Source organism: Oscillatoria nigro-viridis PCC 7112, from assembly GCF_000317475.1.
GTDB classification, from domain to species: Bacteria; Cyanobacteriota; Cyanobacteriia; order Cyanobacteriales; family Microcoleaceae; genus Microcoleus; species Microcoleus nigroviridis.
Genome location: NC_019729.1, coordinates 3,570,667 through 4,032,039, shown reverse-complemented (window position 1 = coordinate 4,032,039; position 461,373 = coordinate 3,570,667). Strand labels below are relative to the sequence as shown.

At 46.1% G+C, this 461,373-nt stretch carries 371 protein-coding genes, 3 tRNA genes, 1 rRNA gene and 12 pseudogenes (2 of these 387 cut by a window edge); 190 read left to right on the top strand and 197 right to left on the bottom strand.

Annotated features, from left to right (window positions below):
- Nucleotides 1-331: the end of a phosphatase PAP2 family protein gene (locus tag OSC7112_RS17025; RefSeq protein ID WP_015177063.1), read on the top strand. The gene continues 1,331 nt to the left of window position 1, outside the view; only the last 331 of its 1,662 coding nucleotides appear in the window; its start codon lies off the left edge, out of view; it ends in the stop codon at nt 329-331.
- 292 nt (nt 332-623) lie between these two features.
- Here OSC7112_RS17025 and OSC7112_RS17020 read toward each other — a convergent pair whose 3' ends face one another.
- Both OSC7112_RS17020 and OSC7112_RS35820 read right to left on the bottom strand, forming a co-directional pair.
- Nucleotides 624-2,780, bottom strand: a complete 2,157-nt coding sequence (locus OSC7112_RS17020) for a BamA/TamA family outer membrane protein (RefSeq protein WP_015177062.1) — start codon at nt 2,778-2,780, stop codon at nt 624-626.
- 100 nt (nt 2,781-2,880) lie between these two features.
- Nucleotides 2,881-3,081, bottom strand: a complete 201-nt coding sequence (locus OSC7112_RS35820) for a hypothetical protein (protein ID WP_006634481.1) — start codon at nt 3,079-3,081, stop codon at nt 2,881-2,883.
- 158 nt (nt 3,082-3,239) lie between these two features.
- Between OSC7112_RS35820 and OSC7112_RS17015 the strand changes: the two genes are divergently transcribed.
- Together OSC7112_RS17015 and OSC7112_RS17010 are read left to right on the top strand one after the other, a co-directional pair.
- Nucleotides 3,240-4,070 carry an alpha/beta fold hydrolase gene (locus OSC7112_RS17015; RefSeq protein ID WP_015177061.1) on the top strand — a complete coding sequence of 277 codons (831 nt, stop codon included), beginning with the start codon at nt 3,240-3,242 and terminating at the stop codon, nt 4,068-4,070.
- A 130-nt stretch (nt 4,071-4,200) separates the two neighbouring features.
- A complete protein-coding gene (locus OSC7112_RS17010) occupies nt 4,201-5,682 on the top strand; it encodes an ATP-binding protein (protein ID WP_015177060.1) in 1,482 nt (493 codons plus the stop codon).
- A gap of 336 nt (nt 5,683-6,018) precedes the next feature.
- Here OSC7112_RS17010 and OSC7112_RS17005 read toward each other — a convergent pair whose 3' ends face one another.
- The 4 genes from OSC7112_RS17005 to OSC7112_RS16990 form a co-directional block, all read right to left on the bottom strand.
- Nucleotides 6,019-6,372: a slr1659 superfamily regulator gene (locus OSC7112_RS17005; protein ID WP_015177059.1), complete on the bottom strand. Its 354-nt coding sequence runs from the start codon at nt 6,370-6,372 to the stop codon at nt 6,019-6,021.
- 66 nt (nt 6,373-6,438) lie between these two features.
- Nucleotides 6,439-7,047 carry a slr1658 family protein gene (locus OSC7112_RS17000; RefSeq protein WP_015177058.1) on the bottom strand — a complete coding sequence of 203 codons (609 nt, stop codon included), beginning with the start codon at nt 7,045-7,047 and terminating at the stop codon, nt 6,439-6,441.
- A 31-nt stretch (nt 7,048-7,078) separates the two neighbouring features.
- Nucleotides 7,079-8,314 carry an adenylate/guanylate cyclase domain-containing protein gene (locus OSC7112_RS16995; RefSeq protein ID WP_015177057.1) on the bottom strand — a complete coding sequence of 412 codons (1,236 nt, stop codon included), beginning with the start codon at nt 8,312-8,314 and terminating at the stop codon, nt 7,079-7,081.
- Nucleotides 8,315-8,466: 152 nt separating this feature from the next.
- A complete protein-coding gene (locus OSC7112_RS16990; protein WP_015177056.1) occupies nt 8,467-10,611 on the bottom strand; it encodes a SpoIIE family protein phosphatase in 2,145 nt (714 codons plus the stop codon).
- A gap of 228 nt (nt 10,612-10,839) precedes the next feature.
- Here OSC7112_RS16990 and OSC7112_RS16985 point away from each other — a divergent pair, with 228 nt between their 5' ends.
- Together OSC7112_RS16985 and OSC7112_RS16980 are read left to right on the top strand one after the other, a co-directional pair.
- Nucleotides 10,840-11,199 carry a VOC family protein gene (locus OSC7112_RS16985; protein WP_015177055.1) on the top strand — a complete coding sequence of 120 codons (360 nt, stop codon included), beginning with the start codon at nt 10,840-10,842 and terminating at the stop codon, nt 11,197-11,199.
- A 3-nt stretch (nt 11,200-11,202) separates the two neighbouring features.
- Nucleotides 11,203-12,483 carry a recombinase family protein gene (locus OSC7112_RS16980; protein WP_015177054.1) on the top strand — a complete coding sequence of 427 codons (1,281 nt, stop codon included), beginning with the start codon at nt 11,203-11,205 and terminating at the stop codon, nt 12,481-12,483.
- Between the two features lie 49 nt (nt 12,484-12,532).
- Here OSC7112_RS16980 and OSC7112_RS16975 read toward each other — a convergent pair whose 3' ends face one another.
- From OSC7112_RS16975 to OSC7112_RS16965, 3 genes are all read right to left on the bottom strand, one after another.
- A complete protein-coding gene (locus tag OSC7112_RS16975) occupies nt 12,533-13,750 on the bottom strand; it encodes an adenylate/guanylate cyclase domain-containing protein (RefSeq protein WP_015177053.1) in 1,218 nt (405 codons plus the stop codon).
- A 193-nt stretch (nt 13,751-13,943) separates the two neighbouring features.
- Nucleotides 13,944-17,603, bottom strand: a complete 3,660-nt coding sequence (locus OSC7112_RS16970; RefSeq protein ID WP_015177052.1) for a GAF domain-containing protein — start codon at nt 17,601-17,603, stop codon at nt 13,944-13,946.
- 105 nt (nt 17,604-17,708) lie between these two features.
- Nucleotides 17,709-19,262 (bottom strand): sensor histidine kinase, encoded by a 1,554-nt coding sequence (locus OSC7112_RS16965; protein WP_015177051.1) that lies wholly within the window; start codon nt 19,260-19,262, stop codon nt 17,709-17,711.
- Nucleotides 19,263-19,915: 653 nt separating this feature from the next.
- Between OSC7112_RS16965 and OSC7112_RS16960 the strand changes: the two genes are divergently transcribed.
- Complete coding sequence (locus OSC7112_RS16960; RefSeq protein ID WP_015177050.1) at nt 19,916-21,238, top strand: AAA-like domain-containing protein; 1,323 nt, start codon at nt 19,916-19,918, stop codon at nt 21,236-21,238.
- On the opposite strand, the gene OSC7112_RS16955 is transcribed toward OSC7112_RS16960, so the two are convergent.
- Nucleotides 21,239-21,865 (bottom strand): Uma2 family endonuclease, encoded by a 627-nt coding sequence (locus tag OSC7112_RS16955; RefSeq protein ID WP_015177049.1) that lies wholly within the window; start codon nt 21,863-21,865, stop codon nt 21,239-21,241.
- A 248-nt stretch (nt 21,866-22,113) separates the two neighbouring features.
- Here OSC7112_RS16955 and OSC7112_RS16950 point away from each other — a divergent pair, with 248 nt between their 5' ends.
- Nucleotides 22,114-25,251 carry an AAA-like domain-containing protein gene (locus OSC7112_RS16950; protein WP_015177048.1) on the top strand — a complete coding sequence of 1,046 codons (3,138 nt, stop codon included), beginning with the start codon at nt 22,114-22,116 and terminating at the stop codon, nt 25,249-25,251.
- Here the strand turns inward: OSC7112_RS16950 and OSC7112_RS16945 are convergent.
- Nucleotides 25,238-26,437 (bottom strand): ISAzo13 family transposase, encoded by a 1,200-nt coding sequence (locus OSC7112_RS16945; protein WP_083888119.1) that lies wholly within the window; start codon nt 26,435-26,437, stop codon nt 25,238-25,240. The two genes, OSC7112_RS16950 and OSC7112_RS16945, sit on opposite strands and share 14 nt — an antisense overlap.
- A 46-nt stretch (nt 26,438-26,483) precedes the next feature.
- Between OSC7112_RS16945 and OSC7112_RS16940 the strand changes: the two genes are divergently transcribed.
- The 4 genes from OSC7112_RS16940 to OSC7112_RS39835 all read left to right on the top strand — a co-directional run bounded on the left by OSC7112_RS16940 (nt 26,484) and on the right by OSC7112_RS39835 (nt 31,561).
- Nucleotides 26,484-27,023, top strand: coding sequence for a WD40 repeat domain-containing protein (locus OSC7112_RS16940; protein WP_015177047.1), 540 nt, complete (start codon nt 26,484-26,486; stop codon nt 27,021-27,023).
- Nucleotides 27,020-30,571, top strand: a complete 3,552-nt coding sequence (locus OSC7112_RS16935; RefSeq protein WP_015177046.1) for a WD40 domain-containing protein — start codon at nt 27,020-27,022, stop codon at nt 30,569-30,571. Before OSC7112_RS16940 ends, OSC7112_RS16935 begins: the two co-directional genes overlap by 4 nt.
- 378 nt (nt 30,572-30,949) lie before the next feature.
- Complete coding sequence (locus OSC7112_RS16930) at nt 30,950-31,381, top strand: transposase (protein WP_083888169.1); 432 nt, start codon at nt 30,950-30,952, stop codon at nt 31,379-31,381.
- Between the two features lie 39 nt (nt 31,382-31,420).
- A complete protein-coding gene (locus OSC7112_RS39835) occupies nt 31,421-31,561 on the top strand; it encodes a hypothetical protein (RefSeq protein WP_190274222.1) in 141 nt (46 codons plus the stop codon).
- A 398-nt stretch (nt 31,562-31,959) separates the two neighbouring features.
- Here the strand turns inward: OSC7112_RS39835 and OSC7112_RS34560 are convergent, their stop codons facing one another.
- Nucleotides 31,960-32,457: a hypothetical protein gene (locus OSC7112_RS34560; RefSeq protein WP_051041520.1), complete on the bottom strand. Its 498-nt coding sequence runs from the start codon at nt 32,455-32,457 to the stop codon at nt 31,960-31,962.
- Between the two features lie 341 nt (nt 32,458-32,798).
- On the opposite strand from OSC7112_RS34560, the gene OSC7112_RS16920 reads away from it, so the two are divergent.
- The 6 genes from OSC7112_RS16920 to OSC7112_RS16905 all read left to right on the top strand — a co-directional run bounded on the left by OSC7112_RS16920 (nt 32,799) and on the right by OSC7112_RS16905 (nt 37,383).
- The gene (locus OSC7112_RS16920) at nt 32,799-34,121 is read left to right on the top strand and encodes a 3-isopropylmalate dehydratase large subunit (protein ID WP_015177045.1); all 1,323 of its coding nucleotides are present in this window, start codon (nt 32,799-32,801) and stop codon (nt 34,119-34,121) included.
- A 152-nt stretch (nt 34,122-34,273) separates the two neighbouring features.
- Nucleotides 34,274-34,414 (top strand): hypothetical protein, encoded by a 141-nt coding sequence (locus OSC7112_RS41075; protein WP_223300629.1) that lies wholly within the window; start codon nt 34,274-34,276, stop codon nt 34,412-34,414.
- 140 nt (nt 34,415-34,554) lie between these two features.
- Nucleotides 34,555-34,701, top strand: a complete 147-nt coding sequence (locus tag OSC7112_RS41070; RefSeq protein ID WP_223300628.1) for a hypothetical protein — start codon at nt 34,555-34,557, stop codon at nt 34,699-34,701.
- A gap of 269 nt (nt 34,702-34,970) precedes the next feature.
- Nucleotides 34,971-35,732 carry a hypothetical protein gene (locus OSC7112_RS16915; protein WP_015177044.1) on the top strand — a complete coding sequence of 254 codons (762 nt, stop codon included), beginning with the start codon at nt 34,971-34,973 and terminating at the stop codon, nt 35,730-35,732.
- A gap of 334 nt (nt 35,733-36,066) precedes the next feature.
- Nucleotides 36,067-36,765, top strand: coding sequence for an aquaporin Z (gene aqpZ, locus OSC7112_RS16910; RefSeq protein WP_051041597.1), 699 nt, complete (start codon nt 36,067-36,069; stop codon nt 36,763-36,765).
- Between the two features lie 129 nt (nt 36,766-36,894).
- Nucleotides 36,895-37,383, top strand: coding sequence for a gluconokinase (locus OSC7112_RS16905; protein WP_015177042.1), 489 nt, complete (start codon nt 36,895-36,897; stop codon nt 37,381-37,383).
- Between the two features lie 483 nt (nt 37,384-37,866).
- Here OSC7112_RS16905 and OSC7112_RS16900 read toward each other — a convergent pair whose 3' ends face one another.
- Nucleotides 37,867-38,844, bottom strand: coding sequence for a carbohydrate kinase family protein (locus tag OSC7112_RS16900; protein WP_015177041.1), 978 nt, complete (start codon nt 38,842-38,844; stop codon nt 37,867-37,869).
- 47 nt (nt 38,845-38,891) lie between these two features.
- Between OSC7112_RS16900 and OSC7112_RS39830 the strand changes: the two genes are divergently transcribed.
- From OSC7112_RS39830 to OSC7112_RS16865, 8 genes are all read left to right on the top strand, one after another.
- Nucleotides 38,892-39,146 carry a hypothetical protein gene (locus OSC7112_RS39830; RefSeq protein WP_190274221.1) on the top strand — a complete coding sequence of 85 codons (255 nt, stop codon included), beginning with the start codon at nt 38,892-38,894 and terminating at the stop codon, nt 39,144-39,146.
- A gap of 169 nt (nt 39,147-39,315) precedes the next feature.
- Nucleotides 39,316-39,591 (top strand): photosynthetic electron transport-dependent transcriptional regulator PedR, encoded by a 276-nt coding sequence (pedR, locus tag OSC7112_RS16895; RefSeq protein WP_015177040.1) that lies wholly within the window; start codon nt 39,316-39,318, stop codon nt 39,589-39,591.
- A gap of 34 nt (nt 39,592-39,625) precedes the next feature.
- Nucleotides 39,626-39,907 (top strand): hypothetical protein, encoded by a 282-nt coding sequence (locus OSC7112_RS16890; RefSeq protein ID WP_041622581.1) that lies wholly within the window; start codon nt 39,626-39,628, stop codon nt 39,905-39,907.
- Between the two features lie 158 nt (nt 39,908-40,065).
- Nucleotides 40,066-41,340, top strand: coding sequence for a histidine--tRNA ligase (gene hisS, locus OSC7112_RS16885; protein ID WP_015177038.1), 1,275 nt, complete (start codon nt 40,066-40,068; stop codon nt 41,338-41,340).
- 188 nt (nt 41,341-41,528) lie between these two features.
- A complete protein-coding gene (locus tag OSC7112_RS16880; protein ID WP_015177037.1) occupies nt 41,529-42,278 on the top strand; it encodes a Uma2 family endonuclease in 750 nt (249 codons plus the stop codon).
- A 96-nt stretch (nt 42,279-42,374) separates the two neighbouring features.
- The gene (locus OSC7112_RS16875) at nt 42,375-43,499 is read left to right on the top strand and encodes a DNA cytosine methyltransferase (RefSeq protein ID WP_015177036.1); all 1,125 of its coding nucleotides are present in this window, start codon (nt 42,375-42,377) and stop codon (nt 43,497-43,499) included.
- A 73-nt stretch (nt 43,500-43,572) separates the two neighbouring features.
- Nucleotides 43,573-44,796, top strand: coding sequence for an AAA family ATPase (locus OSC7112_RS16870; protein WP_015177035.1), 1,224 nt, complete (start codon nt 43,573-43,575; stop codon nt 44,794-44,796).
- Nucleotides 44,797-44,798: 2 nt separating this feature from the next.
- Nucleotides 44,799-45,374 (top strand): hypothetical protein, encoded by a 576-nt coding sequence (locus tag OSC7112_RS16865; protein ID WP_015177034.1) that lies wholly within the window; start codon nt 44,799-44,801, stop codon nt 45,372-45,374.
- A 210-nt stretch (nt 45,375-45,584) separates the two neighbouring features.
- Here the strand turns inward: OSC7112_RS16865 and OSC7112_RS16860 are convergent, their stop codons facing one another.
- From OSC7112_RS16860 to OSC7112_RS16850, 5 genes are all read right to left on the bottom strand, one after another.
- Nucleotides 45,585-45,818 (bottom strand): KGG domain-containing protein, encoded by a 234-nt coding sequence (locus OSC7112_RS16860; RefSeq protein ID WP_015177033.1) that lies wholly within the window; start codon nt 45,816-45,818, stop codon nt 45,585-45,587.
- A gap of 279 nt (nt 45,819-46,097) precedes the next feature.
- Nucleotides 46,098-46,199, bottom strand: coding sequence for a DUF6766 family protein (locus OSC7112_RS42405; RefSeq protein ID WP_397319578.1), 102 nt, complete (start codon nt 46,197-46,199; stop codon nt 46,098-46,100).
- An 80-nt stretch (nt 46,200-46,279) separates the two neighbouring features.
- Entirely contained in the window at nt 46,280-46,402 is a 123-nt protein-coding gene (locus OSC7112_RS41805) for a DUF6766 family protein (protein ID WP_263053527.1), read from the bottom strand.
- A gap of 239 nt (nt 46,403-46,641) precedes the next feature.
- The gene (locus OSC7112_RS16855; RefSeq protein ID WP_015177032.1) at nt 46,642-47,856 is read right to left on the bottom strand and encodes a class I SAM-dependent methyltransferase; all 1,215 of its coding nucleotides are present in this window, start codon (nt 47,854-47,856) and stop codon (nt 46,642-46,644) included.
- Nucleotides 47,857-48,089: 233 nt separating this feature from the next.
- The gene (locus OSC7112_RS16850) at nt 48,090-49,274 is read right to left on the bottom strand and encodes an NAD(P)H-quinone oxidoreductase subunit H (protein ID WP_015177031.1); all 1,185 of its coding nucleotides are present in this window, start codon (nt 49,272-49,274) and stop codon (nt 48,090-48,092) included.
- Nucleotides 49,275-49,331: 57 nt separating this feature from the next.
- Here OSC7112_RS16850 and rsmH point away from each other — a divergent pair, with 57 nt between their 5' ends.
- From rsmH to OSC7112_RS16825, 5 genes and pseudogenes are all read left to right on the top strand, one after another.
- The gene (gene rsmH / locus OSC7112_RS16845; protein WP_015177030.1) at nt 49,332-50,234 is read left to right on the top strand and encodes a 16S rRNA (cytosine(1402)-N(4))-methyltransferase RsmH; all 903 of its coding nucleotides are present in this window, start codon (nt 49,332-49,334) and stop codon (nt 50,232-50,234) included.
- 542 nt (nt 50,235-50,776) lie between these two features.
- Nucleotides 50,777-51,420: pseudogene (locus OSC7112_RS16840) on the top strand (IS607 family transposase).
- On the top strand, nt 51,420-52,547 hold the full coding sequence (locus OSC7112_RS16835; protein WP_041622580.1) for an RNA-guided endonuclease InsQ/TnpB family protein: 1,128 nt from the start codon (nt 51,420-51,422) through the stop codon (nt 52,545-52,547). Before OSC7112_RS16840 ends, OSC7112_RS16835 begins: the two are co-directional and overlap by 1 nt.
- A gap of 260 nt (nt 52,548-52,807) precedes the next feature.
- The gene (locus OSC7112_RS16830; RefSeq protein ID WP_015177028.1) at nt 52,808-54,481 is read left to right on the top strand and encodes a SpoIIE family protein phosphatase; all 1,674 of its coding nucleotides are present in this window, start codon (nt 52,808-52,810) and stop codon (nt 54,479-54,481) included.
- 509 nt (nt 54,482-54,990) lie between these two features.
- Nucleotides 54,991-55,413: an ATP-binding protein gene (locus tag OSC7112_RS16825; protein ID WP_015177027.1), complete on the top strand. Its 423-nt coding sequence runs from the start codon at nt 54,991-54,993 to the stop codon at nt 55,411-55,413.
- A 32-nt stretch (nt 55,414-55,445) separates the two neighbouring features.
- On the opposite strand, the gene OSC7112_RS39825 is transcribed toward OSC7112_RS16825, so the two are convergent.
- The 3 genes from OSC7112_RS39825 to OSC7112_RS16810 all read right to left on the bottom strand — a co-directional run bounded on the left by OSC7112_RS39825 (nt 55,446) and on the right by OSC7112_RS16810 (nt 57,622).
- On the bottom strand, nt 55,446-55,616 hold the full coding sequence (locus tag OSC7112_RS39825; protein ID WP_190274220.1) for a hypothetical protein: 171 nt from the start codon (nt 55,614-55,616) through the stop codon (nt 55,446-55,448).
- A gap of 268 nt (nt 55,617-55,884) precedes the next feature.
- A complete protein-coding gene (locus OSC7112_RS16820) occupies nt 55,885-56,319 on the bottom strand; it encodes a nuclear transport factor 2 family protein (RefSeq protein WP_015177026.1) in 435 nt (144 codons plus the stop codon).
- A 340-nt stretch (nt 56,320-56,659) separates the two neighbouring features.
- The gene (locus OSC7112_RS16810) at nt 56,660-57,622 is read right to left on the bottom strand and encodes an orange carotenoid protein N-terminal domain-containing protein (protein ID WP_015177025.1); all 963 of its coding nucleotides are present in this window, start codon (nt 57,620-57,622) and stop codon (nt 56,660-56,662) included.
- Between the two features lie 209 nt (nt 57,623-57,831).
- On the opposite strand from OSC7112_RS16810, the gene queG reads away from it, so the two are divergent.
- Nucleotides 57,832-58,797: a tRNA epoxyqueuosine(34) reductase QueG gene (gene queG / locus OSC7112_RS16805; protein WP_015177024.1), complete on the top strand. Its 966-nt coding sequence runs from the start codon at nt 57,832-57,834 to the stop codon at nt 58,795-58,797.
- Nucleotides 58,798-59,008: 211 nt separating this feature from the next.
- Complete coding sequence (locus tag OSC7112_RS16800) at nt 59,009-59,641, top strand: HAD-IA family hydrolase (RefSeq protein ID WP_015177023.1); 633 nt, start codon at nt 59,009-59,011, stop codon at nt 59,639-59,641.
- Nucleotides 59,642-59,674: 33 nt separating this feature from the next.
- Here OSC7112_RS16800 and OSC7112_RS16795 read toward each other — a convergent pair whose 3' ends face one another.
- The 3 genes from OSC7112_RS16795 to OSC7112_RS42180 all read right to left on the bottom strand — a co-directional run bounded on the left by OSC7112_RS16795 (nt 59,675) and on the right by OSC7112_RS42180 (nt 65,731).
- On the bottom strand, nt 59,675-59,860 hold the full coding sequence (locus tag OSC7112_RS16795) for a hypothetical protein (RefSeq protein WP_041622578.1): 186 nt from the start codon (nt 59,858-59,860) through the stop codon (nt 59,675-59,677).
- 69 nt (nt 59,861-59,929) lie between these two features.
- Nucleotides 59,930-60,757 (bottom strand): SWIM zinc finger family protein, encoded by an 828-nt coding sequence (locus OSC7112_RS16790; protein ID WP_015177021.1) that lies wholly within the window; start codon nt 60,755-60,757, stop codon nt 59,930-59,932.
- A gap of 273 nt (nt 60,758-61,030) precedes the next feature.
- Entirely contained in the window at nt 61,031-65,731 is a 4,701-nt protein-coding gene (locus tag OSC7112_RS42180; RefSeq protein ID WP_015177020.1) for a sll1366 family intein-prone helicase, read from the bottom strand.
- 447 nt (nt 65,732-66,178) lie between these two features.
- Here OSC7112_RS42180 and OSC7112_RS16780 point away from each other — a divergent pair, with 447 nt between their 5' ends.
- Nucleotides 66,179-68,332: a polyribonucleotide nucleotidyltransferase gene (locus tag OSC7112_RS16780; RefSeq protein ID WP_015177018.1), complete on the top strand. Its 2,154-nt coding sequence runs from the start codon at nt 66,179-66,181 to the stop codon at nt 68,330-68,332.
- A gap of 597 nt (nt 68,333-68,929) precedes the next feature.
- Nucleotides 68,930-69,307, top strand: a complete 378-nt coding sequence (locus OSC7112_RS16775; protein WP_015177017.1) for a hypothetical protein — start codon at nt 68,930-68,932, stop codon at nt 69,305-69,307.
- A gap of 62 nt (nt 69,308-69,369) precedes the next feature.
- Here OSC7112_RS16775 and OSC7112_RS42175 read toward each other — a convergent pair whose 3' ends face one another.
- The 8 genes from OSC7112_RS42175 to OSC7112_RS16735 form a co-directional block, all read right to left on the bottom strand.
- A complete protein-coding gene (locus OSC7112_RS42175; protein WP_015177016.1) occupies nt 69,370-70,683 on the bottom strand; it encodes a Rid family detoxifying hydrolase in 1,314 nt (437 codons plus the stop codon).
- Nucleotides 70,684-70,982: 299 nt separating this feature from the next.
- On the bottom strand, nt 70,983-76,310 hold the full coding sequence (locus OSC7112_RS16765; RefSeq protein WP_015177015.1) for a hybrid sensor histidine kinase/response regulator: 5,328 nt from the start codon (nt 76,308-76,310) through the stop codon (nt 70,983-70,985).
- 51 nt (nt 76,311-76,361) lie between these two features.
- Complete coding sequence (locus tag OSC7112_RS16760) at nt 76,362-77,180, bottom strand: HNH endonuclease (RefSeq protein WP_015177014.1); 819 nt, start codon at nt 77,178-77,180, stop codon at nt 76,362-76,364.
- Nucleotides 77,181-77,320: 140 nt separating this feature from the next.
- Nucleotides 77,321-80,416 carry a methyl-accepting chemotaxis protein gene (locus OSC7112_RS16755; RefSeq protein WP_015177013.1) on the bottom strand — a complete coding sequence of 1,032 codons (3,096 nt, stop codon included), beginning with the start codon at nt 80,414-80,416 and terminating at the stop codon, nt 77,321-77,323.
- A 147-nt stretch (nt 80,417-80,563) separates the two neighbouring features.
- A complete protein-coding gene (locus OSC7112_RS16750) occupies nt 80,564-81,097 on the bottom strand; it encodes a chemotaxis protein CheW (protein ID WP_041623211.1) in 534 nt (177 codons plus the stop codon).
- A 277-nt stretch (nt 81,098-81,374) separates the two neighbouring features.
- Nucleotides 81,375-82,457: an RNA-guided endonuclease InsQ/TnpB family protein gene (locus OSC7112_RS16745; protein ID WP_015177011.1), complete on the bottom strand. Its 1,083-nt coding sequence runs from the start codon at nt 82,455-82,457 to the stop codon at nt 81,375-81,377.
- 458 nt (nt 82,458-82,915) lie between these two features.
- Nucleotides 82,916-84,154, bottom strand: a complete 1,239-nt coding sequence (locus OSC7112_RS16740) for a response regulator (RefSeq protein ID WP_015177010.1) — start codon at nt 84,152-84,154, stop codon at nt 82,916-82,918.
- 225 nt (nt 84,155-84,379) lie between these two features.
- Nucleotides 84,380-84,799 carry a hypothetical protein gene (locus OSC7112_RS16735; protein ID WP_015177009.1) on the bottom strand — a complete coding sequence of 140 codons (420 nt, stop codon included), beginning with the start codon at nt 84,797-84,799 and terminating at the stop codon, nt 84,380-84,382.
- Between the two features lie 986 nt (nt 84,800-85,785).
- Here OSC7112_RS16735 and hmpF point away from each other — a divergent pair.
- On the top strand, nt 85,786-87,531 hold the full coding sequence (hmpF, locus tag OSC7112_RS16730; protein WP_015177008.1) for a pilus motility taxis protein HmpF: 1,746 nt from the start codon (nt 85,786-85,788) through the stop codon (nt 87,529-87,531).
- Here hmpF and tilS read toward each other — a convergent pair.
- The 3 genes from tilS to ccsB form a co-directional block, all read right to left on the bottom strand.
- Entirely contained in the window at nt 87,528-88,787 is a 1,260-nt protein-coding gene (gene tilS, locus OSC7112_RS16725; RefSeq protein WP_015177007.1) for a tRNA lysidine(34) synthetase TilS, read from the bottom strand. The two genes, hmpF and tilS, sit on opposite strands and share 4 nt — an antisense overlap.
- Before the next feature lie 123 nt (nt 88,788-88,910).
- On the bottom strand, nt 88,911-89,336 hold the full coding sequence (locus tag OSC7112_RS16720) for a KGK domain-containing protein (protein ID WP_015177006.1): 426 nt from the start codon (nt 89,334-89,336) through the stop codon (nt 88,911-88,913).
- 220 nt (nt 89,337-89,556) lie between these two features.
- Nucleotides 89,557-90,627: a c-type cytochrome biogenesis protein CcsB gene (gene ccsB / locus OSC7112_RS16715; RefSeq protein ID WP_015177005.1), complete on the bottom strand. Its 1,071-nt coding sequence runs from the start codon at nt 90,625-90,627 to the stop codon at nt 89,557-89,559.
- Between the two features lie 661 nt (nt 90,628-91,288).
- Here ccsB and OSC7112_RS16710 point away from each other — a divergent pair.
- A complete protein-coding gene (locus tag OSC7112_RS16710; protein WP_015177004.1) occupies nt 91,289-92,197 on the top strand; it encodes an Rpn family recombination-promoting nuclease/putative transposase in 909 nt (302 codons plus the stop codon).
- Between the two features lie 129 nt (nt 92,198-92,326).
- Here OSC7112_RS16710 and OSC7112_RS39815 read toward each other — a convergent pair whose 3' ends face one another.
- Nucleotides 92,327-92,500 (bottom strand): hypothetical protein, encoded by a 174-nt coding sequence (locus tag OSC7112_RS39815; protein WP_190274219.1) that lies wholly within the window; start codon nt 92,498-92,500, stop codon nt 92,327-92,329.
- Nucleotides 92,501-92,669: 169 nt separating this feature from the next.
- A protein-coding gene (locus OSC7112_RS37100) for an IS630 family transposase (RefSeq protein ID WP_150111637.1) occupies nt 92,670-93,625 on the bottom strand; the annotation gives its coding sequence in 2 pieces (ribosomal slippage) (nt 92,670-93,283 and nt 93,283-93,625; 957 coding nt in all).
- A gap of 122 nt (nt 93,626-93,747) precedes the next feature.
- Between OSC7112_RS37100 and OSC7112_RS16695 the strand changes: the two genes are divergently transcribed.
- The gene (locus tag OSC7112_RS16695; RefSeq protein ID WP_041622576.1) at nt 93,748-95,403 is read left to right on the top strand and encodes an IS1634 family transposase; all 1,656 of its coding nucleotides are present in this window, start codon (nt 93,748-93,750) and stop codon (nt 95,401-95,403) included.
- Nucleotides 95,404-95,893: 490 nt separating this feature from the next.
- On the opposite strand, the gene OSC7112_RS16690 is transcribed toward OSC7112_RS16695, so the two are convergent.
- From OSC7112_RS16690 to tnpA, 5 genes are all read right to left on the bottom strand, one after another.
- Nucleotides 95,894-97,672: a GmrSD restriction endonuclease domain-containing protein gene (locus tag OSC7112_RS16690; protein WP_015177002.1), complete on the bottom strand. Its 1,779-nt coding sequence runs from the start codon at nt 97,670-97,672 to the stop codon at nt 95,894-95,896.
- A gap of 144 nt (nt 97,673-97,816) precedes the next feature.
- The gene (locus tag OSC7112_RS34555; protein ID WP_015177001.1) at nt 97,817-102,067 is read right to left on the bottom strand and encodes a CHAT domain-containing protein; all 4,251 of its coding nucleotides are present in this window, start codon (nt 102,065-102,067) and stop codon (nt 97,817-97,819) included.
- A 1,346-nt stretch (nt 102,068-103,413) separates the two neighbouring features.
- Complete coding sequence (locus OSC7112_RS16670; RefSeq protein WP_015176999.1) at nt 103,414-105,183, bottom strand: DUF3352 domain-containing protein; 1,770 nt, start codon at nt 105,181-105,183, stop codon at nt 103,414-103,416.
- Between the two features lie 307 nt (nt 105,184-105,490).
- Complete coding sequence (locus tag OSC7112_RS16665; protein ID WP_015176998.1) at nt 105,491-106,582, bottom strand: hypothetical protein; 1,092 nt, start codon at nt 106,580-106,582, stop codon at nt 105,491-105,493.
- 231 nt (nt 106,583-106,813) lie between these two features.
- The gene (gene tnpA / locus OSC7112_RS16660) at nt 106,814-107,227 is read right to left on the bottom strand and encodes an IS200/IS605 family transposase (RefSeq protein ID WP_015175269.1); all 414 of its coding nucleotides are present in this window, start codon (nt 107,225-107,227) and stop codon (nt 106,814-106,816) included.
- Nucleotides 107,228-107,272: 45 nt separating this feature from the next.
- On the opposite strand from tnpA, the gene OSC7112_RS16655 reads away from it, so the two are divergent.
- The 4 genes from OSC7112_RS16655 (at nt 107,273) to OSC7112_RS16640 (ending at nt 112,497) form a co-directional block, all read left to right on the top strand.
- Entirely contained in the window at nt 107,273-108,676 is a 1,404-nt protein-coding gene (locus OSC7112_RS16655) for an RNA-guided endonuclease InsQ/TnpB family protein (RefSeq protein WP_015175679.1), read from the top strand.
- Between the two features lie 153 nt (nt 108,677-108,829).
- Nucleotides 108,830-110,068, top strand: a complete 1,239-nt coding sequence (locus tag OSC7112_RS16650) for an LL-diaminopimelate aminotransferase (protein ID WP_015176997.1) — start codon at nt 108,830-108,832, stop codon at nt 110,066-110,068.
- A gap of 304 nt (nt 110,069-110,372) precedes the next feature.
- Entirely contained in the window at nt 110,373-111,566 is a 1,194-nt protein-coding gene (locus tag OSC7112_RS16645; protein ID WP_015176996.1) for an AAA family ATPase, read from the top strand.
- The gene (locus tag OSC7112_RS16640; protein WP_015176995.1) at nt 111,556-112,497 is read left to right on the top strand and encodes a hypothetical protein; all 942 of its coding nucleotides are present in this window, start codon (nt 111,556-111,558) and stop codon (nt 112,495-112,497) included. Before OSC7112_RS16645 ends, OSC7112_RS16640 begins: the two co-directional genes overlap by 11 nt.
- Nucleotides 112,498-112,528: 31 nt before the next feature.
- Here OSC7112_RS16640 and OSC7112_RS16635 read toward each other — a convergent pair whose 3' ends face one another.
- Nucleotides 112,529-112,771, bottom strand: coding sequence for a helix-turn-helix transcriptional regulator (locus OSC7112_RS16635; protein ID WP_015176994.1), 243 nt, complete (start codon nt 112,769-112,771; stop codon nt 112,529-112,531).
- Nucleotides 112,772-112,986: 215 nt separating this feature from the next.
- Between OSC7112_RS16635 and OSC7112_RS16630 the strand changes: the two genes are divergently transcribed.
- Both OSC7112_RS16630 and OSC7112_RS16625 read left to right on the top strand, forming a co-directional pair.
- On the top strand, nt 112,987-113,250 hold the full coding sequence (locus OSC7112_RS16630; protein ID WP_006633059.1) for a hypothetical protein: 264 nt from the start codon (nt 112,987-112,989) through the stop codon (nt 113,248-113,250).
- A 91-nt stretch (nt 113,251-113,341) separates the two neighbouring features.
- Nucleotides 113,342-113,980: a Uma2 family endonuclease gene (locus OSC7112_RS16625; RefSeq protein ID WP_015176993.1), complete on the top strand. Its 639-nt coding sequence runs from the start codon at nt 113,342-113,344 to the stop codon at nt 113,978-113,980.
- A gap of 44 nt (nt 113,981-114,024) precedes the next feature.
- Here the strand turns inward: OSC7112_RS16625 and cofH are convergent, their stop codons facing one another.
- On the bottom strand, nt 114,025-115,185 hold the full coding sequence (gene cofH, locus OSC7112_RS16620; protein WP_015176992.1) for a 7,8-didemethyl-8-hydroxy-5-deazariboflavin synthase subunit CofH: 1,161 nt from the start codon (nt 115,183-115,185) through the stop codon (nt 114,025-114,027).
- Between the two features lie 125 nt (nt 115,186-115,310).
- On the opposite strand from cofH, the gene OSC7112_RS16615 reads away from it, so the two are divergent.
- The 4 genes from OSC7112_RS16615 (at nt 115,311) to OSC7112_RS16600 (ending at nt 119,923) form a co-directional block, all read left to right on the top strand.
- Nucleotides 115,311-116,525: a glycosyltransferase gene (locus OSC7112_RS16615; protein ID WP_015176991.1), complete on the top strand. Its 1,215-nt coding sequence runs from the start codon at nt 115,311-115,313 to the stop codon at nt 116,523-116,525.
- A gap of 120 nt (nt 116,526-116,645) precedes the next feature.
- The gene (locus tag OSC7112_RS16610; protein WP_015176990.1) at nt 116,646-118,430 is read left to right on the top strand and encodes a glycosyltransferase family 39 protein; all 1,785 of its coding nucleotides are present in this window, start codon (nt 116,646-116,648) and stop codon (nt 118,428-118,430) included.
- A 115-nt stretch (nt 118,431-118,545) separates the two neighbouring features.
- A complete protein-coding gene (locus tag OSC7112_RS16605) occupies nt 118,546-119,196 on the top strand; it encodes a hypothetical protein (RefSeq protein ID WP_051041519.1) in 651 nt (216 codons plus the stop codon).
- 217 nt (nt 119,197-119,413) lie between these two features.
- The gene (locus OSC7112_RS16600; protein ID WP_397317637.1) at nt 119,414-119,923 is read left to right on the top strand and encodes a helix-turn-helix domain-containing protein; all 510 of its coding nucleotides are present in this window, start codon (nt 119,414-119,416) and stop codon (nt 119,921-119,923) included.
- Here the strand turns inward: OSC7112_RS16600 and OSC7112_RS16595 are convergent.
- Nucleotides 119,908-120,974 (bottom strand): ISKra4 family transposase gene (locus OSC7112_RS16595; RefSeq protein WP_150111641.1). Its coding sequence is split into 2 segments (ribosomal slippage): nt 119,908-120,806 and nt 120,806-120,974, totalling 1,068 coding nucleotides; the frame shifts between segments, so codons are not numbered across the junction. The two genes, OSC7112_RS16600 and OSC7112_RS16595, sit on opposite strands and share 16 nt — an antisense overlap.
- Before the next feature lie 362 nt (nt 120,975-121,336).
- Here OSC7112_RS16595 and OSC7112_RS42400 point away from each other — a divergent pair.
- Together OSC7112_RS42400 and OSC7112_RS38275 are read left to right on the top strand one after the other, a co-directional pair.
- Complete coding sequence (locus tag OSC7112_RS42400; protein ID WP_397317635.1) at nt 121,337-121,783, top strand: transposase; 447 nt, start codon at nt 121,337-121,339, stop codon at nt 121,781-121,783.
- A gap of 159 nt (nt 121,784-121,942) precedes the next feature.
- The gene (locus OSC7112_RS38275) at nt 121,943-122,269 is read left to right on the top strand and encodes a hypothetical protein (RefSeq protein WP_015176988.1); all 327 of its coding nucleotides are present in this window, start codon (nt 121,943-121,945) and stop codon (nt 122,267-122,269) included.
- A 146-nt stretch (nt 122,270-122,415) separates the two neighbouring features.
- Here the strand turns inward: OSC7112_RS38275 and OSC7112_RS16575 are convergent.
- From OSC7112_RS16575 to OSC7112_RS16560, 4 genes are all read right to left on the bottom strand, one after another.
- Nucleotides 122,416-122,502, bottom strand: a tRNA-Ser gene (locus OSC7112_RS16575).
- 60 nt (nt 122,503-122,562) lie between these two features.
- Nucleotides 122,563-125,172, bottom strand: coding sequence for a ComEC/Rec2 family competence protein (locus OSC7112_RS16570; RefSeq protein WP_015176987.1), 2,610 nt, complete (start codon nt 125,170-125,172; stop codon nt 122,563-122,565).
- 211 nt (nt 125,173-125,383) lie between these two features.
- A complete protein-coding gene (locus OSC7112_RS16565; RefSeq protein ID WP_015176986.1) occupies nt 125,384-125,863 on the bottom strand; it encodes a DUF4079 domain-containing protein in 480 nt (159 codons plus the stop codon).
- An 825-nt stretch (nt 125,864-126,688) separates the two neighbouring features.
- Entirely contained in the window at nt 126,689-127,027 is a 339-nt protein-coding gene (locus OSC7112_RS16560; protein ID WP_015176985.1) for a DUF1815 family protein, read from the bottom strand.
- 154 nt (nt 127,028-127,181) lie between these two features.
- On the opposite strand from OSC7112_RS16560, the gene OSC7112_RS39810 reads away from it, so the two are divergent.
- Nucleotides 127,182-127,334 (top strand): hypothetical protein, encoded by a 153-nt coding sequence (locus tag OSC7112_RS39810; protein WP_190274218.1) that lies wholly within the window; start codon nt 127,182-127,184, stop codon nt 127,332-127,334.
- Nucleotides 127,335-127,344: 10 nt separating this feature from the next.
- Here the strand turns inward: OSC7112_RS39810 and radC are convergent, their stop codons facing one another.
- Together radC and OSC7112_RS16550 are read right to left on the bottom strand one after the other, a co-directional pair.
- Nucleotides 127,345-128,076 carry a RadC family protein gene (radC, locus tag OSC7112_RS16555; protein ID WP_015176984.1) on the bottom strand — a complete coding sequence of 244 codons (732 nt, stop codon included), beginning with the start codon at nt 128,074-128,076 and terminating at the stop codon, nt 127,345-127,347.
- A 199-nt stretch (nt 128,077-128,275) separates the two neighbouring features.
- Nucleotides 128,276-128,518, bottom strand: coding sequence for a hypothetical protein (locus OSC7112_RS16550; protein ID WP_015176983.1), 243 nt, complete (start codon nt 128,516-128,518; stop codon nt 128,276-128,278).
- 239 nt (nt 128,519-128,757) lie between these two features.
- On the opposite strand from OSC7112_RS16550, the gene OSC7112_RS16545 reads away from it, so the two are divergent.
- Nucleotides 128,758-129,774 (top strand): succinate dehydrogenase/fumarate reductase iron-sulfur subunit, encoded by a 1,017-nt coding sequence (locus OSC7112_RS16545; RefSeq protein WP_015176982.1) that lies wholly within the window; start codon nt 128,758-128,760, stop codon nt 129,772-129,774.
- Nucleotides 129,775-129,868: 94 nt separating this feature from the next.
- A complete protein-coding gene (locus OSC7112_RS16540) occupies nt 129,869-130,060 on the top strand; it encodes a CAB/ELIP/HLIP family chlorophyll-binding protein (protein ID WP_015176981.1) in 192 nt (63 codons plus the stop codon).
- 239 nt (nt 130,061-130,299) lie between these two features.
- Here the strand turns inward: OSC7112_RS16540 and OSC7112_RS16535 are convergent, their stop codons facing one another.
- The 7 genes from OSC7112_RS16535 to psbX form a co-directional block, all read right to left on the bottom strand.
- The gene (locus OSC7112_RS16535) at nt 130,300-130,920 is read right to left on the bottom strand and encodes a pre-peptidase C-terminal domain-containing protein (protein ID WP_015176980.1); all 621 of its coding nucleotides are present in this window, start codon (nt 130,918-130,920) and stop codon (nt 130,300-130,302) included.
- Between the two features lie 236 nt (nt 130,921-131,156).
- The gene (locus OSC7112_RS16530) at nt 131,157-132,605 is read right to left on the bottom strand and encodes a trypsin-like peptidase domain-containing protein (RefSeq protein ID WP_015176979.1); all 1,449 of its coding nucleotides are present in this window, start codon (nt 132,603-132,605) and stop codon (nt 131,157-131,159) included.
- Between the two features lie 109 nt (nt 132,606-132,714).
- A complete protein-coding gene (locus OSC7112_RS16525; RefSeq protein WP_015176978.1) occupies nt 132,715-133,557 on the bottom strand; it encodes a 2OG-Fe(II) oxygenase family protein in 843 nt (280 codons plus the stop codon).
- An 18-nt stretch (nt 133,558-133,575) separates the two neighbouring features.
- Nucleotides 133,576-133,779: a thioredoxin domain-containing protein gene (locus OSC7112_RS41055; RefSeq protein WP_223300627.1), complete on the bottom strand. Its 204-nt coding sequence runs from the start codon at nt 133,777-133,779 to the stop codon at nt 133,576-133,578.
- A gap of 8 nt (nt 133,780-133,787) precedes the next feature.
- Nucleotides 133,788-134,999, bottom strand: coding sequence for an RNA-guided endonuclease InsQ/TnpB family protein (locus tag OSC7112_RS16520; RefSeq protein WP_015176977.1), 1,212 nt, complete (start codon nt 134,997-134,999; stop codon nt 133,788-133,790).
- A 668-nt stretch (nt 135,000-135,667) separates the two neighbouring features.
- Nucleotides 135,668-136,477 (bottom strand): Ycf66 family protein, encoded by an 810-nt coding sequence (locus tag OSC7112_RS16510; RefSeq protein WP_015176976.1) that lies wholly within the window; start codon nt 136,475-136,477, stop codon nt 135,668-135,670.
- 281 nt (nt 136,478-136,758) lie between these two features.
- Nucleotides 136,759-136,881: a photosystem II reaction center X protein gene (psbX, locus tag OSC7112_RS16505; protein ID WP_015176975.1), complete on the bottom strand. Its 123-nt coding sequence runs from the start codon at nt 136,879-136,881 to the stop codon at nt 136,759-136,761.
- Between the two features lie 124 nt (nt 136,882-137,005).
- Here psbX and OSC7112_RS16500 point away from each other — a divergent pair, with 124 nt between their 5' ends.
- Nucleotides 137,006-137,290 (top strand): YggT family protein, encoded by a 285-nt coding sequence (locus OSC7112_RS16500; protein WP_015176974.1) that lies wholly within the window; start codon nt 137,006-137,008, stop codon nt 137,288-137,290.
- 60 nt (nt 137,291-137,350) lie between these two features.
- On the opposite strand, the gene accC is transcribed toward OSC7112_RS16500, so the two are convergent.
- Nucleotides 137,351-138,706 (bottom strand): acetyl-CoA carboxylase biotin carboxylase subunit, encoded by a 1,356-nt coding sequence (gene accC / locus OSC7112_RS16495; RefSeq protein WP_015176973.1) that lies wholly within the window; start codon nt 138,704-138,706, stop codon nt 137,351-137,353.
- Nucleotides 138,707-138,934: 228 nt separating this feature from the next.
- Between accC and OSC7112_RS16490 the strand changes: the two genes are divergently transcribed.
- The 4 genes from OSC7112_RS16490 (at nt 138,935) to OSC7112_RS16475 (ending at nt 144,201) form a co-directional block, all read left to right on the top strand.
- Nucleotides 138,935-139,018 (top strand) — tRNA-Leu (locus tag OSC7112_RS16490).
- Nucleotides 139,019-139,243: 225 nt separating this feature from the next.
- Complete coding sequence (locus OSC7112_RS16485) at nt 139,244-139,456, top strand: helix-turn-helix domain-containing protein (RefSeq protein ID WP_015176972.1); 213 nt, start codon at nt 139,244-139,246, stop codon at nt 139,454-139,456.
- Between the two features lie 76 nt (nt 139,457-139,532).
- Nucleotides 139,533-143,048: a sacsin N-terminal ATP-binding-like domain-containing protein gene (locus OSC7112_RS16480; RefSeq protein ID WP_015176971.1), complete on the top strand. Its 3,516-nt coding sequence runs from the start codon at nt 139,533-139,535 to the stop codon at nt 143,046-143,048.
- A complete protein-coding gene (locus tag OSC7112_RS16475; RefSeq protein WP_015176970.1) occupies nt 143,032-144,201 on the top strand; it encodes a hypothetical protein in 1,170 nt (389 codons plus the stop codon). Before OSC7112_RS16480 ends, OSC7112_RS16475 begins: the two co-directional genes overlap by 17 nt.
- Before the next feature lie 178 nt (nt 144,202-144,379).
- On the opposite strand, the gene OSC7112_RS16470 is transcribed toward OSC7112_RS16475, so the two are convergent.
- The 3 genes from OSC7112_RS16470 to OSC7112_RS16460 form a co-directional block, all read right to left on the bottom strand.
- On the bottom strand, nt 144,380-145,651 hold the full coding sequence (locus OSC7112_RS16470; RefSeq protein WP_015176969.1) for an FAD-dependent hydroxylase: 1,272 nt from the start codon (nt 145,649-145,651) through the stop codon (nt 144,380-144,382).
- A gap of 395 nt (nt 145,652-146,046) precedes the next feature.
- Nucleotides 146,047-149,556, bottom strand: coding sequence for a PAS domain-containing sensor histidine kinase (locus tag OSC7112_RS16465; RefSeq protein ID WP_015176968.1), 3,510 nt, complete (start codon nt 149,554-149,556; stop codon nt 146,047-146,049).
- Between the two features lie 651 nt (nt 149,557-150,207).
- Nucleotides 150,208-151,338, bottom strand: a complete 1,131-nt coding sequence (locus OSC7112_RS16460; protein ID WP_015176967.1) for a serine/threonine-protein kinase — start codon at nt 151,336-151,338, stop codon at nt 150,208-150,210.
- A gap of 460 nt (nt 151,339-151,798) precedes the next feature.
- Between OSC7112_RS16460 and OSC7112_RS16455 the strand changes: the two genes are divergently transcribed.
- The 3 genes from OSC7112_RS16455 to OSC7112_RS16445 all read left to right on the top strand — a co-directional run bounded on the left by OSC7112_RS16455 (nt 151,799) and on the right by OSC7112_RS16445 (nt 155,083).
- Nucleotides 151,799-152,116 carry a tetratricopeptide repeat protein gene (locus OSC7112_RS16455; protein ID WP_015176966.1) on the top strand — a complete coding sequence of 106 codons (318 nt, stop codon included), beginning with the start codon at nt 151,799-151,801 and terminating at the stop codon, nt 152,114-152,116.
- A gap of 85 nt (nt 152,117-152,201) precedes the next feature.
- Nucleotides 152,202-153,764, top strand: a complete 1,563-nt coding sequence (locus OSC7112_RS16450; RefSeq protein WP_015176965.1) for a DUF1800 domain-containing protein — start codon at nt 152,202-152,204, stop codon at nt 153,762-153,764.
- Between the two features lie 92 nt (nt 153,765-153,856).
- The gene (locus tag OSC7112_RS16445; RefSeq protein ID WP_015176964.1) at nt 153,857-155,083 is read left to right on the top strand and encodes a DUF1501 domain-containing protein; all 1,227 of its coding nucleotides are present in this window, start codon (nt 153,857-153,859) and stop codon (nt 155,081-155,083) included.
- A 246-nt stretch (nt 155,084-155,329) separates the two neighbouring features.
- Here the strand turns inward: OSC7112_RS16445 and OSC7112_RS16440 are convergent, their stop codons facing one another.
- On the bottom strand, nt 155,330-155,995 hold the full coding sequence (locus OSC7112_RS16440) for a glycoside hydrolase family 108 protein (protein WP_015176963.1): 666 nt from the start codon (nt 155,993-155,995) through the stop codon (nt 155,330-155,332).
- 99 nt (nt 155,996-156,094) lie between these two features.
- Between OSC7112_RS16440 and OSC7112_RS16435 the strand changes: the two genes are divergently transcribed.
- The 5 genes from OSC7112_RS16435 (at nt 156,095) to OSC7112_RS16415 (ending at nt 161,636) form a co-directional block, all read left to right on the top strand.
- A complete protein-coding gene (locus OSC7112_RS16435) occupies nt 156,095-158,284 on the top strand; it encodes a tetratricopeptide repeat protein (protein ID WP_015176962.1) in 2,190 nt (729 codons plus the stop codon).
- A gap of 118 nt (nt 158,285-158,402) precedes the next feature.
- On the top strand, nt 158,403-158,999 hold the full coding sequence (locus OSC7112_RS16430; RefSeq protein ID WP_015176961.1) for a MiaE family protein: 597 nt from the start codon (nt 158,403-158,405) through the stop codon (nt 158,997-158,999).
- 91 nt (nt 159,000-159,090) lie between these two features.
- Entirely contained in the window at nt 159,091-159,585 is a 495-nt protein-coding gene (locus OSC7112_RS16425) for a GNAT family N-acetyltransferase (protein ID WP_015176960.1), read from the top strand.
- A 22-nt stretch (nt 159,586-159,607) separates the two neighbouring features.
- Complete coding sequence (locus OSC7112_RS16420; RefSeq protein ID WP_015176959.1) at nt 159,608-160,150, top strand: MAPEG family protein; 543 nt, start codon at nt 159,608-159,610, stop codon at nt 160,148-160,150.
- A 73-nt stretch (nt 160,151-160,223) separates the two neighbouring features.
- Nucleotides 160,224-161,636 carry a cytochrome P450 gene (locus OSC7112_RS16415; RefSeq protein WP_015176958.1) on the top strand — a complete coding sequence of 471 codons (1,413 nt, stop codon included), beginning with the start codon at nt 160,224-160,226 and terminating at the stop codon, nt 161,634-161,636.
- A 56-nt stretch (nt 161,637-161,692) separates the two neighbouring features.
- On the opposite strand, the gene OSC7112_RS16410 is transcribed toward OSC7112_RS16415, so the two are convergent.
- The 3 genes from OSC7112_RS16410 to OSC7112_RS16395 all read right to left on the bottom strand — a co-directional run bounded on the left by OSC7112_RS16410 (nt 161,693) and on the right by OSC7112_RS16395 (nt 168,297).
- Nucleotides 161,693-165,535, bottom strand: a complete 3,843-nt coding sequence (locus OSC7112_RS16410) for a PAS domain S-box protein (RefSeq protein WP_015176957.1) — start codon at nt 165,533-165,535, stop codon at nt 161,693-161,695.
- 120 nt (nt 165,536-165,655) lie between these two features.
- On the bottom strand, nt 165,656-167,047 hold the full coding sequence (locus tag OSC7112_RS16405) for a malic enzyme-like NAD(P)-binding protein (protein ID WP_015176956.1): 1,392 nt from the start codon (nt 167,045-167,047) through the stop codon (nt 165,656-165,658).
- A gap of 854 nt (nt 167,048-167,901) precedes the next feature.
- On the bottom strand, nt 167,902-168,297 hold the full coding sequence (locus OSC7112_RS16395; protein ID WP_015176955.1) for a hypothetical protein: 396 nt from the start codon (nt 168,295-168,297) through the stop codon (nt 167,902-167,904).
- Between the two features lie 349 nt (nt 168,298-168,646).
- Between OSC7112_RS16395 and argS the strand changes: the two genes are divergently transcribed.
- Complete coding sequence (gene argS, locus OSC7112_RS16390; RefSeq protein ID WP_015176954.1) at nt 168,647-170,404, top strand: arginine--tRNA ligase; 1,758 nt, start codon at nt 168,647-168,649, stop codon at nt 170,402-170,404.
- 603 nt (nt 170,405-171,007) lie between these two features.
- Here argS and OSC7112_RS16380 read toward each other — a convergent pair.
- The 6 genes from OSC7112_RS16380 to OSC7112_RS16360 all read right to left on the bottom strand — a co-directional run bounded on the left by OSC7112_RS16380 (nt 171,008) and on the right by OSC7112_RS16360 (nt 173,801).
- Nucleotides 171,008-171,850, bottom strand: a complete 843-nt coding sequence (locus OSC7112_RS16380; protein ID WP_015176952.1) for an ATP-grasp domain-containing protein — start codon at nt 171,848-171,850, stop codon at nt 171,008-171,010.
- Nucleotides 171,851-171,892: 42 nt separating this feature from the next.
- Nucleotides 171,893-172,168 (bottom strand): type II toxin-antitoxin system VapC family toxin, encoded by a 276-nt coding sequence (locus tag OSC7112_RS41050; RefSeq protein WP_223300625.1) that lies wholly within the window; start codon nt 172,166-172,168, stop codon nt 171,893-171,895.
- A 15-nt stretch (nt 172,169-172,183) separates the two neighbouring features.
- Nucleotides 172,184-172,342, bottom strand: a complete 159-nt coding sequence (locus OSC7112_RS41045; protein WP_015176950.1) for a hypothetical protein — start codon at nt 172,340-172,342, stop codon at nt 172,184-172,186.
- Nucleotides 172,339-172,692, bottom strand: a complete 354-nt coding sequence (locus OSC7112_RS16370) for a hypothetical protein (protein ID WP_015176949.1) — start codon at nt 172,690-172,692, stop codon at nt 172,339-172,341. Before OSC7112_RS16370 ends, OSC7112_RS41045 begins: the two co-directional genes overlap by 4 nt.
- 80 nt (nt 172,693-172,772) lie before the next feature.
- Nucleotides 172,773-173,462, bottom strand: a complete 690-nt coding sequence (locus OSC7112_RS16365; RefSeq protein WP_015176948.1) for an ImmA/IrrE family metallo-endopeptidase — start codon at nt 173,460-173,462, stop codon at nt 172,773-172,775.
- 15 nt (nt 173,463-173,477) lie between these two features.
- Nucleotides 173,478-173,801 carry a helix-turn-helix domain-containing protein gene (locus OSC7112_RS16360; RefSeq protein WP_006634885.1) on the bottom strand — a complete coding sequence of 108 codons (324 nt, stop codon included), beginning with the start codon at nt 173,799-173,801 and terminating at the stop codon, nt 173,478-173,480.
- Between the two features lie 254 nt (nt 173,802-174,055).
- On the opposite strand from OSC7112_RS16360, the gene OSC7112_RS16355 reads away from it, so the two are divergent.
- The 6 genes from OSC7112_RS16355 (at nt 174,056) to OSC7112_RS16330 (ending at nt 178,421) form a co-directional block, all read left to right on the top strand.
- The gene (locus OSC7112_RS16355) at nt 174,056-174,322 is read left to right on the top strand and encodes a hypothetical protein (protein ID WP_006634886.1); all 267 of its coding nucleotides are present in this window, start codon (nt 174,056-174,058) and stop codon (nt 174,320-174,322) included.
- 92 nt (nt 174,323-174,414) lie between these two features.
- Nucleotides 174,415-175,119 carry a hypothetical protein gene (locus OSC7112_RS16350; protein ID WP_015176947.1) on the top strand — a complete coding sequence of 235 codons (705 nt, stop codon included), beginning with the start codon at nt 174,415-174,417 and terminating at the stop codon, nt 175,117-175,119.
- A gap of 59 nt (nt 175,120-175,178) precedes the next feature.
- A complete protein-coding gene (locus tag OSC7112_RS16345; RefSeq protein ID WP_015176946.1) occupies nt 175,179-175,547 on the top strand; it encodes a hypothetical protein in 369 nt (122 codons plus the stop codon).
- Nucleotides 175,548-175,603: 56 nt separating this feature from the next.
- Entirely contained in the window at nt 175,604-176,581 is a 978-nt protein-coding gene (locus tag OSC7112_RS16340; protein WP_015176945.1) for a coiled-coil domain-containing protein, read from the top strand.
- Between the two features lie 100 nt (nt 176,582-176,681).
- Complete coding sequence (locus tag OSC7112_RS16335) at nt 176,682-177,776, top strand: coiled-coil domain-containing protein (protein ID WP_015176944.1); 1,095 nt, start codon at nt 176,682-176,684, stop codon at nt 177,774-177,776.
- A gap of 363 nt (nt 177,777-178,139) precedes the next feature.
- Nucleotides 178,140-178,421 carry a YiaA/YiaB family inner membrane protein gene (locus OSC7112_RS16330; protein WP_015176943.1) on the top strand — a complete coding sequence of 94 codons (282 nt, stop codon included), beginning with the start codon at nt 178,140-178,142 and terminating at the stop codon, nt 178,419-178,421.
- A 95-nt stretch (nt 178,422-178,516) separates the two neighbouring features.
- Here the strand turns inward: OSC7112_RS16330 and OSC7112_RS16325 are convergent, their stop codons facing one another.
- From OSC7112_RS16325 to OSC7112_RS16310, 4 genes are all read right to left on the bottom strand, one after another.
- Nucleotides 178,517-178,987, bottom strand: coding sequence for a ferredoxin (locus tag OSC7112_RS16325; RefSeq protein WP_015176942.1), 471 nt, complete (start codon nt 178,985-178,987; stop codon nt 178,517-178,519).
- Nucleotides 178,988-179,064: 77 nt separating this feature from the next.
- A complete protein-coding gene (locus tag OSC7112_RS16320; protein WP_015176941.1) occupies nt 179,065-179,451 on the bottom strand; it encodes a DUF1257 domain-containing protein in 387 nt (128 codons plus the stop codon).
- 40 nt (nt 179,452-179,491) lie between these two features.
- Nucleotides 179,492-179,701 (bottom strand): DUF2997 domain-containing protein, encoded by a 210-nt coding sequence (locus tag OSC7112_RS16315; RefSeq protein WP_015176940.1) that lies wholly within the window; start codon nt 179,699-179,701, stop codon nt 179,492-179,494.
- 556 nt (nt 179,702-180,257) lie between these two features.
- Nucleotides 180,258-180,989 carry a class I SAM-dependent methyltransferase gene (locus OSC7112_RS16310; protein ID WP_015176939.1) on the bottom strand — a complete coding sequence of 244 codons (732 nt, stop codon included), beginning with the start codon at nt 180,987-180,989 and terminating at the stop codon, nt 180,258-180,260.
- A 52-nt stretch (nt 180,990-181,041) separates the two neighbouring features.
- Between OSC7112_RS16310 and OSC7112_RS42170 the strand changes: the two are divergent.
- Nucleotides 181,042-181,317, top strand: a pseudogene (locus tag OSC7112_RS42170) (DUF1348 family protein).
- A 404-nt stretch (nt 181,318-181,721) separates the two neighbouring features.
- Nucleotides 181,722-181,997: pseudogene (locus tag OSC7112_RS35790) on the top strand (phosphomannomutase/phosphoglucomutase); the annotation flags it as partial.
- A gap of 74 nt (nt 181,998-182,071) precedes the next feature.
- On the opposite strand, the gene OSC7112_RS16300 reads toward OSC7112_RS35790, so the two are convergent.
- From OSC7112_RS16300 to OSC7112_RS42395, 3 genes are all read right to left on the bottom strand, one after another.
- Nucleotides 182,072-182,944: an ABC transporter permease gene (locus OSC7112_RS16300; protein WP_223300624.1), complete on the bottom strand. Its 873-nt coding sequence runs from the start codon at nt 182,942-182,944 to the stop codon at nt 182,072-182,074.
- A 215-nt stretch (nt 182,945-183,159) separates the two neighbouring features.
- On the bottom strand, nt 183,160-183,831 hold the full coding sequence (locus OSC7112_RS16295) for a hypothetical protein (protein WP_015176936.1): 672 nt from the start codon (nt 183,829-183,831) through the stop codon (nt 183,160-183,162).
- Complete coding sequence (locus OSC7112_RS42395; protein WP_015176935.1) at nt 183,828-184,223, bottom strand: RusA family crossover junction endodeoxyribonuclease; 396 nt, start codon at nt 184,221-184,223, stop codon at nt 183,828-183,830. The genes OSC7112_RS16295 and OSC7112_RS42395 overlap by 4 nt, the downstream gene beginning before the upstream one ends.
- 319 nt (nt 184,224-184,542) lie before the next feature.
- Here OSC7112_RS42395 and OSC7112_RS16285 point away from each other — a divergent pair, with 319 nt between their 5' ends.
- On the top strand, nt 184,543-185,871 hold the full coding sequence (locus tag OSC7112_RS16285) for a M16 family metallopeptidase (RefSeq protein WP_015176934.1): 1,329 nt from the start codon (nt 184,543-184,545) through the stop codon (nt 185,869-185,871).
- 722 nt (nt 185,872-186,593) lie between these two features.
- Nucleotides 186,594-187,622, top strand: a complete 1,029-nt coding sequence (locus OSC7112_RS16280; RefSeq protein ID WP_015176933.1) for a C39 family peptidase — start codon at nt 186,594-186,596, stop codon at nt 187,620-187,622.
- Between the two features lie 154 nt (nt 187,623-187,776).
- Here the strand turns inward: OSC7112_RS16280 and nadC are convergent, their stop codons facing one another.
- On the bottom strand, nt 187,777-188,661 hold the full coding sequence (nadC, locus tag OSC7112_RS16275) for a carboxylating nicotinate-nucleotide diphosphorylase (protein WP_015176932.1): 885 nt from the start codon (nt 188,659-188,661) through the stop codon (nt 187,777-187,779).
- Nucleotides 188,662-188,926: 265 nt separating this feature from the next.
- Between nadC and vapB the strand changes: the two genes are divergently transcribed.
- From vapB to OSC7112_RS16240, 7 genes are all read left to right on the top strand, one after another.
- A complete protein-coding gene (vapB, locus tag OSC7112_RS16270; protein WP_041623197.1) occupies nt 188,927-189,142 on the top strand; it encodes a type II toxin-antitoxin system VapB family antitoxin in 216 nt (71 codons plus the stop codon).
- A 2-nt stretch (nt 189,143-189,144) separates the two neighbouring features.
- On the top strand, nt 189,145-189,531 hold the full coding sequence (locus OSC7112_RS16265; protein ID WP_015176930.1) for a type II toxin-antitoxin system VapC family toxin: 387 nt from the start codon (nt 189,145-189,147) through the stop codon (nt 189,529-189,531).
- A gap of 249 nt (nt 189,532-189,780) precedes the next feature.
- A complete protein-coding gene (locus OSC7112_RS16260; protein ID WP_015176929.1) occupies nt 189,781-192,189 on the top strand; it encodes a hypothetical protein in 2,409 nt (802 codons plus the stop codon).
- Nucleotides 192,190-192,265: 76 nt separating this feature from the next.
- On the top strand, nt 192,266-193,489 hold the full coding sequence (locus OSC7112_RS16255; RefSeq protein ID WP_015176928.1) for a GTPase family protein: 1,224 nt from the start codon (nt 192,266-192,268) through the stop codon (nt 193,487-193,489).
- A 101-nt stretch (nt 193,490-193,590) separates the two neighbouring features.
- Nucleotides 193,591-193,821 carry a hypothetical protein gene (locus OSC7112_RS16250; RefSeq protein WP_015176927.1) on the top strand — a complete coding sequence of 77 codons (231 nt, stop codon included), beginning with the start codon at nt 193,591-193,593 and terminating at the stop codon, nt 193,819-193,821.
- 73 nt (nt 193,822-193,894) lie between these two features.
- The gene (locus tag OSC7112_RS16245; protein ID WP_015176926.1) at nt 193,895-194,368 is read left to right on the top strand and encodes a type II toxin-antitoxin system VapC family toxin; all 474 of its coding nucleotides are present in this window, start codon (nt 193,895-193,897) and stop codon (nt 194,366-194,368) included.
- Between the two features lie 3 nt (nt 194,369-194,371).
- On the top strand, nt 194,372-194,566 hold the full coding sequence (locus OSC7112_RS16240) for a hypothetical protein (RefSeq protein ID WP_015176925.1): 195 nt from the start codon (nt 194,372-194,374) through the stop codon (nt 194,564-194,566).
- 67 nt (nt 194,567-194,633) lie between these two features.
- Here OSC7112_RS16240 and rrf read toward each other — a convergent pair.
- From rrf to sufR, 3 genes are all read right to left on the bottom strand, one after another.
- Nucleotides 194,634-194,750 (bottom strand): 5S ribosomal RNA (rrf, locus tag OSC7112_RS16235).
- Between the two features lie 196 nt (nt 194,751-194,946).
- Complete coding sequence (locus tag OSC7112_RS16230) at nt 194,947-195,354, bottom strand: NDH complex assembly factor CRR9 (RefSeq protein ID WP_015176924.1); 408 nt, start codon at nt 195,352-195,354, stop codon at nt 194,947-194,949.
- 116 nt (nt 195,355-195,470) lie between these two features.
- Nucleotides 195,471-196,169: an iron-sulfur cluster biosynthesis transcriptional regulator SufR gene (gene sufR / locus OSC7112_RS16225; protein WP_015176923.1), complete on the bottom strand. Its 699-nt coding sequence runs from the start codon at nt 196,167-196,169 to the stop codon at nt 195,471-195,473.
- 189 nt (nt 196,170-196,358) lie between these two features.
- Between sufR and sufB the strand changes: the two genes are divergently transcribed.
- The 7 genes from sufB to OSC7112_RS16190 all read left to right on the top strand — a co-directional run bounded on the left by sufB (nt 196,359) and on the right by OSC7112_RS16190 (nt 203,813).
- A complete protein-coding gene (gene sufB / locus OSC7112_RS16220; protein WP_015176922.1) occupies nt 196,359-197,801 on the top strand; it encodes a Fe-S cluster assembly protein SufB in 1,443 nt (480 codons plus the stop codon).
- A 281-nt stretch (nt 197,802-198,082) separates the two neighbouring features.
- Nucleotides 198,083-198,874: a Fe-S cluster assembly ATPase SufC gene (gene sufC, locus OSC7112_RS16215; protein ID WP_015176921.1), complete on the top strand. Its 792-nt coding sequence runs from the start codon at nt 198,083-198,085 to the stop codon at nt 198,872-198,874.
- Nucleotides 198,871-200,205, top strand: a complete 1,335-nt coding sequence (gene sufD, locus OSC7112_RS16210) for a Fe-S cluster assembly protein SufD (RefSeq protein ID WP_015176920.1) — start codon at nt 198,871-198,873, stop codon at nt 200,203-200,205. The genes sufC and sufD overlap by 4 nt, the downstream gene beginning before the upstream one ends.
- 165 nt (nt 200,206-200,370) lie before the next feature.
- Nucleotides 200,371-201,633, top strand: a complete 1,263-nt coding sequence (locus OSC7112_RS16205; RefSeq protein WP_015176919.1) for a cysteine desulfurase — start codon at nt 200,371-200,373, stop codon at nt 201,631-201,633.
- 246 nt (nt 201,634-201,879) lie between these two features.
- Complete coding sequence (locus OSC7112_RS16200) at nt 201,880-202,503, top strand: class I SAM-dependent methyltransferase (RefSeq protein ID WP_015176918.1); 624 nt, start codon at nt 201,880-201,882, stop codon at nt 202,501-202,503.
- A gap of 239 nt (nt 202,504-202,742) precedes the next feature.
- Complete coding sequence (locus tag OSC7112_RS16195) at nt 202,743-203,375, top strand: Uma2 family endonuclease (RefSeq protein WP_015176917.1); 633 nt, start codon at nt 202,743-202,745, stop codon at nt 203,373-203,375.
- A 15-nt stretch (nt 203,376-203,390) separates the two neighbouring features.
- Nucleotides 203,391-203,813 carry a hypothetical protein gene (locus OSC7112_RS16190; protein ID WP_015176916.1) on the top strand — a complete coding sequence of 141 codons (423 nt, stop codon included), beginning with the start codon at nt 203,391-203,393 and terminating at the stop codon, nt 203,811-203,813.
- Nucleotides 203,814-203,820: 7 nt separating this feature from the next.
- Here OSC7112_RS16190 and OSC7112_RS16185 read toward each other — a convergent pair whose 3' ends face one another.
- Entirely contained in the window at nt 203,821-204,645 is an 825-nt protein-coding gene (locus OSC7112_RS16185; protein WP_015176915.1) for an NAD-dependent epimerase/dehydratase family protein, read from the bottom strand.
- A gap of 112 nt (nt 204,646-204,757) precedes the next feature.
- On the opposite strand from OSC7112_RS16185, the gene OSC7112_RS35780 reads away from it, so the two are divergent.
- Complete coding sequence (locus OSC7112_RS35780; protein ID WP_015176914.1) at nt 204,758-205,612, top strand: DUF1232 domain-containing protein; 855 nt, start codon at nt 204,758-204,760, stop codon at nt 205,610-205,612.
- 160 nt (nt 205,613-205,772) lie between these two features.
- On the opposite strand, the gene OSC7112_RS16175 is transcribed toward OSC7112_RS35780, so the two are convergent.
- Nucleotides 205,773-206,087 (bottom strand): FmdB family zinc ribbon protein, encoded by a 315-nt coding sequence (locus OSC7112_RS16175; RefSeq protein ID WP_041622568.1) that lies wholly within the window; start codon nt 206,085-206,087, stop codon nt 205,773-205,775.
- A 154-nt stretch (nt 206,088-206,241) separates the two neighbouring features.
- On the opposite strand from OSC7112_RS16175, the gene OSC7112_RS39805 reads away from it, so the two are divergent.
- From OSC7112_RS39805 to OSC7112_RS16155, 5 genes are all read left to right on the top strand, one after another.
- A complete protein-coding gene (locus OSC7112_RS39805; RefSeq protein WP_190274217.1) occupies nt 206,242-206,415 on the top strand; it encodes a hypothetical protein in 174 nt (57 codons plus the stop codon).
- Nucleotides 206,416-206,456: 41 nt separating this feature from the next.
- A complete protein-coding gene (locus OSC7112_RS16170) occupies nt 206,457-207,038 on the top strand; it encodes a hypothetical protein (RefSeq protein ID WP_015176912.1) in 582 nt (193 codons plus the stop codon).
- 302 nt (nt 207,039-207,340) lie between these two features.
- Nucleotides 207,341-207,814 (top strand): TspO/MBR family protein, encoded by a 474-nt coding sequence (locus OSC7112_RS16165; RefSeq protein WP_015176911.1) that lies wholly within the window; start codon nt 207,341-207,343, stop codon nt 207,812-207,814.
- Between the two features lie 6 nt (nt 207,815-207,820).
- Nucleotides 207,821-208,306: an AAA family ATPase gene (locus OSC7112_RS16160; protein WP_015176910.1), complete on the top strand. Its 486-nt coding sequence runs from the start codon at nt 207,821-207,823 to the stop codon at nt 208,304-208,306.
- The gene (locus tag OSC7112_RS16155; protein ID WP_015176909.1) at nt 208,287-209,042 is read left to right on the top strand and encodes a tRNA(His) guanylyltransferase Thg1 family protein; all 756 of its coding nucleotides are present in this window, start codon (nt 208,287-208,289) and stop codon (nt 209,040-209,042) included. Before OSC7112_RS16160 ends, OSC7112_RS16155 begins: the two co-directional genes overlap by 20 nt.
- 120 nt (nt 209,043-209,162) lie before the next feature.
- On the opposite strand, the gene OSC7112_RS16150 is transcribed toward OSC7112_RS16155, so the two are convergent.
- Both OSC7112_RS16150 and hslO read right to left on the bottom strand, forming a co-directional pair.
- A complete protein-coding gene (locus OSC7112_RS16150) occupies nt 209,163-211,226 on the bottom strand; it encodes a hypothetical protein (protein WP_015176908.1) in 2,064 nt (687 codons plus the stop codon).
- 246 nt (nt 211,227-211,472) lie between these two features.
- Entirely contained in the window at nt 211,473-212,372 is a 900-nt protein-coding gene (gene hslO / locus OSC7112_RS16140; protein ID WP_015176907.1) for an Hsp33 family molecular chaperone HslO, read from the bottom strand.
- A 421-nt stretch (nt 212,373-212,793) separates the two neighbouring features.
- Between hslO and OSC7112_RS16135 the strand changes: the two genes are divergently transcribed.
- Nucleotides 212,794-213,447, top strand: coding sequence for a Crp/Fnr family transcriptional regulator (locus tag OSC7112_RS16135; RefSeq protein WP_015176906.1), 654 nt, complete (start codon nt 212,794-212,796; stop codon nt 213,445-213,447).
- Nucleotides 213,448-213,880: 433 nt separating this feature from the next.
- Here OSC7112_RS16135 and OSC7112_RS16130 read toward each other — a convergent pair whose 3' ends face one another.
- Nucleotides 213,881-215,101 carry an FtsW/RodA/SpoVE family cell cycle protein gene (locus tag OSC7112_RS16130; RefSeq protein WP_015176904.1) on the bottom strand — a complete coding sequence of 407 codons (1,221 nt, stop codon included), beginning with the start codon at nt 215,099-215,101 and terminating at the stop codon, nt 213,881-213,883.
- A 36-nt stretch (nt 215,102-215,137) separates the two neighbouring features.
- Here OSC7112_RS16130 and OSC7112_RS16125 point away from each other — a divergent pair, with 36 nt between their 5' ends.
- Nucleotides 215,138-215,560, top strand: a complete 423-nt coding sequence (locus OSC7112_RS16125) for an EamA family transporter (RefSeq protein ID WP_015176903.1) — start codon at nt 215,138-215,140, stop codon at nt 215,558-215,560.
- A gap of 117 nt (nt 215,561-215,677) precedes the next feature.
- On the opposite strand, the gene OSC7112_RS16120 is transcribed toward OSC7112_RS16125, so the two are convergent.
- The 3 genes from OSC7112_RS16120 to apcA all read right to left on the bottom strand — a co-directional run bounded on the left by OSC7112_RS16120 (nt 215,678) and on the right by apcA (nt 217,297).
- Nucleotides 215,678-215,881 carry a phycobilisome linker polypeptide gene (locus tag OSC7112_RS16120; protein ID WP_006634929.1) on the bottom strand — a complete coding sequence of 68 codons (204 nt, stop codon included), beginning with the start codon at nt 215,879-215,881 and terminating at the stop codon, nt 215,678-215,680.
- 268 nt (nt 215,882-216,149) lie between these two features.
- Nucleotides 216,150-216,635, bottom strand: coding sequence for an allophycocyanin subunit beta (gene apcB / locus OSC7112_RS16115; RefSeq protein WP_015176902.1), 486 nt, complete (start codon nt 216,633-216,635; stop codon nt 216,150-216,152).
- A 176-nt stretch (nt 216,636-216,811) separates the two neighbouring features.
- Nucleotides 216,812-217,297 (bottom strand): allophycocyanin subunit alpha, encoded by a 486-nt coding sequence (apcA, locus tag OSC7112_RS16110; RefSeq protein WP_015176901.1) that lies wholly within the window; start codon nt 217,295-217,297, stop codon nt 216,812-216,814.
- A gap of 1,056 nt (nt 217,298-218,353) precedes the next feature.
- On the opposite strand from apcA, the gene OSC7112_RS16105 reads away from it, so the two are divergent.
- Complete coding sequence (locus OSC7112_RS16105) at nt 218,354-219,553, top strand: FHA domain-containing protein (protein WP_015176900.1); 1,200 nt, start codon at nt 218,354-218,356, stop codon at nt 219,551-219,553.
- Between the two features lie 394 nt (nt 219,554-219,947).
- Here the strand turns inward: OSC7112_RS16105 and OSC7112_RS16100 are convergent, their stop codons facing one another.
- Nucleotides 219,948-220,532, bottom strand: coding sequence for an endonuclease dU (locus OSC7112_RS16100; protein ID WP_015176899.1), 585 nt, complete (start codon nt 220,530-220,532; stop codon nt 219,948-219,950).
- Nucleotides 220,533-220,632: 100 nt separating this feature from the next.
- On the opposite strand from OSC7112_RS16100, the gene glpK reads away from it, so the two are divergent.
- The 4 genes from glpK (at nt 220,633) to OSC7112_RS16080 (ending at nt 223,838) form a co-directional block, all read left to right on the top strand.
- On the top strand, nt 220,633-222,120 hold the full coding sequence (gene glpK, locus OSC7112_RS16095) for a glycerol kinase GlpK (protein WP_015176898.1): 1,488 nt from the start codon (nt 220,633-220,635) through the stop codon (nt 222,118-222,120).
- A 73-nt stretch (nt 222,121-222,193) separates the two neighbouring features.
- Entirely contained in the window at nt 222,194-222,565 is a 372-nt protein-coding gene (locus tag OSC7112_RS16090) for a c-type cytochrome (protein ID WP_015176897.1), read from the top strand.
- Nucleotides 222,566-222,796: 231 nt separating this feature from the next.
- On the top strand, nt 222,797-223,297 hold the full coding sequence (locus tag OSC7112_RS16085; RefSeq protein WP_015176896.1) for a DUF3122 domain-containing protein: 501 nt from the start codon (nt 222,797-222,799) through the stop codon (nt 223,295-223,297).
- A 325-nt stretch (nt 223,298-223,622) separates the two neighbouring features.
- Nucleotides 223,623-223,838 carry a hypothetical protein gene (locus OSC7112_RS16080; RefSeq protein WP_015176895.1) on the top strand — a complete coding sequence of 72 codons (216 nt, stop codon included), beginning with the start codon at nt 223,623-223,625 and terminating at the stop codon, nt 223,836-223,838.
- Between the two features lie 176 nt (nt 223,839-224,014).
- Here OSC7112_RS16080 and OSC7112_RS16075 read toward each other — a convergent pair whose 3' ends face one another.
- From OSC7112_RS16075 to OSC7112_RS16065, 3 genes are all read right to left on the bottom strand, one after another.
- Complete coding sequence (locus OSC7112_RS16075) at nt 224,015-224,644, bottom strand: pyridoxamine 5'-phosphate oxidase family protein (protein WP_015176894.1); 630 nt, start codon at nt 224,642-224,644, stop codon at nt 224,015-224,017.
- 49 nt (nt 224,645-224,693) lie between these two features.
- Entirely contained in the window at nt 224,694-224,885 is a 192-nt protein-coding gene (locus OSC7112_RS16070) for a glutathione S-transferase family protein (RefSeq protein WP_041622566.1), read from the bottom strand.
- Nucleotides 224,886-224,959: 74 nt separating this feature from the next.
- Nucleotides 224,960-227,881 (bottom strand): NACHT domain-containing protein, encoded by a 2,922-nt coding sequence (locus OSC7112_RS16065; protein ID WP_015176893.1) that lies wholly within the window; start codon nt 227,879-227,881, stop codon nt 224,960-224,962.
- A gap of 297 nt (nt 227,882-228,178) precedes the next feature.
- Between OSC7112_RS16065 and rplU the strand changes: the two genes are divergently transcribed.
- Both rplU and rpmA read left to right on the top strand, forming a co-directional pair.
- Nucleotides 228,179-228,571, top strand: a complete 393-nt coding sequence (gene rplU, locus OSC7112_RS16060; protein ID WP_015176892.1) for a 50S ribosomal protein L21 — start codon at nt 228,179-228,181, stop codon at nt 228,569-228,571.
- A gap of 27 nt (nt 228,572-228,598) precedes the next feature.
- A complete protein-coding gene (rpmA, locus tag OSC7112_RS16055) occupies nt 228,599-228,886 on the top strand; it encodes a 50S ribosomal protein L27 (protein ID WP_015176891.1) in 288 nt (95 codons plus the stop codon).
- A 223-nt stretch (nt 228,887-229,109) separates the two neighbouring features.
- On the opposite strand, the gene thiS is transcribed toward rpmA, so the two are convergent.
- Together thiS and OSC7112_RS16045 are read right to left on the bottom strand one after the other, a co-directional pair.
- Nucleotides 229,110-229,322 carry a sulfur carrier protein ThiS gene (gene thiS, locus OSC7112_RS16050; protein ID WP_015176890.1) on the bottom strand — a complete coding sequence of 71 codons (213 nt, stop codon included), beginning with the start codon at nt 229,320-229,322 and terminating at the stop codon, nt 229,110-229,112.
- A gap of 97 nt (nt 229,323-229,419) precedes the next feature.
- Nucleotides 229,420-230,502, bottom strand: coding sequence for a thiamine phosphate synthase (locus OSC7112_RS16045; protein ID WP_015176889.1), 1,083 nt, complete (start codon nt 230,500-230,502; stop codon nt 229,420-229,422).
- A gap of 222 nt (nt 230,503-230,724) precedes the next feature.
- Here OSC7112_RS16045 and OSC7112_RS16040 point away from each other — a divergent pair, with 222 nt between their 5' ends.
- A complete protein-coding gene (locus OSC7112_RS16040; RefSeq protein ID WP_015176888.1) occupies nt 230,725-232,599 on the top strand; it encodes a DUF1565 domain-containing protein in 1,875 nt (624 codons plus the stop codon).
- Between the two features lie 842 nt (nt 232,600-233,441).
- Here OSC7112_RS16040 and OSC7112_RS16035 read toward each other — a convergent pair.
- Entirely contained in the window at nt 233,442-234,122 is a 681-nt protein-coding gene (locus OSC7112_RS16035; RefSeq protein ID WP_015176887.1) for a peptidoglycan-binding domain-containing protein, read from the bottom strand.
- Nucleotides 234,123-234,563: 441 nt separating this feature from the next.
- On the opposite strand from OSC7112_RS16035, the gene OSC7112_RS16030 reads away from it, so the two are divergent.
- Nucleotides 234,564-236,507 (top strand): SdrD B-like domain-containing protein, encoded by a 1,944-nt coding sequence (locus OSC7112_RS16030; RefSeq protein ID WP_015176886.1) that lies wholly within the window; start codon nt 234,564-234,566, stop codon nt 236,505-236,507.
- 157 nt (nt 236,508-236,664) lie between these two features.
- Here the strand turns inward: OSC7112_RS16030 and OSC7112_RS41790 are convergent, their stop codons facing one another.
- Nucleotides 236,665-236,793 carry a hypothetical protein gene (locus OSC7112_RS41790; RefSeq protein WP_263053526.1) on the bottom strand — a complete coding sequence of 43 codons (129 nt, stop codon included), beginning with the start codon at nt 236,791-236,793 and terminating at the stop codon, nt 236,665-236,667.
- Between the two features lie 373 nt (nt 236,794-237,166).
- On the opposite strand from OSC7112_RS41790, the gene OSC7112_RS16025 reads away from it, so the two are divergent.
- Nucleotides 237,167-239,770, top strand: coding sequence for an SdrD B-like domain-containing protein (locus tag OSC7112_RS16025; protein WP_015176885.1), 2,604 nt, complete (start codon nt 237,167-237,169; stop codon nt 239,768-239,770).
- 397 nt (nt 239,771-240,167) lie between these two features.
- On the top strand, nt 240,168-241,028 hold the full coding sequence (locus OSC7112_RS16020) for an SDR family oxidoreductase (protein WP_015176884.1): 861 nt from the start codon (nt 240,168-240,170) through the stop codon (nt 241,026-241,028).
- A gap of 214 nt (nt 241,029-241,242) precedes the next feature.
- On the opposite strand, the gene OSC7112_RS16015 is transcribed toward OSC7112_RS16020, so the two are convergent.
- Nucleotides 241,243-242,271 (bottom strand): hemerythrin domain-containing protein, encoded by a 1,029-nt coding sequence (locus tag OSC7112_RS16015; RefSeq protein ID WP_015176883.1) that lies wholly within the window; start codon nt 242,269-242,271, stop codon nt 241,243-241,245.
- 443 nt (nt 242,272-242,714) lie between these two features.
- Here OSC7112_RS16015 and OSC7112_RS16010 point away from each other — a divergent pair, with 443 nt between their 5' ends.
- Both OSC7112_RS16010 and OSC7112_RS16005 read left to right on the top strand, forming a co-directional pair.
- The gene (locus OSC7112_RS16010; RefSeq protein ID WP_015176882.1) at nt 242,715-243,980 is read left to right on the top strand and encodes a M16 family metallopeptidase; all 1,266 of its coding nucleotides are present in this window, start codon (nt 242,715-242,717) and stop codon (nt 243,978-243,980) included.
- A gap of 276 nt (nt 243,981-244,256) precedes the next feature.
- Nucleotides 244,257-245,525 (top strand): M16 family metallopeptidase, encoded by a 1,269-nt coding sequence (locus tag OSC7112_RS16005; RefSeq protein WP_015176881.1) that lies wholly within the window; start codon nt 244,257-244,259, stop codon nt 245,523-245,525.
- A gap of 357 nt (nt 245,526-245,882) precedes the next feature.
- Here OSC7112_RS16005 and OSC7112_RS16000 read toward each other — a convergent pair whose 3' ends face one another.
- Nucleotides 245,883-248,147 carry a patatin-like phospholipase family protein gene (locus OSC7112_RS16000; protein ID WP_015176880.1) on the bottom strand — a complete coding sequence of 755 codons (2,265 nt, stop codon included), beginning with the start codon at nt 248,145-248,147 and terminating at the stop codon, nt 245,883-245,885.
- Between the two features lie 616 nt (nt 248,148-248,763).
- Here OSC7112_RS16000 and OSC7112_RS15995 point away from each other — a divergent pair.
- The gene (locus OSC7112_RS15995; RefSeq protein ID WP_015176879.1) at nt 248,764-250,584 is read left to right on the top strand and encodes an efflux RND transporter periplasmic adaptor subunit; all 1,821 of its coding nucleotides are present in this window, start codon (nt 248,764-248,766) and stop codon (nt 250,582-250,584) included.
- A 67-nt stretch (nt 250,585-250,651) separates the two neighbouring features.
- Here the strand turns inward: OSC7112_RS15995 and OSC7112_RS39800 are convergent, their stop codons facing one another.
- Nucleotides 250,652-250,942: a hypothetical protein gene (locus tag OSC7112_RS39800; protein ID WP_190274216.1), complete on the bottom strand. Its 291-nt coding sequence runs from the start codon at nt 250,940-250,942 to the stop codon at nt 250,652-250,654.
- 41 nt (nt 250,943-250,983) lie between these two features.
- Here OSC7112_RS39800 and OSC7112_RS15990 point away from each other — a divergent pair, with 41 nt between their 5' ends.
- Nucleotides 250,984-252,249, top strand: a complete 1,266-nt coding sequence (locus tag OSC7112_RS15990; protein WP_015176877.1) for an ABC transporter permease — start codon at nt 250,984-250,986, stop codon at nt 252,247-252,249.
- Between the two features lie 619 nt (nt 252,250-252,868).
- Here the strand turns inward: OSC7112_RS15990 and OSC7112_RS15980 are convergent.
- The 4 genes from OSC7112_RS15980 to OSC7112_RS15965 all read right to left on the bottom strand — a co-directional run bounded on the left by OSC7112_RS15980 (nt 252,869) and on the right by OSC7112_RS15965 (nt 257,673).
- Nucleotides 252,869-254,083, bottom strand: coding sequence for a M20 family metallopeptidase (locus OSC7112_RS15980; RefSeq protein ID WP_015176875.1), 1,215 nt, complete (start codon nt 254,081-254,083; stop codon nt 252,869-252,871).
- Between the two features lie 255 nt (nt 254,084-254,338).
- Nucleotides 254,339-255,046 carry a dethiobiotin synthase gene (gene bioD, locus OSC7112_RS15975; RefSeq protein ID WP_015176874.1) on the bottom strand — a complete coding sequence of 236 codons (708 nt, stop codon included), beginning with the start codon at nt 255,044-255,046 and terminating at the stop codon, nt 254,339-254,341.
- A 60-nt stretch (nt 255,047-255,106) separates the two neighbouring features.
- Nucleotides 255,107-256,825: a serine/threonine-protein kinase gene (locus OSC7112_RS15970; RefSeq protein ID WP_015176873.1), complete on the bottom strand. Its 1,719-nt coding sequence runs from the start codon at nt 256,823-256,825 to the stop codon at nt 255,107-255,109.
- Between the two features lie 389 nt (nt 256,826-257,214).
- Nucleotides 257,215-257,673, bottom strand: coding sequence for a GatB/YqeY domain-containing protein (locus OSC7112_RS15965; protein WP_015176872.1), 459 nt, complete (start codon nt 257,671-257,673; stop codon nt 257,215-257,217).
- 878 nt (nt 257,674-258,551) lie between these two features.
- On the opposite strand from OSC7112_RS15965, the gene OSC7112_RS15960 reads away from it, so the two are divergent.
- The 4 genes and pseudogenes from OSC7112_RS15960 to OSC7112_RS41025 all read left to right on the top strand — a co-directional run bounded on the left by OSC7112_RS15960 (nt 258,552) and on the right by OSC7112_RS41025 (nt 261,266).
- Nucleotides 258,552-259,544 carry a ribose-phosphate pyrophosphokinase gene (locus tag OSC7112_RS15960; RefSeq protein ID WP_015176871.1) on the top strand — a complete coding sequence of 331 codons (993 nt, stop codon included), beginning with the start codon at nt 258,552-258,554 and terminating at the stop codon, nt 259,542-259,544.
- Between the two features lie 434 nt (nt 259,545-259,978).
- Complete coding sequence (locus OSC7112_RS15955; RefSeq protein WP_071883991.1) at nt 259,979-260,674, top strand: DUF3747 domain-containing protein; 696 nt, start codon at nt 259,979-259,981, stop codon at nt 260,672-260,674.
- Between the two features lie 178 nt (nt 260,675-260,852).
- Nucleotides 260,853-260,966 (top strand): annotated as a pseudogene (locus tag OSC7112_RS42165) (hypothetical protein); the annotation flags it as partial.
- Between the two features lie 60 nt (nt 260,967-261,026).
- The gene (locus OSC7112_RS41025; protein WP_051041517.1) at nt 261,027-261,266 is read left to right on the top strand and encodes a hypothetical protein; all 240 of its coding nucleotides are present in this window, start codon (nt 261,027-261,029) and stop codon (nt 261,264-261,266) included.
- 90 nt (nt 261,267-261,356) lie between these two features.
- Here the strand turns inward: OSC7112_RS41025 and OSC7112_RS15945 are convergent, their stop codons facing one another.
- The 5 genes from OSC7112_RS15945 to OSC7112_RS15925 form a co-directional block, all read right to left on the bottom strand.
- Nucleotides 261,357-261,692, bottom strand: coding sequence for a XisI protein (locus OSC7112_RS15945; protein WP_015176870.1), 336 nt, complete (start codon nt 261,690-261,692; stop codon nt 261,357-261,359).
- A complete protein-coding gene (locus tag OSC7112_RS15940) occupies nt 261,680-262,096 on the bottom strand; it encodes a XisH family protein (RefSeq protein ID WP_015176869.1) in 417 nt (138 codons plus the stop codon). The genes OSC7112_RS15945 and OSC7112_RS15940 overlap by 13 nt, the downstream gene beginning before the upstream one ends.
- Nucleotides 262,097-262,223: 127 nt before the next feature.
- On the bottom strand, nt 262,224-263,114 hold the full coding sequence (locus OSC7112_RS15935; protein ID WP_015176868.1) for a hypothetical protein: 891 nt from the start codon (nt 263,112-263,114) through the stop codon (nt 262,224-262,226).
- Complete coding sequence (locus OSC7112_RS15930) at nt 263,092-267,396, bottom strand: AAA domain-containing protein (RefSeq protein WP_015176867.1); 4,305 nt, start codon at nt 267,394-267,396, stop codon at nt 263,092-263,094. Before OSC7112_RS15930 ends, OSC7112_RS15935 begins: the two co-directional genes overlap by 23 nt.
- A 182-nt stretch (nt 267,397-267,578) precedes the next feature.
- A tRNA-His gene (locus tag OSC7112_RS15925) sits at nt 267,579-267,651 on the bottom strand.
- 716 nt (nt 267,652-268,367) lie between these two features.
- On the opposite strand from OSC7112_RS15925, the gene OSC7112_RS15915 reads away from it, so the two are divergent.
- From OSC7112_RS15915 to cobA, 4 genes are all read left to right on the top strand, one after another.
- On the top strand, nt 268,368-269,903 hold the full coding sequence (locus OSC7112_RS15915) for a serine/threonine-protein kinase (RefSeq protein WP_015176865.1): 1,536 nt from the start codon (nt 268,368-268,370) through the stop codon (nt 269,901-269,903).
- A 196-nt stretch (nt 269,904-270,099) separates the two neighbouring features.
- Complete coding sequence (locus OSC7112_RS15910; protein ID WP_015176864.1) at nt 270,100-270,783, top strand: manganese catalase family protein; 684 nt, start codon at nt 270,100-270,102, stop codon at nt 270,781-270,783.
- 367 nt (nt 270,784-271,150) lie between these two features.
- Nucleotides 271,151-271,891: a sirohydrochlorin chelatase gene (locus OSC7112_RS15905; protein WP_190274430.1), complete on the top strand. Its 741-nt coding sequence runs from the start codon at nt 271,151-271,153 to the stop codon at nt 271,889-271,891.
- Nucleotides 271,888-272,709: a uroporphyrinogen-III C-methyltransferase gene (gene cobA / locus OSC7112_RS15900; protein WP_015176862.1), complete on the top strand. Its 822-nt coding sequence runs from the start codon at nt 271,888-271,890 to the stop codon at nt 272,707-272,709. The genes OSC7112_RS15905 and cobA overlap by 4 nt, the downstream gene beginning before the upstream one ends.
- 146 nt (nt 272,710-272,855) lie before the next feature.
- Here the strand turns inward: cobA and OSC7112_RS39795 are convergent, their stop codons facing one another.
- A complete protein-coding gene (locus tag OSC7112_RS39795) occupies nt 272,856-278,087 on the bottom strand; it encodes a beta strand repeat-containing protein (protein ID WP_015176861.1) in 5,232 nt (1,743 codons plus the stop codon).
- An 863-nt stretch (nt 278,088-278,950) separates the two neighbouring features.
- The gene (locus OSC7112_RS15890; protein WP_015176859.1) at nt 278,951-280,576 is read right to left on the bottom strand and encodes a calcium-binding protein; all 1,626 of its coding nucleotides are present in this window, start codon (nt 280,574-280,576) and stop codon (nt 278,951-278,953) included.
- A 142-nt stretch (nt 280,577-280,718) separates the two neighbouring features.
- On the opposite strand from OSC7112_RS15890, the gene OSC7112_RS38235 reads away from it, so the two are divergent.
- Both OSC7112_RS38235 and OSC7112_RS15885 read left to right on the top strand, forming a co-directional pair.
- Nucleotides 280,719-280,937 (top strand): hypothetical protein, encoded by a 219-nt coding sequence (locus OSC7112_RS38235; RefSeq protein ID WP_150111550.1) that lies wholly within the window; start codon nt 280,719-280,721, stop codon nt 280,935-280,937.
- A gap of 276 nt (nt 280,938-281,213) precedes the next feature.
- On the top strand, nt 281,214-282,677 hold the full coding sequence (locus OSC7112_RS15885) for a hypothetical protein (protein ID WP_015176858.1): 1,464 nt from the start codon (nt 281,214-281,216) through the stop codon (nt 282,675-282,677).
- On the opposite strand, the gene OSC7112_RS15880 is transcribed toward OSC7112_RS15885, so the two are convergent.
- Together OSC7112_RS15880 and OSC7112_RS15875 are read right to left on the bottom strand one after the other, a co-directional pair.
- A complete protein-coding gene (locus tag OSC7112_RS15880; protein ID WP_015176857.1) occupies nt 282,674-283,366 on the bottom strand; it encodes a response regulator transcription factor in 693 nt (230 codons plus the stop codon). The two genes, OSC7112_RS15885 and OSC7112_RS15880, sit on opposite strands and share 4 nt — an antisense overlap.
- 275 nt (nt 283,367-283,641) lie before the next feature.
- Complete coding sequence (locus OSC7112_RS15875) at nt 283,642-284,667, bottom strand: ATP-binding response regulator (protein ID WP_015176855.1); 1,026 nt, start codon at nt 284,665-284,667, stop codon at nt 283,642-283,644.
- A 144-nt stretch (nt 284,668-284,811) separates the two neighbouring features.
- Between OSC7112_RS15875 and OSC7112_RS15870 the strand changes: the two genes are divergently transcribed.
- On the top strand, nt 284,812-287,247 hold the full coding sequence (locus OSC7112_RS15870) for a c-type heme family protein (RefSeq protein ID WP_015176854.1): 2,436 nt from the start codon (nt 284,812-284,814) through the stop codon (nt 287,245-287,247).
- Here OSC7112_RS15870 and OSC7112_RS41785 read toward each other — a convergent pair.
- The 10 genes and pseudogenes from OSC7112_RS41785 to OSC7112_RS15825 all read right to left on the bottom strand — a co-directional run bounded on the left by OSC7112_RS41785 (nt 287,210) and on the right by OSC7112_RS15825 (nt 293,904).
- On the bottom strand, nt 287,210-288,472 hold the full coding sequence (locus OSC7112_RS41785; protein WP_051041516.1) for an RNA-guided endonuclease InsQ/TnpB family protein: 1,263 nt from the start codon (nt 288,470-288,472) through the stop codon (nt 287,210-287,212). The genes OSC7112_RS15870 and OSC7112_RS41785 overlap by 38 nt on opposite strands.
- On the bottom strand, nt 288,402-288,956 hold the full coding sequence (locus tag OSC7112_RS15860) for an IS607 family transposase (RefSeq protein WP_510836811.1): 555 nt from the start codon (nt 288,954-288,956) through the stop codon (nt 288,402-288,404). The genes OSC7112_RS41785 and OSC7112_RS15860 overlap by 71 nt, the downstream gene beginning before the upstream one ends.
- Nucleotides 288,954-289,043 (bottom strand): annotated as a pseudogene (locus tag OSC7112_RS42645) (IS607 family transposase); the annotation flags it as partial. The gene OSC7112_RS15860 and the pseudogene OSC7112_RS42645, both read right to left, overlap by 3 nt.
- Nucleotides 289,044-289,191: 148 nt before the next feature.
- A complete protein-coding gene (locus OSC7112_RS15855; protein WP_015176852.1) occupies nt 289,192-291,444 on the bottom strand; it encodes a transglycosylase domain-containing protein in 2,253 nt (750 codons plus the stop codon).
- A gap of 337 nt (nt 291,445-291,781) precedes the next feature.
- Nucleotides 291,782-291,904 carry a photosystem II reaction center protein J gene (locus OSC7112_RS15850; protein WP_015176851.1) on the bottom strand — a complete coding sequence of 41 codons (123 nt, stop codon included), beginning with the start codon at nt 291,902-291,904 and terminating at the stop codon, nt 291,782-291,784.
- 69 nt (nt 291,905-291,973) lie between these two features.
- Complete coding sequence (gene psbL / locus OSC7112_RS15845; RefSeq protein WP_015176850.1) at nt 291,974-292,096, bottom strand: photosystem II reaction center protein PsbL; 123 nt, start codon at nt 292,094-292,096, stop codon at nt 291,974-291,976.
- 9 nt (nt 292,097-292,105) lie between these two features.
- On the bottom strand, nt 292,106-292,243 hold the full coding sequence (psbF, locus tag OSC7112_RS15840; protein ID WP_006635504.1) for a cytochrome b559 subunit beta: 138 nt from the start codon (nt 292,241-292,243) through the stop codon (nt 292,106-292,108).
- Nucleotides 292,244-292,263: 20 nt separating this feature from the next.
- Nucleotides 292,264-292,512 (bottom strand): cytochrome b559 subunit alpha, encoded by a 249-nt coding sequence (gene psbE, locus OSC7112_RS15835; RefSeq protein ID WP_006635503.1) that lies wholly within the window; start codon nt 292,510-292,512, stop codon nt 292,264-292,266.
- Between the two features lie 56 nt (nt 292,513-292,568).
- Nucleotides 292,569-293,582, bottom strand: a complete 1,014-nt coding sequence (locus tag OSC7112_RS15830; RefSeq protein WP_071883989.1) for a photosynthesis system II assembly factor Ycf48 — start codon at nt 293,580-293,582, stop codon at nt 292,569-292,571.
- Entirely contained in the window at nt 293,569-293,904 is a 336-nt protein-coding gene (locus OSC7112_RS15825) for a rubredoxin (protein ID WP_015176848.1), read from the bottom strand. The genes OSC7112_RS15830 and OSC7112_RS15825 overlap by 14 nt, the downstream gene beginning before the upstream one ends.
- 161 nt (nt 293,905-294,065) lie before the next feature.
- On the opposite strand from OSC7112_RS15825, the gene ndhC reads away from it, so the two are divergent.
- From ndhC to OSC7112_RS15775, 10 genes are all read left to right on the top strand, one after another.
- Nucleotides 294,066-294,428, top strand: a complete 363-nt coding sequence (gene ndhC, locus OSC7112_RS15820) for a photosynthetic/respiratory NAD(P)H-quinone oxidoreductase subunit C (protein WP_006635500.1) — start codon at nt 294,066-294,068, stop codon at nt 294,426-294,428.
- The gene (ndhK, locus tag OSC7112_RS15815) at nt 294,419-295,144 is read left to right on the top strand and encodes a photosynthetic/respiratory NAD(P)H-quinone oxidoreductase subunit K (RefSeq protein ID WP_015176847.1); all 726 of its coding nucleotides are present in this window, start codon (nt 294,419-294,421) and stop codon (nt 295,142-295,144) included. The genes ndhC and ndhK overlap by 10 nt, the downstream gene beginning before the upstream one ends.
- Nucleotides 295,137-295,640, top strand: coding sequence for an NAD(P)H-quinone oxidoreductase subunit J (locus tag OSC7112_RS15810; RefSeq protein ID WP_006635498.1), 504 nt, complete (start codon nt 295,137-295,139; stop codon nt 295,638-295,640). The genes ndhK and OSC7112_RS15810 overlap by 8 nt, the downstream gene beginning before the upstream one ends.
- 165 nt (nt 295,641-295,805) lie before the next feature.
- A complete protein-coding gene (locus OSC7112_RS15805) occupies nt 295,806-296,030 on the top strand; it encodes a type II toxin-antitoxin system HicA family toxin (RefSeq protein WP_015176846.1) in 225 nt (74 codons plus the stop codon).
- Nucleotides 296,027-296,254, top strand: coding sequence for a type II toxin-antitoxin system HicB family antitoxin (locus OSC7112_RS15800; RefSeq protein ID WP_015176845.1), 228 nt, complete (start codon nt 296,027-296,029; stop codon nt 296,252-296,254). Before OSC7112_RS15805 ends, OSC7112_RS15800 begins: the two co-directional genes overlap by 4 nt.
- 85 nt (nt 296,255-296,339) lie before the next feature.
- Nucleotides 296,340-296,588 carry a DUF4926 domain-containing protein gene (locus OSC7112_RS15795; protein WP_015176844.1) on the top strand — a complete coding sequence of 83 codons (249 nt, stop codon included), beginning with the start codon at nt 296,340-296,342 and terminating at the stop codon, nt 296,586-296,588.
- A gap of 69 nt (nt 296,589-296,657) precedes the next feature.
- Nucleotides 296,658-296,942: a hypothetical protein gene (locus OSC7112_RS15790; RefSeq protein ID WP_015176843.1), complete on the top strand. Its 285-nt coding sequence runs from the start codon at nt 296,658-296,660 to the stop codon at nt 296,940-296,942.
- Entirely contained in the window at nt 296,939-297,388 is a 450-nt protein-coding gene (locus OSC7112_RS15785; RefSeq protein ID WP_015176842.1) for a PIN domain-containing protein, read from the top strand. Before OSC7112_RS15790 ends, OSC7112_RS15785 begins: the two co-directional genes overlap by 4 nt.
- A gap of 68 nt (nt 297,389-297,456) precedes the next feature.
- Complete coding sequence (locus tag OSC7112_RS15780; protein ID WP_015176841.1) at nt 297,457-298,920, top strand: class I SAM-dependent methyltransferase; 1,464 nt, start codon at nt 297,457-297,459, stop codon at nt 298,918-298,920.
- Nucleotides 298,921-298,970: 50 nt separating this feature from the next.
- A complete protein-coding gene (locus OSC7112_RS15775; protein ID WP_015176840.1) occupies nt 298,971-299,591 on the top strand; it encodes a Uma2 family endonuclease in 621 nt (206 codons plus the stop codon).
- A 302-nt stretch (nt 299,592-299,893) separates the two neighbouring features.
- Here OSC7112_RS15775 and OSC7112_RS15770 read toward each other — a convergent pair whose 3' ends face one another.
- The 11 genes from OSC7112_RS15770 to OSC7112_RS38230 form a co-directional block, all read right to left on the bottom strand.
- Nucleotides 299,894-300,559: a Na(+)/H(+) antiporter subunit B gene (locus tag OSC7112_RS15770; protein ID WP_015176839.1), complete on the bottom strand. Its 666-nt coding sequence runs from the start codon at nt 300,557-300,559 to the stop codon at nt 299,894-299,896.
- Nucleotides 300,559-301,146 (bottom strand): DUF4040 domain-containing protein, encoded by a 588-nt coding sequence (locus OSC7112_RS15765; protein ID WP_015176838.1) that lies wholly within the window; start codon nt 301,144-301,146, stop codon nt 300,559-300,561. Before OSC7112_RS15765 ends, OSC7112_RS15770 begins: the two co-directional genes overlap by 1 nt.
- Nucleotides 301,136-301,423 (bottom strand): monovalent cation/H(+) antiporter subunit G, encoded by a 288-nt coding sequence (locus OSC7112_RS15760; protein ID WP_015176837.1) that lies wholly within the window; start codon nt 301,421-301,423, stop codon nt 301,136-301,138. The genes OSC7112_RS15765 and OSC7112_RS15760 overlap by 11 nt, the downstream gene beginning before the upstream one ends.
- Complete coding sequence (locus tag OSC7112_RS15755) at nt 301,420-301,650, bottom strand: hypothetical protein (RefSeq protein WP_041622563.1); 231 nt, start codon at nt 301,648-301,650, stop codon at nt 301,420-301,422. The genes OSC7112_RS15760 and OSC7112_RS15755 overlap by 4 nt, the downstream gene beginning before the upstream one ends.
- Nucleotides 301,651-301,799: 149 nt before the next feature.
- Nucleotides 301,800-302,183, bottom strand: a complete 384-nt coding sequence (locus tag OSC7112_RS15750; protein WP_015176835.1) for a Na+/H+ antiporter subunit E — start codon at nt 302,181-302,183, stop codon at nt 301,800-301,802.
- Complete coding sequence (locus tag OSC7112_RS15745) at nt 302,180-303,610, bottom strand: cation:proton antiporter (protein ID WP_015176834.1); 1,431 nt, start codon at nt 303,608-303,610, stop codon at nt 302,180-302,182. Before OSC7112_RS15745 ends, OSC7112_RS15750 begins: the two co-directional genes overlap by 4 nt.
- A complete protein-coding gene (locus OSC7112_RS15740; protein WP_015176833.1) occupies nt 303,607-303,942 on the bottom strand; it encodes a cation:proton antiporter subunit C in 336 nt (111 codons plus the stop codon). The genes OSC7112_RS15745 and OSC7112_RS15740 overlap by 4 nt, the downstream gene beginning before the upstream one ends.
- A 367-nt stretch (nt 303,943-304,309) precedes the next feature.
- The gene (locus OSC7112_RS15735) at nt 304,310-304,513 is read right to left on the bottom strand and encodes an ABC transporter permease (protein ID WP_223300841.1); all 204 of its coding nucleotides are present in this window, start codon (nt 304,511-304,513) and stop codon (nt 304,310-304,312) included.
- A 151-nt stretch (nt 304,514-304,664) separates the two neighbouring features.
- Nucleotides 304,665-305,645 (bottom strand): aldo/keto reductase, encoded by a 981-nt coding sequence (locus OSC7112_RS15730; protein ID WP_015176832.1) that lies wholly within the window; start codon nt 305,643-305,645, stop codon nt 304,665-304,667.
- A 345-nt stretch (nt 305,646-305,990) separates the two neighbouring features.
- The gene (locus tag OSC7112_RS15725) at nt 305,991-307,382 is read right to left on the bottom strand and encodes a glycoside hydrolase family 10-like protein (RefSeq protein ID WP_015176831.1); all 1,392 of its coding nucleotides are present in this window, start codon (nt 307,380-307,382) and stop codon (nt 305,991-305,993) included.
- Nucleotides 307,373-307,600, bottom strand: a complete 228-nt coding sequence (locus OSC7112_RS38230) for a hypothetical protein (RefSeq protein ID WP_150111549.1) — start codon at nt 307,598-307,600, stop codon at nt 307,373-307,375. Before OSC7112_RS38230 ends, OSC7112_RS15725 begins: the two co-directional genes overlap by 10 nt.
- 8 nt (nt 307,601-307,608) lie before the next feature.
- On the opposite strand from OSC7112_RS38230, the gene OSC7112_RS15720 reads away from it, so the two are divergent.
- The 3 genes from OSC7112_RS15720 to OSC7112_RS15710 all read left to right on the top strand — a co-directional run bounded on the left by OSC7112_RS15720 (nt 307,609) and on the right by OSC7112_RS15710 (nt 310,605).
- Nucleotides 307,609-308,877 carry a slr1591 family oxidoreductase gene (locus OSC7112_RS15720; protein ID WP_083888236.1) on the top strand — a complete coding sequence of 423 codons (1,269 nt, stop codon included), beginning with the start codon at nt 307,609-307,611 and terminating at the stop codon, nt 308,875-308,877.
- A gap of 116 nt (nt 308,878-308,993) precedes the next feature.
- Complete coding sequence (locus OSC7112_RS15715; protein ID WP_015176829.1) at nt 308,994-309,653, top strand: hypothetical protein; 660 nt, start codon at nt 308,994-308,996, stop codon at nt 309,651-309,653.
- Nucleotides 309,654-309,852: 199 nt separating this feature from the next.
- The gene (locus tag OSC7112_RS15710) at nt 309,853-310,605 is read left to right on the top strand and encodes a gamma-glutamyl-gamma-aminobutyrate hydrolase family protein (protein ID WP_015176828.1); all 753 of its coding nucleotides are present in this window, start codon (nt 309,853-309,855) and stop codon (nt 310,603-310,605) included.
- Between the two features lie 4 nt (nt 310,606-310,609).
- On the opposite strand, the gene OSC7112_RS15705 is transcribed toward OSC7112_RS15710, so the two are convergent.
- The 7 genes and pseudogenes from OSC7112_RS15705 to OSC7112_RS15670 all read right to left on the bottom strand — a co-directional run bounded on the left by OSC7112_RS15705 (nt 310,610) and on the right by OSC7112_RS15670 (nt 315,566).
- Entirely contained in the window at nt 310,610-310,798 is a 189-nt protein-coding gene (locus tag OSC7112_RS15705) for a CPXCG motif-containing cysteine-rich protein (RefSeq protein WP_015176827.1), read from the bottom strand.
- Complete coding sequence (locus tag OSC7112_RS15700; protein WP_015176826.1) at nt 310,782-311,243, bottom strand: SRPBCC family protein; 462 nt, start codon at nt 311,241-311,243, stop codon at nt 310,782-310,784. Before OSC7112_RS15700 ends, OSC7112_RS15705 begins: the two co-directional genes overlap by 17 nt.
- 13 nt (nt 311,244-311,256) lie before the next feature.
- Nucleotides 311,257-311,610, bottom strand: coding sequence for a helix-turn-helix domain-containing transcriptional regulator (locus OSC7112_RS15695; RefSeq protein ID WP_041622561.1), 354 nt, complete (start codon nt 311,608-311,610; stop codon nt 311,257-311,259).
- 4 nt (nt 311,611-311,614) lie between these two features.
- Nucleotides 311,615-311,947, bottom strand: a pseudogene (locus OSC7112_RS15690) (type II toxin-antitoxin system RelE/ParE family toxin).
- Nucleotides 311,948-312,068: 121 nt separating this feature from the next.
- Entirely contained in the window at nt 312,069-313,706 is a 1,638-nt protein-coding gene (locus OSC7112_RS15685; protein ID WP_015176823.1) for a B12-binding domain-containing radical SAM protein, read from the bottom strand.
- Between the two features lie 492 nt (nt 313,707-314,198).
- Nucleotides 314,199-314,708, bottom strand: a complete 510-nt coding sequence (gene lspA, locus OSC7112_RS15675; RefSeq protein ID WP_015176822.1) for a signal peptidase II — start codon at nt 314,706-314,708, stop codon at nt 314,199-314,201.
- A gap of 279 nt (nt 314,709-314,987) precedes the next feature.
- On the bottom strand, nt 314,988-315,566 hold the full coding sequence (locus OSC7112_RS15670) for a biotin transporter BioY (protein WP_006635529.1): 579 nt from the start codon (nt 315,564-315,566) through the stop codon (nt 314,988-314,990).
- Between the two features lie 487 nt (nt 315,567-316,053).
- On the opposite strand from OSC7112_RS15670, the gene pstS reads away from it, so the two are divergent.
- The 4 genes from pstS to pstB all read left to right on the top strand — a co-directional run bounded on the left by pstS (nt 316,054) and on the right by pstB (nt 320,266).
- Complete coding sequence (gene pstS, locus OSC7112_RS15665; protein WP_041622559.1) at nt 316,054-317,241, top strand: phosphate ABC transporter substrate-binding protein PstS; 1,188 nt, start codon at nt 316,054-316,056, stop codon at nt 317,239-317,241.
- A 248-nt stretch (nt 317,242-317,489) separates the two neighbouring features.
- The gene (gene pstC / locus OSC7112_RS15660) at nt 317,490-318,446 is read left to right on the top strand and encodes a phosphate ABC transporter permease subunit PstC (RefSeq protein WP_015176820.1); all 957 of its coding nucleotides are present in this window, start codon (nt 317,490-317,492) and stop codon (nt 318,444-318,446) included.
- Nucleotides 318,447-318,480: 34 nt separating this feature from the next.
- Nucleotides 318,481-319,374, top strand: a complete 894-nt coding sequence (gene pstA / locus OSC7112_RS15655; protein ID WP_015176819.1) for a phosphate ABC transporter permease PstA — start codon at nt 318,481-318,483, stop codon at nt 319,372-319,374.
- Nucleotides 319,375-319,465: 91 nt separating this feature from the next.
- Nucleotides 319,466-320,266 carry a phosphate ABC transporter ATP-binding protein PstB gene (gene pstB, locus OSC7112_RS15650; protein WP_015176818.1) on the top strand — a complete coding sequence of 267 codons (801 nt, stop codon included), beginning with the start codon at nt 319,466-319,468 and terminating at the stop codon, nt 320,264-320,266.
- 232 nt (nt 320,267-320,498) lie between these two features.
- On the opposite strand, the gene OSC7112_RS15640 is transcribed toward pstB, so the two are convergent.
- A complete protein-coding gene (locus OSC7112_RS15640; RefSeq protein ID WP_015176817.1) occupies nt 320,499-320,669 on the bottom strand; it encodes an NblA/ycf18 family protein in 171 nt (56 codons plus the stop codon).
- Between the two features lie 227 nt (nt 320,670-320,896).
- Here OSC7112_RS15640 and OSC7112_RS15635 point away from each other — a divergent pair, with 227 nt between their 5' ends.
- The gene (locus tag OSC7112_RS15635) at nt 320,897-321,493 is read left to right on the top strand and encodes a phycobiliprotein lyase (protein ID WP_015176816.1); all 597 of its coding nucleotides are present in this window, start codon (nt 320,897-320,899) and stop codon (nt 321,491-321,493) included.
- A 279-nt stretch (nt 321,494-321,772) separates the two neighbouring features.
- Nucleotides 321,773-322,531, top strand: a complete 759-nt coding sequence (locus OSC7112_RS15630; protein ID WP_015176815.1) for a phycobilisome rod-core linker polypeptide — start codon at nt 321,773-321,775, stop codon at nt 322,529-322,531.
- Between the two features lie 355 nt (nt 322,532-322,886).
- On the opposite strand, the gene OSC7112_RS15625 is transcribed toward OSC7112_RS15630, so the two are convergent.
- The 3 genes from OSC7112_RS15625 to OSC7112_RS15615 all read right to left on the bottom strand — a co-directional run bounded on the left by OSC7112_RS15625 (nt 322,887) and on the right by OSC7112_RS15615 (nt 326,141).
- Nucleotides 322,887-323,321: a hypothetical protein gene (locus OSC7112_RS15625; protein ID WP_015176814.1), complete on the bottom strand. Its 435-nt coding sequence runs from the start codon at nt 323,319-323,321 to the stop codon at nt 322,887-322,889.
- 30 nt (nt 323,322-323,351) lie between these two features.
- Entirely contained in the window at nt 323,352-324,317 is a 966-nt protein-coding gene (locus OSC7112_RS15620) for an RluA family pseudouridine synthase (protein WP_015176813.1), read from the bottom strand.
- 375 nt (nt 324,318-324,692) lie between these two features.
- The gene (locus OSC7112_RS15615) at nt 324,693-326,141 is read right to left on the bottom strand and encodes a RecQ family ATP-dependent DNA helicase (RefSeq protein ID WP_015176812.1); all 1,449 of its coding nucleotides are present in this window, start codon (nt 326,139-326,141) and stop codon (nt 324,693-324,695) included.
- 169 nt (nt 326,142-326,310) lie between these two features.
- Here OSC7112_RS15615 and OSC7112_RS15610 point away from each other — a divergent pair, with 169 nt between their 5' ends.
- The gene (locus tag OSC7112_RS15610; protein ID WP_015176811.1) at nt 326,311-327,123 is read left to right on the top strand and encodes a phytanoyl-CoA dioxygenase family protein; all 813 of its coding nucleotides are present in this window, start codon (nt 326,311-326,313) and stop codon (nt 327,121-327,123) included.
- A 166-nt stretch (nt 327,124-327,289) separates the two neighbouring features.
- Here OSC7112_RS15610 and OSC7112_RS15605 read toward each other — a convergent pair whose 3' ends face one another.
- Both OSC7112_RS15605 and OSC7112_RS39790 read right to left on the bottom strand, forming a co-directional pair.
- Nucleotides 327,290-327,670: a hypothetical protein gene (locus OSC7112_RS15605; RefSeq protein ID WP_015176810.1), complete on the bottom strand. Its 381-nt coding sequence runs from the start codon at nt 327,668-327,670 to the stop codon at nt 327,290-327,292.
- Between the two features lie 147 nt (nt 327,671-327,817).
- Complete coding sequence (locus tag OSC7112_RS39790) at nt 327,818-327,979, bottom strand: hypothetical protein (protein ID WP_190274405.1); 162 nt, start codon at nt 327,977-327,979, stop codon at nt 327,818-327,820.
- 182 nt (nt 327,980-328,161) lie between these two features.
- Between OSC7112_RS39790 and OSC7112_RS15600 the strand changes: the two genes are divergently transcribed.
- Nucleotides 328,162-328,716 carry a M23 family metallopeptidase gene (locus OSC7112_RS15600; RefSeq protein ID WP_190274429.1) on the top strand — a complete coding sequence of 185 codons (555 nt, stop codon included), beginning with the start codon at nt 328,162-328,164 and terminating at the stop codon, nt 328,714-328,716.
- A 177-nt stretch (nt 328,717-328,893) separates the two neighbouring features.
- On the opposite strand, the gene ftsH is transcribed toward OSC7112_RS15600, so the two are convergent.
- Nucleotides 328,894-330,828 (bottom strand): ATP-dependent zinc metalloprotease FtsH, encoded by a 1,935-nt coding sequence (gene ftsH, locus OSC7112_RS15595; RefSeq protein ID WP_015176808.1) that lies wholly within the window; start codon nt 330,826-330,828, stop codon nt 328,894-328,896.
- Nucleotides 330,829-331,342: 514 nt separating this feature from the next.
- Between ftsH and OSC7112_RS15590 the strand changes: the two genes are divergently transcribed.
- Complete coding sequence (locus OSC7112_RS15590; RefSeq protein ID WP_015176807.1) at nt 331,343-331,888, top strand: NADPH-dependent FMN reductase; 546 nt, start codon at nt 331,343-331,345, stop codon at nt 331,886-331,888.
- 317 nt (nt 331,889-332,205) lie between these two features.
- Here OSC7112_RS15590 and OSC7112_RS15585 read toward each other — a convergent pair whose 3' ends face one another.
- Nucleotides 332,206-332,436 carry a hypothetical protein gene (locus OSC7112_RS15585; RefSeq protein ID WP_006635545.1) on the bottom strand — a complete coding sequence of 77 codons (231 nt, stop codon included), beginning with the start codon at nt 332,434-332,436 and terminating at the stop codon, nt 332,206-332,208.
- A 132-nt stretch (nt 332,437-332,568) separates the two neighbouring features.
- On the opposite strand from OSC7112_RS15585, the gene psb32 reads away from it, so the two are divergent.
- Nucleotides 332,569-333,291 (top strand): photosystem II repair protein Psb32, encoded by a 723-nt coding sequence (gene psb32, locus OSC7112_RS15580; RefSeq protein WP_015176805.1) that lies wholly within the window; start codon nt 332,569-332,571, stop codon nt 333,289-333,291.
- A 174-nt stretch (nt 333,292-333,465) separates the two neighbouring features.
- Here psb32 and OSC7112_RS15575 read toward each other — a convergent pair whose 3' ends face one another.
- The gene (locus tag OSC7112_RS15575; protein ID WP_015176804.1) at nt 333,466-333,849 is read right to left on the bottom strand and encodes a DUF4346 domain-containing protein; all 384 of its coding nucleotides are present in this window, start codon (nt 333,847-333,849) and stop codon (nt 333,466-333,468) included.
- Between the two features lie 28 nt (nt 333,850-333,877).
- Between OSC7112_RS15575 and OSC7112_RS38225 the strand changes: the two genes are divergently transcribed.
- Nucleotides 333,878-334,075 carry a hypothetical protein gene (locus tag OSC7112_RS38225; RefSeq protein ID WP_150111548.1) on the top strand — a complete coding sequence of 66 codons (198 nt, stop codon included), beginning with the start codon at nt 333,878-333,880 and terminating at the stop codon, nt 334,073-334,075.
- Between the two features lie 234 nt (nt 334,076-334,309).
- Nucleotides 334,310-335,347, top strand: a complete 1,038-nt coding sequence (gene dcm, locus OSC7112_RS15570) for a DNA (cytosine-5-)-methyltransferase (RefSeq protein ID WP_015176803.1) — start codon at nt 334,310-334,312, stop codon at nt 335,345-335,347.
- A 391-nt stretch (nt 335,348-335,738) separates the two neighbouring features.
- Here dcm and OSC7112_RS15560 read toward each other — a convergent pair whose 3' ends face one another.
- The 3 genes from OSC7112_RS15560 to OSC7112_RS15550 all read right to left on the bottom strand — a co-directional run bounded on the left by OSC7112_RS15560 (nt 335,739) and on the right by OSC7112_RS15550 (nt 339,408).
- Nucleotides 335,739-336,149, bottom strand: coding sequence for a hypothetical protein (locus OSC7112_RS15560; protein ID WP_015176801.1), 411 nt, complete (start codon nt 336,147-336,149; stop codon nt 335,739-335,741).
- A gap of 263 nt (nt 336,150-336,412) precedes the next feature.
- Nucleotides 336,413-338,221 carry an aspartate kinase gene (locus OSC7112_RS15555; protein WP_015176800.1) on the bottom strand — a complete coding sequence of 603 codons (1,809 nt, stop codon included), beginning with the start codon at nt 338,219-338,221 and terminating at the stop codon, nt 336,413-336,415.
- Between the two features lie 422 nt (nt 338,222-338,643).
- On the bottom strand, nt 338,644-339,408 hold the full coding sequence (locus tag OSC7112_RS15550) for a Uma2 family endonuclease (RefSeq protein ID WP_015176799.1): 765 nt from the start codon (nt 339,406-339,408) through the stop codon (nt 338,644-338,646).
- 112 nt (nt 339,409-339,520) lie between these two features.
- Here OSC7112_RS15550 and OSC7112_RS15545 point away from each other — a divergent pair, with 112 nt between their 5' ends.
- Nucleotides 339,521-340,180: an HAD family hydrolase gene (locus tag OSC7112_RS15545; protein ID WP_015176798.1), complete on the top strand. Its 660-nt coding sequence runs from the start codon at nt 339,521-339,523 to the stop codon at nt 340,178-340,180.
- Nucleotides 340,181-340,586: 406 nt separating this feature from the next.
- Entirely contained in the window at nt 340,587-343,928 is a 3,342-nt protein-coding gene (locus OSC7112_RS15540) for a PAS domain S-box protein (RefSeq protein ID WP_015176797.1), read from the top strand.
- Between the two features lie 467 nt (nt 343,929-344,395).
- Here the strand turns inward: OSC7112_RS15540 and OSC7112_RS15535 are convergent, their stop codons facing one another.
- A complete protein-coding gene (locus OSC7112_RS15535) occupies nt 344,396-346,606 on the bottom strand; it encodes an iron uptake porin (RefSeq protein ID WP_015176796.1) in 2,211 nt (736 codons plus the stop codon).
- 171 nt (nt 346,607-346,777) lie between these two features.
- Here OSC7112_RS15535 and OSC7112_RS15530 point away from each other — a divergent pair, with 171 nt between their 5' ends.
- Nucleotides 346,778-347,509, top strand: coding sequence for a sucrose-phosphate phosphatase (locus tag OSC7112_RS15530; RefSeq protein ID WP_015176795.1), 732 nt, complete (start codon nt 346,778-346,780; stop codon nt 347,507-347,509).
- A 607-nt stretch (nt 347,510-348,116) separates the two neighbouring features.
- Here OSC7112_RS15530 and OSC7112_RS15525 read toward each other — a convergent pair.
- A pseudogene (locus tag OSC7112_RS15525) lies at nt 348,117-349,808 on the bottom strand (IS1634 family transposase).
- A 441-nt stretch (nt 349,809-350,249) separates the two neighbouring features.
- On the opposite strand from OSC7112_RS15525, the pseudogene OSC7112_RS15515 reads away from it, so the two are divergent.
- Nucleotides 350,250-351,460: pseudogene (locus OSC7112_RS15515) on the top strand (RNA-guided endonuclease InsQ/TnpB family protein).
- Nucleotides 351,461-351,599: 139 nt separating this feature from the next.
- A complete protein-coding gene (locus tag OSC7112_RS15510) occupies nt 351,600-351,953 on the top strand; it encodes a DUF6464 family protein (protein WP_015176794.1) in 354 nt (117 codons plus the stop codon).
- Between the two features lie 83 nt (nt 351,954-352,036).
- On the opposite strand, the gene OSC7112_RS15505 is transcribed toward OSC7112_RS15510, so the two are convergent.
- Together OSC7112_RS15505 and OSC7112_RS15500 are read right to left on the bottom strand one after the other, a co-directional pair.
- Complete coding sequence (locus OSC7112_RS15505; protein ID WP_015176793.1) at nt 352,037-352,387, bottom strand: late competence development ComFB family protein; 351 nt, start codon at nt 352,385-352,387, stop codon at nt 352,037-352,039.
- Between the two features lie 75 nt (nt 352,388-352,462).
- A complete protein-coding gene (locus OSC7112_RS15500; protein WP_015176792.1) occupies nt 352,463-352,771 on the bottom strand; it encodes a DUF1830 domain-containing protein in 309 nt (102 codons plus the stop codon).
- 232 nt (nt 352,772-353,003) lie between these two features.
- On the opposite strand from OSC7112_RS15500, the gene OSC7112_RS39785 reads away from it, so the two are divergent.
- Nucleotides 353,004-353,165, top strand: a complete 162-nt coding sequence (locus OSC7112_RS39785) for a hypothetical protein (RefSeq protein ID WP_190274404.1) — start codon at nt 353,004-353,006, stop codon at nt 353,163-353,165.
- Between the two features lie 672 nt (nt 353,166-353,837).
- On the opposite strand, the gene OSC7112_RS15495 is transcribed toward OSC7112_RS39785, so the two are convergent.
- Nucleotides 353,838-354,224 (bottom strand): response regulator, encoded by a 387-nt coding sequence (locus tag OSC7112_RS15495; RefSeq protein WP_015176790.1) that lies wholly within the window; start codon nt 354,222-354,224, stop codon nt 353,838-353,840.
- A 573-nt stretch (nt 354,225-354,797) separates the two neighbouring features.
- On the opposite strand from OSC7112_RS15495, the pseudogene OSC7112_RS15490 reads away from it, so the two are divergent.
- Nucleotides 354,798-356,010, top strand: a pseudogene (locus tag OSC7112_RS15490) (RNA-guided endonuclease InsQ/TnpB family protein).
- Between the two features lie 25 nt (nt 356,011-356,035).
- Here the strand turns inward: OSC7112_RS15490 and OSC7112_RS15485 are convergent.
- The 3 genes from OSC7112_RS15485 to OSC7112_RS15475 all read right to left on the bottom strand — a co-directional run bounded on the left by OSC7112_RS15485 (nt 356,036) and on the right by OSC7112_RS15475 (nt 363,168).
- Entirely contained in the window at nt 356,036-359,482 is a 3,447-nt protein-coding gene (locus OSC7112_RS15485; RefSeq protein ID WP_041622556.1) for a PAS domain S-box protein, read from the bottom strand.
- A 274-nt stretch (nt 359,483-359,756) separates the two neighbouring features.
- Nucleotides 359,757-361,685, bottom strand: a complete 1,929-nt coding sequence (locus tag OSC7112_RS15480; RefSeq protein WP_015176788.1) for a response regulator — start codon at nt 361,683-361,685, stop codon at nt 359,757-359,759.
- A 196-nt stretch (nt 361,686-361,881) separates the two neighbouring features.
- Nucleotides 361,882-363,168, bottom strand: a complete 1,287-nt coding sequence (locus tag OSC7112_RS15475) for a CBS domain-containing protein (RefSeq protein ID WP_015176787.1) — start codon at nt 363,166-363,168, stop codon at nt 361,882-361,884.
- A gap of 555 nt (nt 363,169-363,723) precedes the next feature.
- Between OSC7112_RS15475 and OSC7112_RS15470 the strand changes: the two genes are divergently transcribed.
- Together OSC7112_RS15470 and OSC7112_RS15465 are read left to right on the top strand one after the other, a co-directional pair.
- Nucleotides 363,724-366,348: a hybrid sensor histidine kinase/response regulator gene (locus tag OSC7112_RS15470; RefSeq protein WP_015176786.1), complete on the top strand. Its 2,625-nt coding sequence runs from the start codon at nt 363,724-363,726 to the stop codon at nt 366,346-366,348.
- Between the two features lie 286 nt (nt 366,349-366,634).
- Nucleotides 366,635-367,309 (top strand): N-acetylmannosamine-6-phosphate 2-epimerase, encoded by a 675-nt coding sequence (locus OSC7112_RS15465; protein ID WP_015176785.1) that lies wholly within the window; start codon nt 366,635-366,637, stop codon nt 367,307-367,309.
- Between the two features lie 280 nt (nt 367,310-367,589).
- Here the strand turns inward: OSC7112_RS15465 and OSC7112_RS15460 are convergent, their stop codons facing one another.
- Nucleotides 367,590-367,949, bottom strand: coding sequence for a phage holin family protein (locus OSC7112_RS15460; RefSeq protein WP_015176784.1), 360 nt, complete (start codon nt 367,947-367,949; stop codon nt 367,590-367,592).
- Between the two features lie 214 nt (nt 367,950-368,163).
- Here OSC7112_RS15460 and mrdA point away from each other — a divergent pair, with 214 nt between their 5' ends.
- Complete coding sequence (gene mrdA / locus OSC7112_RS15455; RefSeq protein ID WP_015176783.1) at nt 368,164-369,978, top strand: penicillin-binding protein 2; 1,815 nt, start codon at nt 368,164-368,166, stop codon at nt 369,976-369,978.
- A gap of 457 nt (nt 369,979-370,435) precedes the next feature.
- Here mrdA and OSC7112_RS15450 read toward each other — a convergent pair whose 3' ends face one another.
- Nucleotides 370,436-370,936 carry a pentapeptide repeat-containing protein gene (locus tag OSC7112_RS15450; protein ID WP_015176782.1) on the bottom strand — a complete coding sequence of 167 codons (501 nt, stop codon included), beginning with the start codon at nt 370,934-370,936 and terminating at the stop codon, nt 370,436-370,438.
- A gap of 369 nt (nt 370,937-371,305) precedes the next feature.
- Here OSC7112_RS15450 and OSC7112_RS15445 point away from each other — a divergent pair, with 369 nt between their 5' ends.
- Nucleotides 371,306-372,247, top strand: coding sequence for a pentapeptide repeat-containing protein (locus tag OSC7112_RS15445; RefSeq protein ID WP_015176781.1), 942 nt, complete (start codon nt 371,306-371,308; stop codon nt 372,245-372,247).
- 146 nt (nt 372,248-372,393) lie between these two features.
- Here OSC7112_RS15445 and OSC7112_RS41010 read toward each other — a convergent pair whose 3' ends face one another.
- Nucleotides 372,394-377,511 (bottom strand): DNA/RNA non-specific endonuclease, encoded by a 5,118-nt coding sequence (locus OSC7112_RS41010; protein ID WP_015176780.1) that lies wholly within the window; start codon nt 377,509-377,511, stop codon nt 372,394-372,396.
- A 64-nt stretch (nt 377,512-377,575) separates the two neighbouring features.
- Between OSC7112_RS41010 and OSC7112_RS41780 the strand changes: the two genes are divergently transcribed.
- Nucleotides 377,576-377,698 (top strand): hypothetical protein, encoded by a 123-nt coding sequence (locus tag OSC7112_RS41780; protein WP_263053614.1) that lies wholly within the window; start codon nt 377,576-377,578, stop codon nt 377,696-377,698.
- 31 nt (nt 377,699-377,729) lie between these two features.
- Here the strand turns inward: OSC7112_RS41780 and OSC7112_RS15435 are convergent, their stop codons facing one another.
- From OSC7112_RS15435 to OSC7112_RS15430, 3 genes are all read right to left on the bottom strand, one after another.
- Entirely contained in the window at nt 377,730-377,996 is a 267-nt protein-coding gene (locus tag OSC7112_RS15435; protein ID WP_015176779.1) for a hypothetical protein, read from the bottom strand.
- A gap of 673 nt (nt 377,997-378,669) precedes the next feature.
- A complete protein-coding gene (locus OSC7112_RS39780; RefSeq protein WP_015176778.1) occupies nt 378,670-378,819 on the bottom strand; it encodes a hypothetical protein in 150 nt (49 codons plus the stop codon).
- 308 nt (nt 378,820-379,127) lie between these two features.
- A complete protein-coding gene (locus OSC7112_RS15430) occupies nt 379,128-380,159 on the bottom strand; it encodes a hypothetical protein (protein ID WP_015176777.1) in 1,032 nt (343 codons plus the stop codon).
- Nucleotides 380,160-380,262: 103 nt separating this feature from the next.
- Between OSC7112_RS15430 and OSC7112_RS15425 the strand changes: the two genes are divergently transcribed.
- From OSC7112_RS15425 to OSC7112_RS15400, 6 genes are all read left to right on the top strand, one after another.
- On the top strand, nt 380,263-381,198 hold the full coding sequence (locus OSC7112_RS15425) for a metallophosphoesterase family protein (protein WP_015176776.1): 936 nt from the start codon (nt 380,263-380,265) through the stop codon (nt 381,196-381,198).
- 162 nt (nt 381,199-381,360) lie between these two features.
- Nucleotides 381,361-382,251, top strand: a complete 891-nt coding sequence (locus OSC7112_RS15420; RefSeq protein WP_015176775.1) for a DNA adenine methylase — start codon at nt 381,361-381,363, stop codon at nt 382,249-382,251.
- A 2-nt stretch (nt 382,252-382,253) separates the two neighbouring features.
- The gene (locus OSC7112_RS15415; protein ID WP_015176774.1) at nt 382,254-383,546 is read left to right on the top strand and encodes a type II restriction enzyme; all 1,293 of its coding nucleotides are present in this window, start codon (nt 382,254-382,256) and stop codon (nt 383,544-383,546) included.
- 836 nt (nt 383,547-384,382) lie between these two features.
- Nucleotides 384,383-384,586, top strand: coding sequence for a DUF751 family protein (locus OSC7112_RS15410; protein ID WP_015176773.1), 204 nt, complete (start codon nt 384,383-384,385; stop codon nt 384,584-384,586).
- Between the two features lie 344 nt (nt 384,587-384,930).
- Complete coding sequence (locus tag OSC7112_RS15405) at nt 384,931-385,323, top strand: PadR family transcriptional regulator (protein ID WP_015176772.1); 393 nt, start codon at nt 384,931-384,933, stop codon at nt 385,321-385,323.
- Nucleotides 385,324-385,639: 316 nt separating this feature from the next.
- Nucleotides 385,640-386,173, top strand: coding sequence for a cofactor assembly of complex C subunit B (locus OSC7112_RS15400; protein WP_015176771.1), 534 nt, complete (start codon nt 385,640-385,642; stop codon nt 386,171-386,173).
- 348 nt (nt 386,174-386,521) lie between these two features.
- On the opposite strand, the gene OSC7112_RS15395 is transcribed toward OSC7112_RS15400, so the two are convergent.
- Together OSC7112_RS15395 and OSC7112_RS39775 are read right to left on the bottom strand one after the other, a co-directional pair.
- On the bottom strand, nt 386,522-386,845 hold the full coding sequence (locus OSC7112_RS15395) for a DUF3155 domain-containing protein (protein ID WP_015176770.1): 324 nt from the start codon (nt 386,843-386,845) through the stop codon (nt 386,522-386,524).
- A 106-nt stretch (nt 386,846-386,951) separates the two neighbouring features.
- Complete coding sequence (locus OSC7112_RS39775; RefSeq protein ID WP_015176769.1) at nt 386,952-387,119, bottom strand: hypothetical protein; 168 nt, start codon at nt 387,117-387,119, stop codon at nt 386,952-386,954.
- A 121-nt stretch (nt 387,120-387,240) separates the two neighbouring features.
- Between OSC7112_RS39775 and OSC7112_RS15390 the strand changes: the two genes are divergently transcribed.
- Nucleotides 387,241-388,626: a GAF domain-containing sensor histidine kinase gene (locus OSC7112_RS15390; RefSeq protein ID WP_223300840.1), complete on the top strand. Its 1,386-nt coding sequence runs from the start codon at nt 387,241-387,243 to the stop codon at nt 388,624-388,626.
- Between the two features lie 28 nt (nt 388,627-388,654).
- Nucleotides 388,655-389,347, top strand: a complete 693-nt coding sequence (locus OSC7112_RS15385; RefSeq protein ID WP_015176767.1) for a DUF8692 domain-containing protein — start codon at nt 388,655-388,657, stop codon at nt 389,345-389,347.
- A 58-nt stretch (nt 389,348-389,405) separates the two neighbouring features.
- Here OSC7112_RS15385 and OSC7112_RS35775 read toward each other — a convergent pair.
- Nucleotides 389,406-390,129 (bottom strand): annotated as a pseudogene (locus OSC7112_RS35775) (IS1 family transposase).
- Between the two features lie 165 nt (nt 390,130-390,294).
- On the opposite strand from OSC7112_RS35775, the gene OSC7112_RS42390 reads away from it, so the two are divergent.
- Nucleotides 390,295-390,399: a transposase gene (locus tag OSC7112_RS42390; protein ID WP_150111547.1), complete on the top strand. Its 105-nt coding sequence runs from the start codon at nt 390,295-390,297 to the stop codon at nt 390,397-390,399.
- A 165-nt stretch (nt 390,400-390,564) separates the two neighbouring features.
- On the opposite strand, the gene OSC7112_RS15380 is transcribed toward OSC7112_RS42390, so the two are convergent.
- The 4 genes from OSC7112_RS15380 to OSC7112_RS38210 form a co-directional block, all read right to left on the bottom strand.
- Nucleotides 390,565-392,097, bottom strand: coding sequence for an ATP-binding protein (locus OSC7112_RS15380; RefSeq protein WP_015176766.1), 1,533 nt, complete (start codon nt 392,095-392,097; stop codon nt 390,565-390,567).
- A gap of 169 nt (nt 392,098-392,266) precedes the next feature.
- Nucleotides 392,267-397,576 carry a trifunctional serine/threonine-protein kinase/ATP-binding protein/sensor histidine kinase gene (locus OSC7112_RS15375; protein ID WP_015176765.1) on the bottom strand — a complete coding sequence of 1,770 codons (5,310 nt, stop codon included), beginning with the start codon at nt 397,574-397,576 and terminating at the stop codon, nt 392,267-392,269.
- Between the two features lie 556 nt (nt 397,577-398,132).
- The gene (locus OSC7112_RS15370; RefSeq protein ID WP_015176764.1) at nt 398,133-403,004 is read right to left on the bottom strand and encodes a CHAT domain-containing protein; all 4,872 of its coding nucleotides are present in this window, start codon (nt 403,002-403,004) and stop codon (nt 398,133-398,135) included.
- Nucleotides 403,005-403,044: 40 nt separating this feature from the next.
- Nucleotides 403,045-403,284, bottom strand: coding sequence for a hypothetical protein (locus OSC7112_RS38210; RefSeq protein ID WP_150111546.1), 240 nt, complete (start codon nt 403,282-403,284; stop codon nt 403,045-403,047).
- Nucleotides 403,285-403,402: 118 nt separating this feature from the next.
- Between OSC7112_RS38210 and OSC7112_RS15365 the strand changes: the two genes are divergently transcribed.
- Entirely contained in the window at nt 403,403-403,597 is a 195-nt protein-coding gene (locus OSC7112_RS15365; RefSeq protein WP_015176762.1) for a hypothetical protein, read from the top strand.
- 105 nt (nt 403,598-403,702) lie between these two features.
- On the opposite strand, the gene OSC7112_RS15360 is transcribed toward OSC7112_RS15365, so the two are convergent.
- Nucleotides 403,703-403,993 (bottom strand): hypothetical protein, encoded by a 291-nt coding sequence (locus OSC7112_RS15360; RefSeq protein WP_015176761.1) that lies wholly within the window; start codon nt 403,991-403,993, stop codon nt 403,703-403,705.
- A 220-nt stretch (nt 403,994-404,213) separates the two neighbouring features.
- Between OSC7112_RS15360 and OSC7112_RS15355 the strand changes: the two genes are divergently transcribed.
- The 3 genes from OSC7112_RS15355 (at nt 404,214) to OSC7112_RS38205 (ending at nt 407,587) form a co-directional block, all read left to right on the top strand.
- Nucleotides 404,214-405,746: a nucleoside transporter C-terminal domain-containing protein gene (locus OSC7112_RS15355; protein ID WP_015176760.1), complete on the top strand. Its 1,533-nt coding sequence runs from the start codon at nt 404,214-404,216 to the stop codon at nt 405,744-405,746.
- A 379-nt stretch (nt 405,747-406,125) separates the two neighbouring features.
- Nucleotides 406,126-406,731 carry a DUF3318 domain-containing protein gene (locus tag OSC7112_RS15350; protein ID WP_041623167.1) on the top strand — a complete coding sequence of 202 codons (606 nt, stop codon included), beginning with the start codon at nt 406,126-406,128 and terminating at the stop codon, nt 406,729-406,731.
- 700 nt (nt 406,732-407,431) lie between these two features.
- The gene (locus OSC7112_RS38205; protein WP_150111544.1) at nt 407,432-407,587 is read left to right on the top strand and encodes an HNH endonuclease; all 156 of its coding nucleotides are present in this window, start codon (nt 407,432-407,434) and stop codon (nt 407,585-407,587) included.
- On the opposite strand, the pseudogene OSC7112_RS35765 reads toward OSC7112_RS38205, so the two are convergent.
- A pseudogene (locus OSC7112_RS35765) lies at nt 407,567-407,942 on the bottom strand (IS1 family transposase); the annotation flags it as partial. The gene OSC7112_RS38205 and the pseudogene OSC7112_RS35765 overlap by 21 nt on opposite strands.
- Entirely contained in the window at nt 407,891-413,359 is a 5,469-nt protein-coding gene (locus OSC7112_RS15335) for a trifunctional serine/threonine-protein kinase/ATP-binding protein/sensor histidine kinase (RefSeq protein WP_015176758.1), read from the bottom strand. The pseudogene OSC7112_RS35765 and the gene OSC7112_RS15335, both read right to left, overlap by 52 nt.
- A 414-nt stretch (nt 413,360-413,773) precedes the next feature.
- On the opposite strand from OSC7112_RS15335, the gene OSC7112_RS15330 reads away from it, so the two are divergent.
- Entirely contained in the window at nt 413,774-413,974 is a 201-nt protein-coding gene (locus OSC7112_RS15330) for a hypothetical protein (RefSeq protein ID WP_041622551.1), read from the top strand.
- Nucleotides 413,975-413,979: 5 nt separating this feature from the next.
- On the opposite strand, the gene OSC7112_RS15325 is transcribed toward OSC7112_RS15330, so the two are convergent.
- From OSC7112_RS15325 to pilM, 7 genes are all read right to left on the bottom strand, one after another.
- The gene (locus OSC7112_RS15325; RefSeq protein WP_317623945.1) at nt 413,980-415,470 is read right to left on the bottom strand and encodes a dihydrolipoyl dehydrogenase family protein; all 1,491 of its coding nucleotides are present in this window, start codon (nt 415,468-415,470) and stop codon (nt 413,980-413,982) included.
- A gap of 364 nt (nt 415,471-415,834) precedes the next feature.
- Nucleotides 415,835-417,100 carry a pyridoxal phosphate-dependent aminotransferase gene (locus OSC7112_RS15320; RefSeq protein WP_015176756.1) on the bottom strand — a complete coding sequence of 422 codons (1,266 nt, stop codon included), beginning with the start codon at nt 417,098-417,100 and terminating at the stop codon, nt 415,835-415,837.
- Between the two features lie 15 nt (nt 417,101-417,115).
- On the bottom strand, nt 417,116-417,430 hold the full coding sequence (hbs, locus tag OSC7112_RS15315) for a non-specific DNA-binding protein Hbs (protein ID WP_223300839.1): 315 nt from the start codon (nt 417,428-417,430) through the stop codon (nt 417,116-417,118).
- 745 nt (nt 417,431-418,175) lie between these two features.
- Nucleotides 418,176-420,566: a type IV pilus secretin family protein gene (locus OSC7112_RS15305; protein WP_015176753.1), complete on the bottom strand. Its 2,391-nt coding sequence runs from the start codon at nt 420,564-420,566 to the stop codon at nt 418,176-418,178.
- Between the two features lie 380 nt (nt 420,567-420,946).
- Nucleotides 420,947-421,747, bottom strand: coding sequence for a hypothetical protein (locus OSC7112_RS15300; protein ID WP_015176752.1), 801 nt, complete (start codon nt 421,745-421,747; stop codon nt 420,947-420,949).
- Complete coding sequence (locus OSC7112_RS15295) at nt 421,744-422,652, bottom strand: PilN domain-containing protein (protein ID WP_015176751.1); 909 nt, start codon at nt 422,650-422,652, stop codon at nt 421,744-421,746. The genes OSC7112_RS15300 and OSC7112_RS15295 overlap by 4 nt, the downstream gene beginning before the upstream one ends.
- Nucleotides 422,653-423,065: 413 nt before the next feature.
- Entirely contained in the window at nt 423,066-424,160 is a 1,095-nt protein-coding gene (gene pilM, locus OSC7112_RS15290; protein ID WP_015176750.1) for a type IV pilus assembly protein PilM, read from the bottom strand.
- A gap of 406 nt (nt 424,161-424,566) precedes the next feature.
- Between pilM and OSC7112_RS15285 the strand changes: the two genes are divergently transcribed.
- Entirely contained in the window at nt 424,567-425,850 is a 1,284-nt protein-coding gene (locus tag OSC7112_RS15285) for an ABC transporter substrate-binding protein (RefSeq protein ID WP_015176749.1), read from the top strand.
- A 210-nt stretch (nt 425,851-426,060) separates the two neighbouring features.
- Here the strand turns inward: OSC7112_RS15285 and OSC7112_RS15280 are convergent, their stop codons facing one another.
- Together OSC7112_RS15280 and OSC7112_RS37075 are read right to left on the bottom strand one after the other, a co-directional pair.
- Nucleotides 426,061-426,492: a type II toxin-antitoxin system VapC family toxin gene (locus OSC7112_RS15280; RefSeq protein ID WP_015176748.1), complete on the bottom strand. Its 432-nt coding sequence runs from the start codon at nt 426,490-426,492 to the stop codon at nt 426,061-426,063.
- Entirely contained in the window at nt 426,489-427,193 is a 705-nt protein-coding gene (locus OSC7112_RS37075) for a type II toxin-antitoxin system HicB family antitoxin (protein WP_015176747.1), read from the bottom strand. The genes OSC7112_RS15280 and OSC7112_RS37075 overlap by 4 nt, the downstream gene beginning before the upstream one ends.
- A gap of 456 nt (nt 427,194-427,649) precedes the next feature.
- Here OSC7112_RS37075 and OSC7112_RS15270 point away from each other — a divergent pair, with 456 nt between their 5' ends.
- Entirely contained in the window at nt 427,650-428,225 is a 576-nt protein-coding gene (locus OSC7112_RS15270) for a Uma2 family endonuclease (protein ID WP_015176746.1), read from the top strand.
- A 5-nt stretch (nt 428,226-428,230) separates the two neighbouring features.
- Here the strand turns inward: OSC7112_RS15270 and OSC7112_RS15265 are convergent, their stop codons facing one another.
- Nucleotides 428,231-429,496 (bottom strand): bifunctional folylpolyglutamate synthase/dihydrofolate synthase, encoded by a 1,266-nt coding sequence (locus tag OSC7112_RS15265; protein ID WP_015176745.1) that lies wholly within the window; start codon nt 429,494-429,496, stop codon nt 428,231-428,233.
- Nucleotides 429,497-429,648: 152 nt separating this feature from the next.
- Between OSC7112_RS15265 and OSC7112_RS15260 the strand changes: the two genes are divergently transcribed.
- Nucleotides 429,649-430,695 (top strand): DNA cytosine methyltransferase, encoded by a 1,047-nt coding sequence (locus tag OSC7112_RS15260; RefSeq protein ID WP_041622550.1) that lies wholly within the window; start codon nt 429,649-429,651, stop codon nt 430,693-430,695.
- A 127-nt stretch (nt 430,696-430,822) separates the two neighbouring features.
- On the opposite strand, the gene OSC7112_RS15255 is transcribed toward OSC7112_RS15260, so the two are convergent.
- Nucleotides 430,823-432,040 carry a glycosyltransferase gene (locus OSC7112_RS15255; RefSeq protein WP_015176743.1) on the bottom strand — a complete coding sequence of 406 codons (1,218 nt, stop codon included), beginning with the start codon at nt 432,038-432,040 and terminating at the stop codon, nt 430,823-430,825.
- Nucleotides 432,041-432,118: 78 nt separating this feature from the next.
- A complete protein-coding gene (rsmI, locus tag OSC7112_RS15250; protein WP_041622549.1) occupies nt 432,119-433,000 on the bottom strand; it encodes a 16S rRNA (cytidine(1402)-2'-O)-methyltransferase in 882 nt (293 codons plus the stop codon).
- Nucleotides 433,001-433,172: 172 nt separating this feature from the next.
- Between rsmI and OSC7112_RS15245 the strand changes: the two genes are divergently transcribed.
- From OSC7112_RS15245 to OSC7112_RS37070, 6 genes are all read left to right on the top strand, one after another.
- On the top strand, nt 433,173-434,033 hold the full coding sequence (locus tag OSC7112_RS15245) for a sugar kinase (protein ID WP_041622548.1): 861 nt from the start codon (nt 433,173-433,175) through the stop codon (nt 434,031-434,033).
- Nucleotides 434,034-434,265: 232 nt separating this feature from the next.
- Nucleotides 434,266-435,393 (top strand): cupin-like domain-containing protein, encoded by a 1,128-nt coding sequence (locus OSC7112_RS15240; protein WP_015176740.1) that lies wholly within the window; start codon nt 434,266-434,268, stop codon nt 435,391-435,393.
- A 98-nt stretch (nt 435,394-435,491) separates the two neighbouring features.
- Entirely contained in the window at nt 435,492-436,370 is an 879-nt protein-coding gene (locus OSC7112_RS15235) for a 3'(2'),5'-bisphosphate nucleotidase CysQ family protein (protein WP_015176739.1), read from the top strand.
- A gap of 47 nt (nt 436,371-436,417) precedes the next feature.
- A complete protein-coding gene (locus tag OSC7112_RS15230) occupies nt 436,418-436,612 on the top strand; it encodes a hypothetical protein (RefSeq protein WP_015176738.1) in 195 nt (64 codons plus the stop codon).
- Nucleotides 436,612-436,881, top strand: coding sequence for a ParE family toxin-like protein (locus tag OSC7112_RS15225; protein ID WP_015176737.1), 270 nt, complete (start codon nt 436,612-436,614; stop codon nt 436,879-436,881). The genes OSC7112_RS15230 and OSC7112_RS15225 overlap by 1 nt, the downstream gene beginning before the upstream one ends.
- 411 nt (nt 436,882-437,292) lie before the next feature.
- Nucleotides 437,293-446,592, top strand: a complete 9,300-nt coding sequence (locus OSC7112_RS37070) for a S8 family serine peptidase (protein ID WP_015176736.1) — start codon at nt 437,293-437,295, stop codon at nt 446,590-446,592.
- A gap of 261 nt (nt 446,593-446,853) precedes the next feature.
- Here the strand turns inward: OSC7112_RS37070 and dprA are convergent, their stop codons facing one another.
- The 3 genes from dprA to OSC7112_RS15195 form a co-directional block, all read right to left on the bottom strand.
- Complete coding sequence (dprA, locus tag OSC7112_RS15205; protein ID WP_015176735.1) at nt 446,854-448,005, bottom strand: DNA-processing protein DprA; 1,152 nt, start codon at nt 448,003-448,005, stop codon at nt 446,854-446,856.
- A gap of 263 nt (nt 448,006-448,268) precedes the next feature.
- On the bottom strand, nt 448,269-448,922 hold the full coding sequence (locus OSC7112_RS15200) for a hypothetical protein (protein ID WP_015176734.1): 654 nt from the start codon (nt 448,920-448,922) through the stop codon (nt 448,269-448,271).
- Between the two features lie 130 nt (nt 448,923-449,052).
- On the bottom strand, nt 449,053-449,700 hold the full coding sequence (locus OSC7112_RS15195) for a DUF2301 domain-containing membrane protein (RefSeq protein ID WP_015176733.1): 648 nt from the start codon (nt 449,698-449,700) through the stop codon (nt 449,053-449,055).
- A gap of 80 nt (nt 449,701-449,780) precedes the next feature.
- Between OSC7112_RS15195 and OSC7112_RS15190 the strand changes: the two genes are divergently transcribed.
- Nucleotides 449,781-450,458 (top strand): calcium-binding protein, encoded by a 678-nt coding sequence (locus OSC7112_RS15190; RefSeq protein WP_015176732.1) that lies wholly within the window; start codon nt 449,781-449,783, stop codon nt 450,456-450,458.
- A gap of 270 nt (nt 450,459-450,728) precedes the next feature.
- Here the strand turns inward: OSC7112_RS15190 and OSC7112_RS15185 are convergent, their stop codons facing one another.
- Together OSC7112_RS15185 and OSC7112_RS15180 are read right to left on the bottom strand one after the other, a co-directional pair.
- Nucleotides 450,729-451,484, bottom strand: a complete 756-nt coding sequence (locus tag OSC7112_RS15185) for a DUF561 domain-containing protein (protein WP_015176731.1) — start codon at nt 451,482-451,484, stop codon at nt 450,729-450,731.
- 81 nt (nt 451,485-451,565) lie between these two features.
- Complete coding sequence (locus OSC7112_RS15180) at nt 451,566-452,369, bottom strand: creatininase family protein (protein WP_015176730.1); 804 nt, start codon at nt 452,367-452,369, stop codon at nt 451,566-451,568.
- Nucleotides 452,370-452,559: 190 nt separating this feature from the next.
- Between OSC7112_RS15180 and OSC7112_RS15175 the strand changes: the two genes are divergently transcribed.
- Both OSC7112_RS15175 and OSC7112_RS15170 read left to right on the top strand, forming a co-directional pair.
- On the top strand, nt 452,560-457,911 hold the full coding sequence (locus tag OSC7112_RS15175) for a PAS domain S-box protein (protein ID WP_015176729.1): 5,352 nt from the start codon (nt 452,560-452,562) through the stop codon (nt 457,909-457,911).
- A gap of 301 nt (nt 457,912-458,212) precedes the next feature.
- Complete coding sequence (locus OSC7112_RS15170; protein WP_015176728.1) at nt 458,213-458,443, top strand: hypothetical protein; 231 nt, start codon at nt 458,213-458,215, stop codon at nt 458,441-458,443.
- Between the two features lie 142 nt (nt 458,444-458,585).
- Here OSC7112_RS15170 and OSC7112_RS15165 read toward each other — a convergent pair whose 3' ends face one another.
- Nucleotides 458,586-458,909, bottom strand: coding sequence for a WGxxGxxG family protein (locus OSC7112_RS15165; RefSeq protein ID WP_015176727.1), 324 nt, complete (start codon nt 458,907-458,909; stop codon nt 458,586-458,588).
- A 322-nt stretch (nt 458,910-459,231) separates the two neighbouring features.
- Here OSC7112_RS15165 and ccmP point away from each other — a divergent pair, with 322 nt between their 5' ends.
- The 3 genes and pseudogenes from ccmP to OSC7112_RS15150 all read left to right on the top strand — a co-directional run.
- Nucleotides 459,232-459,876: a beta-carboxysome protein CcmP gene (gene ccmP, locus OSC7112_RS15160; protein ID WP_015176726.1), complete on the top strand. Its 645-nt coding sequence runs from the start codon at nt 459,232-459,234 to the stop codon at nt 459,874-459,876.
- A 20-nt stretch (nt 459,877-459,896) separates the two neighbouring features.
- The gene (locus tag OSC7112_RS15155; protein ID WP_015176725.1) at nt 459,897-460,640 is read left to right on the top strand and encodes a pentapeptide repeat-containing protein; all 744 of its coding nucleotides are present in this window, start codon (nt 459,897-459,899) and stop codon (nt 460,638-460,640) included.
- A gap of 216 nt (nt 460,641-460,856) precedes the next feature.
- Nucleotides 460,857-461,373 (top strand): annotated as a pseudogene (locus OSC7112_RS15150) (RNA-guided endonuclease InsQ/TnpB family protein) (it continues 694 nt past the right edge of the window).

Genomic DNA, 461,373 nt, shown 5'->3' with positions numbered 1-461,373 from the left:
AGGAACGGTGACTGACCCGGAATGGGAGCCCCTACTGAGCCCCACCCCGCCCTTCCCAGATTACATCTCTGGACATTCGACTTTTAGCGGTGCATTTGCCGGAGTGATGACCAACTTTTTTGGTGACAACTACTCTTTTACGGCAGTTTCCCAAGAAATGCCCGGTGTAACGCGCACTTACAACAGTTTTTACGATGCTGCTTATGAGGATGCCATCAGCCGGGTTTACGGCGGCGTGCACGTGCGCGAGGCTACGGTTGATGATGCGCTGCCAACGGGTTTGGCGGTCGGCAATTTCGTCGCGCAAAATCTGTTTAAAACCGTAGGCTGAAACCTTTTTTTAGCAAGTGGCGATTGAAATCGCTTCTTGTATCTTCACGCATCCTGTAGGAGAGGGTTTTACCAACAATATCTGATGACCGCAAACAATCTTGTAAACCCGCCCCCACACAACCGATAACCCAGATTAACCTGATGTTCGATCGAATCCAAAAAATGTAGATTCGGATTTGTCGTGTTCGTGGGGGCGGGTTTATTATATTGTTGGTTTCTGAGATAGATGATTGGTGAAACCCGCCCCTACACTTAACTCGTGACTAATGACTGCTGACTGATGACTTGCTTCAAAAACGTTGCTTTGTACCGAGTATAAATTTGATGTCGCCGGAGTCGCTAACACCCACATCTAAGCGAATTAATCCCAAGGACGATCGCACCCTCACACCCACCCCAACACCCGCCCCAGTCCCCGGTTTGTCCCTGACTACCGCCGGTTTTCCGAGTACGCTATCTCCCGTTCCCAAATCCGACGCAAAATCAACAAATATCACGCCGCCGACATCTTGACCTACAGGAAACCGATATTCACCGGAAGCCAAAAAATAACTCCGGCCGCTGCCAATATCCCCGCCGTCGTAACCCCGCACCGAATTGCGGCCGCCGAGGCGAAAAGCTTCCGTCGGTGGCAAATCCCCGATTACCGTCCCCGCTTGCAAGTTAAAAGCCAGCATTTCGGGCAAGGCTTCGGACTCGCTGATGCCCAACAAAGTTACTGGTACATACTGTATATAATTCGCCAACATCCTGTTGCTCACAATGTTGCCTCGCCCCAGAGGTATCGACTGCTCGGTGCTGAGGCTGAGAATCGAGCCGCTGGTAGGGTTGAAGGGATTGTCCCGCCGATCGAGCATTGCGCCAAAAGAAACAGTGTATAAGTCGTCAACGCCGCTGCCGCTGAATGTGAGAGGATTTCCGAGTTCGTCGCGGCGGGCGATATTTAAGTTGCGATCGCGCGTGCTGATGTTTGTATAATTTAATCCCAAAGTCGATTGCCAATCGCCCAAAGGTCTGGTAAACCTGAGATTTCCCCCCATCCGAATTTCCCGTACCCGGTCTCCGTTGGGCAAATCAATATCTTTGTTGAAAATTTCCGATATTCTGCGATCGCCAAAAGCTCTCACACTGTATCCCAAACGGTCTTCGGCGGCAACGTAAGGGCTGACAAACTCGACATCGTACTGGATACCTCGGAGGCTGGGCTGAAGTTCCACCGCCAGCCGCTGCGGGGTTGTTCCGAAAGTTCGATCGGTATATGAAAGAGGAAGCGCAACGCCAACATCATCACTAAGACTGGCACTCACGCTAAAAGAGCGAGCCGATCGCTCTTGAACGTTGTAGATTACATTAACATCCGTGCCAACTTCTTCGATCGAAACCGTAACTTTCTCAAACAATCCCAATTGCTGCAACTGCTGCAAATCCGATCGTACAACTTCCCGGCTGTAGTTATCCCCCGGCTTGAGTTTGAGCTCGCCTCGGATAAAATCTTCCGAAATTCTGCCCTCAATTGGATTCCCTTTTCTATCAACAGCTTCCCCTCGGGAATTAACAAAGCGAATTTTCACCTCTGCAACGTAAACGCCTTCAGCATTGTTGGCTTGACTGATTTTTAGAGTACCGCCTAACTGTTGGGCGTTGCTGTTTACTGCTTCGGGGGTTTCGGCTTGTGCCGCGATCGTCGCCGGAGTTTTTAACAGAGATGTAAAATCTTTGTTGTGGCTGGACTTGAGTGAGGGCGATTCCCTAGGGGATAGCTGCGCTGCGGGTACTTCAGCCAACATTCCTGTGCCACCAAACAATTCATCTCTGGCTTCACGGGCATCTTGCCCGTTCTTGACAGATGCTGCACCGTTCTTGAGAGATGCTGCACCATTTTCAATCAGCTTTTGATGAACAGGCAAGATGCCTGTTCCACACAACAATTCATCTCTCGCTTCACGGGCATCTTGCCCGTTCAGGAGAATGGTGTCAGATGTGAGACTCACCTCATCCGATTGGTGACTATTTAAGACTGGAACCGATAACAAATGTCGCTTGTCATCAAGTCTAGATCCCCCTAAATCCCCCTTAAGAAGGGGGACTTTGAGCAGATTTCTTGTCCCCCCCTTAGTAGGGGCGGTGCCCCCGTGCCCGCCCTTGGTTAGGGGGGATCTAGACTTCGCTACAAACAACAGAGACGGTCGGTTTAACGTTAAGTTATCACCAATTACCCGATCTTCCTCCCTCTGTCCCCTTGTGGGACAGGCGTCTCGCCTGTCAATTTCTGCGGTTCCCTCTCTCAACAGGGCCTCAGTCGGTGCGGCACTCGGATCGATCGCCCGCGCTGCCAATTCGCCGCCAGCCAGCGCCGCCAAAGTCAAAAATGCAATAATCGGAATTCGCATAGACATTAAATTTAAAGCACACCCAACGCATATTACCCAAAACCGAGCCCCCTGCATAATTAGCCGAAAAGAAACCCGGTATTTTTGAGGCTACCGGGTTTCTGGGATGCTGAAATGTGGGAAAGTTCGATCGACTGCGGGCGATCGTAAAATTTGTTTAAATAGCTTGTCGAGAAACTCGTTTCTCAAAATGAGCCTGAGTCTGCTGCAACAGTTGTTCGCGACTATCCTTAGCAGTGGTAATGGTAGGGAGCAAGTTGCGAGCTTGTAACGTCATGTGAAGCTGTAGGTGTGCTACGTACTCACTGACATCTTCGCGAAGAGAGCAAGCCGGGTACTGTTTTAAAGTAGAGTTCAAAGTGTTCTCCTGCTTTGGGTTTGTAGTATTTTCTAATAATCATAGAGAATATCACGGTCTATTTCTAACTGTATACTCCGTAATGAAGTTTAACCTTTGGACTGCTGTTTTGTTACAATCCTTTACAAAGGTATTTTACCTATCACGAGTCGATCCCCGTGCAGTCTCAAGCAATTGTAGGACAAAAGCACACATTAAGTATATTTGTCAATAGCAGTAGCCAAACATCAGCCTACCTGGAAATCGGGTGCGGCAGACCCCGATCGATGCTGCACGGTTTCTTAGGAGAAAAGACTTGCTGGCTGCCATTAATTGAGTTATTGCCATCTCAGTTTCGGTGCATCAGTTTAGATATTTTAGGTTTTGGAGAATCCAGCCAACCAGAAATCCGCTATGACATAGCTGTAGAAGTTGCTTTTGTGCGCCAAGTTGTAGAACAACTAAATATTGAACCATGCTGCATTATCGGGCATTCTTTTGGCGGTTGGGTAGCATCTGCATATTCCCTCAAATATCCTAATTCTGTTAGCAGTTTAGTGTTAGCAGCACCGGACGGAATTCGAGACGACACTTTTTGCGGTCAATACGATGCTTTGCGGCCGCTGCTGTGGGAAACCCCAGCCGTTGATTGGGTCTTGCAGTTGGCAAAACCTTTCGCTAGTTTAGCGGGAAAAAGTGAGCAATTGCAGCAAATTTCCGGGTGGCGCAGGGAGTTGATGTCTCAACCAGTAGCAAGATCATTTTTAATGAGTCGGATGCGGCCAGAAGATGCAGTTGATACAGTAGAAAAAGAAATTCACAAATTGCAAATTCCTACCTTAGTTATCGCAGCAGATAGTCACGAAACAATTCCTCTATGGCACTGTGAAACCTGCGCTAACGAGATACCGGGGGCTGAGTTAGCAATTATTTCCAATGCCACTCACGGGTTGCCGCAAACTCAAGCTCAAACTATGGCGAAGTTGATTTGTAATTTTTTGAATAATTAAGAAAAACGGTGCAACAAGGGGAATCCTGAAAATTGTGATAAGCCACAACGGGAAAACAATTGTGTTTTAGTATACTACTTTACTACGAAATACAGAATATATTGGTTAGTGTCTTGTACAAAAATTTTTTATGGCTCTTAAATCTTGTATCAGCAGGAGCTACAGACATTTAGGCGAGTCGGGGGCATTACCAATGGCAGCACTGAGCAACTACTTTAATCTGGAAGAAATTACGACAGCCAGAAAAATTAGTGCTGCGGTGATTAATATCAGCGGCCGCCAGCGAATGCTTTCGCAACGAACGGCTTTTTTTAGTATGAGGTTAGTTTGCTCTAAGAATGCGGCAGAAAGAGCAAAACTGCGCGGAAATTTGTTAGAGGCGATCGAGCTTATGGAAAAATCGCACCGCGACTTAATTAATATTGGCAGCAGCATCAACTTAGGCAGTCCTCCTTCAGCCACCCTCAAGGCAATGTATTTTGAGCCGCCACTGTATTTAGACAAACAAGTGCGCGCGTATATCGATCGAATTAAAGCCTTGGTGCAAGTTCCCGATGCCGAACTCAGGCTGGAAAACCCCCACCTGCTGTACATTGTCGAAGCGGCAGGTGACGAGTTGCTAGAAGCTTTCGATGCCGTGGTGAGCCAATACCAGCAAGAAAGCGAAATCGAACAATTTGAAATTGACCTTAAACAGGTAGAACTTTATCAAGAAAGTTGTGCTGCTACCGCCAAAGCGGAAGCTCAAGCGGCCCAGCTCGATCGCGCACTTTGCGAACTAAAAGAAACTCAAGCTCAACTCCTCCACAGCGAAAAAATGTCTTCGCTGGGAGCGCTAATGGCTAGTATCGTCCACGAAATTAATAACCCAGTTAGTTTTATTTACGGCAACTTGAGCCATGCCGCAATTTATACTCAAGATTTGTTGCACCTGCTGTGTCTCTATCAAGAATGCTATCCCAATCCCTGTCCCGAAATCACAGCTAAAATCGAAGAGATAGATCTTGGTTTTCTAGTTGAAGACTTGCCTAAAGTTATCTCTTCCATGCAAATGGGTTCCAATCGCATTCGCGAAATTGTCAAATCTATGGGCAACTTTTCGCGAACCGATAACAGTAACATGACCATGTGCGATTTGCACGACTGCATTGACAGCACCGTGTTAATTTTGCGAAACCGTCTCAATTCTCAAATAGACCGTCGCGACATTCAAATAGTTAAAAATTATGGAAAATTGCCTCTTGTTGAGTGTTATTCAGGACAGCTCAATCAAGTATTTATGAATCTAATTACCAACGCGATCGATGCTTTGGACGAGGTATCACAAAATCAGCCCTATGCTGCGCTAAAAATTTTTATCGCCACAGAATTAGCAGGGCCCGATCGCGTGAGAGTGCGGATTGCTGACACGGGAACCGGAATGACAGCAGAGATAAAAGAGCGAATGTTCGAGCAGTTTTTCACCACCAAAGAAATAGGTAAAGGTACCGGTTTAGGATTGTCTATTGTCTACAAAATCTTAGTAGAAAATCACCGAGGCTCGCTCCGCTGCGAGTCGGAACCCTGCAAGGGAACCGAGTTTATCATTGAACTGCCGATCCAGCAAACTTAAGCAATTTACTAATCATCCCAATTTCTCTATGTTAACTGTGGCACGGGCGTCCCGCCTGTGTTAACTGTGGCACGGGCGTCCCGCCTGTGTTAACTGTGTGTGGCACGGGCGTCCCGCCTGTGTTAACTGTGTGTGGCACGGGCGTCCCGCCTGTGTTAACTGTGTGTGGCACGGGCGTCCCGCCTGTGTTAACTGTGGCACGGGCGTCCCGCCTGTGTTAACTGTGGCACGGGCGTCCCGCCTGTGTTAACTGTGGCACGGGCGTCCCGCCTGTGTTAACTGTGTGTGGCACGGGCGTCCCGCCTGTGTTAACTGTAGTTAAAATTGACACATATGCTACCCTAATTCGAGCTTCAAAGTTGGCAACAGCTTTTCTAAATTTCTGAGAGATTTCTGTTGCCAAGGAATATCATTTGAACCCAATACCAAAAGTTGAATCGTTTTCTTTTTTCGGACGCTAATGACAAATTTAGACAGCATACTGATACCGGAACTGTTAACAAATTCCAATTGTTTTAGGTTCAAGGTAATAGTAGGCGGTTCGCCATTGGCGACCTCATCTAACAATTCGGCTATTGGTGCATACTCTGCAGGGCCGCTCAGGCTGAGTTCGCCTTGGAAAGTGACTGTGACTGATTCTGCATCGTACTGAATGCTGTAATCTTCACCTTTAATTTCTTGAATGCCCATTGTGATTGTGTTTCCTGACTAAAATATTGCGATCGCACAAGAGAGTAAATATTGAAATGCTAGAAACTAGACCCTAATTTGAACCACAGTCGTAACAATGATGGTATCACTATCTGGCCTGCGATCGAATTTCCAACCTATCTTAGCTGAATAGTCATTAATCATCGTCAGCAATCCCAATCCCGAGGTATCGCTTTCAGATTCCGCATTCTTTTCAACCTGCTGCAAATAAAGTTCATTTGGATCGGAATCCAGAATTTCTTCAATAAACTCCTTCAACTTATTTGCCCCTTGTGAATTGACACTATTACTGGCAAAAATTACCGCAGTCACCTCTATTTCACCAAGAAAATGTATGCCAAATCTGACCTTGTAATGAGTATCATCGTTATTAAATTTTATCGCATTTTCTAACAGTTCGTTGGCTACGTAGCTCACCGCTCCCTTGCTTTCTTTTATCCGTTTCTCGCTCCTAGCATCTTCCTCATCCACCGGTAGAAAGCTAGACAAATAATCGGCTACAAAATGAGCTGAAAGCCTGTTGTTGCGCCAGCGCTGTTTGATGGGGCGAGAACTGGGGGTAAATGTAAGTTCTAGGGAGTCGTGTTCAGGAGGAAATTCTTCAATGAATTCTCCAAAGATTTGTGTCATTGTTTTTAAGCTTCCAGATGTCATAATTTTTCTCCCTCCACTTGATGTATTAATGTCACTTCTGGGTGAATTTCCACACGCCATTCCAGTTAGCAGGAATACTATTTTTTAACAGCGATTGGATGCGTTTTAGGTAAAGTTGACTGGGCTTGTCATCTGGATTTAGGGCTACTATCTGTTCAAAACAAACTATAGCCTTAGCAAAATTTCCCTGAGAATATTCTTGGAGTCCCTCCTCAAATATAGGTAAAGTTTTAATTTTGAGCGATCGCACTGGTTCTACTTCAACATCTAACACCTCACAAACTGTAATAGCTTCTTGTCTACCTTTGACAATAGCCCGATCCAAAAAACGGATATGATACTTTTCGGGTTGACTCAAACGTTGTACCGCATCTCCAGAAATTAATAAAGATACGCCATAATACTTAGTCAAACCTTCCAGACGAGCGGTGAGATTGACATGATCTGAGAGCGCATCTGCTTGCATCCGATTCACATCTCCAATAATCCCAACCATCGTATCACCCACATGGATACCAATCCCAATCTTCAGCGGTATATCCCCATTTATTTTACGGCTTTGATTGTATTTCTGCAACTGCTCCAATTTCACAATTCCTGCCTGAATAGCATCATCAACGCCATCAGGAAAAACTGCCATGACTCCATCTCCAATATACTTGACAATAAAACCGTTGTGCTTGCGAATTTCGGGACTAATTTGCTGTAAATAGTTATTGATGAAGTCAAAGTTTTCTTGAGGAGTCATTTGCTCCGCCATCGTGGTGAACGAGCGCATATCGGAAAACATAATTGCCATCTCTTTGCTCACGTGATCTCCAAGCTGGAAATCAACTATGCTCTGCTTGCCGAGAAATTGGAGAAATTCATCGGGAACGAAACGTCCGTAAGCCTGCAAAAGTTTCTCTAATTCTTGTTCCCGCGCTTTCACCGTTTGCACCATATGAGAAAATACCTGTGCCAGTTCTCCCAGTGCATCACTGCGCGCTGCCACATCTGACAATATCTGGGGTTGAAAGCTATTGTTTTTTACAGCAATAGCTGCATCTATAACCTTTTTTACCTGCTCGATGTAAGTCTGCATCTCTCGATTTTTATGACGGATCTGATTTTCCAGATCCGTGGAGTGTTGCGTGATAATATCTACTAAGGTTTCATAGCTATTTTTTTCATCCTCTACTTCCTCAAGTTTTTGGCTCAACTCCTGTAGCTGGGTATGGAGTTCTTCGGGAGATTTAGAGCGTGCTACATTTATTTGTGGTTTCATAATTTATACTTCCGAATCTGGAAGCGCAAAATTGTTTGACTTCCTCGCTGTAAATTATAACTTACAGGCGTGGAACCGGAATCCTGTTTCGGCTTCGATGCTTGGTCACTAAATCCAAGACCCTTCGTAGAAAGCGGGTGGACGACCGTCAATCATAAATTATGCACAATATTTCCCTGTTGCTTTAATACTAGCAAAGTAATGTCATCAAATACCTTTTGTTCTCCAATAAATTTTCGCAAATCAGCGATGGTAGCTTCCTTGATTTGTTCGGCGCTCAAATGCCAGTTTTGAGAAACCACTTCACAGAGTCTTTCGATACCGTAGAATTTTTTGTGTATATTTCTAGCTTCCGGGATGCCGTCAGTATAAAGCACCACCCCGTCCCCCGGTTCTAAGTCTACTAAAACATGGCTGATCCAATCGGAAATATCCTCATCTAAGCCGAGCGGAAATCCTAAATCCATCATGTTAATCCGCTCAATTTTACCGCCTCTTCTGACTACGATAGTTTCCTCGTGTTGACCGCTGATACTAATTTTGCGTTCCGCATAGTTGAGCAAAGCTAGTGTCATATTTTTGTCGGAGTTCATGCGCTGGATATTTTTATAAATAGTGCGGTTAAGCGTATCTAAAAAACGCACAGAGTCGGATTCTTGCATTTCCTGAAGAGTGCGGACAGCAGCTTGAGTCATCACCATCAAAATGCCGCTTTCTAATCCGTGTCCGGTGACATCACCAATGCAAATAGTGACAACCCCGTTAGTACAAAGTACGTCGTAGTAATCACCGCCTACTTCCGAGGCTGGCTCCATAAATCCGGCAATATCTAAATCTTCAATGGCTGCGAGTTCAGCAGGTTTTGGCAGAATCAACTGCTGCATTTGTTTGAGCATATCGAGTTCGGAGCTCATGCGGAGGTTTTCCGCTTTCAGGAGCTGGTTGAGAGCAGCAATTTGTTTAGTGGCTGTGGCGAGTTCAGAGGTGCGTTCTTTGACTTTATCTTCTAGAGTTTCAAAGGATTCTTGCTGTTGTCTCGCCATGCTGTTAAAGGAATTTGTTAAGGTTTCAATTTCCCAAATCCGACTGGAAGCAACGTTCTGGTTGAGCGCACCACCTGCTAGATATTCTGAAGCTCGAGCAATTTGGTTTAGGGGGCGAGTAATCCAGCTAGCGGTGAAAATACCCACTCCAACAGAGACAATGACAGCCACCATACACAGCAAAATGGTCTGGCGAGTGTTAGCATAAATTTGCGCCATAAAGTCCGCTTCCGGAATTACTACTACACTCAGCCAATTGAGACCGTACTTGTCAGTTAGCGGAGAAACTTGGATAAATTGCCGCTCACCGTTTAGCTTAAAGTCAAGTTGAACAGTTTGATGGATGTCTTCCAAACGCTTGAAGCGATCGAGCAGATAAATCACACTTTGACGCATCAGTGGGTTGCTGCTTTCCTGTGCTTTGAGCCGCTTTGTATCTTTGCCTGTTCCCACCGAAAGAGGCTGTTCTTTAACCGAAGTGGCTATTAACTCACCCTGGGGTTCAATGATAAATACTTGACCGGAATTGCCCACACGTAAGGTTTGCAGGAAGTGGCGAATTTGATCGAGTCCCATCTGGCAAGTCAGCACGCCTATTAGTTTCCCTTCGGCATCATAATAGGGTAGACTCGCATTAATTTGCAGCGTACCGTAGCCAAAATTAATATAAACTTCACTCCAACCTGCCTGTTTCTTCTCAACAGCTACTCTGTAAAAAGGGCGCGTGCGAACATCATAATTGGGGGTGGTTTTCTCGATTGTTGTCGGGTTTCCATTATCGTCAAGGTTGTAATATATCAAGTCGCCACCCCCCGGAATCAGTTGCTGGGCAAGCTGAGGTTGTTCAAGTCCAACCAGCCGATTGACCCAACCCACACGCAGGTACTGACCTTTTTCGTTGGCAATTCCCGCGTGACCGATCGATTTAAATTGCAGAACTTGTTTCCAAAAATATGGTCTAGCTTGCTCCAAATCGTCAAAGTTCAACACCCCCAAAGGTACAGCATCCTGATTGATCTGATTCACCAGTGGCGGAGCTTCCAAATAGGTTTGAACACGTTCGTAAACTCTCGCACTCACTTCCTGGCGCAACTGACTAACAATATCGTTGACTATCTGCTCTCCGTTTCTGTAAGAGAGATAGCCAACGCAGCCAACAGCAGCCAAAATTTGGAGAACAAAGGGAACTACCAAGACATTGCGGAGGCGGAATTTGCCCGCTCTGGAGACGATCGCACTTTTTTCTGAAACCATTGTTAAAAACACTCCCAGCGGGCAGTTTACAGCATACTCAGAAAAAGAGACAATACAATCGATCCTAAAATATGCGAGCGCGACTTACTCAGAACAGTTTTGAATGTATTTAATAGCGACGGACAATGTTATCATATCAAAAACTAAACAAACATCAACCAATCTGCGTTCATCAGCGCTCATATGCCTGCATCAGCGGTTAAAATAAAACAATAAATCCTAACAAAAATGCAAATTACTCAATCCCTCCACAGCGCCATCCTCATCTCCAACCTGGAACAATCCCAACACTTTTACAGCACCGTACTAAGACTGCAAAAAATCGATCGAGACTTAAAATTTCCCGGAATCTGGTATCAAATCGGCGACTTCCAGCTCCACCTAATTTTAGGTGCAACAATTATCCCAGATGCCGTAGACCATGCCAAATGGGGACGCAACCGACATCTAGCATTTTCTGTTGCTAACTTAGAGGCAGCCAAACAGCAGTTAATCGCTCACAATTGCCCGTTTCAAATGAGCGCGTCAGGTCGATCGGCATTATTTACCCAAGATCCCGACGGCAACATCATCGAACTCAGCGAGTAACAGATGAAAATCATCGCTTATTCTTACACCGAACCGCTACTCGAAGCAGCACCCGCACCGGAAATTTGGGGTCAAGAAGTCGATCGCACCTATCAAGACTTAGGAGGGCGGCAGCAACTTCAGCAACTCCTCAAAGACTGCCAAACAGAACCAGTCAAATACTTATTAATTCAGCGATTTGAAGAACTAGGCGACACATTGCAGCAAGTGTGTTCGCACCTCGCCCAACTCGAAAACCTCGGCGTCGAAATCATCGTACAAGCAGAAACAGAACCGCGAAACCGCAAAAATTTGCTGCTCATCCTCGCAGAAATCCAGCGCAGCCAACACAGCAGGAGTATTCGCAAAGGGCACGCGCGCAACCGCATCAAATCCCGGATTCCACCGGGTAAGGCTCCTTACGGCTACCGGCGCGGCAAAGATTGTTATACGATCGATAAAACCACCGCCCCCACCGTCAAAGACTTTTTTGAACACTTTTTAATCTACGGTTCATTGCGAGGTTCCGTGCGGTATCTAGCCAAGAAATACAACAAAAAAATCTCTGTAAGTACCGGCCGCCGCTGGCTGACAAATCCCGCCTACCGAGGCGATTTGGAATATCAAAACAGCCAAGTAATTTCTAACACCCACGTCCCGATTATTTCCAGAGAAGAAGCCGCCCAAATAGACAGGTTGCTGCGCCGCAACCGCTGCCTTTCTCCTCGCAGCGCTAGCGCCCCGCGTTCCCTTGCAGGTTTAGCAACTTGTGCAGAATGCAAATCGCCCATGACAGTTGCCAAAGTCACCTCCTACCGCAAAGAAAAAGAATACCTTTATTTGCGACCGATTAACTGTCCAAAACAGCCTAAATGTAGCGGCCTTTCCTACGATGAAGTATTGCAATTAACCATCGCCGGTATTTGTCGGGATTTACCCGATGCTGTTGCTGGGTTGCAAATGCCGAATATGAATGGAATTAAAGCAGGAATTGTCGGGGCGATCGCTTCCAAACAAGAAATCATACAGCAACTTTCCGCCCTGATTGACAGCGGCATATTAGACACCGAAACGGCAGAGTTTAGAGCCTACAAAATCCGCACCGAAATTGCCGAACTGCAAAGCAAATTAGCGCAACTGCCCCCAGTAAATTTGCGAGAAACTGCCCAAACAGTTTCCCTGCCGCAATTTTGGCTCGATTTATCAGAATCAGAACGCAGGTTTTACTTTCGAGAATTTATCGATCGCATTGAAATCATCCGGGAAAATACAAATTGGAAACTGCAAATTATTTTCATTTTTTAAGGATTAGCTCGACGTTCATCCCTAGATCCTAGGTGAGATGCCCGACTTCTTAAATAATTCGGGTATTTGGGTACTCTCTTAGTTCGCTAGGAGCGGACTTCGTTTGACAAGCATCGGTTTCAACCGCCGAATCATCTTTTTTAGCTTTTAGCCAATAGGCAATCATCTCTCCTTTTCCTTTAATCGCGATCGTACCTCTTTCCTCAAATAAATACCGATCTTTTAACAGTTCGTAAATATCAGTAGTAACTTGAATATATCCCGGTAATCCTTGACATTCCATCCGAGAAGCAACATTAACAGTATCTCCCCACAAGTCGTAGATAAATTTTTTAGTGCCAATTACGCCGGCAACTACGGGCCCTGTATGAATGCCAATCCGAATTTGAAATGGTTCGCCTCTGTCAGTTTGAAAATCAGCGATCGCTTCCTGCATATCCAAGGCCATATTTGCGATCGCTTCTACATGATCTGCCCTCGGCACAGGCAACCCCCCCGCTACCATATAAGCATCTCCAATTGTTTTAATTTTTTCCAAACCGTGTTTTTCAGTTAGTTGGTCAAACATTGAAAAAATCTGGTTCAGTAAATTTACCAATTCTAGAGGTAACATTCTAGCAGCAATAGACGTAAAATCGACTATATCGGCAAAAAGAACTGTTGCTGAATCAAACCTCTGGGCAAGAGAACCCTCGCCCTTTTTCAAATTTTCAACAATCGCTGCTGGTAAAATATTCAGCAACAAATGATCCGACTTTGTTTGAGCAAGTCGTAAAGCTAGCTCCACCCCCTGCCGCTCTTTAATTTCGTTTTGCAAACGTTCGACAAGTTCTTGGAATTGCTTCGTTTGCTCTTGAAGTAAGTGTTGTTGACTTTGAATAGTTAACTGATTTGCCACTCGTGCCAATACTTCTTTACCTTGAAAAGGTTTAGTAATATAGTCAACTCCTCCTACCTCAAAAGCTTTCACCTTATCTATAACGTCATCTAAGGCGCTTAAGAAAATCACGGGAATGGAACTGGTTTTTGGTGAAGCTTTCAACTTTGCACATACCTCATATCCATTCATGTCTGGCATCATCACGTCCAGCAAAATTAGAGTCGGCGGAAACTCTTGCACTGTAGCGATCGCCCTTTGCCCGTTCAGCGCTTTACGAACCTGATACCCTCGTTCGGTCAAGATTGTAGATAAAAGCCGCACATTATCGGGCTTATCATCAACTACTAAAATGTTGGGTTGAATTGTAGGATATTGATAGCTGTCCATGCACTCGCTCACGGTAGTTTGTCAAGATAAAAGATATTAACACTTAAGAAGTGTACGTCAAAAAACGCCACAATATAAATTCAGATTTGCTCTCCTAAAAAGAGATGGCAAGGAGACGCTCTTGGGGCTTAATGTTAGGTATTTTTTAAATATAAAAATCTCCTAAGTTTAGATTAGGTGAAAACTGGTATTTTTACCTCCTCGCAACTGCCGAGCGCGCTATATCTATAATATCGTCAAACAGGAAATCCTCCACTAAAGTAGTTAAGAATTCTGCAGCTAAAGCAAATTCTCTAGGCAATTCCTCAATCAACTTGACAATTTTATCGTCGCAACATTCATGAGCAGCATGAGATATCTTTTCTACCCACTCAAGAGGCATTTGGCCGATTTGTGATTCTACAGATTGATTGCTGGTCACTCCGCTAATTTCGCTTTCATTTTCAAGTGGTGCCTCAACAGATTCCTCGTAAATGTAACGCACTCCTAAAAGTTCTTCCATTTTCGCAAATAATATCTTTGCCTCGAAGGGTTTACGCATGAAATCATCGCAGCCTGCTCCTAAAATAGTTTGTCGTTCCTCTTCAAAAACGCTAGCAGTAAGAGCAACTATTACAGTTTGTTTTCCGAGAGGATGAGCTTTAATTTGTCTGGTGGCTTCATAGCCATCCATGACAGGCATTTGCATATCCATCCAGATCAGGTGCGGTTGCCAATCCTCCCAGATAGCAATAGCTTCTTGACCATCTCTAGCCGATCGCACGACGATGCCTAGTGGTGACAATAATCTGTCTATGACTAGGCCGTTATCGGCGCGATCGTCAACAACCAAAATCCGGTATTCTGGTTGATTAGGTGCTAAACCAATTACTTTTTTTGTCAATTTAAAATTTTTAATTTCGCTGGGAGTGGCAAGGCTGATTTGAATATCAAATGCAAACTTACTTCCCAACTCATGTTTACTGCTGACAGTAATATCTCCTCCCATCATTTGTACAAATTTGTGGCTAATTGGTAAACCTAATCCAGTCCCCTGTTGAGACTTTTGACCTGTTTTTGTTTGCTCAAAGGGTTCAAATAACTTATTTATCTCTTCAGGGGCAATGCCAAGGCCAGTATCTTCAATTTCAAACTGAAGGCGTAATAATTCCGACTTTTGTAAAAATACCGGTCGAATAGAATTCGCGTCTACACAATCAAAGTCCGCCTGCGCGGACTGATTAGAACCCGCGTAGGCGGGTTTTGTTTGTATAGCTGCGGTTTCAACCGCCAAGCTTTCTTGTGTGTCTGACAACTCTGCGGTTTCAGCCCCCAAACTTTCTTCTACCTTCTTTTTCACTCGCAAAGTAACGCTACCCCTCTCTGTAAACTTGATCGCATTTCCTACAAGATTAATCAAAATTTGGCGCAATTTACCTTCATCTCCACTAACAAACTGCGGTACACCCTGACCCACTTCCAAATTTAGCTGCAATTTCTTAGATTTAGCTTTTAATCGAAACATTTCTTCTAAGGTTTTTAGCAAGCGCATTAAATTAAAACTGCTTTCATTAAGCTGACTTCTGCCCGCTTCAATTTTGGACATTTCCAAAATATCATTAATTAGGGCAAGCAAGTGCTCGCCCGCGCGATTAATAATTTCTAGGTGCTGCTGGTGTTGATTGTTGAGAGATGAATCGCGCACCATCACCTGACTAAATCCAAGAATGGCATTCAGGGGAGTCCGCAATTCATGGCTCATAGAAGAAAGGAATTCGCTCTTGGCGCGGTTAGCTGTATCAGCAGCTACAACAGCTTTTTGTAATGCTGTTTCTGCTAATTTGCGCTCGGCAATTTCTGTTTGAGCTTGTTCAAAAAGGGTGGATTGCTGGATGGCAATTGCTAGCTGCACGGAAATGTGCTTGAGAGATTCTATCTCAGAAGAGTTCCAATGCCTTTGACTGCGGCAGTGATGAGCAATGAGTAGCCCCCATAGTTTTTCACCTTGCAAAATGGGAACCACGAGGTTAGCTTTAATTTCCAACTCGCTGAGTAAATTAACGTGGCACTCGGAAATACCTGCCGTATAAATATTGTCGATCGCGCGCACGTGTCCCTGCTCGTAAACAGAGACGTAACGTTCTCTAAAACAAGGGTCATTAATGTCAATTCCCAAAATCGGCATCGTACCGACGGATACCGACTCGACGGCTATAAATCCACTCCAATCTGGATTAAAGCGGTAAATAACTGTTCTATCAGTTGACAAAAACTGGCGCACTTCTTCCACAGCCATTGTCATTACTTCTTCGACGTTAAGAGAGGAGCGAATCCGCTCTTGAATAGCATTTACGAGCCGCTCCCTTTTTACTTGTTGCTGCAACGCTATTTCCGCCTGTTTGCGAAGAGTAACATCTACTCCATAACCAACGCACTCCACAGGTAGACCAGCAGCATCTTTGACTAACTTGATCTCATCGTAAATCCAGCGATAACTACCGTCTTTATGCCGTTCGCGGTATTCGTAGGAAATCGATTCTTTTTCCAATAGTTGAGCGAATGCAGTTGCAACAGTTTCTCGATCGTCTGGGTGAATGAGGCTATGCCAATCAAGGGAACCATCAAGAAATTCTCTGGCTTCGTAACCCATCATTGAAACAATATTATCGCTGACAAATGTTACGTCATAATTTCCCTCTAATTTGCAGCTAAAAATCACCGCCGGAGTAGTCGCCAGCAAATATTGCAAGCGTTCGGTGACAGAACGCAAGTTTAACTCGGCTTGCTTGCGATCGCGAGCTTCCATTGCTAAAGCTGCGATCTGCGCCACATAGCTAGCGAAGCTTTGTTCGTCGATCGTCCAATTCCTGGTTGTTCCCTGATGTTCTAAACAAATTACACCCGCAATTTGCCCTTTATGGGTAATAGGAACATCTAGCATCGACGAGATGTTGAAAGGCTTCAAATAAGATTCGCTAAATTCTAGGGTGCGGGGATCGGTTTTGGCATCAACCGCTGCGATCGCCTGTTCTGTATTCAAAGCTTGGAAATAGCTAGGATACTCAGCAACTTTCAGTTCTGCACCCCCGCTGTGTTGATTGGGTGTCAGTTCGTAAAGATCCGCACAGTACATTGCGGATTTATCTTCTTGATAAAACCAAATACTTGCCCGAGCGACATTCAGAGTACGAGTTGCCATTTGCGTAATCTCTCTCAACGCCTCGCCGATATTTCCCTCGTAGATACTAGAATTTTTTGCTAATTCTAGCAAGCCATTTTGTTGTTCTGTCAACCTAGTTTCTCGTTCTCGCAAAGCCGATTCAGCAGCTATTCTTTCTCTAATTTCTGCTTCTAAATAACCGTTAATTTCTGTCAACTCTGCGGTGCGCTCTTGGACTTTAATTTCTAAATCATCATAAGCGTGGCGCAACGCTAATTCTGCATCTTCACGCACGGCGATCTCACTCTGCAACTTGCGATTTATGGTCTCTAATTCTTGGGGGGTTTTTAAAGACAAAAACTGTGGCAATAGCGTTACCATCGAGCCGGCCGTGAAGCAGGAAACAAGTCCAGTAATTCCTTTTTCAATCCCCGACAGCCAATAAGCGGAATGCCACAGCGTCCAAATTTCTAGCAAGTGACCCGTGCCGCAGAGAACAATAAATGCACCAAATAAAGCAAATATCCTTAAAAAAGGAACATCGCGCCGCTTGAAGATAAAATAAATTAGCATCGCCGGAATTGAATAGTAGGCGATCGCGATTAAAAAGTCCCCAGTTACGTGCAGCCACACTAAAGGCGTTTGCCAAAGATAGCAATGACCGTGAGGCATATACTGAGTTGGAGAAAAGATATTTTTGAGTGATTCCCACATAATTATTGTTATTGCCAGATAATATGGATTTGATGATACCTAAGTTAGGCAAAAAATAAAATAAACCGAAAGTTGTAGCTAGATTCAGCATTATTTATTAACGCCTCAACCCAAATTGTTCATAACAGCTTCCTTTTGCAGTATGTAGCGCTCATCAAATTGCGATCGCAAAGGAATTTCAATAATAAACTCAGTACCTCTCCCCACCTCGGAAGTGCAGCGCAAATAACCTTCATGGGCTTGAATAATCTGATAAGAAATCGCCAAACCCAGCCCGGTACCAGCACCGATAGGTTTCGTTGTATAAAATGGATCGTAAATTTTAGCGATCGCATCATAATCTATGCCAGTGCCATTATCCGCAATGTGAATCTGCACCCACTTGCCATCAACTAAAAGGGTGCGGATGCGAATTTTTAGCAGTGGGCAATAGGTGTTTTGTAAGTCGTCACATAAATTATTTTCCCAATAGCCGTTGGTCAAATCTCCCTGCTGTACAATCTGTTCTAAAGCATCAATAGCATTAGAACAAATATTCATAAATACTTGGTTAAGCTGCCCAGCGTAGCATTCCAATTCTGGCAAATCTCCATACTCTTTAATCACTTGGATAGGCGGACGGTTTGGTTGTTCTTTCAAGCGGTGCTGCAAAATCATTAAAGTGCTATCGAGCCCTTCATGGATATTTACTTTTTTCATGTCGGCTTCGTCTAACCTAGAGAAAGTGCGTAAAGATTTAACAATCTCTCTAATTCGCTCCGCTCCTATTTTGATCGAACGAAAAAGTTTTTGCATATCTTCTAAAATAAAACCTAGATCAATTCTGTTAATTTTATCTACAATTTCCGGTGCAGGAGTGGGGTAATAAACTTGATAAGCCTTAATCAATTCTAAAAGCTCTTTAATGTATTCCTCAGCCGGAATCAGATTGCCATAAATAAAGTTAACAGGGTTATTGATTTCGTGGGCAACCCCAGCTACCATTTGCCCCAAAGACGACATTTTTTCAGTTTGCACGAGTTGAGTTTGAGCGCCTTTAAGTTGTTGCAGAGCGTTCTCTAACTGCTGAGTTTGTTCTAGCAGTTTAGCTTCAGAGTGCCGCAATGAATTTTCAGCCAAAGAGCGATCGCGATTTTCCTGTAGCAAAAGTTCATTAGTGGATTCTAAAGCGATCGTCCTCTCTATCACCCGTTTTTCCAATTCTAGCATTAATTCCGAGAGTGCTTCTTGAGCTTGTTTGCGATCGCCAATCTCATTTTGTAAAGCCAAATTTGCCGCCGCCAATTGATCGGGACTGGGAATAGCCAAGATTTTTGGGATTAGTTCCACCAGCAGTGCTGCTGTACATAGCGAAATCAGCGCCGTAATCGCTTTAAGAAAACCAGAGAACCAATAATTAGGATGCCACAGCGTCCATATTTCCATAATATGGGTAATCCCGCAGCAGATAATAAAAGAGCCAAACAGCATAAAAACCCAGTCAAAAGGCACGTCTTGCCGCTTTTTGACAATATAAATCAGCGTGATCGGTATCAAAAAATAAGCGACGGCTATCAAGCCATCGGACAAAACGTGTAGCCCCACTAATCCAGGCTTCCACAAGTAGCAATGACCGTGAGGAATAAAATAATTTGAAAACATTTCATGAACCATTTGCATCAAATCAACTTGGTTACTTGCTAATATTTTTGAGAAGTGATTACTGGAAAAAATTAAAAATGGCGGGTACAAAAATAAAAATTCGGCTCTTGGACTTAACACTTTTGATGAGTAAAGGCAGCGATCTGAAACTACTGTTAATTAACTTAACATCGATCGACTAAGCTTTAGCAAGGTCAACTGTCACATTTTTAATTTTGCCTTTACTATCAACTGTGACACCGACATGACATTTTGACCGACGATCGAGAAAAACTGAGCGCAGATTCCTTTCCAGTAGGATCGCCAGCGCCCATTGAAATTAGGTTATAGCACTCAGCGATCGGTCAGGCAACGGGGCAATCACTAGATTTAACGGATGTCACGAATTTAATTTAACGAAGAGAACCATTCTCAAAAACCTGTAGAGATTGGTTCACTCTTGTACCCTTGAACAGTGCAGACAGGTTAAATACAGCCGCCCCCACCCCGCGAGGTAATTCTTTATTATTGACAGTGATACTCTTCGGGGGAAAATTAACCGCTGTGACCAATGACCCCCTGAGAAATGTCGCGACAGGAGCGTGTGGGAATCGAATAGGCGATCGCTCTGAGCTTTACACTCAATCATAAGTGATAATATCAACGATACACTTATATGCTTATTGCCAGTTATGACGATAGATGAGGTACTACAGCTAACTCGTGTCCGATTGCAAAAAGATTTATATCCAGTACAAGAAATAATACTCCGCCAAGTTTGGGAAGGAAAGACTTATACAAGTATTGCATCTGGCTCTCATTACGCAGAGCATTACCTGAGAAACATCGCCTCGTCTTTATGGCAATCTCTCTCTCAAATCTTGCAGACATCTATTAGCAAATCAAATTTTCGATCTTGTGTAGAATCACGTTCCCTGACAGCAGAGGAACGAGAATTAATTGAAGAATTAACCCGCAGCCAATGCCTCGCAACACCTTTAGAATTTCCCGGCTCTCCCGTGCCCCTCGATTCGCCATTTTATATCCCTCACCCGCTAATTGAAGAACTCGCCTATCGAGAGATTGCCAAACCAGGAAGTGTGCTGCGGATTAAAGCTCCCAGGAAGATGGGAAAAAGTTCCCTTCTGCTAAGGATTTTAGATCGCGCGACTTCTCTTGACTATCGAACTGTAAGTTTAGATTTTCAGCAAGCCGAGGAAGCTGTTTTAGACAACCTCGATAAATTTTTACGCTGGTTTTGTGCCAACATCAGCCGTCACCTAGAATTGCCACCTCTATTAGATGATTATTGGGATGAAGACATGGGCGGCAAAGTAAGCTGCACCATCTATTTACAACAATATGTATTAGCAAAAATAAGTACCCCTCTTGTGTTAGCTTTAAATGAAATAAATAGAATTTTTGAGTATCCAAAAATTGCCCGAGAATTTTTGCCGCTGCTGCGAAGCTGGCATGAAGAAGCAAAGCGGATTGAAACTTTGGGAAAACTGCGGTTAGTTGTTCTTCACTCCACAGAAATTTATATTCCTTTAAAGCTTACTGAATCGCCTTTTAATGTCGGTTTACCGCTGCAATTGCCCTATTTTACAGAAGAGCAGATACTTGCTTTAGCCCAGCGTCACGGACTGGATTGGACAGATGGCCCCAATGCCGATCGACTGATGGCAATGGTGGGGGGACATCCTTATCTGGTGCGGCTAGCTCTTTACCACCTCTGTCAAAACAGTGTAAGGCTAGATCGGCTACTACAAGAAGCTCCGACAATAGCGGGAATTTATAAAGATTACTTGCGGAGTTTTTGGACAACCTTGCAAGAGTATCCCGAACTGGCGGTTGCACTTAAACAAGTGGTAAAATCGGAACACGGAGTGGAATTAGATCCGATAGTGGCTTCTAAATTATTTAGCATGGGGCTGATTCATATCGATAACAACCGCTGTACGCTAAGCTGCGAGTTGTACCGCCTGTATTTTGGTTCGGAACACTTTATTTAGTTATTGCCCCACCTGAAAAATCTGTTCTGCCGTTAAGTTTAAATCTGGGAAAGCAAGCGATCGCAGCCGCTCATCACCTCTAAACTGATTAACTACATACTCACCGTCAACCAATTGGTTGACGGAAATAGTGGGTTGTTTGGGGTTGCCAATATATCTTCTGCCGCCTAACCCTAAATAATCGACAATCCAGTATTCAGGAATTGCCAATTTTTCATACTCTGCTAACTTTATCAAGTAGTCATCTTGCCAATTTGTACTCACGATTTCTATGACTAAACGGATAGTTTCACCTCTGGTAATAGTAGATCTATTTTTCCACATCGGTTCCGTTTCGATTTGTTGCCAATCTAACACCATCACATCTGGGCTGTAGCCAGACTTATCAGAATCAATAGCCTTAATAATTCCTTGGCGGGGAATGAAATAGGGCAAAGCCAAACGTTTAATTTCTACTCCCACTTCAAGGGCGAGGAAGCCCCCTACTTGTTCGTGAGTTCCAGTTGCTTGCATTTCGATAACAGCTCCATCATGTAGTTCAAAGCGACCTTGACCCTCTGGATACCAGTCCAGAAACTCGTCTAGGGTCATTTGTTTAGACTGGGCCGGTTGTTCTTGAATAAGCATATTGATTCTCCTTGTTTGCTGTTAATTTAAATGTTAATATAAAATGTCAATAGAAATTAACTACATTAGGCTATCTATATTGTAAAATAACTTCCAATCGTTACTTTGTCAATATTATTCTTAAACAAACTACTCTGGAAACGTAAATTTTAAGGATGGATTATAATTAAGCAGGAATGGTGACAAAAATTAACGCTCAGACTGCCTCTTTTTATAAACTTTCACATTGAAACCCACCCATAAACCGCATGACCCAGGTAACATACCAAATTGGTGGCAGTCTCGCCAGTGATGCGCCTACATACGTAGTGAGGCAAGCAGATTCCGAACTCTACGAAGCCTTAAAAGCTGGCGAATTTTGTTACGTCCTTAACTCCCGGCAAATGGGCAAATCTTCTCTCTTAGTCCGTACCCTGCACCGACTGCAAGCAGAAGGTTTTCAATGCAGCACGATCGACATGACGCGCATCGGTAGCGAAAATATCACTCCCTTACAGTGGTACAAAGGAATTGTTGGAGATTTGGGCCGCAGCTTCAATTTGTTAGGAAAAGTTAATTTAAAAACTTGGTGGAAAGAACAAGAAGAAGTTTCTCTCCTGCAAAGATTGAGTCAATTTATTGAAGAGGTATTATTAGCGAGATTTCCTAAAGAGCGAATTTTGATATTTGTCGATGAGATTGATAGTATTTTAAGCTTGGATTTTCCCGTCGATGACTTTTTTGCCTTGATTCGTTATTGTTACAACCAACGAGCAATTAATCCAGAATACAACCGGATTACCTTTGCAATTTTCGGAGTGGCTACACCCAGCGATTTAATAGCAGATAAAAATCGGACACCTTTTAATATCGGACAAGCGATCGATTTGTCAGGAATTAATTTAGCGGAAGCGCAACCCTTAGCGAAAGGATTAGAAAATGTAATAAATAATCCGCAAGCAGTTATCAAAGAAATCTTAGCTTGGACGGGTGGACAACCATTTCTGACCCAAAAACTATGTGTATTGGTGGTAAGAACTGCTAAAGAATCTCGCAGCAGCAATTTAACAATACCACCGGGAACCGAAGGATTTTTTGTCGAATCGGTAGTAAAAAGGCATATTATCCACAACTGGGAATCGCAAGATGAGCCGGAGCATTTGAAGACGATACGCGATCGCATCTTGCGAAACGAACAACGCGCCGGAAGATTACTCGGCATTTACCAGCAAATCTTACAAGGCGTGGCAGTACCGACAGAGGACAGTCGAGAACAAATAGAATTGCTACTCAGTGGCTTGGTAGAAAAAAAACCAGGTTTCCTGAAAGTAAAAAATCTAATTTATCAAAAAGTTTTTGACAGCGAATGGGTCGAAACAAAATTAGGATTACTACGTCCTTACTCGCAAAACTTAGATGCGTGGTGGGCGGCAAAACAACAAGATAAATCGCGCCTCTTGCGGGGACAAGCATTGAAAGACGCTCAAAATTGGGCGCGAGGAAAAAGTTTAAGTGACCTAGATTATCAGTTTTTATCCCGAAGTCAAGAATTAGACCGAATCGAAGTGCAACAAGCACTAGAAGCAGAACGAGTTAGAGAAGTAGAAGCCCGACTGCTAGAGGAACACAAGCGGTTAGTTTTACAGCGACAGACAGCGAAGCGACAGAGGAGGTTTATTGGGGCGTTGAGTGCAGCGCTGATAGTTGCGATCGCCTCCAGCATTCTCGCCCTCTGGCAATACCATAACGCCGTCACCAGCGAAATTCAAGCCCTCGTCTCCTCCTCCGCAGGACAATTCGCCTCCCAACAGCGATTGGACGCCCTCGTGAGCGCCATCAAAGCCAGAGGGAGGCTCGACCGTCTCGCGCATTCCAGCCCGCAGTTGCAATCTCAAGTTCGACAAGTCCTGCAACAAGCCATCTACGGAACGGCAGAATTCAATCGCCTGTTGGGGCATTCCAGCCCGGTTCTGGCAGTTGATGTCAGCCCAGACGGTCAACTCATCGCCACCGGAGGCGGCGACCAAACAGCCAAGGTGTGGCAACGGGATGGCACCTTGCTGCACACTCTCGACCACACGATCAGCAGCGTCTACGCCCTTCGTTTTAGTCCCGACGGCCAGCGCCTGGTAACGTCCAGCGTAGACGGCAACATTTATCTGTGGAGTCGGTTCGGCAAGCTGCTCAAAACCTTTCAGGGACACAGCGCTGCGATCTGGGCGATCGCCGTGAGTCCAGACGGTGAGCGCATCGCCTCCGCCAGCGAAGACAGCACCATTCGGCTGTGGAGTGTCGATGGCAAACTGCTCAAAACCCTGAACGGACATCAAGGTGCAGTTTGGGGTGTTGCCTTTAGCCCCGATGGAAACCTGCTCGCCTCTAGCAGCACAGACAATACGGTCAAGGTCTGGACTCTAGACGGCAAACTGGTGAGAACCCTGGAAGGTCACAGCGCCAGCGTTTGGGACGTTGAGTTTGTCTTGCTTGCAGACAAAAGCGGCGCAAAACGTCCCGCCATTGTCTCTGCCAGCGCTGACAACACTGTCAAACTCTGGCAACCCGACGGCACTCTGCTGCGAACTCTTAGCGGTCACAGTGCGGAAGTGTTTGAAGTCGCCGTCAGCACAGCAGGTGATGTCATTGCTTCCGCCAGCGCCGACCAAACCATCAACCTCTGGAAGCCTGACGGGACACTTTTGAAAGTCCTTAAAGGGCATCAATCTGGAATTCGCGGGCTTGCTTTTATTCCCAACAATCAAATGGTTGTCTCTGCTAGCGACGACAATACTGTTCGACTCTGGAATCCGACAAACCCCTTCTCAAAAGTCCTTTACGGACATGGCGGGACGATTTGGGATGTGGATTTCTCCCCCGGAGGTCAGATGCTAGCTTCCGCGTCTTCCGATGGCAGTTTCAAACTGTGGGCCCGAGACGGCACGTTGCTGAAGTCTTTTGCCGGAAACGAGACTGCAGTTCGCTCGGTTGCTTTCCTCTCTGGTGCCAGCGCCAATCCTGCGATCGCGCCTTTCCTTGCTACCGCTGGTGAAGATAAAACAATTAAATTCTGGCAGTTGGACGGGACGCTGCTGAAAACCATAACAGGTCATGGGGCTGGAGTTTGGGATATCTCCCCAAGTCCAGATGGTCGGCTGCTGGCTTCTGCTAGCAACGATAAAACCGTGAAACTGTGGAAAAAGGACGGCAGGGCGGGCACGGGGGCACCGCTCCTACGAACTTTCACAGGGCATCGGGCTAGGGTTTACGATGTGGACTTTACCTCTGACGGACAGAGGCTGCTTTCAGGCAGTAGCGACAGCACTGCTCGGTTGTGGAGCCTTGACGGTCGGTTTTCCAAGACTCTAAGAGACCTCCACAAAAAGAATGATCCAATAGCTATGTGGGTTTAGCGAAAATTTCTACAAACCATTTGTGAAGATTGGGGAGACGATGAATCTGGGTTTCAATTTCTGCCATAGCTAACTCCGAAAGTTTAACTCCTGTGGAGTAAATTGTTTCTACCAATGTCACCACTGGATTTTTATCCTTAAATGTGAGAGTTTTGGCGAAATTTACAACAGTCTCAACAGTGTCAAGTAAACTACCATTCCAATGCTTTTCTAACCAACCAAAACAACGTTCTATTGGGTTATATTTACTATGATAGGGCGGATAATAAGCTAATTGTAACGTCAGTTGAGATTGTTGGGAAAAATCTAAAATTCGTTTCATAAACTGAGTACGACGAGAATGATTTTCCGGTCCATTATCCTGATTGATGACCAATTTTTGAATGTGACTAAAACGGTGTTTAACAGTTTGCCACCAACTTTCAAGTAAGTCAACTATACAATCAGCCGTCAACTTAGAAGTAACGAAGAATAAAAATAGCTCATTGTACTCAGGCAGAAAAATACCATAGGGAATCACACTTGATTGAGTCGAAAAATCGTGGTCAACTGCAATAGTTGGCGTCCGATTTTTACCACCTCTATCAAATTCTCCAATCTTGACGGAAGCTTTGGCATCAATGGAAATTCGGAGAGTATTTGGGTTATTATCGGCTGCTGTATTGACTTGTTCAAGTTGTTCAAAAATGGCTGAGGTCTCGGGGATTTTTTTGACTGGTTTAGTTTTCAAAACTCGTTTTAAGGTATAACCCAAATCATTCAATCTTCTTCTAATTGTTTCGGCGCTCGGTAGTTCTTCATCACTATAACCAAATTGTTTAATTAATTGACGACGGACTTCATTGGCAGTCATGCGCGTATATAATCGTGTACTCTTAAAGCTAGGATCAGTTTGACTGTGTGGGTCTACTAACGATGTAATATCTTTCAATAAGTTGGGTAATTTTGTTTCAACCCGCTTTCGTCCACTGCGCTTGAAACCATCGACAATTGGCTCACCACTTTTCAATTCTTTCATCCCTTTACGGATGGTCCGTCTATTCCATCCTAACTCCCGTTCTACTAACGTTTGTCCACCTATTCCTAAATCTTTGACTACCGATGCCATGAATTGTCGTCTGTCTGTCCCCTTGAGTTTTTTAGCTGTTTCGATGTAAAGAGATTTGGCGTGTTCGGTCAGTTTCATGATAGATTTTAGAGACATAAGATAGGCTGCACACTGAAATTATATTTTGACTATTATAGGATCAATCATTCTGTGGCGTTCTCTAAAAGGTCATCGCAGCCCGATTTGGGAAGTTGCCATCAGTCCAGACGATCGCACTTTGGCAACTGCCAGCAGGGATGACACGATTAAACTCTGGACGATCGATGGCACGTTGCTCAAAACCCTCAAGGGAAATACTAGAGGTCTGATGGCGGTTGATTTCAGTCCTGACGGTCAAATGCTGGTGGGGGGAGGCTCAACAGGCGCACTCAAACTCTGGAAAACCGACGGGACAGAAATAACGACCCTAACCGGACATGAAGGGAACGTTTGGGGAGTTGCGTTTAGCCCCGATGGCAAACTCATTGCCTCTGTTGGGGACGATCGCACTGTGATTTTGTGGGATGTGGAGCGCATTCTCAAACTCGATGAACTGGGTTATGCGTGCGATCGCGTCCGGGATTATCTGCGAACAAATGCCGATCTGAAGGAGGAGGACAGACATTTGTGCGATCTAGTGGGCGAGATCGCTAAAGTCACAGAAACCATGAACTCAAAACCATGAACAATTACCAATATCAAATCGGTGGGAGTCTCGCTAATGATGCGCCTACTTATGTGGTAAGAGAAACAGATTGCGAACTCTACGAAGCCTTAAAAGCTGGCGAATTTTGTTACGTCCTTAACTCCCGGCAAATGGGCAAATCTTCTCTCTTAGTCCGTACCCTGCACCGACTGCAAGCAGAAGGTTTTCAATGCAGCACGATCGACATGACGCGCATCGGTAGCGAAAATATCACTCCCTTACAGTGGTACAAAGGAATTGTTGGAGATTTGGGCCGCAGCTTCAATTTGTTAGGAAAAGTTAATTTAAAAACTTGGTGGCAAGAACAAGAAGAAGTTTCTCTCCTGCAAAGATTGAGTCAATTTATTGAAGAGGTATTATTAGCGAGATTTCCTAAAGAGCGAATTTTGATATTTGTCGATGAGATTGATAGTATTTTAAGCTTGGATTTTCCCGTCGATGACTTTTTTGCCTTGATTCGTTATTGTTACAACCAACGAGCAATTAATCCAGAATACAACCGGATTACCTTTGCAATTTTCGGAGTGGCGACACCCAGCGATTTAACAGCAGATAAAAAGCGCACTCCTTTTAATATCGGACGAGCGATCGATTTGTCAGGATTTAGCTTAGAAGAAGCGCAACCCTTAGCGAAAGGATTAGAAAATGTAATAAATAATCCGCAAGCAGTTATCAAAGAAATCTTAGCTTGGACGGGTGGACAACCATTTCTGACCCAAAAACTATGTGTATTGGTGGTAAGAACTGCTAAAGAATCTCGCAGCAGCAATTTAACAATACCACCGGGAACCGAAGGATTTTTTGTCGAATCGGTAGTAAAAAGGCATATTATCCACAACTGGGAATCGCAAGATGAGCCGGAGCATTTGAAGACGATACGCGATCGCATCTTGCGAAACGAACAACGCGCCGGAAGATTACTCGGCATTTACCAGCAAATCTTACAAGGCGTGGCAGTACCGACAGATGACAGTCGAGATCAAATCGAATTGCTCCTTTCAGGATTAGTCATCAAACAAGCCGGATTGCTGAAAGTCAAAAACCGAATTTATCAAGAAGTAGTCAACCGAGAATGGGTAGAAAAACAATTAAGAGAACTGCGTCCTTATTCCCAAACTTTTGAGGCTTGGATTGCTTCTAAACAAACAGATTCTTCCCGTCTGGTGAGAGGACAAGCCTTAACTGACGCTCAAATATGGGCACAGGGAAAAAGTTTGAGCGATTTGGATTATCAGTTCTTAGCCGCCAGTGCCGAAACAGACAGAAGGGAAGTTCAACAATCTTTAGAAGCAGAACGTGTCAAGGAAGTGGAAGCGCGACTGGCAGTGGAACAAATGCGATTAATTCAAGAAAAAAAAGCAGCGAAACGACAGAGAAAATTACTATTTTCTGTGAGTATGGCACTGCTGCTTGCCTGTGGTTTAGGAGTAACAAGTTATTTTCAGTATCGCCGAGCCGTTATTAGTGAGCGCGAAGCTCGATTGAGTGAAATTAAAGCCCTGGTTTCTTCCTCTGAGGGACTGTTTGCCTCTAATCGCCGATTGGATGCACTAATAGAAGCAATTAAAGCTGAGCGCCGACTACAAAGTTTAGACAAGATAGATAAAAAGATTGAGAATCAAGCGATCGATGTATTGCGTCAAGCGGTTTATGAAGCGGCTGAATACAACCGTTTATCGGGACATAAAGCGGCTGTTATTGGAATTGATATTAGTCGGGACAGTAAGTTTATTGCTTCAACAAGTGTGGATAAAACTATTAAACTGTGGCGGCGGGACGGAACGCAAATAGCAACACTCAAAGGTCATCAGGCGATCGTTCGATCTGTCAAATTTAGCCCGGACGGTCAGTTTATTGCTTCTGGAAGTGATGATGGAACTGTAAAACTTTGGAAACTGGATAGGGCAGGCACGGGGGCACTGCCCCTACGAACTTTTCAGGGTCATACTGCTGGTATCTGGACAGTGGCGTTTAGTCCCGACGGTCAAACAATTGCCTCTGCCAGCATGGACAAAACGGTGAAACTGTGGAACAAAGACGGGGCAGGCACGGGGGCACTGCCCCTACGAACTCTCCAGGGTCATACTGCTGGGGTACCCTCAGTGGCTTTCAGTCCAGACGGTCAGACTATTGTTACGGCAAGTGGAGACAAAACGGTGAAACTCTGGAACAAAGACGGCAAACTGTTAAGAACTTTCCTGGGTCATACTTCTGTGGTATCTGCAGTAGCGTTTAGTCCAGACGGTCAGATTGTGGCTTCAGGAAGTGCAGACAAAACGGTGAAACTGTGGAACAAAAACGGTACTTTGCTGAGAACGCTTGAAGGTCATTCTGCTGTAGTCTCGGGAGTTGTTTTCAGTCCAGATGGTCAGACTGTTGCTTCTGCAAGTCGCGATCAAACTGTAAAACTATGGAATGTTGACGGAACAGAACGGACGACATTGAGAGGTCACACTGCTGCGATTTGGGGGATAGCTTGGAGCCCGGACGGCAGTTTTATTGCTTCGGCGGGTGCAGAAAACAGGGTGAGGCTGTGGCAGAGTCAAAACCCATTGCGGACGATGATTACTGCACATAAAGCCGGGATTTTGGCGATCGCACTGAGTTCGGATAGTTCTACAATTGCTACAGGCAGCGAGGATGGCACGACTAAGCTTTGGAGTCGGCAAGGTAAATTGTTGAGGACTTTCACTGTAGAAAACGCTGCGATTTATGCTGCTGCCATGAGTGGCGATGGCAAGTTAATTGCTTCTGGCAGAAATGATAATAAGGTGAATATCTGGACTCGAAACGGAAAAGCGATCGCCACTTTGGTAGGTCATAACGCTACAGTTATGGGACTGGCTTTCAGTCCTGACGGTCAAATTATTGCTTCGGGAAGTCAAGATAATACTATCAAGCTTTGGCGGCCCGATGGTACTTTATTGCATACGATGACAGGACATCATGCTCCTATTTGGCAGGTGGTATTTAGCCCTGACAGTCAGCTAATTGCCTCGGCAGGGGGGGATGGTACTGTGAAGCTGTGGAAGCTTGATGGTACTTTGGTGAGAACTTTTCAAGGTCATACTGCTGCTGTGTGGAGGGTGGCATTTAGCCCTGACGGTAAATTTCTGGCTTCTGGCAGCGGGGACAATACGATTAAGCTTTGGACTGTGGATGGTAAGTTACTGAGAAGTCTGGAAGGTCATCTGGCCGCGGTGTGGGGGGTAGCGTTTAGCCCGGATGGTAATATTATTGCTTCTGGTAGTGTAGACAATACGCTGAAGTTTTGGAAGTTTGACGGTACCCAATTAACGACGCTCAGAGGTAACTCTGCGGCGATTCGGGGGGTAGCTTATAGTGGGGATGGGTCATTTGTGGCTTCTGTGAGTGAGGATAATACGCTGATTTTGTGGGATGTGGAGCGAGTTTTGAAAGTGGATTTGTTGGCTGATGGTTGCGATCGCGTCCGGGATTATTTGCGGACAAATGCCGATGTGAAGGAGGAGGACAGACATTTGTGCGATCGGATTAAAACGGAATAATATCAAGTCCGCTTTATTAGGAATATTAGATTAATATGTGTGGCTATAGCATCAGAAGATTAGAGGATATTTATCATGCGTGGCTACTTTTTGTTGAAATATGCTACAGCACTTTGCTTAAGGATTAGGTACAATGTTAGAGGTGGTAAGAAAGAGAAAAATGAAACCCTACTCCCTAGATATACGTCAAAAGATTATTAACACAAGGAGAAGCAGGTAACACCTCTATTCGGAAAGTAGCAGAAAGATTTCAAGTGAGTAAAAGTACGGATTGCGGCGCTACTCAAACGAAAAAAAGAGACAGGAAAATTACTCCCTAGTCAGGCTCATGGTGGTAAACCGAGCCTACTGTTTGGTCACGAACAACAGATTGAAGAGATGGTAGCCCAGTATCCAGATTACACACTCGCAGAATACTGTGAGTATTGGCACGAAAAAACAGGAGTATGGTTGAGCGAGAGTGCCATGTGCAGATTCCTAAAAAAGCAGCAACTCACTTTGAAAAAAAAACACTCTCCTAGCAGTCAAGCCCATAAAGAAATTAATCAAAAGAAGCGCATAGAATATTGGGAAAAAATCCGAGATGTCGAACCAGAAAATCTGATTTTTTTGGATGAAATGGGCGGATTGCTGGGGAGAATGAGACAAGTAGCTAGAAGTAAAAAGGGAGAAATAAGCTACGATATCAAGCCATTTTATAGAGGAAGTAGGGTAACGGTGGTTGGAGCAATAAGCAATAAGAAGGTCGTCGCCATGAAGACAATGGGAAAATCTATGAATGGAGAGGATTTCCATAAATTTGTGCAATAAGAACTGGTGCCTTCATTATGGAAAGGAGCGGTATTGGTGATGGATAATCTGAAGGCACACAAGGTAGAAGGTGTGGAAAAAATGATCGAAGCAGTGGGAGCAAAAGTAGTGTATTTAAGCTGTCGCGCATTTAAATTGTATATTGAGGGCGGGCGGGACGCCCACCCCACAAGACTTTGATTTTTTGGGACTCACAATTTAAATGCCGCAACAGCTTATCACCGTACTCACCTGAGTTTAAACCATCGAACATTTATGGTGGGAATTAAAGGCATGGCTCAGGAGATTTGTACCTCGAAGTGTACAGATTGTGGAAAAACTCTTGGAATTGGGAGTGAAATTATGTTCAACTAAGCAAATCGAAAATTATGAAAGCTCACTGCTGTTACTGTACTTCTTAGTCACGCAAAGTGCTGTATATAGCGATTCTCATAAAGATGAGGTATTTACTAATTAATTAACAATTCCTCAATCCCCCAATCCCCCAATCTAAAATCTAAAATCTAAAATCTAAACTTGTACCTCATCTATCTGAGAAAGGCTATAATACTAAATCCGGCTTAACTACTCCTTTTATCTCAGTCTGCGGAGGCGGACTTCGTTTGACTCTTGAGCGGTTTCAACCGCCGAAGGATACGCAGAACGATCGAGGGTATTAAACCAGTCAACAAAATGAAATCGCCGCTGGCAAAGTTGGTGGGAATACCCGGTGACGGTAAGGTTTGAAACAGTAAGGGAGGCGTCACTCCAGGAGTTGCAGCCTGGGGAATGCTGATATTAACTCCGAGTCCTTGTTCCGAGGTGACTGAGAAGGAATTGGGCAATACTTTAAACGGTGGCTGGACTGACCCTAAAATCGACCAATCAACCCGATCGCTTCCTCCTAATGCAGCGCGATCGCTCACAAATGTCAGATTAGCAGCTTCAACTGGCGGTGCCAACAGAATCAGCAGAGTGCCGATCGCAGTTCCCGCAGCGGATGTTTTTAGCGATCGGGTTTTTTTTCTATGGGTACAAATTCCGGCAGGCGATCGCTTTGTATTAGCTGCACTTTGAAATGTTGAACTTTTTCGCAAATCATAGTAATTTCTCCTTGCAACCTGTACGCAAAATATTACAGAATTTTTGTTCGGCAAAAACTGAATATTGAAATTAGGTCGATGTCTAATATACTTGACATCCTGATAATTAACTCTAATTATTTAACAACACATAACATTACGCATAATTTCGTAAGGTGGGGATTTCCTGCCCTACAATTGGTATTCCATGCAATTGAAAACTGCTATAAAACTTGAGGTTTCTCTAAAGTTGGAAGTACATCCGAGACATTTTCATACCTTAGTATCTTCGGCAACAGGGAATGTTTCGATTACAATACACTATGTAGCATCTAATAAAAAAGAGCGATCGCACTATGGGAATGACTCTGACCGAAAAAATCTTAGCTAAAGCATCAGCCCGCACTCAAGTTGAGCCCGGAGAAAATATTTGGGTAGAAACAGACGTGTTGATGACCCACGATGTCTGCGGGCCCGGCACCATCGGCGTTTTCAAACGCGAATTCGGCGAGAATGCTAAAGTCTGGAACCCTGACAAAATCGTCCTCATTCCCGACCACTACATTTTCACCAACGACGAACGCGCTAACCGCAACGTCGATATTCTCCGCGATTTTGCCCAAGAACAAGGGATAAAATACTTTTACGACATCACGGATCGATCGGACTTCAAAGCAAATCCCGACTACAAAGGAGTTTGCCACATCGCGCTAGCACAAGAAGGCCACACCCGGCCCGGCGAAGTGCTCTTCGGCACAGATTCCCACACCTGCAATGCCGGCGCTTTCGGACAATTTGCCACCGGTATCGGCAATACAGACGCGGCTTTTATCATGGGAACCGGCAAACTGTTAATCAAAGTTCCCGCAACCATGCGCTTTGTGTTCAACGGCGAACTGCCGGATTATTTGTTAGCAAAAGACCTGATTTTGCAGATTATTGGTGATATTAGCGTGGCCGGTGCTAACTACCGGACGATGGAATTTGCGGGCGATACAGTTGAGCGTTTGACGATGGAAGAACGGATGACGCTGTGCAATATGGTGATTGAAGCTGGCGGTAAAAACGGCACCGTTGCGCCGGACAAAACTACGTTTGATTACGTTACTTCGCGGACTGACAAACCCTTCGATTCATTTTACAGCGATGGGGATGCTAAATTTTATAGCGATCGCACCTACGATGTCAGCAAATTAGAACCAGTCGTCGCCAAACCGCACTCTCCCGACAACCGCGACTTAGCCCGCAACTGCCGCGATGTCAAGATCGATCGAGTTTACATCGGTTCCTGCACCGGCGGCAAAACCTCCGACTTTCTGAATGCCGCCCGCATTCTGAAAGGAAATCAAGTCAAAGTTCCGACTTATTTAGTACCAGCAACTCAGAAAGTTTACGAAGATTTGTTTGTCACAAAATACGAAGGTCAAACGCTTTCGGAAATCTTCTTAGCTGCCGGCTGTATCGAACCGGCCGCGCCTTCTTGCGCCGCTTGTTTGGGCGGCCCGAAAGATACTTTCGGGCGGATGAACGAAGCAGAAATTTGTGTATCGACCACTAACCGCAATTTCCCCGGCCGGATGGGGAATAAAGAAGCGCAAGTTTATCTAGCTTCGCCTTACACGGCGGCGGCTTCTGCCCTGACTGGGTATGTCACCGATCCGCGCGAATTCCTGTGTTAGAAAGTAGCTGATGTCAGGTGCTCTTCGGCGCCCCCGGAGGCCCCTGGAAGGTGCGCCGAAGAGTACCCTACGAGATGAATTTCAGGTGTTCTTCGGCACACCCGCAAAAATAGGTGTAAAATGCCCTATAAAAAAGTAGGAGGACGATATTAATGCCCAACTATCGCCGGTTTTACCTTGCTGGTGGAAGTTTCTTCCTAACGCTTGTTACCTACAATCGCACACCGCTATTTTCAGAGTCAGAAAATGTCTCGCGACTCGCCAAGGCTTTAGGGGCTATTAAATCAGAATAACCTGGTGAAATTCTTGGGCAGTTGTATTGCCCGACCACATCCATCTTTTGTGAAAATTACCTCCCGATCGTAGTGCCTATGCCAAGCTTATTGGAGAGATAAAAGTTTTATTTACACAATCTTTGTGAGGTCAAGGAACTTTGGCTCAAAATGTCTCATTTTCTGGTCGCCAGCGTCGAGAAAGTGATGTTTTGTATCGGCGCTTTTGGGGATATCCTATTGGCAAACAAGATGATTTGGAACAGCATTTAAACTATATTCACTACAATCATGTTAAGCACAATTGAATTTATTGTCCGCATTTGTGGTATTATTATAATAGCTTGAGCTTCTGGTTAAAAAAGATGTTTATTCAGTTGATTGGTGCTGTTGTCCTCATGGCAGAAAGCCAAAAATACTAAATTTTGATGCCATTTCCTATAGACTAGGAGAATAAATTCACAGGACTTACGTAAAAATTGGTTTGACAGGCTACTTATAGCGGTAATGTGCGCTGCCGGGCGCAACCCGATCCTCGTGTAAAATGTGCACTGCTTGAATTGACAGGAGATTTGCTTTGAAAACACTATTTTTGGCTTGGCAAAGCCCGGGCCGCGGTTCTTGGTTTCCGATTGGTAGATTGACATTTAACGGTAAAGAATACCAGTTCAATTATACAAATGGTGTTCTAGAAGCGAAACTTAAGTGCGGGTTTCTGCCTTTGCCATCTTTCCCGGATTTCAATAATGTTTACACTTCACAGAAACTGTTTTCGTTGTTTTCTAATCGAGTGATGGCGCGATCGCGCCCTGACTACCCTGAATTTGTACAGTGGTTGAATATCCCTGAACACGAACATGACCTAATTGCTTTATTGGCGCGCAGCGGAGGCAAACGGGTAACTGATAAATTTGAGGTGTTCCCTTATCCCGAACCGGATGAAAATGGACGTTGCTGTATCCATTTTTTTGCAGATGGACTGCGATACCTTTCCAAGTCGGCAATTGAACGGATTAATCGGCTTCAAGTGGGCGAACTTTTGTATTTAGCCCACGAATTTCAAAATCCGCGCGCTTCCCGTCTGCTTCTGTGTACTAAAGATCACTGGATTGTCGGCTATTGTCAGCGCTATCTTGTGGATGATATTTTTGAAATTATTTCGCAGCATCCAGAATTGGTTAGCGTAGAAGTCGATCGTCTCAATCAACCCCCAACGCCCCTACAGTTCCGCTTGCTGTGCAAGATGACTGCCGATTGCCAGCAAGGCTTTCGCCCCTTCCAAGGTCGGATGTACCAGCCGGTTAGCAGTGATGTTTTAGCTGCAAGCGCGATCGGATAATCAGCAACAATAAGTAAAATTACGATCGCATAATTAGGGAAAAAGTCAAGTTAATTATTGTGAATTGAATACAGAAGATTGCACAATTTATACAAATAATTAGCTCAATGTTGACATTTTTTACATAATAGAGTATGTTTGAGCTAATTTATCGATTCCAAATTTCGCATTCTCTGTTAAGCCCATACAATTTCTGAAAATTATAGCTAAACATTGCTAATGATTTCGATTAGTATTGTTGCGCTGAGTCAAACAAATTTGAGTTCTAATTTTTATACTTAGAACTCACATGGATGTGAAATTGATCGATCGCAAACTTCAGATAATTATGAGTATGAACAAAAAAACAAAGATTGGGGTTGCTGAAGCTTTTGGTACTTTTGTGTTGGTATTAGGTGGATGTGGCAGTGCGGTTTTAGCTGGAGACAAAATCGGCTTTTTGGGAGTTTCGATCGCCTTTGGTCTATCCCTCTTAATCATGGTTTATACGATCGGCCCTATCTCTGGATGCCACATTAATCCGGCAGTAAGTATCGGTTTAGTAGTTGCCAAACTGATCGATGCTGTTTTGCTTCCTTACTATATAGGAGGTCAGATTGTAGGGGGAATTTTAGGCGGTCTTGTTTTGTATATGATAGCATCAGGAAAACCAGGTTTTGATGCGGCTGCTTCGGGATTTGCGTCTAACGGTTTTGCAGAACATTCTCCCACTGGTTACGGACTTTTGGCAGCAGCTTTGACGGAAATTGTACTGACTGCTTTTCTGTTATTTACAATCATGGGTACTACCCATCCCAATTATCCCGTCGGTTTCGGCGGAATTCCCATCGGCTTGATGCTGGTGTTGATTCACTTAATCGGAATTCCCGTAACCAATACTTCAGTTAACCCAGCTAGAAGTATCGGTGTCGCACTTTTTCAAGGCGGATGGGCAATCCAACAGTTATGGGCGTTTATTGTCTTCCCAGTGATAGGTGGAATTATCGGCGTTTTCGCTTATAATTTCATTAAACCCACTATGGAAGAAATTTGAGCGAAAATCAGAAATAAACCGGGTTTATTGAATTTTTTAGGGTGGTAGATTTCATCCGGCAACTTAAGAAACCCGGTTTGTCGATCGCACAACTCGATGAGATTGCAAGTATTTCGGTAAATAGGTGCCATGATTACGATCGTGATGGGAGTCTCAGGTTCTGGCAAAACTACTGTCGGCAAGTTGCTGGCGCAATCTCTCAACTGGGATTTCAGCGATGCCGACGATTTTCACCCATCAGCTAATATCGATAAAATGAGTCGGGGCATTCCTTTAGAAGATGCGGATCGCCTTCCTTGGCTATTACAATTGCAAGCTGCAATAGACAGGTGGCTGTTAGAAAATAAAAATGTGGTTTTGGCTTGTTCTGCTTTAAAAAAATCTTACCGCGAAATGCTCTACCGAGACCAAAAGCGAATGAAGATAGTTTATCTAAAAGGTTCTTTTCAGCTATTAGCGGCAAGGCTAAAAAATCGCGAAAATCACTACATGAAAGCAGACTTGCTTTTAAGTCAGTTAGACAGTCTCGAAGAACCAGAAGATGCAATGATCGTAGATGCTTCGCAGCCGTTAGAGTTAATCTTGCGCCAAATTAGAATTCATCTGATGTGCGGTTAATTGCCCACAATAAAATCTCTAATACCAAATGTGGCTTCAATACCCCTTGATTTCTTAGTTTCTCTCAGCTAGGAGGAGAGCAATTACCAGTTTGTATAACAATCCTCGCATCATTTGTGAATTTCTTACGGACTCCCCTCGGTAAGCAGGGCTGTTTCATTATCTTTTAGGGGCCGCCCCCCGTGGCTGCCCCATGTCCCAAACGCCTGTGAAGTCGTCTGTGGGGGGTAGGCATTCAGGACACTACAAGAGTCAAAATCGCGATTTTCGTGAGCATTAAACTGCCCTGCCTTGGGTTCGGGGAGGGTTGGGGTGAGGTAAAAAATTTACGACTCCTGCAAGGATTGCTATATAGTATGGATTTCAAACAGCCGGATTGAGGTTTTTTAAGGCAGATTTAGTATAAAAGTTTTTTTTTCTGATTAACCGGGTTTCTGAACCAAATTTAGCCCCTCTCCGTTTCCGGGGAAGAGGTTTGGCGTGCTAATTTTTGTACAAATACAAGAAAGCTTCTACTTCAGCGGCGGTTGGTTGAGCGGCAATTGCACCCGGTTTCATCGCTGTCATCGAACCTACCGCATTCGCATAATTTACAACTTTTTTTGTTATTTCGGGAGTGGCTAAACTCTTAATTCCCACCTTGCACAATTGGCTGACAAAACCAGCCAGAAAACCGTCGCCTGCACCTGTTGTATCCTCAACATCTACTGTAAATGCGGGGATTTTTCCTTCATTTTCCGATATACAATAAGCGCAACCTTTCTCGGCTGCAGTCACCAAAACGCCTTCTACGGAATCGAGGCGGTAGGTAATAGCTCCAGGGTCGGTAGTGTCAAACAACCATTCGGCTTCTTCCTCAGATAACTTGACAAAATCAACTTTTTTTAAAATTTTTCTAATGCGCGCTTTTGCTTCGTCTGGATTTGGCCAAAACACTGGACGCCAATTGATGTCAAGTATAATTTTAACATCGTACTGTTCTGCTAGTTCGATCGCCCGGGCGATCGCCTCTCGACTTTCAGGATAAGCTAATTCTAAAGTGCCTAGCACTAAATATTCGGCATTTTCAAACAGCACTTCGGGTAGTTGTGCAGCAAGGAGACGGGTGTCTGCAAAATCCGCAGTATCGAATTCGCCAAAACCGGCAAAATTTCGATCGCCCGCTTCATTCCGCAAAACATAAACTTGCCGCGTCGGCGCACTTGGATGTCGCTGCACTCCAGCAATATCAACCCCTACTTCTTGCAATACCTGCACTAGGGAATTCCCGAATTCATCCCCACCTACAGCACCGATAAATCCCGCCGCCGTCCCCAATTTAACCAAAGCACAGGCAACATTAGCAGGAGCACCGCCGGGATATGCCGTCCAAGATTCTACCTCTTCGAGAGATACTCCTGGTTTGTCTGCTAAACAATCAAATAAAACTTCACCCAGACACAGAACGCGAGGATAAGTCATAGAAAGTTGAGATTTGAGATTTGAGACCAGCAGTAGACAGGTCAATCATGATTGTTAACCCATCCCAGAAAAATTGCCAGCTATTTTTTAATAGCTGCTTCTATAATATCAGACTTACTGATACTGGCAGTTACTCTCTCAACGCACAAGTGCAGTTACTGGCAGTTACTCTCTCAACGCACAAGTTCAGTGCGGGCGTATCAGTTGTTTTACCTGAAAACATTTGCGGGTTGGGCACGGATGTCAGATGCGCGCAGGTAAAGGGATCGCCCGCAACCCTCCGGTGCCAGCAGTGCAAGTAAGTGCGAGTCATGCTGTGTTAGCGCTGGGTTTGCACTCCTGGCGATTCTGCAAGCGAGTTGGTGCTTCGGGCCCGAAAGAGTAGCACAGCAAATTTAATTTTGTCTTCATACTCGATCCCTCATCCTTTAGAATTGTAGATAGGTAAATATGCAGACATAGGAAAAATTTATGAGTGGGATTGTCTCTGGAACCCCTGTCACCCTGTCGGACAGAGAATTACAAGTGGTAGAGTTAGTAGCGGCGGGATTGACTAATGAGAAAATTGCCGAAAAGTTAGAGATTAGCAAGCGTACAGTTGACAACCACATTAGCAATATCTTGAACAAGACGCGCGCTGACAATCGAGTTACGCTTGTACGCTGGGCGTTGCAGTGGGGAAAGGTATGTTTGGACAATATTAACTGCTGCCCTCTACCGGGACCGATCGATAAAGAAGTATCTTAAGTAGGGACTCTGGTTGGGGACAGGCAAAGAAATGATGCAAACGGCACAAGAAAAACAACTCCGCTATCAAATTCAATGCCCTGGATTGCCGCTGGCGGTATATCGCGAAGTGGCGATCCATTTGCGTCAAGTTGAAGGGGTGGAAACCGGTTTAATTCCGCAGCAGTCGCAGCGGTTTGATTACTACGACAGCCAAGTAGGGGGTTTGTGGATACAGTATCCTGAAGGGTTCGATTTGGCAGGTCGCGAGCGGGTCGATCGCATTTTGGCTTATTATGGCGATCGTTACGGAGCGTGGGAATTATTCAGTCATTAATTATTGGGAATTGTTAGCTGTTAGCTGTTAACTGTTGACTGTTGACTGTTGACTGTTAACTGTTGACTGTTGACTGTTGACTGTTGACTAACAACTAATAACTACTGACTACTGACTACTGACTACTGACTACTGACTACTGACTACTGACTAACAAAATGAGTGCAATTAAAACTTTACCGGGAACGCGGGATATTTTGCCCGCTGAAATTCAATATTGGCAAAATATAGAAGAAGTCGCTAGAACAATTTTGAAAAAAGCGGCTTATCGAGAAATTCGGACGCCAATTTTTGAACAGACATCTTTATTTGAACGCGGCATCGGGGAAGCTACCGATGTCGTGGGCAAAGAAATGTACACTTTTAAGGATAAGGGCGATCGATCGATTACTTTGCGTCCAGAAGGCACCGCCGGAGTAGTCCGAGCTTTTATTCAAAATAGTTTAGAAGCTCAAGGTGGATTGCAGCGTCTTTGGTACGCGGGGCCGATGTTTCGCTACGAACGTCCTCAGCAGGGACGGATGCGGCAATTTCACCAAATTGGCGTGGAAGTCTTGGGGAGTGCGAATCCTCGTGCGGATGTCGAGGTAATTGCGATCGCCTGCGACATCCTGCAAACTATCGGTTTAAAAAATTTGCGACTCGATATTAACTCTGTCGGAAACAAGGAAGACAGACAAAATTATCGCCAAGCATTAATCGATTATTTTACACCGCACAAATCCGAATTAGACGCGGATTCCCAAGACCGCTTGACTCGCAATCCGCTGCGGATATTGGACAGTAAAAATGAACGAACTCAAGAAATTGTAGCTGGTGCGCCGAGTATTTTGGACTATTTGGGTGAGGAATCGCGATCGCACTTCGAGCAAGTGCAGCAAATGCTCAAAAACTTAGGAATTAGCTATCAGTTAAATCCCAGATTAGTGCGCGGTTTAGATTACTATACCTACACCGCATTTGAAATTATCTCCGACGATTTGGGAGCGCAAGCAACAGTTTGCGGTGGCGGCCGCTACGACGGTTTAGTAAAGGAATTGGGCGGCCCAGATACGGCAGCAGTAGGTTGGGCAATGGGTATCGAAAGGTTAATTATCCTGCTGCAAAAGTTGCAACCTTTGCCCGCGCCCAAGTTGGATTTTTATTTGGTATCCAGGGGCGAAAAAGCTGAACAGCAATCCGTCTTGTTAGCTCAAAAATTGCGGATTGCGGGGTTTATTGTAGAGATGGATTTGAGCGGCAGTCCTTTCAGTAAACAGTTTAAAAGAGCCGCTCAAAGGGGCGCTGTTGCGTGTTTAGTTTTGGGAGATGCGGAAGCTGAAAACGAGACGGTACAATTGAAGTGGTTGGCGAGTGGTGAACAAAGTGCGATCGCCCAATCAGAACTGCTAGCCATGACCACCGAACTACAGCAGAAAATTAACAACCCTTAGAACTCTCGGTTTTAGCCCAGTCTAGATCCCCCTAAATCAGGGGGACTTAGAATTCCAATCCTCTCGTTATCAGGCTTTGCCCGGTAACACATATCCAGAGGCTCTGCCTCGTCATTAAACCATTAACATGAATCCCAAAAACCAAGAGATATAATTTAAACATTAAAACATTTAACCTCTGATAAACTATGTCTGTAGCAACTAAAAATCCTGAAACACAACTCACAATCACCTGGCCGCTACTACCAGAAGATTTCCAACTACCAGACGACCCCGTGGAAGACGAAAGCCAACCATTGTTAGCCGCCGCTTTGCGCCAGCCGCTAACAGGTTTTCCTGAATTAATGCAGGATGCCTTAATTGTTTCCAACTTTGCCTTGTGTGCCGGAATTAGTTTCCCAGGTTCAACCAGCGACGAACAGCGCATTATCTGCAAAGCACCAGATTGGATGTACGTGAAACCCGTCAATCCAAAAAATGTCTCGCAAGTCCGCCGCAGTTACACCCCGCACACAGAAGGAACCATCCCCCAAATCGTGATGGAATTTCTTTCAGAAACCTATGGAGAAGAATACTCGGTTGAATTTACCTCGCGGGTGGGAAAGTGGTATTTTTACGAGCAAGTAATCAAAGTACCCAGATACGTCATATTCCGAGCACAAACAGCTCATTTAGAAGTTTACGCTTTAGAATCAGAGCGCTACAACTTGCAAAAACCTGATGAAAACGGACGTTATTGGATACCGGGATTAGACCTATTTTTGGGTATTTGGGAAGGAACCCACGAAGGGAGAACAGGCTTTTGGCTGAGGTGGTGGAATTCTGAAGGCGAGTTATTGCTGTGGTCGGAAGAACGAGCCGATCGCGAACGACTCCGCGCTGAAAGATTGGCCGAAAAACTGCGTCAAGCCGGGATCGAGTTAGATGAGGAAGAGTGAAATATCAATTGATGAGTCGAGTTCGATCGTGTTTTGGTATGATGACACTCTTGTGGTGGGGGCATCCAGCCCGCCCTTGGCTAACTTTACACTCCTATGTTAATCGAACGTCTCCAGCCGATCGCCTGGACAAAAAAACCGCGACTCATATCCTTATTTTCTGGTTGCGGCGGCATGGATTTGCCATTCCACCAAGCCGGATTTGAGGTAGTTTGGGCGATCGACTCCAACAAATACGCCTGCAAAACATTCAGCAGAAACATTGCTGATGTCATCATCAACGACAGCATAGAAAATATAGACATTGCACAAGTTCCCGAAGCGGAAATATGTATAGGAGGGTTCCCCTGTCAAGATTTCTCCCTAATTTGGAAACGTCCCGGACTTGAAGGAACCAGAGGTAATTTATATACATACTTTCTCGATTTTGTCAATCAAAAAAAGCCCAAAGCTTTTGTAGCAGAAAACGTCAAAGGCTTATTAAGTGCGAATAATTACCAAGCAATAAAACAAATAATTTCTGACTTTGAAAGTATCGCTCCGGGCTACTTAGTTAAACCTAAACTCTACAACTTTGCTGATTACGGAGTTCCCCAGTTTCGCCAAAGAGTGTTATTAGTAGGCATTCGGATGGATACAGGATTTAACTTTGTGCATCCTCAGCCAGAATACGGGCCAAATCGAGAATATCCCTATCGAACAGCGGGCGAAGCACTCACAAATGTGGAAGCAGTTCTTGACAATAACAAACATCATAAAATTCAAGCCCGCACCGTTGAAATTTTAAATCGAATTCAACCGGGAGGCAATTTTGCTGATATTCCCAAGGATAGTCCCTACTATGTCAAAGGCATGATCAGTCACGTTTATCGCAGAATTCATCCAGATAAACCATCATCGACAATCATTGCTGGTGGAGGCGGCGGGACTTGGGGTTATCATTATTTAGAACCGCGTTCTTTGACAAATCGTGAAAGAGCAAGATTGCAAACATTTCCCGATAATTTTGTTTTTGAAGGTTCTACCACAGAAGTACGGCGGCAGATTGGAAATGCAGTGCCACCGGAGGGAATTGCTGCTGTTGTTGAGGCTTTAATTCCGCTATTTAAGGGGGATTATCCGAAAGTGGATTTATATGAAATGAGTAAAAAGTTGCAGGGGATGTCAATTCAGAAACGATTGAGATGGGCTGAATTAGAACCAAGTGAAAATATTTTATAATCAGCAAGTAGTTTATAGTACAATATTTCTAAATATTGAGCTAATTATGTAGCTGATAGAGTGAATATTCAAAATGCTGAAAGAACTTCATCTAAAACAAGTCGGAACCGCCCCCCAGTTCGATGTAGAATTTGCCGATCGCATTAATTTATTTACTGGCGACAATGGTTTGGGGAAAACTTTTTTGCTTGATGTTGCTTGGTGGGTACTAACTGGAAAATGGGCGGATAGTCCAGCTTGGCCACAGCAGGGACAGGGCAATTCCCCGGAAATCACTTCTCTTTTAAGCAATCAAAAAAAATCCGATAAATATCGAAGTCTGTTTAGTTTTTCCGAACAAAAGTGGTTAGACATTGGCAAGTATTCTAGTTTCAAAGGGTTAATTATTTACGTTCGTGTTGATGGATTTTCAGTCTTAGATCCTGCCCGTAACCGCTTAGCAGCTTATCACTTCAATTATGATAGTCTTTGGAATGGATTGATTAATTCAGAAGGAAAATTTATCTGTAATGGTCTAATTCATGATTGGGTGAACTGGCAACGTCAACCAGACCGATCTCAATTCCAACTATTATCTCGCGTCATTAAACAACTTTCTCCCGATGCTGATGAATGGATGGAACCGGGAGAACCCATCAGGGTTTCTGTTGAGGATGTGCGTGAGATTCCTACCTTGAATTTTCCCTATGGCAATGTTCCGATTATCTACGCATCAGCGGGCATTAAGCGAATTTTAGGATTAGCTTATTTGTTAGTATGGACTTGGTATGAACACACAATGGCTTCTAAGTTGCGGCAACAAGAACCTCTGGATCAGATAATTATTTTAATCGATGAAGTTGAAGCTCATTTACATCCACAGTGGCAACGCTCAATCTTGCCAGCTATCTTAGAAGTAGCGACAAACCTCGAAAATGAAATGAAACTTCAGCTAATAGCTACAACTCATTCTCCGCTGCTACTTGCCTCAATCGAGCCTCAATTTGATGAGGAGCAAGATAAGTTATTTTTGTTTGAGTTACAAGGTAAAAATGTAACTCTTAATGAAGTTCCTTGGACAAAACATGGCGATGCTGTTGGCTGGCTAACTTCAGATATTTTTGGGTTAAAACAGGCTCGTTCCCGCGAAGCAGAAATAGCGATTGAGGCTGCGTATACTTTCATGCGAGGAGAAAGCATGGAAACTTTTCCTGAATACCTCAGAACTAAAGAGCAAATTCATCAGGAACTCCTGCGAGTTTTACCAGAACACGATCGCTTCTGGCCTCGATGGATTGTGAGCACCGAGGTAGAGTAAAAATGATGCGATTTACTCCGCCACCGGAACCAGCAGATTTTGATCGACAGGTGCGAAAAGCAGGCAATAATTGGTTAGTTAAACATCCTGGCAAAGAACCAAAAGATTTTTGGTCGAGCTTCAAACCTCAATTAGCTAAAGAGTTCCAAAATCTTTGTGGCTATTCAGTTATGTACATACCGAGTCGGATGGGTACTGTAGATCATTATTTGAGTAAAAGTAAAGCAGAAAATCGGCATTTGATTTATGACTGGAAAAACTATCGCTATGCTTTGCAACGGGTAAATAGCTGCAAAGGAACTTACGATCGACAAATTCTCGATCCGTTTGAAGTAGAAGATAATTGGTTTGAGATTATCCTACCTTCTTGTCAGTTGATTTTGACTGATGCGATTCCTTCCCACGAGCGCGATCGAGCCGAATTTACCCTCAAAAAGTTACAGCTTCAGAATAGTGAATGGGTTATAGAACAACGTCAGGAGTGGTATCGGATGTATCTAGAGAACGAACTTAATTTAGAAGGGTTAGAAAAGAAAGCGCCTTTAATCGCTCGTGCGGTTAAAAAACAGCTTAATTAGTTAATAATCAATCTGGAATAATCACTCAGGCACCGTGAAACCTTTGAGCGATTCCCTACGGGATAGCTTCGCTTCACGCACTTTTTCCTCCTCCCTCAACCCCTTACACCGCATCAACACCCCAAAATCCCCCAAAACAAACTAGAAGTTCCAATACGGATTGAAACTTCTAGTCTCGCTTGGAAAAGAATCAGCAGACGCACTCAAGAACTATTTATTTCCCTTTTTGCGAGAACTTTTGCCGCCTTCGCGACCGATCTCTGACATATGCTCCCGATCTTGGCTGACTGTTTCACCACCCTTGCGACCAGCCTCTTTCGCTTCCTCGGAAGTAAACTCATGTGCTGTTCCTTGTTCGTGGGCAGCTTTTCCGCCTTGGCTGGCAATTTCCCGCTGTTTATCCTCATCCATTGAAGCGAATCCACGCTTGCTTGTATCTGTCATGATGCAACTCCTTTTTACTCAACTTTTTCCAGTTGGTTTACAGGTTAAAAAACTTGCAAAACCTGTTTGAGTGATAGTAATTGCTTGCAAGTTACAGGTCATTCTAAAAAACTAAAAATATGGATGCCTCTACCTAAAAGAGTAGTTTTGAACTAATGATGATGTCGCTGTCAAAACCGATTTATTTTACCTAGCTCTACTAATTCAGGTAGCAGTTAAACGCCCCAAAAGGCTTTGTTAATCTTTTCTAGTTTAGTCATTCGGGCGATTTCCTACCCTTCACCGAACCCCTGCGGGAAGATAGCTTCGCTTCACGACTGGTTTGGATTCGGGCGAACCCTTGTGGCGCAAGAAAACAGACAAAACCGCTAGTGTGACGATCGCCAGCAGCCCCAGTTTTCAAAGAGCACTTCGATAAATTGACCGCTTCCAAGATACTCAAGAATACAAATCTGGGGCTGCTAGCGATCTTTTAGTTCTTGACTGTAGTCGCGATCGCCCGTGATGATTTGACCTACCAGTGAGAAAAAGAACAGCCCGAACATGACTAGGCTGAGGCTCTTTTCTCGAAAAAAACGTCGCATAGGAGTGGGTTGGGGTTTTGGTACAGGGCTGGGGGTAAGGATAAAGTGCGATCGGGCTTACCCTACTCGAAAGCCTACGGCGTACAGCCTTTATCCTTCCTTATACTCAACGCCTCCTCTAACTAACGTGATGTTATGCGGAGAATTTCTGAATCATCATCTAGCCAGAGGAGGACAACGTTCTCAAAGGTGAAGCCTATATCGTTCCTCATGAGAGCAGGTGCATTTCCACAAAATAATTAATCAGGCACCATCAAACCCTTCAATATTCTCCCCTTTTCCTCCTCCTTCAACCCCTTCGACTGCACCAAAACCCCAAAACCCCCCAAACCCATCGGATCGATCAATTGATGCAAAGCCTCCCGGCGCTGCAAAAACGTTGCCACATCCAATACTTCCGCATCATTTGTTGATAAAGAAGCAATACGATCGCCCAAACCCAACGCCATCAAAAACAAAGCCTGCTGAGTAAACCCTACCACATCCAAACCGCACAATTCACCCTGCCTTTCCAGCGCCGTAAAATTAACATGAGCCGTTAAATCCTGCCGCCCCACATTAATATAAGGATTGCTGTGATATCGGTGACGATAATAACACTGTAGCGTCCCCTCCCTGCGCCTCGGATTGTAATAGCGGTGCGCCGGATAACCGTAATCAATAGTTAACAAATATCCCCGCTGCAACTTTTGAGCAACTGTACTCATCCAGTCCAAAGCCGCCAAATTTACCTCACTGCGATAACCATCCCCATAAGCACTCGCCGACAAATCGATGCCCACAAAATCAAAATATTCGCCAATTTTAGGGGTGGAAACTTCGCCAACTACTTCAACAAAATTTATTGTTTCTTGTATATTTTTGGGGGTGGCGGCGGCAACGTAAATCTCCCTCACTTGCCCTTCTTCCAGAAGAAATTGATGCACGGGTAAAGCATCGACTAACTCATTAGAAAAACAACAACCGACAAGTGAGTTATTAACTATCTCATCCCAATTAGACCATTTGACACACTTGATATCGGCTAACCTTTGCCGCTGTTCTGCTTGGAGTCCAGGGGAAAGTTCAATAATAATGTATTCTAAAATATGAAATAAATCGGGATGTTGCCGTTGCAGATATTGCAGCACATTTTCGGCAAAATTTCCCCGCCCAGCACCCATTTCTACGACAGTAAAAGGATGAGGGCGATCGAGAAATTCCCACATTTCTACAAACTGATCCGCCAAAACCTCGGCAAAATCAGCGCCCCAATGAGACGACGTGATAAAATCGCCTTGTTTGCCGATCGACTGGCGATCGCTATTATAATATCCGTGCTGCGGATGATATAATGCCAAATCCATATATTCAGCAAAAGTAATACGCTGCGGCGGGCTGGCGGCAATTCTTTCGCAGATTAAAGCGCAGAGTTCGGGGTTGCTGTCATTGATATCTGATTGCTGAATTTTCATAATTTATTGAATCAAAGTTGATGTTATTTGATTTGTGAAGGAGAGATTTTTTTTATTAACCGCAGAGGGCGCAGAGGGCACAGAGGAAGAGAGAAGAGAGAAATCAGGTACATTTTAGCGACGTTAATAGCAATATTAATCGATATCCATCCGCGTTCATCTGCGGTTCAAAAAAAATCAACCCGGTTCCCAAAAAAAACCGGGTTAATTTCTCAGATAAAAACCGACCAAACCTACCTGTCAACCGAGCCCATAATAATGTCGATACTCCCCAAAATTGCTACCAAATCCGCAATTTTCACGCCGCGCACTATGTGAGGCAAAATCTGCAAATTATTAAAATCCGCAGCCCGAATCTTCCAGCGCCAAGGAAACACACTATCATCGCCGATAATATAAATCCCCAACTCACCCTTGCCGCTTTCAACGCGGACGTAATGTTCGCCCTTGGGAATCTTAAAGGTCGGCGCTACTTTTTTGCCAATAAACTGATACTCAAAACCGTTCCACTCAGATTTTGGCCCGCTTTCGAGTCGCTTCGCTTCCAAATTCTCGTAAGGGCCGCCGGGGAGTCCTTTCAAGGCTTGATAGATAATCTTAACCGACTCGCGCATCTCCCGAATCCGTACTAAATACCGGGCTAAACAATCGCCAGCCGCTTCGGTACAAACTTCCCAGTCGAAGTCGTCGTAGCATTCGTAACGGTCAACCTTCCGCAAATCCCACTTCACGCCGGAACCGCGCAACATGGGGCCGGAAAGTCCCCAGTTAATCGCTTCTTCACGAGAAATAGTACCCAGCCCTTCAATCCGGCGGCGGAAGATTGGGTTGTTGGTAATTAAACGTTCGTACTCGTCAATTTTGGGCAGGAAGTAATCGCAGAAATCTTGGCACTTATCTACCCAACCGTAGGGCAAATCGGCCGCAACTCCGCCGATGCGGAAATAGTTATTGTTCACCATGCGATAACCGGTCGCTGCTTCCCACAAGTCGAGAATTGGTTCGCGATCGCGCATAGTATAGAAAAAAGGAGTTTGCGCCCCCACGTCCGCCAAAAACGGCCCTACCCACATCAAGTGGTTAGCAATCCGGTTCAACTCCAGCATAATTACCCGAATATAACTAGCCCGTTTCGGGACAGCAATATTTGCCAACTTTTCCGGTGCATTCACTGTCACCGCTTCGTTAAACATCCCCGCAGCGTAGTCCCAGCGGCTCACGTAGGGCACGTACATCACGTTGGTGCGGTTTTCGGCAATTTTTTCCATCCCCCGGTGCAGATAGCCCAAAACAGGCTCGCAGTCCACCACATCTTCCCCGTCTAGGGTGACAATTAACCGGAGTACCCCGTGCATTGAAGGGTGGTGCGGCCCCATGTTGAGCACCATCGGTTCGGTTCTAGTCTCAATTCTTGACATAATTAAATGAATTAATGATTACTGACTATTGTTGATTTTTGTTTCGCTTTATAGATTATGAAGGATATCGGGCTCTGTGAGAAGGATACCTCTGGATCGGATGTCAGTATTGACACCTATCACGTTCCAGTTTTGGGTCAAGAATTAATTGCGGGTTTGGCTGTGCGTGCAGGCGGGCACTATTTGGACGCGACGCTTGGGGGCGGCGGACACACGAGTTTGATTTTAGCGGCGGCGCCAGATGTTACAGTGGTGGCGATCGACCGCGACGAACAAGCCATCCGTTTTTGCCAAGCCCGATTTGCCAACTCGCCCGTTGAGTTTTGGCACGGCAACTTTGCTGAATATCAGTCCCCAGAGGCCGAATTTGATGGTATCATAGCAGACTTGGGCGTCAGCTCGGCTCAGTTCGATACACCGGAACGAGGATTTAGTTTTCGCCACCCAGCTCAACTAGATATGCGTATGAACCAGCAGCAATCTTTGACGGCAGAAGAGATTATCAATCACTGGGAAGAAGTTAAACTAGCAGATATTATTTACAAATACGGCGAGGAGCGACTGTCGCGGCGCATCGCGAGGCGGATTGTGCAAGGGCGTCCTTTTCAAACTACAACAGAACTCGCTGGGGCGATCGCCTCGAGCTTCCCCCCCAAGCAACGCAACGGCAGAATCCATCCGGCCACCCGTACTTTCCAAGCTTTAAGGATAGCTGTCAACTCCGAACTCGCTTCTTTAGAAACTTTCCTCAACCAAGCGCCAAGGTGGTTAAAACCAGGTGGGAGAATCGGAATCATTACATTTCACAGTCTCGAAGACCGACCAGTCAAGCACCAACTCAGAGGAACACCCAATTTGCAGGTACTGACAAAAAAGCCGATCGGGCCGCAATCCGAAGAAGTCGCTAGAAATCCCCGCTCTCGTTCTGCTAAGCTCAGACTGGCAGAAAGAATAACTTGATTCGGCAGTAGTAATATGCTTGCTGCAAAATGTTCAGAGATTAGGGGGACTTGGATGCAGCAATCAAGTAGGATTCGGCAAAGATGTAGGGAATAGCGCCAACAACCCACCACTAACCCTTCGGGTACAGTGCGGCTTGAAAAACAGCCGGTGTTGACCAGACTTAGGTAGCAATACCTGCCTTAGTAGTAAGTGTTAAAATTCACACCGAGGACAGTGCCCAGCTAGTTAAGAACTCTGCAATCAGAACATTAATTAGCCGTTTTGAATGCTGGTGTGTTTAGAAAAGTACCGACTCCTAACAAGGTCATTGCTCGTATCACAGTGTGAAAGCTGACTCGGGAATTTTCCCTATTGAAGCGGCCTACCGAGGCGGGTTACAGTATCAAAAGCCTCTCATCTGTTGTGCGAACAGATGGTGCGAAAGGAATGCTCACCTTAAGGTAAAACGGGTGAGGCGCTGAAATAGATTTCTTAGACAGGTATTGACATTCTTCCCGGATTGGGTAACTATTGAGTTGTAGTATTAGAGGTAAGCAACTTTGGAGACTCAATCAGACGTGACACTCTCAATCGGGGAAGCGGCTAAGGAGCTTGGTATTTCGACAAAGACGCTGAGACGCTGGACTGATGCAGGCAAGATTAAGTTTGAGCGCTCTCCCACGGGACAGAGACGCTTCTACCTTACCGATATCAAGCGAATTACTCCCAGAGACTTAAACCAGGCAGACGATCGAATCACTATCAACTATGCCAGAGTTTCTAGTCATGACCAAAAAGAAGATTTAAAGCGTCAAGCTGCTGTTTTGGAATCGTTTAGCGCTGCCAATGGCTGGCAATTTGAAACAATTCAAGACTTAGGCTCTGGACTTAATTACAAGAAAAAAGGACTGACAAAACTACTCAAACGAATCATGTCCGGTGAGGTTGGCAGACTTGTTGTTACTCACAAAGACAGGCTTCTAAGGTTTGGTTCCGAGTTAGTTTTCGCAATGTGTGAGGAATTTGAATGCGAGGTAGTAATAGTCAATAAATCGCCGGATGAATTGAGTTTTGAACAGGAATTAGTTCAAGATATGATTGAATTAATTCAGGTTTTTAGTCGCTAGACTTTATGGCGCTAGAAGTCACAAAAACAAAAAACTAGATTGATGGTATAGCTAAAGCAGTGGAGGACGTAAAATAATGCTACTCAGTTTCAAGACGGAATTAAAACCTAACAATAGACAGGTGACTCTATTCCGTCAACACTGTGGAGTAGCCAGACACGCTTACAATTTTGGCAATGCTATTATTCAGGAAGCTTTACAACTTAGAGAGGCTGATAAAACAATCAAAATTCCCTCTGCTATTGACTTGCACAAACGTCTAGTCGCTGAGATTAAACCAGCTAATCCCTGGTATTATCAAAGCTCCAAAGCAAGTCCACAACAGGCTCTGGCAGAGGTAAGGACGGCATGGGATAGATGCTTCAAAAAAGTCTCTAAACAGCCTAGATTCAAGAAGAAAGGCAAGTCTAAAGACAGTTTTTATCTTGAGCAAGGCACTAAAGCAAAACCTGGTATCAGCAATGATGGTAAGCGAGTTAAACTCCCTAAAATTGGTTGGGTGCGATTGCACGAACCTCTCCCCATTACGGCTACTCATAATTGCGTAATTAGTCGCACTGCCGACAAATGGTTCATAGCCATCAAGTATGAGATTGAACAGCCACCAATACCTCTAAATCGCCCCTCTATTGGTGTTGATATTGGTATTAAGGAATTAGCTGTCACCAGTGACGGAAAGGTTTTTGCTAACCCCAAAGCTTACCGCAAAATGAGTAAGAAAATGAAGCGATTGCAGCGCTCTGTTAGTCGCAAAGTTAAAGGCTCAAAGAACAGAACTAAGGCAGTTAGAAAGCTGGCAAAACTGCATTCTAGAATTTCATTCATCCGCAAAGATGCTATTCATAAACTCACCAATCATCTCGCTAAAAACCACAGCGTGATTAAAATTGAGAATTTGAACGTCAAAGCATTTTTGAAAAATCACAAATTGGCGGGTGCGATTGCCGATTGTGGAATGTACGAATTTAAGCGACAACTTGAATATAAAACTGAGAAATTTTCTAGTCAGTTGATTTTAGTTGACCGCTTCTTTCCTAGTTCTCAAATCTGTTCAAATTGTAGGAATCACCGCCACAAAATGCCATTAAAGAATCGAGTCTATGTATGTCCTGATTGCGGTCATACAGAGGACAGAGACTTGAACGCAGCTAAAAACATTGAGCGATGGTTTGAAGGAATTCACATTCCGATTCGCTCAGATTAAGTAAGTCAAACGGTAAGCTCTACCGAGATTGCCTGTGGAGTAGGCAAACCCTCAGAAGTCATTCTGAGACTACGCTGAAACAGGAAGTAAACACTAAAGTCCAAAACTTTCGAGCAATGGGTAGCTTTGGGTAAGTTTTATAGAGCGGTTTCTTTAACTCAACTTGACGTAACTGATATGTTGCATATATCCAGCCTCCCTTTTCCTCCCGCCACCTTGCTGATTACAGCTATGGTGGGGGTTTTCAAGGGGGAAGAAAGATGAGTCGGGGAGATGGAAGCAAGCTGAAACTGATGGTAGTCGATGACGAACCCGACAACTTGGATTTATTGTACCGGACGTTTCGACGCGACTTTCAGGTTTACAAAGCAGATAGCGCCCTCAGCGCCCTGGAAGTTCTAGACGAACAGGGCGAGATGGCGGTGATTATATCTGACCAGCGGATGCCAGAAATGAATGGCACCGAGTTTTTGGGGAAAACAGTCGAGCGATTTCCCGATACGATTCGGATTCTGCTAACGGGATACACCGATGTTGAAGATTTGGTTGAGGCCATCAACTCAGGTCAAGTTTTCAAATACATCACCAAACCGTGGAATCCAGAAGAACTCAAATTGGTGATCAATCAAGCCTCAGAAACTTACAAATACTACAAGCAGCGCAGCGTTGCATTGCGCCGCGCTTTACGCAAGGAATCTCTGTTCAATGAGGTCATGAGCGTGATTCGCGGGTCGCTAGATTACTCTAGTATGGTACAAACTATTGTTCAAACCGTAGGTCAAACTTTTGAGGCCAACTATTGTATGCTGCGGCCGGTAGAAGCCGATCGACTATTGCCGAGTAGCTTCCCCTACCAAGCCCAAACCTCTGAAGCCAGCAGCTTTTCTTTTGATGAAAATTTGCTGGTTCAAGCCGTAGCCAGCCGCCAAACTCAAGTGAACTCAAACAGTGGGGGGCAGGGTAACTCGGTTGAGATTGCCGTGCCCCTGACTTACCAGCAAGAATTGCTGGCGGTACTGGCTTTGTCTCAGATTGGCGGCACTAACCCTTGGTCGGCAGAAGAGATAGAGTTAATAGAAGGTGTAGCAGCTCAAGCTGCTCTGGCCCTGTCTCAAGCCAAGCTATACCAGCGCACTCTGGATTTAGCCAAGCAGATGCAAACCGAGTTGGAAGTGGCCCGCCAAATCCAAACAAACTTGTTGCGCCAAAGTTGGCCGGATTTTGAAACTGTCAGAGTGCAAGCTTGCTGCTATCCCGCGCGGGAAGTTGGCGGCGACTTTTTTGAAGTCTACGTCCACTCCCAAGGGGATATTTGGATCGCGGTGGGAGATGTTTCGGGTAAGGGAGTTCCGGCTGCTCTATTTATGGCCAGCGCGATTTCGGTGATGCGGCGGGAACTTTCCCAAGAAGTTTCTCCAGAGCCCGATCGAGTTATGCAGAACATGAATAGCAGTATGTCTGACGACCTGATCGGCAACAACCATTTTATTACAATGGTTGTAGCTCGTTACACTCCGTCAACGGGACACCTGGCATTTGCTAATGCCGGTCACATTTACCCGATCGTTTGGTCTCACTCGGAGGTGAAAGCTCAAGCCGCTAGCGGTAAAACGCCAGTCGAGCCGAATTTTCTCAAAGCTCGCGGTATTCCCTTGGGGATACTACCAGTTTGGAGGGGCAAAGCAGGTACGATCGAATTAAAGTCAGGAGATGTATTTCTGCTGACGAGTGACGGGATTACTGAAGCTAGCGTGACTACGGAAGCGGTCGCAGGGGGTGAACCCACCCGTTCTATGCTACAACAAGAAGGGCTTTGGCAACTCTTGATTCAAGAGCCTGGTTCCTTCAACTTGGACAATTTGTTGGCTCGCATCCGAGCTGACAATCCTGTTCAGGAAGACGACCAAACTATACTCTCTCTGGAGGTTCTCTGAATCTGTCAGCGACTCCCGACGCATAGTCGGGGGTGAGAGGCGAAAAAACTTAAGCCCTGCTTGTTGACGGCCCATAGAGTAGTGCTGCAAAAGACGGCGTTATCGTCAACAGTCAAAAACCACAGTAAAAAACCTAGCCGGCGATGGCGCAGCTAGTTTCCTAAATCGCTTTCCTCGGGGATTAAATACCTGTCAAGGGTTAAGGTAGAAGGCATTCGTCAGAAAAAACCAACGCTTAAAAGCCAAGGATTGAAACACAGATTTTTTATACCTCGCTGCTTGCAGTCTCGGTATAATTATCAATTGTTAATGGGTTTTAAGGCCCTAACAAAAGTTTTCAACTATACTCTTAACTTCTGCCTTCTACCCAATGACGAATGCCTGATTTTTAAACAGAAAAGGCTAGTATCCCCCGAGTAGCGACAAGTATTGAGGCCGAATCCATTCGGCGCGTCGCGTTTCATACCTGGTGTGAAGACACAGGGTTTTCAAACTTACGGGATTTTTTTATGAATACTGAGCTTCATGTGCCAAGCGACTTGCGGTTTTTAACAATTGTTGAAAATTGGTTGCTGAGCAGTTTGGAAGTAGAGCTAGGAGAGCACGTCGATTGGCCGCGTCAGTCGAATCGTTTGCGCTTGGTGTTAGCAGAAGCCTATTCTAACGTGATCCGCCATGCTCACAAAGATCAACCCAATTTGCCCGTGTTAATTCGCTTGAATTTAAAAAATAGGGATATTGGTTTAGAAATTTGGGATTACGGTAAAGGTTACGAAATGGATACTTACAATCCCCCGAGGCCGGAAGCTAAACAGGAAAGCGGCTACGGCTGGCTGATTATGAGCAGACTTATGGATCGGGTGGACTACAGTTTGCAAATAGACGGTCGCAACTGTCTAAAGTTGGAAGCGAGTTTGCCGGAAAAATCTTAATTAGTCGTCAGTCATTAGTCATGAGTGATTAGTTATTGACAATGCACTTTTAGACTCGCTTTGGCTGTCTGTCGCACCCGCTGCGGTGACAGCCAATTTTCTGTGAAGTATCGTCCGCCCAACGCGAGACTGTAAGATTGTACGGGTACAGTCCCGATCGCACAAATACCGCAGAAACGGGATTTTTCTACCGTGAGGAGCACTTCACCAAAGATTTGGATAAAAACCCGGTTTATGCCTCATTCTGGCGGTAAAAAGCCGCTTAACCTGTCGATCGCACGACTTTAGCTATTACGTGCGCTCGACAGGTCATATCATCTCCGATCGAGTGACCGCGATTAAAAGGGCGGGTTTTTGAGAGTGTCAGTTATTGGCAGATATTTTTCGTGAGGGGAGCCCCTACCTGATTAGGGGTAATCGACCGGACATAATATCAAACCAAAATAGACAATTTAAATGTGCAACAGCTTATCAAACATCAAATTTCTTATGCGACCGCAGATTTAGCAATTCTTGGGGAGAAGCTAACAGCTTGACGGTGACAGAAAGGATTTGTTGGTGAGAATTGAACACGAACCGCCATCCGACATTAATACCAAATACGGATGTTTGCACCCGGCCGCTAACCTGAACTTCAACTTGGCCATCTTCTAAAATTTGGCTGACACCTTGCTGGGGTTGGAGCTGCATTCCTCGCGCTTCTGTTTTTAGATAAGTGGCGATCGAGCTTTTACCGATAATTGGCTCCTCAAACGGGGCGTGCAGAACCCCGTCATCAGCAAACAAATTAGCAGTCGCTGCAAAATCACCGGCGTTTAAAGTTTCAAAATATCGCAGTACCGCTGGGTTTGTGATGCCTGCAATATCTGTAGATACAGTTAAAATAGGTCGAGTTGTTGCGGTCATAAAAGAAGTTAGTTCACATGAATGAGTCTAATGTAATCATTCTCTTTGTCGCAGCAAATCCCTCAAAAGATATAAGTAAGGGCAGGAAAATAATTTTCCGAAAAAAGGAGGAACCGGAGAGCGTCGAGCGCAGATTTCAGAGCGATCCGACAAAAATCAATACTACTTTCAAAAAATGCAAGTGCAAGCAAGCTGCAAACCCTTATGCCGTCAGTCATTTCCAATCCTTCAATTCTTGAATCTAAAATCTAAAATCTAAAATCTAAAATGATATAAACCCAGACACCTGCTGGCATCTGGGTTTTTGTAGAGTCTATTTGACTGACCGAACCAGAATATCCTATTTGCGGATCAAATTGAGCAATTCTTTAGGAGATGCCAACAAGTCGATCGCCACAAAGAAAATTTGACCTTGGGGATCGAGCAAAAACCGCCACGCAATGTTCATTCCCACATTCGCGCCGAACCAGGGAGTTTCGACTTTGCCGGTGACTTTCACTTGGCGGTAGCCATCTTCGGCAGGTTCCGATACGCCTCGCTCGGGCATCATTTTCAGTCCGACGCACTCTTCCCGCATATAGTTGAGGATAGCTTCGCGACCGACGATCGGCTTTTGGAAAGGCGGTTGCAGGGCACCTTCTTCAGCAAATAAACCGACGGCCGGGGTGAAGTCGAAGGCGTTCATGTAGTCGATGTAGCTGAGCACAGTCTGCTCGCTGATACCCTCAATTTTGGTTTTCACCCGCTCTTCTAGAGCGGTGGGAGTGCTGCGGGGGGCAAAGCGTTTGCCGTACTCTTGGCTGAAATCTGGATCGTAGCCCATGTGAACTACGGTGTTGCGAAGTACGGTAATTTGCTGGCCTGGATCTAGTTTCTTAATGGTTTCTAGAACTGCGGTGGCTTCGGGAGACATTTGATAGCCAGCGGGAATCGGAGCTACAATCCCCTGTTTCATCAACTGTCCCAACTCGTACCAGAAACCGAGTTTGGTGTTGACGCGCAAGGAAGTGTAAATCCGCCCGATCGGAGTGTCGGCGTTGCTAGCTAGGTCATACATCGTTTTGCTTTGCTCCGCCGGCGACATCTGCTTAATGTCGTTGAGGACGCCTTCGACAAGCGTCATGCTGGCGACTCCGGGTGCTGCTGCGGTGATGGAAACGCCCATTTCGGTGTAGGCATACCAGAGCAGTGCCAGTTGGTCTTCAACGCTGAGTTTGTAGAACGCGTCGGTGGTAGCCGGAACAATGCTAGCAATCTCGGTGTTGGAAAAAATAGATTGAGCTGATTGAATACTAACTGCCATATGTATGCTGTGGGATTCGCTGTCGGTTTTACTTGCGTACTTGAATTGGCGAATCTAATTCTCCCTAAATTAAATTATGTAACATTTTTGACATTTTGGAGTTCAAACTTATAAATATAAAGATTGCCAAAGTATTATCAATACTGTCCCAAAATTACTCTTAAAGTTACTAGACTTATGGCACAAATTGTGCAGTGGTTTCTTAGGTGATGAAAAAATCAATTAATAGCGATCGCATTAAACAAAAAGCCCTTGAGTTGGGATTTCACAAAGTGGGGATAGCCTCAACAGACACTGATTTCGATCTAGAAAAACAAAGATTGCAAGCTTGGCTGGACAAGGGTTATCAGGCGGATATGGCATGGATGGCAAACCCGAAACGGCAGGATATTCGATCGCTCATGCCAGAGGTGCAGTCATTAATATGTGTCGCCATCAACTACTACACGCCCCACCAACGCCCCGAAAATTCCCTGTGCGAGGGGGGGGACGATGCAGCGGTCGAATATGCTAAAATCTCTCGCTACGGCTGGGGGCGGGATTACCATAGAATTTTGCACAAAAAACTGAAGGTTTTGGCAAATTGGCTGCGATCGCAAGGCGAGGGAATTGAAGCGCGGTATTATGCTGATACCGGGCCGATTCAGGATAAAATGTGGGCGCAGCGTGCCGGGATTGGCTGGATTGCCAAAAATGGTAACGTAATTTCGCGCGAATACGGTTCTTGGGTGTTTTTGGGCGAAATCTTGACTAATTTGGAGTTAGCGTCGGATGCTGCCCATACGGAACATTGCGGTACTTGCACTCGCTGCATTGAGGCGTGTCCGACGGGGGCAATTACTGAGCCTTTTGTGGTGAATGCCGATCGGTGTATAGCCTATCACACGATCGAGAATCGAGCCGAAAAATTGCCCGACAAAATTGCATCTAATTTACAAGGTTGGGTAGCAGGTTGCGACATTTGTCAAGATGTTTGTCCTTGGAATCAGCGATTTGCCAAAGCAACTGATGTTGCAGAATTTGAGCCTTATCCTGAAAATATAGCGCCGACACTTGCAGAATTGGCCGACATCTCCGACGAAGAATGGAACCGCAGATTTACAGCTTCGGCGCTGCGGCGCATTAAACCCGAAATGCTGCGGCGAAATGCGAAAGCCAATCAAATTAACGATTAAAAGTTGAGATGTTCGCGCTCGACGAGGTGCTTAGAAGCACCTTACTCTATAGATAATAACCCTAGGGTATGTACGGATCGCCAAGAGTCAATATATTATGCAGCAAGCCATTTTTTATCTAAAATCTAAAAATCTAAAATCTAAAAATCTAAAATCTAAAATCTAAAATCTAAAATTGTATGCTCCCCCGTTCCTTATTTGCTATTGTCCAATGACCAAAGTAATTATTTTTGATTTTGACGGTACTTTAGCAGATACAATCGATATTCTTCTGAGCATAACCAACCGTTTGTCAGTTGAATTTGGCTTTAAATCGGCAACCAAAGAGGAACTGGCTCAACTTAGCAATTTAAATTCTTGGCAAATTCTGATGTATTCGGGAATTTCCATCTTCAAATTCCCGCTGCTAATTAGGAAGCTGAAAGCAGAGTTGCGGAGTGAAATTCCGAATATTCATTTATTTTGCGGGATTAAAGAAGTTTTGTTAGAGTTAAAAAACAGCGGTTTTCAACTGGGGATTATTACCTCTAATTCTAGAGATAATGTTTTGGATTCGCTTGAAAAAAATGGGTTGCAGGATACCTTTGATTTTATTTATTCAGGAACAACCTTTGGAAAACACAAAGTAATTAATCGATGGTTAAATAAACAAAATATTAATCCCGAACAAGTCGTTTATGTGGGAGATGAGATTAGAGATATAGAAGCAGCTAAAAAAACTAAAATAAAAGTAATTGCTGTCGCTTGGGGTTTTAATTCTCGGTCAGCTTTGGCGGCACACAATCCCGATTTTTTGATCGAACACCCCCAGGAATTAATCGGAGTTATCAATAATATGAAATGATTGTAATGTTGTTTGATGGAATGTTACAAAGCGTTAAGCATTAAAAACTTTGTGCGCGATCGGTTGAAAAGCTCGATCGATGCTGATATAAAAATTAATAGCAACATTCCTTCGTTCACCCAACTGGAACAGCCTTATGTCAGCATTTGAGACTTTCTTAACTTTTAGCTTTGCTTCACTCTTCGCCGTAGCCACTTTGGCAACTTGGTTGCGCTTCACAAACCCGCCTTCTACTGCTAAACGAAATTAGAAATTGTAGCCCCAAGGGCTATAGCCCAACAAAAAAAGTTAATCTCCTTCGCCCCGTTTTAGTGCTGCTAAAACTGCTTGCTGGCTAACTGCTTGGTAAATTTTGGCAAAATGCTGTTTTAGCGCCTCAGATGCGGGCGATGATTTGCTAGCGGTTCCTTTTCCGTCAGCGGTAAGGGGAATCGGGCCTAAGATATCTAATACTGTCTCGCTGCTGGGTGGGGGTACAATTACTACTAGAGATGGTTCTAGCTGCTGATTGTATTCCCAAAAGCGATCGACCTTCGGCAATTTAGAATTCGCAGCGGGGGCATTTTCGCCGGAGTTGAGTTGGGAATTTTCCTCTCCTTGCGTACCTCGTCTTTGACGGAGTGCTGTCAAGATTTGCTCTTTGGTTCTCCCCCGCAGTTGAAAGAGTACGAAGGGGTCTTCACTGAAGCGATCGCCCAATAAGTAGTATACTGCACTGATGTGTTTGCAAGGGTTTTTGGGGTCAGGACAGCTACAGCGCGATCGAATATCTGACAAGCTTAATGGAAATAGCGTTTTGCCTGCCGCTGCAAATACATCTTCAATATTGTGCGGCATTTCTCCTGCTAAGAGTTTAGCTGAAAAAACTGCTCTTTGCGACATATTTTCAATCACATAATCCCAATCTTCATCGCTCAATGTATCGAGTCCTAAAGAAACTTGATAGGGTTTTGGATCGGTTCCTTGAACTACGGCAATTACTTCTTGATTGGGAAATTTAATGCTGAGAACTTTACCTTCGCGGGCGTACTGCCAGCCGCGTTCTAAGCGCTTTTTGAAGCGGTAGGTATTGATTAAATCTAACCACTGTTGTGTCCACCATTCTCTGTCAATCATTCGATTTTAGATTTTAGATTTTAGATTTTAGATTTGGGCATTGGGAATTGGGAATCGGGCATTGGCCCGCGCAGGGAATTTTCCCTATCTCCTTCTCTTCCCCTCTTCCTTCTTCCTTCTGGCTTCAATCGGGAATTGGGAATTGGGCATCGGGCATTGGCCCGCGCAGGTAATTGGGATGCTGAAGTCAGAAAGGAAAAAACAGCTATCCGTGTATCCGTGACATCCGTTCCGTGACATCCGTGTCGTGCTGTTGGGAATTGGCAATTAATATTATTCTTCTTCTGTTTCTATAATAGCATTGCGATCGAGAATTAGTAAATTGCGAAGTTGGTCTGTATCTAGTTCGGTGAGCCAGTTTTCGCCGGCGCTGACAACTTGTTCCGCTAGAGCTTTCTTACTTTCGATCATATCGTGTATTTTCTCCTCTAACGTACCCGTGCAGACAAATTTGTGGACTTGCACATTGCGGGTTTGACCGATGCGAAATACGCGGTCAGTTGCCTGATTTTCAACTGCGGGATTCCACCATCTGTCATAGTGGAAAACGTGGGTTGCTCTGGTTAAGTTCAAACCTGTGCCGCCTGCTTTTAAAGATAAAATCATAATCGGCGGGCCTTGGGGGTCGTGCTGGAAGCGATCGATCATTTCTTCCCGCTGCTGTTGCCGAATTCCTCCGTACAAGAACAAAACTTCTCGCCCTAAATGCTGTTCTAGATGCGGTTTCAGGAGTTTTCCCCATTCGGCAAATTGAGTAAAAATTAAAGCCCGATCGCCCTCCGCGATCGCCTCTTCTAACATTTCCACCAACCGCTGCAATTTCCCCGATTCCTGACTTTTAATCTCCAATTCTTTCGGCTTAGCTTCTGCTTTCACAAGAGCCGGATGGTTGCAAAGTTGCTTGAGTTTTACCAGCAAAGCCAGAATCATTCCCCGGCGCTGAATGCCTTCTGCTGATTCTAATTCCGCTATTGACTCTTCGACTATTTTTTGATATAATGCCGCCTGTTGAGTTGCCAGCCCGCAAAAGACAGTCATCTCCTGTTTTTCGGGCAAATCTTGGATGATTTCTTTGTCTGTTTTCAGGCGGCGGAGGATGAAAGGCCGAACGAGCGATCGCAAAGTCTGCAAAGATTCTCGATCGCCGTATTTCTCGATCGGAATTGCAAATCGGCGCTGAAAGAAATTGCGCGGCCCCAAATAGCCAGGATTCAGAAACTCCAAAATAGACCACAATTCTTGCAGTCTATTTTCCACCGGAGTTCCCGTCAGCGCAATTTTAAAAGATGCTTCTATTTGCCGCACTGCTTGCGACTGCTTCGCCTCGGAATTTTTAATATTTTGCGCTTCATCTAAAACCAATCCTTGCCACTTAATGCCTTGAAATTCCTTCGCATCGCGAAACACCAGCGTGTAACTGGTAATGATTAAATCCTTTCCCTTAATTTCAGCCGCAAATGCTTTGCCTTTAGCGCGTTTGTCTCCGTGGTGAACTAACACTTTCAGCGTCGGGCCAAATTTCTTGACTTCCCGCTCCCAGTTGCCCAATACCGATGTGGGACAAACCAGTAATGTTGGCGCTTCTAGAGAATCTTGTTCCTGTAAATGCAGGAGAAAAGTAATTAGCTGAATAGTATTGTGGCACAAGATATTATTGGCAACAAAATTGTGATGCTTGCTCACCTCAAAATCATAAACCCACCCGCTGTACTCAAAATTCTCAATTTCCTCTATCCGGCAATAAAAGACTTCGCGATCGAGTATAAGTTGCAAATTTTCTCGGACACTATTTAGCTGCGCTACATTGAGATTTGCATAAGCCTCTAGGGTTTGATTCGTCCATTTAGAAGGCTTTAGCTGGCGGTACTCCTGTTCTGCGGAACCACCAAGCACATTTTCCATACCTGCTACCACCTTTCCTAGGCTGATGCGGGAAAACTGCTGGGAACCGTTAATATAAACAGGATTGTGCATTCCGAAATGCCGTAGCGGCAGTTTGGTCATCTCCACTGCATCGGCAACAATATCCGAAACCGGAATTCCTTCGACATTTGTATTGGCAGTAACTTCGCAAATTTTCTCTAAATTTTGCTGTTTTTCTGGATAACCGAAGCCTATTTCCTGCAAAAATATGCGCGCTGAGTTACCGCCGAAAGCACCGATATAATAGGTGCGAAAAATCCCGCTGCCATTGGTGGCGCGTTTCTGCTTAGTGGCGATTCGCAGCCAAATTCCAAAGCGCCGCAGCAGTGTAGAAAGTTGTTGAATTATTAAAGGCGAAGCGGTGCTAATTTCGACAGTCCGCATTTTAGGAAGGACAGAACCTTCAGCATCAAAGTAGTTTCTGAGAAAAATCCGTATGCTGTCAAGATTGGCTTGCATGATGAATTGCGGGAAGCTTTTCTCGGCTGACAGCTTTCCCCACTCGTAGCCTTTAGCCTGAAGAAAGCTTTGGTACGATCGACTACACACAGCTAAATATGCTGCTCTTTGCTTACCGGGAGTACGAACTGCAGGATTATTTATTTCTATCCCATACTTTTTGCTTAATTGGTGAAGTGTGAAACGCAATTCTTCAATAACTGCCACATCTTTCTGCGTTATTGTGAGCGTTGCCCGATCGCGCTGCTCATGTCCCTCAGCAATCTGCCAAGCCAAAAACTTGACCAAATCGGGATCTTCCGGCTTTCCTTCCCAATACAATTTAGCAGGAACGCAAACATAGTCTCCAACCTTGAGGTCATTTGTCCAGCCATCGCGTCCTAACAATTTGTGGCGGCCGGTAATTGTGATGCTGCTACCGTCTTGTAGTTTGATGGTTCGCAACTTTTCTTGCACTGGCTGGCGGTAAAGCCGTCGAATAGGCGCCTGTACAATTTTGCCTGTTTCCTGATTTATGGAATTTACCAGTAATTGCTCGTTAGGTTCAGACCAAAAGCCCTCACCGTCGAATTCTGTTTTTCCGGCATAAGCTTCCCATATTTTTTCAGCTTTTTGTAAAAAGCCATTGACAAAAAGCAAGCTTTGTGGTAACAAGCATTTGCCGAGCCCCATATCGTCCGCGAGACAAGCACCCAAACCCCAGCGTTCTAAGAATGCTAACCAGCCTGCTCCTAGGGCTTGATAAGGCCGCAATTGTCCTCGGAAACTAGCGGGAGTTGCGATCGCACTTACGGCTTGATTATCGCTCAAAGTATTCAACAATTCCTGAAGTTGACCCGTAGCCTCAAAATTCACCACAGGCAATTTTTCGATCGTCTGAGAATCGCCCGACGCCAAACGCAAAGCATCCTCCAAAGAAAGAGTCATTTGCTCTTTGCGGCTGGCAAAAAAAGTTTGAGCCGCTTTCACATCCGGCGCGCGCAACTCCACCCACTCGCCGTTAATTTCCACCAAAGGCGAATTCAACGCGATCGACCTGTCAAATTCTGCCTTAGAAATGCGCTGTCCGCCGATCGTCAATTCCCACTTAAAATTTAGCAGACTTTGCAATCCCAACCCCCCCTTGCCGGGAGTCACTTTCGGAGTTTCCGCTTGAATGCTCAAACCCAAACGACTCGCCCAACCACCTGTCTTTGTCAAACTCGGCGGCAAAACCACGCCCAACCCGCTATCAGCAAACCGCCAAGCTACAGACTTAATAAACTCGTAAGCTTGCAGCGGATTTAATTGACAAGATTGAGGCCGCTGTGCTTGCAAACTCGGTTCAATTAACGGATAAAGTTTCGAGGCTAAACCCAAGCCACTGAGCAAAGTTTCTTGAGGCAATTCTATTGTCCGCCCCGCATAAGCCAAACGCTCGACTGAGTTGTTCCAAACAGTTGTCGCGTCTACCAAAAATTCCGCTTCATCTGCTGCTTGCAAACAATAATTTAAACTCCAGTTGGCTTTACCGGGCACTGGTGGTATGAGTTGAAAGCAAGTGCGAAATTGACTTTGTTGAGATAATTGGTTTTGCAGCGGTGCAGTCCAAGCACTCAGCTTGGTTGCCAAATTTTCCAAGGCTGCTGTTTCTACTTGAACTATCCCAGATTCCTGGTGCAAAGCTTGCAGCCAGTCGCGCACCGGAGAAACTGCTTTGAGTTCTAAAGTAGAGCTACCAGCAGATCGCACTTGACTATCTACAATACTACTCAAAAAGCCTAACACCAATTCCTCCGCCCCCATCGGCAAATCCACCGCTAAAGGCAATTGACTGGATTCTTCTTCCTTTTCCCCTCTTCCTTCTTCCTTCTTCCTTCTTCCTTCTTCCTTCGATTGATATGTTCGGCAAGCCGTCGGCATTTGCTTGACAAAAGTGGCGAGGCGGAGTGTATCTGTAGAACTATCTAACAGCGGTTGCCATTTGGCAATAGCAGAACCGTCCGACTGTTTCTCTAATCCAGGCAAAAATTTGCATCTTGCCAACAAATCCAAACTCCACCTAGCAATATGAGACCAAAAACGCAAATCTGAGCCGACAAAAGAGTCGGGCTCCGTGCTGTTAAGCGGTAGTGATTGCAAGAAAACAAAAGCTGCTTGAGGGTTGAGACAAAAACCCTCGACTTGCCAGGGATAAAGGTAAATTTCCTCGGTTTTAGCGGGTTCCTCAATTGCTGCTGCTGAGTGCTGCGGCATCAGATTTGAGTTCGATTCCCAGATGTGGGTGGGAAGTGCGATCGCCCGAACTTCCTTTTTAATTGAGGAGTTGGGGGCGGGAATTTCTTCCTTGGGAGTTTTGGGCGACCGCCTAGTTTTTTTGCTCTTTTCCGGTGGATTTTCTGCGGTTTCCGGTAATTGCCAGTTGAGTTTGCCCGACTGCTGCAAGGAATTTAGGAAAATCTTAAATTCCGATTCGGTCATTGCTAAGGGATGCGGTAAATTATTCCCTAATTCTAGGGTCTGAATCGCCTCAATTTTTCGCCAAGTTTCTCCCCAAATAAACAAGCAACTTTTTTCATTATCTAGGAGCCAACTGCCGTGTAAAATAGCCATATTTTTTACCCTAATATTTGTATTTAAGTGCGATGCTTGCTACAGCATTTATATGGATTTATGAAAATTTTATTTAAAACAAACCGAGCCAATTTTGAGCAGGATAGGAATTAGGTATAACCTGTATATTTAGGTACTTATGGCACACCTTACGGCTTATTCCCTGTCCTAGATAACTAAATCCCTCTTCATTTTTCCTTCAACGTCCCAATTGCCAAACGAAAATTCATCGTACCATCTATGGAAGGCGTTTAGCGGGCGATCGACCGGAGAATCGACCCCAGACTGCAAAAAATAATTTTCGAGTATAAATGCTTAGAATCGAGACGCAGACAGCCGATCGCGACGCGATTATCCCTGTCTTTTGGGGTCGGACTCTCAAACATCCTGTGGTAATGTTACGATCCCGACAGAGAAAGAATGTGGTAGATAAGGAAGCAGTGCTACATGGTAGAGATAGACAAGTCAATATCCTTCGATGGACGGGATATTAGACTGAAGATTGGTTTACTAGCGCCTCAAGCAGGCGGTGCAGTTTTGATTCAGTCAGGTGACACGGCGGTTTTGGTGACAGCGACTCGATCGCAGGGGAGAGAAGGAATTGATTTCCTGCCCCTGTTGGTGGATTACGAAGAGAGACTCTACGCTGGCGGTAAAATTCCCGGTGGATTTTTGCGAAGGGAAGGGCGTCCCCCCGAAAAAGTGACTTTGACTGGCCGTTTGATCGATCGACCGCTGCGCCCGCTATTTCCAAGCTGGCTGCGAGATGACATTCAAGTTGTAGCCACAACGGTTTCGATGGACGAACAAGTACCGCCGGACGTTTTGGCGGTGACGGGGGCTTCGGTGGCGATACTGCTGGGGAAAATGCCGTTTTACGGGCCGATGGCGGCAGTGCGAGTCGGTTTGGTAGGGGACGATTTCATCATCAACCCAACTTACAGCGAAATCAAAGAAGGCGAGTTGGATCTGGTGGTAGCCGGTTCTCCTGATGGAGTAATCATGGTGGAAGCCGGCGCCAACCAATTGCCGGAACAGGATATCATCGAGGCGATCGACTTCGGCTACGAAGCAGCCTGTGACTTGATTCAAGCCCAGCGCGAAATTATGGCAGAATTGGGGATCGATTTGGTGGTAGAGGAACGGCCATCCCTAGACTCGGCCCTGGAAAACTTTATTCGCGATCGCGCCCAAGAACCCATCCGCACCATTTTGTCAAGATTTGAAAAAGACAAAACAATACGGAATGCAGCATTGGACGAAGTTAAGGCAAATGCAGTCGAAGCTGCGATCGCCGAACTCCCGGAAGAAGACCCGGTAAAACTAGCGGCCACCGCCAACACCAAGGCGATCGGCAACGTTTTCAAAGACGTTACCAAAAAAATCATGCGCCAGCAAATCCTCGAAGATGGCGTCCGCGTAGACGGCCGCAAGCTAGACGAGGTGCGACCCGTTTCTTGTCGCGTAGGCGTGCTGCCGTCGCGAGTACACGGCTGTGCGCTGTTTAATCGGGGGTTGACCCAAGTCTTGTCCGCAGCTACCCTGGGAACCCCGGGCGACGCCCAAGACTTAGGAGACGACTTGCACCCGCAGCAAGACAAACGCTACTTGCATCACTACAATTTCCCGCCGTTTTCGGTAGGAGAAACCAAGCCGATGCGATCGCCCGGGCGGCGAGAAATCGGTCACGGAGCCCTGGCAGAACGCGCTTTGCTGCCGGTTTTGCCATCCAAAGAAGATTTCCCCTACGTCATTCGCGTAGTTTCAGAAATCCTTTCTTCCGACGGTTCCACCTCAATGGGTTCAGTTTGCGCCTCAACGCTAGCATTAATGGATGCAGGCGTTCCCCTTTCCCAACCCGTCAGCGGCGCGGCAATGGGCTTAATTAAAGAAGGCGATGAAGTCCGAATTTTGACTGACATTCAGGCAATTGAAGACTTCTTAGGCGACATGGACTTCAAAGTAGCCGGTACCGACACCGGGATTACTGCTTTGCAGATGGACATGAAAATCAAAGGTTTACCCTTAGATGTGATAGCCACCGCCATCCGCCAAGCAAAACCGGCCAGACTGCACATTTTAGAAAGAATGCTGGCAACCATCGACACTCCCCGCAAGGAAATGTCGCCGTTTGCACCGCGCTTGCTAACCCTGAAAATCGATCCAGAATTTATCGGTTTGGTAATTGGGCCAGGTGGCAAAACGATCAAAGCCATCACCGAAGAAACCGGTGTCAAAATTGACATCGAAGACGACGGAACCGTGACAATTGCTGGCAACGACAGCGAAAAAGCTCAACGGGCTTACAACATTGTCCAAGGCATGACGCGCAAGTTGAATGCAGGAGACGTGTATGTCGGCCGCGTAACTCGAATTATTCCGATCGGCGCTTTTGTGGAAATTTTGCCCGGAAAAGAAGGAATGATTCACATTTCCCAGTTAGCGGACTACCGCGTCGGGAAAGTGGAAGACGAGTTAGCTGTAAACGATGAAGTGATTGTCAAAGTGCGAGAAATTGACAATAAAGGTCGAATTAATTTGACCCGCTTGAATATTCATCCCGACGAAGCGGTAGCCGCCCGCGAAGCGCTGAATAAATAGTTTACGGTTGGTAATTGGTAATTACTTGTAGAGTAATTGCTAATTGCTAATTGGTAACTGGTGATTAGTAATTGCTAATTGCTAATTGAGATTAAATCTGATTGTTTCAGATTGATTTGGGAGTAGGTGCGCGACAGCGACAGATCGACAAAAGTGCGATCGGCTGTAGAAGTTAATAAAGTCGCGCACTTTACCCTCGGCGGTTAAAGCCGCAAATACATCAATGAAGTCCCAGCAGAGCGGGGAATCAAAAAAATATAAAGTATGCTTAGGTAGTTACTATAAATGATACGATATAGGCTTGTAAACCGCAGACATTGCAGGTGAAGATAGCAGGTTTGATTTTCATCAGCGTCTGTAGAAAAACGCAGATAAAGATGACATCAAGACCTCGTTACGAGCCCTAAGAGAATATTAGCCGTCATAGTGCAACCGATCCAGAGAAATGCGATCAAATGGCCAAGCGTCAGGGATGGGAATTAATCCGATGGGAAAAAACAAACGATTCGATACTTAAGGTTGATTGTGTCTTTGAAGGGTTGACAGAGTTTCCACCAAGTCCATACGAACCCGAACACGAGAGAGAGGAATAAATCAATGCCAAAACGGTTGATCGTTTTCAAAACAGAATCGCTTTCTTCCCCTGGATGGGAGGATAGATTGCTTTCCCATACAGGTGCTCTCACGAGTATCCTAGCAGAACACTACGACTACTCAAACAAACCTCTCCCTCAAACGGGCGATCGCCTGCGAAACTTTGCCCAATTTAAGGAGAGTGCAGATCCTAAATCCCCTGCTGCCAGCACTCACGTTCGCTGGGGAGATTGGGAGGTTTCGCGCGTAGAGGAGTACAGGCCTGAAATTCCGAATGCTGAATATGACTGTTTAGCGGTGTGCTACTGTTGCTATTCACCCATTGAACCCGAGTGGAAAGAATTGCCGAAAATTCAAGTTTCCCAACTGCAAAAACATTAAAAAACAGAATATCCACATACCCAACTTCTTCAAAAAGTCGGGTATGTAAAAAAAAGCTCAAATCAAATCACGGCAATACAGTCAATCTCAACTAACACATCTTTCGGCAAACGCGAAACCTCCACACAAGCGCGCGCCGGTGCAGTTGCCTCATCAAAATATTTCCCATAAACCGCATTCACAGTGGCAAAATCATTCATATCTTTGAGAAAAACCGTAGTTTTTACCACATCCAACCAAGTAGCGCCCGCTGCTGTGAGAATCGCTTCGATATTTGCCATAACTTGTTCGGTTTGTTTTGCCACGTCGTCGGTGTAGACAATATCGTTTAGTCTAATGTCGATCGCAATTTGGCCTGCTACAAACAGCATAGTGCCCGTAGCGGCGATCGCTTGATTGTATGGGCCCACGGGTGCCGGTGCTTTGTCAGTACGAATAATTTTGCGCGTCATAGATGTCATTTTTTGGAATAATTTTTCGGAGGTTTCCGGCTGGTAGAGTTCTCCGTCAGAGGTTTCAGGCTGGTAGATTTCTCCATCGGGCATTATAGCACCAGTTAAGTCTGCATTTTCAATATCCCAGCCATAACAATCACACCAACTAAAGTCTACCCTTTTTAAGTTTGCTTTTATCAGATTAGCTCCGGTCAAATTAGAAGATCGTAGATTGGCTCTTTCTAGATTTGCACCTTGCAGACAAGCATATTTTAGATTTGTACTGTCCAGTTTTGCTTGTTCTAAATTGGCCTTAGTCAAATTCATTCTTGACAGATTCACTTTGTGCAGATTAGCTTTCTGGAATTTAGCTTTTTGAAGTTTGGCCGATGTCAATATCGCCTCATTCAAATTTGCCAGAGTTAAGTCAGCTTCCACTAAGTATGCCTCAGTCAAATCAGCCTTATTCAAATTCGCTTTACTTAGGTTCGCTTTATGCAAAGAAGCTACACGTATGTCAGCACTATCTAAACTTGCACTGCTCAGATTTGCTTCGTCTAAATTGACACCAAACAATTTAGCGTTATTAAAGTTGGCTCCTGTCAGAGTTCCCCGCTCTAAATTAGCATAATTTAAAGTAGCACTACTAAAGTTGGCCCAACTCAAATCTGCACCACTCAGGTCTGCCCAACCCAAATTTGCTGAAGAAGCGCCTACTAAACTGCTCAAATTAGCATTTGTCAGGGATGCTTTAATAAGATTGGCACTATTAAAGTTTACTAGAGTTAGATTTGCTTCACTCAAGTCTGCACCCGATAGATTGGAACCGTATAGATCTATTCCACTCAAGTCCGCACCTTTGAGGTTTTCTTCTCTAAGGTCTGCTTTTTGAAAGTTGCGCTGTCCTGCTGCGTATCTTTCTAAAAGTTCTTCAGCTTTCATAAATAACCGATCGCCCTTCCGCTACACCCCACTTTCCCAGCCTACCACCAAAACCGAAAGCGCGATCTAAATCCGCATCAATCCATTTTCATCTGCGGTCAATCAACTCCCTTTTTCAACCGCAGATAAACACAGATAAACCCAGATAAATTATATCAAATTCGTCCTTCCTCAGAATCATCGATCTCTCTGTTCTCTTTCTCTGCGTTCTCTGTGTCCTCTGCGGTTTAATCAATCCAATTTCATCTGCGATTAACAAATTCCCATTTTTCAACCGCAGATAAAAGCAGATTTACACATTAAACACCAACCGGAGCACCAACAACCTCACCTTTCAACATCCGAGAAGCAGCATCAAGCAATTGCTCCTCCAAATAAGGCTTAGTGAAATAGCCCTTCGCGCCCAAACTGTAAGCCATTTGGCGGTGTCTGTCAGCACCGCGAGAAGTTAACATCGCGATCGGCAATTCACACAAAACAGCATCTTTCTGCATCCGAGAAAGCAGTTCCAAACCGTCCATTCTCGGCATTTCAATATCGCAGAAAACGATATCGCAAGGCAGACCAGATTTCATCTTTTCCCAAGCTTCCTTACCGTCGCGGGCTTCTTCCACACGATAGCCAGACTTCTCGAAAGTAATCGACAACAGCGATCGCACGGTAATCGAATCATCCACAATCAGCACAGTAGGCTCAGTCTTCTCGATTTCCGCCTCGGCAGCAGCCCGATCGCCCTCATCCCAAAGCGTACCGCCAGTGTCCTTCCGCAGCCTTCCCGTAGCCAAATCGATCAGTTCCAGAACATCCGCAATCGCCACGATCCGACCGTCCCCGAGCACGGTGGCCCCAGCAATCCCGATCGGCTTCGGCACCGGCCCCTCCAACGGCTTGATCACAATTTCCTGTTCCGTCGAAACCTGATCCACCTGCACCGCCAAGAAATTGCCAGCAGAGCGCAGCACGATCACCGAAATCATGTCATCGTCAGTATTAAACCCGTAAACACTGCCCCGGCCCAAATGGCGGCTGTAAGCCAGCAAATCCCGCAGCGGCCGGAACGGCAAGCTTTGACCCCGCCACTCAATGCAAGGCAAACCGTCGGCCCCCGTCGTCACCTGATCGCGAGGCACATCGATCATATCCTCGACCCCATCCATCGGGAAAGCAATGCGAGCGCGATCGCTAATGCAAGTCAGAGCCTTAGAAATGCTCAACACCAGAGGCAAACGGATGGTAAACACAGTCCCCTTGCCGATGGTTGAATCGATCGACACAGTTCCCCGAATCTCCTGCAAGGAAGTCTGCACCACATTCATACCGACCCCCCGGCCTGCATACTCCGTCGCCTGTTCCTGAGTGCTGAAACCGGGCATAAACAGCAAATCGTAAACTTCCGAGCGAGACATCCTCTGAGCCTGAGCCGCCGTCAGCATACCCTGCTTAATCGCCTTCGCCTTCACCCTTTGCGGGTCAATTCCCGCCCCGTCGTCAGAAACCGAAACCACCGTTTGGTTCCCTTGGTGGAAAGCGCGAATCGTAATCCTGCCGACAGCAGGCTTCCCAGCCGCCAGACGCACCTCCGGCGCTTCGATCCCGTGAGTAATCGCATTGTTCACCAAGTGAGTCATCGGGTCATAAAGCTGATCCACAATCATCTTGTCGATCAAAATATCCTTACCCTCAACCTGCAACTGAGCTTGCTTCCCGCACTTAATCGCAATTTCCCGCACCGCCCGGAACAGCCTGTCCGTCGTCTCCGCAAACGGCTTCATCCGGGCGCGAGTCAAACCTTCTTGCAGTTGAGTAGTGACTTGTCGCAGTTGGCGAGTCACCTGATCCGCCTCATCCACCAAAAACTCAATGTCCGCCGCCGACTCCCGCACCCGCACGATCAGCTCGATAATCTCCTGAGCCAAACTGTGGAAAGGAGTAAACCTGTCCATTTCCTCCGGTCTCCAGGCACTGTCCCTGGTACTGTCCCTGGTTGGGGCCGCATCCTCAGAGCGCCAGCCCGATCGGTGTCCCTGCCGGTTTGCCAGCAAAGCAATCTCCAAAAGACTCCGCTCGTAGAAATCCTGAGTCCGCTGGCTCACATCGCTCAGCAGCGTTACCTGGTGCAGCAAATTGTCCAAAAACTGCCGCATCCGTTCTTGGTCTTGCTCCAAACTGTTGCGGTTCACAACCAGTTCCCCCATCAAATTGCTGAGGTTGTCCAGTTGCTTGACCGGCACCCGCATCGTCTGGTCGCCGAACCCGCCCGCGCGGGCATTCCGCCTGGGTCTGTTGATCGCCGAGGGCCCCATATTGCCTTCCCCTTGGCGGCCGCCGTCCTTGGGTTCTTCCAGCAGTTTTTCCAAATCGCCAAATTCGTCGTCGCTCTCATCGGCGGCAGCGCGGGGAGCTTTACTAGCAGTGGTCGCCGGTAGCCCGTGAATTTCCGGCATAGTTGCGCTCTCGCTGAGGAGCTCTTCGAGATCCGAGAAAACTTCTGTATTTACCGGACTCTGATTTGTACTTCCAGAAGCTGCTATAACAGCTCCAGCACCACCGGCAATTAACAGTGCTTCTAAATCGTCAAAATTGCCTTCTTCGGCATCCTCATCGCCTGATTCTGCCTCGCCAAAAAAGTCGGCCAGCGACCCCTCTTCCAACTCCGAGGAATCGGGCTGGGCCGACTCGTCCTCAGCGTCCCAAAAGCCCGTCGTCAGTTCCGAAGTCACCAGAACTTCAGCATCGATGGAATCCAACAAATCATCAAAACCCATCAAAATCGAGTTGTTGAGAGTAGCGCCGGTTTCCATCGCCGAGAGCAAGTCAGCATCGCCCTCAAACATACCATCGAGAGATTCTGCAGGCAGCGGCTCTAAATCCGCACTCAAAAAATCCGTTTCCAGGGCATTAAACAAATCATCTTCGCCCTCAGACTCTCCGGCAACATCTATTTCGGCTCGATCGAACAAATCCGCACCCAGCTCGTCGAACAAATCACCGGCAGGTTGGGCAGACAATTCCTTCACATCCACAGTTGCGCCGTCATCTGGCGCCGCTCCAGCATCGCCTGGGTGCACCATGCCTTCCCCAAACATATCCTCCAAGAAATCGAAAGCTGCGGCCTCATCAGATTCAACATTTGAAATTTCCGACTCAGGACGATCGTCGGACAAAGCCCCAAATTCAACCTCTGCCGAATTTGTCAAACCTTGGTCGGAAACAGCGGCACCATTGTTCTCGAACAAACTCCCCAAGTCGCCCTCATCAACTCCCACCCCGGCACTCAGCAATTCTGAATTCCCATCATTGGGCCAGCCCCCAAGGGCTTGCCCCGAAGCTTCTCCGTCATACTCAGTACCTGTAGGTACAGAACCGAACAGCTCGGCCAAATCTGCGGCTTCTCGGGAAGTAGTCGCTCCTTGCCGATCCCGCACAGTCTGTTCATCCTCCGAAATCGCACCCGAGGTCATATCCCCAAACAGCGCATCTAAATCCGTATCGTCCAGATCCAGGTTGAGCGATTGCACAGACTCGTCTTCCATGCCGAAAGCATCTTCTAGCCAGTTTTCATCCGCAGAGATATCTAAATCAGAATTTGATGTCATGTTAAGAACGTTGCCTCTTTCCTCATTTTGTGCGATGCCTGCAACTCGATCTCGATCGCCCGCGTTCTCCTCACCTTCGTCTTCTGAAGAAAGGAAATTAGAAGTAATCCCCAACAGCTCGCTCAAATCCGAATCCTCGCCAAGCTCAGAGATCGACTCGAAATCATCCATTACAGGCAGAGCAAGCGCTTCGGCATCCGCTGAATCACTATTGCCCCCCCCCGCAGCAGGCTCCTGCGATTCTCCGTCTAAAGCCTCCGACTTCAGGGAATACTCCGAAGAGACTGCCGGCACACCCGTTGCCTCAGATAAGCCTAAATCGCCGAACAAGTTATCGAAATCAGCATTGTCTGTAACACCTGCAGAAGTTTGAGCCGCCACTTCGTCCAAAAGCGTACCGAGAGCATCTTCGTCCGCTTGTCCCCTCGCTGGGGCCGCGGTGTCGTCTCGCCGCTCACCGCCCCTACCGTTACCCGTTTTAAGCTGTTGGCGAGTTAACCCCTGGCTCGAACCCGCATTTGTCTGACCTGCAGCTACTGCCGAACCCTCTGCCTCCTCTCCAAACAGCACATCCTCCCCAAACAAACTCGTCAGGTCGTCAATCGGAGGCGTCGTCTTCGTTTCCGAACTTTCGGTATCATCGTATTCGTCAAACAACAAATCAGTAAAATCGCCGGAATTGTCATCGTCTGACCCCAGCATTCCCGCCGATATCCCTGAAGACTGTGCATAGTCGAGGTCTTCTTCTTCTTCCCAAGCGCCGTCGAGATCCGGGGACTCGCCGTCAAACAAGTCAGCTAAAGTGTTGAGTTCTGCCGCGCCCACTTCCGGGCCGGTGCGGGTCGAGCCTCTAAAAGCACTCGTCTCTATATCCGATTCTGCGAAGGCGGAATCCTCGTCGAACTGGGCCGATCGAATGCCACTGTCATCGTTGCTGTCGCCGCTGTCGAGTTGGTCGAACAGCTCGTCTATACTCACCCCAGAAATAGTCGGCAGCAACTTGTTCAATCCATCCGGGACATCGCCCGAACCCACCAGTTCCCAAGCCTCATCCTCAACAGAAACCACATTTGTCCCGGATTTACTCGGTTGAGCGAAGGCCAGCAAGTCTTCAAAATCCGTTTCTGGAACCTGAACAGCCGGCAGCAGCGACAGAAGTTTTGCGCTCGGTACGATCGACGATTCTAGACCAGAAATTACCAGTTCTTGCGCTTGTTTGATGTCTTTGATCACCGTTGGGGCTAAGGTGCGGTAGGTATTTTCTGGGTTGGCGATCGCCTTGGATACAGCTTGGATCAATTCTATCCAGCAGGGCAGTTCAAATTGTTCCCCTGTCCCGAGCAAGTTCTGACAAATGTTCTTGAGTTGCCGCCTGCTTTCTGGCCCTTCGGGCTGTTTGAACTCTTGCAGGAGTTCCCGCATCCTCGCCGGCACGTCCGAGTCAAATACTAGCTGCAGCGCGCTGTCTTCTGTTTCTCTGACATCAGGTGCGTAAACAGACGGCGAATCCGGAAAACTCCTTGATGAGGCAAACGCCCCGACTCCGATCCCCGCCATAACTGGTTCGGGTACGGCCAGAGCGATGCTCTCGTCTGGATGGTATTCTCCGTGTCCGACGAGTCCCCCCAAGTGCCCGTTGAGCTCTTCAAATACTGGTTCTAATTCTCGAACCATCTGTTCTCCCAATTCTTCTGTCAGTCCAAAAGGCCCCGACAGTTGCTCTAACAGCCCTTGCAATGTGTCAAAAATTCGCAGAAACAGGGACTCTAGCTGTTGGTCTACTTTAACGCTGCACTCTTTTAATACTTTAAAACTATCTTCTAGTCGGTGAGCTGTTTGCTGAATGCTGGTCAGCCCCAGCATTGCTGCTCCTCCTTTGACAGAGTGAGCGGCCCTAAATACTTCGTTGACCAGTTCTGGGTCTTCGATCGTGGTTTGCAGATTCAGCAACCCTTGTTCGATCGTATTGAGGTGGTCTTTTGCCTCCTCAATAAAGTAGCCCATTATCCTCTGTTGTTGCTCCGGTAGCATAGTTTTATTCCTGATTTTAAGCGTTATTGTATTGGGTCTATGTTAGTAGTTCTAGAGAAGCTCTCTGTATATCTCGCCCCTTGCCAAGAGAATAATCTGACTGCGAGATATGGCAAATGTCCTGGCTATTTTTCTTTTCGATATCCCCTCACTTAAAAGATAGCGAATCTCCCGCACTTGTTCGGGTTTTAGTTTGCGGTTAGGACATATCTTGCCGGGAACGAAAGGAAAGCGGTTTTTCTCTATAGCATCGCGGGAGTTATCGGCGGGGGTTCCTTCCCACAAATGGTCGGGATTGACACAACCGCGATCGTCGCAACTGTGGCACGCAAAATAACCGGGTTTAACAGGTCTTCCCAGTTTGTGTTCCAGTACAAGTCTGTGAGCGTAGAAACTTTTTGTTTGGCCATTAATTTTAGTACCCTTAATGGCGTAACCATCACTTCTTTTAGCCAAGGTACAAATCATGCAGCCGTTCTGCTGTATTTCAGCGCGAATGCCTGGAATTACTTCTAGGCCTCGCACTTGTTTTTGAGGTTGAGGAGCCGATGTAATTCCTACATCTTTAATCCGTCCTTTCTTAAACCTATCTTGAGAATTTTCAAGTCTAGAACCTTCCCATAAATGGTTGGGATTGATGCAGTTGCGGACATCGCAAGTGTGGCAAGCAAAGTATTCTGATCTAATCGGACGACCTAAAATATTTTCTAATACTAAACGGTGAACAGTAAACGTTTTCCATTCACCGTTAATGCGAAGTCTTTTATTGGCATAGCCACTGCTAGATTTGGTTAGGGTAGAGATAATACAGCCCGTCGGCTGAACTTCACCAAAGATGCCCGGTATTACCTCTACTATGTTATCGTCCATCTGTGCAACTCCTACTTCCTTTAGGTGTTGAATTAGCATCCCCGCAGGGCTTTCAAGACTGCGAGGTTGCTTTTTCTATGCCATCATTGCCACACTAATGTGCTGGTAAATCAGCCTATAAAAAAGCAGTAGACACTTAATTATTGTCTTTCTGCTGTTTCTACTCGGAATCTTTCTACCGATGTCAAAAGGTCGCGAGCAACGCCTACCAAATTTTGCAAAGCACCAGAAACTCGCTGCGCTTCTTGTGACGTTTCCTGAGCGGTCAGCTCGACAGCTTGCATCACCGAGGCCACGGCGCGAGCTGTTTCGTTTTGCTCTACAGTGTCGGCAGTAATCGATCGCACTAACACGTCAATTCGGTTAGTTACTTGAATGATATCTTCAAGCGATCGCTTCGCCTGTTCTGCCAATTTTGTCCCCTCAATAACCTGCTGCGTCCCTTCTTCCATCGCCGTCATTACCGCGCCGGTTTCGCTTTGAATTTGCATCACGATCTGTTCGATTTCTTTCAAAGACTTCGCCGATCGATCTGCCAATTGTCGCACCTCGTCTGCCACGATCGCAAAACCCCTGCCCGCTTCCCCAGCTCTCGCCGCCTCAATACTGGCGTTGAGGGCCAACAAATTCGTCCGGGAGGCGATCGTCGCAATTAAAGCCACAATCTTAGAAATTTCTTGAGAAGCTTCCGCCAACCTCTTGACTTTTCTCGTGGTTTCTGCTACCGTTTCTCGAATTTCCAAAATCCCGGCCACCGTCCGCTCCACAGCCTCGCCTCCTTTCAGAGCCGTTGCCGCCGCGCCCCGGGCCACTTCTTCCGCCTCTCTAGCGCTCTCTGCAACCCGCTGAATCGCGTCGGTGAGGACTTGCACCGAATTCAGGGTTGCCGCCAGTTCCTCAGCTTGCCGCAGCGCGTCGGAAGACAAATCGCCCGCAAACTTAGCACTATCCGTAGCGCCTTTGCTGACCTCCCGAGCCGCCTGCTTCACCTGATGGACAATTTCGCGCAGATTTTGAATTGTCAAGTTAAACGAGTCAGCAACAGCACCCAAAACGTCTGCGGTCACTTCCGCAGTCACCGTCAAGTCGCCCCGGGCCGCTCCTTCCACATCGTCTAGCAAGCGAATCACTTGGCGCTGCAAGTCTTCTTTTGCCTGTTCCTGCTCGTCAGACTTGCGCCTGGTATCGCTAATCGTGGTTTGGATTACCTTCGCCATGTGGTTGAATTTAGCAGCCATTTTGCCAAATTCATCTTCCGAGAACACCGTAGCGCGAGCGTCCAAAGTTCCTTGAGATACCGCATCGAACTGAGCCTGCAAATTGTCCGACGACTTGCGTACCTGCCTGGCGATCAACTGGCCGATGCCCCAAGAAGTTAAAAAGCTGGTAAAGCCTGCGGCTGCCGTCATTACCCAGCCTGTTTGGCGCAGGTAAACGATCGCCTCCGGTTTGTCTTGCCGCAGAGCTTGATAGGAGGCAATGTTGGTGACGAAAGCCACAGCTACCAGAGAAACCAGTCCCGCCCCGATTGCCGTGTACAACTGTTTTGTAAACAAAGGGGCATTTTCCAAGAAAGCCAGTCCCCCCTGTTCTACCGTGACCGAAGTATCGACCGCTTCTGTTTCGCTGGGAGAAAAAGTCGGCACCGACGCATCAGCCGGGCCGTTTATGCTAAATATTTCGTCATCCCGAATTGCTGAGCCATCGCTGTTGTCAAAGTCCAGGCTGCTGCCGGTCGTTCCCATCATGCCGCTGGTCGAGTTGCCGAAATTGGTGTTACCTCTAGTCAAGATCGAACTGGTGGCATCTTCTGAGATATCAAAGTCCGGCAAATTCCCGAAATCGTCAAATTCGTCAAATTCGTCTAAAAAGTCGCTGTGTTCTTGAGCGTTCCCAGTTTTTGACGACCAGGCGCTGCTGTTCTTGTTGGATGCTCCGAAAGCTGTCGCTTGTTCGTTTTCGTCGAAAGAGAAAGAATCGCTAAAAGCGTCGTCTTCAAAAGCATCTAACTCGAAGTTGTCTCTAGAGCCAAATGCCGGGGGTTCCGAGTCGCTGTAACCGTTGCTGTTGGCGGAGGCTGAATCGACTGAATTAAATTGTCCGCGGCTCGACCTTGACGAGTGAGAGTTGGGGACAGCACCTCCCATCAACAGCGTTTCGTCTTCCGCCAGCGAATAGTTTGACGAGTAGTCCGACCCGTTATTCGGCTGTTTGTTTTGAGGTCGAGAAGACCCGAAACCAGACGAGGGCATCGCCTCGGCAAAGGGGTCTTCCTCTTCGGGCCCAGGTGCGTTATGACCGTAATTTTGGCCGCTCAGGGGCGGGGATTGGTAGTCGTAGTCGGAGTTATCGTCGAATTCGCCTGGCAAATCTAGCGCAGCAAAAGGTTCGCCAAAATTGTCCGAGGGCCCGATGGGGGAGTCTAGTTGGTTCGAGTCGAAGGAATTTCCGCTTTCTGAAGAGGCAAAACTTTGACCGTTGAGCATCTGAGTCGGAGCTTCTGAAAACGAATCTCCTGAGTAAGGTGCGCTTTTGGCAGACAGTTTGCTGCTAGACACGTCAGCAGCATCAAACCCTCCATCATCTAAGACAAAAGGGTCTCCAAAGTCCGAGCCGGCAAACTCGTCTATGTCTAGCGAGTCGGAGGTCTCAGCATAAGCTGCCATTCCGCCGCTATCGCCACCAAAGGGGTTAGAATGTGAGGCTAAATCTTCTGGGACTGAGCCTGCGCGATCGTCGTCTTCTGCTTCCCACTCCAAGCCACTCATGCCCAAGTCTGCCAAGTCCTCGTTTTCCATTTCGTCTGGGGATTGACTTCTATAGGAAAGGGATGGTGAATTTCCTTGGAAAAGTCCCAAATCAGGGTCTTCTAACCCTTCATCGAGAGATAAGTCTGGGTAGAATTCTAATTCAGTTTCAGCAGACAAAGCCTCGAAATTTTCCGTTTGCAGTTCTCCAGATAAAAATTGGTCTGTGTAGGTAATTCCGCTGTGAGCGTGTTCCACCAAACTCTGGTCGTCACTCAGGCCTAGCACAACCGTGTACTGTTCCCGCGCCACCTCATACTGTTGCAGTCCGTAGCAGTAAATGTGTCCGCACAGCAGGCGAGCGCTGGGGTCTTCGGGAAAATCTTCTACTAATTGATAAACTAGGGCTGCGGCTTCTGAATAATTGCCATCCATGTAGGCCGCTTCTGCCCGTTGGTAGTCCTGCTGAAAGTTGGTACTTGTTGCCATTTGCCGCCCTCTTTGGATTTTAGATTTTAGATTTGAGATTTTTGATTTTTATCTTGAATTGAATGTTTAGATGCGCGCCTCAAGTCGTGTGACTGTTGATGGTTAGACCTCAATCGAAAATCGCAAATCGCAAATCTAAAATCGATTTCACGCTGCCCACCGCGCCGAGCGCAGAATTTTCACTTGATCTAGCAGTCGGAGCACTTTCTGAGCTGGTGCACCTAACATCCATTCTCCCCTCAGAAATGGAATCATGCCGTCTGGTGCATTGTTCTGAGAGTGCAGTTGCTCTACGTCGAGCCAGGCCATCCCCACAATTCGATCGACTGCCAGCCCCAAAATCGTGTCTTGGTCTTCCACAGCCACGATCGGGATTTCGGGTCTATCTGTGTTCAGAGGTGTTTGGTCTCCCAGAAATTGGCCGAGGTCTGCCACCCAAATCACTCGTCCTCTCATATTTAGCGTACCTAAAAGTAAAGAGGAAACGTTGGGGATCGGTGTCATGCGGTCTGGGGACGGGGATAGTACCTCTCTAATCCCTGTCGCTGGCAGTGCGAACTCGTTCCCCGAAGGAACGTAGAACCGCAGGTGCAGCTCGCCTTCGGGAGTTTCTAGTTCTTGGAATTCCGGAGCCGGATCTACGCCTAGTCCTGGTAATATAAAGTCTGGGCTACCGCTAATCATAATTCTGACACCTGCATTTCTAGCAAATTGTTGAGGTTTCCCGCCAAGAATAACCCGATCGAAACTTCGACGGTCTAAACTTGACACAGCCAAGCTTGACACAGCTAAGGGGTGAATGGCGCGACTGCCGCAGGTCCTTGGCAATAAATTTGCTGCTTTGTAAAACTTACCTAAACTTTTCTAAAGCCATCTTTAGAGCATCGGAGTTTACTTCCTACGCTGTTGGGTAGTCGGCTATCCCAAGATCCGCAGGCTATCCCCCGACCGCCGAGGGTTAAGAGTTAAAAATATTAACCCTGGCCTTCCAATCGCGATCGACAGATCTACCACAAGCAGGACAATCAAAAGTCCGAAAACCCAGTGGCATATCTTTTTTGCTGCCATAATTAGAGCAAGTTTTAGAACTGGGAAACCATTGGTCTACCAGCACTAAATTCGCTCCATACATTTTGCATTTGTAATCGACTTGACGCTTGAACTCGTAAAAGCCCAGGTCGGATATCGCCCCCGCCAGCTTGTGATTTGCCATCATGCCTTTTATATTCAAGTCTTCTATTTTGATGAGCTTGAAAGTCTTGGCTAAGTAAGTTGTTAACTTGTGCAGTAAGTCTAAACGAATACGAGGTATTTTCGCGTGAAGTCGCCTGCTTTTGTTGTAAGTTTTACGCTGGTTATTGGAACCTTTTACCTGTCTTGAAGCTTGACGTTGTAAAGTTGCAAGTTGGGTTTTCGCACGGGCTTTCAACGGTTTTGGTGCGTCAAAAACTTGCTGGTTTGACAGCATGGCAAAAGATTTAATACCTACATCGATTCCTACAGAGCTTTTGGGCTGTTGAACTGGTAGACGTTCCGCATCCACACAGAATGAGACCAACCAGCGACTTCCTTCTTTTGAGATAGTGAAAGTTTGAGACACGTAACCGCATTCTAGTGGCTCGTAAAGCCGAAACGTTTCCAATCTAGGAATCTTAATGGTTTTGCCAGCACTTAGCAGAACTTTCCCATTGAATGAATCTACCCTAAAAGATTGACCGTGACGGCGGCTGGCGAATTTTGGATGACCTGCTTTCCCGGCACGATAGCGACTAAACGCATCTTTCAAGTCAATTAATGCGTTTTGGTAGACTCGGCTAGACAACTGGTTCATCCAAGCGAATTCAGCTTGCTTCTTGACGTGGTTGGTGAGAACTTTTTTAACTTCCTTAAGCACCTTGGAGTCCGAAAGCTTGCCCTCACTATATATTTGAGTCCGCAAACTTAACCCGCAATAGAAGACGACCCGCCTCCATCCTGCGTGCTTTGCCATCAAGGTCGCTTCGTTGTTATTCAATTTTAGCGCTCGTTTGACGGCAAACATAGTTAAGCTTACCTAGAGTTGCGGGTTTGCTCAATTATAGACAAGTTTAGAAAACTATTTGGCGATTTAGTCTAACTCTGTGCATCAGTTTTTCGGAGCGGCTACAAGTGGAGAACAAGTATATTATATTTGCACTTTGAGCGTGTTAGACCCACTTGGGTCTAGAAATTGAAAAGAGTTTTACCGACGCCCTTCTGCCAGCGCGCGGATTTATACATTCTAGTTTATGGTGCGATCGCCAATAAGTAGGTAGGCGCTGTCAAACGCAATTATGTAAACGATTGTAAAGTATCCACATTCCCTCAGCGCGGTTAAGTCAGCCCTGTTTACATACTGTTACATAGCTCGGTTTAATTCCGCCTACCTACTTAGTGCCCGCGAGCTTTCTCTTTGGGGCTGCCGAGGCTCGATCTAACCGCAGGTACAAAAAAGCTCCCATCATGGCATGGGTGCGAAATTTATTTTTCTTCTAATTGGTCTTCTAGCGATCGGTCTAATAATCTTTCCGAGAGATTGACCCGAGGGTAGCCCGGGCCCACATATTTTTCTACCAGCATCAATAACTCGCTTTCGCCAAAAGGTTTGGTGTAAAAGTCTGTAGCTCCGGCCATGCGGGCTTTAACGCGGTCGATAAATCCGTCGATGCCCGTCAGCATCACGATCGGCGTCTGCCGGAAAGCGCTAGAACTACGCAGCATAGCGCAAATTTCGTAGCCGTCGAGTTCCGGCATGGCGATGTCACACAGAATTAAATCGGGTTTGAGTTGAAACACCAAACTCAATGCTTCGAGGGGATTGCCGATCGCAGTAGCTTCGTAACCGTGTTCGTTTAAAATTGACTCGACTGTTTTGCGAATAGTATTGTCGTCGTCTATACAGACAACTCTGGGAACCTTGGTTTCTGGGGACGACCATTCTTTTTTGTTGCTGGTGGGGGCAACAGAGGGTTCGTAAAATACTTGCACCAATCCCTGCTGCACAAATGGGTAAATCGCCTTAGCGACAGTGAGCACGTCTCGGTTGAGGTAGCGCGCCATTTGGCGGATCGAAGTGTGCCCGTCTGCCCAGCGTCTGAGAGTATTAAAGGTATTGACAGGCAGTGCGACTCGCAGCTCGGAGGGGTCTGAAATCACGGGGCATTGGTTGGGCGACTGAATGTGAGGGTGAAACTGCTTCCACTGCTGCACCTGTTTGACAATCTTGGCCAGCAGCGAGCTAATTTCTAAGCTGGTCAGTTGAGGAGCCAAAGCTGGGCCCATTTCAAAAGTGAAGGAACCCTGGTGGAGACTGAGCAAGTCAAATAGGGTTTCGTGGATCATGCTCTGGATGATGTTGCGCCCTTGAGCTGGGGTGAGGATGTGGTTTTCTAGCAAGACCCATAGGTAGCCGTATTCTGGGGCATTGGTAGATGCCATATAGGGAACTTGGATTTTGTCGAGGGCGGTATCTGCTTTGTAGCGGCGCAGGTAGTCGCGCAAGCGAAACAAACTGCCCGCACTCTGGGTAGCGTAAATAATCTGACCGTTGAAGCAGAAGACATACCACGATTGTCCCGCAAGGGAGCGCGGGGTAGGTTGAGTACCCGTGCTGCTACCGGTGGAGGTGTAGGCCTCTACGAACAGTTCTCCGGTTCGCTGACCTAACTCAATCAATTGCAGGATGCTGCGGATGTCTATTTCACTCAAATTTCCCTGCATGCAGCTAAAATGTCCTCCTTAAAACCGTTGGCGTCTGAGCTCGGAAAGACTGTGTGCTGGCGCAAAGATTGACTTTAGTTTCCGTCAAGAATTTACGCGCTGATGCCGATCTCACAATTGGGAATTGACGAAACGGCGATACTTGCTGCCGCTCCTCGGCCGGGCTACCAGTCCACAAGCTGAAACCGCGAAACTCGCGGCATTCTCTAAGTGTAGAGTTTTACCTTAGTATTCCCACTGTTGCCTGAACTCGTAGAATCCACATCGCACGATTGCACGGGTTCTTCGAGGGTGCAACGCTGGCATTCCCGACTGGTTCAAGCCTTCGATCGCCAAAGTTTTGAAGTTTTTGGCTGAGTATGCTGTCAGTTTATCCAGCACATCTTGGCGTAGGTCAACTTCAAAATACCGAGGATTCTCTGGTTTTACCGCTGCTACCAGCAGCAAGTGCCGATCGATCCCCGATGGGAACTTCAGGCTAGTCTGTTGGGTTGGATGAGTTGCGATCGAGGTTTTTTTTGGGTTTGCCACAGCCATAAAATTAGGTGCAGTCAAAATGAACCTGTGTTGGCAATTGTCAGGAACACCCTCAGTGCCGATCGACCTTTTTGCTCGCCCGCGGCGAGCGTCATAGGCTCGCGTCATTACCTTATTCTAAGGCAGCGCGGTTCAAATCCCCAGTCCGCAGCACTCCGGCGCCGACTTGGGGGCAGCAACGGCTTTGCTCACGATCGACCCATAACTAAAGCGTTGTACAATCTATAGAAACTTTTTTATCGAAACGCCAGAGGCAAGCCCTGGGCTAACGACATGGGGATTTAGACTTGGGGATCGGTCGGTAGGGACTTTTAAGTCTCGTGAAACGATTGTGTTGCTAAAACCAGAGTGGTATAATTGGCAGAGAGCGATTCGCCAGAGTAAGAATAACTTTCAACCCATTGAAATATCCTAGAGGGCGAGCCACCCCGGTAACGCACTAATCCGATTAATTTGGAATAGTTAAAGCCCAAATAATTGCAGCATAGGTCACGTTAAATCTTAAAAATATGAAGGACTCAGCAAGTCTGCGCTCCGTGAGAAGTAAAGTTCTTTGAGTGAGTAGAGGGATATTTCAATGTCCCGTTGTCGTCTTGAAGGTGGGCAAGAATCCCCCGGCTTTAGACGTGGGTATGTTCACGGACTGACCTTTTTCAGGTTTGGGCTATGGCAGCCTCCCCAGTGAGAGCTAGTCTTTAATCAAGCGGCATGGGTACTGCTCTCTCATTCCTCCAGACAACTGGTGGCGGCCGTACTTTCTGGAAGTTCTCCCGTGAGAACGTGCTATGCGTGAGTGCGGATCGAGTTAGAAAAAAATGCTATCCCCCGATCGGGCAAACGACACCAAAAAGTAATACTTAAGTGGCAACAAGTTATCCTTACTTGCCTATACTTATTTACTTTAGGTAAGTTGACTAAAGATCGCACGCAGTGTTATGTTTAGTCAAGAACCTTTGGCTTAAGGGGGATAGCCTACTTATCTTGGGATTAGCCGTCTACCCAACAGCGTAGGAAGTAAACACCACTTATCTTTTAGGCCTTTAAGTAACTTAAAGTAAGTTGGGATAGGTTTTACGAAGCAGAGGACTATTAGTGTGCTGTATCTAGCGGAAGTACAAAAACAGAGAAGCGGCTTTGGTCTCGGTGGCGGTAAGGCTGAACTGAAACTGCTAGCTTGTCAGCGGGGCGAACATAACTGGAGCGCCGTACCAGGCGATGACGCGATCCCAGTTGAGGAAGCTAATAAGTTTAACGACGGCACGCTGGTGCTGGTTGAGTTGAGCGCTAGCAAGCAAGTGCAGCGGATTCAGGAGGCGGCCCGCCAGTTGGTGAGCATTCTGCAAAATTTCTCGCGATTGCAGGACAAGTTTAAGGATAAGGAAGAGGAAATTGAACAGTGGAAGGCTTCTCTGACGTTTTCGAGTCAGGAACTCAATCGCCGGGAAATGGAAATGCAAGCCCGCGAAGAGCAGTTGGCTCAAATGGAGGAGGAGTTGGAGCGGCTGGAGGCTCAGCGCTCGGAAATTGAAAATACTCGAGATGAAGCTAACCGACTGCGAGAAGAAGTCGATCGCAGTCGCGTGGAAATTGAGACGGCTTGGGAACAGTTGCGGGGCGAGCAGCAACGGGTGGCCCAGCAGCAGTCTGAGGTTCCGCAGGGGGCAGTAATTGATGAGCAGCAGAGCCAGAGGATTCAGGAGTTGATGCAGAAGCTGGGAGGGGCAATTGCTTCGGCCCAAGGGGTGCGGGAACAACTGAATCAGTCTCTTGGTGCGGTGGGCGCTCAACAGGCAATTCTGGATCAGCACTGGCAGCAGTTGGAGCAAAAACAGAGCATAGCTCAACAGCAACAAGAAGAGGTCGATCGACAAAATCAGACCCTCCAGAACCGCTGGCAAGAGTGGTACCAATCTCAAGATGCTTTGGCCGGGGCTCGGGCGGAGCTTAAAGGGCAGCAAAGTACCCTCAGCGCTAAGCAGGGCCAGGCTCAGTCGGTGTCTTTGCAGGTGCAGGCTGTTGAGAACCTTTACCAGCAAGTTTCCAGGCTCGCATCTGCTTCGGGTGCTGCGGGTACGGAGCAGAAAGTAGATGTGTCAGCTTTGGAGAAGATGCCTGTTGATGAGTTACAGGGGCTGGTGCAACACCTGGAACAGGATTTGGAAAAGGTGTTCCGGTTTGTTAACGATCAAGAGGAGGAGTTGACTCTGCAGCGGGAGACAATCGAGGATCTGCAAGGGAAAATTCAAGCTGCTAGCGAGTACGATCGCCTGGCTTTGGAAAATGAAATGGCAGATGAACTCGAAAGTTATCAGATGTTAAACGAAACTCTCGTGGGACAGCGCCTCCGGTTGCAGGAACGGGAAGATGTTTTGAAGCAGCATCAGGCGGTGCTGTGGCGGCGGCTGGGTACTGCTAATGCTCTAAAACAAGAGCGAGGAGATATTGATTTGGGGCCGATTGTCGCACAGATCGATACTCAGCGGCAGCAGCAAAGCCAAGAATTGCAAAGACTGGAAAACGAAATTCAGCAGGTGCGGGAAGCAATATCCCAAATTGAGGCAAATGTCAACCGCCAAAATGGGGAAAGTGAGGCGAAACGCTACGAACTCAAGCAGTTAGAGCAGAATTTGTTCAACCAGAAAGGTGCAGTGGCGCAACTCTGGGGCAGGCTGAATGTTTATCAAGAAATGTTGCAGCCGGTGCAGGACAATTTGAATGCGCTACGCCAAAAGCTCGAAGCGGTGGCGGGGGAACTCGATCGGGTGCAGGAGACGGGAGACGAGCAAAATCGGGTAGTTTCCGAGTTGTGGCAAGTCCTTTCGGGTTTGATCGCAGCTTAAAATTGAATATGTAAAATTATCGAAGGGTGTTCGACTCGACCGATCGCTCCTCCAGGAAATGGATCGGTTTGCGATCGGTTGGGCGCTACTATTAAGCGGGTTAGTTTTTCTACGCTTTCAAAGCTGGGGGCCGAGGGCAATATTTGTTGCAGTAGTTGCCGCATTGCCCGTCGCTGCAAGGCCAGGGGTGCTTCCCGCAAAATCGGGCGATTTAACTTGACGGGAAGTTGAAAATTTACCTGCGGGCTGTCTGCAATTGGAGACATTGCTCGCTGTAGCAACTCGCTGGCTGCAAGTTCGAGATATTCTACGTCGGCGCGGAGGAGTTCGGCTGTTTGAGATAGGGCTTGTTGGGCTTTTGGGTTGAAATGAGTTTCCAAATAAGGCAATAATTCTGCTCGAATCCGGTTGCGCGTATATTGCAAATCTTGATTTGTGGAATCTTCCCAAATAGGTAGTTTTTGCTCTAGACAAAATTGACCTGTTTGCGATCGAGTTATTTCGAGCAAGGGACGAACTAAATAGATTTTAGATTTTAGATTTGGGATTTTCGATTGGGAATTTTCAGGCTGATTTTCCAATCTAAAATCGGCAGATATTTGGGAGTTGGGATTTTCGCCGGAATTCCCCAATCTACCGATTTTAGATTTGAGATTTGGGATTTTAGATTGGAAATTTTCATCGTGATTTTCCAATCTAAAATCGACCGATATTTGGGAGTTGGGATTTTCGCCGGCATTCCCCAATCTACAATCGGCAATCGGCAATCGAAAATCGAGCAGGGGTCGCGTCCAGGTGAGGGCAGAAAGTCCGTCGGCGCCACTGCCGCGAATCAGGTTGTAGAGGAGTGTTTCGGCGCGATCGCTGGCTGTGTGGCCTGTAACAATGTAGGGGTAGTTGTGGGCGATCGCAATTTCCGTTAAAGCTTGATATCGCCACTGTCTGGCCGCTGCTTCTGTTTTGGGGATGTCCGAGGCTGTTTCCAAATAGTAGGATATTCCCCAGCTTTTAGCTAATTGTTCTACATGATTGGCCGAGGCTTGCGAGTCAGAACGCCAACGATGATCGCAGTGAACAATCCCTAGTTTCCACCCCCATTTTGGCTGCAAATCTAGCAGTAATTTAATTAAACACAGAGAATCTTGTCCGCCAGATACTGCTACTAGCAATCGCTGATTTGATGGCAATATTTGTCGGTACAGCAGCGTCCTGTGCACTTGAGCGTGCAGGTACGTCCAATGGGAAGATTCAGCCATGATAGGAGTTTTTCATTCAAAAATAAGGAAGTTAGACAAAGAGCAGTCTACGGGATTTCACCGAGGGATTTTGAGCAAAGAAGGGGAAGCATCCCCTCTCCCAATCTCTCAGTCTTTGCCTTCCTAGCTCCACATTCCTATACTTTGGGGGTCGCGGTCTGGATACCTAGAAATAGGAAAATGATTACTTATTTCTGTTGAGTCACATTGCTTTAATGGCTCATCTATATCGGTTTTATTTGAGCTATCTACGGCGTAGTTTTGCACGGTGTCCGATCTGGAGGCAGCGGCAGGAAGGGCTTTTTGTTCTTTGATTTCAGGTTCGAGCGGAATGAACTCCAGACGCATTCTAAGTTTTCCTTTCGTCCAGTCTTTGCCAGCACTTAATAGCTCGCAATCCAGCCCGTCTGAAAATAATTTTTCGTCTACCAATTTTGACTGCATAATTGCCATAAATTCGCTCACTTTGAATGTACATTGATACATCAAAGCGCTGGTAGGGGCAGACACAACATCGTCTTCTTGGGGAAATATTTTCGATTCGTCCATATTAATTGTCGTTATTTTAATGAAGGAAGAGGGAAGAGGGAAGAAGGAAGAGGGAAGAGGGAAGAAGGAAGAGGGAAGAGGGAAGAAGGAAGAGGGAGTTAATTATGAGAATCTCGCTGGTTGAGTAAGGTGGGAATTGCCCACCCTACAACCGGAGATGATATTAATCCCGATTCTTTGACTTATCCTGTTCTTCTGTGACTGATTGGTGGATCGGGAATTAGAAAAACCAACCGTAGGAATGTAAACCTTTGCCTAACAGATTAACGCCTAGATAGCAAATCCAAACTACCACAAAACCTGTGGCTGCTAAAATTGCTGGGCGTCTTCCCTGCCAGCCGCGAGTAATGCGGGCGTGCAGGTAGGCAGCAAATACCAACCAAGTAATTAGCGCCCAAGTTTCTTTCGGGTCCCAACTCCAGTACGATCCCCAAGCTTCGTTAGCCCAAACCGCACCGGCAATAATGCCAACTGTCAGTAAGGGGAATCCTAAACCGATGATGCGATAGCTAATGTTATCCAGAGTTTCTGCTAGATTCAAGCGCTGGGGCGAGAGAGGTTCTGCGGTTTGAGTTGGGGCGGTTGATGAGGTTTGAACGGTGGCTAATTCGAGCACTGCGGTGGTGCCCAAACCGTTATTGTTGGAGTTGAAAGAGGGTTCGCTGAACACTAATGCGCTGTCGGCGCTGGTTTCTGCATTTTGAGGTTCGGGGTTTTGAGGGCGTTGGAGGCGGTAGTTGCCGTTGCGGTTGCTGTTGGTGCCGAAGGAACTACCGGTGAGTTCGATTTTTTGGCCGCGGGTGACGATTAAAAAGGCGATCGCCAGTAGCGCTCCTACCATTAAAGTTGAGTAACTGAGCATCATGACGCTAACGTGCATCATCAGCCAGTTTGATTTGAGGGCGGGTACTAGGGGCTCTGCAGATTGCATGGTGGCGGGCAGAGTCAGGGCTGCAAAGGCGGATATTGCCATTGCTACGGGGGATGTGGCTACTCCTACTAAGCGGGAACGGCTCATGTTTTCCGCGACTAGGTGGATGGCGGTGATTCCCCACACGAGGAAAAATAGGGATTCGTAGAGATTGCTTAAGGGGAAGTAGCCGGCTTCTATCCATCGAGAACCGAGTAAAGCGGCGATGGATAGGTTGGCTACGGCCATTCCTGCGGTTCCTAGGGCTGACAGGTAGGGAATGCCGGGGAAAGCTGCGCCAACCCAGTAAATGAGCATTGTGGAGAACAAAACGGCAAAGGAGATGTTGTCCAGCCAGTTCTGGAGTACGACCAGATCCATAAAAATTACTCCGCTAGTGTTTTTACTTATTTTTGCTAACTAGATCGATCGTACTGGGGTTGGGCAGTTTTGGGTTTGGGATTTTGAATTTTTGTGGCAATTATGAGTGGTTGGCGGTTGTTGAGGTGCGAGTGGGCGATCGCGCGGACGCATCAAACAAGCTACTATTGACCCACCAGACGAGTGTCACCCCGTCAAGTCACACTTGTTGATTTTGGCTGAGGGCTTGAGGTTGGACGAGTTCCAAGGAAGGAAACACGGAATGCTGATGGGCGAAATTCGATCGCCGATTAACAAAATCAGGACTTACGCAGAGGAGGCCAGAAACCGGGTTTTTTTAGGAAAATGCTTCGTTCGTACTCGAAGATTAAGTAAAAAACCCCGTTTCTTGGTCGGGAGTGCGTCTAGGACTGAAAATATAGGATGTTTTTTGATCGGGGGCTATCTGGAATCCTTTAGAATTGATTGAGCGGATTACCCATTTGCTGTTTTTGCAACCTGCAAAAAAACGGAAGCCCCCGACAATCGTTGTGGATACTCCCCAAATTTTAGACTAAAGCTCAACCTCCCAGATTGATCGAGGCGAGTCAAATCTAAAATCTAAAATCTAAAATCGACTGAGGTTCGAGCAGTTGCATCGGTTAGAGGAGAGGTTGGGTTAATGCGTCGAGATTCAATATTTTACAAGTTATTTCAAGAAGCTCCGACGCTGCTGTTTGAGCTATTGGAAGAGTCACCATCGAATGCGGAACAGTATCGATTTGACTCGGTTGCGGTGAAGGAACCGAAGTTTGAAATTGATGGGGTGTTTTTGCCACCGGATGCTGAGCCGGGAGTTGTATATTTCTGTGAGGTGCAGTTTCAGCGGGATGAATTGCTTTATGAGCGATTGTTTGGTGAGTCGTTTTTGTATTTTTATCGCAACCGTCAGCGATTTACAGATTGGGAAGCGGTGGTAATTTATCCGAGTCGATCGACTGAACAATCAGAAACGCATCCGTATAGATCGCTCTTGAACTGCAATCAGGTGCATCGCGTATATTTGGATGAGTTGGGGGATATTGAACAGTTGCCGCTGGGGGTGGCGCTGATGGCTTTGACGACGATCGACGAAGCGAGTACGCCGGAAGCGGCGCGATTGTTGCTGGCGCGATCGCAGCGGGAGGAATCTGAGGCAGCGAGTCGCGCCATAATAGAGATGCTGACGACAATACTGGTTTACAAGTTTACAAATTTGAACCGAAGGGAGGCAGAGGCGATGTTAGGGATTACGCTTGAGGAAACTCGGTTTTATCGGGAAGCTAAGGAAGAAGGCATTGAACAAGGCATTGAACAAGGCATTGTCCAAGGGATTGTCCAAGGCCGCGAACAAGAAGGAAGAGCTTTGATTTTACGTCAGTTAAATCGCCGTCTGTTAAATCGGCGAGTTGGAACATTACCGGAATCTATCACGACTAGAATTGCTGATTTGTCGATCGAGCAAATTGAAACTCTAGCAGAGGAATTGTTAGATTTTCAGTCGATCGAGGATTTAGAGGTTTGGCTGGAGAATTTGCCGCAGGGAGATTGATACGAGGTTAGGAATTGCACTTGAGGGGGCGATCGCGCCATTTACGCGCACAAACACATCAAACGTACTCCCCCTCTATTTCCTGGGTTTTAGGGTTCTTTTGGTGCATCCGCCGCTGCTGAGAGGATGTTAATGGTGCGATCGGGGATGATTCCGGCGGATTAGAAGCTGATTGAAGATGGTGGAAGATGTTTTGGGCGATCGAACTTTCTCAAATTTCCCTAAAGCTGCTGTAAAGCAATTTACATCTTTAAACCCACATTCCGCAGATATTCGATCGGATTTAATTTTCAAAAAATTCATAATTTTAAAAACCTCAAATGATTATATAGCAAGCATTTGAGTTTTTTTTAAGGTATAATAATTTGTGCAAGTAAAGCAACCATTAAAACCATGAAAAAGCCCTCGTCAGCTATAAATATTGTAAATTTAGACCCTGCAGGGGATAGTAGCAGGGATCATATAGCGTTTCTCATAAAGATGAGGTACAATAACAGCAGTGAGTAAACCAATTCCTCATATCGGATAATGTAACTTGATTGAAGGCAAACTCTATCGCTTTTGCTAATTCTCGGTAATTAGTCGTCTTGATAGAACGGAGAATGTTTTTGAGTTTTGACCATAAATGTTCAATTGGTGAGAAGTCGGGCGAATATGGTGATAAGTATATTATTTTTGCCCCTTGACTTTTGATGGCTTTTTCTATTTCTTCGCTTGTGTGAATAGTACAATTGTCCATCACTACACAAGCACCTTTCCAGAGTTTTGGTACGAGCTTTCGGATGATAAAAGCCTCAAATGTAATTGTATCAGTTGTACCTATTAAGTTGACTGATGTTAGGACTTCATTGACTGATATAGCTCCAATTATTGAGACATTTTTCCCCCGTTTATTTGGTTTTTGTCCCCGAGCCCTTGAACCTTTTAGAGAACGAGCATATAACCTAACCATTGCTAAGTTGACTCCTGATTCATCAATGAATATTAAGTCTTTAAAACAAACTTCTCGGACTTTTTGCCAGAACTCATATCGCAGACCCTGAACTCGGTCAGTGCCTTTCGCGCTCGGAAAGAGAGTTTTTTTTTAAAAGTCATGTTTAAGAGTTTTGCCATTCTTCCCATCGTTGCCACGCTGATGGTAAAACCAATTTTCTGGTACAGTAAATAACGGAGTTCTTCGAGAGTTGCATCATTATTTTCTTCAATCAATTCGGCTAAAATCAGTAGTTGTTCTGCATTGAGTTTCAATTTGACTCCGCATCGCTCAGTTCGAGGAGCAATGTTTTGGGTCTCACGATACTGCTTAACCAATTTTTGGACGAAACTTAGGGCCACACAAAAACGGTTAGCTATTGCTCTTTGTGACAGCGGTTCATTATGGTACACATCCATAATTTTTTGTCTAAAATCAATCGAATAAGTTTTCATTTTTACTAATGTGTGATACTTACTAAAATCCTTGATATTTGTCATTCGAGTGACTGCTGTGGGTCGAGCGATTGTTCGCTCGCGCTCCATTTAATTAGAGCTGCATAACATTTTGGGGTTCTATATTTTTCACTCCGTTCAAGTCAGTTATATCATACCTCATCTTTCTGATAAATGCTATAGATGAAATGGAATTGGTAGAAGAAGTCAACAAAATAGTGGGAATAAGAATTAAAGAAACCCTCAGCCCAGGACAAGTAATGAAAGCAATGATTTTGAACGGATTGGGATTTTTGAGTGCGCCAATCTACCTATTTGACAGATTTTTTGTAGGAAAAGCAACAGAACATCTAATTGGAGAAGGAGTGACGCCAGAACAATTAAACGATGACAGAATCGGGAGAGCATTAGACAAATATCATCAAGCTGGAACGACAAAACTCTTCACAGCAATTGCCCTAAAAGCAGCACTAAAATTTGAAGTATCAATGAAAAGTGTTCATCTAGACAGCAGCTCAATATCAGTAGAAGGAGCCTACAAAAACTGTCAGGGAAACAGCCAGGAAGTTGAGGCAGAATTGTCAGATACAGAATCTGACATGAAAACCATAAAAATCGTTCATGGCTATTCAAGAGATCGAAGACCAGACCTCAAACAATTTATGGTTGCTACGATCGTAACTGGAGATGGAGACGTACCATTATATCTCAAAATAGATGATGGAAATGCCGACGATAAAAGTGTTTTTGTAGAAAGATTGAAAGAATTTAAAAAACAGTGGACATTTGATGGAATCTGTGTAGCAGACAGTGCCTTATACACAGCAGAAAATTTGTCAGCAATGGCAGGAATGAAATGGATAACCAGAGTACCACTAAGCATCAAAGAAGCTCAAAATAAAATCTGCAACATTGAAGATAGTGCCTGGGAAGACTCTGAAATAAAAGGATATAAAATGGCAGTCCAAACCAGTGAGTATGCTGGCATCAAGCAAAGATGGCTAGTAATAGAAAGTGAAATGAGAAAGCAAGCAAATCTTGAAAAAATAGTTAAGCAAGTAGAGAAACAATTAGAATCAGCTAAAACCAAGCTGTGTAAGCTATCCAGGCAAAAATATGCTTGTATTCCTGATGCAGAAACTGCAATAAAAAAGTTATCAAAATCATGGAAATATCACCAAATAACAGAAATTAAATTCCAAGAAAAGCCAGTTAAAGCAACAAAAAACAATCTCAAAGAACTCGGTCAGATACAGACAAAAGTTTATCAAGTTACAGGTGAAATAGCCCCCGTAAATTCAGCGATTGAAGCAGAAAAAGTCAAAGCTGGGAGATTTATATTAGCCACAAATATCTTAGATACTGAAGAAGTAAGCAATCCAGAGGTATTATCGGAATATAAAGCGCAGCAAAGTAATGAGAGAGGATTTAGATTTATCAAAGATCCGTTATTTTTCACTTCGAGCGTATTCGTGAAAAAGCCGGAGCGAGTTGAAGCAATTGGAATGATAATGGGACTATGTTTGTTAGTGTATAACCTGGCGCAAAGGAAATTGAGACAACAATTATTAGCTACCAACGATCGAGTGAAAAATCAGGTAAATAAATTAACAGATAAGCCGACAATACGCTGGATATTTCAGATGTTTCAAGCTGTACATTTAGTAACGATAAATGGAGAGAAGCAGGTCAGTAATTTAAACCAAGAACGTCAAGATATCTTGCGACATTTAGGAGAGTATTGCTGTCAATACTATTTAATATTTCTAAGTGGATAACGCTCGACCGCGAGGTGTAGATATTTATGAATAATTTACATTAATTAGTCAAGATAATTTGCTCTTGGCAGAATTTGTCTTGCTTAAAAAGATGAAGGAGATTAATAAAACAGCAGTATGAATATATTAGAAAAAGTCAATTATTTCAACTTACTTATTTTAGGTAAATTTGACAAGTATCTGTAACTCTAAAACCGCATAGGTTCAACCAAAAACTTTTTGGATTTCCAGTTTTCACAACTGGTAAAAAAATCAAACCCACATCTGCGGAATGTGGGTTTAAAAGTTTTGGTAAATCTCAAAAAAGCAATCAAGGGTAGTGCTGCATATAGCCTTTCTCAGAAAGATGGAGTAGCAGAAACCCTGTATTCTCAAGCTTTTTAAGTGGGATTATGTACCGCTCTAGTAAGGATAATTAAGGCTTTCACTCTCTAGATAAACTGGCGTTATACTAAAGATTCCCTACTATCTCATGCCCTCTCTTCGTAAACTACTTTGGGAAAAGTAGGGAAACAGCAACTAGTTTGGGCGCGTTAGCTTCTACAGTTGAAGAGTCCTCCCTAATAAAAGCTTTTTCACCTACAAACGAAACCTGTTTTTGAGATGGAACATTAATTCTAATCACCGATAATCCCTTGAAATCTATAGTATCAATTTTCGTCATAACTTGAGTTTTTAAGGGGTCAGTCAAATGTGATTGACGTATTGTATCCCTTAATATCCCAACATAATCCTCTAGCGGTTTACCTAAAATCCTAGCTTCTCTATCAATTCCTACAACATATCTATCATTAATTTCAATAGGATTAATCCCATCTAACTTTTTAATTTTTTCTGCGTCTTGCTTTTTATCAGCCACTCCCAGGAAAATATATCCATCATTTTCTGGATCGGAGTTGGCAATTCCGCAAATTGTTTCAACAAGTCTCGGTAGCAAATTCTTATTTAGCTTTCTATTTGCTGACAGCTCCATCAAACCTTGCTTACACTCGTACTTTGTAGTTTCTATACGAGAACGAAGTAAGGAATTTTTGAACGTTTGTATCAACTCAACACCTTGTCCTAAATTTGATTTGTCTTTCTTCTTCGCGAAGTGGTCTTGTATCAATCCCTTGGTTTGATTAATATTATTTTTACGATCTTGTATGGCTGTATAGCGACGGCTTAGATCTAACTTTTTTTGAAGATTTTTGAGTGCCTCCATAATCCCTTGAGGATTAGCAGGTAAAAGATCTAAGTCAATTATTAATTCAAAAAAAGCCATGAAGATTGTATAGAATGCCTGCGGTATTGGATTATTAATGCCGGGGTTTACGAGATTTTGTAAACACTTATTATCTGAGCTATATGTTTCAATAGTTGCTCCAAGAACTGAGAAAGTTTTTACAATGTTTTCTTCGAGTTTTTTGAAGCCATACGTTGTAAGACTATTCTCTATTAACTGGAAGTCCTTGCTCTCTTCATTATACAGATTATCTAGCTGCTCCTTGCTTCTTGGTAGGGGTTCATTAAGTAATATCGATGCTGCAATATCTGCTATCATATCTTCATCTTCACTATCACGCAGTTGAGAGATTCTAAGGATACCTTGCTTACACCACAATGTATCTTCTGCTTGAATCCCATAACCTTGATTATTCCGTTTGGAATCAATACTAACCTGGGGCATATCAAATAAGCGAAGCGTTTTTTGAGTATCATCCCCCCGCAACTGCATAGCAATTGTACGAACTACTTCTGCGAATGATGTCGTTACACCTGCTTGTCGTCTCTCTTGGTTGCTTAAATGCTTACCACCGGAATTTATTCTGCCAAAAACCTCTGTTATATCGCTTTCATCCATTGCAGTGTAAATGGTTACAGCAAACTGATAATGTAAAATCTCTGCACATTCTTTTCTATCTAATTTATCAAAACTTTCGTCAACTTCAAATACCTTTTCATCAGCTAATTGTTGAGCATAAGAGTACTCTTTAAGATTGAAATGCCTGCCATTAAATGCAAATAAATTTTCAATAAAACCACAAATAGCATTAAGTCGCTGCATACCATCTATGATCTCATACTTTCCACTTCCATGAACTTGAGGACGTTCAGCTAGTAGAATCAAAGGAATTGGATATCCCTTTAAAATGCTTCCAATCAATTTTTCTTTTTCGTCAACTGACCAAATTAATTTTCTTTGATACTTTCTGTTTACCAATAAGTTACCTAACCGATAGAGCTGATAAGCTTCAGTGACTGCCATTCCGCGTGGAACAATGCTCATACTTATGCTCGCTTTAAGTCAAGATTTTGATAATACTATAATACTATCGATCGACTAAAACAAATCTTGTTACCAAGAATTGCCTATCTGTAAGGTGGGCACTGCACACCCTACAGATAGAGGTTCTGCGTAAGTCCTCTCTTTTCACCAAGGATTGCCAATCATTCTAAAAGCAGACCAATAATAAGGATGAGAGAAATTCTGACTCGTCGTGTTTGCCAATTCCGGGGGTAACGGCAGATTGCCAACAGAAGTGTGCAGCATCCCCCCTTCAATTCGCACTTCTCCCCGCAACATCGCTAATTGCGCTTGCCGGAGTGCTTCTGCTTTAATCGGAGCAGTTTTTAACTGCCTGTAAAACTCCGCCATCAATCCCAAACTGCCCTCGTCGCTGACATACCAAAGAGTCGCCATCGCCGATTTAACCCCGGCTTGCACCGCTAACCCGCCAAAGCCCAACTCGGCCTCTCGATCGCCCACAGCAGTCTTGCAAGCACTCAAAACTAACAGTTCAACTTGCGGGCTGTGCCAATTCATTTGCCGCAACTGATCCAAACGCAATTTAGTATCCCACAACTGAATAAAGGATTGGCTGGGAGCTCCCGATCGAAATTCGGCGTGGGTAGCCAAGTGAATCATCCCAAAAGGCTGCTGCTGGCGCTGCGATTTCAAATTGGCCAGGGTGAAAGCTTCGTTCAAGAAAGACTTACCCGGCCACTGCTGCGGGGTGATTGTCGATACTTCTATTTCCACCGCAGGCAAAGGACTCATCTCTAGAAATTGGGACGCCCCCATTGCCAGAACTTGGGTATTTTTGAAATTGGCGGGGCTGGTATCCGTCAAACTCAGACTCGGCATCGCTCCAACACTGTAACGCTCTACCAGAAAGCCTTTGCCGTCGTGCAGGGCACCCATCGGTATAGATCGCAACCCCATATCTGAGATAAAAGATAAATTCTCAATGCCTTTGGCTTGCAGTTCTGCTTCCAGCGGCGCTACCATCCACTGGTAGAGTTGCTGAGCTAAGGGCAAATAACTTTTAGTGTTGCGCTTTACCGGATTAGTCAGTTCATCGCGAAATTTCCGAACAGCTTCCATTACCTGGGCGCGAGAGGTTCCAGGGATGCGCTGGCGAACGGGCAAACCTTCCGGGGCGATCACCATCATTTCCAGTTCGTCAGAGGCTTGAATTTGCTGTTCTACACGCAAGATGGACGAACTGCTGTAAGGCCGATCGACTGTAGAACCCCTGGGTACAAAGCTGATATAAATGAGAGCTGGTTTGATGCCTGTGGCTTGTTGGACACTGCGAAGGGTATTTTGGGCATCTTCTAGGGTGGCGATCGTATTTGATGGCAAATTTAGGTAATCGACAAACTCCCTGGTGAATCTCTCCTCGACGGGAAAAATAACGGCGCCGAGGTCGATTGGCAACTTGGAAGCGTCAAGATTCCACGACGCGGGAGGTGAAATGCGCTGTTGTAAGGAATTAGATATCTGGTTTTGCTGTTGTAAGCTGGGGGAAAATAAAGGATTTGTGCTGGGCGGCCGGTTGGCTGCGAGCTCCGGTGTCGGTATCGGTGCGAGATTTATGGGCGCAGCAGCAGGCGCAACCACTGGATTTGGAGTAATTGTGGGTGCGATCGGCAAATTTGATATCGGCGCTGGATTTTGAGGAATTGTGGGTGCGATCGGCAAATTTGATATCGGCGCTGGATTTGGAGTAATTGTGGGTGCGATCGGCAAATTTGAGACTGGCGCTGGATTTGGAGTAATTGTGGGTGCGATCGGCAAATTTGAGACTGGCGCTGGATTTGGAGTAATTGTGGGTGCGGTCGGCAAATTTGAGACTGGCGCTGGATTTGGAGTAATTGTGGGTGCGGTCGGCAAATTTGAGACTGGCGCTGGATTTGGAGTAATTGTGGGTGCGGTCGGCAAATTTGAGACTGGCGCTGGATTTGGAGTAATTGTGGGTGCGATCGGCAAATTTGAGACTGGCGCTGGATTTGGAGTAATTGTGGGTGCGATCGGCAAATTTGATATCGGCGCTGGTGCGGGTGCGGGTGATGGTGCTGGTGCTGGCGCTGGTGCGGGTACGGGTGCTGGCACTGGTGTCGGCAAATTTGATATCGGCGCTGGTGCGGGTGCGGGTACGGGTGCGGGTACGGGTGCGGGTGCAGGCGCTGGTGCGGGTGCGGGTACGGGTGCGGGTGCAGGCGCTGGTTCGGGTGCGGGTGCGGGTACGGGTGCGGGTACGGGTACGGGTGCGGGTACGGGTGCGGGTACGGGTGCGGGTGCGGGTGCAGGCGCTGGTGCAGGCGCTGGTGCAGGCGCTGGTGCAGGCGCTGGTGCTGGTGTCGGCGCTGGGGCTGGTGTCGGCGGTGTCGGCGGTGTCGGCGGTGTCGGCGGTGTCGGCGGTGTCGGCGGTGTCGGCGCTGGGGCTGGCGCTGGGGCTGGTGTCGGCGCTGGGACTGGCGCTGGGGCTGGTGTCGGTGCTGGGGCTGGCGCTGGGGCTGGCGCTGGGGCTGGTGTCGGCGCGGGTGCTGGTGTCGGCGCGGGTGCTGGGGCTGGCGCTGGGGCTGGGGCTGGTGTCGGCGCGGGTGCTGGTGTCGGCGCGGGTGCTGGTGTCGGGGCTGGGGCTGGTGCTGGGGCTGGGGCTGGGGCCGGTGTCGGCGCGGGTGCTGGTGTCGGTGCGGGTGCTGGTGTTGGTGCTGGCGAGACAGAAGAAGCCGTAATGTTAATTTGCGTCGGCTGTACTATTTGAGGGTTGGGGCTGAAATAACCTCCCTTTGTAATCACGTTTTCCTTCTTTGGACCCCCAGTGGCAATGCTGCCAGCAGTACCGTTGAGTTTGTTATAGTCGGGCCCGACGCTGAAAGGAGTGTTCGAGGCTTCGCCACCGTGGCGAATGGTGATATCTCCACCATTGGCGCTACCAGTCGCGGATGCGGAAATGCTGCAAGGTTGCGACAAGCAGTTGTTATCGTTTGTGAAAGTGCCTGTAGCTCGGAAATTACCGCCGGCTGTAATGTCAATCTCTCCTCCGGCTGTTAGGCCTTCGGTGTTGATATGGGTTACTTCGATGTCGTTGCGGGCGTTGAGGGTGACTGCGCCGCCTTGTTTTTCTTGGGAATTGGCGTCTATGAACCCTGTTTGGATGCTGCTTGAGGGTGCTGCAATACTAACGTCTCCGGCGTTGCTGTTTTTGTCGATCGACCCTGCGTTGATATTGCCTGTTTCTACTTTTCCTGTACGGCTGGTGACGGTGATGTTGCCGCCTGCAGTGGTGTCGGAGTGGGAGTCGAGACCGACAGTGCGAATGTCGCCACTAGCTTCTATGGCGATTGGGCCGCCTTGGGAACTTGTCAGGTTTCCGCTGACTGCAACGGTGTTGGCTGCTTGAATTTCGATCGCCCGAGCGTTTGCATCTCTTAGTGCCACATCCCCCGCAGCTACTGCTCGGTTAGAGGCCGTGAGTACCACTTCACCGCTGGCATTGACGCTGAGGCCTGTAGCGTTTGTTTGACCGAGGCCTGTGAGCAGTTCGGGCAAGGATGCGATCGAGAATGTCGAAGCTGTGCTGGATGTTCCAGTGCTGCTCGTTGCTGAGGGCGGCTCGATTTCCAAACTCAGCAAATTGCCTCGCTGGCTGAGGCGCACTAAATTTGTCCCGGAGACTGATGCGACGGTAATTTGACCGCCTGGGGCCGAAAGGCTGCCTGTGCTGACAACGGTACCGCCGAGCAAGGTTAAGTTCTGCCCTGACTTGACTGCTAAGTCGGCCGTGCTGAGAATTGCCCCTGCTTTAGCGGCTCCAAAAGTAAAGGAATTGGGCGTGCCTATCAGAGATGTGTAAGTGCTAGTACCGACAGCGTTAAAGGAGTTTGAACCAAATCCAATAGCGGTGGCGGTGGTTGCTGTGAAAGAAGCCGGCACGTTTAAACTGGCACTGTTGCCAAATATGATGCCGGATGGATTCATCAGAAACAAGTTAGAATTGCCGCCGGTTACTTGAATTAAGCCGTTAATAATCGAGGGGTTGCCTCCGCCTATGCCCGCTAAAATGTTGCGAATGTTGGGGTTTGATATAAAGTTGGCAATCTGATTTTCCGACAAGCCGAATTCTTTAAAGCTGTGGAAAAGATTTTGTCGATCGCTCGATAATTGTCCGCCTTGAATATCGAAGCGAGTTGGTTGCCCAGGAGTCCCGTTTTGGGCTGCAGGAGTGACGGTAGTACCCGTTGCGTCCGCCGCTGGAACAATTGTTTGACCTTCTGCTTTGGCTTGCAAAAAGTAAAGATTTATTAAGACTATTTGCAGAGCAAGTGTCAGTTTGCTTATTCTTGCTTTTGATAGGAATTTTGACGTTTTTTGAATATTTTTGACGGTTTTCATAAGTTTTTAATGGGTAAAATATATAAATCACAGAAATTAGGTAAAGAAACTGGCTTTGTAGAAAAAACTTGGTTGACGGCTGTGTCACTAAATACAGCATATTCCATGTAGATGTATATCGCCAAAAACCTGGTTTCGAGCAACTGAATCAGTACCAGAGGCGACAACTGTAAAGAAACCCGGTTTCTAGGGTGTACTTCATAAACCTGGAATACGCTGTATCTGCACATCTGTGCTGTGCCTGGTCAATGTGTGTAGAAGATAGGAAATCTACCCCTCATTTTCAGAGGGGGTATTCGTGAACTATTTTGTCAGTCTTATTGCTAAGTAAGGTTTGCCTGGTAAATATTCACGTTCCCTGGTGAGGAAAGCGATACGCTTAGCTTTCAACCTGTTGACTCGTTCCTTTATCGCCTTCGACAGTGCATAATCCTGGCGTTTACATCACGGTGTCATGGATGAACGCAGTCAGTTAAGATGCTTGACAGCAGGTTCCGATGTTGTACAGGTGCTGACTGGGAATGCCAAGATCTGCATAGTTTTTTCGGAACGGTTGAAGACGCTATATTTATGAAGCAACCGGGTTTCTGACTGCAAGTGCATTCAGGACTCAATGGGTAGAATTTGCGTCTGATTTTGCAAATTTTTCAGCGTATCTTTTCCACAATCTAAATATAACTCGAAATGCCTAGGCTCTGTATCTGCCGCATGACATATTAATAAAAAAAAACAAAAACGGCCTTCCTAGAGACCCTCCGACGCCGCGCGACCCGGTTTTTTAACTATTATTGAGAGTCTGAAGGAAGTATAGGGGTTCAAAAACTAGGTTTCTGCGTCCAAGACTGACCCGGAAACATCCCAAAATATTTTATACAAAACAAAAAATACTATACACTTGCCGAAAATTAAAATTATGAAAAGCAGAAATGAGCAGGAGTCAGAATCCAGAATTCTGAATTCAGAATACCCCATGCCTGAAGTGAGGATTAACGGTAGCGGAAAGATTTTTTTATGCTCCACGATTAAAATCGGGGGCTTTCAACCTCGATTCTCCATCCTGTCGCACAGAATCCCTTCTGGATTCTGGCTGTTTAATTCTGAATTATTCTTCAGTAAGTCAAATTGTTAGGATATTCAGAAACCCGGTTTATTTAAATAAAAAACCGGGTTTTTGGTTGTTTTTTGTGTGAGGTTTTGTGAAGTAAAACTACTTAAATCCGGCTCTATTTCCCTCTTGTAGTCAAGTCCACTATTGCCGATTTCGATCGCCTGGTTTTGGGTTTTAATCGATCGCCCTGTTGGTGTTTAAGGGGATGTGCAGGCGGATTTGTGGAAGGATTTAAGAGTTAATTGGGTGAAGTTTGGACAGTGGGCGAGGGACTGGGAGAAGCAGGGCTCGGTGAAGCAGGGCGCGGTGAAGCAAGATTGGGTGAAGGATTTGCAGAAGGAGTGGATTGGGTGGATTTTTTGAGACCGACAAAAGCGTCATAACGGGTGGTACGATCGCCAATGACGGCCGCTGTAACGCCGATCGACCGCGTGGCGTCAATCCAAATTTTTTGGTTGGGAGGAAACTCCGGCAAAGCTAGGTTTTTCGGGTTAAACGCACTCTCGGTGTCGATGAAGAAATTGCCGTTGTGGGGTTGAAGTTGCGATCGTACAGTTTTCTGGAACAGTTCGCTGCTTAAAAGCGGACTTTTCGGTGCCGGAACGATCGCATCAACCACTGGAGCTCCTACTGTCATAAACGCTACATCGTTCATCCAGCCGCGAGTTACCGTAATCCCTCCAAACGGCGATGTCCATTTAATCGCCGGTTTGCCGCCGACTTGAATTTCCTCCACTCTAAACCCTTTAGTTTTCATCGTTTCATCAAGCTGTTTCAGGGATTTGTCGGCGGCGCCCCGGTTGTTTGTTTCCACCATAAATACAAACCCGGCAGCAAATTTGTCTTTGGGATTCTGTGCGGGCGCTGGTATTAATGAGAGAGAAAATTCTCCCGCCATCCAGTTCATCAAGTCTTTATCTAAATCCATGCCGGTAGTGGATTTTAAACCTGTGCGTAAAACTTGGGGATTAATCGGGGAAATCGGGTTGGCATCGGCTCCCAATACGTAGTCTTGCCACAAACGCTGCAAGTTGCCGCCGGATACCATCATTATTGTATTGCTTGGCAGGCGATTAACCATTTTTAGAGCATTGTTTTCTACTGCTATCCTTCTGGTAGAATCTGGTTTTAGCCAAGAGACAGATTTGAAGGCAATTCCTTCTTCTTCTAGCGTCGCTGTGGTGGCAAATCCCTGATTTTGTTGCAGTTTTTCGAGGTTTTCTGGCGAAATTTCGCGGGCTGAGTTGGCGGCGGCATAGGCGGCCGCTACTGGCATATTGACGTAGATTTGACCGAAGGCGCCCGGGCTTTTTATTTTGTCTATGGCGTCTGCATAGCCAGGGGTTTTGGCTAGGGAAGGTTCGCCTTTGTAGGTGTCGATTATTCTATCTGTAGCGCTAGAATCTGTGGTGACTGCTAAATAGTTTGTGCCGAGTACCGCGACTGAGAAATTGCGATCGGGTACGCCTTGAGTTTCTGTGACTTGCACGCCTTTATAATTACGCTCAACTATTTTTCCTTGGCTGAGGGGTCTGGGTTTTGCTAATAATTCTTTGGCTTTGATCGGGTTGGCAATTGGCAGGATAATGGCCACTGACTGTTGAATTGGCGGAGACGGGGGCGCGTTGGGTGCTGGGGAGGGGGCTGGTATAGCTATTTTGTTGCGGAGAAAGGCTACCATTGCTGTGCTACCCACCCACGGTTGAATGTCTTGCCCGTAGGCGTAGCCGTTGCTTGTGAGAAGCCGATCGCGCATTTCGGTTAAAAACCTCTCAAACGAAGCTTTTGACTCGGGCGTGCCAAACTCTCGCAGTTTATTCCACTGGGATTCATCGGTGGTGATGGATAGAGCCATCATCGTATCTTGCGGGACAACCGTTGCCCCCGCCGGCAAGTCTTTGGCGGGCCCACGGGAAATGACGAGGTAGTAAGTGACAAAGCCTAAACCGATCAGAAGTGTGGCGGCTCCGATCGTAAACAGCAGGGAAGATTTATCTTTCTTAAACATTATTCGTAAGGTTCGGGTGCTCGCAACATCATAAATTATATTGGGGATTGGGCATGGGCGATTGGGCGTGGGGCATGGGGCATTGGTAATTTGTTGTTTTTTATTTGTTATTAGAAAAACCACTCACCAGTAACCACTAACCACTACAGTCCTAGACGCAGAAACCGTTTTTTTACTAAATACTGGATTTGAGCCTTTAATACTCGTAAAAAACCCGGTTTCTTTGGTATTTACGCATAAGTCCTACACTAACTACTCCCGATCGCCAATTCCCGATGCCCGATGCCCGATGCCCAATTCCCTGATGTTAGTTTCTGGCCTTAAAGTCTTTAAAGATAGTTTGAAACGAGTACATCAGTCGGTGGACATCGTTTGTCGCTCTAGGAAAAATGTTGAGTTCCCATTTTTTGCGAGCGGTAGTTAGCAGTTTGGCTACGGGTTGCGAGTAACTGTTAGAAATGAAATAGCTGCCACCTTCGTAGCGAATATCTGACGCTAAGCCGATAAAAGCACCGGCCATTTCTAGTTTTAGTTCCGAGGTGCTGTGTTCCGATTTTACTGCTAAAATTACCTGCGAGTGCCGGGGTTCGCGGTTGAGCAAGCGGCAGATATTCGCTTCTTTTTGGGACAAGATTAAAACGTTGCAGTTGTGCAAAACTCCGGCTCTACCTTGGACTTTTACTCCTAGGTGAACTTCCAGGGCTGGTTTGTCGGGAAATTCCACAACAGCATGAGTGTATGGATGTGCAGTTCCGTGAATTTTTCCCGCTGTTTTTCTAAATGTTAAATATTTCGGTGTTTCGTCGTCTAAAACATTGTTGTAATAAATAGTACCGCCTTCATTAGCAACTGCTTTTAGCAGAATAGTGAAGAGGTAAGTGTCAAAAATTCTGGATTGTTCTGCCGCTGTGTTAAAATCGGGATCTATCGAGCTTTTTAATTTGCTTTTAATTTCGGAATTTATGGCGTAGTTGCTGGGCCCGGAGGGCAGTTTTTCGAGCAAGTGCTTGAGGGCGATCGCCTGTTTGTGACGGGGGGCTGTGACGCTGGAAGTAAACTCGATTGTTTTGGCAGTTTCGGCACCGGAATTGGCAAAGATAATTTTTGTGCCGAGGGGAGAGGTTTCTGATTCTACTTTCAAGAAATAAGCAATTTCGTCTTCCATTTCGGAAGTGTTGACGGTCGCTTGTTCGACAGCATCAATTAACAGCAAAAGTTGTTCTTTTGCGGTATAATCTTCTATCTTGAGCAGGGGTGTTTTTCTTTTGAGCGATCGCTCTTCAATTACTTTGCCTATCTCTACAGTATCCGCTACTTGTTGAACTACCCAACCCAAATTAAATTCATTCAGAATTGCCGCCAGTTCTTGATAGAGTTTGGCGTACTCGATCTCGTCCATAATTGTTTCTGCACTGCACACTATTCTGATTATACAAGCAGATTTGATTTTTTGGTCAAGTACCCTGCCGATTTTAGGTTTTAAATTTTAGCTAGACAGACGGGAATCCCCACACCATACCGATCAAGGTTGGTGTGGGATGAAAGGCGCGTGAGACGAGGATTCCATCTGTCCACAATCTCAAGGCGCAGCTTTGAGCGGTGGACAGATGGATGACGAGACGAACAAATCTTATTCTACAGGTCTATCTTGCCCCTCAATATACTTCTTTAATTGCTCAACCGTCACGCCACCACATGAAGCAATAAAATATCCATTTGTCCAAAAAACATCTTTCCAGTAAACTTTTTCAACTTCATCTACAAACTCTTTCCGCAAATAGCGACTAGATACAGTCTTAAGATTGTTGATAAGCTTACTTGGTTCAGTTTGCGGTGTATATTGAAGCAGCAAATGTACGTGGTCACGCTCACCATTAAATTCTACCAATCTTCCTTCCCATTTTTCCATTAAGTTCTTGAAAATTTCCTCAAGCCTAGACAACATTTGATCGGTCAGAACTTTCCGCCGATACTTGGTTGTCAACACTAAATGACACTTGAGATCGGAAACTCCTCTGGCTTTATGGATAAAATCTGTACTCATAGACTTGACACCAAACAACATTCTCTGATAAATTAACACTAATTAATGCGTATCGGCTACGATGCAATGAAAGCGACCTACCAGTACCAGTTCTATCCCGACACTAATCAAAAGTTAACCCTCAACCATTGGCTGAGAATCTGTCGCTATTGGTATAATCGACAGTTAGGTGATCGATTTGATTGGTGGGAGATGAACCGCACTGCTATAAATGCTTGTCCATTGATTGCTAGCATCTCTGCGCCCCGTGCGAAGCCCAACTACTACTCCCAAAAACAACAATTGCCCGTCATTAAGAAAGACCTAGTAAAAGTTTTTCATAGTGGCGAACTTTTGGATTTTAAGCAGGTAGATTCAACCGTACTGCAAGATGTCTCTAAGCGAGTAGACAAAGCTTTCGAGCGGTTTGTCATAGGGGATAGTAAGGGCGGAAGATCGGGTAAACCCCGCTTCAAGACTGAGGCAGACTACCGGACGATGACTTTTTCTACAGCTAACAGCGACTGGATTAAGTTGGTTCGTAAGAATTGGCTTTATATCCGACTGCCAAAGCTAGGCATCATAAAAGTTCGGATGCACCGTCTAATCCCTGATGGGTTTAGCGTCAAGCAAATCAGCGTAACTAGGAAGGCTGACGGTTGGTTCATCCAAATAATGCTTGAAGACGCTTCAGTACCGCAGTTTATTCCTGATAAAATTACCCCAAACTGGAACAACTCGATCGGGTTGGATGCGGTACTGCATGAAGATGTCTACCTGGCATCATCATCGGGCGAAAAGTTGCCTTCGTTAAAACCACTTCGTAAAAACCAATCTAAGTTAGACCGCATTTCAAGGAAGCGGAATAAGCAAAAACGTGGCTCTAAATCTCGACGAAAATTAGCCAAAAAAGAAGCGAGACAACACCAAAAAATAGCGCGTTCTCGCCAAGACTTCCATTACAAAACGGCTCACAAACTTGTCAAGTCTGGAGCTAAGTTTTTCTTTCACGAAGATTTGAACTTAAAGGGCTTAACAAAGCGGAATAAAGTTAAGCAAGACGATGAGGGTAATTACCTTCCGAACGGTCAATCAGCAAAATCAGGATTGAATAAATCTTGGTTGGATGCTGCGTTCGGTCAATTTTTCAAGACGCTGGAATACATAGCCGAAAAAGCTGGATCAGTCGTCGTTTCGCAAAAACCTGCTTATACTTCAATGGTTCTGTGCTATCGGAATGAAATCATTTTTACCGATTGTGGGATACGGAATTATTGGGATGAGCAAAACTCTCTGATGGTTGATCGCGATATTAATGCTGCGATAAATCTAAAGAGACTTGGGTTGGACATTTTCCCAAGTATAAAACGCCGTAGCGGGAATCTTTCTGTGGTGGGAACTATGGATGACCGTACCGTAAAGGAAATCTTGCACACCCTTCATCGGGCTGCTAAGAAGCCCACATCATAACTGTACTCAGTTTGATGTGGGAGTATGTCACGATTACTCTCACGGATGAATCCTAGGGCTTTTCGGTCAACAGTCAACAGTTAGCAGTCAACAGTCAACAGTCAACTGCCAATTAGCAGTAAGCTATTGTACGACATTTGTAGCGATCGAACTATGGCAACTATCAACGACAACTACCTCAAACTCAAAGCCGGCTACCTGTTTCCCGAAATTGGGCGCAGGGTGAAAGCCTATGCAGAGGCGAATCCCGAAGCGCCCATCATTCGGCTGGGGATTGGCGACGTGACGGAACCGCTACCGGCTGCTTGTCGGGAGGCGATGGTGAAGGCGGTGGAAGATATGGGCTCGCGGGATACCTTTAAAGGATACGGCCCGGAACAAGGTTATGAGTGGCTGCGGGAGAAAATTGCCGAGCACGATTTTAAGTCGCGGGGATGCGATGTGGATGCTTCGGAAATCTTTATTTCTGATGGTTCTAAGTGCGATTGCGGCAATATTCTCGATATCTTTGGCAACAATAACACGATCGCAGTTACAGACCCAGTGTATCCGGTGTATGTAGACACGAACGTGATGGCCGGGCACACGGGAGATGCGAACGAAAATGGGGAATACGGCGGCTTAGTTTACCTGCCAATTACAGCGGAAAACAATTTTACTGCCCAAATTCCCACCGACAAAAAAGTCGATTTAATTTACTTGTGTTTCCCGAATAACCCGACGGGCGCAACTGCAACCAAGGAACACTTGCAAGCTTGGGTAAATTATGCTAAAGCTAACGGTTCGATTATTTTCTTCGATGCGGCTTACGAAGCCTATATTACCGATCCGAGTTTACCGCATTCTATCTACGAAATTGAAGGGGCGCGCGATTGTGCGATCGAATTTCGTTCTTTTTCCAAAAATGCTGGTTTTACGGGTACTCGCTGTGCGCTAACAGTTGTACCGAAGACTTTGACTGGAAAAGCAGCAGATGGTTCCGATGTCGAAATTTGGAAGCTGTGGAACCGCCGCCAATCTACTAAATTTAACGGAGTTTCTTACATCGTGCAGCGCGGTGCTGAGGCGGTTTATTCAGAGGCTGGCAAGGCACAAATTCAGGCATTAGTCAATTTTTACATGGAAAATGCTGCGATTATTCGCGAGAAATTGACAGCGGCGGGAATCGAGGTTTTTGGTGGCGAAAATGCACCTTATGTGTGGGTGAAAACGCCTCACGGTTTGTCGAGTTGGGATTTCTTTCAGAAGTTGCTGGAAACTTGCAATGTGGTGGGAACACCCGGTTCTGGTTTCGGTGCAGCGGGTGAGGGTTATTTCCGCATTTCGGCGTTTAATAGTCGGGAGAATGTGGAAGAAGCGATGAGACGAATTGTGGAGAAGTTTAAGGTTTAATCTCATCTCCTGCTTAAACCGAAAAGCCCTCAGCCCGCCAGGGAATGAATTCCCTGGCTAATAGCTAAAGTCCTCTGAAGAGGACTAATGAATTCTTCAGTCCTCTTCAGAGGACTTTCGCTTTGAGACAGGGGTTTCAACCCCTGGCGGACTGCCGGAATCAGCGAAAAAGCATTAATTTCATATGTTGTGGAACAGGCCGGAAAGCCTGTTCATGAAAATAGTAAAAAATGTGAGTTATAATCTAAAATGATAGTGGCTCAGGGTTTCAATAAAAAATGCAACCCAACACCAGGAGTTTATTATGCACTTGCTACGAGTTCAAGTTCCTGATTTTCGCGGTTTAAAAAATATTGACATCACTTTTGAAAAAGATTTTTTTCCTAAGATTTTTCCGCTGGGAAGTCAAAATGGTGGCGGTAAAAGTACGCTGTTGCAGTTAATTTTTGTATTGTTGCACTGTTCTGTGGAGAGCGATAAAAAACGGTTTGTACAGAATCTGCTTCAGGGATTTAAAATTTTTGACGAGGAAGAAAAAATTTTAGCAATCATTGATATTTGGGATGAAGAAAAAATTGTCAAACTTGAATTTTATTGTCAAACCTTTAAACGTCAAAGGTCTAAAAGAAGGTTACTTTCTAATGCAAGAACTAATTTTTTGGTAGAAGAAACAAAGGTTTCTTACGAAAAAGAAGAATATAACATACATATATGTAATCTTGAAAAGGTTAAAGAAGAAATAGATAACGATGATATAACAACCCTAACAATTACACAGTTAAAATGTCGTTTTAACAGTCAAAGCCAGAAGCAAGCAGAATCATTCCTAGAGAAGATATCGCATAAAATTTTTTTAGCAGCTCCTTCAACACAGGTTTTTTTATTTCTCCCGCAAAAATCGAGGCAACTATTATTTAAAAAATCTAGTAACGGAGACAATAATTATTATGGTATACTCGAATCGGCACGATCTGAATTACAAGGCTTATTTACCTATGACTTCCTTGCTGTAGAGCTACTTATTGAATCTTTTAAAGATGCTCGCGATCGCGATTTTAGAGAAGCGATTAAAACAGGTAGCTACGGCAATAGCTATCAAACTCTAATTAACGACTTAAATTTGATGTTATTAAATAAAAAAATAAATTTAAATGAAGATTTTTCTGGTGTCAACTTTCACTTATATAATAATGGTGAAACTAGAGAACTATATCCCGAAGATTTAAGTCACGGCGAACTAAAAAGACTTAGCATTTATATATGGCTCAAGTTCCGCAACATAGAAGATGCTATTGTTTTGATGGATGAAGTTGAAATTGCTTTTCATCCAGATTGGCAATATCAAATTATATCAGACCTCAAAGAGTGGGCTCCCAGCAATCAATATATTCTCGCAACTCACTCCTACGCATTGTGTGAAGCTCTGACACCAGCTCATGTTAAAGAAATTGAGCCAAAACTTATCAAACAAGAATCTAATATTACAAATGAGTCTTAATCCAGAACAGCTAAAAAAACATTGTGAGGCAATTCTTCAATCTCGCAGAATTAAAAACAAAATTGTGGTATTGTGCGAAGGCCCTATTTCCGATATCGAGGGTAGGCGATCGCCTCAAGCTTATAAAAAAATGGAGGAAATGCCGGATGCCAACTTTTATAAGGCTTGCGTTCCCAGATGGTGGAGAGAAAAGCTGCCACAATTTTTCAACTGTGGCGATCGCAAAGATGTATTAGACACCTACTCTACTCTTTCAATATTACACGAAAAGGATACCAGTAATTCATATTTAGATCCCGATCGACTTTTTGCAATGATAGATTTAGACTTGCAACTGCAAACGATCGACAATTATATTTTTACAGATACAGAATCAATTTTTCGGAATCTTTACGAAAAATCGCAGGTGAAAGAGCAAAACGCAGCACAGCACCGGATCTGGATTACAGGTTTGATCCACAAAGAAGCATATTTTCTGACACCTCAACTTCAACCAATATTTGACAATTGTTGTAACGATCCCATTTATCAGGGAAATCCTGCGGTACTCGCAAATATTTATCTGGATATGGCTCATGCAATTTGTAGCGACTTGGATTTACAGAACAACCTACAGAGAGCGTTCGATCGCATTAGTTACTGTTCGGGATTGGATTGTACTGAAGTTCAAGCATTTCAGGCTTCGTGGAAAGAGCGGTTTCAAAATGCTGTAGATGAAACGCATAAAAATCAGTCTATCGCAGTTTTGCTGACAATTAAAAAAGCTAAAGATTATTGGCATCAAATTAAGCCATTTGGTGACTTTAGCCGGGAAGATTGGGTATTTAGAGAGCAACTATCGTTAGAAATTGGCAGATTTTATTCAGAGCAAAGTAGCGATGTTAAGTCTCATATTCCTTTTTTTTTCAAAATATTGTATGAGTTCGTTTAAATAAAACGCCTCAATTATAATATTCCATTTTCTATCCATCAGCATCGCTGGGATAACCAAATTGATCTGGCAACTCATCGACAGTAATTTGCAAAATCTTTAACAATTTCTTGAACTGAACAGGCGTTAGCTTCGGTACAGATCGCCCGGATTCCCAGTTCCTTACCGTCGCTTCCGTAACTCCAAGTGCTTCTGCTAGCTGCTTTTGAGTCAAAAACCGCTGAACTCTCAGTCGCATTAGGGGCGATCGCTCGGCTCTTTCTGAGATTTCCATAGGCTATTTGTTACTTTATGTTAACTAATGCACGTTTTTATTAAATACGTTGACGTATACCGTTATTTAATTTACGCTTGTAGCAAGAGAGGTTAGACAGCACCAGAACCGCAACTTGTGCTTTAGGGGAATTGCTGTCTTTTCTTCAACTTGTTATTGTACGCGGTTTTACCGTTACAAAGCATCAAACCTATCCAAAAATATTAGTCAAAGCTATGTTGCAAGATTCATCATCAAACCAAACATCGCCCAATGTTTTAACCAACCAAACCTTTGAGGGCGATCGCGAAGCAGTCCGTCACGTCATCATCGGTTCGCCGCTGGGGGTACGGCGAACTATCCACCAACTGCACGCATTGCGCTACGAGGAAGCTGTTCGTTGGACTCATCCGATCGCCATTCCCGACAATCGCATCATTATTACACCCGAACAGGGAGAAATCATGAGTCTGTTAGTCAAATTAATCCGGCTGCAATGAAGTTACTCCCTTGATTACTCGGCGATTGAAATCGCGTCTACATAAACAAAGTCCGCCTGCGCGGACTGAGAAATAAAAATAAATCAACATTATGACTATTAATCCCGTCCTTAAACCCGTTAGCCAAATAATGCTTGCTCCCGGCAGTGTCGTAACTATTCCCAATATAACTTGGCTGGAATTTGAGTCGATTTTGCAGGAATTAGGAGAAAAGCGAAGAACCAGAATTGCCTACAGCAACAGTACCTTAGAAATCATGGTTCCCTTACCAGAACACGAAAGGCCGAAAGATTTAATTTCCGATATTGTAAAAATTTTACTCAAGTCGGCGGGCAGAAGATATGAACCTTTTGGTTCTACTACTTTCAAAGGGGAAGGTGCAGCAGGAGTTGAACCTGATGCTTGCTTTTATATTCTAAATTATCAGCGGATGATCGGCCGCCGCCGACTGCAACCAGACGCTCCGCCGCCGGATTTAGCAATTGAGACGGATGTTACTTCTAAAACTACGATCGATGCCTATAAAATTATTGGAGTTCCAGAAGTATGGGTTTATGACAGCGGCAGACTTCGCATTTATTTGCTGCAAGATGGAGAGTATGTAGAATCGGATATTAGTCCGAATTTTCCAGAAATCGCGATCGCCCAACTGATTCCTGCTACAGTGGAACGTGCTTGGCAGGTTGGAAATTTGCAAGCGCTAGAAGAATTTGAAAGTGCGATCGGCTAAACTCCTAGGATGCGTTACGCATTTCGCACTTCACATCCAAAAAATCACACACTTACTGCCAAATTGTCAACCCCTAAAGGTCGATAAATTGTATCTCTTTGCTGATAACTCCGCCCCAAAGAACTAATCGCATTTTGCAAATCTTCCACCGACTGACAACTGCCGCCAACCGCACCGGCCATTGTCGTAATGTGCTCTTCCATCAAAGTGCCGCCGATGTCGTTGCAGCCCCATTTCAGCGCTTCTGTAGCTCCATCTAAACCTAATTTTACCCAACTCGGCTGGTGATTGGAAATCAAATTGCCTAAGAAAATTCTCGATACAGCGGTGAGTAACAATGTATCTTCTAAAATTGGTTGGTCGCGGCCGACTCGACTCCGCAAAGGAGCCGGTGCTTGCTGTCCGACAAATGGTAGTAAAATAAATTCTGTAATGCGTGCCGGATAGTTTTGGTCGATCGCAGTTTGTTGGAGCGATCGCACTTTTTCTAAATGCAAAACCTGCTGTTCGGCTGTCTCAACATGCCCGCAAAGCATCGTACTCGTTGTCGGCAAACCCAGACGGTGAGCAGTTCCCACAATTTCCAGCCAAGTTGCCGAATTGAGTTTTTCCGGGCAAATCACCCGTCGCACAGCATCGTCGAGAACTTCCGCCGCAGTTCCCGGCATCGAACCGATTCCCGCATCCTGCAAAGCCGAAATTACATAGCTGAAACTCAGATTATCTTCTCGGGCAATAAATTCTATTTCTTGCGGCGAAAAAGCGTGCAAGTGCAACTGAGGAAACTTATCCTTAATGGTTTTTACCAATTGCAGATAATAAGGCAAAGATGCGCCGTTGAGCTTAGCTTGAAGATTTAAGCCCCCCTGCATACAAATTTCCGTCGCACCCCGCTGCACTGCATCAGTTGCCTTTTCCTGAATTTGGGCTGCATCTAACCAAAAAGCGCCCTCATCTTTCTCGTCGCGGCGGAATGCACAAAAACTGCAATGCTGCTCGCAAATATTGGTGAAGTTAATATTGCGGTTGATAACGTAGGTGACAGTATCCCCTGATTGCCGGCGGCGGAGCAAGTCAGCCGTTGTTTGAATAGAAGAGCGCGCGTCTGGATCTCTTTGCTGCAAAAGCACCAAGGCCTCTGCGGTAGAGATGTTATAACCTTGTAAAGCTCGATCGAGAATTGCATCCACAGTTTTCTTTTTCATTCAACTACATAATTACTGACTAGAATTAAGGCGTTTTTATATTTTAACTAATCAATTATGGAGGAACGATATCCTAAAATCTCAAGTCTTACAAAACCATCCTTGACTTTCTGAACACTGAAATTATGGGCATCAACGAAGCAAATCAGGTCTTGCCAATGCCGTCGGGGCCTTTGCAAATTCCTGCTATACAGACTTTCGGTTCAGGTTTTGTACACGCAGGCACACCGCCAATTTATTTTTCCCTGGTAATTCCCACCTACAACGAGTGCAGGAATATCCAGAGTATTGTGGAAAAATTGAGCCAATTGCTCGATGGCAGTATTCCGGGCGACTACGAATTAATTGTAGTCGATGACGACAGCCCCGATCGCACCTGGGAAGTCGCCCTGTCCCTGACACCGGAATATCCGCAATTGCGGGTGATGCGCCGGGAACACGAGCGGGGACTTTCCACGGCCGTAATTCGCGGGTGGCAGGCGGCTCGGGGCGAGGTTTTGGGCGTCATCGATGCCGACTTGCAGCATCCCCCGGAGACGATGTTGCAGCTTTTAGCAGAAATTCAGCGGGGAGCAGATTTAGCTGCTGCCAGTCGTCACGTGGGCGAGGGCGGGGTGAGCGACTGGAGCCCTGTCAGGCGATTTTTATCGCGGGGCGCTCAAACCGTGGGGTTGCTGATCCTACCGGGAGTGGTGGGCCGAGTTTCCGATCCGATGAGCGGGTATTTTATGGTGCGCCGCAGTTGCATAGCGGGCAAAACCATGAATCCTGCTGGTTACAAAATATTGATTGAAGTGCTCGGCAGAGGCGATATCCGCTGGATTGGAGAAGTTGGTTACGTGTTTCAGGAGCGGCAAGAAGGGGAGAGCAAAGTTACCTGGAAACAGTATATTGAGTATTTGCGACATTTGCTTCGGTTGCGGTTGGCCCGCTGGCCGATGGGCAAGTTTCTGCGGTTTGGCATTGTGGGTTTCAGTGGCGTGTTTGTGAATCTGGGGGTTTTGTACGTGCTGTCCGATATCCTCAATTTTGAGGTGAATGGCAGTCTGATCGTTGCTGCTGAATTGGCAATTATCAGTAACTTTTTGTGGAATGATTTGTGGACTTTTGGAGACATTTCTAAGCGGCAGCCAAGAAAGCGCCAGCGATTGAAACGGCTGTTGAAATTTAACACGATTTGCTTGATGGGTTTGATTTTGAATTTGCTGCTGTTTAATTTGCTGTTTAATGTTTTTGGGATGAATAAATATCTTGCTAATTTAATCGCGATCGCGACTGTGACTCTGTGGAATTTCTGGATCAATATGAAGCTGAGCTGGCGGGTGACGGACGTGAAGTAGGTAATGCGTAATTGGTAATTGGTAATTGGTAATTGGTAATTGAGAATTGATAAAATGACTAATGACTAATGACTAATGGCTAAGGTATCTTCTTCGCTAGGCTTTTGAATTACTGAATTAATGATTAAGAACAAACAACTGTTGTTGCTATTTCTGTGGACGGCGATCGCCTCGATCTTGCGATTTGCCAATTTAAACTCGAAACCGCTGTGGACAGACGAGTTTTCGACTCTAGTTTTTAGCTTGGGCAACAGTTTTCGAGGGGTGCCTCTCGATCGCGCGATCGACCTTTCTACATTATTACAACCGCTGCAATTTCGCCCCGGTGCTGACATTGCAGATGTCCTCAACCATTTGCTCCTAGAAAGCAATCATCCACCAGTATATTTTATGCTCGCCCACTGGTGGATGCGACTGTTTGGGCCTTCAGAAGATAGTTTAGTTTGGATTGGGCGAGCTCTTCCTGCATTATTGGGCGTAATTTCAGTTCCAGCTATCTACTTTTTGGGCAAATTTGCTTTTAGTTCTCGTTTAGTCGGTCAATGTGGGGCCGCGATGATGGCAGTTTCTCCCTACGGCATTTATCTCGCTCAAGAAGCTCGCCATTACACTTTAGGAATCTTATTAGTTATTGCCTCTCTTTTTTGCCTCGTCTTAGCTGCAAAAAAGCTGCAACAGCGCGCTCCCCTGCCTGTTTGGGCGGTTCTGCTTTGGGTAGTTGTTAACTGTTTGGGAATTGCCGTTCACTACTTTTTTGCACTGGCTTTGTGTGCCGAAGCAATAGCATTAATTGCTGTAATCTGGCAGGAGTTTAAGGGAAAGTTGCCAATTTCAAACAGCCAGCAGCCTAATATTTGGCAATTTCAAATCCTGTGGCGGCTTTTCGCAGTAGCGATTGGCACTTTAGCTGGCGGTTTAGTTTGGTTGCCGGTATTTTTGTCAAATAAATACGGCAGCGAACTAACTAATTGGATTGTCAGCGGCGATCGCACATTTTTAGATTGGCTCAATCCAATTTTTCAAGCTTTAGCTGGATGGATCACTGTCATGTCTCTGCTGCCCATTGAATCGTCAAATTTGGCCGTAGTGGTTGCATCGGCGATCGTAATGGCAATATTTTTTATATTGGTGCTTCCCATCCTGTTTAGCGCTCTTAAAACTTCCTTAAAAACAACCAATACTCGTTTAGGTACTGTTATTTTCGGCGGATTTGTGCTAGGAGCAATTTTCCTATTTTTCAGCTTTGCATATATTCTAGGGATTGACCTAACTCGCGGCGCACGATACAATTTCGTCTACTTTCCGGGAGTGATATTGCTGTTAGGAGCAACCTTGGCGGTTATTTTTAACACACCTACAGCAAAAAGTCAATGGTTTAATTTTCGGGCGATCGAAGTTCCGGGCAAAAAAGCAGTGGTGCTAATTTTAGCAATGGGTTTTGCAAGCGGTGTGACAGTAAATTCCAATCTCGGCTATCGCAAATATTACAAACCAGACCTTTTAATTCCGATTATCCGCGAAGTCTCGAAAGTTCCCGTGTTAATTGCTACTACTCAAAAGACTCATGTAGAAATAGGAGAGTTGATGGGGATAGGGTGGGAATGGGAAAGAAGTTCGGCAACGGATTTTGTAGCGGATGTAATGGATGTAAAGGATGTTAGGAAGAAAGAAGAAGTTAAAGCCTTTGATTCTCCCCTGTTTCTTTTGGCTAATCAGAGAAGGGATGCCCCGGAAATAGCGGCAGGGACACTTGACAAAACACTCAGTCAATTAGAACGCCCGCTTGATTTGTGGTTGGTTAATTTTCGCGCACCTGTCAATCTAGAAGCACAAAAATGTCAGGTTGAATCGCCAGAGTTGCCTGCGGTGGATGGGTATGAATATCAAGTTTATCATTGTTCTTGATTTGGCGATCGCCCGCAACGACAGTCCGATCGCTGTAGCAACCTCCGAGAACAACAAAGCTTAATCTCTCCCATCCTTGGTCTGCTAAAAAAATATAAATTTGTGCTTTTAGGAGATGCGTGAATTTGGGAGTGTTAAGCTGGCAAGTTGGCTGTGTGAAAAGAATATCAAGTTTGTTTTAAGAATAAAACAGGGACGGTATATTCAAGAACAAGGAAAGGAATTTAAGCGGCCGATCGAGTGGGGTTTAGTACCAGGTACGAGCTTTTATTTGCCGGGAGTTAAAGTCACAAAACAGAAAGGATTTGGCTTGTTTGATGTCGCTGGTTATTGGCAACGCAAATATCGAGATAGCGGTGAAGATGAAGGCTGGTATTTACTCACAAATATCGGCACATTGAAACAAGCTGTAACAGCGTTTAAATGTCCCAGTGGTATTGAAGCAATGTTTAAGGACTGTAAAACAGGAGGCTATAATCTTGAAAAAAGCTACGCTTCTGACGACCGCCTAAAAACTTTAATTTTATTGATAGCTTTGGCTTACAGTTGCGCTATTTTACAGGGACGTAAGTTTAAGCTTATGGGAATTCAGAAATACATCGGTCGCCTGATTGAGTGGAAACGATCGCAACGCCGTCATAGTAGTTTTTGGATTGGATTATATCCCTCTTCTGTCACTTTCGGTAGAGATTATTATCCTACTCCTATTCTAATTAAAGTAGGGTGCGTCGCCGCCAGAATTCTGATTGTTTACGACTATCAATGAGCGACGCACCATACCGCTATACTCTCGCCCGAAGTGACAAAAGAGAGATACAGCGTATTCCAGGTTTATGAAGTACACCGCGCAAAACCTGGTTTCTTTAAAGTTCTCGCATCATTACTGATTCTGTTCCTCGAAACCCGGTTTCTCCGTACTAAGCTGTTGTGCATTTAAAACGCATATTGGTATAATATAACATAATGATATTCAGAAAAAGTGAATGCCTGCTAAAAACTTTCTAAGTTCCGAAACAAAGGAAAATCTTCAACAAGTATTAAAAGAGCATGAGCATCCAGATATTCGGCAAAGAGCCTTAATTTTTTTGTTACTAAATAACGGAAATACACAAGCTCAAACTGCTGAACTAATTGGATGTTCTCTAAGAAAAGTTGCTTATTGGAGTATTCATGGTGATCCTGAGAATTTAGACAGTTTTAAAGATGATAGGATGAAGGGTAACTACCGAAAAGCCACAGAAGAATACATTGATTTACTTCTAGAGACAATTGAAGTAGAACCTGAGAAATATGGCTATGAATTCGGGAGATGGACAACAGCTAGACTTGCCATATATTTAGGAAAAAAGACAGGAATTGAACTGAGTAGCACTCAAGTAAGGAGGATTTTAAAGTCAAAAAAGTATGTTTACCTTTGGGCAAAATATAGCTTAGAGGATAAACAAGATACCGGGTGCATCTCACTTTGGCACATACATCAAATTGAAAGTTGACCGTTGAGATAAGCACAGCGAAGAGCAAGCATAGAGGAAACGTTCTCAATATTCCATTGCGCTCCCGATATTTTTACCCTTAATCCAATGCGTTTTATTGTTGATTCCACTGTTCCAGAACCAATCGAACTTATGGATTCTTCTTTGTAGTATTGGTAATTTACTATTCGGCAGCGATGGGTATCTAAATAATTGCAAAACGTTTTAAATGCTTGACCTTTAAAGTCTTTAAATAAATTTATAACTTCATCAACTTTGCCTTGCCATAACATATTTTCGGCTAATTTCAATCGTTTTATTGAACCCCCTACCTTGTAGAGATTTTCTTTCAGATGATACCAATCTAAGATTTCTTGTCTTTGTTCATTGTCTCCAATTTCTTTAAATATGTTCCAAATTCCGGCATGGCCATCTCCGAGGCAATACATAGGATGTAGTAATTTTTGGCTATTAGTCCAATCAATTAAATCTTGATTATTTTGAAAAAACGCTCCCGCATAAATATTATCTAAACACACGGCTTTATAGTCTTTCCAGTAACAGCTCTCGCCCTTGGTTGCGTTGCGTAGTCTGACTTTACCGCCATCCAATGTAATTTCTTTGACTCCTTGTTGAGATGTAGGCAATTCCAATTCTTGTCTTTTGACTAATCTTTGTAATGTACTGTGAGAAATTTTGATCCCAGTAAATTTTTCCAAATCTTTTTCTGCCATTTGATAAGATTCGTTAGCACTGATTAAAAGACAGCAATTTTCCATCAGGGGACTAAATTGACTGTAAGCTTTTAAGCCAAAATATTTTGCCTGATTATCTGTAATGTCGAGCGATCCGATTATTGATTTTATTTTTCGGGGTTTTCCTGTTTGAATTCCTGATACTGCTGAAAAAAAAAGCTACCTATTTCTGGACCAACCTCTGATAACATTTTCTGACGGACTGCTTTTTCTATACTTTCAAAAGTTTTTAACTCAGTTGGCTCTGTATTTCTGTAAAGAATTTTTGCTACCGCTTTTAAGTGGGCTTTTAGTTGTTGTTGGTCTGAGGGTGTCATTTTATTTACCTCATCTTTATTTGACGATTTTACTAGCTTTTTCATTTTAACTCTTTTTTGACACATTCGCAAAAGTGAGATGCACCCAAGATACCGTAGAGAGGGGTTTATTTAAAGATAAATTAGCTGAATATCTAAAAATAGAAAAGAATCTCCTAACCTTTTACAGGTATGGTTTTGGGACGAGAGTGGATTTAGTTTAAGAGTAATCAGAAGGAAGAACTGGTGTAAAAAAGGGACTCGAAGTAAAAAAGAGGAGAGCGACGAAAAGGTCGTATTAATGTCATGGGTGGAGTGAGATATTCAGATAAAAAAGATGGGTAGATTTTATTCCATCTGGGAATTCTGCTAATTTTTATGCAGTGCTAAAAAATTTTTATGAAGATTTAAAAGCCGAGTGGATATTGCAAGGAAATTTAGCCGAAGACTTTAAAGATAAGGGCTGTAAGTTTGTGATAATTTTGGACAACGCTAGTTTTCATAAAAAAGCCGAGACTTTGCAGAAAATAGCGTCAGAAATGCCGAATCTAATCATAGAGTTTTTGCCCAAATATAGCCCTGACTATAACCTAGTTGAATTAGTATGGCATTCTGCCAAGGAATATGTTGCTAATAGATTATTTGAATCCATTGAAAAACTAGAATCACTGTTACATAAACTTTTAAACGAAGGAGGACTAATTATGAAATGGAACCGAAAAATAAAAATAAAGGTAACTTGGTTAATGCTGTTTAGATGTCGAACAGCTTACATTTACATGGAATATGCTGTATGGTCAATTGTGGGCCGAGCGTTGCGGAGGGAGTAGGGATGGATTTTTGCCATGCAATTATTGCGGAATTGATTAAAATTAGACGCTACGGAGCTCCCATTCTTTCAGAAGGGTTTGAGGGCTATGTCCTTGATTTTATCAAGCTTTTGACGCGGTTGTCACCCCGTCAGACAAACCAGGATAGACGAGCTTGAAGTGGAGGGAGAAGAAATCGAGAAATTGCGATCGAGCCTAGAAAGGAGTGACGGGCTTATCAATTTGAGGAATCAAGAAATCTCAGGGCTAAATTCCCGGCTGGCAGCGAAGGATGAAACCATCGCAAAGCTGGGCGAGGAAATTTACAGGCTCCAATTGCAACTTGAGCGCCCATCGCCAACTCAACCCGAAACCTCAGCGACAAGCGGAACCGATTTGTCAGAAATCGAACCGGCAGGCTTGCTCAACCAGTTAAAATCGCGACGCAAAAAGTCGAGGGCTGACTTGGCAGACGTGGAGGCAATTTTAGAAATACTTCTATCCTGACCGATCGCGCACAGATGGGGTGGAGTTAAAGCAAAAAGTGGTATACAAGAATGGTTTGTATACCACTTTTGTATACCACTGCCGATAAATTGCACAGATGGCTAAAAAAGCAGATAGCTTCAAAGCCTTGTGGAGTAATGGATGTACGGAGAGGGTGGGATTTGAACCCACGTTAGAGTTACCCCTAAAGTAGATTTCGAGTCTACCGCATTCAACCGCTCTGCCACCTCTCCAATTGATTCGAGATATGAGCTAAAAGTATTTTACCGCACAGTGCGCCAGATTGTAAATCTTTATAAAAAAGAAGTTTGATTTTCTTCAGATTCCAAAGTAGTCTTAAATCCCCCTGCTGGAGTCCACTGGAGGGCTCCGTCGCGCCCTGTCCAGAATATCTGGGTTTTGCTTTGGCGCAGTTGGGCTGCGGTTTCTGGGTCGATTTCGTCAGCAGATGCGATCGCCACTTGCGGCCCAACTGCGGTCAATAACTCAGGCGTCAGAGCTTTTCCCGACCACCACAGCACTTGAGCCGGCTTCAAGGTTCCCGTTGCTGCCAATTTTTTTTGCGCTTCCGGTGTCATTTCACCGACGAGCAACCAAGTTCGATTTCCCACCAGGAATTCTACCACCGGAATCTCCGCATTCACCAACTGCAACCGCGTCGAACCCAGATCGACTTTACTGTTAGTTTCTAAAGGAAAGTAAACGCCTTGGCGAGATTGCACAGCCGTTATAAATTCCTGATTGCTGCCACGGTGAATTTGTTTCGGAGCAGGGTTATCATAAAATGTTTTAATTGGCAACCGTTCTAGTAATTTTCCCCAACCGCTGTTCAAACCTAAATGACTGTGAGCGGCGATCGCAAAATTCACAGAATTAACTCCTTGCTGCTGCAAAAAAGGCAGCACTGTAAACCTCACAGTATTTTCATCACCGCTATTGATCAGCGCCACTTTTCCCCTATCTTGAATTACTAAAACTGGTTCCCCAGATGTCGCCAGCAAAGTAACTTGAAATAAAGATGCTTGAACGTGCCAAGCTGGCAAAACTATGATACTTATTCCCGCCACCAGCGCCAGCGGTAAAATCCAAGCCGCAGAAAAAACTGGCAGCGCAATAACTCTACTTTTCCCCTTCTTCCCTTTCCCCTTTTCCTGGTTTTTTCCTCTGACTGCTTCCGGCTTCCGTCTTTTTTCTTCCTTCCTCATTGTATCCGTTACATCCGTTACAGAATCCGTTGCCGAACTTCCCCCGATCCAAACCCAGCAAATTAAACTGTAAAGCGCGATTAACTGAAATACCGATACTTGACCGACAGCTACCGAATTACCGGGTAATTGCGAGAAATATTGGGCGATCGCAATTAACCCCTTTGCCGGATAATCGAGCAGTTGCGCTAAAACACTGCCAGCAGGCGGAAAAATCAATCCAGCTAAAGCGCTAACCATCCCCCCAATACTCAAAATCCACAGCAAAGGAGCCGCAATAATATTGACTAAAATGCTGTAAGGTGATACAACGCTAAAAACGTAAAGTAGCAGCGGCAGCACCCAAATTGAAGCCGCGATCGGAACCACAACAATCGAAGCGATCGCGGGCGGCATCCAGTCCAATTTTGCCATCAGCGGCGGCGTTGTCACGATTAACCCTAAAGTTGCCAAAAAACTCAGTTGGAAACCTAAATCCCAAATCCACAAAGGGTTAACCAGCAGTAAAATAGTAGCAGCAATTAACAGCAATCCCAGCGGCTTAATTGCGCGGTTCAACAGCAAAGCAAATAGTGTTCCAAATCCCATCAAAGCCGCGCGGCATACTGAAGCTTCAAAGCCAGTTAACGCCACGAGCAAAAATAAAGCACCGACGCCAAAGCTAAATTGTAATTGTTTGGAAAAACGCCTGGTTAAAGCTAGAACTAAAGCCAAAACCATCGAAACTTGAGTGCCGGAAGCTGCGATCGCGTGGGCCAATCCAGCCTGCACAAAATAGTCGCGGATGTTGTAAGGTAAATCTACTGCTTGTTTGCCGAGGGCGATCGCACCGATCAAGGGCCCTTCGGGAACATTTAACTGCGATAGTTGCGATCGCACGATCCGCTGCCGCATCGCTTGAATTGTCGATGGCCGCATCCCGCTTGACTCCCAGAAAGCAGCCGTTTGGCTGTTAACTCGATTTACATCCGCGATCGCATTTTCTCTCGTCCAGTCAATTTGACGCCCTTTTAGCCCTGCAAAAGCTCCTTCCCTGGCTAAATATTCTTGAAAATCAAAAGCCCCCGGATTCGACGGCGGCTGCGGTTTGTACAAGGAACCCACAACTGCGATCGTATTGTCGGCGTACAAGCCAGTTGCTTGCAGGAGGGGCACTGTAACGTAGAGTTTGCCTGATACTGGGCGGTTGACAACTACTCCTCCCTCGCCACCGTTGATTTCGCTAACTAAATCTGTTTCTAGCCAAAATTGCGATCGACCCGATCGAGTCAATCGAGGCGTACTGACAACTCTACCGCGAACTGTCACTGCCACTTCTTGAGTGTTCCCGCCAGCCGGAATCAGTTTGCTGATGTCATCTATTGCCGGTTGGGGCGATCGAACTGCAAAATAAACGCTAGCTAGAAATGCCACCAAACCCGCCACTGCCCACACCCATTTCGCTCTAGGCAGCATCTCCAACAAACTCAACTCTTCCCTCGCATCTAAGGGTGCTTCAAGAGCATTTTCTTTTTGTCTGCTGCGTCTTTTCTTAGTAACTTTGACAGAATTTTTAGTATATTTTCGCAACAATTTTGGCAGGGCGATCGCTACCGCTATTCCCAAAGCAAGTATCGCGTATCTACCCCAAGAAACCGCTGTAGAAATCAATCCCAAAATGTAGGCAAGACAGAAGATGACACCCGTTGCTTGATTCATTAATTAGCAATTTAGAGGGGGAATATTTCAGGGAAACCTATGCGGGACTTATGCACTCCTTACCAAAGAAACCGGGTTTTTCAACCGGGGTAAAGGGCTAAACGCCCTGAACTTGGGTAAAAAACCCGGTTTTTGGCTACCCGTGCGTAAGTTATGGCAAAAATTCTTTCCTTACATTCTTTCCCTTCCCCTTCCCCTTCCTCTTCCTTTTCTAAATAGACAGCCCCAATTTTAAACCGAAAGCCGCGTGCAGCACCATAAGTGCAAGAGCCGTCGTGCCTAAATAAGCGTGAACCGCGCGCAGTGCTAGCTTATTGCCCCCAAAACCCGTCAGCGAAATCAAGCTGCCAACAGCCAGTAAAACCAGCACTGCCGAACCCGTCCAAAAATGCGGGCTTTCCATGACTGGCTGGTGCTGCATCACCAGCGACAGCAAGCCGCCTGTATAGCCCAAAGCTAGAAACAGAAACATCCACGGTGCAAGCTTGCGGTGATCCGATCGACTTTTGAGTGCGACATCTTTATCGGTGGCCAAACGTCCTTGCCATCCCGTATACCCGACAAAACTGCCCATCGCCACTACCACGATCCCCATCATTACGGGGTGGCCCCAATGGGTAATTGGTTCGGGAATTCCCAGACTGCGAAATTGACTGGCGATGGGTTCTAGAAGTTCGCTTAAATTTACCATTTGATACTGACTCCAAACTGGGCGATAAATATTTTCGGACTAATCATTAAAATATTATAAAATATTAGTGTAGCAAGTGCGATCGCGACTTCAAAGAGCTGTTTAATATCAAATCCGTGCTTCCTCGTCAGGGGTAAAGTTTCCTTCAATCTGCAACCCAATAGAAACATACTTTTCAGTTTTTCGGCTCACAGTCAACAGTCATGAGGAGTGCAACCGGAATCTATCTAACATGAAGGTCAAACATTGCCCCGAAGCCTAAATATTGGCAAAACTTAGCCGGCTGAAGCCGGCTGTGAGATTTTTACAGCAATGATGCTGTTTCAAGTTAATTGTTAGCTTTATCGGCTAAATCGAAAAGCAAAAATAAATGCAATTCGCCCGCACGTCACACCCCGTGGGCTGCCTTTTGCCCAATCTTCACAGCCTCATCCTCACTCTGGATGTTAAATTTTACCTGCCTGCTTAAAGTTAATTTCAATTCCTTGACTTTTGAATGGCCAAGTGAGAAATTAACATCGCAGCCGACGAGCCGTCACACTTCTAAATTTTGCTAATCGCTCTCAAGGGAGAATCAACTGCTGAAAAAAACTAGAGGTTCCAAGTTTGAGACTTCTGGCATAAAGTATGCCGTCTGCCCAGGCTCACTTCGAGCGACTGAGCGCTAAACAGTCTCAAGGCACATTGATAGCACCCTTGTCTGTTGAGCAGCCATCGCTGTGCACCTAAATGAACCCTCTCAACTAACTCGCTGGGGATTCGGTTTTAGCACACAAGCAGCCACTTTCTTGCGTCGCCTTCCTCGGAACCGTGCAATCGCTACACTCACTGCGCCGTCGCTAAAGTAGCTTCCGAAGGTTGGATTTGATACTTTACGAGATTTGCCAGTTCCTGTAACTGATTAATCGCTTCTGCACCTTCTAGTTTCATGAGTTCGCGGTCGTCCCGCATCTCAGTCCAAGTGATACCGTAATCTGACACTAAAAATCGAATCAGATGGTTGTCCGTCAAACTGACCATAAATGAGGCACTGTTCATCTGACCCCCGCAAGTGTAGCAGGATGCCAGATAACCCCGATGCTCTAGCACGATCGCTAAAGCTTGGAGGTTCATTACCAAATCTTGAACGAATTTACGGTGTTGTTCTGCAAGTCTCAGAAACACAGTTCTCCTCCTATCACCACACCGTGTATTTTACATCCCATTTAATAATTTCTTAATAAGTGGGTATTTAGGTGCTGGTTCAGTATACGTTTAGTATGCTCAAAAAAAATCGGATTAGCGACCTCTTCAACCTACTTATACTAGATTAACCGAGTTGCGAGCGAAACTAAGTATCAGCAGCGACATTCAGCTCGAACAGGGTGTTGCCGGAGACTCCAGCCTGACAATTCGCCTGCTGTCAGGGCTGATTCAGCCGTCGCACAGCCCAAAGATACAAATAACTAATGACAGCAATCAAATTAGTTAAGTATAAGAGTTCAATCGCCCTGGGGATACTCCTCCCAAAGCGTCGTAGTCTGGCGCAAGCTCCGAAAATCGCCATTCCCCAAAATCAAGTGATCCAGTAGCGGAATCGACAAAAACTGCGCTCCCGCCAGCAACTGCCGCGTCAAAGCAATATCCTCCGGGCTCGGCTCCACGATCCCGGAGGGGTGATTGTGCGAGATAATCGCCCGCGTCGCCCCTTGGCGGATCACCTCTCGAAAAATATCCCGTGGGTGAGCCAAAGTTTCCGTTGCTGTGCCGATCGTAATTACCTGAGTACCCAGCAGCCGGTTTTTCACATCCAGCAACACCACAGCAAAACGTTCCTGAGACTGCCACATCAAATCCTGACTCAGGGCATCCGCCGCCGCTTGCGGAGAGTCAACCACAGCCATTTCCGGCGGCCGCGACTGAAATACCCGCTTCCCCAACTCCACAGCAGCCAAAATCCCCGTTGCCTTAGCAGGGCCAATCCCGTGAATCTGCGTCAACTCCTGAACGCTAATACTGCGGAGCACAGCCAGAGGATCGCGGTGGTGCAAACTCAACTGATTTAAAATATACTGTCCGAGCCCCACGGCCGAAAGTTTGCCTTTTCCCTGACCGGTACCCAGGAGAATCGCAATCAATTCTGCAGTCGCCAAACTTTTCGGGCCACCCGCCATCAGCCGTTCCCGTGGCCGTTCACTCGTTGGCAAATCCACAATTCTCAAGCTGTAAGTCATAGCTGCACCCGCACCGCAAGCTCAACAATTAGATGATTTTAGCCGATCGATTTGCGTTCTTCAATTGGTACAATCACCGAAAAAAGCCTCGATCGTGAACCGAGGTTGTTGGCACAGCAAATCTAAGACAGCGTTTCACAAACGATCGAGTCTCGATCTCGATGCCATAAAAGTGAGGTGCAGACTCAGCACCCTGCGTTCAGCGAAAAAGCGCGCTTACCCTAAATTCTGGCGATTCAGTTGAGGCCAGCAGCCCCGAGGAAACTGGTTGCGGCGGCTTAGGTGCTGTAACCCCAAGAAAAAGGAACGAAAGTGCCATCAACCCGCCGTACAAGGCAGCCGATCGCTTGCGAGTTCCCAGTCCCACCCATTGAGGATTTAGCAGACCCAGACAAAAAGCCGGTGTGGAAAACATAAAAGTTAATACAAACAAGCTGGACATCACGCACCTCCGACTAGCGCATTGCAGCGATTAATTACTTTTATTTCCAATTAATAGCTCAAAAATCCCCTTAAAAAAAGTTGTTATTTAGGATTTATAACTTGAGAATTATTGATGTTTATCAAACAATAATAAAAATTCTTAAATTTCTTACTTTAGGTAGTTGTTAAAAAAATAAGAGCTTTCTAAAGAGTCAGAAAATTTAGCTTAGAATAGACACTAAATTCCTTACTCAAAATATGAAAGTCCGCTTTAACGTAGTCCGCCAAAATCAAAACGAGGCTCCCCGGGTTCACACTTACACCCTAGATGTGGAAGAGAGCAATACCATCCTAGACTGCCTCAACAATATCAAGTGGGAACACGACGGCACTTTAGCTTTTCGCAAAAATTGCCGCAATACAATTTGCGGCAGTTGTTCTATGCGAATTAACGGTCGATCGGCATTAGCTTGCAAAGAAAATGTGGGCAGCGAACTCGCAAGACTGCACAAAATAGCTAATTCCAGCTCAGCAGAAATGCCTGCCGATGTCATCCCAGAAATCACCGTCGCCCCAATGGGAAATATGCCGGTCATTAAAGATTTGGTTGTTGACATGACCAGTTTTTGGGACAACCTAGAAGCAGTTGAACCCTATGTCAGCACCGCCTCGCGAGCAATTCCAGAACGCGAATTTCTGCAAACTCCACAAGAGCGATCGAAACTCGACCAAACCGGCAACTGCATCCTCTGCGGCGCGTGCTATTCTGAGTGCAACGCCCGCGAAGTCAACCCGGAATTTGTCGGCCCCCACGCCCTCGCCAAAGCTTACCGCACGATCGCCGACTCCCGCGACAGCGAAACCGAAAATCGGCTCGAAAAATACAACGAAGGCACTGCAGCCGTCTGGGGATGCACCCGCTGTTACTACTGCAACTCGGTTTGTCCGATGGAAGTGGCGCCGATGGATCAAATTGGTAAGATTAAACAGGAGATTCTCGATCGCAAAGACGACCAAGCCAGTCGATCGATCCGACACCGCAAAGTTTTAATCGATCTCGTCAAAGAAGGCGGCTGGATAGACGAGCGCAAATTTGGCATCGAAGTAGTAGGAAACTACTTCCGCGACGTTAAAGGTTTGCTGAGTCTGGGCCCGTTGGGTTTGAGAATGATCGCTCGCGGCAAGTTCCCACGGTTTTTTGAGCCTTCTGAAGGTACCGAAACCGTGCGAAATCTGATCGAATCGGTTCAAAGTTTAGAAAAGTCAGCAGATTAACTCTCTGCTGTCATTTTCCTGGTAAATTACAAGTTGTGCGATCGCAAAGTTTCCCCAAAATCATCACTCAAAACTCGAAACTTAAAACTTTTAAATGACTGCTCAAACTCCTCCATCCCCAAAACCGACAACCCCAAATACCCCAAAACAAGCAGAACCAGCGTTTGGGTGGAATGCCTACGCCGAACAAATCAACGGACGATTTGCGATGGTGGGATTCGTGGGACTTTTGCTGCTAGAATTCTTCACCCGCCAGGATTTTTTCACCTGGCTGGGCCTGCGTTAAATTAATCAAAATTAATTAAAAAAGGAAGCTGAAAAATTATCTATATTTCAGTTTCCTTTTGAGTTTTAAAAGTTATTTAAAATACACTCGATCAAATTATAAGTACAATATTATAACATTTATATTGGCATACAAACATATGAATTTAGCAAAGTGGATAGTAGTTGCTTGTAGTGCGATCGTCCTTAAATTAGAGGGACACGGCAATGCCGTGCCCTGACTCCAAAGTTTTGTTTAAACTAATTCCCAGTTGTTTCGCGGACGGTCAAACTGTACTTGCCTCTACCTTTTGGAGGCGGATCGTAAGCATTGACAATCACGCGATAGCGACCGTTCGCAGACAAGGTAACAGTAAGCTCTGAATTGGAATTTTGCTGCGTTGCATCATCATTTTCTGCAAGTAGCTCGCCCTGGGAGTTGAAAATAGCGAGATAAGTATCAAACTCGGTACTTTCTACGGTAACAACCACTTTCTGACCCTGAGTCCCTTCAAAGGTATACTCATCGTACAAACTGCTGTCGGAGGGCAGTACAGAAGACTTAGCAGGAGTGAGTTCTCCGTTTTGCTCTAAAATGACTTTAGATGAACCCGCATTAGGGCTCTGCCGAGGCTCTACAGTTGGACTCTGAGTTGGCGAACTCTGTGGTGATGGCGACGGCTTGGGGGTTGCTTGAGTTAAAACAGCCTTGCCAGCAAGCCTCGCATCAGGTAAATTTTGAGGAAATTCTGCTGAAATGAGGGTGGAACTGCTGTTAGCAACTCCACTTGAATTTGAAACTGGCAGGGAGAGATTCGGCTTGCCAGAAAAAGTAGCTAGTAGAGCAATTGGCGCGATCGCCCAAAATCTAACTTGACGCATGAATTACCTCGATTTGCAACGAAGAAGGAAGTTCGGCAACGGATTATCTAACGGATTGAACGGATGGAAGAAGGAAGTTCGGCAACGGATTATCTAACGGATTGAACGGATGGAAGAAGGAAGTTCGGCAACGGATTATCTAACGGATTTAATGGATGCACGGAAGCAGGAAGCAGGAAGCAGAATAATTCGACCAATTACCAATTCCCGATTACCCATTACCTTTTTCCCCATTTTCAACGGACAGTTAGAGTGTAACGACCCCGGCCCGAAGCGTCGTAAGCATTGACAATTACGCGGTAGCGACCCGTAGCGGGCAAAGTAACACTCAAAAACGCATTTTTAGTCGAATCGCTCCCATCGTCATTTTCTGCCACTAATCGGCCGTTAGGGCCAAAGATAGCCACATAGGGATCGAAATCTGTACTTTCGAGGGAAATGGCTACAGACTGACCCGATCGACCTTCAAAAGTATACTCTCGATACAGACTGTTGTCAGACGGCAATACTGGGCCGCCTGCGACTAAAGCACCTTCTTCTTGCAAAATCGCCCGAGAAGGCGCGGTAGGAGCACTCGCTTTCAGTTCTAACGTATAAGCCCCTGACTGCCTAGCTTGGTAGGAATTTGCAACTAACGTGTAAGTCCCGTCGGCAGGCAGCCTGACTGTAATTCTGGCGTCTTTACTGCCTGCCCCGTCATCGTCTTGCGCGATTTCGCGCTGGTTGGGTCCGAGCAAAATTAAATAAGGGTCAATTTCTTGACTTTTCATTTCTATTGTGATTTGCTGGCCCGCTTTTCCCTCAAAGGAGTAGAGGTCGAAAAAGCTGTTGTCGGTGGGCAGAACGCTAGACTTTTCGGTGAGGAGGCCGCTGACGGCGGGCCCGTTTAACGCAACTTTTTGAGGTGATTTGTTGCCAAAGGGCGATCGGGCTTGAGCCACGCGGGGAGCTCGCCCTTCTCGCACCGCTGTCAGGAAAGCGGGTACTTTGTCTGCTGAAATTGCAAAACCGATACCGATATTACCTCCACCCCGACCGCGAGTAAAAATAGAAGTATTGACGCCGATTAATTCTCCTGAACTGTTGAGCAGCGGGCCTCCTGAATTGCCGGGATTGATGGCGGCGTCGGTTTGAATTAAGCCCCGAGAAAGGTCGATGCGGCTGACGATTCCGACTGTAAAAGTACCTTGAAATTGACCGAATGGATTGCCGATCGCAAATGCTTGTTGCCCGACTTTCACCGAACCGGGACGGGCTAAAGGAATGGTGGGCAAATTGTTTTGACCGCGAATCTTCACCACGGCTAAGTCTAGACCTTCTTCGCCGAATCCGATGACATCGGCGACAAGTTTTCTGCCGTCTGACAAAATGATATTGACGGTACCGCCTGCCGAAACAACGTGGGCGTTAGTTAACACCATGCCGTCGGGGCTGATAATTGTGCCGCTGCCGTTAGATTTATCTGTATCGACGGTAACAACCGCTGGACTAGCTTTTTCGTAGACTCGAATATTGGTTTGTTCTTCGACATTTTGGGCGATCGCACCCTGGGAATGCACCGAGTTAAATTCCGTTAAATCTGTTGATTGCCGCACAGGGGATGTCGTAACAACCGCAGCAGGGCTGGCTGCAACCCCAACCGTTAAAATTCCCGATACTGCTAAACTTAGAAGTTTGAAATTCATGGCGATCGATTAGTATTTAGCGATCGGTAGCTAGGAATTAGGTTTTGTGGTTAACCGCTAACTACCTTCTGTCATTATTTTAGGACTTGCACCACGGTAGTGACATTCCTCACGCCGGTTCTCCAATTCGGGAATCTGAATCAGCAGCTAAATACTTAAAATTAGCTTCTCGTAGCGCAGCATCCTCATTGCCGTAGAAAAAAGACAGCAAAGCAAAGCGCTGGCCGCTAATCACCGCAGTGGCTTCATGCAGCAAAGAACACGAAAAAATAATCGCCGTACCTGAATCGCCTTTATAACCGTGTGGCGCGTACTCTGGAAACCGTAAAAATCCCCCCGTGTAATCTCCCACATTCAAGTTTAGCGTCATCGCAAACCTGCGATGCACCGTAGCTTTGCTAGTGTTGTCGCGGTGCGGCCGAAAATAACCGCCGCTGTCAGCATCGTAACAACCTATCAAATACCGTTCAAACCTGGTAATTGTAAACTGAAAAGCTTTCTCTATTTCCGGCCGCACCCGGCGCAGAATAATCGCATTCAATTGTCGCTGGAAATCCTCGTCTTGAATAAAGAAATCTCGGCGCTTCTTAAAAGTGTCGTCGTGCAGCCCAACTGTTTTCCCGCCTATTTGCCTCATAAAGCCCGAGGGACTGCCACCGTCAGCTTTGTACATATCGATCAAAGTACGGCAAAATTGTTTGTCCAAAACGTTAGGAATTACTAACACCGGGGCGTGGCGAGTAGCGGATCGGGCTTCCTCAATTGAGTGCAAAGTTTTGAGAAAATCTAATACTTGCTGGGCGTGTTGGTGCGGTTCGCCCATCGGCAAAATATTAATTACCTGAAGGTTTTCGTTGAGTACAAAAGTTTGGGGTGCATAGTGAACTCCGGCAACTCCATTTTCTTCGACATCTCGGAAAACACCGTACTGCTGGCTGACTGTTTTATCCAAGTCCCAGAAAAAGATGAATTACGGAGCAATTGTTGTCGGTCTGTTTTGTTCTTTGTCTCCTGGGTCAACGCTCACTCCGAACCGCGGTACTTGCAAGCTTTGGAATTCTTCTGAAAGCTCTTGAAAGCTTTTGAGGATAACTTGGATTTGTTCAAAAGCTGTGCTGGCAAAGAAAAACAGCACGACTCGCCGGCCGCCAACAGTCGGGAAATGAATTGACACTCTCCTGGCTAAAGCCGAGGAGATTCTTGATTCGCAGAATCGACTTGCCGGTGCAGAATTACTTCAACATCGGTAGCGGTCAATTCTCCACAAGCGTTCGGATCTAAGATCCAAGTTCCGACGTGCCCCGCCGTACTCAATCCCCGACTCAGGATATTTTTAGCTGCGTTCCAGTCACGATCTAATACGCATCCACACCGACAAGCGTGGGTTCGCGTTGAGAGACTTTTCTTAACAATTGTTCCGCAACTAGAGCATTCTTGACTTGTTCCGTTAGCTGGTACGGCAATCGTAATTCTTCCGAATACTTTGCCAAAATATTCCAACCAAATTCGGAACATATACCAAGATGCGTCGTTAATCGATTTTGCCAGACAGTGATTCTTCACCATATTTTTAATCCTCAAATCTTCGTAGACTACACAGTCGTTAGACTGGATGACGCATCTTGCCAACTTCACGGCAAAATCTTTACGCTGTCTACTTATTTTGAGGTGGCGCTTTCCTAGAATTGCTCTAGCTTTTTTTCTGTTTTGCGAACCCTTGACTCGTTTTGAAACTCGTTTTTGGGCTTTCTTCAACCTGCGTTCTCCCTTGCGGAGGAAACGCGGGTTATCAACTGCAATGCCATTTGAGTCAGTGTAAAACTCTTTAAGTCCTACATCTAACCCGATGGCGTTACCCGTGATTTCAATCTTTTCAGAACGGTCAACTTGAATGCAAAACTGGACATAATATCCGTCTGCCCGTCTCACCAAACGTACTCGTTTGATTTGACTGCGCTGGTAGAAATGTAAGTCGCGCGTTCCTTTTAACTTGAGCTTTCCGATTCCTTGCTTGTCGGTAAAAGTGATTGATTTCCGGTCGTCTGCCAGACGCCAGCCCGTAGTCTTGTATTCGACGGAGCGGTTGTGTTTCTGGAATTGCGGGAATCCTTTTTTTCCTGGGACTTTCTTTTTACAGTTGTCGTAGAATCGGGAGATTGCCGACCACGCTCTTTCTGAGCTAGATTGTCGAGCCATGCTATTCAAGTCATCGCAAAACGGAAATTCCTTAGCTAAAACAGCGCTATACTTGTTCAATGCGTATTTATCAACTTTTTCGTTGTCCATCCAAAACCGCAGTGCTTTGTTTCGGATGAACTGCACTGTTCTAATCGCTTCGTCTACAGCGTCAAATTGCTGCTTTTTACCCGATGCTTTGAACTCAAAAACTAACATGACTTCGACCTCATCACGATAGTCTTATGATACCAGAGTCGGCTTAATATCCCTCGATTTGTTCACAAAGATTTACATGGTTTTACTTGACAGCGCCATCCTGAGAGCTCAGAAAATAGACTGGGAGGTTAAAGCCTCCTTGTCCCTTTCATCCCCGGACTAAAGTCGCGGGGTTTTCAGGGTTTTATTTATAAGGGGTTATTTGTAGAAGGAACGGAAAACCAGGGAGCCGGATCTCCTATTTCGAGTAATGGCATCTTGCTGATTTAAGAATAGCGATTTTATATTTAGATTATTATGCTGTCGATTAGTTCCACAGATGGGGTAGGTCAATCGATTTTAGATTTTAGATTTTAGATTTTAGATTGAAGCATTGACTTGCGCGAAATAAATACGTTCGGCAAGTTTCTCGGATACAGGTTTTTTATTTCTGGACGGATGAATCCGGGGGCTTGTATCCGGGATGCTCGATCGTCAAAATAATTAAAAAAAAATTAGCTTTTATTTTTGTATATCTTCGTTGGTTTGGGGTTTCACCCTCGCACTTTACAGTCTTTTCGATCGCTTTAATATCTGAGAATAAGTAGATGGGCATCAATAAACGCAACTTATTTTTTTGCCTGCGGGCACGAGAAATGTTGAGTTTCACCCATCTACTTAGTGTTTGCCTATTTGTCGAAACTGGGGGAATTATCCGGTTGGTCTTCCGGGTATTCTACAGGTCGATACTCCACGTAATCTGACGGCGGTGCTTCCACGTCGCGGTTGCTGGGACGAGACCTCGATGATTCCGCAGGACGGGGTTTTTTGGTTCTCGGCGGCGTATCGGAACTGCGGTTTTCCGAAGCAGGGGGGCGACTGCTGCGGCTGCGGGTCGGTCTTTCTTCGGGGTTGTCTGAAACGTCCCAGTTGTCAGACTCTTGAGCAGGCGGGGCTTCTGGCCGAGAGGGACGTTTGCGCGACGATCGATCGGGCGAGTCGGGCTTGGAGGTGTTAACGCTGCCGTTGCGATTCGAGGGGCGGCGGCGGGGTTCGTCGTCGTAGGCTTCGCGAGAGGAACGGTAGTCTTGGCTGCCTCTGATGCGGGGACGCGGCGGATAGTCTTCCTCTGGTTCTAGCTGGTCGATGTCGGAATCGTAGCCGTCGTAACCGTAGGCGTTGCTGATCGGTCGGTCTTCATCTATGTATTGAGCGCGACTTTTGGCTTGGGCTGTGGTCGCTCCTCGCAGTTTAATGCTTTCTGCTGCAAAAAATATGGCGGAACCAGTGAGCAGAAATTGACCGAAGGCCAGAATTGGGTCAAGCCGCCACCCTTGAAATAACAGAATACCGCCGCACAGCAGCCCGACTGCTGCAAAAAAAATATCGTGGTCTCGGGCTAGTTTGGGACGCCACGATCGCAGAAAATACAGTCCTGCCCCTGCTACTGCTAGGATAATCCCTAACAGGCTGCTCCAGTTCAATCCTAAATTGACCATTAGCCTATCTCCTATGTCTTTCCTATGTTAGCGAGTTAGATTTTACATCTATCATTAAGTCTGTCAGCCCGACTGTGCTTTCTGGGGCAGCGTCCGGTCAGGGTTTCAGCTTGGGAAGTGAGTATAATAATGAGTTTAACGGGAAAAAACCTCAGCGAAAGCAGTCAACCGAAGGTTTTGCCTTGACAGTTGCTGGCAGCCGAGGTTTCTAGGATCGGGGAAATGCCCGACGTGCAGCCGAAAATTGACTTTCACGCCGGACTCAGAGACCTGCAGACTATTTAGTAGGTGCGCTTGATTTTGTCTTTTTGGCTGATGAAGATCAGGGCGATCGTTGCTGGAAGCACTACCACCACCACGCCCACCAGCAGGCTGTACAAAAAGTTCGCGAGAGAAGGAGTCATAGATTCCAAGCCTTTGTTACAACAATTTGATTTTTATTAATTTTATACTTTCGCTCGCACCTGTCAAACGGTTAAAATTATGAATAGCAGACTTAACAAAACTTAAAATTTCGAGATAAGACCCATGACTGGTATTACCGTTGCAAGTTGGATTCTGGGCTCTGTCCTAGTGCTGATGACTTTGCTGTTTATTTTTCGGATCGTCCTGACTTGGTATCCCGAGGTGAACCTGAGCAAGTTGCCGTTGAGTCTGATTGCTTGGCCGACGGAACCTTTTTTAGCCGTAACTAGAAAGATTGTACCGCCGATCGGCGGGGTGGACATTACGCCGATTATTTGGGTGGGTATCTGTAGCTTGCTGCGAGAAATGATTCTCGGCCAGCAAGGGCTGCTGACGATGATGATGTAAGAGTTGACTGTTGACTGTTGACTGTTGGCGGTTGACTGCCAACTGCCAACTGCCAACTGACTAATGACTGTTTTGGTTCATGAACTGTTCGACGAAATTGGTGTAAACTTCGCCGCCCAGAAATTCCGGGCTATCGAGGATTTTTTGGTGGAAGCTGAGGGTGGTGGGGACGCCGGTGATGGCGCACTCCCGCAATGCCCGTTTCATCCTGCGGATGGCTGTAGGTCGATCGCGCCCCCAGACTATCAATTTACCGATTAAAGAATCGTAGTAAGCGGGTATTTCGTAATCGGTATAAACGTGAGAGTCCATCCGCACGCCAGGGCCACCTGGAGGCAAAAAGCCGGTGATTCTGCCCGGATGGGGCCGGAAGTTGCGATCGGGGTCTTCAGCGTTGATGCGGCACTCGATGGCGTGGCCGTTGAGAACTACTTGGTTTTGCTTGATTTGCAGTTTTTCGCCTTGGGCGATCCTAATTTGTTCGGCTATCAAGTCGAGGCCTGTAATCATCTCGGTGACGGGATGTTCTACTTGGATGCGGGTGTTCATTTCCATGAAGTAGAACTTGCCCGATTTGTCAAGCAAAAATTCGACAGTACCCGCACCCGTGTAGTTGATGGATTTGGCGGCGGCGACGGCGGCGTGACCCATTTGATCTCGGAGTTTCGGGGTGAGGGCGGGGCTGGGGGCTTCTTCGAGGAGTTTTTGGTGCCGCCGCTGAATCGAACAATCTCTCTCGCCGAGGTGGATGACGTTACCGTAGTTGTCGGCGAGGATTTGGATTTCGATGTGCCGGGGTTTTTCGATGAATTTTTCGAGGTAAAGTCCGGGGTTGCCGAAGGCTGCATCGGCTTCGCCTTGGGCTGCTGAGAATAGTTTGGGGAGTTCGGATGCTTCTCTCACTAGCCTCATCCCCCGGCCACCACCGCCGGCGGTGGCTTTGATCATCACAGGATAGCCGATGTCGCGGGCGATCGACAAAGCTTCGTGTTCGTCCGCCAGCAATCCGTCGCTACCGGGAACTGTGGGGACTTTCACCCGCTGCATCGTTTCTTTGGCGGTGGATTTGTCGCCCATCGCCCGCATCGCGGCAGCAGAAGGGCCGATGAAGGTAATTTGATGGTCGGCGCAGATTTCGGCAAAGCGGGCATTTTCCGAGAGGAAGCCGTAACCGGGGTGAATGGCTGCGGCGTTGCGCGTCAGGGCGGCCGCGATGATGTTGGGGATGTTTAAATAGCTTTTGCTGCTGGTGGGGGGGCCGATGCAAACGGCTTCGTCTGCCAACTGGACGTGCAAGGCGTGTTTATCTACGGTGGAGTGAACGGCGACCGTGGCAATCCCCATTTCCTCGCACGTACGCAGTATGCGGAGAGCTATTTCTCCCCGATTAGCGATTAAAATTTTCGAGAACCCCATCTTCGCTGCTTAATTCACTCAATATTCTGTACAATAATGCCTTTCGGTATGTTCTGGATAATCGTTTTCCAGAAATTGTTCATAAAAATTTATTTTACATTTTGCTGGTAGTGGTGCTATGATTGTAAATCGGCGGTGCAAAAGGGCAAGTCACAAGTTAAATGTCAGGAACCTCAACCTGTGAATCTTTAACTCGTAACGCAAAAATCCCGGAGATTGCCAGAAAGAGCGGATGTGGCGGAATTGGTATACGCGCACGCTTGAGGTGCGTGTGGCATTATGTCCTTGCGAGTTCGAGTCTCGCCATCCGCATTGAATATGTAAAACAACTGTTGACGGTTTTGGCTGTCGGCAGTTGTTTTATATTGAGTGGTTTTTCTAGAAAGTCGATCGAGTACGGTAGGGTGCGGATTCATCAGATATCTTTAAGTGCGATCGAACTTCTGACAAGGACGCACCATACAAAATAGTGTTTAACTGTCGATCGACAATTGTGTTTGAATTAAAAACATAGATACTTATCGTTTGTCAAGTAGAATGGGGTTAGTTAGGTTCCGAATCCGAGAGTTTGCTGACGAAAAGGGATGGACGCTAAAGGATGTTGCCGATCGATCGGAGGTTCCGTACAGCACAGTCAGGCACTATGCGCGATCGGAAGGACTAGCAACGGTTGACATCACATCCATTCAAAAAATAGCTCGCACCCTCGATGTTTTGATTGAAGAGTTGATGGATGTTGTCAAAGACTGAACTAATTTATCAGTTATAGTATTGGTAGAGAGCGAACACCCGCGCTCGCCTGAAAATTCCTGCAGTCAGAACATCTATGGCTTACAGCAACAGCGAAGTTGAGGGAAAATCTTTCTATCAATCAGAACCTTTAATCGCCCGATTGAGGGGAATTATCCGAGATTATCCCGAAGGTGTGGGGATTCTCAAAGAATTAATTCAAAATGCTGACGATGCGAAAGCAGCGCGGGTCGAAATAACCCTTGATTGGCGGAACCATCACGTCAAATCATTGCCAGACGATCGCATGGTACTGCTAATGGGGCCGGCGATGTTAGTTTACAACGATAGCGTGTTTGCAGACAAAGATTTTGACAGCATTCGCAGCTTGGGACAAAGCGAAAAAGCGCGAGACTTGCAGAAAACGGGTAGGTTTGGTGTCGGTTTTAATGCAATTTATCACGTTACAGATTTTCCCAGTTTCGTGTCGCGCGATCGCATCATTTTTTTTGACCCTCACGGTACAGCTATTCCCGGCACTTCTCGGCAAGAACCTGGGCGCGAGTGGAATTTGGCAGATGCTAAATGGTACCAAAAATATCCCGATTTTATGCAAGTCTATGCAGCGGGAGGATTGCCAGTTGGAGATACAAACTTTCAAGGTACTCTATTTCGGCTGCCTCTGCGAACAACGGAAAGCGCAAAAAATAGCGAGATTCGCAAACAAGCTTTTACTGAATCAAACGTCAAGGAACTCCTAGACGAACTGAGACAGTCTGGTGAAGAACTTTTGCTATTCTTGAAATCGGTTCAGGAAATTAGAGTCTACGAAATTCCGGCAAACAGTCAAGGAACTAGGCAAGAAATTCTAGCGATTGTTACCAAAAATCAGCAAGAAGTCCGATCGGCGCGACAAAAAATCCTTGATGCAATTCCAGATAATCCCGACAAGTTGCTGGAATTGTGCCGCCGGAATCATGACGGTTTAGTCTCAGTTTCTTACCGCCACGAGATAGAAACGATTAGTTGCGATCGTACTATCAAGTCAACTTGGAGAATAGTCAGTTTAATTCGCACAGACGAAGGCGGCGATTTGGCAAAAGTCATAGAAGCAATGCACCAAAGCCAAGAAAAAGTCGTGCCTTGGGCCGGTGCGGCTGCTAGAATTAATGCTGCCAGTACAGAGGGAAATCTGCCGCCTGTTTCCGGCAAAGTTTACTGTTTTTTGCCGCTTCCTCTCGAAACTGGTTGGCAGGTTCACATCAACGGTTTTTTCAACTTAAATAGTTCGCGGGATAACCTCAGTAGCGACAGCGGCCAAACAGGAAAAGACAAGCCTAGAGCTATTTGGAATGGGCTACTAGCGCGCCATGTTTTGTCTCATGCTTGTGCTAACTTAATTGTAGATTTAGTGCAAGATATCGGAGTATTTGAACCAGATAAATTTTACCAACTGTGGCCGATTAGCAAAATTACTGCCAGCAAAGCTTTGGAAGAATTGCAGGGCTTTATGATGCAGTTATTGTACCACAAACCAGTTGTGCGATCGGCTGTAAAACAAATTGTAAATGAGGGTAAAATTACCGGATCAGTCATGTCACAGACAAGATGGGTGACACCTCCGACCGTCAAAAATTTACCATCTAAAAAGTGTTGGGACGAGTTATTAGCACCGCTGTGTGCAGATAATATCGATCTTCCAAATCCGCCATTGCCTGAGTCGATTTTAGCAGCTTTTAAAGATGCAGGTTTGCCTTTACCAACCTTCAATGCTGCCAACTTGCGAAAGCATTTAATCGAAAATAAATCCCTAGGGATTGCGCTGTCGGATGCACCGAAAGCAAGCCTGCGAAATCGGCTGTGGATTGGGAATATGCTGCGATATTGTCTCAGCGACAATTGTCGAGATTTGCGCGGTTTGCCACTAGCTATTCTGGCTGACAATACTTTGCAGGTATTTGGGTATAATGCGATCGGCACTATCTACATTGCAGATGAGGCGCAGAGGGAAATATTTGCCAGTTATCCAGAATGGTTTCTCCACCAAGATTTAACTAAATTATTGCCTGCATACAATCTAAATGGCATCTCAACCATGACTGCTGCGGAAGTAGCGAAGCAATTGGTTAAGTTGGTGGATTCAACTGCGTCAGAAATTGATTGGAATCCCGATGCAACCCATCCTCCTAATGCAGAATGGTTGACTCTAGTTTATGATTATTTTTACAAGATAAATCCGAGACATCTGTCGCAAGAAACAGTCGATGCCTTGACAAAAGTGCCACTGGTTCCGGGCAGTAATGGCAAGCTTTACAAAGCAAAAATTGCTGACACTCCTTTGTTGCGCGGCGATCGAATTGAGGCGGAAACAATTGCGGCGGTAGAATATTTTGGGGCAACACTTGTCAAAGCACCGGCAAAACTTGAGGGGGCGATCGCACAATTTGCCGCTCGCCACAAAAATCAGTTAGTCTATTGTATCACGGGCCCGGATATCCTAGACATAGTATATTCGCGGTGCGATCGAGGTTTGCCACCTTACAACGAACAGCATTATACATATCTGCTGAATTTCCTGGCAAGTCGAGAACAAATAAATTACGATAAAAACAGGAAAAATAAGCTGCGCCAACTGCCAATTTATCCAACAACTTCCGGCGAAATAGTTGACCTCTACAGTGAAAATGTCTACCTTCCGGGCGACGGATATGAACCGCCAGAAATTGCAGGTAGTTTGCGGCTTTTACGCTTAGGAGAAAAACGAGAATGGCTGCCACTATTCCAACTTTTGCAAGTGCCAATACTCAACCGTGCCAGACTAATTCGTGACTGTTTGTTGCCAGAGTATGCCTCGTTTTCCCCAGAAGAACAGTTAATCGCACTAACTTGGATTAGGGATAACTTGACTAAAGCTAGCAAAGAGTTAGAAAATGCAGGAGAGAATGCTTTCGGATTCCAGGAAGAGCTTAAAAAAGCACGTCTGGTACGCTGTAGTGACAGGAGATTGAGATCTGCCCAATTGACTTATAATCCTTTAAGTGAGGTAGTCCGAAACATTATCGGGAATGTAGCAGTGATTCCAGATATGGAATTTTACTCGCAGAATTCTGAAATTTGGCTGAAATTTTTCTCAGATTTAGGAATGAGACAAAATCCCGATGCTGATGACATTTTAGCCTGCGTTGACAATCTCATTCAAAGGGCAAATCGGTCGGGTGCAGAGGCTGTAGCCGATAGCTGCATTGCTATTTTCAACTACATCGTTGACAACTGGGATGCGATCAAAAATACCAGACTTGCCAACAGCAACAAGACACTACCAGAAGCACTTGTAGATAAACCTTGGCTTCCTGTCGAGGGAAATCCTCAGAAGTTAAGCCAATATTTCGGTGCTGCAAAACCTGAACCTAGATTGTACCGCGCTAAAGACTTGTGTTTCATTCAAGATGCTCCTTTAGTCGCCAGCCAAAAGTTTATATTTGCACGTCCTCAGCGGGATTTACTGAAGGTAGAAATCAAGAAGGCATTGGGTTTTGATCCTGTAGAACCAAATACCGTTATCGACTACTTTGATGTTATCATAAAACTTTGGGAAAATGACTGTTCAAATTAAATTATCCAACAATCAAAAGACACAATTGCAATCAGTCGAGGCGATTTACAAGTATTTTTACGATACTTTGGTAAAAGGCGGTATTTCCGCCGAGCAAAAGCGGCAAATTCAAGAGCGTTTTGCTCATCGTCAATGTCTGTGGGATGAGTCTACGGGTAAGTTTTGGCAGCCCAAACACGCTTTTTTAGATGATGTTGGTTTTTTCGGAAATAGACGCACAACCATACCTAGTTCTAATTCTTATTGCGAAGTTTATCAGTTATTAGGACAAAGGATCTCGCCCACTGTACAAGACTACTTAGACTTCCTGGCAGAACTAGCAGCAGAGTACGGCAATAATGCTTTAAATGAAGCGGATAAAAACTGCGCGATTCAGGTACTAAACCGCCTGGAATCTCAACAGTTATTACAGGGAGTCGCAGTTAACAATATACCAATTATTACCGCTAACAACACGCTTTGTTTGGCGGAAAAAGTTCTCATACCCGACGCGCATTGGCGCAAGGATTATATTGACTCTAACCGGATACTGCACGATAGAGTTTCTGCAAAATTTGCTAAATCGGTTGGCTGTCTTTCTTTGTTGAAAGATGCTATAGAACGCTCGAAAACAGTAAAAATCGCCCGCAATACCAAAAGCTGCGATTGGTGCCTAGAATGGCAAAATACCTTAAATTCGGCAGAATTGCGATCGGGTTTGAAGCGGTTGATTTTTCACGAGTGCGAATCGGAACCAATTTTAGATTTAATCTGGTTGGCTAAAGCTCAAGTTGCGGCGGCCAGTCAAATTAATGTAGATTTATTTTTGAGCGATGAAACCTGTATTGCCACAGATATACCGGGTACTCAACACTTTGACGAATTCAATAAAAATTTTCAGATTATCAGTAGTGCTAGCAGATATATTATGCTATCGTATTTAGCAGAAAGTATTAATGCTAGACTTGGGGAATATTCAGTTAAAAATTTGCTACCCCTCGCCAGCATTATCGATGCGGAGCCATGTAATATTCACAGTTTGCTAAACGAGTTGCGAATTAGGTCTTTACCATCGCTTGTCACCGCTACCGAGCCTGAAAATCAAGAATATAATATTAGTAAAGCGGCGACAAATTCCAGGGGCGAGTCTTCGATTTATTGGGGTGCGTTTTGAGCGACTTTAATATTTGACACTCTCCAGATTAGACATCGGGGGATTTTGCTAATAGTTAAACTTTACTTCTATAGGAATTACGCATAAATAGCAAATCAACCGGGTTTTTGGCAGTTTATACGGGTTTTAACGAAGTATTCTCGCAAAAACCCGGTTTCTGACTACCCGTGCGTAAGTCCTAATTTTTCGCTAATTCCGGCGGCCGACCCATTAAACCGGTCATCAAGCGCAAGGCTAAAAACCTCACTGGTGGAATTGTCCGCAAACACCACAATCCAAAGCGGCGAAATGCTACAATTGGCAGCCAAGTATTAGAAAATAATCTGTCTAGAAAATCGGTAAATCCTAACACGATTAAATTCTCTTTTTTGCGCCAGTTGTGATACCGTTTCAATACTCGCAAATCGCCGATATCTTCGCCTTTTTGGTGGGCTTGCTGCAAGATTTGGGCGATCGCCCCTGCGTCTCGAATGCCCATATTTAATCCCTGGCCGCCGACGGGATGGCAGCAGTGGGCCGCGTCGCCAATTAGCGCTAATCTGGGCAAAACGTAGCGATCGCTCTGCATTAACTGCACCGGAAACAAAAAGCGATCGCTCTCCAATTCCAAACGCCCTAAAAGCCCGCCCGTGCGATGTTCTAACAAACCTAAAAACTCTTTTTCATCCATTTGTTGCAAAGCTTTCGCTTCCGCGTGGGGTGCTGTCCAAACTACTTGACAGCGGTTCCCCGGTAATGGTAATACTCCCATCGGGCCGCTCGGCCAAAAGCGCTCAAAAGCGATATCATTGTGCGGTTTTTCTGCTTTAATAGTGATAGCAACGCAGGATTGCCAGTATTTCCAGCCGCGAGTGCTGATGTTGGCTTCGGTGCGGATGCGCGATCGCGAACCGTCGGCGGCGACTAATAATTTAGTGCGAATTGTGCGAGTTTCGCCGTGTTGTTTGACTACTATTTCGGCGCAATTAGTTAAATATTTTACTTCGACTACTTCCGCCGGACAAACCCAACTGAAATTCGGGTTTTCTGCCAAACATTCGTGCAAAGCTGACAGCATGACTCGGTGCTCGCCAACGTAACCTAAAGCTGTTTTTGGTACGGGCAATTTGCCAGTATTTCCCAAATCCGGGCGGTGGAATTCGACGACACCGGGATAGTCGCCGTCGCAGAGGCTAATTTGCTCGAAGGTGGTGATTTGCGGCAAGATTTGTTGCCACACGCCGATGCCTTCTAAAATCATTCCTGATAGCAGGGTGATTGCATAGGCTTGTTTTTTGGCCGCGGCGGCGGCGGGGAGTTGGGTTTCAATTATGGCGATTTTCAATCCAGAATCTTTTAAGGCGCTGGCTAAGGTGGCCCCGACTATGCCGCCTCCGACGATGGCTATGTCAAAGTCGAGTGTCTGTGTTTCCGTGGAGGCTGTTGTTGGAGAAAGTAGGTTTACAGGCATTTTCAAGGGATTTTGTCAAAGTTAATTGGATTGTTACTTTGTTATTGTAAAGAATTATTTCGATTTAGGGCGATCGAGAAGAGGAGAGTACCGACATTCGTGAAAATCAAAGTTTTCCGACTACGAGATCCAAATGCAAGTCCTGGATGCACTCGCTACCTCAGAAACCCGGTTTCTTGCTATATTTCTCGTCACTCAACGCAAAACTCCTAGAAACCGGGTTCTAGCCCCCCCGATGGGTCAGCCCTGAAACTAATGACTAATGACCGAAAGCATCCAGGATACAAGCCCCCGGATTCATCCGTCCAGTAATAAAAAACCTGTATCCGATAAAGAGCCGAACGTATTTATCTCGCGCAAGTCAATGCTTAAATCTAAAATCTAAAATCTAAAATCTAAAATAGATTGACCATTTCCTTGGTGTTTTCGGCAGGCAGCGCTGATACTTCCTGGCAAATGGGAATCTCGATGACAAACTCTGCACCTTCCCCAGGCGTAGAAATACACTGCAATTTGCCTCGGTGTTTTTCAACTATAATCTGATAGCTGATTGACAGTCCCAAGCCTGTACCTTTGCCGACGGGTTTAGTAGTAAAAAATGGATCGAACAACTTGCCAATAACTTCTTGATTGATTCCCATCCCGTTGTCTGCAATCCGAATTGTTACTGTGTCTGAATTGGCACTGGTGCTAATCCGAATTGTGTTGTGGCGAGAATATATTTCTTTGGAAGAATGAGTGCTGTTGTACTCTTCTAGGGCGTCGAGCGCATTTCCTAAAAGATTCATAAATACTTGATTGAGCTGACCTACATAGCACTCGACTGGTGGAAAATTGCCGTATTCTTTGATAATCTCAATCGCGGGACGAAGTACATTAGCTTTGATGCGGTGCTGCAAAATTAGCAAAGTGCTTTCGATTCCTTCGTGAATATCTACTCGCTTCATCTGCGATTCGTCGAGTCTGGAAAAGTTGCGTAAGGATACAACTAAGTCGCGGATGCGATCGGCTCCTACTTTCATTGATTCCAAAATCTTCGTAAAGTCTTCCATTAAGTAATCAACTTCAATATCTTCGGCTGCTTCTACAATTTCTGGGACGGGATTTGGGTATTTCTCCTGGTAAAGATGGAGCAAACTGAGTAAGTCTGTGGCGTATTGGCTGGCGTGGGTGATGTTGCCGTAAATGAAGTTAATCGGATTGTTAATTTCGTGGGCGACGCCGGCGACTAGCTGCCCGAGAGAAGAGATTTTTTCGGTTTGGATTAGTTGAGTTTGAGCTTGGTGCAACTCGTGGACAGCTTTTTCGAGCTCGGCTGCTTGCACTCGATACTGTCCCTCCGACTGCTTGAGTGCTTCCAAAACTTGGACTCGATCGCTAATATCGGTGTGAGTTCCCACCCACTCGCGAACGCTGCCGTCGGCTGCCAAAAGGGGGACGCCCCGCACCCAGAAGTGTCTGTAGCTGCCGTCTGCCGCCCGCAAGCGATGCTCGACTTCGTAGAGACTTTGTGTCTCTAGGGCCCGCATCCAAGCTTCTATTGTGCGATCGCGGTCTTCTGGGTGCACTGCTTCTATCCAGTTGTCCTTCTCTTTCCAACTCATGCCCGTATAAGCTATCCAATCAGGCTGAGGCTTATCGAAGATTCCGCTAGCGTCTGTCATCCAAACCATCTGTGCGGTTGCCATTGCCAGCGATCGATATCTTTCCTCGCTCAGACGCACAGATTCTTCGGCTTGGCGGCTGGCTGTCACATCGCGCAAAATAGCTGTGAATATGATTTCCCCTGCCACTTCGAGTTTGGAAATAGAAGCTTCGGCGGGAAATTCCGTACCATCTCGGCGGCGGGCGAAAATTTCTTTGCGGTGGCCCATTGTTCGGGCTTGTTGAACGTTGTCGCCGAAATTGCTGACGAGGTGACTATGATTCGTGGCAAAAGCTTCGGGCAACAGCAGGCTCAGGGATTGCCCGATCGCCTCCGCAGCCGTCCACCCAAAAATCCGTTCTGCACCTTGGTTGAACAGGATAATTTTTTGCTCAGCATCCACCGAAATAATCGCATCGTCGGCAATTTCTACAATGCCGGCAAAACGAGCTTGAGACAGTTGCAGCGCCTGTTCAGCTTGGAAGCGATCGCTGATGTCGCGGGCGATCGTCGAAATGTATGCGAGTTTGCCACCCGGTGCCGAGTGGGAGATGATGACTTGGCTGACGGGAATTTCGAGTCCCGATGCTGCTGACACGAAGGCTGTTTCTCCACTCCAAAAGCCCTCGGAAACAGCGGTGGCGATCGCTTGTTTCAAATTGCTGCGGGCTGAGGCTGCCGTGAATTCTGCAACTTTTCGCTTGGATATATCTTCGTTTTCGCCGATACCCACCATTTTTCTGCCGGCTTTGTTAATGTAAATGGCGCGTCCTTCGAGGTTGTAGATACCTACAAAATCCGGGGTTGCTTCCAGAATGGCTGCTAAACTTCTGTTGGCGATTTCGGCTTGTTTGCTCTCAGTAATATCCCGCGCGATGCTAACTATACCGCTGATTTTTCCTAACCCGTCCCGGTAAGCACTTTTTGTAGAAAGAAATATTCTTAAATTTCCTTTAACTGGCAGCTCTTCTTCGATCGCTTCCGTTGTTCCCGCTGCCATAATTGGGCGATCGGTTTTCCTAATATTAGCCGCAATTTCAGGAGGAAATAACTCGCTGTCATCTCTGCCGATAATGTCGTCTACAGACTTGCCAATTATACGAGCTCCTGCCGCATTAAGCATTAGGTAACAGCCCTGAATATCTTTTACAAATAGGGCTTCGGGCGTACTGTTAATGACTGCCATCAACAGATTGTAGTTTTTTTGAAGCGCCTGCTTTGTTGTTTGAGATTCAAAAATTTGCTCCTGCAATTGCTCGTTGGTGATTTGCAGTTGGATAGTCCGTTTCTCAACTTGAGTTTCTAAGTCTGATTTAGCTTTTATCAGTCCCAGTTCCGCTCGATAGCGCTTCCGGTCTGCGGTGCAGAGAGTTTTGGCATTCTGCCAAATCAGAACTGTAAAAATAATCACGTTCAATACGCTTAACAGCGATATCCCTACCTCCGGCGTGTAGGCTTGTAACCGCTCTCCCGATAGGATGAAATAACCGACTACAGGCGGGATAATGATTGCCCGTGGCAACAAGCGCCGCGCCATGATGCCGCCCGCGCGATCGCTCGTCATTACTGCTATCAATCCTCGCTCTGGACTGGCAAATAAAATGCCGAAGCTCAGCAACATAAATGCTGCGGAGGTGTGCAAAGCCATCCCTGTATTATTGCCAATTTGGTAAAATAAAGCTTTCTCGTAGAAATAGCCTATCAAACCCGTAAATGCAATTAAAAATGCTGAACTGCTTAAGATTTGAATCCGCAGGTATTTAGGCCGACGTTCTGACAGCAACAGCAGCGCTGTTCCCAGCAATAAAAAAGCACCAGCAGTATTCGGTGCCATGCGTCCTGGTGTTCCGGTGATTGTCAAGGTGTAACTTTCTTTAAATAGCAGTTGGTCGATGCCTAAGTCTAAATTAAAGATATATTGAACTAGGGTTAATAGGCTAATTAATATAATTAAAAATGAACATCCCAAAATTAAATATTTATGATTTTTGTGAGGCTGTCTTGCTGTTAATTTTGGGCGCCGGATCTGTTGGATGAATAGAGAAAACCCGCCCAAAATAAAGCAGACCGCAGTATTGGCTTTCATCGTCACCAGTCCGGGCAGAATGCTTTTTAACATTTGCAGATCGAATATCCAACCCAAAAGGACTGTACAGCCGATCGCCATTACTGCAATACTAGCTTTTTTGGAAAAAGACTGGACAGCAGCCATTCGGGTTGAGGGCGTTTGCAGTTGTTGTGCTCGTTCAAAAACTTCCAATTTCTCGATCCCTCTAATTATTTGGTTTCTACGTATCTAAGGTAACAATAAACACTCTAGTGATATTGTTGCCCGCTATACAAAGCTGCTTAAGATTTTCTCAAAGCTGCCAAGCATAAAATATGAATTATTTTATCTAACTTTAGATATATCGTCAAACGAAAGTTGAAGGCTCTTATTTAGAAGGCATTCGGCAGGATTAACGACTTTTTTTTGTGTAAATTTTAATATAAAATTCCTTGTTCCTTGTTCGTTGTCCCTTCGATTTCGGAAATTGGCGCCCGATTCATCGGCAAGACCGAGTGTTTTTACTCAGTACATCGAGGGATAATGGTAGCGGATGAATCACTCTGCAACAAGATCGATCGGATTGTAAACCGGGTGCTGTGGCTGTGGGAAATGCGATCGACAAAAAAGTTACACTAAACTGTTCTTTAAAAGACTTGACAATCTACACTAAATCGCTTTTTTTTTACTTAAAAAGTCTTACTACAATCCTCAATCTTATACCAATTATTAAAAGTAGCAGAGCCCGGTAAGGACACGGCAATGCCGTGTCCCTACAGACGCTCCCATACAATCGTGTTGAGTTTAGTTCATCAACTAATGACAACAGCCAACAGTCAACAGTCAACAGTCAACTGACAACAGTCAACTAACTCCCAACTTTTGAAGTGCTTCCAAAGCTTCGGTTGCTGACGGGTAACGCTGGGGGAAAGCGTACAACACCATCTGGTCTAAAACGCGAGCCAACTCCGGGGTGACAGTTGCATTTTTCTGCCAGATGAGATTGCCTAAATTATCAACTCTGAGTTGTTTCGGGCGCATTCCTGTCAAGGCTTGAATCCCGATGATCCCGACAGCATATATGTCGCTGCAAAATTTCGGTGAACCGATGGCTTGTTCGGGGGAAATGTATTCTTGCTGAGTACCGCCGCGCGATCGCGTGTGACCGGTGCTGTTGTGCGAGGTGTTGATTTCTTTAACTGCGCCAAAGTCAATTAATACAATTTTGCTGTCAGAGGTGCGCCTGATTAAGTTTTGAGGGTGAACGTCGCGGTGAATTACATCTTGTTTGTGAACAAAAACCAGCACTTCCAATATATCTTTCAACAAAGCGATAACCTGATGTTCTTCCCAGGGTTGACCTTCGATTAGTTCTTGATACAAGGGTTGCCCTTCGATGAATTGATAGACTAAATAAAAATATCCATCTTCTTCAAAGCGAGCTAACAATTCTGGTATCCGATCGTGTTTGCCCAATCGATATAAAACCCGCGTTTCTCGATCGAATAACTGGCTGGTCTTCTCAGACTGGCTTTTCAGGCGCTTGACGACGCAGAAAGGGCGATCGGGCAAATTTTCATCTTCAGCTAGATAGGTATCGCTGTACTCCGTGTTCACCAAATGTTCTCTAATTCGGTAACGCATCCGCAGCAGCTTTTGCAACATCGGATCGACAGAATTAGCTGGTTGTGTGCCTTTTTGTACAGATCTCATGATGCAGTCCCAAAGATTTGCTCCGACGACTCTTTCTTCTTGTCCAATAATTTCTGCTTCCTTCAGTACCTTGGTGAGGTCTTTCCACAAGTTGTAGCCGACATACCGCCCCAGGTAGCCCACTGTATACCCGCGGGCGATCGGATCGTTTTGCTGAATTTCTTGGTACGTCAAACCTTCTACAACGCCTCGAACTATCGACTGTTGCAACCGACTCAGGTGTTTTTCCGTTTGTTCGTATACCAGATTGTCCAAAAAAATTATTGCTTCTTCTACCGTCATAGTTTCATTGGTTAAGTTAGTTGTGCAGCAGCTAGAGACTCGAATTTTATATTTTTGTTATAGACGGTTTATTTGAAAATTACTAGGATTTTTGAAGTTTGAAATATATCTTAATAAATATGATTTTTATGAATCTAAGTTCTGATTTAGATGAAAGTAATTTACTTGACAAATGGTTGATGTGTTAAGGTAAATTCACGGATTTTAACGATCTAGTATCGGGACTTACACAAAAAGTGTTTGATGTGCTAGTTATAGCGGTAAGGTGTTTTTCAGCTTTGCACTCTACAGATAGAGGTTCTGCGTCGAGGACTGTAATCAAGAGCGAATAAGTAGAAGTTATACTGAAAGAAAGAAAATTAATTTATTCTGAAAGATGAGCTAAGCAGATTATCAAAAGGCATTAAAACAAATAGAAACTGGAGATTTATCAGGAGCACTGCAAACCCTCGATCGCATTATGAAAAAAAATCCCAAGTTTGCACAAGCTTATCGGCCCAGAGCACAAGTGCGCGCAAAACTCCAGAATTTTCAAGGTGCGATCGCCGATTACAAGGAAGCGATGCGCTTACAGCCGACGGCGATGTCATTTGGGGAACGGGTTTCAATTCAGTCGCAGATTATTGACCTCGAAAATGCGATCGCAGACACGCGCTTGCTAGATAATGTACAGGTTGCGATCGCCCCTAGGTCAACCGAGGGGCTTTTAGGACAAGATTTTCTGGCTCATTATCATGTGCGAATTCTCGAAAACGAAGTAGAGTTGCACCGCCGATAATCTCTCTTTGTCTAGGGATTGAACCTTTGTACTGCTGTGCGAGTCTAAAGTATCCAGAATATTAGCAACATTTCCGGTAGCTACTATGAATCTGAAACTAAAATATGCGACAGTATCCCTATACTTGTGGCTGGGACTAATTACCGCCAGCAGTGCCACCACTCCCCCCGACAGTTCCAAAATTTTACACCTGCTTAACCGCATGAGTTTTGGCCCCCGATCGGGCGATATCGAAAAAGTGCGAGCGATCGGGACCGAAAATTACATCCAACAGCAACTCTCCCCAAAAACCATCCCCGAACCTCAGAACCTTACTGACAGAATTAACAGCTTAGAAACTTTGCAAAAAACACCGGCAGAACTCTTCGCCGAATACGACCTCCCCCGCCAAAAAAACGGTTCAAAACCAACTCCCGAAGCACTCGCAGCCGCCCGAAAAAAAGCCCGCCTCATCATCCAACAAGCAGTACAAGCCCGTTTGCTACGAGCAGCCGAAAGTCCCCGCCAACTCCAAGAAGTTATGGTGGATTTTTGGTACAATCACTTCAACGTTTACTCAAATAAAGGATTGACCAGACTGTGGATGGGAGCCTACGAACAAGAAGCAATTCGCCCCTACACTTTGGGGAAATTCCGCGATTTGTTAGGTGCAACTGCCCGCAATCCAGCCATGTTATACTATTTAGATAACTGGCAAAATACCGCTCCCAAAAGCAGCGGAGCAAAAGGCAGATTTCAAGGATTGAATGAGAATTATGCCCGCGAACTAATGGAACTGCACACATTAGGAGTAAATGGCGGTTACACGCAACAAGATGTAATCGCATTAGCTCGGATTTTTACGGGCTGGGGATTTCCGCCTCGCGCCAATCAAAGTGATGGTTACAGCTTTTATTTTGATGCCAAACGTCATGATTTTAGCGATAAAGTATTTCTCGGAAAGACTATCAAAGGTATGGGCGAAAACGAGGGAGAACAAGCTTTAGATATTTTAGCCAAAAACCCAGCTACAGCTAAACACATAAGTTATCAATTAGCTGAATATTTTGTAGCCGACAGCCCACCCGAAGTCTTGGTAGATAAACTCAGCCAGCGCTTTCTAGAAACAGACGGAGACATCCGCGAAGTTTTAAATACTTTGTTCCACAGCCCGGAATTTTGGAGTGAAAAAAACTACAATGCTAAGTTAAAAACTCCCTATCAATATGTTATGTCGGCAGTGCGATTGACCGGAAAACAAGTAGAAAACTTTCAGCCGTTGTATAGCTATTTGCAACAGCTAGGAATGGCTCCTTACGCCTGCCCAACTCCCGATGGCTACAAGAATACTCAAGATGCGTGGCTGAATCCAGATGCGATCGCCCGCCGGTTAGATTTTGTAAATGCTTTGGCGAGCGATCGCTTGTCCCTAAACTCTCCTCCCGCTAATAAAAATCAGTCGGGATGGATGTTGCCCCTGGTAATCGCTCCCTCTAACCAGCCCTTGGTAACGGGTGAAAAAAAGACTGGGAATCCGATCGATGCGTTGCAATTAGCTAATACTTTGGGAAATCAATTTTCAGATCGGACAAAAAGTGCGATCGACTCCAGTCCCGCTAATTTGCGCGCCGCCTTAATCTTGGGCAGTCCAGAATTTATGCACAAATAATACTAAATTCTGCTTCATTACCCTCTCGATATCGGGCGCGGTTGAAACCGCTACTATACAAACTTTCGTCCGCCTACGCGGACTAAGAAATTATGAACAGACGCCAATTTATCATCCAAACCGGACTGCTTTCTACTTCCACAATTATCTCGATCGGACTTCACGGTTTAGCAGTAAAAGCCGCCGCCCCAAACAAAAATAACAAACGATTAATCGTCATCTTTTTACGGGGCGCAGTCGATGGCTTAAACGTAATTGTTCCCTACCAAGAAGCAAATTACTATCAATCTCGACCCAAAATAGCCATACCAAAACCGGGACTACAAGGCGGCGCGATCGACCTAGACGGCCGCTTCGGACTCCACCCCGCACTCAGTCCGATCGCCCCCCTGTGGAAGCAAGGAAGCCTCGCATTCACCCACGCTTGCGGTTCTCCCGATCCCACCCGATCGCACTTCGACGCCCAAGACTACATGGAAAGCGGCACCCCCGGCAAAAAAAACACCCCCGACGGCTGGATGAATCGCCTGCTGTCAGTCATGTCCACCGATTCTCCCATCCAAGCCCTGAATGCCAGCACCACCACACCCCGCATCCTATCGGGAAAAATGGCAGTTGCCAGCTTAGAGTTAGGTAAAAATGCTAGCCGCCGTTCGGCCCTCGATCGACCCCAAATCGCTAGCGCATTCGATCGACTTTACAGCGACAGCGACAAACTAGGCGCTGCATACCGAGAAAGTCGCGCAGCCCGCCAAACCCTGCTGACTTACTTAGATGCAGAAATGAAAGCCGCCAACAACGGTGCACCTACCGTCGATGGTTTTCCAAACGAAGCAGCGCAACTCGGAAGGCTGATGGCGAGAGACTCCAGCATCCAGCTAGCTTTCCTCGCCCTCGGCGGCTGGGATACCCACGTCAACCAGGGAAGTTCTCAAGGGCAATTAGCTGGACGCTTGCGCCCTCTGGGACAGGGTTTGGCGAATTTGGTACAGGGATTGGGCGATGTTTATCCAGAAAGTGCGATCGCGGTGATTTCAGAATTCGGCCGCACAGTGCGCGAAAACGGCAACGGCGGTACGGATCACGGACACGGGAATGTAATCTGGGTTTTGGGCGGCAAAATTAAGGGCGGCAAAGTTTACGGCGAGTGGCCGGGATTGGATGAAACTCAGTTGCATGAAAAGCGCGATTTAGCAGTGACGACGGATTTTCGAGATGTAATTGCTACTTTGTTGGAGAGTCATTTAGGACTGGATGAGCAAAAGATCGATCGAGTTTTTCCTGGTTATCAGTTCGAGCGAATCATCGGGCTAATTTAGTGCATCTGACATCTTGCATCTCTTTGTAGCGGGCATCCCGATTATGCCCAATTCCCAATTCTCATATCATATCAAATGCGGTTGCATCGGAATTAATATAACCCGAAATCAGGACACGGCGAGTGCCGCTCGTCCCTACAATTAATCGAGGTAGGGAAACGGAACTGCCGTGTCCTCTATATAATTCCGGCGCTGCCGGAATTGATATTAATGCCCAATTCCCAATGCCCAATGCCCAATTCCCAACTACTTAATCTTGTTCACATACCCCCACAAACTGTAATCGCGACTCAGCCAACCCCGGAAAAAAGCCATCTGAGTCGGATCTTCTTGCACCCTTTTGTAGCGGTAAATAATTCGTTCATTAATCATTTGCAGCGCGGTATTTCTGTTATTTGCCCCTTTCAGCGCTTCCTTGGTGCGCGGGTCAAAAACTCCCGTTTGCGGCAATCCTAATGCTTGCTGAAGAAAGGTAATTGAGTTATTAATACCGAAATTAACGGCGGTGTCAAACATGACGATCGCCAAAGCCGGCTGCATCGTGCCGGAGAGGCTCGAATCCCAGTAATATTGATAAATTTCTAGGAGCTCTGCTTCCGACATCTGCGTCACGTCGAGGGGCGGAAGCCCGCGACTGTAGCGGTAGGCGTTGTATTCCGTTTGCAAGACGCCCCGATAAGTTCTGCCGCCCTTATCGGCTGGGTGATTGCTGAATCCACCCTCAAAATATAGGGTGAAATAAAGAGCAGTTTGAAATAATTTCTGCCGAAAGCTGGCTGTCTGCTGCTGCTGTGCGAAAGTTTTTTGGGCAAAGGGTAAGGGGATTGCTAAGGTTAACAAGAGTATCCCCAGCACGAGGTTTGGTTTCCACTTGATGTTATGTTGGCGCTGTGTCGCTTGCTTGTCGCTCATAAATTCTCTGTGACGATCGCCCGTAGTTCCGCTAAAACTGCTACTCTGCAAAATAATATAGATTCAACCTTTAACTTGATAGCACAGATAGGCCGCCAAATGAATTCCGATTTTCGCAACCAATCCGAAACACCCGAATTAGAAGATGCTGCATCGCTGACAGTCATTGCAGAAACCTATTACTCTCAAGGCAATTTAGCAGCAGCCGTCGCTGCTTGTCGCCGAGCTCTGGAATTGCAACCGGATTGGGCGGCGGCTTACGTGACAATGGGCAATGTGCAGCAAGCAAGCGGCCAAATTGAGGAAGCGATGCGGTTTTATTCCGAGGCGATCGCCCTGAATCCCGATTTTGCTGAGGCTTATGCTAATTTGGGCAGTATGCTCTACAAACAAGGGCGTTTGGTGGAGGCGATTGTCAATTACCAAAAGGCGATCGAACTTAAACCGAATTTGGCTGCTGCTTACTGGAATTTGGCAGGGGCACTGAAGCAGCAGGGGCAACAGGATGCAGCGGTAGCATACGAGCAAAAAGCTCTCGAACTCAATCCCCATCTGGCTCAGGTAGATTTTCACTTAAATTTAGGAGATAAATTAGCGCGGCAAGGGAAGTTAGATGAGGCGGTGGCTGCATGGCAGCAGGCGATCGCATTCAAACCCGATTTAGCCGAAGCATACTGTCAAATTGGCCGAGTTTTGCGCCACCAGGGTCAATTTAAAGACGCCATACCCAACCTTCAAAAAGCTCTAGAAATTAAACCCGATTTTATTTCTGCCCACCAACATTTGTGCGGCATCCTCAGAGATACTAGCAATTTAGCTGCCGCGCGGCAAGCCGTGCACCAATACAGCCAAATGTGTGCCGAAACCGATCCAATTATGACCGCGATTTACTTCATCAGCACCTATCAAGTGTCGGGATTAAATCAAATTGCGGGCGATCGATTTTTAGAGCTAGAGTCGTACTTGCAGCAAAACTTAGAAACCGCTAGCCCGGTGGAAATTAAATCGCTTTATGCAAACTTGTTATTCAGCACGCCCTATTTGCGAGATGACTTGGCAGCCAACTCAAAACTTTACAGATTAATTGCCCAAAAGTATATCGACCAATGTATTAAACCTAATTTTTCTCAACCCGCAAATTACAGTTTCAAACCAAGTTACCCATCCAGCCAGTTAAAAATCGGCTTTTTGTCCAATCACTTCAGCCGCCATTCTGTAGGTTGGTGCAGCGCTGACATCATTCGCGAATTGTCCGACATCACACCCAATGTGTATTTGTACGCTTCCGAAAGAATTGTTCCCGACGATCGCACTCAGCAATTTGAAACTTGGGGCAAACTGAGTTTTCCCACAACCTACCCGAACGGACTTGCCAATTCTGCCGAAATTATCGACCAAATTCAGCAAGATGAATTGGACGTTTTAGTTGATTTAGATTCTCTCAGCGTACCAGTTCACGCTGACATTCTCTACCAAAAACCCGCACCAGTTTGTGTTTCTTGGCTGGGATTTGACGCCCCTTACATATCGCCGGAAAATTATTTTCTTACAGACGGGCACTCGCACCCAGCCGGGCGGGAAAAATATTATGACGAGCAGCTAATTAGGATGCCTGATTCCTTTGTAGCGGTGTCCGGTTTTCAGAGATATGGAGTCGATCCCGTTGCCTTGAGAAGGTCGAATCGGATCGGTTTGGATCAGATAGTTTACCTGTGCGTCGCTCCCGGCAGAAAATTCAATTACGAGTTGGTAAAAGCACAAATTGCGATTCTCAAACAAGTGCCGAACAGTATCTTAGTTCACAAAGCTTTAGGCGATGCTGCGGTGTTTGAGGCTGCATATCACCAAGCTTGCGAAGCTGAGAAAGTGAGCAAGCACCGAATTAAGTTTTTGCCGAGGTTTGCTACTGAGGAAGAACACAGAATTATCTATTTGCTGGCAGATGTTTTGTTAGATTCTTATCCTTACAACGGAGGAACTCACACTTTAGAGGCTTTGTGGTTTAATTTGCCGGTGGTGACTCGCACAGGAGAGCAATTTTTGTCGAGAATGGGTTATTCGTTTTTGCAGACTTTGGGAATTGAAACAGGCGTGGCTTTGTCTTGGTCGGAATATGTGGAAGTGGGTGTAAAATTGGGCAAAGATCGTGAATTGAGAAATGCAATTAAAGCACAGTTGGTGAAATCTAAAGATCCAGCCAATTTGTCGCCGCTGTGGAATGCGAAAAAGTTTGCTGGTGATATGTATGGGGTGTTTGAAAAATTGTGTAAGAATAGGATAACGCGCTAATTATAGGATAAGGTGCGTCAGGCAAAACAATCCGCAATGTGAGAAAACATCCTAACCTGACGCACCCTACAATGACTAATCTAAAATCTAAAATCTAAAATCTAAAATCCAAAATGGTATGACTTCAACACTGCCAACTATTAAGTTTTTGAAACAGCCGACTTCGGAAGCTTGGATCGAACAGGCGATCGCCCATTTGGATACAATCTTATTAGACCATTCTCACTGCGAGCGGAAAGCGGCGGGAGTAGCGTTAAATTTAATGTTTCGCTACCCAGCAAGGGAAAAATTGGTGAGGATGCTAACGGCGATCGCCCGCGAAGAATTAGAGCATTTCGAGCAAGTCAACCAGCGGTTAGAAAAGCGCGGCATTGCTTTAGCCCCTTTGGCCGCACCTCCCTACGGTGCCGGTTTGTCCTGCCAAATTCGCAAGCAGGAACCGGAGAGACTTTTGGATTCTTTGTTGGTTTCTGGTTTGATAGAAGCGCGCAGTCACGAACGGTTGGGACTGCTGGGCGATCGCTGTCCCGACGCGGAATTAGCTAAGTTTTACCGCAGTTTGATGGCTTCGGAAGCGCGCCATTACGGGGTATATTGGATTTTGGCAACAACTTATTTCGATCGCGCTCTTGTGATTGACAGGCTGGAGGAATTATCATTAGTAGAGAGCGAGTTGCTGGCAAGTCTTCATCCCGAACCGAGAATTCACAGTTAAAAGCTAGGTGCACTTAAAGACTGTAAAACACAAAAAATTAGTAATTTTACAGTTGTTAAAGTCAAAAAATAAATATACGTTGCAACAACCAATGAAAACCCAACATCTGGATTTTTTAATTCGTTCCTGGGAAACGCGCGATCGCGCTGAGGCGTTCTATTTAATTAGGGATGTTTTAGCAGAGTACGGTTTAAAATGCGAACCTCACGGGGCAGATCGAGATGTCTATGATGTAGAACTGCATTATCACAATAAAGGCGGGGAATTTTGGGTAGTTGAACGGCAGGATAAAATAGTGGGTACGGCGGCTTACTATCCGATTGAGCGCGGGAATAATGCTGTGGAAATTCGCAAAATGTATATTTTGCCAGCAGCAAGAGGACAAGGTTTGGGGAAATTTTTACTGCAAGAATTGGAAAGTAAAATTATTGCTCGCGGCTTTGAGGAAATCTGGATTGAAACTGCCAGCATTCTCAAAGAAGCTGTTAAAATGTACGAAAATAGCGGATATCTACCGACAACTGGTGTGGAGACGCCAAGGTGCGATCGGGTTTACGTAAAATATCTAGGTATAAAAAAGCTATAATAAGCTTGGATCTCTGTAAACAATGATTAATTTACTCAGTTTCAATCCACAACAGCAAATAGTTGTTCGGCGAGCCCTTTCTGCCTTAATCTTCTGCCTTACTTTTGTACTGATTGGTTATTTTGTGATAGCCCTGCCCCTACCCCTATTAAATACCCCAGAGTCGCGCCTAATTTTCAGCCTTCGCTGCCAAATTTTTCCGTTACTGATGTTATTTGCCGGCATAGTTGCAGTTGGTAATGGTAGATTTAGCAGCCCAGCCATCAACCCTTTAGCGAATGCCGAATCAGAAGCAATGCGGATTCATTTGCGTTATCTGAGCAACACTCTAGAGCAATTTGTGCTGTTTTTTGCAGGCAGTTTAATCCTTTCTACCTTTTTAGATACTTACAGCATCAAGCTGATTCCAATTTTGGCAACTTTGTTTGTTGTGGGAAGAATAGCGTTTTGGATAGGCTATCTCAAAGAGCCGATCGAACGAGCTTTTGGGCTGGGAGTTACTCTGTATCCTACTATTGCCGTACTAATTTATGATGCCTACTGCGTACTATTTTTGAATAACTGAGGGTGGCGATTTTTGTGACACATAAATTATGCTTTCATTAGTCCTGTGAAACCAGAAAAATAGGAGATAAAAAATGACTCTTCTCACAAACAACTCTCAATCTCAAAATGAAGCTATCAACAAAGTTTTAGACGGCCCTAAAGATAATAGATTTGTTCAGACAGTGCGGGGGATTTTAAATCCTCTGTATTATTTAGAACGAAACTATCAAAGCTACGGTGACATTTTTACCAGCAAATTCAGCAATTTTCCGCCCCAGGTAATTGTTAGCAATCCTCAAGCTATTCAAGAAATTTTTACAGCGGATTCAAAACTTTTTGAATCCGGCACGGGAAACCAGATAGCGCTACCTTTAGTAGGCCCCAATTCGTTATTGTTGTTAGATGGCGATCGACATTTGCAGCAGCGCAAACTTTTAATGCCACCTTTTCACGGTGAACGCATGAAAGCTTACGGACAAATCATCCGAAATACCACCGAAAAAGTAATTAATAATTGGACTCCTGGTAACTCGGTTATCGCGCATTCAACTATGCAGGAGATTTCATTGGAAGTGATATTGCACGCAGTTTTCGGGCTGAGTGAAGGAGAACGCTACCAGCAAATCCAGCAACTTCTTGTTAAAATGCTAAATTTTTTTAGCAATCCCTTAAGCGCTACCTTTCTGTTTATCAATTCGTTGCAAAAAGATTTAGGTGCTTGGAGTCCTTGGGGAGGATTTCTGCGACAAAGACAGCGTTTAGATGAACTGCTTTATCAAGAAATCCGCGATTCCCTGCGGGATAGCTTCGCTTCACGCAAAACTCTATCTCAACCATTGGGAGAAGACATCCTGAGCTTGTTAATTTCAGCTCGTGACGAAGCGGGACAGCCGATGAGCGACGTTGAATTGCGGGATGAATTAATGACAATGTTATTCGCCGGACACGAAACTACAGCCACAGCTTTAGCCTGGGCTTTGTATTGGATTCACTACATCCCAGAAGTCCGCGAAAAACTGCTGCAAGAACTCAATTCTATTGATTTGGAAAATTCCGATCCGGCGGAAATAACTAAACTCCCGTATTTGAATGCTGTCTGTTGCGAAACGCTGCGGATTTATCCGATCGTATTTTTTGCATTTCCGCGCATTCTGCAAGCTCCGATGCAGTTAATGGGTTATAATATTCCCAAAGGAATGATACTTTCTCCCTGTATTTATTTGGTTCACAACCGTCCTGATATTTACCCGGAACCTAAGCGCTTTAAACCCGAACGTTTTCTCGAACGTCAATTTTCGCCTTACGAATATTTGCCCTTTGGGGGAGGAAACCGCCGCTGTATTGGGGCGGCATTTGCCCTGTTTGAAATGAAGTTAGTATTGGCGAAAGTGCTGTCACAGTATTCTTTAGAACTTACAGAAAATAGTCCCGTTTTGCCAGTACGTCGCGGTTTGACAATGGCACCCGCTGGTGGTGTCCATCTGACGGTAAAGGGTAGGATTTGAATCATATCGAATCCGGTCGCTCGACTGGATTTGATATGATACCGATACAATGGGTTTTAATTTATTTTTAGCCGCAGAGGAATCTCGATCGCAAATTCGGAACCTTCTCCCAATACAGAATTGCAAGAAAGCTTGCCCCCGTGTTTTTCTACTATAATAGAGTGCGAAATCGCCAATCCTAAGCCAGTTCCTTTGCCAATGGGTTTAGTAGTGAAAAACGGGTCAAACAAGCGCTTTTGGACATCTTCGCTCATGCCGGGGCCGCTGTCAGCTATCCATATGGCAACGCTGTTATTGTCGGTTACTTGGGTGCGAATCGTAATTGCAATATTTTTGTCGGTGCGATCGGATTTCTTCATCTCCATTTCCAATGCGTCGAGCGCATTGCTTAACAAATTCATAAATACTTGATTTAACTGACCGGGATAACATTCAACTAAAGGTAAATTACCGTATTCTTTAATCACATTAATTGTCGGGTAATCGGCTTTATGTTTCAGGCGGTTTTGCAAAATCAGCAGCGTGCTTTCAATGCCTTCGTGAATGTCAACTTGTTTCTTTTCGGCTTCGTCAAGTCTTGAAAAAGTTCGCAGGCTCAAAACTATGTCGCGGATGCGATCGGCTCCGACTTTCATAGATGCTAAAATTTTCGGTAAATCTTCAATCAGATAATCAATTTCAAAGTCTTCCCTTGCATCTACAATTCTTGCGCTAGGCTGCGGGTATTCCTTCTGGTAAAGTTGCAGCATTTTTAGCAAGTTTTGAGTGTATTCGCTGGTGTAGCTGAGATTGCCATAGATAAAATTAACCGGGTTGTTAATTTCGTGGGCGACACCTGCTACTAACTGGCCCAAACTCGACATTTTTTCACTTTGAATTAATTGAGTTTGGGTGCGTTGGAGTTCGTGTAAGGTTTGTTCTAGCTGTTGAGTTTGAGCTTGAGCTAATCGGGCCGCTGTGCGGGTTTGGGTGTAGAGTTCGGCGTGGTCGATCGCGATCGCAATTTGAGCAACCACCGCTTGCATCAGTTCGACTTCAGAGTCGCTCCAATTTCGCACGGACATAGCCTGATAGCAGGCGATCGCCCCAATATCGCCTGAAGCAGTTTGAACTGGCAGCGACAGCACTGAGTTAATTTTTAATGCCTGGAAATTTTCGCGCACTTCTGCATCTTCAAAAGTGCTGACATCATCAATTCTCATAATTTGTCGCCGCAAAATATGCGGCCTGGGGACACTAGATCGATCGTCTACAGAATAAGTACCGAGTAAACTTGGCAAAGCTGCATTCTTCGCTTCGCAAACTATTTCCCAAACCGGAGGATTGCTGTTGGGGCGATACCAAGTGAAGATGCACCAATCTAGGTGCATCAGATTGCGAATTTCTTGAACGGCGGTTGCTAAAATTGTGTCTAAATCTAAAGAAGTGCGGATTTGGTTGGCAATTTGATTGAGCAGTTGTTCTCTCTGAGCTTGCTGTCTGAGGGCTTGTTCCGATCGCACTAAAGTTTCTTCTGCAAGTTTGCGATCGGTTAAATCTTGGATCACTACTTGGATAATTTTTTCATTTCCCACCTCGATTACTGTCAGCACCACTTCTGCGGGAAAATCAGTACCGTCTAAGCGCTGATGAACCCAATCAAAACGGTGCTTTCCCCGCTCAAAGGCTATCGCGATCATTTCGTCAGCCAAGCTCAAAGAATCTCTGCCGTTGGGTTGAAAAGGAGGCGACAGTTTGCCTGGGTTTTTGCCGTACAACTCTTGCGGGCTAGTACAGCCAAATAGCTTTAGGGTGGCTGTGTTGGCATCGCAGATGTCATTGTCACATAACATAAAAACAGGCAAACTGGTTAATTCGTAGAGCGATCGAAATTTGGCTTCCGACTGCTGCAATGCTGCTTCTGTTTGCTTGCGATCGGTAATGTCGGCAACCATTGCCAAAGCGCCCACATAGCGTCCCTGTTTGTCTGCCAAGGAATTAGTAGAAACCATCGCCCACAAGTCCCTGCCGTCTCGGCGACGGAACTTAAAATCGAGCTGTTCGCCAATTCCTTCACGGCGGCGTTTGAGACTGATTTGTGCGATCGCGATGCCTTCTGCATCCATGAAAGCAAATAGCGGCTGTCCGATCATTTCCTCTGGAGTGCAGCCGAGCATATCGGCCATTTTTTGGTTGACAAAAGTAGTGTTACTCTCCGTATCTAGAATCCAAATTCCTTCGTCTGCTGTCTCGACAATGCACCTGTATTTTTCCTCGCTTTCCCTGAGCGCTTCTTCTGCTAATTGGCGAGCAGTAATGTTTTGAGTCATTAGCAATCCGCCGGTGATTTCTTGCCGTTCGTTTCTCACTGGCAAAGCATAACCGAGGTAAACGCGATCGCTGTAAAAAAATTCTGTAACAACTGTTTCTCCTGCCAGTGCCGCCCGATAAGTTGGCTCGATCTGAGCGCAAACATCTGGCTCGAATACTTCCCAGATTGTCTTGCCTTCCATCAACTCTTTGGAAAGCCCCACTGCTGCTAATTCTGTACCTTCTACCAGCGTGTAGCGCAGTTCTGGATCGAACAACATCACCGCACCGTTAGGAAAGTTGCTTGCCATAGTGCGGTAAAGCTGTTCGCTTTTTTGCAGCGCAGCTTCTGCTTGTTTGCGATCGCTAATGTCAACTACGACTGCACCGATGCCGATCGCCTCGCCATCTTTGTCTAGCAAGGGAAAATAAGAGCCTGTCAGGTGTCGGACAAACCCAGGCTTTCTGGGATTGTCACCACTCATCTCGATGTTAATTAAGGGTTGTTTCGTTCTCAAAATTTGTTCGTACAAAGGCTCTATTATTGGAGCGATATTCGGCAATATTTCGCGTACAGTCTTGCCGATGTGATCTGCTGGGTCCAAGCAATTTATTTCTGCTAGAAATTGATTAATTTGCACGTACCGCAGTTGGGAGTCCAAAATGCAAAGTCCCGCCGACGCCTCCTTTAAAAAGGCATCAAATAGTGCTTGTCTCTGTGCTAATTCTTGTTCTAAAGCTTTGCAAACGCTGAGATCTGTTAAAGAACCCATCATCCCCACAACTTCTCCCGTTTTGTCTTTCAATAGCGAGAGCATCAGGTGCGAAGAAAATTTTTCTCCTGATTTACGGCGTGCGATCACTTCAATTTCATGCTCGCCTTTTTCTTGTAGCGGTTTGATAACTTCCTCTAACAAAAAATCTTGCTGTTCTGGCGGGTAAATTAAAGAAACGTGCTGTCCGATAGCCTCAGTTTTTTCATAGCCGTATAACTTTTGGCAGGCTTGATTCCAAATGGCGATCGAGCCGTCCATATCTGTCGAAATTACCGCCTCGTGAATTTGGTCGATAATTTGACTTTGGAGACGCAATTTTTCTTGAGCCTGTTCCAGTTCGGCAATTTTTTCTTCGAGTAGTTTCTGAGTTTTTTCCAGTTCGGCAGCCTGCTTTGCCAGCAATTTTTCTAGATGTGAATTGCCCTGCGGCGGCGCTGCTTCCAGCGGAGCGCTATTTTGATCCCGATTATTAAATATTTCTTCAACACTTAGCCAAATCGCGCACTGTCCCTCTGTTTCAATTGCCCGCTCGGAAACTCGCACGGGTACGAGATGCTGGTTTTTATGTTTGTATGCGGCTTCGCACAGGTGCGTGTGGCTATTTTTTGTTTGACATTCTAGATATTTTTCTGGGGGCGCGCACTGTGTTTGCTGAATTTCCCAGTAGTTGAGGTGGAGAGTTTCTGCAACTGTGCGGCCGATAATACTTGCAAAAGCTGGATTTACGTCGAGAAAAGTCCCGTCCGTCCGGCACAATGCCAGCCCGATCGGGCTGAGTTCTAACAATTGGCGGCGGGAGCGATTGCGCTTTGCTTTTCCTAACTGGCTTTGCATCTGACCTAGCTGGAGTTGAGTTATTCAATTATATCTTTTTATCTTGTTTATTGCTGTGACTTTTATCCTTGATTAAGCAAGAGAGAAGAAGGAAGAAGGAAGTCTTCCTTCTTCCTTCAATTAATCGCGGGCAATACCTTCGGATCGGGCGGCCAACTGCACTGCACCGGCGACTGCAATGGCAACTCTTTCGTCAAAAACAGACGGTATAATGTGTTCCTTGTCAAGCCCAGAAGGACTGACTAAAGAGGCGATCGCATAAGCTGCTTCCAAATACATACTGGGCGTAATCGTGGCAGCTTTGCAGTCCAAAGCACCTCTAAATATCCCCGGAAATGCCAAAACATTGTTAATTTGATTCGGGTAATCGCTGCGTCCGGTTGCTACGATCGCCGCATCTTCCATAATTAATTCTGGCTGAATTTCGGGAATGGGATTTGCCATTGCAAAAACAATGGGATTCTCGGCCATCGAACGCACCATCGAGCGGGTGAGCACGCCGGGGGCGCTGACTCCTAAAAATACATCGGCACCGGCGATCGCATCTTCCAAAGTACCGCTCGAAGGCACGGCAAATTCTAGTTTTTCTGGGTTCATATCCGTGCGGTCTTGGGAGAGGACGCCTTTGGAGTCGCACATGATGATGTTTTGGGCACCTGCTTTACGCAGCAAGCGGGCGATCGCGACTCCGGCCGCACCGGCTCCGTTAATCACGATACACACTTCTGCGATGGTTTTTTTGACGATTTTCAAGGCATTAATTAATGCTGCCAAACTAACAATCGCAGTGCCGTGCTGGTCGTCGTGAAAAATCGGAATATCTAAGGTTTCCCGCAATCTTGCTTCGATTTCAAAGCAGCGGGGAGAAGAAATATCTTCAAGGTTAACGCCGCCAAAAACCGGGGCGATATTCTGCACTGTGCGAATAATTTCCTCAGTATCTTGGGTATTCAAACATATAGGAAAGGCGTCAATACCTGCAAATTCTTTAAATAGCATGGCTTTACCTTCCATGACTGGCAGTGCGGCGGCAGCTCCGAGGTTTCCCAGTCCCAAAACTGCGCTACCGTCGGTAACAATGGCAACAGTATTTTGTTTGATTGTGAGGTTATAAACTTGTTGGGGGTCATTGGCGATCGCCGTGCAGATGCGACCGACTCCAGGGGTGTATGCCATTGCCAAATCTGACTGGCGTTTGAGGGAAATTTTGCTAACTACGCTGATTTTTCCGCCGCGGTGCAAGTTGAAAGTGCGATCGTACACGTCGATCACTTTGATATCTGGCAGTCCTTTCACTGCTTGCACTATTTCTTCATTGTGCTCGATGCTGGAGGCATCGACGGTGATATCGCGAACGGTAGTGGCGCGGGTTTGCTCGATCAAGTCGATTTGGCCGAAGTTGCCGCCGACAGATGCGATCGCGCTGGTGACTCTTGCCAGCATTCCCGGCTGGTTCGGCAGAGCAACCCGAATTGTTAAACTAAAGCTGGGGTTCGGTGTCAGTTTTACCATGATTCCTTGATTTCAGATTTAAGAATTTCAATCTTAGATTTTATCCCCAATGTTAGGCATAAAATTTAATAATTCAAATTTTTAACTGAAATTTTTAACAAATTCTCTGAGCCTGTGGTACGAGCGCTCTGCACTGCCAGGGATGCCGCTGGAAAACCGAGCTTTTTTTGAGTAAAGCTTTGCTCTGTTTCTAGCTGGTGACCAGGAATTTCAAAGGTGGTACCCGCCACGTGATTTATCCGTGGAATCAATCCCAAATCGAAAATCAAAAATCCTCAAGAAAGAGCATTTATCTCGCGCAAGTCAATCTAAAATCTAAAATCTAAAATCTAAAATTGATTGACTCTCCCACAAACAGTCTATTTTCTGTCAATTTCCCAGCGAACCGCGAATATGAAGCGCGGGGGTAGAAACCGGATTTCTGAGGTTAACTGGCGGAAGTCTTATCTATTTTTGAGAATATTTCTGCTTATTCTGAACATCAGCAGATAATTCGCAAAAATCTATTTTCCAGCGATACCGCCTAATTCCTGCTGCTGTCTTTTGAAGCGAGACACCCAGGAGAGTTGATGCGGCTTTTTGGTGGCCTTTATGGGGAATGTAAAAAGTAGATGCACGGCTGTTTGAGCCGGCAGGTAAAAATCTGAGCGACTGACAAGCGGGCCTTTGATATATATTTTGTCTGATTTAACACTTGCCAAAGATTGCGAGTGCAACCTTGCAAACGCTCTAAATTACCTGCACGCTTTGCCCGATAATTCCAGGGATTGTAACTAACAGACAATCTACCCCGCGCCACCACGAGCACAGCTTGGGCCGAATCGTGTTGAGTTGCTGGTTGCTAACTGTCAATTTTACCGATCGGCCGCAGCATCGGCCCATATAATTGTAAAGAATTTGCAAGCCAGACAATCTGGGGGAACTTTTTCTAAGTCTTGCAGATCGACCGATTGCTCTGCCTCGCTGCCGGGGGGAACTATGCACAGGGCAACTTGTCCGACTCCAGCCATGAGTTCGGCAACTCGCTCCAAAATACTGTCCATTTTTTCCATTAGTTGCTCTGCTGCATCGAGACTCGGCGCGATGATGAAAAAGGTTTTGACTCCATCGGGACAAGGGGCGAAGCCGAGGGTACACTCTCGTAATAGTGCTTGGGTGGAGAGACTGAAACCGTCGTAGAAGCGATCGATTACTGCTTGATAAAAGGCTTGGGTCAGAGAGCGATCGCCAAAAATAGGTTGAGATAACATAACTACTTCCTTTCGTAGGATTTTTGGGAACATTGAAAAAATTTTAACATACCTTAATATAAGCGATTTAACAAAATTATCTAGCGATCGAGATCATTGGCTAGATGTGATAATTTTTAATTTGTGTAGCGATCGCAACTGTGATAAAATGTACTCTGTGCTATTACGGTCAGTGATTTTGATCGCATCAGCAGTTCAAAGCTAAGTACAAAATTTCCTAGTAGGTGAGGAGAGGGGGAGAGGGCCAGAGGGAGAGAACCAGAGGGAAATTACCTAAGTAATAAGAGTAGTATTGGCAAAAAGTGCTTAATCTAGAGTTTAAAATAAACATCCAATCAAAATATTCAAGATGAACTCGATCGCCCAACAGTTAAAAGCAAAATTTGAAAAAGCATTCACCGCAGCATTCGGCGAAAGTTATGCAGGTGCAGATCCGATGCTAGCCGCCGCCAGCAATCCCAACTTTGGGGACTTTCAGTGCAACGCGGCGATGAGTTTGGGGAAAAAGTTAGGAAAGCCCCCGCGGGCGATCGCCTCGACAATTATCGAAAATCTCGACATCGCCGACATCTGCGAAACCCCAGAAATCGCCGGGCCCGGTTTTATCAATTTGAAGCTGAAACCGGCTTATTTGGAAGCGCAAATTAGTGCCATCGCCGCCGACTCGCGTTTGGGGATTGAACCGGCGAAAACGCCTCAGACAATCGCGATCGACTTTTCCAGTCCGAATATAGCCAAAGAAATGCACGTCGGACACTTGCGATCGACAATCATCGGAGATGCGATCGCCCGCATCCTCGAATTTCAAGGCCACGACGTACTCAGAATCAACCACATCGGCGACTGGGGCACCCAATTCGGAATGCTGATCGCATACTTGCGCGAAGTTCACCCCGAAGCCCTCACCACCGCTGACGCCCTAGATTTAGGAGATTTAGTCGCATTTTACCGCCAAGCAAAACAGCGCTTTGACACAGACGAAACCTTCAAAGAAACCGCCCGCCAAGAAGTAGTAAAACTGCAAGCAGGCGCCGAAGACACCCGCCGCGCTTGGAAATTGCTGTGCGATCAATCTCGCCGCGAATTCCAAGTAATCTACGACTTGCTAGATATCAAATTAACCGAACGCGGCGAATCGTTTTACAATCCCTTATTGCCCGCTGTAGTCGAAGATTTAACCAATCTAGGTTTGCTAGTAGAAAGTGACGGCGCGAAATGCGTTTTTGTAGAGGGTTTTACCAATAAAGAAGGCGAACCACTGCCGCTAATTGTCCAAAAAACCGACGGTGGCTACAATTACGCCACAACCGATTTAGCCGCCGTGCGCTACCGGATAAAAGAAGACGGCGCAAAACGCTTAATTTACGTCACCGATTCGGGACAAGCAAACCATTTTGCCCAAGTATTTGCAGTTGCAAAAAAAGCCGGTTGGATTCCCGAAGATGTCGAGATTGTCCACGTTCCCTTCGGCTTGGTATTGGGAGAAGACGGCAAAAAACTCAAAACTCGTTCTGGGGAAACAGTGCGGTTGCAGGATTTGCTCGATGAGGCGATCGTCCGCACGCGCCAAGATTTAGAAGAGAGATTAAAAGCAGAAGAAAGACAAGAAACGGAGGAATTCATTGCTAACGTATCTCGAACAGTTGGTTTGAGTGCGGTTAAGTATGCCGATTTAAGTCAAAATCGCGCCAGCAACTATATTTTCAGTTACGACAAAATGCTCGCATTGCAAGGAAATACTGCTCCATATATGCTGTATGCTTACGTGCGCGTGCAGGGAATTCGCCGCAAAGGTGAGATTAATTTTGATAATTTAGATGCTGGTGCGAAAGTGATTTTGCAGTCAGATGCCGAGTTGGTATTGGCAAAGCATTTATTGCAGTTGAATGAAGTTGTGAATGCTGTTGGCGGCGATTTGTTGCCGAATCGAATTTGTCAGTATTTGTTTGAATTGAGTCAAAAGTTCAATCAATTTTTTGAGCAGTGTCCGGTGTTGCAATCTGAGGAACCGTTGCGGACTTCCCGGTTGGTTTTGTGCGATTTGACGGCGAGGACTTTGAAGTTGGGTTTGGAGTTGTTGGGGATTAAGGTATTGGAAAGAATGTAACTTTTTAACTCCTTAAAAGCTGTAGGGTGTGTGAGAGCAATAAATATTTGAATCTAGATGATGAGACTGTTTGCACTCATGCACAGCCCCAAAGTCTTGAACTATACCGATGCAACCAGAAATCATATTACCCGAAATCAGGAAACGGCAGTGCCGTGGCCCTACAATTAATCGGGCGATGGTTACATCTCTCATCGAGTGCTCGTGATTATTTTGGGGTAGGGAAACGGCACTGCCGTTTCCTCGGTTGCCGTGTTTTCGATGATTATATTGGATCGCTAAAATTCATCGGCAAAGTAAACCTTAATTGAAGGAGACTCACTCTGCATCAATACCTTTCCACAGTTCTGATACAGGTCTAGTTTTTCCTGTCTTTATTTCGTGCCTGGGTTGCCGAAAGCTTTCTTCTAGAGATGGGAGTGCTTCTTCGTCTTCGTTAGCTAGCAAGAACGACGATCCGAACTCTGCGTCCGGCAAATTTTTCGGATAGGGCGAGAATTTCTTGCCACGTTCCTTCTAGTTCTAACATTTCTGATGTCATGGCTTTTACTTTTTGTGAGATTGGGATTTAGTTAATTGTAGCGCCTCTCTAAAATCCAGCATTTACGGCTTTTTGTTAACAATCAAGGTTTCCAAGATGCCTTTAAACATTGTTACCACAATTTGGCGATCGTTATCTCTGACAAAAATATCGTAATTAGGACTTGAGTTAATTTCAATTAACCAATATGCTCCGTTTTTATCTACTGCTATGTCAAGCCCAGCATAATTAATCGCCATTTCAGCAAAAACAGGTTTAATAAAATCTTCAATCTCAGACATGAGATTCGGGTTAATTATATGTTTGGCTTTTGCACCTACCCAGTGCAGCGGGCTTAAATTCCCCGCAAATTCAGCCTGAGATTTGTCTTTCTCGTACAGCAAAACTAGCTTTTCTTTGCAGAATACAGCCCGATATTCGCGGGCAATTTCGATATATTCTTGAGCTAGCGCCACATCGTCATAATCTTTGCTGCTGACGTTAAATATAATTTCTAGGGCTGCTTTAATTTGCTCTCTAGTTTTACATAAAAAAACATTGTTGCCGCCTGAACCGCGATTTCTTTTGAGAATCACCGGGAAAGCGAATTTTTTGTTTACTTCTAAAACTATTGATTCAATCTCAGGGAAATTTAAATACTTTTTATACTTCTCCTCGCAGTGAGGCGAGACAAAACCGAGAGTTCGGGGAGTATTTATATTGCCGTTTAATAGTTGATAAGTATATTCTTTGTCTTTAAAAATTTCGGCTACTGACGCGCTGTTAAATGGCGTCCTGTAATTGACAAAATAATATTCTTTGCCCCCCTGTTTGAGTCTAATCAAGTTTTGGGAATGATGCAGGATTTCGTAAGGGATATTTAATTCCTCACAAGCTGCCAGCAGGATTTCAATATTGGTTAGCATAAGATGTAATTTAACTTGTGACTTTTAATTTTTTCTGTACGCTCAGTCAATATCTAGCCAGTGACGAGCATCCACAACTCTAGACAAATGCCCCACATTTGTTGTAGCAATAACAACCGCTTCTCCACCGCCACGAAGCAGCAAAGCTTGAGCTGCTAAAATCACATCTGCATCAAGTTCTTTGGGATCTGCTGTTGGCATTCCTGCCTGACGCGATGCCGCCCACAACTCGGCCGCTTTGAGAATTACTGGCGTTGTTATCGGCAAGTATTCCAGCCAGCGAGATTTGCATTCGTTAAGGCGTTTGATACCTGCCAACTTATTTGCCCGCAATCACTCGCGCCGCACTTCATAATCTGCTATTTCAGGTAAAATCATCCTGTAGCCTTTAAATAGCAAAGATTCTACCCAAAGTTGGCACTCTACCGTCACAGGCGACCCCTTGGGATTTGTTAATATTCCCAGAGGCACCGAATCCAATAAAACTATCATTTTTGTTGCACAAATAACGGTCGGTTCGACGAAAGCCTGTCTTCGTCTAATACTTTTTGCAAATATTCAAATGTCTCTGTTTGTTCCTCGGCGTCTCCTTCTTCTCGCCACTTTTGCAACCACTCTATTGCTGCTAAATTCCTCTGCATTTGTTCTTCCTTCGTCCTTTGCGGAACTAGGGGCAAGGTATTGCTATTGAAAGGATTTATCCATTGGCTTAACCGCATATCGATCGCTTCCGCAATTACCGCTTTCAATTCTCCAACGGTCAAGTCTGATAGTCGTTTGGTTTCGAGAATTATCGCTTGCAGTTCTTCAACTGTCAGGTCTGCTACTCGTTTTGTTTCCATTTTGCAACCTCATTCTTTCAAAGTTATCTGAAAAAGTTGAGATTCGAGAATCTCTCTCAAACCTCAAATTAAATCAAATTCTATCCAAACAACCGCTGCTGTCCGTTTGCCGCATCTTTCCCGGCATAAATCTCGCGCGTTCCCTTGGGAATGTAAATCCAATCGAATTCTTGCAAGCGGTTTGTCAAATTGGAAATGCTCACTCCCAATTCATCTCTCATTTTGTATAAATGCGACCACTTAGTTAAATCGCGTCCCTGTCTTTTTTCCTCCAAAATACACCGAGGCATCAACAAACAGCTTGCAAAATATTGAGCTTGCCATTCGATCGACAAAACCTTATTATCCGCACTCGCACCCCGACAAACAAACGGTTCCTCGACATCCTGGGCGGTTTTTCCTCGATCGCCCAAGTTTAATTCCAACTGTTCGACAGTGCCGTCTGCTTCGTCTTGATTGACGTGCAGCACCCAGTGGCCGATTTCGTGGGCGATCGTCGATTCGATGAAGCCTGGGGGTTTTTCGAGAATCTGTTCGTTGATTTCGATTAACCGCTGCTGCGGCAAAATCCTCGCCGCGATCGCACCTTCTTCATCCGGCTCAATGCACTCCCAAACTACGCCCAAATCCAGAAAATCAGCAACCGTTGTCGCATCAAAAGGCCATCTCGGAGCAAAATTTTGCGTTTTCTGCATCTGCATCAAGATGTCATTTGCCAAACGCTCGATCGTTTCTTTGGGATAGAAGCAATACGGTTTAAAAATACTCACTATGAGGGGCCTCTCTTACGCTTCAAAAGACTGTTTGAGCCAATCTGGATTTTCTTGCATCCGGCGGAAAAGAGCCTGCATTTCCTTCGGATTCTGCTTCAGCAGCGCTTCGTACTGCTGCGGCAGCCTCCCCGCCAGGAAAATCAATTCCTCTTCGTTTATGTCTAGATTTCGCGCTAATGCTCGGATTACCTCCTCTTTTGGCGCATAATCGGCTCGATCGTTCTCCAATTTCGACAAATAAGTAAAGTCCACACTTAGCATAGCTGCTAGCTCACGTTGTGAGTAAGCTTTGTCCTTGCGAGCTTGACGGATCAGTCTTCCAAATGTTTGTTCCACGGTTTTTTGCCTCCTGACAAGCATTCTAGCCTGTTTTGATGAAAAGTTCAACAAAATACTTGACGGGAAAATCAACCCGCGCTACCATGAAGTTAGTTGACGGTTTAATCAACCATTTAACCCTGACTGGTAGGGTTAAGGGTGCAAATTAGCCTAGCTCACACGCTACATATAGCGTCGTCAACTTCAGAGGAGTGAGAAGCGCTGGGCGTCAAAACGCTTGTACGCAGCAAATAAGGAGGAGCAGATCGCAAATGCTGAGAACCTGGACAGACACGCATTACAAGCTCGAAGACGATGACTGGCTATACATCGCCACCCACGAAGAACAAAGCTCAGCCTCACTGGTTTGTCCCGGCTACGCGCGGGATGGCGAAGGCTTCAGCATCCACTTCACCCCAGCGCACCTAGAAACATTAGAGCATTTGCTCGCCGCGCTGCGGATTATCAAAGCTCAACAAGAGGCGATGCTTGAGTACACCTATCCAGAACCAAAAGCGACAACACATCTCATTAGGTAATCGAAGTTCGGCCACCAGCAATGTACGAGATTTAACGGATTACCAATTACCAATTCCCGGTAAAGCAATAAAGAACTAAGGAAAAACGAACAATGACTACTAAAACACAAGAAAGACCTACATTTTCAGTATTTGGTGCCAAACCGAGCAATGCTTTGCTAGTACCAGAAATCCCGATCGCAGTACGTAACAATTGCCAAAGCGGCCAGTGGGCGATCGGCGATACCGACTACGGTTCCAAGTGTTCCATGACAATCCTCAAATTCTCCAAATTCTTCGGTTCCCTCGGTCAAACTTCCCACACACTGTGGGGCCAACTGTGGTTTGTCGCAGAAAGTGGCGAACTGCCGCAAGGAGTTGTCATGGTAACATACATCAAAAACCGCAGCTTGAACGATTTTAACCGATTGGTAGCATCAGTTCAATCTCGCGGCGTAGAGCCTGCAACTGGAATTTTTATTCCCGAATTTGTCAAACATTCCGGTCAGAAACCTGACGACAGCGGAGTAGTAAAACCGATCAACTACTACAGCTTAAAATGGTCTTGGAACGAGCGGAAAGATTGGGCGGTTATCGACCAAGCCGCAGCAGTTTTGTCAGATTCTAGCAATCAATCGCGGATGATTGACTTAGAAGGAACAAAAGCTATGGTGTGTTTAGATAACCTCCCAGCGCAGCAAATTGCCTGCTTGATGGCTGCTCATGCTAGCGGTGAAAGCGATGCTATTGCTTTGCATTCCAACGGCGGTATGTCGCTACCGCCAGCCGAAGAACAATTAACTGCTGACTTGTTCTAAGTTTGTTGTAAAGGCGCGATTAAATCGCGCCTTTACCATAACTGTTACCACAGACTGCAATGAAGAAATTAACCAAGCTGAAAACCAAACCAAACCTGCAAGAAAGCCGTTTGAAAGAGAATCTTGAGCTGCTAGACAAAATTCGGGCGGACGCAGTTAACGACATCGAAAGTCTCAGCGAAGACTTCCAACACATGAATTTAGTTGCCGAATCCGTCCAGCGGAATTACCGAGCTTTGTTAGCCGAAAATCAATTGCTAAAAGGTACACTTTTGAGTATAATTGATGAGTGCGGTTGCTTGGAAGGAAATCGGTGCGATCGCTGCTGGAAAATTCTCAGAACTCTAGCCAGCGCCAATCCCGAAGAAAAACCCGACGCAGCCAGAAAATACCGAGCCATTCTCAGCCAACTCCGCAACTTAGAATAACTGAAAACGTTTCAGTCACAAGTGTCGAAAAAATAGAATCAGGAGAAGCAAACATTATGACAATAGCAACTGCCAAGGATAGCAAAGCCCAAATTTTGCAAAACTTTCAGCAGATTTTAGCAGACAAAAAAAAGATCGAATCCAAAGTCGAAACCAAAGAACAGTCAGCCGAAAAAGCCAAAAACAAACAACTCCTCGAAGTCGCTTCCACCTACACAATTGACAGCATCGTCAAAGGCTTGGCTGACTTGCAATTAGATTTCGGCAGCACCATCAGCGGACTTTCGGAAAAACTGAAGGCGGAATCTTCCAAATTAGACGAATTAAAACGCGCGATCGAAATTGAAGCGGCACAATTGCAAGAGTTGCAGCAAATCAGAGTTGTAGCAGACGCCCTCCACATTTTAACTCAAGAGCACCGAGAAAAATTGACCCTGCTCGAACAAAACGCCGCCAACCAGCGCGAAATTCTCGAAAAAGACACGACCCAAAAACGCAAGGTTTGGGAAAAAGAACAGCAAGAATTTGATGCAGCAGTTCAAGAAGAGACTGCCCTCACAACTAAAAAGCGTCAGGAAGAAACAGCCGATTACCAATACGAATTACAGCGCACCCGCAAAATCGAAACCGACGAATACGAAGAAACGAAGCGCAAACTAGAACGGCATTTGCAAGAATCTACCCGCGAAAAAGAAAAAAATTGGGTAGAACGGGAAAAAATCCTCAGCGACAATCAAGCCGAGTTTGAAGAGAATCAAAGAAAAGCCGCCGGCTTTGAAGAAGAACTCAAACAGGCTTATGTCAAAGCCAAAGAAGAAGCAATTCAAGAAGTTTCCCGCGAAGCTAAAGTCAAGGCAGATTTAGTGGATAAAGAATGGGAAAGCACTAAGCAAGGATATGAATTGAAAGTGCAATCTTTACAGCAGACTATTGAGCGACAAACCGAACAAATTGCGGAAATTTCCGCGCAATTGCAAGCGACTATGAAGCAAGCGCAAGACTTGGCAATGAAAGCTTTTGCTACCAAAGCTTAAGGTTTGTAGCTCAATTTTTGATAATAATCGGCGGTTGAAACCGCTCAAGAGTCAAACAAAGTCCGCCGATGCGGACTAACAAAGTTAGGAGATGAAAGCGATGGCGAGAATGAATGACAAAAATACGAAGGCTGAAATATTAGAAGCTTATAAACAGTTGGAACAGGAAAAAAATGCACTCGATTCGCAACTGAAGCAGCTTAATAACGATAAATCTGCCAATATTTCTCAATCAGAAATCGCAGTCAAAGAACTAGCAATAGCGGAAGCAAGAAAAGCAATGGGTTTCACTGAAAGCAAACAAAAAATGCAGGGGACGATCGACAATTTAATCTTACTGCAATTTGGCTTCGGTGCCGCTGTCAGCGAACTGTCGGAAAAACTGACAACAGAAGCGTCTAAACTGGGGGAATTGCAGCGAACTGTCGGCGACGAAATCCAACAACTGCAAGAGTTGCATAGTTTAGAAGATGTTGCAGAAGATACGCTGGACAATTTAATTCAACAGTACGAAGAAAGCGCGAAAAGTTTTGCTGGGGAACTCAGCGAACAGCGCGAAACTGTTGAACAGGAATTGTTGGAACGCCGGCAAGCTTGGGAAAAAGAGCAGGAACTGCAAAAGTTGACCGTTAAAGAACGCAATGAGAATCAGCAAAAAGCTCGCCAGCGGGATGAAGAGTTGTATGATTACGATTTGAATCTTCAGCGAAATCTCGACATCGAAGAATACGAACAGCGCCAGAAAAGGCTGTATCAAGAAATCGAAGAGTTTCAGCAAGAACAGGAGAAACAGTGGGCGGAACGCGAAAAATCTATTGCGGAACGAGAAAAACTTTATGCTGAGGTGAAAGCTAAGGTAGAAGCTTTTCCGAAAGAACTGGAAGCTAATATCAAGAACGGGAAAGATAACGGCCGCAATATTGGCAATTATCAAGCTAAAGTTAAGGCTGATTTGTCTGCTAAAGATATCGAAGGGCAAAAGCAAAATTACGAACTGCAAATTCAAGGGATGTTGCAGACTATTCAAAATCAAGATGAGCGCATTGTTAGCTTGTCAAAACAACTGGATTCTGCTTTGAAACAGGTTCAAGATTTGGCGGTGAAGGCAATTGAAGGTGCATCGAATTTGAGTTCTTTCCAAGCAGTGAGGGAAATTGCGATCGAACAAGCGAAGACTCAGCAAAAAAATAAGTAGATCGAACTCGGCGGTTGAAAGCGGGGCTACACAATCGAAGTAGATAAGAGTCAGCGCTTGAAACCGCTCAACAGTCAAACTCTCGTCAGCGGAGGCGGAGTGGGAGAAGTAGGGTGCGCCGGGCCGCGCACCTTACGCTATTTTGAGAAAAAATTAGCTTTCCTTAGTGGAGTTTTCAAACTGTCCACTCGCTGCGACTCTTCCTTGAGCCTGAAAACCTATCTACAGCGTTCTAATTTTTAGTCAAAAGCCCGATCGCACTGTTCACTTATAGAAACTGTCCCCTGCTCTCCTGACCGCTTCACTCACGCTATCTATTCTTTAAGTTAATGAACCAAAAGATATATGTGACTTAGAGGCACTATGCAGAAACAAATCATACGCCAAAAAGATACTAATGCTTGGATACTTCAGTGCTGGGTTTCTTTTATTCTTGCCCTTTCCGCAACTACTGTAGGTATCATTTATTTACAGGTAGACCCCTGGCAGAAAGCTTTTATGGGTATGGGTTTAACTTTTTCTGTCGGCTCGTCTTTTACTTTAGCAAAAACTATTCGCGATAACAACGAGGCATCAACATTAACGGCCAGAATCGACGAAGCTAGAGTTGAGAAAATTCTCGCTGAGCACCATCCTCTCAAATAAACTTAAATTATACAATGTATACAAAAAACAGCCCGCGCGGGCTGTTTTTGTTGTTTGAGCCACAGGTTTCAAGCTGCGGATGGGAATTGGGGATTTCAATGGCCACCTTTGAACTTGCGATCGCGCAACTTATTCTTTTGTCGCTGGCGAACACCGGCCCGAACCATCGCAAAATCCACCGGAAAACCAACGACAGGAATCACCTGATCCTTGCGTTCTTCTTCCAGATTCTTGAGTTCGGTGTAATCAACCCAGTGAATGCAATTCACCGGACAAGTGTCGATCGCCTCAGCAATCAACTCTTCAGAATCCCCGTCTTGTCGAACTACGCGCGATCGACCGTAATCCGGTTCAATATAAAAAGTATTGCGAGCAACGTGAGCGCAGTGCTTGCAGCCAATGCAGGTAATCTCATCAACATAGACACCTTTTTGGCGCAACACGCCGCCCAACTCCGGTTCCAAACCAGAGCGATCGGGCGCATCCCGCAAAAAACCTCCCAACTCCGGCTCTAAACCAGAGCGATCGCTTGCTGTATCTATTCCGAGTTCAGAAAGCTCAGACATTTAGACCCCCACAAGAGTAAATAAGTCCGCAGAGGCGGACTTTGATGAGACAAGATTGCAAAAATCTTGCAAAACTATTAAGCGCACCAGCGCTGCACCACCAAGCGGAGCGAACCGTCTTGATTTTGCTTTTGCTCAGAAACTTGGAAACCCTGCTTAGCGCTTTCATTCACCACAGTATGGTAAGCGTAGCGCTGAGTCACCTTATTCAGAAAACGGTCTACAGACCAAGCTTGCTGCCAAAACTGCAAGTCAGCCACCAATTCATACTCAGTCCCGTTCCAGCTAAAACCTACGTCGTAGCCGTTTTTTTGCTCAATCACCACCTCAGCGGTGCTGGTTAGGCCGCGATAGCCGCGCACCTCAGTCGGGCCCGACTTCCAGTCGATACCCAAGTCAGTTAAAGCAGCTTCCAAAGAATTCAAATTGCGGATCTGGGTCTTAATTTGGCTAAAGTGTGACATGGTGATTCCAAAAAAATTTAAGTGAACTCAACAAAAAAAATTACCAATCGCTAAAAGCCACTTGGGCCGTCGCTTCGGCTGACTGATGCAGCGCTTGCGTGAAATACTCAGATGTTGACTCTTGATGAAGCACCACGCCGAGCTGAGCTTCAATTGCAGCCGTTACCTCAGCGCAGGAAGCACCGACAATGCCGGTGACTGTTTCCTGTACGCGGCCATCTGGATAGATCACAAACTCTAGTGTTTCCATAGTTCGGGCTGACTGAATAGGAATAGTGAGATCAGACACCGACACCAGCAAGCCAGGGACGATGCCTCCTGAAGTCGCTTCTTGAGAGTTGGCTGACTGACAAAGTGCTATATCAATTTTGACGAATTGATAGGTTTTGAGTCACAACTTAACAGAACTTATTAATATTTAGAAGCAATACATCAGTTGTATGTAAAGTTTCGCGTACATCGTGACATCAGTCAAGTCATACATGAGTGGTGAATATTCGCAAGGGCTATTTGGGAGGGATCGGAAGGGAAGAGCGATCGGGGAGAGTCGGTATGTAAGTTAAGTGGGATGGGAACCGACCTACTTAACTTACATAAAGCTAAGGTGATTGACATTTGTCTGCTAGATTGTGGGGATCGCCCAACAGCGAGAGGCAAATGCGACTCAAATCAAGTCTTTGACAGAAGGGTTGCGATCGGGCTAACATCTGAAGTTTATCAGAAGCGCCTTCAGTAACTTCTGGTCATGGTGAAGCATCCTCTGTTGACTTTTTAACCTGAAGTTCCCCGCAGGAGGGAACTTCAGGTTAAAATTTCTTGGCAGCGATACAAACCATTCCATTAATCATCTCGTTCTGAAGTACCTGTAAACCTATTTCAGATAGCCGATCGCACAACCAATTTTTATTGAGCCGCAGTTTTTGGTAAGAACTGGCACTGAATGACCACCGATCGCCCTGTTTTTGATAGAGTAAGTCATGGACTGCTACGCTGTTTTCCTGATACTCCAAGAAACAAGTAAGGATTGTAAATTCATCACTTTGTACAGGAATAAAACGCTGAGTTCCATGAAGCTCTGCTGAAACATAATCGCGGAAAGTTAAAATCAACATCCCATTCTCAATCAGCCAGCGCTCAATGTCCAAAAGTAATGAATCGACAGCACTCAATGATTCTAGGTGTGTAAGTGTGTCGCCCATGCAAACAATTAGCTGCGCCTGTTCCTGAATATGTTGCGAGAAATTAAGCAGATCGTCGTGAATGGTACGGATGGAAAGATGTTTAGCGCGATCGCGTAACTCTGAAAGTAGGGCATCACAGAAATCTATAGCTACTACCGAAAAGCCTAATTTCGCTAAAGGAATAGATTGAAATCCTGAGCCTGCACCTAAATCAATGGCTAATCCTCGCGGTGCGGAGTCGAGCGCCAATTGACAAAAAAGAGCGTGATTTCGTTCGATCGCTGCTTCAGGATTTCCTGACATCCAACTGTAAACAGCAGCAAGTTGCTGGTTATAGTGGTCTTGTGCTGTGTTCATTATGAGGCTAAGTTCGATGACTCGTTAAAAAGGAGCAAAATCATTCAACCCGATGGAAACTAAACCACCACTCTCGCCTTTTACGCGGGAAACTGCTAAAACTCAAGTTCAAGCCGCAGAAGATGCCTGGAATACCCGCGATCCAAAACGAGTAGCCTTAGCTTACACCGAAGATTCACAGTGGCGCAACCGTGCCGAATTTTTAAGTGGAAGGTAACAAATCAAGGCTTTATTAAAACGAAAGCGGGCAAAAAAAGAAATAGACTGCTGTTTGAAAAATGAACTGTGGAGTTTTACAAAGAAGCTGATTTCTGTGCGCTTTGAATAGCAGTGGCACGATGGTCAGAGTGCGGATTTGTTCCTTGAAATAATCCCAGAATATCGAAGGAAGAGGGAAAGGGGAAGAGGGCAGAAGAGAAATCCTCCCACTCTCGCGCCTTGCTTTCGATAGCGAGCGGGAGGCTCGCACTTCTATATCATTCAGATATAACCGGATTTGATATAATTCATGCTTTCAGATATAGCCGGATTGGACATAATTCATGCTGTGCGATCGCTTTTAATAAATTCATGCTGTGCGATCGCTTTTGATAACTTTTGTAAGTCGCTGTTCAAGCTGGCCTATTTGTTGATAGTATCCAATCTAACAATCTCTGGTTAACACTTGTCGTAAACTGATGCGTTGCTGAAAAGTTACTATTGATTATTATGCAAAAGTATAACTGAAAAAAGCTGCACCATGGTTCAGACATTCGCGGTATCGCCCTCGAAGGCGTTCCAGACGAACAGGTTAACCCCACCCCGCAAATGGCGACTATTTTGGGGCAAGCCTTTGTGAGTTGGCTGGTGCAAAAAGTCAATAAATCAGCGGCATTAACAATCGCGATCGGGCACGACCGCAGCCTATCCGCGCCAATCTTAATGCAGGTAGTCAAAGCGGGTATCACCTCAGTCGGCAGCCCAGGCTACGACTTTGAAATGTCTTCAACTCCCGCCAAAAGTTTGAGCATACATGAACAATTTTTTAGAGGAGGCACAGTATTGCTCAAATACTGTGCTTGCTGTGTAACTCCTGAATATTGCTATTTCCTTGCCGCAGCATTGGATCTGGGGTCTAAAGCGTCTCGCAGCCCGTCGCCCAAAAGATTGAAACCAAGAACAGTCAGGGTAATGAGCAAACCTGGAAACAAAATAGTCCAAGGAGACGAAAGAGCGTATCCGCCCTTAAAAGCATCAGAAAGCATAGTTCCCAACTCCGGGGCGGGCGGCTGTGCGCCCAAACCCAAAAAACCCAAACCAGCAGCTTCTAGTGTTGCCGTACCAGTCGAAAGAGTTGCTTGTACAACTAGAGGCGCCAGACTTCCCGGCAAAATGTGGCGAAAAATAATCCGTAAATCGCTGGCGCCCAAGGCCTTGACAGCCAAAACAAATTCTTGTTCCCGCAGAGACAGCACCATACTGCGAGTTAAGCGGATGTAAATCGGAATTTGCACGAGGCTGACGGCGATAATTACGCTTTGCAGGCTCGGCCCGGTGACGGTAACAACCGCGATCGCCAGTAAAATCGAAGGAAAAGCTAGCAAAATATCCGCCAAAGTGCCGATCGCAATTTCCAGCAACCCCCGAAAATACCCCGCCACCAGCCCCAAAAGCGCTCCTAAAATTAAACCCGCACCCACAGAAACCAAGCTCACGACTAAAGATATCCCCAATCCGTGCCACACCCGCACCAACAAATCTCGCCCCAAACCGTCGGTGCCGAACCAATGTTTAGCGCTAGGAGCCACTAAGCGCGACAAATAATCTCGATCGACCGCCGAATCGTAAGGGGAAAGTAGGGGGGCCAACAGTGCCGAGCTCGTCAGCGCTACAGTCAAAATTAAGCCGATTTTCCCCGAAGTCGATCGCCAAAATCGTTGAAAAGCTGGTTGTGGAAATACTAAGTTTTTATTCAATCTTCGATTTTCCATCGAATGCTGTCACCAAAAAACAGAGGACTTGGGCAAATATTTCTAAGTGGCAAATGCCTGTTGAGAAATAGCAGATCAACAAAGTTAAGGGTTCACGCTTCTATCTCACTTGTTGGCTAGGGCGATTCTTGCTCGGGATAAGTGCGATCGCGCGGACTTTGTGAAGCGCAGTTAGCACGCTCCTTTTGCGGAACCTCCTCTCAGGACCCAGATGCTTGTGGTGCCCATAAACTTATTAATTCATTGACAAGGGCGAGCAATTCAGATACAGACTCATTGATTTCTGGTGTCTGAAATCCATGAATAAATCGATTTCTTAGGCTTTTAAGTAGCATTGCTCGATCGTACTCTTCTATTGAAAATTCTCCTTGCGAATACATATGTTTGATCAGAGATACAGTTGGAAATCTTTCAATTGGAATACTAACATCCTCAGCTCGCCTACGAAGGAGTGCTTCAATTATTACCCAAAGTAACAAAAACGCGCCTTCATTTTCTCCTAATGAGATTAGACGTTCACTCTGCGATTTTATACTAAAAATCTGTTGCCAAGATAATAGATTTACTTCAGGGGAGTTGTCTTTCAGTAAAGCATCTTCTTCAGTAATTAACAAGAAACGCCAGCCGGTATGTTGAGAAACTATTTCAGCAATTTCTCTCAACCTTTCTATGGATGTTTGCCTACCAGAACCATTGAATTCGATGATATAACCTTCGGCTTCGTTCCTTTTTGCAATCAAATTTGGGCGATATGTCCCTAAATCGAAAGGGATGTCTTCAGGTTCAGGCTCAACAAATACTCTATAGCCTGCTTGCCGATATTTTTCAGCAATTTTAGACACTGATGTGTCGTGTATTAATTTAGCGGTCATAGATAGCTCTCCAGTGCTTTCGCTTGACATATTCTAACGTAAACGCACTCACGGCCAGATATTATGCCATGCAGCAACAATAACGGACATAGAGCAACGTCAAATGTGCCGCTAAGCGAGCGACGATGCGACTCCACATCTGTGACAAGTGAATCATCCTCATAAACTAACCCAATTAGTGCGTCCTGTATGGGCTTTATTATATTGTCTGTGTCAACAGGGTCAGTATCATAGAGGTATACTAAAGTTAAATGAACGTTTCCTGAATAAGGAGTTCCTACCCAAGTTTTTGACGCTTCTGTACGCACAAATGCTTGCCAATCCTGTAGCTTGCTTCTCTGCCTCGTTTGCAAAGATACAGGGCGTTTTGGAATCAGAAACTCAAATTGCATTGGCAACTCCGAAACTTGAATGCGAAAAGAAGGGATTAAAGGCTAAATTCAAACAAGACTATAACTTGCAAGTTTTAAGAAATCAACTTTTGTTTTGTCGATCGCAGTGATTTCTCATAACCCTCACGCCCTCACCGCTCTCGTATTTCGCGTGAAGCGAAGCTATCCCGTTCGCGAAGCGTTCCCGAAGGGTAGGGAATCGCCCCCGACAACATCCCCACCAACCATCAGCCGTGGGCTCAATCTAAAATCTCAAATCTAAAATCTAAAATCGGATGACCCTTTAAGATATAGAGAACAAGATAAATTTAAAAGCCAAATGACATCAACCCTGCTCAAAACCTCCCCCCGATCGCCCCTCAACGCCCCAACAGTCCGCCATTTCCCCAACGGTCTGACAGTTATAGCCGAACACTTGCCGGTCGATGCTGTTAACCTCAGCGTGTGGCTCAATTTAGGCTCAGCCGTCGAACCCGACGACATCAACGGCATGGCTCACTTTTTAGAACACATGATTTTTAAGGGAACTCCCAGCATTCCCAGCGGAGAATTTGAGCGCGCGATCGAGCAGCGCGGCGCTGTCACCAATGCAGCCACCAGCCAAGATTACACTAACTATTACATCACCACAGCCCCTAAAGATTTTGCCGAACTAGCTCCCCTGCAAGTCGATGTGTTGCTCAACGCCAGCATTCCCGACGACGCCTTCGATCGAGAACGGCTGGTAGTCTTAGAAGAAATTAGACGATCGGAAGACAATCCCCGCCGCCGCACCTATCAGCGATCGATGGAATTAGCATTTGAAGTCCTGCCCTACAAGCGACCGGTACTCGGCCCGACTGCGGTAATCGAACAGTTGACAGCGCAACAAATGCGGGATTTCCACAGCAGCAGATATCACCCAGGGGCGATGACAGCCGTAGCTGTCGGCAATTTGCCAGTCGATCGACTAATAGAAATTGTCGCAGACAGTTTTGCAGCAAAAAGTACAGCACGAAACAACAAAATAAATGTGCCTGCTGTCGGCAACTTTCACCCAGAATCCCAAACCCTCAACTACGGGCAAGAATCCCCGTTTACAGAAACAGTCCGCCGCGAATTTGTAGACCCTGCCCTTCAGCAAGCGCGACTGATCGTGATGTGGCGCGTGCCAGGTTTCGTGGAAATGTCCGAAACTTATGCCCTCGACGTTTTGGCGACAATATTGGGTCACGGCCGCACAACTCGCTTGGTTCATGATTTGCGCGAAGAAAAAGGGCTAGTTTCGTCAATTTCGGTCAGCAACATGACTCAGCGACTAGGCGGCGTATTCTCAATTTCCGCTCAACTACCGACAGAAAACTTGCCAGCGGTGGAAGCTGCCATCGTCCAACACATCCGCACTCTCCAAACCGAACTGGTGACTGATGCCGAAATTTCCCGCATCCGCACTCAAGTAGCAAATCGGTTTATCTTTGGTAACGAAACTCCGAGCGATCGAGCAAATTTGTACGGTTACTATCAGTCGATGGTAGGAGATATCGCTCCCGCCCTCAACTATGCCGCCTGCATCCAAGCTCAGACTGCCGAGGATCTCCGAGAAGCCGCCGTCAAATATCTATCTCCCGACGCAATGGGTGTCGTGGTAATTCGCCCCGGCGAAGCATAAATCGGACTTCGCCTCAACAGGGCAATTCTCCCATCCCTATGCTTTTGAGCCATCCAACGGCATTCGGCATTCGGCAGAAACAATTCGTCAACGCGCACGAGGGATTTTTAGTCAATAGTGCGTGAAATTCGATCGGCTCTCGCCTTGAAGGTTTTGTATCAAATAATTAATATGAAGCCTTTAAGGTACGAGCGATCGGCAAAATTACCGTAATTTTATGAGACGATCGACTGGGAGTTATTGACGACCCAGCAATTTACTCTAGGGAAACCGGGTTTATCGGCATCGTAAATCTAAAATCTAAAATCGATTGAGCGGCAAAATTAGCGTAATTTTATGAGACGATCGACTGGGAGTTATTGACGACCCAGTAATTTAGTCTAGGGAAACCGGGTTTATCGGCATCGTAATTCTAAAATCTAAAATCTAAAATCTAAAATCGATTGAGCCGCAAAATTAGCGTAATTTTATGAGACGATCGACTGGGAATTATTGACGACCCAGCAATTTACTCTAGGGAAACCAGATTTATCGGCATCGTAATTCTAAAATCTAAAATCGATTGAGCGACAAAATTACCGTAATTTTATGAGACGATAAACTGGGAATTATTGACGACCCAGCAATTTACTCTAGGGAAACCAGATTTATCGGCGATCGTAATTCTAAAATCTAAAATCTAAAATCTAAAATCGCGCAATGGATTGACAGGGCACGCAAGCATGAAATTACAAAACTTTCTCAACTCAAAAATTAGGTACGATGCCAAAGCAATTGCTGCCGACGACGAACTCAGTGGCCAAATTCAAAGCCGCCTCATTGACCTGGGTTTACTGAAGCCTCCTGTAGACGGAATTTTTGGCCCTCTCTCTACCGCCACTCTCCACCGATTTCAAACTCTGATGAAGTGCGGGGAAGCGGGTTTTTTGGGAGCAGTCACAGCCAAAAAGCTGATCGAAACCAAACCAGAGGAGATTCCCACACATCCCCTGATCCTGAAAACGCTCCGAGACACCATTTTTAAATCAAAACCGCTGGCGTCTTCTCAACTTCAGGACTTGGAAAAACAAGTAATACCAGCCGGAAAAGAGTTTGAGATCCTGGCTTATGCTCCGGCTCGCGGCCACATCAGAGTTGCTCTCCGCAACGAGTCTTTCAAAGATTCAGGGATTTGGTATGTTTTTGGACCACACGCTCAAATTACTCAAGACGGCGTTCTGTTTTATCCGAAACCGAATCCCCCAACTGTCAGGCTTGGCATTCCTTATCTATCGCAAATGGATAACTTGAACAATCCTACAGGTTCTTGCAATGTAACTTCATTAGCGATGTGTATGGACTTTTTGAAGGTGCCGCGGCGCCAACAAACCGGGCAATATGAAGACGAACTTTACGAATATGCGATCGCCAAAGGTTACAGTCGCTGGGACCCCTACGATTTAGCAAAGATTGTTAGAGATTACGGCGCTCAAGATTTCTTTACCGAGAATGCAACTATTGATGACGTTCAAGATTGGCTGGCCAGCGGAAATCCCGCTGTCATCCACGGATACTTCACGTCTTTCGGTCACATTATAGTTGCATCAGGCTACGACAGCGAGGGATTCTTCGTCCACGATCCCTATGGCGAGTGGTTCCGAACTGGCTACGATACAAGTGTCAGCGGTGCTTACTTGCACTATACTTACCGCTTAATCCGCAGCCTCTGTATGCCTGACGGGAATTTTTGGGTTCATTTTATCTCTAAGTAGTAATTTGTTAGTAGTTAGTGGTTATTGGTTATTGGTTATTGGTAATAACTAACCAATAGTTGACAGTTGACTCTCAGCAAGGTCGGACACGGCATTGCCCATTGGTATCAAATTCAGCCGAAATATCGATCGGGCCCCAAATACCGCCAGGGGTTTAAACCCCTGCCGGACTGCGGGTATTACTATTAATTTTCATGCTCAAATCCAGCCAAGTCGATCGCGTAATCGGAGCACTGGTAGAAATATAATCTACTCCGGTTTCGGCTACACTTCTAATAGTTTCTAAAGTAACATTGCCGGAAGCTTCAATTTTTACCCGATCGCTCTTTTGGCGAATTATTGCCACTGCCTGCCGCATCAAATCAAAGGACATATTATCTAACATGATAATATCGGCTTTGTGCTGCAAAGCTGTTTCTACTTCAGCGAGAGTTTCGGTTTCGACTTCGATCGTCAGCGGATAGGGGATAGAATTGCGAATTAGGGCGATCGCCTCTGCAATTCCCCCAGCCGCCGCAATGTGATTGTCTTTCACCATCACCGCGTCATCTAAGCCCATCCGGTGATTGCAAGCACCGCCGATTTGAGTCGCGTATTTTTCCAACAATCTCAACCCCGGCGTTGTCTTGCGCGTATCCACCAATTGCACGGGCAAATCGGCAATTTTGTCAACATATTTCTGAGTTAAAGTAGCGATGCCGCTCAAACGCATTGCCAAGTTTAAAGCTACTCTTTCTCCGGTTAGCAGCGCATCGAAATTGCCCGAAATCTCGGCAATTACTTCTCCTTTGTCGCACAATTTCCCTTCTGGTACTTGGGGGATGAAACTGAGGCTGCTGTCTAAAAGTTTAAATGTGCGATCGGCAATTGGCAATCCGGCAATGACTCCAGCTTCTTTGACAATCCATTTAGCAGTACCCTGGATGCTGTTTGCTGGAAATAAGGCCGATGTTGTGCGATCGCCCCTACCGATATCTTCTAGTAGCCAGTTGTGCAATAGGGAGTCTAAAACTATCCAAGGCGGTAATATTGCTGTCATGTTTTTGTTGGTTGTTATATGAAGATCATATCTACTAGGAACAATAGTCGATCGGGTAATTTTAGGCAAGTTGCAAAATAAGGATGGTGTCAGTGCGATTTTGGGCGATTCCCTACCATTCGGGAACGCTTCGCGAACGGAATAGCTTCGCTTCACGGGATTTGGGAGGCGGGGGCGATCGGGCTAGATCATGGGGTATTCTGTTGCTGACATTGGGTGTTGGTGCTTTAATGGAGTAGATGCGTTGCGATCGCAAGTAGAAACCATGATACAGCCAGTCATTTTAGAAAAATTAGCAGAACTCCCTGAGTCTCTTCAGACAGAAGTGCTTCATTATATTGAGTTTTTGATCGAAAAGCAGGCTAAAAACTCTAATCAAGAAAAGCCGACAAAGCGAGGGGGACTTGGAATTTGGAAAGGTAAAATCTGGATGTCTGATGATTTTGATGAACCTCTCGAAGATTTAAAGGATTATATGTGAACATGAATATTCTACTGGATACCCATACTTTTCTCTGGTACTTGGAAGACAGTAAACAATTAAGTTCTAAAGCAGCAGAACTTCTTGAAGATCCAAGTAACACTCTCAGGTTGAGTATCGCTAGCTTATGGGAAATTTCCATTAAGCTTGGTTTAGGAAAACTAAGCTTGCAAAACTCATTCTCTGAATTAGAGGAAGTGTTGCAACAACTAAAAATAGAGGTTTTGCCCATCACATTCTCGGATACAGAGTGCTATCTTAACTTGCCGCTGCATCATCGAGATCCTTTCGATCGCATTCTGGTGGCACAGGCGATTAATCATTCCCTTGTTTTGGTTAGTCGTGATGTGGCTTTTGACGCCTATGACCTTCAGCGGTTATGGTCATAGCTGCTGCGGGTATTGTGTTGACAAAGTTGGGTGTCGGTGATTAAATAGAGTGAGTTTGCTTTGTCGCAAGGAAAATTGGCGTCAAAGAAACAAGCTCATCTGATTTAGGAGCAAGCAGAGGCTTTGGGGTGGGCCACTAGGGCTAAGGGTAAGTTTGCTAGTAAATTTGGAAGTAACGAACTTGATAAATTAGAGTTCGGATTTGATTATTTCGCCTAAAAACTGCATTCAAGCTACAAATACTCAGTTATGACTCACCTAAATATTTCTCCTCTCAACCGTCGCTCTTTTCTTAGTTATGTTGCTTTAGGTACTTTGGGTTTATTGACAAAAGACTTGCTTGATCCAGCTAGCGCTATGGCTGATAGTGAGGGATTAGATAAAAATCCCTCTAGGTTGGAGACATATCATATTTTTGTTCCTTATACCACAGCACGCAACGGAGGAAAAGAAACATTTACTTTGCGATCTGGAGAACCTTGTCAGGTAGCAATTCCCTCCAAAGCTCAAGATAGCCAAGAGATTACCATCAAAGGGCGCGGCCAAGACGGTAAAGATATTACTGTAGTTTTGCATACCTTATACGATAGACAACTCGGAATAAAAGAGGAAATTTATCAAGAAATTGACAAAAATACGCAATTTATCAAAGAAGTAAGCAAAGCTAAATGCAAATTTGTTTATGAGCAAATCGAGGATGGTGAGTATATTAACGATGTGATTGCCTTGGATTTTCTTGATTATGTGATAGGCTCCTCAAAGCTAGACAAAAAAATTAAAGAGCGTTACGAAATCGCCAGTAACAATTCGCGCTTACTCGGAACTGAGCAAGCCATTGAAATGGCATTAAGTCAATCTAAACTAACTGAGGCAGAAAAGAAACTAATTAGAGGGACTTTTGCCTCTGTCCGTGCCAGCGAACCTGTTCCTGACTTTAAGGCGCTCACAGAGATTGACTCAATTGTTGCCGCGTCGGCACTGCCTTTAGAAATCAAACAATACTACCTTTCAGCCAGTACCAAGATAGCAGCCTTAACAGTGGACTTCATTCTTGTAAAACTGATCGAGGACAACCAAAAATTAACTCCCGCTCAACCGAAAAAGTACCTGTCAACTTATCAGCAGGTACGTGCTGGGAAAAGAGTAGAAGATGCCGTAGCTTTAAAATCCCTAGACTCATTCATCAGTAATGCTGAAATTCCAGAAAATGCTAAAGTTGTTTACTCAATAGCAAGGGAACAAAATTTAGATAATCAAGTTGATATTGGTGAAAAAATTTATGATTTTGTCCAAGCTTTTGTAGAATTCAAAGACCGGATGGATGATGCTCAAGATGCTAAAGATGCTGCTAAAAAAGCAGGAGCAGCAATTGTTCCAATAGCTACGAAAATACTAAGTCTACTTGGAGTAAGAACAGCAACAGGTGTCACTATTAGTAGTTTATCAGGAGTGGCTGCAACCAACGCGACTTTAGCTGTTTTAGGTGGTGGTTCTGTCGCATCTGGTGGTTTAGGAATGCTGGGTGGTTTAGCAGTAGTAACAGGAGGAGCCGCGTTAATTGGAGCCGCAGGAGTCCTGTCTATTGCGTTAGTCTCAGAAATGGATAGCGAAGACCAAAAAAACCTGGGAATTGCAATTGGTACAGGAACAGTCGCCGCTACTGCAACTGTTTTAGCTGCTTGGACTGTTGCGACTGCTTTGGAAGTAGCCGGTACATTGTCTGGTGCTGCTGCTATTACTGCCACTATTTCGGCTCTTGGGGGACTCGGTTTAATCACGGGCGGTACTGCTGTTGTTGCTGGGGGTGTAGCAATTGGAATTTGGTCATATCGCAAATCTGTAAAGACTCGCGATTCATCCGTGCTGCACCAGTTAGAAACTCGAACCTACACCTATACTGAAAATATCATTGCGGATGATTTAGGAGAATTTTTACAAAAAAATGTAAGTCCAACAAATGGCATTAAAGAGGGATTTTCTGCTCCTAATATTCCATTAGATAAACTATCCAAAGCGCTGTCTTCATGGCTATGTATTGACTCTGGAGAAAAAGTAATCGCTTTGATAGACAACAGTTTTTTAAAGGATGCAAAAGAGGGGGTTGTATTTACAAACGCAAAAATGGCTTGGAAAATATTTCTTTCAGAAGCTGATGCCATTAACTATGAAAATTTAGCAAAATTTGTCAAGACGGAAAGCAAATTAACTTCACTGCTCTCTGACGCGAAGCAGAAACAGGAGTTGTCTAAGTTGAAAAAGGTAGTAGATATTTTGTCAGACGAGAAATACTCTACCAATTTATCTAAGTTGCAAGAGTTAGTAGCTATAGTGGGGAGTGACAAAAACTTATCGGATCTGGTTTCTAATGAGAAGTATAAAAACAAGTTGCCACCATTAAAAAATGCAGTAGCTATTTTATCAGACGAGAAGTACAGTCAGAACTTGTCTAAGTTGAAAGATGTTGTAGATGTTTTATCTAATGAACCTGATTTAGGAAAATTTTTATCGTCGCAATTGGTGTCACAGCTATCTGACAAGAACTATACCAATGACTTGTCTAGGTTAAAAAAGGTAGTAGATACGTTTCAAAACGAATCTGACAAGGAGAATTTCACTAAATTGCTTCGACAAATTGGTCAAAAATATAGCACAGTTTAGGCAGCAACTTTTGCCTGCGATTCTGCTGGGTATCAAGGCTTCACACCTAATTACTATCTAAACAGGGAGTTTGAATATGCCTGCTTCTGACGAGACAAATAAGGCGATTAACCGCAATGAATCTTTAGTAACAGAAATCCTAAAAATTGTTGATAATCTCCCAAACTTTGTTCCCCTTAAAGGCGACATTCAAGAGAAACTGAACGATTTACGTTCTGCTATGCAAGGACTACGAGCGCCAAGGATCATGGTAATAGGTCGCTCTAGATCTGGTAAATCATCATTAATTAATGCAATATGCGGGTTGAAAGTTGCAGAAGTGAGTGATACAAAGCCCGAGACAGGCGAGGCTGAATGGAAAGATTATCATCACGACGGCGTTGATTTACTACATATTCTGGACACACGTGGTTTACACGAAGCAGAAGCTCCGAGAAAAGCCGATTCAGCAAAATATCCATTTGACAGTATCATGCAAGCTGTAAACAAAGAGTGTCCAGATGTTGTTCTTTTTATATGCAAGGCGACAGAAGTTCATAGCGGTAGTCAACAAGATATTGATATGTGTACATTGATTCTCACGGAAATTCAGAAGAAGTATAGACGGGATTTGCCCGTAATTGGAGTTTTAACCAAGTGTGATGAATTATCTCCTCCACGGGTTACTTTGCCGACAAAAAACGAGAGAAAAAATCGCAATATTGATGCAGAAGTTCAAAACTTCTATGGTTATTTACAACAGCGAGAGAAGTTGCGATCTCATATAAAAAAAGTTGTTCCAACCGCTGCATACGCTGAGTATGAAGATGGTATAAATGGTTTGATACTTCCTGACCAGGACGGCCGATGGAATATCACTGAATTAGTAGAAACAATGATCAAATATACGCCAAGAGAAACACGCGGCTCTTTGGCACGAATGGCACACCTTGCAGAGATTCAACTCACTGCTGCTAATACACTTGTTGTAGCCTGTTCGGGCTTGAGTGGCGCTGTCTCTGCAAACCCGATACCTGGTGCAGCAATACCAGCGGTTGCAGCTATTCAAACTTTTATGGTGATGTATATCGGTTGGCTCAGTGGTCGGGAGTTTTCGGAACAAACAGTCAAAGATTTTGTGGTAACTTTCGGAGTAGGTGCTGGTGCAAATGCTGGAATGGTGGGCATCGCTGACATCGCTTTGAAGTTCATACCTGGTTGGGGAAGCGTGCTGTCTGCGGGAGCTAGTACAATTTCTACAAAGGGTTTGGGCGATGCAGCAATCGCTTATTTTCTCAATAACGGTAAAGCCCACTATTGACTGCTAAAATTAAGGGCGATCGCTGGTTATGATTGTATTAAAATAAAAACGACTGGCATGGGCAATTATTATGACTATTCCTGATATTACGATCGCCCTTATTGCAGCAACTTCCAGAATCATTATTGCCAGAAGCCAACGACTTCCTCGACTTTGTGATGCACAAGCACCAAAATAGAATAGCTAAACCCAAACTCCCAGACGATATTGCCAAAGCTTGGGGAAAATGGTTCGAGAAGGTCGATCGCTTGGAAGTAATGACTAATCAGGCTGAGAGCAAATATCAGCAAGTCCTACTCAACAAGTATCGGCAACAAGGTTTAGAGCTATGATCCTATGGGATGCAGGAGTTTTACAACGAGGAATGGTTGGGTTTAAAATGAAGAGGCTATCAACCTATCCCGTATGAGTGAAACCCTCTACATTGAAACCAGCATCTTGGGCTACCTAACAGCTCGATCGACCAAAAACCTAATCCTGGCTGCCAATATGGAGGTAACAAAAGATTGGTGGGAGTATCGCCGCAGTGCTTTCACGCTGTATGTCTCACAGGCTGTCCTAAACGAGGTAGCACAAGGAGACGCAGAGATTGCGGTTCAACGTATGGAACTCCTTGGCGGTGTTCCATTGCTAGAATTAAATCAAGCTGTCCGAGACTTAGCCTCGCAATTTCTTACACGCAGCAATCTTCCCCCTAAAGCACATATCGATGCAATTCACATTGCAGTAGCAACCGTTCACGGCTTGGATTACCTGTTAACCTGGAACTGTAAGCATATCGCAAACGCTCAAATCCAGGGAAAACTTGCAGAAATCAGTTTTGATTTCGGATACGAGTTACCGATCCTTTGTACGCCTTATGAACTACTAGGAAATTAATTTATGTTGCAAGATGAAATAGTAGAAGAAATTCACAAAATACGTGAAGAGTATGCCAAGTCTTTCAATTATGACTTGGACGCAATATTTGCAGACTTGCAGAAGAAACAAGCTGAAAGTGGCAGAGAAGTTGTGAAATTGTCGCCAAAGCGCGTTCTAGCAGGGCGTTGGAGCAGACGGGGTAAAACTATTATGTAAAAATATTATGTGAAAAAACTAAAGCCCTTTTCCATTGTTGTGGGAAAAGAGCTTTAGTTTATTATTAACCTGGCACTGAGCTATTTTACCGGGCAGTGACCCGCCGAGTATCTTCGCCATAGCAACGTTTAACAACCGAGTTCGGGATGGATCGGAGTGGTTCCATTACATCATAAGCACCAGGAAAGCTTTGAAAACTTTTAATCCTGTGTCTGCGTTAAGTGTGATGCGCTGCATCTCTTTCGCTCGACTTAATTACCTTATCAAGTTTTCCTTTGTCTGTCAACCCCAAAGTCAAAACTTTTTTGACATCGCCCGAAACCGCTGGAATTATCGGGGTTTGAGCCCGGGTTTGAGGGTGCGGCCGATCGACCTTTAACTCACAAATCCAAAAAAGCCGCCTCGACACCCTGTTCTCTGCGAATCTTCCCGTCCTTCTCAAACCACGCCACGACCTGCTTCACTGTTAATTGTTCGATCGCCCCTTCAGATTCTGTCGCAATTTGCCTCAACGGCCGCAAGGACGCCACCACCAAATTGGTAAAAAAGTTTTCAAAACTCGCATCAAGTTCGATCGACCCTTTAATACTCTCATCATTCTTAATCCAATCCATTACCTGCCCATTAGTCACCTCAGCCACCGGCAAACCAGTCTCCCCAGCAATTTGCTTGAGCACCCTCAAAGCATAAATTGCCAGCCGCGCCGAAAACTTTTCTTTAGATGACAGCAGCGCCATATCAACTTCCGCACACTCTTCCGGCTTTAACAAATCTGCTAGCGGTTCCATATATTAAAAATTAGTAATTCCTAATCGGTAATCGGTAATTGGTAATCCCTGACATCCGTGACATCCGTTATACTCATCCGTTGCCGAACTTCCATGCGTGACATCCGTTAAATCCCTTACAAAATCCGTTGCCGAACTTCTTCCTTCCTTCTGGCAATCAAATAACCGCAGCGGTGTTCCCCGTTAATAATCCAGTGAGTCCGCTCCACAGTACAGTCCGGCAACACCCCCGCAAACATTTCCAACTCATTGCCACACACACTCGGAAAAGTTTCAGCAACATTAGAAATCGCGCAGTTGTGTTCCATCAACACAAATCGATCGCCCAAACCAGCGCGATCGCACATCCCCACCTCTACAGATTCTACAGGATAACACTCAGCCATATAACCTTCAGCCCTGCGGAGTTCCACCAACTTAGTCACCCGCTCTTGCAGCGAACCCGCACCCACCAGCCGCCGATACTCCGTCGCCTTGCGCTGCCACTGTTTTCGCAGGATAGTAATCACTTGCTCGCGGCCGACAGTTTCTGCCAAAGTATCCAGGAAAGAGACTGCAAAATCACCGTAACGGTTCGGGAATCGATCGCGCCCCAGACTGGTAAGCTCATAAATGTGCTGCGGCCGCCCCATACCAGCCTGAACCGACTGATACTGAATCAGCCCCTCCGCTTCCAAATCCTTCAAGTGACGGCGAATCGCCTGCGGGCTGATATCCAAAGACTCCGCCAACTCAAGAGCCGTCCCCTGCCCCCCCTTGAGCAAATATTGCAGGATGTCTTGTTTCGTCGAAGTCTGCTGAGTAGTCTCCATCATCTTCACAAAAAATTATTAATTTGACTTTGACAATATCACTATTGTTAATGTAGCTTAAAATATAGTAAAGCAACAAAATTGTTGTTTAACTTCCCAGAGCAGTCCAGCAGAACTCGCTCAAGCCCAGACAGGCATTGCCCCGTCTGCCATCTTTGAGAGCCTTATCTAGAACACTGAACACGCAAAATAATGAGTTCTACCACAGTCAAAACCTTAGTCAACCAACCCTACAAATACGGTTTCGTCACCGACATCGAGTCAGACACCATCCCCCGCGGCTTGAGCGAAGATGTAGTCCGCCTGATTTCCGCCAAGAAAAACGAACCGGAATTCATGCTGCAATTCCGCCTCAAAGCATACCGCAAGTGGCTGACAATGACCGAGCCTACCTGGCCCCACGTCAACTATCCCGCGATCGACTACCAACAAATTATCTACTATTCCGCCCCCAAACAAAAGCCCAAAAAGCTCAACAGTTTAGACGAAGTAGACCCGACACTGCTAGAAACCTTCGAGAAACTCGGCATTCCCCTATCCGAACAAAAGCGGCTGGGAAATGTTGCCGTCGATGCCGTTTTCGACAGCGTTTCAATTGCCACAACATTTAGAGAAAAGTTAGCCAAAGATGGTGTAATTTTCTGTTCCATCTCAGAAGCCGTCAAAGATTATCCCGAACTAATAGAAAAATATCTCGGCAGCGTCGTACCAGTCGGCGATAACTTTTTCGCAGCCCTCAACTCCGCCGTATTCAGCGACGGTTCCTTTGTTTACATTCCCAAAGGCGTCAAATGCCCGATGGAACTGTCCACCTATTTCCGCATCAACAACGGAGATTCCGGCCAGTTCGAGCGCACCCTAATTGTTGCAGAAGAAAACAGTTCTGTGTCTTACCTAGAAGGCTGCACCGCGCCGATGTTTGACACCAATCAACTGCACGCCGCCGTCGTGGAATTGGTAACAATGGACAATGCCGATATCAAATACTCCACAGTGCAAAACTGGTACGCCGGCGACGCCAATGGCAAAGGCGGCATTTACAACTTTGTGACTAAGCGCGGTTTGTGTCAAGGAGTCAATTCAAAGATTTCTTGGACACAAGTAGAAACCGGTTCCGCGATTACTTGGAAATATCCCAGTTGCGTGTTAGTCGGCGACAACTCGGTGGGCGAATTCTACTCAGTAGCGCTGACAAATAACAAGCAGCAAGCTGACACCGGCACCAAGATGATCCACATTGGTAAAAATACTCGCAGCACGATTATTTCTAAGGGAATTTCTGCGGGAAATTCTTCCAACAGCTATCGGGGTTTGGTGAAAATGGGACCGAATGCTAAAGGCTCTCGCAATTACTCTCAGTGCGATTCCATGTTGATTGGCGACAACGCTCAAGCGAATACTTTCCCTTACATTCAAGTGCAGAACCACACTGCTAAAGTGGAACACGAAGCCTCTACTTCTAAGATTGGGGAAGAGCAATTATTCTTCTTCGCACAGCGGGGAATTTCCGCAGAAAATGCTATTTCGATGATGATTAGCGGTTTCTGTAAAGATGTTTTCAATCAGTTGCCGATGGAATTTGCTGCAGAAGCTGATAAGCTGTTGAGTCTGAAGCTGGAAGGAAGTGTCGGATAATTTACCCTCGTTACCCGGTCGATTTTATTGCTGGCAAGTTAACGTCAAACCGAGCGTCCGGCAAGGTTTGAAACCCCTGCCTCAAAGCTAAAGTCCTCTAAAGAGGACTAATGAGTTTGAAAGTTTTCTTCTCAGTCCTCATAGCGAGGACTTAAGCTTTGAGACAGGGAATTCATTCCCTGTCGGAATATCGGTTTAACGTTAAATTGTCGCCAATGAGCAGAGCCTAGAAACTAGAAAGAAAAAACTGTAAAGTGCATTGAGGAAAAGGACAAAAATAGATGATTGTAGAAAATAGTCAAGTGGTGCTATCCGTCCGCGATTTAACTGCGGATGTCGAAGATACCCAAATCCTGAAGGGTTTGAATCTGGAAATAAAATCGGGTGAAATTCACGCGATTATGGGCCCGAACGGTTCGGGGAAAAGCACTTTATCGAAGATATTAGCGGGTCATCCTGCTTATAAGGTAACGGGCGGAGAAGTTACTTTTCTCGGTCAAAATTTGCTGGAATTAGCGCCGGAAGAACGCTCTTTAGCTGGGGTGTTCCTAGCTTTCCAATATCCTTTAGAAATTCCCGGCGTTAGCAATCTGGATTTCTTGCGCGTGGCTTACAATTCTCACCTAAAACATCGCGGCTTGGAAGAATTGGATGCTTTTGATTTCCAAGATTTAATCGAGGAAAAGCTGGATATTGTCAAGATGAATAATTCTTTTTTAGACCGCAGCGTTAATGAGGGTTTTTCCGGTGGCGAGAAAAAGCGGAATGAGATTTTGCAAATGGCGCTGTTAGAACCGAAGTTAGCTATTTTGGACGAGACTGATTCTGGTTTGGATATCGATGCTCTCAAGATTGTCGCCGGCGGTGTGAATCAGTTGTCAAATGCTGAAAATTCGATGTTGGTGATTACTCACTATCAGCGGTTGCTGAATTACATTATTCCTGATTTTATTCACGTCATGGAAGCCGGCCGAATTATCTTGACTGGCCCGAAAGAGTTGGCGCTGGAATTGGAAGAGCGCGGTTATGACTGGGTTGTGGAAGAGGAAGCAGCAGGAGTAGGCGCGCGATGATCAATACGCAAGTTGCTACTAGAGAAATGTTTTTGGCTGGTTTGGTGAATCAGTGCGAAAAGTTGGGCGCTGCTCATCTCAAAAGTTCTGTTTACGGGTTGGATGATTTGCGCGACATTGCGGCTCAATACGTGCTTTCTTCTCATTTTCCGACTGTGAAGGATGAAGAATGGCGTTTTACTGATTTGTCGCCGCTGTTGCAAATTCCGTTGCATTTACCGGAAAGCAATCAGCCAGAAATTAAGCTGTCTGATATTACGATGCCGGTGAAAGATCGGGCAGATTTACCATTAAGATTGGTCTTTGTCAATGGTTTTTATGCGCCGCATTTATCAACGGTGAATTTGCCGAATTTGCCGCTAGACTTTTACGCAGGTAATCTATCCAATGTACCCGAAAAATATCAAGGGCGCATCAGCGATGTTTTGAGCAAGCACAGACAGCAAACTGAGGTGTTTACGGCGCTGAATACTGCGGGTTTAACCGATTCTGCGGTGGTGTTCGTGCCGGCCAATATGTCGATCGACCTTCCGATTCACTTGCTGTTCCTGACAGCGCCCGGTGCATCTCCCACGATGTCCCAGCCGCACTGCTCAGTCATAGCTGAGCCTGGAAGCAATGTGACGCTGGTTGAGGATTATGCAACTATCGGGAATGTCGCTGCATTTACGAATGCTGTAACGGATGTTCTTGTCGGCGAAAACGCCACTGTGAATCACGTTCGGCTGCAGCGGGAAGCTGGGGAGGTTGTTCATATCGGCAAAAGTGCGATCGAGCAATCTCGCAATAGCCGTTATACTTGCCATGCTATCAGCTTGGGAGGCAAAATATCGCGACACAATTTAGAAGTATTTCAGCGCGGCGAAGCCACTAAAACAACTTTAAACGGCTTAAGCGTAGCCTTTGGCGAACAGTTATCTGACACTCACAGTGTAATCGATTTCAATCACCCCCACGGTACAAGTCGCCAATTGCACAAGTGCATTGTTGGCAACAAAGCTCGCGCTGTATTTAACGGCAAAGTTTTCGTTCGCAAAGCCGCACAATTGACAGACGCCGGACAATTGAGCCGGAATTTGTTGCTGTCGCCGAGAGCTCGCGTAGACACTAAACCGCAGTTGGAAATTGTCGCCGACAACGTTAAATGTTCCCACGGTGCAACTGTCAGTCAATTAGAAGATGATGAACTTTTCTACTTGCAAAGTCGCGGTTTGGATTTAGAAAGAAGTCGCTATTTACTAATCGATGCTTTTGCGGCGGAAATGCTCAATCAATTACCGATTATTGGGGTAGCTAAAATGCTTTCTACCTGCGTCGCTATCCAAGCATAACTCATAAAGATGAGGACACAGAGGACACAGCAGTGCTGTGTCCCTACAACACTTGCACCATTTTTAACAGCCTGTAGGGGCGGGTTTCACGAATAATAATTGCCTAAAACCAACAATCTCGTAAACCAGCCCCCACCCAACGACAAATCACTAACTTCAAAAAATATGACACTTATTCAAGAAAAAACACTTGCATCAAAAGTTCGCGGCGACTTCCCAATTTTGAATGAAAAAGTAAATGGCAAACCGCTAATTTATCTAGACAATGCAGCTACTTCTCAAAAACCCCTAGCTGTGCTCAACGCTTGGCGCGATTACTACGAGAAATATAATGCAAACGTCCACCGCGGCGCTCACACTCTCAGCGCCAAAGCGACTGATGCTTACGAAGGTGCGAGAGACAAAGTTGCGGCATTTGTAAATGCCGCGTCGCGACAAGAAATTGTTTACACTCGCAACGCCACCGAAGCGATTAATTTGGTTGCTTATTCTTGGGGTTTGAGCAATCTGCAAGCCGGAGATGAAATTATCCTGTCTGTGATGGAACACCACAGCAATCTCGTGCCGTGGCAAATGATTGCTCAAAGAACCGGTGCGGTGCTGAAATTTGTCGAGTTAACGGAAACTAACGAGTTTGATGTAGAACAGTTTAAAACCCTGATTTCCCCTAAAACTAAATTGGTATCAACCGTTCACGTTTCTAATACTTTGGGCTGCATTAGTCCTGTAAAAGAAATCTGTAAAATTGCCCACAGTTTCGGCGCAAAAGTTTTAATAGATGCTTGCCAAAGCGTGCCGCACATGATAGTAGACGTGCAAGCAATAGATTGCGATTGGCTGGTTGCTTCCGGTCACAAAATGTGCGCTCCGACTGGCATCGGTTTTCTGTACGGTAAACTGGACTTGCTGAGAGAAATGCCTCCGTTTTTCGGCGGCGGCGAGATGATTGCTGACGTGTTTCTCGATTATTCCACCTATGCCGATTTGCCGCACAAATTTGAGGCCGGCACGCCTGCAATCGGCGAGGCGATCGCCCTCGGTGCAGCAATCGATTATCTTGGTAACATTGGCATGGATAAGATTCACGCTTACGAAGCAGAATTGACTGCTTATATGTTCCAACAATTGCGGCAAATTCCAGAGATTAAAATCTACGGGCCGCAACCAGACAGCAACGGCGAAGGTAGGGCAGCGTTGGCGGCATTTACTGCCGGAGAAATTCACCCTCAAGACTTGTCTACCATGTTAGACCAGGAGGGAGTCGCGATTCGTTCCGGGCATCACTGCACGCAAGCTTTGCACCGCTATTTGAACGTTTCATCTACGGCGCGGGCGAGTTTGTATTTTTACAATACTCGCGAGGAGATTGATGTGTTTGTGAAAGCGTTGAAAGAGACGATCGACTTTTTTGGGAGTATTCTGGGGTAAGCTTGTGGCGTGGGCGACGGTCTATGTTCGAAATGTGACGATCGGGCAAGGATCCTTCCCGCCTTCGCACCACTGGTGCAAATCCGGGCAATTGCCTACAAATTCGCCCTCAATTTGTATCGAGCGGCATCAAAAAAATGACTCACCCCAACGAAAGGCTGGTGTTAATCTTCCCGTACCCAAAATCCTTTTTTTTGAAATAGCTGTATATTTAGTTAAAGGTCATTTAAGTTACAGAGGTTCACCATGAAGCCTTCAGAGCAGGAATCAGTACCCTCCAGTTTTTTTGACGAAACCTACCGTGGGAGTCCCGATCCTTGGAGATATACGTCCAGCTTTTATGAAACCAGTAAATTCCGAACAACTATTAGAGCTTTGCCAAAAGTCCAATTCAAAAATGGTTTTGAAATCGGATGTGCTATCGGTGTACTGACCCAGAAACTAGCCAAAAAGTGCGATCGACTGCTTTCAGTAGATTATTCAGAGGTAGGATTAGAGGAAGCTCGGAAACGCTGCAGTAACCTGCCACAGGTGCGGTTTGAGCAGATGGAAATACCCCGGCAGTTCCCAACTGAGAAGTTCGATTTAATTTTATTCTCAGAAGTAGGGTATTATTTCACTGTGGAAGACCTCCAGAAAACGAAGGAAAAAATAATTGACCAATTACTTCCCGGCGGTTATCTGTTAATGGTTCATTTTCGGATTCCTGTAGAAAGTTTTATCCTGAACGGTGACATCGTTCACGATGCTTTTATCCAAGACTCTACACAGTCTTTGAAACATTTGGGCGACCCGCGCAAAAAAATGGTGATGGTAGATTTAGTAGGTCATCACAAACGCTATCGAATGGATTTATTTCAGCGGTTGTAAATGATGGCAGATAAATTTTAAAAAGGTTAGGAGTTACGGACTACCACCAAACAAACCGGGTTTTTTAGCTCTGATAGAGGGTTGAAATCCCGTTTATTTTTGCTAAAAAACCAGGTCGATCGCTCGTCCTAAAGTCCTAAGATCGCATTCATTCCATCTATCCCAGGCAGTTTTGCAATCGTCAAAATAGCCTGTAGTACCATAAAACTAGAGTTTTCTCAGCTCAAGGAGATTTAGAGATGATTGCTACTACTTCCAGTTTAGCCGAACAGAGAACACTGCTAGAAAACATTAGCTGGCAGACCTTTGAAACGTTGCTCAAAGAAATAGGCGATAAGCGAGGTTATCGCATAGCTTACGATGAAGGGAGACTGGAAATTATGGCGCCACTATTTGAACATGAGAACTACAAGAGCAATTTCGGTAATTTCATCCTTGCTTTAGCAGAAGAACTCGACATTGAAATTAAAAGTGCTGGCTCAACTACTCTCAAACTCAAAAATGCCAAAAAAGGCATAGAACCAGATAACTGTTATTATATCCAAAATGAAGCAGCAGTTAGAGGCAGGCAAGAACTAGATTTAGAAACTGCCCCACCGCCCGACTTAGCAATTGAAATAGATATTACCAGCAGTTCAGTTGATAAGTTGGCCATTTACTCCGCACTTCGCGTCCCGGAACTCTGGCTATATAACGGGCGAGTTTTGAAATTTTATCAGTTGGTAGAAACTGAATATATTGAGCGCGACTTGAGTATTGCTTTTCCCTTTGTATCGGTAGCAGAAATGGCTGGGTTTTTCAGTCGCACTCAAACGATAGGAGAAATTGCTTTGCTAAAATCCTTTAGAACTTGGGTGAAGGAGAAAATATAGAAAAGGTCTCACATCATGAAAAAATTACTAACTACTACAATTGTTTTTATCTCTACAGCAAATCCTTGTTTTGCTATGACTCCCTCAGAGCTAGCAACATTTGCAACTAACTATAAATACAATGAGAATGCTCCGGTAGCTTATTCTTATTATGACAAAAGTTGTCAAACGAATGTCTCTGTTTATTTGGTAAAAATCATGGATTTAGGCAATGGAAGAATCGGAGGAATTACCAATCAATTTCTGTGCTGGGGAGCCACCTACACTTATTTTGAAATGACTCGCGGTAACTTGCAATCTATTCGAGCCTTTGTGGCAATAGGTGCAGGCAGATCCACTCGCTATACAAACTGGGGCCCAATTGCCAATCCAGGGGATGATTTAACTCCCAATCAGTTGACATCTGTTGCAAAAACGATGACAGCAAATACAAAATGATTTGTATTTAAAACTCCCTAATCTCAGGATGAACAAATTTATAACCCGCTGTCTTAATCTTTTGATTAGACACCCTAGCATTATAAGGCCGCACGCTAGGACTTCCATCCCAAGAAACTTTAGGCAGATTGTGAGTTTCAAAAATGCGATCGAGCAATTCACCACTAGATAGCGACACATCGCCAACTAAATTGTAAATTCCCTGCAATCGATTTTCCAAAGCAAATGTTAACCCCCCAACAACATCATCCCGATGCACCCAATTAGTAGCATCTTCCCCCCTACCGGGACGAGTGCTACCAGCCCAGCCTCCAAAGATTTTAACTAATTCCCGCCCTGGCCCATAAATTCCTCCCAAACGGAGAATGCAGACGTGAAGATTGGGACTCGATGCTGCTAACAAAACCCGTTCTGTTTCGGCGAGAATTTCACTGTTTGGATTAGCTGGTTTAACGGGCGATTCTTCATTTACTACTTCACCTTGGCGATCGCCATACACAGAATAAGTACCCGTATAAATAACCTGCTTTACTGTCGGTATCTGCTGTAAAACCGATACTAAAGTAGTCGCAGTATCTAAATAACTTTCCCGATAAGCCTGAGAATTTGGAGCACCGACGCACAGCATAACAGTATCTTGTTCTTGCAGTACAGCCGTCACTGCCTCTTTGTCGTTTCCTTTGAGCACGGCCACCCGCTGCGCGACACCCTCCAACTCAACTACTCGCGCCGCCGTGGTAGTTGTCGCCGTCACGGTACAATCAGATTTGCCGCGTAAATGTTTGGCTGTCGCAGTACCCACATAGCCGCCGCCGACGATCGCAACTTTCATAAAAAATTCTCCTTTGTTTCATACTCTCTAAAATTATTGCCGGTTTCTGAAATCATGGCGCGCTGAGTTTTGTGGTAAAATGCAAAGCATCGTTATCAATCGGAGTAGCATCGTGTCCGAGAGAGATATTTTTGCCACATCCTCAGAAAGCGAACTTTTAGCTTTTTATGGTTCTTTGTTTGCGATCGCAGCCGCCGATGGTTCCGTTGATATTGACGAACTAGATTTGTTGTTTAAAACCATAAATTTAGACAAATTTTCTGACTCGGCAAAAACTCAAATCCAATCCTACACAGCTACTCCCCCATCACTCAGCGACTGCTTGCAAACACTCAGCCAGTCACAAGAACCGCTGCGTTTGGGAGTCATGTATTTTTTAATAAACATTGCTGGGGCAAATAAGACGCTGCATCCCGCAGAAAGCGAGGCGATCCAATCCGCAAAAAAAATGCTGGCAGTTTCCGACTTGCAAATCCAAGCCATGCAGGAATTCATCGCAGATATGAAACAAATACGCGAGGCCGCCCCTAATAAAAATCAGGCATCAGCATCCTTCAATTCTGCTGTTTCCCAGCTTAAAACTAAGGGCATCCCTCTCGATTTAATCGACCGAAAAGGAACCACAACAAACCTCAGCAACCCCAAAGTTAACTATTCAGATGAAAGTTTTTGGACTAAACTTAAAAACTTTGCTTTAACCGCAGGAAGAGAAGTAGTTGAAAAAGCTTTAATTCTCTACTATACGGCTCAGAACCCAAACGTGCCTGCTTGGGCCAAAGGAGTTGTACTTGGAGCTTTGACCTATTTTATATCTCCTGTTGATGCCATTCCCGATATATTAGTCGGCATCGGATTTACAGACGATTTGGGAGTATTGCTGGCCGCAATAGCTACTGTTTCAGTATACATTAATGCTGATACTAAAGAACAAGCCAAACAAAAAATGAAAGATTGGTTTGGCAAATAATATTATGTCCGGTGGAGCGTTTTGTTTCCGTCTGCATCGGCATAATATAATCTGAATAATATACCAGTTGTCAATCGGATAAAATACAGGACACGGCCCTGCCGTGTCTTTACCCAATATCTGTAATTCACTCAACTGAAAACTGGATTATTGTGGATTCTCAGTCTTTGATCGGCTTACCATCTCGATTGACAATACGGCTTTCACCATCCTTAGCCGTGACATTTTCATAAACCCCTTCATCCCGCTTCACGTACTTGCTAAAACCCGAATTTTTATAATCGGTGTCTGATGTCGGCTTCATCAACCTCGGAGCGCTCAGCAGCCGGCGTACCGGAGCATCTGCGGGAGTCTCCCCGAGTTCGCACTTAGCCAACTCGCACAGTTGACCCCAAGTCGAAACTTCCAGGTTCATGCTGTGCCAAACTTCTAGCTGCTGGTTGTTTTCGGGACACAAATAATCGTATACAGGCATACTAAGAATCTCGTTTGCAACTACTAAAATTACTAATTGCACGGTTATTGAGAATATTATAACTCAACATTACTAAAAATTAAACCCTAAAAATCAAACTTTACTATTTTTAACGGTTGTTGAAACCTTAAATCAGCTATATTATTAACCCTGTGTGCTTGCTCCCGGATGCGATCGAGACAAAGCCCAAAAGTACGCTACCCTGAAATCCTCTGACTCGATCGCACGATCGCACGATCGAGGGCTAGCAAATGCCCGCAAGACTTCCGTGAATGCCGTCAAAGGATCGATCGTCATTTTCAGACTGTACGCAAATCACAGATTCTAAGTTTCAATTTTATTTATTTACTCACCAGCGAGGATTTACCGATGAGCGATTTCAAAGTTACGCCAGAAGTAGAGCTGAACACAGCTCAAATGTTGGAGCGATACCAACTGCAAGATGAGACAACTTTGCGGCGTTGGGCAAAACTGCACGGCATCAACAGCACTCGCGGTTTCTTCTATCCCAGTGAAGTAGATTTGATGGATCACGCTCACCACCATCTCTACAATTTGGGAATGAGCATTGCAGATTACCAAAGTCTTTTAGACCGGCGCCGCAGCCACTCCCAGACACCGGGCGACCAAAATAAAACAGTAGCAAGTCAAGTTGCTGACGAAGCATACGATGCCATAGAAACGCTAACAGATCAGTATGCTGAAGCTATAGATTTAATGGGAGAACGTATAGCAGAACATTTCATAGATGAACTCGATTTATCTGTGATGCGACATCTTTCTCAAAAAGTGAAAGACCGCCGCACTCTCAACGGTCAAACTAAAAAGCCTAACCGTTTTCTCCAAGTGATTAAAGCTGTGTTGCAACCGAGCAGCGAAAATACGCTTCTGGTTCCCAAAAAAGATGACGACTCTAGTTTAGAATTAGAACAGCATCATCGGCTCGGCTAGTCGCCGATTTTTTTTGCAAGACGAAGAGACTTTTTGTAAAATTTACTGGTCAAATTTACTGAAAAGCCCACGCTAACCCTCCCCTTGTCAAGGGGAGGGAGCAAAAGTCAATTGTTTTATATTATGAAGGGTAATTGAAGAAAATAAATTTAGGTTTTCCAGAAGTATAAATTACTTTTCAACTAATGTTGGGTTTCGCGAATCAGCCCAACCTAATATAACTGGGGACAGATGGCGCGATCGCCAAAATTAGAGATAATATATGCTGAATTGAACCTGTCAACCTTGCCCAAGGTAAAAAAATGATTAAATCGTGGATGGTAATTGGAGGCGTCGCCTTGATAGTAGCACTAGCAGCTAACTTCATCCCGCCCAGCGACATCCAATGGTTCAACCGCTTGCAGCGTCCGAGATGGCTAGTATTTGAAAAAGCAATTCCCCTAATTTGGACAGTAATTTTTATTTGTGCAGCTTGGTCAGCAGTGATTGTTTGGGAAAAAGAACCGGGAACTCAGGAGACTTGGCTGAGAATGGGTTTGTACCTGCTTTTAGAAATAGTAACCATGTCTTACACCTCGGTTATGTGCAAAGTTAGGAGCCTAAAAGTCGGCACAATAATCGGCGGAACGGGCGCTATTTTAAGCGTAATTCTAGCTTTAAGTGTGTTGCCAGTTTCCGAGCCAGCCGCCCTATTATTGCTGCCTTACATACTTTGGAGTCCGATCGGCACTTACACCACTTGGGTAATGATGCACCTGAATCCGGCAGATGTTTAGCCTGTCATGGAATTAGTCATTTTAATGGGATTGCAAGCATCGGGAAAAAGCACATTTTTCCGCGACTATTTAGCTGCCACGCACGTTTTGGTCAGCAAAGATTTAATGCGAAACAATAAAAATAAATCGCGCCGACAAATTCAATTAATTGAAAATGCACTGCAAGCAGGTCATTCAGTCGCTGTTGACAATACCAATCCCGAAGTTCTAGATCGCAGGCCGCTGATTGATATCGGTCGCACCTATAATGCCCAAATCATCGGTTACTACTTTGAATCAATAGTCAGCGACTGTTTAGCTCGAAATCAAAAGCGATCGGGCAAATCTCAAGTTCCAGACATAGCAATTTATGCTACTGTCAAAAAAATGGTATTGCCCAGTTACGGCGAAGGGTTCGCACAGCTGTTTTCCGCCCGCATAGCAGAAAAATTTACCTTTGAAGTAAAAACATGGCCCGCAGAGGAAGTTATTTATGGACAATCAGACATTTGAAAAAAAAATGCGCGAGCTTGAATATTTTCACAGCCTGCGTTTATTGCCGGGAGCTCACACAATAATTCGCGCCGACGGTCGCAGTTTTTCCAAATTTACTTCCTCAAGTTTTGATAAGCCTTTCGACTTAAAATTCCACGAATTAATGGTGGAAACTGCCAAAGCACTCCTGTCAGAACTAGACGGCATTTACGCTTATACCGAAAGTGACGAAATCTCAGTTTTGTTTCCTCCAGATTGGGATTTATTTGACCGCAGCTTAGAAAAACTTGTCTCTATTTCTGCCAGTATTGCCAGTGCAACTTTCACTCGCGCCGCCCAAACAGCAGTCAATTTTGACAGCCGCATTTGTTCCGCAGCCAACAAATCGCAAGTAGTAGATTATTTTCTATGGCGCCAAGCAGATGCAGCGCGCTGCGCTTTGAATGGCTGGAGTTATTGGATGCTGCGAAAAAATGGCGAAACGGGTGAAAATGCAGCAGTTATATTAGAGAAACAATCTGTGGCTTTCAAAAACGAATTGCTGTTTCAAAACGGAATTAACTTTAACGAACTGCCGGCTTGGCAGCGCCGGGGAACGGGATTGTATTGGGAAAAATACGATAAACCAGGTTATAACCCGATCGAACGCAAAGAAGTTGTGGCAGTGCGGCGGCGACTCAAAGTCGATGAAGAGCTGCCCGTGAAAGAGGAATACAAAGAATTTATTTACCAATTTTTAAATCTTGGCGATTAACTATTAAGGAGATCTTGTCAAATCCGGTGGCAATTGATGAATGCTTAGTCGGTTTTAACCGAATGCAAGCTGTGAGACGGGGGTTTAAACCCCCGCCCAATGTCGGCAAAGCGAGTTAACCTAACGACTGCCAGAGCTGGTCGGAGGCTCCGTTTCCGGCGGTTCGGGAGGGGGAGATTCAGGCTCGGGAGGATTCAGCGACTCCTCCCAAACTTTGATTTGCGATCGAGCTTGCTCAAAAGCCCGAGTACCCGAGGGAATTTTCTTCAAAGTCGCGATCGCCCCAGCCAGATCCGAGGACGACTCTTCCACACCAAGCGCCAAAATCCGCTGGCTCCACTCATCAATCGCCTCACTCGCCTGCCACCGGAGCGAACTCGACTCCGGCACCTGAAGAGCCAGGGAAATTGCCGTTTGCAAAGCGTCAGCAGTCCCCGCTCGGGCCGCCTGACGGGCGTTCTGCAAACCTTGCTCGCCCTGAAATTGAGCCTCCCAAGTCCGAATGTTCGATCGAGCTTCCTCATAAAGCACCCGTCCCGATCGAATCCGGCGGGCCATCTCAATTGCCCCCGCCAAATTGCCGCCCGCCGCTAGCTGCTGAGCTCTATCCAAAAACGGCTGGTCAACAAGCCGCTGTCTCCTCTCGATCCAAGCTTGAATTTTGGTTTGAGCTTCCACATAAAGCGCCCTACCTCTACCGATCCGAGAAGCTTGAGCAACGGCGGCTTCCAGAGCATTCGGATCGCCCGTACTTGCCAAATCGTTCGCTTTTTGCAAATACGGACTGTCTTCCAGCAGCTCGATTTGACGGCTCAAGCTGCTAATTTGACGGCGAGCTTCCGAAGCGCGGGGATTTGAGTCCGGGACTGTTTGCAATTGCGCGATCGCAGCCCTCAAATCATTTACCCCTCCCGGCGCCGCCAGCCTGCTTGCCATATCCAAAACTTTGACATCAGCCATTTCTTGTTGCCAGCGGCCGACTAAATCTTGAGCTTGTTTGTATAAAGGGCGGCCGGACTTCAACTTTTGAGCAATCTCGATCGCCTTGGAGAAACCCTCAACAGAGCCTGTTAAAGCCTGGGAAGTAGCATTCGCCAACTCATTAAAATCCTGTACTTGTTCCCTTAAATTTGCCGACTCTGGAATCTTGTTAGCGATCGCGATCGCCTCCTGCCAATCCCCAGCCTGCAAGCGTTTTTGGGCGATCTCCATAATTTTCTTGCTAAATTCCGCGATCGCCTTATTGGCAGCTTGATACAAATAACTGTTTTGACCAATTCCCTGAGCCAGCTTAATCCCCGTCACCAGATTGTCGAGACCTCCCTCGGAGGCTGTATTGCGGGCTTTTACCAACTTATTGCCCTCAGCCCGAGTCGTCTGAATTAGCTTAGTCAATTCCTCGTACTTAGCCGATTCCCAGAAAGTATTTCCCAAATCCAAAAGCAGAGTAGCTTGGCGGAAAGCCAGCGTCCACTCTTCCTGACGCAAGTGATCTTCAGCCGTGCGGTAAATTTTCTCTGCATCGCTCCATATCGACTGCCACTTTTCAATCTGCTTTTCCACCTTCGGGTAAGCGGGAACGTTTTTAGGAACCTTGTTCGCTATCGCTATCGCCTCCTCCAGCTTTCCTTCTTGGAAACTAGCATTTCCCAGCCTGAGAATATCCTCCGACCACCGATCGATTTGAGTGTTAATTCTCGGCCGCAGCGGATGGTCTTGTGGCAAAGCATTCACTAATTCGATCGCCCTGAGCAAATCATCCGCCGTCCGCTTGCTTGCTGCTTCTTGAGCACAAAAAAAGCGATCGTTAGCAGAAGCCGTCGGCCAAAAAATCTTTGAGCAATTTGACTGCGAGGTCAGGTTGAGCAAAGACGCAATTGCCACAAACCCCATACCCACCGATAGCATCAAACTCAGCGCCAGCCAAAACTGCCACTTATTCGACCAGTTCCGCCACAATGGATTGTGTTCCCCAGGCGGCTGCGAGTTTTCCCCAGACAAATTCGGCGGTAGTTCCAGATGCCCTCCCGGCAGTTTTCCCGAAGTAACCAACTCTCGGAGCTCTTTAAGTCGTTCAGCCCGGTTTTTCCTTGCTGGTAAGCGCACCAGCGACGAAGTATCCTTTGTTGACTCCAAGGATTCTGATGCAGACCAACGGCCTGGTATTTTGCGATCTTGACTCATATCCTCACCACAAACAGCAACCAGCCAGCGTTAGTTATTTAAAAACTGCGAGCGCTGCTATCAACTGCTCTATAAAATGTATTCATCACTTTTACATACTCCCGTCGGCCCCAGAGTGCAAGAGCCGATCGCCAAACCGCCAAAATCAAAATTTTGTGATTAGGTAATTGATAATTGGTAATTGGCAATTGGTCAAGGCCTTTATCCCCAACTCGCACTCCTGATTGCCAATTACCAATTATTATCTCAAGAACCGGAGTTCGATCGCAAATCGCCGATGAGTTCGGCAAGTTGGTCGCTATTAGCTTTGTAAACCTCGTTGCAGAAATGGCACGTAGCCTCAGCCCCCCCATCTTTTTCAATCATGTCTTGGAGTTCGGCTTCGCCCAACATTTTCAGAGCTCCCAAAACTCGATCGAACGAACAGCCGCAGTCAAAGCGCACCATCTGAGTTTCCGGGAAAATTTCCAGACCCATATCTCCCAATAACTCTTCGAGGATCTGGTGCAGCGTTTGGCCCGAGCGCAGCAGCGGCGTAAAGCCCGACAGTGCAGCAACTCTAGATTCTAAAGTTTGCACCAATTTTTCGTCCGTTGCCGCCTTCGGCAGAACCTGCAACAGCACACCTCCAGACGCTTCTACCCCGCCCGCCCCCACAAACACCCCCAAAACCAGAGCCGAAGGCGTTTGCTCCGAGGTTGCCAAATAGTGAGTCAGATCGTCGCCAATTTCGCCGGAAACCAATTCTACCGTACTGGAATAAGGGAAGCCATATCCAACGTCCCGCACCACGTACAAATAACCGTCACCTATTGCCCCGCCGACATCGAGTTTGCCTTTAGCATTGGGCGGCAGTTCCACTTCGGGATTCTCCACATAACCTCGAACTGTTCCATCAAGTCCCGCATCAATCAGAAGCCCGCCCAGCGGCCCATCTCCTTTGATGCGAATGTTGACTCTCGATTCGGGCCGCTTCATGCTGGAGGCGAGTAACAGCCCCGCCGACATCGTGCGGCCGAGGGCCGCTGTAGCCACGTAGGAGAGCTTGTGCCGCTGTCTTGCTTCTTCGGTGAGGCGGGTGGAAATGACGCCTACAGCGCGAATTCCGCCCTCTGCGGCTGTAGCGCGAATTAATTGATCGGCCATGAAAAACCTTACTTTGTCTTTTGATACCTTCTTGAACTATTTTATAAGTTCTTGAAGGTTGTGGCAGCAGAGAGCAGCAGTTGACTCAGCGGGCCTGGATGTGCGATCGAACTTCAGAACTCGCCTCTGTTTTCTGCAAAACCTTGCTCAACCAACGTTTTATTAACAAATATTCGGATTCATTCTTCCACTTAAATATTTATTTACGATTCCCGGAATAACGAGTGAATTTATTTTCCACAATTACCCGTGTTCTCAGTCATTTTATAAATAACAACTAATGACTAACAACTTACAACTAACAACTAATGACTAAAGCTTATCTTGCCGCTAACCAGACGATTACCAAACCTTTACCTTTGTCGTCTAGAGTGAGAGGCGTAGGTCTCAGACAAATCTTTTTTAGCTGGAAATAACGGATATGCCACCAACATCCAAAGCACTTTTAGCGGAAATCCAGCATAACACAGGAGCGACTCGCAACTTGCATTTTTATGCCAAGGGCGAAACCATTCCTATGATGTCGCATGGCCTTTGGCGAGTCTGTCAAGGTTTAGCACAACTGAGTACGCTTTATCCAAACGGGGAAGAAGGACTTTTGGGTTGGGTTGGGCCTTCGATGTGCTTCGGTTTGTGGTTGACAAGCTTGCAGACTTACCGAGCTACGGCGACATCAGATATTTATTTGATGTGGTATTCTATGGTGGAAATCGAAGCTTCTCCTCAATTAGCTCACGAGTTGCTGCCTCAAATGGTAAGGCGGCTGCGGCAAATGGAAGCAATTTTAGCGATCGCCGGACAGCGGCGAGTAGATGACCGTTTGTATCAGCTTCTGCTATTATTGCAACAGGATTTCGGCCAGCCTGTGGTTGAGGGCACTCGTTTGAATATCCGCTTGACACATCAAGATATTGCTAATGCGATTTGCACGACGCGGGTAACAGTAACGCGAATGCTGGGAAAATTGCAGCAGCAAGGGTTGATCGGTCGAGATGGCGATCGGCATTTAATTCTTAACAAAGATGCTTTTGCCCCATCCTCTGATTTGTTTGGCTGCAACCCTCAAGCAGTTTAGAACCGACAGCAACTTGCATCTACACTTTTTTTGCATCTACATAAAGTCTTCCAGTATTAGCTATCAAATCTCAGTGCATGAGATTTGTTTGTCTGGCTCCTCCTCTTCCTATCTAGGGCCATACCTTTGCAGTTGGAAAAGATATAATTAAGCGGTGCATCTATTTAGGACTAAACTCAATGGCTAACTCAACCCAAGAAACACCGCAAACAGACAAAAAAGAATTAACGGACATCACAGCTAAACCTCAACAACAACAAGAAGAACCGCCAAATAAGGGTGACGGGCGGAAATAGTCGATCGCTCGGAATGATACCGCAGCCGAAGATAAAGAAACCGGGTTTTTTGACTCTTATTGAAGGTTTTAAGCAAATATTGCGGTTAAAAAACCCGGTTTCTAGTTATCCGCGAGTTGAGGAAATAACTTGACAAATTATTCGGTTTGTGCAGTGCCGTTGTTCGATCGCAACTTCGGCTTTCCCGGCTTCTCCCTGCGTCCATCCAAAGAAACCACATCAGCCTCAGAACTCTCCCTCGCCACCCGAATCAGCAACCCCGACAACAAGAAACTCGCCAACATCGACGAGCCCCCGTAACTAAAAAACGGCAGCGGCAAACCCGTAGTCGGCAAAACCCCCGTCGCTACCCCAATATTCAGCAGCGACTGTCCCACCATCACCACCATCACCCCAATCGCCACCAACTGAGACTCAATATTCCGGGCCCGCGTCGCCACCCTCAAAGCGACAGTAGCGTAAGTCGCCAACATCAGCAACAGCGAGAAACCTCCCACCAAACCAAACTCCTCAGCAAACACAGCAAAAATAAAATCGCTGTACTGAATCGGCAAATAAAATAATTTTTGCTGCGACATCCCCAAACCCACACCCCAAATGCCCCCAGAACCGACAGCCAGCAGACTTTGAATCAACTGATAGCCGTCTTGCATCGGATCTGCCCAAGGATTGAGGAAAGACATAATCCGGCGGCGCTGGTATTCCCTCAAACTAATACTTAAAACCGCCAACAGCATTCCCCCCATAGCCGTGGCGCCCAACTGCAAGTAAGGCAAGCCCGCCGCCAAAGCCACCAACCACAAAGTCATCCCGCACAAAGCCGTGGTACTTAAATTCGGCTGCAACAAAATTCCCAACAGCATTGCACCGAAAATTAAGAGCCAAGTAAAGCGAACTTTATTCGTCAACCGGGGCCAGTTGCCGAAAATGCGGGCGCTTTGGAGAATGAAAAACGGCTTGATCAACTCAGAAGGTTGAATAATCGGAACCGGGCCCAGAGATATCCAGCGAGTCGCCCCGTTGATGCTGGTTCCCACTCCCGGAACTAAGGTCAACCAGAGCAATCCCAGCAGCAATAAAACGCCTAACTGAGATGTTTTCATGATGTAGCGCAGTGGGGAGTACACCATCAAGTTAAAGCCGGCCAGCCCGATCGCCACTGCGATTAGCTGTCGTTTAAAATAATAAAGCCCGTCTCCAAATTCATAATTTGCAATGGGATAGGAAGCCGAAAACAATGCTGTCAGCCCGACAAACAGCCACAGAAAAGTCAGCCACCTCAGCCACCGGGCCTCAGCGGCCCATTGAGACGCGCTGGGGTCAAAAAAGGGAATCAAGCGTCGAATGTCATTAGCCATAGTATTTTAGAATGATCTCAATAAACTCTAACAAAGATGGCTAAAGTACCAGATTGGTTAATTTACGCATTAATCTGTTCGCTATTATACGGTTTGTGGGGATTTTTCGGCAATTTAGCAACTAAATATATTGACTACCAAACTGCTTTTGTTTATGAAGCAATTGGCGCTATTTTAATGACTTTATTTATCCTTGTCCAAACTAATAGTTTTAGTTTTGAGGGAGATGTGAGGGGAATTTTGTTTGCCGTATTAGTTGGCGTTTGCGGCACTGTGGCATCATTAGTATTTTTTATTGCCCTTGGTAAAGGTGAAGTTGCCAATGTAGTGAGTGTTACGTCTATCTATCCGCTGATTACCATAGTGTTGTCGGCTTTATTCTTGAAAGAAGCTATTACTTTACCGCAAATGCTTGCTGTTTTGTTAGCGATAATCGCAGTTATACTTTCTGCTTATTGAAATATTTGTCAATCATTAGATTAACAACGCTGGACATTATTCCTTCTGCCATAACTATAACAAACAAAAAAGAGGTCATCGCGACCTCTTACCCCTCTACTAATCCAGCTTTGGCTCTTAAAGCAGACCCGTATTAGCTCCGGGCTTACCGGTAGCCAGTTGCACTTTAATAATTCTGCCGCCCATTTTCATAATTCTTTGCTGTTCCCGGAACCAGTTGTCGTAAGGAACAAGCTTAGTAAAATAGGTATTTTGCAATTCGCGCTGAGTGCGGATGCGAGTTTGACTGGGGACGCAAGCAGTCACCTTAAACATTCTCATGGGAAACTAACTCCTGAGTAGGTTTACAGATTATTAGATGGATTTTTTAAAGATTGAAGGCAGGGAGTTAGGAGTCAAAACTAGCTCGTTAAAACTCATCGGGCTTTCTCGACAAGCCTTTGACGGTCTAGCAATCACTCTCAACTTCCCTGACCTCTTTTCAAAGCCAAAGGTAACAAGTCCAAAGTTAAAAGTTAAAAGAGGCAAGAAATAAATATTTTTCTTTCTTCCTTCTTCTTCCTTCTTCCTTCTTCCTTCTTCCTGAGTCTTAGCTCAAGCCAGAGCAGATGTAGTCGAAATAGACGCCCATTTCTTTACCAGCGTCAGAACCGACCAAACCGGCGGTGACTTCTTTCATTGCTTGGATTGCTTGTACGGTAGAACCGATGGGCACGCCCAAGGAGTTGTAGGTTTCTTTCAAACCGTTGAGCACGCGCTCATCGAGGATGGAAGGGTCGCCAGCTAGCATAGCGTAGGTGGCATAGCGGAGGTAGTAGTCCAAGTCGCGGATGCAAGCTGCATAACGACGAGTGGTGTACATATTGCCGCCGGGACGAGTTACATCAGAGTACAACAGAGACTTAGCAACTGCTTCTTTGACGATTGTGGCTGCATTAGCGCTGATGGAGGTAGCTGCACGGACGCGCAGTTCGCCAGAAGCGAAGTAGTTCTTGAGCTTGTCTAGAGCGCTGATGTCGAGGTACTTACCTTGAACGTCAGAGGAATTGATAACGGCGGTAATTGCGTCTTGCATGGTTGTCTTGTTTCCTTGAAAGTGGCTGAGTCAGTCCAATTTTGGAGCTAGAATTTGGAATTTGGGATTTGGGATTTGAGATTTTTAAGTGACCCTTTATCTGCAAAAGCTTTTAGCTTGTTAGCAGTAAGGCCCTTTTTTTCAATCTAAAATCGAAAACCTAAAATCGAAATTCCTTACTGCATCGCACCGATAACGTAGTCGAAGTAAGAGGAAGCTTCGGAAGCATCTTCTCCAGACAGCAGCGAACTTGCTGCACTTTTCATAGCGCGAACGCCTTCGGCGACGGCTTCAATCGGGGTGCCGAGAGATTTGTACATTTCGCGGACGCCGACGATACCGATTTCTTCGATCGGAGTAATGTCGCCAGCTACGATTCCGTAGGTGATCAAACGCAGGTAGTAGTCGAGGTCGCGCAAGCAAGTTGCGGTCATTTCTTCGCCGTAAGCGTTGCCGCCGGGAGAAACAACATCAGGGCGCTTTTGGAAAAGTTGGTCGCCTGCTGCCTTGACGATGCGTTCGCGGGATTCGCTCAAAATTTGGGCGATGCGGACGCGGCGTTCACCAGAGGTGACAAAGCTCTTGATCCGATCTAATTCACCTGGGCTCAAGTAGCGAGCTTCGGCGTCTGCGTTGACGATTGATTTGGTGACGATACTCATCTTGTGTGTACCCGCTGGATATTTTGCTATACGAACTGCTCCGCGCTGAACGAGCGACGGTGGGCGCTTGCATCCCGTACCTTTCATGCTCAGGCAGGAGCTTTGACAGGGAAGGCCGAACTTTCCACAGCCAGCAACTGTTAAAGTTGTGGGCGGGAGGCGACATTCGATGTTTGACGGCGCTGGTTCTTCACGCCGGTGCGCTTGTGAGTGCCCGCACTAAGCCTGTCGCTTAGAATACCACAAATGACTGATGCGATCTTTAATTTTTGATTTAGATTGCAGCAGGCCACTAAGTGGCGATCGAGTGACTGTCGGGCAGTTAGTAAGGATATTGCTTCTCTGACACAACTACCTCTCGCAAGTATTTTGAGGCATTATGTTCACATTCTGAGTGTTACTGTAATAGTTTGTAACATTCCTTTTCATATTTGGGCCCTCACTAGGGCGTTCAGCGTTAAAATTTCACCGATTAAAAAGTGGCTATAATTTTCTCGCTGCAAGGGTTACAGGCGATAAAGCATTGAGGGGGATTGGTTGCGGGCGAGGGCGCGAGGTTCAGAGGCTTGGCCCTGAGAAAGAGCGAAGGGAGATGGGGGGAGACAGGCGGGAAAGAGGCGGGGAGAGGTGCGATCGTCTCACATCTTGCACCATTCTCAATAAGTCTGGGACGGGCGGGATCTCTTGCCCAAGGCTTGTCAACTTAAGGTAAAACCGATAGTCCGTCAGGGGTTGAAACCCCTGCCTCAAAGCGAAAGTCCTCTAAAAGAGGACTAATGAATTATTCAGTCCTCGGAAGCGAGGACTTTAGCTATAAGCCCCGTGGAATTCATTCCCTGGCGGACTGCCGGGTGGGAGGACTGGCGGACTAAAAGCTTAAGTTGACACTCCTTGGCTCCTGCCAAACCCTACTCCCCAAAAAAAAACTCACTCTTTGTGTTTGTGGAACAGACCCGAAAGCCTGTTCTTGATAATATTGCCAGATATCAGATCGTCGGAAATCGTGACTTTCGAGCTTGTAGCTAGATTTGACACTAACTTTTAATCTGGTGCGCCGTGAAAAGAAATCTATCAGCCCTTAAAAAAGCTTTGCAGTTTGGGATTAGCGGTGCTGTCGGCGGTTTCGTCGGCAATCTAATCACCGAACCTTTCATGCAGCGACTCCCTTCGGAATCTTTTGTTGACAGTGTATTGTCTACAGGTCGCTGGTTTGGATTGGTAGGCGGTGGCATTGCTACTGCTATCATGTTCGGCTATTATTACTATATCAAAGGCAAGCCTCAAATTAAACAGGCTTTAAAAAATGGCGGATTGTTTGGTTTAATAGCAGGAGCAATTTCTGGGGCGATCGCCGAAGGTATTTACAGCGGAATTGGCGACGGAAACAACGAATTATTGCGAGTAATTTGCTGGGGAATAGCTGGCAGTTTGTTAGGACTTGGACTTGCACAGCGGATTCCTAATTTGGGAGCGCTTCGCGGCACGGGAGGCGGTGGTGTAGGAGGAGTTTTGGGTGGCTGTTTGTTTATTCTGTTTGCTTACAATTTATCCGGTACGGCGGGCCGTTTAGCTGGCTGTGCTGCGATCGGTTTTTGGATTGGAATCATGTTGGTTGTAGCCGAAACTTTGTTTAACAAAGCTTGGCTGGTAATTAGTTACGATACCGGAGCAAATCGCACTCTCACTCTAGGTTCGGAACCGATAACTTTTGGTAGCGATGAAAATTTGTCTATTATCTGCATTCCTAATGTTTCGCCCTTGGCCATGCGGTTTCAATTGGAAGCAGGTCAAATTGTTTGCGAGAATGTTGATAGCGGAGCGGTTAGTTATTTGCGATCGGGCGACCAAAAGAAAATCGGCAACTGTACAATTACAGTAGGAAACTCTGACTGGCCAGCTCCAACACCGACAAATATTCAGCCTACCTTTATATCAGATCGGCCCGCAGTAAATTCTTTTACCAGCAGCCAATTTTCTCTGAAATTAGGAAGTCGGGTTATTCCTCTGAGTGCGGGAACTCAACTATTCACCTCTGACATACCGAGTTTAACAGCCGCAGCATCTAACGGTCTTGTAGCTATAGTCACTTCTCGATCGAGAAACGAGCTTTCGTTAGGATTGACCAATTTGTGCGATCGCGCTTGGTGGGCTACAGACATTCAAGGCGATATAAAAATGGTAGAACCTGAAAGTACCTTAACTTTAGCCTTGGGAACTAAAATCGAATTCGGTGAATTAGACGGCGAAATTGTGTAAGTAAGAGAGTACAAACTGAGATATTGCACCATTGTCAATAAGTCTTTCATGGGCGGGCAGGATGCCCACCCCACAAGAAAATTTCCTATTTGTGGAACGGGCATCTTGCCCGTTCTTAACAAGATATCCGGCCCACCCCACAATAAAATTTACTCTTTGTGGAACGGGCATCTTGCCCGTTATTAACAGGATATCCGGCCCACCCCACAATAAAATTTACTCTTTGTGGAACGGGCATCTTGCCCGTTATTAACAGGATATCCGGCCCACCCCACAAGCAAATTTACTATTTGTGGAACGGGCATCTTGCCCGTTATTAACAGGATATCCGGCCCACCCCACAATAAAATTTACTCTTTGTGGAACGAGCCTTTGGCCCGTTCTTAATAATAATTCAAGCAGAACTCCCGCTAACTCCAGTAATTACAGCCGCACCAATCAAATGAGCCAAACGCAAAGCTTCAGGAACTTTACCAGTATCTGTCAAACGCTGAAGCACCAGCGCAATTACTTCTGGTTTTTCGCCGCAAACTTGAAAAAAGAAAGGTTCAAAAGCGTGAATTTTCCCGGCGCGGCGCAATAATTCTAAACGGTATTCCGAGTCGGGTAAATGGCCGAGGGCTTTTTCAACAGCAGCTAAATCTGGTGGGCGGCGCATGACAGCAACGCAAGGAATTTGCAGCCGCGATGCTAACTCGGGAAGGTCAACAATATTGAAGCCACCGAAAGCAATTCCGTCTAGCAAAACGAGATGCAATTGCGGCAGAAATTTGCCTCCGAGGAGCAGCCCAGAAATAGCATCCGTGGCATCTAATCCGTCTCGGAGGACTTGTCCCCACACCATTCCTTCAAATCGAGTTCCCCCGCAGACTATGCCCGCGATCGACACCAGACTGCCGTTTGTACGACAAAAAGGAGCGTCGTCAAAGCCAATAACCTTAATTGTGCGATCGAGTCTGAGCAAATCTGCCAGTTTCAAATTTTGGAGTTCCCTAAACTAAAGTTTTTGAGATAAATTTGACTTCTAGATATAGTATGATATACGTTAAAGACCTCATTACTAAAAATATTTTAGACAATTGGCCAAAAAATACGTAGCAGCGATCGACCAAGGAACCACCAGCACCAGATTTATCGTATTCGATCGCCGGGGACAGATAATTTGCAGCAACCAACAAGAACACCAGCAAATCTATCCGCAACCGGGATGGGTGGAACACAATCCCGATGAAATTTGGCAGCGCACCCAAAGCGTGATTAAAAATACCCTCGAAATCGGCAATATCGACCCCAAAGATATTGCTGCCCTCGGTATTACCAACCAGCGCGAAACTGCAATTGTTTGGGACAGAAACACTGGCAAACCTTACGGCAATGCGATTGTTTGGCAAGATACCCGCACTCACAAAATCTGCGAAAAATTAGCTGAAGTTGAGGGCAAAGATCGATTTCAAGAACGATGCGGTTTGCCGCTGGCAACTTATTTCAGCGGGCCGAAAATTAAGTGGATGCTGGACAATATTTCAGGATTGCGAGAAGCTGCCGATCGAGGGGATGCGATTTTTGGCAATGTCGATACTTTTCTGATTTGGCACCTGACTGGCGGCGCGCACATTACCGATGTTACCAACGCCAGCCGCACGATGCTGATGGATTTGCAAACCCTCGATTGGGATGCCGAAACTTTGGAAATAATGGCAATTCCCCGCCGGATGCTGCCAGAAATTCGCCCTTCGAGTCAAGTTTTTGGAACTGCAAAAGGATTGCTTGCAGGTGTTCCAATTGCTGCTGCTTTGGGCGATCAGCAAGCCGCCCTCGTCGGGCAAACTTGTTTCAGTCCGGGGGAGGCGAAAAATACTTACGGTACGGGCTGTTTTATGCTGCTGAATACCGGTGAGACGATCGTCCCTTCAAAGCAAGGATTGCTGACAACAGTCGCCTACAAGATGGGGGAATCGCCCGCTGTGTATGCTTTGGAAGGCAGTATTGCGATCGCCGGAGCTTTAGTGCAGTGGCTGCGCGACAATTTGGGCATAATCAAAACATCTGCAGAAGTAGAAACATTAGCAAATACAGTCGAAGATAGCGGCGGAGTTTACGTTGTCCCGGCCTTTTCTGGACTCTACGCGCCCTATTGGAAAGACAGCGCCAGGGGAGTAATTGCAGGTTTAACTCGCTACGCGACTAAGGCACACATTGCCCGCGCAGTATTGGAAGCGACAGCGTGGCAAACGCGAGAAGTATTGGATGCGATGAATCAGGATTCTGCGGTGCAGCTTTTGTCTTTAAAAGTAGACGGAGGTATGGTGGGAAATCACACGCTGATGCAGTTTCAGAGCGATGTTTTGGGAGTGCCTGTGGTGCGGCCTGTGGTAGCAGAAACTACTGCACTCGGTGCCGCTTATGCGGCAGGTTTGGCGGTAGGTTTTTGGAGTCAGCTAGCCGAATTGCGGGACAATTGGGCGGTGGATTGTACTTGGGAACCGAAAATGCAGATCGCACTTCGCGAGCAAAAATATCGCTTTTGGAAAAAAGCAGTTTCCCGCACTTTCGATTGGGAAGAATAAATTGCTGAGTTAACCCAAAATGCGTATTTAGTGATATCATTAAATCCAGCACTATTTTTTATATTGCAAATAGATGATTTCGCTAAAAAACTTAAAAAAAAATCTCACCGCCTTTCTATTGATCCTGACACTGGCATTTGTAGAAATCGCCACTAATTCCCAAATTGCGATCGCAGATACAGCTACAAATCCCGCAACCGCAGCCGAAGTCTTCACCGCCAACTGTGCAGGCTGTCACATCAACGGCAGCAACATTATCAGGCGCGGCAAAAACTTGAAACAAAAAGCATTAAAAAAATACGGCATGGATTCCATCGCCAACATTTCCAACTTAGTAACCAACGGCAAAGGTATTATGCCCGCTTACAAAAATCGTTTGTCGGAACAACAAATTATCGATGTTTCAGCTTACGTGCTATCCCAAGCCGAAACCGATTGGAAATAAACCAGACAATGTACATTGTAAGGCTAGGTTTAGCGCCTAACTTCAGGAAACTAAGCCGAGGTATAATGTAGGGGCAGGTTTAGCCTGTAATTGGGTCATAGATGAATAATCTTTATACAAAACCTGCCTGCTTCTTGTCTTTTATTGTTCATCCCTTAATAATTTCAATACAAACCTGTCATTTTTTCTTGGCTTTGCTAAAAAAATGTAAATTGTCGGAGGTATTGCAAAATGAAAAAACCTTATTGTTGGCGTAGAACTTTAACTATTATTAGCTTGTGCTTGTATCTAATCTTAGCGGTTAGCCCGCCCGCTTTCGCGTCGATTCACAAATATCCAGAAACTGCCGAAACAGTAATGTTTCGCTCCGTACAAAGCTTGCGCGATACTGATGACAAAGCATGGCAAGTTGTTTTGTACAAGCGAGTCAAGTCGGGAGTAGTAAAGTCTTTAAATCTGAGATTAGTAGGATTTCCCGGAACAGAAATTCAGCACCATGTCCCCCTGAAAGTTGCGGCGGGCAAGCACGAAATTGGCAAGGCTAATGATATTTGGAACGAGTCTGATTTGCCAATTAATGTCGGAGAATACGATTTTAAATCAATAATTACACAAGTGGAAAGTAATCGACCTTTGCGGTTGAATTTGCCCGTTAAAAATCAAAAAGAAACAGAATTGCTGGTTCCTCCTTTTGCTGTGAGAGAATGGCGGCTGTTGTTAGACAGAAACTAAATATACCAATTTAATTGGACTCTACAGTTAATCTCGATACAATTGCCCATGTCACAAATCGCTATGTTTAAATTATGCCTTAAGGTAGATTTAACGTAATTGAAGAATAATATGGTATGGCAAAAACTAAATATATCGATTTAATCGCACTGTAGATTTAAAATTGCTAAAGTTTCATCAATGTATCAAAAATAACTTTATTTACATAGACCTTAAGGTAGATTTAACCTATTTTAAGGGTAATTATGAAACAAACTAAAAGCTGAGTTAGTCTGGTGACAAAACTTCAGTGTTTTAACGTAGGTGTATTCAGGGTGAATCTAGTATGACTTTAATCAGTAAAATTGTCCGAAAAGCTTTGGCAACCGGTTACTTAACGGTTGAGGCAGAAGAACAGTTGCGACAGCAGTTGCAGATGACCAAGTACGGTTTAGAAGATTTTGAGGCTTTTATTAATTTGCAAAAAGAGGTGATGGAAGGTAGGGTGAAACAGCAAGCTTTGGAATTGTTGCGATCGCGCAAATGTTCTGCGACGGCTTGAATCCCGTTCGATCGCCCTTTTGAAGATAATTAAGGGCGATCGTTGGCAGTCAGGACTTTACTCCTTATTGATGAGGAATCTTCGTCCTGACTGCAAACCACACGGTAAACCACAGGGTCGATCGCACTTTGGGAGAGCATCAGTATCGGCTACTTATTCAATGCTGTTCTTGCTTGTTAATTGATGGGCGCCTGTGGATCGGGAGTATTTACGTTATTAGGGTTTTTAGCTGCTAAAAGTTTCTCCAACTCTCTAATTCTGGTCTGCATTGCTTCTACTTCCGTTTCAGAATAGCGAATCGGAATATGCTGCGGACAGTTCCAATCCCAGCCTTCAATTTCAAATACGATCGCTCTTTCCACAGTTGCATCATAGTCTGTATCCCGAACTCGGGCAAGTATTACTGGATCGTCTTCCACAACGCGGGCGCGACCGAGAATCTTGAGGCGCCGGCGATGACGGTAATCCATTAGGAACAAAAATGCTTTATCATTTTCAGCAAGATTTCCCACAGAGATATATTGCACATTGCCACGAAAATCCGCAAATCCCAAAGTTCTCGGATCGAGAATCTTTAAAAATCCTGCTTTCCCGCCGCGAAACTGAATGTAGGGATAGCCATTAGAACTCACAGTGCCTAGATAAAATCCTTCCATACTGGAAATAAATTGCTCTAGATCGGGATTGATGGAATTATTATCTGCACCTTTAGCCACAAAGCGTTCGTAGTTCTCGCGGGAACCCATTTTTTCTTGCATGGCTTTGACTGCGGGAGTAAAAGCGATCTTACCAAATTGACGAGGCATAAAATCTAACTCCTTGTCTACTTATTTAACTCGGCGATCTTCAAAATGCCTAGATTCCCAACATGGGAATATAACCAGAGAGTTGCTTCACCCGATCGATCCAATTTAAAACATTGGGATAAGCATCGAGTTCAATCTTGCCATCTCTCGCTAGAGCGATATAGGGATAGATTGCCGCATCTGCGATCGTGGGATGCTCAAACTCTAGCCAAGTGCGCGGACTATCGGGCCCACCCCACAAGAAAATTCACTCTTTGTGGAACAGGCCGGAAAGCCTGTTCATAAAAATGATACGCCAAGCCTGGAAAAAGGTTTCTACTCCATTCCTAGCTGTCGCCTTAACGCTTCTGGAACATCAACGGCTGTATCCAAATCTACAACATCCTCCCACTTTGTATTTTCATCCCATTTGACATCGCCAAAAGTGCGATCGCTGAGGTATGCGTAGCCGAGGTATACGCTGCTTAGGTTTGCGCCGCTGAGGTTTGCGCCGCTGAGGTCTGCGCCGCTGAGGTATGCGTAGCTGAGGTTTGCGCGACGGAGGTCTGCACCGCTGAGGTCTGCGCCGCTGAGGGTTTTTGTGTCGCTGAGGTCTGCGTAGCTGAGGTTTGCGCGACGGAGGTCTGCGCCGCTGAGGTATGCGCGGCTGAGGTATGCGTAGCTGAGGTTTGCGCCGCTGAGGTTTGTGCGAATAAGGTATGCGCCGCTGAGGTTTGCGCCGCTGAGGTTTGCGCGGCGGAGGTCTGCGTCGGTGAGGTCTGCGCCGCTGAGGTCTGCACCGCTGAGGTATCCGCCGCTGAAGAATCTCCCAACTGTTTCGAGAAAGCCAAAATACCCAATACAACAGCTATAACCGATGAGGCGCAACAACCGACTTGCATCGTCAAGTTTACCTTCAGCATTAGGTTCCCCGCAAGGATAAAACACCATTTTGTCTTTCAATTCATCTCTCTCCTGACCGTAACGGTGCAACTCCAACAGCAAAATCATCACATTCAAACCAGCATAAACATCGACTTGTCGCTGTCCCAATTCTTGGGTTTTCAATTGATCTCGCAGTAGGCGCATCTTCTTCTGAGGCAAACTTTCCGGCAGCATATCAATAAATTCCCCCTCGCACCACCGCTGATAAAAATATTCCAAACGCTGGAATAACTCCACAGGGCGAAACTGATTTTCCTCGTCTGGACCAGCCGGAGTTGTTAACAACCCCATCAAATATTCCACAATTTCTCGCGTCAGCCCCCCATAACCCAACAAATCATAAATCTCCCAGTCCATATCAGAGTCTTTAGTATTAAATCCTTTACCTTTCTTTCCCGGTTCCGTCCACTCTTGCAAACTTTCTTTCAACCGTTCCGCACACAAAAATTCACCAAAACTCTTGTGTACAAACTCCACAGAACCTTCTTTACTGCCTTGCTGAAGATAAAAAACCGCCAAAGCATTTCTCAGAGGATTATCGCCAATCCGTTTTTGTGCTTCTTCAAGTAATGCTTTAACCGAGTTGTCTTCTCTCAATCGCTTCTCAATCATCGCTACAGGAGCGCATTCCCCTCCCGACTGCACCACGCATAACCCTGCTTCTGTCAGGATGCGCCGTAAATCTTCTGTTTCCAGTTCGGTCAAATTGCGATTGAGCAATTTAGACCGCTGTTCAGTGAGTACCCAATTCACAGTTTTGTTGTAAATCAAAATTTTTGCTTGAATGCTGTTAGTTCCTTGAAAATCCTCAATTTTCAAGATTTTGTCCCGGTGCATCGCCGCTAACAGATAAAGCAAGAGCGGCTCTCGCGAGAGTTCTGATTTTACATTCTGTGGACAGCATTTATCTTGCAAAAACTGCTGAAAAGCTGAGGTTTTTTCCGCCCCAAATTGGGCTTCCCACTTGCTCAACCACTGTTGCTGTAGCCCGTCATCCATCACCTGAATTTCGACTCGCTCCAAGTTATCAGGCATTTGCCTTTCAATTCCTTGCAAAGCTATAGTTCTGCCAGTAATCAAAACCCGGTGTCCCATGTCCGAATTCTGCTGACAATGCTGCTGAAATTGTCCTACTTGCTTGAGAAATTGCTCTAAACCGCCGCTGCTTCTCCCCTCCATCAGCAACTCGTCAAAGCCATCCAAGAAAAACAAATATCGCGTGTTTCTATCTGTCAACCAGCAGTCATCGCTAGCAAAACCAGCAGTAACTGCATCTTTTAGCGTTTCTCGAAAATTCTTTTGCAATTTAGGAATATCTCGCAGTCGAATTAACACGGGCGTCCAAACTGGATGCAAATCTTGCCGCACCCACTCAGCAAACATCCGACAAAAAACGCTTTTACCACGTCCGGGCCCAGCTTCGACGAACATCACCAGATTTTGTTTGTTTTCATCTGCAAGCAATTGCTTTGCCCAACTTTCTAAATCAAATGCTGTTGCACGCTTATTAACCGCGCCATTTTTATCAATTGGCCTTGCCTTCAGAGGCACGTAGATATCCTTGAATGAGAAATTTTCTGTAGTAAATACGGGTTTTAGCGGTAGAGAGGCAATCTGTTCTTGCAGGTATTTGTCAATGCTGTGATATTTCTCCTGTTCCTCCCGCCATTCGCTGATAGAAGGCTGTCCGAGATGTTTAATTGCTTCGCCGGAAACTGCCCAAGCTTGGATCAAATAGCGGTGAGTATTAGCAGCAACTCTCTTAGTCAAAATTTGAGCTTCATCGGCATTGAGTCCGGCTTGTTGCAGCCGTTCTGATAGCACTAGGTTAAATTCCGTGGCTAACCTCGAATCGCGGAAGCAAATAACAGTTTCTTTGGCTGCTTTATCGTTAAATTCCAAATCCGCCAATTTTTTAAGCAACTGCTTAACTCCATCGGAAACCGGAGTTTGCCCGATGCGATTTAACAAACTTGCGTCTTGTCCAAGAACATCCTTAAAACTTTCCAGATAAGCCGCCTGACTGACGAGGAAAATGCACTCAGCTAAAGTCGGCTGCTGTTGAGTTTTTTCCATAAAAAACGCCACCAGTTTCGCCGCCATCCCGACAAATGGCAATCCAGTTCCGACAACTTGAGCTAAGGGAGAGTTCAAAACCTCTAGCAGCAAATTGCTATTGTCCAGCCCTTGTTCTTTGAACATTTTTGCCAATTCGGCGGCTGTTTTCCCAGCTTCTCCGATTCCCTCCGCTGCTTCGGCGGAACACAGTTCTTTGAGATCGGTATTTAAGAATTTCCAAATGCGATTTGCCATTTTTACCTGCCCTGTTTCAGAAGAGAGAATCTGAGAAAATCTACATTTAACTCTGTAAGCATTCCGTAGTTCGTCGCCATAAATCAGTTCTCAAACTAACAATTAGAAAATATTAAGTACCTTTTACCTTGACAAAACTCCCACAATCCGCAATAATAGTAGATTGTCTGTCTAAATCCGGCTCGGATCAGGTTAAGACATTCCAAAAGCTGGAGAGCAGTCAGCAGTCAAAAGTCCACAACGACCAAAGACCAAAGACTCATCAGCTACCTGTACGGCAATCTCAACAACCATCCCATGACTTACGCAATCATTGAAACCGGCGGCAAACAATTTCGGGTAGAACCAGGCCGCTTCTACGACATCGAACTGCTTCACGTTGAAGCTGAATCCAAAGTCACCATAGACAAAGTATTTCTGATCCAGCACGAAGGCGAGGTTCATATCGGTCAGCCTTTAGTAGAAAATGCCACTGTAGAAGGAACGGTTCTGCGGCATTTCCGGGGCCGCAAAGTCCTCGTCTACAAGATGAAGCCGAAAAAGAAAACTCGGAAGAAAAAAGGGCACCGTCAAGAAACAACTCGCTTTATGATTGACTCGATTAGCGTCAACGGTACAGTCTTAGCCGCCAGAGACTTAACTCAAGCAGTTGTGGAAACTCCCCAAATCGCCGAAACTGATTCAGAATAAAACATAGTAAATACAGTTGAGGATATTATGGCCCACAAGAAAGGTACAGGCAGTACACGTAACGGACGCGATTCTAATTCTCAGCGTCTGGGTGTCAAAAAGTACGGCGGTCAAGTTGTCAAAGCTGGCAACATTTTGATCCGCCAACGCGGCACTAAAGTTCACCCCGGTAACAATGTTGGTATCGGCAGAGATGATACTCTGTTTGCTTTGGTTGACGGTGTGGTGACTTTTGAAAGAAAAGGCAAAACTCGCAAGAAAGTCAGCATTTATCCTGTTGTAGCAGCACCTGTGGCTGAGCCCGTAGCAGTTTAATTGCGATATTAATTCCTCGTTCCTAGGTTCGGCCGATTCCGGAGAACTTAACGTCAAATCGATAGTCCGACAGTCCGACAGGGGTTGAAACCCCTGCCTCATAGCTAAAGTCCTCTGAAGAGGACTGAAGAACTCATTAGTCCTCTTGAGAGGACTTTAGCTAAAAGCCCCGTGGAATTGATTCCCTGGCGGACTAGAGGCTTAATTTGTCACCCATTTGTGGCTAGCCTCCTCCGACAATTGTGACAACTTCTAAGATGTCGCCTTCTTGCATCTGTGTAGTTTCCCAAAATTGTTTGTGCAGAATTTCCCCGTTGTACTCCACAGCCACCAAGCGCGGGTTTAATCCCAATTGTTCTAGTAATTTTGGTAACGGTGTGTCGATCGCACAATTGCGGGTTTCTCCGTTAACTTGCAGCGCAATTTGATTTATCATCAGTAAAATATCTGTTTTTAGGGCGGGTTTGGTAACAAAATTATATTTTACGCACAGATTTCCTGTGCTAAACCCGCCCTACAAATCCCCAATCAACCTAGCTTTTTCCGTGCAAAGCTTTTTGAGCTTTGAGATTCTGCATCCGAATCAACTGCGAGATGAAAAACTGCGTGACTAAAGTAGGCTGTTCTGCTTCCATAATCGCGCGTACTGCGGCAACCCTTTGAGCTCCGGCATTCAATACTTCATCGAGGTTGTTGATATCAATTCCGCCGATCGCAAACCACGGAATCGGTGACTTAGTAGCAGCATACCGCACATAGTCCAAACCCGCCGCCTGTCTATCAGGTTTAGTAGGAGTGGAATAAACAGGCCCAACTCCAATATAGTCTGCTCCCCCATCAACGGCTCGCTGCATTTCCTCGCCGTTCGTAGTCGAACAACCGATGATGCGTCCCGGGCCCAGCAACTTGCGCGCTTCGGCTACAGGCAAATCTTGCTGTCCTAAGTGTACGCCGTCGGCATCCGCCGCGATCGCCAAATCCACGCGATCGTTCACAATCAGCAAAGCATCGTAGCGGTGACAAAGTTCGCAAAGCTGGCGCGCGTTAGCCAGCTTTACCCCGTCGTCTGAGCTTTTGTCGCGGTACTGCACCAAAGTCAGTCCGCCTTGCAAAGCAGCTTCCACAACTCCCATCAAGTTGTCTCTCGGGGAAGTTACAAGGTATAACTGCGATCGAAGTAACTGCTGGTAGCGCCGGTAAGCCAGCAAATCGCTTTCGAGAGTATAAACCCGATAGCGCATCTGCTTAAAAGCCGCGCCCATATTCCGATCGTAAATTTTGCCATACTCTTCAAGTACCCGCAGAGCTTCTTCCACCCGACAGAAATTCGCCTCCAGTAGCTGCTGAATGCTCGAACGCTGCTCTTCCTGCGGGTGAGTCAACTCCGTACCCGGATCTGCCGGCGTATCCCTAGCACTGCGAAGTTCTGCGACGTGCCAAGCAGCCAATTCTTGACGCAGTTGCTTGCACTCGCCAGCTAAATCAGCGCTGTTGAGACCAAACCTGCACCATTCTTCAATAATTCTCAACCCTTCGCGCGATCGATCTAAATTTGCATCTAAAATCCGGCAGAGGGCTGGCTGTGCCGGTAAAGTTCTGTTTTGTTTGTCGGTCATTCAGAACCACCCTAATTATAATTAACCGTACCTGTCAAACCGCTACATTGTCCCACGCCGTCAAGATTGTGGCAAAGCAGGCGGCTTAATTTTGGCATAAACCAATGTAAATTCGACAATAATTTTTTAAGTTTTATTGAATTTGATGAAAACAAAGCATAATAGATCAAAATTGATGAGAGTGGAATCGTTAAACTGCATACCACACTTCGGAGGAGAGCCGTGAGGTTAGCAGAACAACACAAAAGATTAACAGAAGAAAACCCCAGCAGGCGGGTGAAATCAAAGTTCGATCGCGAAAACCCGACACCGAACTCGGGAAGCGGAACTCGGATCGCAAATCAGTGGGGTTTATTTATGCTCCTAAACTCTCAACATAGCGAGTGCAAAGAAAAGCGATCGCAAAAATCTTGTTTGAGTTCTTGCCTTCTGCTCGTCTTTGCGATGACCGCCCTTTGCAACCATCAACCGTCAGTTATCGCTGCCGGGATACCGGGAGTGCAGCTACTTTCTCAGACGCCCCAGAGCGACATCAACATACTGTACGTCAGCTCGATCGGCGGCAGCGACACGGGGGGTAACGGCAGCGATCGAGCTCCGTTTAAAACCCTTACCTACGCCTTGAGCGTGGCCCCGCCCAAAACAGCGATTTTGCTAGCGCCCGGTACTTACAGCGAGCAAACCGGCGAAAAATTTCCATTAATGCTCAGGCCCAGCGTGACAGTTCAAGGAAATCCCAACACTCGCGGTCAGAATATTGTCATCAAAGGCGGAGGATACTTTATCAGTCCGACTTCGGCGGGTCAAAATATTGCGATTTTAGGCGCAGATGGGGCGGGACTCAGCGGGGTGACGGTGACGAATACCAACTATCGGGGTTACGCTTTGTGGATCGAATCGAGTTCTCCGACGGTTGTCAACAATACTTTTTCTGGGAGCACTCACGACGGAATTTCGGTAGTGGGTACTTCCAGGCCGACGATTGGCGGGAATGTTTTCTCGAAAAATGGAGCTAACGGCATTACGATTTTTGGGAGTTCCCAGCCGGAAGTTCGAGATAATGTGTTTGAAAACACGGGATTTGGGGTGAATGTAGCCCAGAACGCTTCGCCTCTGCTGATCGGCAACAAAATTACTCGCAATAAGGACGGCGTGGTGGTGCAAGCTGATGCTAGACCGGTGCTGCGTAACAATTATATCGAGAGTAACCGGCGGGACGGAATTGTGGCGATATCGAGATCTCTGCCGGATTTGGGAACTGCTGCCGAACCGGGGGGCAATGTCATTCGCAACAACGGTCAGTACGATGTGAACAATGCGGCCAAAGGTCAAGTAATCCCAGCTTACGGCAATCAATTGTCGAGCAGCCGGACGACGGGCTCGGTTGATGTGGCGGGAACTTTTACCCCTGGGCCAATGGGGGGAAGTGCTTTGCAGCTAAGGGCCGATCGACCTCCCAGCATCGGCGGCCCAGACACTTCTCTCCCGCCTTACACTCCCGGACGGCTAAGTCCCAGAGTTGAAAGAGCGCCAATTTCTCCGCCTGCGCCCGTTTCCAGGCGACCAGTGCAAAATCGATCGACACCGCCAAGCGCTCAGTTGCAGCAAGAACTTTCTGGGAGGAATGCCGCTGCTTCATCGGTAGTCCCAGGGGCGATCGCAATTCCGGTGCCCGATCCGAATTATCGATCGGTTTCGGAAATTTCGGTACAGCAACCAATGATTCCTCCCAATTTTGATAGTTCGAGTTCGGTTGCTTCCGAGGGTAGATTGCCGGTTCCGGGCCGCAACATTCCTATCGGAAGGGGCGGTTATGTACCTGCACCTTTAGGGGGGAATTCTTTGCCCGCTTCCGAGAATTCGCCCTCATTCGATCTACCGTCTGCTTTGGGTTTGCGCTATCGAGTTGTGGTGGATACCGACAGGCCCGGCGATCGACAAAAAATGCAATCCCTAGTTCCCGGTGCTTTTCGCAGTTTTGCCAGCGGGCGACCCGTGATGCAAGCCGGTGCTTTTCGGGAACGCGAAAAAGCTGAGGAATTGGTACAAATGCTCAGCGCTAACGGTTTGAATGCCCGAATTGAAGAAATTAAATGAAATGGTCATCAGTCATCAGTCATCAGTTAACTGTTGACTGTTAACCGTTAACCGTTAAAAACTACTGATATTAATTCCGCTCTTCATCGGAATTATTCATCTCTATCTTGTCTCCCTCTGCGTTCTCTGCTTTCTCTGCGTTCTCTGCGGTTAAATTATTCGGATGCAACCGGAACCGATCTGATATCGTTGCCGGTTGCACGAGCGACACGATCTAGACGGCACGGCGCCCTGTCCTGGCTGTGGATAATATTAATTCCCATGCTACCGGATGTGATATAACAGTCAAAAACTACTGACTACTTCAAAATATCAAAATTTTAGGGCCTAGCATATCGGATGCCAGACCCTAAAAATTGGTAAATTCAGTTGATTCAAGTGGGTTTTTAGCTCTGCTGAGTTTCAGCAAACTACAACTAAGGTGGACTTTTTTGCAACTACTCTGCGGACGAGCTAGCTATCAGCGGAGTCTATTCAGACTTCTGTGTTTGACTGTTGTGCGATCGCAACTTTTGATTCATTCAATAGCCTCAAGCTATTTAACAAATCCCGATCGCAATATCAACCTTTCTTTGCTAATCAGCTACACGGTTCAGGCGTTGCCTGCGAACTAGAGCCGTTCGGGACAAATACTCTAATTCCAAATTTTTTATCCAAGTTTTTTGTGCTTCTTGGTTTTGCCCCTCATGTTTTTAAGTTAACACCAACTGGGCGCATAAAAACACTTTGTTTACCAAACTTGACACTTTTTGACGTGATGAAATACTTCCAAAAGCGATTATTAACAATTTGTACGATCGCCAGATCGCGCAACGTGCATAGCCGACACTATTGGCTTGCTGTCAACGCAGCAGAGCTTCCCAAGTTGCGCGGCCGACAATGCCGTCTGCTGGCAGTTGATATTGTCGCTGAGCCGCCTTGACAGCAGCTTGAGTTTCCGGGCCAAACACGCCGTCAGCACTCACGCGCAAAAATCCCTTGGCCCGCAGCCGCTCTTGCAAATCTCTGACTGCTTGCCCGCGCATTCGTCTTCTTAAAACCGGAAAATTGGTTGGCTGCGCTTGGGGGTTAATCTCTGAGTTGTCGGCAGTTACTGGAGCGTTGGCGATCGGGTTTTCGAGGATGGCGCTCGGAGCCGCCGGAAACAGCCGGTTCCAAGTATCTTGACCGACTGTGGCGTCGGGAGGCAGGCCTGCTGCTTCCTGGAACTGAGACACAGCTCTAGCGGTGCTTTGTGAGAAAATCCCGTCTACAGTGTCAGCGTAAAAGCCCAACAATTTAAGAGCAGCTTGGAGTTCGATCACTTCTGAGCCGCGGCTGCCCAATTTGAGCGTGGGGCGGACGATCGCACCGGTTTGAGCGATCGGGCTGTTGCTGTTACTCTGTTCGGAGGTAGGTAGCTGTGCGGCAGCAGGAGTAGGGGCGATCGATCCCATTACCAATAAACCGCACAAACTCCAGCCGAAGAGCAAACTTGGAACCTCGCGGGCTTCATTCCAGCTTGCTGTCAAGTTTTGGGACATTGGGAATTCGACCTCTGCAAAACTGGTAGCGATCGTACATCAAATCTGCAAAAAATTGGGAATTTCGGCAACCAGCAATCTACGGGATGTAACGGATGGATATTAAGCCAACAAGTCAATCGATTTTAGATTTTAGATTTTAGATTTTAGAATTGAAGCATTGACTTGCGCGAGATAAATTCGGGGAATCCTCGATCGGATACAGGTTTTTTATTTCTCCTCGGATGAATCCGGGGGCTTGTATCCTGGATGCTTGATTGTCAAGCGTGAAGATTTTTCCCACTCTCCCCGTCTCCCCATCTCCCCGTCTCCCCATCTCCCCCCCTCCCCTTCCCTTTCCTAAAAAAAATTTATCCCCTGAAATAGCTGCAATTGGCAAAAAAACTGCTAGATTGCCCTACAGAAAACATTGAACCGCGTTCATTGGGCCCCAGCAACACCATGTCCGAATCCACCCCCACCAGAACCGCCAGCCAAATAGACATCGGCAACGTCAACATCGGGAACTTCCAAGTCGGCAGCATCAGCGGCACCAAATACAACGATTTTAACGCCAACGGCCGCCCCGATCCCGGAGAAGTCCCCATTCCCAACTGGCAAATCTACCTCGACCTCAACAACAACGGCCAGCCAGATTTTAACGAACCTTCCACCCTCACAAACCCGCAAGGCAACTACATCTTCGCCAACCTGCCGCCGGGCACTTACCAAGTTAGGGAAGTCCAGCAGCCGAACTTTCGCCAAACTACCCCAAATCCCGCACCCATCACGATTACCAGCGGCACAAATGCTGGCAATATCAATTTTGGCAACAACTTTAACGCAGGGACGATCGCAGGGACAAAATTCAACGACATCAACAACAACAGCAGCCGAGATCCGGGGGAACAAGGGCTAGCTAACTGGCAAATTTACCTCGACCTCAACCGCAACAACAGGCTCGACGGCGGCGAACCTTTTACTTTGACAAACTTTCAAGGCAATTACGCTTTTGTCAATATTCCTGCAGATACATATTTGGTCAGAGAAGTCCAGCAACCGGGTTTTCGCCAAACCACGCCTGACCCCGGCCCGGTTAACGTTACTTCCAATGCCACTGTCAACAACATCAATTTTGGCAATGTCTTTTTTGTCGGCAGCATCAGCGGTCTCAAATACAACGACCTCAATGCCAACAGCGTCCGAGATGCGACAGACCCCCCTCTGGCCAACTGGCCAATTTACATCGACCTCAACGGCAACGGCAGCTTCGATCCGGGCGAACCCAATACCATCACAAACCCCCAAGGCAACTACACTTTTGCCAATGTTTCTCCCGGCCGATATTTGGTGAGGGAAGCCCAGCAACCGGGATGGGTACAGACTACGCCAAATCCAGCCCCGATCGACATCATCGGCAATACCAACGTTGTCGGCGTCAATTTCGGCAACAATTTTCCTACCGGCAGCATCAGCGGCTTCAAGTTCAACGACCTCAACGCTAACGGTATCAACGAACCGACGGAACCGAGAGTTGCCAACTGGCCGATTTACCTTGACCTCAACAACAACGGAGGCCGAGACCCCAACGAACCTTCGACTTTAACCAACCCCCAAGGTAATTTCTCTTTTATCAATTTGCCTCAAGGGATCTATGTGGTGAGGGAAGTCCCGCAGCCCGGTTTTCGACAAACCACGCCAAATCCGACTCCCATTACCGTGGGCAATGGCACAAATGCCACTAATCTCAGCTTCGGCAACGTGTTGGTGACTGGCACCATCAGCGGTGTGAAATTTAACGATTTTAACGCCAACGGCCGCCTAGATCCGGGGGAACCGCCGATCGCCAACACTCAGATTTACATCGACCTCAACAACAACAGCAGTTTAGATCCGGGCGAAGCGAGTACCTTCAGCGACGTTCTGGGCAATTACAGTTTCCGCAACGTTCCGGTAGGTAGTTATGTTGTCCGCGAAGTTCCGCCGCCCGGTTTCATCCTAACGACCCCGCCTGCGCTAGTTGTTGTCTCGGCAGAGATTCGGGCCAGCAAAATCGATTTGCTGACGGGAGATTTGCTGACAGAAGATACTGAGGGTAGGTCGGCTAAATCCTTGAATGGGGATTCGCGGACGGATTCCAGCAGCTATGCGGGCGAACCTGCAGCCAATAATATTGGGGCAGATAGCTTGCCATTGAGTTCGGGTGGTGATACTTATCGAATTAGTGATTTTTTGGTCGATCGATCTGTTGCAAATTTAGGCAATATTCCTAACTTTGGGCAACAGAATGTCGGTCTGAATCTGAATGCAGAAATCAGCCAAATTGTCAAGGGAAATGAATTAATTAATTCGGCGCTCGGACACTGGGTCAGCACTGTGGCCGCGAGTGATTTCTCGGTTATGTAGGGTGACACAAAGCTCGATCGCCCGGAATCCAAAACTGCAGATAAAAATAACGAAGAGGTGAAAGGGCGATCGCGTGATACCCTATTGTTGGCAACCTCCAACACTCAAGCCTAAGTTCCGGCAAATCCGAAGCTGGCTTGTATATTGGGTGCAATATTCAGAGGCAGTAACATCTCTGTAAGTGAGAAACTATCAGGTAATTCCCCCAAACCCGATCGGCGTATTTCCAGTCAGGGCAAGCCATAATCAAGTCCGGTAGCTCGATCGATGCTGGGAGATCTGTCATTGGCAATCCCACAGGAGGCAATAGTTTAGGACAGCGAACCAGGACGAACAAGAACAATGCAGCCGGACTTGATATCGGGGGGAGAAGTCAGTCTGAGGCTTTTTAAAGCTCGAAACAGCAAGTATGTACGGACAGAGAAGGCGTGAAAATCTTGAAGATGTTGCCCTCAAATTGCCAGGGTTCTTCAAAACCTGATATACTTGCCAGCGACAAAGCTTGAGGCATTGTTGTGTGAGATGGGAACATTACCTCAAGTGCAGACGTATGTAAAATCGAGTAGCGGTTGTCAGCTATTAGTAAAAACTACTCAGCAAGTTACAACCCATACAGTAGTCTGTAATTTACGTGGATTTAGGTGTGAAGGAGAGAAATCATGGCAGATAACGAAGACCGCATTGCCCAGCAATTACAGCCAGTTGTGGTTGGGAATGCTGGCCCGGCAATTTTAGGAATCAAGTTCAATGACTTGAACGGCGATGGAATCAGACAGCCCAATGAACCAGGTCTGGCAAATATCCCGATCCTCCTCGAATCAGCAACAAACACCAACGGTGTATTTAATGCTGGTACTGGCGAAGTCTTAACCACGACGGACGCTAACGGTGCGTTCTCATTCATAAATCTTGTCCCCGGCAACTACGTACTCACGGAAACCGCAATACCTGCAGGTTTCCGCGCTACCACTCCCAACCCCCTCGCAGTCACTGTCGGCAACAGAAATGCTAACGTTTTCTTTGGCAACACCGCAGTTACAGGCAGCCGGATTGTAGGATGCAAATACCTAGACATAGATGCAGACGGCTTCCGAGATGGAAACGAACCGGGGATTAAAAACGTCAGGATTTATATTGATTCAAATGGCAACGGTCAACGCGATGCAGGGGAACCCAGCACCTTAACAGACAAAAATGGTGCATGGTCGTTCAACGTAGCACCCGGAACCTACAAGATTCGGGAAGAACGGATCATACGACAAATTAATTCTGTTACCGGACTAGAAGTTAATGCTACGAACGCAGAACCATTAGAAACACAAGATTTTCCCCAAAGCACACCCCCCGGCAACGTTCCCGTACTCGACGTGACGGTAGCAGCCGGTCAAACCTTTGCCTGCGCTCAAGTTGGCGATACTCCGCTCTATCAAATTGAAGTTAACAAATTTCGAGACATAGACCGCAGCGGCACGCGAAATGTTGTTAATGGAGTCTTGGAACCCCCCATTGCCCGAGTACCGTTTATTTTAGATGTCAACGGGAACGGTCGCTGGGATGGAGCAGGCTCGGAACCGATAGCCATCACAGATGCCAACGGAGTAGTTACTTTCAAGGATTTGCGAGCTGGCAATTACAGAGTGTTGGAAATTTTTCCAAGTGTACTGCCTGCAGAAGTAGGTGGCGGTGTCCCAGGAAACCTCAATGCTCCAGTATCAACAACTGGAAACCCCGCTCTGGTTTCGGCACCAGGGCCGCAGGCGCGATTCCAGGGTACGATCAGCAGAGAGCAACCGCTGCTAGTAGCAGACTCAACCTACACGCTGAAACCAAACGACCCTAAATTCGTAGACTCCAACCGCGACGGCGTTCAACAACCGGGTGAAAGATCGATCGCCACCACTGGTGAGCGGCCGATTTTTGCAGCGCCAGTTACAACTTTACCAGCCCCCAACCCCTCGCCATCACTTACCTTTTCTCCGGTTGGAGCTACTCAGGGTATTGGCAGTAATGCCGGTGTCGGCAACACTCTACCAATCATCAATGTCTTCAAATACAATGACTTGAATGCCAACGGTCGCTACGAACCAAATCAGGGTGAAGCGCCAATTAGCGGTGTCACTGTCTTCCTAGACACCAACAATAATGGGACTCCCGACACTGGAGAACAGCAACTCAGGACAAATGACCAGGGAAGAGCCGCCTTTACCAACTTGACACCGGGCAACTATGTCGTCCGCGAAGTTGTACCGCCAAATTTCTCCCCTTCTACAGCAGATCGCGTCGATGTTACCCTCAATCTTCAGGACGCCAACGTTACCTTTGCCAACACACCCAGCAGCAACATTACCGGGTGCAAGTTTGAGGACTTCAACCTGAACGGTTATCGAGATGGAAACGAGCCAGCTATTCCTGGTGTCACCATTTTTATCGATACTAATGGTGACGGTCAGTTGCAAGCAAATGAACCCACTACTACTACCAATCAGTTTGGTACCTTTGCATTCAACAATTTGCGCCCTGGCACTTACAAAATTCGAGAAGTAACGCCTCCTGGTTACTTCCAAACTACCCAACCAGTAGATGTTGTTCTCGGTGCAAATCAAACCTTTACTTGCGCTTTGGTGGGTAACTCTCGCCGCTATGACCTCTTGGTTCCTAAATTCCGAGATGACAACCGTAACGGTATAAAAGACGGAAACGAACCGGCTCTTGCCGATGTGCCCTTCACTTTGGATTTGAATGGCAACGGCCGCTACGATGCTGCAACAGAACCGCTGGTAAGAACTGATGCTGCTGGTATTGCTCGGTTTAATAATTTGTCGCCAGCCACTTACTCGGTTTTGGAAGTCTTCGATACTCCGGGTGTTCCCAACAATTTCCCGATCCGAACTGGGCCCAACCCGGTTAGCTTTGACGTGCCGGGCCCTAACACAGTGCCTACGGTGGTGGTACCGACGCCAACAGCGACAACCGATCCGGTGACTGGCGGCACGGGTGTGGTAACTGGTTCTAGCATCCCCAACGATCCTCTGAATAACCCCGAACGTTCAGCGGCGGGTCTGGTAAAGGACAACAGCGTCGATGTCAATAGCTTCCTCACTCCTGAGAGTGCAGGTGTTAGCAGCTTTGTTAAGGGGGACGATGTGCAACGCCAGGCGAGTTCGCTGGTTCTATCGTTTTTAGAAGCTCAGAAGCAGGCTTTCGAGGAATCTGCATCACTGTGGATCGATCATACTCAGAAGGCTTCGCCTACCGGGTTTTAATGTTAGGTTGGGTTTCTAGTTAGAGACTCAGCAATTAGCAACTAGCTTGTTTAAACTGCACGTCAAATGATGTTTTGGCGTGCTTTTTGCTGTTTTGACAATAATCAGAGGCTCGCGCGGCGGGTTTGTGGATTTCTTGACTTACCGGAAATATTTTTCGTGAAACCTGCCTCTACAACAAATAGATCCCGATGCTCGTAGGGACGGGTTTTACAGACAATCTGTGAGGAAAACTCACAATTTATATAAACCAGCCCGCCACAATCAGCGGTTCGGGGGCAGGTTTATTTATCTCTTTAATTACTGTCTTTAGTAGTAGGGCGCGATCGGCAAAAAGAACGATGTCCTACCTCCAGAAAACCTTTATTTATGAAGGTAGAACTTACAGGAATTTTTTATGCCAACCGAACAGAAGATTCATCCGGCTCAACATCAAGAACAGCAACCCGGTATTGAATCGCAAATGACTCCGCAACCTCAATCCTTCGCGGAGGGATATCGCGGTAGCGACAAATTGCGGGACAAAATAGCCTTAATTACCGGCGGAGACAGCGGGATCGGGCGTGCAGTGGCGATCGCCTTTGCCAAGGAAGGCGCTAACGTGGTCATCAGCTATCTTAACGAAAATGATGATGCCAAAAAGACCAAAGAGGCGATCGAACAACAAGGCCGGCGCTGTATGGCGATCGCCGGCGACATCGGGGATGAAACCGTCTGTCAAAACCTTGTAGAACAAACAGTTAAAGAATTCGGGGGCCTCGACATCCTCGTCAACAACGCCGCCGAACAGCATCCCCAAGAAAGCATCGAAAACATCACCGCCGAACAATTAGAGCGCACCTTCCGCACCAACATTTTCTCAATGTTTTACCTCACAAAAGCCGCTCTCAAACATCTCAAAGAAGGAAGTGCTATCATCAACACTACCTCTGTCACAGCCTACAAAGGCAACCAACAATTGTTAGATTACTCCTCCACAAAAGGAGCAATTGTTGCCTTTACCCGCTCTTTGTCCCAGAGTTTGGCAGAAAAAGGAATTCGCGTCAACGGAGTCGCCCCCGGGCCGATTTGGACGCCTCTAATTCCTGCAACTTTCCCTGAAGAAAAAGTGGCGAAATTTGGTGCAGACACGGCCTTGGGACGCGCCGGTCAACCCGATGAAGTTGCCCCCAGTTACGTATTTTTAGCTTCAAAAGATTCGTCTTACATGACGGGTCAAATTTTGCATCCCAACGGAGGCTCTGTGATTAACGGCTAAAATCTTCTTGCTCCCAATGCTCGTAGGGGCGGGTTTTACCGAAAATCTTTGATGAAATATCTTTCGTGAAACCCGCCCCTACAAATAATATATTTATTTTTTAAAATTGTATTTCAAAAAAACAGTAATCCCGCTACCCACGTAGCGGGATTGATAGGTTGCAGTTTAGCTAGTTTTTAGCTCGCATAGAGCTACAATTAGCTCGCTGCTTGAATTAGCTCAGGTTAGCCATTTCTTGCTGGATAGTGCTTTTGGCTGCTTTGAATTGAGTAGCCATTTGTTCCATTTGTGCTTCGCTAAAGTTGCGGCGAATTTGAGGGAACATATCGTTTTCTTCTTCTTTTACGTGATCTTGAACCGCTTTTTGGAGCTGTTTGATTTGGGCTTTGAAATCTGAAGAACTGGGGTTCATTGACTTAATCTTGGCGAGCATTTGCTTCATTTCTGCTTGCTCGTCGTACAGTTCTTGAGTGTTGCTGTAGTAGCTGCGAATTGCTGGGTAAACAACTTGTTCTTCGGCTTCGGCGTGAACGCTGAGGTCTTTGTAAAGTTGACCGAAGAATTCTTGCAGTTTTTGAGGATCGTTGGTGCTGGCGATTTCCATAAAGAGGGTATCGGCTTTGCGGTGATCCATGGTGATGATTTCGGTGATATTCATCTCATCTTTGGTGCGGGTAACTGCACCGCCGATGATGCCGGTCATGGCTGCCATTGCATCTTGCACGCGGGCCCAAACGCCTTGGTCGGGGTCTTTGCCGGTTAGTTCGCGCACGCCTAAAATTTCGAGAACTCCTTTGAGTTGTTCTTGGTGAGCGCGGTTCTCAAAGTTAACTGTGTTGAGGGGTGTAATGGCGGCTTCGATGTCGGCGCCGACTACTTGAGCGGCTTTGTGAATTAACAAGCCGGCCATTGTTTGTTTGTGTTTGAGCAGTTCGTGCTGAGCGACTTTTTCAAACATGGTGAGTTCAGAACCTTGCATGAGTTTCTGAACTTCTTGAATCATTTTTGTGCTTGTTTCTTTGGGTTCGGCTTGAATGCCGTATTGTACGATCGTCGTTTCTAATACACCCAAGTTTTTGCGATCGTCCTCGAGCATATCCCGGAAGCGCTGGGCTAGTTCGGAGTCGTTGCAGGAATTGATGAACAATTGCTCGTTGGCGATCAACAGGTTTTGCAGCGCTTTCATGTCTGCTAATTTAGTTGCGATCGCTTGGCGCTTGGTATCTTCTAGGGTAGCTACCATCTGTCGTTTCTCCTCTCAATGTCTTTAGTGTTCTTACACCTTTTAATTTATTGAGATATTCTGATAACATCCTCTTTCTCCCGACTGATTCATTAATATCCCGCGCAACCTATTGACTTTTAATCCAAAAAATGGTAGTTATTTGAGACTGTTTGAAAAAAAGTAAAAAGCAAAAAATAACTGATGAGTAAGGATTAATGGCAGAGGACTCCGCCCAAAAACGGATACCGTGCCACGTACTCCTGTCGCGATCGGCTCAAAATTTTAGACTCTTGTTCAAGCCCCCAGATTCATCTGTGCAGTAAATCTCAAATCTCAAATCTCAAATCTCAAATCTCAAATCGACTGACTGATGATTTCTGTATCAATTAATCCCGATCGCATAGCTGGAAGGCGCTACGATAGTTGCAGCCGAAGTTAACTAAAGTTTAAGAATAACTAGCTTGTCTCAACTGCTCACTGCTTTAGAGTTCCCAGCCAATGTCTGGAAGCTCAACAACGGGTTAACGGTCATTCACCAGCGGATTTCGGCCACACCGGTGGTCGCACTAGACGTGTGGGTGAGGGCTGGCGCTACGCTAGAGCCGGATTCTTGGTCGGGAATGGCTCATTTTCTAGAACACATGATATTTAAAGGGACGGATTCGATCGCCCCTGGAGAATTTGACCAGGTAATCGAAAATCGCGGCGGTGTCGCGAATGCAGCTACAAGTCACGACTACGCCCATTTTTTCGTCAACGCAGCGGCCGATTATTTAGCAGAAACTGCCCAGCCGCTGGCAGAATTGCTGCTGCGGGCTTCGATTCCCGATCGGGAATTCGCTCGCGAGCGAGATGTGGTACTCGAAGAAATCCGTCAAGCTCAAGACAATCCCGATTGGCTGGGTTTCCAAGCCATGATGGAAACAGTTTACCAGCGACATCCCTACAGGCGATCGGTACTCGGCACCGAAGAACTGCTGATGTCGCGAACTCCCCATGAAATGCGCTGTTTTCACCGATCGCACTATCAGCCGGAAAATATGACTGTGGTGGTAGTCGGGGGAATTGATGAAGAACAGGCTAGAGATATTACGGGGAAAGCTTTTGAGAAGTTTTCTGACAGGTGGGATTGTCCCAAATTAACCGCAGAGGCGGAACCGCCACTGATAGAAATTCGCCGTCAGGAATTGGGCCTCCCCCGATTGGAACAAGCGCGGCTGATGATGGCCTGGACGGGCCCGGGAGTTGAACATTTGCAAAGTGCTTGCGGCTTGGATTTGCTGTCGGTGTTACTCGCACACGGGCGGACTTCGCGTTTAGTCAGGGAACTGCGGGAAGAATTACAATTGGTAGAGGCGATCGACAGCACTTTCTCGCTGCAACGGGAATCGAGTTTATTTACTATCAGTGCAGTCTTGGAAGCGGAGGATGTCGAAGAGGTGGAATCTCGGATTTGCGATCGGCTTTGGGAATTGCAGTCTGAGCCGGTTTCCGAGGTAGAATTGCTCCGCTGTCAGCGTTTGCTGTGCAACGATTTTGCTTTCTCCCTCGAAACGCCGGGACAGCTAGCCGGTCTTTACGGATATTACAATACGATCGCCACTGCGGAATTAGCGCTCAGCTATCCCACCAGGATTAAAGCATTTGGGCCCTTAGACCTCCAGCGCCTAGCTCAACAATATCTCTCTCCCCGACGCTATACGGCCGTGGTACTCAAACCAATCTAATCGTTAAGCTTGTGAATATAAATATATTTTGTACCGGATAGATGTTCGGCATTTGTCTGGGGTTCTTTGTGCTTGTGGCGCACTCTACGGGATAGATGTTGCTACATTTAGATGTTGTGCGTCAGGCCCGGCGCGGTATGACATCATACAAGATGCACGTGGAAAATAGAAAAATGGCGATCGAGTAATTACCAATTACCAATTACCAATTACCAATTACCCATTTTCAATTACCAATACTTCAGCTACGCGAGCGTACTTCCAACTAAATTAACCATGAAAAATGAAATCCAGCGCACGGTTTTAGACAACGGTATTGTTGTCTTGGCAGCAGAAAATCCAGCAGCAGATATTATTGCAGCTAGGATATTCCTGCGGGCCGGCAGTCGCTACGTGCAGCCGGAACAAGCAGGATTGTGTCACTTGCTGTCGGCGGTAATCACTAAGGGAACCGATCGGCTGTCTTCGCTGGAAATTGCCGAGCGTGTAGAATCGGTGGGAGCGAGGTTGAGTGCCGACTCTACTACAGACTATTTTTTAGTGAGTTTGAAGACGGTTTCTGCGGATTTTGAGGAGATTTTGGAGTTGGCGGCGCAATTGACCCGATCGCCGACTTTCCCGGAAGCTGAAGTCGAACTCGAACGCCGCATTGCCATATCGGCAATTCGATCGCAACAAGAACAGCCATTTGCGATCGCCTTCGAGCAATTGCGGCACGCGATGTACCAGCAACACCCCTATGCTTTCTCTCCCTTGGGAACGGAAGCTACTATGTCAAAGCTCACCAGAAACGAGCTCGAAGAGTTCCACAAAACCTATTTCCGTCCCGATAATGTAGTTATTTCTGTAGCCGGCAGAATCTCGACCGAAGATGCGATCGCCCTGATCGATCGAACTTTTGGCGACTGGAAAGCGCCTTTAACACCCCTGCCAACTTTAACCGTCCCCCCTCTGTACCCCTCCCCTCAATCGGTCGTTACGGCCCAAGATACGCAGCAATCAGTGATTATGCTGGGCTACCTCGCACCCTCTGTCAAAAACCCCGATTACGCAGCGATTAAGTTGCTGAATACTTATTTGGGTAACGGTTTGTCGAGCCGGTTGTTTGTGGAATTGCGGGAAAAGCGGGGCTTGGCTTACGACGTTTCCGCGCTCTACGCGACGCGCTTGGACACGGCTCAGTTTGTCGTGTACATGGGTACGGCGCCGGAAAATACGGCGACTGCTTTTGAAGGATTGCGCGCAGAAGTCGATCGACTCGCCAACATCCCACTAAGCGAGGAAGAATTGCAAGCTTGCAAGAATAAAATGCTCGGTCAGTATGCTTTAGGAAAACAAACTAATTCGCAAATTGCCCAAGTTTTAGGCTGGTACGAAATTTTGGGATTGGGAATTAAATTTGACCAGCAATTTCAAGAAGAAATTGCACAGGTGACAGCTTCACAAGCGCGGGATGCTGCTAAGAAATATTTTGGAGAACCGTATATTTCTTTGGTTGGCCCGGAGGCGGCGATTACAGAGTTGGGTGTAGCGGCTGTTTGTTGAGTAGAAAATGGGCGATCGAACTTGTGAAAAGTTCGATCGATGCGATCGCAGATCAAAATACTTTTCGCTTAACAATTATTTGTGCTTTGCGATCGCTTTTAACCTTTTCAAACTTAACAACAAAGCCAACTATTATTGCTGGCCTTATCTAGAACTGAAACCGACCACCTCAACGGACTTTTCCCTGCTGGTACAACGTTCAGGTTGAGCTGTTGCAAATAACACTCGTAGCACCACCAGCAACTTTCAACAATCCGCTCCAACCGAATTGTTAGGTGGCGCCGTTAGCTTAACGATTCCACGATTCCGCCTTGGCTAAATAGACAGTAGGTGTAGATCGCCAGACATTAGCTTAATCTAATTCAAATCGTTGCCAATCGATGCGATCGCACAAAGGTTATGATTGTCATCGATGCTCGCCTGAACGTTTGCAATGGCTTGTCGGAATTTTTTGATATCACAGGGTCTTGCTTTGGGGTCAGGTGTCTGCCGATCGATAAATTCCCTTGAGCGCTTAGAGATGAGCCAACCCAGAGGCAACTTAACGCCATCACCTGACTTTTTCAGGAACAGGGTTCTGAATTTATATTTGAGTGGATCGTCAATCCCATCATTGACCGTGAACGTAGACAACTCAACAGCACTGCGGCTGCGGGACTCGCGCGCACTAAACAAGGCACGAACTGGCGATAAAACCTCGTTCAGTCCTTGACTCTTGAGTTGAGTTTTAGGCTCGTTAAATTGCCCATCAATTAAGGATAGGTAGACAATTTCAAAGGTTGTTCCGTAACCCTTAAGTCGCTGTAAGCTGCGCCCAATGTCCAAAGCAGTAGGAATACCAGAATTATCAAAATAACCGCCATCAGCCAAATGCAATTTACTTTTGTCCTTACTGCGTTGGTACCACCCTACAGGGGTGAAGTAGGGAAAACGAGCACTGAGGCCAGCCGCTGTACTCAGTTTCAAATCTAGATCGGGTTCATCAATGGCAATATTTTCTTTGTTGGGCAAGTTAATCTGAAAGGGGCCGATCGCCAGGCGATCGCCAGTTTCGACAACAGTTGTGTTGAGAACCAGTGCAGGGGCGATGCCTTGGGGCTGCCAGTGTTGGTAAAAAGACTGCCGCAAGGGATTATCTTGATTTTGAAGAGACAGCTTATCCCAAGCTTTTTCAAACGCAACTTCCAGACCTGTTCCCCGATCCCAATCGTATATTGGGAAAAAGATAAATCGTTGAATCAGGTCAGGGAATAGCCCCATCGTTAGGAGGGGCGTAAGCAAGTCACTGCTAAACAGTTTGCTAGCCGTTTGGCTGAGGGATGTACCACTAATTCCACCAAATTTCACCAAACTTGAAAAGGCAGAAGCCCCCAAGCTACCGCCAGAAACGCTACTTATTGCAAATATATGCTGAGGAAAACTTGGAAAATATTCTGTTAGCTTTGTGAAGGCTGTCGCTGCATGATAAGCGGCATAGATACCCCCACCTTGAGCCGCAGCGATATAGACAGGATAGGGTTTATTTGAGAATTTATCGAGATCGGGGCGATTAGCTAACCATTGCTGAAAACTAGATTCTAAAGCTGGAAGGACTGACTTTTCGGGTTTGCTGAATTGTCGAAAGCGATGATTGTCATTTAAATTAAAATTGCTAGAAACAACAATCAACACGATTAGAATCGTAATCCCAGGTATTTTGGTTTGCAGACCCCAGTCATAAATTGTTGAAAAAACAACCACCATAATCGTTAACGATATTGCCACCACACTAATTGAACCCAGCAGATCGGGAAGAAATGTCGGAGGCATCATCAATCCTAATGCGAGGGATGCCAGCAGAGAGATTGAACCAGTCCTAATAACTCTAATTCGTGATTTTAACGTGTTTTGCCAAGAAAATAGCGCCACATTAAAAAAGACGAGCAACAGAAAAACAGCAATTAAACCAAAAGACCAAGGTGAATCTTTTGCTGCCACGATCATAGGCAAAGATAAAACAATAAAAACAAAGCAGGCTAGATTAACAAAGATATTTTCAAATCTTTGCCCAAATAGACCTTCACCCCTCTTGTTAGAAGCCAAAGAACCTAGGAACTTTGAGTCTTTTAAAAGTTCAATACGTTTAATTATTAAATAAGATATAATTAGCAATAAAAGTATATTGCTAAACATCCACACTAGCAAAAAAATCTTGGGATTAGTATCCGATAAGTTCTCCAATGTTTTTTGGGTAGCCCAAGTGCCATAAGCAAGGCTACCCAGTGGTATAGTACCTAACAAACGAGGTGCATTTTTGTAGAAGCAATCGAATTTGGGCTTGTAGAATTCAGGAAGACGAGCTTCATAGCATTTCTCATGTAAACGTGCCGCGAACCACACACCAAGTGAAAGCAAAACAACAAATACTGTAGAAAAAACTGCCTGAGCTACATTATTATCAAAAGCAATTACACGATAGACCTCAATGGTTTGATCTATCTGGGTATAAAAATACCAAGATGCCACTGCAATTGTCAGAGGCACTCTTAAATAGATCGAGAACTGCACGATTGGTTTAAGCTGGTTTTCAAAGGAATTAGAAATTCTTTGAATTAATTTATTTTCGTTATTAATTTCATCCATATATCACTAACCAATGATTTTAGGGGAATATCTCTATCTAAAAATAACTGCAACCTAACTGCTAAATTGAGCGGAAAACGCTCACCTCTCACTCAAACCTCAAATATGGCGATTTGGTCAGATCCAATGATTCGTTAAGCATCGATCGCTTAACAATTATTTATGTTTTGCTAGCACCGATAACTTCAGCTTGACTAAAATCATAGCTGTTTGTCCACTCGAATGATTTGTTCTACCTCGATCGCTTCAATAGTCCGGACTGTTTTTAAATCGAGCGTCTGAAACCGTTGATTTTCCGTTGGTAGCGAACTTGCCTTGGAGCCTTGAAACCCTGATTCTACCGTTGGCAATCAAAAACTGTCCGAAGTATTGTTAACAATTATTTATGCTTCGCGATCGCCAGCCCAAAATGCTCGCTCATCCCAAAATTCGTGGTGTGACACGCTCGCGGGTGCCGAAGGCGGGATCGATTTTAGGGTGAGGTTCTCTAGAGTCATGTTTATACTGTGAGTGACTTGGCGCCACCACAAATGCAAAAACTCAACGAGACTTAAATTGAACGTTTTCGGTTCCCGATCGGTCTAAATTCAACAGACGCCCGATCGGTCTAATTTATATGTACTTAGTAAAGCACTTTCAGATTAAAAAAGAGCTGACTCCTTGGATTAGCGGGCTGCTTGCCGCTTCCCTGCTTGCAGGAGCAGGCTACACAGCTTACAGCCAACTCACAGTCAAATCCAGCCGCGAAACCAGGCGCAAGCAAAAAACCGTTGCTGTCGAAAGGGTGAACCTGCCGATTACAATTTCGGCAAACGGCACAATAGTGCCCGAACGTTCCGTTAACGTCAGCCCCAAAACTTCAGGAATGCTCAAAAGTTTGCTTGTCAAGGAAGGAGATAGGGTTGAACAAGGGCAGATTCTCGCCTACATGGACGACTCCAACCTCCAAGGCCAGCTTACCCAAACTCGCGGACAACTCGCAGCCGCCGAAGCAAACCTGGAAAAATTGGTTAACGGCACTCGAACCCATGACATTGCTGTGGCTAAGGCTGTGTTAGCAGAACAACAGGCAAGTCTGGAAAAATTGCTCAACGGCAATCGCACCCAAGACATTGCTGTAGCTGAGGCACAACTAGCTGAACAACAGGCAAATTTACAAAAATTGCTCAACGGCAATCGAAGCCAGGATATTGCCGTAGCCGAGGCACAATTAGCTGAACAACAGGCAAATTTACAAAAATTGCTCGAGGGCAATCGACCTGAAGACATCGCCCAAGCAACCGCCAAACTCAGAGATGCCGAATACGCCAAAAACCAAGCAGAGGAAGACTTTCAGAGAAATCAGGAACTCTATAATGCCGGAGCCATTGCTTTGCAAGTTGTCAATAACTCCCGCACCGCGCGCGATCGAGCCGGGACGCAAGTCAGGCAAGCCGAACAAGCTGTAGCTTTGCTGCAAGCGGGTACTCGCCCGGAAGAAATCGCTTCTGCGCGGGCTGCTGTGGAGCAAAAACGGCAAGCTTTGACCCTAGCGCGATCGGGCGCACGCCCGGAAGACATCGCTGCGGCGCGGGCTGCTGTGGAGCAAAAACGGCAAGCTTTGGCCCTGGCGCGATCGGGCGCACGCCCGGAAGACATCGCTGCGGCGCGGGCTGCTGTGGAGCAAAAACAGCAAGCTTTGGCGCTGCTAGAAGCCGGTTCCCGCCCCGAAGACATCGCCCAAGCCCGCGCCCAAGTTCTCGCCGCTAGAGGCAGCCTGCAAAGCGTTCAAGCGCTGATCGGCGACACTGTGCTGCGGGCTCCTTTCACCGGCACTGTCACCCGCAAGTACGCCGATCCGGGCGCTTTTGTGACTCCCACGACGGCAGGTAGTGCGGTTTCTTCGGCGACTTCTTCTTCGATTTTGTCCTTAGCTTCAAAAAATCAATTAGTAGCAAACGTAGCAGAAACTAATATTGCTCAGATTAAAATCGGCCAGGCTGCGTCTATTCAAGCCGATGCTTTTGCGGGCAAGACTTTTGCAGGTAAAATCACTCAAATTTCGCCTCAGTCGATCGTCCAGCAAAATGTGACAAGTTTTGAGGTAAAAGCGGCAATTATTAATGATGATAAACAAATGCTGCGATCGGGCATGAATGTGAATGTGGAATTTAAGGCCGGTGAACTTAAAAATGTTTTGGTAGTTCCGACTGCGGCAATTGTCCGCCAACAAAGGGAAACGGGGGTTTTTGTTCCGGGTGGAGAAGATGGCAAACCTGCTTTTATGCCGATTAAGACTGGTATGACGGTGGATGATAAGACGGAAGTGCGATCGGGTTTGAAAGGAAATGAAAAAGTGCTGCTTAGTTTGCCCCCCGGATTGCGGTCTAGATCCCAAAATCCATCGCCGGGGGGGATTCCGGGTTTGCAACCGGGTGGCGGAACGCGCTTGCGTTAGTAGTTAGTCCGCGCAGTAGGGGCTAGTTGGTTCGTCGCAGAGTCCGACAGGGATTGAAATCCCTGTCTCATAGCGAAAGTCCTCTGAAAGAGGACTGAAGAGTTAGTTGATCTACATCAGTTTCAGACGAATTTTCAGTCGGTTTCAACCGACTTGAGCTATGAGACGGGGGTTGAAACCCCCGGCGGTTCGTGCCACAAATCATATCGTTTCCGGCTGCATCATCAGACGAATTTTCAGTCGGTTTCAACCGACTTGAGCTATGAGACGGGGGTTGAAACCCCCGGCGGTTCGTGCCACAAATCATATCGTTTCCGGTTGCATCGTCAGGTGATAAATTAGGGGCAAATTTAGGCATAATTCTTAGAAGTTGCCACCACATAACAAATAACAAACAACATGAAATTAAAGACTCGCCCAGTTATTAAGAAAATCTCTAACGTTCAAATCGCTTTCATGGCGACAGAGGCGCTGTGGAATAACAAATTGCGTACCAGTTTAACTATGCTGGGCGTAATTATTGGGATATCTTCGGTAATTGCCATTACTTCGGTGGGACAGGGAGTACAAAAATCAACTGAAGAACAGTTAAAGGCTTTGGGTACGAATGTGCTGTTGGTTTTATCCGGCGCTTCGCGATCGGGCGGTGTCAGTCTGGGAAGCGGTTCTGCTACTACCCTGACTTGGGATGACGCTAAGGCGATCGGCAAACAAGCTCCCGCAGTTAAGGCGATTTCTGCTTATTTGCAGCGCCAAGTGCAAGTCGTTTACGGCGGACAAAATTCATTTACTGCTATTTTGGGAACGGATTTAAACTATCCAGATGTGAAGAACATTCACCCCCAAGAAGGACGGTTTTTTAACGAGGATGAATTGAATGCTGCTGAGCCAGTAGTTGTCCTCGGTTCTAAGGTGCGGGACGAACTTTTTGGCACCGGAGCTAATGCGCTATCCTCCGATATTCGCATTCAGGGAAACCGCTACAAGGTCATTGGAGTGATGGAAAGCAAGGGGTCTGTAGGGGGAACCGATCAGGACGATCGAGTGTATATTCCCCTCAAAAATATGTCGGCGCGGATTGTGGGGAGAAATTCTTTAGCGGGGATTGCGATCTCGGGTTTTTGGTTGGAAACTGCCGGCGAAGCTGATTTAGCGGATGCTCAATTTCAAGTGGAAAATATCCTGCGCTTGCGCCACAATATTTATCCGCCACAACCGGATGATTTTCGAGTTGTCAATCAAGCTGAGATAGTTAATACTTTCAGCAATGTGATAGGTTTATTTACGGTGATGGTGGGAGCGATCGCCGGAATTTCTTTGGTGGTTGGCGGCATAGGTATTGCTAATATTATGTTGGTGTCTGTGGTGGAACGCACTAAGGAAATCGGGATTCGCAAAGCGGTAGGCGCTACTAATGCAGCAATTCTCATTCAATTTATGGCGGAATCTATTTTAGTTTCCACGGTGGGGGGAACGGCGGGAATTGGGTTGGGAATTGCGATCGCCTTTGGGGCCTCAACAGCGTTCAAATTTCCGTTTGTAGTTTCTGTATGGTCGATCGCAGCGGGTTTTGGGCTGTCTTTTACCGTGGGGTTGTTAGCTGGAGTATTGCCGGCTCGGAATGCCGCTCGCTTAGATCCGATCGCAGCCTTGCGGAATGATTAAATTTAAGCCCACATTTCGCACCCTCAACTGTCACAATCTGTTTTTACCTATTTTTATCCCGCTATAAAGTTATAAATTATACTTTTATACCGTACATTAACGGATAAAAAACTTTTTATAGGCATAATTTATTACTTTAAATCAAGCATCTTTTGCTTGATTATGCTGTGTGATACCCCTGGGCGCGGAATGTGGGTTAAAACCTGATGAAATGATTGCCAAATATAAGGAACAGCAGTCAGCGGAGAGAGGATTTGCTTTCCTAAAAGACCCACTATTTTTTACAGAGATCGTGTTTCTGAAGTCCCCCGAAAGAATCGAAGCTTTAACTTTGGTAATGGGTTTGTGTTTGTTGGTTGATACTTTAGGTCATATCATGTGCGAGGGAGTGACCGCCCGTTTAATCGCGGTCACTCGCTCGAACATGATATGATTAACAAATTCAGAAGATTGAACCAATGCCCGATATTCTATTTTCAAAAATGGACAACTTACTGATGCTTAGTTGCCAGCAATTTTGGGTGTTTTTACTCACGCTTGCTGTCGGACGATCCACCCTTTCGCCCGATCGCTCGGTGTGTGCCAGTTGGGGGTGCGGAATGTGGGCTGAAAGCCTAATTTACATCGCACAAAAATTTTCCACACACCGCACAAACATTTCTACACCCATCCCCAGCGCAGCTTCATCAAAGTCAAAACGCGGGTGATGGTGCGGGTAAGCCAAGTTTTTCTCTGGATTTGCTGAACCCAAAAAGAAATAACAACCGGGAACTTCTTGCAAAAAGAACGACATATCCTCGCCGCCCATTGTTTGACATTCGGGAACGATGCCTGCAGGAGTTTCGACAATTGATTCTGCCACGCCGCGCACCAATTCAGCTATTCTTGAATCATTAATAACTGGCGGGTAAAGCGAACAATAATCTAATTGGTAATCGGCCCCGTGACTCTGACAAATTCCGGCAATTACTTGCTCGATTCGCTTGTCAAAATAACCTCGATATGCTGGATTGAAATAGCGCACCGTGCCACCGATTTGAGCGGTATCGGCAATGACGTTGTGGGTGTGGCCTGCGTGGAATTGGCCGACAGTTACTACCGCTGAGTCGATCGGGTCAATGTTCCGCGCGACAATTGCCTGCAAAGCGCTGACAATTTGGGCTGTAACTACGATCGAGTCCACAGTCTGATGTGGCATTGCGCCGTGTCCACCTTTGCCAAAAATCGTGCAGTCAAAAACTTCGACAGCAGCCATCAGGGCGCCGCTGCGGACGCCTACAGTGCCCAAAGGTAGATTGTTCCACAAATGCAAGCCGACGATCGCATCAACATCAGGATTCTTCAAAACTCCCGCTTCAATCATCGGTTTTGCCCCTCCTGGCCCTTCTTCGGCGGGCTGAAAGATAAATTTTACTTTACCTGAAAAGCTGTGTTTGTGCTTGGCCAGATAACAGACAGTACCGAGGGCGATCGCAGTGTGACCGTCGTGGCCGCAAGCGTGCATAATTCCATCATGCTGCGATCGATAATCCACCTCATTTTCTTCTTGAATAGGCAAAGCATCCATATCCGCGCGAATTGCCAAAACCCGCCCCGGTTTGCCGCTGTCTATAGTGGCGACAATACCAGTTTGAGCAATATTAGTTTGATGCTCTATGCCCCATTCCTGCAACTTTTGCGAGACAAACTGCGCCGTTAAATTTTCATCAAAACTCAACTCCGGCTTTTGGTGCAAAAGGCGACGCCATTCGACTAGCTGAGGCTGCAAATTTCTAATCTCCAGCCGCAATTGAGATAAATCGACAGAGGTTAAATTCGGTAAAGTAGAAACCATGTTTTATTCTCCTTTTTTTTGATTAGGTTTGAAATTTAATTACTTAATAAATGGTAATCACTAATTATAGCAACCCAGAATCAGTTGTGAAACTCTCTCCGATCTTTCTCTGCGCTCTCTGCGCTCTCTGCGGTTAAAAGAAAATCTTCTTCAATCCTATCTGAGTTGTGCAGGAGATTTTTTTTAATGAACCGCAGAGGGCGCAGAGTACGCAGAGGAAGAGCAGAATGAGAAAGAGAGGTGTTTAGAATAGGATTATTTAGAAGTCTGAGGAACTAAATTAACCCCTGGCAGTAACCGCTCTAAATCTAAATCTGAAGCAACTTTAGCTAATTTAGCAAGGTCAGTCGGGTCATCTAAATGCGGCAAAATACCCAACACAGGTATTTGAGTCAGCGACTGGATCAAATCAACGGGTGCCAGTTCGGCAATTTCTTGTTCAGAATAAGCTTTAACGCAATTGAGCACAATTCCTCTGAGCTTAAAACCAGTGTCTCTGGCGAGAGCAACATTCGCCACAGCTTGCCCGATCGCCCCCAACCTCACAGGTACCACCAAAACCCCCCTCAGCCGCCAATCCCTGGCAAGATCGGCCACAGTCAGTTCCCACGTTACAGGCGAACCGAGTCCTCCCAAAGCTTCCACCAACACAAAATCCTTGCGCTCAGAGAGGCTTTGCCACGCCGTCCAGACCTTTTCTAGTTCGATGTGTCTCCCCTCCCGTTCCGCAGCAATCGGCGGTGCTAGAGGCGCATCAAAGTGCAGCGGATTGAGTTCTTCGGGGGATTGGTCGAGGGGAAACAAACGGGTGTAGAGTTCGCGATCGCCCGTTCCCGTTTGCAAGAGTTTCATAATTCCCAAACTGCGATCGGGAAAATACATTTGCCAATAAGCAGCCAGAGCGCTGGTCAAAACAGTTTTGCCCGCGTCGGTATCAGTTCCAGCAATTAGCAGCGAGTTCATGGGCAAATAGCTAACAATTAATTGGCCTCAACCTCAGTCTAGGGGAATTTTGCCAGAAGTTTAGAGTTGCGGCGAAGGTGCGGGAGTTGGCGCGGGTTCCGGCGAAGGTGCGGGAGTTGGCGCGGGTTCCGGCGAAGGTGCGGGAGTTGGCGCAGGTTCCGGCGAAGGTGCGGGAGTTGGCGCAGGTTCCGGCGAAGGTGCGGGAGTTGGCGCAGGTTCCGGCGAAGGTGCGGGAGTTGGCGCGGGCGTCGGTTTGGGTGTCGGTTTGGGTGCGGGAGTTGGTGCGGGCGTCGGTTTGGGTGTCGGTTTGGGCGCGGGAGTTGGTGCGGGCGTCGGTTTGGGTGTCGGAGTCGGCGCGGGCGTCGGTTTGGGTGTCGGAGTTGGCGCTGGGCTTGGTTCCGGCAAAGGTTCTGGGCTTGGTTCCGGCAAAGGTGCTGGGCTTGGTTCTGGCACAGGTTCTGGGCTTGGTTCTGGCACAGGTTCTGGGCTTGGTTCTGGCAAAGGTGCTGGGCTTGGTTCTGGCAAAGGTTCTGGGCTTGGGGTTGGCAAAGGTTGCGGGGTTGGGGTTGGCAAAGGTTGCGGGGTTGGGGTTGGCAAAGGTAGTGGGTTTGGTATCGGAGTTAGTGTCGGCGTCGGACTTGTAAGTGCTGGCGGTGTCGGAGTGGGTTTGGGGCGCGAATTGTTGAGAAATGAGCCTACTAAGGCCCAGGAACCGAAGCCTGTCAAGATTACTAAGCCCGTCAGCAGTCCGATCGCAGCAATGGGATTGTCCCAAAAAGTGTCGCCAGCAGGCTCAATTAACGGGTCTGGCTGGTTTGGCGGGTGGGAACTCTGGGCGGCGGGTTCTGGCGGCCTGCCCACGGCCACCGTTGCTATTAGCGAAGGGTTTGTCTGCACCACTGCGGGCGCGGGGGGTACAGTTGGCGGGCTAGGTTTAGGATTAGTTTGGGCGTCGAGTGCTTGGGCGACTTCGCTGACAGATTGATATCGATCGCCTGGAGACCGGCTCAACATCCGATTGAGCACCAAAGCCAAACCCGTGCTCACCTGCACTTGCTGCTGCCAATTCCACTGCAGCGTTGTTCGATCGAGCAATTCCTGCGGTTCTTTGCCCGTCAGCAGGACGATCGCCGTTACAGCTAAAGCGTAGAGGTCGCTGCTGGCTGTTGCCCGCCCGCTTTGCAACTGTTCCATCGGCGCGTAGCCGATTTTACCGACAGTTGTCGCGTGGGCTGTTCCTTCGGGAGACTGGACTTTGGTGGCGAGTTCCTTCACCACTCCAAAGTCAATCAGCACCGGCAGTTGGTCGTTTTCCCTGCGGATGATATTTTCTGGGGAGATGTCGCGGTGGATGATGCCGCGGGCGTGGATGTGAGCCAGTACCGGCAGCATTTGCCGGATAAATACCAAGACTTCGGCTTCGGTGAAGGTGCGACCATTTGAAGTTCGATCGAGCAACAGTTCGCGGTAAGTCATCCCTTCCACGTAATCCTGCACTAAAAACAAACGCTGGTTCTCTTCAAATATTGCTCGAAACTGGGGAATTTGTGGGTGCCCAATTTGGTAAAGTATTGCCGCCTCTCTTTGAAACAATTCCTTCGATTTTTCCAAAACGTAAGGCCCGCTTTGCACCGGAATCAATTCCTTCAGGGCGCAGCGTTCTTGAAACCGTCCCAAATCTTCTACTAAATAAGTCCGGCCAAATCCTCCTTGACCTAAAATACTCACCAAGCGGTAGCGGTTTTGTAGGAGAGTTCCAATAGCAATAGGTGGCTGCATAAGTTTAAGTAGAAACTGTTAAAAAATAGACGATCGCTCACAGACTTAGTAATGCTAGGTCTTTAATGCTCTTGAGCATACTTCACTCTCTGTAGTCCCCAGTCCCGACCAAAGTTAGTATTTTACATTTTTTTGACATTCTTGGACGCAAGGATGGTCAGAAACCGGGTTTTTTCACGAAAATACACAGGTTGCCACCTGCAGATCCGATCGAAAACCCGGTTTCTGCGTCAATATCTCAAGGGAGAAATGCACTATTTTTCGTAGAAACCGGGTTTTTTGGCCTTAGCCCTAATAAATTGTCGCCCCCCGGCCTAAGCCATACATCTCTATAAAGTTTGAGATTATTTATGGGAGATGTCTACTGAAAACTGACAACTGACGACTGACTACTGACTAAGCTTTGCTTTCACCATGTCTTGAATTCTGTTACCGTCTGCTTTGCCCTTAAGCTGCTGCATTGCCTTGCCCATCACCTTGCCCATATCTTTTGCAGAAGTAGCGCCAACCGAGGCAATCACTTCGTCAACGACTTGACTCACCTCTTCGTCTGACATCTGGGGTGGCAAATACTCTTCAACAATTGCTAACTCCGCCTCCTCTTGTGCCACTAAATCTTGGCGGCCGCCTTTGCGGTATTGTTCGATCGAATCCCGGCGCTGTTTGGCTATTTGCATCAAAATTTCCATTTCTTGAGCTTCTGTCAGCGTATCTTGGCCGGAAGGACGGAGGCTGACTTCTTTTTCGAGAATAAATTTCTTGATGCCGCGAACTGTTTCCAAGCGAACTTTGTCCTTGGACTTCATGGCTGCTTTGATTTCTGCGTCAATGCGTTCTCTTAAGCTCATCGATTTCTACCTTGCTTTGCCCAATATCAAAAATCTGGAGTATGCTTCCGATTCTTAACTTTTTTTACAGTATTTTTCAAGTTTATTGCCTGTTGGTGGCATTTTTATCGCATTGAACCCGGATGCCTTCGGCTTTCGACTGAATTTGGGGTGGCTGCACTTCCAGCCTCGGCCCCAAATTGACTCACGCCAGAACTTTTAGACGCAGGGGCACAAGTGCGATCGTACTTCTGACTGTATAGAGTTAGCTAGAGCCCACATTCCGCACCCTGGGGTGTCACACAGCATAATTACGCATACCACTCTATCTTTAAAGTAATAAATTATGCCTTTAAAATTTTTTTTCCCGTTCATCTACGGTATTATAGTATAATTGATAGTTTTATTTATGGATAAAAATAAGTAAAAACCGATTGCGACCGTTGAAGGTGCCGAAAGTGGGCTTGAAAGTAATAAATTATGCCTTTAAAAAGTAATTGATCCGTTAATATACGGTATTATAGTAGAATTTATAGTTTTATTGGTGGATAAAAATAAGTAAAAACCGATCGTGACCGTTGAAGGTGCCGAAAGTGGGCTAGAAAGTGGGTTTCTCGGACATATTTCTGCAAGTCCTATTCAATTCGCCTAACTTAACACTGGAAGCATCTCATATGTGTAAAAATACTTCTTCTGGCTCCTTCCTTCTGACTCTTTCCTCGCAGCAAGAGTACCTCCTGCCTCAAAACTCCAATTTCTAGCGGAGGGCTGCTTTCATTGAGATGCTCCTTAACACTTGTGGTTGCCCCGAATGTTAAATCTATTAAAAAATTGGCTGAATATTTCTAGTTTCAGATGGTAAGATAGCGATGGAATAAACGTCCTGCAAGAGGCCTGCTGTGATCCGTTCTGCTACTTTACCGCTTCCGCTTCCCGAGCCGCCAATTTCCGCTCATGACCGTCTGCGGCTGTTCTCCGGTTCTGCTAATATTCCCCTCGCCCAAGAGGTGGCTCGCTATCTGGGGATTGATTTGGGGCCGATGGTTCGCAAGCGGTTTGCTGATGGGGAACTCTACGTTCAAATTCAAGAATCGATTCGGGGTTGCGATGTTTACTTGATTCAGCCAACTTGCTGTCCGGTAAACGATCGCCTCATGGAATTGTTAATTATGATCGATGCTTGTCGCCGCGCTTCGGCCAGACAAATTACTGCTGTCATTCCCTATTACGGATATGCTAGGGCTGACCGCAAAACGGCCGGAAGAGAGTCGATTACTGCAAAATTAGTGGCTAATTTGATTACGGAAGCTGGGGCAGGTCGCATTTTGGCGATGGATTTGCACTCGGCTCAGATTCAAGGTTATTTTGACATTCCTTTCGATCACGTTTACGGTTCGCCGGTGCTTTTGGATTATCTGGCGAGCAAGCAATTGACGGATATTGTTGTGGTTTCGCCGGATGTTGGCGGAGTCGCTAGGGCGAGAGCTTTTGCCAAAAAGCTTGGCGATGCTCCCCTGGCAATTATTGACAAGCGCCGTCAAGCTCACAACGTGGCAGAAGTGATGAACCTCATCGGTGATGTCAAGGGCAAAACGGCCGTGTTGGTGGACGACATGATCGATACTGCCGGCACGATTTCTGAAGGTGCGAGATTGTTGCGCCGCGAGGGTGCGAGGCAAGTTTATGCTTGTGCTACTCATGCGGTGTTTTCCGCTCCGGCGATCGAGCGTTTGTCTAGCGGGATTTTGGAAGAGGTAATTGTTACGAATACAATTCCTGTGCCTGAAGAGAACCGTTTTCAGCAGTTGACTGTGCTTTCTGTCGCGAATTTGCTCGGAGAAACTATTTGGCGGATTCACGAAGATAGTTCTGTTAGCAGTATGTTCCGCTAGACAGGAAAGATACTTTTTGAATGTTTGTTTTAGGGTGCGTTAACAAGAGTGTAACGCACCGTTTTTTTGCCCAATAGTGCGATCGTTTCCCGCAAGTAATCAGCCCAAGCGCATCTAAATTTTACTCTCAAGTCCCATCAAATTCTTGTGGAGTGGGCGTCCCGCCCGCCCGGAAAATACAATTTAAAGACCGCGCAACTTATCAAGTTCCTCGGTAAAATAACGGTTGTAAGTTTGTAGTGAGGACTAAACTCCTCATAAAAATTCGCTCGGACTGTGGTTCTCACTACGAACCAAGGTGACGCTCGGCGATCGATCGCACTTGGTACCACCGGAACAAGAGATGGTAAAATTCTATCTTGTTGTTGGAAGAGGACGACTTTTTTATATTCTAGATAAGTCTCATCACCATAAGGAGCCAATAGGGAAAAATCATGAAACATTCACTTGTACGAACACTCGCCGCACTGGCAGGTTCAGCAATTTTAACACTGGGCGCGATCGGTTCGGCTAAAGCATTTACTTTTGACGAAACCGAAATTAACCAAGACCGAGTAATTGTCATCGCCCAACCCCGCCCTTACGGCGGCTACCAATTGCTAATTGTAGAACAAGTATCTGACAAGCGGAAGTGCTGGAGCGAAAGCGGCTCTAATCCCGTGAAAGTCGATCCCTTATTAGTTACTTTTGATTTCACCGGTATTTGTGGCCGCGCCACAGACAGCAACGGCTTTTCAATTCGCATGGCCGGCACCGATTTAGCATTAAAATACACCCTTAGTTTGGAAAGTGTTGATGGCAATGTTCTACTAATGGGAACCCCGGTAGATTACCAAGGAAAATCGGTGATTATCGGCCGCACAAATGGCGATGTTAAGGACTTCATGAAAATCACTCTCGATCCTGCTTGGCACTTGAGTAAAAGAGCTTATCAAGGTCGAATATTAGGTCACTTTTATTTCACTACCAATCAACCCGCACCGCTAGAAATTGGCAATACCGGAGGCAATACCGGAGGCAATACCGAAGCAATACCGCAGCCAACACCGCAGCCAATACCAATACCAATACCAATACCAATACCGCAGGCAACACCGCAGCCAATACCGCAGGAAATACCAATACCGTAGGCAATACTCGCTTTTCTACAATTCGGAGATAGCAACCGATGATATCCACGCTTCCGAAATTAAAGAAGCTGTGGGCTTTGGGTTTGTAGCCCGGTTTTCTCAAGATAATGCTTTGCGGTCGCAACTTGCTGTTACCAGAGAGCAATTGGTATCTTTAGTTTGGGAATTCTTGAAATGAATACAAGGTGCTAATATCACATTTCCTAGTCATGTTTCTATCCGTCCCTATAGCGACGTTGATATTTCCCGCTGGAGTGTCGGAAAAATTCTATTTGCGCGGGACAACAAGATAGTTAGCGGCTATCAAGATGGAACATTTAAACCTACGCAGCTCGTCACTCGCGCTGAATTGATGGCGGTGCCCCGTCGAGCGGCGGAATTTGGTTTGTCGGCGCGGGGAATGCAGCCGAATTTAGTTGCTAAAGAGCCGTCTAAAACTTTTTCAGACATTCAGAATTATTGGGCTGCTTCTATTATTACTCAAATGTCTTCTTATTGTTCTGTTGCTGCCACTGTTAACGAAATTGGCGATGGTTTGATCCGAATGATTCTGCAAAGCGCAATGACGCGGCGGCTACTTGGCGGATGCTGAAATGCGTTAACGCTTAGTAGAGCGAATTAGATACCCGACAACTTTGGCGAAGTCGGGTATCTGAGTATTCTGTTTTTTTAGCTGGACATTTTACGCTACACCGTAATCAGTATACGGCCGTTTGTATGGGGGTTGCAATCCCAAAATAATATCCTCTCTCGGTACTCCCATTTCAACTAATTCCTCGGCAGGATTTTGGTCTGTCAAATTTTGCTGGAGCCAGATTTTTCCATCTTTGATGTCAATGTGAATGATGCTTCGATAAATCCGGGTTAAGTGTTCCCAGCCGACATTCATCCACTGATAATGATCTCGTTCTGTGTCTAAGATTAGTTGTACTTCGACTTCATCATCGGAAACATCATCTTCGGCATAACGGGTGATTAATGTCTGAACGTATTGACGATATTGAGCTAGTTTGTCCATTGCACAATTACCTCATTTGTTGGATCGTATACGATTAGCAACACCTGATACTGTTGTACCGCCATTTGAGTAAACTCATACTGAAAAAATGTTCTATACACTTCAAATGGAACTGCCAAGTACAATTTGCGATTGGGTTCAACCGATGCCAAGGCAAGCCGATAACTTAGAAATTGGCCCAATGCAGCATAAAAGTCTGTAATCGCAGAGGAATTGAGGAAGCTTTTGATTTCTACTGCAATTTTCTCCCCACCTCGCTCCGCTGCGACTAGCCTTTCTGCTCCCAAATCGACCTGAAAGTTAACATTACCAAACTTAAACTTTAGTGGATCGGCAGTAATCACCCACTGTTCTTTTTGAAGGGCCCGTTTTACGGATTCGTGGAAGGTATCTTTGGCAGACACAGACACAATCTCAGCGCGACTGCAAATAACTATTAATTATACCGAAATTGCGGTATATTGTCAATTGGTATCATCCTAATTTTCTAAAGAGTTTTAATTTTTAAGTCGAGCGGGACTGTAGTGCTTATCATATCGTTTTCTTGGGTTTCTTCTTAGATGGCTTTTTAGCAGTTTTCTGGACGGGGATTGTCTCTGATTCTTGCTGTGCGATGTCTGGGGTTACTTTACACAAGTCGTTCAAGGAAAGTTTTTGCTGGGATTCAAGTTCGTTGAGTCGGTTTGATGCGGTTTCTAATATTTGTTTTCCCTGCCTGGCTTGAATAGTAGTTTTATTTTCGATCGCATCTAACAACACAAAAATCGAGACTGTTTGCCAAATATCTAAATCGTCGCCGATGACATCGCACTTAGAGACAATTTTGCCGTTTTCTGGGACGTGAATTCCTAAGCCGGAAGCTTGAATTAACGGCTGGATTTCTGCTATACTTAAATCCGCCAAGTCAGTAATTTTATGTTCGAGCGATACTAAATCTGCTAAATCGGGCAAGTTGACCGATTCTGCGGCTAAAGCATCGAATTTAAAGGTAAGAGTTTGATTCAGCGGATCGGAAATGGCATAAATTGATTGAATTTGCGATCGACTAACCGCACCTTGATCGAAAAAATCTCTGCCTTGCGGGGCGATCGCAATTTTTCCATTTTCAGCCACCTCCAAGCTTTCCAAACTAACCAGAGTCGCCGCCGCAGTCTTCACAAAAATCTCGTCCAACCCCAGCAAATCCGCCAATTCCTTCAAAGTTGGCGCAGGTTCAAACTCAACACCCGCCCGCAAAATGAACTCTTCCAACACGTTAAACTGGCGCGGTTCGCTAATCGCCACCTCCAGCGGAGTTTGCCGGATTGCGAAGCGGAATTGACGCGCCGCCAACACAGACAAGCCCGGATTTTGTTGCTCAATTTGTTCTGCTAGCGAACTTAAATTCGAGTCTATTGGTTTAGTTGAGGACGCTAGAAACATCTACAAAACCTCCGCAGTGACGCACCGTTTTTGAAACTTCCTGATACATTTTTCCCACTGTACCTGTTTGTTGGGTAAATAAATCGTGGCAGCCGACAACTACCAGCAATTCTTGAGCGCGGGAAAATGCCACATTCACCCGTTCCGGTTCCTTAGCAAATCCAATATCGCCCCTAACATTATTGCACACTGTGCTGACAATAATTACAGGTCTTTCCATGCCTTGGAATATGTCAACCGTACCAGTGCGGATGCTCAAAGCAGGGAATCTTTCGCCTTCGATTCTGTCTTTAATTGCATTTAATTGAGCAGCATAAAAAGTGATAATTCCGATTTCTTTCGGCGGTTCACCGTCGGCAACTTTGGGCTGCCAAGCTATCTCCATTTGTTCGCACAAACGCTCGATCGCATCAATCTCCTTGACATTCAACCGGGAAGTACCCTGTTTTTCCTCTTCAAACCCTTGTCCGATCGGCGTTTTAACCCACAGGATGTGATTGTTTTCTTGAATGATTCTACCTGCGAGGTTGTGGGCGCGTTTGGTGTCTGCTTCCTGAATGCCACAGTTGAGCTTTTGCTGGTAAAACTGATTGATGGCGCCCATAATTTGCGGGTGCATTCGGTATTGAGTTGTCAGCATTTTTTTGATGCTGTCGCTGGCATTTTCAAACAACACTTTGAACAAAGATTCTTTGATAAAACTTAATTCGTCTCCGGTACAGCCGATGTCTTCGGCAATATCGTCGATCGTACTTTGATTAAACATCGGCGGCAATTGCCGGTGATCGCCCACTAATACTAACTTTTTGCCTTTCAAAGCGGGAATTAATAACTCTGGGGGAGTGCATTTGCTAACTTCGTCAATGATGACTGCATCAAAGCTGGGAAAGTTTTTAGTAAAATCGAAACTGGCAGCTTGCACGCAAGTAATGCCGATCACGTTGGCATTGTCGATATAAATTTGCTTTAAATCGTTGCGGTCTTTTTCTGATGGATTGCGGAGTTTGTCAATCCAATCTGTCACAAACGTTTGAGAACGATTTAGGGCTGTTTCTTCTTGTTCTAATTTCCGCTGCCAAGTTTTGAACAAACGCTTAATTTTGTTTAAAAAAGGTGCGCTGAACAATCCTGTATTCGGAACTTCTGGCTGGTATTGAGTCGGGATAGTTTGCCATGCTGACTCCCACCAATTTCTCTCAGCAAGCAATGCTGCTGTTGGTTGCTGCTGTTGCAGTTGAGCGTTAATTTCGCTCAATTCTTTTTGAAGTTCGGCGAGTTGCTGCTGCGAAGTTGCCGCCGCAGTTTGCAGCGGGGATAAATGCTCGTCAAGAGTGGTTTTGATTGTTTCCAAAACCCCAAAAGGGTCTATGTCAGCAATTGATTTTTCAAGCTGAATCGCGCTTGCTTTCCAAGCCTCAACTTGCTTGACAAACTGCTGCGGTTGCTCCCAAATATTCGATTTTTGGGCGAGATATTGTTCGGATAAAATCCGCAACTTTTCAGGTACGTTTGGCTGTCGGACTATTGCTTGCAACAAATTAGTAACTTCGCTAATTTTTAAGTTTGCTTCTTGCTGCGCTGTTTCTACCTGAAGTTTAGCGGCGGATATTTGCTGCTGGTTTAAGGTTTGACCGATTTTATCTAATAACTGTTGCTGTTTTATAAGCTGCTGTTCGGTTTCGGTTTTCAGGGGAACTACGCACTGACGGGCATTGGCGAGGATACTGTGCAGCAATTCTTTGACTAGGCGATCGAAGGTAGCCTGAATCTGATTTGGCTGCAAGGATTGACTGTAAAATTGTTGAATGCTACCTAAGAAAGTGCGAGCTTTTTCGATGATAAATTTGCGCTGACTTGGGCTGATTTGGGAATAGCTGGCGAAGTCTTTGGCTAGTTGCTGCCACTGTGTACGATCGCCCGCAGAGAGTACGATCGGCGTTTGACTCAAATTTAGGTGCAAAAACTCGCTAAACCGGAACTGTTGCCCTTGTATGTCCTTAAAACCTGCGCTTTCTTCGTGGGATATCGCCTTTTGCAACCGATCCAAATCGGGCAAATTGATTTTGCATTTGGGCGGCACGATCGGCAATTTGAGCGATCGGGCAATTTTCAGCAATCCTGGCGGCAATTCTACCATATCATCCGTCAGCATTGCGCCCGTTTCCCAGCAAGATTTCACAACTTCATAGAGTTTCGTATCCGCCGTCTCGATCCACTGTGCAACGGCGACGACAACGGCTGCAATTTCCGCTTTTCGCAGTTCCAAATTCTTGATTTTCTGTTCGAGATTGTGGCGGTGTGTCTGATTTTGCCGATCGCCCAATTCGAGTTGATTCACAGCCTCAGACATCTGCCGCGACACCCGCAACGACTCTGCAACCGTTGACATAGCGTGACAAACATCATCAGCGCGATCGAATGCTGTCTTAAATTCCGATATTTGGGCTGCTACAGTTTCCTGCAGCCAAACCGCAATCCCAAACGCGCCGCAAGCAGGGCGATTGAACCCAATTTGAGTAGCATTGCTAGCGGCAATCCGAACATTTGCCATCAAGTTTTCTACTAAAACATTGCCTTCTGAATATGGTTTTAGTCTGGGCATAAACTCGGCAACTTCTGGAGATTCCCAGTTGACATTAGGCGCATCCAGCAGATTTTCTAGCCCGCTAACTAGAGATTCAATCTCGCTTTTTTCGGTTAAAATCAGTTCATGATTTGTTGCTTGCTGGCTGCACTTTTCCTCAATATTTGCTTTACTGTCGTGCAGGTGTTTTAGTTGATTAAAAAAATCTTTCTCGGCGGCAAAGTAGGCGGTAAATCGATCTGAGTCTGCCACCAACTGCCGCAAAGATTTGACATTAGTCAGGCGCTGCGAGAGCTTTTGTTCGCAGTCAGCCGCCGTATTTTGCAGCCAAGTGCCGATCGCATTTTCCTCTAAAAACGGCTGCCCTTCTTCCTGCACCTTATGAGCTTTTCCCTTCCGCAAAGCCCGAATCGCCGGATTGTGCACTAACCGACTCAAAGCATTGTCTACAGCCAAATTTGCTTGGGAAGCAATGAGCGTTTTGCCACCCTGACGGGCAATTTGATAGCAAATCTCCGCAATCACAGTCGTTTTGCCAGTTCCCGGCGGCCCTTGAATCAAAATTAAATCCCGCGCCGAAAGCACCGTTTCTACGGCGGCAAGTTGGTCTTCATTAGCATTGCGATTTAATAAGTTTTCTCTATCCAATTTAATCAGTTTTTCGGGCAGTCTCGCCTGAGAAGAGTCGAATAAAAACTCACTCAAATATGGATTTTGAGCGCGCCCGTCAGTCAGCATTTTTAAAGCTTTTTTCTTGCGTTCGATCTGACTGATATCGCCCGCCGCCTCAAAATACAAGAATCCTTGTTTGGGCAGTTGATATCTGCCGCCCGCCATGCGATCGCCTAAATCAACATCTAACTTAATGCGTAATTTACTATGTTCAAAGTCAATTTCGGCGATGCTGCCTAATGTCTCTCCATCTCGGCTGCTTCGGCTTCCGGGCGGCGAATCAAACAGGATAATTTCTTCATTTCTGGCTTTTTTCAGCCTTTCGCGAAAGTCGCCCAATTCTAAGGAGTTTTCATCGTAGCCGTCAAGAGTTGCGGAATTGCGATCGATTTCAAAAGTGACGATTTTAAAGCCGGAACCGTAATTGTGTCCTCGGAAAGGCACGCAAAATTGACGCGCTTCCGCGATGCGTTTTTCCACATTTAAAAAAGTGTGCCAAACTTTTAGTTGTTCCGCAGTTGGTATGTGCCTGTCGTCCCAAAATGGCATTTGTTGGACGCGGGCGATCGACTTTACCGGAATTGGCGATCTACTGTTAGCCAAAAGTCGCAACTGAACCGGCAAAGCATACCCATCTTTCCTCCCTCTGGGAACCGCCACCAAACCAGCATCCAGCAGTTTTAAACCGCCGATTCCGTCTTCACAGCGTACAGTTGCTAACAACCGCAAAGTGCGATCTGCTTTTTGCAACAATTCGGGTAATTCAAAATCATCTCCATCCGTAGCAAGCAACAATTCCCAGATTTCTTCTTCAGAAAATCTCTCATTTACCTTTTGGCGGCGCACGTAGAAAAGATTGTGGGATTTGCCAGCTATCTCCGACATCAGAATTTCCGCACGTTCTTTGCATTCCCAATCGCAATATTTCCCTAAAGCCGCTTCTCCTTCTATATCTCGAATAAATTTATTAATTGTGCGATCGCCACTAAATTTATATCCCCAATCTTCTGTTACTAAAGATGGCATATTTTGATGTTAGATGTTAGATTTTAGATTTTAGATTGGATTTAAGATTAGCACATCGGAACTTGTGCCGACAGAACCGCGACATCCCAAAAAAGATTAAGGTGTGCAATGCACACCCTACGACCATCGCAAATTACCGTACAGGCAACGGGCGATCGAATTAAACAGTTTATAATCAAAAGGGCGAACGATGGGACTTGAACCCACGAATGGTGGTACCACAAACCACTGCCTTAACCACTTGGCTACGCTCGCCATATCAGTTTTAACTATAGCATCAGATCTCAGCACAAGTCTAGGGGTAAGGCAAAAATATTTTGAAATATTTCTGAGCGTCCCTGAACCGGACAGATCGATTGTGCCTCAAGTTCCAAGCACAGTAAGAGTTTAGCACAATTTTCGCTCTGCGCGATCGGCCTGTGCGATCGGCAATTATCCCCCCCAGCAGTCAATCGATTGCGCGATTTTAGATTTTAGATTCAAGAATTGAAGCATTGACTTGCGCGAGATGAATCCGGGGGCTTGTATCCTCGATGGTTTCGGTCACGCGGCCTGGGTTCGGCCGATCGGGCAGCGTCCCGATTCGATCCAGCGCATTAAAATAGCCTTATCAGCCCAGGCGCATCTAAATTTTAAAGTCCAGTTTGATAAAACTCACATCTTGCACCATTCTCGCTTAACAGGCAAGATGCCTGTGAAGCGAAGAATGAATTTCTTATAGGGTGGGATCTTCTAGCCCCCCCTATAAGCTTGATTGAGAATGCTGCAAAATCTCAGATGAAATGCTTGTGGGGTGTCCCGCCCACCCGAAAAATACAACGCCAGAAGCGGGACAGCTTATTCCACACTGCATGAGTTATCAACCATCCCTATTCTCTCTCTTCTCTTTTCCCTATTTCTTCGCGCAGCTTCGCGTCTTCGCGGTTCGTTTAAAAAAAAAGTCTTGTCCGCAATATAAAATTTAAAATCATATGAGCTACTGTGTCAACCCAGAATGTCAAAATCCTCAAAACTCCAACACCGCCAAATTTTGCTTAAACTGCGGCTTTAACCTGTTGCTGAGACAGCGATATCGCCCGATTGAACTTTTAGGTAGAGGCGGATTTGGTAAAACTTTCCTAGCAATTGATGAAGACATCCCATCTCTACCCCGCTGTGCAGTCAAGCAATTTTATTTTTACGACCGCGATCCCGAAATTTTCAACAAAGCCGTTGAATTATTTCGCCAAGAAGCCGTCCGTTTAGACCAACTCGGAACACACCCGCAAATCCCCACATTATTAGCCTGCTTTGAACAAGAAGGTCATATTTATTTAGTTCAAGAGTTTATAGAGGGGCAGACTCTTAAACAAGAATTAGACAAAAGTGTATACGATGAAAATCAAATTTGGCAAGTGCTGCAAGACTTATTGCCCGTGCTGCAATTTATCCACGACAAGCGCGTCGTTCACCGCGACATCAAACCAGAAAATATTATCCGCCGACAGTCGGACAACAAACTCGTATTGATCGATTTCGGCATTGCCAAACTGCTGACTGATACAGCAATACTCCGTCCAGCAACGCTCATCGGCAGTCAAGATTATGTAGCTCCCGAACAAATGCGCGGCAAAGTATTTCCTGCTAGCGACCTTTACAGTTTAGGGGTTACTTGCATTCGCCTGATGACGCAAGTTCCTCCTTTGGATATGTACGACTGCAACAGCGAGCGCTGGTGGTGGCGCGAGTTTCTCCCCAAAACCACGAGTATTAGCGACGAGTTAGGTGAAATTTTAGATAAATTGCTGCAAACTCGTCTCACTCAGCGGTACAGTTTTGCTGCGGAAGTTTTGGACGATATCCAAGCAGCTTTAGATATTCGCCATCAAAATTTGGTTTCGCCCGAAAAGCCGATCGCTCCTGCTCTTAATAATAGCGACAACTCCGCCGATATCAGCGCGCTACCAACTCCTGATTCTCCGATTTTACCCACAAATGCCGTCGCCAATTCCGCAGAAACTTTTTCCTTGTCTGTTACTTCAAATACTTCAAATATCTATCCGACTATGATTTCTGCACGCGGAGTTGATTATACCAAACTGCGTGATTATTTGTCAAACAAAAAGTGGAAAGAAGCCGATCGCGAAACTTGGGGCTTGATGTGTCAATCTCTTTCCCAGCCACTGGGAACTCAGCTAGAAATTAGCCAAATTTACCAGATACCCTGCGAAGATTTGCAAACACTAGATCGCCTGTGGCTGCACTACAGTCAAGGTCGGTTTGGCTTCAGCGTCCAAAAGCAGATTTACGAAAGCGTTAAGGGAGACTATATCAGATTTTGCGATCGGGTCAACTGGCAAACCTACAATTCTGCTAATACTTTAGGGCAGATTAAATTTAGTCAGCAAGCACCAATCGGACACCTCCCCTCTCGCAGTTGGGTTGGCGGCATTCAGTGGCTGCGGCACCTCGATGCCATGTCAGCAAAATTAACCGAGTGCGACAATAATGCTGCTCCTAAATTGTAATTTAGTCTCCCGAATAACTAAGTAAAAATTTAAATTTAAACTCTACCTGAAAGCAGAGAAATTTGTCGCGCTAGATGTATCCATTGACCGAGGCTCGGTGCGATCGCTTGTCGCACAATGGATTCTGAAGGCGAACACAGATAAAGTCTGCGATCCTTTAGACTTTAACAACCGAACTAAACAGAGGTATCGATCCATGTTTTTTCACAAAAAACAATTAATGGCTGCGGTGACAGTAGACGAAGCCAACCCCCGTTTTGCCCAATTGCTGCTAGAACAGTTTGGCGGAGCAACAGGAGAACTGACAGCAGCTTTGCAATACTGGGTGCAGTCCTTTCACTGTGAAGATGCAGGGATTAAGGATATGCTCCAAGATATTGCAATAGAAGAATTCAGCCACTTAGAAATGGTGGGCAAACTCATCGAAATGCACACCAAAAACGTTGACCAAACAGAAGCTTATAAAAGCACTTTGTTTGCCGTGCGCGGTGTAGGCCCGCACTTGTTGGACAGCCAAGGTCAAGCTTGGACTGGTGCTTATGTCAACGAAGGCGGCGATGTGGTGCGCGATTTGCGCGCTAATATCGGTGCGGAAGCAGGAGCTCGCCAAACCTACGAAGAGTTGATTAAACTAGCACCGGATACGGGAACGAAAAAGACCCTGCACTTTCTGCTGACTCGCGAAATTTCTCACACTGAAATGTTCATGAAAGCTCTGGAAGCGCTGGGTAAACTCACCGATCCGATGTTCGGCAATATTCCCCCAGATTCCACTGTAGATCTATACTTTAACTTGTCAACTAATGGCAAGGACGAACGCGGCCCTTGGAACTCGGAACCTACTTTTAAATACATTGCCGATCCCGCTCCCAAAGGTTAATTTGAGAGTTGTGTTACCTGTGTGGCGAGTAAAGATTTAAGCGCAGTGTTAAGTAATTTTTAAGCCGCCCACCTTCTTTTGTAAGGTTGGCGGCTTAGAAGATTTAAGCCCTGTGTTGAGTAATTTTCAAGCCGGGTACTTTGCTTTAGTTGTTAGAGGTGCGTGACTCGGATTTTCGGGCTGAGGGTAAGCTGTTGCGGCCTTTAAATTCTATGTCAAAAAAATCAAAGTCTTGTGGGGTGGGCCTATGAGCCCGCGGAGAATATACAATTTAAATGCGCGACAGCTTAGAGTATTTTTCAAGTCACGCGCCCAACGGTGTTATAATTATTTGAAATCCGGATCGAACATTAACATCAAATCTATATTGAAATTGCGATCGACTTATTTATTAGTTTCTCACGGCAGCCGCGACCCCAGACCCCAACAAGCTTTGGAAAACCTCGGTCAACTGCTGTCTCAAAATTGGGCTGACTCGTTCCCCGCAGTAGCAACTGCCACCTTAGAACTCGGGCCCGCACCGCTGCACGAACAAATTTGCAGTTTTGGCGAACGTACCCTGTCGCTGGGACTGACACAATTGCAAATCCTGCCTGTATTTTTATTGCCGGGAGTTCACGTCGCCGAAGACATACCGGCAGAGGTGGAAATTGCCCAACAAGCTTTTGGTGACAAGCTAAAAATTTCATTGCGCCCGCATTTAGGTTCCCAGGAAGCAGGCTTAACAAAATTGGTAAAAAGTCAGATGGAAGAGGTGACTTTTCTCCCCAATCTGCTACCGCCAAAATGGATTTTATTATCTCACGGCAGCCGTCGGCCCGGAGGTAACTCGACAGTTGAGGAAATCGCCAGCCAACTCGGTGCGCTGACAGCTTATTGGTCGGTAAAGCCGAGTTTGGAAGAGCAAATAGACAGTTTGGTTCGTGGTGGACAGCAGCAAATAGGAATTGTGCCATACTTCTTATTTAATGGAGGAATTACAGATGCGATCGCCAAAAATGTCGCACAGCTAAAGCAGCAATTTCCTGCGGCGGAACTTCATCTCGCAAATCCTCTAGGGCCAAGTGTACAATTAGCAGACTTAATTGGGAATTTAATTCAAAAATGAACCGCAGAGGCACAGAAGAGGTAAAGGAAGAAAGAAAAATGTCTTTAGGAAAAGTGTATTTAGTAGGTGCGGGGCCCGGAGATCCGGGTTTAATGACCTTGAAGGGAAAAGCTCTGTTAGAGTGTGCCGATGTGGTGATTTACGACGCTTTAGTCAGCCCTCAAATTTTGGCAGCAATCAACCCCCAAGCAGAACGAATTGATGCCGGGAAACGCAAAGGCCGCCACTCGTTAATGCAAGATGAAACAACTCAGTTAATGATAGAAAAAGCTGGAGATCGTGCGATCGTAGTTCGTCTCAAAGGCGGCGATCCGTTTATCTTCGGCCGCGGCGGTGAAGAAATGGAAGAGTTGGTAAAAGCTGGAGTGTCAGTAGAAGTCGTCCCCGGCGTAACTTCTGGGATTGCGGCCCCTGCTTATGCGGGAATTCCTTTAACACACCGATCGTACAGTTCCTCTGTCACCTTTGTCACCGGTCACGAATCAGCGGGAAAATATCGACCGGAGGTAAATTGGCAGGCGATCGCCTGCGGCTCCGAAACCATTGTAGTATACATGGGAATCCACAATTTGCCTTACATTATCGGCCAGTTGACAGCAGCCGAATTGAGTCCAGAAACGCCCGTAGCATTAGTGCGCTGGGGAACGCGGCCGGAACAAGAAGAATTGATCGGGACTTTGGGTACAATTGTAGAGCAAGTTGAGGCGGTCGGATTTGCAGCACCTGCGATCGCAGTAATCGGAAATGTCGTCAATTTGCACGGCTTATTGTCTGGATGTCGCCCTGTTTATCAAACTGTAGAACAAGCGGGAAAATAGGATATATCCACTCCAGTTGCATCGGAATAATTAAACCGCAGAGTACACAGAGAGCACAGAGTCAGAGAAAAGAGATGTAAATAATTCCGATGCTAACGGATTTAAGATCGCTCTCTCTGATTGTCTGCCATCGCCAGGACATGATATTAAGCAACAATCTGGAAGTCGCTGACTGTCAGGGACGGGGTATCGTCAAGCGTGGCAAATAGCGCACCCGTTCCCAAACCAGATTGTGCCCCATTCTGGTTGAAGAATAAGTGGCCCGTGGCGCGACTGTAAACAATTAATTCCGTGCTGGTTTCTACTTCTAAATCGCTATTTACAAAGCCAATCTGAGCAGAAGTAATTGCTCCGAATGCAGTTTGACCTAAGAGAATTTGATCGGTACTAATGGTAAAATCAGCAACGCGATCGCTCCTAAAATCAGCAGTATTAAAAGCACTGTTCGATGTAAAAATAAACCGATCTTGACTATCACCACCAGTTAGAAAGTCATTGCCTGCATTCCCTGCAAGTTGGTCGTTGCCATCGCCACCAATCAGCGTATCATTGCCATCGCCACCGGAAACACTGTCATCACCTAAGCCACCATTAAATGTGTCGTCGCCACCGGACATGTCAACAACTGAATTGGCGTAGGTTCCCAACAAGTTAATTACATCATTACCATCAGAATTGGAACTCGCAGCTTCATCGCCCTTGATGTTGATAAAGAAGCGAAAGTCGTTCATGGTAATAGTAATGCTGTCGTTACCGATGCCGCCGATAATTTTGTCCTCGGAACTCGGTGCATCGTTGGGATTGGTGTTGTTGTCCCAGGTTTCAGCAAAGGTGATGTTGATGCTGTCATTACCAACACCGCCTCGAACATCATTTACGCCGTCGGGGTCGGTAATGGTGTCGTCGCCAGTTCCGCCGAAAATGCGATCGAGATTGCCTAAACCGCCGTTGATGAGGTCATTGCCGCCCTGGCCATCAATGAAATCATCCGCGCCGTCGTCTTTGATGGTGTCGTCGCCGTCCGCGCCCATCAGTGTATCTGGATCGGGAGTACCGCTGAGAATCAAAGGGGTAATCGGGGGGTTTGTATTAACCGGATTGACGGTGAGGTTGACCTTAGCTGTTGCCGTACCTCCTTGACTGTCACTGACTTGATAAGTTAAATAGTCCGCGCCGTGGAAGTTAGGATTGGGGGTATAAAGGATGAAATCACCGATCGCCGCGCCCGGTATGCCATTTTTCACCAAAGCCTGACCATGAGACGGATTGGTGGCAATGCTGAGAGTCAGCGGATCGCCATCTGGATCGCTGTCGTTGGACAAAACATCGATCGCAATCGCCGAGTCTTGATTTGCGATCGCACTATCTGCGCTCGCGATCGGCAATTTGTTGACTGCTTTAACTGTCACCTCAACCTTGGTAACAGCCGTACCTCCCTTACCGTCTGAGACTTGATACAAAAAGATATCATCCCCGCTAAAGTCGCGATTGGGAGTGTAGGTGATGGAATCGTCTTGTGGATTGTCCGGCGTACCGTTGTTGTTGACTTCTGCTTTACCGTTGCTTGCGGCCCTGAAAATGCTGAGGTTCAGGGGGTCGCCATCCGGTTCGCTGTCATTGGCGAGGACGTTAATATCGATCGCGCTGCCAGCATTTACAGTCGCAGCGTCCCCAGATGCGATCGGCGATCTGTTGGGATCGACAGTCACTTCTACTTTGGTAACAGCAGTACCTCCCTTACCGTCTGAGATTTGATAGACAAACACATCCGGCCCGCTGAAGTTGGGATTGGGGGTGTAGGCGACGAAATCGTCTTTCGGATCGTCGGGCGTACCGTTGTGCCTGACTTCTGCTTTGCCGTTGTCTGAAGTCTTGAAAATGCTGAGAGTCAGCGGGTCGCCGTCGGGGTCGCTATCGTTAGCCAAAACATCGATATCGATCGCGCTGCCAGCATTGGCGATCGCACTGTCGCCCGCTGCGATCGGCGGCTGGTTTGCGATCGAGAGAGGGGGGACTGAGAGAGAGGGTGTCGGTGTCGGAGATGGCGGGAATGTCGGATTGCCCGGGAATGGCGGAGTGGGCAATGTCGGATTGCCCGGGAATGACGGAGTGGGAAATGTCGGATTGGGCGGGAATGACGGAGTGGGAAATGTCGGATTGGGCGGGAATGACGGAGTGGGTGTCGGAGTGGGAGAGGGTGTCGGAGTGGGCGGGAGTGGCGGAGTGGGTGGGAGTGGCGGAGTGGGCGGGAATGACGGAGTGGGCAATGTCGGAGTGGGCGGGAGTGGCGGAGTGGGCGGGAGTGGCGGAGTGGGTGGTGGTGAGGCAGAGAAAGTCAAGTTGACATTAGCTGTTGCTGTAGCCCCTTGACCGTCACTGACTTGATAGCTGAAGCTCTCTGTGCCACCATTAAATCCGAGATTGGCAGTATAAGTAATAAAATCATCATTGGGATTGTCCGGCGTGTTGTTATTATTAACGACTGCCGTTCCATTCACCGGATTGGTAACAATGCCGATCGTCAGAGGGTCGCCATCGGGGTCGCTGTCGTTGGACAGGACGTTAATATTGACTGGATTTTTGCGATCGGCGATCGCGCTGTCGTTTGCTGCTACAGGCGATCGGTTGGCGATCGCAAATCCCTTAGAAAATTCCGAAGTATTATTAGCAGGATCGATCGCCGTTGCTGTAATAAATTGACCGACGGGTAGGGAACTGCCATAGGTATAGTTGAAACTATTTTTACCGCTACCGTCCGTAGTGACAATCGTAGAACCGAGGAATGTTTTGCCTTCACCAAAGCCAGTTGGGTCGAGACTGGAGTTAGCAAAGAATTCCAGCCGGAATTGTTGATTTGGAGTGCTATTGAGAGTGCCTTGAATCTCAGTTTTCTTGCCATTTGAGTGGGCAAAAGTGATGGCGGGAAAGTTTTGGAGGTTGTTAGCACCCGTGTCAGTATCGTTTAGATCGTTAGGGGTGACTCCATCATTTGCTAAGTCAATGCCCAAACCATTATTGTTGAAAATACTATTGCCTGAAATGCCATTCCCAGTGCCAGAGTTAACAGCTATTCCAGCTAAATTGTTGTAAGCAATCGCATTTCCAGTTCCCGGTTCTATACCGCCGATCGTATTATTAGCATTATTTTGAATCAAGACACCGTTGCCTAGATTGCCCGAGGGACTGACTCCATCTGCTTGGATGCCGATGTAGTTGCCTGCTACAATTGTTAACTTATTGTCGATCGCCTTAAAGTTGCTTTTAATCGCGATTCCGTTACCTCGATTGCTCGAAATAACATTGCGTTCGGCAACATCATTCAATCCGTCGCCGTTCGTGCCGATGCGATTTTCGGTTCCGGCGGTGGGATAGATCGAGATACCATCCCCACTGTTACCGCGATCGAGATTGCCAGTTAAATTGGTGCCGATATAGTTGCCATAAATCCAGTTTTTGGCTGCACCATTAGATAGTTTGATGCCAGCCGCATTGTCGGACTCGCCGGAAAAGCTGTTAATTGCCAGTCCTCGGATAACAGAATTGCTTGCCTGAATGTCCAGTCCGATCGGTGAATTCGATGCCGCGCCGTTGAGTTCAATTCGCGGCGCACCCTGGAAACCGGGGCCGCCTTGACTCCAACCGTCGATCGTGACGGTATCTGTAATTGTCGGTAAAGCAGATGTCAGGTTGATAGTTTGAGGGTTGGTAAATGCGATCGGAATCAGGATCGGCTTCTGGAATGGTAATGGAATCTGGATGAAATTGGTAATTTGGAATGCGATCGTATCTGCACCGGGATGAGCGTTGGCATTAAGCATTGCCTGTCGCAACGAACCAGCCCCGCTGTCATTGGTATTTGTCACCAAAAAAGTCACTCCAGCATCAGGCAGGACAGAAACGCTGATGCTGCCAAAAACATCGCTATTATCGGTGGCAGTTCCCGCAGAATTGCCCGCACTGCTGCCGTTGAAGGTAGGTAGAGTGTTAATCGCTGTCACCGTTGGAGCTAGCGCCACCCCAGCCGCACTGGCGAGGTCAGGAGTCACGGCAAAAATTGCCCCGCCCTTTCCCTGACCGTTGTTGCCCGACTTGGCATTGGAAGTCGCAGCGACGATACGGCCTAACCCACCTGTTGCGGTGTTATTCAGAAATCGACTGTTGAATAGAGTAAGGGAACCATTGCGAATAAAAATCGCACCCCCCAGTCCAGCACCACCGCCACCACCGCCAGAATAATCATAGCCATCGGTGTTGTCACCGCCCTTGCCACCCTTACCACCGAAGCTTCCCCCACTACCCGGAATGCCGCCAGAACCTAATCTGCTGCTGCCGCCACCGCCACCGCCACCCCCAAAGCCGCCGTTACCACCCGATCCGCCAAGGTTGAAGGGACTGGTGCTGACTTCAGCGAAAGCGCGACCGCCACCTCCACCGCCACCGCCAAAGCCACCGCTTCCACCGATGCCACCAGCAGTACCCCAACCCCCGCCGCCACCTCCTCCAAAGTCGCCACCCGTGCCGCCAAAACCACCCCAATTGGGCACACTTACACCGCCACCGCCACCGCCACCGCCAACGCCACCACTGCCGCCATTTCCCGCAATGTTGCCAATACCGCCGCCGCCACCACCCCCACCAACACCACCGCCGATACCGCCATTTTCCTGCCAGGGACCGTTGACACCATTGCCACCATTGCCTGCTGGATTGCCGCTAAATATGGTGCCTGTACCGCTACCGCCATTATTAGTAGTACCTCCGTCTGTGGAGATGACACCGCTCATGAAGCCACCACCGCCACCACCAAAATTGGTAAAAGTGGTGCTGCCACCGTTGCCACCAAAGCTACCGCCACCGGCACCACCACCAAAACCGCCGTTGCCACCACTGCCACCAAAGCCGCCACCGCCACTACCAAAGACACTACTGATGCCATTGCCACCAACTGCCTGGTTATTTGAGAAGGTGACGTTATTGACGCTGACGGTACCGCCATTGATGAACAGCGCACCGCCCATACCAGCGCCACCGCCACTACCGTCGCCACCCTTTCCCCGACCATTTGCCAGGGTGAGGTTCTGGAAGTTGACAGTGCCTTGGTTGACGAAGAAAAGGCGGACATCACCAGCGTCGTTGCTGCCGTTTTGGTTGGCATCGCCGCTGATAGTGAGGTTGTTGACTCCAGTACCTGTGATGGTGAGGCTGTCGTTGACGATTAGTTGCGCTGAAAGGCCGATCGTCCTGGGTATGGCAAAGAATAGGGGGTCGAAGATAATTGTGTCTGCGCCAGCTTGAGTATTAGCCTGTTTGATGGCATATCGCAGGGAACCGGGATCGCTTTCGTTGTCGTTGGCGTTGGTGACGGTGAAAGTAGTCATAATTTTTGCCCTATACTTTTACTTTGGTTTAAACAATACAGAACTCAACTTCTTGAATAAATCTGGAGTTTCTGTTCGAGAAGCCTGCTGTTTGAGTTTTTTGTAACCTATTACTTGGTATTCACAATCTGAGCCGATCGGTCAAATATCCGTACACTCAGCCATGACAAGCTCGTCACCCTGACTTCACAATCCGCGATCGCCCTGACATAATTTGTGTCTATCTGTCAAAAATAGCTAATTTTTTAAGTATCGCACTCGACTGTTACGTAAATTTACAGATCCGACAAAGCGATCCGAAATCTCTACCCCACTATCCCAAACTCTGGTTATTTTTAAATTCCTTTAACCCATGCGATCGTAAATTTGAATTTCTCAGATTCCCAACAATAATTACTAATAACTACCGCTCGATAACTAATACCAAGGTACGAATTGAGCTTTGTCGATCGCATCCGACAAATGTCACGATCGGGCCATGACAAATGTCACGGGCGATCCTATTTCAGTTGTAAATATCTGTAGGGGTAGTGCCCCCGTGCCTACCCCCCCACCGACAAATGGTCGGTTATTTCTGAGATGTTGCACCATTCTCAATAAGGCTTTTAGGAACAGGCAAGATGCCTGTTCCACAAAGAGTAAATTTTATTGTGGAACAGGCATCTTGCCTGTTCTTGAGAATGGTGCAAGATATGAGTTATTTCAGACATCGGGGCCGGCACGGGGGCACGGCCCCTACAAAGAATGAAACCGCAATATCACGATCGCCCCATGACATTAGTCATCAACCCAGTGATGGCTAATGACTAATGACTGATAACTCATGACTGATGACTGATGACTGTTAAAAGCGCGCCTGGGCCTCACAAAGACGGTACGAGCTCGATCGCATTTACGCTGGCAGGTGCTGGGGCTGGCATGATGGTAGTGGTTGCCGGAACCAGGAGATTTTGACCGATCTTCAACCCATCGGGTGCAATCCCCTTAACAGTAACTAACGTGGTGAATCCACTTGCAGTCTCAGTTCCATCTGAGTCGATTTGCACTTGCGTATCGCCACCCACATCCACCAAGCGCAGAAAGCCTTGGGCAATGGGATCGCCGATAAGATACTGTGCGTTGGCGTACACACCAGCCAGCAGTTCTCGTAAATCCAACACATCATTGCCATTGGCAAAATCGGTAATGATATCGCCTGTATTTTTCGAGATATTGTAAGCAAAGTTGAAGCTGGTGTAGGCAAAGCGATCGTCCCCTGCACCTCCCGTCAGGGTATCGGCATCGTTCCCCGATAAGAGTTCGGACATCCTGGCCGTGCCGAACAAAACATCATTGCCGTTGCCACCGGAAACAATATCGTTACCCCATTCACTGTAAATTGTGTCATCTCCATCGCCACCATCGAGTTTGTTATCGCCATCGTTAGCAGTGATGACATTATTCAGGGAATTGCCGGTACCATCGATCGCCTCGTGCCACAGGCTCGACACAGTAAGATTTTCGACGTTATCGGGCAGCGTATAGCTCGCAATCACTAACACCGTATCAATCCCATTATCGGGCTGTTCGATAACGATATCGCCCAAACTGTCTGCGGTATAAGTGTCATCACCCGCGCCGCCCCGCATCAAATCGTTACCCGTACCGCCATGCAATACGTCATTTCCCGAACCGCCTTCGAGGGTGTCATCGCCATCCCAACCGAATAAGCCCAGGTTTTGCTCGCTGACACCGAACCTATCAGAACCTGTATTCGCAAGTCCGATGAAGTTGTTGAGCGCATTTCCCGATCCGCTGATTGCACTACTATGGGGAGAGAGGTACAAATTTTCGACGTTAGCGCTCAAGGCGTAATTGACGGTGGCAAAAACCGCATCCGTGCCACTTTCGGCATCTTCGACTACTCGGTCGCCCCGATCTTCTACCCAATAAGTATCATTACCAATGCCACCCACCATCAAGTCATCACCGCTACTACCCGTGAGTTGATCGTCGCCTGCATTTCCCCAAAGGCTGTCATTTCCCTCCATCCCGACAAAAGCATTATTTTCCCCATTGCCTACCATCTGGTTGTTGAGGCTGTTGCCCGTACCCCAAAGTGCCGTATTTCCTTTCAGAATCAGGTTTTCGATGTTATCTCCCAACCGGTAGGATTCGATCGAACTTTCCACTGTATCGATGCCGCCATTCAAAGCTTCGATGACTCTATCTTCAATGCTATCGACAGAGTAAAGGTCATCGCCTGCACCACCAAACATCGTGTCGTTGCCGCTGCCACCGTTTAAGGTGTCGTTTCCACCTTCCCCAAACAGAAGATCGTCGCCATCGCCTCCCGATAGAATGTCATCGCGCACTCCACCATACAGGCTGTCATTCCCTGCGAGTCCAGATAGATAGGGATCGTATGACAACCGGGGAAGACGCAACCAAGAATTGGTCGAAGGACGATCGGAATAAAGAGCATCGTTACCATTTGTTCCAGTAGCCATAATAGGGATTCCTCCTAATTGTTTTGAGTAATTGTTAGGCGTTGAATTTTTAATTTGAAAGTGTAGATGCAATGTAAATAATTGCTGGTTGCTGTTGATATATTGAAGATATCGTTCGAGCTGGGTCGATCGCATCAGACAAATGTCACGATCGAGCCATGACATTTGTCACGGGCGATCGAACAAGGGAAGAGTTTTTGGTAAATTGGCGATCGATCGCAACACCATCGAAGTCGAGCGCTTGGAAACGAATTGCGATCGTCTGGCATCCCCGAATCTAGAGAAATCGATCGCAGATAAATCGTTAATAGAGATTTATGTTTGGAAAATCCGCAAACGATATGTGGTGAACCTTTACTAACTGGATTTCAACTCAATTTACGAGAAAATTGTTTAGATATTATTGGCGATTTTTTACTAAAAAACAACAAACAACAAACAACCAATAACCAATAATATGATGTTCCAATGCTTACCCTAAATCTTGGATCTTGACGCTACAGTGATTTTTAGGCTAGAATGGTAAGTAAGGGCGCGATCGCTCTCTTCTTAACAAAAATGTCCCCAACAAAGCGTACAGCTTTTTGGCAACAAATTTCTTCATTTCATAGAAACCAGTATAGATTTGCACTACAAAATGAAAAAAGCCTTGAAAGTATTGGGCAATCCAATTGTTAAATGGTCTGAGATCGGGACGATCGGGCTGATTTTCCTTTCCCTTGTAGGCGGAAATTTCATCGCCTCCCTTGTAGCCGGAAATTTCATCGCCGAAAGACGCGAACAAGAAATCGAAGCAGAGTTAGCAGCTTTTAGCAGCAAAGTTACGAGACAAACTGATTATAACGAAACGGCGATCGCCCTGAAAACTCTGTCCGCTCAGCTAGGATTCAATGTGTATTCTTGGTCGGAAGATACCAAAAGTAAATTTGCCCGAGACATTGCCAAAATCGCGATCGAACCGGGCGATCGGAAATCTTGGGAAGCGATCGAACCAAAACTAAAGGAATACCTCAACGCCCAAATTACTAAACCCAGCAGCGAAATCGATCGACCCCCACCCGAACTCCAGCAATATTTGAAAGTTAATGCCAAGACGATCGCGCAGATTCGAGAAGTGGTTTCTCGCCAAGGCGCACCCGTTTGGAAAATGAACCTCGATCCTGTTTTAGAAGGAGATTTTGCGTTTCCCTTGCCGAGTTATTTGGGTATCGCCCAACTGCAAAAAGTTCTGGCCTTGGATATCCTTGAAAAACAGCGAAACGGGCAAACAGAAGCCGCTCGATCGATGTTGGAAACCACTTGGCAAATCAACACCTCTTTAGAAGACAGTCCACTCCTGATCGGTCAATTGGTGAATCTGATTAACGGACGGTATATTGCCGGAACGATGCGAAAATTAGGCAATCTTCCGATCGAATGGCAGCAGCGTTTGGTCGATCGCGATTATTCGCAGTCAGTTGTAACATCCATTCAAGGAGAATATTTCGGGTATTTTAACAGGATTCGCAGGACTCCCCCCAAAGAAATATTCACCACAGTTGAGCTTTTTGAATACAATCCAACCCCCGCTATCAATCCAACCCCCGCTAAAACCCTACAAAAACAAGCCGCAACGCTGGCAGCCGTGTCACTATCTCCCATAACAAAACTATGGCTGCGATTCTCGGCGATCGATGGGTATCAAGTTAACAAAAAGGCGATCGAACAGTACCAAGCGCAACCGATGAATGTCTGTGCATCTGATGCGTTCGAGTTCAAAGAACGGCCTGCTTTCTGGAACGTCGTCGGTCAAATTACCTTTCCTTCCTCTTTCAATCAGCCTGCCAAAGGGCAAAAGTTTATGCTGGATTCTGAGTTGACTCAGAAAGTTTTGCAAGCGAACGCTTTGGCTGCTAAAACGGGTCAATGGCCTGGGACCCTTCCCAATTTGGAATCGTCAGTCTGTCCGGGATATACCTGGGTGTATCAGGTTGCCAAAGATGGTACGATGTCGCTGTCTTTGAGTCAGGAACCGAAATGGGCGGCACAACGCCTGAAATATAGCGGATTGCCTTTAACTTACCGCAGTAGGAAATTGCCCGATCGCGTTGCCAGATATTAGTCGATCGACCCAGAAGATTCGGAGTTTTCCAACCAAGTAAGGAAGGAATTGGCAACGAGTGCCGCTTGAGTTCGATCGCGCAAATTCAATCGCGCTAGAATATGACTGATATGATTTCTGACCGTTCCTTCCGATAAAAATAATGTTTGAGCAATTTCGCGATTGCTAGACCCTTTAGCAATTAACAGCAGCACTTCTCGTTCTCTAGCAGTCAATTCTGTCATGCCTGGTGGCAGTTCGAGTTTGTTTGGTTTGGGCGCGATCGCCTGCGCTACCATCTTTTCTAAAATGCCAGGTCCAAACTGAGTGTAACCTTTATAAATGCTGTGAATTGCTTCAACTAATTCTGCTGCGGGCGTATCCTTCAAGACATATCCTTTGGCTCCATAGCGAATCGCTTCGGCAATATATTGGGTGTCGTTAAATGTCGTCAAAATGAGAATTTTTGTATCGGGATATTTCTGACAGATGTGTTGAGTTGCCTTCACCCCATCCATAATCGGCATCTGGATATCCATCAGCACGACATCGGGCGGTAAAAATTGGGTATGCAATACTTCGAGTTGTTCGATCGCCCGCTGTCCGTTGTTTGCTTCCCCGACAATTTGTAAATCTGGCTGGGTTTCCAACAATGCTTTTAAGCTACTCCGAATTAAGTCCTGGTCTTCAACAAGTAATATACGAATCATAAGAGTTTAGAGTTAAAATTTGAAGTTGCAAGTTTAAAATTGAAAGTGGAAAGTTATAATTTATATTACTTTTGGTTGCCTTGTAATGATTAAACCACAGAGGCCGCAGAGGAGGCAGAGAAATGGGAGAGAAAGTCATCATGCCGATGCTACCGGATGTGATATTACTAGGAGTGCAGGTATCTTGCTCGCGCGTATTTTATAGCCCATGCGCGGTTTACAACATTGACGCTCGTTATGTTAATCATTACCAATTACCAATTCCCAATGCCCAATTACCAATTACCCATCACTGGAAAATAAGCATTAATACAACATCCCCGATCGAGTTCGCTGGCAATCTCCAAAGATCCGCCTAAAGCCGCCACTCGCTCCTGCATTCCCTGAAGACCAAAACCCGATCGACTCTCACCCATTTGAAAGCCTTTACCATTATCCTGAAGCTTGAGGAAAATTCCGGCAGCATTCGATTCAATCTGAAGCTGTACCGCTGTTGCTGCTGCATACTTGCAGATATTAGTCAACCCCTCTTGCACGATTCGATAGAGGGCAATATTGACAGCATGGGAAACAGATCGATCGAGGTGAATCTGACAGTTGGGTTGTACGCTTGTCGTTTGGTGAAATGCTTGAATTAAATGCGCGATCGCCTCTGCCAATCCCTTCCCCTGCAACGGATCGTCCCGCATGGCCGACACCGATTGCCGCACGGCTTGCAATGCCTCGGAACCCAGTTGTTTGGCTTTCACGAGAAACGGATATGCTCGATCTGGATGTTCGTTCCACATCGCCAGTGCCGTTTCCATGTGCAGGTTGAGCGCTACCAGCGAATGACCTAAAGAATCGTGAATATCGCGGGCAATCCGATTGCGTTCCTGCTCGATCGCCAGATCTTCCACCTGCATTTGCAAGCGGCGAATCGTCAATTGATGCGCTACTCTAGCACAAACTTCTTCGATTTGAAAGGGTTTGGTAATATAGTCCGCTCCACCCACCGCAAACGCTTTCACCTTATCGAATACTTCATTGAGCGCACTGATAAAAATCACCGGAATATTATCGGTTTGGGGATTAGCTTTCAAGTGCTGACACACTTCATATCCATCCATCTGGGGCATCATGATATCCAGCAAAATCAAATCGGGGGGTTGCGCTTGCACGCCTCTTAATGCCATTGCCCCACTCTTGACGATGCGAACTTCATAACCTTGCTGCGCCAGCATCTCGGACAGCAGATGAAGATTCTCTATGGTATCGTCTACGATGAGAATATCTGCACTTGGGGGTTGAGGGGCATTCATAACTATCTATCGCACAAGGGACGGGAGAACAATTTTTCCGAATTCCTGTTCCCTCTAAATCAAAGTTAACCTTCAATTCACCTGTTTAACAAAAAACATATCGAACAAAAAAATATCACCCGATCGAAACCGGAGATAGAGATAATGCTGGGCAGACTAAAACTCGGATCGCAATTTACCTTCTTGCTTGCCCTGGTTTTTCTGGCAGGTATCTTGCTGAGTGGGCTCACCCTGTGGAATACCCTACGACACGCGGCAGAAGAAGAGATTACCACGCGGGCAAGCATTTTGATGGAGACGATCGACTCTGCCCGCAACTACACGATTCAGCGCGTCAGTCCCCTGCTGCAAAATAGTCTAGACACCAAGTCTACCTTTTTGCCAGAAGCTATTCCTGCCTTTGCCGCGCGAGAAATTTTTGAACGATTTCGCTATCTCCCCGACTACCACGGCTTTTTCTACAAAGAAGCAGCCCCCAACCCCTCGAATCTCCGAGATCGCGCCGATCGGTTTGAAACCGCACTCGTCGAACAGTTTCGCCGTCAGCCGGATCTTTCAGAACTTTCGGGCTACCGAAAAACCGCAGGATCGACCCTATTTTACATCGCCCGACCCCTGGCAATGAAAGAAGCCAGTTGCCTGCAATGTCACGGCAAGCCAGCCGATGCGCCCAAAGGTCAAATTGCCATTTACGGCGATCGAACGGGCTTTGGCTGGAAGTTAGATGAAGTGGTTGCCACCCAAATGATTTACGTTCCTGCTGATGAAGTTTTTGCCCACAGCCGCCGGAATATGGTGCCGGTGATGAGCATTTTTATGGCGATGTTTGCGGTGGCTGTGTTATCGATTAACAGGTGGTTGAAGCGGCGAGTGATTCAACCACTGAAGCAACTGACTGCGATCGCTCATCAAGTCAGTGCGCGGCCCATTACCGCAGAACAAGTGGGCGCATTTAACGCGCCGGAAATTGCCAAAGTGGCGCAACGAGGCGACGAACCGGGACAACTGGCCCGCACTTTTCAGGATATGGCCCACGAAGTCAGCGCCCGCGAACGCAACCTCAGCCAAGCTGTCGAACAGCGCACGGCGCAATTGGCAGATAGCATGAAAGAAGCTGAGAAAGCTAAAGCTAAAGCTGAAGCGGCCGATCGGGCGAAGAGTCAGTTTTTGGCTAACATGAGTCACGAGTTGCGAACTCCACTCAATGCCATTCTCGGTTTTACTCAATTAATGTTGCGATCGCCAAGCGATGCTGCTGGAATCAGCAACCTCGCGCCGCAGACGCAACAGCGATATTTGGACACGATTAATCGCAGCGGCGAACACCTACTGGCGTTGATTAACAATGTCTTGGAAATGTCCAAGATCGAAGCGGGACGGATAACTTTCCAAGCAAGGGATTTTGACCTTTACGCGCTGCTAGATACGCTACAACAAATGCTCAGTTTGAAAGCCGAATCGAAGGGTTTGCAACTTAAGTTTAGTCGATCGAGCGATGTGCCTCAATTCGTTCGTACCGATGAAGCTAAATTACGTCAGGTGTTAATCAATTTGCTCGGTAATGCGATTAAGTTTACCCAAGCCGGAAGTGTCGCCCTACGAGTAACAAGAGGTGAAGAAGGCACTCTCCAATTCACCGTAGCAGACACGGGTGCCGGCATTGCTCCCTCGGAACGAGATCGCCTGTTCGAGCCCTTCGTCCAAACAGCAACCGGACAGCATTCTCAAGAGGGAACCGGACTGGGATTGTCTATCAGTCGGAAATTCGTACAACTCATGGGAGGGGAGATTGCTGTTGAGAGTATTCCCGGCAAAGGCAGCACTTTCCGGTTTGAAATTCAAGTGGAGTTGGCTGCAAAGGCGATCGCATCACCAAAACAAGAACGATCTATTGTCGGACTGGCTGACGGACAAATTACCTATCGAATTCTAGTTGTTGACGATAAACTTGAAAATCGCCAACTGTTGGTGGAATTACTAATCCCGATCGGATTTGAGGTGCAAACAGCTATTAACGGACAAGAGGCGATCGCGCTTTGGCAAAGTTGGCAACCGCATCTCATTTGGATGGATATTCGGATGCCTGTCATGGATGGATATGCTGCCACCCAGCAGATCGAGGCTAGCAGTCAAGCTATGGGTGTTCCTTTTCCTATTATTATTGCCTTGACGGGTAGCGCTTTTGAAGAAGAGCGTCAAGTTGCTATAGCTGCTGGGTTTGACGATTTTGTACGCAAACCTTTTCGGACTGAAACTATCTTTGCCAAAATGGCAGAATATCTAGGGGTTCGCTATGTTTATGTCGAGGACAAGCCGCTTTCTTCCCCATCCCTTCGCCCTCTGACTGCTTCTGACTTGACAGGAATGCCAACAGCTTGGATAGAACAGTTGCATCAAGCCGCGATCGAACTCAATATCAAGAAAATTCGCAAGTTAATTGCACAAATCCCGGCCGATCGTCCTGACCTCACCCACGCCCTCAACGATTTAGCCGATCGCCTGTGTTATGAAGACATCATTGCCCTAACCGTTCCTGATACTTTTAATTCAGACAATCCCCGACAATCGGCGAAAATCTGAATATAGCACACTCATCAGACACGTCTGAGAGTATGGTGGTATCCCACAAAGCTTTGAGAAAAATTCCCAAAGCACCATTAAAGTCACGGGGTATTTCACAACCACAATTGGGGCATCTAAAGACTTTAGAACCGCCCAAATTTGTATGAATATGACCGCATTTTGTACAAGTTTTAGAAGTGTATTCTTCAGTTACCCTAACCAATCTCGAACCGTAACGATTACAGAGATGTTCTAAGGTTTGGGAGAATTGATAGAATGCCCAAGTCATCATTGCTCTCGCTGACTTAGAATTGAGCTGGCGAGTACCTTTTGCCACCATTTGAGAAGTTTCAAAAGTTGGCAAGTAAATGACATCGTAATTGCGTGCCAAGTAGCTTCCCACTTGCTTGTGAATTTCCGAACGCAAGTTCTTGATTTTAGTCCTAACTTTTTCCATCGCCTGTCTTAGTCGGTAACGCAATCGGGAAAACTCACCACCTTTTAATTTGCTAAGCTTTGACTGCATTTTGTCTAAATGTTGACATATCCTAGCGATTCTCCCAAAGTCGTATTTACCGAATTCAGTGAAATAATTGCCATCAAACCCGGTCAAGAAACAGCGCAGTCCGGGGTCAAGTGCGATGGTCTTACCACCATTCTTTGGTTCTGGAACGTCCATCTCTACAGGCATATTTACAAACCAACGCCCTTTGTTGTAGGTAACTTCTACGGCTTTGTTGTAGTTAGTCAAGCAAAAATCTTGTCCAGTCCAAAGAGGCTTCTCTAAAACTTTACTAGCATTAGCCATTAGATGACCATTCTTGTAGTCGCCAGGAGCGAACTGAATTGTCTGTTTTTGGTCGCGGACCGCTCGGAATCGTGCTAACTTTAATCCGACTAAAGGATTAATTTTGGCATTTTTTCCTTTACCTGTTTGAGCGGGCTGCTTGTCGGTTTTCTTCCAAGCTGTGTAAGCCTCAAAGAGTGCGTTATCTAACCCGTGAGCTATTCCTAGCTCTTTGCACCACTCAGGGATTATCTGGTAGTCCAAGGTTTTACAAAAACTCCGAAATGCTTGCTTGCCTGAAGTCTTTAATACTGGCTGATTGGTCTTTTTGTCCACTGTGTAGTAGGTAAATTTTCCTTGATGTTGATTGAGGTAAGCTATCGCGTTATTGTAGACTTTTCGATTGGCGTGAATCCTCAGTAGCCAGATTTTCTTGGTCTCCCCCTTTGGGTACACTCGGTAGGTCAGAGTCTTCAATGATTTGCTTTTTGTACTTTTTGAGTCCGTAGAGTCGGCAACTGAAGACGTGGATGATGGCGAGTATGTCTTGAACCCTTTTTCTTTCTGGACTAAGTGAGTTATTGTTGAGAACCAGAATTTTACACCCGCCCCGCTCCGCAAACCATGAGATAAGATCGAACCCGAATCGGCACAGCCTATCTTTTGAGGCAATGACAACCATTCCGATGTCGCCTGTGTAAATGTGTTCCAGTAGGGCGATAAGACCTTTCCTTTTGAAATTGAGGCCGCTCCCGATGTCTTGGATGATTTCACATCCGGGGTAGCGAGACAGAAGAAAGTCAGTCTGTCGTGGAAGGTCGGCTTTTTGACTTCGACTGCTAACTCTGGCGTAGAGGATGGTTGGTTTAGTAGATGGAATATCGACAATTGAGTCGCAGTCGTACCGTCGCTGTCCTGACGGTGTTCTGTAGGCTTTGATTTTCCCTTCTTTTTCCCACCGCTCAAGGGTTTTTGAACATACTCCAAGTCGTTGAACAGCGATTCTTGGTGGTACATATTTGGACATATTGAGTTTTTCTGTGTGAATCACTCCATCCTAGAGCGATTGTCGAGGCTTTTACGGAAATGTCTAAGAAAAACTCGTCCTAGGGATTACTCCACCTGCCGATCGAGGCTAATAAATGACTGCTGACTAATGACTGCTGACTCATGACTTAACGCGCCACCTGCCGCATATATTCCCCCCACAACTGGGCGGCATTTGCACTACCTCCCCCAGTCGGAGAATTATCATCATTTCCCAACCAAACTCCTGTCACCAGTTGCTGACTCGGAATATAACCGACAAACCACAAATCTCTATTATCATTAGTCGTGCCTGTTTTTCCAGCTTCTCCCAACCCCAAAGCAGCACTGCTGCCCGTACCTCCCCGCACAACACCTTGCAGCATATCAGTCATCGTATCCGCTACGCCTTCAGGAACTAACTGCCGATTGGCAATGCCATCTTTTTGATAGTCATAAATCACCCGACAACTGTTAAAATCATTTCTATCTTTGCAATCGCTGCTGTCAATAATTCTCTTAATTACGTGGGGGCGATTCCCCAAACCCCGATTGGCCAAAACCCCGAATGCACCCGTTAATTGCAATACGTTAACTTCACTTTCACCTAATACTAAACCTGGGTTAGAACGCAGTTCAGATGTAATCCCTAAACGTCGGGCCATTTGCACTACATTGTCTAAACCGACATCCTGTGCTACTCTCAAAGCAATTGCATTTTCCGACTGTGCTAAACCCCGATACATATCAGCACTACCGCTGGTTCTTTCGCAGCCGCTGTAACTTTGTCCGCCCCAAGAAAGGGGAGCGCAAGAATAAGTTTTATCGGGTGAGATTCCCCGCTCCAGCGCGGCTGCATAGGTGAATATCTTAAATGTAGAACCGGGCTGTCTCAAAGCTTGGGTAGCCCGATTAAACTGACTTTTCAAGTAATCTACGCCCCCAACTAAAGCTAAGACTTCCCCCGTTGTAGTATTGAGAGTTACTACGGCTCCTTGAGAAAAGCCAGCACTTGCTCCGGCATTTTCAACAGCATTTCTGAGGGAAGCTTCAGCTACTTTTTGCAGACCGGGATTCAAACCTGTTTCTACAATAAAATTGCCTTCTCTGGCTAACTGCTCCCCCAGCAAAAACTCCAATTCGTCAAATACATAACTGTAGAAATAAGGAGCGATCGTACTTTGCAGATATTGGCGGGCTTTGGGATTGATATCAATTCGCGATCGCCTCGCGCGATCGGCTTCTTCCTGAGAAACCGTCCCCAGTGCCCGCATCCGTTCGATCACTCGATCGCGGTACTGTACCGCCAACTGATAATTTTGAATTGGATTAAAACTGTTTGGCGCCGGCAAAATTCCCGCCAAAGTTGCCGCCTCTGACAAAGTTAAATCCTTCGCCGACTTGCCAAAATAAAACCGAGACGCATCCTCAAAACCGTAAAGGTCAATTCCTAAAAACACGCGATTCAAATAAGTCAGCAACAGTTCGTCTTTGCTGTAATAATTCTCCAGTTTCAGGGCAACTACAGCTTCCCGCAACTTGCGTCCCGCCGAATCTTGAGTTCCCACATAATCTCGAAACAAACTCCTCGCTAACTGCTGCGTCAGAGTGCTGCCGCCTTCGCGAATTCCTCCCCCGCGAACATTGGTCAAAAGCGCCCGCAAAACCCCGATCGGATCTACCCCCAAATGCCAATTGTAGCGGCTGTCTTCCGAAGCAAGTACAGCCTTGGATAAATAAGGCGAAAAATCCTGCAATTGCTTTAATTCTAAGTGAGCGTTATTCTGAGGAGGACGCAGCGGAGTTTGCCCGTCGCGGGCGTAAACAATCACCGGGCCATTGATACTTCTCGGCAGAGGCCGCACGTGAAACTTGGTCGATTCCATGCCTACCAACACGGCAATCAAAGCGGTGATTCCGCTGACGCCGTAAAAGCTGTAACGCACAAGTTGCAAATACCAAGGCGGCGGATATACGTACTGAATTCTGACAGCGGCGGCCAGTTCCGGCGGCCCTAAAGTGAACACGTCTCCGTGGCGCAGGGACATACTTTTAACTCGCCTTTTGCCATTGTAAATGCCGTTTGTGGAGTCTTCATCTTTGATGACAAAAGGAGTCCGCCGCCGACTATCGCGCGACAGGGATAAGTGCACGTGACTGACAACGGGATTGCGAACTACAATATCTGAAGATTTGGACGATCGACCTAACAAATATCGATCGCCCAACAGCGGATAAACCTCAGCTTTAGCTGCACCCGCATCCTGTACCCACAGTTCGGGTACTTTGGCATTCGGTTTCAGGGCTAGCTGGTTAAAATTAACCTTGGCAATAGTCTGGACTGCTTGGGTAATCGCACCCAAGACGGTTTGAGGTTTGCGGGGCGGCGGCGGTGGGGTCATATTTCGCTGTGCTCTACGATCGAGCGATCGGCTCTTGCACCATTCTACTCGCAACTTTTGGCTAATTTCACGATCGGCTCACACTCTCTTAGCGATCGTCGGCTAGTGGCGATCGATTTTGTGGTTCTTGGTTAACCCGCAAGGCGAGCCGTTTATTTAGCCAATCTCCATCCAGCCACAAAAAATCCCGCTTTCACCAGAAGAATATTAAGTTATCATAAACTTGCCAAAATTTCAACACTTTCGATAACATTTCTCCCTGATTTACCAACAATTCGCATATTAAAACCCCCCTTTTTCAAGGGGGGTTAACAGCCAAAAATCAGCTTGATTCTCCTTACATCGAAGAACCCAAACCGGCATAAGCACCGTAGAAGAAAAGAGCCACAATGCTCAGAACACCGAGGCCTGCGACAGTAGCTACCAGCCACAAAGGAATTCTGCCACTTTCACTAAACATAGCCATCACCTCACTAATTCACAGCTAAACACATTCGATCGAACTATCAAAAGCCAACTCAGACACCAGTTAATTAAAGAAATAACTGGAAAACAAAATACCCAAAACAAAAATCAGCAACAAACCCAAATACAAAGAAGTCCTGTTTAACTCAACAGGCTGCTCGTTGGGATTAGGAACGCGCTCAGGCATTGTAAACTCCTATCGTTGAATAAATTGCATTGCTGCGATCGCGCCCAAAAAGAAAATTGTTGGGACACCTAAAGTATGAACTGCCAACCAGCGCACCGTAAAAATCGGATACGAAATAGGCTCATTATTTGGGGTTCTGCTCGTCATTTTTCCAAATCCTTGTTAAATTACTTGGCAATGAACTGATCTACTTGTTTCTTAGCTTCAAAGCGATCCGAGATAATCGGCACTTCTTCCCGCTGCGGTGTGAAATACTGGTTAGGGCGAGGAGTTCCGAAAGCATCGTAAGCCAAACCCGTTTGCACAAACAGCCATCCAGCAATAAACAAAGCCGGAATGGTGATGCTGTGAATTACCCAATAACGGATACTTGTAATAATGTCCCCAAACGGACGTTCTCCAGTTGTACCAGCCATTTAGAATCCTCCTTTCAACAACAAATTGACTGACAATCTCTCTTACTATTCTACTATCAAGCAGCTTGCGCTGAACCTTGATATTTAAGTAGAGTTCCGCTCGCGCCGAGTACAAATCCGCGATCGGGGCCCATAAAGACAATCCTGTAAAAATTAGCGGGAACATCTTCAACTTCGCGGTCTTTTTGCCAAGTTTTCCCGCCGTCAAAACTGCACAGCAAATTGCCGCCGCCGCCGGCTACCCAAACTTCATTATCAGTCCGGTAAGCCATGTCCAGCAAACCCCAACTCGCCTTGCGATCGGGAAAAAACGGTTTTCCCCAGCCTTCAGGACTTTCCGGGTCGCTAAACTGAATCTGACCGCCGCGGGCGAGCATCCACAAACGCCCGTCCTTGGTAAAGCCCATATTTTGCAGGCGGCGAGAACTATTGCGGTTGTGAGGTTCCCAAGCTGCTTGTCCGGGTTTCCACACCGAGTAGAAATTTCCCTTCGAGGAAACCGCAACATACTGCCCGTCTTCAGAACGGTTGATATTGCGAACTACCCCAAAAGAATCCTGCACGACAGCTTTCCAATTTTTGCCGCCGTCGGAAGTCCGGTAAATCGCCCCGACATCTGTCGTCATCTGGGCGGAATTCGGGCCCAAAGCCGCGATCGTACTCGGAGAACCTGGCAACTGAGAGCTCAAAGCAATCCGCGTCCAAGACTTGCCCTCATCGTTCGTGTGGAGCAAAACAGAAGGCTGGCCGACAATCCAGCCTTCGGAACCCGAAAAACTCACCGACGCAAAACGCGATCTGGGATCGTCGATATCTAGTGCTATAGACTTCCAGCTAGTACCGCCGTCGAGGGTTTCGAGCAGAGTAGCCTCAGAACCTACAACCCAGCCGTGCTGAGGATTGCCCGTAAAGGCAATATCCTGCAAATTAGCTTCCGTCGGCAAGGAAATCACTTGCCAGGGGTTGTAACTCACAGAACCGATGGTGCTGCAACTCGTACAGATGAGCGCAGCGGCCAATAACATTACAATTCGTTGCCAAAATCTCACAATCGTTTTACTGCAAACCATACATACTAAGTAACAACAAGAAACCAACGACCAAGCCGCCAAAAATCAGCAAACTTTTCTGACCTTCGGTCATGCCGTTGACACCGACACCGTAACGCTGATTTGCCTTAAATCCCGATACCCCTTCCATCTGACCGAGATTTTGAAACATGGATTTGCGCGCCCCGCAAACGGGACAGACCCAAGTTTGGGGCAAATCTTCAAAAGCCGTGCCCGGGGCAATGTCAATTTTAGGATTTCCCTTTTTCGGCTCATATACGTAGCCGCAGGCGCGGCACTCGTGCCGATCGAGGGTTTTGGTTTCAGTAGCTCGATCGCTCATAGCTCCAAAAGAGTAGGTAAGCTAATCTTAAAATATACATTAAAAATTATTGCAGAAGATGGACGATTAATCTCAACCAACTCGTAATTTTAGCTACCCAAAATCTATATAATGTAAAGACAAGTTACAGAACCCTTTCACCGAGGCAGTATTTATTCACCGTGTTTGCACTCAGCGGCTACGAGTATTTCTTAGGCTTCCTGTTAATTTCCAGCCTAGTCCCTATCCTCGCCCTCACGGCGTCTAAGGTTCTGCGGCCCAAAAGTCGTCCCTACGACCGACGCACTACCTACGAATCTGGCGTCGAGCCGATCGGCGGAGCCTGGATTCAGTTCAACATCCGATATTATATGTTCGCCCTGGTCTTCGTCATCTTCGACGTAGAGACCGTCTTCCTCTATCCTTGGGCGGTTGCTTTCAACCAGCTAGGATTGTTGGCTTTCATCGAAGCCTTGTTTTTTATCACGATCCTCGTTATTGCTCTTGTCTATGCATGGCGCAAAGGAGCCTTGGAATGGTCTTAAGTTCTGACAAATCACAAAAACCTCTAATTGTCAATCCCGCTATTCGCCCTGAAGTCACATCCGAATTGTCAGAGAATGTCATCCTAACTACGGTTGATGACCTCTACAATTGGGCGAGACTTTCGAGCCTGTGGCCGCTGCTTTACGGCACAGCTTGCTGCTTCATCGAATTTGCAGCTTTGATCGGTTCGCGCTTTGACTTCGACAGATTCGGCTTAGTACCGCGATCGAGCCCCCGACAAGCCGACCTGCTAATCACTGCCGGCACCATCACCATGAAGTACGCCCCCATCTTGGTGCGGCTGTACGAACAAATGCCTGAACCCAAATACGTGATCGCGATGGGCGCCTGCACCATCACCGGCGGAATGTTCAGCGTAGACTCCCCCACAGCAGTCAGAGGCGTTGACAAACTGATTCCCGTAGACGTGTACATCCCCGGCTGTCCCCCCCGCCCAGAAGCGATTATTGACGCAATTATCAAACTGCGGAAAAAAATCGCCAACGATTCGATGCAAGAACGCGGCAACTTGCAGCCCACCCACCGCTACTACACCAGACCCCACAAAATGAAAGTAGTAGACGACATCTTGGATGGGAAATACTTGTCAGTTCCAGCCCGGATAGCGCCGCCGAAGGAATTGACCGAAGCAATGGGAATGCCAGTACCGCCGGCTTTGCTTGCAGGACAAAAACAGGAGGTAAACCGTGGCTGAACAAGAATCTGCAATTGTTGAAGCCGGGAAGGTTTCCCAGTGGTTGACTCAAAATGGCTTTGAACACGAAGCTTTAGCGGCCGATAATTTGGGCGTGGAGATATTAAAGGTCGATCGAGAATTCCTAATTCCGATGTCAACAGCACTGTACGCCTACGGGTTTAATTATATGCAGTGCCAGTGCGCCTACGACCAAGGGCCGGGACAAGATTTAGTCAGCGTTTACCACTTGGCTAAGCTGACAGATAATGCTTCCAAGCCTGAAGAAGTCCGCGTCAAAGTATTCATTCCCCGCGAAGATCCCAGAGTGCCATCAGTCTACTGGATTTGGAAAGCGGCCGATTTTCAAGAGCGGGAATCCTACGATATGTACGGCATAGTCTACGAAGGACATCCGAATCTGAAACGGATTTTGATGAACGAAGATTGGGTAGGCTGGCCGCTGCGGAAAGATTACATTTCCCCTGATTTCTACGAACTGCAAGACGCTTATTAAGGGAGTTTTGAGTTTTTAGGTCAAAATACAGTCGGTCGTTTTGCACCCACTTCTTTGAGGAGTGGGTGCATTGTTTTGTGCGTTTTTTTTGGAAAGGTCGATCGAAACTTTCTGGGATATGATGAAAGTGTTCCTGTCACCTTGCCACATTTTTAATGTCTGCTTATGCCCAAAAAGATTAGAGAACTCAAAAGCCTTCTGCTAAAAGCTGGGTTTACTTATCGTTCGGCAAAAGGCAGTCATACAAGATGGGTTCATCCTTTACTACCAAATGAACCAATTACCATTGCTGGAAATGATGGCGATGATGCGAAACTGTATTTAGAGAGAGAAGTTAATCGAAAACTTGGAATATTGAAAGCAATTGAAGAAGAGGAATCAGAATCATGAAATTACCTTATATAATTGTTATTCAATGGTCGGATGAAGATAACTGCTACCTGGTTCATTTACCTGATTTTCCATCTCAGCAGTTCCACACTCACGGAGATACCTACGAAGAAGCTTTGCAGAATGCAGTGGAGGTATTAGAGCTTTTAGTTGAAGAATATCAGGCAGATGGTAAATCTCTCCCAGCACCTAAAACTTTAGTAAAAAACTTGCTGTTTGCTTGAATGTATATTTGAAGTCATTGAGCATGATTCGGAGATTCCGAGATTAACAACCTGCTATCCTTTGTAGTGCCTGGAGGTAATAAAAGTGGCAAAAAATACAATTAAATTACTAGATGTTGTTGCCTTGACAGTTGATATTCCTGAATACAACCTGTGGCGCGGACAAGTAGGGACTGTGGTTGAACTGTTGGCTGATGGTGCAGCGTTTGAAGTTGAATTTAGCGATCGCAACGGACGGACTTATGAATCTGTCGGGCTGCATCCAGAGCAAATCATGGTGTTGTACTTTGAACCAGCATCGCCCGATCGCAAACTCGAAATGGTTACAGCTTAGCTTTTTAGATCGATCGCCAGCTTAGCCTAGTAGGTTGTAAAGTATAAGGGTAGAGCTATAAAAACACCTATGACACTCACCCTCACTCTGACACCAGAAATAGAGCAATACTTAACACAAAGAGCTCAAGAGCAAGGGCTTTCGACGGAAGCATACACTCTGCAACTGCTGGGAGAATATATTCTGCGAAAACAAAAGCAGGTAAAATTGCTTAATCTGCTTCAGTCTTGGAGGGATGAAGAAGATGCCGAAGAGCAGCAAGAAACAGGTGAGTATCTGATTCATGCTCTTGACGAAGATCGTTTATCTGAACGCAAGCTATTTCCTATTGAATTAAAAGGTGTAACTTGGTGAGCCGAGTCGTTTTTCTGGATGCAGGACCAATTGGTTTAGTTACGAATCCAAAGCTATCTCCTGAAAGCACTCTTTGTACTCGCTGGTTGCAAGCACTTATTATATCCGATAGTCGAGTTATTATTCCCGAAATAGCCGATTATGAAGTTCGCCGAGAATTGCTGCGGGCAAATAAGGTAAGGGGTATTGCTAGATTAGATGAATTAGCTAACTTGGTGGAGTATTTACCCATTACAACTGCTGCTATGCGACAAGCTGCGATGTTTTGGGCACAAGCTCGTCAGCAAGGACAACCGACAGCAGGTGATAAGACGATTGACAGCGATATGATTTTGGCAGCACAGGCGACGACTCTTGATGTTGTGGATGTTGTAATCGCGACAACAAATGTTGGTCATCTTTCTAGGTTTGCTCCAGCCGATTTATGGCGAAACATCCTCGGTTGAGATTCTGGCGCTGATTGGAGAAATAGCTAAGGTAATAAAGGGACGATCGCAGTTTATAAATCTAACCGATGAGTTTCAACGATCGCCAAACCAAACTAGAATACGGGGATTTTCAAACACCGCTGGAATTAGCCGAGATGGTGTGCCGGAAATTGATAGAACTTGATGTTAACCCCAAAGTCATCATTGAGCCAACTTGCGGAATAGGTAATTTCATTAAAGCTGCAGCAAATTCCTTTCCATCCGCCAGCAAGATTGTCGGAGTTGAAATCAATCAACATTATTTAATAGAATTAATAGCTAAGCATGAATTGTTACAGGATGAAAGATGTGAGGTTAAGCACGGAGATTTTTTTGATTTTGACTGGACATCATTAATCAACCAATTTAATCATAGGGTACTGGTTCTTGGGAACTTTCCTTGGGTAACAAACTCACAACAAGGAACTATTGGCGGTGAAAACTTGCCGAAAAAAAGTAATTTTCAAAAGCACACTGGCTTAGATGCACTAACAGGTAAGAGTAACTTCGATATCTCAGAATGGATGCTGATTCAGGCGGTGCAATGGCTGCAAAATCGTGACGCTACTCTGGCAATGCTTTGCAAGACTTCGACTGCTAGAAAGTTATTGAATTACCTTCACTCTCAAAAACTCAATCTCGCTGAATGTGCAACTTATACAATAGATGCTAAAAAATATTTTGAGGCAAATGTTGATGCTTGTCTGTTATTCTGCAAATTTGATTATAATTCGCGAAACTACTTCTGCGATGTATTTAGCAGTTTAGAAAGTTCAGAATGTCACCGAATTGGATATCACAACAATCTCCTGGTTAAGGATATAGATTCTTTCAGGAAATTGAGTAATTTATATGCTGTAAATCCAGGAACGAAATGGCGCTCTGGCGTCAAGCATGACTGCTCGAATGTGATGGAGTTTCGGAAAATTGATAATTTGTTTGTCAATGGATTTGGGGAAGCTGTCGAGCTTGAGGAAACTTATCTATTTCCGCTATTTAAAGGATCTGATGTTGCTCAAAATCGCATTAATGCTACCGATCGATATATCCTAGTTACTCAAAAATTTATCGGTGAATCAACCGAAAACATCAAAACTATAGCTCCTAACACCGGACGTTATCTAGAGAAGTGCGGGCAATATCTAGATAATCGTAAAAGCAAAATTTATCAAAATAACCCTCGATTTTCGATTTTTGGAGTAGGCTATTATAGCTTCCAACCTTGGAAAATTGCTATTTGCGGGCTTTATAAAAAATTGGATTTTAGGTTAATCGGTGAAATAGCTAATAAACCTGCAATCTTCGATGATACTGTTTACTTTCTCAGCTTTGACAGCGAGAGAGTGGCACGTCAAACTTTTGAGCTTTTGAATTCACCGACGGCAATTAACTTTTATTCAGCACTTGTATTTTGGGATGAAAAGCGCCCGATTAAATCCAGCATTTTAAATTGTCTGAATCTAGCAATACTGGCAGATTCGGAATTTGTAACCGCAGATGCACGCAGATAAACGCAGATGGATAGAGATATAATTTATATTATCGGTAATTTTGAAAACCTATGACTCAAGCTTTACCCAAACTCGTAAACTTCGAGGAATTTGTGGAGTGGCTGCCTGAAAATTCGGCGGTACGCTACGAACTGCACAATGGAGATATTGTTGAGATGGCACAACCAGTAGGCGAACACGAGGAAGTTAAAGGCTTTCTTACAATCAAAGTTTCCGCTGCAATCGATCGTTTGGGATTGCCATACGGTATCCCCAACCAAGCGATAGTCAGGCCTCCTGAAAAAGATTCTGGTTATTTCCCCGATTTGTTGGTGCTAAATCGTGCAAATCTAGCGAACGAAACATTGTGGCAAAAACAATCTATCCTTAGTTTAGGTGCATCGATACCTTTGGTAATTGAGGTTGTGTCAACCAATTGGCGCGATGATTACTATTTGAAATATGCTGATTATGAGGAGATGGGTATCCCTGAATATTGGATTGTGGATTATGCTGCGTTGGGCGGACGCAATTTTATTGGCAATCCCAAACAACCGACGATTTCTGTCGGTAACTTGGTTGATGGTGAATATCAAATCCTCAAGTTTCGAGATAACGATCGGATTGTGTCGCAAACTTTTCCTGATTTGAACCTGACTGCAAATCAGATTTTGGGAGCTGGTTTAGTGTAAGCTGATATCTTGGAAATTTGGATTTTTTAACCGCTGATGCACGCAGATAAACGCAGATGAGTACACAGGAACTTCTTATCAAAAGCAAAGAAACCGGGTTTTTGGCAAATTCTACGGGTGTAACGAAGTATTTCGCAAAAAAACCCGGTTTCTGACTACTCGTGCGTAAGCCTTATAAACGTAAAATATCGTTTACGGTTGTTGCTTAATGATTAAACCGCAGAGAACACAGAGGACACAGAGTCAGAGATTGAGAGAGATGAATAATTTTGATGTCAATGGATTTGAGATCGGAACATTTGTCATAGCAATCCGCGATAGCGAATAAACACCAACATCACCGCCCACGATCCTAATGCGACTTTGACTGCAACCAGGATATTGAGCAAGGGGAGAATGCCACCGCTGAAAAGTGTGCCTAACTCTCCGTGCGGTAACTCATATCCTGACAGAGTGATAACGGACAATACAATGAAAACAAGTACCGAAACCTTCTCCAAAGTCGCGGCGTGCCAGCGCTTGTAGATTTCTTGCATCCACTGCGGTGATGAGGTAATCGCCACCAAGCCGATCGCAGTTCCCCCCGCTACACCCGCCGCAAAACCACCGCCTGGACTTAAATGCCCGCGAATTGCTAGTTCGATACCCACCAACGCGGCAATCGTCGCTCCCAATCGCGCCAAAATAATCGATGGTTGATCGGTAAACTGATATATGGCGCAGGACGGCTGTTCATTGGCTAGCATAAAACTTGCACCCAAGATGGCGATCGTAAATACCACGACTTCAAAGATCGTGTCGTACAGCCGATTTCGCAAAATGATACCGGAAACCGCATTGGGTACTCCACTATCTTGAACAACCAATTCGACGATCGAACTTTGCTGCGATAAGTCCATTGTTGGATTGGCGATTAGCAGCATTTTGACAAACAGCGCTATCCCTGATAAAAAGTAAACCCACTTCATCAATGCTTGTCCTCTGCGTCTGGTGTATTTACATAGGTTAGGGTTGTCCCCGGTGATGAAAGTTCGGTTTGCATGATGTCGTAGACACGCCGAACTCTGATTGCGGTGTTATAAAGTTGCGCTTCGCCGCCCTGTTCCAATTGGCTTTGTGGCGCACAAGCTGCATGAACTTCTTTTTCGAGCAACGCCCGCTCCAATGCCTGTGTAGTCGCATAGGGAACCAGTTCCAGGCGCATATGGCGTTTCTGAAAAACTGTGCGGATGTCATCTATCAGTTGCTTAAAATGACCTGCGGTTTTGCCGTCTGGTATAGCATCGCCCTCTGTCCCCTCTTCAATTACACCCAGACGCAGCACGAGGGATGAACGCACCGTCACTGCATAAAGTGTAATCGCGAGTAGAGTACCCATCAAGGCTTCGGTCAAGCCCACATCCCCCGCGCCTAAAATTGTATACACCAAGGCGGCGATCGCTCCCAATACCCCCCGCAGCAGCAATGCGTGGTATGGATTGACCTGAAATACCACCATACCAGCAGCTAAGGGTAGCAGAGCGACGAGGACATAAATGTAGCTATTATCGTTCATAGTCACTCCCTGTTTGGGAACAATAAGCCAACACATATCCCAGCATTGTGTTCCAGATTGCTAAGCAAACGATCGCCAGAATCAGCAGGGGCCATTTATTGGGTATTTTCAGCAGCAATCCGACGAGGATCGCCATCGAACCCAGCGTATCTGCTACCGAAAGACTGTGCAGTTTATATAAAACCGATCGCTTCCCAAGTAGGTAAGAAGTTCCCCAAAACCAGAAAAAAATCCCTATACCGATGCAGGTATAACTCAATACATCTATTACGATCATGCTTCACTGATACGTTTGATTATATGTGCCAACAACATCAATCCAGCATTACCCACACTGAGGATAATCGCCGCCACCACACCGATCATCCAATCATCGCGCCAGACGGATATGACGAGAGCGATGATTGCCGCCTTGGTCGAAATACTGGCAAACGCCAACATTGTCTGCCAGATATCATGATCTTTCCATACCTCGTACATGGGTATGAGCAGAGCCAGAATCATCGCAATTAGAATCAAGTTGTTCAAGTTGTTCAATGCTGTACCCTCCTGATTGTTTGCTGACTTAGCTAAATAGGAATTACTGATTTCTCCCCGCTCTTCCTCTGCGTTCTCTGCGTTCTCTGCGGTTAAAAAATCCTAAAAAACTTCAGCTAATTACTCGAAGTCCGCCGCACCCTGTGTACTTCGTAAAAACCCTCTTCGTGATATTTCACGACAATCGTCTTAGGAGTAAAAGTGATCAGGAAGACATCTAGGAAGATCAGCAAGGGCGATCGATGGTTTGGCACTTTTTCCACGATCGCATCTTCGTGCCTATGGGGACGGAGTATGAGTTCAAATGCTTCTAAATAAGCTATCGGAATCGCCCTGAAGATGTTACCCAACACCCCCAACCATTCCCTCAAAGGTTCCGGGGGTGCGTAGCTGCGCGGCAACAGGAAAGCAATGATGATGCCGATCGCAATATTTGCCAAACTAAAATCGGCAGTGAGTAGAAACCAGATCGTCAGTCTTAATATTAGATGTCCAATCATGTTGGCAATGCCATCCAGAATAGTAGGAGCGAAATCAAGCTCATAAAACCGACCAAATGATCGAATTCTTCAAGCATACGTGGCAGTTTGATTGCCGTGCGTTGAAAAATTAGAAAATAGGCTAACCAACCAACGCCGATGATGGCGATCGCCTTAAGCATATTTTCCAGCGTATAAGCCTGAAAATCAAAAGCATTGGCTGCAATCAGCCCAGCTAGCAACAGCAACACCGCAGGCCAAAAACCGGGTTTGGCTGTTGTTGGTCCGCCACGGGGTAGAAAGATGAATTTAGCAAAAGAGATTGCTGTTCCGACTGCTGCGAGATTCATCGCGATCGTTTCCCAGGGTCCCAAATTCTTCACCGTCAACACCTTTGCCCCAAAGCCAACCAACAAGGGAAAGCCAGAGATTGATAAGCTAGCTATGACTAAGGCAATCCAGATATTGGTATCGATCGGCTTCTGTTTCAATTCTTTGAGATTACGACTCGGTAACGATCCTGCAATCAGAAACAGCGACGATTTGACCAAACCGTGGGCCAGCGCATAAAACCCACCCACGGACGGTGCAGCGAGGATAAAGCCCAACTGCGAAACCGTGTGAAAAGCCAACATCCGTTTGCTATCTTTTTCTAAAACGGCATAGAACACGCCCAGCAGCGCCGTTCCGACGCCAAAGATTTCGACGATGGGTGCCACCTCCTCCACCATCAGCGCACAGCGCACGAGGGGATATACCCCCGCTTTGACCACAATCCCTGACAGCAAAGCCGACACAGGCGTTTCTGCTTCCGAGTGAGTTAACGGTAGCCATAACCCCGATACAAACACACCTCCCTTAACCAAGAGTCCCATAAAGATCAGAGCGATCGCCTCTGGGGGCGCTGCACCCAAGCCGGCAAAACTAAACGAATGACTTGCCTTATAAACCAGCACGGCACCGACTAGATAAAACAGCATTGCCGTATTGCTAATAAATAGATAGCGCAAAGCCACCCAAATCGAGCGATCGGTGCGAGGATAGGCAATCAAGAGAAACGCCGCAATGCCGCTGACCTCTAAACCTACATATAAACTGATAAAGTCAGTAGAGGCAAAGGCCGCATTCAGACTGCCGTGTACCATCAGAATCTGTGCATAAAAAAATGCCGTCTTATCTGTGGGCCAACAGTAGATAATCACCGCTGCTGTGACTAAGGCATTGGTTAAGATGAAATAGCCGCTCAAGCGATCGACCAACAACGTGACACTGAAATTATCAAGTAACTCCAGCGTCACCGCTGACGGCATAGCAAAAAGCAGGAACGCATAGGCAGCGGAGGCGATCGCTCCGAATATTGCGAGATACTTGTCAAGCTTCGGAATCAAATAAATACTAAACCCGACAAAAAACGGGAGTCCTATCCAGGCTAGCGTCAGGGTATTCATGGGGTATTATTCATCTCGATTTCGTTACTTTCTAATGTCGGATTATCTCGTGCCAGCTTCATCACACTGACCAGCATTAAAGCCTGAATCGAAAAGCCGATCACGATCGCCGTTAAGATCACCGCCTGGGGAACCGGATCGGCGTAAGCGACATTTTTCCCCTTTGAAATAATTGGTGTCAGCCAGCCTTCTCGCGATGCCACCACCACGTAATAGGCTATAACCCCTGTACTCATGACATCCATACAGACGATTTTCATGATCAGGTTCTTTTTAAAGATGATACCAAAAAATCCGCAAAATACTGTCGCCAATACCAATGCTTCTAACATGGAAATTGCCTGTTGGATAAGGGGTTTTTGTTATTATATTTGAAGAGACGTATATTATTTCTAATGGAACTTAGAAATTTTCTCGCCCCTAAACTAGCTGAAACGCACTCTAGGTAAGGAAAAGAGTTTGATGCCCTGTCAGAACTGAAATCCTTGTCAGTTCTGGATAGAACCCTATTCAACCTCAAACCCTTTACCTGTCTTTGTTTGCAGCGATTTTTAACGTAATTTTTTTCTAAGTCGCGTTACGACAACGAAGTCTGATCTTCCATCAAAAGCGGTATCAGACCACTCGTGCGTCCAGGACTATAATTGTGATACTTGCGTCCAGGACTGTTCAATTTAACGGGGGCGAACATCACTAAGTTCAATCATTCCGCAAGGCTGCGATCGGATCTAAGCGAGCGGCATTCCGAGCCGGCAATACTCCAGCTAACAACCCGACGGTAAAAGATAGCCCAAAACCTGCTGGAATCGACCATACAGAAACCACAAACGGAAACTTGAACGCTGTCGAGGCCCCAAAGGCGATCGCACTGTCCAAGCGATGGTTGATTTTTTTAGCCATCATACTTAATGCTTTTTCTCAACATCTTTTACTGAACCGGCGCTATAGGAGCAAGGGTTCACAAGAAAATTTAGTTTTTGTGGAACAAGCAAATTCATGTCTTGTGGAACAGCCCGGAAAGCCTGTTCATGAAAATGGTACAACATCTCAGATATTACCGAGTTTGAAAGATATTCTGCACCATTTTTTTATCTACACTTGCCGCCGCCTTATCCAATTCGGCAATCTCCCCGGAGTCTAACTCCCACCCCAAAGCACCAATATTATCCCTCGCCTGTGCCGCAGATTTCGCCCCCGGAATCGGAATAGTTTCTTTGCAGATGCACCAGTTAATTGCTACCTGCGAAACAGTCTTGTTTCTGAATGCCGCTATTTCTCGCAAACACTCCAAAAGCGATCGCATTCCCGGAAGTAGCTGCTTGCACGCCAAACCTCGGATGCCTTTAGGAAGAGAGCCGTTTTCGGAATATTTACCCGTCAGCAACCCCAAGGCTAGAGGACTGTAAGCAATCAATTTTATCCCCAATTCATCGCAAACATCTTTCAACCCGAGTTCTGTCACCGGATAGGTAGAAAGTAGCGAATATTGCACTTGTAAAGTAACAATGGGAATTTGGCGATCGCTAAATCTTTGATGCACCCATTTCAGCCGTTTCGGCCCGTAATTAGATAAGCCCACTCCCTTGACCAATCCTTGCTCGTAAAGGTCAGCCAAACCGTCCAAAAGAGCCCCCTCTTGCCAAGGAGCGTAATTTGCTGTAGACCAGTGCATTTGCACCAAATCTACATTTTTTCCGAGGCGCGCCGCAGAGGCTTTGCAAGCCGATATCATTGATTGTCGCGTCAGTCTCCAAGGATAAGCAGCCAGTTTGGTCGCAATACAAATACTGTCTTTGTTTGCACCTTGATATAGTTGAGAAAACTGACCCAAAAGCTGTTCGCTGCGTCCATTTAATTTCCCTGTTCCGTAAGAGTCACCGGTATCGAATAAAGTGACGCCGTTACTAACACAAAGATTGAAAACGGCTTGCAATTCCTCGTCCATACTTTCATTGTAGCCCCAGAGGAATCTGTTGCCCCAAGCCCAAGTGCCGCAGCCCATTTTTGGCAGTAAAATTTTTTGCTTTGTTTGCATTTTTTTGATGGTAGTTGTTGGTAATACGGATATTTTATAGGAACATAACTCGGTATCCCCTAGCCCCAGTAGAGCTGTTTCATTCTGCCACGGGCCGCCAGGGACTCAAGTCCCTGTCTAATAGCATAAGTCGGTTAAAACCGACTCAAATAGTAATCTCAATTTTCAACAGTAGAGGTACACATATATTCTGCGCTAACTCTATAGAAAAACAGCTTTGATAGAATTGCTACAGTCGTCTTTAGACGACTTCAGCTATGAGACAGGGGTTTAAACCCCTGTTGGACTGTCGGACTAATGGCACACCCTACAAAATTACCAATGACTGATGACTCTTTAATTCTTTTACGTGGTTGGCGAGGCCGAAGGTGGGCTGTTTTTGGTAGGTTGCTCTGGCTTAGCTTTGGGGTCTGGTTTGGGTGGCGCAGGCGGAGGGAAAGTCGCCGCGCGTCTGGGTATTTGTAGCGCTGTTCGGAATGCAGAAGACGGGAAGAAATCGCTAAATTGAGACAGTCGAACTGCGATAGGTTCTGGTGCATATTCCCACAAGCTTTCGTAGTAGAAGAAAGCGACACCTAAGCCGTATCCTTGGACTGCTTGCACCTGAGATTTAATTTGCTGAATCGGTACGGGGTTATTTCTCAAACCTGTCATAATCCCAACTCCGGTGGGAATTTTTTGCTGTGCTTCTTGCATTTCTGGACGGTTAATCTTGTCTACAAATGATTCTAAATTGGGACGGTACACTTGCACGATTAGCTCGTCGGCAATATCCAAACGCACCCAAGTCAGCCAATCTTGCAGGTGATGTTTGTAAGCAAACTCGTAGTAATTGGGAGAAATTGAGAAAATAGCATGGGGTTTGACTGCTTTGACGGCTTGATTTAGCTGCGACATAAAAGCAGTAATTTTATTGGCTCGCCACTGCACCCATGCTGGGTTTTGAAAATCTTTGGGCGGAGCTTTTTTTGTTTCTTTGGTATACAAAGCAACTGTGTACTCATCGTAGCCAAATTCCGACGGCAAACTCATGTGGTCGTCAAATTGAATGCCGTCTGCGTTATATTTAGTGGTGATTTCTAGTACGAGTTCGGTAATGAATTGCTGCACTTCGGGATGAAAGGGATTGAGCCAAACTACTTCGCCACCTACACCGTTTGATGTTTGGCTGCCGTCCTGTTTTTCTGTCAGCCAATCGGGATGATTTAAGGCTAATTCTGAGGTGGGAGGAGCCATGAAACCAAACTCAAACCAAGGAATTACTAGCAGGCCTTGGCGGTGAGCTTGGGCGATTAAATCTGCGAGCATATCTTGTCCGTCTAACCCTCTGTAAACAAAGGGTTGAATGTCTCTTTGCTGCGCTACATAGCTGGGATACATTGCATAGCCAGAATTCCAGGCTACAGGATAAATAGTGTTGAAATTTAACCGCTTTAGTTGGCTGACAGCATCTCCTAGTTTGCGACGATCTCTGAGGATGTCTTTGTCGTTTGTCGTCATCCAAACGCCGCGAATTTCCTGGCGGGGTTGCTGGGCGATCGCCGGAATGAAGTTGTTCGCCAGCAATACTATAATGAATGAGAGGGCAAACAGAAGCGGGAAAAGAGTTTTAATCGATCGCTGCCAACTGCGCGGAATGATGCGTAATGTCATAGTTTTGAATGGTGAGTTAGCTATTGAAACACACCCCGGCATAATTTGGTGATAAAATTTGCTCGCTCTACAGTCTACAGCCATTTGCGCGGAATGTGGAATCGGTTAACTGAAATGGGTGAATTGATGTTATGCGATCGCAACTGAGCTAAGTATAATCTCTGAGACAGAGGGTAAGTGACAGCATTCTGTATAACTGCTGGGAAATCAATTACGCACTGCCAGCTTTCCTTACCGGACAGTGCGGCCCAAGGAGTGCGATTGGTGTACAATATCCGTGCTGGAACATTTCGATCGAACATCTGTAATTGTGAAACATTTAGTGTTAATTGGCGGCGGTCACAGTCATGCTATCGTATTAAAAATGTTCGGTATCAAACCGCTGCCCGGTGTGCGTTTGACTCTGATTAGCGACGTGCTGCACGCGCCTTATTCGGGGATGCTGCCGGGGCACGTTGCCGGGTTTTACGATTACGATCAATGTCACATCGATTTGCGATCGCTCGCGGAATTTGCCGGGTGTCAAATATTAACCGATCTGGCGATCGCGATCGACCTTAACAAAAATTTAGTTATTTGTCAAACTCGCCCTCCGGTTAATTTTGATGTGCTTTCTGTGGATATCGGCAGCACTCCTGCGACTTTATCTGTACCGGGTGCCGCAGAATATGCAATTGCAGCTAAACCGGTACCGGAGTTTTTAGCTAGCTGGAATCAGTTAATTTCCGAAAGACCAAACCATCCCCAAAAACCGCTGCGGATAGCGATTGTAGGCGGCGGTGCAGGCGGCGTAGAATTAGCATTAAATATGCAATCTCGATTGGGGAAGGAAGAGGGGTTCGGGAACGGATTGTGTAACGGATTTAAGGGATGGATATTAAGGTACAAGGAAAGACGTAAGAGAGAAAAGGGAAGGGGGAAGAAAGAAGAAGAATTAGAAATTCATTTGTTTCACAGCGGTCCTGAATTGATGCAGGGACACAATCAGCGGGTGCGCCGACGCCTTCAAGAAATTCTCATCAGTCGCGGCATTCAATTGCATTTAAAGGAAAAAGTCTGTGCTGTAGAAAAGATGGAGAGGGAAACCCATTGCCAAATCACAATTACTGATTACCAAATTTCCTGTAAATCTGGTTTAGAATTAAAGTGCGATCGCATTTTTTGGGTAACACAAGCATCCGCAGCCAATTGGATAAGAGAATCCGGTTTAGCAGCCGACTCAAACGGCTTTATGCAAGTCAACGATTGCCTGCAATCAGTCTCTCACCCCAACGTATTTGGGGCGGGAGATATCGCTGCGATGGTTAATTATCCCCGTCCCAAAGCAGGCGTGTTTGCCGTGCGTCAGGGCAAACCGCTGTTTGAAAATTTGCAGCAGTTTTTATTGGAAAAACCGCTGAAACCCTTTGCACCGCAGGAACAATACTTAGGGTTAATTGGTACTGGGAATAAAAGGGCGATCGCATCTCGCGGATCTTTCATGTGGGAATCGGCGCTGCTGTGGTACTGGAAAGATTGGATCGATCGCCAATTTATGCAAAAATTTAGCAATCTGCGCAAAACCCGCAATACCAAATAGCAATACATTCAGATATTCTCCTCTCTTCCTCTGCGTCCTCTGCGGTCAATAAAAAAGTCTTATTCAAAAACCCTTTTAGCTTGCTATAGTAATATCAGAAGTAACAAAAACTAACTATGTTCCGAAAAATTGGATTTTGGCTGCTTTGGATTGCATTTAGCACCTACGCCTTTGTATTTGCACCACCCGACAGCCCAGAAACCATCACACTAATTACAAATCTTTCCACAGGCAAAATAGCAGACATCAACCCTTTAATTGTAGCGTTGTTCAACATCATGGGAGTCTGGCCGCTCATCTACAGTTGCGTCTTATTTGCTGACGGCAGGGGGCAGAAAATACCTGCATGGCTATTTGCCGTTTTATCCTTTGGCGTCGGCGCATTTGCCTTGCTGCCTTATTTAGCCCTGCGCCAGCCGAATCCAGAATTTCCCGGTCATAAAAATATCTTTTTAAAGATATTAGACTCCCGTTTTACGGGAATTTTCTTAACATTAGCTGCTGTTGGTTTAGTTGCCTTTGGCTTGACAAAAGGCGATTGGTATGATTTTATTAGACAGTGGCAAACCAGCCGTTTTATCCACGTAATGAGTTTAGATTTTTGTATGCTGTGCATACTATTTCCTGCCTTATTAGGAGACGATATGGAGCGCCGAGGAATGCAGAGTTCTACAGCATTTTGGGCAGTAACATTGGTACCGCTGTTCGGGCCGTTGGCTTATCTGTGTACGCGCAAACCGCTGCCGGAAACTCATACTAAAACTGTTACAAATTAGACAGCAGTGCAGAGAAGTTTCAGTTTAATGTAGGAATCAATCACAAGTAATCAGACAAGAAACAGGCAAGATGCCTGTTTCACAATAAGTAAGTAAGTTTTATTGTGGAGTGGGGTTCTAGCCCGCCCATGAAACACTGATTACAAATAGTGCCAAATCTGAGTATTAATGTACATAATTATCTCCCAGTCTCTAGCAAATGAAAAAATTTCCTATTGTTGGCATCACAACATACAACCGCTGTCCAGCAGGCGAATATCGCTTAAATGGAACTTATATTGATGCAATTCAGGCGGCTGGTGGCATTCCGATTTTACTGCCCCCCAATCAATTAGATCCGGCTAGTATTTTGGATGCAGTAGATGGTTTGATTTTTTCCGGGGGCGGAGATATCAACCCAGAACTTTATGGCGGTTATGTCGATCGCACAGTTTACTCGGTTAATGCAGAACGCGACAATTTTGAATTAAACTTAGCAAAGCTAGCTTTGAAGGCTGACATACCTGTGTTGGGGATTTGCCGGGGAATGCAAATTTTGAACGTAGCCAGCGGCGGCAGTTTGGTGATTCACGTACCGGATGCTTACGGAGACGAGGTTAATCACGGATCGGGAATTCCCCCGCGTGCGATCGAGCATACCATTGAAATTGATCCCAACAGTCGGCTAGCAAAAATTATGGGAAAAACTTCAACAACAGTTGTTTCCTGGCATCATCAAGCAGTGCGGAAGGTAACATCCGATTGGCAAATAGTAGCAAATGCACCTGACACTTTGGTAGAAGCAATGGAACACTGCTCTCACCCTTGGATGATAGCAATTCAATGGCACCCGGAAATGTCGCCAAACTGTTCGTTTAACTCTCGAATTTTTCAGGCTTTCGTAGAAGCAGCAGCTTCAAAATTTATGAATTCTACCAAGTCAGCATCAAAGGCAATTCATACATTTTTATAGTCGCTTATTCTTGATAGTCAGTATCTATTTCAATATCCAGGGTATCTTCATCTATTCGGACATACAGAACATTCGGGCGACAGCAAACCTGACAATCTTCGATATAAGATTGCTCCATTCCGGCGCTGATATCAACAAACGTTGTACTCGGTTCGCCGCAGAAAGCACAGTAATATTCAGCCGTTGTTTGCATTTTTCTCGCACTCTCTTTTTGTGACTTCGTGGCGGTAGCGAAACATATCTGTTAACCGCATTTCCACCCACCAACCTAACAGCAAATCGACAATCGGGCCGCCCGGAATCGAAAATGCGATCGCATCTGTCAATCTAGTCTTGCCATTTTCTGAGGTAAACTCGTGTCGGTGAGTCCAACTTGCCATCGGCCCCTCCGTTTGTTCATCAACAAACAAGCGATATTGTTCGCACTCAGTGTGAGTCGCCACCCATTTTACAGGAATCGGCCCCAATAACAGGCGAAATTCTGATACAGCACCCACATCGAGTCCCCCTTCGCGGCGAATGATTTTCACCGGTTGCCAAGGCGGAGTCAAAAGTTGCAGAATGTCCGGTCTTTCGTGAAAGTTCCAGACTGCTTCAACGGTGGCATTAATTAGGGATGAATATCGAAAATTAGGCATTTTCTAGATTAAGTTAAACAGTTATTTCCGATCGCGTTTCAGCATTTGCAGTATTATCCTCTGTATCAGTACAAACAGCAACAGTTAGTTTCAATCCCAAAGCATTCAGCCAAGTTCCCAGATTATAAATCGCATCACTTCCTTGCTGCGATAGCAATTCATCCAGTTTTTTTAAGTGCAATTCATATTCTTCAGGAGTCATTTTCGGTTGACCCAAAGCTTCTGCTACATCGCCCAGAGCAAGTTTCAGCAATTCAGGTTCCGGGTCGATTTCCTCTATAGTTGCCGTTATATAGGCGGCTGACAATGCCGGATTTTTTCTCAGAGATTCAATCAAAAACGGATGATCTGGAATACTTTTAGCCATTGTTTTAAATCCTGTTGTAATCTGTCCAGTATTCTTTTGCTTGGAGGATATCTCGGTTTTGAGTGCTTTTATCTCCACCGCAGAGGAGAAGCACAATTGTTGTTCCAACTTACCCAAAATAGATTCGGAAACCAGGGCCATACTCTATTCTGAGTTCGCAAACTCCTTCTCCAACTGAACGATAGTCTCCCAAATTACCAGTAACAACCCGATTTAGCCTAGATCGAATCTTGGCTTGAGTGTTTGTATCTTTGAAGGAATCAAACCACTCAGCGAAAGGTACTCTGCCATCTGAGGTGACATAACGCTGAATTTCCTTGGGTTGAACTTCTGGCATAATTGTATTATAGTACGTCGCTCCTTATTTTATCTTGTTAAGTTAGCTTTCAATCTACTTACTTGCAAAGATGCGATCCTCTTCGATGGCTTCGCTAACGCACTTTCGCGTCCGCTATTTCTTAACTAGTAAACTGCAAATCCTTCGTCCTAAAATGACTCATCGCCTCAGCCAAATGCTTCTTCAAAGTCGCCTCCGGTAGCGGCCCTTTTAAATGACTCCAAGGCAAAACCTGGTCCAATTCCCACTCTTGAAAAACATAAAAATCCATCTCCGGCAACTGTCCCCGCAATTCCTTAAAAGCCCGCCGATAACTGCCCAAAGTATCGCCGTAATGGCGCACTAATTCCAACAGCCGAGACAACCGCCGATCGCCCTTTGACAACAAACCCTGAATCACCGACCAGTTATAGCTTTCAGGTCTAAATTCTAAACCCAACTTCCGCAATTCTTTATCTAAAAACTTCAGCCTCTTCTCCGCATCTTTATTCACTCCAAACCACTGAAAAGGAGTGTGAGATTTCGGGACAAAAGTGCTGCATCCCAGAGTCAACCGCAAACCGGGAACAGCTTTTCTAATCCCCCGCATCATCGCCACCGTTTCCTCTAAATCCTCGATTTCTTCACCGGGAATTCCCGCCATTCCGTAAAGCTTAATCCCTTTTAAACCGCCCGCTTTAGCATTGATAGCAGCTTGGATTATTTCGTCATTTGTGAGTTTTTTGTTAACGATTTTGCGGAGGCGATCGCTCCCGCTTTCCACCGCAATCGTCACAGATTTGCTGTCTCTGTTTGTCAAGATTTCTGCCAATTTAACTGTCACGGTATTCGTCCTTACCGAAGAAAGACTCAGCCGCACGCCGTCGTATTTCGGATGATTCAAATGATCCAGCAACTCTTCAAATTCCGGGTGCTGAGTGACCGAAGCACCCAACAAACCCAAACGATTAGTCACAGCTAAACCGCGATCGATCGCCGGAATTAGCGAACCCTCCAAACTCGCAGTCCTAAACGGCAAAGTCAGATAACTTGCCAAACAAAAACGGCACATTTCTGGACAACTCCGAACCACTTCCACCATGTAAATATTTTCCCAAGCTGCTTTTTCTGTCACCACAGTGGAAGCAGATAAAGTATTGCCGCGATAAGTCTGTTTTTCAACCATACTGGGAATTCCCGAATCGACAGGCTGAATCGATTTAATCCCCTCAGCCACATCCAGATAAGTTACTTCGTACAAACTGGGAACGTAAACCCCCGGAACTTGGGCTAAATGCCGCAATTTAGTTTGTCTGTCGGCGGTACGGACTTCTTTACAAGCATCAATAAAATTGTCAATGAGATGTTCGCCATCTCCCAGCAAAATCACATCAAAAAAATCTGCAAAAGGTTCTGGATTAGCAGTAAAAACCGGGCCACCGCCGAATACTATCGGATGATGATCGGTTCGTTGTGACGCCCAAATCGGAATTTCTAGAGATTCCAATAAATTTAGAATATTTACATAGTCTAGTTCCCAAGAAAGCGAAAATCCCAGTAATTCTGGATGTCGGGGAAGTTGTTCGCGGATATCAGTAAATAAACGGCTGACTTCAATATCGGATCGCACAGCCAAAGTTGCCCACACAATCTGATAGCCGAGACTGGTAATACCCACGGTGTACTCGTTGGGAAAAGCAAAAATAGTCGGGATAGCATCAGCATCGGGGGTGGCTGGGGCAAATAGTAAGCGTTCTTGGGCAAATGGATTAGGAGTCATCCGATTTTAGATTTTAGATTTTAGATTTTAGATTTGGGAATTTAGATTTTAGATTTGGGAATTTAGATTTTAGATTTTAGATTTTAGATTTGATAATTTAGATTTTAGATTTTAGATTTGGGATTTTATCCCACGGATAAATCCAGGGGTTTGTGACCAAATTGCTTTTGAGCGCGGGCAAGTTTAGCCTTAGCAATAAAAAATTTAATTATAGCTCATAAATGACTCTAACCTTAAGTTGACACCTACACCTTCTGGTAACAGACAACTGAAAAATGACCGAAAGCAAACGGTACAGCCCGTGGGTGGGTTAATCGAAAATCGAAAATCGAAAATCGAAAATCGATTGACCGAAAGCAATTGGTTGCCAAGCCGCCGGATTCATCAGTGGATCGGCAAAAAAAGCTCGGTCTCCGATAAACCTGAGAACGGTACAGCCCGTGGGTGGTTAATCGAAAATCTAAAATCTAAAATCGATTGACTTGTTGAAAGTTAGTCTGAAATAGAATCGCCATCGTCTTGCCTTCTCGGCGGCGGTGCACTGTGAAAAGTTGCAATCAGCAAACAGATAATCCCAGCATTAATAAACACATCGGCTAGATTAAATACGGGGAACCGAATTATCCGAAAATCGATAAAATCTACAACGTGACCCGAAACAAATCGATCGATCCCGTTCCCCAGTGCTCCCCCCAAAATCAAACCGTAGCCAGCTTGTTCCCAGCGGTTAATTCGCGGCCCGAACCAAGCCAGCACAATCAATCCGACACTAACGCCCAAAGACAGCCAGCGCAACCAAATCGCCCCGCCATTGCTGAACAGACTAAAAGCCGCACCGGTATTAACAACATAAGTGAAGTGAAACACCCCAGGTAACAGCGCCTGCGTCTGCGGAGGAACCGTCAAGTCAAAATTTTGTACCACCCAAAACTTAGTCAGGTGGTCTAAAACTAAACTGATAACAGCAGCCACCCAGAACAAGGGATTTCTTTTAAAACGCATGAATTAAGCAATAGAAAATGGGGCATCGGGCATGAGAGAATTTACTCCAATCTCACTTGTCATTGCGAGCAGAATGCAGTGCAGTAAAGCAATCCCAGCCGCAGCGAGAGGACTCTCCCGTTTCGCAATGTATAGTATAACCTTATTTTGCACAATTACCAGTTACCTCATGCTTCATGCTTCATCCTTCATGCTTCATCCTTCATGCTTCATCCTTCATGCTTCATCCTGACATCCGTTACATCCGTTACAGAATCCGTTGCCGAACTTCCTTCGCAATTAATAAAACATCAAGCGGCGCAAAGTAAATGACAGCACTGCGATCGCACAAACTACCGCCAATTGTCCCGGCAGAGGATAAACCGAATATTTAAGAATCTCATCGAATAAAGGTGTTTTTTTTGCCGGAGGCAGCCAGTAAGTAAAAATTAGATAAATTAAGCCGATCGCGTGAACAGTGAACAAACCGCACAAACAGCTAAAAGCCATAGATTCCAGCCGCGAAGCCACCTTAAAAGCCACCCAGCCGCACACCCAAGCACCAGGCACAAAACCCAGCAAATACCCAAAACTCGCTTCTTTGAGATAGCCGATGCCGCCGCCTTGAGAAAAAACTGGCCACAAAGTTAATCCTAATGCCAAATAAGCAATTTGCGAGAGAGCAGCAGCATTTTTCCCCCCCATGCAGCCTACTAGCAAGACGGCTCCAATTTGATACGTAACACCTAAAGAGTACGCCTGAAGTCCTCGATCGTCCCACAACCCAATCGGAATTGTGACAGATGCAGGCAAAAAAGTGCCTCCTATCGTCAGGAGCAAACCAATAACAGCCCAGATTAATTCAATAGGAGCAGGCATTATAGCAGAAGGAAGAAGAAAGAAGGAAGAAGGAAGAAGAAAGAAGGAAGACCGAAGTTGCAATCGACCGTTTATGTTTGTGCAATTAAGAACGTCCTAACCGTCAGGGCGGTTGCTATATCATCAAACGGCATTCGTCAGAAGGCATTTGTCAGATGCCAGCTTCAATGCCCGCAGCTTTTAAATTCTTAATACTAGCACTACTGTCAAAATAACCACCATTGTATGGTTTTCTGGTTCTCAAGCCTGGATCTTGTGATAATTTAATGGGGAATTTTTCGCGATCGGGCGATCGAATGCTGGTTTCCGTACCAATTTATCCGCTCTGTACCTTATAAAGTCAAGACTGTCAAGAGCATAAATAACATTAATAATATTAATTAATATTAAATTGCCATTAAGTGTAAAGATTCTTAACCTAATCTTTACTTTTGCGCGCTATGCTGATGCGGGACACCCCTATAACGATCGCAGATTTTTTATACCTATGCTTTTTCGTCTCAACTTGATTAATTCAAACCGTGTGACTACTGCAATTTCCGCTATGGCGATCGCCCTGAGTTTAGCAGCTTGCGGCGGTGGCAGCACAACCACAAGCAGCAGCCCCAGCCCCGGCGACACCGCAGCATCCCCCGGCGCATCCCCCGTTGCAGCCACCGGCACAGCAGCAAACACCAAACTCGCCCTAGCCTCAGACGTAGCCCTGACGGGTGCCGGCGCGACATTTCCTGCCCCCCTCTACCAGCGTTGGTTTCAAGATTTCAACACAACCAACCCCAAATTACAGATCAATTATCAGTCAGTGGGCAGCGGCGCCGGAGTCGAACAGTTTACCAAAGGCACAGTAGACTTTGGAGCCAGCGACACCGCCATGAATGACGAGGAAATTGCCAAGGTGCCGCCGGACAAAGGCCTGCTCATGCTGCCGATGTCGGCTGGTAGCATCGTGCTCGGCTACAACCTACCTGACGTACCCGAACTGAAGTTGCCGAGAGACGTTTACACAAATATCTTCTTGGGGAACATCACCAAGTGGAACGACCCCAAAATTGCTGCTGCTAACCCAGGCGCTAAACTGCCAGACCAAAATATCACAGTTGTACACCGTTCTGACGGCAGTGGCACGACAGGAGTGTTCACGAAACACCTCAGCGCCATCAGTCCAGAATGGAAAGAAAAAGTAGGGGAAGGCAAGACAGTAGAGTGGCCTTCTCCCGGTAAGCTTGGCGGCAAGGGGAATGAAGGTGTCACGGCTTCTATTCAACAAACCGTTGGCGCTATAGGCTACATTGAGTACGGCTACGCCAAGAACAACAATGTCCAGTTTGCTGCCCTGGAAAATAAAGCCGGCAATTTTGTAGTGTACACCGACGCAGCGGGGGCAAAAACCCTTGAAGCAGTGGTACTACCGGAGAATCTCCGGGCGTTCATTTCCGATCCGGAAGGGGCAGACTCCTATCCTATAGTTAGCTACACTTGGATGCTCGTACCCAAAACAGTGGCTGACCCCAACAAAGCTAAAGCCGTCGAGGCCATGATTGAATACGGCTTGAATGAAGGTCAAAAAGTTAGTTCCGAATTGGGCTACGTTCCTCTGCCCCAAAACGTTAAAGAAAAAGTAGCCACGGCCGCTGACGGTATCAGCCCAGACTATAAGATTGAGGTTGCCAAATAGCAATTGAAGGAAGAAGGAAGAGGGAAGACGGAAGACGGAAGACGGAAGACGGAAGACGGAAGACGGAAGAAAAAAAGAGAGATATTTCTGTAGGGGCGGGTTTTACCAGAAATATTTGTTGAAAACTCAGGGGATTAATAAACCCGCCCCTCTCTCTTTGATTTTATTTATGGTCTTTCTTTCTGCTTCCTTCTAGCTTTTTCCGAAACAGGCTATTTTCCGCTACTATATATTTGGTTTTTTTTTCTATGATTTCAGATAATCACAGCGCTCCATCAGAGAGCCGATCGCGCTCTCAAGCAGAAAAATCCTTAGACCAAGGCTTTATCTGGCTGACGCGGATTTTGGGAATAGGAGTTGGTGTAATTTTGCTGGCAATCGCCCTCACCGTTGCTTACAGGGCTTTACCTGCGATTCAACAGTACGGTTTGGGCTTTCTGTTTGGCAGTAGCTGGAATCCGGTTAAAGAAGAGTACGGCGCGCTGCCGATGATTTACGGGACGATCGTCAGTTCGGCGATCGCGCTCCTAATTGCAGTACCATTAGGAGTAGGGACTGCCATCTTCTTGAGCGAAGATTTTTTGCCGCTGCCAGTGCGTACAGCTTTAGTTTTTTTAGTAGAACTTTTAGCTGCCATTCCCAGCGTAGTCTACGGTTTGTGGGGAATTGCTGTATTGATTCCCATTATTAGCACTGTCGGAAAGTTTCTCAACAGTAACTTCGGATGGCTGCCGATTTTTAGCACTCCGCCAGTCGGCCCGGGAATGTTGCCAGCCGGAGTAATTTTGGGAATCATGACTTTGCCCATTATTACTGCTATCTCCCGCGACTCTTTAGCAAGTCTCCCGCCAGAATTGCGACAAGCATCTCTAGGTTTAGGAGCAACTCGCTGGACAACCATTTTTAGAGTGCTCGTACCGGCGGCTTTTTCCGGCATTGTCGGCGGAATTATGCTCGGGCTCGGTCGCGCGATGGGAGAAACAATGGCTGCAACTCTGTTAATTGGCAATTCCAATCAGTTAAGTCTTTCTGTGCTAGCTCCGGCAAATACTATTGCTTCTCTGATGGCAAATCAGTTTGCGGAAGCTTCGGGATTGCAAGTTGCTGCTCTGATGTACACGGGGCTAATTCTGTTTATTCTGACGCTGATTGTTAATATTTTGGCAGAGTGGATTGTTTCTCAAGTAAGAGCGAAGTACAACTAGAAGTTGACCGCCATTTCCTACATAGTTTTAGTTTATGTCAAATAGCGTCTCCAATGAGAATCCTTTGGTATCGAAAACAGGCAGTTTAAAGAAGGTTAAAAACAGCCCGCAAGCGCTGTTTAGTCTGGGGATGACTGTACTCGCTGGAGCTAGTCTGGCCATTACTCTGCTGCCTTTGTTTGCAGTTCTTTCCTATGTCACGGTACAAGGTTTCAATCGCCTGAATTTAGACTTGTTTACCAAGCTGCCACCGCCGCCCGGACTATCGGGAGGCGGTATTGCTAATGCAATTCTCGGTACATTGATGACGGTGGGAATTGCTTCTTTAATTGCTGTTCCTTTTGGTGTATTGGCAGCAGTTTATTTGTCGGAGTTCAGCAGCGGCCAAGTCGCTCGCTGGGTACGCTTTGCTACTAATGTCCTCAGCGGCGTTCCTTCGATTATTGCCGGGGTATTTGCCTACGGTTTGTTCGTGGTAAATATGGGAGGTTTTTCGGCAATTGCAGGGGGCGCGGCGCTTGCCGTGCTGATGTTGCCGACGATTGTGCGGACTACTGATGAAGCTCTACAAATCGTCCCGCAAGATATTAGATGGGCGTCGGTTGGTGTGGGTGCTTCTAATTATCAGACAGTGTTGCTGGTGGTTTTGCCTGCGGCAATTCCGGCTATTTTAACGGGTGTGACTCTGGCAATTGCTCGCGCTGCCGGAGAAACTGCTCCTCTGATTTTCACGGCGCTGAATTCGCCTTTCTGGCCTGCAGGATTTGATAAGCCAACTCCGAGTCTTTCGGTTCTGGTGTACAACTTTGCAACGGTTCCTTTTAAGGCACAGAAAGAATTGGCCTGGGCGGCATCTTTGATTTTGGTCTTTATGGTTTTATTGACGAGTATTCTTTCTCGCTGGGCTACTCACAAAAAAGTGTATTGAAGGGTGAGTTGTAAACAGGCATTCATGCACTTATGGTGAAGGCCGAATGTAACCCAGGTCTTGAGTAAAATTTGAGAGGATTTTTACCTGTATGATGATGGATTTAGACAAGCAAACGGAAACAATTTTACGGACAGAAAATATCAATATTTTTTACGGCGCTTTTCACGCGGTTAAAAATGTTTGTATGGAGATTCCTAAAAATCGAATTACTGCTTTGATAGGGCCGTCTGGCTGCGGTAAAAGTACAATTCTGCGGTGTTTTAACCGCCTCAACGATTTAGTTAACGGTTTTCGTTTAGAGGGTAGAATTGATTACTACGGTCAAAATCTTTACGCTCCTGATATTGATGCTGTAGAGGTGCGCCGCAAGATTGGGATGGTATTCCAAAAGCCGAATCCTTTCCCGAAGTCGATTTATGACAATATTGCCTACGGTGCGAGGGTGAACAATTATAAGGGGGATATGGATGAGCTGGTGGAGAAGTCGCTCCGCCAAGCTTATTTGTGGGATGAGGTGAAGGATAAGTTGAAGCAAAGCGGTTTTTCTCTTTCGGGTGGCCAGCAGCAGCGTTTGTGTATTGCTAGGGCGATCGCGATTAATCCTGATGTAGTGTTAATGGATGAACCTTGCGCTTCTCTTGACCCGATTTCTACGATTAAGATTGAGGAGTTGATGCGGGAACTCAAGGAGAAGTATACGATTGTGATCGTTACTCACAATATGCAGCAGGCTTCTCGGGTTTCTGACCTGACTGCTTTTTTTAATGCTAAACTTTCTGACGATGGGAAGCGGTTTGGCTATCTTGTGGAGTGTGACAAGACTGAGGTAATTTTCCAAAGTCCGAAGGAAGAGTCTACTTTAGATTATGTCAGCGGCCGTTTTGGTTGAGTCCCCGACAGGTTTCAACCTGTCGCTACGCAAACTGTCGTCCCTCTCGCTTGAGACTAAAAACATTTAATTTGCTGAGTTTGGTAGCGACAAAAAAAACCGCGTAAAACTTTTCTGAATTGAGAATCCCGTTTTCTTGGAGAAAGCGGGATTCTGGATTTTATGATTAAAAGCTCGATCGTACTTTTTGCAGATACAAGCCACTGATTTTTGTCAAGAAATTCTGAAGAGTTCACATATTCTTCATCCAATGTTTTAACAGGTTTTCTTTGACCATGTTTTGCCGCATAACTTCGAGCAAGTATTCCTGAGCTTGGTCTTGGCTTAAGCTTTTGACTTGTTCGCGTAGCACTTGCAGTTTGAACTGCTGCTCCATACTGAGACTGGTTGTAGGCATATCCATAATAGCTCCTCCAGTTTGCTGATATCGCTGCGAGACGGATCGGGATGACGTTTTGCAGGATTTTTTGTGTCTCCTACATTGTAAACTATCATAACATTCGCTTGACAATATGTCCAAAGTACACATTTTGAGACTAATTTGTGTAGCAAAAGTACATCTAAGTGGGGGGAGCTCTATCATAAAAAGGCGTAAAGACCGGGAAGCCTAAGCCAAAGGAGATAGTTTGTATGGATGCAATGGAGTTTTTTCAGAGCAGTGCTGGGGAGTGGCGATCGCAGCGCAGCACTCACCACCTGGCTTTCCGCCAAGCGGAGATTGGGGATTCAAATATTCAGGTAACGGCCCTGGGTGCGGATGACGCGCGAGTCGCGGAGATTTGCAAGATGCACGAAGTCGATCCGAGCCGGGCTGCTGGGGGGGCTTTTGTGACTTGGCACGGCTCGATGGCGTGGGATAAGGATGATGAGAATCATAAAGGGTCTACGGTGTTCGCGATCGTCCCCGATCCTGAAAATCCCCGGCAGGGTTTGATGTTGCGCGAACGGGGCTATGCGGAAATTGTGCCGGTGGCTGGCCGTTTTGAGATGGATGACGAGGATGGGCTGCTGCTGATTACGGAATACGAGACGATGAGTTCGATCGAGCGTTTTTGGTTTGCTAATCCGAACGTGCGGATGCGGACGAGTACCGTAAAGCGCTTTGGCGGTTTCAGCACATCGACATTTTGTACCGAAATTCGGGTGCAACCAGACTCGGATGCAACATCAGAACCCGCAGCAGATCGAGTGGCCGGCAGCGAGTTTTATTCGGCTCTGGGGTGGTAATTTGGCTGTTGGCTGTTGGATGTTGACTGCTGACTGCTGACTGTTGAGTGTTGATTGTTGAGTGTTGACTGCCCACTGCCCACTGCCCACTGCCCACTGACAACAGTCAACAGTCAACTGACAACCGTCAACAAATGTTACAGATTGTTGCAAAAATTCAGGAAAATCAGATTTAGATTGCGGGAATCCCCTAATCTGTATGTTGGTTAGTTGTATCCGTTATGCTGGCAGCTCGCGGTGTCAACTATTTCTGAAATTTGAGATAACGGAGATTTTAACGTGGCGCTACCTTTGATAAACTACGCCCCCAAAAGCCAAAACCAGCGCGTAGCTGGTTTTGAAACAGGGAGCGACGAGCAGCCCAGAATTTTCACAACTGAAAATGTGCTCTCGTCTGGAGACATGGAAAATTTGATTTGGGCTGGATATCGCCAGATTTACAGCGAACACCAAATCCTCAAGAGCAACCGCCAAAAGTCTTTGGAGTCGCAACTCAAGTTCGGCCAAATTACTGTGCGGGACTTTATTCGCGGTTTGGCGATTTCGGCTCCTTTCCTAGAGCGGAATTACCAAACTAACAGCAACTATCGGTTTGTAGAAATGTGCGTGCAGCGCATTTTGGGCCGGGATGTGTACAGCGAGCGCGAAAAGATTGCTTGGTCGATCGTGGTAGCAAATAAGGGGCCTCAAGGTTTTATTGACGAGTTGATCAATAGCGAAGAGTACCTGGATAAGTTCGGCTACGATACCGTACCTTACCAGCAGCGCCGAATTTTGCCTCAGCGAGTTGGAGGGGAAACTCCTTTCAACTTAAAAACGCCCCGCTACGGTGAGTACCACCGTTCGCAGCTTGGCTTCCCGCAAATCATCTGGCAGACAAGTGTCCGCCGTTTTGTTCCTCAAGAACAGCAGCCCAAGGCTGGCGATCCGTCGAACTATTTGGGTATGGCGCGCAATATGCCCCTGCCTGCTACTCCGCCGCAGCGCGTGCCTCTAGCTAATATCAATATCGACACGATGGTTCCCCGTCGTCGGTAATTGATGCTGCCCTGATGCGATTATTTGTGTCGGGCATCGACTGAATCGATCGGCTTTTAGGCTGAGAGAGTTTTGAGTCTTGAGTTTTGAGGTTTGAGTTTTTTGATAAACTTGGAATCCAAAACTCGGGACTCATACTTTTTGGGGAAAAAAGGAAGTTCGGCAACCAGCAATGTATGGGATTTAACAGATAAATATTACAGTTGAATAGAAGCCCTTCTTCGCTCTCCTATCTTTAAATGTATCTGCGTTCATCTGCGTTCATCTGCGGTTTTCTTCTTGTATCAAAGATTTAGGCAAGAAGTTTAATGAAAAAAAAAAGCGGAAAAAATGTTTATAGTAAGGAATTTAGTCATTAAAAAGGTAAAGGATCTGGTTCTGACGGTAACAGACTTACGCCAGTATAAGCTGATTGGAGCCGATCGAAAATGTATTCAAAAGCTTCTTCAAAGTGTCTGGGTTCATCAATGAGAATCTTGAATTCGTGACCCCAAGGATAAACCGTAACAATAAAATTGTCAATAACTTTGTTAACACTCAAAGATATTTCGACTGTTTCGCGATCGCCCTTTTGGGGATTTTCTGGATTTTCGCAAACATCGATCGCACCATCAAAATACAGTATCCCATTGTCATCAAACTTCTGATTTTGGTTGTGAATCGGGCATTCCAAATAATCGCTCATTTGCTGGATAAAAATTTCACTAAAATCCTGACAAGCTTCGCAGGATTCGCGGTATGCTTGCCGGGATGCGGCGTAAGCTTTACAAAGTTCCTCAAATTTAGACATAGAAATTACCAGTGTTAACTGCCCAAAATATCAAATATTAGCCCGCAACCGCAATATTTTCAACAAGGTGTTGAATTGATCTGGCAAAGGTGCGATCGCCTCTATTAATTCTCCGGTTACGGGATGCTGCAATGTCAGCCGCCATGCGTGGAGGGCTTGTCCGGTTAAATTGACGCCGATAGAACGGTTGGAACTGTACATCGGGTCGCCGACAATGGGATGTTTTATTTCCGCTGTATGCACGCGAATTTGATGGGTGCGGCCGGTTTCTAATTGATAGTGCATTAAGCAATAGTTGCCGATTCTTTCTTTGATTGTCCAGTGAGTAACTGCAGGGCGACCGCCTTTTTCTACTGGTACTACCGCCATTTTTTTGCGGTCTGTGGGATGCCGACCGATGGGTAAGTCTATTGTGCCTGTTTCGGTGCTGGGAGTGCCGTAAACTACGCCTAAATACTCCCGGCGGGCCGTTTTGGTTTTGAGTTGGGCTTGCAGGTGTTGGTGAGCGATGTCGGTTTTGGCGATCGCGATCGCACCTGTTGTATCTTTGTCTAATCTGTGGACGATTCCCGGCCGCTGAACTCCGCCTATTTCTGCTAGGGGACAGTGGGCTAAGAGGGCGTTGACTAATGTACCGTCTGCGTGTCCGGCGGCTGGGTGGACGACTAATCCGGCGGGTTTGTTGATGATAATTAGGCTGTCGTCTTCGTAGAGAATGTCGAGGGGAATTGCTTCGGGCTGCAAGGAAGTGGGCTGGGTTTCGGGTAATGTGAGGTGGATGCGATCGCCCGTTTTTACTGATATTTTTTTCGAGGTGCAGGTTTCGTCATTGACTTTGACGTTACCTTGTGATATGAGGGTTTGGATGCGCGATCGGGATAAGTCCGGTATCTGGTTTGACAGCCAAATATCTAATCGCCGATCGACATTATTTTGATTTAATTCCCCTGTATTTTCAACTGTGTAAATCTGTGCCGCAGTGTCTGTTTCTATCATTTACTTTCTTTGGTAATCGGTAATCATATCATGTCCGAGCGATTAACCATACTATCCCGGTCGGGGCGGGTTTTTGGGATGGGAGATTGTTGGCAGGTATTGTTGGTGAACCGGCCCCTACAAAAATCCCGGCCCCTCAACCGGACATGATATCACTAATTTAAAATCGATCGATTTGTATGCAGTAAATATCTTGTATGGGCGGGTTTTACCAACAATAATTGCCTAAAACCAATAATCTCGTAAACCCGCCCCAGCCAAACGATAAATCGCAATCTAAATCTTTCAAGATACAAAGTGCGGGTTTCACCAACAATACGCGCCTGTAACTAACAATCTCGTAAACCCGCCCCCACTTGGGCGGTAAATCTAAAATCACCGACAATTATCGCAGTGGCCGCACTGCATAGATTTCGCCTCAGTTGCAAACCCAAAAGCTTGCAGTAGAAATTGCCACCTACACTGCCGATGTTTCAGATATTTTACCATTTCCTCAGCAGCGGTAGAGTTTTGTTTTTCACCTTTTTGCTGGGGAGATTTATCGATCGCATAATTAAAAGGATCTCGCCATGTTAATTGTCCGCTGCTGTGCAAGATTGAAAGGGCGATCGCACTTTCGGGAAATTCGCGGGAAACAGCTTCTATATCGCCTTTAACTGGCAGTTGTTTGGATAATTGCTGAGCTTCTCGGTATTGCGATCGCAATTTATCTTGAAAAAATTGCCCTCTTTGTTTATCTTCAGGATAAAGCAAACCCGTAGGTTCGCTAATCAATGTCAGGGCGATCGCCGATTTGCCGTCCCGTCCGCCTCTACCAATTTCCTGAATGTATTCCGATAATAGCAAAGGTGCTTGAAAGTGAACAACCCAGCGAACGTCTGGCTTGTTAATTCCCATCCCAAATGCTGAGGTACAAGTTACAAATTTAATGTCATTGTTCAGCCAAGCTGTTTCTATTTTTCGTCGTGATTCTGGACTCAAACCTGCATGATATGCTGCTGTTTCATAACCTGCTGCTTCCAACAAATCCGCCAAGCTTTCGCTATCTTTTATCGTGCGGACATAGACTAAACCTGCTTGTTTTGGTCGAGCTTTGATAAAATTTAATAACTGCTGCTTGCGTCCTCTCGGCGTCCAGACTGTTTGCACTTGCAGGTGCAGGTTAGAACGGTACGGACTTAGCAGAAATGCTTCGGGTTTTTGCAGTTGCAAGACATTTTTGATTGTTTGCTGTGCTTCCGGGTTGGCGGTAGCGGTGAAAGCTGCGATCGCAATTTTACTGTTTGCCGGTTTAGCTTTCAACAAAGCAGATCGCACTGTTCCCAAACGGCGGTAAGCTGGTCGAAAAGTATCACCCCACTGCACTAAACAGTGAGCTTCATCTAATATTAAACCGTTGATTTGGATGTGCGGCTGACTGATAATTTCCCAAACAGGTTTACTGAGTAATGTTTCGGGAGACAGGTACAGCAATCTTAATTTGTTTTGTTGCAGCGACTGCATAGTTTGTCGGCGCTGCGCTGTTGGCAATTGACTGTGGAGGAGGGAAGCGGGCAGATTGCGATCGCGCAATTCTTGCACTTGATTTTCCATCAGTGCGACTAACGGCGAAACTACCAACGTTAAGCCTGTTTGTAACAAAGCTGGCAGTTGAAAGCAGATTGATTTGCCGCCACCCGTCGGCATAATTATAATTGTATCTTTTCCGGCTAATAAACTGCCGACGATTTCTCCTTGGGGTGGTCGAAAGTCGTCGTATCCCCAGATTTTTTGAAAGGCGGCGCGGGCTTGATTTAATGATGTTGGTTCTGGTTGGTATTTCATTTGATTTATCCCCAAATCAGGCGTAATGCGAGCAGTGCGTGCCCTGCATAATTAACTTTTGTGTAAGTCCTGATGTACCAATAAACTGGGTGGCTGGTTTCATAGTATGCAAGTATCGAGCAGAATAAGTGTTAATTTAATAACAGTTAATAATTTTACTTTTTGAATTATGAATGCAAGCACGTTAAGCGAAGTTTTCAGCTATCGGCAAAAGACTTGCGATCTTTTCGATACAGCAGGTCTAGCAGAAGCAGTGCATGAAGATGGTTTTGCGCTGATTCCCGGTGTACTCAGTCCGTCGGAAGTGGCGCAAACCAAGGAAGCACTCGATCGCCTGCAACCCTTCGGACTCGATGGTAGCAGTTGGAGTGAATTGAACCAGCATTTTAAATGCGTGTTTAATCGCGATCGGCTGTGGCTTTCCTATGCCGATCGACCGGGTATAATTGAGTTAGCAGAAGCATTAATGGGCAGCGATTGCCACATTATCGGCATGACTGCGTGGAAAAGCGGGCCCGGTTACGATGGTTGGCGCGTCCACGTCGATCAGGTGTTTGTACCCGTGCCCGAAAGCGTGTTTGCCGACGATCGCACTTTTCAACTGCCAGTATGGATTTGTACAGCCCATTTCTATCTCAGCGACATCGCAGAAGACCTCTGTCCTACTTACATTATTCCCGGTAGTCACAAATCTGGTCGAAAACCCGATCGCGGGGAAGAAACTTGGAACGGACAATCTCCAGAACCAGTTTTGTGCAAAGCTGGAGATGTGTTATTTTTCCGCAGTGAAATTTGGCACTCCGGCGGCAAAAATACGACAACAGATGGAACTCGCTACTTACTGCAAGTGCATTATTCCCACCGCAACATCGCGCAGAAATTTTCGCCTTGGCCGTGGCAGTTCAATCCCGAAATTCTCGCTACCGCTACTGAACGGCAACTGCGGCTTTTAGGCAAACATCCTGAGTCAAATTACGGTTGAAATACATTGCTAATTTGGTTTGAGGCGCGAGTGATAATAGACGGGAAATGTCATATTTATTTGAGATTTTGAGTTTTGGATTTGAGATTGCGATCGATTCTAGAGGCTGGTAAATCTCCGAATATCTCGAGCAATCCAAAATCCAAAATCCCAAATCTAAAATCGCCTAAGATTGACCGTCTCGGCGGCCGAGCTCGTACACGCCGCCGCCAATACAGGCGATCGTACCCATAGATACCGCCCAACCAGTACCCAGAGACAATTCGACGCCCCAATTGCACAATCCGCCCGCAATCAAAAAGGGCACAATGCTCAACAGCGAAGCGTAAAAGGCATTTTGGGCTTCTCTGGCTTGGCGGGTTCTTTCAAACTCGGCTTCTGAGGTGTAGAGGGATCTCTCAGCAAAATTCATCCAGCGGTTGAGTTGCAGGATTACCCATTCTGTCAGGGGCGACAGGCCCCAGTACAGGGCCAAAGACCACAAGGACGCACCGGCGATCGCAGTTGCGTCTATGGCAAAGCTAAAAGGAAAAATTTCAGTAAGCATTGCTTGATGTGTGTGTTATGAATTTGAAATTTTGGATGACATCCAAAATCCTGGAAGTAACTAAACTATAGTGTCAAGCAAAAGCTCGATCGAATTCAACCGCAGCATGAATTCCTCGGCCAATTTTTTTCGATCGCCCCCGGGCATTTACCCGGAAGCCTTGACACCGGTTTTGGATGGAGTAAGATACACGTTGTTGATAAACTGATTCGCGATCGCGGGTAGAGCTCGAAGCCAATCTTGCAGCGAATTGGCATAACTTACATCTTGCACCCTTGTCAGAAACGGACTTTCCGGCCCGTTCCACAAAGAATGATTTTTTTGTGGAACGGGCAGGAAAGCCCGCCCCTGAAAGCTTTATTGACAAGGGTGCAAGATGCGATCCTAACAGACAACGCAAACTCACACACATTTAACTTTGAGCCGTGAAAAAAATCCTGCAAGACTCTAGAGGCCCGCTGACGGCAAAACGCTTTTTTCGTCTCAGACAGATGCTGCTGCTGGCACTTTCGATCGGCATTGTGTTGATCGGCCCTTATTTGCAGCAGCAGGTGGTCAAAGCTCAGTCAGGCTTACCAAGCAGAGTAGCGACGGGTAATTTGTGGCAAGAAGCTTCTTTTCCAGTCGAAAACTTTGAAACATACACTTCCCCCTTCGGTCCCCGCGGCGGGGATTTTCATTACGGTTTGGACTTGGCCGCCCCGGAAGGCAGCTATATCCGCAATTGGTGGGGCGGGCAAATTGTGGAAGTTTGGGAAGATGGCCGATGCGGCACTGGTATGGTGGTGCGATCGGGAAATTGGGAACACATCTACTGTCACCTCAGAGGCCGAGTGCTAACGGCTAACGGCGGGCGTTATTATACCGATCGCGAAGGTACATTGCAAATTTGGCAAGGTCAAACAGTGCCTGCGGGTGCGAGAATTGCCAGAGTTGGGATGACCGGCCGCACGAGTGGACCTCACTTACACTGGGGATTGAAGTACGGCGGCCGCTGGGTAGACCCGGCTTTGGTACTCCGGGAAATGTACGCGCAACAATCTTAATTTGTCATTAGTTAGCAGTCATTAGTCATTAGTTAGCAGTCATTAGTTAGCAGTCATTTTTCTTGGTTTGTAGTAAGGACTAAAGTCCTGATTTTTTCGAGAATGAGGAATAAAGTTCTCACTACAAACTTGAATAACTAATGACTAATGACTAATGACAACTGACTAATGACTAATTCACGTTGGTGCTAACTCTTTTTTGGTCAACTGGGTGTAGCGATCGACAATTTGGCGGAATTCGTCGCCGTCGATCGTTTCTTCATCCAACAGCACTTCGACAAGTTTGTCTACCAAAGCGCGGTTTTCGCGGATAATCCGGCGAGCTTCTTCGTAGCACTCAAAGGCAATTTCCCGGACTTGGCGATCGATCTTGATTGCCATTTCTTCGGAATACTCGGATCGCGAATTCCAGCTTTGACCCAAAAACACCTCACTGTTCGGACTTTCCAAAGCCACAGGCCCCAAATCCGACATTCCGTAAAGCGTTACCATCTCCCTCGCGAGACTGCTGACTTTTCTGAGATCGCTACCGGCACCGGTGTCGATTTCAGCATCGCCATAAATTTCGGCCTCCGCCGCCCGTCCGCCCAATGCTACTGTAATCCGGTTTAACAGCAAAGCCCGACTCCTCAAACCTTCGCTGTCGAGCATTTCGTCGTCGAGCACAAAGCTAGTAAAGCCTTCGATGCCGCCGGAACGGGGAATAATCGTTACTTTTTCCACGGGGTCGGCATTTTTGAGCATGGTCGCGACTAGGGCGTGTCCGACTTCGTGGTATGCTGTCATCCACTTTTTCTTGCTGTCCAGCAGCGGGTTGAGGGTAAGCCCGATCGTGATCCGGTCGATCGCGTCGTGAACTTCTAAGTTGCTAATCGTGTCTTTGCGACGCCTCGCTGTGAGAATAGCTGCTTCGTTGAGCAAGTTTGCCAAGTCGGCGCCGGAAAAGCCGGGAGTGCGGCGGGCGATCGTGTCTAGGGCAACTTCTGGGTCGAGTTTTTTGTTGCGCGCGTGAACTTGCAAAATCCCCAAACGCCCTTTATAGCTTGGCAAATCTACCGTTACTTGCCGATCGAACCTGCCGGGGCGCAGCAGGGCGGTATCGAGTACGTCGGGGCGGTTGGTAGCTGCTATCACAATCACGCCGCTGTTACCCTCAAACCCGTCCATTTCTGTCAGCAACTGGTTGAGAGTTTGTTCGCGTTCGTCGTTGCCGCCGCCGATACCAGCGCCGCGCTGCCTTCCTACGGCGTCTATTTCGTCGATGAAGACGATGCAGGGCGAATTTTCTTTAGCTTTCTTGAACAAGTCGCGGACGCGGGAGGCGCCAACTCCGACAAACATTTCGACAAATTCGGAACCGGAGATGCTGAAGAAGGGGACGGCTGCTTCGCCTGCAATGGCTTTTGCCAGCATTGTTTTGCCGGTTCCTGGAGGCCCGATTAACAGAACTCCTCTGGGAATTTTTGCGCCGATGGCGTTGAAGCGTTCGGGTTTTTTGAGGAAGGTTACGACTTCTTGCAGTTCTTCTTTAGCTTCTTCGATGCCTGCTACGTCGTCGAACATCACGCCGGTTTTGGCTTCCATTTGGAAACGGGCTCTGGATTTGCCGAAGTTCATGGCATTTCCTTGAGATTGGGTCGATCGGCGCAGGATTGCCATCAGCACTGCCAACACTGCAAAAATCACTAGCAAGTTTACTACTAAACTGACTGCGGCGGCGTTGTCGGCTGTTTGTTTGACTTCAAAGTCAATCTTTTTGGCGCGGATTTGCGAGTACAGTTCTCGGTTGTTGTAATCGAACAGACTAACTGATTGGGTTTGATCGCTTTTTTGATTTTTTAGCCTAACCTTGGCAATTTTTTGAGTTTCGTCTACTTCGATTCTACTGACTTGCCCTTTTTCTATGTTGTCGATCAGTTGGCTGTAACTCATGGTGTTTGGCGCGCTTTCGGCAAACACCGGGGTCGAGAGCAATATTCCTTGAGAAATCACCAAACTGCCCAGGATGCGCCAAAGATTCCGTCCTGGAATTGATTTTTTAGGATTCTGGCTCGACTTGTCTTTGTTTACAGCTAGATGCCCCAGCCATGCGTGTTTCCAAGAATTTTTCATATTGCTTTGCCGAAGGTTGAAGACTGCCAAGATTGACCGCTTTTGGTTTGCTACGTTCATTTATTTTAACAAGAGGGCGGGTGTTGAATGGGTTTATCTCTCGCGGGCATCTGAAGAAACGCCTCAAGAGGGGGGTTTTGAATCCACGGCTCCTCAAGAAACCGGGTTTTTTACCTAATCTGCGGGCTATAACCAAGGATTTTGCTCAAAAAACCCGGTTTCTCGGGCCCGTTCTTGAACTTACGCACTGCGACTCAGAAACCGGGTTTTTCCCCAAATATGTGGCTTTTACAAAGAATTTTTGCAAAAACCCGGTTTCTCGGCCACGTCCCTAAATCTAAAATCTCAAATCGATGGATTTTGCTCAAAAAACCCCGTTGCTGGGCTCCCTCCGTAAATCTAAAATCTACAATCTAAAATCTAAAATCGATTGACAGTTGCCGATCGAACTTGCTATGTTAGTCATAGTCGTAATGAGTACGCTTTAGTCGAGCAGTTATTGTTTTTAAGCTTTATGGTAAAAATTGTCGGCATTGGTGGAAGTTTGCGGACTGGCTCCTACAGCCAGTTAGCGTTGAAGGTAGCAGCAGAACGGGCCGAGGCCTTGGGCGCTGAAGTTGAAATATTCGATTTGCGATCGCTCAAGCTGCCCTTTTGCGACGGTGAGAATGATTATCTCGATTACCCGGATGTGGAAAAGCTGCGAAATGCGGTTAAGCAAGCCGACGGCTTGATTTTGGCAACGCCGGAGTATCACGGTAGCGTCAGCGGTGCTCTCAAGAATGCCCTGGATTTGATGAGTTTTGAGCATTTGGACGGGAAAGTTGCGGGTGCGATTAGCGTTTTGGGAGGGCAAGTTAACAGCAACGCACTCAACGATTTGCGAACCATTTTGAGATGGGTGCACGCTTGGGTAATTCCCGAACAAATTGCGATCGGACAAGCTTGGAAAGCTTTTAGTCCCGACGGTAAATTGTTGGATGAAAAACTGTCTGAAAGGTTCGACGAATTTGCTCGGAGTTTAGTGAAAAATACGCGGAAATTGCGAGGAATTTCTTAGGGATGAGAATTAAATAAAATCCACTTTTCATGACTGTTGTGGGATGGGCTCTTATAGCCCGTCCAAAAAGGGCGGGCTATAAGAGCCCACCCCACTTTCAAGAGTGTAAGTTATTTAATTTTCATTCCTTAGCAGACGGCTTGCTTTCGCCAGTAGTCATTGGTAATGGGTTATTGGGAATGGGGAATTGGTAGTAACTAACCAATAACCAATAACTCATGACTATTGGTAATGGGCAAGGAGTAATTTGTATTGGTTATTGGCAATTGGTAATTTGTAGCAACTGACAACTGACAACTGACAACTGACAACTGACTTCAAAATGGCATATCGATCATGTCTCCGAAAGGATGGGGTACGTCGATCGGCATTCTTCCGGGTTTTGACTCATATTTGTCTATCCACTTTTTGGCCAATTCCAAAGCTTCCTCCTCAGTCTTGGCATTTTGGACGGCGACGTGGCGGTTGCCGCGGCTATCCCAAACCTCGACGTAGAAGACTTTCTGAGATTGAATAATCCAACCTTTATAAGTGTCTGCTGGTTCCATAGTGAGAATCCTAAAATAATCGGGCGGGGAGTTCGAGTGGCGAGCTAATTGTAAATATTGCCCTGTGTAAAATGAATTTTACGGGGGTTTCTATAGTATTTTTGGAAAAAAGTCAGTTTTACGGTTAACCTCATGACCAGACTCCTGAAGCAATTATTTAGCTGGAGAAAATATCTCCAACCTTTGGCGGCGGCGATCGCGATCGCCCTAATCGCATCCCAGATGGCGGTACTGCCGGCATTGGCGACGGGCGTGTACGAAATGCCGCTGTTGTCGGCGGGCGATCGAACTTGGGTGTTCGACAAAGGCGACGTGCTCAGCCGCAGCAGCGAAAGCAATATCAGCAGCGTGCTCGACAACCTGGAAAACAAAACAGGGAAACAAGTCCGATTTGTCACCATTCACCGCTTAGACTACGGCGAAACGACTGCCACTTTCACCGACCAACTGTTTGAACAGTGGTTTCCCGAAAAAGAAGACCAGACTAATCAAATTTTACTCGTTCTCGACACTGTTACCAACAGTGCGGCAATTCAGACGGGGGAAGGGGTGAAATCCCTGCTAACCGATGAAATTGCCCAGAGTGTAGCTGGGGAAACCGTGCAAGTGCCGCTGCGGGAAGGCAATAAATACAACGAGGCATTTGCGGCTGCAAGTACGCGCATTGCAACTGTTTTGTCGGGCGAACCCGATCCGGGTCCTCCTGAAGTTGTTGACAACATTCAAGTTGAAGGCACGTTTAAAAAAGCTGAAGAAACAGACCAAGGCAATGCCACAGTTGTTGTGGTTGTGCTGTTGGTATTGGCGACAGTGATTCCGATGGTGACTTATTTCTGGTATCAAGGTTTTTCGTGATCGGTTGCTGTCTGATGCAATAGACTTGCATTGCATAAATCTTTGATAGATCGACCGCAGATGACAGGCTGATACACACAGATGAACGCGGATAATATCAAGAATAACGATCGCCTGAATGCAATGCCAGTCTAGTAAGTTGCCGTTTTGTCAAGAAATTATGGCAGGGCTGGACTAATCTTGAACGTATTCTCGATCGCTCAACAATGCAATTTCTGCCCGTACAAATTCCCGTCCCAGATAAGCCGCGTGATCTAACATTGTTACCGGGCTGGGGCGGGTTTCTTCTAGGATTTTGACGCAAAGTTCTTTGGCGGTTCTGCCGCTAAAAAGTGTGGATTGGGTGCGTTCTACTTTGCCGCGGGCGGGGATGGGCTTGCCAGTTTCGGGATCGACGGCGAGGCCTCGATCGTCGATGATGTTGGTGAAATGTTTGGCACAAATTAAGCTGGTTTCGCGATCGAGATAGATGATGAAGTAGCCGCCGGGATCGAGGTCGAGGTGGCGTTTGGATAGGCTGTCATCGATGGCGGTGAGGTTTTCCAAGGTTTGACTCATGGTTTGTGAAAGAAAGTAGACAATAGCTGTGACTTTTTCTGCTATTTATAGTTTAGTCGGCTGCGGGACAAGTTTGGCAGGTTGGTTGGTTGAATGCGGGGGAAAGTTTCGGGCGATCGACATTCTATCCGATATCTGTGGGGACAGGGCATTGCCGTGTCCGGCGCTGGCTGCTGCGACTTTTAATGAGTGGTATAAGATTGAGGACTGTAGCAAGACTTGTTGAACTTGATAGAATTAACCGCAGAGAACGCAGAGAACGCAGAGTGAAATAAGAGAGAAAAACAAAATATGTTATCACTGAGATATTGCACCATTTGCAATCAGCTTTTCAAGGGCGGGTTGTCCTGCCCACCACCAGAAATTCACTTTTTGTGGAACAGGCATCTTGCCTGTTCTTGAGAATAGCGATCTTCGGTGAGTTATCATTGGGTTGAGTAATTTTTTGATTAAATTGTAAATGAAATTTATAGATTTATTTTCGGGGATAGGAGGTTTCAGACAAGGGTTTGAAAAAAATGGCTTTAAATGCGTTTTTTCCTGCGAAATAAACAGCAAATGCCGACAAGTTTACACGGATAATTTCGGTGAGGTTCCTTTTGGAGATATCAGTAAAATTAATCCCGTCGAGTTAGAAGACTTTGATGTTTTAGTCGCCGGCTTTCCGTGCCAACCTTTTAGCATCTGTGGCAAAAAGTTAGGTTTTGAAGATACTAGAGGCACGCTATTTTTCGATATTTGTAAAATTATCAAAATCAAGCAGCCTAAAGTTATTGTTCTCGAAAATGTCAAGCACTTAATCCATCACGACAAGGGAAATACCTTAAAAGTAATTATTGCCAGTCTTGAAGATTTGGGATACAGCGTGAATTACAAAATGCTGAATGCTAAAGACTTTGGAATTCCTCAACATCGTGAAAGAATATTTATTATTGCAACTCAAGGTAAAGAATTTAATTTTTCTCGGCTTCAAACCCAGTTGACTCCAAAACTCAGGGAATTTCTAGACAAGACAGGGAATTTTGAAATATTGGATAAATCAGAATATACTTTAATTGAGTCTCCGAGAAAGCAAGATTCGGGACTTTTGTTTGTAGGTTACAGAAATAAAGGTACTTGGAAAACTGGCGTGAGGCCGAATACAGAACATTTATCGAGAGTTCACAGACAGCCTAATCGCATTTATTCGGTGGATGGAGTGCATCCGACAATTCCTTCGCAAGAAACATCGGGCCGGTTTTTTATCTACATTCCCGAGCAAGATATGGTGAGAAAGTTGACGCTGAAGGAATGTTACCGTCTTATGGGTTTTCCTGAAGATTTTAAGAGTTATCCGAGTGCGGGGGAAAGTTACAAGCAAATTGGGAATTCGGTTTGTGTACCGGTGGTAGAGGCGATCGCGCAAGAAATATTAAGTCAAAATTTATTGTCAAATGAGCCAAATGAACCACAAAGAAAAACTGAAACATATATACAGCTTGTCCTTTTAAATTGCTGATATCAACTTGACGAAGATTCCCATACAATTCGAGATTGTCTTGCTAACAAAAGTGCAAGCTCATCAGCCCTTGGACGGTTATCTTCACGATAGGGCAAGCCTATAATACTCCCATGAGATGAAGAGTCACGTACTACATTTAGACCTAGTTCTCGAATTTTCCCTAAATCCAGGCTAGCAACTCCTTCACAATTTCTCAATGCACTCAAAGATTGCTCTATGGAAAAATTGACAGAAATACCCTGTTCGTTTATATTTTTACGCAAATAGTAGGCGTCCGATTTGACTATCGATCTATCGCGATCTATCCATCCTTTTCGGAGAGCTCGGTAAACAAGTGTACGATCCGGTAATGTTTCAAACTCTGACGCACTCCCTGAAGATGGTTCTATCATATTTTGTTAAACCACTGCAACCAGTAAACTAATGTTGATGATGAAGCGATATCTTCGACCGCATTTTCATTTTTTGCATGGTGATAAATGTCAACTGGTTGCTCCGCACTGCACGGACAAAATAGGCGAACTGTACGCTCTGGTTCTAAGCTTGTCCAATCTAGTGTAATACTGCCTCTGTCATCTGTACCTGTAGAGCATTTGGGAAAACTGTTTCCCATGCTATCGTATGCCTCAACAACCAATTTCATCGCTGTCCTGAAAGCATATTCAGTAGGTCTTAAAATTCCGTACTCATCCTCTTCTTCTAAATCTAAAAGCTCGATCAGACGTTCAACAGTGATTCGGAAATTCAATAAACCGCTATTGCTACTGCTATCAGTAATCTGTTCTTTCGCTACAGTCATAAGATTCAATCCCTTTTAGCCGATCGCCAGTTTAATTTTAACACAGCCTCATGCTGTGAAATTTGCACTCAAAACTCCGATCGCTGACGGTCGATATTTGCAAGGACACAGCATTGCCTTGTCCAAATCCGAATATATTTGTAGGGATACAGCACTGCTGTGTCCGCGATATTTGCAAGGACACGGCACTGCCGTGTCCCTACCGAAAACTGCCATACAAGCACAGATCGGACGCAATCTTAATTCCCGACTGCAAACAAGTATTAGGCGGGAACTTGGATTTTTTCGATGCCGGCAAGTTCAAAGGCTGCGTGTATTGCCTTCAAAGCAGTTACACCTTGTTCCTCATCCACAACGCAGCTAATTTTAATCTCGGAAGTGGCAATCATTTGAATGTTGATTTGCTGGCGGGAAAGCGCTTCAAACATTTTTGCCGCTACTCCCGGATGCGCTACCATCCCGGAACCGACAACGCTAACTTTGGCTATTTGTGTATCGACTGCTACTTCGCCCCAGCCAAATTCAACGGCGGATTTTTCTAGGGCGTTTTTAGCAGATTCGGCGTCAATTTGTGCTACGGTAAATGCAATGTCGCGAGTTAATATGCCGTCGATATTGTGGCAGCGCTGCGACTGAATAATCGTATCTACGCTGATATTTTCCTCGGCTAAAAGTCCGAACAGTTTTGCTGCTACTCCGGGTCGATCGGGCAATTGGCGAATTGCTAGACGCGCTTGATTGATATCCAACGCAACGGCGCGGACTGCGGGCGGTTTTTGGGATGGTGAACGCAGCCCAATCGGGGAGTTGGCGACATCAAATGCTTTGCAGAGTTCGGCAACGGCCCGATCGCAATCTTCGGCATCGATCGCACAACTAACTTTCACCTCGGAAGTGGAAATCATTTGAATGTTAATTCCCGCCTCCGCTAAAGTCTTAAACATCTGCGCGGCTACCCTCGGACGACCGATCATTCCCGCACCCGCAATGCTAACTTTAGCGATCGGCTTTTCTTCTGCTTTCACTTCCGGTTCTCCCAATTCTGGGCGAGAATTCTTGCCGAGGGCGGGTACGATCGCATCTGCAACCGCGACAGCTTGATTCAGCGAATTTCTCGTCACTGTGAAGGCAATATCGTTAGTATTTCCTTCATGAATTGATTGGATAATTAAATCAACATCGAGGTGTTGCTGCGCGATCGCACCAAACAACCGCGCTGCTACGCCGGGGCGATCGGGCAAACGCAGCAGCGACACCCCCGCCTGATCCAAGTCAAATTCCACCGCATCCACCGCTTTTGCGAGCTCCAAGCCCTCCAAAGGCCGGGGTTGCGGGGGTGGGGACACTACCCGCGTACCGGGGGCGTCACTCCAGCTAGAAAGCACTACCAGGGGCACGCCGTAATTCTTGGCAATTTCTACCGCGCGCGGGTGGAGGACTTTTGCGCCCAAACTCGCCAATTCCAGCATTTCGTCGCAAGTGATTTCGTCCATCAATTGCGCCTCGGCAACCAAGCGCGGATCTGTAGTCAGAATTCCGGGCACGTCGGTATAAATTTCGCACCTGTCGGCCCGCAGCGCTGCTGCGAGGGCCACTGCTGTGGTGTCGGAACCGCCGCGCCCCAAGGTGGTAATTTCCAATTCTCCGGCATCGGCGATGCCTTGGAAACCCGCAACTACAACGACTTTACCGTTTTTTAACTGACTCTGAAGCCGATTGGGATCGATCCGCAAAATCCGGGCGCGGGTGTGGGCGGCTTCGGTGACAATGCCGACTTGGGCGCCGGTGAGGGAAATTGCGGGCTGTCCCATTTCCTGCAATGCCATGCTTAAAAGCGCGATCGAGACTTGTTCCCCAGTGGAAAGCAACATATCCATTTCCCGCTTGTTGGGATTTGGGGAAATTTCCTTGGCGAGTTTAACTAAACCGTCGGTGGTTTTGCCCATCGCCGAAAGTACGACAACCAGAGAGTTGCCAAGCTGTGCTGTTGTTGCTACTCGTCTGGCTACTTCCAGAATGCGATCGACTGTACCAACCGAGGTTCCGCCATATTTCTGAACAATTAGTGCCATAGGACTTACACAAAAAGTGATGCAATACTTAAGCTAATATACGCAAATTTTTGATAATAACCGATGAATGTTTATATCGTTTCTGAGGAGGCTGCTAGGCGATCGGGTTTTTACAGCACATGATATTCCTAGGCAAACTGAATTGCCGTGTCTCTACCGGAATCGGCGACTTATGCGAATTTAGGAATGAGAATTAAATAACTTACACTCTTGAAAGTGGGGTGGGCGTCCCGCCCGCCCTTTTTGGACGGGCTCATAGCCCCATCCCCCCATAACAATTAAAATTGTAAGTTATTTAATTCGCGATCCTTAGATTTTGGCTTGAAGGATTGAATAATTGCGAATAACTTATGAAGAACCGCATCCCGATCGCCCTCAGTCATCCCCAATCTAAAATCTCAAATCTCAAATCTCAAATCGAATTACTCGCCTTCTAACTCTCGCAAACGCGCTTCCAAAGCTTGAATTCGCAACTCAGCTTCTATGCGCCTTTGTCGTTCTCGTTCTGCCACTAATTCGGCTTGTTCTGCCCGTTCCTCGGCCGCCGGCAGCAAATTCCCGGAAGCATCCCACCAGCGCAGCCAAGGCAGCTCTACGCCCTGATAAACCCCTTGCCAAATGCCTAATTCCAATCCCATTGGCTCGATTTGGTAATGTCCGCGCTGATTTTCCGGCAGTAACTCAAATCTATCTTCTACCAAATGATACACTTCAACTTGTGCCTTTTTGACTTCATAAATGCCGTAAAAAGCAGGTCGAATTATCCGCTCGTAAATCCAGAATTTCCCCTGGCGAGGAGTCCTATCTCTTTCTTCACTGCCATCGCCAGAAACAAATTCAAGTACAATTAGAGGCGGCATTAATTCCTGCCACATTACATAGGAGCGGCGCAGATTTCCGTCAAGAGTTGGCGGCACGTCGGGCACGTAAAACCAATCAGGTGCTTCGGCTCCTCTTTCTGGCGGTTCCGGGGGCTGGGCCACCCGCCAATAAATACCGGAATCTTGACCGATGCAGTATTGTCCGTCGGGATGAATTTGGTCTAAAATGGGTCGAACAGACGTTGTTAACAGGATGCTTTGAGGATGTTCTTGAAAGTTTTTCACAAAAGTACCGTCGGAGTCTGGTAATTGAGTGTGGTCGGGGAAATCTGTTGCTATAATTTCTGGTTTTTCGGTGACACTCATGTTGACCTCTTGAATGTTGAAAATTATACTTATTATAATTGGGGAATGAGAGATTAATAATGTTATTATATCATGGAAGATCTGCGGTTGCTAGAGATAACTTTTAAGAAAAATGAGTCAGTACAAGTTAATTATTTTTGATTTCGACGGCACTTTGGCAATTACTCACAAAGCTATTGTATTTTGCTTTACCAAAACTTTTGAAAGTTACAATATTACCCCGCCTAGTGCTGATACTATTATAGGTACGATCGGCATCAATTTACCAAATAGTTTTAAAATCCTGCATCCGGCGATCGAGGAAAGCGCAATTCCTGAATGGGTGGAAACTTACCGCTCTTATTATCGGACGGAAGGTGAAAAGCAGGTAGAGTTATTTGCCGGGACAAAGCAAGTCTTGCAGTTGGCGCGTCAGTCTGGATTGAGCTTGGGAGTTTTCAGCAACAAACACGTTAATTTTGTTAATGTATTACTAAATAATTTGAGAATTCACAGTTTTTTTGATTTGATATTAGGTGATAACGGACAAATAATTCCGAAACCAAACCCGGCTGTTTTTCACTCGATTATTAAACCCCTGTTCCCGGAGTTGGATAACAGTCAAATTTTAATGGTTGGCGATACGGCGATTGATTTGCTGTTTGCTAAAAATGCTGGGATAGATGTTTGTTGGGCGGCTTACGGATATGGCGATCGCGCTCAGTGTATAGCCCTAGAACCGACTTTCGAGATCGGCGCTCTTTCCGAACTTGCTGTGTTCGTTCAAAATTAATTTTTCCTCGGTTTGTTTTAGAGAAGAGTTTGAATCATTTAACTATCAAGTATTTAATTGATTTTTTTACTAGAGTCGGATAATGTATTGCTTATTTAACTGAGAAAATAAAAAACCGAAATTGTAAGCGGCCCAAACTCTGCCAAGTAAACTATACCAGAGATAGAGTTATGGCTGGAAAAACTATTATAAATTAACAACTAGGATTCCTTTGAAGGTAGAAGGCAGAAGGCAGAATGCAGAAGAAAAAAAAACGAGGGAAGCCTGATTTTCTTGAGGTAGAATTTACCGCCAAAATTATGCAGGATAGCCTTTTAACTTCTGCCTTCGGAAAACAGATAATTCTGTTAAACTCTAAAGTGTGCTGGCAGTCGGTATCTACAATAAACTCAATTTATAGAAACTCATGCACATCGATATAAACATTCCTTCTGAAACGCTATCGCCGACTCGTACTGGCGGCACACCGAATTTAATAGAAGAAGTCTGGAGGCTGTACGATCGCGCCCTGGCAGCTACCAGCAACGGCATCGCGATCGCGGACGCTACCCGGCCCGACAAGCCTATAGTCTACTGCAACGGGGCTTTCGAGCGGATTACAGGCTACGATCGCAGCGAAATAATCGGGAAGAACTGCCGCTTCCTGCAAGGCCCGGATACCGATGGCGCTGCCGTCGATCGCATCCGCGCGGCCCTGAAAGAACAACACGACTGCAAAGTAGTTCTGAAAAACTACCGCAAAGACGGCACCGCCTTCTGGAACGAACTCACCATCTCGCCGGTGCGCGACAGCAGCGGGATCGTCACCCACTTCATCGGCGTCCAATCTGATATCACCGATCGCTTCCAAGCAGAAGAAGCCCTCAAACAAGCCGAGGCAAAATACCGCAGCATCTTTGAAAACGCCACCGAAGGCATATTTCAAACCGCCCCAGACGGGCGCTACCTCAGCGCCAACCAGGCACTCGCCCGAATGTACGGCTACGATTCCCCCTCAGAACTGATCGCAAAATGTTCGGCAAACAACCTTTACGCCGATCGCACCCGCCGCGCTTCCTTCACGGCAGAAATCAGCAAAAACGGCTCCCTGAAAGAGTTTGAGTCTTGCGTCCGCCGCAAAGACGGCAGCACTACCTGGATCTCGGAAAACGTGCGCGAAGTCCGCGACGAAGATGGCGAACTCCTTTACTACGAAGGAACCGTCGCCGAAATCGCCGATCGCAAACAAGCCGAAGCAGCCCTGCGCGATCGAGAATACTGGTTGAAAACCGCGATTAACGCCGTGCCCGACGCGATCAACCTCACAGACAGCGAGGGGCGCTGGCTGATTGCCAACGACTGCGCCCTCCAACTTTTGGGCTGGGAAACCGCAGACTACCAGGGCAAAACTACTGCCGAACTCGCAGCCGCAGCCGATCCGAGAGTCAGAGAAATCCTGCTAACTTGGCAGGAAACCGACGAAACCACCTGGCAAGCAGGCACTCTTACCGACCACCGCCAAATTGTCCCCTTGCCCACAGGCGGCAGCAACGTGTTTGAAGTGCGGAAAGTGCCGCTGTTCAACCCCGACGGTTCGCGCAAAGGTTTGGCAGTCGCAGGGCGGGACATCACCCAGCAAGTGGCAGCGGATGCAGCTTTGCGAGACAGCGAACAGCGGTTTCGGGCAATTTTTGAACGCGCTGCGATCGGCATGGTAGTCGCTACCCTCGAAGGTGTGGCGATCGCCACTAATCCGGCATTTCAAGCTATGCTGGGGATCTCGGAAGCTCAACTGCGGGGTGTCGGCATCGACGACTGCGCCCACCCGGAAGACGTAGAAGCTTCGCGCGAGTTGCGCCAACAGTTGGCCGCGGGCTGGCGCGAAGCTTACCAAATCGAGAAGCGCTACCTCCGCCAAGACGGCAGCATCAGGTGGGGACGCCTCAGCGCCTCTGTCATCGACAGCAGTCAGGGAACGCCGCAGTTTATTTTGCAAATGGTAGAGGATATTACCGATCGCAAACAAGCCGAGTCAGCTTTGTTGCAAAATGAGGCTAAGTGGCGATCGCTGATTCTCAACAGTTCCGACATCATTACTATTCTCGACGCCAGCGGTAGTATTGTTTACGAAAGCCCTTCTGTAGAAAGAGTTTTAGGCTACGAACCCGAGGAACTCGCCGGTCAAATTGTCCTAGATTTCATCCACCCTGACGACCTTCCCTCGGTGATGTCCGACGGCCAAAAACTGATCGCAAATCCAGGCGATCCGATCGCCCTAGAAGGTAGGTTCCGGCGCGCTGACGGTTCTTGGTCTTTTCTCGAAGGTGTCGGCATCAACTTGCTAGCAGACCCCGCTGTGAAAGGAATTGCGATCAACTCCCGCGACATGACGGCGCGCCGGCAAGCAGAGTACCGCCTCAGCAAAATCAACGAGTGCTTTTTGGGATTCACCACCGACGCCGCTGATAACATCCAGCGGCTGACATCCTTAGCCGGCGAGCTTTTGGGCGGAAGCAGCGCTATCTACAGCCGCGTCGGTGGCGGTCTGCTGCGCGCGATCGCGACTTGGCAAGCGCCGCCCGACTACACGCTGGTCGATCGCGCCGAGGGCCACATCTGCACCGACGCATGCAGCAAAGGAAGCGATCGGGCTGTTGCCATTCCTGACTTGCAGAACACGATCTACGCCCAAACCGATCCCGCTGTCATCCGCTACCAACTGCGAAGCTATCTGGGACAAGCAGTGCGGCTGGGCGACAATTACGTGGGTGCGATGTGCGTTCTCTACACTGAGTCGATCGCGCCCACAGAAGCCGACTGCAAGCTGATCGGAATTATTGCCGGGGCGATCGGAGTTGAGGAAGAACGGGCCGCCGCCGCCGATCGCGATCGGCAACAATCCCAAGAATTGCAAACAGCTTTGCGCGAATTGCAGCAAACTCAAATGCAGTTAGTACAAACCGAAAAAATGTCTTCCCTCGGACAGGTGCTAGCAGGAATTGCCCACGAAATTAACAACCCTGTTGGCTTTGTCGCCGGCAACCTCTGCCACGTCCGAGGCTACGTTCTAGACTTATTAGAAATAGTCCAAGTGTATCGAGAAGAGTACCCAAATCCCCCAGCAAAAATTCAGCAACAAGCCGAGGATATAGACTTAGAATTTCTAGCAGAAGACCTGCCCAAATTGCTCAATTCGATGCAGACCGGATGCGAGCGCATTGTAGAAATTATTCAAACTCTCCGAAATTTCTCGCGGGCGGACGAAGCGAAAATCAAGACAGCCGACATTCACGAAGGTTTAGACAGTACCTTGTTAATGTTGAACAGCCGACTGAAAGCCAAACCCAACTGGCAGGGAATTAAAGTGATTAAAGAATACGGAGAACTGCCGCAAATAAACTGTCATCCCGGACAGTTAAATCAGGTATTTATGAATGTATTGGCAAATGCGATCGACGCCTTGGAAGAAAGCACCAGCCAAGCAAAAGACACAGCAGATTATACCTTTCCTACTATCACGATTCAAACAGAAACGATTGATGACAAGAGCATTTTAATTCGGATTAAAGACAACGGTAAGGGCATTCCCGAAGATCAGATCGTGCGCTTGTTTGACCCGTTTTTTACCACAAAACCAGTTGGCAAAGGCACAGGTTTGGGTTTATCAATTTCGCACCAAATTGTCGTTGAAAAACACAACGGCAAATTGCAGTGCCTCTCAGAACCCGGTAAAGGCACCGAATTTATCATCGAAATTCCAATTCGCTGACATCGGGACGCCGCTAATCAGGATATCATGTCCATTAATATAGCCTTTCTCAGCAATATGAGGTACGGTTGGGAATTGTCAGGTCATCAGTAGACAAGAGTGCCTAAATTTTTGATGGATCGGCCAACCGCAGATGAAGGCTGATTCACACAGATTAACGCCGATTATTTCAATATAGGCCTGCCAATGGCAATCTGATATGGAATTGTTCCTCCGCGTACCTCACTTAATGGAGAAAGGCTATATACTTAGGTTCAAGTAAGTCCTAATTTCGTTAAGTAGTAGGACACAATTAATTACACAAAATCTGGTCTAAAAGTCTTGCTAAGTAAAGAACCAGTATGTACAGCGGTTCTCAAGCGTGGTGAGGTATGCCCGCGGAGGCCTATGCCCACGGAGGCCTATTCCCTATTCCCTAGAGTACCTCATCTTTCTGAGAAAAGCTATAATTAACTCTGTTCGATTAGTTAAAAACTAAACTGCGTCCGCAAATTGCCCACAAAAATTGTCGGGTTGTTATCGAAATTATTGGGATTGCCGATCGCATAAAATGCGGGCACGATCGAAATATGGTCGGTGATAGGAAAATAATAAGTTGCCTCAATTTCGTACTGCGTGCCGCCATTTCCTCCGCCAGAAACCAGAAACCTCCGACCGCCAGTAAAGTCAAAAGGTACTAAATATGACACCGTAAGCAAAGCTCCTTCTTTGAACAAATCGGGAAATGCAACTCCTAACTGATAAGATTGATTTTCGATCGTGCCGTCGGGTCGGTTAGTCTTGGGAAATATATTGGTTTCGGCGTAGCCATAGCGACCGAAAAGACCAAAGCGGCGAGTGACTGACCAATCAAAATTGAAGCTATAAGTATTCGCAGTCGCATTGCCCACGCGGCCGCCGAAACCGTCATCTGCCACACCGTTTAACGGCTTGCTGTTAGGAGATCCTATTAAGCCGCCGATTTGCTGGATGTTGGAACGGCTGTACAGAAAGCGCAGATTAGTTCGATCGCTCGGACTGAATGTTAATTCTGCTGTAGCCGTATTCGTGCCGCCAAACAAGCCTTGAGACGGATTGGAAGCGGAATTAAACACGGAAGTGGGCAAAAATTCCGTACTCTCGCCCAAATAGCCAAAGCGCAGTTTCAATGCGCGGCCGATATCCCACAAAACCAAAGCACCGGCACCGCGTCGGGTAGCGCTTAACAAAGGGCTGTTGTTAGAATTAAAGCTGCTCGCACCGTCTACGAAAAAGTTAAACTTATTGTTGTCAAAGTAGCGGTAGAAATTAATTCTCGGGCCGACTACTACTTGCAAGCTGTTGCTAACCGGAAACCGATAGGAAAGTTCCCGCAGGATAACTTCATTGGGATTTCCTCCCGCAGTTTGATCGAGAAAAGGAGTGCCAAAGGTATTGAACAGACCTGTTGAAGTATACTGATTGGCTGGGGAATTGCCGTTACCTACAGCTAGCTGTGTAATCAATTCGTCTTTCCCGGTAAAGGAAGTAGTGAGAGTCAACCAAACTAACTGGCTGAAAGTGATTTCTGGGTCGTCAACTTTCTGCACAATTGGTCTGTTGGTGACAGGATCGCGTCCGGCTACTCGATCGAGCGGAGCAGCTTTTCCATTTGTTGCTTCAACTCGGACTCGATCGCCCGCAAAAGCTCCAGTCAGGTTAAACCAAGCAAATCCGTTGAGTTTAGTAGTAGTTGAAAATTGGTTTGCTTCCAATTCGGCAGTGCGGGCTTCTAAAGCATCTACTCGACCGCGCAATGTAGCTAATTCTGCAGCAAATTCTTCTTGCAATCTTTGCAAAGCAAGTAAATCTTCTCGCTTGACTAAATTACCAGTAGAACCGCCAAGTTGTTTGGTAATTTGGTCTAAGCAAGCGTTTAATCCGGCGGCGAATTCGTACCGAGTCATTGCTCGATTGCCTCGGAATGTGCCGTCTGGATATCCCGCAATGCAGCCGTATCTTTCTACTAGGGATTGTAGTGCTTGAAAAGCCCAATCTGTCGGCCGCACGTCGGACAGTTGGGAAACAGAAGTGACTTGTGCTGCGTCTTCTTGTATGCTGAGGTCATCAGCGGTGCCCGTCTCGCTGCTGATGTCGGCAACTTTGCTGGCTTCAGCAACTTGTTGAGACTCAGGAGAGTTTGCAATTTCTAACTTCTGTGCGGGCAATTCGCGAATTGCCTCCGTTATTTCTGGGGTTGTTGTTGCACGATCGACTGTTGCTATATCTGTTTGCGGTAAAGCACGATTCACCCATGCTGCATCTGTGTCGGGTAAAGCGCGATCGACTGTTGCTGCATCTGTGTCGGGTAAAGCGCGATCGACTTTTGCATCTGTTTGAGGTAAAGTACGATCGACTGTTGCTGCATCTGTTTCGGGTAAAGCGCGATTCACCCATGCTGCATCAGTGTCGGGTAAAGCGCGATCGACTGCTGAGTTAGTCTCTGCGGTTATCGCCGCTAACTGCGGTATCTCCATCTTACCTGCTGCCAGCGCTGCGTCTGGGGTAGCCGTAGGGACGGCACTCGCTTCTAGCGCAACTTCTGGAGTTGAGGTATCCTGAATTTGAGCTGTTGCTGCGATCGGCCCCAAAGGCACTGCCGCACCAGAAATCAAAAAAGACAGCCAAAAAGCTTTAACGGAGCTTGAATTCTTCACCATACAACTCACACCACTTGTTGAAAATTAAATCTGGCAAATCTTAAGCGATCAGCTTGCTTATAAATGTATTTTTTTTAACAAATTCTTATAAATAGTTAAAACTATTTTAGGAAGCGCTCGATTCCCAATCACTAATCACTGATGACTACTGACTCCTGACTAATTCCCCAAATGAAGTTTTTATTAGTTACAGATTTAGACAACACGCTAGTCGGAGATGACGAAGCAACTCAAGTTTTCAACCAGCGCTTGCAATCACTGCGATCGCAAATTTGTTTGGTTTACGCTACCGGGCGTTCTTATGCTTCAACTTGCGAATTAATTGCCCAAAAGCAACTGCTAGCACCGGACTATTTGATCGCAGGTGTAGGCAGCGAAATTTACCAAGACGGAACCCTCGATTTAGATTGGGCGGAATATCTTTCTCAAGGCTGGGATAAAATGGCGATCGCCTCTTTAGCTCAGCAGTTTTCCCAGCTTAAACCCCAATCTATAAAAGAACAAAATCCTTGGAAAATCAGTTATTGTTTGGAACCAGCAGCAGAAAATAGCTCGACTGTCCAGGCTTTGCAGCAAAAGTTAACTGAATCGAGACTGCCAGCTCAAATCATTTTTAGCAGCAATAGCGATGTAGATATTTTACCGCAAAGTAGCAATAAAGGCAATGCCCTTACTTATTTACAAAAGCACCTACAAATTCCATCTGAGGCAACATTAGTTTGCGGTGATTCTGGGAATGATATCAGTATGTTTGAACAGGATGTCCGGGGAGTAATCGTCGCTAATGCTCTGTCAGAACTTTTAGAATGGCATCGCGATTGCGGCACTGAAAATCATTATTTAGCTGGTTCTGCTTGCGCTTGGGGAATCATCGAAGGAATGGCATATTTTTGGGAATTTTGATTGCAAAAAAATTGGTTTGGTGTGTAGCGATCGCTGAAGTCCTCAGTACAAACGCACCCGAAGCACGCCAAGTCCTGCAAACCGTTAACATCTGTTCACCAATCTCAACCGCGTATCGATCGAACCTGCGAGTTGCGATACCATCAGCGTGTACTGCTCGATCAAAGCTAATCGAAATTAACTTTAGTTACCTCAAGCGAGTTGAAGTTTATTTCCTAGCCTGTTGGGAGGAACGTAGTGGAGGGAGTCGGCTATCCCAAGATAAGTCGGCTATCCCCCGATCGCCAAAAGTTATAACCCACATTCCGCACCCTCAACTGGCACACACGCAGTTGGGGTGCTCCGTCCGAGTCTCTCGTCCGAGATAATAATCAAAAATACCCGCGACCTGTTGGGTCACAATCGCATCGACCTGTTGGGGCAAGTTGAAAATTAACTGCTTTCGGGCAAATCCTAGATTCTCGATATCTAACAACACCTTCATCCGTCATAATTAACTATTAATCGACAGCAGATATTTCCAGCAGCCTGATAATTACACATCACTACTGAATCAAATATTTATGAAATTTCTGTCAGTTTTGCTCATCAAACAAACTGCTCGATCTCAGATTAATAAATAATAAGACTTACAGGAGAGCGGCAGCAAGTTCAATATAGCCATTCGCTCGGCTGTTAAATTAGAAATTTGTTGAATCCCTTGTAGGCTCACCAGATGAATTGATTGAAATATCTGGCAAATCCAACGGAGCGTCGGTCGATTAGTTTGTTTGCCCAACTGATTTTTCAATTGGGAATTAGTGCGTTGCAAACTGTGACGCAGTAACCTTTGACCTAAAGTATAGACTAACAAACACAAACCCATTACCAATGCCAAAGCTTCGATTCTTTCCGGCGACTTGAGAAATATACTGTCCGTAAAAAACAGCGGATCTTTCAAGAACCCAAACCCTCTTTCTGCTGACTGCTGTTCTTTGTATTTCACAATCATATCGTCAGGCTCTAATTGCTGAGTTTCCAGCACATTAGTGGCGAGAATAAACCTGCCACAGGCTTTGGTTTCTTTGGCGATCGCACCTGTATCTGGTTCCAGTTTTGCTTGAACTTTAAATCTCTGTTTCGAGCTGGATTTCTCGCGAGCATTTGGATCGTTAGTATTAGTCTTTACTGTAATTTCTTTGCTACTAACTTGGGTGATATTGTAAAATTTTAGTTGTTTGGATAAGCGATGAGCTGCGGCGGCAGCGTCGGCGGCACAAGCAAATTCAATTTTTGAGAGTTCTTGCAGTTTATTCTCAGCTTCAGCCTGGGCTTTTTTGAGTTTTTTTTCGAGTTTTTGTTCGGTCTGAATCGCGTCGCAAACTGCTCTCTACTACTAGCCATCTTTGTTCAATTCCACCATAATTACTTTTGTGTTCTGACCAGCTATATCCACTCACAGAACTGGGGGTAAATTCTGCTTCATTTAACTGAGATACCAGTTGCTGCGCTTGCTTGATACTCAACGGTACGCGGGTTAACCATCTTAAATTGGTTAACATTTCTAAGTTAGGAGCTGAATATAATGCACTATCTGCAACCATTAAACTGTCAAGGTTTAACTGTTGTTTAAACTCCTGACAAATTGATGCGAATATGGCTCGATCTGATTCATTTCCCGAACCCACCCGTAAAAATAGCGGTACATCTCCATCGCTACTACAAATTAAATCTAAAATGAATTGTTTTAAGTCGGGTCTGCGATCGCGGGAGTAGCCGTAGGTAATCTTAATTGGCACGGCAGATGACACGGGTTTAGTTGACTCGCTATCTTCGCTATCTTCGCTATCTAGCGCCGTTTCTGGCTCGATAACAGATACAGATGGTAGCTCGGATTCGTATTTGCCATGCAGGTGAAAGGAAGTTGAATCTAAATGGGATGTCTCTGTGTCGAGCTCAAATTTTTGAGCTGCTGAAGCGGCAATAGTTGTAAATATTTGGCTGCTGCCTGCTAAATATAGCTTGTCTAATACTCTACCTAAACGGTATTCATTCAGGTGTGATGCTTGAATACCTTCACCCATTAAATGTTCGAGCGCTTTGCCTTCAAAAAATTTAGGAAATAAGTATAATGGAGCGGAAACAAGCCCTAACCCATTGATAATCATTGCTTTGACTGCTAGACCTGGACTGACAATCTCACCCGGTTGTTCCCCTACTAACTCATTGATTTTTGGACAATTTCTATTTCATCAACTAGACCTGCTATTAAACCAAGATGGTCGAGGTTAGAGACGGCGAGTTCAGTTGCTTGATGCACGGGTTTCATTCGATCGAGCGAATTGTTTGCTACTTGAGTTTAGACTATTTTTATCCTCCGCGTCGCACGGGGGATAATTGGTTTTTGTTGTTAATTTACACGCTCGTACATTTTCCAACTGAATCGATCGCTTGCTCGATCACCTGACACGGCAGGCGAGAGTATTTCTACTCATCTAGAGCCGACTGATCGACTCGGACGGGGCACCCCAACTGCGTGTGTGCCAGTTGAGGGTGCGGAATGTGGGTTATAAATAAAACCCTGAAAACCCCGCGACTTTAGTCCGGGGATGAAAGGGGTAAGGAGGCTTTAGCCTCCCAGTCTATTTTCTGCGCTCTCAGGATGGCGCTGTCAAGTAAAACCATGTAAATCTTTGTGAACAAATCGAGGTATATTAAGCCGACTCTGGTAGCATAAGACTATCGTGATGAGGTCGAAGTCATGTTAGTTTTTGAGTTCAAGGCATACGGGAAAAAACAGCAATTTGACGCTGTAGACGAAGCAATTAGAACAGTGCAGTTCATCCGAAACAAAGCACTGCGGTTTTGGATGGACAACGAAAAAGTTGATAAATACGCATTGAACAAGTATAGCGCTGTTTTAGCTAAGGAATTTCCGTTTGGCGATGACTTGAACAGCATGGCTCGACAATCTAGCTCAGAAAGAGCGTGGTCGGCAATCTCCCGATTCTACGACAACTGTAAAAAGAAAGTCCCAGGAAAAAAGGATTCCCGCAATTCCAGAAACACAACCGCTCCGTCGAATACAAGACTACGGGCTGGCGTCTGGCAGACGACAGAAAATCAATCACTTTTACCGATAAAAAAGGAATCGGCAAACTTAAATTAAAAGGAACGCGCGACTTACATTTCTCTCAGCGCAGTCAAATCAAACGAGTACGTTTGGTGAGACGGGCAGACGGATATTATGTCCAGTTTTGCATTCAAGTTGACCGTTCTGAAAAGATTGAAATCACGGGTAACGCCATCGGGTTAGATGTAGGACTTAAAGAGTTTTACACTGACTCAAATGGCGTTGCAGTTGATAACCCGCGTTTCCTCCGCAAGGGAGAACGCAGGTTGAAGAAAGCCCAAAAACGAGTTTCAAAACGAGTCAAGGGTTCGCAAAACAGAAAAAAAGCTAGAGCAATTCTAGGAAAGCGCCACCTCAAAATAAGCAGACAGCGTAAAGATTTTGCCGTGAAGTTGGCAAGATGCGTCATCCAGTCTAACGACTGCGTAGTCTACGAAGATTTGAGGATTAAAAATATGGTGAAGAATCACTGTCTGGCAAAATCGATTAACGACGCTTCTTGGTATATGTTCCGAATTTGGTTGGAATATTTTGGCAAAGTATTCGGAAGAATTACGATTGCTGTGCCAGCTAACGGAACAAGTCAAGAATGCTCTAGTTGCGGAACAATTGTTAAGAAAAGTCTCTCAACGCGAACCCACGCTTGTCGGTGTGGATGCGTATTAGATCGTGACTGGAACGCAGCTAAAAATATCCTGAGTCGGGGATTGAGTACGGCGGGGCACGTCGGAACTTGGATCTTAGATCCGAACGCTTGTGGAGAATTGACCGCTACCGATGTTGAAGTAATTCTGCACCGGCAAGTCGATTCTGCGAATCAAGAATCTCCTCGGCTTTAGCCAGGAGAGTGTCAAATAGTTAAGTTTAGCGCCTCAACCTAAATTACTCTCTCTAGAAAAACTTATCTTTCTAGATGAAGAAAATGTAGGTTTAGTCAACTATTTGCCCCTTTAGTTCAGTTCGCGAACGCACCGCCACATGGAACAAAATACTTTACCCGTAGAGGTGATTCTCTCTCACCCCCGCCAATTTTTAGGTAGCATTCGGCTGGATTGGACGCCACAACCGGGGAACTATCTAGATTTAGAGGGAGAAACCTATGCTGTTTTGGAACGCCACCACCGCTATCAACTCAAATCCGGCCGCTACCGACTGCAAAAAATTGCCCTGTACGTGCAGTCGGCCACACCGCCGACGGAAAGAACTTTTGTAAGCGGCATCTGGGTTATCGGAGATGCTAGCTGCCGTTTTAATGCTCGATCGGAAATTCTGCGCTGTGCTGTCAATCCCAATGGCCCGTGCAACTGCTGCTGCGACTACCAAAAGTCTTGAACCATCAAGCCAGTACACAATTCCACCTCGCCCAACCGAGAGTGCCGAGAATCTCGGCGTCTCCCTGATTTACCAAGAAACTATCAAAACCAACTAGCAACTCTGGAATCGAATTTAACTTCTTCAGGAAGGCGGTAATCTATATTCTGATAGCTGTGGAGCACGTCGCGAATTCCAGTATGAATCAAATTTTCTATGTGCAGCAACTGCTCCGAAGAACAGCTAACCTGAACAGTTTGGTTTGACGCAGACTCGCCGGAGTCGATCGCAGTATATCTATTAGGAACTCGGCTGAGCACATAAGCAATTAAATCCTGTCGCAATCCCGAAGGCGAAAAAGCTTGTTGGTAGGGGTGCTTCGGATAAGACTCCAAGATAATTTCTACTTCCTCTGTTACTACAGCTAAGGTAATATTGACAAGATTTTTCTGCATTTTCCCTGTCCCCAAAAACTCGTTAACTAATATTTTTGTGCCCGTTCTCGATCTCGTCTGAATTTCGTATGAATTTTAACCGGCTAATACCGCCAATTGTTTTTCGGTCCTCACCAGCTCAAAGTCGGAACTTACCTCTTCTATAACCCGCAGCACGTAGCAGGGAATCTTGTCCGATAAAATAGCACTTGCCACCGTACCCGTGTGAATTTCTAAGACTGCTTCTGCCGCAGCTTCAAACATCAGTCGCTGTCCCGGAAACATCACTCTTTCAAAGTACCAATTAGGAATGTTCCCAATCCGAACCACCTGAACTAGGTTGGTAACATTTGCGTAATAGCACAGAATCTGGTTGTTACCTTTATAAGATAGCTGCTCAGACATTAAAAAATCTCCACACTCTTTCAAAAACTTACTGAGAATTGACTTTGCCTGTTACTGGCAATTCCGAGTTGGGCTCTCGATCGAACGACCGACTTATTTTTTGGGTGTTATTCGAGAGCGCGAATCACATCTTCAGTTATTAATTTTTGTAGCATTGAGTTATCCTGCCAACACTTAGAGGTCGGACAAAAAAACTCCGTTTTTCCCGGTTAAAAAACCCGGTTTGTTTGGTATGCAGGGCCTAGATCCTGACTTATTGAGGTTGGTTGTGCTGTGGCACCCGTTAATCGAAAGTACCGTCACTTGCCCGAACTCTCCTGACAACAGATTCACTCTTTTGCAGCGGAATGCTACTAAGAGTGCGATCGACCTTCTGATCCAAAGCTTCGAGTAAAATTTATCTAAAAAATATGAGGAAATTATGAAGAAAATCATTTTTTTGATAAATATACTTTTGCCGCAGGAGGGATTACAATACTTAAGCAAAAACCGGGTTTTTTACCCAAAAATTTGGCTCCATCTGCGATCGGGGGTAAAAAAACCCGGTTTCTCAGGGAAATCTGCGTAAATCTGGGATTAGCAGGCTGAAAGCTAGTTTTTTAGCAAAAAACTTGGCTGCATCCGTGGTTCCGGGTTTAAAAAAATCATTCTTGAGGCAAGTGTGCGTAACTGCTGGAGGAGTTATTCTGCCTGTAAATACGGTGATAGCCGATCGGCTTTGCGGGTAACAAAAAACCCCGACTCCCTGAGATCATCTCTAGAACTTCTAGGAAATCAGAGTTTAAATTAACCAATCACCGATCGATCTCAAAGCTAAATCAAAAAAATGAGGAAATTCTGAAAATAGCAGGAAAAACTAGAACTTTCCTGGACGCATCAACCCGGTTTACCAAGATAATTGCGTAATTTTCGCAATAATCGAGAGAACCAGAAAGCGGATTTGCGATCGTCATCCGGCTGTAATGCCCCCTTGATTCTTCCGTCGGGCTGGGCCGACTTTGTTTGTCTAGTAGCGGTTTCAAGTGCCGAGTTTGATATGCTATCTGCGATCGCCTTTTACCCCAGTTTAAAGCAACGGTTCCCAACCCAGAAGTTCCGCCACTTGCTGTGCCAAACTCAAAGGATCGAAAGGCTTGGCAATCACCCCCGCTAACCCCAAGTCAGCAAATTCGCTCAAATCCATCGCCTGCACCTTAGCCGTTAGGAAAATCACCGGAATCCCCCGAGTAGCAGCTTTGTTTTGCAGCAAACCAAACAGAGTAAGTCCGTCCATATCCGGCATCATCACATCTAGCAGAATAGCGTCAGGGAGTTGAGTTTCAGCTAGAAGCAATCCTTGGCTGCCGTCGGGCGCGCTTAGTACAATCCAGCCGCCTAAATGTTCCAGACAGGCCTGAATCACGCTGCAGAGGTTTTTTTCATCATCGATGACCAAAATGCGCTTTGCTGACATAATTAAAACTCAAATTTAAAATTAATCACGGTAAACCGAAAAAAAACTTACGCACGCTGCCTCATCAACCGGGTTTCTTCACAGATATAGCAAAAGGGAGAAGCAATAAAATTAAGAGTTTCAGCACTTAAGAACGTCCTAATCGTCGGTGCTGTTGCTATATTTTGCCACTCAGATCAAATCCGTTAGCATCGCAATAGTAAATTCGAGTCAACAGTCAACAGTCAACAGTCAACAGTCAACAGTCAACATCATTCCGGTGTAACGGGAAATGATATCACCTACTTTAACCCCGAACAGAAAAATCGACCTGTCAGCCTCCGAAAATCATTCTACCCGCGTGGGTTGGCAGGAACTTGAGCTTTCGCGAGATCTTATAAAGAACACCCTGAAAACCCCGCGACTTCAGTCCGGGGATGAAAGGGGTAAGGAGGCTTTAGCCTCCCAGTATTTTTCATGAGATTTCTGAATTGTATGTACTGTAAATTACAACTATGTAAATCTTTGTGAACAATGAGAACCGGGTTAAGCCAACGCTGCTAGCATAAACCTATCGTGATGAGGGTCGAAGTCATGCTAGTTTTCGAGTTGAAAGCATACGGTAAAAAGCAGCAATTTGAAGCTGTAGACGAAGCAATTAGAACGGTGCAGTTCATCCGCAACAAAGCATTGCGCTTTTGGATGGAAAACGAAAAAGTCAACAAATACGACTTGAATAAATACAGCGCCATTCTAGCGAAGGAATTCCCGTTTTGCGACGACTTAAACAGCATGGCCAGACAATCGAGTTCAGAAAGAGCGTGGTCGGCGATTTCACGATTTTACGACAACTGCAAAAAGAAAGTCCCAGGAAAAAAAGGGTTTCCGCAATTCCAGAAAGACAACCGCTCGGTAGAGTACAAGACTACGGGCTGGCGTCTGGCAGATGACCGGAAATCAATCACTTTTACCGATAAAAAAGGAATCGGCAAACTTAAATTAAAAGGAACCCGCGACTTGCATTTCTACCAGCGCAGTCAAATCAAACGAGTACGCTTGGTAAGGCGAGCAGATGGATATTACGTGCAGCTTTGCGTGCAAGTTGACCGTTCTGAAGAAATTGAAGTTACCGGAAAGACCATCGGATTAGACGTGGGACTCAAAGAGTTCTACACGGATTCTCATGGCGTTGCAGTTGATAACCCGCGTTTCCTCCGCCAGGGAGAACGCAGGTTGAAAAAAGCCCAAAGACGAGTTTCAAAACGAGTTAAGGGTTCGCAAAACCGGAAAAAAGCTAGAGCGATTCTAGGAAAGCGCCACCTCAAAATAAGTAGGCAGCGTCAAGATTTTGCCGTGAAGCTGGCAAGATGCGTCATCCAGTCTAACGACTGTGTAGTCTACGAAGATTTGAGGATTAAAAATATGGTGAAGAATCACTGTCTGGCAAAATCGATTAACGACGCTTCTTGGTATACGTTCCGAATTTGGTTGGAATATTTTGGCAAAGTATTCGGAAGAATTACGATTGCCGTACCAGCCAATGGAACCAGCCAAGAATGCTCTAGCTGCGGAACGATTGTTAAGAAAAGTCTGTCAACGCTCCCCTCACGCTTGTCGGTGCGGGCTTGTCCTTGACAGAGATTGGAACGCCGCTAAAAACATCCTGAGTCGGGGGTTGAGTACGACGGGGCACGTCGGAACTTGGATCTTAGATCCGAACGCTTGTGGAGAATTGACCGCTACCGATGTTGAAGTAATTCTGCATCGGCAAGTCGATTCTGCGAATCAAGAATCCCCTCGGCTTTAGCCAGGGGAGTGTCAACAAAGCCATCTCAAACCTCCAAACTTTTTTCCCCCTCGCCTTCCAACGGTGCAGGCACTGTGAAATAGAAACTGCAGCCTTGTGAGACAACACTTTCGACCCAAATTTTGCCGCCGTGCTGCTGTACTATGCTGCGACAGATAGCCAAACCCAAACCCGTACCTCCTTTTTGGCGGGAGTCAGAAGCATCGACCTGTTGAAACCGTCCAAAGATAGTTTCTAGTTTATCTGCTGGAATCCCCCGCCCTCGATCTTTGACTTCAAAGAATACCCGATCGCCCAAATCTTCCACCCTGACAGTTACTGTACTCCCTGGAGCCGAGAATTTAATCGCATTGCTCAACAAATTTACCAGCAGTTGAACGATTCTGTCGGGGTCAGCCCAAATTTGGGCTGTTTCGGGCAAAATCGACAAATCAATGTTATTTTCCGCAGCCAGAGAAAGTACAGCTTCTGCAGACTTCCGCATCAAAACCTCGGCATCGCACCACTGCTTGACGAGGATAACTTTGCTCGAATCGAGCCGTTCTAAGTCGAGAATATCGTTGACCAAACGCACTAACCGTTCGGTATCGCTCGAAGCGATTTCTAACATCTGTTTAGCAGTTTCCGGTCGATTTTTCAGTACCCCAGCCGCCAGCAAACCTAAAGAACCGCGAATGGAGGCAAGCGGAGTTCTCAGTTCGTGGCTGACAATCGAAATAAACTCATTTTTCATTTTTTCAATTGCCCGACTTTCTGTGATATCTGTGACTGTGCCGACGTGACCAATTAGTTGAGATTTGTCGGAAAAAATCGGAGCTGTTTTAAGCCGACAAAACCGAATGGTTCCGTCTCGCTGGATGTGGCGGAATTCGCAGGAAAATTCCCCATCTAGCGATTGCGATTGAGACCACTTAGACAGAATTAGTTTGAGGTCTTGGCGGTGAACAAACCGCATCCAGCCGTTTCCTAAAGCTGCTGCAGGTGTGAAGCCACCAATTGCTTGACAGCGAGGATTTGTATAGGTACATTTCCCCTCAGTATCGATTTTGAAAATGCCGACGGGGGAACTCTCGCTCAGAGAGCGAAATAAAGCTTCGCTTTCCCGGAGTTCTGCTTGAGAGCTTTCTAGTTCTCTGGTTCGCTGCAAAACTCGCATTTCTAACCGTTCGTTGAGCTGTTGGAGGGCGGCTTCAGCTTGTTTGCGATCGCTAATATCCCGGTGCACTGATACCCAGTGGGTAAACTCACCATTTTTGTCCGCTATGGGCACAATGCTCATTTCTACCCAAAATTCCGTCCCGTCTTTGCGGTAATTGATTGTGTCAACTCGCAGCGGCTGCCAGCTTTTCAAAGCTGTCCGAATTCGAGCGAGACTGGCGCGGTCTGTTTTTTTTCCTTGCAAGATGCGCGGCGTTTTCCCCACCACTTCTTCTAGCGTATAGCCGGTCATCCGCGTGAAAGCTGGGTTGACATAAAGAATTCGCGGGCCCGGTTCCTCAATCGGTTCAGCTTCGGTAATTAACACGGCGTCGTTAGTGGTGGTGACTGCTAATTCCAACAGGCGCAACTGTAATTCTCTAGCTTTGCGATCGGTAATTTCTGTAACTGTCCCCACCATCCGCACTGCATCGGCTGCTTCGTTATAAAAAAACTTACCTTTCCCCTCAATCCAGTGAATGCTGCCGTCGGGCCAAACCACGCGGTATTCCTGACAGTAATCAGATCGCTGGGCCAGGGCTTGATTTACAGCATTCTGAATACTGTTTAAATCTTCTGGGTGAACGCAATCTGCAAACATTTGATAAGTTCCGGCAAAAGTCCCCGGTGCCAACCCAAACAACTCTTCGTGTTCCCTCGACCAAACAATGCGATTTTTCTGCAAGTCCCAGTCCCAAAATCCGATTTTGGTAGCCGACAAAGCTAAGCTGAGCTGCTGATTCATTTTCCGCAACTCAATGCTAGTAATCGCTACTCGAAGTTCTCGTGCTATTTCAATTTCGCACCGCTGCCAAGGCAAAGATTTTAACCTCACAGTTTCTTGCCACAACTCAAAGGAATTGCGAGGAGACCTCAGCCTGCTGCCATCCCGTTTTAATTTAATTGACCACTCTAGTTCACCGGCCCAGTTGATAGTTTGAATGACTTCGGGACGGAACCACAAAATATAATAATTTTTTATTTCGGATATGGTAAGCACCAGCAAACCGCTAGCAACTTCTTTAAACCTCTCGGATGGCGGATACAGCTTTGAGAGAAAATTTGTAGAAAAAATATCATTATTTATTTGAGTTTTTATCCAATCAATTAATTTTTTAATTTCTAGCAATTCCGGGGTTTTGCCGATGGTTGTTAAATTTTCATTGGCACACACAACTCCACCGCTAGCACCCACTAAGGCCAGCAATTCATCTCGGTATTTAAGTAAACCTTCTACAAAAGAGTGTTTTTGAGAAATATTCGTGACAAATTTATGACAAAGTTCTTTTAAATTAATTTCATATTCCCGGTCTTCGCCCTCTTGTTTGTAGCTGAGTTCTAGATTCACAAACTTTGCTAGCAGTTCGCAAGCCGTTCTTGTTTCGTAGTTGACGTACTTGCGTGTTGGGTGGTGACAGGCGATCAATCCCCAGAGTTTTCGATCTTTGATTAATGTCAATGTCATGCTAGCGACAACGTTCATATTTTTGAGATATTGAACGTGGCAAGGCGAAACGGTTCTCAACAAAGAGCAGCCCAAATCTAGGGGGCGACCGGTCAGCGGATTGCACTCAGGAATTAGTTCTACAGGCTGACAGTTAATATCGGGGATAAACCGAATTAGATTCATGCTGAACAGGTTTCTTGCCTGGGGGGGGATATCGGCAGCCGGATAGTGCAGTCCCAGTAAAGGAGCCAAACTTTCTACTTTGTCTTCGGCGACAACTTCCCCCGCCCCGGTGGCATCAAATTGATAGACGATCGCCCGATCGAAACCGATCATCCTCCGCATTTCTTCAACTGCTGTCTGACACAGCACTTGCAGGTTGGGTGTTTTGTGGATTTTGTCGATCGGCTCTCGGACTAAATTATAACAATTCAAACAATCGCTAGCCTGTGGGGAAACAACCGACTCTAGTTCAACAATTAATGCTGAATTTGATTGATGTAGCGTCCCCTCAAAAAAAGACTTGCGGTTTTGACTTTTGAATGATAATCTGATACTGTTACGTTGTTGGTCGTTTTCAAATAAAGCTTTTTCAATAGCCTGAATTTCCTCAGTCTCGACAAATTCCTCTAAAAATTTATCCAAAAGTTGTTCGGGGTAAAGCCCCATCGCCTCAAAAGTATTGTTGCTAACTTGCAAAATTTTCAACGCCGGAGATTCCAGCACCAAAAGGAGGCCGTGAGGTTGAATCGAACCCGGGGCGTAAATTAGTTCGCAGTCGCTGTCATTGAGATTGTCTGTGTCTGAGGGCAATACCATTGCTTTCATCTGATTAATACTTCTCTAAATTAGCCTGTGTTCTCGATCGGCGGGCAAGAATCAATCAACAGCACCGCGTCGGAATCACACAATCTAACAATCCCAAGTCTGGGCTAAGGCTTCCTGATTTGTTTCAAACACGCACTGCATATTTCCTCCTAGTTATACAAGTTTAAAAAAAATAATACAACTGTAGGCCCGTGCTCACAACCACGAGCTTCATCATTCATCCCCAATTCTGCAATTCTTTAATTATTTAATTTGTTAAATCTAAAAAAGGTATTTAGTGTTGCGCCTGAGCCAGTCTGTTTCTGAGTTGAGTCCGCTCCAAACGATTCAGGAGCCGAGCAATCAATTCCGGTTTCACGATTGGCTTGTTCACGTAGTCGTCAGCACCTGCGACAAACATTTGGCGCACTGTTTCCGATTCGGAATGAGCTGTCAAAAATAGCACGGGGAGCTTGCTCCAGCGCAAATCGTTGCGAACTGCCAAACACAGCTCGATACCGCTGTAACCGGGCATCTCCACATCTAAAATTAGCAAATCCGGACAAGTCGTTTCGAGTACCTCCCAGAACTTTTCGGGATCGTCCAATGTTGTTACGTGAAATCCCCAAGGTTTTAGAATCACTTGCAGTGCAGCCAATAGATGCACGTCATCGTCTACCACCATAACTTTAGCTTCTGCCGAACCAGTCTGGTCGATTAGTTGGGCGACTGCTTTGAGTATATCTGCTGGGGGCAGAGATTTGTGTAAAAAGCCCGAAGCTCCCAAACGAGCAACTTCTATTCGATCGCTCAATTGATTGTGCTCGCTAAAAACCATCACCGGAATTTCGGGTTTTTCACTGCGGAGTTCGGCTAGGAGAGAAAGTCCGTTTTCCTCTGATCTGGAAAATGTCAAATCCAGCAAAATCGCGTCTGGAGGCTGTTGAGAAATCGCATTTCTTGCCGCTTGCGGAGAGTTGGCGACTTCTATCTGGAAGCCGGAACCGGATGCTAATGTTTTCAGTCGATCGCTCCCAAAAGAATCATCATCAACAATCAGCATTCGGCGCTTTTGGGAAACAGCAGGAACCAAATCGCCTTCTGGTTCGGGCGACGGGCGATCGAATATCTGTTTGATCTGATGCAGAAATCCCTCAATCTGCTGAGCCGTCTCCGGTTTCCAGATGTTTTCAGCCTTGAACAAATGTTCGATCTGGCGCGCCACTTCCGAACCTTTCGGCAGCCCTAACGTTCCCAAAGAACCGACTAATTTGTGAGCTTGAGTCTGGGCTTCCTCGCGCAGTTCGCCCTCCAAGCTTCCGTTTTTCAGTTGAGCGATCGCGCGATCGAATATCGCCACCTTTTCTATAAAATTAGCTTTTAAATTTGCCCGCATTTGGGCAATCGCATTCAAGACTTTGAGACGGCGCTCGTCTTTGTTTAATTCCTGGCTCGACCCGCTGGATTCAGTAGATAAAGTCTCTTGAGTTTTAGCAGTTTCTGCCGTTTCCTGCCCAACTTGTTGGCTCTCAATCTCCTCCGGCAGACTTTTGAGCCGATAGCCCAATCCGTACACTGTTTCCACTAAATCTACAGCCATCCCGGCTGCTTTCAGCTTCTGGCGCAGCCCCTTGATGTGAGCGGTAACGGCTTCTTCTTGAGGAAATTCGCCGGCCGACCAAATGCGATCGAGGATGGCGCTGCGACTGAAAATGCGCCGAGGATTTCTCAGGAAAAGTTCTAGCAAATTGTACTCTTTGGGAGTCAAGTGCAGCACTTTGTCGGCATAAGTTACTTCCGTAGTGTCCGGGTTGACTTGCAGTTTTTCCCATGTTAAATTTGTACTCGACAAAGTTGCCTTACCCCGGCGCAGCAAAGCCCGAATTCGAGCGATTAATTCTTCGAGATTAAAGGGTTTAGCCACGTAATCGTCTGCACCCGCCTCTAAACCTTGGACTCGATCGTTGCTGCTATCTAGCGCTGTCAGCAGTAAAATCGGCATTTGGCAGCCGGACGATCGCAATTTTCGACACAAACTAATGCCGTCGAGTTTAGGAATCAGCACATCCAAAACAATCAGGTCGTAATCGTATGCCTGCACCAAATGCAACGCTGTTTCACCGTCTGCTGCCGCATTCACATTGTAATTGTGAGAGTGCAGCGCTTGAGTCAGCAAACTGACTGTAACTGTGTCATCTTCTACCAGCAGGATTTTCATAAACATCACCTGTCCTTCCAACTATTTGTGGAACTTTTTATCGGTTTTTGGGGCTAATTAAATAGCCTTTTTACAACTGAATTTTAAAATTACCCACCTTCAGTATAACAAATATTCTTATTAAAATAGTATAAGTATCAATTATTATTGTGATTTTATTTCTTTTCCTCTCAAAATATTTCATTAGACTCGGGCTGGGATTTTATGGCTTTTTGGACTTCAGCGCCTGCTGAATCTTTTGAATCAGATATTGCGAGGAATCTTGATTTTTAACTAAGTCTTCCAACTCGGAAACCGCTACTTCTGCGTGTTCTATCTCTCGAACTAAAGAATCAGCGGTAACACTTTTTATGACTCCCAAAGGTTCTTGGATAGCGGTCAATGAATTGAAATTTTTTTCCGCTATTAATTCTTCCAACTCTAACAGGGCCATTTCTGCGCGATCGATCTTGATCGTCACGGATTTAGCCACATTAGCACCCGCTCTTGCTGCCTCCGTGAGTTCGTGAACTCGCAGTTTAAACCTGCTGGCAATTTGCTCCATTTGAGTCCCCAATTCAAACGTTTTACTTGCCAGTCTGCCAATTTCTAGACTCACTTTGCTCAGACCGCTGGGCTGACTTCCCATTTGATTGGTAACTACAGCCACCTGTACTGCTAAATGCCTGACTTGTTCGATCGCCTCCCGGATGGTTCGGGAAGTGCGGTTAACCGTTTCTAAATCATTAGCTATTGCTTTGCCCACGCCCAAAATTTTCTCTGTATTGTTGCAAATAGAATTAGCACCTTGAAAAGTAGCTTGAAATGCTTGGCGACCTTCGGAAGAAATTAGTTTCGCAATCCTCACAAATCGCTGATTCATTTGAGCAATTTCTTCAGCTTGTTTCACCAGTGCTACTTGCTGGGAACTGGGATTGGTATGCAACTTTTCAGTTTGACGTTGTTGGATTTTTAAAAGCTCATTACATTCGTGAACCTTAGCCTTTTCTTGTTGAAGTAGCGCCAAATACTTGTGTCTTTCTACTCGGTATTTTTGAATTACTTTATTAGCTTGCGCTAAAATTTTTGACTGGGCGATCACCAGAGTATGAACGTCCAAAAGGTGGTGTCTCTGGTCTTCCCTTACCACAATAATCGGTTCATAAATCAAGTCTTTGTGCCTGTTGAAAGACGCTTGGACGGCATCGTCAACTTTCCAGTTTTCCGAAAGCAGCAAAGGCGGAATTCTAATAAAATCTAACAAGGCTCGAATCGGGCGCGAGCCGTAAAGTTCTACGCGATCGGGAAAACTCATTTGCTCTCGAAATTTGACGCGAGATATCATGCCCAATACCTGTGATTCATGAGTAATAATGACTCCCGGCAGGGCTGGTTCTTGCTCAAATCTTTCAGCCACTACCTGTCCTAGAGTTGCAGCGCTCACTTGGAAGTCGTGACACGGCAGATGTCCGATCGTGAAATCGGGGGTGAGTTGAGTTGGATTGCTCATTTACCCGGATAGTGTTAAGTACAAGTTAACAAATTATATATTAATATTATACTGGAATAAGATTGTTGAAAGTAGTCAACGACCCAGCACGGAAGTGACTGGGCTTCGGGGCTAAAACTTCATTTTCAGTTGACCAGCCTGATACCTTTGATGTCTAGGTTGTGTGAGTAATGACACCAAGTGGATGCGTAGCTAGTCCCCTGTTCTGTCGTTAAGGGTTAAACATCTTTATTTGGGCTAAGGACGTGCCATTAGCCGAATCAGCTCAGAAAACAAAGGCGCGTGCTAACTTCACCCCAGCAATGGGAGTGGAATTGCTTAGTTTCCATCAACAACCCGCTTCGCAAACACGACCAGAAGCGATCGATTATACAGCCGTATCCCTTCCCCCGTTTCCTCCTACCGCTTTCGCGCTCGTCAAGCGCTGGAGCGCGGGTCGCTCGCCCAGAAGAAAGAGGACAACTATAGAGAGAAATTAGCTCTCTGGCTCCGGGGCCTTCTATTAACTACTTTCTGACTACTGTCATCTCAAGTCTGTTGGATCGGCCGCGCCTGATGTGCGCCGGGTTCCGTCCTCACAACAGGGGCATTCATATTTTGTTCTTTAAAACAACCGGGAAAATATCTAGATTGAAACCAAAAACCTTAAATCGGACTTTGCCGCTAGCAACCTTTGAGGCTGCTTACCAGTTGTTACAGCAAATGGCTGAAATCCCAGGGGCGATTTGGCTGACCGAGGATGCGATCGCTGATTGTCAAAATCTGGAAAATTCGTCGGACAGGTTTGCAGCAGTGGTATCAGAGCATTTTAGCGCGCTGCTGCGGGGCAATCTATTAGATGAGTTCGCAACAAACGGACACAAGCACAGCGAAAAAAATCTCCATTCGCAATTGAATGTGCAGTTGACTTTCGACCCCGGGGCGATCGCCAATTTCCTGTCTCCCCTCGCCGACAAACTCGCAGAAATAAAGCCCGCACCCTCGTGGCAAATTGACATTCGCGCCCTCAAACAAGCAATTAAAAATATACAGCCCAACTCGGCAGTTCTTCAAAGCGAATTCACCCTAAATTTGCTGGATATTCTCGCTGCCAATCCCAGCCCAAATAATCGCCTGCCCCTACACAGCCAAACAGAAATAGAGGGAACATCCGCGCCCAAAGTTATAGATCCAGAAATGCTACAGAGCCAGATTGCCGAAGCCGTCAATCAATTACAAATTGCCAGTCCCTGCATTTCATTTTGTCAGCCAGTAGAAGATGCTTTGCAGCAGCAGCTAGAACAAGAGCGACTTTTGAATCAGGTGACAACTCAAATCCGCCAGAGTTTGGAATTGCCTGTAATTTTGTCAAAAGCAGTCGAGCGAGTGCGAGAGTTTTTGGAGGTCGATCGCCTGTTAATTTATCAATTTGAAAAAGTGCCAGCCCCGCACAAGGGCGAGTTAGCTAAAGAAATACCTGCTGCGGTTTCTGGGTCTGGCGAAATCCAAGAAAAATCCGGGTCTTACTTGTATTTAGGTCGCGTTACCTACGAAGCTTTAGCCAACGATGCTATCTCGTCTGTACTGAATTTTAGTGATGGCGCGCAGTGTTTTACCTATGGAGTCATTGACCGAGAGAAATATCGCAAAGGTTTTGCTTTGTGCGTCGCGGATGTGGAAACAACTTACTCTTCGCACCCTTGTTTTTTAGAGTTGATGCGGCGGGCGAAGGTGCGGGCGAAGTTGCTAGTGCCGATCGTAGTTCAAGACGACTTGTGGGGGCTGCTAATTGCCCACCAGTGTACTTTTCGGGAGTGGGAAGAAAGCAAAAAAACATTTTTGCGACAAATAGCAGAACATTTGGCGATCGCCATTTACCAAGCCGAACTTTATGCACAAGTGCAGCAGCAAAAGCGCACCTCAGAACAGCGCGTAATAGAGCGCACGCAAGAACTGCGCGATGCACTGGTCGCCGCCCAGTCTGCCAGCCTCGCCAAGAGCGAATTTTTGGCAGCTATGAGCCACGAATTGCGGACTCCTCTCACCTGCGTCATCGGCATTTCCGACACGCTGCTGCGGTGGTCTTACGGCAAAGTTGGCAGTAAAGAAGTGCCAGTGCAAAAGCAGCGGCAGTACCTGCAAACTATCCGAGACAGCGGCGACCACTTATTAGAATTAATTAACGATATTCTAGATTTATCGCAAGTAGAAGCTGGAAAAGCAGTATTAAAAATTAGTGAATTTTCACTTTCTAAATTAGCTTCTCAGAGCCTGCACGCCCTCAAAGAAAAAGCTGCGGCTAAAGGCGTGAAACTGCTGCAAGAACAGCGGATAAAACAAGAGTGCGATCGCTTCATCGCTGACCCGCGCCGCTTGAGACAAATTCTCTTCAATCTTTTAGGAAATGCGATTAAGTTTACTCCCAAAGGCGGGCGAGTCATCCTGCGAGTTTGGGTGACAGAAGATAAAAATCGAACGCCGGCATTGCGACAGCCCGGTACTGCACCTGCTGGCAGTACCGCTGTTTTTCAAATCAAAGATACCGGCATTGGAATTCCCGAAAATCAGCGATCGCTTTTGTTTCAAAAATTCCAGCAGTTGGATTCCCCCTACTGCCGCGAATACGGCGGCACCGGTCTGGGATTGGCTTTAACTAAACAGTTAGTAGAGCTTCACGGCGGCGCGATCGAAGTTAACTCTACAGTTGATGTCGGCTCTACTTTTACCGTTTTTATACCCATCCAAACTCTAACCAAAGATGAATCCACAAAATTGACCTATGAAAAATCCAATTCATCTTTACCGCTGCATTCTTCCTCCTTGCGGGGCAGTCTCGTACTCGTCGAAGAAGATGAAGAAACTGCCATGCTGATTTGCGATATCCTGACAGCCGCAGGACTGCAAGTGGTGTGGATGATTGAAGGTTCGGCGGCGGTGGAACAAATTGAACTTTTGCAGCCGAATGCTGTGGTTGTCGATATGCGTTTGCCCGGTATGAATGGCTGCGAAATAATTCACCAACTGCGCCAAAAACCAGCTACTGAAAATATCAAGATTCTAGCTTTAAGCGCTGATAAAATTCCGGCAGATCAGATATCTTTTGTGACGGCGGGAGCTAACGATTGTTTGGCTAAACCGATTCATCCCGAGCAATTGCTGGACAAAATTATTTCTTTAATGGCTGGGATGGGTAATGGGTAATACAATTTTAGATTTTAGATTTTAGATTTTAGATTGGGGAATGACCACGAATTTCAAAGGTGGTACCCGCCACGCGATTTATCCCTGGAATCAATCCAAAATCGAAAATAGAAAATCCTCAAGAAAGAGCATTTATCCGTGGGGTCGCCTCTAAAATCTAAAATCTAAAATCTCAAATCGATTGACTCATTGGATATGGGTTGGGATATGGTCTACAGTTACATTCTTTTTTTGAACTGGTATAATTTGTAATTCCCAATTACCAATTCCCCATCCGCAATTCCCCATGATTAATTGTCAAATTCCTACAGGATTAATTGTTTCTTGTCAAGCACCTGCTGATTCGCCGCTGCACGATCCGATCGTAATTGCGGCAATGGCTCGAACCGCCATCAATCGAGGTGCATCGGGCGTGCGGATTGACACTCCGGCTCACATTGGGGCGGTGCGAAAACAGATATCCGCTCCCATAATTGGGATTTGGAAGCAGCAATTGCCGGGATGCGAGATTTACATTACTCCTCGGTTTGAAGACGCGCGGGCGATCGCCGCTTCTGGAGCCGATATTATCGCCGTTGATGCTACTGAGAGAAACCGTCCTGCTGGCGAAGAGTTAAAGACATTAATCGGGCGAATTCACAGTGAATTGGGCAAATTAGTGATGGCGGATGTAGATACAATAGAAGCTGCGATCGCGGCAACGGAAGCTGGTGCAGATACTGTAGCAACTACTCTTTTTGGCTACACTGCTCAGACGGAAAATTTATCGCCGCCGGGATTTGATTTGCTTGCGGAAATGGTAGAAAAGCTTAAGGTTCCGGTTATCTGCGAAGGCGGGATATCGGGGCCGGAAATGGCTAAAAAAGCATTAGATTTAGGAGCTGCGGCTGTGGTTGTCGGCGCAGATATTACTGGGATCGATCTTAAGGTGACAGCCTATAAATCGGTGATGGGAAAGTAAGTTCGGCAACGGATTGTTTAACGGATGTAACGGATGTAACGGATTGAAGGCAGTTCGGCAACGGATTGTTTAACGGATGTAACGGATGTAACGGATTGAAGGCAGTTCGGCAACGGATGTAACGGATGTAACGGATGTAACGGATGTAACGGATTGAAGGGAGAAGGAAGAAGGGAGAAGAAATATTCGGCGATTGAAATCGCTTGTAGGCCCAGGAAACGCGCTAGCTAAGGGTGGGAAATATCGGGCGATTTCTATCGCCCTCGATCGGGAGAAGTTGCTAAATCAGTACGCCGTCGATCAAGCTGCTAACTACAGCCAAGGCGATCGCCCCCAATACCGCGCTCCAAATGCCCATCCGCAAACTAAATCCTTCAACTAGCTTCGCAGCCGAGGCAAAAACAATCACGTTCATTACAAAAGCAAACACGCCGGAAAGCAACCCCAGCGTCAGCAAGTTCGGCACGAAAAAAACTGCTTTCAGAATTGGCAAAATTAAAACATTCAACATTCCCAAAACCGCAGCGGAAATTACTGCTTTCGGTGTGCTGTCAATTTCTACGCCGATCGGCAGTTGAGAAATCAGTAGCAAGCTGCTACCCGTCACCAGCCAAGCAATCAAAAAATCGATCGGTTCCACAGCGCTCGTACCTCCTTAACAGTTGAATTGTCAAAAAAACCTGATATTTAACATCTACCTTAATCAAACAATCCGGCTGATTCGTCTGCCAACGGGCAGAATTTATGTCTGTCACTAAAGAGTGAGAAGTTACAATCGCTGTATCATCGGCAAAATAATCCGGATGGGAACCGTATCAACCTGTTAGTTGAATAAAAAGAGCAGATTAATTAATATGGCTGGCGATTTTTCTTTTAACTCTCAAGTCCGATTCGACAAAAATGCCTTGGACAATGCTTCACGGCAACGCAGCCGATCGCTCCAAGTTATGATTTTTATGCTGCTAGTCACTACCTTGGTGACGCTGCCGATATTTCGTCTAGCCGAACTGCAACTGGTACAGGGAGCCTACAACCGACAGCGGGCGGAAAATAACCGCATTCGCCCTGTTTCAGTCGCAGCGAATCGCGGTCAAATTTTAGACCGCAACGGCAAAATTTTTGCGGCCAACCGCGTATCTCGATCGGTCTATGTGTGGCCAAAAGAGCGATCGGCCAAGGAGTGGCAAGAGATCGCCGCTACACTGGGCCCGATCGTCAAACTTCCCGCCGCCGAAATTATCAAAAAAATCGATGCAGCAGGCTACAGATCGGCCCTACCAGTGCGAATTAGTAAGGATATCGATGTCGGTACTTTCGTCGCTTTGGGAGAACAAAGTAATGCTTTGCGGGGAGTTGAAATTCGCGTAGAATCGAGCCGAGACAATCCCAACCAGCAATTAGCAGCTCACCTTTTGGGATACGTCGGCGAAGCTACTTTAGAGGAATTAAAAGCTAATCCTGGATATCCGATGGGGATGATCGTCGGTCAAATGGGAGTGGAAAAATTAGCCAATTCAACTTTAGAGGGCGTTTGGGGAAACCGTTTAATCGAGGTAAATGCTAAGGGCGAAGAAATCCAAGATTTAGGTGTAAAAGACCCTATTCCCGGCAAACCGGTGCAGCTAACTTTAGATTTAGATATGCAGAAAACTGCGGAAAAAGCTTTGGGCAATCGCCTGGGTGCAGTTGTGGCGATCGACGTGAAAACCGGAGCTCTTTTAACAATGGCTAGTTGGCCGACATTCGATCCCAATATTTTCACCCGCAAGGTGACTCAACAAGAATGGGATCGACTGCAAGGGCCAGACAAACCATTTTTAAATCGGGCAGTTCAAGGTTATCCAGTCGGCAGCACTTTTAAAATTGTCACTTCTGTAGCGGGGATGGAGTCGGGCAAGTTTTCTCCTGACTCGACTTTGGTAAGTTCTGCTTCAATTAATATCGGCGGAATTTCCTTTAACGAACACGGCGCCGGTTACGGCCTTATCGGTTTCCGGGATGCTTTAGCCTACAGCAGCAATACGTTTTTCTATCAAGTAGGGATGGCTGCTGGCCCCGAACAAATGGCGAAATGGGCTAAAAAAATGGGCATTGGCGGTACTATTAATTTAGACCTTTTGGGGATAGACGGCGCCAATCACGGTCAAGTTCCGATCCCAGCAGAGAAACAGAAAATGTATGGGGAAGATTGGTACGTTGGGGATACGGTAACAATGGCGATCGGTCAGGGTTTGGTACTTTGTACTCCCTTAGAATTGGCCGTGATGGTGTCAACTATTGCCAATGGCGGTTGGCGAGTGCAGCCGCATTTATTGGCTTCTCAAACCAATACGCCTGTTACTAAAAAAATTTCAACAGGTATTAAGCCTGCAACTTTAAATGTCGTTAAACAAGGATTGATTGACGTGGTGAAAAAAGGTACAGGCCGCGCCATGAATGACGGTACTATTCCTTTAAGTGCTGGCAAAACTGGGACGGTGGAAATGCCCGGTCATCCTGACAATTCTATGTATGTGGGTTTTGCTCCCGCTGACAAACCCGAAGTTGCGATCGCAGTTATCGTTGAAGGCGGAGGATATGGTGCTGTATCGGCGGCACCAATTGCTCAAGAGGTATTTAGAACCTATTTTCAAAAGCAGGGTTTTAAACCTACTAATAAGCCTCTCTAGTCCTTAGCTAATTGTTGAGTCTTGACTGTTGACTGTTCAAATTTTGTGCCATACATCGATCGCACTTTTCCAAGATATCTTGGAAAAGTGCGATCGCTCAAAAGTTTTCCCCTACCAATCGTCTCACTTCCAAGGTCGATAAATTCATCATTTGTGCCACCTGTTCCAGACTCGTTCCAGAATTTAAGAGTTGAGTTACGAGTGCGCGCAATGTTGACTCCGCTGCCAGTCGTCCCAGGTTTTCTTCCTTGTAAGTCTTCAAAGGGGTAAAAGGCGGTAAAAGGGCGATCGGCTAATATTGCTCTTTAGTAAATGCAGTATTAATGAAGATGAAGATTAGTTCAATTTTCTTAAAAGTCAAGAGCCTGGTATGCCTAGCAAGTTTTCCCGCCTACGTTGTTTGATTTAATAATATAAAGAAAGTTCACGAGCCGCTGTAACAGCGGCTCCAAGTGAATTAATAGACACAAATACCTAGACGTTGGCACCCATCATTCCTCTCACTGCCATCGGGCATAATAGTGTGGCAGAAAATACATTCTTGTTCCAGCCAGTATTCGATGTCTACACCGGAAGCACCGAACAAATTAGAGCGATAGAAGTTGGTCTTCTCCACCAGGGTTTCATCCAACTCGGCACGTACCAAACAAGCATGAGTCAAGTCAGCTCGATCGAGGATCGATTGAGCGAGGGTAGCTCCATCCAAGCGGGTATGTTGCAGGATGGCGTTCTCCAGAGACACTTCAGCCAATTCGGCTCCAATCAGGTAACTTCGAGAGAAGTCAGTTCCAATCATCGAACCCTGCAGAACAGCCCCGGAAAAATCGGCATCGCTCAAGATTGCTCCTTCGAGATATATGAACGCACTAACACGAATCCCAGCAAAGTTTCGCTCGCCAGCAGCATAACGTTCGAGCAATTCAGAGGCACTCATTTCAGTAAATAGCGATCCTTTCATAGGTCGTCTTCTCCTAAATCTCCATTACTCAAGAATAAGATAAACTATTAGTCCGATGTTGACACTTGATAGGCTCTGGAAAGACACCGGATTCTTGCTTTTGTGGCACTTATCTAGACTGAAGTTCCCCTCAACCGCCCACAAAATCAAGCTAGCAAGTGGAGGGTGATATCAAATCCGGTTAAATGCACATAGTTCAGTAGGGGCAAACCCCCCGTGGTTGTTCTCTCGGTACTGTGGTTAATCTTTCCGGGTTTGATATGAGGAATAGTTAAAGGAACTGTAATGTGTTGAATATTTAGATAAGTCCCTACCTATTTCATAATAGTTCTGCTAAAATTAACTAATATTTTATATGAAAAAAAAACCGTGGTGGACGAAAAAGAGTCAACGAGAATCTACGACCTGCGAGAATTACGGAGACGGTATATAGCTGGAGAAAGAAATTTTTCGGGTTTCGATCTGAAAAAATTTCATTTTTCCGAGTTTTTCCTGGTTGATATCAACTTGAGCGGTGCTAATCTGGAAGACGCTAGTTTGGGGGGGGCTAATTTAATTAATTCTAACTTGAGCCATGCTAACTTAGAAAGAGTATGGCTGGATCAATCCTTACTGATTAAGGCAAAATTGAGTAATGCCAATCTCAGGAATGCTAAATTGGTTAATGTTGACTTGACGGGTGCCGACTTAACAGGTGCCGACTTGACGGGTGCCGACTTGACGGGTGCTGTGCTGATTGACACTAATTTGACTGATGCCAATTTGACCGATATTAAAACAACAGAGCAGACTATTTTTCATCAAGTGACTATGCCTGACGGCAGGATTCAAAATGATTTAAACAGAACGTTGTCTGCTGAAGAATTGCTCCGGCGCTATGGCGAGGGCGAGCGAAATTTTCAGGATAAAATATTGCATCGTGTAGATTTGAGCGGTGCTGACTTGCGTGATATTGACCTGAGTCGTTCTCGCTTAAGCTATGTCAACTTTAGTTGTGCTTGTTTGGAAAATGTTGGCTTGGGAATGGCTATATTTTCCGATTTCAGAAATGCTCGATTTAGTCGGGATGAAGATTGGTTGGGTGTCTATTTTTTTTATTGCGATTTGAGAGAGGCTAATTTATCAGGAGTTGACATGAGTTATTCTCAATTCATAGGAAGCAACTTTTCGGGAGCTAAAAATTGTCTTTCTGGTGGTCTCCAAGGAGATGTATTCTTTTACCAGACTACTTGGACAGATGGAGAATTTATCCCTGGTCCAACGAGTGCTACTTACCACTGGCGTGGTGAGATTAGGGAGGGTGAATTTTAAATTGTAATAATTAGTCGTAGGGATTACATCTGTTTCAAAAAACAGGACTTACGCAGAGCATTGAGAAAATTGTAATGTTTTGAACATTTAGATATCTCCCCAACCTATTTCATAATAGTTCTGCGTAAATCCTGAGCAAGTCGGACTTAGGGAGGTGGTGGAAACGAGAAATCGCTCTGTTGTTTAATTCGATTGCGAACATCTTCAGGAAGATTTGACAAAAAGTTAAAAACCGTGTCAGAACCCTGAGTATTCAGAAGATTTTCAAGCTGATTAATAGAAATCTTCCAGGTATTTGGTCTTCGCCATTGTTCGGCACTTGTTATAGGCTCGCGGTTTTCCCCTAAGAGTTGATTAAGTGGATTGGGGACTGCTGGTTTCCCGCTCCAATCCGTGTAAGGTTCTGGTATGTTGGGCGTAATGTACGTGTAACTGCCAAGAACATCTTGTACCCCAAGACTTGATTGATTGGAAACTAAGATTGTTTTCCAAGTCCACCCAGGAATGCGAATTCCGTTAGCTTCTAAATTTGTAGGATCTGTATTTCCTTGATTGGGCGCTTCCGTAAGTAATTCAGGTGCTCTAGTTTTTGGCTGGATAGACCAATTCTGTTCTTTAGTATCAAAAACACCAGCAGTAATATCAAGTTTTTTGTTGTAATCAAAGATTAGCTGCTCAACTAATTTTGATTCAATTCTAGACCATGCAGGCGAAATATCTGGGTCTAATCTACCTCTGTTATTGGGAAAAAGTCGGTTATTGTCGAGCGCTTGCGGGATTAAGTTTGTGCTTAGGTAGGTAGCCTGAGCATCTTTCTCATTTCTGTTTCTATCTTGGTTAGGGATAAGATGACCTCTATCCAAACCCGTTCCTGTATACATTATCCCATCAATTCTAGGCCAGCTCGGAACTTGAGGACTACCAGGCAAGCCTGGATCGGTTATGAATGGAGTATTTGTTCTTTCCTCAACTCGATTTCTCCAAGAGCTGTCAACTTTCCAACTTACCCAGTTAGGAAGCCCAGTAACGGCATTATAAGATGAGGAATACTGCGGTTTTTCAAGCAACAAATTGGTTTGATATAAATTTTGATCCGGGGCTTTAATATCCCATCTTGCTTCAGTTGGATTTCCCAATCTCAGGTGGTCGCTCTTAAAGAAGACATTATCTAGGAAAACATGGTCTCCTCCTTCTAATTCAAACTTCAAAGTAGCTGGTTGACCTCGGTAAAGTTGTGTCACTTCATCAGGAGTTTGCAAGTTAAGCTGGAAAGTTTCAAAACCTTCTCGACCAAATCCAATCTTATTAGCATTACCTAAGTAGATATTAGTCGCCCGATCGAGATTTGCTGGGGTATTGACATTTTCGTTGCGGTTGAAAGGGAGTTTTTGCAAATTGCTTTTAAGGTCTATTGTGGTTTTTGCGATCTCTGTACCTGTTGTCGTTTCCAACGTGACGTTCAGGTTTCCTTTTTTGACAGGAGCATGAACATCAAAGCGTAAATTTCCCCAGTCAGGAACAACAAACCGATTGTGAACAATTTCTTTGACTCCGTTGGCTCCTAGTTTAAAGGCATAGTCTGTTTCGCTTTTTCCTTTAATGGACTTTACGTCCTCCAAATTTTGAACCAAATCAATATTGGGATTTTGTTGACCGTTGTGGAATGACCACCCAGGTAGCGCGTTAGAAATAGTTCTGCGAACCTGGCTCAAATTCCCCCCAAACGGATCGGTAACAGCATCAAAATTGCCGTTGAACAGAGTGGGAACAGTATCATCACCGCGCATTCTGGCACTGTAAGTATTGTCAAAACTTAGCGGCACTCGCGGCTGCATTTCTGGCCGCAAACGTTCACCGCCACCATTTATAGAATAAAACCATCCAGTCCCAATCCCTTCCCAAGGAGCCTCAGCGCTACCTTGGACAAAGTTTGCGTCTGTATGATTTGGGGTGTACCAAGGGTTGACACGGTTGGGATTAGTATCGTAGAAATTGGCATCGAACAACACCTCGTAAGCTCCATCACTGCGGCGGCGGTAAACTGGATCTTTGAGCCAATCCACCGCATAGCTGGGTTGCGAATCCGTTAAACCCAGATTCGCACTGCCGGAATACCAATTGAGAACTCGTCCGTGAGTAGCGCCCAAACCGCCCCCAATTATTGGAATAGCATCGGTTTGTCGGGTGAAGCCCGCCCGACTCTCAGCATAGCCCGTTTCCCCAGAACGAGTTCCCAGAAATTCGACTACATCGGGGACACCGAGGAGATTGCCATCTTCATCCTTCGGAAATTTGAGTCCGGGTTGATTGCTAGTATCTTCTGGTGGTAAAAGGTTAGGAATATTTCGACCGTTCGGAGTAAACGACCCCAAACCACTCGGATCGGCTGTAGTTTGGTAGTAATTATCGGCAAATGTAATGCCTTCCCAAGTCTGCACCTTGGGTTCGTAGAAGTTCCTAAACCCTCCAATCCCCACCAGCGAAAGACTCTCCTGATCGAAGTCGTGGGGGTCGATTGTCGTAACTTGAAAATCGCGGCCGAATTGATTTGTTCCGCCTGCATTGGGGAATGCTGTCAGCAAGCGCTGCACAATTTCACTATTAACAACTGTTCCGCGACTGAAGCCAATAAAGTGCATGGGAGAGTCGAACAAGTCACCCTGCTCTCGAATCAGTTTCCCTTCGCTGTCGTAAAAGCGCGGTCTCCCTTGAGAATCGAGTCCTCCAATGGTTCCGCCCAAAGCTTGGTCTAACTGCACCAGCGAGGTGTAGAAAGCATCTGCTGCACCTTCTGTAAAACCAGAATCAGGCACGCTTGATTCGTTGTTTTGAGCCCAATCAGGCAGAAGCACTAAAGATTTGTCGCTGTAATTGTCAGATATGTAAGTAGCTAATTGTTCGAGGTAATTTGTTGTGGTTTCTGGATTTTGACCTGCGGGGAAGTCTGGCATGACAGCCCCATATTTATCGACAGGAACCCAGAAACCTGTGCCCTTATCGTAACGAAGAATCAAACCCCCACCCCCTGCATCCGCGATGTTGTTTGCGATGTCAAAAAAATTAGGGGGAATTACTGCTTCTGCAACTATCGGAGGTGTAAAACCGTGAGTGAGAACAGTGACGCTTGTGAACGGAGAAAAACCGCTTTCTAGTTGGGTATTAAACTCCCCAAAATCAAGATTGCGCTCTCCCTCAGTGTTTATTGCTTCGACAGCCCAATAATAGGTTTGACCTGCTGTGAGAGTCCGGTCTGGATCGAGGGTAAAATTGTTGTTATCTCCAAACCTGTTACCTCCATTCCAAACCCACTCACCAGAAGGCTTCCAAGTTGCTGTGAGAATGCGGTTCGGATTAAAGTCATCAAACTCTTGCCACGGAGAACTCAAAAATTGTCTTTTTTCCTCTTGAGTTAAGCCGGAATCGGGCAGCGCTTCAGATAAATTGACAACTTGGTCCCAAGGCAACAGACCCTCACCTTCTGGGAAGGTACTTACAAACAAATTAACTTCGCGTATTTGCGAATCAGGAATGTCGAAATTCCACTCAAAAGTCGGAGTCAAGTCATTTATTGTATTCTCACCTGGCCCAGTTAAATCCAGCCAATCCAGCGGTGTCGCCGCCAAACCGCGAGGGTTAGTCACAGAAACGGGAGCTCGCTTGCTACCAGGCGGCACGCCGTAAGTATATTGATTGTTCGCGTCGGTCAGAATCTGAAAATCAGCAGCAATACTAACTGCCGGATTAATATTGTCAATTGGTATCGCCGACAAGTCCGCAACCGTAGCATTTCGGGCCGTAGCGCTGTCAAACAACGGCAGCCCGACACCCCGACCTTTGGCATCTACTTGGAATTGACTGGGGTTGGTCAGCGTTTTGACAAATTCCTCCACATCAAAAACATAAACTTTGCCGCCAGCACCGCTTAAATTTGGATAGGAAGCGTAAAGGTACTTGCTATCACTTGAAAGCGCTAAATCTGTAGCGAATCCATCTGGAATTGGTCTTGTTCCCGCTACTAATTGCGGATTTGTTAGCGGGTCTTTAATAATGCCGATGTTGCTGCCGGCCCGCGGGTCTCCATCTACGCTGGGTAGTTCTTGACCGAAGAATTTCGTGTCGGAATTGCGGCCGACAACAAAGGCATAACTGGCATCCGGCAGTACCGTTACCGCGACTCCCTCATTTACATCAAAATAATCGCTAGCAAAACCCAGCCCTAAACTTGCATATCGGGTGGTAGCAGCAAAACTCACCGGGTCATTATTAGTAATGTCCAGTACCCCAAATCCGTTGCTATCTTTGCCGCTGTTCGTAAAGGTCATGGCTAAGGGATTGACGGTGCTGGCTATTCCTTCTACTCCTTCATCGGCTGTGATACTTCCGATTAATTGATTCCACTTTTTGGGGTTCTGACTGGGGTCGCTGGGTCGGTCTTTGGGGTCGATGTTAACAGCATAAATTTTGCTGTTCGAGCCGTTTGGTGCAGTAACAAATAGCTTTTTGCTGTCGCTGCTAATGGCTATTTGTCGCAAACCGCTTGGGGCTGTACCGACTGGGATGGTTTCGGTGACTTGGTGATAGGTTGGTGAAAACGGGTTGATATCGAGAACGTAGATGGAGTTGCTGCCGATTTTTCCGTCAGCGATGTAGGCGTATTGGTCGCGGGGGTCTATGACTATCGATCGAGGTTCTGCACCGCTGGGCAAATTTATCGGGTTAATACCAGCAGTATTCGGCTGAGTGTCTATCTGTTGCCGCGTCATCGGATCGACCACAGCAACGCGCCCGGAACGATCCATCGCTACATAAGCACGGCTGCCGTCACTGGTTACAGTTAGTTCTCGCGGTCGATCGAGTATATCATCCGTGCCTACAGAAACGCTGGCAATCGACAAGTCGCTGCTATTAGTAGCTGTGACGACTGATTCGGGATTTGCACCGTTAATAATTGCGATTTTATCTGTTGTCCACTGCGCGGCAAAGATGTATTCTGTATTGTTTTCTATTCGGTAAGGATTGCTATCGTATTTAACTTCTGTGGCTGGTTCTGAGGGATTTGGGCTAACTTTTTCGTTTTGCTTGCGGCTGATGACGATGCGCGATTCACCTAACGGTACGGTGTTGGGAACTTGAACGGCGATTTCAAATTGATTGTTTGCCAATTTGCGACTTTTGTCTGTCAAAACTGTTCCTTCGTAAGCTTGTCTGCCTGCGAAAAATTTAACGGTTAAGTCGCTGAATCGGCTGCCTAACGGGTCGCTCAAGTTATCTACTAATACATTAGTACCCGTGATGAAGAGAACGGGTTGATTGTTGGGAAAAGATTGATTGTTGCTGTCTGTAAACTTAAGTTCGGCACTTTGGATGATGGGAGGTGCTTTGGGATTAGAAGCTGTTGGTGCGAGTTGGGATGCGCGTCTTTCGCCGATTAAAGCATCTTTGTCTGAGTAGTCGAGATCCCTTTCGCCTATAATTTCCCCAGTCAGAGCATCCAGTTCGCTATTTTTTGCGGGGGGGGTAAAATCTGTGTTGGGAAGCTCTGACTCAAACTGAGGGAGTTGGAAAAGCTGGCGATGTCTTCAGCGCTATTGTTGTCAGCGGCCCGAATTGGAGGGAGTGTTTGTTCTGAGATGTTGCTGGCGTAAGCTTGACTATTGAGTAAGTTTTTGGTATCAATCTCGAATTCTGGGGCGAGGAAATTCTGAAACGGATCTTGAGAGTTAAAAGGTGAATCTTTAACAACTTTCATGTTTAATTTCCGTAGATGCGAGTGAGCTGTTTGCTTGTGATAGTTTCAAACTAACTAATTGATGCGCTTCACCCTTCATTCAAGAAGAATGTGTGGATTCGGACTTAATCAAGCTTTTAGTGCGTGATTTTTATTGAGCTGCCAAGCTTTTATTAAGAATAATGTTCCCGTATTTTCGGCAGCAAGTCAATCACGGGAATTACTGATATTTTCCGTCGGCTACTGGAAAACTGGCAGTGTCCGCAACAACTTAATAGCAGAGCATAGGTGAAGGTTGCTGCGCTAGTTAGTTTGTTTGACTGATAAATTGTGATTGAATTGTTAAAATTTTACAGATTCTTTATCAAAGCAATGTACGTTACTCAGCAAAAATACTTAGATTGTTGTCGGCTCGCATTTCAAGCCTACTCAAATTTACTGCCTGGAAATTACGGAAGAAGGGGAGCATCTCTCTGTGGCTTTTATAGTGCGAGATATTCAATAGTTCGCACTGTAAAAAAAATGCTTTTTCCAAAAATGATATGCTCCCTGTTGTTCCTTTGTTCATAATAAATGAAAAAATAAGCTGTCGCGCATCTAAATTAGATTTTTAGGGCGGGCGGGACGCCCACCCCACAAAACTTTTAATAAAAATTACTATACAAATTAGATGCACGCCAGCTTAAGCTCACACCTAAACATCAGAACGTTCTTGAAAGTAAAGCTTGACAGCTTCTACGCTGTAAGTCATGTAATCGGGGGTGATGTCGCTTTCAGCCATTGGCTCTCCGTCGCTGCTGGGATATTCAATTTCTACTTGTTCGGCTTGAGTTAAAATTGTCATTTTTCAATTTTCCTCAAAGTTATTAATTTAATGTCGGGTAAATAAGCGTTCTAAGGTTTCTAGTGAGAACTTGATTCCTCGTAGTTTTATGAAAACTTCAGTCCTGACTACAAACCTATTTAATTGTGGTCGTGACCGCTGACATGATATGATTTAATGCTAGCATTCTGTCGGAGCTTGCAAAAGTTTGAGATTACTCACAAAAATCAACAGCCGTAAGGTACGCAGGGCTCACGCTACATAATTAGGTTCTGCTTCCTGGACTGTAAGGCTGGTAAGATGGTGTACAGATACAGGCTATTTAAATTCTAATTAATCCCTCTGTCTAAAATAATCATTTCCGAACCAACAACCGGACTTCTAGCTATTAACTTGCCTTCCCTATTCGCAATTTCTAACTTGCTGAAATCAAGGGAGTTAGCCTCCTTCCACATCTTCGTTGCTAGTTGATTTTGCTCAACTTCGCTGAGTTTGTACCAATCTTCAGCGACTTTTACCGTCAAAATGCTGCTGGAAAAATTAGCTTGAACTGACTCAACTAAACTGCCGCCCAGTCGATTCTTAATGTCAGTAACTTGAGTTTGAATCGCAGCAATCAGAGACTGTTCGGGCGTCAGCGGTGGCGGCGGGATAATTTCTACTGGTTGCGGTTTTTCCGGCGCCACTAAATCGGGCAACTTGCTTTTGAATTTAGTAGAGATTGGCGCTGACGGTGCGATCGCCTCTGGCGATTTTGGCGTTCCCGATGCCATAAAATCGCCAAAGGTTGGCGGCGACTGCTGCGCTGCTGGCAAAGGCACTTTTGCTACTTTCTCCGGCGGTTTTGCCGAGAAACTGTTGAAAGTTAAACCGACTGCAACGATCAGAATTGCGGCTAATGCGGCGTTTAAAATTGGATCGGACAGCTTCTCGTTGGCAGATGGTGGCAGTAGCGATCGCACAAGCCGTACAATACTTTGCCAAAGTACAACGACTTTCTCTAAAAAACTCCCTTCCGGGCGTTGGGATACAGGCTTTTTCTCAACTTTTACAGCAACTTTTGGAGGCACGCTGTTAACTTCCGCAGCAACAGCCGGAGGAGTTGCTGTTGCTGAGTCTGAAGCGGTGGGCGCGATCGGCTTTTGGGGCTGCAATGGGGGTTCGGCTGCTAATTTTTTCTCTTTTTTTCCCAAATTCCCAATCGAGGCAATCAAAGCTTTGATTCTCTGATTTTTTGGAACCGCGCTGCTGGCATTTTGAGTTTTGCTGCCAGTGGGGGCAGACTTTGCAGGCGAGTCAACCTCCGGTGTCGGAGATTGAGAGGGTTCTGGAGTTGACTGGTTTAGTTGTTCTTCTGACATTTTCTCTGCCTTGGGGCGTTGCAAATATATCTAAAAGCGATAAATTTTAGTTGAGCCGTCTCAGCCTTAATTTATCATTTAACTTAGTTGTAACCGAATCACAATGAGTATCAAACGCCGTCACTTTCTAATTTTAGGCAGTCTCAGCAGCTTAGGTTTGGTCGGAGTCTGGAAAATGTTTCAGCTTCGGACTGCCTGGGGTACAGACGCCAATGCTGCTGTGCCTTCTAACGTTGAGGGAGAAAGGGCGATCGTCCCTTTGCCGGCCTCACCGCCTATTTTACGCTTTATTTCGGTAGCCGACACCGGTACGGGCGCAGAAGGTCAGTATGCTGTGGCTGAGGCGATGGCGCAATATCACCGGGAAAACCCTTTTAATGTTGCTGTTCTCGCGGGCGACAATATCTACAATAACGGCGAAATTGAAAAAATTAATGCTGTTTTCGAGCGGCCTTATCAGCCGTTATTGCAGCAAGGTGTAAAATTTTATGCTTGTCTGGGAAATCACGACATCCGCACTGCTAACGGCGATCCGCAAGTTAAATATGCGGGTTTTAATATGCAAGGTCGCTACTATACTTTTCGGCGCGATCCGGTACAGTTTTTTGCTTTAGATACCAATCACAATGCGGATTGGGAAAATCAGCTTGCTTGGCTGGAAAAAGAGTTGAGTCAGAGCACGGCACCTTGGAAAGTTGTGTTCGGCCACCACCCGATTTATTCCTCTGGCGTCTACGGAGTGAGTCAATCTTTTATTCAGACTTTGACGCCTTTGTTTCAAAAGTACGGCGTGCAGCTTTATATCAACGGACACGAGCACAGTTACGAACGCACTCGATCGATTAACGGTACGACTTATTTAATTTGCGGTGCCGGCGGCGGCACTCGTCCGGTGGGGCGTTCTGAGTGGACGGAGTATTCTGCTAGTCGGCTGAGTTTTGCGACGTTTGATGTCTATGAAGACCGGATGTTTGTCAGTTCTATCGGTACTGACAAACGGGTTTTTGACAGGGGAGCGATCGAAGTGCGATCGGCTTAATTCAGATTGTTTTCCCAGACATATCAGATGAAGGTATTTATGTCAAGGTGCTTTGGTCGATCTATTTAACTGCGACTTACACCTTGAATCAATATAACCCTTTCCTCTTGACTTGAACAAAAATTCAAGTACAATGAATTGTTCAGCGTTAGAGGCATCTGAGTGAAAAGCGATACGTTAGTAAGAGGGAAAATTAATCCGTTAGTAAGACCTTTCTTAAAGTGGGCAGGAGGTAAAAGGCAGTTATTGCCAGAAATTGTTAAGTATGTTCCCAAGCTGACAAGCAAAAATACATACTATGAACCTTTCATAGGTGGAGGCGCACTCTTGTTTGAGTTACAACACCAAAAAGCTGTTATCAATGATAGCAATAAAGAACTGATTAACTGCTATCAAGTAATCAAAGACTCCTTAGATGAGCTGATGGAGGAATTAAGCAAGGATAAATATAGCAATAGCGAAACGTCTTATTATGAGATGAGAGACTTAGATCGTTCAACGAAAAAATATGAAATTTTGTCTGAAGTGGAAAAAGCAGCACGAATCATTTATCTAAATAAAACCTGCTATAATGGTTTATTTAGGGTTAATTCCCAAGGTCAGTTTAATGTTCCGTTTGGTAGATATAAAAATCCTAATTTTTTAGATGACGCTGTTTTAAGAGCTGTGAACAAATACTTAAATAGCAATAATATCACGCTGTTAAATCAGGATTTTGAAGATGCTGTAAAAGATGCCAAGAGAGGAGATTTTGTTTATTTCGATCCTCCTTACGATCCTGTGTCGGAAACAGCTTCTTTTACTGGATATGATGTCAATGGCTTTAACAGAGACCAACAAAAACGACTCAAAAAAGTGTTTGACGATTTAAATAAAAGAGGTTGCAAGGTAATGCTGAGTAATTCCTGTACAGATTTTATTATGAATTTGTACAATGATTATCAGGATAAAATTAAAAAAGTTAGGGCAACGAGAAGTATCAACTCAAATGCCTTGAAAAGAGGTATGGTTGATGAAGTATTAGTTTTGAATTATGAAATTCAGGATAAATAAATATGAGTAAAAGCCAGAAAACTGCCAATGACAAAGCTTGGGAAATATTATTTGAAAGGCATAAGATATTAGAAGAGGTAGAGAAAAATGTTTTTTTTGAAATAGCATCTGGTCAAATTAATCAAGAAAGAGAAAGCAGGCTGATGGCAAAGTTCGATCACTCGGTTAATTTGCCAGATATCTTTCGAGACAATCATCTATCCATATTGCCAATTTCTCGTTCTAAATACGTTATTGGGAAGTTTGATACACACTTTGAAGTTAAATATGATAGTGAAATTGAAGTTATTCCTTTTGAGTTTCCTCCCGGGATAGAGAGTATAGATTACACAAATTTATATTCTGAAAGTTCCGCATTGCACTGTGCATTTAATATCGGTATTATAGATGATTTATTCGGCGAAAAAACAGCTTATACTGTTTCTGGGAGAATGTCTACAGAGTCCTTTGATTTTAATATTATAAATTCTCTCGCCAACGAACCATATTCAATCAAAGTTAAAAATTCGCAGTGTGAAATAGATGCAGGATTTGAAAGTGAAAATTATTTTATATTGATAGAAGCTAAAAAATATTTTATTAAGAATTTTTTGATTCGACAACTTTACTATCCTTACAGATTGTGGTCAAAAAAAATAACTAAAAAAGTGATTCCAGTATTCATGACATACTCTAACGACATTTTTAGTTTTTTTATTTATGAATTTAGCAATGATAAAGATTATAACTCTCTCCAACTGATTACACAAAAGAATTATACGATCGCTCCCGAAGAAATACAACGGAGTGATGTCGATCGGGTATTCAATAATATTAAAGTAATTGCAGAGCCAGATGTTCCATTGCCACAAGCTGATAAATTTGAGAGAGTAGTAGATTTATTATCATTGTTATTAGAAAGAGATTTAACTAAAGATGATATTACAGAAAACTATGAATTTGACCGCAGGCAAACTGACTATTATACTAATGCTGGTCTGTATATTGGACTGATGGAAAAACATGAAAATTCTCTAACAAAAAAGCCCCTCTTTCGCTTGACAAGTGAAGGAAGGTCAATTTTACATAAAAGACCTAAATTAAAATATCTAGATTTGATTAATAAAATTTTAGAAAAAAAAGTTTTTTATATAGTATTTGAATTAACCCTTAAACAGGGAGAAATTCCGCCCGAAGATGCAATATGTAAAATAATCTCAGAAAATCGTCCAGATATTAATAATACAACTATAAAAAGGCGTAAGTCTACTGTCCAAGGCTGGATTTCTTGGATATTGTCCCAAATCAAAGACTAAAATTCGCATAGTGTGATTCTCTGGGTTTTTAATATCTTCAACCTAGTTTTGCCTCCGGCCCATTTCAGAAAGGGACGCGGCAAGACTTGAAAAGGTGCGGAAGCAGACATTTATCTAGAATTGACACTCCCCGACTATTAAGGTGCGGGGATTCTTAATTCAGCGACTAACCTTTAAGTGTTGCGTCCTTTCGGCAATACTCCGACTTTTCAACCGTAGAATCCTACCAATTAACGAGCCTGATTCGCAGCCACCCCAGCGGGTCTGTCTCCAAAAGCGTACTAGAATACTTATCTAGAGTTTGGGTATGCCCTACCCTACTTAACAATCCTAAAAATAGTTGGTTTTGACTGGTTTAAGACTTACTGAATTCAGCCTCTAGCTGTTTAAAGAGTTTTCGCTGCTCTGCGTCCCCCGGTTTATGCCTAAAAGTGTGTCTCATGTCTTGTTTCACGATGGCAAAGGAATTTGACCTTGACTTTTATACTATACCCCAGATATCGGAACTTATCGGACTTTTTGAAAAAAGTTTTAAGAAATTAAAGCTGTCCTAGAAGGACAGGGTTTTAAACCCAAATTTTTGATAATATTTATCACAACTAGAACTCAATATAAATACTTCTGAAGTTGTCACCGGAGGTTGCGTGGCATTAAACAGACAGTGCCGGAGCGATCGGCGAAAAGTTTTCGTTAGAATTATATATGTCAGCCTCAACGGCAAAAATGCCCGATCGCCCGATCGGCAGATTTAGCTCCGGCTGTGCCAAAATTGTCTAACTCGCTCACAAGTGTTACCAGTCAAAGACCGTGCTGTGACACTTTACCCCACCAAGCCAATGCAAGATTTTATTAATAACGTCTCTCGCTACCCGCGCTTTTTCATTACGATATGTCTGGGAATTTTCTTTTTCCTGTTCGAGCGACTCAAACCCCTGCTCGATCGACCGACAACTGCGATCGCCCTGATTAGTTCGATTGTAGCGACTTTTGTCTTTCTAACTTTTACACTGCGGGCTATGTTAGGCCTGAGTTCGGTTTAAAGCCTGCGCTTGAACGCAAACATCAACGGCAAATTCAGTTAAAACACTAACTCCCAAAGTAACTGCCAACTCTTGCAGGCGATCGCACACTTAGCAATAGTCGCTGCGATAGATTGGAAGAGGAAAAAAAATGCGCTAGTTACGCCAGTGCTCCTCAACCAAGGGGCAGGCAAACATTACCGAAGTGCAGGACAAGCGTTTGGGGCTATCAACATTCACTGGGGAAATACTGCACCTCTGTTTCCCCGGTGTCCCACTCAATCATTAGGAAGCGGCACACCCCGCCCCGCTTTCCTCTCCCGTTAACCTGACGGTATCACGAGAGTTTCCAGCGGACAAGAAAGATGAAGTTTGAACATATCTATCAATTTTTTCAAGACCCCCCTCCTGTTTATCTAAACAAGGAACTAGCTGTGTGTTACATTCTCTCCGTGTTATTGCGCGGAGATTCCTACGGTACAGAACTGATTGGCCAACTAGAGAGGGAATTCCCCATCTACCGACTTTCTGATACCGTGCTCTACAGCGCTCTGAAATTCCTCGAAGATGAAGCCGTAATCACCGGTTACTGGAAAAAAGTAGAAGGACGCGGCCGCCCCCGCCGGATGTATCAAATCCTCCCTGAGTGGCGGCACCAAGCTCAAGACCTCGCTCGTCTCTGGCACGAGTACATCGGTCAGGGAAACGGCGCGTCAGATCGTCGAGCCCGCGCCCTGGAAACTGGTCACACAGGTTAGCCGAGTTGGAATCGGATGCCTAAACCCTGGAGATGCTGGCGCTACTTGCAAAGCGATTTGCCCGATTGCCTTCGCTTTGCTCGCCCGCCGCACAGCGATTAAAGCAGCTACACTACGTCAGGACTTACGCATTGTCACTTGAGAATTAGCGACGATGGGGAGATATGGGAATTGGGTGATGGAGAGAAAAACGCCTTGCAGAAGAAGCTTTCTGCGAATCTTGGTAAAAAAGTGTCTGCGTAAGTCCTCGATCGCTTTCGTATGTAAATTTCTGTAAAGTAAGAGTAGATCGTTTCAATTACACAAACTTCTACCGATGGATACTGCTGTTCTTCCTTCAACATTTGTGCTGACGCTACTGCTGGCTGTTGGCTTGTTTTTCTTCATCAAGGCTTCAGTCAAAGATCGAATCGAACAAGTCAAGCTGGCTTCCGAGAGCGCCCAAGAGTCACTGTTAACCGACTTACAACAGTATTTTGCCCAGAGAGCTTACCGAGTTGCATCCGTCGATGCCCCCAACTATAAAGTCACGTTTGAGGGTTTTGTGCGGCCGAGTTGGTTTCTAGCTATTTTTCTAACTCTGCTGAGTGCCGGCGGCGCTCTGTGCTTGGGACTGGTTTTGGGAATGCTAGTTCCCCAGCAGGGTCAAATTTTCCTAGCTTTGGTACTGCTGTCCCCGCTAGCCGGGGTATTTTACTGGAAAAAAGCTGGACGCTCTGAGCAAGTCTCGCTCAAACTCGAATCAGTTGCTGAGTCGGGAAGCCAAACCAAGAGCTTGGTTACTGTCAGAGCTCACCGCGATGAACTAGCAGCCATGCAAAAAGCTTTAGATTTGAAACCGCTCGATTAAAAGTTTGACGCGGAACGTTTTTTGATATGCTAGATGCCGTAGTTACACTTCTAGCTGACAAACCGATAACTCAAAAGCGGCTCTCTCGTCGATCGACCCGTGGCTGTTTTTTTGATCCGCTTGTTCGATCGACAAAACAGTCAAAAAAAACCATTATCGTGAAAGTGCCAATTGTGGCGATCGCTCGCTGCTGCGAGCGAGCCTGTTGCGATGGCTCCCCATACCCTAATTCCTAAGGACTTTTCGCATAAATTCAGTTGGCACTCTCCAGACAATGAGAACTCTCGCGCTGTTGTTAAAAGACTTAGAAAAACATTGCTGTCAATGTTTTGAGCTAAACATTTTGAGCTATGCGCGACCCGCTGACACCACAGGAATTTTTTCTGTGGTAGCTTCCAACATCACCTTTAAGCTGGGAAACAAGAAATGGTTCTCTTCTACGTATTGGGCTCCAAATAAACCTTTTTCAGCCCAGAAGTATCTGTCAGTGGTATGCTCGTTACGCTTGACTAACAGCAAAGCTGGCGGAGCAATGCCTTCTGCATGGATGAACTTGCGAGCCGCTGTTACGGGTTTATCTTCGCCGCTCTCGATGCTATATTGAGGCACACACTCTAAAATTCTGCGTCCTTCTTGTCGGCGGCGACTCTTGCGTTTGCGTCTCCTGGCCAATTTCTTTACCTCCTCTGTGAGCAGACAGTATGAGCAGACAGGTTGTAATGATAGCTACCAAATCCGAGGCCAGTATATCCGTTCTAGCTCAAAAATTCAACTGTTTTTAATATATCGACATAATCTTAACATTCGTGCCGATCGACAAAAGTGTAGCGTTTGTGGTATGGTTTGGCCCAAATTCCGCCAAAAGCCAAGGTTGGGGATCGGTGGAAGCTTCGCGGACGGCGATGCGGGGCAATCTGGGTTCATGAAAGCCCCATGCCTTCAACATAGCTGCCTTCTATCAAAGGGAAGAAACCTGAAATCTAGAAGTCTCTCATCAGTAATCGGCCGCCGATCGTTTGTAATTTACTTAGAATTCCGTTAGATATCTTAATGTGGCGCTCATGTTAATGCCAGCCAGTTCAGAATTTGTCAAACTTTGCCGCTCGCAGGTAGCCATCGCCGTTAGTTTGGGAGCGAAATTCAGCGCGGTATACCTGACACAAGAGTTGGTAGAAGGCAGCGAAGCAAAGTTGGTGCCGATCGCAGTTTACCCAGAAACCTCAGCCGAATCGGAAGAAAATCAGGGGTTGAGGTTGCAATCTTCCGAAAGCTCGACAGTGAAACCGGTACCGCGACTGCTGGCGCAGCCTGTTGGGGCTGTGGAAGAATCAACGGTAGGGGCGATCGCACCCGAACCGCTTCCGGGTAATGAGCGCAGTTCCCATCAGTGCCAAGGCCCGGAGAATGTGTGGCAGCAGCGCAGGCAAATTGTGACGCCTCTGATACACGAGGGAGCTGTAATGGGACTCCTAGTCAGCGGTCGGCAAGACAGGCCTTGGAACGAGCGAGAAGAGGCTCAAATACAACAAATTGCTCGCACCTTAGCCCTAGCCTGCATTTTAGACCAGCGCTCGCAGTGGATGCAGCAGGAATTGGGTACGAGTCGGCAAATCCAGGCTCAGGTTTACGACACGATGCACAATTTGCTGCACCAGTTCAAAAGTCCGCTGACAGCGTTGCGAACTTTTGGCAAGCTGTTAGCGCGGCGGTTGGTACCCGAAGACAAAAACCGCAATGTGGCTTTTAGTATTGTCCGAGAGAGCGATCGGCTGCAAGAGTTGCTCGGCCAGTTCGATCGAACCGTTGACACCGGCGAAGCACATCTCAAACTGCGATCGGGCACTTCAGAAAAAGCAATGTCCAAAGTGGAATCAATCCGGCATTCTCCTCTGTCGCTGTCACCTGCAGCCAATTTGGAGGAATCCTGTTTTGTAGCAGAAGTCTTAAAACCGCTGTTAATTTCCGCCGAGGCGATCGCATCTGAAAGGAATCTGAAATTGGTAGCCGACATAGAGGCGAATTTGCCGCCAGTCTCAGCGAACGATCGAGCTTTGCGCGAAGTTTTGAGCAATTTAATTGACAATGCTTTGAAATATACCCCTGCCGGCCGCCAAATTTATATTAAAGTAAGGTACAAAGCAGCGGATGGCGATCGGGCAGGATACAGCCAATTGCCTGCCATAGCAGTTGCCGTCAGCGACACAGGTTCCGGCATTCCTCCCCAGGATTTAGAACATTTATTTGAGCGGCACTACCGGGGAGAAAAAGCGCAGACCGAAATTCCGGGTACAGGATTGGGTTTGGCGATCGCCCGCGATTTAGTCCGCCAAATGCAAGGAGAAATAGAAGTATTTTCCCCCGTCAATCCTGAATGGCTGCCCTCTTCTGAAACTCATTTATATCCAACCGATCGCGGCACTACATTTGTGGTTTGGCTACCCGTAAATAAGTAACGATCCCTATTGATGAGAGACATTTTTTATGAAGCATCTGCATTTATTCGATAAAATTCCCAACTTTTCAAATTCTTTAGAATTTTTCAAAAAACACTTTTTTCGTGTACGGTTTTTAGCTGCTTTTAACATTCTGACTGTTCTGATTTTGGGCGGGCTGAGCGTATACGCAAAACTCAACAACCAGGGAGACGGAGTTGAACGCCTCTTTAGCGATCCTTTTAATTTCTGGTTCCCTTACGAAGGCATTCTCACCGGAGTTTCCGAAGTCCTCTGGTGCATCCCCGTAGCAATTTGTGCATTTACTTTCGGAGTGCTGCGCCAGAAAAATCCGCGCAGTCGATCGGCGATATTCTTATTTTTTAGTGCTTTACTACTCGGAGTCTTTTTCCTGGATGACAGGTTTCGGATGACTTTGATTATTTCTCGGTTGGGAATATCTAAGAAAATAATTTATTTCTGTTATGGTAGTGCCGTTTTCCTTTACGGAGTTAAGTTTTGGCGATACATCAAAACCACTCCTTACCTGCCATTAGTCGCAGCATTTCTCTTATTCGCGATCTCCAGGTTTGAGGATATGTTAAACTTGCAAAATCAAGGAGTACACGCGATGTTAGAAGATGGCACTAAATTATTAGCTCTTCTGAATTTAGCCCTGTATTTTTGGCACGTATGTCATCAGGAAGTTTGGCGGTATTTGCAGGAAACCGAAGCTCGTTGAGCAGATGGTATTACAAAAAAAGGCGTTGCTGAATAATGGTATCACTAAGCAACGCCGGCTATCGCCTAGTACCAAAATAATTTCTTTGATTTTGATATGGAATTGAAACATCGGCCAATTTGAGATAGTGAATTAAAAATTGAAGGGAAGGTCTTAGCAACTTGTTGCCTGATTGAAAATAACAAATATTTTTGGGTTTCACACGAGCTAAAGAATGTCTTAACCTTATCTTTTCGCCCTCAACTCTTGTCGTATAGGTTTGGCTAATAATTTGAGATTCCTCGCTAATAAAATTAGGGTAAACTTTCCAGCCATCTGTTACATAAAAATAGCATTTCTATTTACTAACAAGAGTACAAAGTGGTTCCAATGTTTTGCATTACGAGCGCCTAAAACCATTCCTAAAATACCTGGTTTAAAGGGGTATAAATATGTCCATAACCAAATGAAAATTTTTCAGCCGGCCAATGTTTCTAATTCATCAAATTCACCCACTTGTGGATTGGTCTCTGTGCGCTAGAAGACAATCCGAAAAAAGTTTTCTTACTTGTTGGAGCCAATTAATTGTCGTATGATGCACATTTTGACTCTCTCAATTCCTCGAAGACTCATACCATTGACATACATTGTGAGACATTCAGGTTTAACATTTTTATAGTAAGCTTTAGGATGTTGATAGCAATCTATAAATTGTCGGCACAACCGAGACAAATATAATTTTGTTGACCTTTTTTATGACCATTTTTATTAACAGAAGTTGACGGAAATTCAGGAGATTGCATAAGCTCTGCGTTTAATGAGTGTTATTTTTTGGCGATCGCACTATAAATTTACCATACCCTAATTCAGCACCGCCCTCATTGATGTATCACTGGGTTCATAAGCTTTCACTATTTTTTTACGAAATTTGATCGCATAAAGTTTCATTTTTTCGGCCGATCTACGCAATGCAGTTTACTACGTATACGTGGAATATGCTGTATTTTTACCGCACAGTTGGTAACGCCTCGGAAGAGATTGTTAAAAAATATATTGAAAACCAACACAATTAAGTAAGAAGAATGTGCCTAAAGCCGCATCAATTCCCCACCCCAGAAAAAGGGAGACTTGATGCGGGAAAAAATTCTGTCAGAATTCCGATTAATCAGGAATTAGCAATTACCCTATTCTCATGCAACTGAACACCGGTATACGCTCAATTCAGCCAGATAAGTTTTCTAGGCATTAGCTACGGCGATATTAGTGGCTCTACAGATAGTCGGCAGATCAATAATAAACTGCGTTCCCTGCTCAGGCGTAGAAATACACTCCAATTGACCGCAGTGTTTTTCTATCAGAATTTTTCGGCTGATGGACAATCCCATGCCTGTACCTTTTCCTGCGGGCTTAGTAGTAAAAAATGGAGTGAAAAGTTTAGCATGAACGTTATCTGTCATTCCCACACCATTATCAGTAATTGTTACGAGGATGTGGGAAGCCGAGCTAATGTTATCATGCGAACTGCCGGGTACAACTTCAGTCCGAATCAAAATCTGGGGGTGAAAAACTGCACCATCTTCTCTACTTAGTCTCTCTTCTAAAGCATCTATAGCATTCGCTAAAAGGTTCATAAACACCTGATTGAGCTGACCGGCATAACAGTTCACAAGCGGCAATACGCCATAGTCTTTTATCACATTAATAGCAGGCCGATCGGACTTAGCCTTTAGTCGGTGCTGTAATATCATCAAAGTGCTATTAATGCCTTCGTGGATATCTACTGATTTAATTTCAGTTTCATCCAACCGAGAAAAATTGCGTAGAGAGTGAACAATATTGCGAATGCGTTCGATCCCTAACTGCATGGAAGAAAGCAATTTTGGTAAATCATCTATGATAAATGGCAACTCTGCATCTTCTATTTCATGGATAATTTCTGCTGCTGGTTGCGGGTAATGCCTTTGGTAAAGATTCAACATATTAATGAGTTCTTTAATATAGTCGTTGGCGTGGGACAGATTGCCATAAATAAAGTTAACCGGATTGTTGATTTCATGAGCGACACCTGCAACTAATTGACCGAGACTAGACATTTTTTCACTTTGAACTAGCTGGAGTTGTGTTTCTTGGAGTTCTTTGACAAAATGCTCTAAGGCAACAGATTTTTGGTGCTCTTTTTCTTCACTGATACGGAGTGCTTTCTCTACTTGTTCGCGCCGCTCTATTTCAGACAGCAAATTCTGACTGAGAGAAAAACTTCTCAAAGCTGTTAGCATCGTAGTGTATAGCTTTGATGTCGTTAATTCAGTTTTAGTTTTATAGTCATTAATATCGTAATTAATAATAATGCTTTTTTCAGGTACTTGTCCGGGTTGACCCGTGCGTAAAATAATTCGCACTAACTGATTGCCTAAAACTTCTCGGACATATTTAACAAAGTTTAAGCCAGCATCATCTGTTTCCATAATTACATCAAGTAAGATGATGGCAACATCAGGATTTTCTTGGATTAGCTGTTTAGCTTCACGAGCGGAGTAAGCATTGATAAAAGTTAAAGATTTATTTTCAAAGACAAACTTCCTTAGTGAAATTTCGGTAGCGGTGTGAACTTGAGCCTCATCATCTACAACTAAAATTTTCCAGCTTTCACTCAGTTTTTCTTCTGTGGTTTCATCTGCAAACAATATCTCGTCATCCGAGTCGAGTCCTTCGGCAAAGAATACTGTTTCTGGAGATGGTTTAGTTAACAAATCGTCAAAATCACTTTTCATTGCTTTACACCTTTATTTTTTACTAATGTTTAGGTTTTAAGTTAGAAAACCTGTTAAGAAAAAGGCAGAAGGGAGAAGAGTTACACGGCAACCTTTTCAATCATCCTTATTTTACTTTTAATGAGGTGGACTTACTGAGGTATTTTCCCAGTAAATGGGAATTGTAACTTTACATTTGTGAATCAATTTGCATGGGTAATTTAATAATAAACTTGGTTCCTCTTCCCACCTCACTTAGACATTCAATTTCACCTTTTAGTTTTTGCGTGACTAAATTGTAGACAATATGTAACCCTAACCCACTGCCACCTTGACCGCGCTTAGTGGTAAAGAATGGCTCAAAAATTTTACTTAAGTTTTCTGGGGGAATACCTTTACCTTCATCGGCGTATTCAAACCTTAGCCGATTATCTTCTTGCTCCCAATCAAAAATTATTTCCCCAGAAAGCCCTGGTTCGTAGGCATGAATCAGAGAATTGATTAGCAAGTTTGTCACAACTTGGGACAAGGCTCCTGGATAAGAAGTTATGGCTATTTTGCTATCTCCCTTAATTTTAAGCGAATGTTGGCTATTTTTCAACTTGGGTTTTAATTGTAATAAAATTTCATCAAGATAAGGTCTGATCTGGAAAGTACGTCGTTCTTCGCTAGAGCGATCTACTGCTACTTGCTTAAAGCTTTGAATCAAGGCTGCCGCCCGCTCTAGGTTAATTAGAAGTGCCTTACTGCTTTGGGTAGCAATATCGACAAACTCTTCTAAATCCGAGCGCTTCATTTTGCCGCTTTTATAAATAGATACAAATTCGGTAGTATTTTCTGCCAAAGCTGAAGCAACAGTGACACCCACTCCGATGGGAGTATTAATTTCATGGGCAACACCAGCAACTAATCCTCCCAGAGAGGCCATTTTTTCAGATTCGACTAACTGAGTTTGGGTAGCTTTTAAAGCCTCTAGGGTGTTCGATAATTGTTGAGTGCGATCGCTCACTAATTGCTCTAAGTTTTGATTAAAATCCTGTAAATTTTTGTAAAGTTGAGCATTCTCAATAGAAATAGCAATTTGGGAAGATAAAAGTTTTAACAACTCAAGCCGATCGGTAGTAAAAGCCCCTTCAGTCAGGTTATTTTCCAAATAAAGAAGGCCAGTCAGCTTACCTTGGTGCAGCAGAGGAGTGCAAAGAATAGACTTCGGTTGAGTAGCTGCAATATAAGGATCGCGAGTAAATTGTCCCTCTTGAGCCGCATTATTTAACACCACATTTTCCTGAGTGCGAATCACATAATTAGCGATAGCACAAGCCAGCAAAGGAGTTCCCCCAGAAGCTGCTTCTGCATTGAGAGGAAGCGATCGCAGCACGCTAACCTCATCCTCCTGCACCGAACCTTCCGCCTCAATCGCCCAGTTTCCCGCTTTTTCTAAAATCAAAAAGCCTTTTTGCGCCCCCGCATTCTCGATCGCAATCTTCATCAACCTTTCCAGCAACCTACTCAAAACAATTTCACCCGAAATCGCGAAAGAAGCTTTCATCACCGTAGCTAAGTCTAGCGTCTCTCCCAAATTGTTGCTAGTAGTCGCCGTCGTGGTGCGGTTAACTTTTGTTTGAGTAGTTGTCTTCCCAGAAATTCTCGCTATTAATTGAGGATACTTTTCCTCTAAATACTCAACTTGACGTTTAGCACCCCAATATTGGTAGCCATAGTGAGCTTTAGTCAAGTAAATTTGGGCAAACTCTTCTTTATCTTTCCCCAACCAAAACTTAGCAGCAAGAAACGCCGCCAGCGCTTCATTCTGAATAAAATCACCCTCTCTAGCCTCAGAAGAAGCGCGATCGTACAAATCCATCGCCTCCAAATCTCGACCTGAAATTCTCGCCATTTCTGCCGCCACTAGCGAGAATTTATGTGCAAAACTTTCCGAACAGTTATCCGCCCAAACTTTGATTAGTTTCTGATTAGCTTCTAATTGCTGCCAGTAATCTTTTCGCTCCGATTCAGAAACCTCAGAATATAGAGCCGTTAAAATCAGACAGCGGTAAAAATAATGATGAGCACTAGAAATATGACCCATCAAATAATCGATCAGCCCTGCCGCCCGTTCAGATGCTTCTAGCGCCTCACTGTACTGTTCGTCAAGATAAAGATTCTGCGCTTTTAAAACATAAAACTCGCACAGCGCTGCCATACTTTTACGCTCATGAAAATTTTCTAAATGCTGTTTTTCGCTAACTTCATCCTCTTCTCCCATCAAATTCAAAATTGCTATCTTATTAGCAATAATAATATCAATCGCCCAGAGATTTTTAGTATGATAGCAGAAATGGAGCGACTTGCCAATATCTTCCAAGAGATTATTCAAATTCATGCCCTGGAAGAAATAGGTAATAGTTTGAAACATCCGGTTATAACCAGTCCATTGCAAATTGCCCGATTGCAAGCCAACTTTATAACCTTCGTTATTAATTTGGGCCGTAGTTTTGAGAGACCTCACCCAGCAGTTTAAGTAATTGGCAAATATCACACTATCTTGGCAATTTTGAGACAAATTATTTGAATTTTCGCTCAGAGTCAGAGCGAGTCTGCCAAACTCATAAGCAGATTGGTAATTCCCTAAAATTGAATTCAGGATAATTCCATAACACGAATAGCAGTAAGACCCTCCCGCTACAAAACCGTACTTGAGAGAAAGGTTAATCGCTTCGATCACAGTCAACTTCCACAGTTCTTGAGAGGAAAAGAACGTTAGCGGCCCCATGTTTCCCAATAATTTCATTGCCATTAGTTGAGCCGGATCTTTCATCTTTTCGGCATTAATTAATGAAGCAATTTCTTGGTTTGCCAAGCAGGCTGTAGCTGCCGCCATTTCCGCATTAACCGCCTCGCTTAAATTATCTTCAGCCAAATCTATGCCCAGCAAGTGCAGGGCTTTTAATCCAGATTGCACTGCTGCTTCATATTTACTCAAGAGAGTGTACTGCACGATCAAAATGTTGTATATTTCGGCTTTTTCTAGCTCGGATTTTGCCCGGGCAAATGCCACTTTTATTAAAGCTTCTGATTCTTCAAAATTGCCGTTTAAATATTCAGCCTCTGCCAGCTCCTTATGAAAGGTAAAAGCTAGTTCGTAGGAGTCTTGCCAAATATCGCCCGGTAAAATTTCTCGACCGATTTTTAAGTAATCTCTGGCAGCAGCATAAGCCGTTGCATCTTTGGCTTTGCGAGCGGCTGTTAAATTTAAAATAGCTAGTTCAATTTTCTCGTGTTCGTCAACGATTAAATTCCGACCCGAATTCAAATGATCCGCAATTTCAAAAATTCTTTCGGCTCGTCGCTCGGGAGAAATATTTGCCAGTAACAGACGACCAATTTGTAGGTGAATTGCTGTTTGCAGTTGGGAGTCAATCAAAGCGTAACCTGACTGCTGCACGCGGTCGTGCAAAAATTTATAAGTAGTAATTACCAAGTCTGAGTTAATTATTTCTGATTCGGCAGCGCCTAACTCAGAAGTAGTTAAGATTAATCCCTCTTGGATGGCTGGCAAGAGTTCTTGAAACGTGGTCGCCCAGGATTTTTCATTAATAATTGAAAGAGTGTTTAAGTCAAAACTATTACCCACGCAAGCAGCCAAACGCAAAACTTGCTGAGTTGATGCGGGCAGTCTTTTCAATTTTCCTAGCATCAATTCAATGACGTTATCAGTAATGCCTACTGATTCAATTTCTGAAATATTCCAATCCCAGTTTCTTTCTTGAAAATTGAATCTTAGCAGGTTTTCTTGATAGAGAGTTTTGAGAAACTGATTGACAAAAAAAGGATTGCCTTGAGTTTTACTGACCACTAACTCGGCTAGGGGGAGGGCTGATTTTTGGTCTTTACGCACGGTATCACTAATTAAGTTACTTATTTGGTGAAGGTGTAGGGGAGCTAAAGTAATTCGCTCGATTCTGGCACCTTGATTTTGCAGCTCGTCCAAAGTCATCATTAAAGGATGAGATGGGTTGACTTCGTTGTCTCGATAAGCACCAATTAGAAATAGATAGTTCGTTGGCTCATCTGCTATCATTACTTGTAGCAATTTCAATGTAGCGGCATCAGCCCATTGTAAATCGTCGAGAAAGATGACTAAGGGATAGTCAACTGAACAAAACACGCGGATGAATTTGAGAAATACTAAATTAAAGCGATTTTGTGCTTCGGTAGCGCCTAATTCTTGTACGGCCGGCTGTGGGCCAATGATTAATTCTACTTCCGGAATGACATCTACAATGATTTGACTGTTAGCGCCAACCGCAGCTAATATTTTTTGTTTCCAGGTGTTGAGTTGATTTTCGCTTTCTGTTAAGAGTTGCTTGACTAATGATTGAAAGGCTTTGACAACGGCCGCGTAAGGGATATTTCGTTGAAATTGGTCGAATTTTCCGGCAATAAAATAACCTCTGGCTTTAGTAATTGGTTTATAAACTTCTTGTACTAAGGCGGATTTTCCAATGCCAGAGTAACCGGATACTAGCATCATTTCGGTGCTGCCCCTGCTGACTCGCTCAAAGGCTGCTAATAAGGTTTCTACTTCTGTTTCTCTGCCGTAGAGTTTCTGAGGTATCTGAAACTTATCTGTAATATCTTTTTGGGCGATGGCAAAATCTGCAATTGCTCCCGTAGTTTTTAATTGTTCTAGGCATTCTTCTAAGTCAGCGATAATTCCCCAAGGGCTTTGATATCTGGCTTCAGCGGTTTTCGCTAATAGCTTCATCACAATATCAGAAACAGCTTTAGGAATTTCTAGATTGATTTGATGGGGCGGTACTGCTTGTTTGGCAATGTGACAGTGGATTAATTCCATTGCATCGCTGTAATCCCAGGGCAATTGCCGCGTTAGCAGTTCGTAAAAAGTGACTCCTAATGAGTAAAAATCAGTGCGGTAGTCTATGGCTCTGTTCATTCTGCCTGTTTGTTCCGGCGATATATAGCTAAGAGTGCCTTCTAAAACATTAGGATTTTTCAGGGTAGGATTTTCGCGCTTTAAAACAGTAGAGATGCCAAAATCTATAATTTGAACTCGCCCTGTGGTTGAGTTAATAATAATATTGCTGGGATTGATATCTTTATGAATAATTTTATGTTGATGAATTTCACCTAAAGCCCTGGTTATTTTAATAGCTATTAATAAAAACTCTTCTAAGGTAAGTTGGTGAGAAGCCAATAAGAGCTTTAATGAGTCTCCACCACAATCCTCGAAAATGATAGCCAAACTGTTATGGTACCTTTCTAAGCTGTAGGTTTGAGGCACACTTTCTAGGTGAAGATTGCGTGTAATTTCGTATTCCTGCTTGTATCTGACTAAGGAAGCTGGCATCGGATAATCTTGTTTGAGAAATTTGAGAATTACCGGTTGGTTGTCTTGCTTTCTCAGTCCGCGGTAAACTAAAGAATTGTTACTTTCATGAATTTGGTTAGTAATCTCGTAGCCCGCTAAGTTAATCATTCTTAGAGCCTCTTGTTAGTATTAATACTCAATTATTTGTTGAGAAATTGTTAATTAATTAAGTAGATGTATCCTCTAGTACATAATAATATCGGAAAACTTAAAAAAACTTAAGCTTTAAAATAAAAATTATTTTTTGTTAATATTTCTTAAAAATAAGACGGCTAAACATTCGGGTCAGGAGTGCGATCGCTCCACAGTTTCCTGCAAAGGCAGGAAGAACAGAGTGAAGGGCGATCGCCCCCGATCTTCATAGGAGATTTGGGTGTTACATAATTAGAGTATGAATAGGTGGAATCACCATGAAATGAAAGCGAATGCAAATTAACCAATATCCGTAAAAACACTAAGAAAAAATGAAAACAAAACCAGATTTGTGTCTAACGCGATCGTCAATTTATCGCTGATTATGAATCCCACACATGGTTACAGTTATACTGTGAAAACGCAAGGCCTAAAAATGTATGTCAATGGTAGAAATTTTCGGGGATTAACGAATCAAGGGAGTTCATCATACCACCCTAATAACTTCGGTAAGACTTGTGGGAAAACTCCACTACCAAGGATTGCCAATCATTGTAAATGCGGCCCAATAATAAGGATGCAAAAGCACTCGATCGCCCCGCGCAGCAATTTCCGGAGGCAAAATTAGACTCCCAGAAAGCCCTTCGACTCGCAGCATCCCGTCTTGAATCCGCACGCGCCCCTGCAGCATCTGTAATTGCGCGCGCCGCAAAGCCTCCGCTTTAATCATCAAATTTCCACCGCGTCTGGGAGCCCGCAACTGCCGATAAAACTCAGTCATCAGCCCCAAAGTCCCCTCATCGCTGACTTCCCACAAACTCGCCAAAGCCGATTTAGCACCGCTAGCTACCGCCAAACCCGCAAACCCCAACTCCGCCTCTTCGTCGCCCAAAGCGGTACTGCACGCGCTTAAAACTAACAGATTCACCGGCGGTTCATTCCACCGCAACTGCCGCATTTGATCGATACGCAATTTAGTATCCCACAACTGAATGTAAGAATTTTTCGGTTCCCCGGGCTGGAATTCGCTGTGAGTTGCTAAGTGAATGATGCCAAAAGGCCGATTTGCCCGCTGAGCTTGCAAATTTCCGAGAGTAAAATCTTGATTCAAAAATGATTTTCCTTCTGAGGGCGGCGCGATCGACTCTAACTCCACCGGTACCGCCGGTAATGGCGCTTTATCTTCAAATACCGACGCCCCCATTGCCAAAACTTCATCATCCGCAATATTGTCGTAGCGAGTATCAGTCAAACTCAGACTCGGCATCACGCTAATGCTGTATTTCTCAACTAAAAAGCCTTTGCCGTCGTGAAGGGCCACAAACGGCACGCTCCGCAAACCTGCTGCCGGAATTACAATTAAATTGTCAATTTTTAAAGCTGTCAATTCTGCGGCAACTGGCGCAATTAACCAGCGATAAAGTTTTTGCGCCGTATCCAAATAACTAATGCTGCTTCTTTTGCGGGGATTAGTGATTTCGCTTTGCAGGGCGTCGGCTAGTTGCAACACCTGCCAGCGCGTTGTCGCCGGAATTAAAACGCGCTGGGGTTGAGCGTTAGCTGTTACTAACACTAATTCTAAATGCTCCCCGTTAGGAACATCGGAAACTTCTTTACCATCCGGCTGCAACCTCTGGGTCAACTTATCTTCTAACGGATGAGGAGGCTGGGATGCGAGGTGTTTTCTCACAGGCAATAGATTAGATAAATCCTGACTGGCCACCAGCACCGAACCATTTTCTTTGGCTGCTGCAGCCGAGCCACTGACCCAATTCATATAAATAATGGCCGATTTGATCCCGGTAATTTGTTCATTTTTACGAAGAGTTTCGTAAATTACCGACATATTACTAATTGGCGTTCTTGCGGGCAAGTCTAGATATTTTTCGTACTCGCGAGTAAAGATTTCCTCAAATGCTAAAACTCCCGAACCAGCAGAATCTAGCCTGCGAGAAGGAGCGAAAATATCCGGGCTAATTTCGGGAGTTTTGTATCGACTTTGCGATCGCAATTCTACTTGCAAAGATGCAGGAAGTGACTGGGCAGGATCGGGATTTACGGGGACTACTGGCACTAGAGGCGGTGCGGGAATTGGTTCGGGAATTGGTGCGGGAATTGGTGCGGGAATTGGTGGGGGAATTGGTGGGGGAATTGGTGCGGGAGTAGAGGGCGCGCCCGGTGTAATTAGGGAAATCTGATTTGGTAAACTTCCCTGGGTGTAAGTTTCCCCAAAAGCAAGACTGGGCAAAATGGCGTTTCCCGCGCCAGCATTAATGCTTCCCAGGGTTCCATTGTCGATCGCACCGCCAACTACAAACGGTCGATCGATACCGCCTCCGTGGCGAATTGCGATCCTCCCCGCCCCCGCACCTCCGGCAGTAGAAATACTCGAAGAATTGCCCGATATATCGTTGAAAACATTGTTCGAGCGAAACAAACCGGGGGTTGTCACATCAACGCTGCCGCCAGCGCCACCAGGGCCGCCTTGAGCGTTGATCGAGCCCAACTGAATGTTATCAGTCGCGCTCAGGGAAACGCCCCCGCCGTTGCCGTTTGAAGTGCTGCTGGAGTTGAGATCGAGAGCCGAAATGCCCGATGAAGAGGTGACAGCAATATTTCCGCCGATCGCCCCCGAAGCGTTCAAAGCTCCCGCAGTTAAAGGGCCGGCATTGGTTTGGAGAGCGATCGCGCCTCCTGTGCCCGCCGATGACGAGTCGATCGCACCTGCAGCAACAGTATTCCCCTCAACCCGAATCCTCCCGCCGTTCGAGGTAATATTGCCAGTCCGAACCTCGCGGCTTCCTTGCAGGTTCACGCTGCCCCCATCCGTCCTGAAATTACCCTCTAAGAGGACATTTCCTGCCTTGATATCGGCTCCCAAAGCGGTCGTGCTGTCCCCCCCGAAGGTAGCGGAATCGCGGGCGTTAACGCTCAAACTGCAGGCTGCAATTGTGGAAGCAGCCGTCACGCTAGCAGCATCGGCCGAGAGCCGGCCCAACCTCTGAGTTTGACCGACTCTGCCGTCAAAAGTAATGTTGCCGCCAGCGCGCAGCGTCAAATTATTAGCTCGGCCCGGCGTGCTGTCGAGGGTATTGGCAAAAGCGATATTGCCGGTGGTGGCGGCTAGGGCGGCGGTGCGATCGACTGTGACGTTACTATTGAAAGTCATGTCGCCAGATGTCGCAATATTGCCCGAAACCTCGGTACTGCGGGCGTTAACAGTCAAACTCGCCAGGGGTGCAGCTTGACCGACTGTAGCGCCGAACAGCACTCGCCCAGCGTCAAGTCTCAGGGCGCGAGATCCGTCTAGGCTACCGGAGAACAGAATGCTGCCGGTAACTTCCGCGCTCAAAGCCACGTCAGCATTGAGGGATGCGTTTCCTGTAAAAGTGAGATCGGCGCCGGATGTCGCAATGTTGGCGCCGAGATCAGTTTGGGGCGCGTCGAGAGTCAAGCTAGCGCTGCCGCTTGTATTCAGGGGATGGTCGATCGCGATCGAGCTGCCTTGAAGTGTCAGCGGGCTGTTGAAAGTAATGGGTGCGACGATCGCGATCGACGAACTGCTACCGTTTTCGCGCCCGATCGCGATCGAGCCGAAACCCCCCGCCAAAGCGCCGAGATCCGTTGCCGTCAAGTCCAAAATGCCCAAAATATCGCCGGTGCCACCGATCCGAATTGCTCGGCTATCGTTGGGCTGCAAGCGAATTGTTCCCCCCGCACTGCTGACAGAATTGCTGCCGCCTCTCAAGTCAATGCCGTTACCAGTGAGAGCGATATTGCCGCCGTTAGCATTGAGTCCGCCCAGAGAGATGCTGCTGGCGAAAATATTGATGTTGCCGCCTTGAGTCTCGATTGAGTCCTTGGAGTCATTGACAAAAAACACTCCGCCCGCTCTAAATGTTACGGTGTCTCCGGTTCTCGCTTGCAGGGAAAGTTGGTTGTCGGGCAAGTCTTGGAGGGTGATGTAGCCGGGGGTATCTAGAACCACGTTGCTGCCGGCCGCCATCTGTTCCAACTGTAATTCTGAGATCGATGTTTCATTGGGTTGTGGTGCCGGTTCGAGTTCTCCGCCAGTCGATCGCGCGTTGGTGTCGCCGTTACCGCTGACGATCGTAATATTTGCCGGATCGAGCCACAGATTGCCGATCGCACCGTTAGTCGCGCGGGTATCGACCTCTCCTTGGAAAGTTAAAGCATTTTTGCCCGAAACTTCTACTTTTCCGCCGTTACCTGCGGCGATGCCCCCGCGAGCACTAATATTGCCGAAGAAGCGAGTTGTATTGTCTGACCAAATTACCGCAGTGCCGCCATTGCCGCGGTCGATCGCGTTGGCTGCGATCGTAGAATCAGGACTAACATAAGTTACCAGTGCGTTCGGCACTGGTTCCATCCCCCGGAAACCGCCTCCGACGCGCACAGTACCTCCGCCGTCAGTCCCGGAAGCATTGATATTTGCGCCGAAGAGTCCGACTTTTTCCCCTAAAATATTGACTGTGCCGCCAGCATTCCCAGAAAGGCCAAATACATTTACAGAACCGGAGACGATCGCACTTCCGGCAACTGCGGACACTGTTTGACCGCCAGTGAGTACCAATTGACCTTGTTCGTTAGTCGTTAAACCTGTGGCTGACGCTGCGCCGGGCCCCGTCAGCAACTGAGGCAAAGAAACCGGGGCGAGCGCCGATTTTTCTGACTGCAAAGACGGAGTAATTTCTAAACTTAATAAATTGCCAACTTGACTGATGCGGACTGAATTTTGTCCTGGAACAGCAGCCACAGTAACTTGACCGTTGGGAGCGGATAATTGTCCTGTATTAATAACGGTGCCACCGAGCAAAGTTAAACTTTGCCCGCTGCCAACTGCCAAGTTTCCCGCATTGACAATTGCACCGACTTGTGAGTTATTAAAATTAAATTGATTGGGATTTCCCAGTAAAGCTTTGTAATCATTAATTCCGGCCGAGTTGAACCAGCGATCGCCGAACCCAATACCTGTAGCAGTTGTCGCGAAAAAAGACCCCGGCACGTTTAATCTAGCATTTTGACCGAAGACAATTCCCGCCGGATTCATTAAGAATAAATTTGAGTTACCGCCGCTAACAGAAATCAGACCGTTAATGACGGAAACATTGTCGCCGGAAATCCGCCCTAAAATATTTTGAATATTTGGATTAGTTAGAAAATTAGCAATTTGACCTTCGCTGAGATTAAATTGGCTGAAGCTGTGAAACAGATTTGCCCCGTTTCCTGACAGTTGCCCGCCGCTAATGTCAGTGCGATTTTGATCGGACTTAACAACAGTATTCGTGCCGTCAGCAGCGGGAACGACAGGTTGCGATCGCACTGCTAGCGGTAGCAGCCCAAAACCTAATGTCAAAATTAGAGCAGAACGAAAATAGGTCATTGGAGGAAGCCATTAGTCATTAGTCATTAGTTCTCAGTCATTAGTCATTAGCCGGAAGGAAGAGGGAATTCAGAAAAGCCAATTCTCCATTACCAATTCTAATCTCTTCTCGTTTTGATTTTTTTTGAGCGGTAATGTTCCGCCAAAGTGCCAATAAACTTGAAAAGGTCGATCGAACACCGCCACCGCCGGGGTCGATCGCACTCCAAAACCACCCGTTGCCAGAATGTCGAAAATTTAAGGCAAATTTTGTATTGATCTGTAACGAGTGTATTGACAAAATCCCCCCAGAGTCCTATGATTGGAGCACTGATTGGGTGGGAAAGTAAAAACCCACACAATAACTGGCTCCTCTAATAAAGTTAAAGACACAATATTGATGCTTTTAGAGACCAACCATGCAAACTCCAGCTTTCCCATTTCTAACTGAACAAATAGTAGAGCGGATATTTTCGTCAGGCGAACTGACTCGCGATGACAGACAGCGAATTCAGTCAATGCTCTTAAATGAGTCGATCGGCGACAAGGAATTGAGCTTAATTGAAAGAGTCATGGAAGGCGTAGTCAAGGGGATACTTGACGTGATGAATTAGTTGATAACAGGCGCTAACATATCTAAATGTAGGGTGCGACCGGGCGCACCTTAGCTTAATTTTAAATAAAATCGAAAGGCGAAAAGCGAAAATTCTGTCACCGTTCTAAAAATCATCATCCGGGCCGTCATCCGGGCCCTCATCCGAGCTCCGATCGCGACGCACAAGTTCAGAAGGAGGCCTATCGTTACTCCAAGCCCACCACACGCAATCGCACTGGCAGCGGTAAAATTCTTGCCACTTGCGACGGTTGAACTCGGTATATACTGGCGATCGGCGATTAATCCAGACATCAGCGGCATTCGTGCAGCTAGCGCCACACTTGGGGCAGCAAAACTCATTAGCGTGAACCGCCGTCGCAGTCCATTCAGGAGGATGTGGAGCAAAAGCTTCCATGTGTTAGAGTTTCTATCTAAACTGCTGGTAATTACGGCAAATCAAGGGTTGCTAAAGATCCGCAGAGTTCGGAATGACCTAAGCAGTGACATAAGTACGCTGTTGAGTGCCTAATTCATCTGCCCGTTATTTTTTTTAGCATTTGCCGTCAGATGAATAGTATAACTGATGTGGTGCAAGCCGTCGATCGGCATTCTCAAGTATTTCAAGGACTAGGCTCATGTCTATCTACAATCTTATCTCGTTTCTGGGCATTTTTGGCTTATGTGCGATCGCCTGGGTTTTCTCAGAAAATCGCAAAGTTCAGTATATACCTTGGCGCGTCATCATCTGGGGCATTGGGCTGCAATTAGTCTTAGGATTTTTAGTATTCCTGTTCCCCCCAACTCGCCTCGCGCTAGAATGGTTTACTAGCTTACTGGATGGAGTATTCACCGCTGCTGACTTTGGAGCGAGGTTTGTATTCGGCAACAACATTGTACCGATACCTGGCAAAGATCCGGAAGTTAATTTAGGATATATTTTTGCCTTTCGAGCTTTACCGACAGTAGTCTTTTTTTCTGGCCTCATGGCCTTGCTATACAACATCGGCGTGATTCAAATTATCACCGAACTTTTTGCCAAAATATTTTATATGACAATGCGGTTGAGCGGCGCCGAAGCCCTCAGCGGCGCTGCTAATATTTTCGTAGGAATTGAAGCGGCAATTGTCGTCAAGCCTTATTTGCCACAAATGACTCGTTCCGAACTTTGTGCAATTCTATCTTGCTGTTTTGGGACTGCCGCTTCTTCAACTTTAGCAATTTACGTCAGTTATCTCAAGCCAGTTTTTCCCAATATTTTAGGGCATTTAGTTTCAGCCTCAATTATCGCCATTCCCGCTTGTTTTGTTCTCTCCAAAATCTTAGTACCCGAAACAGGCGTGCCCGTGACAATGGGTGGCATTCCCAAGGGAGAACCGAAGCCTAAAGGCCGCGAATTTGTGGGCGACGAAATTGCCGAAAATGATGGTGAAGTCCGCGAACAAGAGACAGTTGGCGGAGAACCCATCGAACGAGTTAGTCCTTTGGATGCAGCAATTATCGGCGCTTTAGACGGGGTAAAGATGTCAGTGTCGATCGCAGCGGTTTTGATTTTGATTTTAGGCTTGGTTTCGTTAATAAATCAAGTTTTGGGAGCCTCAACGCTGACAAAGATTGAAGGAACATTATTTTACCCCCTGACTTTGTTAACCGGAGTTCCCTTTGAAGATTCTTGGGAAGCATCAGTAATTATCGGTCGCCGACTATTAGAAACAGCCATTCCGCCCTATCGAAGTTTAGCAGAAGCTGCAGCGAAAGGAGAGGTGAGCGATCGTACAGTTTTGATTGTCAGTTACGCCCTTTCCGGCTTTGCCCACTTAGCCTCTGTCGGCATATTTGTCGGCGGTACGATCGCCCTAATTCCATCCCGCCGCAAAGACATTTCCGAACTCGGTTGGAAAGCATTATTTGTCGGCACTTTAGCGACAATGATGATCGCTTGCATCGCCGGCACCTTCGACACTGGAGACGCCAGCATTTTAGGCGCTAAAACAGCCCCTGCTGCCCCCCTAACAGCCCCTGATTCTCCGAAACCATCGGCATCCCCAACCGCGAATTCAAAGCCGTCAGTTGCCCCAGCAATTGCCAGTCCGAAGCCTTCGCCAAACGCGGAAAAAGTGGCTCCCAGAACTCAAGAATCTCCTTCTTCCGAATCCAAGAAAAACCCTTAATATCTTCTCTTAACTTGTCGGGGCTGGTTTTACCAACAGTATTTGTCAATAATCGACAATCTCTCAAACCCGCCCTCACCCAACAGTAAATCCCCTCTGGACTTGTAGGGGCGGGTTAACCAACAGTATTTGTCAATAATCGAAAATCTCTCAAACCCGCCCTCACTCACCCAACAGTAAATCCCCGCATACTTACAGTTATATTTTCGTATTTTATCGAAATCAAGAACGTTGATGTAGTTTATTGGTTGGGTGGGGGCGGGTTTCTGTAGATTTTTGAGGGGAGTTAAATATTGTTGGTGAACCCGCCCCTACGAAACCGTGACCGATATTATTGTTTTTTAGGCCGATGCAAGCAATTCCCAATTCCCGAAAATTTATGAATCCCGAACCAGAAATTCGCCGCCTGTTAGATGTGATGCCCGCTTCCGGCCGCATGACGTGTAAAATTATTAATAAGCCCCAACAATCAACGGTAATTGACTGCGATTTTCCTTTACCTTGGAATCAATCTCGCCCGATTTATATTAATTTTGATTTGTGGCGGCTGCTATCTAAGCCGCAGCGGGATTTACTGATATTAAGGAATGTAAGTTTTCTGTGCAATGTTAAGTGGTTTAAACCGGATATTTATCAAGGTGCAGCTCTGGCGGGAATTGTCGGGACTGTTGTAGAATTGTTGCAGGGAGATGCGATCGGCACTGCGATCGCGGGCGGTTTGACGGGACTCGCCATGACTCGAATTTGGCGCGACAACCGCAGTTCCCAAGTAGAGTTAGATGCTGACGAAGGGGCGATTAGAGTCGCTCTCAGGCGCGGTTACAACGAAGCGGAAGCAGCCGGACATTTGCTGGGGGCGATCGAGGCTGTGGCGCAAATTGAAGGGCGCAGTTTGGATTTTAATGAGTTGATTCGGTGTCAAAACTTAAAGGCAATATCGGGTATTTCGGCGGTGGGCGTACCCGATAGTATTAGGCAAGATTGAAAAAAACGTAGATATAATCAAGACGGAAACCCCTAAAATCCACAACTATTTTAATCCTGCCAAAACGGGAAAACCTGCGCGATACTGTACCTATAGAAGGATCTGTCCGAATTGAATTAGTGGAAGGCATACCCCTTTTTAGAGCCTCCACCGCTGTCAAAAATCGCATCCAAGAACTGTTGGACAAACAACAAACTTTGCCCCTAAATCATGACGAAGAATAAGAACTCAATCTTTACGAAGAAATCGACGATTACCTCAGTTTTGTCAATCGGAGTGTCCGCAATCTTTTCTTGGGTCAGATTCAGCATACTGTGTAGAAATGTCCGCTCGCGGTCAATCGATTGCGCGATTTTAGATTTTAGATTAAAGAATTGAAGCATTGACTTGCGCGAGATAAATACGTTCGGCAAGTTTCATCGGATACACGTTTGTTTTTTATTTCTGGGTCCTGAGTCTGCTTTCGGAATGAATCCGGGGGCTTGTATCGTGGATGCTTTCGGTCAAATCCTTGAAAATATCCAAAATCAAGTTCGTCAGAGAGCAAAATGTCTGTGCGAATATAGTCATGGCTCCGAACAATGGCAGTACGTAGAGTTTACTATCAAACACATCATTCCCTTAACTAAAAATGGGACTAAGCTGTTCGGGATTTAAATTGTATGTCAAAAAACAATAAAACAATGAGTGGGGTGGGCCTATGAGCCCGCCCCGAATATGCAATTTAAATGCGCGACAGCTTAACGATATTGACAATTTGGCACTAGCTTGCTTTCACTGCAACCGCAATAAATCTGATAAAACTAGAGCGATAGATGCTCAGTCAGACGTAGAATTACCGGGTAGTTGTGAATAGTAATGGTCGCGAACGAAGAGAGGCCTTGTCACGATCGACAAAATACCAAATTGCACCGATATGGTTGCTCAATTTCTTCGAGAACCACAAAGTTTTCCGTACTAACCGCCCTACTCGCTGGCGTAACGTGTTGTTAAATCGCTCAAGATAACTGGTTTTCCCCGTTTCCTTGCCCACGGCCTTACGGCCGCTTGCTGGGTAGAACCTGTTCATAGGCCTCCCAAAAGTCGGTGTAGCAGACCGCACATTGCCGAGCAACAGCCGATAAGGATTGCCAAAGCTGCTGGGCTGATTGTCGAGAGCTCACACCGGAATAGAAATCACAAACTCCGAACCCTGACCGAGGGAACAATTTACGAGTAATGTACCTCCATGTTTTTCCATAACAATTTGGCGGGCAATAGACAATCCCAATCCAGTTCCTTGACCCACAGCCTTGGTCGTGAATAAGTGGTTAAAGATGTTTTCCTTGACTTCGGCCGACATCCCCACTCCATTATCCTTAATCCGAATCACAACCTGATTGTTGGATTCGCTCAGAGCAGTTTGAACCGTGATTTGATTGGGTAGGGCTTTAATTTCACTAAAACTCCGCCCCTTATTTGACTCCTCCAGAGCGTCAATGGCATTGGCCAGTACATTCATAAATACCTGGTTTAACTGTCCGGGAAAGCATTTGACTGGGGGTAAGTTACCATACTCTCTCACAACTTCAATGGCAGGGCGGAACTCGCTGGCTTTTAAACGGTGCTTGAGAATTAGCAGAGTGCTTTCGAGTCCGTCGTGAATATTGAAAGAAACAGGTCGATCGCTATCTGCCCTGGAAAACGTTCTCAAACTCGTACTGATATTGCGGATGCGCTCGACTCCCTCCTGCATCGAGCCAATTAATTTGGGCAAATCTTCTCGCAAATACTCCAAGTCCATATCTTCAATTTCTGCTTCAATTTCCACTCCCGGATTGGGAAATTTTTCTTGATACAAATCGATCAAGTTGAATAAATCCCCCACGTATTCTTGAGCGGGTTGCAAGTTGCCGGCGATAAAGCCTACGGGATTGTTAATTTCGTGGGCTACCCCTGCGACTAAATTTCCGAGAGCAGACATTTTCTCACCCTGCACCAATTGCAACTGCATCTGTTTGAGATCCTGAATAGACTGCTCTAGTTTTTGGGCATATTCCTGGGATTGTTGATACAGTCGGGCGTTTTGTAAGGAAATTGCAGCTTGCGAGCACAGGATGTTGAGGATGGCGACGCGATCGCCCGTGAATACCCCTGTTGCTAAATTATTTTCTAAATACAAAATCCCCATCATTTTGCCTCGCTCGCCGATCGGAGTGCAAAGCAGGCTCTGAGGTTGGTGTTGGATCGTGTAGGGGTCAGATGCAAATCTTGGTTGAGTGCTAGCATCATCAAAAACTAGGGTTTCTTTTGTACGTTTGACGTAGTTGATCAGGGTTAAAGGAATTACCTCGCTCTCCTCAACCGGAATTGATTGCAGAAGGCAGTCTTGACCGTTTGTGCAGTGAACGTTTATCCTCCAGTTTCCCTCTTCCTTCAAAATTAATGCTCCGGTTTGTGCTCCGGCATTCTTCACCACCACTTGCATCAAAGTAGTCAGCAATTGCTCTAGATCGATTTGACTCGAGAGAGCTTGAGAAGCTTGGATAACTGTCGGCAAATCTACTACCCCCCAACTGCTGGTGCTACCGACAAGTGTTCTATCTCTGTTAGATAGGGATGATTCACTGCTGGAGGTGTGAGTTGTTTCGGTCGGATTCTGGCGACTTCGATCCGGTTGCAGGATGGGAGCCAGTAATTGGGGATAATGCTGTTCTAGATGGTCAATCTTTGCTTTAGCTCCCCATTTTGCGTAGGCATAGTAAGCATCAATTAGATAGGGTTTTGCGAGTTTTTCTTTGCCCCATTCTAAGTAGAATTTGGCGGCGAGTTCGTGAGCTACTGCTTCTTCGTTGATGTACTCGTTTTCTTTAGCGAGGGCGATCGCCTTGTCGTACATCTCAAGCGCTTCTAATTTTTGGTCTAAAACCCGATGCCGTTCTGCTTCTACTAAATAGAATTTATGCAGATGATTCATGGGGGCATGATATGACCAGTTTTGCATTTTTTCTTGATTAGCTTGTACTCGTTCGAGAAGTTCCTGTTGCTCTGACTCTGGAGTATCCGAGTACACCGCCAACCGCACTAGAGAATCGTAAAAATAGAAAATGGCAGCAGTTATCTGCCCTGAAGCTGCGCTCAAATAACTTTCTGTTGGAGGAATACTTTTAAAGGCTTCTGGGTAATTTTCAAATACATAACACAGGATAAGTTTGTGCAAGTGTAAGTAATGAATGGCCAGGTAATTATTGGTTTGCTGATACAGTGGCAGCATTGTCTCTTCGTCGTATACTTCTCCCTTTAACTGCCATGAATTCGGGTTTTTTCCCATCAAGTTTAAGACGGCTTGCCACCAGATATCCTGAAAGTGCAACGAGGTTTCTTGCTTAATTTTAAAAATTGCATCCCGGTAGGTTGCTATCTCTCGTTCAACGAAGGTCAGTTGCTTGCCAACGAAATAAGAGCAGTAGCTGTACACCATGATTGCATAGCCAGCATATTCTAAATCCCCGGTTTCCAGACCGCTAGAGAAAGCTGAGAGCAAAGGTTCTAAAATATTTCTGAGGTGTTCTTTCCAATGTTGAACGCCAGCAGGCACCATGTGGAGAGTCTTGGTTGCGATATCTTGAGCATTCAATTGTGACAATAGACGTAAAGCTAATTGACCGAACTGATAGCCCGAATCTATATCTCCTATAACCCCACAAAGAAGAAGACTATATACGGCATAAGAAAACGGAGACACAGAAGCATTGCCATATTGAACGGATAAATCGATCTGTTTGCAAACTACTAAAGGCACCAGTGGCGGAACTGCAAAGTAGCAAGGAGAAAATATGCTTGACAGAAGCCTTATAGTTGCTAGTTGATGAGAATCGGTCATTTGAGGCAGGTCAATTAAATCCTCAATTCGCCTTCCACTCAAAATTGCCGCCGTTTCCCCTAATGCTTGCCCAATATCGGACGGATTGGGCGAGTTGGGAAACTCTACCCCCAACTGCTTTAACACTTGCAAGCCCGCATTCAAAGCTTCCTGTAGCTTGTTCTGAGCCATATAAGCTTGGATCTGGACTTCGTACACCTTCACTTTGTCCAGTAGCGATATAGCTTGTTGCAACACTATATCAGTCAATCTCTGCATCCGATCGAAATCGCCGTTCAGATATGCCGCTTCTGCTGCTTCTTCATGCAGCGTCAAAGTTAGTTGATACTGACTCTCCCAGCTATTGATTGTCAGTAATTCCCTTCCGGAGTTCAAATATTCAGTAGCAGCAGCGTAGGCTGTTGAAGCTTTGGCTTTCTTTCCAGCAACCAAATTTAATTGGGCTAATTCATGGCATTCTGCCTGTTCAGTAATTAATTCTGATCCCATATTTAAGTGGTTGACAATATCGAAGATTCTTTCTTCTCGATCGGCTTCGGGCGTATTCTTTAATAAGAGTTGACCGATTTTTAAGTGAGTCGATCGCTTTTGGTCATCGGGAATCAGGGAATAGGCAGCTTGTTGCACTCGATCATGCAAAAACTTGTATTTCGCTAACTGGTCATTAGTAATTGCTAATTGGTCACATTTACCATTGCTAATTACCGATTCCGCATGACCCTCTGCTTGATAAAACTTATAAACTTCACTAATTGGTAAAATCAGTCCTTCTTGCAGTGCTTTCCATAAAGCAGATGCTGTTTCTACTTGAGTTTTTTCATCAACAATTGCCAAAATTGCTAAATCGAATTGATTGCCAATACAAGCCGCTAACTTCAACACTTCCTGCGTTTTAAGCGGCAGCTTTTGCAACCCAATTGCCACGAATTCGACTACATCATCGGTAATAGCTAGCGATCGCACTCGTGCAATATCGCACTGCCAATAGCGGGAATCAAAGTTAAATGCAATCAGTCCATCTTCGTGTAAAGATTTAAGAAATTGCGTTACGAAAAATGGATTACCTTTGGTTTTCTGATAAACTAATTCTGTCAGTGGTTTTGCTAACTTTGTAGAACAATTCAAAGTGTCTGCCACTAGACAATTTACATCAGAGCCATCGAGCGGCGCTAAGGTAATTGTATTCACCTTTGCTTCATTTTTTTGAATCTCCGCTAACGTCAGCATCAACGGATGCGCTGGAAAAACTTCGTTATCCCGATAAGCTCCTATTAGGAAAAGATAGCGTTTATCTATATCGCTCATTAGCAGTTGCATCAACTTCAAAGATGCTGAATCTGCCCATTGCAAATCGTCTAAAAATATAACCAGGGGATGTTCTTTTGTTGTGAAGACTTGAATGAATTTCTCAAACAACAAATTGAAGCGATTTTGAGCCGCACTGCCAGCAAGTTCTGGGACTGGCGGTTGCTGTCCAATAATTCTTTCTAATTCGGGAATTACTTCCACAATCGCCCCAGCGCTATCGCCCAAAGCTGCCAAAATTTCCGATTTCCACTGCTCGACTTTGGCATCTGTTTCCGATAGCAAGTGCCCAATTAAATCGCGAAAAGCTTGGACAAATGCTGAAAAGGGAAGGTTTCGTTGAAATTGGTCAAATTTGCCTTTAATAAAGTAGCCGCGCTGCCGCACTATAGGTTTGTGAATTTCGTTGACGACGGCGGTTTTACCAATCCCAGAAAAACCAGCAACCAGCATCATTTCCGCGCTACCTGCACTTACGCGGTCGAAGGCTGCCAACAACGTAGCTACTTCTGTTTCGCGACCGTACAATTTTTCGGGGATGATGAAACGATCGCACAAATCTCGCTGCCCTAAATCAAAGTTAACGATTTTTCCTGTCTGTTTCAACTGGTACAAGCAAGTTTCTAAGTCGTACTTGAGTCCCAGGGCACTTTGATAGCGGTCTTCAGCATTCTTCGCCATCAGTTTGCTGACAACTTGAGACAGCACCAATGGAACGCTACTGTTAACTTTTGAGGCTGCCAGCGGTTGTTTGGCGAGGTGGCAGTGTACCAAATCCATTGGATCGTCTGTTTGGAATGGTAATTTTCCTGTTAGTAATTCGTAGAATGTTACTCCTAGCGAGTAGAAATCTGTGCGGTAATCAATGCCTCGGTTCATCCTGCCAGTTTGTTCGGGAGATATGTAGGGTAAAGTGCCTTCGAGGACGTTGGGATTTTGAATTTCTTGGGTTTCGCGCGGCAGCAGGGAAGCGATACTCAAATCAATCAGCTTGACTTCTTTGCTGACCAGGTTAATTAGAATGTTGGCCGGCTTGAGGTCTTTATGGATGACTCGGTGGCGGTGAAGTCCGTCCAGGGCGTTGGCAATTTGAATCGCCATGGGAAAAAACTCGTTAACGGGCAAGCCTTCTAGATGTTCCTCGCTCGCGGATGCAATACTTGAGAGGTAGCTACTTAAGGAAATTCCGCCAAAGTCTTCCATCACCAGAGCATAGCGGTTATGATAGCTCTCCAGGCTGTATGCCTTGACAATGCCTAGGATATTTAAGTTTTTAGCAATCACGTATTGGTTGCGGAAGTGAACCAATTCGTTGAAGCTGGGAAAGTCATTTCGCAGCAGTTTGATCGCGACGGGTTGCCCATTTTCCGAGCGAATGCCGCGATAAACTAGAGTTCGATTTCCTGCGTATATTTGCTCGTTAATGTGATATCCTAGGAAAAGTTTTGTGATCTCAATCATATCTACGTATTCCTACTGCTTCTGTCAAACCAGAAGCTTCTGAGAGTTACTATCTACTATTTTCGCTCGCTCTGCTGTGGTATTCAGTGAATTACATTTTTCTTAATATACTTTGTGGCTCAACTTATGAAATCGCAAGTTGAAAACAATACTTGAATGTTTTATGCAAGAGCTGTTTATAGTTGAGTTAAGACTAAGTAGAAGATGAAGTAGGTTAAGGCTGATTGAACGCCAGCAGTTGATAGCAGAGAAATTAAAGAGGCTAATCAGGTACTTAAGAGTATTTTTAAAACCGATGCTTGAATGCGATCGCCTGTTAAATCTTAATGTCTAGTTTAGGTGAGAATTTAATGTCATTAGTACAATTGGGGCGGAGCGGAATTTCAAGCGGGAAGCAGAGTCAATTGAGTTTGTGTGTCAGATTTGGAAGAAATTGGGATTCACGAGATCGCCAGCCGAATTATTTGTCCAGATGCCACAACAAGCTGCGCCAATCTCACAACAGAATCAGGCATTCAATGGCAAAATTCAGAAGCAGACTGTGGAAATAGCCCAAGTCAATTATATTTTGCCGCTCACATACTTACAATTACCAATTACGAATTATCTCTTTGATTTTTTTACTTCCAATACCTGCGCCAGTGAAACAAATTCTCCCACAAATTTTGCATAAAAGTGTTGCGGCCCAAGCGCTGCGACTCCCAAACAGCAGCAGTTTGACCGTTAATTGCCGAAAAACTCGACCAAATATAAGGAAGTTCGGCGATCGCCTCAACCTTCATCCCGTGACGCACAGCCAAAGCGATCGCGTGAATCAACTCAGCAGCTTGCGGCCCCACAATACTCGCTCCCAAAATCTCTCCGTTGCGACGCCCGACAATCTTACAAAAACCAGTTGTCTCGCCGCACATTTGAGCTCTTTCAACATTCTTAAAATATTCCCGACAAACAATGAGATCGTCTCCAAACCTGCGCCTTGCTTGCGCTTCAGTCAAGCCAACCCTCGCCAATTGCGGATCGGAAAAAATCGCCCAAGGAATCCCGCGATAATCTATTTGAAACAGCGGCAAAAACAAAGCATTTTTCACAGCAACCGCAGCTTCGCAATTAGCGATGTGAGGGAACGGATAACCCCCAGCAACATCGCCGATCGCATAAATGCGGCGATTAGTTGTTTGCAGCTTTTCATTTAAAATCACGCCCCGATCGCTGAATTTAACCCTAGCCGCTTCGAGATTTAACGATGAAAAATTGTGTCCTCTACCTGCAGCCAGAAAAATCTCCTCAGCTTCGATCGCCCTTGGCCCAGCTTGAATCCACTTTTTACCCTCAATCACCCTAGCTTGAGTCACCTCAGTAGCAGTCAGAATCCGCACTCCTTGAGCTTCCATTGCAGCTTGAACCAAGCCGGCAGCCTCCCGGTCTTCTTTAGCCAAAATGTGCGAACCCTTCACCACAAGCGTAACAGCAACCCCTAATCGAGCAAAAGTTTGAGCCACTTCGACACCGCTGGGATCGGCACCGATTACAGCCAAACTTTTAGGCAACTCGGGAAGTTTTGCTAATTCCGCGACAGTTTCGGAAGTAAAACAGCCAGCAGAAGAAAGTCCTTCTATATTGGGAATCGTTGGCAGAGTTGGACAAGCTAGCAAATAACAGAGCGATCGCAATTTCCTGCCGCCGACAACAAAAGCCAAATCCGGTTTGGCGACAAACTCGCCGCTGCCCGAAATAACATCGACACCGCGAGCAGCCAAAACGCCCAGAGAATCAATTTCTGACAAATTAGAAACAACACCCTCGGCCCACTTTAAAACCCCGTCAAAGCGCAATTTGAGCGGCACAGAGGAATTCGCGACTTCCCAGCGAACCCCCAACTGCTGGCGGCCGATCTGCTGGGCAAAACGAGCAGCCTCGCTCAAAGTTTGGCTGTATCTCAAACCAAGGTCGATCGACTCTTTCCCCCCAGTCGGCAAATCTTGCGAATTACTTAGCGGTTCCACCAAAGCAACGCGGGCCGGGAAATTAGTTGCAGTCAAAGCAGCATAACGTCCGGCCGCAGTTCCACCAATAATCACTAAATCATAGTCAAGCATAAATAAAGAAGTCAATCGATTTTAGATTTGAGATTTGAGATTTTAGATTAAATAATTGAAGCATTGACCACGGATAAATACGTTCGGCTCTTTATCGGATACAGGTTTTTTATTTCTGGACGGATGAATCCGGGGGCTTGTATCCTGGATGCTTGATTGTCAGTAGTCATCAGTCATGAGTCATTAGTTAGTAGTTTAGGACGATCGGCGCGCTGGGTCAGAAACCCGGTTTCTTCCTAGATACTTCCCTGCAAAACCAAAGATTTATCATAGAAACCGGGTTTCTTGGGGATGTCGCCTCAAACGACCAATAAAATCGTTTGTCAACTTTTATTGGTTGTTAACAGTCAACCGTCAACTGACAACTGACAACAGTCAACTAACGAATAACTTCCGCAAGTCCAGCAATCAGCCGCAGATTGTCCGCCCTGGAGCGCACGGCCACCCGAAAAAACCGATCGCCCAACTCAGGAAAACTCAAACAATCCCGAATCAAAATCCGGTGTCGTTCCAACAGACTTTTTTGAATAGAAGAAACCGACATCGACGACTCAACCAACAAGAAATTAGCCACCCCTGAAAAAGGCTGCAAACCCGGTAAATTAGCCAAACCCTCAAATAGCTCTCGGCGAGCAACAGGCAGCCAATCCCAGGTTTGCCGCTCAAAAACAGTATCTCGCACCACAGCAGCAGCAGCAGCAGCAGCCAAAGCATTCACAGGCCAAGGATCGCGCAGTAACTGCCAGCGGCGGAGGATATCGGGATGGGCGATCGCGCAGCCCAACCGCAGTCCCGGCAGAGAATAGAATTTAGTGAGCGATCGTAAAATCACCAAATTCGGAAACTCCTCAACAGCATCGATCAAAGTTTCCTGCTCAGAAGGCGGTAGAAAGTCCATAAAGGCCTCATCCACCACCACCATACCCAACTGCTTCACATAAGGCAAAATCGCCTCCCTACCAAACAGCAAACCCGTAGGATTGTGCGGGTTGTTCAGGAGCAAACCTCGTCTGCGATCGGCATCGACAGCAAGAGGAACCGGGAGACGCAAAGAAGGGGAGACAAGGGAACGGTTAGAAACCGACAAATCATCCGTTACTAACTCGTTTCCTGCCCCAACGTCCAACGATTTCAGATCCAACTGAGATGTTGCACCATGCTCAATTACTTGTTTAGGAACAGGCAAGATGCCTGTGAAGCGAGAAAATTCATCTCTCGCTTCATGGGCATCTTCCCCGTTCTTGACAATGGTGCAAGGTTTAATATCCAAAGGGCATTCGATCGCCTGCGCGCCGAAAGCCGAAAGAGCCCGCCAGTAATCGCCAAAAGCCGGAGTCACCAAATAAGTCGCCTCCAGCTTCGACAAATCCCAAGCGGCCCAAGTCAACAATTCCGCCGAACCATTCCCCGGCAAAATCCAATCCCGGTCAACATTCAAAGCCTCCCCCAAAGCAGTCCTGAGCTCTCCATAATCCGGGTCTGGGTAAGCCGTCAGACTGCTCAAGTGAGCTTGAATCGCATTCAAGGCCGACTCAGGAGGGCCCAAAGGACTGATACTGGCAGAAAAATCGAGAATAGCAGAGGGAGGGCAGCCTGCCAGTGCGGCTGCCCAAGCTAAATTACCACCGTGTACAGGTCTAATCAAGACTCAGTTCGCCAGCTATTGGGCGTTTTTCGGCGGTGCAACTCTGTCCTTAAACAACTTCCCTGCGGAAAATGCAGGAACTCTGGTTGCCGGGATTTCCATCTTGTCGCCAGTTTTGGGATTGCGACCCTCGCGGGCCTTGCGTTCCCGCGACTCAAACGAGCCAAAACCGACCAACGTCACCTTATCGCCGTCGGAGACAGCTTCCATGATTGCTTCTAAGGCTGCACTCAACACGGCATCTGCCTGTTTTTTCGTGACACTAGCCTTTTCTGCCACTGCATCAACCAATTCACCTTTGTTCATTGCGCACTCCTTCTGGGTTTGCAAAATACGTCAAACAGATTTCAATTATTAGCTGTGAGTTATCAACTGCATTGGGGTGTGGCTTGGGAGGTTTGGGTTGTTCCCTATGGCTCCTGTCCGCTTCCCCAATTAAAAACTCCTGCTCAATACCAATTACTCTAGGGTAATTGGTCAGAAAAGGAATTTTTGTTTCTAATTGCTGAAAACCTCACAGCATCTAATTTTCACTGCATTATTCTAAAGTCTTGCCGACCGTTATGGATCGGTGGAACCTTTAATTTATATGGATTTGGACAATTTTTTTAATTAATCCCAAAATTTAGGTAAAAAAATACCACCTTGGAGAGAAGATTTCTCGCCTTGGTGGATTTCAGAGCAGAAAAAAAGATAAATAGAAGGAATAAAATGTAATTTGTCAAGGGCTAAAGGAAAAAATTTTTCCTTCTTCCTTCTTTCTTTCCCCTCTTTCTTTCCTCCGTGGGGCAGGGCTGTTTCATTCTCCCGAAAGCCGCCAGGGACTGAAGTCCCTGTCTCATAGCTGAAGTCGTCTGAAGACGACTGAAAGAGTGATTTACAGAGGTTCTCAAAAAAGTGAGGTATGCCCGCGGAGTACCTCATATGAGAGTTCGAAAGGCTATATAGTCCTCTTTGAGAGGACTTTAGCTGTGAGGCAGGGGTTTCAACCCCTGTCGGACTGTCGGACTGTCGGACTGTCGGACTCAGGGGAAAGAGCGTGGAAAGTTGACAGCAAGACATTTTTCCTTTGTTCCTACTGTCTCGGCTGGACGGGCTGACTGCGCTGCAATAGTTGGCGCGCGTCGGGACTGATGTTGTTTTGGTAGCCAAAGTTCGATCGATCGCTATCATCCAAAATCTGCGGAGTCAGCAATACAATCAACTCCGCCCGCTGGTTGGTCTTACTGGTACTCCTGAACAGCGAACCGATAATCGGCAAATCTCCCAAAATCGGAATCTTGTTCGCTGTAACCCGTTCTTCGTCGCGGATAATCCCCGAAACAATCAAAGTCTGACCGTCCCGCAGGCGAATTAACCCCGATTGCAACGAGCGCTCGCCCAGCAGAGTGATCTGATTGGTGTTCGGGCCAGTCGAAAGGTTTTGAGTGTTGCCGGGTGTCCTGATAATCGGGTTCACGCGCAGAGAGACAAAGCCATTATCGTCAATCCGGTCGATCGCCACCCCCAACTGCAAACCAGCCCTGTCTTTGACAGCCGTCACCGTTTGGGTACTTGTATTTCCAGTAGTCTGCGTTTGCGACGTGATGTTAGTGATCACTTCATCAGTAATATTCACATTCGCCGTTTCTCCTTCTTGAACCACCAAAGTCGGATCGGTCAGGATTTTGGCATTCCGGCTCTGAATAGTTGCCTGTAACGCCGACAGGAACCTCCTGGGATATTGGAACAGCGGGAACAAGCCGAAGTCTGCACTTCCTGATGTTGTCGTCGATCCAGGCTCATAATCCGTAATTCCAACTCGCGTGGGGTCATTAGTAACTGGGGCTGTGGGCTCGAGGAACACGCCTTTGCCGGGACCTAGGAGACCTTGACCTGTAAACGGCACGATACGTCGGCCGTTCGCATCGTAGAAAACGTCCGGGGTTCCTAGGGGGTTGGGGACGATCGGTCGAGAATTTATGCCACCCGTGTTGCCAAACGGCCTGGCAGGAGGGGCGCTGCCGCCAAAATTGAGACTTGCTACTCCGCCGTCATTGACAAAGAAATTGTTATTAATTCCAAAAGAGAAGCTGCTGCTACTTCTGTTGTCTCCCAACAAGTTGATATCGATCACCTTGACGTTGACAGCGACTTGACGGCGGCGCAAATCTAGCTGTGTCAAGAAAGCTACAGCCATGTCAACTTTGCGCGGGTCGCCCACCAAAGTGATGGAATTGAGCCGAGAATCCGCCAGCACCGATAGTCCCCTCAGCAAGAGCGGCCCGTTGCCGTCCTTAGCACCGATCGCCTTAATGTCGGGTTCCCGAATTTCCACATCCCGCGCCGCATTTCCCTGGCCCACGCTTTGAATAGTCACCCGAGTAATCGGCAGTTGAGTTTCCGCGCCTTGAGCGCTCAAAAAGTTAGCTGCATCGGTAGAGCGAACTTGATTGAGCCGCAGAGTCCGAATGATAATATTGCGCGAGTCGATCGGCAAGCTAGTCCCTACAAAAATCGTCCGCCCCTGGCGGTTAGCTTGCAGCCCGCTGAGCCGCAGCACGTAATTAAAGACATCTTGTACCGACTCATTTTCGATGTCCAAAGAAATCTTTGGCCCTTCATCTGAGCCGGAGGCTCCTGGCTGACCGGGCACTGCGGGCTGGCCGGGTTGAGCAGGGGCCCCGCCGCCTGTAAAAGCAATGTTCAATCCCGCAGCGCGGGCCAGCAGAGCCAAAACGTCCCGGACTGGGGCATCCCGCAGCACCAAGCGGGGGATGCGTTCTCCCGAACTCAGTTCAATATTTCCCACGCCGGGGGCGATGTTAGACACTGCGATATCTCCCAACGGCGGAGCAACTGCCCGCGGTTGGAAAGGCGCCGCCTGATTTGTCTGGGATTGTATTTCGCTGGGGAGGGGGGGGCGATCGTTCCTGGTAATAGTAACTTCGGGATTTGGCAGCAGCACGCCTGGGTTTTGCGAGGTGCGGACTTGGGGAGCCGGCGGGGGAGCTGTTTGGCTCAGCGGCAGTCCCGGAGGCGGCGGCGGTGCAGTTTGGGCTGACTGTACTGTACCGCCCTGTCCGGCAACGCTGAGGACGATGCTTTGGCCTTGTCCGGGAACAATTTGTCCGTTGGGAACTCCGTTGGTGCCGGCTACCACAACGCGGATGCTGTTAGCCTCTACCTGGCTGATTTCTACTGAAGAAATTCCCGGAGCGGGGTTATCTTGACGGAAGCTGTTGCCTTGTGGCAAGCGGAGCTGGGTGTTGATAATTGTGGCTTGGTAAGTATTGCCGTTATTGATGGCGAAAACTTGCGGGCGATCGCCCTTTTCTGTCGCCATGACAATATTTACGCCATTATTACCTTGACTTACTTGCACTCCTGTGACTTGAGTCGGCCCTGCCAAGACGGGGGCTTGGGCGATCAGAACTCCTGCAACGCTGCATAAGAGTCCTCCACTTAACCGTAGATGCTGTTTCACGTTCTCTCCTCAACTACAATTTGTATTTGTTGTTCGCAGTCTTTTGTCGCTCGCTGCTAAACTGACTGAAAGATTCTCGCTTCGAGTCTGTTTGAAAGGAGAAGTTATGTCCTTTTCGATTGGCGATTCTCGATTGGGAATAACTGACGACATCAGGGTTAGAAACTATCCTACAGTTCCATTAATTTTTTTTGAAACTGGTATTAGAAGAAATTAGGTTGAAGAGCCAATTTTTGATTGCCCTCTACAATAATATTTTTGTGGCATTCATAAATTTTTGACTTCTACCTTCAATCATCCAATTTCAACCTTCTGACTTCTCCTTTCTTGTGAAAGAGCGACTTGGCAACAATAGCTAATATCTATCCGCCAAACTACCGCTACTTAGCACCAGGACTCGGAGCCGGAGTTGGCGGTTTTTCTTCTTGCTTTAACGGCAGCAGGGCGTGCAAGTCAAAAGCAGTTTTAATTTTAGTTTGCGGCTGAGCCACAGGGACTATTTTCCCTTTCACAAAATCCACTTCTATTGGCTGATTTGATGCTAGCAATTCAGATTTCAAATTCCTAACTACCAACAGCGACTGCATCAACTCCAAGTTACGCATAAAATTGCGGGTTTGAGCGAAAGTGCCTTCAAACTCTACCTTAAATTTTTTGCGTCTGAGCTTGCCAGCCAGGGACGGCCCGAAGGATGTATCTGCCAGAATATCAGGGTCTGGAGCTCCCGGCGCGGCGGTGGCTGCTGCTGGGGGCATATCCGGCTCAAATTTGGTAATTTTAGCCTTGAGGTCATCTCCTTGCACGCCCGCGTTGATTCTATTAACGAGTTGGGTCATGTCAAGCAAAAGCGTGTTGGCGCTGGCGTCGCTGGCAAACATTGCCGTCACGTTGGCCCGGCGCTGTTTTGCTTCTTCTTGCTTTGCTTCTGCTTCTGCCTTTTTTTGAATTTGAGTTTGCAATTGCACTTGCGTTTGCTTGCTTTCGCTAAGTTTTTGCTCGAAGTCGCCCTTTTTTTGGAATTCGGGGAATACGAACTGGTAGCCGAGGCCGCCGGCAATGAGGAGGCCGAGAACCGCGATGCCGATTGCTTGGACTTGGGGTGTCAGCTTAATGCCGAATATTTCCTGACCCCCTGTCTCTTCTGCTTGTGCGCCGCTGGGAATAAACTGATTTGCTGTCATTGTTTTTTCACCTCTGGTTTTTGTGGTTCTAGCACTCCTTTTTCTTGAAGTGTTTCTATCCGTATTGCGAGCCCGTCTGCTTGCTTGCTGCGGAGCTCGGGGAGCAACTCGGAGGCCCCCGTCGGGCTGAGCGTCGTTTCAATTTTATATTCCACCACCGGTCGCAGTTTGGGAAGTTCTGCGGGTGCTGCGTTTTGGTTGCGTACTTGTAATTGTGCGGGGTTGTTTTTTAATGTGGCCGCTATCAGTTTGGTATCGGTGTTAAGGAAGAAAGGAGAGCGCTGGACTAGCAACATAAAGTCGTTAACTTGAGCAAAGGTACTGGCTATCCCTGAAATTTGTACTTTTGATGCCTGCTGCGGGACGGCGGGCGGGGGAGCCGCCGCCGGGGTGGGGCTAGCTGCTGGAGACGGACTCGCCCCTGGGGACGGGCTGGCTGCGGGGGTGGCTGCGGGGGGAGGGGGTGCTGCTGCAACGGGGGATGGACTGGGTTCGATTTGCTCGATTTTGCCAATTTGCACTCCCGCCGGAGTACGGGCACTGAGGTCTTGCAGCATCGCCGACCAAGGTTTAATTTGGTCGAATACTCCAGCTAATGCTTTGTATTCGGCTGTAACTTGGTCGGTTTCGGCGTTGATGGCTTTGATGGTGCTGGCTTGACTGTTTAACTTGGCAAGTTCTTGGTCGATGGCTGCTTGTTCTGTCGCCAAGTTGGTATTTTCGTGAGTCGCCCACCACCAGGCGCCCAGGACTGCGGCGTTGATGCCAAAGGCAAACAGCACTGCCCCATATATGGGCAGTTGGTCTTTTGCTCCGCCGGAACTTTTTTTAGCTGAGCTTTTGGTTACTGTGACTGGTTTGTAGTCGGGACGGTCGTTGAGAAAATTAATATCTAGGCTGTACATGGCTTCACTCGATTTTATAGCAGAAGGAAGAAGGCAGAAGGCACAAGGTAGAAGGTAGAAGGCACAATGTAGAAGGTAGAAGGTAGAAGGAAAAAGCGATCTACCGCTTATGTTTCAGCAATTAAGAATGTCCTAACAGTCTTGGCTGTTGCTATAGATTTAAATTTGAAATTTTAGATTTTAGACAGAACCCAAGATTGCTGGTACAAGTGAAGGATTTATTTAGGGAAGAAAGAAACAAATTTCTGCCTTCTACTGAAGGAAGGGGCTGCTTCTACCTCTGATATATTCTACCTTTTACCTTCTACCTTCTAACTCCAATATTCTACCTTCTGCTTTCTGCCTTCTTCTTTTGGCAGGGGTTTTTACCTAAAATTCTCAAATCGGTTTTTCTCTCATCTAAAACTGTTAGGTCACATAACCTCCCTTAGTCCTAAACCTAGGGCGACTCCTAAACCTGCTCGCTGTTCTGGGGTAATTTCTTGGCTGATTTCGAGTCCTAGGGTTTCGATGGGATCGACTTGAGATGCGGGCAAGCTTAATCTTTGCATAAAAAATTCGTCTAGTTTGCCGATCGCAGCTCCCGGCCCTGCTAGCAGCAGTTGCGCTACTTCGAGTTCTTCACTCTGGTTGAGGTAAAAGTCTACTGAGCGGCGCAGTTCGTCTGCTAGTTCTCCCAAGACTTTGATCATCGCATTTGTGCCGGGATTGGCGTCTCCCGATGCGCCCATTGTATCTGTGACTGGCAGGGTCATGCCTTGCAGTTCGCTGGTGTCTCTGGTTGGCGGCAGGTTCATGGCTTGGTTGAGGGCGGTCTGGATTTGGTAGGTGCCGATCGGGATGGTACGGTTGAACTGAGGTATGCCGTCCACTACTATAGCTAACTCGGTGCTGTCAAATTCTATGGCGGTGAGAACTGCGGCTTCTTGGGAGGAAAATTGTTGCAGTTGGTCTTTGAGGGTGCGGATTAGGGCAAAGCTGGTTACTTCTAGTACGTCTATAACCAGTCCGGCTTCTTTGAAGGTTTCGATGTATGTGTCGGTAACTTCTCTGCGGGTTGCTACTAACACGACTTGCACTTTTTCTACTCCGTCGTCATCTACAAATAGGCCTATTTTTTGATAGTCTACGTCGGCGTCTTCTCTGGGAAATGGCAAGTACAGTCCTGCTTCTGCGTTCATGTAATCCCGCAGTTCTTCTTCGTTGAGCTCTGCGGGAACTGGGATGAGGCGGATGACGGCTTCGCGGCCGGGAATGGCTGTGGCTACTCGCTTGGCTTTGATTTTGTTCTCGGCGAGGACGGTACGTATTAGTTCTGCCATTCCCGGCGGATCGACTATTTGTCCTTCTTGTATGTAGTCTTCTGGAACTTCTGTTGAGGCTAGGATGCCTAATTTTAATGCCTGACCTTTCTTTTCGAGCTGAATGATGTTGATGCGGTCTGGGGCTATTTCGAGCCCGATTCCTGGCTGGCGTTGGGAAAGTAGACCTTTGAAAAAGTTAACCATGTGATTGGGTCGCCGATAATTGCTATTTTTTTCTTTTGTAGTTGGCCAGCCTGATTCAGCGTGCAGGCGTGTTGGAGGGTTGGTTTCCAACTGCAGCAAGAGTGCTGTAATCTCGGTATCCCGCCGTATCTACGCAGATCCGTCTGTGTTGCGCGATCGCTAGTTCCGATTTTATGCTATCCAATTTACTTGACAATAGCTATTCTGCTGCGAATGTCAATAAATTCCAGCTCGATCGACCGAAAACCTGCCGATTCTGCACAAAAACAGACTATCTCGCTCGCCGTGTCCAGGTAGAAAACTCTGTTACTGACTCGTAAGCGCTTGATTCGGGCGATTCCCTACGGGATAGCTTCGCTTCACGCTTTTTTGTCTGACGGTTCCGATAACTCTCAAATTTTATTCTATGAAACGTAAATCTTGGCAACTGTTTGCTGTTTTTGGGCTGGTGGGGCTGCTGCTGGCTGCGGTGGTCAGTTGCAGCAAGCCGGCTGTTAATTCCCAGGCAAATAATACGCAGGAAATCGAGTTCTGGACTATGCAGCTTCAACCTCAGTTTACTGAGTATTTCAACAAGACGATCGCCGGTTTTGAAGCCCAAAATCCGGGGGTGAAGGTGCGTTGGGTGGACGTTCCTTGGTCGGCTATGGAAAGCAAGATTTTGGGGGCGGTTTCGGCGAAAAATGCGCCGGATGTGGTGAACCTGAATCCCGATTTTGCTGCGCTGTTGGCGGGACGCAATGCTTGGCTGGATTTGGATTCTCGGATTCCGCAGCAAGTTCGATCGCTCTATCTCCCAAATATCTGGAAAGCTAGTGTACTCGACGGCAAGAGTTTTGGCATTCCTTGGTATCTCACGACTGGGGTGACAATTTACAATACGGAGTTGTTGAAGAAGGCTGGAATTGCTAAGCCTCCTGCTACTTATGCCGAGTTGGCAACTGTTGCCAAGCAGGTGAAGGAGAAGACTGGTAAGTTTGCTTTTTTTGTGACGTTTGTGCCGGAAGATTCGGCGGAAGTTTTGCAATCTTTCGTGCAGATGGGTGTGCCTTTGGTTGACGCTAAAGGCAAGGCTGCTTTTAATACAGCTAAGGGGAAAGCTGTTTTTCAGTATTGGGTAGATTTGTACAAAGACGGACTTTTGCCGCAGGATGTTTTGGTGCAGGGACATCGCAGGGCGATCGAGCTTTATCAAGCTGGAGAAACTACTTTGTTAGCTTCGGGGCCTCAGTTTTTGAAGGCGATTTCTGAGAATGCTCCGAGTATTGGTGCTGTTTCGGCTGCTGCGCCTCAAATTACGGGGGAAACCGGCAAGAAGACTGTGGCGGTGATGAATTTGGTTGTGCCCCGCGACAGCAAGCGCCCTGATGATGCTGTCAAGTTTGCTCTGTACGTGACTAATTCTCAAAATCAGTTGGCTTTTGCTAAGGCTGCTAATGTTTTGCCTTCTACGGTTGAGGCTTTGCAGGACGGTTATTTTAAGAGTGTTCCTGCTGATGCTCCTGCTGCCGATCGAGCTCGGGTTATTAGTGCTTCTGGGTTGAGTTCCGCCGAGCTATTGATTCCGCCTCTCAAGGATGTTAAGAAGTTGCAAAAAGCGATTTATGACAATTTGCAAGCGGCAATGTTGGATGAGAAATCTGTGGAACAAGCTGTAGCTGATGCGGCTGTGGCTTGGGATCAAAGGTAGTTTTTTATTGAAGCTGGGGCGGGATTTTTTTTCTGCTCGCCCCTTGCTTTTTGTGGCTACTTGACGTATTATTAAATAATGGGAATCCGTGCCGTCATATAAGAAGAATAAATCGGCTTTTAACTGTAGGGTGCGTCGCATCGAATAGCTTCAAATTATCACCAAATTTTCGGGAGCGACGCACCTTACGATTAGCGATCGCGCTTGCTTTTAAGGTTGAATTGTCCAGTCTTCCTGCACTAAACCAGGCACTTGCGAAAAATGTCGGTGGTTGCGCGTAACGAGGATAGCATTATTAGCAAGTACAATAGCAGCAATCCGCAAATCTCGGGTGCCGATTCGTCTTATTTGACGATGGAACGCAGTGTAAATAGTGGAAGCATTCTGGTCAAATTTCAGAATGTTGAGATTTTTGAAATCATCTAATGTATCCCATAACCTGGTGTAACCCCATACTAATTTGTCCGCTTGCGAAGGTGCCGAAGCCTGGTTGATAACATTGAACCAGCCGCGAATTACTTCCTCTACGGTTACGATAGTTACAGCAAGGTTTTCTGCGTTAACCTCGACCCGCTGCACCATCATTGGATGATTCTGTTGCCAAAGGGAGAAACAATCCGTATCAATTATGTATTGGCTCATTGGGTCTCAACCGCAGCGTCAATTTGACTGTAATAAGCTTCGGTTTCTGCATCGAGTTCGCGGCGAGATTCTTCTATGTGCGCCAATACCTCATCGTAATACGGATCGTTTTCATACTTACCAGCTAACCTCACCCAAGGATTGTTCGATCGACTATTCGTGAATTTGACAGAGACGATTTCTGCTTCGGCTAGCTGGGCATTTACTAAATCGTGAAGGTTTTGCAGTGCTTGCGATCGCGTCTCGCCAAAAGCTTTACATTCGGGCCATCCCAGCAACGCTGCACTGACTGTTGTGTCTGATTCGTTTTTAATGATTATGTTAGCAGTTGAGCTGTCGAGGTCGCCCCCAGAGTTAGTGCGATCGGCTGCGCGAATGTCGCAGGTAGCGTTACCTGTTAAGAGTGTTTTTGTCTTGACTGTCTGCTTGGTGTTTTCCTGGCGCGGCCTTTCTCTTTCTCCAATGATAATCGGGTCTGCTTTGCGAAGCGCGTCATAAAGTTTGGCCGTGTTTGGAAACTTTTCTAGTGCTTGCCCGCTCGCCGACTCACCAGCTACCTTGACTGTAGAAGAATCGATGTTTTCCTGACGCTGCTTGATTATGTTTCGCCTGAAAAGCTCCTCAAATAGTAAAGTTTGCTCTTGGGCTGGCAAAGCTTCTATATATTCAATTAGCGTTTGCACCGATATAAGGCTGCTCATAAACTTCTCTCTCTAAATTTTTATAAACTCACTTGTATTGTAACAAAAATTTGGCATTTGGCATTGGGCATTAGCCATTAGGCATTAATCTTTTTTGATCTCGCCCCTTGCTTTTTTCTACCACTTGACGTATTATTAAATAATGGGAATGTGTGCCGCCATATATAAGCAGATATCAGCTTTTAAGTTATTCTCGAATGATGAAATTACCGCATCTTCACAAGGCGGAGTCGGAGGAGAACTCTGGATAAGTCAATCTCGACTATTTTAGAGGTAAATGTTTGTTGAGAAGAACGATCGCTCATCCCAGAAACTGAGTTTATTTCTGCCGTGCGATCGCCTTTATCAATTCAGCTTGATTGATGATGTGTAGGAATATAGCCTGAATTAATCAAATATTCAGAAATTTGACTTGTGTTAAAATCAAAGCTCAGATCGGAATAGGAGAAAATTCTTATGCCAGCGATGACAGTCAAAGATTTAAACCAAGTTCAAACCCTTTTTTCCGAAGCGGGTTTAGATTACAAAATTGAACTAGAAGACGGGAGACTTTCCATTGTGGGGCCATCAGACATCGTATCCAGTGAAATCAGCAGTATTTTGATTCGCTTGCTGGGTAACTGGGTTTATCCCCGTCGCTTGGGGAGAGTCTTTGACTCTGCAGGCGGTTTCATCATGCCGGATACGAATGTCAAAGCACCGGATGTTTCTTTTGTGCGCGCCGCCCGCTTGCGCCAAAGTCCGCGTTATTTTGGAGAACTTGTCCCGGATTTGGTGGTTGAGATTAAATCTCAGAGCGATCGCATTAAGCCTATAGAAACCAAGGTTTTGAAGTTTATAGAATTGGGTGCGACCGTCGGAATTACGATCGATCCCGATGAAGAAACAGTGACTGTTTATCGCCCTACAGGTGAACCGACTGTTTTAGGAAATGGCGATATCTTAACAGTAGCAGAACTTTTTCCCGGTTGGGAATTGCCCGTTTCGGAATTGTGGCCTCCTATCTTTACTGAGGAAGAAACACAATTCTGATGGGTTTAAGCTTGCGATTGTTGTTGTTGCAGAAAATAGCCGACGAGATAAAGCGAACCGCAAAGGATTGTTAGGTTGTCACCTGCAACAGCAGCATCTAAAGCTGTTGTTAAGTCGGGGAAGGCTTGACAGAGTGTTAATTCAGGACAGATAATTTGAGCTAGGCTGGCTAATTCTGCGGGGGATGATGAGTTTTGATCGGGTACGGGTACTAAGTAAAGTCGATCGCCCTTTTTGAGTAATGCTTTCAAAATATCATCGCAGTCTTTAGTCGCAAGAATGCCGATTACCCAGTTAATCGGTGGCTGGGAACTGCTAAGATTATCTACATATTCGCGCAGGGCTATAGCTGCGGCTGGATTGTGCGCGCCGTCAATTAATATTTTGCGGTTTTTCCAAGTTGTCTGCTGGAGTCTTCCGGGCCATTGGGTTTTGGCGATACCGTTTTCGATGGCGGTTGGGGAAATTTGCCATCCTTGGTTTTGGAGAATTTGCAAAGTTGCGATCGCAATTGCTGAATTCATTAGTTGAATTTTTCCCAGCAGCGGCAATTGATATTTTATTTTAACCGCATTTTGAGCTAACTGATATTCTGCGAATCCTTGTCCTAAATCTATCGCGGGTTTTACCCAAGTTGCCGGACAGTCTAATTCTTGAATGCGTTTTTCTACTACTATTCTAGCTGATTCTGGCAATTCTCCGATAACTGCCGGACATTTTGCTTTAAGAATTCCCGCTTTTTCCCCAGCAATATCTGCCACGGTGGGGCCGAGTATTTGCCAGTGTTCGAGACTGATAGAAGTGATGACGCTAGCCAGAGGTGTTTCGCAAACGTTAGTCGCGTCTAATCTACCGCCCAATCCAGTTTCTATGACTGCGATGTCTGTTTTTTGTTCGGCGAAATACAGCCAAGCTGCGGCGGTGATTATTTCAAATTGAGTGGGAGTTTCGGTGTTGTTTTCGGTGGCGGCGACAACTCGTTCTAGACACTGTTGCAATTCTGTTGGGGATATCGGTTTTTGGTTGATGCAAATTCTTTCTGTCCAATCGATTAGGTGCGGGGATGTGTAGCGCCCGACTCGATAGCCTGCTTCTGTTAGTACGGAAGAGAGATAAGCGCAAACGGAACCTTTGCCATTGGTGCCGGCAATGTGGATAATGGGTACTTGTTGGTGGGGGTTGTCTAGTTTTTGGAGAAGTTGGTGAATTCTTTCTAAGCCGAGGTGGACGCCGAAATGTTGGTAAGATTTGAGGATGGGGTTTGCATTCATTGAGGATGATAAATTCTGTTTGTGTGTGAATTAGATTTTTTTTCTTAACCGCAGAGGGCGCAGAGGGCGCAGAGGGAGAGAAGTAAGAGATAGATATCTAAGAAAAGAGAGGTTTATAATTGATTTATTGTATTTATTGCGGGTTAAAAAAGGTGGCTTTGGATATTATTTCTCTATTTTGTGGTTGTGGTGGGTTGGATTTGGGTTTTCGCTTGGCTGGCTTTAATGCGGTTTGGGCGAATGAATATGATAAGTCTATTTGGGATACGTATAATTTTAATCATCCTGAAACTATTTTAGATCGCAGAGATATCCGAAAAATCAAATCTGACGAAATTCCCAACTGTATTGGGATAATCGGCGGCCCTCCTTGTCAAAGTTGGAGTGAAGCCGGGGCGAAACGCGGGATTGATGACAGTCGGGGTCAACTTTTCTGGGAGTATATCAGGATTGTGCGGGACAAGCAGCCTTTGTTTTTTTTAGCTGAGAATGTTAGCGGTATTTTGGCTCCCAGAAACAAGGAAGCTTTTACTTATATATTATCGCAGTTTGAGGAAATCGGGTATCGGGTTTTGTACAAGTTGTTGAATGCTAAAAATTTTGATGTTCCGCAAGATAGGCAAAGGGTGATTGTTGTTGGTTATCGGCAGAATCTGGGTTTTGGTTTTGAGTATCCCCAACCGGGAACCAATGTTTTGACGCTGAAAGATGCGATTTTCGATTTGCAGGCGATCGCCCCTATGTCAGTTAAGGGTAAATTAGATAATTATCACGATTGTGTCCCAAATCACGAATGTGCGGATTTGGGGTTTTCCAGCCTTTATATGTCGCGCAATCGAGTGAGAAGTTGGTCAGAACCTTCTTTTACAATTCAGGCAAGCGGCAGACACGCACCTCTCCATCCTCAAGCTAGTAAAATGATTCTGGTTGGCAAAGACAAACGCATTTTTGACCCCAATTCGCCTCTGCCTTACCGTCGGCTTTCTGTGCGAGAGTGTGCGAGAGTTCAGACTTTCCCGGATGAGTTTATTTTTAAGTACAAGTATATTGCTGATGGATACAAAATGGTCGGCAATGCTGTTCCTGTGAATTTAGCAAGAGTTTTAGCCAGTAAGATTTTTGGGGATATTGTCTTAGGGCATAGGGCATCGGCCAAACAGGGCATAGTCATGGCCACCTGCCAGTCCGCCAGGGAATGAATTCCACGGGATTTGAGATTAGTCCTCGCTATGAGGACTAATCTCAAATCCCGTTGACATCAGAATTATTCATCTCTCCCTTCTCTTCCTCTGTGTCCTCTGTGGTTTCATCATTCCGAATTATCTGTCATTCAAACTTGGTTAACTCGCCGAGATTGTGCTGTATCGCATTTGTCCCGCGAATATGAGACAAGGGAGAACCTCCGTACAAAAAGCTGTTTAAGCTAACTTGATAATTTTGCTGAACGGCTAAATCCAGCCACAAATTGTTAATCGCATCTCCGGGCTTGTAGTCGGGAATGTTGTGCTGATAGTAAGGAAAACTGTCTATACAAGTATTGAAAAAGTTCTTGCGCCCGCAATGCTTTAAATACTGATATCGCGGCTTAAATTCTGTTTGATTTTCCAATACTGTATATATAGTATCTGCCAGAGATTCTGGGTCGAATTTGGCGTAAAGACCCGCACCTTCGGGGAAAACTGGCGAGTTTCCTCTGGCGTATTGGTTGAATTCTTCAAAACAAATTACTGGTACGTTGCAACTCATGGCTTCGGTAATTCCCCGGTTTTTTCCTTCGAGGAGGGAACCGAGGACGAATGCTTGCGCCCGCGAATAATATGTGGGAATTTCGCTGTAGTAGTCAACTCTCGGCACTAAGTTAATGTAGTCGGAGGGATTGCCTAAAATTGCCTCGACTTGTCGCCATTCTTTTAATGCGTACTCGTCGAGAGTTTTCAGGTCGCTAGCATCAAATTCGTGGCCGGTGACTACTGTTAATTTTATCGGTTTTTGCGGATATTTTTGGCGGTAAACTTTTAAGGCTTTGGCTATGATTGGCAAATTTTTTTCTTCGGAAATTCGGGCGACGGCGAGGAGGTCGATGTCTTTGGCGGGGACGTTGCGCGGGGAAATTAAGTATTCGTTGATGAAGTCGGTGTCTTGCAGTGGTATGATTGGTTTGTGGGCGCGATCGACATAAGTTTCGCGAAACCACTTATCTCGCTGCGGGTTTTTGTATAAACTGGAGTAGGCGTCAGCTACGGGGGCCCAGGAGTAGGAGATTCCGGGGGAATAGGTGAAGGAGAAAAAGACTGAGGAAAGTTGGGGAAATAGTTTGTTGATGAGTTCGACTGCTTCGCTGAAGTAAATTCCTTTGATGAAACGCCCTTCGTAAAACAGTGGGGGAAGCAAGACGTAGAAACTTACGGTATCGAAGCGGTGGGGTTGGTCTTCAAATATCTCCCAGGTAAAGGCGTCTAAGTCTGCATAGATTTCGGCGATGGGTTTGTTGATGTGGGGGTTGCGTAAATATGGTTTTTGTCGATCGTAGTTTCCGCGTACCATATAATTCTGAGTGCGAGTATCTAGCTTTTTTTATTTAACCGCAGAGGGCGCAGAGGGCGCAGAGAAGAAGAGAGATATTCACAAGTCATCTAAGGGTTGTTCTAGTGATTCGTTGTCGCCAATTGTGAGGGCGAGTTGGTAGATTTGGCGGCGGGGAAGGGATGTTTGTTGCGCTAGCTGGCGGCTGGCTTGGGAACGAGTTATGCCTTCGGCAATTAATGTTTGCAATTCTGCTTTGATGGCGTCTTCGGAAAATATTGGTGCGGTTGTTTGGATGCCGGCTATTACGAGGGTAAATTCTCCCTGGGGTTCGCGATTGGTGTAAAGCTCGATCGCACTTTCTATACTACCACGCCAAAACTCTTCGTGCATTTTAGTTAACTCTCTCGCCAGTACAATCTGTCTGTCCCTTCCCAAAGTATTTGCTAAATCTTGTAAAGTTTGCCGCAATCTGTGCGGAGATTCGTATAATATTATAGTGCGGGATTCTATTTGCAAAGTTTCTAAACTCTGTTGGCGTTCTTGACCTTTCACGGGTAAAAAACCTTCAAATACAAATTTCTCTGTGGGTAATCCTGATGCAGTTATGCCAACAATGCAGGCGGTCGGGCCGGGAATCGGAATAATGTTAATACTAGCATCGGCGCAAGCTTTGACTAACTCGTATCCGGGGTCAGAAATTCCCGGCATTCCGGCATCTGTGACGAGGGCGATATCTTTGCCTAAATGCAGTTTGTCGAGGAGTTCGGGAAGTCGCTGGTGTTGGTTGTGTTCGTGATAGCTGATTTGGGGGGTTTTGATTTGGAAATGCTGCAAAAGTTTGCCTGTATGGCGGGTATCTTCGGCGGCGATGAAGTCTGCTGTTTGCAAGATTCGGATGGCGCGAAATGTCATGTCTTCCAGGTTGCCGATCGGGGTTCCTACGATGTAAAGTGTTCCTGTAGTGGGATTTGACTGCATTTTGATATTTTTTATTTTAACCGCAGATGGGGCACGGGCGGGACGCCCATGCCACATATTTAAGAACAGATGTAAGAGTTGAGCTCCATTTTGATATTTTTTATTTTAACCGCAGATGGGGCACGGGCGGGACGCCCATGCCACATATTTAAGAACAGATGTAAGAGTTGATATGAAAAGCGGATTGTTTTTGGGATTGGCGACTTTAGATTTAGTTTATTTGGCTGTTGGGCCTTCAGGTGAAAATCAGAAAGTTGTTGCTTCTGATTTTACCATTGCTGCGGGCGGGCCGGCGGCCAATGCTGCGGTCACTTTTAGCTATTTGGGGAATGCGGCGGTATGGGCTGGCGTTTTGGGCACTCACGCGATCGCCCAATTAATTCGTGCAGACTTAGCGGAGTATAATGTCAGGATAATCGATTTGGAACCCGGGCGATCGCACTCGCCGCCAGTTTCCTCGATTATTGTAACTGAAGCAACGGGCGATCGATCGGTAATTTCCCTCAATGCTACGAAATCGCAAGTTGACAGTCAAACAATTAACCCGGATATTTTAACATCAGTTAGTATTGTACTGCTTGACGGACATCAAATCGCAGCCAGCCAAGAAATTGCTCAACTTGCCAAGTCAAAAAACATTCCCATTGTCCTCGACGGCGGCAGTTGGAAGCCCGGATTAGAAGAAATATTGCCTTTCGTTGAATGGGCGGTATGTTCCGAGAATTTTCATCCACCCAACTGCGACAATTCAGAACAAGTCTTTGCTTACCTGACAGCAGCAGGAATTTCCCATATTGCCATCACTCGCGGCGAAAAATCAATTTTATACCTCAGCAATGGCACTTGCGGTCATATAGAAACACCTCAAATTCAAGCCACAGACACTTTAGGCGCTGGCGATATTTTCCACGGCGCTTTCTGTCACTACATTTTGCAAAATAACAACTTTACAGATACTCTCGCAGCAGCAGCTAAAATCGCTTCCCATTCCTGCAAAAACTTCGGAACCCGCACCTGGATGAATAAGGGTTAATTTTAAATGAAAATTAACCAAACTATCCGGTTAAAACGGCTGAAAGCTAGAAAACTTGAACTGGCAACACCTGTTAAGTTAAAATCCTGACAGCAACCTCGACAAAATTTGTGAACTTCTCTCTTCTCTTCCTTCGCGCCCTTTGCGCCTTCGCGGTTCGTTAACAAAATTGCTATATTAGTAAGACAAGTTAAAGTCACACAAAACACTCCCAAAACAACATACCCGAATCATGCCTGACACCCAACCTCTAAGTATCACCCTTCCCCCTTTGCGGATTACCCTAAGCGAGCAACAACAGGTTAATCTAGAATGGCTGACGCAAAACTTGCCCAATCTACTCGCAGCGCCAAGCAAACCAGAAGTCCCCGACAATATGAAACAGTGGGTGGCGGCCAACAAATTATTAAATCAACCCGACGAAGAAATCATTCAAGCGCTAATAAGTACCGGCATAGATGCGGAAACAGCCACCGCAGAAGTTAGGGAAATATCCTCTCATCCCTACTTTCAAGCAGGCAGCCATTACGTGCAGTTATTGCAGAAATTAGAATCGCATCTCAGGATTAACAATCAATTAGCCGCCCTGTCTTCCAAGTTTGGCACAATCGAACGCAAAAGCAGTCTTTCGCGAGAGTATTTTCTCGAAAATTACTACGCCAAAAATACTCCAGTAATTATTACCAATATTATGCACAACTGGAAAGCGTTGCAGTTGTGGACGCCGGAGTATTTGCAGGAAAAATATGGCGATGCAGAGGTACAAATTCAAGCCAACCGCAATTCCGACCCGAATTACGAAATCAAAATAGAAAATCACAAAAAAATTGTTTTGTTCCGCAAATATGTAGAGATGGTGGTCAAGGGCGGGCCTAGCAACGACTACTACATGGTTGCTAACAACAAAACTCTGGAAAGAGAGGAATTTAAACCCCTCTTCAACGACATTGAAATTTTCCCAGAATACCTAAATCCAACGGATACAAAAGGCAGAGTTTTCTTTTGGTTCGGTCCGAAAGGCACGATTACACCGCTGCACCATGACCCAGTTAATTTAATTTTAGCTCAAGTGTCTGGTCGCAAACTAATTAAATTGATTTCTCCGCAACAAACACCTCTGCTGTATAACCACGTCGGAGTTTTCAGCAAGGTGGACGGCGAAAATCCCGATTATGACAAATACCCGCTTTACAGAGATGCGAAAATTATTGAAGTAATTTTGGAACCGGGAGAGGCTATCTTTATTCCGGTCGGTTGGTGGCACCATGTAAAATCATTGGAGGTTAGTATTTCGGTTTCGTTTACTAATTTTGTGTTTCCCAATTATTATGAATGGAAATATCCTCATATTAATTGGTAATTGGTAATGATGGTTCCAAGGGGCGGACAAGCGGGCACCGCCCTACAAAAATCTGCGTTAATCGGCGTTTATCTGCGGTTCAAAAAAAAAAAAAATTCATGAAAACTCTCGAAGAAATCAGCGAAATTGCCCGATCGATCGCCTGGAGTGCATCAGATATCCTACAATCCTATTATCGGCAGGATTCCAACACTCCTAACCTCGACATCCAAGAGAAAAAAGATGGCCCCGTCACCGCTGCCGATGTCGCTGTCAATTCTTACATTCTCGACCAATTGCAGTCGGCTTTAGGGAATGCAGAATTTGGCTATCTCAGCGAAGAAACTTACAAATCTTATTTAAAAACCAACGGTCAAATTCCCTTACCCCAAAGTTGGGTTTGGATTATTGACCCTTTGGATGGAACCCGAGATTTTATTGACAGGACAGGGGAATTTGCAGTTCACATTGCTTTAGCCTTCGAGGGAAGACCGGTATTGGCAGTTGTGGCTTGGCCCGAACAGCAAAAGATTTATTACGCCATCCGCGATGCTGGCGCTTTTATGGAAAATCGGGACGGTTCTGCGGTAAAATTGCAAGTTTCGGCGCGAAATATAGTGGCAGATTTACCTATAGTAACCAGCCGCAGTCACCGGGACGATCGCTTTAATCAATTGTTACAAAAACTGCCTTGTCAAAATCAAATAGCTGTCGGCAGTATCGGCTGTAAGATTGCGACAATTGTCGAACAAAAGGCTGATGTTTATATTGCGCTTTCTGGAAAGTCTGCGCCGAAAGATTGGGATTTGGCGGCGCCGGAATTAATTTTGACTGAAGCGGGCGGCCGATTTACTCGTTTTGACGGTTCTGCTTTGCAATATAACCGGGGAGATGTGAGTCAGTGGGGGGGATTGTTGGCGAGTAACGGTTGCTGTCACGCTGCTTTGTGCGGGCAAGCTGAGGGGATTTTAGCGGGGATAGATGGGAGTTTTAAATAAGTGCGAATAATTTGCTATATTAATAATATCATAATGTGGCAAAATGTATGAGCGTCAAAGAACTTGAAACAGCAATTATGAACTTGTCGGTTAAGGAACTGTCGGAGCTCACAGCTTGGCTGATAGAATATCGCCAACAAGTCTGGGATCGGCAAATTGAAAAGGATTTGGAGGATGGGCGGTTAGATGCGCTACTTGATGAAGTCGATGCAGAGTATGAAGCGGGATTGGCCAAAGTTTGATGAAGCATCTGACTTTACCGCGCTTTTGGCAGTGCTATCACCAGCTACCTAAAGAAATACAAGCCTTAGCCGATAAAAATTATGAATTACTCAAAGTCGATCCGTATCACCCTTCACTGCATTTTAAAAAAGTTGGCAGGCGAAAGCAATTGCAATCGGTGCGAGTAGGCGATAGTTACCGAGCTCTGGGAGTTGAGAAGTCTGAAGGTATTGTCTGGTTTTGGATAGGGACTCATGGCGATTACGATGCAATATTAGCTCAGAAATAAAGCCCCCGATCGCCCTTGTGCATTTCATTTGCGATCGCCCGTAAAGATGGTAAGGAATAGCTGGTAGGGGGGATTTTTACCATAAATCTTGGCAATCGCTAACATTATACATCAACCCGCCCCTAGCACCTATGTATCAAAAATCCCGCTCTTAATATTTCAGTATAATGACACTTGCTATTGAGGCTTTTTTGTGCTATGTCATCCCCCTCGCGCTGGCTCATCCGTAATATTACTTAATAATTATCCCATCTTTATCAAAACTTTAATTAAAAAGGTGTTTATCAAGAAAACTTTATAGATATTCTCTTAAAAAACAGTTATGGTTACTACAACCTTCAGAAAGTGTTTCCGATGCCAGTCGCGAAACAGGGGAATTATTGTCTTTTTTTAGCTATTAGTAGGTGCAGTATGCCAAATTTAAATAATCAAGTTTCAGGAAGTGCGATCGCCTTTATCGACACTCAAGTAGAAAATTATCAAAGTTTGATTGCCGGGGTAAAACCGGGTACGGAAGTAGTCGTTTTGGATGGGAACCGGGATGCGATCGACCAAATTACTCAAATTTTAGCTCTTCGTACTAATATTGACAGCATTCACATTGTTTCTCACGGTACTCCGGGTAGCTTGCAACTGGGTAATGGCTGCTTGAGTGCAGATAATTTGGAAACTTATTCCGAGAGATTGCAGCAGTGGCGGAGTGCTTTAAATCTGGGTGCGGACATTCTGATTTACGGTTGTAATGTCGCATCAGCACCTCGCGCTTACCCGAAAGTCCGCCAGGGAATGAATTCCCTGGCTCAAAGCTCAAGTCGGTTGAAACCGACTGCTTACCCGAAAGTCCGCCAGGGAATGAATTCCCTGTCTCAAAGCTCAAGTCGGTTGAAACCGACTGAAAACAAGTCGGCTATTCAGTCCTCTTCAGAGGACTTTCGCTATGAGACGGGGGTTTCAACCCCCGGCGGATCTGCGGGTAACGGCATAGATGATGAACAGGCGATCGATCGTGAACGCGCGATCGATCTAGATGGTGTAGCCTTCATCCAACGCATTGCCCAACTCACAAATACAAACGTTGCCGCTTCCCAAAACCTCACGGGAAGTGTAGCAAAGGGCGGCGACTGGGAACTGGAAGTCAGAACCGGGGAAATAGAAACGCCGCTGGTATTTGAAGCCGAAGTATTAGCAGGTTACGAGTACGTTTTGAACACCTTCGGGGCGGCGGCAAATATTGGCGTGGGGACAAATCCTTACGGTATTGCTACGGGTGATTTTGACCTGGATGACCAACCCGATCTAGCTGTAACAAACCAAGGATCTGACACTGTTTCCATCCTGTTAGGAAATGGGACTGGTGGCTTCGATCCCGCGCCTATTCCTACCTTGACCGTGTCAAATGCCTCATCAATCGCCGTCGGCAATTTTAACAATGATAATTTCTCCGACTTGGCAGTAGTGGGTAGCGGCACTGGTGGCGCCCTCTCAATTTTCTTAGGAAATGGTACGGGCGGTTTTGGCAGCCCCACTCAATATCCCACAGGAGTATCTCCTATCTCGGTTGCAGTTGGGAAGTTTAACAACGACAACTTCTCTGACGTAGCAGTAGTCAATGCAAGCCCTGGCAGTACCTCTGGCACTGTCACAATTTTGCTGGCAAATAACACTGGCAGCGGGGCATTGAATTTCAACACTAACTTGAGCGCGCAGTCAATTCCCGCTTTCATGACAGTAGGGGACTTTAACGGAGATACTTTTTCCGATTTAGCTGTGCCGAACAGTTTATCTAACACCATTTCTGTTTTTTTAGCCAATGGCTCTGGCGACTTTGGTGCAGCTACTAATTTGGGGGCTGGGACAAATCCAAATTCGGTCGCCAATGGGGACTTTAATGGAGATAATTTCCTCGACTTGGCCGTAGTTAACGGTGGCTCTAACAATGTCTCAATTCTATTAGGAAATGGCACTGGTGGCTTTGGCGCGGCCAATGGGTTTAGCGCGGGGACAGGGCTCCAAGGCATTGTAGCACAAGACTTTAGCGGAGACGGCAAACTTGACTTAGCAGTAGGAGGCACCGGCGGCGCTGCAATTTTAGTAGGCAACGGCAATGGCGGTTTTAGTGCACCCATTAACTTTGCTGCGGGCACAGATCCAACTTCCATTATTGCCGGCAACTTTAATGCTGATACTCTCCCGGATTTGGCAGTAGCTAACAACAGTTCAGATAACGTTTCGGTGCTGTTGAATACACCCAATACGGTATCCTTCGTTCCTCCCAAAATAGGTAACACTTACAACGTTGATGAAGCCACGACCGACACAGTAATTGATGTCCCGGTTACTATCAGCGGTGGCACTCCCTTAAGTGATGTAACCGTACCAATTGTCATCGATACCAGCAGCACTGCTACTCAAGGTGCAGACTACACTCTTTCAACTACATCCCTTACTTTCTCTGCAGGCACTACTACTCTCACCCAGAATATTCCAGTAACTATTAAAGCTGACAATATCGTTGACAGTAACGAACAAATAGTTCTCAATTTTGGCACAATTACAGGCGGTGTCGCCGATGCGAGTCAAGGAAAAGTGGCAATATTGGACAGGAATAGTTCTTATTCAATTGTCGCCGACAATCCCACCGTTACCGAAGGCAATTCCGGCGCTACTCCTGCCACATTTACTATTACTCGTAATGGCAGCACGGAACTTTGGAGTACCGTAGATTATGCCATTACCGGCACGGCGACAAACGGCACTGATTACAACAATATCGGCGGGACTTCTGGCGCAACCGCTGCCACTGGTAAAATCAGTTTTGCTGCGGGGGAAACATCCAAGACTATTAGTTTGGATGTGTTGGGAGATGGCAATATAGAACCGGATGAAACGGTTGCAATTACTTTATCAAATTCAGTTTCACCGGGTGGCGCACCGACTATTGCGACGGCTACCGCTACGGCTACTATCAAAAATGATGACACTGCCGGCATCACTGTCAGTCCAAAGGCAATATCAACAACAGAAGTTGGCGGTAAGGCAGAATTTACAGTCAAATTAAACGCTGCACCAACAGCTAACGTTACCATCGATTTGAGTGGTTTCAATCCAGCAGAGGGAACAGTTTCTCCTAATAGCTTAACTTTCACTCCCGCTAACTACAGTGAACAAACAATAACGGTGACGGGCGTTGACGATTTAGTAGCTGATGGTCCTCTAGTTTACAAAATTGTCACGGCTGCTGCTGTGAGTACCGATGCTAATTACAATAACCTCGATCCTGATGATATCGATGTCACCAACAGTGACAATGAAACTCCAGGAATTACGGTGAATCCGACGGCGGGATTAACTACGGGTGAAGATGGCACCAAAGCTAACTTTACTGTGGTTTTGAATACTCAGCCGACTGCTGATGTGACTATCGGTTTGACCAGTGACAATGTTGCAGAGGGAACTGTTTCCCCTGCTAGCATAACTTTCACTCCGGCTAACTGGAATACACCGCAGCCGGTGACAGTAACAGGGGTTAACGATGGTATTGTTGACGGCGATATTGGCTACAAGATTGTCACGGCTGCTGCTGTTAGTACAGATGCCAATTACAGCAACCGAGATGTAGCGGATGTTAGCCTTAGCAATCAGGATAATGATGCCGCTGGTATTTCTATTACTACGACGGCAACAACTGCTACAGAAGGCGGCGCGAATGGCAGTTATGCGATCGAGTTAACGTCGGAGCCGATCGCTCCTGTTACGATTAACTTTAATGCCGGAAGTGAAATAAATGCGATCGCCCCAATTACCTTTGACAGCACTAACTGGAATGTTGCGAAAACAGTCACAGTCACCGCTACCGACGATAGCAAAGCCGAAGGTACGCACAGCGGGACGATCGCTCACACTGTTACCAGTACCGACACTAAGTATACCACTCAGACGGTTCAGGATGTAAATGTAGCTATTACCGACAACGACACAGCAGGTGTCAGCATTACACCTACGAGCACAAGTGCTACTGAAGGCGGCGTGAATGGCAATTATGGGATCAAGTTAACGTCGGAGCCTTCCGCCCCCGTTACCATTACTCTCACAACAGGTGAGGAGATTGAGGCGATCGCGCCTATCACTTTCACTGCGGATAATTGGAATGTCGCTAAAACCGTTACGGTGAAAGCTGTTGACGATACGATTGTGGAAGGCGCGCACAGCGCTAATATCAGTCACAGTGTGAGCGGGGGTGATGCTAAGTATAATGCGGTTGTGGTTCCAGGGGTGACAGTGGCGATTACGGATAATGACACGACACCCCCACTGCCGACACCGACACCCCCACTGCCGACACCGACACCCCCGCTGCCGACACCGACACTACCGCTGCCGACACCGACACCACCGCTGCCGACACCGACACCACCGCTGCCGACACCGACACCCCCGCTGCCGACACCGACACCCCCGCTGCCGACACCGACACCCCCGCTGCCGACACCGACACCCCCGCTGCCGACACCGACACCACCGCTGCCGACACCGACACCACCGCTGCCGACACCGACACCCCCGCTGCCGACACCGACACCCCCGCTGCCGACACCGACACCACCAGTAGCTGTCGATCCGCAACCATTAGGAAGTCCTGGCATTATTATTAGTCCGGCATCGGGATTAGTAACTACAGAAGCAGGTGGCACAGATCAATTCACCATCAGACTCAACAGCCAACCGACTGCGGATGTAACGATTGGTTTGCGTAGCAGCAATGAGGCAGAGGGAGTAATTTCGACGGAATCAATTACCTTCAATTCTGTTAATTGGAATCAGTGGCAGCCGATTACGATAACGGGTGTGGACGATCGAGTATTTGACGGCGATAAGACTTATCAGATTGTGACTGCCCCTGCTGTGAGTGCGGATAGCAGCTACAACGGCCTCGACGCACCGGATGCCAATGTTGTTAACAGGGATAACGAGACTGCTAGCAATGCACGAGTCGCAGCCGATCCCTCAACTGGGGTGGAATATAAGCCAGGTGAGCTTCTGGTTAAGTTGAGACCTAATGTAAACGATGCTGCCATCCAGAGTGTTTTTCAAGTTAATGGCGCGATCGCGATCGAAGACCTTGTACCGCCAAGCTTACAGATCAACTCAGCATCGGAGCCAGATGAATTGGAGCAATGGCGAGTAGTAAAGTTGGCTTCAAATGCAGATTTGCTAGCGACTCAAACCAGCTTAGCTCAAGATCCCAGGGTCGAGACCGTTGAACTCAACTATTTGCTCTCTATCAACTCAGTACCCAACGATCCACAATTCACTCAACTCTGGGGTTTGAATAATACTGGACAGACTGGTGGGACGCCAGATGCCGATATTGATGCACCCGAAGCTTGGGATCTTCAAAGGGGTAGCAAAAATGTAGTAGTGGCAGTCATTGACACGGGTGTGGACTACAATCACCAAGACCTTGCTGCTAATATGTGGACGAACTCAGGAGAAATAGCAGGCAATGGCATAGATGATGATGACAATGGCATAGATGATGATGTGCGCGGTTATGACTTTATTAACAAAGACAATGACCCGATGGATGACGAGGGTCATGGTAGCCACGTGGCGGGAACAATCGGAGCTGCTGGCAACAACAACATCGGTGTAGTGGGGGTGAGCCCAAATGTTAGCATCATGCCATTAAAGTTTATCGGCTTTAATGGACGGGGGTCGACTAGCGATGCAGTCAGAGCAGTTGACTACGCCACAAAAAATGGGGCAAAGGTGATTAATGCCAGCTTTGGTAATCCTTTCCCCTCCCAAGCAATGTTTAATGCCATCGGCGACGCCAACAAGAAGGGCGTTTTGTTCATAGCAGCAGCGGGTAATGACAGTTCAAACAACGACAGTTCGCCGTCTTACCCTTCTAACTACGACCTCCCTAATGTCATCTCGGTAGCAGCCACGAATTACGTAGACCAGCTATCCTGGTTCTCGAATTATGGAAAAAATACAGTAGACCTAGCTGCTCCGGGCGGTACTCTTGCGGTTTTTCCACCCGATGAGCGTGACATCCGCAGCACACGCCCTAACAATCAATATGGCTGGGATGCAGGCACCTCAATGGCTGCCCCTCATGTGGCAGGTGCAGCGGCTCTGCTTTTAGCTCAGAACCCCAGCCTGACAGTCACGGAGCTAAAAAACATCTTAATGACAACTACTGACCCACTTCCTTCTCTGCAAGGGACAACGGTCAGCGGCGGACGCTTGAATCTCCGGAAAGCCCTCAACCAAATTTTTGATGCAGACTCAGTTTTTACCGACACGAACGTTCCGATATCTGGTTTGTATTCAGCTATCTGGGGAGACTACAACAATGACGGCAAACTGGATATCCTCGGAAACAACCGAACCTACTACAACACTGGAATCTACGACAACACCGGTCAAAGATTGAGCGAAGTTGGCTTTAGCGAAGCCGACTTGCCAGGTTATAACCCAATCTGGGGAGATTTTAACAATGACGGGCGACTGGATGCCACGCTGACCAACACCAATCTCGATAGCAACAACAGTCTCAGGTACGAAATCTACCGCAACGTTCCTAATAACACTTACAGTAATGCGGACTTTAAGTTGGAAACAGTTCTACGTGACAAGCTCCCCTCTACAATTTTTAGCTCGAGTTGGGCAGATTACAACAATGACGGGCGTCCCGATTTGTTGCTCAATACACAAGGCTCTTACCCGGAATACCCGATCGTCACCACGCTCTATCGCAACACAGGTGCGATCGCTCAAGACCGCTTTAAAGACAGCGAAGCACGTCTCGATACTGGCGAACCGCTATTTTCTACTAGCGAAATAGCTGGTGCTACCAGTTCTGGGGTTTGGGCAGATTACGACAATGATGGCAAACTCGATATCCTGATCAAGGTAAGGGAGTCACAGCAGACTCAATCAGGGCAGCAAAGGCAAAAAGCCAAACTCTACCGCAACTTGGGCGATGGCGTTTTTAAAGACACAAACGTATCATTGCCTGGTTTAGGTTCAGAATTCCCTCGCTTTGGCGCCAATGTTTATGATATGGCCTGGGGAGACTACGACAACGACGGGAAACTTGATATTTTGCTCACGGGGGCGATCGACGGCGCGAATGGTTCAGGCCAGCTTTTCACCAAAGTCTACCGCAACACAACCAGTACCAATGGGTCAGCCAGCTTTGAAGACATAGGTGCACAGATACCTGGTTATAGTCAAGCTAAAGCTGCTTGGGGAGATTACGACAATAACGGCAAATTGGATATCCTGGTCACTGGTTGGGAGCAGGAAAACCCCCAAAGTTTAGGAACAAGCGTCACCAAAATCTACTATCAAAACACCGGCAATGGCTTTACCGATAGTGGCGTACAAATCGATAGTGGCGCAGAGCCTGGTAATAAGTTCGACTCCTACCCTGCTTGGGGAGACTACGATAAGGATGGCAAACTGGATATCCTGCTCACGGGTTCTTCAACAAACAACCCCTACGGGTTCATAAACGAAAACGACTTCTTTACCAAAGTCTTCCGCAATAACACTGCGATCGCGAACACTCCTCCGAGTCCACCCGCACTACTACCGGCTGAAGTTTCTGGTCGAGATGTTACCTTCAAGTGGAACCGAGGGACAGACGATCTAACTCCAGATCTCGGTTTAAGCTACAACCTGCGAGTTACGGGCTCGGATGGCAAGGATATTCTTTCCCCGATGTCTTGGAATATCGATGGGACTCGGCAACTCGTGGGGTTGGGGAATGTCAGTCAAAACACGCAGTGGCAACTCAAAGACTTGCCTCGCGGGACATATAACTGGGGCGTGCAAGCAATTGATACTGCTTGGGCAGGTTCGCTCTTTGCCCCTGGAGGCACTTTTAGAATTGAGAACAGTCCTCCAGAGAAGAAAATTAGTTTAGGTGAGAGGACCACCGAGTTTAACCAACCGATAAAAGATGTATACACTGACGCCGACGGCGACCAGATTTTCTACCGATTAACTCTAGACAATGGCGCCTCTTTAGAATCTGGTGGCTCAAACACTAATTGGCTAGGACTTCAATTCAACCCTTGGGAAAACACCATCACATTCACCGGAACTCCCCCAAGTAATGCGAAACCCTTCGAAGTGAAGTTAATAGCTACAGACGATTACGGTGGCAGCAGCGAACAGACTTTCAAGGTAACAACGACAACAGATGGGCGCTGGGTGATTGATGGTTATATCTCCGGTGCAACTGTGTTCTTAGATGCCAACAAAAACGGCATCCTCGACACCAACGAACCATCCACCACAACCGACACAGGCGGTAAATTCAATCTCAACATCCCCTTCGAGACATTCGACACCAACACAAACGGAGAAATCGACCCATCAGAAGGCAATCTAGTAGCCACAGGAGGCATTGACACCGCCACCGGCTTACCTCTAGAAACACCAGTCACCGCACCCCCAGATGCGAGTGTAGTCACCCTCCTAACCAGCTTAGTCGCCGACTTAATCGACAAAGGAATTGAACCAGAAGAAGCACAATCTTTAGTCAAAGCAGCCCTTTCTCTCCCCGCCGATGTTGACCTAACTAGCTTAGATCCAATAGAAGCCACCAACAACAACCAACCAGGCGGCGTGCAAGTCTTATCCGAAATGGTGAAAGTCCAAAACTTCATCACTCAAACTAGCGGTTTGATTGACGGTGCATCCAGTGCAGTCAATACCGATATTGTCAAAGCTGTTGTCAGTTCAATTACGGCTCAAATTCAATCCGGTACAGTCTTAAACCTCAGCAATGCAGCAGCCTTAGAACCAATCATTCAGCAAGCAGCCGCGAAAATCCAGCAAATAGACCCCAGTTTCAACACTCAACAAGTCAGCCAAATTACATCGCAATCCGCGACAGTAATGGCAACAGCCAATCAACGCATTGATGCGGCTGTCTCCAACCCAACAGGAACATCAATTCCTGAATCACTTGCCCGCCTCCAACAAGTAGCCTTGGGCCCAACAACTCAAGACTTCAAAGAAGTTGGTACCGGAAATAAACCAATTTCCCAGCTAGTTGCTGACAATACTGGTACTGCTTTAGATAGCAGAATTGAAACTGTAATATTGCCGACTGGGATTGCCACTCCTGTTGTCAGCGGCGATGCTGATTTGGGCAGCAATTCCCCGGATGCAATTCTCGGTACCAATGGCGACGATATCCTGAGTGGCGACAGCGGAAATAATGTGTTGATGGGCATGAGGGGCAATGATTCCCTCGATGGAGTTCTGGGGAATGACACTGTTTTCGGTGGCAAAGGTAGCGATACAATCCTGGGAAGTGGCGGTGATGATGCCTTATTTGGCAACCGTGGTGCTGACATTTTGAATGGCGATGATGGGAATGATATTCTTTACGGAGGTAAGGGAGATGATTTACTCAATGGCGGTTTAGGAATTGATACTTTGGTAGGAGGAATGGGAGTAGATAAGTTCCTACTCTCTACCAATTCCGGTACTGATACGATTACCGATTTTGAAGTCGGTAAAGATTTGTTAGTATTGGGTAACGGGTTGAGTTTCTCGCAATTGGCGATTGCTCAAGATAGCGGTGCAACTTTAATCCGGTTGGCACAAACAGGGGAAGTTTTAGCTTCTCTGGGTGGTGTTTCGGCTAACAGTATTAGCGCTGCTAATTTCGGATTGATTTAAACGTTAGTAATGAGGACTTTAGTCCTTATTATTCTTCAGTCTCTTAGAGACGGACTTCGTTTGTATATATGGGGTTTCAACCGCTGACTATCAAGGCCTCGATCCCCCCTAACCCCCCTTAAAAAGGGGGGGACAAGAATCTTCTCAAAGTCCCCCTTCTTAAGGGGGATTTAGGGGGATCTGGCCTCGGCGGTAAACGAGAGATAAAGAGGGTTTTAGACTTAAGTTGACACCACTGGCGTAAACCGTATTACTTACAAATCAGCATCGCTGATATCGCATTCCCGGTAACTGCGAAACTAATCCCAACAATTCCAACTGCAAAAGTATACTAGAAACTCTTCCCGCTTCTAATCCCGCTGCTTCCACAATTGTATCAAAAGAAATCGGCCCAGATACGATCGCACTTAACACCTTAGCCAATTCCGGCTCCAACGGCGGCCCTTGCTTCTCAACCGTCGGATTTGGAGGAAATAGCGACAACTGCTCGGCATTATCCAATTTTGGCATAGCTCCGAGCATTTCCAACAACCTGTCTTCGCTTAACAGTCGATCGCTACTCGGCAGAATCGGATGAGCACCTTTACTCAGCAACTCCAAACACCCAAACGAACGCTCATCATCCAATCTTGCCGTCAACACATACACATCCCGGCAAAAATCATTAGCTTGATAAGCAGTAATTAAAGCACCCGATTTATGCGGAGCTTCTATCACAATTGTAGCGCGGCTTAAGCCAGCAATTATGCGATTTCGGCGGGGAAAATTAGTTTTATTCGGTTGAGTCCCCGCCGGATATTCACTAATTACCAATCCCTGCTGCAATATGCGATCGCACAACCTCTCATTTTGTTTGGGATATACAATATCTACTCCCGTCCCCACTACTGCGAAAGTCCTTCCTCCCGCCTCCAAACAGCCTGTATGAGCCTCTGTATCAATACCAGCCGCCAATCCCGAAACCACAGTAAAACCGCTTCTAGCTAAAGCCGTACTAATTTTGCGAGTCCACCTTCTACCGTATTCCGAAGGGCTGCGAGTACCAACCATTGCCACTGTCGGCGTAATTCCTTGATTCTCTTTGCGATCGACATTACCGCGATAATACAACACTGGTGGCGGATTGGGAATTTCCAATAATAAGCGGGGATAATCTGGATCTGCGGGCGTCCAAAAACAGGGATTTTTTATAAGATGTTTTTCGAGAACTTCTTCAGGATTAAGTTTGGTTCTTTCTTGCACAATAGTTTCAATTATGTGCTTACCAAACCCTTCGATTCGCATTAAATCTACTGGTTTTGCCGTCCAAGCTTCTGCCAAACTATTGAAATTTTGGTGCAATCTTTGCAACAAAATCGGCCCGATACCGTTAATTTGCGACCATGCTAACCAGTAAGCGCGTTCTTCTAGCAACGAGTTGCCCTCAACTTATCTGAGGAGAATTTTATCATTTTTCATTGAATATAGTAGGGAAACGGCACTGCCGTGTCCTGTATTCCTTGGGTAGGGAAATGGCACTGCGCTGTCCTGTATTTTTACAGATGCCAGGGTAAAGAAATGGCACTGCCATGTCCTGTATTTCCACAGATTTAAAACTGTTATATAAATATTTTTTTACTAACCGCGAATGCGCTAAGAACGCGAAGGGAATTAAGAGAGAGGTTGACAATTACTGGCTAAGCTTTCCAATCAACGAAACGGGCGTAAATATAAGCAATAATTTCTCCGATCACAGTCCGAAAACCTTCGCTCGATTTCCACCATTCTTGTGAGTTGTAATCTTGCGGTTCCGCTGCTATAATCCCGACTTTAATCTCAGGATTTAGCACTTCTTTGAAAATAATCCAACTTCTGCGGGCGTGAGTGCCAAAAGAATAAAGATTAATTGAGTCAACTTTTAGCGCAGAAGCAGCCAGCCAATCGCGAAGTGCGATCGCAGAAGCAGCAGTGCGGTGTTTCACAACACTCGCTGCTGGTACTGCTACTACTTGATTTTTATCAAATCCTAGCGCAATACAAGTCGCGGCAGTTAGTGCGGCATAATTTTTATATTCAGCGAGATAGAAGCCTTTACTTAAAGGAACTCCTGTGGTAATTAATTGGCGGTATTCCCCTTTTTTGAATTCGGCGATCGCACTTTCGATCGCATAATCCGGCAACCAGCCTTCGACAACCAATATATCTGCTTTAATCGGCGCATTTACCGCCAAAAACGGATGGATATTTGTGAGAATTAAGAGCATTGCAATTATTAATCCCATCAGAGCAATTACCCACCCTTCCCTGGTAACTGCCCACATTTCTCGGCGGCAGATTAGGCGAATTCTCATTTTAACTCGATCTAGATGTTTTTGGGTATGGAGGCAGATTCGGCGAGACTGGGGAAGAGGGAAATAGTGGGAAAGTGATAGAATTTCCCAATGCCCTGCGCGGGCCCATTCCCCATGCCCCATTCCCAAATTATTGGTGTTTCAGATACTCAAAAACGCTTTTATCTCCGATATCCTGCGGCATCGGTTGAAAAAACTTGCGTACAGCAAAGATGATAAACAAAGCCGCCCAAACTGCTAGCAAAAATTGTTCATTTTCGGCTGACAAAAAGCCAAAAATATGTCCTAAAATTAATAGAGGAACTCCCGGAGTCAAAAACTTTGTTTCGAGGCGATTAAAGCAGAATGCTTCCTTAAAATAAATGCCATTTAATGCGGCAAAAGTAAATCCAATTCCCCACAGCGTCGCGGGATGTTCGTACACTGCTAAAGCTAGAGGTTGGCTGCTTTGTAGGGCGACAAACAATGCTGCCGCGCCGCCGATCGCCCAAAATGCCTGTAGTGTTCGGTGCAGCGCAATCATGTAAATGTGAATAGTTGCCAAGCTGATGCCTAAAGCTATCCAGAAACAAGCAAAAACAGGCGTTACAGCTTGGATTGCAATCGGGTTGTCGCCCTGTTGCAGCACCAGAGTAGTGCCGATCGCAAAACACAGCGCTGCCACCCCCAATCCAGCGCGGTAAATCAACACTCCCGTGCGATCGTTTTGAGTAATCGTAAATTCGCCGAATTGTCCTTGATAGACTGGCGATTCATCAGGTGATTTCAGTAGTTGCATTACAGCTTCCTCCTATCAGACACGAATGTACTTCTGCCAAGATATACTTTATTGATAAACCGAGCCAGCGAGACCGAGCGATGCCTAAATTTAACAAGCCTCAAGTTAACCAGTCTAAAGTTAACAAGTCTAAAGTTAACAAGTCTAAAGTGGACGATCGTCCCGATCGAAGCCAATCCCTTTCTTCACAATCCGAACTTCCTCCTGTTCAGCTTGATGAAACCATTGTAGCAGGCAGAAGACCGAAACCGCTAAACGACTTCCAGCGCCTGCTAGCGGAAGTAACCGAATTGAGAGCGGGGTTCGACCCTGAAATTTTAGCGCATCTCGAGGAAAATATCCCATTTAATACCAAGCAATTTGAAACTAAAATTAGCAAGATTTTGGGTTCAAAAAATATTGATTTCACCCTACAAAATTCAGTCAAATATCTAGACTACATCAAGCAAAATATTCAACTCCCCTGCCACGTTACCGGCATAGAAGAGTTTGAATGGGAAGAAGAATATACAATGGGTTCGGGCAGCAAAAAAGAATATGCGAGGCTCAAAAAAACTAAACCTTCTTATACTGATAGATTCACAATTAATCGGTTGGAGGATTTGGTGGTTCAGGAAGAAGGAATATTTGTGGAAGTGCAGCGCGTCGGCGATCGCCAAAAGTTTATCTTGCCTTTATCAGAGTTAGAATCAGTTGATGTAATCTCCCGCAACAATCAGTTATTAGATGATTATGCCGTCTGGTTTCTCAATTATTAAGGAAGAGTGGAAAAGTAGAAAAGTGGGGGAGGGAAAGAGGGGAAGAGTGGGAGAAGGGGAGGGAGCATCTCAATGAAAGCAGCCCTCCGCTAGAAATAGGAGTTAGGAGTCAGGAGTCAGAAGCTAGGAGAAAAGAGTCAGAAGTCAGAAGTCAGGAGCCAGAATCAGTGTTTTTACAAATATGAGATGCTCCCGAAGGGGAAGAGTGAGGGATGGGAAAAATCTTCCTTCTTGCTTCTTGCTTCTTCCTTCTTCCTTCTTCCTTCTTAATTAAATGGAAGCCGACAAGTGCGATCGCGAAACCAAAGCCAAAGCTTCAACCAAACTGCGAACAGCCGCAATCATCGCCACTTCGCTATTAAGTTGGCTGACAGCAGAACCGACACCAACACCCGCAGCACCGGCTCCAATAGCGAGGGGTGCGGTGACGCTGGAGATACCGGAAGCGCAGAGTACGGGGACGGATACGGCGCGGGAAATTTCAAAGGCTGCAGCCAAAGTAGGCGCTGCTTTTTCAATTAATCCCAATGTGCCGGCGTGAATTGGTTGGGCGCTGGTGCCACCTTCTGTTTGAATGATGTTAGCCCCAGCTTTGACTAATTCAATTGCTAACTGCACTTGTTTGTCGAGTGCCAAAATGTGGGGAACTGTTACAGAAAGAGTGATGTTCCCAAATAGCGATCGAGTTTCGCGAGTCAACTGCAAAACTTCCTCAGCTTCAAAGCGGCGGCCTACTGCGTAGAAAGCATCAAAGTTGCCAATTTCAATCAAATCAGCGCCAGCTTCTACCGCAGGCACAAACTTTTCCGGTTCCACAGCAGATACACAAATTGGCAAATTTGTCAACTTTTTTGCCATCAATACCAAATCTCGATCGGCAGCAATATCAACAAAGGAAGCACCGCCGAGATCCGCTGCTTTGACGACAGCCGCAACGTTAGCGGCATCAAAATTATTTAAACCGCTGATAATTTTCAGGGCGCGACCTTGCTCAAAAGCGCGCAGCAATTTAGAATTTACACTCATCGTTAGTTTTCCAACTCAAAAAATTTCTTAGACTAATTTTGACACAAAGTAGAAGAATTTTTAATTTTTAATTCTTAATTTTTAATTACTACGCGGCTGTCGAAATTTGTAAACATCTTTGATAACTTGTGCCCAGCCGTCAGAGAGAGATTCGAGAATACGAGCTCCCTTTTCTTTCGTCGCCGCCGTCGCATCGCCCAACACACCGCTTTCAGTCAACTCTCGCGTCAGCCAAGCAAAAGGCAAATTTCCTTCCATACTCAGCAAACTGTCTGTTGGTAAACCCTGCGGATACTCGCAAACAGCCAGTTCCATTTTCACCTGTTCGGGCAAAATTGCCAACATCAAACTCGTTTCTGCATCGCCCGCGTGAATTCCAAACTCCAACTCCTTCGCAGTTAATAATTCAGCAGCCACATTAGGAACCCGCCAAACAAACAGCGGAAAAACCGAAAAGTCCTGATATTTTTGATGAATATCCCGCGCCGCAATTTCCATCACCTGCGGCTGTCCGCCGTGACCATTCATTAACACTAATTTCCGAAATCCAGCCTGATAAATACTGTCCGCAATTTCGCCGATTACTGCTAAAAGTGTCTGAGCACTGAGCATAATTGTACCGGGAAAATGGCAGTGCTCGTTCGATTTGCCATAGTACAAAGGCGGCAAAGCATACGCGGGAATATTTGCCTCTAACTTTGCCAGGGCTTTGCCTGTCACTGCCGCGCTAATTGCCGCATCTACAATTAAAGGCAAATGCGGGCCGTGCTGTTCGATCGCACCTAGCGGCTGAATTATCACAGTATTTTCCTTATCCAGCATAGACTGAATTTCTCTCCAAGTTAGATAGGGAAAAAAACGCGATTCAGGAATAAAATTGTGCATAAGGTGGCGACAATAGTAAACGTAAGCAAGGTAATCAACTAGCCTGAAAACTAAAAAGCAATTCCCCAGAGAGCTAGTAGATAACTGATGCTGTCTATGGGTAGATGCTATAATTTATAGCAGATGCTTTAAGAGGGCGCTGATATACGCTCGCCAGCTCAGAGCGAAAGACTTAGAGACGACTTAATTGATGGAAGCTTGGCAAACCCCACAAACTAATTTAACCGATATTCCGATCGCCGAGGAACTGTCGCGCCGCATCCCTCGATCGCACGATCGAAAAGCAGAAAACCGAGCGCTGCAAAAGCTGGCTAGACAATTGGCAACCTCACCCCACAGGCTGCTCAAAACACTGGTTGGGATCGCTAAAGATTTGTGCGGCGCAGGAAGTGTCGGAGTCTGCTTGCTCACAGAAAATACCAGTTCCGAACAAATCTTTCAGTGGGTGGCTGTGGCGGGCGCGTGGGAAGCCGCAGAAGATAAAAACACACCGCGCAAATTGCGTTTGTCAGGAACCCCGATCGATCGCCAAACTCCCCAGCTTTACTTCGCTCCCGAAAAATACTTTACCGACTTGCAGCAGCTAGAATTGCCGATCGCCGAAGCATTAGTCGTGCCAATGCAAGCAGAAAATCAACCGCTGGGGGCAATATGGATTGTATCTCACCAGGACGATCGCCAATTCGATGCCGAAGACTTGCAGATGGCGATATCCCTAGCAGACTTTGCCGTTGCCGCGGTACAAATCGATCGCGCCAATCGAACCAAAGAAGCTTTGCGACAAAGTGAAGAACGCTGGCAGCTAGCCTGTGCCGGCAACAACGACGGAATTTGGGATCTAAACCTGCAAACCAATTGCCAGATCCTGAGCGATCGCTGTTTAGAGATTTTGGAACGCGAGCCCGAAGAAGTCAAGGACTTGGGCCAATTTTTGAGCTACATTCATCCCGATGATTTGGAGATAATGCAAAGCAATTGGCAGCAGCACTTGCATCGAGAAACCTCACATTACTCCTGCGAGTACCGCATCCGCTGTCGCGACGGGCGCTACAAATGGGTTTTAGCCAGAGGGCGAGCAATTTGGGACGAATCAGGCAATCCCCTGCAGGTTGTGGGTTCCGTGACAGATATCAGCGATCGCAAACAAACTGAAATTGCCTTAAAACAAAGCGAAGAACGTTTGAGCATCGCCATCGAAGGCTCAGGCATGGCAACCTGGGATTTAGACGTGCGAACAAATCGAGTAATTTGGTCGGCGACCCATTTCAGCATTTTGGGCTGCGAACCGGTACCGGGCGGCGAAACAACCGTCGCTGCGTGGCAAAACTGCGTGCATCCAGACGACTTAAAGCAAGTCCTGCAGGCAATAGAAACAGCTCGGCAAACCCGAACGCTCTACTCCCCCGAATACCGGATCGTGCGGGCAGACAGCGGAGAAATTCGCTGGTTGAGAGCGTTCGGGCGCTATCTCTACGACACCGCAGGCGAAGCAGTGCGGTTTACTGGAGTATTATTTGATGCTACCGATCGCAAAAAGGCAGAACTCGCCCTGCAAGAGAGCGAGCAAACCGTGCGCCGTCAACTTGCAGAGATAGAGTCTCTCTACCAAACAACTCCCGTGGGTTTGGCCGTTTTAGACACAGATTTGCGGTTCGTGCGGCTCAACCAGCGGTTTGCCCAAATGAACGGCTTGGCCGTAGAAATGCACATCGGCCGCACCCTGCGCGAAATTGTCCCCGACTGGGCAGACACAGCCGAACCTTTGTTGCGCCACCTTCTAGACACCGGAGAACCGATCCGGAATTTTGAACTCACCGGTGCAACCAGGGCTCAACCCACTGTTGTTCGCACTTGGCTCCAGAATTGGTGGCCGCTCAGAGACAGGGGCTCAGAGATTGTCGGGATTCATATCGTGGTGCAGGAAATTACCACTCGCAAAATGGCCGAACTCGCCTTGCAAGAAAGCTACAACCGTTTCCAATTAGCTACAAGGGCGATCGACGGCATGGTGTTTGAGTGGGATTTGGCAGCAAACTCAGTTTACCGTTCCGAGGGACTGTACTCGATCGTCGGTGTTTGCCCAGAGGATGCACCGCCAACATCAGAGTGGTGGAGAGAACGCATCCATCCCGTCGATTTGGCACGCCTCCAGCCCGAGGAGCAATCAATCTTAAGTGCCGAGCGCTACGAAGTCGAGTACCGAGTCCGGCACGAAGACGGGCGCTGGATCGATGTTTGGGAGCGCGGCTGTTCGATCCGCAACCAGCAAGGTGAAGTGACCAAAATAGTCGGCTTCACCAGCAACATTACCCAGCGCAAACAAGCAGAAGCAGCATTGCGCGATCGTGAAACCCACCTGCAGTTGATTCTCGACAGCGCCAAAGACTACGCCATCTTCACCACCGACACCGACGGACAAGTTACCAGTTGGAACGCGGGGGCCCAGAGATTGCTGGGCTATACCGAAGCTGAAATCGTCGGGCAGGACGGACGAATCATCTTCACCCCAGAAGACTCTGCTGCTAGAAAGCCGGAAGCAGAAAGACACATCGCCCTGACTCAGGGAAAGGCAGAAAACGAGCGCTGGCACGTCCGCAAAGACGGCAGCCGCTTTTGGGGCAGCGGGCTGGTGATGCCCCTGCGCGACGCAGCCGGCGAGGTGCAAGGTTTGCTGAAAATTATGCAGGACAAAACCGAGCGCCGGCAAATAGAAGAAGCACTGCGGCGAAGCGAAAATCTCTACCGCACCCTCGCCGATGGCGTCCCCCAATTAATGTGGATCAACACTGCCGACGGCAGGTTAGAGTTTTGCAACCAACACTGGAAAACCTATACGGGCATGAGGGCTGAATTGCCTCTGGCTGCACCGGTGCTGCACTTATTTCATCCTGACGATCTGCCAGCAGTTGTCGGCACGCGCACTAAGGCGATTGAAGCAGGGGAAGCCTACGAATTCGAGTGTCGGGTACGCAGGTTTGACGGTACTTACCGCTGGCATTTAGCGCGACTTGTGCCCGTCAAAGACAGGAAGGGAAAGGTGGTGCAATGGGCGGGGATAGGGATTGATATTGACGATCGCAAACGAGCAGAAGAAAGCTTAGCAGAAAGCGACCGCCGCTTTCGCTTCCTGGCTGAGTCGCTGCCCCACCTGATTTGGAACGTAAGCTCCGCCGGGGAAATTCGCTTTACCAATCAACAAAAATGGTCGGAATATCTGGGAATGTCTTACGAGGAAGCGGCTCAAAACAATTGGGAATCCCTCGTCCCGCCCTCGGATTTGGCAGAATCTTTGGCCCGCTGGCAAGAATCTCTCATCACCGGAGAAGTTTATCAAGTTGAGCTGCGCCTGCGGCGGGCAGCAGACCAAATGGAACGCTGGCATTTGTCCCGCGCCCTGCCAATTCGCGACGCAGGGGGCCAGGTTGTCGAGTGGATCGGCACGAATACAGATATTCACGATCGCAAACAAGCCCAACTCAACGAGCAGTTTCTCTCCGATCTCGAAGTCCGCTTGCGGCAGCGCTTCAACCCCGCAGAAATGATGTGGGAAGCGATGAACAGTCTGGGAGAATATTTAAAGGTCGATCGCTGCATCTGGCATGAAATCGATTTAGAAGCCGATCGGGCAATTGTCCGGCAAGACTGGCACCAGTCCGACCTTGCCAGCGCCGCCGGTACCTATCAACTCTCCGACTTTAAGACGCCAGAACTGAAAGCTCTCTCTATGGCAGGTCAAACACTTGTCATCTCAGATATCGCTAATGACCCGAATACAGCGCATTTATTCGATAACTACGGTGCCGTTTGCATTCGCGCTTTGGTCGATGTTCCCTGCCTTCAGGAAGGGCGCTGGGTGGCTCTTTTGCTGGTGACATCAAAGGTGGTTCGGCACTGGCGGCCGGATGAAGTTTGGCTGATGCAAGAAGTGGTGGCTCGCCTCTGGGCGGTGATCCTGCACGCGCGAGCCCTGCATGAGCTGCACGAAAGCGAGGCTCGGTTCCGCGCTCTAGCTGACAACATCGCTCAGTTGGCCTGGATGACAGATGCCACCGGCTGGATTTTCTGGTACAATCAGCGCTGGTTTGACTACACGGGCACCACCCTAGAAGAAATGCAGGGCTGGGGCTGGCAGCAGGTGCACCACCCGGAACACGTCGATCGCGTTGTCGAAAAATTTAGGCACTGCATTGAAACAGGCGAACTCTGGGAAGATACTTTCCCCTTGCGCGGCAAAGACGGATCGTACCGCTGGTTTCTCTCCCGCGCCGTGGCGATTCGCGACGATGGAGGCAAGGTGCTGCGCTGGTGTGGCACCAACACTGACATTACCGATCGCAAAGTTGCAGAAGCGGAACGGGAACGCCTTCTAGCACGAGAAAAGGCCGCGCGGGAAGAGGCAGAACAGGCTAACCGCGTCAAAGACGAATTTTTGGCTGTTTTGTCCCACGAATTGCGGACTCCCTTAAACCCGATTGTGGGCTGGACGAAGCTGCTGCGATCGAACATTCTGACACCCCAAAAGCAGCGTTACGCCTTAGAGACGATCGAGCGCAACGCCAAACTGCAAACCCAGCTGATCGAAGATTTGCTCGACGTGTCGGGGATTCTGCAAGGCAAGCTCAGCTTGAATATTGTACCGGTGGATTTAGCCGAGGTGATTGGCGCTGCCATTGAAACGATGCGTCTGGCGGCCCAAGTCAAGTCGATTCAAATCAGCACTCAATTTGCACCGAATCTCGGCCCGGTGTTGGGGGATGCGGGGAGACTTCAGCAGGTAGTCTGGAATTTGCTGTCAAATGCCGTCAAGTTCACCCCGCCGGGAGGCAAAATCCAAGTCGTTCTCGATCGGGTGGACACCCAGGCCCAAATTACTGTAACTGATACGGGAAAAGGTATCGAACCTGATTTTCTGCCCTATGTATTCGACTACTTCCGCCAAGCTGACAGCACGATGACGCGCCAGTTTGGCGGATTGGGTTTAGGATTGGCGATCGTCCGCCATCTCGTCGAACTCCACGGCGGCACGGTGAAATCCGACAGTCCCGGCGAAGGCAAAGGCGCAACCTTGAGCGTCAGGATACCTCTGATGCCCGTGCAACCTCACAGAAGTCCTGCGGGAACTGCGCCGCCGGAACAATCCTTCAATTTGAGCGGTATCAGGGTGTTAGCGGTGGATGATGATGCCGATGCGCGAGATTTGGTGGTTTTTCTGCTTGAGGATTGTGGGGCAAGTGTTACAGCAGTTGCTAATGCCGCCGAGGCTTTGGCGGTTTTAACTCAGTCTGTGCCGGATTTGCTGTTGAGCGATATTGGAATGCCCGATACCGACGGTTATATGTTGATGCGACAGGTTCGGGCTCTGGCGCCTGACCGAGGGGGACGGATTCCGGCGATCGCCCTCACCGCTTATGCTGGAGAAATTGACTATCAGCAGGCGCTGGCTGCGGGGTTTCAGCGCCACATTGCTAAGCCTTTAGACCCCGACAAGTTGGTGAAAGCGATTTGGGAGGTACTCGATCGATCGGGCAAAAATATTTTTTAAGGTCTTTTTGTGTCTGAAAACAGTTTATTTAACGAACCGCCAAGACGCCAAGAACGCGTTCGGCGAAGCCGTTCCCGAAGGGTAGGAAGAAGGGAAGAAGAAAGGAAGAAGTTAATCATCTCAAGTCGGGTTATATCTGAGATATTGCACCCTTTTCAATCAGCGTTTTATTGACGGGCTAGGAGCAATGGCGCACAATAAAATTCGTCTGTTTTGGAACAGGCCGGAAAGCCTATTCAGGAAAATGGTACAATATCTTAGATGTAACTCACATTTTGCACTATTCTCAAGAACAGGCAAGATGCCTGTTCCACAAAAAGTGAATTGGGAGCATCTCAATGAAAGCAGCCCAGCTAGAAAGTGGAGTTTTGAGGCTCTCTTGCTGCGGGGCAGAAGGAAAGAGTCAGAAGTCAGGAGCCAGAAGAAGTATTTTTACAAATATGAGATGCTCCTAAGTGAATTTTCTTGTGGAACAGGCATCTTGCCTGTTCATAAAAAACTTATTGACAATGGTACAATATCTCAGATTTAACCAATTTAATCGTCGATCGCTCGCGCACCATCTCAAACAAAAAAACCTCACCGATGGAGGTTTTTTGATGATTGTTGGTACCGATCGGACAGGTTAAAACATCCTGTCCCTGCGTGACGCCCACAGCCCTAAGACTCAATTCTTAGCGGTAGTCACTACGCACGGCGGGCTCGCGATCGCCCGTTGTAGTCGTATAGCGGACATTTTCTTCGCGTTTGCGGGGAATCAAACCCAACAAACCAGACAAGCCTAGCAATCCCAACCATCCCCAATCAAAATCGCGATCGGCATCAGCATTGTAGACATCGGAGCGAGGAGTTGTGGTGGTTGTAGTGCTGTTAGTACCGGAAGTTGTACCGCCAGTTGTATCTGTCTGAGCAGAAGCAGGCAGATGAGCTGGTGCTAGAGCTAAACCTGCAGCTATAATACCTGCACCGATTGCTTTGGATAAATCAGAAAGTTTCATAATTCAAATGCTCTTTGTTGGCCAAAATCTTTAACTATCAAAACTATATCGATTGGCTTTTAAAGTTAAATCCACCTCTAGCAGTAAACATTGTTATGTTCCACGTATAACTACAGATTGATATCAAATTTTTAGCACGCGCACAAAATTAAAGATTGTTCGCGGAGGCACTCCGGCACTAGAAATCGCGGGTCTGACACCTCACTCGGTTGTGAGGCACTCCGGCACTCTCGACAACAGACCAGGTGTTGTTGACAAAAAAAGGTAAACTCATATATTGCACAGACAACTGTTGGAACTCGATCGACGGAGATAAAAACTTTTGGGAATAGAGCTACGCAGCTACGTATTTCTAGACAATTTGCAGCCCCAGCACGCAGCATACATCGGTACAGTCGCCGCCGGATTCTTGCCGCTGCCGGGGGATGCGTCGCTGTGGATAGAAATCTCGCCCGGTATCGAAATTAACCGAATTACCGATGTCGCCCTCAAATCTGCCTCGGTGCGCCCGGGAGTGCAGGTAGTCGAACGCTTGTACGGTCTTCTGGAAGTACACTCGAGTCAGCAGGGGGAAACGCGGGCTGCAGGCAAAGCAATTCTAGAATTTATCGGAGTCCGCAGAGAAGAATGTATCAAACCGCGAGTGATTTCCAGTCAAATTATTCGCAATATTGACGCCCACCAAACACAATTAATCAACCGCACCCGCCGCGGACAGTTGCTGCTGGCGGGACAAACGCTTTACGTCTTAGAAGTAGAACCGGCGGCCTATGCAGCGCTGGCGGCCAATGAAGCAGAAAAAGGCGCATCTATTAACATCTTAGAGGTTCAGGCTGTCGGTAGTTTCGGACGGCTTTACCTCGGCGGCGCAGAACGAGATATTATAGCAGGTTCCCAGGCAGCAATTGCGGCGGTGGAAAGCGTGGCTGGTAGGGAAAATCCAGCAATTTTTGGTCGCAAGGAATAGCCGTTAAAGGAGATGTAATTATGGCAAACAAACAGCATTTAGCGCTCCTGAAAAAAGGTGCAGTTACTTGGATTGAGTGGAGAAATCTCAACCCGAATCTAGAACCGGATCTCAGCGAAGCTAATCTCGCACAAGCAAATCTCAGAGGAGCGCATCTTTGGCGGTCGAACCTTTGTAAAGCAGACTTATTTAAGGCTAAATTAATTGCGGCTAACTTCGCCGAATCTAACCTCAGTTTAGCAAATCTTTCCGGAGCGCAACTGTTAGAAACTAATTTGATTAAAGCTAACTTAACTGGCACAAACCTCCAAGCGGCTGACCTGAGAGGAGCTGATTTGAGCGCTGCTAATTTAATTGGGGCCGACATTAGCGGTGCCAATCTCCAACAAACTGATTTCGGAGATGCGAATTTAATCGGTGCGGTGATGTTTCGAGTTAATGCGATGGGCGCGAACCTCAACTTGGCTAATCTCAGTCAAGCCAATCTCACTCAAGCGGAAGTGATTGAAGCACATTGCTATGCAGCCAATTTCTCTAAAGCTAACCTCGGGGAAGCTCACTTCACTGCAGCATATCTTTTCAGAGCCAATTTCAGTTTTGCGGAGTTGAGCGCTGCAGATTTCCGGTGGGCAAACCTCGGCAAAGCTGATTTGAGAGGGGCGAATTTGACCGGGGCAAATCTCAGGGGAGCGAAATTGGCGGGAGCTAATCTGGGGGAAGCTATTTTAAAAGGAACAATCATGCCTGACGGCAGCATTGTTTGATAAATATTGGATAATATTTATAAAGAACACCCTGAAAACCCCGCGACTTCAGTCCGGGGATGAAAGGGGTAAGGAGGCTTTAGCCTCCCAGTATTTTTCATGAGATTTCTGAATTGTATGTACTGTAAATTACAACTATGTAAATCTTTGTGAACAATGAGAACCGGGTTAAGCCAACGCTGCTAGCATAAACCTATCGTGATGAGGGTCGAAGTCATGCTAGTTTTCGAGTTGAAAGCATACGGTAAAAAGCAGCAATTTGAAGCTGTAGACGAAGCAATTAGAACGGTGCAGTTCATCCGCAACAAAGCACTGCGGTTTTGGATGGAAAACGAAAAAGTCAACAAATACGACTTGAATAAATACAGCGCCATTCTAGCGAAGGAATTCCCGTTTTGCGACGACTTAAACAGCATGGCCAGACAATCGAGTTCAGAAAGAGCGTGGTCGGCGATTTCACGATTTTACGACAACTGCAAAAAGAAAGTCCCAGGAAAAAAAGGATTCCCGCAATTCCAGAAACACAACCGCTCCGTCGAATACAAGACTACGGGCTGGCGTCTGGCAGACGACCGGAAATCAATCACTTTTACCGATAAAAAAGGAATCGGAAAGCTCAAGTTAAAAGGAACGCGCGACTTACATTTCTACCAGCGCAGTCAAATCAAACGAGTACGCTTGGTGAGACGGGCAGACGGATATTACGTGCAGCTTTGCGTGCAAGTTGACCGTT

Coding starts and splice junctions, on each gene's coding strand:
- OSC7112_RS17020 (WP_015177062.1), bottom strand. CDS start 2,780: ATGCAGGGGGCTCGGTTTTGGGTAATATGCGTTGGGTGTGCTTTAAAT.
- OSC7112_RS17010 (WP_015177060.1), top strand. CDS start 4,201: ATGGCTCTTAAATCTTGTATCAGCAGGAGCTACAGACATTTAGGCGAG.
- OSC7112_RS17005 (WP_015177059.1), bottom strand. CDS start 6,372: ATGGGCATTCAAGAAATTAAAGGTGAAGATTACAGCATTCAGTACGAT.
- OSC7112_RS17000 (WP_015177058.1), bottom strand. CDS start 7,047: ATGACATCTGGAAGCTTAAAAACAATGACACAAATCTTTGGAGAATTC.
- OSC7112_RS16995 (WP_015177057.1), bottom strand. CDS start 8,314: ATGAAACCACAAATAAATGTAGCACGCTCTAAATCTCCCGAAGAACTC.
- OSC7112_RS16990 (WP_015177056.1), bottom strand. CDS start 10,611: ATGGTTTCAGAAAAAAGTGCGATCGTCTCCAGAGCGGGCAAATTCCGC.
- OSC7112_RS16985 (WP_015177055.1), top strand. CDS start 10,840: ATGCAAATTACTCAATCCCTCCACAGCGCCATCCTCATCTCCAACCTG.
- OSC7112_RS16980 (WP_015177054.1), top strand. CDS start 11,203: ATGAAAATCATCGCTTATTCTTACACCGAACCGCTACTCGAAGCAGCA.
- OSC7112_RS16975 (WP_015177053.1), bottom strand. CDS start 13,750: ATGGACAGCTATCAATATCCTACAATTCAACCCAACATTTTAGTAGTT.
- OSC7112_RS16970 (WP_015177052.1), bottom strand. CDS start 17,603: ATGTGGGAATCACTCAAAAATATCTTTTCTCCAACTCAGTATATGCCT.
- OSC7112_RS16965 (WP_015177051.1), bottom strand. CDS start 19,262: ATGCAAATGGTTCATGAAATGTTTTCAAATTATTTTATTCCTCACGGT.
- OSC7112_RS16960 (WP_015177050.1), top strand. CDS start 19,916: ATGACGATAGATGAGGTACTACAGCTAACTCGTGTCCGATTGCAAAAA.
- OSC7112_RS16955 (WP_015177049.1), bottom strand. CDS start 21,865: ATGCTTATTCAAGAACAACCGGCCCAGTCTAAACAAATGACCCTAGAC.
- OSC7112_RS16950 (WP_015177048.1), top strand. CDS start 22,114: ATGACCCAGGTAACATACCAAATTGGTGGCAGTCTCGCCAGTGATGCG.
- OSC7112_RS16945 (WP_083888119.1), bottom strand. CDS start 26,437: ATGAAACTGACCGAACACGCCAAATCTCTTTACATCGAAACAGCTAAA.
- OSC7112_RS16935 (WP_015177046.1), top strand. CDS start 27,020: ATGAACAATTACCAATATCAAATCGGTGGGAGTCTCGCTAATGATGCG.
- OSC7112_RS16930 (WP_083888169.1), top strand. CDS start 30,950: ATGGTAGCCCAGTATCCAGATTACACACTCGCAGAATACTGTGAGTAT.
- OSC7112_RS39835 (WP_190274222.1), top strand. CDS start 31,421: ATGGATAATCTGAAGGCACACAAGGTAGAAGGTGTGGAAAAAATGATC.
- OSC7112_RS16920 (WP_015177045.1), top strand. CDS start 32,799: ATGGGAATGACTCTGACCGAAAAAATCTTAGCTAAAGCATCAGCCCGC.
- OSC7112_RS41075 (WP_223300629.1), top strand. CDS start 34,274: ATGCCCAACTATCGCCGGTTTTACCTTGCTGGTGGAAGTTTCTTCCTA.
- aqpZ (WP_051041597.1), top strand. CDS start 36,067: ATGAACAAAAAAACAAAGATTGGGGTTGCTGAAGCTTTTGGTACTTTT.
- OSC7112_RS16905 (WP_015177042.1), top strand. CDS start 36,895: ATGATTACGATCGTGATGGGAGTCTCAGGTTCTGGCAAAACTACTGTC.
- OSC7112_RS16900 (WP_015177041.1), bottom strand. CDS start 38,844: ATGACTTATCCTCGCGTTCTGTGTCTGGGTGAAGTTTTATTTGATTGT.
- OSC7112_RS39830 (WP_190274221.1), top strand. CDS start 38,892: ATGATTGTTAACCCATCCCAGAAAAATTGCCAGCTATTTTTTAATAGC.
- pedR (WP_015177040.1), top strand. CDS start 39,316: ATGAGTGGGATTGTCTCTGGAACCCCTGTCACCCTGTCGGACAGAGAA.
- OSC7112_RS16890 (WP_041622581.1), top strand. CDS start 39,626: ATGCAAACGGCACAAGAAAAACAACTCCGCTATCAAATTCAATGCCCT.
- hisS (WP_015177038.1), top strand. CDS start 40,066: ATGAGTGCAATTAAAACTTTACCGGGAACGCGGGATATTTTGCCCGCT.
- OSC7112_RS16880 (WP_015177037.1), top strand. CDS start 41,529: ATGTCTGTAGCAACTAAAAATCCTGAAACACAACTCACAATCACCTGG.
- OSC7112_RS16875 (WP_015177036.1), top strand. CDS start 42,375: ATGTTAATCGAACGTCTCCAGCCGATCGCCTGGACAAAAAAACCGCGA.
- OSC7112_RS16870 (WP_015177035.1), top strand. CDS start 43,573: ATGCTGAAAGAACTTCATCTAAAACAAGTCGGAACCGCCCCCCAGTTC.
- OSC7112_RS16865 (WP_015177034.1), top strand. CDS start 44,799: ATGATGCGATTTACTCCGCCACCGGAACCAGCAGATTTTGATCGACAG.
- OSC7112_RS16860 (WP_015177033.1), bottom strand. CDS start 45,818: ATGACAGATACAAGCAAGCGTGGATTCGCTTCAATGGATGAGGATAAA.
- OSC7112_RS41805 (WP_263053527.1), bottom strand. CDS start 46,402: ATGCGACGTTTTTTTCGAGAAAAGAGCCTCAGCCTAGTCATGTTCGGG.
- OSC7112_RS16855 (WP_015177032.1), bottom strand. CDS start 47,856: ATGAAAATTCAGCAATCAGATATCAATGACAGCAACCCCGAACTCTGC.
- OSC7112_RS16850 (WP_015177031.1), bottom strand. CDS start 49,274: ATGTCAAGAATTGAGACTAGAACCGAACCGATGGTGCTCAACATGGGG.
- rsmH (WP_015177030.1), top strand. CDS start 49,332: ATGAAGGATATCGGGCTCTGTGAGAAGGATACCTCTGGATCGGATGTC.
- OSC7112_RS16835 (WP_041622580.1), top strand. CDS start 51,420: ATGCTACTCAGTTTCAAGACGGAATTAAAACCTAACAATAGACAGGTG.
- OSC7112_RS16830 (WP_015177028.1), top strand. CDS start 52,808: ATGAGTCGGGGAGATGGAAGCAAGCTGAAACTGATGGTAGTCGATGAC.
- OSC7112_RS16825 (WP_015177027.1), top strand. CDS start 54,991: ATGAATACTGAGCTTCATGTGCCAAGCGACTTGCGGTTTTTAACAATT.
- OSC7112_RS16820 (WP_015177026.1), bottom strand. CDS start 56,319: ATGACCGCAACAACTCGACCTATTTTAACTGTATCTACAGATATTGCA.
- OSC7112_RS16810 (WP_015177025.1), bottom strand. CDS start 57,622: ATGGCAGTTAGTATTCAATCAGCTCAATCTATTTTTTCCAACACCGAG.
- queG (WP_015177024.1), top strand. CDS start 57,832: ATGAAAAAATCAATTAATAGCGATCGCATTAAACAAAAAGCCCTTGAG.
- OSC7112_RS16800 (WP_015177023.1), top strand. CDS start 59,009: ATGACCAAAGTAATTATTTTTGATTTTGACGGTACTTTAGCAGATACA.
- OSC7112_RS16790 (WP_015177021.1), bottom strand. CDS start 60,757: ATGATTGACAGAGAATGGTGGACACAACAGTGGTTAGATTTAATCAAT.
- OSC7112_RS42180 (WP_015177020.1), bottom strand. CDS start 65,731: ATGGCTATTTTACACGGCAGTTGGCTCCTAGATAATGAAAAAAGTTGC.
- OSC7112_RS16780 (WP_015177018.1), top strand. CDS start 66,179: ATGGTAGAGATAGACAAGTCAATATCCTTCGATGGACGGGATATTAGA.
- OSC7112_RS16775 (WP_015177017.1), top strand. CDS start 68,930: ATGCCAAAACGGTTGATCGTTTTCAAAACAGAATCGCTTTCTTCCCCT.
- OSC7112_RS42175 (WP_015177016.1), bottom strand. CDS start 70,683: ATGAAAGCTGAAGAACTTTTAGAAAGATACGCAGCAGGACAGCGCAAC.
- OSC7112_RS16765 (WP_015177015.1), bottom strand. CDS start 76,310: ATGCTACCGGAGCAACAACAGAGGATAATGGGCTACTTTATTGAGGAG.
- OSC7112_RS16760 (WP_015177014.1), bottom strand. CDS start 77,180: ATGGACGATAACATAGTAGAGGTAATACCGGGCATCTTTGGTGAAGTT.
- OSC7112_RS16755 (WP_015177013.1), bottom strand. CDS start 80,416: ATGGCAACAAGTACCAACTTTCAGCAGGACTACCAACGGGCAGAAGCG.
- OSC7112_RS16745 (WP_015177011.1), bottom strand. CDS start 82,457: ATGTTTGCCGTCAAACGAGCGCTAAAATTGAATAACAACGAAGCGACC.
- OSC7112_RS16740 (WP_015177010.1), bottom strand. CDS start 84,154: ATGCAGGGAAATTTGAGTGAAATAGACATCCGCAGCATCCTGCAATTG.
- OSC7112_RS16735 (WP_015177009.1), bottom strand. CDS start 84,799: ATGACGCGAGCCTATGACGCTCGCCGCGGGCGAGCAAAAAGGTCGATC.
- tilS (WP_015177007.1), bottom strand. CDS start 88,787: ATGGCTGAATCTTCCCATTGGACGTACCTGCACGCTCAAGTGCACAGG.
- OSC7112_RS16720 (WP_015177006.1), bottom strand. CDS start 89,336: ATGGACGAATCGAAAATATTTCCCCAAGAAGACGATGTTGTGTCTGCC.
- ccsB (WP_015177005.1), bottom strand. CDS start 90,627: ATGGATCTGGTCGTACTCCAGAACTGGCTGGACAACATCTCCTTTGCC.
- OSC7112_RS16710 (WP_015177004.1), top strand. CDS start 91,289: ATGCGTCGAGATTCAATATTTTACAAGTTATTTCAAGAAGCTCCGACG.
- OSC7112_RS39815 (WP_190274219.1), bottom strand. CDS start 92,500: ATGAATTTTTTGAAAATTAAATCCGATCGAATATCTGCGGAATGTGGG.
- OSC7112_RS16690 (WP_015177002.1), bottom strand. CDS start 97,672: ATGAGCATTGTTCCACGCGGAATGGCAGTCACTGAAGCTTATCAGCTC.
- OSC7112_RS34555 (WP_015177001.1), bottom strand. CDS start 102,067: ATGAAAACCGTCAAAAATATTCAAAAAACGTCAAAATTCCTATCAAAA.
- OSC7112_RS16670 (WP_015176999.1), bottom strand. CDS start 105,183: ATGTTTAAGAAAGATAAATCTTCCCTGCTGTTTACGATCGGAGCCGCC.
- OSC7112_RS16665 (WP_015176998.1), bottom strand. CDS start 106,582: ATGGACGAGATCGAGTACGCCAAACTCTATCAAGAACTGGCGGCAATT.
- tnpA (WP_015175269.1), bottom strand. CDS start 107,227: ATGAGTACAGATTTTATCCATAAAGCCAGAGGAGTTTCCGATCTCAAG.
- OSC7112_RS16655 (WP_015175679.1), top strand. CDS start 107,273: ATGCGTATCGGCTACGATGCAATGAAAGCGACCTACCAGTACCAGTTC.
- OSC7112_RS16650 (WP_015176997.1), top strand. CDS start 108,830: ATGGCAACTATCAACGACAACTACCTCAAACTCAAAGCCGGCTACCTG.
- OSC7112_RS16645 (WP_015176996.1), top strand. CDS start 110,373: ATGCACTTGCTACGAGTTCAAGTTCCTGATTTTCGCGGTTTAAAAAAT.
- OSC7112_RS16640 (WP_015176995.1), top strand. CDS start 111,556: ATGAGTCTTAATCCAGAACAGCTAAAAAAACATTGTGAGGCAATTCTT.
- OSC7112_RS16635 (WP_015176994.1), bottom strand. CDS start 112,771: ATGGAAATCTCAGAAAGAGCCGAGCGATCGCCCCTAATGCGACTGAGA.
- OSC7112_RS16630 (WP_006633059.1), top strand. CDS start 112,987: ATGTTGCAAGATTCATCATCAAACCAAACATCGCCCAATGTTTTAACC.
- OSC7112_RS16625 (WP_015176993.1), top strand. CDS start 113,342: ATGACTATTAATCCCGTCCTTAAACCCGTTAGCCAAATAATGCTTGCT.
- cofH (WP_015176992.1), bottom strand. CDS start 115,185: ATGAAAAAGAAAACTGTGGATGCAATTCTCGATCGAGCTTTACAAGGT.
- OSC7112_RS16615 (WP_015176991.1), top strand. CDS start 115,311: ATGGGCATCAACGAAGCAAATCAGGTCTTGCCAATGCCGTCGGGGCCT.
- OSC7112_RS16610 (WP_015176990.1), top strand. CDS start 116,646: ATGATTAAGAACAAACAACTGTTGTTGCTATTTCTGTGGACGGCGATC.
- OSC7112_RS16605 (WP_051041519.1), top strand. CDS start 118,546: ATGCGTGAATTTGGGAGTGTTAAGCTGGCAAGTTGGCTGTGTGAAAAG.
- OSC7112_RS16600 (WP_397317637.1), top strand. CDS start 119,414: ATGCCTGCTAAAAACTTTCTAAGTTCCGAAACAAAGGAAAATCTTCAA.
- OSC7112_RS16570 (WP_015176987.1), bottom strand. CDS start 125,172: ATGAATCAAGCAACGGGTGTCATCTTCTGTCTTGCCTACATTTTGGGA.
- OSC7112_RS16565 (WP_015176986.1), bottom strand. CDS start 125,863: ATGGTAAATTTAAGCGAACTTCTAGAACCCATCGCCAGTCAATTTCGC.
- radC (WP_015176984.1), bottom strand. CDS start 128,076: ATGACTTACAGCTTGAGAATTGTGGATTTGCCAACGAGTGAACGGCCA.
- OSC7112_RS16550 (WP_015176983.1), bottom strand. CDS start 128,518: ATGTCCAGCTTGTTTGTATTAACTTTTATGTTTTCCACACCGGCTTTT.
- OSC7112_RS16545 (WP_015176982.1), top strand. CDS start 128,758: ATGAAAGTCCGCTTTAACGTAGTCCGCCAAAATCAAAACGAGGCTCCC.
- OSC7112_RS16540 (WP_015176981.1), top strand. CDS start 129,869: ATGACTGCTCAAACTCCTCCATCCCCAAAACCGACAACCCCAAATACC.
- OSC7112_RS16535 (WP_015176980.1), bottom strand. CDS start 130,920: ATGCGTCAAGTTAGATTTTGGGCGATCGCGCCAATTGCTCTACTAGCT.
- OSC7112_RS16530 (WP_015176979.1), bottom strand. CDS start 132,605: ATGAATTTCAAACTTCTAAGTTTAGCAGTATCGGGAATTTTAACGGTT.
- OSC7112_RS16520 (WP_015176977.1), bottom strand. CDS start 134,999: ATGTTAGTTTTTGAGTTCAAAGCATCGGGTAAAAAGCAGCAATTTGAC.
- OSC7112_RS16510 (WP_015176976.1), bottom strand. CDS start 136,477: ATGGTCAATTTAGGATTGAACTGGAGCAGCCTGTTAGGGATTATCCTA.
- psbX (WP_015176975.1), bottom strand. CDS start 136,881: ATGACTCCTTCTCTCGCGAACTTTTTGTACAGCCTGCTGGTGGGCGTG.
- OSC7112_RS16500 (WP_015176974.1), top strand. CDS start 137,006: ATGACTGGTATTACCGTTGCAAGTTGGATTCTGGGCTCTGTCCTAGTG.
- accC (WP_015176973.1), bottom strand. CDS start 138,706: ATGGGGTTCTCGAAAATTTTAATCGCTAATCGGGGAGAAATAGCTCTC.
- OSC7112_RS16485 (WP_015176972.1), top strand. CDS start 139,244: ATGGGGTTAGTTAGGTTCCGAATCCGAGAGTTTGCTGACGAAAAGGGA.
- OSC7112_RS16480 (WP_015176971.1), top strand. CDS start 139,533: ATGGCTTACAGCAACAGCGAAGTTGAGGGAAAATCTTTCTATCAATCA.
- OSC7112_RS16475 (WP_015176970.1), top strand. CDS start 143,032: ATGACTGTTCAAATTAAATTATCCAACAATCAAAAGACACAATTGCAA.
- OSC7112_RS16470 (WP_015176969.1), bottom strand. CDS start 145,651: ATGCCTGTAAACCTACTTTCTCCAACAACAGCCTCCACGGAAACACAG.
- OSC7112_RS16460 (WP_015176967.1), bottom strand. CDS start 151,338: ATGACGGTAGAAGAAGCAATAATTTTTTTGGACAATCTGGTATACGAA.
- OSC7112_RS16455 (WP_015176966.1), top strand. CDS start 151,799: ATGAAAAAAAATCCCAAGTTTGCACAAGCTTATCGGCCCAGAGCACAA.
- OSC7112_RS16450 (WP_015176965.1), top strand. CDS start 152,202: ATGAATCTGAAACTAAAATATGCGACAGTATCCCTATACTTGTGGCTG.
- OSC7112_RS16445 (WP_015176964.1), top strand. CDS start 153,857: ATGAACAGACGCCAATTTATCATCCAAACCGGACTGCTTTCTACTTCC.
- OSC7112_RS16440 (WP_015176963.1), bottom strand. CDS start 155,995: ATGAGCGACAAGCAAGCGACACAGCGCCAACATAACATCAAGTGGAAA.
- OSC7112_RS16435 (WP_015176962.1), top strand. CDS start 156,095: ATGAATTCCGATTTTCGCAACCAATCCGAAACACCCGAATTAGAAGAT.
- OSC7112_RS16430 (WP_015176961.1), top strand. CDS start 158,403: ATGACTTCAACACTGCCAACTATTAAGTTTTTGAAACAGCCGACTTCG.
- OSC7112_RS16425 (WP_015176960.1), top strand. CDS start 159,091: ATGAAAACCCAACATCTGGATTTTTTAATTCGTTCCTGGGAAACGCGC.
- OSC7112_RS16420 (WP_015176959.1), top strand. CDS start 159,608: ATGATTAATTTACTCAGTTTCAATCCACAACAGCAAATAGTTGTTCGG.
- OSC7112_RS16415 (WP_015176958.1), top strand. CDS start 160,224: ATGACTCTTCTCACAAACAACTCTCAATCTCAAAATGAAGCTATCAAC.
- OSC7112_RS16410 (WP_015176957.1), bottom strand. CDS start 165,535: ATGCAAAGCCAGTTAGGAAAAGCAAAGCGCAATCGCTCCCGCCGCCAA.
- OSC7112_RS16405 (WP_015176956.1), bottom strand. CDS start 167,047: ATGGTAAAACTGACACCGAACCCCAGCTTTAGTTTAACAATTCGGGTT.
- OSC7112_RS16395 (WP_015176955.1), bottom strand. CDS start 168,297: ATGTTATCTCAACCTATTTTTGGCGATCGCTCTCTGACCCAAGCCTTT.
- argS (WP_015176954.1), top strand. CDS start 168,647: ATGAACTCGATCGCCCAACAGTTAAAAGCAAAATTTGAAAAAGCATTC.
- OSC7112_RS16380 (WP_015176952.1), bottom strand. CDS start 171,850: ATGCTAACCAATATTGAAATCCTGCTGGCAGCTTGTGAGGAATTAAAT.
- OSC7112_RS41045 (WP_015176950.1), bottom strand. CDS start 172,342: ATGATAGTTTTATTGGATTCGGTGCCTCTGGGAATATTAACAAATCCC.
- OSC7112_RS16370 (WP_015176949.1), bottom strand. CDS start 172,692: ATGGAAACAAAACGAGTAGCAGACCTGACAGTTGAAGAACTGCAAGCG.
- OSC7112_RS16355 (WP_006634886.1), top strand. CDS start 174,056: ATGCTGAGAACCTGGACAGACACGCATTACAAGCTCGAAGACGATGAC.
- OSC7112_RS16350 (WP_015176947.1), top strand. CDS start 174,415: ATGACTACTAAAACACAAGAAAGACCTACATTTTCAGTATTTGGTGCC.
- OSC7112_RS16345 (WP_015176946.1), top strand. CDS start 175,179: ATGAAGAAATTAACCAAGCTGAAAACCAAACCAAACCTGCAAGAAAGC.
- OSC7112_RS16340 (WP_015176945.1), top strand. CDS start 175,604: ATGACAATAGCAACTGCCAAGGATAGCAAAGCCCAAATTTTGCAAAAC.
- OSC7112_RS16335 (WP_015176944.1), top strand. CDS start 176,682: ATGGCGAGAATGAATGACAAAAATACGAAGGCTGAAATATTAGAAGCT.
- OSC7112_RS16330 (WP_015176943.1), top strand. CDS start 178,140: ATGCAGAAACAAATCATACGCCAAAAAGATACTAATGCTTGGATACTT.
- OSC7112_RS16325 (WP_015176942.1), bottom strand. CDS start 178,987: ATGTCTGAGCTTTCTGAACTCGGAATAGATACAGCAAGCGATCGCTCT.
- OSC7112_RS16320 (WP_015176941.1), bottom strand. CDS start 179,451: ATGTCACACTTTAGCCAAATTAAGACCCAGATCCGCAATTTGAATTCT.
- OSC7112_RS16315 (WP_015176940.1), bottom strand. CDS start 179,701: ATGGAAACACTAGAGTTTGTGATCTATCCAGATGGCCGCGTACAGGAA.
- OSC7112_RS16310 (WP_015176939.1), bottom strand. CDS start 180,989: ATGAACACAGCACAAGACCACTATAACCAGCAACTTGCTGCTGTTTAC.
- OSC7112_RS16295 (WP_015176936.1), bottom strand. CDS start 183,831: ATGACCGCTAAATTAATACACGACACATCAGTGTCTAAAATTGCTGAA.
- OSC7112_RS42395 (WP_015176935.1), bottom strand. CDS start 184,223: ATGCAATTTGAGTTTCTGATTCCAAAACGCCCTGTATCTTTGCAAACG.
- OSC7112_RS16285 (WP_015176934.1), top strand. CDS start 184,543: ATGACATCAACCCTGCTCAAAACCTCCCCCCGATCGCCCCTCAACGCC.
- OSC7112_RS16280 (WP_015176933.1), top strand. CDS start 186,594: ATGAAATTACAAAACTTTCTCAACTCAAAAATTAGGTACGATGCCAAA.
- nadC (WP_015176932.1), bottom strand. CDS start 188,661: ATGACAGCAATATTACCGCCTTGGATAGTTTTAGACTCCCTATTGCAC.
- vapB (WP_041623197.1), top strand. CDS start 188,927: ATGATACAGCCAGTCATTTTAGAAAAATTAGCAGAACTCCCTGAGTCT.
- OSC7112_RS16265 (WP_015176930.1), top strand. CDS start 189,145: ATGAATATTCTACTGGATACCCATACTTTTCTCTGGTACTTGGAAGAC.
- OSC7112_RS16260 (WP_015176929.1), top strand. CDS start 189,781: ATGACTCACCTAAATATTTCTCCTCTCAACCGTCGCTCTTTTCTTAGT.
- OSC7112_RS16255 (WP_015176928.1), top strand. CDS start 192,266: ATGCCTGCTTCTGACGAGACAAATAAGGCGATTAACCGCAATGAATCT.
- OSC7112_RS16245 (WP_015176926.1), top strand. CDS start 193,895: ATGAGTGAAACCCTCTACATTGAAACCAGCATCTTGGGCTACCTAACA.
- OSC7112_RS16240 (WP_015176925.1), top strand. CDS start 194,372: ATGTTGCAAGATGAAATAGTAGAAGAAATTCACAAAATACGTGAAGAG.
- OSC7112_RS16230 (WP_015176924.1), bottom strand. CDS start 195,354: ATGGAACCGCTAGCAGATTTGTTAAAGCCGGAAGAGTGTGCGGAAGTT.
- sufR (WP_015176923.1), bottom strand. CDS start 196,169: ATGATGGAGACTACTCAGCAGACTTCGACGAAACAAGACATCCTGCAA.
- sufB (WP_015176922.1), top strand. CDS start 196,359: ATGAGTTCTACCACAGTCAAAACCTTAGTCAACCAACCCTACAAATAC.
- sufC (WP_015176921.1), top strand. CDS start 198,083: ATGATTGTAGAAAATAGTCAAGTGGTGCTATCCGTCCGCGATTTAACT.
- sufD (WP_015176920.1), top strand. CDS start 198,871: ATGATCAATACGCAAGTTGCTACTAGAGAAATGTTTTTGGCTGGTTTG.
- OSC7112_RS16205 (WP_015176919.1), top strand. CDS start 200,371: ATGACACTTATTCAAGAAAAAACACTTGCATCAAAAGTTCGCGGCGAC.
- OSC7112_RS16200 (WP_015176918.1), top strand. CDS start 201,880: ATGAAGCCTTCAGAGCAGGAATCAGTACCCTCCAGTTTTTTTGACGAA.
- OSC7112_RS16195 (WP_015176917.1), top strand. CDS start 202,743: ATGATTGCTACTACTTCCAGTTTAGCCGAACAGAGAACACTGCTAGAA.
- OSC7112_RS16190 (WP_015176916.1), top strand. CDS start 203,391: ATGAAAAAATTACTAACTACTACAATTGTTTTTATCTCTACAGCAAAT.
- OSC7112_RS16185 (WP_015176915.1), bottom strand. CDS start 204,645: ATGAAAGTTGCGATCGTCGGCGGCGGCTATGTGGGTACTGCGACAGCC.
- OSC7112_RS16175 (WP_041622568.1), bottom strand. CDS start 206,087: ATGCCTGTATACGATTATTTGTGTCCCGAAAACAACCAGCAGCTAGAA.
- OSC7112_RS16170 (WP_015176912.1), top strand. CDS start 206,457: ATGAGCGATTTCAAAGTTACGCCAGAAGTAGAGCTGAACACAGCTCAA.
- OSC7112_RS16165 (WP_015176911.1), top strand. CDS start 207,341: ATGATTAAATCGTGGATGGTAATTGGAGGCGTCGCCTTGATAGTAGCA.
- OSC7112_RS16160 (WP_015176910.1), top strand. CDS start 207,821: ATGGAATTAGTCATTTTAATGGGATTGCAAGCATCGGGAAAAAGCACA.
- OSC7112_RS16155 (WP_015176909.1), top strand. CDS start 208,287: ATGGACAATCAGACATTTGAAAAAAAAATGCGCGAGCTTGAATATTTT.
- OSC7112_RS16150 (WP_015176908.1), bottom strand. CDS start 211,226: ATGAGTCAAGATCGCAAAATACCAGGCCGTTGGTCTGCATCAGAATCC.
- hslO (WP_015176907.1), bottom strand. CDS start 212,372: ATGGCCGATCAATTAATTCGCGCTACAGCCGCAGAGGGCGGAATTCGC.
- OSC7112_RS16135 (WP_015176906.1), top strand. CDS start 212,794: ATGCCACCAACATCCAAAGCACTTTTAGCGGAAATCCAGCATAACACA.
- OSC7112_RS16130 (WP_015176904.1), bottom strand. CDS start 215,101: ATGGCTAATGACATTCGACGCTTGATTCCCTTTTTTGACCCCAGCGCG.
- OSC7112_RS16125 (WP_015176903.1), top strand. CDS start 215,138: ATGGCTAAAGTACCAGATTGGTTAATTTACGCATTAATCTGTTCGCTA.
- OSC7112_RS16120 (WP_006634929.1), bottom strand. CDS start 215,881: ATGAGAATGTTTAAGGTGACTGCTTGCGTCCCCAGTCAAACTCGCATC.
- apcB (WP_015176902.1), bottom strand. CDS start 216,635: ATGCAAGACGCAATTACCGCCGTTATCAATTCCTCTGACGTTCAAGGT.
- apcA (WP_015176901.1), bottom strand. CDS start 217,297: ATGAGTATCGTCACCAAATCAATCGTCAACGCAGACGCCGAAGCTCGC.
- OSC7112_RS16090 (WP_015176897.1), top strand. CDS start 222,194: ATGATTTCGCTAAAAAACTTAAAAAAAAATCTCACCGCCTTTCTATTG.
- OSC7112_RS16085 (WP_015176896.1), top strand. CDS start 222,797: ATGAAAAAACCTTATTGTTGGCGTAGAACTTTAACTATTATTAGCTTG.
- OSC7112_RS16080 (WP_015176895.1), top strand. CDS start 223,623: ATGACTTTAATCAGTAAAATTGTCCGAAAAGCTTTGGCAACCGGTTAC.
- OSC7112_RS16075 (WP_015176894.1), bottom strand. CDS start 224,644: ATGCCTCGTCAATTTGGTAAGATCGCTTTTACTCCCGCAGTCAAAGCC.
- OSC7112_RS16065 (WP_015176893.1), bottom strand. CDS start 227,881: ATGGCAAATCGCATTTGGAAATTCTTAAATACCGATCTCAAAGAACTG.
- rplU (WP_015176892.1), top strand. CDS start 228,179: ATGACTTACGCAATCATTGAAACCGGCGGCAAACAATTTCGGGTAGAA.
- rpmA (WP_015176891.1), top strand. CDS start 228,599: ATGGCCCACAAGAAAGGTACAGGCAGTACACGTAACGGACGCGATTCT.
- thiS (WP_015176890.1), bottom strand. CDS start 229,322: ATGATAAATCAAATTGCGCTGCAAGTTAACGGAGAAACCCGCAATTGT.
- OSC7112_RS16045 (WP_015176889.1), bottom strand. CDS start 230,502: ATGACCGACAAACAAAACAGAACTTTACCGGCACAGCCAGCCCTCTGC.
- OSC7112_RS16035 (WP_015176887.1), bottom strand. CDS start 234,122: ATGTCCCAAAACTTGACAGCAAGCTGGAATGAAGCCCGCGAGGTTCCA.
- OSC7112_RS16030 (WP_015176886.1), top strand. CDS start 234,564: ATGTCCGAATCCACCCCCACCAGAACCGCCAGCCAAATAGACATCGGC.
- OSC7112_RS41790 (WP_263053526.1), bottom strand. CDS start 236,793: ATGACAGATCTCCCAGCATCGATCGAGCTACCGGACTTGATTATGGCT.
- OSC7112_RS16025 (WP_015176885.1), top strand. CDS start 237,167: ATGGCAGATAACGAAGACCGCATTGCCCAGCAATTACAGCCAGTTGTG.
- OSC7112_RS16020 (WP_015176884.1), top strand. CDS start 240,168: ATGCCAACCGAACAGAAGATTCATCCGGCTCAACATCAAGAACAGCAA.
- OSC7112_RS16015 (WP_015176883.1), bottom strand. CDS start 242,271: ATGGTAGCTACCCTAGAAGATACCAAGCGCCAAGCGATCGCAACTAAA.
- OSC7112_RS16005 (WP_015176881.1), top strand. CDS start 244,257: ATGAAAAATGAAATCCAGCGCACGGTTTTAGACAACGGTATTGTTGTC.
- OSC7112_RS16000 (WP_015176880.1), bottom strand. CDS start 248,147: ATGGATGAAATTAATAACGAAAATAAATTAATTCAAAGAATTTCTAAT.
- OSC7112_RS15995 (WP_015176879.1), top strand. CDS start 248,764: ATGTACTTAGTAAAGCACTTTCAGATTAAAAAAGAGCTGACTCCTTGG.
- OSC7112_RS39800 (WP_190274216.1), bottom strand. CDS start 250,942: ATGCCTAAATTTGCCCCTAATTTATCACCTGACGATGCAACCGGAAAC.
- OSC7112_RS15990 (WP_015176877.1), top strand. CDS start 250,984: ATGAAATTAAAGACTCGCCCAGTTATTAAGAAAATCTCTAACGTTCAA.
- OSC7112_RS15980 (WP_015176875.1), bottom strand. CDS start 254,083: ATGGTTTCTACTTTACCGAATTTAACCTCTGTCGATTTATCTCAATTG.
- bioD (WP_015176874.1), bottom strand. CDS start 255,046: ATGAACTCGCTGCTAATTGCTGGAACTGATACCGACGCGGGCAAAACT.
- OSC7112_RS15970 (WP_015176873.1), bottom strand. CDS start 256,825: ATGCAGCCACCTATTGCTATTGGAACTCTCCTACAAAACCGCTACCGC.
- OSC7112_RS15965 (WP_015176872.1), bottom strand. CDS start 257,673: ATGAGCTTAAGAGAACGCATTGACGCAGAAATCAAAGCAGCCATGAAG.
- OSC7112_RS15955 (WP_071883991.1), top strand. CDS start 259,979: ATGAAACATTCACTTGTACGAACACTCGCCGCACTGGCAGGTTCAGCA.
- OSC7112_RS41025 (WP_051041517.1), top strand. CDS start 261,027: ATGGCGGTGCCCCGTCGAGCGGCGGAATTTGGTTTGTCGGCGCGGGGA.
- OSC7112_RS15945 (WP_015176870.1), bottom strand. CDS start 261,692: ATGGACAAACTAGCTCAATATCGTCAATACGTTCAGACATTAATCACC.
- OSC7112_RS15935 (WP_015176868.1), bottom strand. CDS start 263,114: ATGTTTCTAGCGTCCTCAACTAAACCAATAGACTCGAATTTAAGTTCG.
- OSC7112_RS15930 (WP_015176867.1), bottom strand. CDS start 267,396: ATGCCATCTTTAGTAACAGAAGATTGGGGATATAAATTTAGTGGCGAT.
- OSC7112_RS15915 (WP_015176865.1), top strand. CDS start 268,368: ATGAGCTACTGTGTCAACCCAGAATGTCAAAATCCTCAAAACTCCAAC.
- OSC7112_RS15910 (WP_015176864.1), top strand. CDS start 270,100: ATGTTTTTTCACAAAAAACAATTAATGGCTGCGGTGACAGTAGACGAA.
- cobA (WP_015176862.1), top strand. CDS start 271,888: ATGAACCGCAGAGGCACAGAAGAGGTAAAGGAAGAAAGAAAAATGTCT.
- OSC7112_RS39795 (WP_015176861.1), bottom strand. CDS start 278,087: ATGACTACTTTCACCGTCACCAACGCCAACGACAACGAAAGCGATCCC.
- OSC7112_RS15890 (WP_015176859.1), bottom strand. CDS start 280,576: ATGGCTACTGGAACAAATGGTAACGATGCTCTTTATTCCGATCGTCCT.
- OSC7112_RS38235 (WP_150111550.1), top strand. CDS start 280,719: ATGTCACGATCGAGCCATGACATTTGTCACGGGCGATCGAACAAGGGA.
- OSC7112_RS15885 (WP_015176858.1), top strand. CDS start 281,214: ATGAAAAAAGCCTTGAAAGTATTGGGCAATCCAATTGTTAAATGGTCT.
- OSC7112_RS15880 (WP_015176857.1), bottom strand. CDS start 283,366: ATGATTCGTATATTACTTGTTGAAGACCAGGACTTAATTCGGAGTAGC.
- OSC7112_RS15875 (WP_015176855.1), bottom strand. CDS start 284,667: ATGAATGCCCCTCAACCCCCAAGTGCAGATATTCTCATCGTAGACGAT.
- OSC7112_RS15870 (WP_015176854.1), top strand. CDS start 284,812: ATGCTGGGCAGACTAAAACTCGGATCGCAATTTACCTTCTTGCTTGCC.
- OSC7112_RS15855 (WP_015176852.1), bottom strand. CDS start 291,444: ATGACCCCACCGCCGCCGCCCCGCAAACCTCAAACCGTCTTGGGTGCG.
- OSC7112_RS15850 (WP_015176851.1), bottom strand. CDS start 291,904: ATGTTTAGTGAAAGTGGCAGAATTCCTTTGTGGCTGGTAGCTACTGTC.
- psbL (WP_015176850.1), bottom strand. CDS start 292,096: ATGCCTGAGCGCGTTCCTAATCCCAACGAGCAGCCTGTTGAGTTAAAC.
- psbF (WP_006635504.1), bottom strand. CDS start 292,243: ATGACGAGCAGAACCCCAAATAATGAGCCTATTTCGTATCCGATTTTT.
- psbE (WP_006635503.1), bottom strand. CDS start 292,512: ATGGCTGGTACAACTGGAGAACGTCCGTTTGGGGACATTATTACAAGT.
- OSC7112_RS15830 (WP_071883989.1), bottom strand. CDS start 293,582: ATGGTTTGCAGTAAAACGATTGTGAGATTTTGGCAACGAATTGTAATG.
- OSC7112_RS15825 (WP_015176848.1), bottom strand. CDS start 293,904: ATGAGCGATCGAGCTACTGAAACCAAAACCCTCGATCGGCACGAGTGC.
- ndhK (WP_015176847.1), top strand. CDS start 294,419: ATGGTCTTAAGTTCTGACAAATCACAAAAACCTCTAATTGTCAATCCC.
- OSC7112_RS15805 (WP_015176846.1), top strand. CDS start 295,806: ATGCCCAAAAAGATTAGAGAACTCAAAAGCCTTCTGCTAAAAGCTGGG.
- OSC7112_RS15800 (WP_015176845.1), top strand. CDS start 296,027: ATGAAATTACCTTATATAATTGTTATTCAATGGTCGGATGAAGATAAC.
- OSC7112_RS15790 (WP_015176843.1), top strand. CDS start 296,658: ATGACACTCACCCTCACTCTGACACCAGAAATAGAGCAATACTTAACA.
- OSC7112_RS15780 (WP_015176841.1), top strand. CDS start 297,457: ATGAGTTTCAACGATCGCCAAACCAAACTAGAATACGGGGATTTTCAA.
- OSC7112_RS15775 (WP_015176840.1), top strand. CDS start 298,971: ATGACTCAAGCTTTACCCAAACTCGTAAACTTCGAGGAATTTGTGGAG.
- OSC7112_RS15770 (WP_015176839.1), bottom strand. CDS start 300,559: ATGAAGTGGGTTTACTTTTTATCAGGGATAGCGCTGTTTGTCAAAATG.
- OSC7112_RS15765 (WP_015176838.1), bottom strand. CDS start 301,146: ATGAACGATAATAGCTACATTTATGTCCTCGTCGCTCTGCTACCCTTA.
- OSC7112_RS15760 (WP_015176837.1), bottom strand. CDS start 301,423: ATGATCGTAATAGATGTATTGAGTTATACCTGCATCGGTATAGGGATT.
- OSC7112_RS15755 (WP_041622563.1), bottom strand. CDS start 301,650: ATGATTCTGGCTCTGCTCATACCCATGTACGAGGTATGGAAAGATCAT.
- OSC7112_RS15750 (WP_015176835.1), bottom strand. CDS start 302,183: ATGATTGGACATCTAATATTAAGACTGACGATCTGGTTTCTACTCACT.
- OSC7112_RS15745 (WP_015176834.1), bottom strand. CDS start 303,610: ATGAATACCCTGACGCTAGCCTGGATAGGACTCCCGTTTTTTGTCGGG.
- OSC7112_RS15740 (WP_015176833.1), bottom strand. CDS start 303,942: ATGTTAGAAGCATTGGTATTGGCGACAGTATTTTGCGGATTTTTTGGT.
- OSC7112_RS15735 (WP_223300841.1), bottom strand. CDS start 304,513: ATGATGGCTAAAAAAATCAACCATCGCTTGGACAGTGCGATCGCCTTT.
- OSC7112_RS15730 (WP_015176832.1), bottom strand. CDS start 305,645: ATGCAAACAAAGCAAAAAATTTTACTGCCAAAAATGGGCTGCGGCACT.
- OSC7112_RS15725 (WP_015176831.1), bottom strand. CDS start 307,382: ATGGCTGTAGACTGTAGAGCGAGCAAATTTTATCACCAAATTATGCCG.
- OSC7112_RS38230 (WP_150111549.1), bottom strand. CDS start 307,600: ATGTTCGATCGAAATGTTCCAGCACGGATATTGTACACCAATCGCACT.
- OSC7112_RS15715 (WP_015176829.1), top strand. CDS start 308,994: ATGTTCCGAAAAATTGGATTTTGGCTGCTTTGGATTGCATTTAGCACC.
- OSC7112_RS15710 (WP_015176828.1), top strand. CDS start 309,853: ATGAAAAAATTTCCTATTGTTGGCATCACAACATACAACCGCTGTCCA.
- OSC7112_RS15705 (WP_015176827.1), bottom strand. CDS start 310,798: ATGCAAACAACGGCTGAATATTACTGTGCTTTCTGCGGCGAACCGAGT.
- OSC7112_RS15700 (WP_015176826.1), bottom strand. CDS start 311,243: ATGCCTAATTTTCGATATTCATCCCTAATTAATGCCACCGTTGAAGCA.
- OSC7112_RS15695 (WP_041622561.1), bottom strand. CDS start 311,610: ATGGCTAAAAGTATTCCAGATCATCCGTTTTTGATTGAATCTCTGAGA.
- OSC7112_RS15685 (WP_015176823.1), bottom strand. CDS start 313,706: ATGACTCCTAATCCATTTGCCCAAGAACGCTTACTATTTGCCCCAGCC.
- lspA (WP_015176822.1), bottom strand. CDS start 314,708: ATGCGTTTTAAAAGAAATCCCTTGTTCTGGGTGGCTGCTGTTATCAGT.
- OSC7112_RS15670 (WP_006635529.1), bottom strand. CDS start 315,566: ATGCCTGCTCCTATTGAATTAATCTGGGCTGTTATTGGTTTGCTCCTG.
- pstS (WP_041622559.1), top strand. CDS start 316,054: ATGCTTTTTCGTCTCAACTTGATTAATTCAAACCGTGTGACTACTGCA.
- pstC (WP_015176820.1), top strand. CDS start 317,490: ATGATTTCAGATAATCACAGCGCTCCATCAGAGAGCCGATCGCGCTCT.
- pstA (WP_015176819.1), top strand. CDS start 318,481: ATGTCAAATAGCGTCTCCAATGAGAATCCTTTGGTATCGAAAACAGGC.
- pstB (WP_015176818.1), top strand. CDS start 319,466: ATGATGATGGATTTAGACAAGCAAACGGAAACAATTTTACGGACAGAA.
- OSC7112_RS15640 (WP_015176817.1), bottom strand. CDS start 320,669: ATGGATATGCCTACAACCAGTCTCAGTATGGAGCAGCAGTTCAAACTG.
- OSC7112_RS15635 (WP_015176816.1), top strand. CDS start 320,897: ATGGATGCAATGGAGTTTTTTCAGAGCAGTGCTGGGGAGTGGCGATCG.
- OSC7112_RS15625 (WP_015176814.1), bottom strand. CDS start 323,321: ATGTCTAAATTTGAGGAACTTTGTAAAGCTTACGCCGCATCCCGGCAA.
- OSC7112_RS15620 (WP_015176813.1), bottom strand. CDS start 324,317: ATGATAGAAACAGACACTGCGGCACAGATTTACACAGTTGAAAATACA.
- OSC7112_RS15615 (WP_015176812.1), bottom strand. CDS start 326,141: ATGAAATACCAACCAGAACCAACATCATTAAATCAAGCCCGCGCCGCC.
- OSC7112_RS15610 (WP_015176811.1), top strand. CDS start 326,311: ATGAATGCAAGCACGTTAAGCGAAGTTTTCAGCTATCGGCAAAAGACT.
- OSC7112_RS15605 (WP_015176810.1), bottom strand. CDS start 327,670: ATGCTTACTGAAATTTTTCCTTTTAGCTTTGCCATAGACGCAACTGCG.
- OSC7112_RS15600 (WP_190274429.1), top strand. CDS start 328,162: ATGCTGCTGCTGGCACTTTCGATCGGCATTGTGTTGATCGGCCCTTAT.
- ftsH (WP_015176808.1), bottom strand. CDS start 330,828: ATGAAAAATTCTTGGAAACACGCATGGCTGGGGCATCTAGCTGTAAAC.
- OSC7112_RS15590 (WP_015176807.1), top strand. CDS start 331,343: ATGGTAAAAATTGTCGGCATTGGTGGAAGTTTGCGGACTGGCTCCTAC.
- OSC7112_RS15585 (WP_006635545.1), bottom strand. CDS start 332,436: ATGGAACCAGCAGACACTTATAAAGGTTGGATTATTCAATCTCAGAAA.
- psb32 (WP_015176805.1), top strand. CDS start 332,569: ATGACCAGACTCCTGAAGCAATTATTTAGCTGGAGAAAATATCTCCAA.
- OSC7112_RS15575 (WP_015176804.1), bottom strand. CDS start 333,849: ATGAGTCAAACCTTGGAAAACCTCACCGCCATCGATGACAGCCTATCC.
- dcm (WP_015176803.1), top strand. CDS start 334,310: ATGAAATTTATAGATTTATTTTCGGGGATAGGAGGTTTCAGACAAGGG.
- OSC7112_RS15560 (WP_015176801.1), bottom strand. CDS start 336,149: ATGACTGTAGCGAAAGAACAGATTACTGATAGCAGTAGCAATAGCGGT.
- OSC7112_RS15555 (WP_015176800.1), bottom strand. CDS start 338,221: ATGGCACTAATTGTTCAGAAATATGGCGGAACCTCGGTTGGTACAGTC.
- OSC7112_RS15550 (WP_015176799.1), bottom strand. CDS start 339,408: ATGAGTGTCACCGAAAAACCAGAAATTATAGCAACAGATTTCCCCGAC.
- OSC7112_RS15545 (WP_015176798.1), top strand. CDS start 339,521: ATGAGTCAGTACAAGTTAATTATTTTTGATTTCGACGGCACTTTGGCA.
- OSC7112_RS15540 (WP_015176797.1), top strand. CDS start 340,587: ATGCACATCGATATAAACATTCCTTCTGAAACGCTATCGCCGACTCGT.
- OSC7112_RS15535 (WP_015176796.1), bottom strand. CDS start 346,606: ATGGTGAAGAATTCAAGCTCCGTTAAAGCTTTTTGGCTGTCTTTTTTG.
- OSC7112_RS15530 (WP_015176795.1), top strand. CDS start 346,778: ATGAAGTTTTTATTAGTTACAGATTTAGACAACACGCTAGTCGGAGAT.
- OSC7112_RS15510 (WP_015176794.1), top strand. CDS start 351,600: ATGGAACAAAATACTTTACCCGTAGAGGTGATTCTCTCTCACCCCCGC.
- OSC7112_RS15505 (WP_015176793.1), bottom strand. CDS start 352,387: ATGCAGAAAAATCTTGTCAATATTACCTTAGCTGTAGTAACAGAGGAA.
- OSC7112_RS15500 (WP_015176792.1), bottom strand. CDS start 352,771: ATGTCTGAGCAGCTATCTTATAAAGGTAACAACCAGATTCTGTGCTAT.
- OSC7112_RS39785 (WP_190274404.1), top strand. CDS start 353,004: ATGCAGGGCCTAGATCCTGACTTATTGAGGTTGGTTGTGCTGTGGCAC.
- OSC7112_RS15495 (WP_015176790.1), bottom strand. CDS start 354,224: ATGTCAGCAAAGCGCATTTTGGTCATCGATGATGAAAAAAACCTCTGC.
- OSC7112_RS15485 (WP_041622556.1), bottom strand. CDS start 359,482: ATGAAAGCAATGGTATTGCCCTCAGACACAGACAATCTCAATGACAGC.
- OSC7112_RS15480 (WP_015176788.1), bottom strand. CDS start 361,685: ATGTTTATGAAAATCCTGCTGGTAGAAGATGACACAGTTACAGTCAGT.
- OSC7112_RS15475 (WP_015176787.1), bottom strand. CDS start 363,168: ATGAGCAATCCAACTCAACTCACCCCCGATTTCACGATCGGACATCTG.
- OSC7112_RS15470 (WP_015176786.1), top strand. CDS start 363,724: ATGTGCGCCGGGTTCCGTCCTCACAACAGGGGCATTCATATTTTGTTC.
- OSC7112_RS15465 (WP_015176785.1), top strand. CDS start 366,635: ATGATTAATTGTCAAATTCCTACAGGATTAATTGTTTCTTGTCAAGCA.
- mrdA (WP_015176783.1), top strand. CDS start 368,164: ATGGCTGGCGATTTTTCTTTTAACTCTCAAGTCCGATTCGACAAAAAT.
- OSC7112_RS15450 (WP_015176782.1), bottom strand. CDS start 370,936: ATGAAAGGATCGCTATTTACTGAAATGAGTGCCTCTGAATTGCTCGAA.
- OSC7112_RS15435 (WP_015176779.1), bottom strand. CDS start 377,996: ATGAAAGTTGTTAAAGATTCACCTTTTAACTCTCAAGATCCGTTTCAG.
- OSC7112_RS39780 (WP_015176778.1), bottom strand. CDS start 378,819: ATGACAATTTTAACTCAAGCCGAACAAGTAGAAATTGAATATCCCAGC.
- OSC7112_RS15430 (WP_015176777.1), bottom strand. CDS start 380,159: ATGTCAGAAGAACAACTAAACCAGTCAACTCCAGAACCCTCTCAATCT.
- OSC7112_RS15425 (WP_015176776.1), top strand. CDS start 380,263: ATGAGTATCAAACGCCGTCACTTTCTAATTTTAGGCAGTCTCAGCAGC.
- OSC7112_RS15415 (WP_015176774.1), top strand. CDS start 382,254: ATGAGTAAAAGCCAGAAAACTGCCAATGACAAAGCTTGGGAAATATTA.
- OSC7112_RS15410 (WP_015176773.1), top strand. CDS start 384,383: ATGCAAGATTTTATTAATAACGTCTCTCGCTACCCGCGCTTTTTCATT.
- OSC7112_RS15405 (WP_015176772.1), top strand. CDS start 384,931: ATGAAGTTTGAACATATCTATCAATTTTTTCAAGACCCCCCTCCTGTT.
- OSC7112_RS15400 (WP_015176771.1), top strand. CDS start 385,640: ATGGATACTGCTGTTCTTCCTTCAACATTTGTGCTGACGCTACTGCTG.
- OSC7112_RS39775 (WP_015176769.1), bottom strand. CDS start 387,119: ATGTTGAAGGCATGGGGCTTTCATGAACCCAGATTGCCCCGCATCGCC.
- OSC7112_RS15390 (WP_223300840.1), top strand. CDS start 387,241: ATGCCAGCCAGTTCAGAATTTGTCAAACTTTGCCGCTCGCAGGTAGCC.
- OSC7112_RS15385 (WP_015176767.1), top strand. CDS start 388,655: ATGAAGCATCTGCATTTATTCGATAAAATTCCCAACTTTTCAAATTCT.
- OSC7112_RS42390 (WP_150111547.1), top strand. CDS start 390,295: ATGCAGTTTACTACGTATACGTGGAATATGCTGTATTTTTACCGCACA.
- OSC7112_RS15380 (WP_015176766.1), bottom strand. CDS start 392,097: ATGAAAAGTGATTTTGACGATTTGTTAACTAAACCATCTCCAGAAACA.
- OSC7112_RS15375 (WP_015176765.1), bottom strand. CDS start 397,576: ATGATTAACTTAGCGGGCTACGAGATTACTAACCAAATTCATGAAAGT.
- OSC7112_RS15370 (WP_015176764.1), bottom strand. CDS start 403,004: ATGACCTATTTTCGTTCTGCTCTAATTTTGACATTAGGTTTTGGGCTG.
- OSC7112_RS15365 (WP_015176762.1), top strand. CDS start 403,403: ATGCAAACTCCAGCTTTCCCATTTCTAACTGAACAAATAGTAGAGCGG.
- OSC7112_RS15360 (WP_015176761.1), bottom strand. CDS start 403,993: ATGGAAGCTTTTGCTCCACATCCTCCTGAATGGACTGCGACGGCGGTT.
- OSC7112_RS15355 (WP_015176760.1), top strand. CDS start 404,214: ATGTCTATCTACAATCTTATCTCGTTTCTGGGCATTTTTGGCTTATGT.
- OSC7112_RS15350 (WP_041623167.1), top strand. CDS start 406,126: ATGAATCCCGAACCAGAAATTCGCCGCCTGTTAGATGTGATGCCCGCT.
- OSC7112_RS38205 (WP_150111544.1), top strand. CDS start 407,432: ATGAGCCCGCCCCGAATATGCAATTTAAATGCGCGACAGCTTAACGAT.
- OSC7112_RS15335 (WP_015176758.1), bottom strand. CDS start 413,359: ATGATTGAGATCACAAAACTTTTCCTAGGATATCACATTAACGAGCAA.
- OSC7112_RS15300 (WP_015176752.1), bottom strand. CDS start 421,747: ATGACAGCAAATCAGTTTATTCCCAGCGGCGCACAAGCAGAAGAGACA.
- OSC7112_RS15295 (WP_015176751.1), bottom strand. CDS start 422,652: ATGTACAGCCTAGATATTAATTTTCTCAACGACCGTCCCGACTACAAA.
- pilM (WP_015176750.1), bottom strand. CDS start 424,160: ATGGTTAACTTTTTCAAAGGTCTACTTTCCCAACGCCAGCCAGGAATC.
- OSC7112_RS15285 (WP_015176749.1), top strand. CDS start 424,567: ATGAAACGTAAATCTTGGCAACTGTTTGCTGTTTTTGGGCTGGTGGGG.
- OSC7112_RS15280 (WP_015176748.1), bottom strand. CDS start 426,492: ATGAGCCAATACATAATTGATACGGATTGTTTCTCCCTTTGGCAACAG.
- OSC7112_RS37075 (WP_015176747.1), bottom strand. CDS start 427,193: ATGAGCAGCCTTATATCGGTGCAAACGCTAATTGAATATATAGAAGCT.
- OSC7112_RS15270 (WP_015176746.1), top strand. CDS start 427,650: ATGCCAGCGATGACAGTCAAAGATTTAAACCAAGTTCAAACCCTTTTT.
- OSC7112_RS15265 (WP_015176745.1), bottom strand. CDS start 429,496: ATGAATGCAAACCCCATCCTCAAATCTTACCAACATTTCGGCGTCCAC.
- OSC7112_RS15255 (WP_015176743.1), bottom strand. CDS start 432,040: ATGGTACGCGGAAACTACGATCGACAAAAACCATATTTACGCAACCCC.
- rsmI (WP_041622549.1), bottom strand. CDS start 433,000: ATGCAGTCAAATCCCACTACAGGAACACTTTACATCGTAGGAACCCCG.
- OSC7112_RS15245 (WP_041622548.1), top strand. CDS start 433,173: ATGAAAAGCGGATTGTTTTTGGGATTGGCGACTTTAGATTTAGTTTAT.
- OSC7112_RS15240 (WP_015176740.1), top strand. CDS start 434,266: ATGCCTGACACCCAACCTCTAAGTATCACCCTTCCCCCTTTGCGGATT.
- OSC7112_RS15235 (WP_015176739.1), top strand. CDS start 435,492: ATGAAAACTCTCGAAGAAATCAGCGAAATTGCCCGATCGATCGCCTGG.
- OSC7112_RS15230 (WP_015176738.1), top strand. CDS start 436,418: ATGAGCGTCAAAGAACTTGAAACAGCAATTATGAACTTGTCGGTTAAG.
- OSC7112_RS15225 (WP_015176737.1), top strand. CDS start 436,612: ATGAAGCATCTGACTTTACCGCGCTTTTGGCAGTGCTATCACCAGCTA.
- OSC7112_RS37070 (WP_015176736.1), top strand. CDS start 437,293: ATGCCAAATTTAAATAATCAAGTTTCAGGAAGTGCGATCGCCTTTATC.
- OSC7112_RS15200 (WP_015176734.1), bottom strand. CDS start 448,922: ATGAGAATTCGCCTAATCTGCCGCCGAGAAATGTGGGCAGTTACCAGG.
- OSC7112_RS15195 (WP_015176733.1), bottom strand. CDS start 449,700: ATGCAACTACTGAAATCACCTGATGAATCGCCAGTCTATCAAGGACAA.
- OSC7112_RS15190 (WP_015176732.1), top strand. CDS start 449,781: ATGCCTAAATTTAACAAGCCTCAAGTTAACCAGTCTAAAGTTAACAAG.
- OSC7112_RS15185 (WP_015176731.1), bottom strand. CDS start 451,484: ATGAGTGTAAATTCTAAATTGCTGCGCGCTTTTGAGCAAGGTCGCGCC.
- OSC7112_RS15180 (WP_015176730.1), bottom strand. CDS start 452,369: ATGCACAATTTTATTCCTGAATCGCGTTTTTTTCCCTATCTAACTTGG.
- OSC7112_RS15175 (WP_015176729.1), top strand. CDS start 452,560: ATGGAAGCTTGGCAAACCCCACAAACTAATTTAACCGATATTCCGATC.
- OSC7112_RS15170 (WP_015176728.1), top strand. CDS start 458,213: ATGCCTGTTCCACAAAAAGTGAATTGGGAGCATCTCAATGAAAGCAGC.
- OSC7112_RS15165 (WP_015176727.1), bottom strand. CDS start 458,909: ATGAAACTTTCTGATTTATCCAAAGCAATCGGTGCAGGTATTATAGCT.
- OSC7112_RS15155 (WP_015176725.1), top strand. CDS start 459,897: ATGGCAAACAAACAGCATTTAGCGCTCCTGAAAAAAGGTGCAGTTACT.